The 371887-nt window shown below is 70.3% G+C and carries 363 protein-coding genes, 1 tRNA gene, 9 pseudogenes and 1 riboswitch; of the genes and pseudogenes, 162 read left to right on the top strand and 211 right to left on the bottom strand.

Features of this window, described 5'->3' with window-relative positions; genetic code table 11:
- The 5 genes from ABZW17_RS03680 to ABZW17_RS03660 form a co-directional block, all read right to left on the bottom strand.
- Nucleotides 1-221, bottom strand: a 221-nt coding sequence (locus tag ABZW17_RS03680) for a hypothetical protein (RefSeq protein WP_354809286.1), incomplete at its 3' end; no start/stop codon positions are given.
- Between the two features lie 155 nt (nt 222-376).
- Complete coding sequence (locus ABZW17_RS03675) at nt 377-1198, bottom strand: carbohydrate ABC transporter permease (RefSeq protein WP_354809284.1); 822 nt, start codon at nt 1196-1198, stop codon at nt 377-379.
- Complete coding sequence (locus ABZW17_RS03670) at nt 1195-2154, bottom strand: sugar ABC transporter permease (protein ID WP_354809282.1); 960 nt, start codon at nt 2152-2154, stop codon at nt 1195-1197. The genes ABZW17_RS03675 and ABZW17_RS03670 overlap by 4 nt, the downstream gene beginning before the upstream one ends.
- Nucleotides 2155-2186: 32 nt before the next feature.
- Complete coding sequence (locus ABZW17_RS03665) at nt 2187-3491, bottom strand: ABC transporter substrate-binding protein (protein ID WP_354809280.1); 1305 nt, start codon at nt 3489-3491, stop codon at nt 2187-2189.
- Nucleotides 3492-3518: 27 nt separating this feature from the next.
- On the bottom strand, nt 3519-4529 hold the full coding sequence (locus ABZW17_RS03660) for a LacI family DNA-binding transcriptional regulator (RefSeq protein ID WP_354809278.1): 1011 nt from the start codon (nt 4527-4529) through the stop codon (nt 3519-3521).
- Nucleotides 4530-4682: 153 nt separating this feature from the next.
- Between ABZW17_RS03660 and ABZW17_RS03655 the strand changes: the two genes are divergently transcribed.
- The 4 genes from ABZW17_RS03655 (at nt 4683) to ABZW17_RS03640 (ending at nt 8209) form a co-directional block, all read left to right on the top strand.
- Entirely contained in the window at nt 4683-6542 is a 1860-nt protein-coding gene (locus tag ABZW17_RS03655; protein ID WP_354809276.1) for a glycogen debranching N-terminal domain-containing protein, read from the top strand.
- A gap of 368 nt (nt 6543-6910) precedes the next feature.
- Complete coding sequence (locus ABZW17_RS03650; protein ID WP_354809314.1) at nt 6911-7321, top strand: DDE-type integrase/transposase/recombinase; 411 nt, start codon at nt 6911-6913, stop codon at nt 7319-7321.
- The gene (locus ABZW17_RS03645) at nt 7318-7923 is read left to right on the top strand and encodes a hypothetical protein (RefSeq protein WP_354809274.1); all 606 of its coding nucleotides are present in this window, start codon (nt 7318-7320) and stop codon (nt 7921-7923) included. The genes ABZW17_RS03650 and ABZW17_RS03645 overlap by 4 nt, the downstream gene beginning before the upstream one ends.
- A gap of 52 nt (nt 7924-7975) precedes the next feature.
- Nucleotides 7976-8209: a hypothetical protein gene (locus ABZW17_RS03640; RefSeq protein ID WP_354809272.1), complete on the top strand. Its 234-nt coding sequence runs from the start codon at nt 7976-7978 to the stop codon at nt 8207-8209.
- Nucleotides 8210-8424: 215 nt separating this feature from the next.
- Here ABZW17_RS03640 and ABZW17_RS03635 read toward each other — a convergent pair whose 3' ends face one another.
- Nucleotides 8425-9060 (bottom strand): hypothetical protein, encoded by a 636-nt coding sequence (locus tag ABZW17_RS03635; protein WP_354809270.1) that lies wholly within the window; start codon nt 9058-9060, stop codon nt 8425-8427.
- A 62-nt stretch (nt 9061-9122) separates the two neighbouring features.
- Here ABZW17_RS03635 and ABZW17_RS03630 point away from each other — a divergent pair, with 62 nt between their 5' ends.
- On the top strand, nt 9123-9722 hold the full coding sequence (locus tag ABZW17_RS03630; protein ID WP_354809268.1) for a TetR/AcrR family transcriptional regulator: 600 nt from the start codon (nt 9123-9125) through the stop codon (nt 9720-9722).
- A gap of 227 nt (nt 9723-9949) precedes the next feature.
- Entirely contained in the window at nt 9950-10603 is a 654-nt protein-coding gene (locus ABZW17_RS03625) for a sigma 54 modulation/S30EA ribosomal C-terminal domain-containing protein (protein ID WP_354809266.1), read from the top strand.
- A gap of 472 nt (nt 10604-11075) precedes the next feature.
- On the opposite strand, the gene ABZW17_RS03620 is transcribed toward ABZW17_RS03625, so the two are convergent.
- A complete protein-coding gene (locus ABZW17_RS03620; RefSeq protein WP_354809264.1) occupies nt 11076-11240 on the bottom strand; it encodes a hypothetical protein in 165 nt (54 codons plus the stop codon).
- Nucleotides 11241-12056: 816 nt separating this feature from the next.
- Between ABZW17_RS03620 and ABZW17_RS03615 the strand changes: the two genes are divergently transcribed.
- The 3 genes from ABZW17_RS03615 (at nt 12057) to ABZW17_RS03605 (ending at nt 15529) form a co-directional block, all read left to right on the top strand.
- Complete coding sequence (locus ABZW17_RS03615; RefSeq protein WP_354809262.1) at nt 12057-13220, top strand: GAF domain-containing protein; 1164 nt, start codon at nt 12057-12059, stop codon at nt 13218-13220.
- The gene (locus ABZW17_RS03610) at nt 13196-13945 is read left to right on the top strand and encodes a response regulator transcription factor (RefSeq protein WP_354809260.1); all 750 of its coding nucleotides are present in this window, start codon (nt 13196-13198) and stop codon (nt 13943-13945) included. The genes ABZW17_RS03615 and ABZW17_RS03610 overlap by 25 nt, the downstream gene beginning before the upstream one ends.
- An 849-nt stretch (nt 13946-14794) precedes the next feature.
- The gene (locus ABZW17_RS03605) at nt 14795-15529 is read left to right on the top strand and encodes a GAF and ANTAR domain-containing protein (protein WP_354809258.1); all 735 of its coding nucleotides are present in this window, start codon (nt 14795-14797) and stop codon (nt 15527-15529) included.
- A gap of 131 nt (nt 15530-15660) precedes the next feature.
- Here ABZW17_RS03605 and ABZW17_RS03600 read toward each other — a convergent pair whose 3' ends face one another.
- The 4 genes from ABZW17_RS03600 to ABZW17_RS03585 all read right to left on the bottom strand — a co-directional run bounded on the left by ABZW17_RS03600 (nt 15661) and on the right by ABZW17_RS03585 (nt 18795).
- Entirely contained in the window at nt 15661-15924 is a 264-nt protein-coding gene (locus ABZW17_RS03600; RefSeq protein ID WP_354809256.1) for a DUF1295 domain-containing protein, read from the bottom strand.
- Nucleotides 15925-15962: 38 nt separating this feature from the next.
- Complete coding sequence (locus ABZW17_RS03595) at nt 15963-16334, bottom strand: transposase (protein ID WP_354809312.1); 372 nt, start codon at nt 16332-16334, stop codon at nt 15963-15965.
- 660 nt (nt 16335-16994) lie between these two features.
- On the bottom strand, nt 16995-17423 hold the full coding sequence (locus tag ABZW17_RS03590) for an SRPBCC family protein (protein ID WP_354809254.1): 429 nt from the start codon (nt 17421-17423) through the stop codon (nt 16995-16997).
- Nucleotides 17424-17481: 58 nt separating this feature from the next.
- Nucleotides 17482-18795 (bottom strand): EAL domain-containing protein, encoded by a 1314-nt coding sequence (locus ABZW17_RS03585; protein ID WP_354809252.1) that lies wholly within the window; start codon nt 18793-18795, stop codon nt 17482-17484.
- Nucleotides 18796-18991: 196 nt separating this feature from the next.
- Here ABZW17_RS03585 and ABZW17_RS03580 point away from each other — a divergent pair, with 196 nt between their 5' ends.
- The 9 genes and pseudogenes from ABZW17_RS03580 (at nt 18992) to ABZW17_RS03540 (ending at nt 25820) form a co-directional block, all read left to right on the top strand.
- On the top strand, nt 18992-19483 hold the full coding sequence (locus ABZW17_RS03580; RefSeq protein ID WP_354809250.1) for a helix-turn-helix domain-containing protein: 492 nt from the start codon (nt 18992-18994) through the stop codon (nt 19481-19483).
- 160 nt (nt 19484-19643) lie between these two features.
- Complete coding sequence (locus ABZW17_RS03575) at nt 19644-20060, top strand: hypothetical protein (RefSeq protein ID WP_354809248.1); 417 nt, start codon at nt 19644-19646, stop codon at nt 20058-20060.
- Nucleotides 20057-20275 carry a hypothetical protein gene (locus ABZW17_RS03570; protein ID WP_354809246.1) on the top strand — a complete coding sequence of 73 codons (219 nt, stop codon included), beginning with the start codon at nt 20057-20059 and terminating at the stop codon, nt 20273-20275. Before ABZW17_RS03575 ends, ABZW17_RS03570 begins: the two co-directional genes overlap by 4 nt.
- 215 nt (nt 20276-20490) lie before the next feature.
- On the top strand, nt 20491-20769 hold the full coding sequence (locus tag ABZW17_RS03565) for a hypothetical protein (protein WP_354809245.1): 279 nt from the start codon (nt 20491-20493) through the stop codon (nt 20767-20769).
- Nucleotides 20744-20893, top strand: a pseudogene (locus ABZW17_RS03560) (hypothetical protein); the annotation flags it as partial. The gene ABZW17_RS03565 and the pseudogene ABZW17_RS03560, both read left to right, overlap by 26 nt.
- Before the next feature lie 415 nt (nt 20894-21308).
- Complete coding sequence (locus ABZW17_RS03555) at nt 21309-21794, top strand: hypothetical protein (protein WP_354809243.1); 486 nt, start codon at nt 21309-21311, stop codon at nt 21792-21794.
- Nucleotides 21795-22100: 306 nt separating this feature from the next.
- Nucleotides 22101-22460: a hypothetical protein gene (locus ABZW17_RS03550; RefSeq protein WP_354809241.1), complete on the top strand. Its 360-nt coding sequence runs from the start codon at nt 22101-22103 to the stop codon at nt 22458-22460.
- 330 nt (nt 22461-22790) lie between these two features.
- On the top strand, nt 22791-23012 hold the full coding sequence (locus tag ABZW17_RS03545; RefSeq protein ID WP_354809239.1) for a hypothetical protein: 222 nt from the start codon (nt 22791-22793) through the stop codon (nt 23010-23012).
- Nucleotides 23013-23132: 120 nt separating this feature from the next.
- On the top strand, nt 23133-25820 hold the full coding sequence (locus ABZW17_RS03540) for a SpoIIE family protein phosphatase (RefSeq protein WP_354809237.1): 2688 nt from the start codon (nt 23133-23135) through the stop codon (nt 25818-25820).
- A gap of 23 nt (nt 25821-25843) precedes the next feature.
- Here the strand turns inward: ABZW17_RS03540 and ABZW17_RS03535 are convergent, their stop codons facing one another.
- Nucleotides 25844-26176 (bottom strand): hypothetical protein, encoded by a 333-nt coding sequence (locus ABZW17_RS03535; protein WP_354809235.1) that lies wholly within the window; start codon nt 26174-26176, stop codon nt 25844-25846.
- 387 nt (nt 26177-26563) lie between these two features.
- Between ABZW17_RS03535 and ABZW17_RS03530 the strand changes: the two genes are divergently transcribed.
- Nucleotides 26564-27049 carry a MarR family transcriptional regulator gene (locus tag ABZW17_RS03530; protein ID WP_354809233.1) on the top strand — a complete coding sequence of 162 codons (486 nt, stop codon included), beginning with the start codon at nt 26564-26566 and terminating at the stop codon, nt 27047-27049.
- Nucleotides 27050-27214: 165 nt separating this feature from the next.
- On the opposite strand, the gene ABZW17_RS03525 is transcribed toward ABZW17_RS03530, so the two are convergent.
- Complete coding sequence (locus tag ABZW17_RS03525; protein WP_354809230.1) at nt 27215-29173, bottom strand: acetoacetate--CoA ligase; 1959 nt, start codon at nt 29171-29173, stop codon at nt 27215-27217.
- A 130-nt stretch (nt 29174-29303) separates the two neighbouring features.
- Here ABZW17_RS03525 and ABZW17_RS03520 point away from each other — a divergent pair, with 130 nt between their 5' ends.
- From ABZW17_RS03520 to ABZW17_RS03510, 3 genes are all read left to right on the top strand, one after another.
- Nucleotides 29304-30290: an LLM class flavin-dependent oxidoreductase gene (locus tag ABZW17_RS03520; RefSeq protein WP_354809228.1), complete on the top strand. Its 987-nt coding sequence runs from the start codon at nt 29304-29306 to the stop codon at nt 30288-30290.
- A 118-nt stretch (nt 30291-30408) separates the two neighbouring features.
- Nucleotides 30409-31095, top strand: a complete 687-nt coding sequence (locus tag ABZW17_RS03515; RefSeq protein ID WP_354809227.1) for a response regulator transcription factor — start codon at nt 30409-30411, stop codon at nt 31093-31095.
- A complete protein-coding gene (locus tag ABZW17_RS03510) occupies nt 31092-32672 on the top strand; it encodes an ATP-binding protein (protein WP_354809225.1) in 1581 nt (526 codons plus the stop codon). The genes ABZW17_RS03515 and ABZW17_RS03510 overlap by 4 nt, the downstream gene beginning before the upstream one ends.
- Before the next feature lie 50 nt (nt 32673-32722).
- On the opposite strand, the gene ABZW17_RS03505 is transcribed toward ABZW17_RS03510, so the two are convergent.
- Nucleotides 32723-33589: a hypothetical protein gene (locus tag ABZW17_RS03505; RefSeq protein WP_354809223.1), complete on the bottom strand. Its 867-nt coding sequence runs from the start codon at nt 33587-33589 to the stop codon at nt 32723-32725.
- A gap of 231 nt (nt 33590-33820) precedes the next feature.
- On the opposite strand from ABZW17_RS03505, the gene ABZW17_RS03500 reads away from it, so the two are divergent.
- Genes ABZW17_RS03500 through ABZW17_RS03485 form a run of 4 tightly spaced genes read left to right on the top strand, consistent with a single transcriptional unit; the run spans nt 33821 to nt 38825 of the window.
- The gene (locus ABZW17_RS03500) at nt 33821-36154 is read left to right on the top strand and encodes a HAMP domain-containing protein (RefSeq protein ID WP_354809221.1); all 2334 of its coding nucleotides are present in this window, start codon (nt 33821-33823) and stop codon (nt 36152-36154) included.
- 1 nt (nt 36155) lies between these two features.
- Nucleotides 36156-37334 (top strand): poly-gamma-glutamate synthase PgsB, encoded by a 1179-nt coding sequence (gene pgsB, locus ABZW17_RS03495; RefSeq protein WP_354809219.1) that lies wholly within the window; start codon nt 36156-36158, stop codon nt 37332-37334.
- Nucleotides 37334-37816: a poly-gamma-glutamate biosynthesis protein PgsC/CapC gene (locus ABZW17_RS03490; RefSeq protein WP_354809217.1), complete on the top strand. Its 483-nt coding sequence runs from the start codon at nt 37334-37336 to the stop codon at nt 37814-37816. Before pgsB ends, ABZW17_RS03490 begins: the two co-directional genes overlap by 1 nt.
- Nucleotides 37817-37823: 7 nt before the next feature.
- Nucleotides 37824-38825, top strand: a complete 1002-nt coding sequence (locus ABZW17_RS03485; RefSeq protein ID WP_354809310.1) for an NlpC/P60 family protein — start codon at nt 37824-37826, stop codon at nt 38823-38825.
- A 553-nt stretch (nt 38826-39378) separates the two neighbouring features.
- Here ABZW17_RS03485 and ABZW17_RS03480 read toward each other — a convergent pair.
- Entirely contained in the window at nt 39379-40638 is a 1260-nt protein-coding gene (locus ABZW17_RS03480) for an MFS transporter (RefSeq protein WP_354809308.1), read from the bottom strand.
- 798 nt (nt 40639-41436) lie between these two features.
- Here ABZW17_RS03480 and ABZW17_RS03475 point away from each other — a divergent pair.
- Nucleotides 41437-41691, top strand: a complete 255-nt coding sequence (locus ABZW17_RS03475; RefSeq protein WP_354809215.1) for a hypothetical protein — start codon at nt 41437-41439, stop codon at nt 41689-41691.
- Here ABZW17_RS03475 and ABZW17_RS03470 read toward each other — a convergent pair.
- The 4 genes from ABZW17_RS03470 to sigK form a co-directional block, all read right to left on the bottom strand.
- A complete protein-coding gene (locus ABZW17_RS03470; protein WP_354809213.1) occupies nt 41673-42095 on the bottom strand; it encodes an ATP-binding protein in 423 nt (140 codons plus the stop codon). The two genes, ABZW17_RS03475 and ABZW17_RS03470, sit on opposite strands and share 19 nt — an antisense overlap.
- Before the next feature lie 403 nt (nt 42096-42498).
- Complete coding sequence (locus ABZW17_RS03465) at nt 42499-42762, bottom strand: hypothetical protein (protein WP_354809211.1); 264 nt, start codon at nt 42760-42762, stop codon at nt 42499-42501.
- A gap of 169 nt (nt 42763-42931) precedes the next feature.
- Nucleotides 42932-43651, bottom strand: a complete 720-nt coding sequence (locus ABZW17_RS03460) for an anti-sigma factor (RefSeq protein WP_354809209.1) — start codon at nt 43649-43651, stop codon at nt 42932-42934.
- Entirely contained in the window at nt 43648-44241 is a 594-nt protein-coding gene (gene sigK / locus ABZW17_RS03455; RefSeq protein ID WP_354809207.1) for an ECF RNA polymerase sigma factor SigK, read from the bottom strand. The genes ABZW17_RS03460 and sigK overlap by 4 nt, the downstream gene beginning before the upstream one ends.
- 238 nt (nt 44242-44479) lie before the next feature.
- Here sigK and ABZW17_RS03450 point away from each other — a divergent pair, with 238 nt between their 5' ends.
- From ABZW17_RS03450 to ABZW17_RS03440, 3 genes are all read left to right on the top strand, one after another.
- Nucleotides 44480-46060, top strand: coding sequence for a molybdopterin-dependent oxidoreductase (locus tag ABZW17_RS03450; RefSeq protein ID WP_354809205.1), 1581 nt, complete (start codon nt 44480-44482; stop codon nt 46058-46060).
- Between the two features lie 114 nt (nt 46061-46174).
- Entirely contained in the window at nt 46175-46852 is a 678-nt protein-coding gene (locus ABZW17_RS03445; protein ID WP_354809203.1) for a fasciclin domain-containing protein, read from the top strand.
- Nucleotides 46853-47237: 385 nt separating this feature from the next.
- Nucleotides 47238-47873 carry a fasciclin domain-containing protein gene (locus ABZW17_RS03440; RefSeq protein WP_354809201.1) on the top strand — a complete coding sequence of 212 codons (636 nt, stop codon included), beginning with the start codon at nt 47238-47240 and terminating at the stop codon, nt 47871-47873.
- A gap of 195 nt (nt 47874-48068) precedes the next feature.
- Here ABZW17_RS03440 and ABZW17_RS03435 read toward each other — a convergent pair whose 3' ends face one another.
- The gene (locus tag ABZW17_RS03435; protein WP_354809199.1) at nt 48069-48941 is read right to left on the bottom strand and encodes an IniB N-terminal domain-containing protein; all 873 of its coding nucleotides are present in this window, start codon (nt 48939-48941) and stop codon (nt 48069-48071) included.
- Between the two features lie 275 nt (nt 48942-49216).
- Here ABZW17_RS03435 and ABZW17_RS03430 point away from each other — a divergent pair, with 275 nt between their 5' ends.
- Entirely contained in the window at nt 49217-51601 is a 2385-nt protein-coding gene (locus ABZW17_RS03430; RefSeq protein ID WP_354809197.1) for a LuxR C-terminal-related transcriptional regulator, read from the top strand.
- A 35-nt stretch (nt 51602-51636) separates the two neighbouring features.
- Here ABZW17_RS03430 and ABZW17_RS03425 read toward each other — a convergent pair whose 3' ends face one another.
- Nucleotides 51637-51963 carry a Sec-independent protein translocase TatB gene (locus tag ABZW17_RS03425; protein ID WP_354809195.1) on the bottom strand — a complete coding sequence of 109 codons (327 nt, stop codon included), beginning with the start codon at nt 51961-51963 and terminating at the stop codon, nt 51637-51639.
- A gap of 70 nt (nt 51964-52033) precedes the next feature.
- A complete protein-coding gene (locus ABZW17_RS03420; protein WP_354809193.1) occupies nt 52034-52996 on the bottom strand; it encodes a ferritin-like domain-containing protein in 963 nt (320 codons plus the stop codon).
- Nucleotides 52997-53367: 371 nt separating this feature from the next.
- On the opposite strand from ABZW17_RS03420, the gene ABZW17_RS03415 reads away from it, so the two are divergent.
- The 8 genes from ABZW17_RS03415 (at nt 53368) to ABZW17_RS03380 (ending at nt 58858) form a co-directional block, all read left to right on the top strand.
- Nucleotides 53368-54273, top strand: a complete 906-nt coding sequence (locus ABZW17_RS03415; RefSeq protein WP_354809191.1) for a hypothetical protein — start codon at nt 53368-53370, stop codon at nt 54271-54273.
- Nucleotides 54274-54330: 57 nt separating this feature from the next.
- On the top strand, nt 54331-56037 hold the full coding sequence (locus tag ABZW17_RS03410; RefSeq protein ID WP_354809189.1) for a hypothetical protein: 1707 nt from the start codon (nt 54331-54333) through the stop codon (nt 56035-56037).
- 351 nt (nt 56038-56388) lie between these two features.
- Nucleotides 56389-56871, top strand: coding sequence for an Asp23/Gls24 family envelope stress response protein (locus ABZW17_RS03405; protein WP_354809187.1), 483 nt, complete (start codon nt 56389-56391; stop codon nt 56869-56871).
- Nucleotides 56868-57155 (top strand): hypothetical protein, encoded by a 288-nt coding sequence (locus ABZW17_RS03400; protein ID WP_354809185.1) that lies wholly within the window; start codon nt 56868-56870, stop codon nt 57153-57155. The genes ABZW17_RS03405 and ABZW17_RS03400 overlap by 4 nt, the downstream gene beginning before the upstream one ends.
- A gap of 31 nt (nt 57156-57186) precedes the next feature.
- The gene (locus ABZW17_RS03395; RefSeq protein WP_354809183.1) at nt 57187-57363 is read left to right on the top strand and encodes a hypothetical protein; all 177 of its coding nucleotides are present in this window, start codon (nt 57187-57189) and stop codon (nt 57361-57363) included.
- A 6-nt stretch (nt 57364-57369) separates the two neighbouring features.
- Nucleotides 57370-57765: an Asp23/Gls24 family envelope stress response protein gene (locus ABZW17_RS03390; protein ID WP_354809181.1), complete on the top strand. Its 396-nt coding sequence runs from the start codon at nt 57370-57372 to the stop codon at nt 57763-57765.
- Nucleotides 57762-58289: a DUF6286 domain-containing protein gene (locus ABZW17_RS03385; RefSeq protein ID WP_354809179.1), complete on the top strand. Its 528-nt coding sequence runs from the start codon at nt 57762-57764 to the stop codon at nt 58287-58289. The genes ABZW17_RS03390 and ABZW17_RS03385 overlap by 4 nt, the downstream gene beginning before the upstream one ends.
- On the top strand, nt 58286-58858 hold the full coding sequence (locus ABZW17_RS03380) for an alkaline shock response membrane anchor protein AmaP (RefSeq protein WP_354809177.1): 573 nt from the start codon (nt 58286-58288) through the stop codon (nt 58856-58858). The genes ABZW17_RS03385 and ABZW17_RS03380 overlap by 4 nt, the downstream gene beginning before the upstream one ends.
- A gap of 57 nt (nt 58859-58915) precedes the next feature.
- Here ABZW17_RS03380 and ABZW17_RS03375 read toward each other — a convergent pair whose 3' ends face one another.
- A complete protein-coding gene (locus ABZW17_RS03375) occupies nt 58916-59164 on the bottom strand; it encodes a hypothetical protein (RefSeq protein WP_354809175.1) in 249 nt (82 codons plus the stop codon).
- Nucleotides 59165-59301: 137 nt separating this feature from the next.
- Here ABZW17_RS03375 and ABZW17_RS03370 point away from each other — a divergent pair, with 137 nt between their 5' ends.
- A complete protein-coding gene (locus ABZW17_RS03370) occupies nt 59302-60594 on the top strand; it encodes an FAD-dependent oxidoreductase (RefSeq protein ID WP_354809173.1) in 1293 nt (430 codons plus the stop codon).
- A gap of 168 nt (nt 60595-60762) precedes the next feature.
- Nucleotides 60763-62031 (top strand): cyclopropane-fatty-acyl-phospholipid synthase family protein, encoded by a 1269-nt coding sequence (locus ABZW17_RS03365; protein ID WP_354809171.1) that lies wholly within the window; start codon nt 60763-60765, stop codon nt 62029-62031.
- Nucleotides 62032-62203: 172 nt separating this feature from the next.
- On the opposite strand, the gene ABZW17_RS03360 is transcribed toward ABZW17_RS03365, so the two are convergent.
- The 3 genes from ABZW17_RS03360 to ABZW17_RS03350 form a co-directional block, all read right to left on the bottom strand.
- The gene (locus ABZW17_RS03360) at nt 62204-62473 is read right to left on the bottom strand and encodes an ANTAR domain-containing protein (protein ID WP_354809169.1); all 270 of its coding nucleotides are present in this window, start codon (nt 62471-62473) and stop codon (nt 62204-62206) included.
- 122 nt (nt 62474-62595) lie between these two features.
- On the bottom strand, nt 62596-62718 hold the full coding sequence (locus tag ABZW17_RS03355; RefSeq protein ID WP_354809167.1) for a hypothetical protein: 123 nt from the start codon (nt 62716-62718) through the stop codon (nt 62596-62598).
- Between the two features lie 408 nt (nt 62719-63126).
- Nucleotides 63127-63303: an ANTAR domain-containing protein gene (locus ABZW17_RS03350; protein WP_354809165.1), complete on the bottom strand. Its 177-nt coding sequence runs from the start codon at nt 63301-63303 to the stop codon at nt 63127-63129.
- A 343-nt stretch (nt 63304-63646) separates the two neighbouring features.
- On the opposite strand from ABZW17_RS03350, the gene ABZW17_RS03345 reads away from it, so the two are divergent.
- The 3 genes from ABZW17_RS03345 (at nt 63647) to ABZW17_RS03335 (ending at nt 66389) form a co-directional block, all read left to right on the top strand.
- The gene (locus tag ABZW17_RS03345) at nt 63647-64171 is read left to right on the top strand and encodes a hypothetical protein (protein WP_354809163.1); all 525 of its coding nucleotides are present in this window, start codon (nt 63647-63649) and stop codon (nt 64169-64171) included.
- Between the two features lie 458 nt (nt 64172-64629).
- Nucleotides 64630-65784, top strand: a complete 1155-nt coding sequence (locus tag ABZW17_RS03340) for a hypothetical protein (RefSeq protein ID WP_354809161.1) — start codon at nt 64630-64632, stop codon at nt 65782-65784.
- Entirely contained in the window at nt 65772-66389 is a 618-nt protein-coding gene (locus ABZW17_RS03335) for a hypothetical protein (protein ID WP_354809160.1), read from the top strand. The genes ABZW17_RS03340 and ABZW17_RS03335 overlap by 13 nt, the downstream gene beginning before the upstream one ends.
- Nucleotides 66390-66515: 126 nt before the next feature.
- Here the strand turns inward: ABZW17_RS03335 and ABZW17_RS03330 are convergent, their stop codons facing one another.
- The 3 genes from ABZW17_RS03330 to ABZW17_RS03320 all read right to left on the bottom strand — a co-directional run bounded on the left by ABZW17_RS03330 (nt 66516) and on the right by ABZW17_RS03320 (nt 68587).
- A complete protein-coding gene (locus tag ABZW17_RS03330; protein ID WP_354809158.1) occupies nt 66516-67730 on the bottom strand; it encodes a tyrosine-type recombinase/integrase in 1215 nt (404 codons plus the stop codon).
- A 69-nt stretch (nt 67731-67799) separates the two neighbouring features.
- Nucleotides 67800-67988, bottom strand: coding sequence for an excisionase family DNA-binding protein (locus ABZW17_RS03325; protein WP_354809156.1), 189 nt, complete (start codon nt 67986-67988; stop codon nt 67800-67802).
- Between the two features lie 422 nt (nt 67989-68410).
- Nucleotides 68411-68587 (bottom strand): hypothetical protein, encoded by a 177-nt coding sequence (locus ABZW17_RS03320; protein WP_354809154.1) that lies wholly within the window; start codon nt 68585-68587, stop codon nt 68411-68413.
- A gap of 9 nt (nt 68588-68596) precedes the next feature.
- Between ABZW17_RS03320 and ABZW17_RS03315 the strand changes: the two genes are divergently transcribed.
- Both ABZW17_RS03315 and ABZW17_RS03310 read left to right on the top strand, forming a co-directional pair.
- Complete coding sequence (locus ABZW17_RS03315) at nt 68597-68872, top strand: hypothetical protein (RefSeq protein ID WP_354809152.1); 276 nt, start codon at nt 68597-68599, stop codon at nt 68870-68872.
- Between the two features lie 246 nt (nt 68873-69118).
- Nucleotides 69119-69529, top strand: a complete 411-nt coding sequence (locus ABZW17_RS03310) for an Lsr2 family protein (protein WP_354809150.1) — start codon at nt 69119-69121, stop codon at nt 69527-69529.
- 107 nt (nt 69530-69636) lie between these two features.
- Here ABZW17_RS03310 and ABZW17_RS03305 read toward each other — a convergent pair whose 3' ends face one another.
- Together ABZW17_RS03305 and ABZW17_RS03300 are read right to left on the bottom strand one after the other, a co-directional pair.
- Nucleotides 69637-70686 (bottom strand): DNA methyltransferase, encoded by a 1050-nt coding sequence (locus ABZW17_RS03305; protein WP_354809148.1) that lies wholly within the window; start codon nt 70684-70686, stop codon nt 69637-69639.
- Complete coding sequence (locus ABZW17_RS03300; protein WP_354809146.1) at nt 70686-71558, bottom strand: hypothetical protein; 873 nt, start codon at nt 71556-71558, stop codon at nt 70686-70688. Before ABZW17_RS03300 ends, ABZW17_RS03305 begins: the two co-directional genes overlap by 1 nt.
- Before the next feature lie 279 nt (nt 71559-71837).
- On the opposite strand from ABZW17_RS03300, the gene ABZW17_RS03295 reads away from it, so the two are divergent.
- The 9 genes from ABZW17_RS03295 (at nt 71838) to ABZW17_RS03255 (ending at nt 83525) form a co-directional block, all read left to right on the top strand.
- Nucleotides 71838-72773 carry a sigma-70 family RNA polymerase sigma factor gene (locus ABZW17_RS03295; RefSeq protein ID WP_354809144.1) on the top strand — a complete coding sequence of 312 codons (936 nt, stop codon included), beginning with the start codon at nt 71838-71840 and terminating at the stop codon, nt 72771-72773.
- A 113-nt stretch (nt 72774-72886) separates the two neighbouring features.
- Nucleotides 72887-73213, top strand: coding sequence for a pilin (locus ABZW17_RS03290; protein ID WP_354809142.1), 327 nt, complete (start codon nt 72887-72889; stop codon nt 73211-73213).
- A 507-nt stretch (nt 73214-73720) separates the two neighbouring features.
- Nucleotides 73721-75403, top strand: coding sequence for a hypothetical protein (locus ABZW17_RS03285; RefSeq protein ID WP_354809140.1), 1683 nt, complete (start codon nt 73721-73723; stop codon nt 75401-75403).
- 12 nt (nt 75404-75415) lie between these two features.
- The gene (locus ABZW17_RS03280) at nt 75416-76459 is read left to right on the top strand and encodes a PrgI family protein (protein ID WP_354809138.1); all 1044 of its coding nucleotides are present in this window, start codon (nt 75416-75418) and stop codon (nt 76457-76459) included.
- Between the two features lie 6 nt (nt 76460-76465).
- Nucleotides 76466-78274 carry a DUF87 domain-containing protein gene (locus ABZW17_RS03275; RefSeq protein ID WP_354809136.1) on the top strand — a complete coding sequence of 603 codons (1809 nt, stop codon included), beginning with the start codon at nt 76466-76468 and terminating at the stop codon, nt 78272-78274.
- The gene (locus ABZW17_RS03270) at nt 78271-80754 is read left to right on the top strand and encodes a DUF87 domain-containing protein (RefSeq protein WP_354809134.1); all 2484 of its coding nucleotides are present in this window, start codon (nt 78271-78273) and stop codon (nt 80752-80754) included. Before ABZW17_RS03275 ends, ABZW17_RS03270 begins: the two co-directional genes overlap by 4 nt.
- A gap of 17 nt (nt 80755-80771) precedes the next feature.
- Nucleotides 80772-81830, top strand: a complete 1059-nt coding sequence (locus ABZW17_RS03265) for a replication-relaxation family protein (protein ID WP_354809132.1) — start codon at nt 80772-80774, stop codon at nt 81828-81830.
- A gap of 19 nt (nt 81831-81849) precedes the next feature.
- Complete coding sequence (locus ABZW17_RS03260; protein WP_354809130.1) at nt 81850-82794, top strand: C40 family peptidase; 945 nt, start codon at nt 81850-81852, stop codon at nt 82792-82794.
- 179 nt (nt 82795-82973) lie between these two features.
- Entirely contained in the window at nt 82974-83525 is a 552-nt protein-coding gene (locus ABZW17_RS03255; protein ID WP_354809128.1) for a hypothetical protein, read from the top strand.
- A 162-nt stretch (nt 83526-83687) separates the two neighbouring features.
- Here ABZW17_RS03255 and ABZW17_RS03250 read toward each other — a convergent pair whose 3' ends face one another.
- The 19 genes from ABZW17_RS03250 to ABZW17_RS03160 form a co-directional block, all read right to left on the bottom strand.
- The gene (locus tag ABZW17_RS03250) at nt 83688-84272 is read right to left on the bottom strand and encodes a hypothetical protein (RefSeq protein ID WP_354809126.1); all 585 of its coding nucleotides are present in this window, start codon (nt 84270-84272) and stop codon (nt 83688-83690) included.
- Between the two features lie 16 nt (nt 84273-84288).
- Entirely contained in the window at nt 84289-84585 is a 297-nt protein-coding gene (locus ABZW17_RS03245; RefSeq protein ID WP_354809124.1) for a hypothetical protein, read from the bottom strand.
- 33 nt (nt 84586-84618) lie between these two features.
- Nucleotides 84619-86397, bottom strand: a complete 1779-nt coding sequence (locus ABZW17_RS03240; protein WP_354809122.1) for a vWA domain-containing protein — start codon at nt 86395-86397, stop codon at nt 84619-84621.
- A gap of 38 nt (nt 86398-86435) precedes the next feature.
- Nucleotides 86436-87659, bottom strand: coding sequence for an AAA family ATPase (locus ABZW17_RS03235; RefSeq protein ID WP_354809120.1), 1224 nt, complete (start codon nt 87657-87659; stop codon nt 86436-86438).
- An 824-nt stretch (nt 87660-88483) separates the two neighbouring features.
- Entirely contained in the window at nt 88484-90919 is a 2436-nt protein-coding gene (locus ABZW17_RS03230; protein WP_354809118.1) for a transcriptional regulator, read from the bottom strand.
- A 15-nt stretch (nt 90920-90934) separates the two neighbouring features.
- On the bottom strand, nt 90935-91327 hold the full coding sequence (locus tag ABZW17_RS03225) for a hypothetical protein (protein WP_354809116.1): 393 nt from the start codon (nt 91325-91327) through the stop codon (nt 90935-90937).
- A 16-nt stretch (nt 91328-91343) separates the two neighbouring features.
- Nucleotides 91344-91778, bottom strand: a complete 435-nt coding sequence (locus ABZW17_RS03220) for a pilus assembly protein TadG-related protein (protein ID WP_354809306.1) — start codon at nt 91776-91778, stop codon at nt 91344-91346.
- Nucleotides 91778-92179 (bottom strand): TadE/TadG family type IV pilus assembly protein, encoded by a 402-nt coding sequence (locus ABZW17_RS03215; protein WP_354809114.1) that lies wholly within the window; start codon nt 92177-92179, stop codon nt 91778-91780. The genes ABZW17_RS03220 and ABZW17_RS03215 overlap by 1 nt, the downstream gene beginning before the upstream one ends.
- 56 nt (nt 92180-92235) lie before the next feature.
- A complete protein-coding gene (locus ABZW17_RS03210; protein ID WP_354809111.1) occupies nt 92236-93039 on the bottom strand; it encodes a hypothetical protein in 804 nt (267 codons plus the stop codon).
- A gap of 42 nt (nt 93040-93081) precedes the next feature.
- Nucleotides 93082-93504: a TadE family protein gene (locus ABZW17_RS03205; protein ID WP_354809109.1), complete on the bottom strand. Its 423-nt coding sequence runs from the start codon at nt 93502-93504 to the stop codon at nt 93082-93084.
- 1 nt (nt 93505) lies between these two features.
- Nucleotides 93506-93706, bottom strand: a complete 201-nt coding sequence (locus ABZW17_RS03200) for a hypothetical protein (protein ID WP_354809107.1) — start codon at nt 93704-93706, stop codon at nt 93506-93508.
- Nucleotides 93707-93725: 19 nt separating this feature from the next.
- Nucleotides 93726-94613: a type II secretion system F family protein gene (locus tag ABZW17_RS03195; RefSeq protein ID WP_354809105.1), complete on the bottom strand. Its 888-nt coding sequence runs from the start codon at nt 94611-94613 to the stop codon at nt 93726-93728.
- A complete protein-coding gene (locus ABZW17_RS03190; RefSeq protein WP_354809103.1) occupies nt 94610-95326 on the bottom strand; it encodes a type II secretion system F family protein in 717 nt (238 codons plus the stop codon). The genes ABZW17_RS03195 and ABZW17_RS03190 overlap by 4 nt, the downstream gene beginning before the upstream one ends.
- Before the next feature lie 185 nt (nt 95327-95511).
- Complete coding sequence (locus ABZW17_RS03185; RefSeq protein WP_354809101.1) at nt 95512-96873, bottom strand: ATPase, T2SS/T4P/T4SS family; 1362 nt, start codon at nt 96871-96873, stop codon at nt 95512-95514.
- On the bottom strand, nt 96870-97733 hold the full coding sequence (locus tag ABZW17_RS03180) for a carbon monoxide dehydrogenase maturation protein (protein WP_354809099.1): 864 nt from the start codon (nt 97731-97733) through the stop codon (nt 96870-96872). The genes ABZW17_RS03185 and ABZW17_RS03180 overlap by 4 nt, the downstream gene beginning before the upstream one ends.
- Nucleotides 97733-98434 carry an SAF domain-containing protein gene (locus ABZW17_RS03175; RefSeq protein WP_354809097.1) on the bottom strand — a complete coding sequence of 234 codons (702 nt, stop codon included), beginning with the start codon at nt 98432-98434 and terminating at the stop codon, nt 97733-97735. The genes ABZW17_RS03180 and ABZW17_RS03175 overlap by 1 nt, the downstream gene beginning before the upstream one ends.
- A gap of 112 nt (nt 98435-98546) precedes the next feature.
- A complete protein-coding gene (locus ABZW17_RS03170; protein ID WP_354809095.1) occupies nt 98547-99539 on the bottom strand; it encodes a hypothetical protein in 993 nt (330 codons plus the stop codon).
- Nucleotides 99533-99925, bottom strand: a complete 393-nt coding sequence (locus ABZW17_RS03165; protein WP_354809093.1) for a hypothetical protein — start codon at nt 99923-99925, stop codon at nt 99533-99535. The genes ABZW17_RS03170 and ABZW17_RS03165 overlap by 7 nt, the downstream gene beginning before the upstream one ends.
- A gap of 347 nt (nt 99926-100272) precedes the next feature.
- Nucleotides 100273-100608: a DUF6355 family natural product biosynthesis protein gene (locus tag ABZW17_RS03160; protein ID WP_354809092.1), complete on the bottom strand. Its 336-nt coding sequence runs from the start codon at nt 100606-100608 to the stop codon at nt 100273-100275.
- A 336-nt stretch (nt 100609-100944) separates the two neighbouring features.
- Here ABZW17_RS03160 and ABZW17_RS03155 point away from each other — a divergent pair, with 336 nt between their 5' ends.
- The 3 genes from ABZW17_RS03155 (at nt 100945) to ABZW17_RS03145 (ending at nt 105308) form a co-directional block, all read left to right on the top strand.
- A complete protein-coding gene (locus ABZW17_RS03155; protein ID WP_354809090.1) occupies nt 100945-103044 on the top strand; it encodes a tetratricopeptide repeat protein in 2100 nt (699 codons plus the stop codon).
- Between the two features lie 149 nt (nt 103045-103193).
- A complete protein-coding gene (locus ABZW17_RS03150) occupies nt 103194-104531 on the top strand; it encodes an FAD-binding protein (protein WP_354809088.1) in 1338 nt (445 codons plus the stop codon).
- A 129-nt stretch (nt 104532-104660) separates the two neighbouring features.
- Nucleotides 104661-105308 carry an HAD family hydrolase gene (locus ABZW17_RS03145; RefSeq protein WP_354809086.1) on the top strand — a complete coding sequence of 216 codons (648 nt, stop codon included), beginning with the start codon at nt 104661-104663 and terminating at the stop codon, nt 105306-105308.
- Here the strand turns inward: ABZW17_RS03145 and ABZW17_RS03140 are convergent, their stop codons facing one another.
- Nucleotides 105309-106568 (bottom strand): helix-turn-helix transcriptional regulator, encoded by a 1260-nt coding sequence (locus ABZW17_RS03140; RefSeq protein WP_354809084.1) that lies wholly within the window; start codon nt 106566-106568, stop codon nt 105309-105311. It abuts the gene before it with no gap.
- Between the two features lie 193 nt (nt 106569-106761).
- Between ABZW17_RS03140 and ABZW17_RS03135 the strand changes: the two genes are divergently transcribed.
- The 3 genes from ABZW17_RS03135 to ABZW17_RS03125 all read left to right on the top strand — a co-directional run bounded on the left by ABZW17_RS03135 (nt 106762) and on the right by ABZW17_RS03125 (nt 108625).
- The gene (locus tag ABZW17_RS03135) at nt 106762-107346 is read left to right on the top strand and encodes a hypothetical protein (RefSeq protein ID WP_354809082.1); all 585 of its coding nucleotides are present in this window, start codon (nt 106762-106764) and stop codon (nt 107344-107346) included.
- 98 nt (nt 107347-107444) lie between these two features.
- A complete protein-coding gene (locus ABZW17_RS03130) occupies nt 107445-107825 on the top strand; it encodes a hypothetical protein (protein ID WP_354809080.1) in 381 nt (126 codons plus the stop codon).
- Complete coding sequence (locus ABZW17_RS03125) at nt 107825-108625, top strand: Scr1 family TA system antitoxin-like transcriptional regulator (RefSeq protein WP_354809078.1); 801 nt, start codon at nt 107825-107827, stop codon at nt 108623-108625. The genes ABZW17_RS03130 and ABZW17_RS03125 overlap by 1 nt, the downstream gene beginning before the upstream one ends.
- Here ABZW17_RS03125 and ABZW17_RS03120 read toward each other — a convergent pair.
- A complete protein-coding gene (locus ABZW17_RS03120; protein ID WP_354809076.1) occupies nt 108601-109641 on the bottom strand; it encodes a LysR family transcriptional regulator in 1041 nt (346 codons plus the stop codon). The two genes, ABZW17_RS03125 and ABZW17_RS03120, sit on opposite strands and share 25 nt — an antisense overlap.
- Nucleotides 109642-109816: 175 nt before the next feature.
- Between ABZW17_RS03120 and ABZW17_RS03115 the strand changes: the two genes are divergently transcribed.
- From ABZW17_RS03115 to ABZW17_RS03100, 4 genes are read left to right on the top strand one after another with little or no spacing between them, the layout of a single operon-like run.
- Nucleotides 109817-110923 carry a radical SAM protein gene (locus ABZW17_RS03115; protein ID WP_354809074.1) on the top strand — a complete coding sequence of 369 codons (1107 nt, stop codon included), beginning with the start codon at nt 109817-109819 and terminating at the stop codon, nt 110921-110923.
- The gene (gene tmk / locus ABZW17_RS03110) at nt 110920-111552 is read left to right on the top strand and encodes a dTMP kinase (RefSeq protein WP_354809072.1); all 633 of its coding nucleotides are present in this window, start codon (nt 110920-110922) and stop codon (nt 111550-111552) included. Before ABZW17_RS03115 ends, tmk begins: the two co-directional genes overlap by 4 nt.
- Complete coding sequence (locus ABZW17_RS03105) at nt 111543-112358, top strand: endonuclease/exonuclease/phosphatase family protein (RefSeq protein ID WP_354809070.1); 816 nt, start codon at nt 111543-111545, stop codon at nt 112356-112358. Before tmk ends, ABZW17_RS03105 begins: the two co-directional genes overlap by 10 nt.
- Before the next feature lie 54 nt (nt 112359-112412).
- Nucleotides 112413-112907, top strand: coding sequence for an NUDIX domain-containing protein (locus tag ABZW17_RS03100; RefSeq protein ID WP_354809068.1), 495 nt, complete (start codon nt 112413-112415; stop codon nt 112905-112907).
- On the opposite strand, the gene ABZW17_RS03095 is transcribed toward ABZW17_RS03100, so the two are convergent.
- From ABZW17_RS03095 to ABZW17_RS03085, 3 genes are all read right to left on the bottom strand, one after another.
- Nucleotides 112897-113142, bottom strand: a complete 246-nt coding sequence (locus tag ABZW17_RS03095) for a hypothetical protein (RefSeq protein ID WP_354809066.1) — start codon at nt 113140-113142, stop codon at nt 112897-112899. The genes ABZW17_RS03100 and ABZW17_RS03095 overlap by 11 nt on opposite strands.
- A 470-nt stretch (nt 113143-113612) precedes the next feature.
- Complete coding sequence (locus ABZW17_RS03090; protein WP_354809064.1) at nt 113613-114275, bottom strand: hypothetical protein; 663 nt, start codon at nt 114273-114275, stop codon at nt 113613-113615.
- Between the two features lie 505 nt (nt 114276-114780).
- Nucleotides 114781-115143, bottom strand: a complete 363-nt coding sequence (locus tag ABZW17_RS03085; protein WP_354809062.1) for a metalloregulator ArsR/SmtB family transcription factor — start codon at nt 115141-115143, stop codon at nt 114781-114783.
- 165 nt (nt 115144-115308) lie between these two features.
- On the opposite strand from ABZW17_RS03085, the gene ABZW17_RS03080 reads away from it, so the two are divergent.
- The 4 genes from ABZW17_RS03080 (at nt 115309) to ABZW17_RS03065 (ending at nt 118176) form a co-directional block, all read left to right on the top strand.
- Nucleotides 115309-115683 (top strand): YciI family protein, encoded by a 375-nt coding sequence (locus ABZW17_RS03080; RefSeq protein ID WP_354809304.1) that lies wholly within the window; start codon nt 115309-115311, stop codon nt 115681-115683.
- A complete protein-coding gene (locus tag ABZW17_RS03075) occupies nt 115680-116891 on the top strand; it encodes a DUF6596 domain-containing protein (protein WP_354809060.1) in 1212 nt (403 codons plus the stop codon). Before ABZW17_RS03080 ends, ABZW17_RS03075 begins: the two co-directional genes overlap by 4 nt.
- Nucleotides 116888-117757: a hypothetical protein gene (locus ABZW17_RS03070; protein WP_354809058.1), complete on the top strand. Its 870-nt coding sequence runs from the start codon at nt 116888-116890 to the stop codon at nt 117755-117757. Before ABZW17_RS03075 ends, ABZW17_RS03070 begins: the two co-directional genes overlap by 4 nt.
- Nucleotides 117758-117834: 77 nt before the next feature.
- Nucleotides 117835-118176, top strand: a complete 342-nt coding sequence (locus ABZW17_RS03065; protein WP_354809057.1) for a VOC family protein — start codon at nt 117835-117837, stop codon at nt 118174-118176.
- A gap of 54 nt (nt 118177-118230) precedes the next feature.
- On the opposite strand, the gene ABZW17_RS03060 is transcribed toward ABZW17_RS03065, so the two are convergent.
- Nucleotides 118231-118953 (bottom strand): hypothetical protein, encoded by a 723-nt coding sequence (locus ABZW17_RS03060; protein WP_354809055.1) that lies wholly within the window; start codon nt 118951-118953, stop codon nt 118231-118233.
- A gap of 136 nt (nt 118954-119089) precedes the next feature.
- On the opposite strand from ABZW17_RS03060, the gene ABZW17_RS03055 reads away from it, so the two are divergent.
- Nucleotides 119090-119446, top strand: coding sequence for a hypothetical protein (locus ABZW17_RS03055; RefSeq protein ID WP_354809053.1), 357 nt, complete (start codon nt 119090-119092; stop codon nt 119444-119446).
- 21 nt (nt 119447-119467) lie between these two features.
- On the top strand, nt 119468-119959 hold the full coding sequence (locus ABZW17_RS03050; protein WP_354809051.1) for a MerR family transcriptional regulator: 492 nt from the start codon (nt 119468-119470) through the stop codon (nt 119957-119959).
- 39 nt (nt 119960-119998) lie between these two features.
- Here ABZW17_RS03050 and ABZW17_RS03045 read toward each other — a convergent pair whose 3' ends face one another.
- The 3 genes from ABZW17_RS03045 to ABZW17_RS03035 all read right to left on the bottom strand — a co-directional run bounded on the left by ABZW17_RS03045 (nt 119999) and on the right by ABZW17_RS03035 (nt 124187).
- Nucleotides 119999-120178, bottom strand: a complete 180-nt coding sequence (locus tag ABZW17_RS03045) for a methyltransferase domain-containing protein (RefSeq protein WP_354809049.1) — start codon at nt 120176-120178, stop codon at nt 119999-120001.
- A gap of 176 nt (nt 120179-120354) precedes the next feature.
- Nucleotides 120355-122160, bottom strand: a complete 1806-nt coding sequence (locus ABZW17_RS03040; protein WP_354809047.1) for an SGNH/GDSL hydrolase family protein — start codon at nt 122158-122160, stop codon at nt 120355-120357.
- Between the two features lie 173 nt (nt 122161-122333).
- Nucleotides 122334-124187 carry an exo-alpha-sialidase gene (locus tag ABZW17_RS03035; protein ID WP_354809045.1) on the bottom strand — a complete coding sequence of 618 codons (1854 nt, stop codon included), beginning with the start codon at nt 124185-124187 and terminating at the stop codon, nt 122334-122336.
- 442 nt (nt 124188-124629) lie between these two features.
- Between ABZW17_RS03035 and ABZW17_RS03030 the strand changes: the two genes are divergently transcribed.
- The gene (locus ABZW17_RS03030) at nt 124630-126066 is read left to right on the top strand and encodes a sialidase family protein (protein WP_354809043.1); all 1437 of its coding nucleotides are present in this window, start codon (nt 124630-124632) and stop codon (nt 126064-126066) included.
- Between the two features lie 171 nt (nt 126067-126237).
- Complete coding sequence (locus tag ABZW17_RS03025; protein ID WP_354809041.1) at nt 126238-126756, top strand: DinB family protein; 519 nt, start codon at nt 126238-126240, stop codon at nt 126754-126756.
- Between the two features lie 12 nt (nt 126757-126768).
- Here ABZW17_RS03025 and ABZW17_RS03020 read toward each other — a convergent pair whose 3' ends face one another.
- Entirely contained in the window at nt 126769-127365 is a 597-nt protein-coding gene (locus tag ABZW17_RS03020; protein ID WP_354809039.1) for a hypothetical protein, read from the bottom strand.
- A gap of 392 nt (nt 127366-127757) precedes the next feature.
- On the opposite strand from ABZW17_RS03020, the gene ABZW17_RS03015 reads away from it, so the two are divergent.
- Entirely contained in the window at nt 127758-130148 is a 2391-nt protein-coding gene (locus ABZW17_RS03015) for a molybdopterin-dependent oxidoreductase (RefSeq protein ID WP_354809037.1), read from the top strand.
- On the opposite strand, the gene ABZW17_RS03010 is transcribed toward ABZW17_RS03015, so the two are convergent.
- From ABZW17_RS03010 to ABZW17_RS02975, 8 genes are read right to left on the bottom strand one after another with little or no spacing between them, the layout of a single operon-like run.
- Nucleotides 130135-130986, bottom strand: a complete 852-nt coding sequence (locus ABZW17_RS03010) for a metalloregulator ArsR/SmtB family transcription factor (RefSeq protein WP_354809035.1) — start codon at nt 130984-130986, stop codon at nt 130135-130137. The genes ABZW17_RS03015 and ABZW17_RS03010 overlap by 14 nt on opposite strands.
- A 49-nt stretch (nt 130987-131035) precedes the next feature.
- Nucleotides 131036-132250, bottom strand: a complete 1215-nt coding sequence (locus ABZW17_RS03005; RefSeq protein ID WP_354809033.1) for an ATP-grasp domain-containing protein — start codon at nt 132248-132250, stop codon at nt 131036-131038.
- Nucleotides 132247-132597 (bottom strand): metalloregulator ArsR/SmtB family transcription factor, encoded by a 351-nt coding sequence (locus ABZW17_RS03000; protein WP_354809031.1) that lies wholly within the window; start codon nt 132595-132597, stop codon nt 132247-132249. The genes ABZW17_RS03005 and ABZW17_RS03000 overlap by 4 nt, the downstream gene beginning before the upstream one ends.
- A gap of 9 nt (nt 132598-132606) precedes the next feature.
- The gene (locus ABZW17_RS02995; protein ID WP_354809029.1) at nt 132607-133644 is read right to left on the bottom strand and encodes an inorganic phosphate transporter; all 1038 of its coding nucleotides are present in this window, start codon (nt 133642-133644) and stop codon (nt 132607-132609) included.
- Between the two features lie 36 nt (nt 133645-133680).
- Entirely contained in the window at nt 133681-134439 is a 759-nt protein-coding gene (locus ABZW17_RS02990) for a methyltransferase domain-containing protein (RefSeq protein WP_354809027.1), read from the bottom strand.
- 14 nt (nt 134440-134453) lie between these two features.
- Entirely contained in the window at nt 134454-135566 is a 1113-nt protein-coding gene (locus ABZW17_RS02985; RefSeq protein ID WP_354809025.1) for a GTP-binding protein, read from the bottom strand.
- A gap of 19 nt (nt 135567-135585) precedes the next feature.
- The gene (locus tag ABZW17_RS02980; RefSeq protein WP_354809024.1) at nt 135586-136845 is read right to left on the bottom strand and encodes a GNAT family N-acetyltransferase; all 1260 of its coding nucleotides are present in this window, start codon (nt 136843-136845) and stop codon (nt 135586-135588) included.
- 26 nt (nt 136846-136871) lie between these two features.
- The gene (locus ABZW17_RS02975) at nt 136872-138125 is read right to left on the bottom strand and encodes an RCCLKC-tail radical SAM protein (RefSeq protein ID WP_354809023.1); all 1254 of its coding nucleotides are present in this window, start codon (nt 138123-138125) and stop codon (nt 136872-136874) included.
- Between the two features lie 331 nt (nt 138126-138456).
- Here ABZW17_RS02975 and ABZW17_RS02970 point away from each other — a divergent pair, with 331 nt between their 5' ends.
- Entirely contained in the window at nt 138457-139500 is a 1044-nt protein-coding gene (locus ABZW17_RS02970; RefSeq protein WP_354809022.1) for a permease, read from the top strand.
- A gap of 72 nt (nt 139501-139572) precedes the next feature.
- Entirely contained in the window at nt 139573-140037 is a 465-nt protein-coding gene (locus tag ABZW17_RS02965) for an arsenate reductase ArsC (RefSeq protein WP_354809021.1), read from the top strand.
- On the opposite strand, the gene ABZW17_RS02960 is transcribed toward ABZW17_RS02965, so the two are convergent.
- The 5 genes and pseudogenes from ABZW17_RS02960 to ABZW17_RS02940 form a co-directional block, all read right to left on the bottom strand.
- Nucleotides 139941-141119, bottom strand: a complete 1179-nt coding sequence (locus tag ABZW17_RS02960; protein WP_354809020.1) for an MFS transporter — start codon at nt 141117-141119, stop codon at nt 139941-139943. The two genes, ABZW17_RS02965 and ABZW17_RS02960, sit on opposite strands and share 97 nt — an antisense overlap.
- The gene (locus tag ABZW17_RS02955) at nt 141116-141514 is read right to left on the bottom strand and encodes an arsenate reductase ArsC (RefSeq protein WP_354809019.1); all 399 of its coding nucleotides are present in this window, start codon (nt 141512-141514) and stop codon (nt 141116-141118) included. Before ABZW17_RS02955 ends, ABZW17_RS02960 begins: the two co-directional genes overlap by 4 nt.
- Complete coding sequence (locus ABZW17_RS02950) at nt 141498-141698, bottom strand: hypothetical protein (RefSeq protein ID WP_354809018.1); 201 nt, start codon at nt 141696-141698, stop codon at nt 141498-141500. Before ABZW17_RS02950 ends, ABZW17_RS02955 begins: the two co-directional genes overlap by 17 nt.
- Nucleotides 141695-142754, bottom strand: a pseudogene (arsB, locus tag ABZW17_RS02945) (ACR3 family arsenite efflux transporter). Before arsB ends, ABZW17_RS02950 begins: the two are co-directional and overlap by 4 nt.
- Nucleotides 142751-143113 carry a metalloregulator ArsR/SmtB family transcription factor gene (locus ABZW17_RS02940; protein WP_354809016.1) on the bottom strand — a complete coding sequence of 121 codons (363 nt, stop codon included), beginning with the start codon at nt 143111-143113 and terminating at the stop codon, nt 142751-142753. Before ABZW17_RS02940 ends, arsB begins: the two are co-directional and overlap by 4 nt.
- 83 nt (nt 143114-143196) lie before the next feature.
- Between ABZW17_RS02940 and ABZW17_RS02935 the strand changes: the two genes are divergently transcribed.
- On the top strand, nt 143197-143667 hold the full coding sequence (locus ABZW17_RS02935) for an ArsI/CadI family heavy metal resistance metalloenzyme (RefSeq protein WP_354809014.1): 471 nt from the start codon (nt 143197-143199) through the stop codon (nt 143665-143667).
- Between the two features lie 49 nt (nt 143668-143716).
- Here ABZW17_RS02935 and ABZW17_RS02930 read toward each other — a convergent pair whose 3' ends face one another.
- Nucleotides 143717-144169, bottom strand: coding sequence for an N-acetyltransferase family protein (locus ABZW17_RS02930; RefSeq protein ID WP_354809012.1), 453 nt, complete (start codon nt 144167-144169; stop codon nt 143717-143719).
- A gap of 85 nt (nt 144170-144254) precedes the next feature.
- A complete protein-coding gene (locus tag ABZW17_RS02925; protein WP_354809302.1) occupies nt 144255-144677 on the bottom strand; it encodes a methyltransferase domain-containing protein in 423 nt (140 codons plus the stop codon).
- 1539 nt (nt 144678-146216) lie between these two features.
- Here ABZW17_RS02925 and ABZW17_RS02920 point away from each other — a divergent pair.
- The 4 genes from ABZW17_RS02920 to ABZW17_RS02905 are packed head-to-tail and all read left to right on the top strand — an operon-like array spanning nt 146217 to nt 149618.
- Nucleotides 146217-146543: a hypothetical protein gene (locus tag ABZW17_RS02920; protein ID WP_354809010.1), complete on the top strand. Its 327-nt coding sequence runs from the start codon at nt 146217-146219 to the stop codon at nt 146541-146543.
- An 11-nt stretch (nt 146544-146554) separates the two neighbouring features.
- Complete coding sequence (locus ABZW17_RS02915) at nt 146555-147913, top strand: 7-cyano-7-deazaguanine synthase (protein ID WP_354809008.1); 1359 nt, start codon at nt 146555-146557, stop codon at nt 147911-147913.
- The gene (locus ABZW17_RS02910) at nt 147894-149093 is read left to right on the top strand and encodes an XRE family transcriptional regulator (protein ID WP_354809006.1); all 1200 of its coding nucleotides are present in this window, start codon (nt 147894-147896) and stop codon (nt 149091-149093) included. The genes ABZW17_RS02915 and ABZW17_RS02910 overlap by 20 nt, the downstream gene beginning before the upstream one ends.
- A gap of 6 nt (nt 149094-149099) precedes the next feature.
- Entirely contained in the window at nt 149100-149618 is a 519-nt protein-coding gene (locus ABZW17_RS02905) for a hypothetical protein (RefSeq protein ID WP_354809004.1), read from the top strand.
- Nucleotides 149619-149747: 129 nt separating this feature from the next.
- Here the strand turns inward: ABZW17_RS02905 and ABZW17_RS02900 are convergent, their stop codons facing one another.
- From ABZW17_RS02900 to ABZW17_RS02885, 4 genes are all read right to left on the bottom strand, one after another.
- The gene (locus tag ABZW17_RS02900; protein ID WP_354809002.1) at nt 149748-150614 is read right to left on the bottom strand and encodes a hypothetical protein; all 867 of its coding nucleotides are present in this window, start codon (nt 150612-150614) and stop codon (nt 149748-149750) included.
- Nucleotides 150572-150937: a hypothetical protein gene (locus ABZW17_RS02895; protein WP_354809000.1), complete on the bottom strand. Its 366-nt coding sequence runs from the start codon at nt 150935-150937 to the stop codon at nt 150572-150574. The genes ABZW17_RS02900 and ABZW17_RS02895 overlap by 43 nt, the downstream gene beginning before the upstream one ends.
- 370 nt (nt 150938-151307) lie before the next feature.
- The gene (locus ABZW17_RS02890; protein ID WP_354808998.1) at nt 151308-151823 is read right to left on the bottom strand and encodes a hypothetical protein; all 516 of its coding nucleotides are present in this window, start codon (nt 151821-151823) and stop codon (nt 151308-151310) included.
- Between the two features lie 454 nt (nt 151824-152277).
- Nucleotides 152278-152350, bottom strand: a tRNA-Asn gene (locus ABZW17_RS02885).
- 167 nt (nt 152351-152517) lie between these two features.
- Here ABZW17_RS02885 and ABZW17_RS02880 point away from each other — a divergent pair.
- A complete protein-coding gene (locus ABZW17_RS02880; RefSeq protein ID WP_003097798.1) occupies nt 152518-152688 on the top strand; it encodes a hypothetical protein in 171 nt (56 codons plus the stop codon).
- Here the strand turns inward: ABZW17_RS02880 and ABZW17_RS02875 are convergent.
- From ABZW17_RS02875 to dnaG, 3 genes are read right to left on the bottom strand one after another with little or no spacing between them, the layout of a single operon-like run.
- Nucleotides 152678-153445: a trans-aconitate 2-methyltransferase gene (locus tag ABZW17_RS02875; RefSeq protein ID WP_354808995.1), complete on the bottom strand. Its 768-nt coding sequence runs from the start codon at nt 153443-153445 to the stop codon at nt 152678-152680. The two genes, ABZW17_RS02880 and ABZW17_RS02875, sit on opposite strands and share 11 nt — an antisense overlap.
- A gap of 48 nt (nt 153446-153493) precedes the next feature.
- Nucleotides 153494-154015: a hypothetical protein gene (locus ABZW17_RS02870; protein WP_354808993.1), complete on the bottom strand. Its 522-nt coding sequence runs from the start codon at nt 154013-154015 to the stop codon at nt 153494-153496.
- A gap of 1 nt (nt 154016) precedes the next feature.
- Entirely contained in the window at nt 154017-155924 is a 1908-nt protein-coding gene (gene dnaG, locus ABZW17_RS02865; RefSeq protein WP_354808991.1) for a DNA primase, read from the bottom strand.
- 41 nt (nt 155925-155965) lie between these two features.
- Here dnaG and ABZW17_RS02860 point away from each other — a divergent pair, with 41 nt between their 5' ends.
- A complete protein-coding gene (locus tag ABZW17_RS02860) occupies nt 155966-156910 on the top strand; it encodes a sigma-70 family RNA polymerase sigma factor (protein WP_354808989.1) in 945 nt (314 codons plus the stop codon).
- Here the strand turns inward: ABZW17_RS02860 and ABZW17_RS02855 are convergent.
- The 3 genes from ABZW17_RS02855 to ABZW17_RS02845 form a co-directional block, all read right to left on the bottom strand.
- Nucleotides 156891-157661, bottom strand: coding sequence for a hypothetical protein (locus ABZW17_RS02855; protein WP_354808987.1), 771 nt, complete (start codon nt 157659-157661; stop codon nt 156891-156893). The genes ABZW17_RS02860 and ABZW17_RS02855 overlap by 20 nt on opposite strands.
- Before the next feature lie 128 nt (nt 157662-157789).
- Entirely contained in the window at nt 157790-158356 is a 567-nt protein-coding gene (locus ABZW17_RS02850; RefSeq protein WP_354808985.1) for a carboxymuconolactone decarboxylase family protein, read from the bottom strand.
- Between the two features lie 22 nt (nt 158357-158378).
- Complete coding sequence (locus ABZW17_RS02845; RefSeq protein WP_354808983.1) at nt 158379-159731, bottom strand: MFS transporter; 1353 nt, start codon at nt 159729-159731, stop codon at nt 158379-158381.
- Between the two features lie 24 nt (nt 159732-159755).
- Between ABZW17_RS02845 and ABZW17_RS02840 the strand changes: the two genes are divergently transcribed.
- Nucleotides 159756-160205 carry a MarR family winged helix-turn-helix transcriptional regulator gene (locus ABZW17_RS02840; RefSeq protein ID WP_354808981.1) on the top strand — a complete coding sequence of 150 codons (450 nt, stop codon included), beginning with the start codon at nt 159756-159758 and terminating at the stop codon, nt 160203-160205.
- Here ABZW17_RS02840 and ABZW17_RS02835 read toward each other — a convergent pair.
- Complete coding sequence (locus ABZW17_RS02835; RefSeq protein WP_354808979.1) at nt 160202-160906, bottom strand: carboxymuconolactone decarboxylase family protein; 705 nt, start codon at nt 160904-160906, stop codon at nt 160202-160204. The genes ABZW17_RS02840 and ABZW17_RS02835 overlap by 4 nt on opposite strands.
- A 96-nt stretch (nt 160907-161002) precedes the next feature.
- On the opposite strand from ABZW17_RS02835, the gene ABZW17_RS02830 reads away from it, so the two are divergent.
- Both ABZW17_RS02830 and ABZW17_RS02825 read left to right on the top strand, forming a co-directional pair.
- A complete protein-coding gene (locus ABZW17_RS02830; protein WP_354808977.1) occupies nt 161003-161602 on the top strand; it encodes a TetR/AcrR family transcriptional regulator in 600 nt (199 codons plus the stop codon).
- Between the two features lie 39 nt (nt 161603-161641).
- Nucleotides 161642-161992: a VOC family protein gene (locus tag ABZW17_RS02825; RefSeq protein WP_354808975.1), complete on the top strand. Its 351-nt coding sequence runs from the start codon at nt 161642-161644 to the stop codon at nt 161990-161992.
- 9 nt (nt 161993-162001) lie between these two features.
- Here ABZW17_RS02825 and ABZW17_RS02820 read toward each other — a convergent pair whose 3' ends face one another.
- The 14 genes from ABZW17_RS02820 to ABZW17_RS02755 form a co-directional block, all read right to left on the bottom strand.
- Nucleotides 162002-162652, bottom strand: coding sequence for a DUF6193 family natural product biosynthesis protein (locus ABZW17_RS02820; RefSeq protein ID WP_354808973.1), 651 nt, complete (start codon nt 162650-162652; stop codon nt 162002-162004).
- A 20-nt stretch (nt 162653-162672) separates the two neighbouring features.
- Nucleotides 162673-163212, bottom strand: coding sequence for a DinB family protein (locus ABZW17_RS02815; RefSeq protein ID WP_354808971.1), 540 nt, complete (start codon nt 163210-163212; stop codon nt 162673-162675).
- Complete coding sequence (locus ABZW17_RS02810) at nt 163209-165020, bottom strand: glycosyl transferase (protein WP_354808969.1); 1812 nt, start codon at nt 165018-165020, stop codon at nt 163209-163211. Before ABZW17_RS02810 ends, ABZW17_RS02815 begins: the two co-directional genes overlap by 4 nt.
- Complete coding sequence (locus ABZW17_RS02805) at nt 165017-166096, bottom strand: serpin family protein (protein WP_354808967.1); 1080 nt, start codon at nt 166094-166096, stop codon at nt 165017-165019. The genes ABZW17_RS02810 and ABZW17_RS02805 overlap by 4 nt, the downstream gene beginning before the upstream one ends.
- 224 nt (nt 166097-166320) lie before the next feature.
- The gene (locus tag ABZW17_RS02800) at nt 166321-167595 is read right to left on the bottom strand and encodes a deoxyguanosinetriphosphate triphosphohydrolase (protein WP_354808965.1); all 1275 of its coding nucleotides are present in this window, start codon (nt 167593-167595) and stop codon (nt 166321-166323) included.
- A gap of 77 nt (nt 167596-167672) precedes the next feature.
- Complete coding sequence (locus tag ABZW17_RS02795) at nt 167673-168326, bottom strand: YdcF family protein (RefSeq protein ID WP_354808963.1); 654 nt, start codon at nt 168324-168326, stop codon at nt 167673-167675.
- Nucleotides 168327-168350: 24 nt separating this feature from the next.
- The gene (locus ABZW17_RS02790; RefSeq protein WP_003094883.1) at nt 168351-168956 is read right to left on the bottom strand and encodes a response regulator transcription factor; all 606 of its coding nucleotides are present in this window, start codon (nt 168954-168956) and stop codon (nt 168351-168353) included.
- The gene (locus ABZW17_RS02785; RefSeq protein WP_354808961.1) at nt 168953-170155 is read right to left on the bottom strand and encodes a sensor histidine kinase; all 1203 of its coding nucleotides are present in this window, start codon (nt 170153-170155) and stop codon (nt 168953-168955) included. The genes ABZW17_RS02790 and ABZW17_RS02785 overlap by 4 nt, the downstream gene beginning before the upstream one ends.
- 25 nt (nt 170156-170180) lie before the next feature.
- Nucleotides 170181-170921 carry an ABC transporter permease gene (locus ABZW17_RS02780; RefSeq protein WP_354808959.1) on the bottom strand — a complete coding sequence of 247 codons (741 nt, stop codon included), beginning with the start codon at nt 170919-170921 and terminating at the stop codon, nt 170181-170183.
- Nucleotides 170918-171850: an ABC transporter ATP-binding protein gene (locus ABZW17_RS02775; protein ID WP_354808957.1), complete on the bottom strand. Its 933-nt coding sequence runs from the start codon at nt 171848-171850 to the stop codon at nt 170918-170920. The genes ABZW17_RS02780 and ABZW17_RS02775 overlap by 4 nt, the downstream gene beginning before the upstream one ends.
- A gap of 139 nt (nt 171851-171989) precedes the next feature.
- Nucleotides 171990-173378, bottom strand: a complete 1389-nt coding sequence (locus tag ABZW17_RS02770) for a glycine--tRNA ligase (RefSeq protein WP_354808955.1) — start codon at nt 173376-173378, stop codon at nt 171990-171992.
- An 88-nt stretch (nt 173379-173466) separates the two neighbouring features.
- Nucleotides 173467-174117 (bottom strand): class F sortase, encoded by a 651-nt coding sequence (locus ABZW17_RS02765; RefSeq protein WP_354808953.1) that lies wholly within the window; start codon nt 174115-174117, stop codon nt 173467-173469.
- A gap of 79 nt (nt 174118-174196) precedes the next feature.
- Complete coding sequence (locus ABZW17_RS02760) at nt 174197-174838, bottom strand: class F sortase (protein WP_354808952.1); 642 nt, start codon at nt 174836-174838, stop codon at nt 174197-174199.
- On the bottom strand, nt 174839-175927 hold the full coding sequence (locus ABZW17_RS02755) for a hypothetical protein (RefSeq protein ID WP_354808950.1): 1089 nt from the start codon (nt 175925-175927) through the stop codon (nt 174839-174841).
- Between the two features lie 264 nt (nt 175928-176191).
- Here ABZW17_RS02755 and ABZW17_RS02750 point away from each other — a divergent pair, with 264 nt between their 5' ends.
- Both ABZW17_RS02750 and ABZW17_RS02745 read left to right on the top strand, forming a co-directional pair.
- Nucleotides 176192-176539, top strand: a complete 348-nt coding sequence (locus ABZW17_RS02750) for a metalloregulator ArsR/SmtB family transcription factor (protein WP_354808948.1) — start codon at nt 176192-176194, stop codon at nt 176537-176539.
- Nucleotides 176539-176952 (top strand): Fur family transcriptional regulator, encoded by a 414-nt coding sequence (locus ABZW17_RS02745; RefSeq protein WP_354808946.1) that lies wholly within the window; start codon nt 176539-176541, stop codon nt 176950-176952. Before ABZW17_RS02750 ends, ABZW17_RS02745 begins: the two co-directional genes overlap by 1 nt.
- Before the next feature lie 201 nt (nt 176953-177153).
- Here ABZW17_RS02745 and ABZW17_RS02740 read toward each other — a convergent pair whose 3' ends face one another.
- The 21 genes and pseudogenes from ABZW17_RS02740 to hrcA all read right to left on the bottom strand — a co-directional run bounded on the left by ABZW17_RS02740 (nt 177154) and on the right by hrcA (nt 193238).
- On the bottom strand, nt 177154-177870 hold the full coding sequence (locus ABZW17_RS02740; protein ID WP_354808944.1) for a TIGR03943 family protein: 717 nt from the start codon (nt 177868-177870) through the stop codon (nt 177154-177156).
- Nucleotides 177867-178880 (bottom strand): permease, encoded by a 1014-nt coding sequence (locus tag ABZW17_RS02735; protein ID WP_354808942.1) that lies wholly within the window; start codon nt 178878-178880, stop codon nt 177867-177869. The genes ABZW17_RS02740 and ABZW17_RS02735 overlap by 4 nt, the downstream gene beginning before the upstream one ends.
- Before the next feature lie 120 nt (nt 178881-179000).
- Nucleotides 179001-179426: a YbjN domain-containing protein gene (locus tag ABZW17_RS02730; protein WP_354808940.1), complete on the bottom strand. Its 426-nt coding sequence runs from the start codon at nt 179424-179426 to the stop codon at nt 179001-179003.
- On the bottom strand, nt 179423-180238 hold the full coding sequence (locus ABZW17_RS02725) for an isoprenyl transferase (RefSeq protein WP_354808938.1): 816 nt from the start codon (nt 180236-180238) through the stop codon (nt 179423-179425). The genes ABZW17_RS02730 and ABZW17_RS02725 overlap by 4 nt, the downstream gene beginning before the upstream one ends.
- 38 nt (nt 180239-180276) lie before the next feature.
- Nucleotides 180277-181038: a DNA repair protein RecO gene (gene recO, locus ABZW17_RS02720; protein WP_354808936.1), complete on the bottom strand. Its 762-nt coding sequence runs from the start codon at nt 181036-181038 to the stop codon at nt 180277-180279.
- A gap of 57 nt (nt 181039-181095) precedes the next feature.
- Nucleotides 181096-181563, bottom strand: coding sequence for a CD225/dispanin family protein (locus tag ABZW17_RS02715; RefSeq protein WP_354808934.1), 468 nt, complete (start codon nt 181561-181563; stop codon nt 181096-181098).
- Between the two features lie 70 nt (nt 181564-181633).
- The gene (locus ABZW17_RS02710; RefSeq protein ID WP_354808932.1) at nt 181634-182704 is read right to left on the bottom strand and encodes an RDD family protein; all 1071 of its coding nucleotides are present in this window, start codon (nt 182702-182704) and stop codon (nt 181634-181636) included.
- 181 nt (nt 182705-182885) lie between these two features.
- Nucleotides 182886-183341 (bottom strand): DUF2752 domain-containing protein, encoded by a 456-nt coding sequence (locus ABZW17_RS02705; protein WP_354808930.1) that lies wholly within the window; start codon nt 183339-183341, stop codon nt 182886-182888.
- The gene (locus ABZW17_RS02700) at nt 183341-183691 is read right to left on the bottom strand and encodes a CD225/dispanin family protein (RefSeq protein ID WP_354808928.1); all 351 of its coding nucleotides are present in this window, start codon (nt 183689-183691) and stop codon (nt 183341-183343) included. The genes ABZW17_RS02705 and ABZW17_RS02700 overlap by 1 nt, the downstream gene beginning before the upstream one ends.
- A 26-nt stretch (nt 183692-183717) precedes the next feature.
- The gene (locus tag ABZW17_RS02695) at nt 183718-184089 is read right to left on the bottom strand and encodes a CD225/dispanin family protein (RefSeq protein WP_354808926.1); all 372 of its coding nucleotides are present in this window, start codon (nt 184087-184089) and stop codon (nt 183718-183720) included.
- Nucleotides 184090-184278: 189 nt separating this feature from the next.
- A complete protein-coding gene (era, locus tag ABZW17_RS02690; protein ID WP_354808924.1) occupies nt 184279-185175 on the bottom strand; it encodes a GTPase Era in 897 nt (298 codons plus the stop codon).
- Nucleotides 185172-185510 carry a cytidine deaminase gene (locus tag ABZW17_RS02685; protein WP_354808922.1) on the bottom strand — a complete coding sequence of 113 codons (339 nt, stop codon included), beginning with the start codon at nt 185508-185510 and terminating at the stop codon, nt 185172-185174. The genes era and ABZW17_RS02685 overlap by 4 nt, the downstream gene beginning before the upstream one ends.
- Nucleotides 185503-186846, bottom strand: coding sequence for a hemolysin family protein (locus ABZW17_RS02680; RefSeq protein ID WP_354808920.1), 1344 nt, complete (start codon nt 186844-186846; stop codon nt 185503-185505). The genes ABZW17_RS02685 and ABZW17_RS02680 overlap by 8 nt, the downstream gene beginning before the upstream one ends.
- Nucleotides 186847-186855: 9 nt before the next feature.
- Complete coding sequence (gene ybeY / locus ABZW17_RS02675; RefSeq protein WP_354808918.1) at nt 186856-187425, bottom strand: rRNA maturation RNase YbeY; 570 nt, start codon at nt 187423-187425, stop codon at nt 186856-186858.
- Nucleotides 187422-187859, bottom strand: a complete 438-nt coding sequence (locus tag ABZW17_RS02670) for a PhoH family protein (protein ID WP_354809300.1) — start codon at nt 187857-187859, stop codon at nt 187422-187424. Before ABZW17_RS02670 ends, ybeY begins: the two co-directional genes overlap by 4 nt.
- A 156-nt stretch (nt 187860-188015) precedes the next feature.
- A pseudogene (locus ABZW17_RS02665) lies at nt 188016-188477 on the bottom strand (LAGLIDADG family homing endonuclease); the annotation flags it as partial.
- A 351-nt stretch (nt 188478-188828) separates the two neighbouring features.
- Nucleotides 188829-189569: pseudogene (locus tag ABZW17_RS02660) on the bottom strand (PhoH family protein); the annotation flags it as partial.
- 86 nt (nt 189570-189655) lie between these two features.
- Nucleotides 189656-190024 carry a histidine triad nucleotide-binding protein gene (locus ABZW17_RS02655; RefSeq protein WP_354808916.1) on the bottom strand — a complete coding sequence of 123 codons (369 nt, stop codon included), beginning with the start codon at nt 190022-190024 and terminating at the stop codon, nt 189656-189658.
- Nucleotides 190025-190262: 238 nt separating this feature from the next.
- Nucleotides 190263-191015: a 16S rRNA (uracil(1498)-N(3))-methyltransferase gene (locus ABZW17_RS02650; protein ID WP_354808914.1), complete on the bottom strand. Its 753-nt coding sequence runs from the start codon at nt 191013-191015 to the stop codon at nt 190263-190265.
- Between the two features lie 2 nt (nt 191016-191017).
- Nucleotides 191018-192184, bottom strand: a complete 1167-nt coding sequence (gene dnaJ / locus ABZW17_RS02645; RefSeq protein ID WP_354808912.1) for a molecular chaperone DnaJ — start codon at nt 192182-192184, stop codon at nt 191018-191020.
- 31 nt (nt 192185-192215) lie between these two features.
- Complete coding sequence (hrcA, locus tag ABZW17_RS02640; protein WP_354808910.1) at nt 192216-193238, bottom strand: heat-inducible transcriptional repressor HrcA; 1023 nt, start codon at nt 193236-193238, stop codon at nt 192216-192218.
- A 240-nt stretch (nt 193239-193478) separates the two neighbouring features.
- Between hrcA and ABZW17_RS02635 the strand changes: the two genes are divergently transcribed.
- Genes ABZW17_RS02635 through ABZW17_RS02620 form a run of 4 tightly spaced genes read left to right on the top strand, consistent with a single transcriptional unit; the run spans nt 193479 to nt 195845 of the window.
- On the top strand, nt 193479-193859 hold the full coding sequence (locus ABZW17_RS02635) for a YbaB/EbfC family nucleoid-associated protein (protein WP_354808908.1): 381 nt from the start codon (nt 193479-193481) through the stop codon (nt 193857-193859).
- Nucleotides 193859-194176: a type VII secretion target gene (locus ABZW17_RS02630; RefSeq protein ID WP_354808906.1), complete on the top strand. Its 318-nt coding sequence runs from the start codon at nt 193859-193861 to the stop codon at nt 194174-194176. The genes ABZW17_RS02635 and ABZW17_RS02630 overlap by 1 nt, the downstream gene beginning before the upstream one ends.
- On the top strand, nt 194173-195354 hold the full coding sequence (locus ABZW17_RS02625; RefSeq protein ID WP_354808904.1) for a hypothetical protein: 1182 nt from the start codon (nt 194173-194175) through the stop codon (nt 195352-195354). Before ABZW17_RS02630 ends, ABZW17_RS02625 begins: the two co-directional genes overlap by 4 nt.
- Nucleotides 195351-195845, top strand: coding sequence for a hypothetical protein (locus ABZW17_RS02620; protein ID WP_354808902.1), 495 nt, complete (start codon nt 195351-195353; stop codon nt 195843-195845). The genes ABZW17_RS02625 and ABZW17_RS02620 overlap by 4 nt, the downstream gene beginning before the upstream one ends.
- On the opposite strand, the gene ABZW17_RS02615 is transcribed toward ABZW17_RS02620, so the two are convergent.
- Complete coding sequence (locus ABZW17_RS02615; RefSeq protein ID WP_354808900.1) at nt 195842-196693, bottom strand: aldo/keto reductase; 852 nt, start codon at nt 196691-196693, stop codon at nt 195842-195844. The two genes, ABZW17_RS02620 and ABZW17_RS02615, sit on opposite strands and share 4 nt — an antisense overlap.
- A gap of 74 nt (nt 196694-196767) precedes the next feature.
- The gene (locus ABZW17_RS02610; protein WP_354808898.1) at nt 196768-198258 is read right to left on the bottom strand and encodes a CoA-acylating methylmalonate-semialdehyde dehydrogenase; all 1491 of its coding nucleotides are present in this window, start codon (nt 198256-198258) and stop codon (nt 196768-196770) included.
- A 129-nt stretch (nt 198259-198387) separates the two neighbouring features.
- Here ABZW17_RS02610 and ABZW17_RS02605 point away from each other — a divergent pair, with 129 nt between their 5' ends.
- The 4 genes from ABZW17_RS02605 to ABZW17_RS02590 all read left to right on the top strand — a co-directional run bounded on the left by ABZW17_RS02605 (nt 198388) and on the right by ABZW17_RS02590 (nt 201542).
- Nucleotides 198388-200025 carry a PucR family transcriptional regulator ligand-binding domain-containing protein gene (locus tag ABZW17_RS02605; protein ID WP_354808896.1) on the top strand — a complete coding sequence of 546 codons (1638 nt, stop codon included), beginning with the start codon at nt 198388-198390 and terminating at the stop codon, nt 200023-200025.
- A gap of 58 nt (nt 200026-200083) precedes the next feature.
- Nucleotides 200084-200416 carry an SSI family serine proteinase inhibitor gene (locus ABZW17_RS02600; protein WP_354809298.1) on the top strand — a complete coding sequence of 111 codons (333 nt, stop codon included), beginning with the start codon at nt 200084-200086 and terminating at the stop codon, nt 200414-200416.
- 69 nt (nt 200417-200485) lie between these two features.
- Nucleotides 200486-201319 (top strand): helix-turn-helix transcriptional regulator, encoded by an 834-nt coding sequence (locus tag ABZW17_RS02595; protein ID WP_354808894.1) that lies wholly within the window; start codon nt 200486-200488, stop codon nt 201317-201319.
- A gap of 1 nt (nt 201320) precedes the next feature.
- Entirely contained in the window at nt 201321-201542 is a 222-nt protein-coding gene (locus tag ABZW17_RS02590; protein WP_354808892.1) for a DUF397 domain-containing protein, read from the top strand.
- Between the two features lie 31 nt (nt 201543-201573).
- On the opposite strand, the gene ABZW17_RS02585 is transcribed toward ABZW17_RS02590, so the two are convergent.
- From ABZW17_RS02585 to ABZW17_RS02575, 3 genes are all read right to left on the bottom strand, one after another.
- Nucleotides 201574-203010, bottom strand: coding sequence for a DUF4173 domain-containing protein (locus ABZW17_RS02585; RefSeq protein WP_354808890.1), 1437 nt, complete (start codon nt 203008-203010; stop codon nt 201574-201576).
- 230 nt (nt 203011-203240) lie between these two features.
- Entirely contained in the window at nt 203241-204230 is a 990-nt protein-coding gene (locus tag ABZW17_RS02580; protein WP_354808888.1) for an ATP-binding protein, read from the bottom strand.
- Complete coding sequence (locus ABZW17_RS02575; protein ID WP_354809296.1) at nt 204227-204898, bottom strand: response regulator transcription factor; 672 nt, start codon at nt 204896-204898, stop codon at nt 204227-204229. The genes ABZW17_RS02580 and ABZW17_RS02575 overlap by 4 nt, the downstream gene beginning before the upstream one ends.
- Nucleotides 204899-205139: 241 nt before the next feature.
- Between ABZW17_RS02575 and ABZW17_RS02570 the strand changes: the two genes are divergently transcribed.
- From ABZW17_RS02570 to ABZW17_RS02545, 6 genes are all read left to right on the top strand, one after another.
- Nucleotides 205140-206696: an NCS1 family nucleobase:cation symporter-1 gene (locus ABZW17_RS02570; protein ID WP_354808886.1), complete on the top strand. Its 1557-nt coding sequence runs from the start codon at nt 205140-205142 to the stop codon at nt 206694-206696.
- 10 nt (nt 206697-206706) lie between these two features.
- Nucleotides 206707-207489 (top strand): nitrilase-related carbon-nitrogen hydrolase, encoded by a 783-nt coding sequence (locus ABZW17_RS02565; protein WP_354809294.1) that lies wholly within the window; start codon nt 206707-206709, stop codon nt 207487-207489.
- Complete coding sequence (gene hydA, locus ABZW17_RS02560) at nt 207489-208871, top strand: dihydropyrimidinase (RefSeq protein WP_354808884.1); 1383 nt, start codon at nt 207489-207491, stop codon at nt 208869-208871. Before ABZW17_RS02565 ends, hydA begins: the two co-directional genes overlap by 1 nt.
- 7 nt (nt 208872-208878) lie before the next feature.
- On the top strand, nt 208879-209877 hold the full coding sequence (locus tag ABZW17_RS02555; protein WP_354808882.1) for a TIGR03842 family LLM class F420-dependent oxidoreductase: 999 nt from the start codon (nt 208879-208881) through the stop codon (nt 209875-209877).
- Nucleotides 209878-209948: 71 nt separating this feature from the next.
- A complete protein-coding gene (locus ABZW17_RS02550; protein ID WP_354808880.1) occupies nt 209949-211382 on the top strand; it encodes an alpha/beta hydrolase in 1434 nt (477 codons plus the stop codon).
- A 342-nt stretch (nt 211383-211724) separates the two neighbouring features.
- Nucleotides 211725-212894 carry a type I restriction endonuclease gene (locus ABZW17_RS02545; protein WP_354809292.1) on the top strand — a complete coding sequence of 390 codons (1170 nt, stop codon included), beginning with the start codon at nt 211725-211727 and terminating at the stop codon, nt 212892-212894.
- On the opposite strand, the gene ABZW17_RS02540 is transcribed toward ABZW17_RS02545, so the two are convergent.
- The 4 genes from ABZW17_RS02540 to ABZW17_RS02525 form a co-directional block, all read right to left on the bottom strand.
- Nucleotides 212873-214102 (bottom strand): serine hydrolase domain-containing protein, encoded by a 1230-nt coding sequence (locus tag ABZW17_RS02540; protein WP_354808878.1) that lies wholly within the window; start codon nt 214100-214102, stop codon nt 212873-212875. The genes ABZW17_RS02545 and ABZW17_RS02540 overlap by 22 nt on opposite strands.
- 9 nt (nt 214103-214111) lie before the next feature.
- A complete protein-coding gene (locus ABZW17_RS02535; protein ID WP_354808876.1) occupies nt 214112-214924 on the bottom strand; it encodes a siderophore-interacting protein in 813 nt (270 codons plus the stop codon).
- A gap of 63 nt (nt 214925-214987) precedes the next feature.
- Nucleotides 214988-215323: a hypothetical protein gene (locus tag ABZW17_RS02530; protein WP_354808874.1), complete on the bottom strand. Its 336-nt coding sequence runs from the start codon at nt 215321-215323 to the stop codon at nt 214988-214990.
- On the bottom strand, nt 215320-215733 hold the full coding sequence (locus tag ABZW17_RS02525) for an SgcJ/EcaC family oxidoreductase (protein ID WP_354808872.1): 414 nt from the start codon (nt 215731-215733) through the stop codon (nt 215320-215322). Before ABZW17_RS02525 ends, ABZW17_RS02530 begins: the two co-directional genes overlap by 4 nt.
- 80 nt (nt 215734-215813) lie before the next feature.
- On the opposite strand from ABZW17_RS02525, the gene ABZW17_RS02520 reads away from it, so the two are divergent.
- Nucleotides 215814-216515, top strand: a complete 702-nt coding sequence (locus tag ABZW17_RS02520; RefSeq protein ID WP_354808870.1) for a TetR/AcrR family transcriptional regulator — start codon at nt 215814-215816, stop codon at nt 216513-216515.
- Here the strand turns inward: ABZW17_RS02520 and ABZW17_RS02515 are convergent.
- The 4 genes and pseudogenes from ABZW17_RS02515 to ABZW17_RS02500 all read right to left on the bottom strand — a co-directional run bounded on the left by ABZW17_RS02515 (nt 216512) and on the right by ABZW17_RS02500 (nt 220163).
- Nucleotides 216512-217432, bottom strand: coding sequence for an NADP-dependent oxidoreductase (locus ABZW17_RS02515; RefSeq protein WP_354808868.1), 921 nt, complete (start codon nt 217430-217432; stop codon nt 216512-216514). The genes ABZW17_RS02520 and ABZW17_RS02515 overlap by 4 nt on opposite strands.
- A 60-nt stretch (nt 217433-217492) precedes the next feature.
- Nucleotides 217493-218382 (bottom strand): annotated as a pseudogene (locus tag ABZW17_RS02510) (IS481 family transposase).
- Nucleotides 218383-218467: 85 nt separating this feature from the next.
- Nucleotides 218468-219685 carry a radical SAM family heme chaperone HemW gene (gene hemW, locus ABZW17_RS02505; RefSeq protein WP_354808866.1) on the bottom strand — a complete coding sequence of 406 codons (1218 nt, stop codon included), beginning with the start codon at nt 219683-219685 and terminating at the stop codon, nt 218468-218470.
- Between the two features lie 61 nt (nt 219686-219746).
- Nucleotides 219747-220163 carry a VOC family protein gene (locus ABZW17_RS02500; protein ID WP_354808864.1) on the bottom strand — a complete coding sequence of 139 codons (417 nt, stop codon included), beginning with the start codon at nt 220161-220163 and terminating at the stop codon, nt 219747-219749.
- 147 nt (nt 220164-220310) lie between these two features.
- Between ABZW17_RS02500 and ABZW17_RS02495 the strand changes: the two genes are divergently transcribed.
- From ABZW17_RS02495 to ABZW17_RS02465, 7 genes are all read left to right on the top strand, one after another.
- Complete coding sequence (locus ABZW17_RS02495; RefSeq protein WP_352252756.1) at nt 220311-220421, top strand: putative leader peptide; 111 nt, start codon at nt 220311-220313, stop codon at nt 220419-220421.
- A 105-nt stretch (nt 220422-220526) separates the two neighbouring features.
- Nucleotides 220527-222215, top strand: coding sequence for a nitrite/sulfite reductase (locus ABZW17_RS02490; RefSeq protein WP_354808861.1), 1689 nt, complete (start codon nt 220527-220529; stop codon nt 222213-222215).
- On the top strand, nt 222212-222367 hold the full coding sequence (locus tag ABZW17_RS02485) for a hypothetical protein (protein WP_043791336.1): 156 nt from the start codon (nt 222212-222214) through the stop codon (nt 222365-222367). The genes ABZW17_RS02490 and ABZW17_RS02485 overlap by 4 nt, the downstream gene beginning before the upstream one ends.
- The gene (locus ABZW17_RS02480; protein ID WP_354808859.1) at nt 222364-223059 is read left to right on the top strand and encodes a phosphoadenylyl-sulfate reductase; all 696 of its coding nucleotides are present in this window, start codon (nt 222364-222366) and stop codon (nt 223057-223059) included. The genes ABZW17_RS02485 and ABZW17_RS02480 overlap by 4 nt, the downstream gene beginning before the upstream one ends.
- Before the next feature lie 11 nt (nt 223060-223070).
- Complete coding sequence (gene cysD, locus ABZW17_RS02475) at nt 223071-223991, top strand: sulfate adenylyltransferase subunit CysD (protein WP_354808857.1); 921 nt, start codon at nt 223071-223073, stop codon at nt 223989-223991.
- Nucleotides 223991-225253, top strand: a complete 1263-nt coding sequence (locus ABZW17_RS02470; RefSeq protein ID WP_354808855.1) for a GTP-binding protein — start codon at nt 223991-223993, stop codon at nt 225251-225253. The genes cysD and ABZW17_RS02470 overlap by 1 nt, the downstream gene beginning before the upstream one ends.
- Nucleotides 225250-225987, top strand: a complete 738-nt coding sequence (locus tag ABZW17_RS02465) for a sirohydrochlorin chelatase (RefSeq protein ID WP_354808853.1) — start codon at nt 225250-225252, stop codon at nt 225985-225987. The genes ABZW17_RS02470 and ABZW17_RS02465 overlap by 4 nt, the downstream gene beginning before the upstream one ends.
- Here the strand turns inward: ABZW17_RS02465 and ABZW17_RS02460 are convergent.
- Nucleotides 225984-227402 carry an RICIN domain-containing protein gene (locus tag ABZW17_RS02460; RefSeq protein ID WP_354808851.1) on the bottom strand — a complete coding sequence of 473 codons (1419 nt, stop codon included), beginning with the start codon at nt 227400-227402 and terminating at the stop codon, nt 225984-225986. The two genes, ABZW17_RS02465 and ABZW17_RS02460, sit on opposite strands and share 4 nt — an antisense overlap.
- A gap of 288 nt (nt 227403-227690) precedes the next feature.
- Between ABZW17_RS02460 and ABZW17_RS02455 the strand changes: the two genes are divergently transcribed.
- Both ABZW17_RS02455 and ABZW17_RS02450 read left to right on the top strand, forming a co-directional pair.
- A complete protein-coding gene (locus tag ABZW17_RS02455; protein WP_354808849.1) occupies nt 227691-228320 on the top strand; it encodes a cyclase in 630 nt (209 codons plus the stop codon).
- Between the two features lie 85 nt (nt 228321-228405).
- On the top strand, nt 228406-229173 hold the full coding sequence (locus ABZW17_RS02450) for an enoyl-CoA hydratase family protein (protein WP_354808847.1): 768 nt from the start codon (nt 228406-228408) through the stop codon (nt 229171-229173).
- A 57-nt stretch (nt 229174-229230) separates the two neighbouring features.
- Here ABZW17_RS02450 and ABZW17_RS02445 read toward each other — a convergent pair whose 3' ends face one another.
- The 3 genes from ABZW17_RS02445 to ABZW17_RS02435 are packed head-to-tail and all read right to left on the bottom strand — an operon-like array spanning nt 229231 to nt 230284.
- Nucleotides 229231-229596: a barstar family protein gene (locus tag ABZW17_RS02445; RefSeq protein WP_354808845.1), complete on the bottom strand. Its 366-nt coding sequence runs from the start codon at nt 229594-229596 to the stop codon at nt 229231-229233.
- Nucleotides 229593-230072 carry a ribonuclease domain-containing protein gene (locus ABZW17_RS02440; RefSeq protein ID WP_354808843.1) on the bottom strand — a complete coding sequence of 160 codons (480 nt, stop codon included), beginning with the start codon at nt 230070-230072 and terminating at the stop codon, nt 229593-229595. The genes ABZW17_RS02445 and ABZW17_RS02440 overlap by 4 nt, the downstream gene beginning before the upstream one ends.
- Before the next feature lie 11 nt (nt 230073-230083).
- Nucleotides 230084-230284, bottom strand: a complete 201-nt coding sequence (locus ABZW17_RS02435) for a hypothetical protein (RefSeq protein ID WP_354808841.1) — start codon at nt 230282-230284, stop codon at nt 230084-230086.
- A 59-nt stretch (nt 230285-230343) separates the two neighbouring features.
- On the opposite strand from ABZW17_RS02435, the gene ABZW17_RS02430 reads away from it, so the two are divergent.
- The 4 genes and pseudogenes from ABZW17_RS02430 to ABZW17_RS02415 all read left to right on the top strand — a co-directional run bounded on the left by ABZW17_RS02430 (nt 230344) and on the right by ABZW17_RS02415 (nt 234842).
- On the top strand, nt 230344-231309 hold the full coding sequence (locus ABZW17_RS02430; RefSeq protein WP_354808839.1) for a zinc-binding dehydrogenase: 966 nt from the start codon (nt 230344-230346) through the stop codon (nt 231307-231309).
- A gap of 137 nt (nt 231310-231446) precedes the next feature.
- Nucleotides 231447-232487 (top strand): alpha/beta hydrolase, encoded by a 1041-nt coding sequence (locus tag ABZW17_RS02425; protein WP_354808837.1) that lies wholly within the window; start codon nt 231447-231449, stop codon nt 232485-232487.
- A 90-nt stretch (nt 232488-232577) separates the two neighbouring features.
- Complete coding sequence (locus ABZW17_RS02420) at nt 232578-234017, top strand: amino acid permease (RefSeq protein WP_354808835.1); 1440 nt, start codon at nt 232578-232580, stop codon at nt 234015-234017.
- A 61-nt stretch (nt 234018-234078) separates the two neighbouring features.
- Nucleotides 234079-234842 (top strand): annotated as a pseudogene (locus tag ABZW17_RS02415) (IS982 family transposase).
- A gap of 20 nt (nt 234843-234862) precedes the next feature.
- On the opposite strand, the gene ABZW17_RS02410 reads toward ABZW17_RS02415, so the two are convergent.
- Genes ABZW17_RS02410 through ABZW17_RS02400 form a run of 3 tightly spaced genes read right to left on the bottom strand, consistent with a single transcriptional unit; the run spans nt 234863 to nt 236846 of the window.
- Entirely contained in the window at nt 234863-235912 is a 1050-nt protein-coding gene (locus ABZW17_RS02410) for a nitronate monooxygenase (protein WP_354808833.1), read from the bottom strand.
- Nucleotides 235913-235929: 17 nt separating this feature from the next.
- Complete coding sequence (locus tag ABZW17_RS02405) at nt 235930-236286, bottom strand: nuclear transport factor 2 family protein (RefSeq protein ID WP_354808831.1); 357 nt, start codon at nt 236284-236286, stop codon at nt 235930-235932.
- 50 nt (nt 236287-236336) lie between these two features.
- The gene (locus ABZW17_RS02400; protein ID WP_354808829.1) at nt 236337-236846 is read right to left on the bottom strand and encodes a MarR family winged helix-turn-helix transcriptional regulator; all 510 of its coding nucleotides are present in this window, start codon (nt 236844-236846) and stop codon (nt 236337-236339) included.
- 119 nt (nt 236847-236965) lie between these two features.
- Between ABZW17_RS02400 and ABZW17_RS02395 the strand changes: the two genes are divergently transcribed.
- The 4 genes from ABZW17_RS02395 to ABZW17_RS02380 are packed head-to-tail and all read left to right on the top strand — an operon-like array spanning nt 236966 to nt 240987.
- Nucleotides 236966-238726: a family 20 glycosylhydrolase gene (locus ABZW17_RS02395; protein ID WP_354809290.1), complete on the top strand. Its 1761-nt coding sequence runs from the start codon at nt 236966-236968 to the stop codon at nt 238724-238726.
- A 52-nt stretch (nt 238727-238778) separates the two neighbouring features.
- On the top strand, nt 238779-239921 hold the full coding sequence (locus tag ABZW17_RS02390; RefSeq protein WP_354808827.1) for a pentapeptide repeat-containing protein: 1143 nt from the start codon (nt 238779-238781) through the stop codon (nt 239919-239921).
- An 8-nt stretch (nt 239922-239929) separates the two neighbouring features.
- Nucleotides 239930-240376 carry a pyridoxamine 5'-phosphate oxidase family protein gene (locus ABZW17_RS02385; protein WP_354808825.1) on the top strand — a complete coding sequence of 149 codons (447 nt, stop codon included), beginning with the start codon at nt 239930-239932 and terminating at the stop codon, nt 240374-240376.
- 26 nt (nt 240377-240402) lie between these two features.
- On the top strand, nt 240403-240987 hold the full coding sequence (locus tag ABZW17_RS02380; RefSeq protein ID WP_354808823.1) for a PH domain-containing protein: 585 nt from the start codon (nt 240403-240405) through the stop codon (nt 240985-240987).
- Nucleotides 240988-240993: 6 nt separating this feature from the next.
- Here the strand turns inward: ABZW17_RS02380 and ABZW17_RS02375 are convergent, their stop codons facing one another.
- Nucleotides 240994-241563, bottom strand: a complete 570-nt coding sequence (locus ABZW17_RS02375) for a Uma2 family endonuclease (protein WP_354808821.1) — start codon at nt 241561-241563, stop codon at nt 240994-240996.
- 132 nt (nt 241564-241695) lie between these two features.
- Nucleotides 241696-243543, bottom strand: a complete 1848-nt coding sequence (gene lepA / locus ABZW17_RS02370) for a translation elongation factor 4 (RefSeq protein WP_354808819.1) — start codon at nt 243541-243543, stop codon at nt 241696-241698.
- 115 nt (nt 243544-243658) lie between these two features.
- Between lepA and ABZW17_RS02365 the strand changes: the two genes are divergently transcribed.
- Nucleotides 243659-244279: a methyltransferase domain-containing protein gene (locus ABZW17_RS02365; RefSeq protein WP_354808817.1), complete on the top strand. Its 621-nt coding sequence runs from the start codon at nt 243659-243661 to the stop codon at nt 244277-244279.
- Here ABZW17_RS02365 and ABZW17_RS02360 read toward each other — a convergent pair.
- Both ABZW17_RS02360 and ABZW17_RS02355 read right to left on the bottom strand, forming a co-directional pair.
- Entirely contained in the window at nt 244276-244650 is a 375-nt protein-coding gene (locus ABZW17_RS02360) for a VOC family protein (protein ID WP_354808815.1), read from the bottom strand. The genes ABZW17_RS02365 and ABZW17_RS02360 overlap by 4 nt on opposite strands.
- 23 nt (nt 244651-244673) lie before the next feature.
- A complete protein-coding gene (locus ABZW17_RS02355; protein WP_354808813.1) occupies nt 244674-245537 on the bottom strand; it encodes a DMT family transporter in 864 nt (287 codons plus the stop codon).
- Between the two features lie 314 nt (nt 245538-245851).
- Between ABZW17_RS02355 and rpsT the strand changes: the two genes are divergently transcribed.
- The gene (rpsT, locus tag ABZW17_RS02350; RefSeq protein WP_003091058.1) at nt 245852-246112 is read left to right on the top strand and encodes a 30S ribosomal protein S20; all 261 of its coding nucleotides are present in this window, start codon (nt 245852-245854) and stop codon (nt 246110-246112) included.
- A gap of 363 nt (nt 246113-246475) precedes the next feature.
- Here rpsT and holA read toward each other — a convergent pair whose 3' ends face one another.
- Nucleotides 246476-247456, bottom strand: coding sequence for a DNA polymerase III subunit delta (holA, locus tag ABZW17_RS02345; RefSeq protein ID WP_354808810.1), 981 nt, complete (start codon nt 247454-247456; stop codon nt 246476-246478).
- 147 nt (nt 247457-247603) lie between these two features.
- Nucleotides 247604-247737: riboswitch (SAM riboswitch) on the top strand.
- A 13-nt stretch (nt 247738-247750) separates the two neighbouring features.
- Between holA and thrC the strand changes: the two genes are divergently transcribed.
- Complete coding sequence (gene thrC, locus ABZW17_RS02340; protein WP_103348795.1) at nt 247751-249016, top strand: threonine synthase; 1266 nt, start codon at nt 247751-247753, stop codon at nt 249014-249016.
- Nucleotides 249017-249210: 194 nt separating this feature from the next.
- On the opposite strand, the gene ABZW17_RS02335 is transcribed toward thrC, so the two are convergent.
- The 7 genes from ABZW17_RS02335 to nadD form a co-directional block, all read right to left on the bottom strand.
- The gene (locus ABZW17_RS02335; RefSeq protein ID WP_354808808.1) at nt 249211-251592 is read right to left on the bottom strand and encodes a ComEC/Rec2 family competence protein; all 2382 of its coding nucleotides are present in this window, start codon (nt 251590-251592) and stop codon (nt 249211-249213) included.
- Between the two features lie 508 nt (nt 251593-252100).
- Nucleotides 252101-252826, bottom strand: coding sequence for a ComEA family DNA-binding protein (locus ABZW17_RS02330; RefSeq protein ID WP_354808806.1), 726 nt, complete (start codon nt 252824-252826; stop codon nt 252101-252103).
- A 102-nt stretch (nt 252827-252928) separates the two neighbouring features.
- Nucleotides 252929-253834 (bottom strand): DegV family protein, encoded by a 906-nt coding sequence (locus tag ABZW17_RS02325; protein WP_354808804.1) that lies wholly within the window; start codon nt 253832-253834, stop codon nt 252929-252931.
- A 4-nt stretch (nt 253835-253838) separates the two neighbouring features.
- Nucleotides 253839-254567 carry a diglucosylglycerate octanoyltransferase gene (gene octT, locus ABZW17_RS02320; RefSeq protein ID WP_354808802.1) on the bottom strand — a complete coding sequence of 243 codons (729 nt, stop codon included), beginning with the start codon at nt 254565-254567 and terminating at the stop codon, nt 253839-253841.
- A 3-nt stretch (nt 254568-254570) separates the two neighbouring features.
- The gene (locus ABZW17_RS02315) at nt 254571-255185 is read right to left on the bottom strand and encodes a histidine phosphatase family protein (RefSeq protein WP_354808800.1); all 615 of its coding nucleotides are present in this window, start codon (nt 255183-255185) and stop codon (nt 254571-254573) included.
- Nucleotides 255182-255577, bottom strand: coding sequence for a ribosome silencing factor (rsfS, locus tag ABZW17_RS02310; RefSeq protein ID WP_003067112.1), 396 nt, complete (start codon nt 255575-255577; stop codon nt 255182-255184). Before rsfS ends, ABZW17_RS02315 begins: the two co-directional genes overlap by 4 nt.
- Nucleotides 255578-255637: 60 nt before the next feature.
- Nucleotides 255638-256231, bottom strand: coding sequence for a nicotinate-nucleotide adenylyltransferase (nadD, locus tag ABZW17_RS02305; RefSeq protein ID WP_103343440.1), 594 nt, complete (start codon nt 256229-256231; stop codon nt 255638-255640).
- 173 nt (nt 256232-256404) lie between these two features.
- Between nadD and ABZW17_RS02300 the strand changes: the two genes are divergently transcribed.
- The 5 genes from ABZW17_RS02300 (at nt 256405) to ABZW17_RS02280 (ending at nt 262374) form a co-directional block, all read left to right on the top strand.
- Nucleotides 256405-258516 (top strand): RecQ family ATP-dependent DNA helicase, encoded by a 2112-nt coding sequence (locus ABZW17_RS02300; protein WP_354808797.1) that lies wholly within the window; start codon nt 256405-256407, stop codon nt 258514-258516.
- A 99-nt stretch (nt 258517-258615) separates the two neighbouring features.
- The gene (locus tag ABZW17_RS02295; RefSeq protein WP_354808795.1) at nt 258616-259902 is read left to right on the top strand and encodes an MFS transporter; all 1287 of its coding nucleotides are present in this window, start codon (nt 258616-258618) and stop codon (nt 259900-259902) included.
- A gap of 70 nt (nt 259903-259972) precedes the next feature.
- Nucleotides 259973-261694, top strand: coding sequence for an arginine--tRNA ligase (argS, locus tag ABZW17_RS02290; protein WP_354808793.1), 1722 nt, complete (start codon nt 259973-259975; stop codon nt 261692-261694).
- 12 nt (nt 261695-261706) lie between these two features.
- Nucleotides 261707-262093, top strand: a complete 387-nt coding sequence (locus tag ABZW17_RS02285; protein ID WP_354808791.1) for a PPOX class F420-dependent oxidoreductase — start codon at nt 261707-261709, stop codon at nt 262091-262093.
- Complete coding sequence (locus tag ABZW17_RS02280; RefSeq protein ID WP_354808789.1) at nt 262090-262374, top strand: antibiotic biosynthesis monooxygenase family protein; 285 nt, start codon at nt 262090-262092, stop codon at nt 262372-262374. The genes ABZW17_RS02285 and ABZW17_RS02280 overlap by 4 nt, the downstream gene beginning before the upstream one ends.
- A 4-nt stretch (nt 262375-262378) precedes the next feature.
- On the opposite strand, the gene proB is transcribed toward ABZW17_RS02280, so the two are convergent.
- The 5 genes from proB to ABZW17_RS02255 form a co-directional block, all read right to left on the bottom strand.
- The gene (proB, locus tag ABZW17_RS02275) at nt 262379-263488 is read right to left on the bottom strand and encodes a glutamate 5-kinase (RefSeq protein ID WP_354808787.1); all 1110 of its coding nucleotides are present in this window, start codon (nt 263486-263488) and stop codon (nt 262379-262381) included.
- Entirely contained in the window at nt 263485-264942 is a 1458-nt protein-coding gene (gene obgE / locus ABZW17_RS02270) for a GTPase ObgE (RefSeq protein ID WP_354808785.1), read from the bottom strand. Before obgE ends, proB begins: the two co-directional genes overlap by 4 nt.
- Before the next feature lie 107 nt (nt 264943-265049).
- Nucleotides 265050-265310 carry a 50S ribosomal protein L27 gene (rpmA, locus tag ABZW17_RS02265; protein WP_093951316.1) on the bottom strand — a complete coding sequence of 87 codons (261 nt, stop codon included), beginning with the start codon at nt 265308-265310 and terminating at the stop codon, nt 265050-265052.
- Nucleotides 265311-265350: 40 nt separating this feature from the next.
- The gene (gene rplU / locus ABZW17_RS02260) at nt 265351-265665 is read right to left on the bottom strand and encodes a 50S ribosomal protein L21 (protein ID WP_003067132.1); all 315 of its coding nucleotides are present in this window, start codon (nt 265663-265665) and stop codon (nt 265351-265353) included.
- Nucleotides 265666-265830: 165 nt separating this feature from the next.
- Complete coding sequence (locus ABZW17_RS02255) at nt 265831-268914, bottom strand: translation initiation factor IF-2 N-terminal domain-containing protein (protein ID WP_354808783.1); 3084 nt, start codon at nt 268912-268914, stop codon at nt 265831-265833.
- Between the two features lie 541 nt (nt 268915-269455).
- Here ABZW17_RS02255 and ABZW17_RS02250 point away from each other — a divergent pair.
- On the top strand, nt 269456-270874 hold the full coding sequence (locus ABZW17_RS02250; RefSeq protein ID WP_354808781.1) for a S8 family serine peptidase: 1419 nt from the start codon (nt 269456-269458) through the stop codon (nt 270872-270874).
- Between the two features lie 9 nt (nt 270875-270883).
- Here ABZW17_RS02250 and ABZW17_RS02245 read toward each other — a convergent pair whose 3' ends face one another.
- The 7 genes and pseudogenes from ABZW17_RS02245 to ABZW17_RS02215 form a co-directional block, all read right to left on the bottom strand.
- Nucleotides 270884-271705: an ABC transporter permease gene (locus ABZW17_RS02245; RefSeq protein WP_354808779.1), complete on the bottom strand. Its 822-nt coding sequence runs from the start codon at nt 271703-271705 to the stop codon at nt 270884-270886.
- Nucleotides 271705-272508 (bottom strand): ABC transporter permease, encoded by an 804-nt coding sequence (locus ABZW17_RS02240; RefSeq protein WP_354808777.1) that lies wholly within the window; start codon nt 272506-272508, stop codon nt 271705-271707. The genes ABZW17_RS02245 and ABZW17_RS02240 overlap by 1 nt, the downstream gene beginning before the upstream one ends.
- Nucleotides 272508-273452, bottom strand: a complete 945-nt coding sequence (locus ABZW17_RS02235) for an ABC transporter ATP-binding protein (protein WP_354808775.1) — start codon at nt 273450-273452, stop codon at nt 272508-272510. The genes ABZW17_RS02240 and ABZW17_RS02235 overlap by 1 nt, the downstream gene beginning before the upstream one ends.
- Before the next feature lie 42 nt (nt 273453-273494).
- Complete coding sequence (locus ABZW17_RS02230) at nt 273495-276809, bottom strand: phosphodiester glycosidase family protein (protein WP_354808773.1); 3315 nt, start codon at nt 276807-276809, stop codon at nt 273495-273497.
- A gap of 90 nt (nt 276810-276899) precedes the next feature.
- Complete coding sequence (locus tag ABZW17_RS02225; protein ID WP_354808771.1) at nt 276900-277613, bottom strand: maleylpyruvate isomerase family mycothiol-dependent enzyme; 714 nt, start codon at nt 277611-277613, stop codon at nt 276900-276902.
- A gap of 55 nt (nt 277614-277668) precedes the next feature.
- Nucleotides 277669-278079 (bottom strand): nucleoside-diphosphate kinase, encoded by a 411-nt coding sequence (gene ndk, locus ABZW17_RS02220; RefSeq protein ID WP_013228487.1) that lies wholly within the window; start codon nt 278077-278079, stop codon nt 277669-277671.
- Nucleotides 278080-278136: 57 nt separating this feature from the next.
- A pseudogene (locus ABZW17_RS02215) lies at nt 278137-278934 on the bottom strand (alkaline phosphatase D family protein); the annotation flags it as partial.
- Between the two features lie 58 nt (nt 278935-278992).
- Here ABZW17_RS02215 and ABZW17_RS02210 point away from each other — a divergent pair.
- Entirely contained in the window at nt 278993-280624 is a 1632-nt protein-coding gene (locus ABZW17_RS02210) for a recombinase family protein (RefSeq protein ID WP_354808769.1), read from the top strand.
- Nucleotides 280625-280697: 73 nt separating this feature from the next.
- Here the strand turns inward: ABZW17_RS02210 and ABZW17_RS02205 are convergent, their stop codons facing one another.
- Nucleotides 280698-280898: a hypothetical protein gene (locus ABZW17_RS02205; RefSeq protein WP_354808767.1), complete on the bottom strand. Its 201-nt coding sequence runs from the start codon at nt 280896-280898 to the stop codon at nt 280698-280700.
- Nucleotides 280899-281038: 140 nt separating this feature from the next.
- Between ABZW17_RS02205 and ABZW17_RS02200 the strand changes: the two genes are divergently transcribed.
- Complete coding sequence (locus ABZW17_RS02200; RefSeq protein ID WP_354808765.1) at nt 281039-281941, top strand: hypothetical protein; 903 nt, start codon at nt 281039-281041, stop codon at nt 281939-281941.
- 50 nt (nt 281942-281991) lie between these two features.
- On the opposite strand, the gene ABZW17_RS02195 is transcribed toward ABZW17_RS02200, so the two are convergent.
- From ABZW17_RS02195 to ABZW17_RS02170, 6 genes are all read right to left on the bottom strand, one after another.
- Nucleotides 281992-283176: a hypothetical protein gene (locus ABZW17_RS02195; RefSeq protein ID WP_354808763.1), complete on the bottom strand. Its 1185-nt coding sequence runs from the start codon at nt 283174-283176 to the stop codon at nt 281992-281994.
- Nucleotides 283177-283612: 436 nt separating this feature from the next.
- Nucleotides 283613-285982 (bottom strand): FtsK/SpoIIIE domain-containing protein, encoded by a 2370-nt coding sequence (locus ABZW17_RS02190; protein ID WP_354808761.1) that lies wholly within the window; start codon nt 285980-285982, stop codon nt 283613-283615.
- Nucleotides 285972-286862 carry a hypothetical protein gene (locus ABZW17_RS02185; protein ID WP_354808759.1) on the bottom strand — a complete coding sequence of 297 codons (891 nt, stop codon included), beginning with the start codon at nt 286860-286862 and terminating at the stop codon, nt 285972-285974. Before ABZW17_RS02185 ends, ABZW17_RS02190 begins: the two co-directional genes overlap by 11 nt.
- Nucleotides 286859-287194 (bottom strand): hypothetical protein, encoded by a 336-nt coding sequence (locus ABZW17_RS02180; RefSeq protein WP_354808757.1) that lies wholly within the window; start codon nt 287192-287194, stop codon nt 286859-286861. Before ABZW17_RS02180 ends, ABZW17_RS02185 begins: the two co-directional genes overlap by 4 nt.
- Nucleotides 287191-287523 (bottom strand): WhiB family transcriptional regulator, encoded by a 333-nt coding sequence (locus ABZW17_RS02175; protein ID WP_354808755.1) that lies wholly within the window; start codon nt 287521-287523, stop codon nt 287191-287193. Before ABZW17_RS02175 ends, ABZW17_RS02180 begins: the two co-directional genes overlap by 4 nt.
- Before the next feature lie 398 nt (nt 287524-287921).
- Complete coding sequence (locus tag ABZW17_RS02170; RefSeq protein WP_354808753.1) at nt 287922-289418, bottom strand: hypothetical protein; 1497 nt, start codon at nt 289416-289418, stop codon at nt 287922-287924.
- 250 nt (nt 289419-289668) lie between these two features.
- Between ABZW17_RS02170 and ABZW17_RS02165 the strand changes: the two genes are divergently transcribed.
- Together ABZW17_RS02165 and ABZW17_RS02160 are read left to right on the top strand one after the other, a co-directional pair.
- Entirely contained in the window at nt 289669-290109 is a 441-nt protein-coding gene (locus ABZW17_RS02165; RefSeq protein WP_354808751.1) for an Imm1 family immunity protein, read from the top strand.
- A gap of 855 nt (nt 290110-290964) precedes the next feature.
- Nucleotides 290965-291837, top strand: a complete 873-nt coding sequence (locus ABZW17_RS02160; RefSeq protein ID WP_354808749.1) for a Scr1 family TA system antitoxin-like transcriptional regulator — start codon at nt 290965-290967, stop codon at nt 291835-291837.
- A 253-nt stretch (nt 291838-292090) separates the two neighbouring features.
- On the opposite strand, the gene ABZW17_RS02155 is transcribed toward ABZW17_RS02160, so the two are convergent.
- Together ABZW17_RS02155 and ABZW17_RS02150 are read right to left on the bottom strand one after the other, a co-directional pair.
- Entirely contained in the window at nt 292091-295294 is a 3204-nt protein-coding gene (locus ABZW17_RS02155; protein ID WP_354808747.1) for an NACHT domain-containing protein, read from the bottom strand.
- A 272-nt stretch (nt 295295-295566) separates the two neighbouring features.
- Nucleotides 295567-296325: pseudogene (locus ABZW17_RS02150) on the bottom strand (alkaline phosphatase D family protein); the annotation flags it as partial.
- 124 nt (nt 296326-296449) lie between these two features.
- Between ABZW17_RS02150 and ABZW17_RS02145 the strand changes: the two are divergent.
- Nucleotides 296450-298807, top strand: coding sequence for a penicillin acylase family protein (locus ABZW17_RS02145; protein WP_354808745.1), 2358 nt, complete (start codon nt 296450-296452; stop codon nt 298805-298807).
- Between the two features lie 183 nt (nt 298808-298990).
- On the opposite strand, the gene ABZW17_RS02140 is transcribed toward ABZW17_RS02145, so the two are convergent.
- From ABZW17_RS02140 to ABZW17_RS02130, 3 genes are read right to left on the bottom strand one after another with little or no spacing between them, the layout of a single operon-like run.
- Nucleotides 298991-301294: a P-loop NTPase fold protein gene (locus ABZW17_RS02140; protein ID WP_354808743.1), complete on the bottom strand. Its 2304-nt coding sequence runs from the start codon at nt 301292-301294 to the stop codon at nt 298991-298993.
- 54 nt (nt 301295-301348) lie between these two features.
- On the bottom strand, nt 301349-301738 hold the full coding sequence (locus ABZW17_RS02135) for a DUF4233 domain-containing protein (protein ID WP_354808741.1): 390 nt from the start codon (nt 301736-301738) through the stop codon (nt 301349-301351).
- A complete protein-coding gene (locus tag ABZW17_RS02130; protein ID WP_354808739.1) occupies nt 301735-303390 on the bottom strand; it encodes a folylpolyglutamate synthase/dihydrofolate synthase family protein in 1656 nt (551 codons plus the stop codon). Before ABZW17_RS02130 ends, ABZW17_RS02135 begins: the two co-directional genes overlap by 4 nt.
- A gap of 73 nt (nt 303391-303463) precedes the next feature.
- Here ABZW17_RS02130 and ABZW17_RS02125 point away from each other — a divergent pair, with 73 nt between their 5' ends.
- Complete coding sequence (locus ABZW17_RS02125) at nt 303464-304099, top strand: class I SAM-dependent methyltransferase (RefSeq protein ID WP_354808737.1); 636 nt, start codon at nt 303464-303466, stop codon at nt 304097-304099.
- A 72-nt stretch (nt 304100-304171) separates the two neighbouring features.
- Nucleotides 304172-305047, top strand: a complete 876-nt coding sequence (locus tag ABZW17_RS02120; protein ID WP_354808735.1) for an SGNH/GDSL hydrolase family protein — start codon at nt 304172-304174, stop codon at nt 305045-305047.
- Here ABZW17_RS02120 and ABZW17_RS02115 read toward each other — a convergent pair.
- Nucleotides 305031-305807, bottom strand: coding sequence for an alpha/beta hydrolase (locus ABZW17_RS02115; protein ID WP_354808733.1), 777 nt, complete (start codon nt 305805-305807; stop codon nt 305031-305033). The genes ABZW17_RS02120 and ABZW17_RS02115 overlap by 17 nt on opposite strands.
- Before the next feature lie 3 nt (nt 305808-305810).
- Nucleotides 305811-306572, bottom strand: coding sequence for an alpha/beta hydrolase (locus ABZW17_RS02110; RefSeq protein WP_354808731.1), 762 nt, complete (start codon nt 306570-306572; stop codon nt 305811-305813).
- A gap of 87 nt (nt 306573-306659) precedes the next feature.
- Here ABZW17_RS02110 and ABZW17_RS02105 point away from each other — a divergent pair, with 87 nt between their 5' ends.
- Nucleotides 306660-307655, top strand: coding sequence for a LysR family transcriptional regulator (locus ABZW17_RS02105; RefSeq protein ID WP_354808729.1), 996 nt, complete (start codon nt 306660-306662; stop codon nt 307653-307655).
- Here the strand turns inward: ABZW17_RS02105 and ABZW17_RS02100 are convergent.
- Nucleotides 307621-310242, bottom strand: coding sequence for a valine--tRNA ligase (locus ABZW17_RS02100; RefSeq protein ID WP_354808727.1), 2622 nt, complete (start codon nt 310240-310242; stop codon nt 307621-307623). The genes ABZW17_RS02105 and ABZW17_RS02100 overlap by 35 nt on opposite strands.
- A 56-nt stretch (nt 310243-310298) precedes the next feature.
- On the opposite strand from ABZW17_RS02100, the gene ABZW17_RS02095 reads away from it, so the two are divergent.
- The 5 genes from ABZW17_RS02095 (at nt 310299) to ABZW17_RS02075 (ending at nt 315789) form a co-directional block, all read left to right on the top strand.
- Entirely contained in the window at nt 310299-310592 is a 294-nt protein-coding gene (locus tag ABZW17_RS02095) for a hypothetical protein (protein ID WP_354808725.1), read from the top strand.
- Between the two features lie 50 nt (nt 310593-310642).
- Entirely contained in the window at nt 310643-311602 is a 960-nt protein-coding gene (locus ABZW17_RS02090) for a hypothetical protein (RefSeq protein ID WP_354808723.1), read from the top strand.
- Between the two features lie 34 nt (nt 311603-311636).
- The gene (locus ABZW17_RS02085) at nt 311637-312074 is read left to right on the top strand and encodes a MarR family transcriptional regulator (RefSeq protein ID WP_354808721.1); all 438 of its coding nucleotides are present in this window, start codon (nt 311637-311639) and stop codon (nt 312072-312074) included.
- A gap of 64 nt (nt 312075-312138) precedes the next feature.
- Nucleotides 312139-313440, top strand: a complete 1302-nt coding sequence (locus ABZW17_RS02080) for an MFS transporter (protein ID WP_354809288.1) — start codon at nt 312139-312141, stop codon at nt 313438-313440.
- 42 nt (nt 313441-313482) lie between these two features.
- Nucleotides 313483-315789 (top strand): FdhF/YdeP family oxidoreductase, encoded by a 2307-nt coding sequence (locus ABZW17_RS02075; RefSeq protein WP_354808719.1) that lies wholly within the window; start codon nt 313483-313485, stop codon nt 315787-315789.
- Here the strand turns inward: ABZW17_RS02075 and ABZW17_RS02070 are convergent.
- From ABZW17_RS02070 to ABZW17_RS02050, 5 genes are all read right to left on the bottom strand, one after another.
- Complete coding sequence (locus ABZW17_RS02070; protein WP_354808717.1) at nt 315780-316289, bottom strand: hypothetical protein; 510 nt, start codon at nt 316287-316289, stop codon at nt 315780-315782. The genes ABZW17_RS02075 and ABZW17_RS02070 overlap by 10 nt on opposite strands.
- A gap of 336 nt (nt 316290-316625) precedes the next feature.
- Nucleotides 316626-318038 carry an LCP family protein gene (locus ABZW17_RS02065; RefSeq protein ID WP_354808715.1) on the bottom strand — a complete coding sequence of 471 codons (1413 nt, stop codon included), beginning with the start codon at nt 318036-318038 and terminating at the stop codon, nt 316626-316628.
- 48 nt (nt 318039-318086) lie between these two features.
- Entirely contained in the window at nt 318087-318839 is a 753-nt protein-coding gene (locus ABZW17_RS02060) for an SDR family oxidoreductase (protein WP_354808713.1), read from the bottom strand.
- On the bottom strand, nt 318836-318964 hold the full coding sequence (locus ABZW17_RS02055; RefSeq protein ID WP_354808711.1) for a hypothetical protein: 129 nt from the start codon (nt 318962-318964) through the stop codon (nt 318836-318838). Before ABZW17_RS02055 ends, ABZW17_RS02060 begins: the two co-directional genes overlap by 4 nt.
- Nucleotides 318964-320313 (bottom strand): OFA family MFS transporter, encoded by a 1350-nt coding sequence (locus ABZW17_RS02050; RefSeq protein WP_354808709.1) that lies wholly within the window; start codon nt 320311-320313, stop codon nt 318964-318966. Before ABZW17_RS02050 ends, ABZW17_RS02055 begins: the two co-directional genes overlap by 1 nt.
- Nucleotides 320314-320415: 102 nt before the next feature.
- Between ABZW17_RS02050 and fdhD the strand changes: the two genes are divergently transcribed.
- The gene (gene fdhD / locus ABZW17_RS02045) at nt 320416-321240 is read left to right on the top strand and encodes a formate dehydrogenase accessory sulfurtransferase FdhD (protein WP_354808708.1); all 825 of its coding nucleotides are present in this window, start codon (nt 320416-320418) and stop codon (nt 321238-321240) included.
- On the opposite strand, the gene ABZW17_RS02040 is transcribed toward fdhD, so the two are convergent.
- Complete coding sequence (locus tag ABZW17_RS02040; protein WP_354808706.1) at nt 321237-322676, bottom strand: carotenoid oxygenase family protein; 1440 nt, start codon at nt 322674-322676, stop codon at nt 321237-321239. The genes fdhD and ABZW17_RS02040 overlap by 4 nt on opposite strands.
- Nucleotides 322677-322746: 70 nt before the next feature.
- Between ABZW17_RS02040 and ABZW17_RS02035 the strand changes: the two genes are divergently transcribed.
- Complete coding sequence (locus ABZW17_RS02035) at nt 322747-323454, top strand: TetR/AcrR family transcriptional regulator (protein ID WP_354808704.1); 708 nt, start codon at nt 322747-322749, stop codon at nt 323452-323454.
- A gap of 79 nt (nt 323455-323533) precedes the next feature.
- Entirely contained in the window at nt 323534-324487 is a 954-nt protein-coding gene (locus ABZW17_RS02030) for an alpha/beta hydrolase-fold protein (protein WP_354808702.1), read from the top strand.
- Between the two features lie 57 nt (nt 324488-324544).
- Here the strand turns inward: ABZW17_RS02030 and ABZW17_RS02025 are convergent, their stop codons facing one another.
- From ABZW17_RS02025 to ABZW17_RS01995, 7 genes are all read right to left on the bottom strand, one after another.
- A complete protein-coding gene (locus ABZW17_RS02025) occupies nt 324545-325465 on the bottom strand; it encodes a sensor histidine kinase (protein WP_354808700.1) in 921 nt (306 codons plus the stop codon).
- A 54-nt stretch (nt 325466-325519) separates the two neighbouring features.
- Nucleotides 325520-325927: a hypothetical protein gene (locus ABZW17_RS02020; protein ID WP_354808698.1), complete on the bottom strand. Its 408-nt coding sequence runs from the start codon at nt 325925-325927 to the stop codon at nt 325520-325522.
- Between the two features lie 50 nt (nt 325928-325977).
- Nucleotides 325978-327273, bottom strand: coding sequence for an ATP-dependent Clp protease ATP-binding subunit ClpX (gene clpX, locus ABZW17_RS02015; RefSeq protein ID WP_004562779.1), 1296 nt, complete (start codon nt 327271-327273; stop codon nt 325978-325980).
- A gap of 232 nt (nt 327274-327505) precedes the next feature.
- Nucleotides 327506-328159 (bottom strand): ATP-dependent Clp protease proteolytic subunit, encoded by a 654-nt coding sequence (locus ABZW17_RS02010; protein ID WP_354808696.1) that lies wholly within the window; start codon nt 328157-328159, stop codon nt 327506-327508.
- Between the two features lie 25 nt (nt 328160-328184).
- Nucleotides 328185-328790, bottom strand: coding sequence for an ATP-dependent Clp protease proteolytic subunit (locus tag ABZW17_RS02005; protein ID WP_013228512.1), 606 nt, complete (start codon nt 328788-328790; stop codon nt 328185-328187).
- Between the two features lie 138 nt (nt 328791-328928).
- Complete coding sequence (gene tig / locus ABZW17_RS02000) at nt 328929-330308, bottom strand: trigger factor (RefSeq protein ID WP_354808694.1); 1380 nt, start codon at nt 330306-330308, stop codon at nt 328929-328931.
- Between the two features lie 128 nt (nt 330309-330436).
- Nucleotides 330437-331027, bottom strand: a complete 591-nt coding sequence (locus ABZW17_RS01995) for a TetR family transcriptional regulator (RefSeq protein ID WP_354808692.1) — start codon at nt 331025-331027, stop codon at nt 330437-330439.
- Between the two features lie 138 nt (nt 331028-331165).
- On the opposite strand from ABZW17_RS01995, the gene ABZW17_RS01990 reads away from it, so the two are divergent.
- Nucleotides 331166-333262, top strand: coding sequence for a fatty acid desaturase (locus ABZW17_RS01990; RefSeq protein ID WP_354808690.1), 2097 nt, complete (start codon nt 331166-331168; stop codon nt 333260-333262).
- A gap of 17 nt (nt 333263-333279) precedes the next feature.
- Here the strand turns inward: ABZW17_RS01990 and ABZW17_RS01985 are convergent, their stop codons facing one another.
- Nucleotides 333280-333831: a hypothetical protein gene (locus ABZW17_RS01985; protein ID WP_354808688.1), complete on the bottom strand. Its 552-nt coding sequence runs from the start codon at nt 333829-333831 to the stop codon at nt 333280-333282.
- 184 nt (nt 333832-334015) lie between these two features.
- Between ABZW17_RS01985 and ABZW17_RS01980 the strand changes: the two genes are divergently transcribed.
- From ABZW17_RS01980 to ABZW17_RS01970, 3 genes are all read left to right on the top strand, one after another.
- Nucleotides 334016-335551 (top strand): HAMP domain-containing sensor histidine kinase, encoded by a 1536-nt coding sequence (locus ABZW17_RS01980; RefSeq protein ID WP_354808686.1) that lies wholly within the window; start codon nt 334016-334018, stop codon nt 335549-335551.
- 4 nt (nt 335552-335555) lie between these two features.
- Entirely contained in the window at nt 335556-337427 is a 1872-nt protein-coding gene (locus ABZW17_RS01975; protein WP_354808684.1) for a glycosyltransferase family 39 protein, read from the top strand.
- A 108-nt stretch (nt 337428-337535) separates the two neighbouring features.
- Nucleotides 337536-338093: a GNAT family N-acetyltransferase gene (locus ABZW17_RS01970; RefSeq protein WP_354808682.1), complete on the top strand. Its 558-nt coding sequence runs from the start codon at nt 337536-337538 to the stop codon at nt 338091-338093.
- On the opposite strand, the gene ABZW17_RS01965 is transcribed toward ABZW17_RS01970, so the two are convergent.
- Both ABZW17_RS01965 and ABZW17_RS01960 read right to left on the bottom strand, forming a co-directional pair.
- Nucleotides 338038-339216 carry a hypothetical protein gene (locus tag ABZW17_RS01965; protein ID WP_354808680.1) on the bottom strand — a complete coding sequence of 393 codons (1179 nt, stop codon included), beginning with the start codon at nt 339214-339216 and terminating at the stop codon, nt 338038-338040. The two genes, ABZW17_RS01970 and ABZW17_RS01965, sit on opposite strands and share 56 nt — an antisense overlap.
- Nucleotides 339213-340280, bottom strand: a complete 1068-nt coding sequence (locus tag ABZW17_RS01960) for a helix-turn-helix transcriptional regulator (protein ID WP_354808678.1) — start codon at nt 340278-340280, stop codon at nt 339213-339215. Before ABZW17_RS01960 ends, ABZW17_RS01965 begins: the two co-directional genes overlap by 4 nt.
- Nucleotides 340281-340515: 235 nt before the next feature.
- Here ABZW17_RS01960 and ABZW17_RS01955 point away from each other — a divergent pair, with 235 nt between their 5' ends.
- The 7 genes from ABZW17_RS01955 (at nt 340516) to ABZW17_RS01925 (ending at nt 347162) form a co-directional block, all read left to right on the top strand.
- A complete protein-coding gene (locus ABZW17_RS01955) occupies nt 340516-341139 on the top strand; it encodes a hypothetical protein (protein WP_354808676.1) in 624 nt (207 codons plus the stop codon).
- A 20-nt stretch (nt 341140-341159) separates the two neighbouring features.
- Nucleotides 341160-341822 (top strand): Crp/Fnr family transcriptional regulator, encoded by a 663-nt coding sequence (locus tag ABZW17_RS01950; RefSeq protein WP_354808674.1) that lies wholly within the window; start codon nt 341160-341162, stop codon nt 341820-341822.
- A gap of 81 nt (nt 341823-341903) precedes the next feature.
- A complete protein-coding gene (locus tag ABZW17_RS01945; RefSeq protein ID WP_354808672.1) occupies nt 341904-342176 on the top strand; it encodes a hypothetical protein in 273 nt (90 codons plus the stop codon).
- Complete coding sequence (locus ABZW17_RS01940; RefSeq protein ID WP_354808670.1) at nt 342173-342796, top strand: hypothetical protein; 624 nt, start codon at nt 342173-342175, stop codon at nt 342794-342796. The genes ABZW17_RS01945 and ABZW17_RS01940 overlap by 4 nt, the downstream gene beginning before the upstream one ends.
- A gap of 94 nt (nt 342797-342890) precedes the next feature.
- Nucleotides 342891-344147: a bifunctional glycosyltransferase family 2/GtrA family protein gene (locus ABZW17_RS01935; protein WP_354808668.1), complete on the top strand. Its 1257-nt coding sequence runs from the start codon at nt 342891-342893 to the stop codon at nt 344145-344147.
- Entirely contained in the window at nt 344147-345976 is a 1830-nt protein-coding gene (locus ABZW17_RS01930; RefSeq protein ID WP_354808666.1) for a glycosyltransferase family 39 protein, read from the top strand. The genes ABZW17_RS01935 and ABZW17_RS01930 overlap by 1 nt, the downstream gene beginning before the upstream one ends.
- A 139-nt stretch (nt 345977-346115) precedes the next feature.
- Nucleotides 346116-347162, top strand: a complete 1047-nt coding sequence (locus tag ABZW17_RS01925) for a hypothetical protein (protein WP_354808664.1) — start codon at nt 346116-346118, stop codon at nt 347160-347162.
- Here the strand turns inward: ABZW17_RS01925 and ABZW17_RS01920 are convergent.
- On the bottom strand, nt 347159-347587 hold the full coding sequence (locus ABZW17_RS01920) for a nuclear transport factor 2 family protein (protein WP_354808662.1): 429 nt from the start codon (nt 347585-347587) through the stop codon (nt 347159-347161). The genes ABZW17_RS01925 and ABZW17_RS01920 overlap by 4 nt on opposite strands.
- A 172-nt stretch (nt 347588-347759) precedes the next feature.
- Here ABZW17_RS01920 and ABZW17_RS01915 point away from each other — a divergent pair, with 172 nt between their 5' ends.
- Complete coding sequence (locus ABZW17_RS01915; RefSeq protein ID WP_354808660.1) at nt 347760-348470, top strand: serine/threonine protein phosphatase; 711 nt, start codon at nt 347760-347762, stop codon at nt 348468-348470.
- Between the two features lie 3 nt (nt 348471-348473).
- Here ABZW17_RS01915 and ABZW17_RS01910 read toward each other — a convergent pair whose 3' ends face one another.
- The 6 genes from ABZW17_RS01910 to ABZW17_RS01885 all read right to left on the bottom strand — a co-directional run bounded on the left by ABZW17_RS01910 (nt 348474) and on the right by ABZW17_RS01885 (nt 356139).
- Nucleotides 348474-348953 carry a DUF2127 domain-containing protein gene (locus ABZW17_RS01910; protein WP_354808658.1) on the bottom strand — a complete coding sequence of 160 codons (480 nt, stop codon included), beginning with the start codon at nt 348951-348953 and terminating at the stop codon, nt 348474-348476.
- Between the two features lie 82 nt (nt 348954-349035).
- Nucleotides 349036-351366 (bottom strand): GH92 family glycosyl hydrolase, encoded by a 2331-nt coding sequence (locus tag ABZW17_RS01905; protein WP_354808656.1) that lies wholly within the window; start codon nt 351364-351366, stop codon nt 349036-349038.
- Between the two features lie 71 nt (nt 351367-351437).
- Nucleotides 351438-352886 (bottom strand): amidohydrolase family protein, encoded by a 1449-nt coding sequence (locus tag ABZW17_RS01900; protein ID WP_354808654.1) that lies wholly within the window; start codon nt 352884-352886, stop codon nt 351438-351440.
- A 174-nt stretch (nt 352887-353060) separates the two neighbouring features.
- Nucleotides 353061-354617, bottom strand: a complete 1557-nt coding sequence (locus tag ABZW17_RS01895) for an ABC transporter permease (protein WP_354808652.1) — start codon at nt 354615-354617, stop codon at nt 353061-353063.
- On the bottom strand, nt 354614-355522 hold the full coding sequence (locus ABZW17_RS01890) for an ABC transporter ATP-binding protein (RefSeq protein WP_354808650.1): 909 nt from the start codon (nt 355520-355522) through the stop codon (nt 354614-354616). Before ABZW17_RS01890 ends, ABZW17_RS01895 begins: the two co-directional genes overlap by 4 nt.
- A 2-nt stretch (nt 355523-355524) precedes the next feature.
- Nucleotides 355525-356139, bottom strand: a complete 615-nt coding sequence (locus ABZW17_RS01885; RefSeq protein ID WP_354808648.1) for a helix-turn-helix domain-containing protein — start codon at nt 356137-356139, stop codon at nt 355525-355527.
- Between the two features lie 237 nt (nt 356140-356376).
- On the opposite strand from ABZW17_RS01885, the gene ABZW17_RS01880 reads away from it, so the two are divergent.
- Both ABZW17_RS01880 and ABZW17_RS01875 read left to right on the top strand, forming a co-directional pair.
- Complete coding sequence (locus tag ABZW17_RS01880; protein ID WP_354808646.1) at nt 356377-359610, top strand: S8 family serine peptidase; 3234 nt, start codon at nt 356377-356379, stop codon at nt 359608-359610.
- An 83-nt stretch (nt 359611-359693) separates the two neighbouring features.
- On the top strand, nt 359694-360107 hold the full coding sequence (locus ABZW17_RS01875) for a RidA family protein (RefSeq protein ID WP_354808644.1): 414 nt from the start codon (nt 359694-359696) through the stop codon (nt 360105-360107).
- Here the strand turns inward: ABZW17_RS01875 and ABZW17_RS01870 are convergent.
- Nucleotides 360085-361248 carry an ROK family transcriptional regulator gene (locus ABZW17_RS01870; RefSeq protein WP_354808642.1) on the bottom strand — a complete coding sequence of 388 codons (1164 nt, stop codon included), beginning with the start codon at nt 361246-361248 and terminating at the stop codon, nt 360085-360087. The genes ABZW17_RS01875 and ABZW17_RS01870 overlap by 23 nt on opposite strands.
- A gap of 97 nt (nt 361249-361345) precedes the next feature.
- Between ABZW17_RS01870 and xylA the strand changes: the two genes are divergently transcribed.
- Nucleotides 361346-362494: a xylose isomerase gene (gene xylA / locus ABZW17_RS01865; protein WP_354808640.1), complete on the top strand. Its 1149-nt coding sequence runs from the start codon at nt 361346-361348 to the stop codon at nt 362492-362494.
- 46 nt (nt 362495-362540) lie between these two features.
- On the opposite strand, the gene ABZW17_RS01860 is transcribed toward xylA, so the two are convergent.
- From ABZW17_RS01860 to ABZW17_RS01835, 6 genes are all read right to left on the bottom strand, one after another.
- The gene (locus ABZW17_RS01860) at nt 362541-363542 is read right to left on the bottom strand and encodes a sugar phosphate isomerase/epimerase family protein (protein WP_354808638.1); all 1002 of its coding nucleotides are present in this window, start codon (nt 363540-363542) and stop codon (nt 362541-362543) included.
- Between the two features lie 256 nt (nt 363543-363798).
- On the bottom strand, nt 363799-364962 hold the full coding sequence (locus ABZW17_RS01855; protein ID WP_354808636.1) for a Gfo/Idh/MocA family oxidoreductase: 1164 nt from the start codon (nt 364960-364962) through the stop codon (nt 363799-363801).
- The gene (locus tag ABZW17_RS01850; protein ID WP_354808634.1) at nt 364959-365984 is read right to left on the bottom strand and encodes a substrate-binding domain-containing protein; all 1026 of its coding nucleotides are present in this window, start codon (nt 365982-365984) and stop codon (nt 364959-364961) included. The genes ABZW17_RS01855 and ABZW17_RS01850 overlap by 4 nt, the downstream gene beginning before the upstream one ends.
- The gene (locus ABZW17_RS01845) at nt 365981-366973 is read right to left on the bottom strand and encodes an ABC transporter permease (protein WP_354808632.1); all 993 of its coding nucleotides are present in this window, start codon (nt 366971-366973) and stop codon (nt 365981-365983) included. The genes ABZW17_RS01850 and ABZW17_RS01845 overlap by 4 nt, the downstream gene beginning before the upstream one ends.
- Complete coding sequence (locus ABZW17_RS01840) at nt 366966-368471, bottom strand: sugar ABC transporter ATP-binding protein (protein WP_354808630.1); 1506 nt, start codon at nt 368469-368471, stop codon at nt 366966-366968. Before ABZW17_RS01840 ends, ABZW17_RS01845 begins: the two co-directional genes overlap by 8 nt.
- A complete protein-coding gene (locus ABZW17_RS01835) occupies nt 368468-369730 on the bottom strand; it encodes an ROK family transcriptional regulator (protein WP_354808628.1) in 1263 nt (420 codons plus the stop codon). Before ABZW17_RS01835 ends, ABZW17_RS01840 begins: the two co-directional genes overlap by 4 nt.
- Before the next feature lie 256 nt (nt 369731-369986).
- On the opposite strand from ABZW17_RS01835, the gene ABZW17_RS01830 reads away from it, so the two are divergent.
- On the top strand, nt 369987-371042 hold the full coding sequence (locus ABZW17_RS01830) for a hypothetical protein (protein WP_354808626.1): 1056 nt from the start codon (nt 369987-369989) through the stop codon (nt 371040-371042).
- A 9-nt stretch (nt 371043-371051) separates the two neighbouring features.
- Here ABZW17_RS01830 and ABZW17_RS01825 read toward each other — a convergent pair.
- A pseudogene (locus tag ABZW17_RS01825) lies at nt 371052-371381 on the bottom strand (transposase); the annotation flags it as partial.
- A 255-nt stretch (nt 371382-371636) separates the two neighbouring features.
- Here ABZW17_RS01825 and ABZW17_RS01820 point away from each other — a divergent pair.
- On the top strand, nt 371637-371887 hold a 251-nt coding region (locus tag ABZW17_RS01820; protein ID WP_354808624.1), incomplete at its 3' end, for a transposase.

The raw sequence follows: 371887 nt of genomic DNA, 5'->3' as shown, positions 1-371887 counted from the left end.
CTGCCCAGCCACTGATCCCCCACCCGGAACCAGAGCCCGTCGAGCAGCTTGATCGGCGGCGCCCAGAACCCGCCCATCTCCCCGCGGATGTGGAAGCCGGCGGCCGGGTACAAGCCCGATTCGTCGCCCAGCACGTACGCCCCCGGCCCGGTGACCAACGAGCGCCGGTCGGCGAGGCGGGTGGTGGTGACCAGTTCGTTCGCTCCGGGACCCGCGGTCAAAGCAGGGTCGAGAGCGCGTGTCCACTCTGGTGTGGCCGCCGCTGCGGTGGTGGCGACACTGGTCAGGCAGAGCGGAATGAGTGCGGCGAGCAAACCGAATCGCGTGCGCAACACGGGTTACCTCCAAAGAGTTACGTCGGGCACCGTCCGGTCGGTCATTTGAGACCGCCTGCGGTGAGGCCGGCGATGATGCGGCGCTGGAAGACGAGCACGAGGACGACGAGCGGCACGGTGACGACGACGCCGGCTGCCATCTGGGTGCCGAAGGGCTGGTCGAAGCTGTACGCGCCGGTGAACCGGGAGATCGCCACGGTCGCGGTCTGCATCGACTTGTCGTTCACCATCGACAGCGCGATGATGAACTCGTTCCACGCGGTTACGAACGTGATGATCGCCGTGGTGAACACTCCGGGCGCGGCCAGCGGCAGGATGACCCGGCGGAACGCCCCCAGCCGGGTGCACCCGTCGATCATGGCCGCTTCCTCGAGCTCGCCCGGCATCTGCCGGAAGAAAGCGTTGAGGTTCCACACCGCCAGCGGCAGGGCGAGCGCCATGCTCGGCACGATCATCGACTGGTAGGTGTTGATCCAGTCGATGTCGGTGAACAGCTTGAGCAGGGGCACGACCAGCGAGATGCCCGGGAACATCGACGTGGCGATGATGATCGCGGCGGCCGCGGTCTTGAACCGGAACCGCAGCCGCGCCAGGCAGTACGCCGCCGACAACCCGACGACCAGCGTCAGGACGGTGGCGACACCGGCCACGACGAGGCTGTTCAGCAGGGCGCGGCCGAACCCGACGTCCACTCCGAACACGGCAGCGAAGTTCGCGACGGACATCGGAGCCGGGAAGGGGGTCAGCGAGAACTGGTCGGTCGGCCGCCGGAGTGCGGAGACGACCATCCAGTAAAACGGCGCCAGGCAGTAGGCCAGGATGACCGCCAAGCCGGCGTAGCGGAGCACGGCGCGGTACCTCATACCGGCACCACCTCGGGCTTGGGCTCCGGTGCCGGCGTGGCCGCGGGCCGGCGGCGTTGCCGGCGGGTGTGGTCGCGGGCCTCGCCGATGACGTCCGCGCCGAGCAGTTTCACGAACACCAGCGCCACGGCGGCCACGTACAGGAACAGCACGGTGGCGTAGGCCGCGGCCGGGCCGAACCTCAGGTTGGCGGCCTCGTCCCAGGCCAGCATGGTCAGCGTTTCCACGGACTCCTTGCGGTTGCCGATGAGTACGAAGGGCAGGTCGAACATCCGCAGCGAGTCCAGGACGCGGAACAGGACGGCGACCGCGAGAACCGGCCGGACCAGTGGAAGCGTGATCGCCCAGAACTGCCGCAGCGCGCCGGCACCGTCCACCCGCGCGGCTTCGTAGACCTCCCGCGGAATCACCTGCAGGCCGGCGAGCACCAGGAGCCCGATGAACGGTGCGGTCTTCCACGTGTCGGCGATGATCACGGCGAACTTCGCCTGCCAGCCTTCGGTGGTCCAGAGCACCTGGTTGCCGATGATCGCGTTCGCCACGCCGTCGGCCTGGAAGATCCACCGCCACAGGATCGCCGAGACCGCCGTGGGAATGGCCCACGGCACGAGGATGCTCGCTCGCACCACGCCACGCCAGCGCAGCGCCTGGTGCATGACCAGCGCCATGGCCACCCCGATCACCACTTCGAGGGTGACGGTGACGACCGTGAAGAGTGTCGTGTTGCCGAAAGCGTTCCAGAACCGGGCTGCTGCCGGACCACCGAAGATGCCGGTGTAGTTGTCCAGACCGGCGAACTGGTCGCCCTGAACGACGAAACCGTCGGCGTCGACGCCCTGGCCCGACTGGTAGAGCGACTCCCGCAGAGCCGAAACCAGCGGGTAGCCGACGGCCAGGGCGAGCACCACGAAGGTGGGCGACAGCAGCAGGGCAGCGAGCCGTCCGGCTTCGCTCACCGCCCTGCTCCGCCGCACGGGCGTTGCCGTGCTCACTTGAGCAGGCTCCCGAGCTGGGTCTGCAGGTCCTTCAGCGCGGTCGCGCTGTCCTTGGTGCCGGAGATGGCGCTGTAAGCGGCTTCCTGGATCGCCGTCGTCACGTCGCCGTAGCGGACGGCTTTCGGCCGCGGCTTTGCGCCGAGGATCGAGGCCTTCAGCGTCGGCAAGTACGGGAACTGCTTGAGCAGCTCCGGGTCGTCGTAGAGCCTCGTCCGGGTCGGAGCCTGGGAGGTCGCCAGCAGGTTGGACCGTTCCGCCTGCTCCGTGGTGAAGAACTTGATGAAGTCCAGCGCCGTCGCCTTGTGCTCGGCGAAGGCCGAGATGGCGAAGTTGTGCCCGCCCAGGCTGGACACACCCGGACCGGCCGACCCGGGCAGCGGCGCGACGTCGAACTTGCCCGCCACCGTCGAGGATCCGTCGGTCTTGTTCGCCAGCGCCCACTGATAGGGCCACTGCCGCTGGAAGATCAGCTCGCCGGCCTGGAAGGCACGCCGGCCCTCCTCTTCCTTGTAGGTGATCGCCTTCTGGGGGATGACGCCGGACTTGAAGCCCTGCACCAGCTGGTCGAGGCCGGCTTTGGCCTGCGGGGTGTCCACCGCGGGCTTGCCGGAGTCGTCGACGATCGTTCCGCCGGCCGAGTGCACGGCCTCGTCGAAATTGACCGTCAGGCCCTCGTACTTCTCGAACTGCCCGGCGTAGCAGCCCGTGTTCGCCGCCTCCGGCACTGCCTTGATTTTCTGACAGGCCGCGGTCAGCTCATCCCACGTCTTCGGCGGCGCGACCCCGGCCTTGGCCAGCAGATCCTTGCGGTAGTAGAGAAGCCCGCCGTCGGAGTACACCGGGACGGCGTACAGCTTGTCCCGGTACTCCGCGGTCTGCACCGCCGGCTTCAGGAAGTTGTCCAGGTCGAACTGATCCCGCGGGAGCTCGACAACCCACCGGTTGGCGGCGAATTCCGGCGTCCACACGACATCGAGGTTGAGTACGGTGTAGGCGTTGGACTTCACCTGGGCGTTCTGCACCAGCTGCTGCCGCTGGGCGTCCGCCGACTCCGGCAGCTCGACGATCCGGACCTGCTCGCCGGGGTGGCCGGAGTTCCACTCCGCCACCAGCTTCTGCATGTTGTTGGAGGTGTCCTTACCGGTGACGAAAGTGATGTCACCTCGTCCGTCCAGCGCCGGCGCGGCGCTGCTGGCGGCCCCTGCCCCGCTACCGCTCCCCCCGCTGCAGGCGGCGGCCAGTACCGCCACGGCCGCCAGCGACACCCCGCGCAGTGCGGTTGTTCCCGGTCCTGCCATCGTCGTTGTCTCCCATCACCATTGATGTCACAAACCCAGCGGGGCGCTGCCCCGGACTACGATCTGCCCCGGCAGCAGGACGCCGGCTCCGGCGTCCGCCGTGTCGGGCTCGGCCTCCAGCAGGCCGAGCAACCGCGCCGCGATCTCGGCGGTCGGCTGCCGGACGGTGGTCAAGCCGTTCTCCACCGACGTCGCCAGCAGCGAGTCGTCGAACCCGGTCACCCAGACGTCCGCGCCCGGCGACAGCCCGCGGCGGCGCACCTCGCCCAGCACGCCGACGGCCAGCAGGTCGGTCGCGGCGACGATCGCCGTCGGCGGCTCCGGGGCGTCCAGCAACGTCGCGGCCGCTCGCGCGGCGCCTTCCAGGCTGTCGGAATCGGCGCGCGCCTCCAGGTGGGGCAGGCCGAGTTCCCGGCACCGGAATCGCCAGCCGTCGCGCCGGTCACTGCCGGCTCCCCGCGTACCCGGACTGTCCCAGCCGACGAAGCCGATCCGGTCGTGGCCGGCGCCGTGCAACCGGGTCACCAGTTCGGCGCAGGCCGCATGGCCGTCCACGTCGACCCACATTCCGGGCTGCCGTCCGTGCCGCGGCCAGGTGCGGCCGAACGAAGTGAACCGGATACCGCGCTCGGCGAGCCACGGGTGCCGTGGATCTTCTCCCACTGTGTCGGACAGGACGAAGGCGTCGACGGCCTGCTGGGCGATGAGGTCGGCGTAGGTGGCCAGCCCGCGCTCACCATCGGGTGCGGTGAAGAGCAGCAGGTGGCGCCCCGACGCTTCGACGGCCGCGGTGAGCGCGTGCAGGAACGCGTCCATGTACAGGCTGTGTCCCGAATGGCGGGACAGGCAGTAGCCGATCAAGCCCGCCTGGCGGGTCGCCAGGCTCCGGGCCGTCCGGTTCGGCTGGTAGCCCAGCGTCTCGATCGCCTCCCGCACCCGGTCTTGTGTGGCCGGGTCGACGCGCTCCGGGGCGTTGAGGACGTTCGACACGGTCTGACGGGAGACGCCGGCGTGCGCCGCCACCTGTCGCAGCGTCACGTCCTGTCCTCGTACCACGGTCTGTCTCCAAAACCTGGTGACACTCGCAAGCGAATGCCGTACTCTCCGTGATTTGACCGGTCAAATCCGGCCGTAACAGTGACTCATGCCACCCGATTGTGTCAACACCACCCCCGATCCAGTGGAGGAACCGTGACCGGATCGAGCACGGCGCTGCACAGCCTCGTCACCGTGCTGAATGCTCCCTCCGTCGTCTGCTCCCTTCCCGACGGGCGTCTGTCCGGCCGCGGCGCCACCGGCTGGTTCAGCCACGACGTTCGGGCCCTCTCGCTCCTGGAGTTCGCGATCGCCGACGTGCCGACCGTGGCCGTCGGGCACGACCAACCCCACCCCTCGACCGCCTCATTCCACGCCGTCGCACGCGAGTCGGAATCGCACTCGCGTGACGCGACACTGCTGGTGGAACAGCGGCGCGAGGTGTCCGCGGCCAGGCTCGGAGAACGGTTCACCGTCATCAATTTCGGCGACCGGCGCCGTTTGACGATCACTCTGCGCGTGGCGACCGACTTCGCAGGCATGGACGCGGTCAAAGCCGGCCGGACGACAGCCCTCGTCCCGCCCATAGCCGACGACCTGGTCAGCTGGCGGAACGGCCACGGCACCACCGTCCTCCGCGCCAAGCCGGCCGGCATGGTCAGCGCCGGCACCGGCTCGGTGGCCACGGTGACCTGGCACGTCGAAGTGGGGACCGGCGAGTCCTGGCACGTCGACCTCACCGCCGACGCCGCGTTCCGGCCGGGCGGGTTCGAACAGCACCCCGCAGCGAAGGATCCGCAGTGGACCCTCCCGGACGGTCTCCCGGCCGTGGCCGCGAAAAGCCTCGAAGACCTGCGGGCGCTGCTGCTGGCCGACCCGGAAAGCCCGGACGACGGCTACCTCGCGGCCGGCGCCCCCTGGTACCTGACGTTGTTCGGCCGGGACTCCCTGTGGGCAGCCCGGCTCCTGCTGCCCCTGGGCGGCGATCTCGCGGCCGGCACCCTGCGCACCCTCGCCCGCCGCCAGGGCACCCGGTACGACGCGGACACCGAAGAACAGCCCGGCAAGATCCTCCACGAGATCCGGGCAGCACCGATCGACACCGGCCAAGTGCAGCTGAGTTCCCGCTACTACGGGACGATCGACGCGACGCCGCTGTGGATCTGCCTGTTCCGGGACGCCTGGCGGGCCGGCCTGCCCGCCGACGAGGTGCACCAGTTGCTCCCGCACATGTACGCGGCGATGGACTGGCTCACCGGGACCGACGCCGACCCCGACGATGACGGACTGATCGAGTACCAGCCCTCACGCACCGGCGGTCTCACCCACCAGGGCTGGAAGGATTCGCACGACGCCTTCCTGCACGACGACGGCACGCACCCGCTGGCCCCGCTCGCGCTGTGCGAAGCGCAGGGCTACGCCTACGCAGCCGCCCAGGCCGCCGTCGAACTCGGAACCGCCTTCAACCGGGCAGAAACAGCGGCGTGGGCCGACTGGGCCCGCCGGCTCGAGCAACGCTTCCGCGAGACGTTCTGGATCGACGACGAATCGGGACGCTACCCGGCCATCGCCCTGGACTCGAAGAAGAACCCGATCCACGGTGCCACGTCGAACATGGCACACCTCCTCGGCACCGGACTGCTGGACCGCGACGAAGCGGCACTCGTCGCGGAGCGTCTCGATCGCCCCGACCTGACCACCCGGTTCGGGCTGCGCACCCTGAGCTCTGCCAGCCCGTCGTACAACCCCTTCAGCTACCACCGCGGATCCATCTGGCCCCACGACACGGCCATCGCCATGACGGGGTTGGCCGCGGAGGGACACCACGGCCAAGCCCACCGGCTGGCGGAAACGATCCTGCGCACCGCCGAGCATTTCGACGGACACGTGCCGGAACTGTTCGCGCTGCTCGACGGCTCCGAGACACCCCTGGCCTACCCGGCCGCGTGCCGGCCGCAAGCGTGGTCGGCCGCGGCGGTCGTCCGGGCCGGGGTCGACCTCCACGAGGGCCGGTGAAAGGTTCATCCACGCGGACGGGACTTTCCCGGGCCAGCACTACGACCGCAACGCAGGCAACCGATCGGAGCGTTCCATGGCCGTGCGTAAAACGTTCGCGCGACTCGTCAGCGAACCTTGTTGGTGTCGCAATCTTCGTAGGACAGCGCGAGGTCGCCGGCCATCGAGCGCTCAACCGAGTTCCCTGACCGGCGACCCCGTGCTCGAACAAGACTGATTCAGCTGTCCGGCGGTGAACTGCTTGAGGATGACTCACCGTCCTGCGGGATGACCCACCACCGGGTGAGGAAGCCCAGATCGGCTACGGGTTCCTCGGAACCTGGGTCGACCCGGTCGGCGGGCAGAAACACCGGATCTGGGCGTTTGTGATGGTGCTGGCCTGCTCCCGGCACCTGTTCGTCCGGCCGGTGATCTCGATGAACCAGCAGGCCTGGACCGAGGCCCACGTCGCGGCGTTCGCGTTCTTCGACGGAGTGCCGCGCCGGCTGGTGCCGGACAACCTGCGCACCGGCGTCGAACGCACCGATCTCTACGACACGAAGATCAACCGCTCCTACGCCGAGCTTGCAGCGCACTACGCGACGCTGATCGACCCGGCCCGGCGCGGCAAGCCGAGGGACAGACCCCGGGTCGAGCGGCCGATGCCCCTACATCCGGGACAGCTTCTGGCGCGGCCGGGAGTTCACCTCGCTCGAGCAGATGCAGCAGGCCCCGTTGGCCTGACGCACTACGGTCGCCGCGCCGCTCGTCAGGGGCGCTGCAGGGCGCGTCGCCGTTGAGCGTGTTCGCCGAGCGGGAGGCCGAGGCGCTGGCACCACTGCCGCGGCGGCTGATCGAGCTGGCGACCTGGTCGCGCGGGACCATCGGCTTCGACATCCACCTCAAGGTCGGCAAGACGCTCTACTCGATGCCCTGGCGGCGTATGGGCCGCGAGGTCGACGCCCGCGCCACCGCGGCCACGGTCCAGATTCGACAACGGCGAGCTGATCGCTACACACCCGCTTCAGACGGTCTGCAAACGCACCGAGCCCGGGCACTACCCGCCGGAGAAGGTCGCGTTTCAGCTGCGGAACCGGACTGGTGTCGCACCCAAGCCGCCGAGCTCGGCGAGCACGTCGCCGCTGTCGTTGAGGACCTGTTGCAGGTCAACGCGATCTTCCGGCTGCGGGCCGCACAGAAGATCATCGCGCTCGCCGACACCTACGACCCCGTCCGGCTCGATCGGGCCTGCGGCATGGCGATCGCGACGGACGCCGCTCACCCTGGGCTGGGCCAGCCCGGCCGCGGCAGCAGCGATTCGGAAGTGTCGGCGCGATCATCGATGCCGCGCTCGAGCAGGCTCTGTGCAAGCTCAAGCTCTCCGGAATGCTGCAGACCCTAGGCGCGCGTGGCCCAGGCCCGCGCCGGCGAACGACCTGGAGGACATCGATGTTGTGGTCCCCGTTCGCCAAGCGAACACCGGCGCCTCCGAGTCCAACATCACCGCGCTGATCGACAGTCTCCATCACATCGAGCGGTGGGTCTACGACGTCGACGACATCGAAGCAGCGCTGCTGAAGTTCCGCGAGGAGATCACTACCAGGGGCTGGACCAAATCAGACGGTCCCGACGTCGAGGAACAAACGATGTGGCACTACCTCCCGTCCGCCCCAGGGTCACGACGTTGAACGACGCCCAGCCTGGCATCCTGCCCGCCACTATCCTCGCCTGCCGTGCTGGTTCGAGGTCCACAGTGCCCAAGCCATAGGCCAAGTCGGTCCCGACGGCATCATGCTCCCGCCCGGGACATCCGGCCTGAGCCAGCTCTGCGACAAGCTGCCCGATCAACACTTTGACAACTTGGTGGTCCGACATTTCTACCTGCGAAAATGAGATCTCGACACTATAGCGGCCTAACAGCATCGCGATCGTGTTCGTCACCTGGCCGACGAGCTGTTGATCGCGCGGATTTCGACCGCGTCCGCTCGTGGCGTTCAGCCAGACGACTTGACTTGTTCTGCAAGTATTGCCGGCGCACCGGACCGACGAACAGGCTCACGAGCACCACGACGACAATCCAGCCAACCGTCTCGACCAGAGGCGCCGTCCGGCCCGGATCCCCGACAATTAGGACCGCTGCACCGAGAAGAGCCGTCGCCAGACTGCCTGCGAGCAGCGTCCTGCCCCACTGTCGCCACGTGTGGTGTACGCCGAGGCCTCCATGACGTGGCGCGTGCGACGGCGCGGGGCCGCCCGCCCACCGATGTGCGGCCAACGCGTCCAATCGAGAGATGGTCTGATGGCCGAACGCAACCGAAAAGCCGATGTAGACTGCGGCCAAAGCGTGCAGCACGCTCCCACTGGCACCCCGCCGTAAGTCGATCACTGCGGCGACGAGCAACACCAGATCGACCAGCGGCACACAGATCAGCAGCACGGCGCCGACCCGCCTCCACCTCAAGATGTACCGCCCAGCGAGACCGACCACCAGGAGTACCCAGAAACCGACTTCGCACCCGACGATGATCCATCCGATCACTGCCACCCCTCCAATCGCAACCATACGATTGTATTGCTTTAACTTAAGCATACACTTGTATCGTGGACGAGAACGTGACGTCGCCTCTGGTGGTCAGTCCTGCAGCTCGCCGTGTCGCCGCAGCAGCCGTTACGGTCATCGCCGAGCGAGGGCTCGATGAGCTCAGCGTCCGATCCGTAGGCGCGCGGCTCGGCATGTCAGGCGGCGCGGTGCAGCATCACTTTCCAAGCCGTGCCAAACTGCTGAGTGCGGCTATGGCGTCCGTTATCGCGTCGATGACCGAGCGGCTCACACCGATCATCGAGGCCACGCGGCCACCCACGGGGCGCGCTACGCTGGACACATTGCTGCGCGAGGCGCTGCCGCTGGATGACGTCCGACGGGCGGAAGGCTCGGTGTGGATGGCACTGTCGACGGCGGCCGCGGTTCACCCTGAACTCCGCGAGCAGCACAGTCTGTACCTTGACACCTTCGTCGACGGTCTCGCCGCGTTACTCAGTGCAATCAACCCATCCCTGGGCGGAACCGGACATGCCCGAGCACGCGCGCTGGCAGCGACGGTCGACGGACTGACTTTGCAAGGCATCGCAGGCAGTCTCACACCGGAAGCGATGACAACCACCCTCTCGCGCGCGATCGCCGACGCTCTCACGCCACGCTGACGCTTGTCGACCAGTCCGCCGGTACAAGTCTCGCGTGCCTGATCGTGATGGTCCCGAGGTGCCCGCATGCACCAACGCTCCGGACGCCTTGACCGGTCTGCTCGCCGCCCGGCTGCCCCGCCCCGCTACGCGACGAAGATCCGATCAGTGAAGTAGCCGCCACGTCGGTGTTCCGTCAGGCGGCTCAGTACGCTCCGTGCCTTTCGGCCCGGAGTTCCTCGATGCTAATGAGCACGTGCAGGAAGCCGCTCACAGCGAGAACTGCGGCGATCACCGCGGCGATCTTTCGCCAGCGGCGAAGTCGCCACGACCGCCTCCGCGACGCGGCGCCGCTCCAGGCCCGAGGTTTCTTCGCCGAGACCGCCGCCCTGCTGCGCACCAGGCTGCAGCAGCAGCTCGGCCGGCTCGCCGCGCCCACGGCACCCCGGTCGTGGCCGGACGCACTCGACCGGTTCCGGCGCCCGGCCCTGGCCATGCTGCCGCCGCCGCAGCGCCGGATCGCGCGCCGCAAGGTCTGTCCGCTCATCCGGTGTGGTCCCGACGAAGCCGCACTGACGATGGACCTGATGGGCTACGCCTTCATGCTCTTCGCCGACGTCGAGTCCGGCCAGGACAGCCTGGTCCACCACACCGGCCCGACCGGCTACCGGCTCACCCGCCTCACCGGCCTGGTGCCACCCGGGCCGCCGGTGGCCATGCCCTGGACGATCGGCGTGGACGCAGTTCCCCGGCTCAGCGTCGAGGAGGCGGTCGACCGGCTCAACGCCACCGACCTGCCCTATCGCTTCTTCGAAGACGCGACGACCGGCCGCGGCAGCGTGCTCTACCTGCGCTACGACGGCCACTACGGCCTGCTCACCGCCGCCGGGAGCACTCCGTGACCGGTGCTGACCCTCGCCCGCGGCGCCGAGGGCTGGCGCGCCCGCACCCGGCCGCCACCGGCACAGCCGGCCAGGTCGCCGTCGCGGTGCTGGCGGCCGAAACCCCCGCAGCCGCCCTCACGCTGTCCTCGATCGAGTACTCGTCCCAGGCCATCGTCACGTTTGCCTTCGCGCGCCGCGAAGGTCCCACGCTGCCACCAGGAAGCGGTTCCTCCTCCCCCGCGCGGACGGCCGGGCGATCAAGGCGGCCACGCTCCTGAGCCGGAAATGGTTGGTTCACCGAAGCCACGCCAGGCCGCTCGCGAGCCGCGTGACTCGTCGGCGCGAAGGCTTGCCGCACTACACCGCCGGCCACGCCGGTCGGACCCCAGCGACTGCGCGGCGACGCGCGCGGTCTCGGGCAGCCGGTGTCGCAGGCTCGCCCCGCCGTCGGCGCCGTCGTCCGTGCGCAGCGCGAAGATGGTGGACAGGATCAGCTGATCGTCGTGCCGGGGTCGTCGATCGTGCGGGCCACCCGCGCCTCGACGTCCGGGGAGTCGATCGCCCGGGTCGTGCCCTGCAGCGCCATGACGCCGCCGAAGAGCCGCTGCACGACGAGGTCGCGCCGGTGCCGGGCGATCCGGTCGCGGTCGTTCAACAGGGCCGGCTCCTCGCACTCGGCCCGACGCCGGCCCGGTTCGAGCGCGATCGCCGCCCGAGACCAGCCGCACCTCGGTGTCGTCGAACGACAGGTGCGCGGGTGGCTGTCGCGAGACCGGCCGGGGAACCCGCACGGGCACCGGTTCCCCGGCGACGAGGTCCCCGGCGGCGACCTCCACGCACAGTTCCCCGGAGTGGTTCGCGGGCAGCAGCACGGCGACCAGGTCGGCGTCGGCCGGATCCCGTGCCCGCACGGACCGGGCCGAGCGCGGCGACGAGTTCGTCGGCCACGATCCCAGGGCGCCATAGCGGGCCCCGGTCAGCGCCACCACGACCTCCCGCAGCTCCCACCCCCACCCCACCCGCAGCACGGCGTCGAGCGGGCGCTGCACCGGACAGCCTCGCGCCGGCGGGCCGGGGACTTCCGGTCGGCCGCGAGAGGACCGATGTCCTTCCGCGAACCACCGGGCGTGGCGCGACCCGGCTCTCACTGAAAGTCATTTCAGGTCGCACGCTCTGCTTCGGTGGATTGTTCCCGCCAAAACCGGCGAAATCCGCGTTTCCGGAGAGAAACCGCTCTTTCGAAAGGTCTCGGGCAAGTCGGAAAATGACAATCGACCGCCCTCGCGATCCGGGAAAAAAGGGGTGCGGTGCTCCGTTCGAGTGGTCCTCGCCCGACTCGCGGAGTCCGCGCTCCGCCGCCGCGGGCACGTATTAGAGTTTGAAAAATCAACGAACCGTCGTCGCTTCGCAGAAGTGCACCCGCACCGGCGAATGCGCGGACCGGGAAAATCGGAAAGCTGGGTGATGCGCGATGACGAGAACCATCACGACCGTGGAACTTCCGGTGAGGTGGCAACGAGCCGTCACGCAGGTGCTGAGCGAACTCGCCGAAGCACCGCTGGACGCTGCGGGCCTGAACAGCGCCGGCCTGGCCGCGGTCTTCGACCGGCTGGTCGAGGGAGCCCGCACCTGCGCGAACGCGGGCTCGGCCGCGCTGACCCTGTGCGTCCCCCAGCCGGGGTGGCTGCGGATCGCCGCCGCGACAGGCGACGGCGCCGAATGGGCCGGGCGCCTCATTCCGCTCGAAGGCTCGGTGTCGGCCCTGTCACGCACCCAGGGTGGTGCCATCCGGGTCGCCGACACCGCGACCGACCCGAGAACCGTCCAATCCGCGCGCCGGGCGGGCATCGGGCCGAGCATGGTCGTCCCGCTCTACACCGAGACCGGCGAGTGGGACGGCACCCTGCTGGCCGGCCGTCCGGTGTCGGCCGACCAGTTCACCGAGGACGACCTCCGGTCCTTCGCCGAGTACGCCACCCAGGCGTGGCGGGCCATCACGTTCGCGGCGGCGAACGCCGTCCGGATCGCCGACCGCCACACCACCGTCAGCGACCGGCTCACGAACGTCCTCCAGGAAGTCACCTCCCACGACCTGGCGGCTCTGCAAGCCACCACGGAACAACTGCACGCCCAGCTGCCGCCCGAACACTGGCCGCGGCTGGCGCCCCTCAGCGCGGCGATCGCCACCACCCGCGACCACCTCGCCCGGGCCTTCGTCGCCGGTGACGGCCGCGACCAGGACGAAACCGGCCCGCTGCTCGCCCATCTGCTCCGCACCTGCACCGCGGTGGCCGGTCCTCTCGAACTAGCCCAGCAGTTCACCGTCCACGACCCGCTGCCCAGCGAGCTGCCCGCCCGGAAGGTCGACCTGATCAGCCGCTGGCTCGCCATCGCCCTGCTGGTCGCCGACCATCTCGGCGTTACGCGGGCGGTCGACATCGCCACCCGCACCACGACCGAACAGCAGCTCGCCCTGACCGTCAGCTACCAGGGCGGGCCGCCGGCCGCCGGTGCCGACGCCGCCACCCTGGCCGCGCTCCAAGCCGTCACCGACGGCCTCGGCGGCCTCCACCGCATCGACGTCCCCGCTCCCGAGACAGTCCGGCTGACGTGGATTTCCGACCCCCTGCGCTGACCAGGAGCCGGGCCGCGACCGGGAAGCCGCGCGGGCCCGCGCGGCCGGGCTTCCGCGTGGTGATCGTCGACAGCGACCCGTTTTCCCAGCTGGGACTCGAATCGGTCGTGTCCGCGATGCCGGACGCGGTCGGCGTGGCGACGGCCGGCACCACCGGGTTGCGGCAGGCACTCGCGCGGACTGGCGCCGACGCGATCCTGCTGCGGAGCGGTTCGGACTTCGACGGACGGCTTTCGCGGAACCTGCTGTCCCAGCTCCCCGGCACCGGCGTCGTGGTCGTCGTCGACGCGGTGCACCGTCAGCGGTGGTACCTGGAAGTGTTGCGCGCGGCCGGAGTTCGCGGACTGGTCTCCGGCGACAGCCCGCCGTCCTCGTTGCGCGAAGGCCTGGAGCGAATCCAGCAGGGAGGCGAGTACGTCGACCCTCGGTTGGTGCCGATCCTGCGGCGGCCCGGCCGGCGGGCCGGCGGCCGGCTCACCCCACGCCAGCGGGAGGTGCTCGTGCTCCTCGCGGAGGGCTGCACGAACCCCGAGATCGCCGAGGCCTTGGTCATCAGCACCGAAACCGTCCGGACCCACATCCGGCACATCCTGTACCGGCTCGACGCCCACGACCGGGTGCACGCCGTTACCCAGGCGTTCCGGTTCCGGATCCTCGACGTCGAATCCGCCGGCCTGCGCATGTCCGGCTCCACCGGCCGGCGCAACCCGATCGGCGGCGTTTGAAACCGCCCCCGCCGCGGTGCGCGAGCCGACGCAGAGTTCGGTGTTGCTGCGGGCCAAGTGCGACTTCACGGTGCCTCGCGGCGCAACGCCAGAAGCACGGGATCGGCGAGTCGAGGGCGGGCGATGCGCTCGGCGCAGCGTGGGGTTGATCGCCGCTGCCACCCGCAGTTCCTGTTCGCCCGCCAGGCATTCTCGCACCGCCCTGGCCGTAAGGGTGGCGTAGGACGCCACGTCGCGACCGGGTCACCGTTCTCACCGAACAGTTCGACCGTGTCGTTGTCGCCGTCCGGGCGGCTACCGGTCAGCCGCGCCTTCGCCGTCCAGAACAACGCATGGGCTTGCCGCCGGGGCTGTTCCAGTACTCCGCGGATCCCCCGTCCGCGCCGCGGCTGGTGATTATCGCCGTGCGAACCTCGAAGCATCGCTGTTCGTGAACCAGGACGCCACGAAGCCGTGACCGGACGCAGGTGTGCAACACGGGGCCAGCCACGTTCGGTGACGGGGAGAGGGTTCGCCCGGCCGACGGTGGCGCCGGCTCCTGGCTGAACCGGCGCCATCGCCTCCTGGCTGTCTTGCGTTAACACAAGACACCGGCGCATACCCCGTTCTCGCAGTCTCACACGCGGCCCGCGGGCACTTCTCGCTCATGGTGCTTCATGTCATACCAGAACTTGACGCTGCTTTCTGCAGGCCACGTCGAGCACGCCGGCTCGGGCGCCGACGGGCCGGCTGCTCGGAAAGTGTCGGTCCCGCCCGTTAGGCTTCCGACCGCTCCGTTGAGACCACAGCGGCGGCAGGGGGCCGGGACCGGCCTCCGCACGCACCCGCACCGGATCGACAGGAGCAATGATGCTCGACCCCGACCTCCCCCGTGCGTTCGACGAGCTCGCCGGCGCGGCCCGCTCGCTGACCGACTCCTTCGAAAGCGACGAAGGCGAACAGAACGTCCTCGACACCATCGTCGCCGAGGCCGTACGAGCGTTCCCCGATGCCGACATGGCGAGCATCACCGCCTTCCACCACGGCGAACCCGAGACCGTCGCGCACTCCGACCCCCGTGCGGTCGAGATCGACCGCGGCCAGTACCGGGCCGGAACCGGCCCCTGCCTGCACGCCGCCGAAACCGGTGACGTCGTGCGGATCGCCATGCCGGCCGCGGGCGGCCGGTTTCCGGAATTCTCCCGCCACGCCGCCACCCTCGGCGTCGGCAGCTACCTGGCGGCGCCCCTGCGCGTGGACGACACGCTCTCCGGCGCGCTGAACCTGTTCGGCTTCGGCGACCACGGGTTCGCCGCGGCGGAATCGCACCTGATCACCGTCTACACCACCCTCGTCGCGTTCGGGCTGCGCAGCGCGCGCCGGTACCGGCGCGCGGCCGAACAGAGCGAGCACCTCACCACCGCCATGCGCTCCCGCGCGGTGATCGAACAGGCCAAGGGCATGCTCATGGCCATCCACCGCATCGATGCCGACGCCGCCATGCAAAGACTCGTCGCCGAATCCCAGCAGACCAACACCAAGCTACGCGACGTCGCCGGCCGATTCGTCCTCGACGTTTCGGGCCGGGTCAGGACGCCCGAGTGACCGGGTTCAGAGCCGTGGCCGCCAGGGGAAGAAGAACGCAACCCGGCGCTGGTAATCCCGGTACCCCGGGCGGTCCTGCATCCGTCGCTCGGGGCGTCCGGCGCCGGTGGAGAACATCAGCAGGTAGCTCATCAGGGCCGGCGCGGGCAGCGTCCACACGGCGGACGGGGAGGCCACCGCAGGAGCCACGCACCGTCCCACACCAGCGAGTCGCCGCAGTAGTTCGGGTGCCGCGACCAGCCCCAAAGACCGGTTTCGAGCACGTCCGGCCGTTCGTCTTCGGCACGCTCGGAGTACTTCGCCTTCTGGTGGTCCGCCAGGGCTTCGACCACGGCTCCCCCGACCATGACCGCCACCCCCGCGGGGACCAGCCAGTTGCGCCGGTCACGCGGCACCGAACTCGCCGCCGCCAGACGAGTAATGCGTGACTCGGTCAGTGGTCGTAGGCGGTCAGGGATCGGGTGACGGGTTGGCCGGTGGCGCGGTCGTGCCAGATGGCGGCGGTCAACGCGAGGAGGCGTTGGGCGATGCGGACGCCGACGCCTTCGATGGTGCGTCCGCCGTGTTGTTCCAGGTTGAGCTGGCCTTTGAGGGTGTCGTTGACCGATTCGATGAGCTGGCGGATGGACTTGAGCAGCGGCTCACCGGGATGGGGCCGGCGGTTGCGGTAGGACAAGCGAATCAGCCGAACTCCGCGTTCGGTGAGGTAGTGGTCGAGTTCGCGGGAGACGTAGCCCTTGTCGGCGATGATCAGCAGGCCGGGGCGGTCGGTGAGCAGGTGGGGTTCGTGGTCGCAGATGGCCATGAGCACCTGCCGCTCGTCGACCTTCGGGTCGGCCAGCGCCCAGGCAACCGGTGGTCCAGCGGGGTGCAGACCAGGTGCAGTCGCAGGCCCCAGAACCAGCGGGAGTGGGAGCGGCAGAAGCCGTATTTGGCCCAGCCGGCCAGCTCCGAACGTTTGACCGTCGGCCGGGACCGGCCGCACTCGACCGGGGTGGAGCCGACGATCCAGGTGGCCCGTCTCTGGTCATCAACCGGACTTACGCATCCCTCGTCTAGCTGGATCGGCGCGGACACCAGGAGCTCGCTCAGTCCCTGGGTGACGAAGACCTTGCCGATCACCGCGGGCGTCGAGGCACCGTCCAGGAACTCGGTGTACCGGTGATCCTCTTCCCGGCTGTTCCCGAGCCGGCTCGGCATCCGGCGCTCGAGCCGGACCGGCCCACGCGGTCGTGACCGCCGCGAGCGCCCACCGGCGGCGGGCATCGCCCCGTCCGGCCAGCGCGCTCGTGACGGCGACCGCGGCCAACCCGGGGCCCCACACGGCGTCGGCGTAGTCACGCCGGCCCTTGCGCAGCGCGATCACCGCGGTGGCGGTCTGCATCGTCGCCACGACGCCCGCCGAAAGCGCGGCCACCCGGCGGAGACCGGCCGGGTCCACGGTCCGATGTCGCTTCACCGAGCGCTACCGGGCCAGGCCGTTGAGCACGTCGGTCAGCTGCCGCTCGGTGTCGTTGCCGAGCTTCTCGAACACCACCTTGCCCAGCGGCGCCGCGAGTTTCGCGGCGCCCTTGATTTCCAGGTCGTTGGTGTAGGCGATGCGCGACCCGGTCCCGTCGGGGGTGATGTCGATGGTCTCGGTGGAGGTCGCGGTGTCGTTGCGGCCCACGAGCACGACCTGGTCGGCGGACAGCTGCTCGAGCGTGTAGGTCAGCTCGGTGCTGATCCCCGCGATCTTCGAGGTGTTGTGCCACTTCGACCCGACCCGCACGGGCCCGTCGTCGGTGCGGGTGCACCGCTCGGTCCCGGGGTCCCACTGCTCGACGTTGCCGAAATCGGCGAGGTACGGCACGACGACGTCGGGAGCGGGTTCGACGGTGAAGGTGCGGGACACGGTGGTGGCCGCGCGGCGCCCATCGGGTACCCCGCGTGCCTCCCCGGCAACCGTCCGGTCAGGCTGTCGGGAAGATCCGGCCGGCCCACGTCTCGGCTTCCGCGGCGGTCGCGTACGTGGGCAGGTACGGTCCCGAAGCGACGACCACCCCGATTCCGGACAGCAACCGGGCGTGCGCCTCCGAGAGCACGCCGCGGGCGCCGACCTTGATGCCGAGCTCTTCGGCGCGCTCGACGACCTGCCGGATCGCGCGCACGGCCTGTTCCGGCGGGTCGTCGACCTCCAGCGCGTCGATCATCGCCCCGGTGAGCATCACCCCCGGAGCGGGCACCTCGAGGGTGGGCAGCAGCTCCAGCTCGGCCAGTCCGGTGATGTTGACGATGAACACGACCCCGGCCCGCGCCAGCTCGCCGAGCGCCGAGAGCAGGTCACCGCGGTCGTCCAGCAGCGACGGCCCGTCCGTGCAGAGCATGAGGTGCCGGTGCGCCAGGCCGTTGCGGTCGAGCTCCCGGCCGACCACGTTCACGAGGTCGCCGTCGATCGCCATCCGCCGCGGCAGGGTCAGGCACAAGGTGGGTGCGTCGGCACCGAACCGGGCCTGCCACTCCCCCGCCGTGCGCATCGTCTCCGCCAGCAGGTGCCGCCCGAGCGCCACGGTCATGCCGGTGGCCTCGGCGAGCGGGAAGAACACATCGGGCCGCAGCTCACCGAGTTCGGGGTGGCGCCAGCGCAGGGCAGCGTTGAGCGAGGTGACGATCGCGGCGTCCGGAAGGACGACGTGCGGCCGGTAGACGACCGCCATCTCCCCCGACTCCAGCGCGCCGGCGATGCCGCAGGCGAGCCGGTACCGCTCGGCGTCCGCGTACCCGGCCACCGGGTCGAACGGCACCCACCGGGTCCGCCCGAGCTCTTTCGCCCGGCGCAGCGCGACCTGGGCCGACCGGATCGCCTCCGCCGGGTGCGCCTGGCCCGTGTCGGCGAGGAAAACCCCCACACTCGCGCTGACGCCGACTCCAACACCGTCCACATAGGACGGCCGCCCCAGTTCGGCGATCACCGCGTCGGCCAGCTCGCCCGCCGACGCCGCGCTGTGAGCCCCCGGCCGGGCGAGGGCGAAGACGTCACCGGGCAGCAGGGCGAGGACCTGGTGCGGATCGCGGCGGACCGCCCCGAGCGTCCTGGCCACACCGGCGAGCAGCTCGTCGGCCGCGTCGAACCCCAGCCCGTCGCGCACCACGTCGAATCCGTCCAGGCCCACCAGCAGCACCGCGACCGGGCTCCCGGTGGACAGCAGCCGCGCCAGCTCGGCTTCGAAGAACCCGCGGCCGGGCAGACCGGTGACAGGGTCGGACGCGGCGGAGCGGTCGGGCACCCGTTCGGCCTCCTCGTCCAGTGCGTTCTCGCCGGTGTCGTCGCACCGGCTCCAAGCCCGGCACAATCTACGGGGTCGCCCCGCCGACGTGCCACTCGCGCGCACCGGCCGTCGCTCGGCGTGGAACCAGGATAGGGGCGCGGCTAGGGTATCGATGCGCATGGCCGCCGCGGTCGCGCGCCGGAGAGGAGCGACAGTGCAGCTGGATGCCGGCGCCTACCAGCGCATGCTCGGCGAAGAGCTGCGCAGGCTGCGCGAGGAACGCGGGCTGACGCGCCGCGACCTCAACCTCCGGCTGCACAGCGACCTTTCGCTGCAGGCGATCGCCACCTACGAACTGGGCACCCGCCAATGCTCGGTCGTCCGCCTCGTCGAACTGTGCACGGCGCTGAACGAAGCCCCCGAGGCCCTGCTGGCCCGCGTGGGACGACGTTACCTCGGCACGTTCGGCGTCGCGGAGTCCGAAGGCGTCAGGGTCGATCTGCGGCGCGTCGCCGTTGCCCCGCACCACGAACTGGCGCCGTTCCGCCGCTGGGCCGAAGGCAAGCTCGCCGAGTGCGGCGGCCGGGACGACCCGTACGAGGTGCACCTGGACCCGGAGGCCCTGTCTCGGCTCGCGGAGCTGTGCGGGACGACGACCGCGGGCCTGCTGGTCCGGATCCGCTCGCTCGCCGGCCCGGCGACCTGACGGATCGGCCTCCGCGGAGGGGGCGCGCCGGTCCGGGGGTGACTCCGGGAGAACCGCACGTCGTGCCCGGGTTTCCGATCCGATTCCCGTGGGCACCTCGCGTCCGTACCGGGCTTCAGCAGCGAGGCCCGCCAGGAGGTCACCCGTGTCGTCCCCCGTCTTGACCGCTACCCACCGCGACGCGGTCGGCACGTCGCTGATCGCGTTCGAGCGCTTCGTCCGGATCAACCACGTCACCGTGTTCCGGCTGGCGGCCTGCCTGCTGGGCGACGCGGAGAAGGCCGAAGACGTCGTCGAAGACCTCTTCGTCGAGCTGTGGTGCCGGAAGGACCGAGCCCTGAGCACCGCGGAACTGCTCCCGGCCGCGGTCGATCGCTGTCTCGACCGCGCCACGACGTCCCCTCTGCACGACGCGCTGCGCCGCGTCGGCAGCCCCGAACGAACCGGCTGGCTGCTGCACGACGTCCTGAACTTCCCCGCCGCGCGGACGGCGGAACTGCTTGCCCGGACCGAGCCCGGGTTCGGACTCGACCTGGACCGGACGCGAGTCGCGTTGAGCACCTTCCTGAAGCCGTGACCGGCGAAGAGCACGACGACGGCCGGTGCGGCCACGACCCGGCCGGTTCGTGGGACCTCCCCGAAGACCGACGCCCGGCCTGTTCCCGCTGTGACGCGCTCCGGACCGAGGTCGAGAAGCTGCGTCTCTGCCTGAACCGCATCGCCGCCGCCAACACCTGGCCGGCCGCCGACCTCGTCGACCGGATCATCGCCCGGGTCCGCCTCGCGCGGTGACCGCGTGCGCGCCGGACCGCGGCCCGGATTCGAGCCTGTCCTCCGCCGTGCGACACCCCTGACCGACGCATGGCATTCGATCAACGCGGCACCACGGCCTCCTCGTGCCCGGCGCGGATCGCGTACGGGTGCCGGACCCACCCGGCGCTCGCCGAAGGCCTCGAGACGGCGTTGCCCGACCTGAAGCTCCATTCCCCGAAGCGACGAGGTGCACCATGCCGGGGATCCCCCCGCACGTTCTGGTGATCTTCGGCGCCACCGGCGACCTCGCCAAGCGCCTGCTCGTCCCCGGCGTCGTCCAGATGTGGCGGGACGGCGGGCTGCCGGACAGCTTCCGGGTGATCGGCACCGGACGGACATCGCCGGGGAGCGACCGCGAATTCCGGGCCGCCCTCGGACGGGACGTCCGGGAGTTCGGCGACGTCGACACCGCCCACCTGGGACGAATTCGCCGGCCACCTCTCGTTCGTGGTGTCCGACAGCGACGACGGTGAAGACCTCGCCGCCGCGGTGCGGTCGGCGCGGGCGGAGCTGGGCGAGGACGCCCGGACGATGCTCTACCTGTCCGTGCCGCCGGCGGCGATGGGCCCGATGCTGCGCATGCTCGGCGACACCGGCCTGGCCGACGACGCGCGCCTGATCATCGAGAAGCCGTTCGGCCACGACCGTCACGGAAGTGCTGACCGAGCTCGCCGGAGCCACGCTCGACGCGTCCGGAGTCGACAGCCCAGGCTTGACCGGCGTCTTTGGCCGGCTCGTCGACAGGGCGCACGACTGCGCTGGTTCCGGTTCCGCCGCGCTGACCTTGTGCGTTCCCCAGCCGGGCTGGCTGCGGATCGTCGCGGCGGTTGGCGATGGCGCAGGATGGCCCGGACGGCTGATCCCCTCGAGGGATCGGCGTCGGCCTTGAGCCGGCCCCAGGCGAGGCCATCGTGGTCGCCGACACGGCCTCGGATTCGCGAACGATCCAGTCGGCCCGCAAGGCCGGCATCGGACCGAGCATGGTCGCGCCGCTCTACGCCGAGACCGGCGAGTGGGACGAACCCTGCTCGTCGGCCGCCTCGCGGGCGCGGACCAGTTCACCGACACCGACCTGGCGTCCTTCGCCGAATACGCCGCCCAGACCTGGCGCGCGATCACCGCCGCGACCACGAGCGCCGCCCGGATCGTGAACAAGTACACCGACAGTTACGACCGGCTCACGACGGTCCTGCAGGAAGTCACCGCACACGACCTCTCCGCGCTACAGGCCGCCACCGAAGAACTGCACGCCCAGCTGCCGCCCGAGCACTGGCCGCGGCTCGCTCCCCTCAGCACAGCGATCAGCGCCACCCGCGACCACGTGATCGACGCTCTCGGCTCCGGCGACGCAGCCGGCGGTGACGACGACGAAACCGGACCGCTCCTCACCCACCTCCTCCACACCTGCACGGCGGTCACCAAACCCCTCGAACGGGCCCAGCAGTTCACCGTCCACGACCCACTCCCGGGCGGGCTGCCGCCACGACAGTCGGCCTGATCGGCCGCTGGCTCGCCGTCGCCCTGCTCGTCGCCGACCGGCACGGCTACACGCGATCGGTCGACACCGCAACACGCACCACAACAGAACAGCAGCTCGCTCTCACCGTCAGCTACCCGGAGGGGAGCCGCCGGCCGCCGACGACACAGCAGCCTTCACCGCCTTACAGACGATCGTCGACGAGCTTGGTGGCATCCACCGAATCGACACTCCCGCGTCGCAGACGGTGCGCTTGACGTGGATCTCGGACCCCCTGCGTTGACCACCCTCGGCGGAACGCCGAGGACACCTCGACGTCTCGACTTGATGATCGTCGACCGGGACCCGCTCTCGCGCCTGGGCCTGAGATCCATCGTCGCGGAACTGCCGGACACGCGGGGCACGGCCGTGGCCGGCGGGACCGAAGCGGCTCGGGCGGTCATCGCGTCCCAGCCCGATGTCGTCCAGTTGCGCAGCAACCTCGACTTCGACGGACGACTGACCCGGGAACTGCTCTGCCACCACCCCGGCGTCGGTGTCCTGGTCGTCGTGGACCACATGCACCAGCAGCGGTGGTATCTGGAAATGCAGCGTGCCGCCGGGGTTCGCGGTCTGCCCGCGGCTGAGCGTTCGCCTGATCGACGACCAGGATCCCTGTCGCCGGCTTCAACGACCCCACCGCCCTGACCGCGAACAGGTCTCGCGACGCCTGTGTGTCAACCAGCCCCTTCTTGGCATAAGGCGGCTGGGCAGGCGGCGAGGGCGGCCCGTCAAGGCGCACGAATCCCGGTATCGACTACATCGACTTGATACTATCAATACGTTTTTCTCGGTTCTCGAAAAGCTCCGGCAAATTCTGCTCCGTTCGGTGGCTCCACGACCACGCCACCGGTGTCAGCCTTCTTGGGTCAGCCCGGACCGTCCGCCCCGGCCGGGACGACATCCAGGGAACTGCCGCCGGCGGTCTCGCCCCCTAGGCCGCCGGCGGCACGGCAACACGGGCTGGAGGGCGAGACCATGCACTCGGGTGAAGTCAAGCTCTGTGAGCGATGCTGGAATCCGATCGCCGCGGACGGACACCACGACGCGTGGCAGGTCCGGGACACCGTTCACCCGCTGCTCGCTCCTCTTTCCTGCTTCTCCCACCTTCCCGACGATCCGGCGTGCTCCGAGGGTCCGCTGGCCCTGCGCGGCGACCAGCACGGCGGCGACGAGCATCACCATCAGATACCGGACTGAGCCGGCCGGCCGCGGCCCCCGGGAGGCACAGATCTCGATTCGCTGCGCGCTGTTGCTCCGGACGTCGCAGGCCTGCAGGGTTGTCCGGGTGCGCCGCCGGTGCGCGGAGAGGTGTTGGCGGTGCGCAGACGGGACACGTGGCGACGGCGGGGCAGGCCGGTCCTGTGGTGCGTGGTGGCCGGCGGCGGGTACGCGGCAGGCTCTCTGGTCGCGTTCCGCGTTCTCGACGCTGCGGGATCGGGCCCGAGCTTCTTCCCTTCGGCCGGTTTGAGCGTGGCTCTGCTCTGCCTGCTTCCCCGGCGTGCCCGGGCGTTCGTGTGCGCGAGCATCGCGGCAGCCGAGATCATCGTCGACCTGGCACAGGGGCTCGGAATCGTCGCAGCCGCAGGATTCGCCGTGGCGAACACCGCCGAACCGATGCTGGCTGCGCTCCTGCTCGGCACGGGCCGGATCGACACCTGGTACGGGTTGACCAGGTTCCTGGCAGCAGCCGTGCTCGCGGCTCCGGCCGTGGGCGCGCTGACCGGAGCGGTCACCGTGGTGCTGGCCACCAAGCAGGGGGACGGATGGTGGAATGTTGCGGGCCGGTGGTGGCTCGGCGACGCCCTCGGCGTCCTCGTGATCGGCACGACGCTGCTGGCATGGGGACAAAGCTCCGGTGCGGGCCGGCATGGGGGCCGAATCGGGCCGCTGGTGTCCGCTGCGGCGATGGGCGGTATCGCCGCGCTCGTGTTCTGGGTGGACGCTGCGGCGGCGGGTTACGTCGGCGTTGTCGCTCTCGCCTGGGTGGCCCTGCGTTACGGCCTGAAGGCAGTAACGGCAAGTGGCGTCGTGATCGCCTTCGTGGCCACGACCGCGACCGTCGCGAAGCACGGCCCGTGGGCTTCAGGCCCGCAAACCGGGCTGGTTCACCTGCAGGTGCTGCTGGCGGTGGTGCTGCTGACGATGCTGGTCCTGGCGGTGACGGTCACCGAGCGCGATGCCGCGATGCGCAGTGCCGCAACGGCCGAAGAACGGCAACGTCAAGCGCAATCGGTGGCGGAGGCCGAGCACGAGGCCCACGAGCGGGCCAGGCTGCTGCAGGCGACGGCGGAAGGACTCGGGGCCGCCACGAACGTACCCGGGATTCTCCGAGCGATCCTCGACGTGCAGGGCGAACACGGTATTCCGGCCAGAGCGGCGATCGGGGTCCTGGTGAACGGGACCGCGCTCAGGACGACGCTGGGTGGAGACGAGCAGGCTGCGGCGATCATCCTGCCCCTCACGGCCGCGATTCCGGAGGCCGCCACGGTTCGCGATGGCGCACCACGTTTCCCCGCCGGTGCCCACGCGCTCCCCGGCACCGTCCTGTCCGCGACGAGCGCGGCGATCCTTCCATTGCGCACATCGGACGCGGTCTTCGGTTTCCTGGCCCTGTACTTCCGTGAGGACCACATCCAGTCCTCGGCGCAGCGCACCGTCCAACTGACGATGGCCGCGCAAGCCGCACAGGCCGTTCAGCGTGTCGAATTGTACGAAGCCGAGCAGCTCCTGCGCCGGCGCGCCGAAGACGGGGAACGGAGGCAGCGGCTGATCGGAGATGTGCTCGCGGCGGTCAGTACTTCCGGCACGGTCTCCGAACGCGCGCGAAAGCTCGTCGACGCGCTCGTTCCCACCTTCGCGGACTTCGCGGTCGCCCTCTTCGGTGAGGACGGCAGCGACTCCCCTGTCGCCGTGTGCGCCCGCGGCGACGAAGCCGCACGCACCGCCGCGGGCACTTGGCAGACCGCCGACGGGGGAATCTCGGCGCTCACGACCGTCATGGCAACCGGAAAACCGCTCCGGCCGGCCGCCGGTCCGTCCGGCTCGGGCCGATGCTCACTCATCGGTGTGCCGTTCACCGCGGCCGGCAGCGTCGAAGGCGCATTGCTTGTCGGGCACGCCGGTTCCGGCCGGAGCTTTGCCGAACAAGACTTCGCCTTGGTCGAAGAAGTCGCCGCGCGCGCCGCGCTGGTACTGCACTCCTCTCGCAGCGCCGACCGTGAACGATCGATTGCGTTGATCCTGCAGACCAGCCAGCTACCACAGCACGTGACCGCCCCGCCGGGCCTTGCCGCGGCGACCCGATACCAGCCCAGCGAGCAGCATCTGGCGATCGGCGGCGACTGGTACGACCTCGTCAGCCGCCCGGACGGGACGATCACGGTGACGATCGGAGACGTCGTGGGTCACGGCCTGGCCGCCGCCGCCGCGATGGGGCAGATGCGCAGCACGGCGACCGCACTCATCCTCGCCGACCTCGGGCCGGCCGCCGTGCTGGACCGGCTGGATCTCGTCGCCACCCGCACCGCGGGAGCCGAACACGCTTCGGCGCTGGTGGCCGAGCTCGACCCGGCCAGCGGCCGGCTGCGCTATGCGAACGCCGGCCATCCGCCGCCGCTGCTGATCACCCCTGACGGCACAGTGGCCCTGCTCGATCAGGCTCGAACGGCGCTGCTCTGCCTGCCGCCGGGCACCGGACGCACCGAAGCGCAGATCAGCATCCTGCCTGGAAGCGCCCTGCTCTGCTACACCGACGGGCTGATCGAGCAGAACCGCCTGCCACAGCAAGAAGCGTTCGCCGGACTGATCGCAGCAGCCACCCGGTACGCACACCTCAGCCCGGACGAGCTCTGCGACGGACTGCTCGACACGCTGGTGGGCCGCTCGGCGGCACGGGACGACATCGCCGTGGTCTGCCTCCGATTGCTCCAGGTCCCGGCATCCGGCCCCGAGGTCGGCACCGAACCGCTCCGACCGCCCTCATTCCGGCGCGCTGCGGCGGAGTAGGCCGGAATCGGCCTCAAGACCGGTCAACGCGAATCATGGCCGGGCCGCTGGGCGAGGTCAGCGTATGAACCGACGGCCGTCGGCCGACGTTCGAGAACGGCGAGAGCGAATGTGAGAACAAGGTGCGCGGTACGAGCCTCCCGCGCGATCGCCTCGTCCCCGCGTCGCGCCATTACCAGATTCGCTTCCCGGCGAAGCCAGCGGTTGCGCTCACGGCGCAGGACCACAACCTCCGGCTGCGGCGTATCGGGTTCCGGAAACGGCGCGTCATTCATCAGCAGATCTCCTCGAAACTTGCTTTGACCGAGGATAACCATCCAGCCCGCCAGCTGCCTGCCCAACATCAGCCGATTCACCAAAGGTATCTTAGAAAGCTAGAATTTTGACAGAAAAACCTGTCGACCATGTGCGCCCGCTGGAAATTTTCTCCCCGATCAGGGCGATCGACCTGGGATATTCACATGTCGACAACCCCGGGCACAAGTCCCGTCCATTTGCGCCACAAACAGAGTCTTTCGAAAGACAAAAAACTCCGGTCTCGGCAAATATTCTGCATCACCGATGCCACCGCCCGACGACCCTTGGCACGAGGTGCGGGCAGTACTCGGCCCACCGCCGGAAATCCCCCGAAGAGGGGATCGGGTTTCGGTCCGGACATCGGTTCGGGCCTGCCATCACTCCGCTAGGCAAGCTAGTATCTAGTCTGTCGAAATTCTTTCCGGTTGATCATATGGGTGGCTGCCATGGAACGACTCGCCGAGCAACTGCGCGCAGTGATCGTCGCCACCGACGTCTACCGGCGGGCGATGGCTTCCGCCCTCGGCGTGGGCGTGCCCGAGGCCGCTACCCTCGGTGAACTGCTGCACCAAGGCCCCCTGCCACCATCGGCGCTGGTCAAACGCCTGGGCATCGCCTCGGCGAGCGTGACGGCCCTCCTCGATCGCCTGGAACGTGCCGGACTGACCCGCCGCGAACGTCATCCGACCGACCGCCGCAGCGTCCTGGTGACCCTCACCCCGGCCGGACGTGCAGCGATCCAGGCGATGTTCACCGTTTTCCGCGACGACGTGTACAACGCCGTCCAGCAGTCCGAACCGGCACACATCCGCGAGTTCACCGTCGCTCTGACCAAGATCGCGCAGGCCCTGCAGGAACGAGCCGCCCGTCCCGCCGCGATCGCCGAGGCTCTCACCGAGTCGACCGACGCCGGACGGGCCACGGACCGGTGAGCAGACCAGTCGCGACGACCGGGCGGGTTCGCAGGCCGGGACTGCGCACACACGCTCGAATCCGGAACCGTCGCGCGCCGGCCGTTCCGGCCGCTCGTTTCGGGATCCGTGGTCCCCTGGCCGACGCGGGTGAGTGTGGCGCCGCCAGTCGCAGGTGTCCGCACCTCAGGTCGACCGCTTCAGCCGGTTCGCCGCGAACCGTGCGTACCAGCGCAGCGTGTCCGGGTCGTCGATGGAGGCGAGGTTCGCGGCCTTCTCCAGCTCCTTGCCGGACAGCAGCTTCTTCACCGGGACCTCGAGGCGCTTTCCGCTGAGGGTGTGGGGCACGGCGGGTGCTTCGATGATCTCGTCCGGGACGTGCCGGGGACTCAGGCGCGTTCGCAGGGTCGTGACGATCTTGCGCTCGAGAGCTTCGTCGAGTTCGTGGCCGGGTGCCGGAACGACGAACAGCCCCAGCCAGTAGTCGTCTTCGGGCAGGTCGAGCCCGACCACCAGGGTTTCGGTGATCTCGGGCATGGTCTCCAGCACGTCGTAGAAGTCGCCGCTGCCCAGGCGGACGCCCTGTCGGTTGAGGGTGGCGTCCGAGCGGCCGTGGATGGAGACGCTGCCGTCCGAGTGCATCGTCACCCAGTCGCCGTGGCGCCAGGTGCCCGGCCAGGTGCCGAAGTAGGTCTCGGTGTACCGGACGGCGCCGGGGTCGTTCCACAGCGACACCGGCATCGACGGCATCGGCTGGGTGATCACGAGGTCCCCGACTTCGTCGACTACCGGCTCGCCGGAATCGTTCCAGGCCGCGCAGTCGACGCCGGCGAGCCGGCCGCCGATGCGGCCCACCCGGACCGGGTCGTACTCGCTGGCGCCGACGAACGAGCCGGAGATGTCGGTGCCCCCGCTGGTCGAGTCGATCCGCACGTCCGGGCTGACGTGCTCCATCACCCAGTGGTAGCCGGCCGGAGGCAGCGCCGAGCCGCTGACCAGCACGTGCCGCAGCCGGCTCAGGTCGTGCTGCCGCCGGGGCGAGACGCCGGTGCCGGCCGTGGCGGTGACGACCGCGGCGCCGAGCAGCATGACGTCCGCCCGCGTGCGGGCGGCGGCTTCCCAGATCGTGCCCGCCGGGTGGTTGGGGGCGCCTTCGTAGAGCGTGATGCCCGCGCCCTGGGTGAGGGCGCCCAGCTGCATGTTCCACAGCGCCCACCCGGTCGAGGTGTAGGCGAACATCCGCTCGCCGGCGCGCAGCCCGCAGTACAGCCCGGACCACTTGAGCCCCTCCAGCGTGATCCCGCCGTGGCCGTGCACCAGGCCCTTGGGCAGCCCGGTGGTGCCCGAGGTGAACAGCACCCACAGCGGGTGCGAGAACTCGACCTGCTCGAATTCCGGGGCCGCGTCCCGGGCCAGCAGGTCGTCCCACGGGATCGCGCCGCCGGGGTGCGGCCGGTCGAAAACGTACGGGACGTGGACGAAGTGCCGCAGCGTCGGGAGGTTCTCGCGCAACCGGGCGACGACGTCGCCGCGGTCGATCTCCTTCCCGTTCCAGTGGTGGCCGTCCGCCGCGATGAGCACGGTGGGTTCCAGTTGCGCGAGACGCCCGATGGTGCCGTCGGCGCCGAAGTCCGTCGAGCAGCACGCCCACACCGCGCCGACGGCAGCGGCGGCGAGGCAGGCGATCACCGCGTGCTCGGTGTTGGGCAGGTACGCACCGACCCGGTCGCCGGGACGCACTCCGGCCCGGCGCAGCCAGCCCGCCACCGCGCCCACCGACCGGCGCAGTGCGCCGAAGGTGAGCTCCCGTCCGGGCAGGCCGCCCTCCCGCACGCACACCAGCGCGACGGCGTCGTCGGCGGCGGTGCGCAGGGCGTGCTGCGCCCAGTTCAGCCGCCCGCCGGGGAACCAGCGCGTGTGCGGCATGGGGTCGGCGGTGCGCACCCGCGTCCACGGGCTGGTGAAACCGACCCGGTAGTAGTCGACGATGGAGGTCCAGAAGCGGTCCAGATCCGAGACCGACCACGCCCAGAGCGCGTCGTGTCCGGGAAACGGCCGGCCCTCGAGCTCCTCCAGCCAGTTCAGGTAGGCGCGAAGCGCGGAGTTCTCGATGCGGTCCGCGGAGGGGCTCCAGAGCGCGTCCATGGGGCAAACATAAGGACCGTCCGCCCTCCTCCCCGGCGTTGTTGACGGGGAATTGAGATTCGCATGTGCCCGGGTTGAGCCGATCGGCGCATGCTCCGTTCGACGATGACGTCTCGAGGAGGCCGGACGCATGAAGCTCGCTCTCTACCTGCCCAACTTTCGCGACGAGGTGACCGTAAAGGAACTGGAGGACCTGACCGCCCTCGCCGAGCACCTCGACTTCGACTCCGTCTGGACGCTCGACCGGATCGTCGTCCCGGAAACCTCCGACCGCGCGGAGCTGCAGTACCCGTTCGGCATGATGACCGACCTCCCCAACGCCCTGCCGGTCATCTCGCGCGGCAAGTGGTTCCAGGGCATGACGCTCATCCCCTGGCTCGCCGCGAAAACGACCAAGGTCCGGATCGGCATGAGCATCATCGACACCCCCTACCGCTCTCCCGGCGTGCTTGCCGCGGAACTCGCCACCCAGGACCACCTCTCCGGCGGGCGGCTCAACGTCGGCATCGGATCGGGGTGGATGCCCGAAGAGTTCGCCGCCGCCGGCGTCCCCCACCTGTTTCCCCGCCGGCACGCCCACGTGCGCGAGACGATCGAGATCATGCAGGGCATCTGGGCCAACGACCTGTTCGAATACCACGGCGAGTTCGCGGACTTCCCGCTGTCGGGCTTCGGGCACAAGCCGATCCAGCAGCCGCCGCCGATCTACTTCTCGGGACTGAAGGACCCGAAGCGCTCGGCCAAGCGCATCGCGAAGTACGGCTTGCAGGGCTGGATCGGCATCCAGGACTCCCCCGAGGACATCAGGCGCTGGAAAGGCGAGATGGAGCGGGAGCTGGGCGAACTGGGCCGGGGCTTCCCCGAGGGGTTCGACATGTGCTCGATGATCTGGTTCGTCATCACGGACGAGCCGATGGACCAGTCCCCGAAGGGCAAGGGGACGAACCTCCTGGCGGGCAGTGCCCAGCAGATCGAGGACATCTTGAAGCGCTACAAGGAAGCCGGCATGACGATGCCGCTGCTGTGGCCGCCGTTCCGGGACGTGCCGACCGCCAAGACCCTCGACGACCTCAAACGTCTGACCGAGGAGATCATGCCGAAGGTCGACGCCGCCTAGCGCGGCGGCCGGCCGGTGCCGACCCCGGTGAAGCGCGCCGATCTGGTCAGAACACCGCAGGTGAGGCACCATGAAGGGCGGCTGCGGTGCGGCAGCCGACGCCGGTGAAGGGGCCGCGATGACAGCCAGTGCGATGTCGCCGGGGCGGCGGGTACTGGTCGTCGACGACGACCCGCGCGTCCGCACGGTCGTGACCTGGCAGCTGGAAGCCGAAGGATTCCGGGTCACCGAAGCCGCCGACGGCCGCCGGGCCCTCGAGACGATCGCCCGGGAACACCTCGACCTCGTCATCCTCGACCTCGCCCTGCCCGGCATCGGTGGCCTCGACGTACTCCGCCGGCTGCGCCACGGCGAACGCGCCGCGGCGTTGCCGGTGATCGTGCTGTCCGGCCGCAGCGGCGAGACCGACCGGATCGTCGGACTCGACCTCGGCGCCGACGACTACCTGGTGAAGCCGTTTTCCCCCGGCGAACTCGCCGCCCGGGTGCGATCGGTGCTGCGTCGCGCGGCGCCGGCCGAGCCGGTCGCCGCGGCCGGCCTGCGCATCGACCACGCCGCGCGCGAAGTCTTCGCCGACGGCCGCGAAGTCACCATGACGGCCAAGGAGTTCGACCTGCTGGCGTTCCTGGCCTCGCACCCGCGCCGGGTGTTCACCCGCGCCCAGCTGCTGGACCGGGTCTGGGCCAGCGCGGCGGAGTGGCAGAGCGAAGCGACCGTCACCGAACACGTCCACCGCCTGCGCCAGAAGCTCGGACCACGGCTCGTGCGCACTGTCCGCGGCGTCGGCTACCGGTTCGAGCCGTGACGAGCACGCACGGCACCGACAGCGAAGCCTTGCTGCGGGCCCAGTCCGACGTCCTCGAACGGATCGCCGGCGGAGCCCCGCTGGCCGACGTGCTCACCGAGGTCGCGATCACGCTCGAACGGCTCATGCCCGGCTGTCGCTGCTCGATCCTGCTGCTCGACCGGGAGCTGGCGACGTTGCGCCACGGCGCGGCGCCGTCCCTGCCGACGGCCTACTCCGCCGGCATCGACGGGCTGGTCATCGGCCGCGACGCCGGGTCCTGCGGCGCCGCCGCCTACCTGGGTGTGGCGATCGTCGCGGAGGACGTCAGCACGGACCCCCGCTGGGTTCGCTTCCGCGACCTCGCCGGCGCCCATCGGCTGCGGGCCTGCTGGTCGACGCCGATCCGCGGCCGGGCCGGCATCGTCGGCACCTTCGCCGTCTACCACGAACGCACCCACCAGCCGACGCCGCGCGAGCGCGAGCTGGTGGACCGGCTCACCCATCTCGCCTCGGTGGCCATCGACCACGACACGCTGTTCGGAGCGCTCGCCGACAGCGAAGAGCGGTTCCGCCGCGCGTTCGACGACAACGTGATCGGCATGGCGATCACCGAGCCCGACGGCGCGGTGACCCGGACCAACGACGCTCTGCGAGACCTGCTCGGGCGCGCGGAGCACGAGCTGACCGGCACTCGTCTCGACGAGCTGCTCACGCCGGCCGGACCGCCGGAAGCCCCCTACGAAGCGACCTTCGCCCGCCCCGACGGCCGCACCCTCGACCTGGTCGTCTCGGTGTCGCCAGTGGCCGGGCCGGACGGCGTCCCGGTGCGGCTGATCGCCAACGTTCTCGACGTCACGCAGCGCCGCGCGGCCGAGCGCGAACGCCGGCGCCGCCACGAAGCCGAAGTGGCCCGGCAGGCCGCGGAACGGGCCAGCCGCGCGAAAACCGACTTCGTCGCCGCGCTCGGCCACGAGCTGCGCACCCCGCTGCAGGCCATCACCGGGTTCACCGAGCTGCTCGGCTCGCTCGACCTGGCCCCGGACCGGCGCAAGGCCGCCCTGGAGCACATCACCACCGCCGCCGGCCACATCCTGGCGATGGTGGACGACGTCCTGGACGTCGCCCGGATCGAGGCCCGGTCGCTGCCCCTGCACCCGGCCGACGTCGACGTCACGGCGGTGGTCACCAACGTCCTGCACCTGCTGGAACCACTCGCCGACGCCGAGAACGTCCACCTGACCGGCACCGGCGAGGCGGCCGTGGTGCGCTGCGACGAGCGACGGCTCAAGCAGGTCCTGCTCAATCTGGCGGGCAACGCGGTCCGGTACAACCATCCTGGCGGCGCCGTCGAGGTCACCACCCGCCTGACCGGCCCCGCGGTCGTCGTGACCGTCGCCGACAACGGCCGAGGCATCGGGCCCGAGCACCTGACGCGGCTGTTCACCCCGTTCGACCGGCTCGGCGTCGACACCGACCAGGGCGTCGGGCTGGGCCTCCCGCTGGCCAAGGGACTCACCGAGGCGATGGGCGGACAGCTCAGAGTCACCAGCGTCACCGGCGAAGGCACCGCGGTCGAGGTGACGCTGCCGCGGTGAACCTCCGTCACCCGCTCCACCGGTCGCACCTGCCGTCAACCGGTTCCGGACTACGGCCTCTGCAGGTCGGCCTCGCCCAGCGCGCGTACGACAGCCGCGCGCCGTTCCGGTGATTCCCGCACCGTCCGGCTCATCTCCACGTGCAGGAACACCGTGTCGTCCGCCACCGCCAGTTTGCCTTGGACGTTCTTCGTTCCTTCGAGGGCGCCGCAGCGTTCCTCCCACGCACGGCACACCGCGAACCCGTCCGCCGTCAAGCGCGTCGCTGTGCGGCGGGCCGCGTCGCCGGCCACCGAAGCTCCGGACGACAGCACGATGTCCGTCGACGCCAGGTTTTCGTCGTGGAAGCCGTGCAGCTGGACCTGGGTCAATCCGCGTCCGGCCAGCGCGGACGCCACGACGTGGAACACCGAGTCCTCTTCGTGGGCGACGTCCGCCTTGCTGTCGTCGGCCTTGCGGTGTGCGCCCGCCACCAGCAGCACCGCGCCGGGCGTGCGGCGGAACAGATCGATACCGAACAGCTCCGTCCGCAGGTCGAACGCCGGGTGCGGCACCTCGACGGCCAGCGACGGCGGGGCCGACCGGTCGATCACGTACATCCCCCACGCCCGTTCGGTGCCGGGTTCGTTGACGGCAATCGTGTACGGCCGCCCGGTCGCCGGGTCGACGCCGTCGTGCACCGAGAACCCGAGCTGCTGCAGGTCGGCCGAGCTCCGGCGGTCCAGGACCGCCGCGAACCCGGCCGCCGCCGTCCGACGTTCGTCGGCTTTCGGTGAGCGGTACTCCTGGTCTGCGGACAGCGTCGCGGTGAACTGGGTCACCAGGGAATCCACCCCGGCCGCCGGGGCGGGTTTGGACGGCGCGTCGTCACCCAGGGTCAGCACCAGGGTGAGGGCCAAGGCCAGTGCGACGGCCACACCGGCCACGCTGAGCAACATCCGCGGTCGGCTCATCACCGCCCGAAGTGTACTGATGCCACTCGTTGGTTAGCCTTAGTCGCCATTTGTCGCCCAATGGGGCGGTTGTAACGTCACCGAAGGCAGCATTGATACCTTCACGTAACCCGAACGGGTAGGTATTTCGCTAGAGGCCGCGGTGGCCGGCGGTCCTCCGGGACCGCGTGACGGGAAGGGCCTGGGGAGACCCTCTTGAACCAGCACGAAATTCGCACGGCGCGATTGCGCGCGCAGATTCCGGAAGCGGGGTTCCCCCGCGGCGCCGGGGTCGCCTCCGCAACCACCTTCGCCCTGCTGCTTCTCATCGCCGCCTTCACCGCTCTGTACCTGTCCACCGCAGGCCCGCTGTCGCTGATCCGCGCGAACGACGGCGCCGGCCGCGTCCCCGACGAGGTGACCGCGGGCCAGCAGCGTGGCACCGCCGGTCTCGCGCAGAGCGTCGCCACCTCGGCGACGTCCGCCGCCGGCGACCTGCGGGTCGCGTCCGGCTCCGGGGTGCTCGACACCGAGGACGACACCGCCTTGCTCACCCGGTTGAGTGAGACGTACGAAGACTGGCGCGGGATCGCCGTGTACGAACCCGCTGCACAGAAGGTCCTGGCCACCCGCGGTGAGCCGGTGCCGGTGGAGACGCTGCGCGGGGTCGCCGTGGCGAACCTCACCGTCCGCCCGGTCGCCCGCCCCGGCGACACCCCGCTCGTGCTGACCGCGCTCCCGCTCACCGGTGCCCGCACCGGCAAGCTCCTCGTCGTCTCGGCCGCCCTGCGCACCACCACCGGTGACCTCGACAAGGACACCCAGCAGCAGGTCCGCCTGGTCACCGCGGACGGCGCGGTGCTGTACACGCACGGCTCCGACGTCGCCGCGACCGACACCCCGGCCCAGGAGCTGCTCACCCGCGCCGCCACGGCCGCCGCCGCCGGGCAGACCGGCGTGCTGACCGGCGCGGCCGTCGCCGAGAAGGGAAGCCGGCGGGCCTCGGTCGTCTCCTACGCCCCGGTCTCGCCCGCCGGCATCGGCGGCAGCCTCGGCCTGTCCGTGGTGGCGTTCAGCCGGTTCCCGGTCGAGGCCGTGCCGGTCCGCTGGCCGGGCCTGATCCCCGCCGCCGCGCTGCTCGCGCTGGCCGTCGGGGGGTTCGTCCTGCTGCGGCGCACGGTCGTCGCGCCGATCCGCCGGGCCCGCTCCGACGCCCTTGCCGTCGCCGCCGGGGTGCTCGGCAAGCCCGTCCGGCAGTCGCGCATCCGTGAGGTCAACCGCGTGACGGCGGCCCTGGAGCGGTCGCGCTCGAAGCTGCGCCGCCGCAAGGCCGCGCCGCAGGTCCGTCCGTTCCTCTCCGCGCAACTCGTCGTCGCGGCGGTCGCGGTGGCCCTGCTCGGCTGGTCGGGTGCGGTCGCCGCGACGCTCGGCCGGCAGCACGCCGCGGTGTCCCCGACCCTGCTCAGCGAGCACGGCGTGCACGTCACGCGCTCGGCCGACACCCTGCGCCGCAGCCTCGCCGAAGGCCTCACCGACCTGCAGTCCGTCGCCCGGCTCGGCAAGGGCAAGGAGCCGGAGCAGCTGCGCGGCATGCTCGACCGGCTCGCCGGCACCGAAAGCCGGTTCCGCAGCGTCTACGTCACCGACGCCGAGGGCGCCGTCCGGCTGCTGGCCGGGCGCGAGTCGCTGCGCGAGCCCGGGAAGCTGCCCGACGGCGCGGGCCTGCGCCAGCACAACACCAGCGGGCGTGTCCCGATCGTCTACGCGTTCACACCGCTGCCGGAGTCGAAGAACGTCCTGGTCGGCGAATACGACGTACCGCGCATGGCCGAGCTGCTCGGCTCCGCGGGCGGCCGCGTCCGGGTCGTCGACGAGGGCAAGCGCACCATCGCCGACACCGAGGGCTACCTCGCGTTCTCGCCGCTGTCCGACGCGACTCTGATCAAGAACGTCGACGCCGCACAGACCGGCAAGGACGCCCGCGAGACGACGCCGTCCTCGATGGTCGCGGCTCAGCGCCTGGCCGAGAAGGGCTCCGCCGCGACGCTGAAGTGGGTCGTCGTCGCCGAGCAGCCGATCGGTTCGCTCGGGGTCGCGGACAACACCGTGCGCTCGGGCGCACGGGTCGCCGCGCTGCTCACCGCCGTCGTCGCGCTGATGCTGTTCGCCTGGCACCTGCTGGTCGTCGTGCGGCCGCTGCGACGGGTCGGCGACGAGGCGCGGCGGATCGCGGGCGGCGACACCGGCGCGGTCGTCTACCCGCAGCGCCAGGACGAGATCGGCACCATCGCCTCCTGCGTCGAGATCTGCCGCCAGGCCCTCACCGACGGGCGCAACCGGCTCGGCGAGGTCCGCCGTCCGGCCGGCGCGGCGACCGACGAGACCGAGTTGCTCCAGAAGATCGTCGACGATCCGGAACCGGCCCCGGAGACCGAGCCGCAGCCGCCGAGCCCGGCCCGGCCGCCGGCGCCGTCGAGGCTGCCCGCCCGTACCCCGGAAGAGCAGGCCAAGAGCGACTACCTGAACTGGCTTGACGGGGCCGGGGTCTGACGTGACGTTCCTCTACGTCGTGCTGCTCACAGCGTCGGCGGCGATGCTGGCCGCCGGGATCGCCGAACAGCGGCAGCACTACAAGCACCTGCACAGCATCCCGACGCGCGTGCTGGTCAACGGCATCCGCGGCAAGTCGTCCATCACCCGGCTCTGCGCGGGTGCCCTGCGCGGCGGCGGGCTCGTCACGACGGCCAAGACCACCGGTACCGCGGCGCGGTTCATCCACCCCGACGGCAGCGAAGAGCCGGTCTACCGCAAGTTCGGCATCGCCAACGTCGTCGAGCAGATCGGCATCGTCCGCCGCGCCGCCGCCTACCGGCCGGACGCGCTGGTCATCGAATGCATGGCGGTCATGCCGGACCTGCAGGAGATCAACCAGAGCAAGCTGATCCGCTCCACCATCGGCGTGCTGTGCAACGTCCGTGAGGACCACCTCGCCGAGATGGGACCGACCCTCGACGACGTCGCCCGCTCGCTGTCCCGGTCGATGCCGGTCGGCGGGATCTGCCTGACCGCGGAGCAGGACCGGCTGCACATCCTGCAGGAAGAGGCCGACAAGCGGGACTGCGAGCTGATCGCCGTCGATCCCGAGTCGGTCACCGACGCGGAGATGCGCCGCTTTAGCTGGATCACGTTCAAGGAGAACGTCGCCATCGCGCTGGCCGTGGCCGACCTGCTCGACGTCAACCGGCAGCTGGCCCTCGAAGGCATGTGGGCCGCGCCGCCGGACCCGGGCGTGCTGCAGGTCCACCAGTACCGCGCCGGCCGCCGTCTCCTGCGCTTCGCCAACGTCTTCGCCGCGAACGACCCCGAATCGACGTTGATGAACATCGATCAGCTGCGCCGCCAGGGCGCGATCACCGACCCGCTGCACGTCATCATCAATTGCCGTCCCGACCGCGTCGAGCGCAACGGCCAGATGGGTGCGCTCATCCCGAAGATCGCGCCGGAACGCGTGGTGCTGATCGGCGAACCGACGCGCAGCGCCCGCGCCGCGATCCCGGGTGAGTGGCACGACCGGGTCGTCGACCTGGGTGGTTCGCGGTCGCCGCGGGACCTGCTGCGCGGGATCGTCGCCGGTGTCGGCCGGCAAGCGTCGCTGATCGCGATCGGCAACATCCACGGCCAGGGGGAACTGCTCATCGAGGAACTCGCCAAACTGGAACCGGTCGCCTGATGCTCACCACGTCCCTCGCCCCCGAGGTCGCCACCGTCGGCCTGGCCATCGGCCTGCTGCTGTCGCTGGTCTGCTACCTCACTACGAACCTGTCGCCCGGCGGCATGATCACGCCCGGCTGGATCGCGCTGACCATGGTCGAGGACTACCGCCGCGCGGCGATCATCGTGCTGATGACCGCGCTGACGTTCGGCGGCACGAAGCTGCTGCAGCGCATGGTGATCCTGTACGGCAAGCGGCTGTTCGCGGCCGTCGTGCTGCTCGGCGTCGTGCTGCAGACGACGTTGCTGATCGTCCTGCAGGCCGACTTCCCGCTGCTGTTCGTGCACCAGACGCTCGGGTTCGTCGTGCCGGGGCTGGTCGCCTACCAGCTGGTGCGGCAGAAGCCGGTGGCCACGATGCTGGCGACCGGCGGGGTGAGCCTGGCCAGCTACGCGGTCCTGATCAGCGGCGTGCTGATCGGGCTGGTCCCGACGGTGTGAGGTGACGATGCGCAAAGCGGTCCGGATCGGCGTGCTGGCCGCGGTCATCGGGGTGTCCGGCACGGCCGCGGTCTACGTCGCCACGCAGGACCGGCCGGACATCACGGCGATCTCGGCGGCGCCCTCGGGCGCGGCGGTCACCGGTGGGTACACCTACGAACGGCTGGAGAACCCGGCCCGCACGGTGGTCCGCGACGCGGCGGGCGCGCAGCTCGCGTCCTTCACCGACGGCTCTCGCACGGCGATGCTGACGGGCCGCTCGCGCACCTTCACCGAGCCCAAGTTCACCGAGGTCAGCATCACCTCGACGGCCTGGATCCGGCTTGCGCCGCAGGCGTGGAACGCAGGCTCGGAAAAGGAGAAGTGGTTCACCGACTGGCTGCCGAAGGCGGTCGGTGACACGGACCCGGACATCCTCGCGATTGCCCTGCAGTACACCGACGGCGCGGCCGACCAGACCGCCAAGAAACTGCGGATCGCCGGGGACGCCAACTTCGGCCCGGACAGCGCCGAGGGGCGGCTGGAGAAGTCGGACTTCTACGACTACCTGGGCATCGGCTGGGACTTCCCGGGCGGCGTCCACGAGGCGGCGGAGCCGGCCCGCGCGCGATCCCTCGACTGTTCCGGGTTCGTCCGGATGGTGTACGGCTACCGAGCGGGCTACCCGATGCTGGGAACGAACACCAAGGGTCCGGGCCTGCCGCGCCGGGCGTGGGCGATCTCGGAGCTCGGGCCAGGCACCGAGATCGTTCACGACCAGAAGACGCAGGTGACGGAATTCAGCAAGCTCCAACCAGGTGACCTGCTGTTCTTCAACCTGGAGCCACAGCTGGGGACGCAAGTGTCGCACACGGGCATCTACCTGGGCATCGACAGCGACGGGCACCACCGGGTGCTGTCCAGCCGGAAGGTCGCGAACGGGCCGACGTTCGGGGACGCCGGCGGGGTGTCGCTGATCGACGGGTCCGGGACATACGCGAAGGCCTTCCGCGCAGCCAAACGGCTGTGAGCGGGCCAGCCCGCAGACGAGAGAAGCCCTCTGTGATCACGCGAGGGCTCAGCAAAACAGGTCGTTGTCGGAGCCGTCGGACAGCCTACAACTCGGGTCTTCCAACGGGACGTCCGCCGGCGCGCCCGCCAAGCTCGGACCATCACCTCGTCACCATGCACGAACTTGTGCCGACGTCGTCTCGAAAACGCTACCACGATCAGGATAAGTCACCACGAAACTGCTCGCTGCCAGCGGCATCCGTGCCCGTACAACGAAACCAGCGTCAGCGCCGCAACGGCAGTTTTGCCAGTTCGGAGAAGGCCGGCGGGGTACCGTGCCGCAAGACCCGTACGAGTGAAGATTACATAATGTATACATGAAATCAACGAACGGATGATTGGCAGCGCCCGAACAAGCAGGAAGCTCCATTTCCGATAGGTGAGCGTTGCGTCACGGAAGAGCCCCCTTTTCAGTTGATGGCCGTGTATCACCGTGATGGAAACGGTCCGATGCTCTTCCTGATCTGGCCCCTTCACAGCATAACAGCACGCCCACCTGGTACGCGCTGCGGCTATCGCGGCAATTCGGCGCGCCGTACGGCGCGCGAAAGGAAGGCGATGACAGCACCGCCACCCATGAAGCCGCTGAAGGCGGCGATGGTCGGAGCCGGCCCCCAGACTTCGATGGCGGTGCCGACAATCGGGTAGCCGAGTGGAGCGAGACCGACCACGGCGAGCATGGCGAAGGAGGTGACTCGGCCAAGGTAAGCCCGATCTGTCACGACCTGCAGAAGGACGTTGTCCACGGTGCCGAAGACCCCTGCGGCGAGCCCCATAACCGCCGCCATCACCATGGCGAGCCGCAGGGTAGAAGCCAGCGTGATAGCTGCCGCCCCTGCGCAACCTGCCAGCATTGCGACAGAAAGCAGGATGCCCGGGCACGGAACCCGACCGGCGACGGCCAGCAATGAGGCACTGAGCGCCGCTGCGGCACTGAAGCTGCCGCCCATCCAACCGTAGCCGGATGGGCCCCAGCCGCGTTCGACATCAAGGAAAACCCAACCGACATTGAGAATGCTGGCAAGGCCGAATTCGCCGACAGCACTGGTGACGATGAGCCTGCCGATGAGACGGTGGCGGCGAATGTAGCGCAGGCCGTCGAGCATGTCCTCGACGGATGCGCGCAAGCTCAGTAGCGATTGACCGGAAGCGCCGTCGGTTTCGCCAGCCCGCAATTGCGTTGCGAAGAGGAAAGGCAGAGACAGCGCGAAAAGCAGACTGGCGAGGGTGAAGGCGACCCCAGGTCCACCCAACCCCATGGCCGCGCCACCGGACAGTGGACCACAGATCTGCGCCAGACGCATGGACACTGACCGCAGGCCGGCAACCCGGGCCAGCTGGTCGGGGCTGGTGATGCGCGGCGCCAAGGCTCCGAGAGCAGGTACGTACACCGCGTCCACGACACCGAAGCCGACCGCCACAGTGACCAGGATCCACCAGACCGGTGCTGACCACATGTAGTCGGCAGCGAGCACCAAGACGAGAACACAACGCAGCCCGTCACTGGCGAGAACCAGTCGACGAGGATCGACTAAGTCGGCCACTACTCCGCCCACAAGCATCAACAAGACGCGAGGCAGCAATCCTGCCGTCATCAACATTGCGACCTCGATCGGGCCGCCGGCCTTCTGGGCAGACCAGCCCAGGGCGAAGAAGTACACGCTGTTGCCTACGTGAGTACTACTCAACCCGGCCAGCCAACACATCACGTTGCGGTCCCGCCGTGCCGGCCTGGCGGCGTCTTCAGACGTGGCTGCCTCTGGCCCGATCATGACAGACTCCAGCAAATCAGGTGCAGGATGCACGAAGAACCACGAGTAAGCCGTCGTGGTTGCACGCACTTACTCGCCATTGGCCGACACTACCGACTACTGTGACGGCGTAAGGGCCCGAACTCAGTAGCACCTTACGTTCGGCTTTATCGTGACGTCGTTGCCCACCCGCGGTCAAGCTCGCGCGCCGCCACGGCCAGCTCACTCCATAGTTTAGATCGAGTTAGCTGCTGATCGGACATGATTCCAGGAATGCGATTTCTCGGTTTTCGAGAAGCTCGGCGAAATTCTGGTCCATTCGGCGGCTTCCCGTGTGCGGAACAGATGACAGTCTGAATGCGTCAACCCGGGCCGTCCGCTCCCACCCAGGGTGACGCATCCAGGGAACTACCGCCGGTGGGCACTCCCCACGCTGCGGCGGCGCGGTGATCAGGGCAGGAGACGAGCCATGGACTCGGGCATCGGCGATGTTCAGCGCGAAGCGATGAAGCGCGGCGGCCAGTGACTGGTTGGGGCCAAGAGACGTCCATCAGGCGGGTCTGGATGGCCGGCACCAGGGCGACTGAGCTAATCGATGGGCAGAGCAGGTCACCACAAACCGGCGACCGAGTCGGCGAGCTCCGATTGGCCGCTGACACGGGTGCGGCATGTCGTCGTGGGTGGCGATCGCGGTCTGTGGAGCATCACCGACGTTGGGCGGGGTGCTGGTTTCCTGCCTGACTCGTCCAGCTAAGTCGTAGCCGGTGACGGTGCGTGTTCCGTGCACGTCGGTGTAGGACAGACACGGTCCGTCCGAGGATGTCCTGCCGTGACGCAACGGCGATCAACGCGCTGATCGCCGCCGATAACCGTGTGCACGTCGCCGACCTGCGCGGCCCGGCGCTGAGTCCGATCCGCGGCGGCCTGGCCGACGATTGGGTCCACCCCGACGACGTCGGCTACACCCGCATCGCGAACCTCTTCCAAGCACCCGGGCGTGCCGCAGCCCTCCTGCCAGGCCGCGCCCGGGTGAACCAACACACCCCACGGGCCGCTCATGGTTCGGCAGGGTAGATGTCAAGGGGGACCAGCGCCCACACGACCTTGCCGAGCGAATCGGTGCGGACACCCCAGTCCAGCGACAACTGGCCGACCAGGCGCAGGCCGTACTTCAACGTCCTGATCTGAACCGCGCCGGCGATCGGGTCGCCGTCGCTGACCTCGATCAGCACGGTCGACGAGGCGCGACCGACCCGCAACGACTGCGGTGTCGTCGCGTGACGATAGGCGTTGCCGACCAACTCATCAGCCACCAGCAGTACGGCACCGAAACGGTCGTTGGGCTGAGCGTCCGGCAGCAACGCCTTGACCATCGTCGCCCGCACTTCCCGCAGATCGGGCCGACCGCCGAGCTCGACCGTCACATCCGCGACCCAGCCTGCTCGCTCCAGATCCCTCCGGCCATCGTTGATATTCACGCCGTCTGTTCCTTCCACTCCGCTTGATTCATGTTCGTCACCCGCCTCGGCGGTGGATGGGCGTCCGATCAGGGGACATGCCCGGTAATGGCGCCGTGAGCCAGTTCGCCCAGCCGACGGTTGCAGGGGTGGGCGGAGCAACGTCGATTTCCACCTACGCTGAAGAGACCTGAGCCGCGCCTTGAGCGCCCTGCGTTGATTCGCCCGGGGACCGTAAGTCAGGCGCACTCTGGCGAGGCCGAGTTCGATCGATCGGCGGTGCCGGCCACGGCCGGCGATGCGCTGATGCATGCCCCGTCGGCAGGCGCAGCAGGCACGGGTTCGTCCGTCTGGCGGTTCGCGAGACGCAGCGGAGCAGGGCACCGGAAGAATCCGGCGCCCCGCTTTCGTCGTATCGGTAAGGTCAGCTGCCGAGCACCAGGCCGCCACCCAGGAGACCGCCGCAGTCGCTGTCGTGCCAGCTGTCGTGGCCAGTGATCTGCAACCCCAGCGCGAGACTGAGGTGCAAGCCCGGGCCACGGTGATGGTGATTGTGTCCGTGGCCTTCGTCGGAGGGTTGCGCGACCGCCGGGGCGGGTGCGGGCGAGGCGGATGCCGCGCCGGGGGCGGCGAGCAGGAAGCCGAGTGCCGCGGCGGTCACGAGCCGGCGACGGCGGAATGTGCTCACGGTGTTCTCCTTTCCTCACCCGGTCATCGGAGACGATCCGGATGCCAACTGGATCATCAGGAGTTCGGAGGTGTCAGGCCCGGTGGACAGGTGGAGACGCCCGACCACGCCTGTGGATGACAACGCAGCGAAGGCCCGGTCACCGAGGCGCCCTGGTCTTCGCGCTGAATCAGCTGACGGTGAGGCTCGCGACCGATGGTGTGGTCGGCTGCAAGGATCCCGTGGCGGGCTCGACGGTCACCGCGACACCGTCGGTGGCGGCGGGGAGGGCCACCTCGACAATGCCATCGGAGCCGATCAACCCGGCCGACCGTGGCCCACCCGGGCCGGTCAGCCACACCTCGTAGGCGTGGCCCGCGTCCAGCCGCGGCAGTGTCTGCGCCGCGACCAGGACCCTGCCCCATTGCCGGGAAGCAGTGGCCGTGACCGAGCCGCCACCGGCCACGGCCGCGCGCACGGTGGTGGCGTCGGGCGCGGCTGCCACCGCGCCGCCCTCGGCCACCGGCACCGGACGACCGGGAACCGCCTGGTCCAGCCCGATGCTGATCCCGCCGACGAGCACCGCCGCCACGGCGGCGACCGATGCCACCCCGATCACTGCCCGCGTGCGCCACCGGGCGCGTCGCGCCGGAACGGCCGCCGCGCCGGGGACGCGGGGCGGCTGCTGACGCGTTTGGGAGATCTCGGCGAGCACCCGCCGGCGGAAGCCCTCGCCCAGGCCGACAGCGACCGCGGCGCCCAGCAGGGCCGCGGTCTCACGGAAACCGGCGACCTCCTCGGCGCACGACGGGCACTCGCCCAGGTGCCGGGTGAACGCGGCACGTTCGAGGTCGTCGACCGCATCGAGGGCGTACGCGCCGGCGAGGAGGTGGGCGTCGGCGGTGGTCATCGGTGCACTCCCAGCGCGTCGCGCAGGCGGATGAGTCCGTCCCGCATGCGGGTCTTGACGGTGCCGATCGCGACACCGAGCTTTTCGGAAACCTCCCGGGTGGTGTAGCCCTGGAAGTAGGCGAGCAGGATCGACTCGCGCTGCAGGTCGGTCAGCACGGCCAGCGCGGCGCGGACCTGTGCTCGGTCGAGCTGGTCCAGCGTCGTCTCGGTGACGTCGTCGTAGGGGCGACGCAGGTCCAGCCGGTCGGCTCGCTCGGCCCGGTCGAGCGCGGCCTGCTCGGACCGGACCCGGTCGATCGCGCGCCGGTGTGCGATGGTCAGCGCCCAGGTCTGCACGCGTCCGCGGGTGGCGTCGAAGGTCGCGGCCTTGCGCCAGATCTCGAGCAGGACCTCCTGGGTGACCTCTTCCGCGTACGCCCGGGAGCGCAGCACCTGGAACACGGTGCCGAAGATCGGCCCGGCCAGGTGGTCGTAGAGCGCGGCGAAGGCCTGTTCGTTCCCGAGCGCGGCGCGGGCGAGCAGCTGCTCCGGTGTGGTCTGCGGCTCCGGACCGGTGACGGTGCGGAGCGCGACGGCGTGAGCGGTCATGGCACCTGTCTTTCCCGGCGGGCGCCGAGTCACGTGCCGCGGTCGGCGGCGTGTCACGACCAGTTCGTCCCGGCCGCCCCGCGCGGATTGGTGGTGTGACGAGAAACCCAGCCGGTCACCCGCGCGGAGCAGCGGGCGTCCGCTGTCCACAATGGATCTGCGACCGTTCGTTCACCCGGTCCGGCGGGACGGGACCAGCACGACCAATACGTCGGCCGCACAGCCTCGAACTGCCGGTATGACCGCCACAGAAGTCGCCCCGGAAGCGCCGGATGCACCACCGCGTGCCCGGTTGCGATTCTTCGCTGCCGCGTTCAGCGGTGTCCTGGCGCTGGCCGCCGCGCTCGCGGCCGGGCACCTGGTCGCGGGATTCATCAGCTTCAACGCCTCCCCCTACGTCGCGGTGGGCAACGGCGCGATCGACCTGACCCCGGTCGAGCTGAAGGACTTCGCCGTCCGCACGTTCGGCACCTACGACAAGCTGGTGCTGCTGGGCAGCATGGCCGTGGTCATGGTCGGCGTCGCCGCGCTCGCGGGCGTCCTTTCCCGACGGTCACCGGTACCGGGGACCGTGATCATCGCCTTGTTCGGCCTCGTCGGCGCCTTCGCCGTGTTCGAACGGCCCGATCTGAGCCTGGTGGCGCTGCTGGCGCCGTTCGCCAGCCTGGTCGTGGGCGTCACCGTGTTCCTGCTGCTGCACCGGATCGCACCGCGTGCGTGGCGGGATCCGGGCGCGGAGAAGAAGTCCGGCACGTCGCGGCGGGCGTTCCTGCTCGGTGGCGCCGGGGTGGTCGCCGGAGCCGGTGCGATGGGCTTGGGCGGGCAGCTGGTCGGCTCGTCCCGTGATGCCACGGCGTCCCGGGACGCGGTCGGCAGGCTGATCCCGGCGCGGACCGCCCCGACGATCCCCGCCGACGCGGACTTCGCCAAGCTGGGCACCCCGCCGTTCCTCACGCCGAACACCAAGTTCTACCGCGTCGACACCGCCCTGACGGTCCCGCAGGTGCGCACCGAAGACTGGAGCCTGCGGCTGCACGGCATGGTCGACCGCGAAATCCGCTACAGCTACCGCGACATCCGCAACCGGCCGCTGGTCGAGCGCACCGTCACCATGACCTGCGTGTCCAATGAGGTCGGTGGGGACTACGTCTCGACGTCGAACTTCATCGGGGTGGACCTGGCCGACCTGCTCGCCGAAGCCGGCGTGAAACCCGGCGCGGAGCAGCTGTTCTGCACCAGCGTCGACGGCTGGACCTCGGGCACCCCGGTCGCCGCGGCGCAGGACCGTGACCGCGGCGCGATGCTGGCGATCGGGATGAACGGCGAGCCGCTGCCGCTGGAGCACGGGTTCCCGGCCCGGCTGGTCACACCCGGGCTCTTCGGATACGTGTCGGCCACGAAGTGGGTCGTGGACATCGAAGTCACGACGTGGGCCGCACGCCAGGCGTACTGGCTCAAGCGCGGCTGGAGCCGGGAAGCACCGATCAAAACGGAGTCCCGCATCGATTCGCACCGCGGTTTCGCCAACGTCCAGCCCGGAAAGGTGCGGGTGGCGGGAGTCGCGTGGGCGCAGCACACGGGGATCGAGAGGGTTGAAGTCCGCGTCGACCAGGGGCCGTGGCAGGAAACCACGCTGTCGCAGGAAGTCAACCTGAACACGTGGCGGATGTGGTGGACCGAGGTCGACATCCCGGCCGGGGTGCACCAGGTGTTCTGCCGCGCCACCGACAAATCCGGCTACACCCAGACCGACCAGCGGGCGGGCACCGTGCCCGACGGCGCCACAGGGTGGCACAACGTCACGTTCACCGCAGCCTGAAAAATTCTTTCCCGATCGACCAATCCGGTTCCCGCCGGCCACCGAATCACTGGCAACAAGAGGCTCTCGCCGACTCGGCAGCCTCAGCCGCGTAATCAATTGGAGTGAATTCTCGTGCGTAACCTTCGTATTGCCGGTATCGGTCTGACCGCGGCCGCCGCGCTCACTCTCACCGCGTGCGGCAGCAGCGACACCGCTTCGTCGGGCAGTTCCAGCAGCTCGATGGCCCCGACCTCCTCGATGGCCGCCCCGTCCTCCAGCATGGCGTCCGGGACCGGCAACGGCGTGACCACCAACGCCGACGTCTTCGGCCCGGCCTGTTCGCAGCTGCCGCAGGGGTCCGCGCCCGGTTCGCTGGACTCGATGGGCCCGCAGCCGGTCGCCTCGGCGGCGTCGACGAACCCGCTGCTGACCAAGCTGGTGGCCGCGGTCAAGGCCACCAACCTGGTCGACACGCTGAACAGCCAGGAGGCCATCACGGTCTTCGCCCCGGCCGACCCGGCGTTCGCCGCGCTGGGCGACGCCAAGTTCAACGAGCTCGCCGGCAAGCCCGCCGAGCTGGCCCCGATCCTGCAGTACCACGTCGTCGGCAAGCGGTACGACGCCAAGGGCCTCGCCGCCGCGGGCTCGGTCGACACGCTCAACACCGCCGGTGGCCCGGTGAAGATCGAGGGCTCGGGCGACAACATGACCATCAACGGCGCGAAGATCCTGTGCGGCAACATCCCCACCAAGAACGCCACCGTCTTCGTGATCGACAAGGTGCTGACCCCGGGCACCAACAAGAACTGACCCTCAGGATCGGGCCACCGACGGGTGGCCGGCATCGGACGGTCACCTCGGACTCCACCACCTCCTGGAGTCCGGGGTGACCGTCCTTCGTTGTCCGGGTTCGGACAGCGATCGCAGTCTGGCGGCGGGGTGCAGGAGATCCGCCGCTGGGGACGCCGAAGCGGCGGCGTCCGCCGGTCGTCGCCACCGCCGGATCACTCCCGGGTGGTGGCGGCGGCCGGCCTCCCGGCAACCGGCAGCCCACTCGAGGACACGGGAAAGTACCGCAACCCGACGGGTTTCACCGTTCGCCCGATCAGGGTGTTCGGCGCGATCGAGCCATCGTGGCCGGTGCGGGTCACGAATCCACCATGAACTTCGCAGCCCGTTCACCGAGGAGTGTTTCGTGACGAAGGTTCGGCTTGCCGGTTTCGGCCTGGCCGCGGCCGCCGCATTCACGCTGACCGCGTGCGGCAGCGGCGTTGCCGCTCCCTCGGTCGGGGCAGCCATCCCGATGGCACCCGCGCCGAGTGCCGGTATGAGCGGGACGCCCGATGGCGTGACCACCGACGCCGATGTGTTCGGCCCGGCCTGTGTGCGGTTGCCGCAGGGCTCGGCTCCGGGTTCGCTGGCCTCGATGCGCCCGCAGCCGGTCGTCTCGGCCGCGGCGACGAACCCGCTGCTCACCCGGATGGTGGCCGCGGTGAAGGCCGCCAACCTGATCGACACCCTCGACAGCCGGCAGGCGATCACGGTGTTCGCTCCCGCCGATGCCGCCTTCGCGGTGCTGGACGAGGCCAACCCGACCGAACTGGTGCCGCTCCTCGAATATCACGTAGCAGGCAAGCGCTACGACGCGAAGGGACTCGCTACCGCCGGTTCGGTTGCCTCGCTCGACTCCGCCGGTGGCCCGCTGAAGATCGAGGGCTCGGGCGAGAACATGACCATCGACGGCGCGAAGATCCTGTGCGGGAACATCCCCACGAAGAACGCCACGGTCTTCGTGATCGACAAGGTCCTGACCCCCGGCACCACCGGGTGACACCCACTTCCGGGCTGCGAACGTCGTTCCCTTGCGGCGGCCCGGAACGCAGGACGGCCGCCGCGGTCCCGATCACCGGGAACCGCGGCGGCCGTCGCTCAACTGCCGACAGCTCGAAGGGCTTCGGCACGAAGCCGGTGGTGCACCACCTGTGCTGAGCGGTGGGTGCGGGGCCTCCGCACCCACCGCGAGGCCCTAGTGGGGCAGGTGGAAGTCGTTGCCGGAGCCGATGCTCAGGTGGCTCAGGTCCGTGCCGATGTTGCCGCTGAGAGCACCTTCGCCGATGTTGCCGACGAGGTCGTGGACGTCGGAGACGTTGCCGCTGCCGGAAGCGATGTCGCCGACGTGGTTGGTGACGTCGCCCAGGTGGTTGGTGACGTCGCCGACGGTCGCGTTGTGCGAGACGTCGCCCAGGTGCGCGGTGGTCTGGGTCACGACGTCGCCGACGGTGTGCTCGAGACCGGTGTGCACGCCGAGGTTCCCGGTGAGGTCGCCGATCGTCGAGCCGACGCCCTGTGCGTTGTCGACCGCGGAAGTGAGGCCGGAGAGGTCCTGCAGCCCGGAGGTGAGGTTGCCGCCGTCGAGGGCGCCGGTGACGTCGCCGCCCGCGACGTGCCCGGTGACGTCGCCGACGGCGCCGGTCACGGCGGTGACGGGGTTGACCTGGCCGCCGCCGATGTGGTCGATGCTGCCGGTCAGGTCACCCGCGGCGGAGAACGGGTCGGTGATGTTCTGGGTGAGGGCGGTCATCCCGCTGACCGCGCCGAGGACGTTGTTTTCGGAGGTGGTGTCGCCGAGGGCGAGGTTCTGGGTGAGGGCCTTGAGCTGCTCGACAGCGCCGGCCTGGCCGGTGATGGAGTCGAGGTTCAGGCCGTTCTCGCCGCCGAGGTTGCCGACCGGCGCGAAGTCCAGCACCAGCGGGAGGATGTCGTGCAGGTCGGCGCCGGAGACGTCGCCGAGGCCCGCGCCGTCGAGCGTGCCCTGCGGGTCGTTGCCGAAGGCGCCGCGGGCGGACGGGTCGTTGAGCAGGTTGAGCGTGAATTCGTACAGCGACTGCGCGGGGTTCATCGACCAGGCTCTCTGTGGGGAACGGATGACGTCGCGACCACGGGGATCACCGACCGCACCGAAGCTAGATCGTCGGCCGGGTCGACGGCATCGGGTGCGGCGCCCAACGGTGATCTCCGGAATCCCCGAGGGGGTTCCGCAACCCGTTAGGGGATCACCCGTCCGAGTGGCGCAGGTCTCATTCGAGTAGGGGGTCGCCGTGCCCCATCTGCTGGCCTCCCCGGGCACGAATCCGTCTCAGGTGACCGCTTCGGGGCGCCGTGACGGGAGGTGTCGTGGAGGAGCTGCTCTCAGCCCGGCTGCGGGAAGTGCTGGCTGGAATCGACGCCTGTCCGGATGACCCGTTGCGGCTCGTCGTGACCGGGGCGCGCGGGCACGGCAAGTCGACGGTCCTGAACGCGATCGGGCGGCACTACCGGGCCGCGGGCGTCCCGGTGATCGGCCGGGGCGACCTCGCCGCGGCCACGCCTGTCGCGGACGCCGCTGTGTTGCTCGACGACGCCGAGACGCTGGCCGGCGAGGACCTGCTCAAGCTTGTCGACGGCACGCCCCGGCTGGTCCTCACCCACACCCCGGGAACAGCGGGCTCGATCGTCTCCCTGCCGGCCGGGTTGCCGACCCAGTACCTGCGCTTGGGGCCGTGGAGCCCGGGCGACGTCGTCCGCTTCTCCGGGGATGTGCTCGGGCAACCGCTCACCTGGGAGCGCGCGGTGTCGGTGCAGCGGGCCACGGGCGGGGTGCCGCGGCTCGTAGCCCGCCGCCTGCGGGTCCCCGCGGTCGAGGAGCTGATCGACCAGCTGCAGGCCGAGCTGGACGGGCTCGGCGAACCAGGGCTGACCTACTTGGTCGCCGCCGCGGCCGGCGGCCGAAACGACCTGGAGCTGCTCGCGGTCGCGCTGGGCCGGCCTCGCGACGACGTGTCCGCCGTCGTCGAACAGGTCCGGGCCGCCGGGCTGCTCGCCGCCGACGACGCCGTGCCGCCGATCGTGGCGCGGACGGTGCAGGACCACACCAGCGTCGATCACCGGCTCACGGTGCTGGTGCGGATGCTGGAAGCCCAGCTGGGCGCCGGGCGGCCCGTGCTCGCGATCGTGCGGCAGTTGCTGCACCTCGGCGCCGCCGGCGCTCTCGTGCGCGCCGGGTTCGAGGCTGCGGCCGCGGAAGCCGCCGCCGGGGAGCCCGCGCTCGCCTTCGACCTCTACGCCGCCGCGGCCCACGCGGGCAGTTCACGGATCCGCCTGGCACCGGACTGGGCGCGCGCCGCGGTGCTGAGCGGGCGGCTCGATGCGGCGCTGCAGCTCGGCGACGAACTGCTGAGCACCGCCGAGCCGGAGGCCCGGACCCGGGGCGCGCTCGTCGCCGGCACGGTGATCGCCCGCCGCGGCGACCTCGCCCGTGGCGCGGAGCTGCTGCGCTGGTCCGCCGATCCGGGAGCGGCCCGGCTGGCGGACCTGGCCGCGATCGCGCTCGGCGAGACCATCGACGACTTTCCCGACGCTGCAGCCGACCCGGTCGCCGCCTACGGACACGTCGCAACGCAGCTGCTGCAGGGCATCAGGGAATCAGTGAGCGGCCGGCCGGACGCCGCGCTGGCTACCTTGCTCTCCGCAGCCGACTTGGCGGCGGCCACCGGGACCGGGGACCTCCTGCCGGACACCCCCGCTGCGCTCACCGCGCTGGTAGCGCTGCACACTGCCGAGTTCGACCTCGCCCACGGCGTGCTCGAGCGGGCCGGCGGCGGGGAGCGGCACACCCTGTTGCTCGGCTGGATCGCGATGCTGCAGGGCGACCTCGCCACCGCAGAAGCCCGCCGGACCGAGGTGCGCCGATCGGACGTCCGTCTCACGCCGCGCGACGAGCTGTTCCTGCACGGGCTGGAGCTGGGGGTGGCCCGCCGCGGCGGGACCCCCGAGAACGTGCGGCAGCACTGGAGAACGGCATACGAGGCGATGATGCGGCAACCGGTCGACTTGTTCGCCCTGCTCCCGCTGGGCGAGGTGCTCGTGGCCGCGGCCCGGATCGACGAGGGTTACCGCGTGACCGTGCACCGCGACCGCGCCTTCGCCCTGCTCGATCGGCACGGCTCTCCGGTGGTGTGGTCGGCGTGGCTGCACTGGGCCGCGTTCCACGCGGCGGTCGTCTGCGGCGACAGCGACACCGCGCGCAAGGCGCTGCGCCCCTTGGCCGCGACCACCGAGCCCGGGCGGCTCGTTCCGGCGCTCGCCGCGGCGGGATCACAATGGCTGGCAGTCCTCGACGGTTCGGTCGAAGTCGAGGCGATCCTGGCCGCCGCGCAACTGCTCAACCGTGCCGGACTGCGGTGGGACGCGGCCAGGCTGGCCGGCCAGGCGGCCGTCCGTGCAACGGACCGCACGGCCATGGTCACGCTGCTGCGCGCGGCCAAGCAATTTCCGGTGGGCTCCACCGCGGCTGCGCCCGCGGCATCGGCGGCAGCCGAGCCGCCGGCCCTGACCCCGCGCGAGCGCGACATCGGGCGGCTGGTCGTCGCCGGGCACACCTACAAGGAGATCGGCGAACAGCTGCACATCTCCGGCAAGACCGTCGAGCACCACGTGGCTCGTGTCCGCGCCAAACTCGGCGTCTCCGACCGCCGTACCCTCGCAACGTTACTGACCGGCATGTTGGGCGAAACGAGCTGAGCGTTCAGGTGGCCTCCATGTCCACGCGGGGACCGTCACCCGGGTGCGGCGCCGTTGGCGTGGTCACCGGCCGGCGGCTCGGCGGCCGGCTCGCCGGACGCGGTGTCCAGCAGCAGTCGCGATACCGCCTGCCGGGGATCAAGGCCGCGGAGCCGGCCCAGTTCCCCGAGCGGCTTGCGCAGCTGCTCGAACTCGGGGCCGATTTCGCCGCTGATCTGCTCGTGGGCCTTCGCGAGGGCGTCCTTGGCCTTCTGCGCCGTCTTGCGGATGGTGGCGATGGCGCCGGGCAGTCGTTCCGGCCCGAGGATGAACAGGGCGGCGACCAGCAGGACGAGTAGGTGTTCCGGGCTGAGTCCGAGCATCGTGTCCTCCGGTCGAAGCCGGGTGGACGGGGGCCGGAGCGCCCCGACGGCGCTCCGGCCCCGCGCCCGGTCAGTTGGCGGCGCTGGTGTTCACCTCGCCGTTGACGCCCTTGGGGAAGAACCCGCCGGAGGTGGCGGCCTTGTTGGTCAGGTAGACGATGTTGAGGACCTGGCCGGGTGAACGGCTGTAGGCGATGCCGTTGGCGTCGGTGGGGACGATGTTGGCGTTGCCGTGGCTGTCGATGACGCCCTGGTCGTCGTCGGAGGGGCCGTCGAGGCTGTCGCGAGCGTCGGACAGCTTGACCGTGGCCTTGCCGTCGCCGCGCTGGTAGAGGGCGCTGCGGATGTTGCCGGCGTGGTAGGCCTCGACCGCGAGGATCCCGGCGGCGGCTTCGAGGTAGGTCTTGTTGGAGATCAGCGGGGCGGCGCCCTTGTAGGCGGTGACGCCGACGTCTTCGAAGAGGAACGCGGCGAGCAGGAAGTTCTCTTCGCAGGCGAAGGCGTCAAAGCTGCGGCCGGGCTTGACCAGGCCGGCGGCCTGGGCGGCCGCGGTGAAACTGGACTGCAGGTCGATCGCCGGACGGCTGACCGCGGCCGAGCCGAGGGCCGAGCGCAGGAACTGGACGTGGGCCTTCTCATCGGCGGCGATCTCCTGCGCGTACTGGCGGGCGGCGCGGGTCTCGAACCGAACGGCGCGGCCGCCGGTGACGCCACCGCGGGTGCCGGTGCCGGTGGTCATCGAGTCGGCCAGCCCCTTGCCGGTGACGGCGTGCAGGTAGAACTCGGCTTCGAGGTATTCGAGGTTGAGGGCGAAGTTGAGGACGGCGCCGTCGCTCACCTGCGCCGCGGCGGCTTCGGCGGCGGCCGGCCGGGCCGTCGCGGCGGCCGCAGGTCCGGCGGCGAGTCCGCCGAGGGCGCTCGCTCCGACGACCCCGAGGCCGGTCATCCCGGCGGCTTTGAGGAAGCGGCGGCGGTCCTGGTCGTTTTCGGCGCTGCGGTTGATCATCGACGCGGCATAGCGCTTGCCAAACACGGGTGATCTCCTAACCCGCCCGCGCGCGAACGAGCGGGCGTAGCCCACCGCCGGCTCCCGGCGCTGGGACGGATCCTTCGTGGACATCTCCCGTTCGGAGCTGTCCACGCCGCGGATAGGCCGATCCCCGGAGCCGGTTCACGGACTTCGTCCCAGGGCAGCGACCTGAGTGTCCAAAGGGGTCACTCGTGTCACCCGACACGGGTACTTCAGGTCTTTGCCGGCGAAAAAAGGTCGCGGATACCCGTTACTCAACGGTAGCAAACACGTTGGAGGAAAAGAAAAACATCGATCTCCACCCAATCCAGTGATGCTCCCCGCCTCGAACTCTGACTGACGGTGAAGTCCAGACCTGAAAGGGGGTGAGATGGATGGATACTTCCCAGACGGACTTCGTCCTGGTCCGGCACCCGGTTTTGCTTCGGGTGCTGGTGGTGGCCGGTGCCTTGTTCGGGTTCACCCTGCTGGCGTTGGCCGTGTCGGGGGCCGCGGGCGCTTCCGAAGGTTCGCCCCCGCCCGGCCGGCCCGGCCTGCTCGAGGGCACCGGGCACACCGTGCACGGCGTACTCGAGCCCGTCGAACCGGGCCTGAAACCGGTCACGGACACGGTGCACGAATTGACGTCGCAGGTGGCTCCGGCGGTGAAGCCGGTGACGAGCGGGCTCGAGCCCGCGCTCGCGCCACTGACCCGCCCGGTGCGGCAGGCGGCGGAACCGGTGCTGACGGCCGTGCAGCAGGTCACCGAGCCGGTGCTGCACGCGGTTTCTCCGGTGACGTCGACCGTGCTGCACGCGACTGCTCCGGTGACCGCGCCGGTGGTGCGGGCGATCGGAGCCGACCACGTGGTCCCGGCGGTGACCGGTCAGCCGGTGAGGCCCACACCACGCGGAGACGCCAGCGCTCCGCCGGTGTCGGCTGCACTGGGCGAGCGGGTCGCGTCGATCGACCGGACTGCGCCGGTCGTCGACGACCAGCGTGGCCTTCAGCGTCGTCGTGACGCTCAGCTCGGCGCCCGGCACCGTGCCGGGGACGCGAATGCGGATGCGGCCGGCGTTGCCGGTCCGCTGTCCGGTTCCGGTCGCGGCGGACTACCCGCCGGCGTGGCCGGCCTGAGCGGAGCCCTGTCGGCGGGGTCCGGTGGTCAGCACGGCGGCGAATACGCCGTGACCGCGGCCGGCTCGGTCATTCCGGGCGAGGATCGCACTTGGCGGGCACCGCCCGACGGGGTGTGGTCGTTGCACTGGCTGGAGTACTACGGCAACAACCATCCGAGCTGACAGTCCCTTTCCACCTCCAGAAATCCACAACGGACAGATGGCAAGGAAAGGGAAGTCATGCACAAGTACGTGCGACGCGGCCTGACCGCCGCGTTCATCTCCGGCGGGTTCGTCCTGCTGGGATCAGCGGTGGCCAGTGCGGACACCAGCGACTCGGGCCCGCTCGGCGGGCTCGGCACCACCCTGCACTCCGTGGTTTCCGGCGTCTCGGCCGGCGGCCACGGCGGGGACTCCGGTTCCGGCGGGAACGCCACCAGCGGCAACAACGCTGTCAGCGGGAACTCCGGCAACTCGGGCAACTCCGGGTACACCGGGCACAACAGCGCCTACGGCCTCTGTGTCCTGGCCCAGTGCAGCACCTCGGTGTCCTCGGGCAACTCCGGGAACACGGGCGCGACCGGCTCGACCGGAAACGCCTCGAACACCAGCACCACCACCGGTGGCCATTCCGGCAATGCCGGTAACGGCGGCTCCGGCACGTCGACCGCGTCCGGTACGAACACCGCCGACTCGCACTCGCGTGGCGGGCTCCTCGGGGTCCTCGGCTCCGTGACCGGTACCGCCAAGGGCGGCAACGGTGGCGACTCCGGCGACGCCGGGAACGCCACCAGCGACAACGCCGCGGTGTCGGGGAACTCGGGCAACTCCGGGGACTCCGGTTCCACCGGCGGCAACACCGCCTACGGCCTCTGCCTGCTGGCGCGCTGCGACACCACGGTGACCTCGGGCAACTCCGGGGACACCGGCGCCACCGGCTCGACCGGCGACGCGACCAACACCAGCACCACCACCGGCGGAAACTCCGGCAAGGCGGGCAACGGCGGCGACGCCACCACGGCCGCGTCCGGCGAGAACTCCGCCACGAACAACGGTGGCCACGGCTGGGGCTGGAACCGGCACAACCAGGGCGGCAACAACGGTGTCCTGGGCGTCGTGACCAGCACGGCCACCGGCGGCACCGGCGGCAACTCCGGCGACGCCGGGAACGCGAGCAGCCACAACAGCGCGGTGACCGGGAACTCCGGCAACTCGGGTGACTCGGGTTCCACCGGCGGCAACACCGCCATCGTGTGGACGCTCGGCGGCCAGGACAATGGCCGCGGCCATCACCACGGCTGGAAGCACGACTGCGGCTGGAACCACGAGGGCACGCAGTCGGCCACCACGGTGACTTCGGGCGGCTCCGGTGACAGCGGCGCCACCGGGTCGACCGGCGAGGCCTGGAACACCAGCACCACCACCGGCGGAAACTCCGGCTGGGCGGGCAACGGTGGCGACGCCACCGTCGTGAGCACCGGCCAGCACTCCGCCACGAACAACGGTGGCCACGGCTGGGGCTGGAACCGGCACAACCAGGTCGGCAACAACGGTGTCCTGGGCGTCGTGACCGGCACGGCCACGGGCGGTGACGGTGGCAACTCCGGCGACGCCGGAAACTCCACCAGCCACAACAACGCCGTCACCGGCACGTCCGGCGACTCGGGCAACTCGGGCTCGACCGGCGGCAACACCGCCGTCACCTCGACCCGCGGGCACGAGCAGCAGGGCCACCACCACGGTGGCCGGAACAACGAGGGTGGCCACTCCAGCACCACAGTCACCTCTGGCGACTCCGGCACCACCGGTGAAACCGGCTCGACTGGCGACGCCGGGAACGACAGCACCACCACCGGCGGAAACTCCGGCCGGGGCGGCGACGGCGGCAACGCCGATGTCCACGCCTCGGGCTGGAACACCGTCGCGCACACCCCGCACACCGTCTGACGGTTCACCGGGAAGTACGAGGAGTGGGGCACCGGATTCCGGTGCCCCACTCTTGTCGTGCGGGATGGGCTCAGTGGCAAGCCCCGGTGCGCCCTCACCGACGACGGCGAGCATCTTGGCCGGTTCCGTGGCGCCCGGTGGTGGCGCCGTTCGACGGGGAAGACAACCGAACGCGGCCGTTCGTCACTCACCCCAGCAGGTGAATCCGATCCAGCGAACGAGAGCCACGACACCCGATCAGTTCGTGACGTTTCCCGAGCGGCGGTGTCGATCAGGTGTGCAGGCAAGCGGAACGGAATCCGCGACACAGGCACGGACACCACCGATCCGAACCGTATTCAGGGAGACGCCATGACGAACACCGCCACCGCGACCAGCGACACCAGCAAGGCCGCCGCCCCGGCGACCGGCGCCCTCACCAAGGCCGCGGACAGCGCGCTGTCCTCCAGCCACGGCAGCACCACGATCTCCGATGTGGTGGTGCAGAAGGTCGCCGGCATCGCCACTCGCGAGGTGTCCGGAGTCCATGCCCTCGGCGGCGGTGCCGCCCGCGCCTTCAACGCCCTGCGCGAACGCATCCCCGGCGCCACCGCGTCGGCCGGACAGGGCGTCTCCGTCGAGGTCGGTGAACGGCAAGCCGCGATCGACCTGCAGGTTCTCGTCGAGTACGGCGTCTCCATCACGGACCTTTCCCGCTCGGTGCGCCGCAACGTCATCACCGCGGTCGAGCAGATCACCGGGCTCGAGGTCGTCGAAGTGAACATCAACGTCTCCGACGTCCATCTCCCCGGCGACGACACCGACGAGCAGGCCGACACCGGCCGCGTCCAGTGACACACGGCTTCGCGATCGACGCCGACGCCATCGCCGCCGCTGTGCTGGCCCTGCCCGCGGTGGCGGGCCTGCACAGCGGCCGGTTCGGCGAGATCGCCACCCTCCTGCCCCACCGGCGCGTCCCCGGAATCCGCATCCGGCCCGGCGAAATCACCATCGGGGTGACCGGCCGCCACCCGGCGACCGTGGCGGAGATCGGCGACGCGGTTCGCGCCACGATCGCCCCGGTCGACCGGCCGGTGAACGTCCGCATCGGGGACATCGCCCCGCCCGCGACCTCGTGAACCACTTCCATCGACACATTGGGGAACAACGATGACTTCGACCCATCTCGGTCTGCTGACCGGGCTCGTCCTCGGATTGGCCGCCGCGTTCGGCGGCTTCGCCGCCTTCTTCCTGGTCCTCGTCCTCGGCGCGCTGGGCCTGCTCACCGGCCGGTACCTCGACGGCAAGCTCGACTTGTCGGCGCTGTCCGGCCGTGATCGAGGCTGAACCGCCATGACCACCGTGACCGCCACCGCGCCGGCGCCCTCGGACGTCGGTGAGCGCGGCGCGCTGACGATCGGGGACACGGCGGTCGAGCGGATCGCCACGACCGCGGTCACCGAAGTCGACGGCATCGGCGGAACCGCCGCCCGCGTGCTGGGTGTGGCCGTCGGCAGCGAGGACCCCGACCGCAGCGCCAAGGTCACCGCGACCGTCGCCGGCGACACCGCCTCGCTGACGGTGCGCCTGTCGATCAGCTACCCGCAGTCGGTTCTCCAGACCACCGACGCCGTCCGCGAGCACCTCATCCGCCGGGTGCACGAACTCACCGGCCTGGCAGTAGAGCGTGTCGACATCACTGTCACCGCCCTGTACTCCGCGCACGCCGCCACCAGGAGGGTCCAGTGAAACGCCGTCCCCGCCGCAGCACCCCGGCCGTGCTCACCGCGCTCATCCTGCTCGCCGCGTGCATCCTCGCCGCCGTTGCCGCGATCCAGCAGCTCCTGGGACAACGACCGTGGATCAGCTACGACCGCGCCGCCGGATGGCTGCACGCACAGCACTGGAACGACCTGGTCCCCGCCATCGCCGGCGGCGTCGCGGTGCTGCTCGGGCTCATCCTGGTCCTCGCCGCGGTCCTCCCCGGTAAGCTCACCGTGCTTCCCCTGCAGGGCGAGCCTGCGTCGGGGGCGTCCCGCCGCAGCTACCGCTCCACCCTGCAGGCCGCCGCGTCCGGCGTCGACGGCGTGTCCGGCGCGAAGCTGACCCTCAACCGCCGCAAGGTCACCGCGCGCATCCGCACCGGGCGGACCAACACCGACGGCCTGTCCGAGGCCGTCCACGCCGCCATTTCCCGCCGCCTCGCCCAGATCACACCCGCGACCGACCCCACTGTGAAGGTGAAGGTCAAGGCCACCAGGAGCGCACCATGAGCAGCCTCAACCGCCCAGCCCGCCTCAACCGCGCCCTGCTGACTCTGATCGGGCTGATCCTGCTCGCCGCCGGCGGATTCGCCGTCGCCACCCACTTCGGCAAGCTCCGGCTGCTCGCCCCGGACACCCCGCTCGTGCCCGGCACCGCACGACCACCCGGCTGGGTCTGGTACGTCATCGCCGCGTCCGCCGTCATCTCCGGTCTCCTGCTGCTGCGCTGGCTCGGCGCCCAGCTGGCCCGCAACCCCAAGACCCACACCTGGCGCTTCGGCACCGAACCCGACCGCGGCACCACCGAACTGGCACCCGGCACGGCCGTCGAACCGTTCCTCGCGGAAATCCGCGCCTACCCCGGTGTCCACGCGGCGCACGCGACCCTCGCCGGCACCCGTGAGACCCCGGCACTCGCCCTGGTCCTCACCGCCGAGCAGGACGGTGAACTCAGCACCATCCGCGACCGCCTCGACACCCACGGACTGCCACGGCTTCGGCAGGCTCTCGACCTGGACATCCTCCCGGTGACGATCGAATTCCGGTTCACCACCAGGATCGGCACACGCACTCGGTGAATTCCGCAGAACCGGCCGCAGGCGCGTGCTGCGGCGCCGCAGCTGCGGTCATCCTGATCACCGCTGCGTCGGTGCCGTTGCGGCTGCGGGCCGCTGCGGGGCAGTGCTCGCCAGCACCAAGGCCGCTGCCCGCAGCGGGCAGCCGCCATAGGCGCGTGCGAGCGAGCCGAGGATCGACCCGGCCGCCTCCGGTGTCGCACTGCGGAGCACGAGCTCGTCGATCGCCGCACCGGCCAGGCCGACCCGTTCGGGCTTCCCACGCCGCCGGACAAGCAGGTCGATGATGAGCGTGCAGTGGAGATCCATGACCACCAGGACTTGCCGACAGCGTCTTCGTCACGTTCCTTCACCCGTGGGCACGCGCCCCGGGAGCCAGCCGTACCCGCGTACGTGACGTCGATCACAGTGGCTGTCTGCCCGATGAAGCGCCCCGAATGGTTGTCGTGTCCGACCAGACGAAACCGAGGGCGACCACATCACCCGAGCGCGTGGCCGTGATCGGCGCCGGAGTCGCCGGCCTGACTGCCGCCTACCTGCTGCAACGCCGTTACGAGGTGTTGCTGTTCGAGGCCGAGCCCCGCCTCGGCGGACACGCCCACACCCACGACGTCCTTTCCGACGACGGCGCTACCGTCGCTGTTGACAGCGGCTTCATCGTCCACAACGAACGCACCTATCCCCATCTGCTGCGGCTGTTCGCCGCACTGCAGGTGCGCACCCGCGGCACGGAGATGTCGATGAGCGTGCGCTGCGAAGGCTGCGGCCTGGAATACGCGGGTGCCAAAGGGCTCGCAGGATTGTTCGCCCAACCAGGCAACGCCGCGCGCGTACCGTACCTGCGGATGCTGGCCGAGGTCACCCGGTTCCACCGGCACGCCCGGCGGATGCTGCAGGCCACGCCCGACCACGAGGTCACGCTCGGCGCGTTCCTGGCTTCCGGCGGCTACACCCGGTTCTTCGTCGAGCACTTCGTCCTGCCGTTGGTGTCGGCAGTGTGGTCGGCCGACCAGGCCACCAGCCTGCGCTACCCGGCCCGCTACCTGTTCGAATTCCTCCACAACCACGGCTTGCTGTCGGTCACCGGTTCCCCACAGTGGAAGACGGTGGTCGGCGGCTCCCGCGCCTACGTGGACCGCGCGGCCAAGCACCTCACCGCCGTTCACCTGTCCACGCCGGTCCGCGCGGTCACCCGCACCGCGCACGCCGTGGAGGTCCGTGACGACGCGGACGACGTCCACCGGGTCGGCAAGGTCGTCATCGCCACCCACCCCGACCAGGCGCTCGCACTGCTGGCCGACCCCACCGACGACGAGCGTGCGGTGCTGGGCGCGTTCCGCTACTCGTGTAACGAGACCTGGCTGCACACCGATGCGTCCCTGCTGCCCCGCTCGCCTCGTGCCCGCGCGTCGTGGAACTACCTCAAGGCGCGCTGCCGCTCCGACGGAAGCCCGGTGCTGGTCAGCTACCACATGAACCGGCTCATGGGACTGGCCGAACCCCAGGACTACCTGGTCACCCTCAACGCCACCGACCGGATCGCGCCGACGTCGGTGCTCGCCCGGATGCGATACGAACATCCGGTCTACACCCCCGAGTCAGTAGCCGCCCAACGCCGCCTGCCGCGGTTGAACACCGGACAGACCGCCTTCGCCGGCGCGTACCACGGTTGGGGCTTCCACGAGGACGGCTGCGCCGCGGGAGTACGCGCCGCCGCCGCGCTCGGCGTGGGCTGGTAGGCAACCGGTGAGCATCCCCCCGCGCGCTGCCGTGCTGGCCCGACGACGGACCAGCCGGCGTCGTGGCAGAAAGCGGACTGCCGCACATGTGCACCTCGGCCGCCGGCCACCCACCAGCTGGCTATCCCTCATCCCTCGCGCTCCCCATCAGGCAGAGAAAGAGTTCCGATGACCACCTCGCCCATCCACCGGCCGAGCACCAGCACTGCGACCACGCCCGTCGGCTCTGCGGAGCAATGGCCGGCCCTGAACGCGCCGCGGTGCTCCGCCGTCCGCGCCACCGCGGCGAAGCTGATTTTTCACCGTGCCGTGAAGACGCTGCCGGTCCGGGTGGCGCTGCCCGGTGGCGAGCGAATCGGTGCCGGCGGCCCCGGTTCGCCCGTCATGCGCATTGAACGCCCGGCGGACTTCTTCCGGCGGCTCGGCGCCGATGCCAAGATCGGTTTCGGCGAGGCCTACATGGCCGGCGACTGGACCAGCAACGATCCCGCCGCGTTGTTGACCCCGTTCGCGGCCCGCATGGCGGAACTGGTGCCCCGGCCGCTGCAGGTGTTCCGCCGATGGGTCGACGCCCGGCAACCCGACCACGAACGCAACACCGTCGAAGGGGCGCGAGCCAACATCCACCGTCACTACGACCTGTCCAACGACCTGTTCGCCGCTTTTCTCGACGACTCGATGACCTACTCCTCGGCCTGGTTCGCCCCCGGCAGCGACGACCTACACGAAGCCCAGCTGCGCAAGATCGACGGTGTGCTCGACCTCGCCGGCGTCCGCTCCGGCAGCCACGTCCTCGAAATCGGGACGGGCTGGGGCGCGCTGGCGATCCGCGCCGCCCGGCGAGGCGCGCGCGTCACCACACTCACCATCTCCGCCGAACAGAAACACCTTGCCGAACAGCGCATCGAGCAAGCCGGACTCGCCGACCGCGTGCAGGTGCTGCTGCGGGACTACCGCGAAGCCCACGGCAGCTACGACGCCGTGGTGTCCGTGGAGATGATCGAAGCCGTCGGCGCCGACTACTGGCCCGACTACTTCACGACCCTCGATCGCGTCCTCAAGCCGGGCGGCCGGATCGGGCTGCAGGCCATCACCATGCCCCACGACCGGCTCCTGGCCACCCGCCGCTCCTACACCTGGATCCACAAGTACATCTTTCCCGGCGGCCAACTGCTCTCGGTCCCTGCGATCCACGAAGCGGTCCACCGACACACCGGGCTCACCGCCACCGAATCCCGCTCTCTCGGGCCTGACTACGCCCGAACACTCCACCACTGGCGCGCCCGCTTCCTGGACAACTGGCCCCAGCTGACCTCGAACGGCTTCGACGAAACCTTTCGCCGCATGTGGGAGTTCTACCTCGCCTACTGCGAAGCCGGCTTCACGTCGGGCTACCTCGACGTGGTCCAGCTCGGACTGGTCAAACACCACCGCTGACCGGGCAGGAGCAGCAGTTCGACGCCATTCGGGCCGCTTCGCCGGAGCCGGCGAAGCGAGGCCACGCAGCCCCAAGTCGGCGCGGAGGTACCGGCTCGAACTGGCGGACGCAGACCAGCGATGAGCCCGGCAACAGGTTCGCGGGGCTCCCTGTCCGGCAGATCGCAGTCCATCATGTTCTGTCTCGGCGGTGTTCGACGGTCCAGGCAGCGACCTCGTTGAGCTTGACGTTCGCGTTCGGCGAGGCCTCGACCAGCAGCCGAAACGCGCTCGCCGAATCGAGGTCATGGCGCTGCATGAGGATGGTCTTGGCCATGCCGATCAGATCCCGAGTCTCGATCGTGGCCTGCAGCTGTGCCTCGGTCTGCACGCCGACCAACGCGATCGCCGCGTGCGTGGCGAAACATCCGGCGGTCGTCGCGGGTCTGGTCTGTGAATGCATGACGTGTGCCGGAGTAAAGCTTCAAGGCGCCGAGGGTCGTGTCGGTGATGAACAAGCGGTAGGCCAACATCGACCGCACCCCGGTCGCCGCAGCCTCGGGCACGAACAGCGGCCAGCGGCCCTCAACGGCGAGGTTCACCGGTGCAGTAGACTTGGTGGTCGGCGATCGCGTTGAGGCACAGCCACTGTCCGGTGCGGTACTGGATCGCGTCGATCCCGGCGACGACCTCGGCCGTCGGCGCCACCGTCCGAATCGCCCGGCCCCGCCCGATCAGGGAATGCCTGCATACCCGGCTCCGTCGACGTGGTCGACCGCAGCCTTGACGATCGCCCTGAGCGTGGAATCTGGCTCGGCCTGCAGCGTCCGGGCCAAGGCTCCGAGCGTCGCGCTCAACCCTCGTCCCGAGGACTGATCCGATGGTCGTGCACGAGCGGCCCCCTCTTCGTCGCCACCGAACAGAAAGTCAGCGTACTGAGAGCACGACCAAGCAGCACCTGCACTCGACGGGTAACCCGGCTCCCGGCCTGACTCCGACTGCCGACGACGTCAGGCAATTACCCCATCGTGTGAATGGTCGAAACGTTGAGGGTCCAGCCGGGATGCCGGGCTCAGCTCCGGTCGATGATGTGGTGCTCGCTGCTCTCTAGCCGGTTCAGCCACGCTGCCCGCCGACGTTGGTGCGCAGCGCGGTGAAAGCTTCGTCCGCGGTCCAGCCGCGCAGCAGCATCAGCATCTCTTTGGCCTGCTCGATGGCGGGCTGGGTGTCCAGCACGTCCCGCAGCTGCGCTACATCGTCGGCCGGGTTGCCCGGGGATCTCCACGATGGCATGGGCTCATTTCACCACCTCACCCGCGGCCGGCTCCGCTGCCCCGTCTCACCGCAGCGTGCGCTCGGCCATGGAGCTGAACCGCAACTCCACGCAGATCGGCATGTCGAACCGCGCCACCTTTCGCCACGGGGTCGGCCGCGTCCTGGCCCGAGCGGGTGCGGCTCCCGGTTTCGGGTTCAGTTGGAGCGCCATCCCGCCGGACGAGGCCGATGCGGCTCGCGTTCTGAGCTCGGGTCGGAACGCGGCACCTGAGCGCCACGGTAACGAGTTCATTGCTCGACGTAACACAAGATCTGCCCGGCGAGACATACCGGCGTTGACCATCACCAACTTGGAGGGTTCGTGATCACCCGCCGCATCGTTCTCGCCGTCGGCGCCTCCGCTGCCGCGCTCTCGCTGGCCGCGTGCAGCAGCTCAGGCGGCGCACCCACGGCGACCAACTCGGCCGGTGTCATCGCCCCGGCCGAGGCCGCCAGCGGACCGAAGTCCGCCGACGACGTCACCAATACGCTCACCGACAAGATCCCCACGGTCAAGCTGTTCAAGACCTACACCGCGGAGGACGACCCGAACCACCTGCTCGGCCGACCGAACGGCTACACGTCGAAAACGGCGTTCTCTGACTCGCGCGTCAAGGCCGGCGACGTCGAGTACCTCGACGAGGACGCGGTAGAACGCGGAGGCTTCGTCGAGGTGTACACGGACGAGGCCGGCGCGAAGGCGCGGATGGACTTCATCCAGTCGATCGCGAAGGGAATGCCCGCGGTCGGCGAATACGACTACGTGAAGGGCGGCGTACTGGTGCGAGTGTCGCGGTTCCTGACGCCGGACCAGGCGAAGACGTACCAGGCGGCACTCGGCGGCTGAGCCCAGACGATAAGCCCCCGCACGCTTGGGACTTCTGGTGGACGATCGACCGGCGCCCGGAAACGCCAGGACCGCGGAACGTGCGTTGCGGACGACCGGGCGGCGAACTCCGCGGCGTAGACCTTGACCGGCTGGCCGGATCGAAAAGTCGCCCGCTGCGCGGCCCGCATTGACTGTGGCGCCGTAGACGCCTGGTGTCGGCCAGCCATCGACCACGATGGCCGGCGGTGCGAGGTGTGATCGCGTGCGAGACTGTCGGGGCTAGCTCGTAGGCTCACCCTCTCGACACGAGGATGTGACGATGCCACGACGCAAAACCGTCGCAAAGTTTAAGGGCAACCCCGATCCAGCACCCTTTCGGTGACCAGCCGACGGAGCTCGGCCTGTTCCGTGAGTGCAGGACCGATCCCGAGGCTCGCGGGGTACTGCACGCTGAAGTGGTCGCTGAGGTCGACAAGATGCTCAAGCCCGTCGAGGACGCCGACGCCTTCGACGTTATCGAGCTGATGCGGATGCGGGAGTTCCCGCCGGTCCCGTACCCGAACCTCGCATGGGAAGGGTCGGCGCTCAACATCGAGATCATCGCTGCGATGCTGCTTGGCCGCGAGTCCCGCAAGCCCAATGACACGCCCAGAATGAACACTCGCCCGCACGAAGCCGTCAGTGAGCTCCACAGCCGCGCCCAACGCCTCGGACGGCTGGCCACCTATCGACAGCTGATCGAGGCGCGAATCAGCGACGACCCGCTCGCGCCGCTGGCCGCGGAGTACCAGGGCGCGGTCCTCCACATCCGAAACCTGCAATACGACACCATCCGCGAGAACCACGAAACCCAGCTGTTCGACAACACCATCGTCGCCCCGCTCATGGCCGAGCACCTCGGCTACACCTATCCCGACGTCGTCACGGTTCGCCACGCCATGCACAAGCTCGGCGGCGACCGAATGACCAGGCTGCGCGACGAGACCGGCGCGATTGTGATGCGGCACCACGGAACGCCGCCGGACCAGGTCCCTGAGGACGATGTGCGCGAATTCATGACACGGATGGTCCCGTTCATGTTCCTGCCGGCCGACCGGGCCATCATCACTGCCGAGGACATAGCCACCGACTCGGGCGCCGACGTAGATGTAGTCCGAGCCGTCCTGGACTCCTACGCCCAGACGTTCGACGACAGCATCACTCCCGCCCGCAGAGTTTACGACCTCCTCACCAGCGGTAATCCGTTTCACCTCACTCCTCTGCTATCAGACGGTGCGGGCAACTACGTGGAAACCGCGAACGGAGTGGGCCTCGACTCGCTCCGGCGGATCGTGGAGTCGGCGCTTGTCGGCACGACGCCGTTTCACCGCTACGACAAGAAGGTCCGCCAGGTCGTCAGCGAACGGCTCGCAACCAGCTCGCTCGAAAAGCTGCTGCGGACCCCTCCGAAGCTGACTGCGTTCACGTACTACGCGCCCAACGACAACAAAACTCACACCCTCCTCAGCCTCGATTGCGCAAACCCGAAAGCCGTGGGAAAGCAGGTCGAGGGGGACGGCCTGTTCATCGTCGGCGACGTCGCCATCGCGACGTCAAGCGGCTCTGGAACGACCTCTTCATGCTCTTCATGAACGCGGACCTCTACGTCGATCCCGACCCCGACCGAGATCGGCACGAGCGCACCCGGGCCGCAGCCTCCATCAGAGTCGCCGACCAGTGCCTCCCTCTCAACGCCTGGATGGCCCGCGAACAAATGCACGACGACCCTCCGCCCTCGAAGCCGACCTACAATGCGTTGCCTCGCATCCTCGACCTCATCGATGTGATCGACACTCACGCAACCGGAATGATCCGCTTCGGCGCCGACATCCTCGCACTGGCCGGCGACGCGCAGCAAAACGTGCTCGACGCCATCGACCGATGCGTCCGTCTGACCCGTCAAGACGGCCAACCGCACTACGCCGTGTTTTCCTTTTCCGGCGTCTGGGGCCACCCGACTGTGTTCCTCGGCTCCCGCCCGCGTGAATCCGCCTTGGAGCCGGTCCGACGGCATCTCGAGGCGTACATGCGCCTCAAGCGCCACCAGGTGAAGTCGGACCGCTCCTACGGTCTGCTGTTCGACGAAGGCGGCAACCTCGAAGTCGCCATGTATTTCAACGAGCCGACTGGTGACGACTCCGAACTCGATGCACTCGTCGAAGAATTTGGGCTGAGGCCTGTAGCCGACTCCCCCTGACCAGCGCCAACGTTCGTGCCCCCACACCACGCGTGCTTGGCCCCACGAGTCCAGATCGCCAAGTCGACACGCCGTCCGCACCACTTCTTAAGATCCAGGACCTGGTTGAACAGTGAAGACGCGATCTCATCCGCTCGCGGGCATCATGTCCTCGAGGGCGGCGACGTTTGCCGTGTTCGCGACGCGGCGCTTGCGGTAGTGGCGCTCGGCGACCTGTCGGCTGTTGCCCAACTGATCAGCGATCGCCGTGGTCGGAAGGCCCGCCTCGTCGAGGACGGTGCCGACCGTCTTGCGGAACACGTGGCTGGTGACCCACTCGTACCCCACCGCGGTCACCGCCTCGCTGAGCCGGTTGATGACGTTCGACGGGTCGAGGAAGCCGCCGGCGAACGAGGCGAAGATCGGCCCGTCACCTGCTGCAAGCTTGCGTCGACGCAAGACTGGCAGGGCCCACCCCGGTGTGCCCAGGATGAGCTCGTCCTGGTTGCCCTTGCGTTGGGGGCGGCGGACCAGACCGGCTCCGCCGACGCGGATGATGTGGTGGGTCGCCGCCACGGTCTTGGCGTCAAGGTCGATGTCGGTGCCCAGGATCGCCAGCGCTTCGCCGATCCGGACGCCGGTGGCGAGCATGATCTCCATCAGGTCGGCCAGGTCCAGCCAGAGCTGGCCGCGGGGGCCGAGGGGCCGGCCGCGGGCGTCGGTCTGGCGGGTCAGTGCGTACGCGCGCAGTTCGGCGAGCAGGTCGACGCGTTGTTCGGCGGTGAGCGCTTCCACCTTTTTCTGCTCGCCGGTGCGCGTCATCCGGCCGATCTTGCGGACCGGGTTCTCGTCCATGGCGCCGTGCCTGACCGCGTAGTCGCACGCGCCCGACATCGCGGCCTTCAGGGTCTTCGCGGTGTCGTAACTCTTCTTCCTCCGGGCGTCCCTGATCACCTTGCTGCAGCGGGTGACGTTGACCTCGTAGCACTGCAGCTGCCCCAGCGGCGGAGTCGCCCAGTTCTTGAGCACACTGCGGTAGAGCCGGACCGAAGTCGGCGAGAAGTTTCCCAGGCTCGCCTCTTCCTCGAGCTCATCGAGGTACAGAGTGATTACTTCCTCGAATCGGGTCGACCGGCTTATTTCTCCGTCGGTCGACTTCGTCGTGAGGTCGCTGAGAGCTTCCTTCAGCCGCTTGATGGCCAAGTCTTTGCCGACCGCTTGCCGGCGCACCCGCTGCAGGGTGCCGTCACCTGTCCTGAAGTAGGTGCTCGCGCGATAGCGCACGCCCTGCCTCTTGGTTTTGGGTAGCGTCTCGACCGCGATGACGCCGTAGGCGCCTATCGGTGTCGACAGCCTGCCCACAGCAGAACTCCTTCAAAGAGTCATTTACGAGATGATTCGAGCGCTTCGAATTGCCGATCGACATTGACGCTAGCATCCCTGGCACAGGTGCAGGTAGCGGTCTAATTCGAAATCGGGAACCAGGTAATACCGCCCTGCTCTCAGAGACTTAATACTGCCTTTATGAATCAAGTCGAGTACTGTCTCGTAGGGAATTCCGAGTTGTGCCGCGACTTCCCGCGGCGTCCAGGCGCGACGCGGCAACTGCCCCTCGCTCACGGCATGCACCTCCTCAATACCGGCCACCGCGTGGGCGCGACGGCAGATCAGCCCAGGTCTTCGTTCCGGCGGCCCGGCCGCGAGGCGAACGCGTACAAACCGCCGACGGCAGCCGATTTACACGCTGGGCGGTGCCCAGGATGTCGACGAGACTGCGCCGCCACCCCCGGCGCGTACGGCAGGCAGATCGCCTCACGTTGGTGCCCGGGCACGTAGCAAGGTGTAGCCGGCCACGAGCGATCCACGTCATCGAGTCCGCGCTCGCGAGGGCACGGCAGAAACGCCGAGCTCGGCCGAACCCACGCGCATGCTGCGGATGAGCGCCTTGTCAGAGCAGTGGTAGCCCTTGTTGACCCTTCCATAGGCGGCCTCCCGATCCGTCTTGACCAAACTGTGCACCGCCGACCCGCAGGGCTGCGACGTCACCTTGCATGACCCTTTTCCGATAGCGGCGTCTCGAGCTGACGGGCGTCGCCGCGGATGACCTGACCGTTGCGGTTCTGGACGCGCTTGCGGGCGCGGCGCAGATCTGCGCCGGGCGATGTCGGCAATGTGCGGCTCGTACTCGCCGCCGCCAGCAGGGCGACGGCCGACAGCATCTTGACCAGGTGCGCAATCGGCTCCGACAGGTGCCGCCCTTGCGCTCGGCGGCCAGAGAAGTCTGGGCCGTCGCCCAGACCGACACCGGCAAGCCGCGCTCGGTCGTCAGCGCGACGTCGGGTGGGTCGGTGTCGAAGGTGTCGATGAAAGCTCTCGAAAGAAACATGATCGCTTCGTCGGCCGGCGACAGCAACATGGTGGTCATCGTGACGCTCCTGGGTTCCGATCGGTTGACCTCGGAGGACTTCGGGCGACAGGTCAACGGCGTGAACCTGCGCAGATGACTGGTACGTCCCCCGTGCATGCGCTGCCTGAATATCTCGAATTCCCCCCGGGGGGGCGTGACATCGTCGGCGCGACCACCAGGCAGGAGCGCCGGAAATGCAACTTGCAGATTCAAGCCGCCGCATATGCGGACTGCCAGGTGCCACGAGTCATGAGCAGGGGCGGTTTCACAAACTTCATTGCAGCCGATAAAATTCATCGAAGCGACGCCCGCAAACTGGTATATACCGCTTCAAGGAGCAGAAATGGCCCAGAAGGTCCTCGTCGAGATGCTCGACGACATCGACGGAACACCCGCCGCCCACACCGTCCCGTTCGCTCTCGACGGCATCACCTACGAGATCGATCTTTCCGACGAGAACGCCGCTGCCCTGCGCGACGAGTTGGCCCGGTACATCGCGTCCGGCCGCCGCACCGGCGGACGGAAGGTTCGCGTCGCCACCGGCCAGTCGACCGCGACCAGCACCACCACCGATCGGGTGCGCAACCAGCAAATCCGGTCGTGGGCCAACGCAAACGGCTACGAAGTCTCGGAGCGCGGACGTCTGTCTTCGGAGGTGGTCACCGCATTCGAGGAGGCTCAGGCGTCCGGGACGGAGGAGACTGCGAAGCCTGCTCGCAAGCGGACCGCCCGGAAAAAGGTCGCCGCAAAGTAGCGGGCAAGACGGCGGTCGTTCACCGGGCGACCGAGCTGTTCGTCGGTGACGAGGGCATCTCCTCGTCACTGACTCCGACAGCGGTCCAGGAACTGATTTGCGATGGGTCATGCCGCCCAATGCCCCGGTCCGATCGCGCCGTACTCGTGGCGAACGTCGATCGGCCGACGCGTGCCAGCGGTATCAGCTCGGAAAATGATGACGTCCTCGTGCGCGATCAGATGCAGCGGCATGTTGGCCTCGCGTTGCTTGCGGATGAAGTCGCGTTGGAAAAAGCTTCCCCGCGCGACCAGCTCGGCGTCCGCGACTCGGGCCAGTAGGGCGACGCACCGTTCGACCGGGACCAAGCCCGCCGCGGCGCCACAGGCGACGATCTGCGACGGCAGGTCGACCAGCTCGGCGTGCTCGCGCCACGGCCGGACGGTGATCACCACGTGCCCGCCCGGACGTAGGACGTGCGCGCATGCGGTGAGGATGCGGGTGAAGCCGGCCAGCAGGCGGTGGTGGCCGATGTTGGCGAGGTTTCCGCGGTCGAGTGCGCTGCCGTAGCGATAATGGCGTTTGCTGACCTTGTCGACGCCCGGCTCTCGGTCGGTCTTGACCAGGCCGTGCACCGACGGCCCGTACGGTGGCGATGTCACCACCAACCCGACCTGACCGATGTGGTCCGAGGGCAGCAGGGCCTCCAGCTGGCGGGCATCGCCGCGGACGACCTCGCCGTCATGGTCGTGGCCCCGTTCGCGCGCAAAGCGCAGGTTCGCCGCGGCGATGTCGGCCCAGTGCGTCTCGTACTCGACGCCGATCGCGCGGCGGCCGCGGTCGATCGCTTCGACCAGTGTGGTGCCGATTCCGCACATCGGATCCAGCACCAGCTCGCCCGGCTTCGTGTAGTGCTCAATGGCGTGCGCGGCTAGTGCGGGCAGCATCTTGGCCGGGTGCGCGGTCGACTCCGGCACGTACCGGCCTTTGCGCTGCGCGGCCGGCGAGGTCTGCGCTGTCGCCCACACCGACACCGGCAAGTCGTCCGCGTTGCCCGCGGTCGCGGTGGTGTCGAGGGCGTCGATGTACGCGCGTGGCAGCGGAATGGTCGGTTCGTCGACCGGCACGTGCGGGGCGGTAATCATGATCGTGCACCTGGCTTTCGGCTCGTCGGTCATCAGAGGTCTGCGGTATCGGCCTGGGCTTGGGCGAAGACGAGGACGTCACCGTGCACGCGGGTGTGCGGTGCCGGCGAGCCGGAATGCACGGCGTCACCGCGCACTGGCCCACGAGCTTGCGATGGCGGTTGCAGGCGGCAGTTCCGGATCGGGGTGTGCAGGGTGACGATGTGCTGGAGGTAGAGCAGGTCGGCGTTCTGCGCTGCCGCGATCACCGCGCCGGAGCGGTCGATCAGGCGCCCGGTCGACCAGTCGCAGTGGGTGTAGACGGCGAGGATGCCGCCGAAGGTGAGCCTGCGGGCAGCCGCCATCGCGAACGAGGCATCGAATCCGTGGTTCGGCGGCAGGGCCGTGATGATCAAGTCGGCCTGGGGCCGGTCGACGTTCTGCTCCGAGGACGCCCCGCCGCGTACGGCTCGCCGGCGCGATGTCCTCGGCCCGGACATCTCTCCGGCTGGCGCCGCCGGGCTGAAGTCGGCCACCGCAGCGTCCCGCTCCAGGACCCGCACGGCATCGCAGGCCGCGATCAACTCGCGATTCCTGGCGGTCGTCGGCCAGGCCGTGAGCAGGACGCGAGCACCGCGCGCGGAGAGGCTGGTCGTGATGGTTTCGACGATCGGTATGGGCCAATTCGTCGCGGGGTCGATCGGCTCCGGGCCGGTCGTCCACACGGTCGGCGGGGTGGGCGTCGACTCGCGTGCTCGGTTCGTCGCGCCGGCCGTTTTCGTGGCGCGGCGCAGTTGTGCGCTTGAGCCGCTGGGGTCGGGCGCTCCCGGATACGGGACGCCGTTGATGGCGCGTGTGCGGTGTGGACGGCTGGAGTCGTCGCGGTTGGACGGTCGGGTGTTCGAAGGCGGCGGGCGTCGGGTCACGAGCAGACCTCCGGTTGCGAGCGCCGAGCGATCACGTCGGCGGCTTCTGGACTGTCGCCGGCTAACTCCGCGAATCGCGCCGGCGAGAGACACCGTCGCGGCGAAATAAGCCCACGTGGCCGATCGTCCACAGTGCTGCGTGATTTATTCGCTCCGACGTAGGCGTGAAACGCCTTTGATGCGGCTTTGACACGCCTCTGACCTGGGCGTGAAGCGGTTTTGAGGCGCCCGGACTGAGTTCCTGACGACGTCACCTTCCGCTCGTTCAGGAGTGCCGCCATGGACCTGCCCACCACACCGAAGAATCCAGAATTCTGGCTGTCACCGCGCAGCCGTCGCGCCGAGCCCGGCGTGTTCGACGCCGCCCGTACCGCGTTCGCCTGGCTCGTCACCGGCCCGCACCCCGTCGCACTCGACGGCAGCCGGATTCCCGGGCTCCCGCCGCGGCTGATGCCGCTGGACGAAGTCGGCACCACACTGATCGCCAAGAGCTGTCCACAGCAGACCCGCGACGCGGTGTGGACCGCGCTCGTGACACGGTCCCGCGCCGAAGGTGGCACGTGGACGGTCGCGTGCGTCGGGCTCGCGCTGCCGGTCCTGATTCCGGTCGCGGCCAAGCTGACCAACCGGTTCCGCGGCGAGGTCCACGACATCCACGCCGCGGTGCTGACCGGCTTCCTCGAAGCGCTCCCCGACGTCGACCTCACCCGGCCGGCCATTCTGGTGCGGCTGCGCTGGGCCGCCTACCGCTCCGGCCACCGCGCTCTGCGCGACGCCCTCGACACCGCCACCCCGGTAGCCGACCTCGGGGCACGCGCGCCCGGACCGGCGGACGCCGGCGGGCACCCGGACTTCGTCCTGCTGGCCGCGGTCGACGCCGGCGTCCTCTCCGCGGCGGAGGCGTCGCTGATCGGCGACACCCGGTTCGGCGAGCTGTCGCTGGCCGACGCCGCCCACGCCCGTGGCCAGACCTACAAGGCGGCCCAGCAAGCTCGCCACCGCGCCGAACGCAAACTCGCCGCCTACCTCCGCGCCCAAAGCGAGGGCCACGCAGAACCGGCCGGGCGCGCGCGGCGGGTGAACCGGCGCGACGCCGAGAAGTCACGACGGCCGGTGTCTCCCCGCCCGAGCAATTCCGGAGTTGGTGACCGCGGGACGCGAACGCCCGCGTGCCCTTGCCCATCCCGGTCCGAACTGGAGCCGGGCGCCGTTTAGGAGGCGTCCTCATGCGACTGATCTCGCCACGTCTGCCGTCGACGGGACGCGACCACCGACCCAGCACGGCGCCGAAAGCTCCGACCTCTCCACCTCGATCGCGGCGCCGGTCCGTGGTTCTGCTCGGCTGCGTGCTGGCCGCCGCGGGACTGCTGCTCAGCCGGTCCGCGGCGCACGCCGAGACCGTGCAGTACGTCGCGCTCGCGCAGACCGTCGACCAGGTTCTGTCGAACATCCGCTCGTGGATCATGGGCATCCTCGCCGGCGTCGCGCTCGTGTTCCTCACCATCGGCGGACTGCGCTACCTGATGGCGTCCAACGACCCGGGCGAAATCGAGAAGGCCAAAGGCGCGTTCAAGGCCGCCGGCATCGGATTCGGCCTGGCCGCGCTCGCGCCGCTCGTGGTCGAAATCCTCAAGACCATCGTCGGCGGGGTGTAGACGATGTCCGTCTCACGTCGGCTGGTCGCACCTCCGGAATCTGCGCGGGCTGCCGGACGACCGCGGTGGTGTCGCCGGGCCAGCGTGGTTGTCGCCTCGCTGATGGCCGCGCTGGGTCTCGTCACGTCCGTCTCGGCTGCCTCCGGTCCGCATCCGCCGGCACCCGCAGGGCAGCCGGCAGTCGCGCAACCGCCTCTGCCGTTGCCGCCCAACCCCACCTGCCCGCCCGGCTCACCCGAACCGGCCTGCCGCCTCCCGAGCACACAACCGAGCCAGCCGGTCCAGGCCACTCCCCTGCCGCCGATCACCACGTTGCCCGCCCCGCCGGCCTGCTTCCCGGGCTCGCTGGACCCCGGCTGCACGCCACCGGCCAGCTCGCCGTCGTGTCAGGGCCCGAACTGCATCCCGCAGCCCTCCACCCTGGTTCCGAGTACCCCGCTGCCCTCGCCGGTACCCGACGGCGGCGGTGACACCGCGGAATGCGGGCTGACCGACCTCACCGGCTGCATGGTCGTCGCCGCGGGAGCGTTGTTCGCCGCGGTCGTCGCCGCCGGGCTGAATCCGCTTCTGGATCTGCTCGGCAAGACGCTGCTGACCACGCCAGAACCGGATCAGCTGCCGGGCCTGGGTGCGATCTGGGTCGGGTCGTGGCACATCCTGCTCGCCGCCTACGTGGTCCTCGTCCTGCTGGCCGGGCTGATCATCATGGGTTACCAGACGCTGCAGGCCCGCTACACCGTCAAAGAAATCGCACCCCGGCTCGTGGTCGGGTTCCTGGCCGGCACGCTGTCGCTGTTCCTCGCGACCAAGGGCATCCAGATCGCCAACGCGGTCTCCACCGCCATCCTCGGGATCGGCGCCGACCCGGCCGAGATGACCCGCAGCTTGATCACCATGGTGCAGGGCTCCCTGCACGGCGGTGGCCTGTTCCTCGGCATCCTCGGGCTCGGCCTGGTGGCGATGTTGCTGGTGCTGCTCGTCGTCTTCGTCGTGCGGGTGATCGCCACGGTCCTGCTGATCGCCGGCGCGCCTTTCGTCCTGATGTTCCACGCGCTGCCCCACACCGAAGGTGTCGCCTACTGGTGGTGGAAAGGCACCGGTTGCGTCCTGGCCATCCAAGTCGGCCAGTCGCTGACCCTCGTGGTGACGGTGCGGATCTTCTTCGCGCCCGGCGGGTTCACCCTCTTCGGTCCGTCGCTGTCGGCGTTGATGAACCTGCTCTTGTGCCTTGCGCTGTTCTACGTGCTGATCAAAATTCCGTTCTGGTTTCTCGCCCCGCTGCGCTCCGGACGGCCCAGCTTGCTCGGACGCATCGCGCGCGGGGTCATCGCCTACAAGACGATGGGGCTCCTCGCCGGTGCCGCAGCCGGCCGGGCCGGCGCACGACCTCGCATCGGCGGACCGAGCGCACCGGCTGATCCGCCGGCGACGCGCGCAGGGCAGTTCATGCTGCCGATGCGGGTGCGGCGCGTTGCTCGCCCGTTCCCGAGCCCGCGCCGAGGCTGGGACGAACCCGCACGGGAAGGTGCCCTGAGCGAACGCGGGCCGGGTCAGCTGTCGCTGTTCAGCTCGGCCGTGCGTGACGGCGAAAAGACGGTGCGCACGAACCCACGGGCATTACCGCCGAAGGACCTGCCCAACGCGCTGCCGGCCGACCAGCTCGGGCTGCCGATGACCGTGCGCCGCGAACCCGACCGCACGCCTCGCCGTACCCTCGCCGACGATCTCTCCTCGGCGGCCGTGCCCACGCCACCGCGACAGGCCGGTTTGCTCATGCCGGACGTGCGGATCAACCGCAACGCTCGTCCGCCCGCGACGCTGCCGAACGCGCTCCTCGCGCCCAGCGCGGGCATGCTGCCGATCCACCTGCCGTCCCAAACACCACGACCAGCGCGCCGCAGTCTCGCCGACGAGCCGCCTCGCGATAACCGGGTGCCGCAAACCGGGCCGGGCCTGCTCACCCCTTCCGGGCGGATCAACCGTGCCGCCCGCGCCCGCCGCCGTCCGGCTCCCGATGCTTACAGCGGCAACCGGTCCCTTTCCTCCGGGCAGTACCCGCTGCCCCTCGGTGTACAGCGCCGGTCGAAACCGATGCCACCCGCCGAACCTGCGCCACGACGGAAATCAGCTGCCCGGCAACTGCCGTTGCCGCTGAACCTGCCGGTCCGACGCCGCCCGAAGTCGAAGTGAGGTAGCGAGGTCATGTCCCGTCCTGTGCGCATTCCCGCTGACGTCGACCGCCCGGACCGCGTGCTCGGTCCGCTCACCGCGCGTCAGCTGGCGATCCTCGGCGTCACCGGCCTGCTGCTCTACGCCCTCTCCAACGCCACCCGAGGTTTCCTGCCGCTTCCGCTGTTTCTCCTGTTCGCGGTGCCAGTCGCCCTGGCGGTGACGGTGCTCGCGCTCGGCCGCCGCGACGGCGTCGCGCTCGACCGCCTCCTGCTCGCCGCGCTCCGGCAGCGTCTCGCCCCACGCCACCAGGTATCCGCACCCGAAGGCGTCCAACCGGCTCCGGCGTGGCTCACCGGAACCGGCTCCGCGCAGGCGGACGTCGCACCGACGCCGCTCGAGCTGCCTGCGCGCGGAGTCACCAGCGGCACCAGCGCCGGCGTCGTGGACCTCGGCCAGGACGGGCTCGCGGTCATCGCCGCCTGCTCCACGGTCAACTTTTCCCTGCGCACGCCCGCCGAGCAGGAAGCGCTCGTCGCTGCCTTCGCCCGCTACCTGCACTCGCTCACCGCGCCGGTGCAGTTCCTCGTCCGCGCCGAACGCCTCGACCTCGTCCCGCAGATCGACGAACTCCGCGCCCGCGCCGGCGGACTCCCCCATCCCGCACTCGAAGCCGCCGCCCTCGACCACGCCGACTACCTCACCCACCTCAGCCGGCACACCGACCTGCTTCGCCGCCAAGTCCTGCTCGTTCTGCGCGAGCCTGCTCGGCCGGCTATCGCCGTGAACTCGGCGCTGAGCCAGCTCCGCCGCAAACCGGCGGCGGGACCGGTCGATCCGGTGGCACGCCAGGCGGCCGAACAGCGGCTCGCGCGACGGCTGAACGAGGCCACCGAGCTGCTCGCGCCGGCCGGGATCGTCGTCACCGCGCTCGACGCCACCACCGCGACCAGTGTGCTGGCCGCCGCGTGCAACCCGGACACCTTCCTGCCGCCGTCGGCCGCGCTCGCCGGCGCCGACGACGTCGTCACCGCCGCGCCGATCACCGACCTCTACGACGACCTGGAAGGCAGGTGAACCGCGATGTCCCGCACCCATGACCTCGGGTCCACGGCCGAGACGTTCACCCCGGACGCCTTGTCGATCGGCGCGCGACATCTCGAGGTCGGCAACGAGTGGATCGCCTCCTTCGGCGTCACCGGCTACCCGCAGGAGGTCTACCCCGGCTGGCTCGCCCCGTTGCTGACCTACCCCGGCCGCCTCGACGTCTCGGTCCACGTGCAGCCGGTCGACCCGATGACCGCAGCCAGCGGGCTGAAGAAGCAGCGCGCCCGTCTGGAATCGTCCCGCCGCCACCACGCCCGGCACGACCACCTCGACGACCCCGATCTCGACGCCGCCGCCGAAGACGCCGCCGACCTGTCCCGCCGGGTCGCCCGCGGCGAAGGCCGGCTGTTCAAGTTCGGCCTCTACCTCACCATCCACGCACCCGACGAGGACACGCTGGCCGAGGAGGTGTCGGCGCTGCGGTCGCTGTGCGCGTCGCTGCTGCTGGACGCCAAACCGACCACCTACCGGTCATTACAGGGCTGGGTCACCACCCTGCCGCTCGGGCTGGACTCCTTGGGTATGAAAAGGACGTTCGACACCGCTGCGGCATCGGCCGCGTTTCCCTTCACCTCACCGGACCTGCCCGCGGTCGATCCGACGTCGACCGCGCCGAACGGTGTGCTCTACGGCTACAACGTCGGCTCCCAAGGGCTGGTGCACTGGGACCGGTTCGCTTGCGACAACCACAACTCCGTCGTGCTCGGCCGCTCCGGCTCCGGAAAGTCCTACCTGGTCAAGCTCGAAACCCTGCGCAGCCTCTACCGCAGCATCCAGGCGTTCGTCATCGACCCCGAAGACGAATACGCCCGCCTCGCCGCGCAGGTCGGCGGCGCCTACGTCCACCTCGGCGCCGGCGGCGTCCGGCTCAACCCCTTCGATCTGCCCATCCACACCACCACAGCCGGGCGGCGAACCGCGCCGCACGACGCCCTCACCCGGCGCGCGCTGTTCCTGCAGACCGTGCTGGCCGTGTGCCTCGGCACGGAACCGAGCGCCGGCGAACGCGCCGTCCTCGACACCGCCATCGCCGCGACCTACGCCGCGGCCGGGATCACCCCCGATCCGCGCACCTGGACCCGGCCGGCGCCGCTGATGCGCGACCTCCGCGACACCCTCGCCGCCGAAGGAGGCACGGACCTCGCCGCGCGGCTGCACCCGTTCGTCGACGGCGCCTTCGCCGACCTCTTCGCCGGGCCCACGACCACCCCGCCCGACGGGCACCTCGTCGTGTTCTCGCTGCGTGACCTGCCCGACGAGCTGAAGGCGATCGGGACGCTGCTGACCCTCGACGCCGTCTGGCGACGCGTGTCGAACCCGGCCGACCGGCGCCGTCGGCTGGTGGTCGTCGACGAGGCGTGGCTGCTGATGCAGTCGGCCGAGGGCGCGAAGTACCTGTTCCGGATGTCGAAGACCTTCCGCAAGCACTGGGCCGGGCTCACCGTCGCCACCCAGGATATCGAGGACGTCCTCGGCAGCGACCTCGGCCGCGCGATCGTCGCCAACGCGGCCACCAGCGTGCTGCTGCGCCAGTCCCCGCAGGCGATCGACCAGATCGCGGCGACCTTCAACCTGTCCGAAGGCCAGCGCCAGTTCCTGCTCACCGCCGACCGCGGCCAAGGCCTGCTCGGGTCCGGCACCGAGTGGGTCGCCTTCCACGCGCTCGCGTCGCCGGCGGAAAACGTCCTCGTCACCACCGATCCCGCCGAGCTGGCCGAGCTCGCGCAGGACGTCGGTGACCCCGCGCAGGCCGAGGTCGTCGACCTCGGCCCGGCCGGCTCATGATCGGGCACGGCGGGTGGATCGGTGGCTACCTGACCGATCCGTGGGGCGCCGTCCACCATCTCCTCGCCGCGACGATCGGCGCCGCGTCGCGCTGGGGGCCAGTCGTTCTTCCGGTGCTCGCCCTGGCGATCTCGGGACAGGCGGCCGGCCGGCGCTGGTGGCGGCGCCGTTGCCACGCCGCGCTGCTCGCCGACGCGCGGTGCGTCAGCGTGCTCGCCCCGCCCACAGTCGACCCGGCCGGCGGCGCTCTGCTGTGGTCCAACCTCGTCGGGTTGCTGCGGCCGAGCTGGCGGCGCCGGTTCGCCGGCCAGCCGCACCTGGCGTGGGAGTACCGCTTCTCCGAGCACGGCGTCGCCCTGCGGCTGTGGGTTCCGGGCGTGCTCCCGCCTGGCCTGGTCGAGCGCGCGATCGAAGCCGCCTGGCCCGGCGCGCACACCCGCGCAGTCCCCGCCGACCCGCCGCTACCTGCACCGGGCGACGGCCGGCAGGCGGTGACGGTCGGCGGCCAGCTGCGGCTCGCCCGATCCGAGGCGCTGCCGATCCGGACGGGGTTCGACGCCGACCCGATCCGCGGGCTGCTCGGCGCACCGGTCGGGCTCGGCCGCGACGAGTACGCCAGCGTCCAGATCCTCGCCCGGCCGGTCACCGGCCGACGGCTGAGCCGCGCTCGCCGCGCGGCCCGGCGAGTGCACTCAGGTGCCTCCGGACGGCTCGGCGGCCGTGTCCTCGACCTGCTCACGCCGGGCGCCGCAGCGACTCGGCCCGGACGTACCCGTGACGCGCACCGGATCAGCCAGGACCCGCAGCTGTCGCTGGAGTACTCCGCGCAGAACCGGGCGATCGTGGGCAAGCAGCGAGGCTCGCAATACGAGGTCGTCGTCCGCTACGCCGTCACGACCCACCTCTCGGTCGGCGCCGAGGTCCGGCAGGTGCGCGACACCGCCCGCGGCCGCGCGCACGCCCTCGCCGCCGGCTTTGCCGCGTACACCGAGCACAACTACTTCACCCGCACCCGCCTCCGACACGCTGAGCGCGCCCTGGCCGGACGCCTCCTCGACCGTGGTGACTTGCTCTCGGTGTCCGAGCTGGCAGCGATCGCGCACCTGCCGGTCGACGCGAAGATTCCCGGCATCGAACGTGCCGGCGCGAAGGCCGTCGCGCCGCCACCGGGCGTCGCCGTGCCGGGCCCCGAGGTCAAGCCGCTCGGGGTGGCCGACAGCGGCCACGCCCGCGGCGTCGGCCTGCGTGTGCCGGACGCCCGCCACCACGTGCACGTCCTCGGCGCGACCGGCTCGGGCAAGTCGACGCTGCTGGGAAACTTGATCCTCGACGACGCGGACGCCGGCCGCGGCATCGTGCTCATCGACCCCAAGGGCGACCTCGTCACCGACGTCCTCTCCCGCCTCCCGCGCGAGGCCGCGGACCGGGTCGTGCTGTTCGACGCCGACTCCCGCCAACGGCCGCCGTGCCTCAACCCGCTCGAAGGCGGCGAGACCGACCGCGAGGTCGACAACCTCGTCTCGGTGTTCCGCCGCGTCTACTCCGCCTTCTGGGGCCCGCGCACCGACGACCTCATGCGCGCCTCCTGCCTCACCCTGCGCGCCCAGGACAGCGTCCCGACCCTGGCCGACCTGCCCAAGCTGCTCAGCAGCGACGCTTTCCGCGCCCGCATCACCAGCGGCCTGACCGACCCCGTGCTCACCGGGTTCTGGGAGTGGTACGACGAGCTCACCGACTCCAGCCGCAGCCAGGTCATCTCCCCGCTGATGAACAAGCTCCGCGCGTTCCTGCTGCGCCCGTTCGTCCGGGACGCCATCGCCGGCGGGCGGTCCACCGTCAACATGACCCAGGTCCTCGACGAGGGCGGGATCTGCCTGGTCCGCATCCCCAAGGGCTCGCTCGGCGACGAGACCACAAGGCTCGTCGGGTCGCTGGTCGTCGCCCGCACTTGGCAAGCCACCACCGGCCGCGCCCGCGTCCCGCAACGCGAACGCCCGGACGCGTCCTTGGTGGTCGACGAGTGCCACAACTTCCTCAATCTGCCCTACCCACTCGAGGACATGCTCGCCGAAGCCCGCGGCTTCCGCGTCGCCATGACGCTCGCGCACCAGCACCTCGGCCAGCTGCCCCGCGAGCTCAAGGAAGGCATCTCGACCAACGCCCGCTCGAAGATCTTCTTCAACGCCTCCCCCGAAGACGCCCGCGAGCTCGCCCGCCACACCGCACCACGGCTGTCCGAACACGACCTCGCGCACCTCGGCGTCTACCACGTCGCCGCCCGCCTGGTCGTCAACGGCGCCGAGACCGAGCCCTTCACCATGACCACTGCTCCGTTGCGTCCCGCCGTCCCGGGACGAGCCAAGGAGATCCGCGCGGTCCTCCGCCGCCGCCAGGCCGAGCCCGCCGGCCCGGCGCCCCGCGACACCACGGCTCCGGCGGTCCACGTCCGCAAGACCGATCCCCGCCGCGCACGGCCCTGAGACCGCGGAGGTTCCTGTTGATCACCACCACGACCCGGCAACACCAGCTGCGCCAGCACCTTCCCGGCCGAACCGCCGCCCGCGCTGCCAATTCGATCGAGCACCAGGCCGCTCTCGCGGGCCGCCTCACCCCGCGGGACAAGTGGCTGCTGGCCCTGCTTCACGAACACCGCGTCCTCACCTCGACCCAGGTCCAGGACGCGGCGTTCCCGTCGAGCCGTTCGACGAGGCAGCGGCTGCGCGAGCTGTACCTGTGGCGCGCGGTCAGCCGGTTCCAGCCGTTCCGGCAGCTCGGCTCGGCGCCGATGCACTACGTCCTCGGCCCGGCCGGCGCCGCCGTCCTGGCCGCCGAGCACGGCCTCGACGTCAAGGACCTCGGCTACCGGCACGACCGCGCCATGGCCATCGCCCACAACCAGCGCCTCGCGCACACCGTCGGCGTCGGCGACTTCTTCACCTCGCTGATCGCCCGCACCCGACAGCTCGGCACGCGACGCGGTGACGGGCTCACCGCCTGGTGGGCGGAAGCTCGCTGCGCCCGGCACTTCGGCGACCTCGTCATCCCGGACGCCTACGGCCGGTGGCGCGGGTGCGCCGGCGAACTCGAATTCTTCCTCGAGTACGACACCGGCAGCGAGTCGCTGACGAAGGTGGCCCGCAAGCTGCTCGCCTACGCCCGGCTCGCCGACTCCACCGGCATCGCCACCCCCGTGCTGCTGTGGTTCCCCACGAGCCGACGCGAAGTCAACGCCCGCGCCGCGCTCGCCCGCGTTCACGCCGACCTCGAACGTCCCGCGGACGTGCCGGTCGCCACCGCGGCGGCCGACCTGCTCGACCGGACCGCCGTGCGTCCGAGCCCCGCAGATGCCGTGTGGCTGCCGCTGGCGACGAGGTCGCCGAATCAGACATCACCGCGGTGCGGACTCGACGAGCTGGCGGACGCGTGGCCGCACCTCCCCGCGCCGGCCGCCGTCGACGCTACGGACCTCGTCGGGGCTGAAGGGGCGGCGTACCGCCTGCCGGCACCGTCGCCTCTCCCGCCCCGGCCCACGCCGACTCGGCACCCGGGTCCCTGATCGCACCGGAAGGAGCGCCATGGGATCCAAGGTCGCCATCTCGGTCGCCGCCCTGCTCGCATTGATTCCGCTCCTGTTCGGTGCGGTGCCGCAAGCGGTTGTGTCATCTCTCGACGCCGAGCCGGGGATGAGTTGCTCGGCCGCCGGCTTGCTGCCCGGCTATCAGCCGGACCAGCTCGCCAACGCCGCGATCATCGCCGCGGTCGGCAAGCAGCTGCAGGTCCCCGCGTCCGGCTGGCTCATCGCGATCGCCGTCGCCATGCAGGAGTCTGGCCTGCGGAATCTCGACCACGGCGACCGCGACAGCCTCGGCCTCTTCCAACAACGCCCCTCCCAAGGCTGGGGCACGCCCGAGCAGATCTTGAACCCGACCTACGCCGCCACACAGTTCTACCGGCACCTGCAGGCCGTCCCCGGCTGGCAGCAGATGACGCTCAACGCCGCCGCACAAGCCGTCCAGCACTCCGGCACACCTGACGCCTACGGCCGTCACGAAGGGGACGCCACGGCTATCCTGGCCGCGGTGGCCGGGGTGTCCTGCGAGAACGGCGGCGGCTGTTCGAACATCACCGCCCCGACGGCCGCCGCGCTCACCGCGATCAACTACGCCTGCGGCCAACGCGGGCTCCCGTACGTGTGGAGCGGAAACGGGCCCGCCGCCGGTGACTCCGGGTTCGACTGCAGCGGCCTGACCCGCGCCGCTTACGGCGCCGCAGATGTCGCCCTGCCACGCACGTCGCGTGAACAGTACGCTGCCGGGACACACGTACCCGCCGGCCAGCCGCTGCTGCCCGGTGATCTCGTCTTCTACGCCACGGCGGGCCGCGTCCACCACGTCGGCCTGTACATCGGGGGCGGCAACATGATCGACGCCCCCGATTTTGGGAAACCGGTACAGGTGGAGCCGTACCGCTACCGTGGCGACGACTTCATCGGCGCTACAAGGCCAACCAACGCCGGTTGACATGCCCGTCACCAAGACACGTCTGGGCGATACAGGTGTCTTGTTTGGACAGTTCCTTGACATCGACGGGTTGACGGAGCGTCCATGGACGTGTAGCCCGAACCACCGGATGCGCACCGGCGGGCGTCGCCCCGGCCGGGGCAGGACCATCCACCGCTTCCACCGATACGGAGATCGTCGTGTCCCAGAACAACAACGACCAGCCGCAGGCCAGCAAGCCCGAGACTGCGGAGTCGAAAGTGCGCCGCGCCCTGAGGGCCTACCCTGGCACAACAGCCGCGAACCTGGCCAGCATGGCCGGAGTGGGGCGCTCGACCGCCACGAAGATTCTTTCCCGCTGGGCCATCGAAGGTCTGGTCGCCCGGACCGACGGTAAAGACCAGTCCGTCCCCGTCACGTGGGCGATGTGCGACGGCCAAGCCGAGGAAATCCAGGCGGCAGTGAAGACTGAGAACGTTCCGGCTGTCCCTGCGGAGAACGCCGTTGAGTCTGAACCCAGTCCGTCGCCGAGTCCGGACGCCCCGAAGAAGGACCGGCTCCCGAAGGGCGGGCTTTACGAGTTGGTGAAGGCCTACCTTCACGACCACCCCGGTGAGTCGTTCGGTCCAGCCAAGATCGGCACCGAGCTGGGCCGGTCGAGCGGGGCCGTGAACAACGCCCTGGAGCGGCTCGTGGTCAGCGGCTTGGCAACGAAGACGTGCGAGGCGCCCAAGCGGTTCGCCTCCAGCTGATTTACCACTCGTGCAACCGAACGCGGGTCCGGTCGCCTGCACGGCGGCCGGACCCGCGTTCGCGTAGCCTGCTTCACGAAGTGCTGTTACCGCTGAAACCGACGCACGAAAATTGATCCTTCGCCCGTGCCCGACACCAACGCCGACGGCCAGGCATTGACGTCAAAAAGTCGTCTGCTGACTCACGTCGGCCGGATGGGGAACGACGCACCCGCCATCGCAACCGCGCTTGCCACCAGCGGCAATGAACGGACAGTCTTCTCGGTGTGCTTTGGTGAAGGTGACGCTACCGTCAGGGTGTTCGAGGATATGCAGCGCGCCGCCGTTGCGGTGTGCCCAAGCAATGTCGTCCGGGTCGATGCGCTTCTCGCCATCGAAGCCGTAGGTCATCGCCAGCAACGCACTGATCGCTCCCTGGACATGAGGCGAAATGATCGGCGTCGTCGGTGAGGTGTTCAGAACTTCGGCGGCCCTGTTGAGAAGACGCTCGGTCAGCGCGCCGAGAGCGGTGGCGGCGCGGACGTCAGCGCTCGGTGGCGGCGTTTCGTGCCACCAGTTGCCGGGAGCATCGGCGGCGAGGCTCGTCCACGTCATCTGCTCGGTGAGTACCTCCGCGACTGCGAAGCTCTGGGTGATGTAGTAGCCGCGCTCGACGCGTGCGCGGAGCGTGTGTCCGGCAAACTCGACGACGCGGGTGTGGTGGTAGCAGTTCGGGGAAGCGCTGGTGACTTCATCGCGTCCAGTCATCGAGGCTACTGCCGGGCTAATCCATGCCGTGCTGAACGAAGAAGTCGTCTTCGCTGTCGAAGTCACCTTGGCCAACCCGAGGAAGTCCCACTGCTTCGGCCATCGCGTTCATGGTGGTCAGGGCGGGACCGTCGAAATAGCCGCCAGAGCCAACCTCCTCGGCCGCTTCGTCGTCCAAAGCCAGAAGGGCCGCCGTGACCGCTGCCTTCAGCTGCTCGAACGTGAGGTCGTCCACTCGTTCAACGAGCCGGTGGGCAGCGACGGTGATCGTGATGGCTGTGACACTGGAGTCCAGTGCCGGTGTTTCACTCATTGTCAACTCCTCGAGGTTGATCTCCGGAACGGGTCAGCGCCGGGCAGCGGCGCGGAGTGCGGTGGTAGCGGCCTGCCCGATGGCACGGGCGGCCGTAGCGGGGTCGGTCAGGACGTGGACGGTGGCTCCGGCGAGTGGGGTGTCGGTGTCGCTGGTGGTCAGCCACAGCACCGCGCACCCGGATGCGCGCAGGCGGTCGAGCTTCTTCTGGCCGTTGCGGCGGGGTGTCGCGCGGTATTCGCCGTCGGACACGATGACCACGAGCCGTGCCGCGCCGGGGCGGGACAGGCCGAGGGCACCGTCGAGGGCGTCCAGCGCCTTCGGGATGTCTTCGTAGTTGTCGCGGGAGCAGAACTCGGTGACCTCGGCGGGCGGCTTGCCCGGATGGGTCAGCGGGCGCACGTGGTGTCCGAAGATCACGCTCGCGGTGTCGGCGGGTACCCGGGTGTGGCGGGCGGCGTTGGCCAGGATCCAGGCGGCCGAGGCGACGTGGGCGCGTGCCCAGCCCATCGAGCCGGACACGTCGCACGCGATCCCCACTCGTAGCGGCGGCACGGGAACAGGTTTGCGGATGGTGCGGGTGAACGGCTCGGCGGTCACCGTGGCACCGGCGGCAAGCTGGGCTTCGGCCGCGCGCACGCCACGCATCCGCAGCCGTCCCGGCGGGACTTCCGAGGTGCGCCGCACGACCACCCGCTCCCGGGTCCCAGCGGTGTCCAGCGCCCGCGCAAGCACCCGCGCGGCCGCGCACTCCTCCGATGTGGGCGGCCGGGTGACCGCGGTCAAGGTGTCGCCGTCGGCGGGATCGCCGGTGCTGAACACCCGCCGCGCCACCCGTTCCGCTTTCCTTTCGGCAGCTGCTTCGCGTTCCCTCGCGGCGGCCACGACGGCAGCCGGGTCCTCGGGTGCTTTCTCGCTCGCAACGTTCACCGCTACGCTGCCCAGCACGGCGGCGATGGCGTCCGTAAGCGGTGACGGGGTGACGGGCGCCCCGAGGCCGGGCGAGTCGCTCGACGGGTCCGAGGTCCCGGGCGAGGCCGGCGGCGAGGCCGAGTCCGAGCTGCCGGGATCGGTGCCGAGGATCTCGCACCACTGCCGCCCGAGGTCGAGCATCTCCTCGCCCGCGTCGTCGGCGGTCAGCAGCGCCAGCCGCCACACCGCCCGCAGCTTGCCGAGGACCTCCTCACCGAGCACGCCCTCGACGACTCGGGCCACGGGGTAGACCTCGGCGTGGCTCAGCACGCCGCCGTCGGCCCGGCCCAGCAGAAGGGCGGCGGTGTGCGCGGCGTCGGCCGGAGTCATCTTCGGGGCCGTCGCGGGGTCGGCGTAGAGGTGCAGGTCGGTGGCGACGATGCCCTGCACGCACGCCCGGAGCCAGTGCCGGTCGTCCGGGCGGCGGCGGATGTGCGCCGCTTCCATCCGAGGCTCTTCCAGCAGCATCGCAGCGGCGACCACGGCGGGCGGGGCGTCGGCCGGGGGTTCCCACGCGGTGTGTTTGGCGTGTCCGCACTCGTGGGTGAGACCACCCCATGTCGGGGCGTAGCGCGTGCGGTCGGACAGGTTGGCTGGGTTCACGGTGGCGGGGTCCACGCCGAGGTTGTCGCCGTCGACTTCGATCAGGGCGTGGTGGGGGTAAAAGCACGCGGGGGCACCGCCACCTGCTCCGGGGGCGACGCGGACCACGAGGTCGTCGCGGTCGGCGATCACGGGGACCTCGTCGGCGAACGCGGCGGACAGGGTCAGCCATTCCGGGCGTGCGGGGAACACGGCGGCACCGGTGGCGGTTGGGTCGGCGGTGAAGTGGGCACTCATCGTGCGGGTCCTTTCGCGGCGGGTTCGCGGGGGCGGGTTCAGGGTTTGGTGGTGATGCGGGCACCGAGGGCGAGCGCGGTGACGGTCTTGCCGAAGACGTCGCGCACCACGGCGGCGACGGTGACGCGGTCCTCTTCCGGTGCGATCCCGACCAGGTTTCCGGCGGCGGCGTCGAGGTCCCACGCGTCGGCGAGCTTCTTGAACGCCAGCAGCTCGCGCAGCTGCGGTGCCCATCCGATCTCGCCCTTTTCCTGGCGGGTCGCGAGGTTGCGCGCGACCCGCACGGCCTTCTTGTCGACCCCGAGCTGTTCGGCGAGGTCGTAGTCGCTGGAGACCTGGATGTGCACGGAAAACCGCGAGGACAGCGCGTCGCTGAGGATGGCGCCGTGGACGCCGGGGTTGTGTCCGGCGACGACGTAGAACCCCGGCTCGGCCTTGACGACTTCGCCGCCGTTGGCCTTGACGATGATTTCGCGGCGGCCGTCCATCGCGGGGTACACCACGGCGAGCACGGTCGGCGGGATCAGGGTCGCGTCGTCGATGAACAGCGGCACTCCGGCGCGCATCGCGCGGACCAGCGGCCCGTGGACGAACACGAACTCGCCGTCGGTGGTTTTGGTGTAGTCGCCCACCAGATCGGCGACCACGGTGTCACCGTCGCCCTGGACGGTGAGGCAGTCGTTGAACGCCGCCTCCACCACCGAGGTCTTCCCAGTACCGGGTGGCCCGTACAGCAGGGCGGCGACCCCGGCGTTGCGGAGCCGCTGCAGCGCGGTGACGTCGGGCATCCCGGACAGCAGCCGGGGGTGGTAGTCGGTCCCGTTCGGACGTTTCACCGGCCCGGTGACCGCGCGTACCGACCGGGTGGCCGTGCGGCCCTTTCCGGCCGCCGTGGGCTTGGCCGTCGGGGCGGGTGCCGCGCCGGGGGCCTTGGGTCGTGGCGGACGGGATGAGCGCGGCGGCGCGGGGGCGGCGGTGGCCGCGGACAGCGTGGCCGCGGTCGCCCGGTAGGTCAGGGGCGCGGCCGAGACGAGTTCGGCCTCGCCCCGGTCGGTCAACGTTTTGCAGGCGTTGCCGACGGCGCCGGATGAGCGGTTCAAGGCGTGGGCGATAGCGCGCGGAGTGTGGGTTGCACGGGAGTAGTCGGCCAGGAATTTGGCGACCATCGCGCGAAGTTCGCCGTTGCCGAGCCGGGTCGCCCTCCCCCTGACCAGGGTCGTCGGCCCGGCGGCGGGTGCTGTGGTGTGCGGGGTGGACGTCATCGCGGATGTCCTTTCCTGTTGAGGGGTGCGGCGGTCAGCGCGGGACCGCGTAGCAGAAACAGTGGCTGGTGCCGCCGGGGCACATGACATTAACCTTTTATCGGCAATCCGTGATATTGGATTTGACTTCCAGGTTTTCCCGGCGACACAACAAACGTAACTCGATCAACACTGCACGCGCAATGATTTCCCACCACTCATTCGGGTAACTTATTCGCATCCGCAGGACCATTTTCACTGATTCACAGAGCGGTTTTGCCAGGTCAGACTGCATTGGCAGCGCCAACACAACGCCGGCCACGCAATAAAATTCTCCAGCTTCACTTGATAAGTGAATATCAAGGTAGGCATTGATGGCTACGAGGCGAGAGAAGCACTCAAGCCAGGTACAGGACGACCAACCCCCACCACTTTGCCGACGAGACGCGCCTGATGTGCTTACCTGCTTGTCTCCAAGCGAGTCTGGGATACCGACGGATCCCCACGTGCGGTAGCTGACCTGCGCGCATGCCTGCTCGCCGAGGATCCGCCTTAGGCGACCCACGGAACGCCAGGGCGGCCGGCACACGCGTCGGCACCTCCGGCGACCGACGGGTGCATCTCCAGGACGATCGGCCCCGTCAAGGATCCGGGTCGGACGGGTGCGGCAGCAGGACACACGGCGCACACGTCTCGACGGCGGCACACGATCAGTGGCAGCGAATTCGGAGTCGTACACCGGGAGACTTTTCTGTGCGATCATCAGCAGTTCAACGACACTAACATCCATGGCGGCTGCTCAGCTATTTCAACATCGAGACATTCGGGAGCGGCCGTCACGATGATTAAACCACCGACTCGATAATGCCGGAGAGTCGTCGGGCCAGCTCGACGGTTAGGACGGTCGGCGATTCGTCGATCTCGGCGAGGCGGGTTTCGAGGAGACGCAGAGTCCTGGCGACGGAGTCGGTCCGGCCGAGTTTGTGTTCGAGTCGCATGATGTCGCGGTAGAGGAGCTCGTTGTGCGGGTCGAAGTCGCGTGCCGATTCCAAGAGCTGCAACGTGGCTTCGGGATCGGTGTGGATTCGTGTGCGCGCGAGTGCGGCGACGGCGTCGAGAGCGTCCCGGCGAGCGCCTTCCCGCAGCGCAGTGAGCCATTCGGTGTCGAACCCGGCAGCCAGGTCGCCACCGTAGCTCGCGACGATCATGGCGGCGGCCGCGTCGCGTTCCCGGTGGTCGGTCGTGGTGCGGCGTCGGGCGAGCGCGTCGGCGAACGCCCAGTAGTCGACCTCGATGAGGGCGGGTTCGAGACGGTAGCGGCCGTGTTCGGCGGCGACGACGTCACTGAGGCCAGCGCAGGTGGCTGATTCGATCGTGCTGCGGAGGCGGGACAGCACGGTGCGCAGTACCGCGGCAGGATGCCGCGTCGGCCGACCACCCCAGAGGTTGTCGATGGCCGCGTTCCGCGGCGCGCCGTCCGGATGCAGAGCCAGGTAGATCAGCAACTCCCACAGCCGTCGCGACAACCGGCCGGTGATCTCGACGGTGTGGTCAGGTCGGGCGAGGTCCGGGCACCAGAACAGAGTCGGCTGACCGAATACCGACAGCGCCAGCGGCTTCACGGCGGTGTGCTGAGCCGGAATGGACGGCACCATGCTCTGCCCGGTTATCGGTGCTTCCGTACGGTCCGGCGCAGGGCAGGCTGCGACCTCCAAGCTGCCGGCCGGGTCGACCGGTCCCTCGGACCGGTGGTCATAGGCGGCGTGCAGCAGGGCGAACAGATCGCGGGTGGCGGACTCGGGAAGGGAGTAGGCGCGCCGGCCGCGCAGCGGCTCCCCTGGGCCGGGCGAGGTCGCGGTGACGCTTCCGGTCGCGTTCACGTAGGCGGTGACCCCAGGTTGCCACTGGCCGAGCAGCAGCACGGTCCACACCCCCACAGCGCGCTGTAATGGGGCGCGCTCGTCGTCGCCGGTCGGTGCGTTCGCGACGAGAATCGGCCGCGAACCCGTCGGCAGGTCAGCGCTGTCGAGGTGTGCGAGCGCCGCGTCGAGGTCGTCGACGAGGTGGACGCAGTCGGGCAGTTCAGCGGCGGAATCGGTGATGCCGACCAAGGCGCGCAACTCCGGGGCCGGCACCACGACGTCCGCGGCGCTGACCGCGGTCACGGCCGTCAGCAGCAGCGCGCGGGCAGCCGCGTAGCTGCCGGGCCCGACGAGGCCGAGCCCGTGGGTCCGCGCGAGGTCCAGGGCCAGCTCAGCCGCTACCTCATCGGCCGGTTCGCCGACCTCAAGGGTCGCGCCAGGCTCGCCGGCAACTTCGAGTTCGGCTTGCGTGTGCTGGTGCGCCAGGTGCAGCTGGTACACCGCCGGAGCCACGGGTGGGTCGTCGTCGCGCAACCCGCTGCCGGGCCGGTAGCGGGCCCGGTGACGTCGCCGGGCGATCAGCAGCGCCGCGCTGACCGCACCGGCCAGGCCGAGGCCGACGTACACCTCCGGTTCCCACGGCACATCCGACTGCAGCGCAGCCGAGCTCGGCGGGGCGGTAACCACCGGCTTCACGGCGGCCGGAGACGCTGGCGGTTTCGGCCTCGCAGGTCCGGGAGTCGGTGGCAGCTGAATTCGGTCGCCCGGGTGGACGAGGCTGGGCGAGGTCAGCTTTCGACCGCCGGGCTGGGCGCTGCCGACATTCAGGCGCCAGAGTTCCGGCCATCGGCCGCCATCGCCGAGGCGGCGTTGCGCGATCCGGTACAGCGAATCGTGAACCCCGCCGTCGGGCGGACGCACCAGCTCGGACTCAGCGGATGGGGCAGCCGCCGGCGAGCTCAGCTCGGTCTGCGTCGCACCGCTCCCGCCGGGAGCGGCGAGCGCGCTACGGCTGAGGAACGAGACGACGATGGCGGTGACGAGCACCGCGGCAGCTCGGCGAAGCGGACTGCCGCGCCGGCCGAGGTCCGGCCGGCCCGCGGCAAGCACGAGCTCGCGCACACACCCGGCCAGCTCGACGATGAACCCGGCCCACAGCAACCATGCCCCGCACGCGAGCACCTTCAGCAGGAGGCTGGTCGAGGGCGCAGCGCCGAGAACCTGCCCGAGCTCGGTGAGCGCGGGCAGGTGGTCAGGGAGGGGCCAGCCAACGAACTGCACCAGCGCCCACGGCAACCCGGCACACAACCCGGACAACACCGCGGCCGCCACGCCGGCCTGCAGCAGACGCTGCAGGCAGCGCCCGAACGACCGGCGAGCGCGTCGCGGGATGGTCCGGATCGGACGCTGGTCACGCACGGAGACCCTCCCAGCTCAGCTTCGCGTTCCCTGCACGACCGGCGCCGGCGGGCCTGGTCGCACTTCCGGCGGAACTGCAGCCGGCGAGGGCGCGGGATGAGCGTCCGGTTTCGGCCGGCGGGTACCCGGCGGCCGGCCTCGCCGGGCTCGCGGCTTGCCGACGGTCAGCCACGAGGTGAGGTCGGCGGCCGGAACGTCGGTGAACTCGGCCAGCTCGTCGAGGCTGATGACGTCGGCGGCCGCGGTGAGCACGGCGCCGAGCTTGCGTTCGACGTTCGCCAGCTGCTCGACCAGCGCCGCTCGTCGACCGGCAAGCTCGCCCACCTCCCGGGCAGCAGCCGTCCTCCGGGCGCTCTTCTCGGCATCGACTTTCTCGACGCGCCGCTCGATCTCCTCGGTCGTGATCATGGCTTTCCTCCTCGAATCAGGGTTCCGGCTCGGTGACGCCGCGCTCTGGATGGGCAGCTCCGCTGCCGTGGGCGCCGATCGCAGGGATGCCGATCAGCGACAGCAGCTGGGTGCGCTGGCTGGCCGTCACGGTGACGGACACGGTGTCGACGGTGGCCGTCACGGTGCCGGTGGCGCCGACGCCGGCGAGGTACTGCCGAGCGAGCTCGTCGGCGTGGGCAGGCACCAGCCGGAGTGCGCCGGTGGCCCGGTAGGCGGCGAGGTCGATCGCCTGCGCGCCGGCGCGGGCGGCGGACTCGGCCTGCCCGCTGGCTCGAACCTTCGCGGCGAGCGCGAGGCCGCCGTCCAGGCCGAGGCCGGCCAGCACCAGCAGCCCGACCATCAGCACGACGACGAACGCCGAAACCTGACCGTCGTCCGCCCGCCAGCAGGCTGCGCGGCGGGCGTCCATCATGCGCCTCCGGTGTCCGGCTGGGAGCGATAAGCGTCGACGACCTCGGTGGCCTCGGCGCTGAGCGTCCGGCTACCGGGAACACCGAGGACGAAGGCTTGGCCGAAGTCGACGGTGCAACGAACGCTGACGACTACGCTGCTGCCCGGGCTCGACGAGGTCGTCGTGCTGACCGCGGCGTCCCGGCAGACAAGTCCGGCATCGGCCAGCGCCGAGATGGCGGTCGCCTGCGCCGCAGTCACGGCCGCCGTCGGCGTGCGCTGCAGGCTCGCGGCACGCGCGGCCTGATGCGCGGCGTCGTCGAGCCGCAGCCGGGCGTCGACACCGCGGTGCACGACCACGGCGACGAACACCAGCAGCATCACCAGGACCGGCGCCAGCAACACCGTCTCAACGGTCACCGCCCCACACTCGTTCCTCCACCAGCCGACCATCCGGCGGAGCTGCGACGCGGCGATCACGGGACCGGCTCCGGCAACGGGCGCTCCCACGGGAACCGGCCGGCATCGGACAGGTCTCGAGCTGCGGTGACGTAGGCGAAGACGGACCGCGCCAGCTCCTCGGCAACCTCGACCATCGGCCGGATCGACGCGGCTTGCAGCTCGGCATGGTGGAGCTTGGCCTCCCACTCCCGGGTCAGCGCGACGCAGCCCTGCAGGTGGAGGACCAGCTCGGCGAGCTGGTCGTCGAACTCGGCGATCGCCGTAGCGATCGTGGCCGCCAACTCGGCCTCGCCCGCCATCGCGGACAGCCGCGCGGCGTGCCGGCGCGCAGGCGCCGTCCGGACCAAACGGGTCAGGGCGTCCCAAACCACCTGGTGCACCCGGTTGGGAAGCTCCGGGTCCATCCAGCTGCGGGCCGGGGTGACGTAGAGCTCGCCGGTCAGGTCGACGAGCAGTCCGGCCGTGCGGTGCGCCGCCGCACCAAGGTTGACGAAGTCATCGCTCCGGAGGAAGAACTCGCCGGGAACGCGCTCCAGACGACAGCGGCACCCCCGCGGGTGATCGGTCGCGAGGTGAGAAGCTGTGATCGCCGCGTCGCAGAGGCCGCTGAGCATGAGCGCTACCGCACCACCGGTGGCCAGCGCGCCGCCGAGGGTGTCCGTGGCGCACGTACTGAGCAGAATGAACCCTGCTGCGCAGGGAATCGAGAGCAACCGCGCGAGGAGAACACGCACGACTTGCCGGCGCCATCGTTTCGTTGTGACACCGGGATTCCACAGCATGATGTCCGGTCCGTCGGCGAAGTCGCCGACGGTCACCGCGTCCGGTTTTCCGAGCTGTGACATGTCTTCCCCCTTCGATCACGAGTCCGGAACGAATCGCTCGACCTCGCCGGCGGCTTCTGCGTGCACACGCAGGTGCACACCGGGCAGCACGGCAGCGACCTCGCCGCGCACGCTGGCCGACGCCGAGGTCGCGGTCCGCTCGACAGCGATCTGCGACGACCGCAGCGGCCCGCGTGCGAGGTCGTCGAGCAGTTGCTGGGCGGCCGCGTGGCCGGCCGCGGCAGTGCCGTCCTGGACGCGGGCCGCGGCGAGGGCTTCGGCAGCCGCGGCTTGAGCCACGTGGGTCGCGTGCGACCAGAGGGCGAACTGGACGATCGCCATCAGCGCGAGCAGCAGTAACGGTGTCGCGATCACCAGCTCGGCGGCGATGGCGCCGCGCTCGCCGGACGACTCGCGGCGAACGCGCCAAGCCGTCGCCTTGACCTGATTCGTGGCCACGTCAACCGCCGAGACCGAGGTCGATGCTGTTGGCTTTGGCGGTGAGTTTCGCGGCGATGATCGCGATCAGGGCGATGGCCAGGACCGCCATGAGCGCCGTGACGATGACGGTGGTGGTGATCTCGCCACAGTCCCTGTTCCTACGCAGCAACAGAATTCGTGCTGTGACGATCGTCCAGAGTGCTCGGCAGTAGATCAACATGATTGTCTCCTGTGGACTTTCAGAGGCCGTTGAGGACCTGGGTGACAGCCGGATAGGCGATGAACCCGAGGAAGCCGAGGAACAGCAGAGTGACCGGCAGCGCCATACGCTCGGTCGCGGCTTGGGCCTCGGCTTCGGCGTCGGCAACCAGGTGGGTGCGCAGCGCCGCCGCCTTTGCGGCCAGTGAGGCTCTGACCTTGGCGCCTTCGGTACCGGCGAGGGAGATCGATGCGGCCAGCTCGGCGAGCTCTGCGATATCGAGGTCTTCCCCGAGCCTTTGCAACGTCGTCCACGGTGCCGTGCGGGTCAACGACGCGTTGTCGAGGGCTCGGCGCAGCTGGGCGAAAGCGCCATCCCTACCGACGTCCGCAGCTGCCAGAAGTGCTGCTTCGACACCTGAGCCGCCGGCGAGGGTGATCCAGACGAGGTCCAGGAACGCCGACAGCGCGGCGCGGAACTGTGCACGTGCGCGCGTGGCCTTACCGCGTACCTCGAGGTCGGGCGCGATGAAGCCGGCGGCCGCGCTCACGAGCGCGAGCACCAGCGGCACTTCGAAGCCGAGGGGCCCGCCGAGGACCGCGAGCACACCTTGCACCAGAAACGGCGTCAGCAGACCGGCGCACGCCAGCATGATCTTCGTGGCCAGGTGGGTGTCGGCGCCGCGACCCATGGTTCGGAGATCGCGAGCCAGCCGACGGCCGGGCAAGCCGAGAGCTCGCAGGCCAGGTAGGAGAGGCCTGGCCAGGGCGATGGCCCACGAGTTCTCGATGACAGCCACGGCCACCCCGATAGTGCCCGTCGAGTCGGCGAACCTGCTCTGGAGCATGGCCTGCGGTGGGATCGCCCAGGTCAAGACCAGCCAGAGACCGAGGCCGGCTCCGAGGCCGAAGAGGACCGCGGCGGTCATGCGCGCTCACCGCCCCACGACGCCGCCGCAGCAGCGGTCGGTCCGGGCTGAGGCGGGTCGGTCAGCGAGAGCACCCGGGCGGACGGCCGGCCGGCCGCAATTCGGGTCAGCCAGGCGAACCCGATGCTGAACAGCGCGCCGATGACGAGGAGGACGGCCTGGCCGAGCGGGCTGTCGTAGGCGGTGAGGTAGGCGCGGTTGAGCACCACGACGCCGACGGCGAACGCGATCGTGGTGGCGACGACGACCCGCACCGAGGTGCGCGTCCGGGCGCGACCGGTTTCCACGCGCATCCGCATCGCGGCCTGGGTCCGCGCGGTTTCCGCCAGCGAGCCGAGCAGGTCGCCGAGCTGGCGGGCGTGGTGTTCGGTCGCAAGGACCAGTGAGGCGATGACCAGGTCCGCGGTCGGTTCAGCGAGCTCCTCGGCCAGCCGTCGCAACGCCGGCCCGAGCCGATGCCCGCTCCGCAGCCGCGCGGCGAGGTGACCGATGTCTTCGCGGATCGCCGCCGGCGCGAGCGGGGCGGTGGCGAGGATCGCCTGCTCGAGCCCAGCGGCGGCCGAAAGGGTGTCGCGCAGCATCTCCGTCCACGACGCCACGGCTTCGATCCGCGCGACCCGGCGGGCGTGGACGCGGTCGGGCCCGACCAGCGCGGGCAGGAACCACGCTGCTGCCGTAGCGAGAACGCCTCCGGCGACCCAGCCGGTCGTCACGCCGGCCAGCAGGCCGACGCCAAGGGCTGCACCGGACCGGAGCAGTAAAGCTCGATCGCCTCGCCACCTCGCGATCCGAGAGGTCAGCGCGCCGGGCGGAAGCTGTGGCCGACGGACGCCGACGATAACGAGGACCAGGCCCACGGCACTGCCGAGTCCGGTGAGACTGCCGATGAGGGTGCCGGTCATGCGGCCCACCACCCCTCCGCCGCGCCCAGGAGGTCCGGGTCGAATCCGGCGGCGACGAGGTCGTCGAGCGTGTCCGCACGCAGTGCGCCGGCGATCGGACGCGCCCGGAGGTCCGAGCCGGGGCGGTAGACCTCGTTGGAGACGATGGATCCGCCGTCGGCGTCGACGACCTCACGAATCGAGGACACAACCCGGGTCGTGCGGTCGGCAGCCTTGGCCAGGTGCACGACGAAGTGCACGCTGGAGGCCACCAGCAGCGCCGTCGCTTCCAGCGACAACCGCTCGGCGCCTTGCGCGGCATACGAGGCCAACCGGGCGAAAGCGATCTTCGAGCTGCTGGCGTGCAGGGTCGCCATCGAGCCGTCGTTGCCCTGGGACATCGCGTTGCACATCGGGATGACCTCGGGCCCGCGGATCTCGCCGACGATCACCCGGTCCGGTGACATCCGCAGGCCCCAGCGCACGAGCTCGGCCTGACTGATCGCCCCCGCGCCTTCGACGTTGGGTTGCCGGGCCTGCAGAGCCGTGACGTCGGCGTGCAGGCGCGGATCGAGCCCGAGGCCGAGCTCGAAGGCGTCCTCGATGGTGACGATTCGCTCGAGCGGATCCATTTCGGCCGCCATCGCCCGAAGCAACGTCGTCTTGCCGAACCCGGCGCCGCCGGTGATCAGGACGTTCTTGCGGGCCCGCACGAGCGCGCGCAGGATCCGCTCGAGGCCGACGTCGAGGGTGCCGCGGCGCCGCAGCTGGGCGAGGCTGGTGGTGAGGTAGCCGTGCCGGCGGATCGAGCACGCGGTGACCCCGCCGGCAGTGAGCCCGAGCACGGCGAACAGGCGCTCGCCGCCGGGCAGCTGCAAGTTGAGCGCGGGCGAGCCGCGGTCGAAGCGGCGTTCTTCCGAAGATGCCCGGGCGGCGAGGGTGCGGACGAGGTGGGTCAGCTCGTCGTTCGACGCGGCGATCGGAGCCACTTGGGCGCGGGTGCCGTCCGCGTATTGGACGAAGACGCGGTCGAAGCTGTTGACGTTGATCGTCTCGACCGCTGGGTCCTCCAGCAGCGGCTGCAGCCCGCCCAGCCCGAAGACCTCGTCCAGGACGGTTTCGACGAGCAGCGCCTCGGCGTCCGGAGACAGCAGTATCCGGCCTGCTCGCAGCTCGGCCTCGCTGTGCGCGGCCACCCCGGCGCGGAGAACGTCACGAGCCCACTCGCGGCGCCGTGCCGGAGTCATCGGCTCGGCCACGGCGCCGGCGCGGCCGGGTAGCTCGTCGGCGAGCGTGCGCTGCAGGAACTCCCGCAAGCGTGCCTCGGGGGCGGATTTGGATCCCGGATCGGGCCGGCGATGTTCATCGAGCACGGTCATGACAGGAACTCCTTCCCGGATGCGCCGGCGTGGGGGTGGCCGTTGCGCACGGTTGGCGGTGGGAGAACACGAACGCCGGATGCCGCTGTCAACTGGGTGGGTATGCCCGGCACCTGCTGCACGAAGTCCGGGACCGGCGGGGACGGCTCGCGAGTGGTCCCACCGGATAGAGCTAGAGCGACGGCGCCGACGACTCGGTCGAGCCCGCCCGCCCGCCGTCGGCCGGCCGCCGCTCGCCCGGTGTAGCGCGCGGCTGCATTCGGGTCGTGGGGTATTCGCGCCATGACCGGGATGCCCAGCTCGCGCTCGACGGCGTGAGTCGGATGTCCACGGCCGGCGAGTACCAGGCATGCCCGGGAGGCTGCGTGGCCGATGTCGTGGACGCGGGTGGCGAGGTGAGCGAGCTCGTCGCTGTAGGTGCCGGAGATCAGCAGCAGGAAGTCCGCGTTTCGGATGAGCGGCTCGGCCGGCGAACCCGGGTCCAGGCGTCCGCAGTCGGTGAACATCGCCACCGCCGGTCGGCGCGCGATGCCGTAGAGCGGCGAGGTCGGCGAGGTCAGGGTGCTCAGTGCGGCACGCGCCTGCTGTCCTCCCGAAGGGCCCGGAATGACCTGGAGGTCGCCGGGAAGCGGTTGGACGTGGTTCCAGACGATGTCGGGATCCACCGGCTGTCGAGCGACCGCGGCGAGGCTGAGCAGCCCCGGCGTCGCGGCCAGGCCGAATCGCTGCGCGAGGTCACCGCCGGCGGGATCGCACTCGACGATCAAGCGACGAACGTCGGCAGGCCAGCCTGCGGCCAAGGCGACCGCGAGCGTGGTGACGCCCGGCGAGCCCTTCACACTGGCGAGAGCGATCAACATCAGCGCTCACCACCCGCGAGCATGACCAGCGAGACCTGCCCGACCGGCACCCGAGCGAGCGCGAGTGCGGCATCGCCCGAGAGCTGCAGCGAGATCACCGTGGTCTGGTCGGACTCGGCTTTGACCAGACCGGTCACGGTGGCAGGCCACGTCTGCCCGCTCGCCGGTGCCGACGCCGGGGAAACCGGGGCCGACGGGGCGGTGACCACGACGAGGGTGGGCACCCCGGCTGCGACCTCGAGCGGGAACTGGCCCGGCTTGAGCGCGACCGCCACGATGGCGTGGCCTGCGGCAGGTACCGCTGCCGGGCCGACGCTGGCCGGCGTGAGCAACGCTCCGGGGCCGAGACTCGTCGCCATCGGCCGCCCGAGTACGGCGGTGATCTGCTCCGCAGGCAGTGTCGCGATCGCGTCCGCGGCCGATATCTCGACCTCGCGCAGGTCTGCCCGCTCCAGAACGTGTCCGACGCTCAGCGGCCGGGTGATCGCCAGCACCGGGATCCGGCCCTGAGCGCTGGTGGTCCACCACAACGAGCCACCGACGCACGCGAACACGAGCAGAAGACCGACGAACAGGTGCGGCAGGCGCCGTCGCGTCCGCCGGCCGGCCGGCACCGCGGACAGTCGACCTTTCTTCCCCAACCACGACACCGAACCGGCTTCGGTCCTCGTGTCGTGGTCACCGGTACTGATGCTGGTCACGAGATGCCTCCCGGGCATGGTTGAGCCGCGCCGTGCACGTCATCGGAATCGGTGCACAGCTCGGAAGCGGATCCAGATGTGCGAGCCGGCTGTCGATGACCGGCTCGGTCGGTCAGCGGCGCGAGGTACCGAGCGCCTGGATCTCGGCAACCCGGAATGCCGCCGTCGCTGACGTGGTCAAGTCGGGGAACGTGCCGCTCGCCCCGGCTCCGGCCCAGGTCACCGTCCAATGCATCGTCGCCGTGACCGGGAACCGCTCGGCCGGTGCTGTCGCCGAGGACCGGCGATAGGTGTGGCCGCAATCAGGGGACGCCGCCGAAGCGTCTCCCCCGGGTTCGAACGGAGTGCCCGGGCCGGAACAGGTCACGGTGTCCCCGTCGCCGGTCGACCAGGAGACGGATTTCGGCGTCGCCACCGCCGTCACCGATACGCCGGGAACGGCCGCGGTCGCCTGCCGCGTCGCCCAGCTGCCGCGGTCCAGCCACAACCAGGTCGGCAAGCTCACCAGCTTGTCGCCGGCCGGGTTGGCTTCGATATGCGGAGACGGCAGCCGCAGCTGGGTTCGAGCCTGCTCAGCCAGCTTCTGCGGAGAAGGCAAGGCCGCTTCAGCAGGAGCCGTCCCGTCGGGGAGCCAGATCGGCGCTCGGTACAGGCCGTCGTGAAATCCTGGACCGGTGCACCGGTAGACGTACCAGGCCCCACCCTGCTGGGCGACCAAGGTGCTTTCGCCGGGAAATTGTACGGACGCGAGAACGACTGGCGGAACCCGCGCAGCACCGTGGGACGCCGCGGTCTGGACGCCGTTCGACGGCGGCTGGAAATTGCTTCGGACGTACGAGCAGTTCGCCATGGGCGGGTTGTCTCCGACGATCCGGTCACCGGGCGGCGGCGTGGTCTTTCCGCCACCGCCTTTTCGGCTCGGCTCGTCCGGCACCCGTGCGGTGCCTCCCGGTGCCTCTCCGGTCTTCCCGGCTCCGAGTTCGCAGTAGGGCGTCGGCTCTTGCGCGCAGTCGACGGAACCCCAGCCACCCGCAGACGCACCCGTCGCCGAGCTCAACAGCAGGGTGACGATCACTCCGCCGACCGCCGGCGCTCGCGTCAGCATGTCCCCACGTCCTGGATCGCGAAGTCGACGACTTTCCAGGAGCCGTCCACGGCCTTCTTGACCTTCGCGTCGATGTGGCGACGTCCGCTCGGCCCGTCGTCGGCCCGCTGACCGGTATCGGCGCGGTACTTGAGCCACTGGCTGTCGTCTCCGCAGTCGACGATGTCGACCGTGGTTGGAGCAACTGGAGGCTCGACGGATTCGACCGTCGGGTGGTTGACCGGTCTCCCCTTGGTGACGAGTCCGTTGTAGTGATCGGCGTAGAGGCCGCGGGAAATCCTCGACAGGGCGTCGGCCGTGGCGTTCAACGCGAGCTCCGGGGATCGCCAGTCCGAGGTCACGGCGGCGCCGGCCATGTCGTTCCACATGCCGAGGTACGCCTCCACCGCACGTTCTCCCGCTTCATCCGCTGCCTGCGGCCGGACGCTCGAGGTCGCCGCCGTACTCGGAGGTGCCGGTGGCCCACTCGGCCTGGTGGAGCTGCATGCTCCGAGCAGCAATATCAAAGAGGCACCTACGGCACCGTGACGCAGATTCATGAGCTCTCCCTCCCTTGCGAATGATCAATCGCCCGTCATGCCGCCGACGCCACCTCCTCCGAAGTTCACCCGTCGGTGGGACGAGCAGGGCGGTCGGCCGACGAACTGGACAGCGTCGCTTCACGAGCAGGCATGACGGCGGTGTTCGCAGCCACTGCCCGATTCCGCAGATGGAAAATTCGGTCTTTGCGAAATCACGCGGGACCGTAGTAGCCCGGGTCACACCCCACTCCACCGTTCCACCAAGCGCCGACCACGCGCCACCGAATCACCGGCTGGATGTCCGTGGTTCCCGGCCCGACGCAGTAGTGGTACAGATTGAAGAAGATATCTTCCACGTCGAGCATCACGGTCGACCTGGAACCGTTGTCACAATGGACGTACTCACCTCCGCCGATGTAACCGCAGCCAGGTGTCGCAATCCTGTCCAACGCTGGCGCAGCGGACACTTCCATTGCCAGCGAGCAGCCGAAGGACACAACGATCGCTCCGATAACGGAAGCGCGCTGAAGACAAGTCGAAATGGACATTTGTTCTCCCAGAATTGTGGGCCCACCAGAACGTCGCGCAGGTGTCAGCACGACCGAACAGGTGGAGCTCCCCAAGAGTGAGGCGGAGCAGTCACAGACAGCTGCCTATGCACCCTCAGCCAGTTCACCCTTTCGGTGGACCCGGCCGAGAAACGATCACCTTGAGTACTCGACCATCCGCCTCGTGGACGATCTTGCCCGCGGCGTCCCGCGATTTGCCAGTCTCGAAGCTTCCGCGGCGCTACGCTTACCTGCGAGGGGTACGTATCCGTCGTTTGGCGCTTCCATCCCAGGATCTGCTGAAACGACCGCGATTACCAGGGGGTTTCTGTTTTCATGTACCAGAAACATGAAACACGGGGACCGGAAGGTCAGAGCCGAAAGACTTTCGGATCCGAACTTCGGGTCACGCGAATCGCTCGCGGGCTTACCCTGACGGAACTTGCCACGCGCACTCACTACAGCCGGGCTCACCTCGCCAACGTCGAGCACGGACGCCGCGCCGCGACTACGGAACTGGCTGAGGCTTGCGACAACGCGCTCGAAGCCGATGGCGAACTGCTGGCCCTGATTCCCCGTCCACGCGAGAGTGATCCGCCAGCCGCGGTGATGTGCCCTGCACAGCTGCCGGCAGCGCCGGGCCGGTTTGTCGGGAGATGCGCTCAGCTGACGGCCCTCGACGTGGTCTCGGAGAATGCGGACCGGCTGTCGATCGCGACAGTCCACGGCCCACCTGGAGTAGGCAAGACGACCCTGGCCCTCTACTGGGCCCACCGGGAGATTGGTCGCTTTCCGGACGGCCAGCTGTTCGCGGACCTTCGTGGTCACTCCGGACACCAGGCGCCGGCCAGCGCCGCCGAAATTCTGGAGGACTTCCTGATTTCCCTCGGGCTGACTCCCGCGGACGTACCCTCCACCGAGGACAAGCGGGCCGCGCTGTTTCGCACGATGACGCACGACCGCCGCCTTCTCGTGGTGCTCGACAACGCGGTCTCGTCGGAGCAAGTACGTCCTCTGCTCCCCGGCGCGGCCGGCAGCACAGTCCTGGTGACGAGCCGGGTCATGCTCACCGGGCTGGTGGTGCGCGCGGGAGCGACGCAGCTGGCCCTGACCCCCTTCACCCCTGGCGATTCGCTCCGGTTGCTGCAAGAGGTCGTGGGTCCGCGGGTCGATGACGAGCCGGCAGCCGCGCAGGCTGTTCTCGACCGGTGCGGTCACCTCCCGCTCGCCGTGGCGGTCGCCGCGGAACGGATAGCCGCGCACCCCATCCGGCTGTCCGAGCTCGCCGAAGACCTTGCCGAAGAGCGACAGCGGCTCGCCGCCCTGGCGTCGGATGAGGACGCCGATGTCCGGGCCGTCTTCTCCTGGTCTTACCGGGCGCTACCGAGTCCGGCGGCGCGGATGTTCCGCATGCTCGGTCTGCATCCTGGCAAGGAGATCAGCGTTCCGGCGGCCGCTGCACTCGCTGACGTACCGTCCGGCGAGGCCGCACGCCTTCTGCGTGCGCTCGCCATGTGCCACCTGATCGAGGAAGCCGGCCGGGACCATTTCTGGCTGCACGATCTGCTGCGGGTGTACGCATCCGAGCAGGCTCTCGCCGTTGACGCCGCGCAGGAGATCGAGCGAGCTCGAGTACGTGAGCTGTCGTGGTACCTCGACACCGCTGCCGCGGCGGGATGTGCCCTTGAGCCATTCCGGCCGCAGGCCGTCGATACCGCGCTGCCGGGCTACGCCGAGGCGTTCGCCTGGTGCGAACGTGAACTGGCCAGCTTTCCTTCCGTGGTCAAGCTCGCCCTCATGATCGGGCACCCTGATCTTGCCTACGGCCTTTCGCAGGCGCTTTTCTCCTACTTCCACCTCCGCAAGCCGTGGACGATCTGGGAACGCACCTACCGCCTGGGCCTGGAGGCCGCGGCCAAGCTCGGCGGCCCCTGTCTGCAGGCGGACATGCTGATGGGTCTCGGCCTCGTCTCGCTTGGGCTGGGCGACCCGGAGAACGGACGCGATGCGTTCCGCCGAGGGCTGGACCTACTGGAATACGAAGGAGAACCGACCAGGTCGGCTTGGTGCCACATCGGTATCGGGCTCGCGCACGCGGACATGGAGGACGTCAGCCTGGCCAGGAGCGCGCTGGAACGCGGCATGGTGATCCACCGCGAACAGAACGACCAGCACGCCGAGTCGGTGGCTCTGGTGCATCTCGCCGACCTTTGCCGCGGCGAGAAACACACCGAAGACGCCCTCCAGTACGCCGGCCGCGCACTCTCGCTCTGCCGGTCCATCGACGACAAGTACGGAGAAGGACTCTCGCTCTACCAGCTCGGGACGACCTACCTCGCCGCCGGCATGCTCGACGATGCCCTGCGTCGACTCGAAGAAGCTCTCTCCATGCAGAAGGCCGCCCATGACGACAAGGGGCAAGCAGACACCCTCTGAGCGCTCGCGCGAACGTGGACCGCCCTCGGCGACAGCACCATGGCGCGCAGCCGGCTCGAAGAGGCCGCGACCATCTTCGAACAGCGCGGCGACCCCGCCGAAGCCGTCGTGCGCGCCAGCATCGCCACCCTGGAAGACGGGACAACGCCGTGATTTCGAACCTCTTTTCCCACCTGAGTCTCGACGGCACGGTGGTCACCGATCCCGCCGCGACGGCCTTCGCGGCGGCCGACTTCGGCGGCATCGTCAACCATCCGCCGCTCGCGGTTCTCCGTGCCGGGTCCGCAGCCGACATCGAGCTCGTCCTGCCCATCGCTGCGGCCAACAACATCCCGGTCGTGCCGCGTGGGTGCGGCCACACCAGCCTCGGACAGGCGCAGGTGCGCGACGGTCTGGTCATCGACCTGACCGCCCTGAACGAGGTGCGCGACCTCACCGAAAACCAGGTGACCGTCGACGCCGGCGCGACCTGGAACTCACTTCTCGCACGCACGCTCCAGCACGGGCTGACCCCGCGCGTTCTCACCGACTACCTGGGAACCTCTGTCGGCGGCACGCTGTCAGCAGGTGGAATCGGCGGTACCAGCCATCGGTACGGAGTCCAAACCGACAACGTGCTCGCGCTCGACGTCGTCACGGCTGACGGAACACTCCGCCACTGCTCACCGACCGAACTACCCGACCTCTTCCACGCCGTGCTGGGAGGCTTCGGTCAATGCGGTGTCATAGTGCGAGCCACCCTGCCGCTGATACCCGCACCCGCCCGCGTGCGGCGCTACAAGGTCTACTACTCCACCATTGGCGAGCTGCTCACCAACCAGCGCCGCCTGCTCGCCGACGGCCGGTTCGACTTCCTGCAGGGAGAGATCCTGCCGACACCGGACGGCTGGGTGTACATGCTGGACGCCGCCTCGTACTACACCCCACCTCACGAACCCGACGACGACCCGCTCGTCAGGGGGGTCGGCTTCGTGGCCTCCCGCGACAAAATCGAGGACTTGAGCTACTGGGAATTCGCCACCCGCCTCGACGAGACCGTAACCTACCTCGAGGGAACCGGCGAATGGCAGGCGCCGCACCCGTGGCCCAACCTGCTGCTGCCCGATGCAGAACTCGACACGTTCACGACCGAAATCATGATCGACCTCGAACAGGCCGACCTGGGCGCGTCCGGGCTGATCCTCATCTACCCGATGACCACCGCAGCGTTCGGCACTCCCCTATTCCGGCTGCCCGAGGGCGGCACGGTCTACTTGGTTGCCGGACTTCGCTTCGCGACGGACGCAGCGAAAGCCCAGGACATGGTGGCTGGGAACCGACGCTGGTATGACACCGCCGTCTGCGCGGGCGGCACCAGCTACCCCACCGGGGCCATCCCGTTCACCCCCGATGACTGGACACGTCACCTCGGCACGGCCCGAGCAGCCCTCGCCGGCGCCAAAGCCCGGTACGACCCTTCGAACTTGTTCCCACGCCGCTTCGCGTGATCCGATCGGCTACAGGCGACCGGTTTCCAATGGAGCTGCCAGCTCGTCCTGGTCAGGGGTGCAGCCCGCCGTAGCAGCAGCGGGGTGACAGACTCGAGCACGGAACGTCTCCGACGGGAAGGAAGTGCCATGCCGGTGAGGGCAGTCGTCCTCGACATCGGCGAGACCGTGCTCGACGACACGCGCGAGTGGAACGCCTGGGCGGACTGGATCGGCGTCGGCCGGCATACGTTCTCGACCGTGCTCGGCGCGGTCACCGCGTCCGGCCGGGACAACGCCGAGACGTTCCGGTACTTCAGGCCGGACTTCGACGTCGCCGCCGAGCGGCAGCGTCGCGAGGAGACCGGTAACGGCGAGCAGATCGAAGAGAGCGACCTCTACCCCGACGTCCGGCCCGCCCTGGCCGAGCTCCGGCAGAAGGGGGTCTGGGTCGGTCTCGCCGGCAACCAGACCGCCAAAGCCGGCAGCCTGCTCCGGAAACTCGACCTCCCGGTCGACGCGATCGCGACCTCGGCCGAGTGGGGCGTCGCCAAGCCGGATTCCGCCTTCTTCGAGCGCGTCATCGAGCTGGCCGGCGTCGCTCCCGACGAGCTGCTCTACGTCGGGGACCACCGTGACAACGACGTCGTCGCCGGTCACGCCGCCGGGCTCTGGACAGCGCTGATCCGCCGCGGTCCCTGGGGCCACCTGTGGGCTGACGACCCCGCCGTGCTGGCCAACGCCGACTGGGTCATCGACTCGCTGAACGAGCTGGCCGGCCTGATCGCCCGAACTTGATCACGACACGCCGGCCCAAGAGGCGAACGTCACCAGCTCGTCGCTCACCGTCCGCTGTCCGCGCAGGAGCGACCGCAGCGCCGCCTTGACCCGCGGGTGCTCCCGGGTGTGCAAGGGTGCGACGCGCCTGGCGAGCTGGAGGGACGCAAAAGCGTCGTCGAGCCGCCCGACGTCGAGCTGCGCCGGGGCCAAGTCGATGTAGAAGTGCGATCGGCGCTCGGCCGGAAGCTCGCGCGGCGGGTGCCAGCCGCTCCCCCGCTGAACCGCGGTCGGGCTGTCGCCCAGCTCCTGCGCAACAGCCACCTCGTGGATCCGGACCGAAGCGGGGCCGAAGGCTGTTCCCAGGTAGACACCTTCGGGCGCGCACTCGGCGGCCCGGTATGCATCGGCGAGGTGTTCCCCGGCCTCTTCCGCTTTACCTGCACGTGCGGAGACGACGGCAGCTCGCATCGCCAATGATCCGCGTGCGACAGCGCTGTCCACAGTGGACCGTGATGCCGGAACCCGATCGATGGCGCGGACGAGCGAGCGATGCGCCGTTTCCAGATCTTTCGCAGCGAAGAACATCTCCGTACGTACATACGCGACTGCAGCATCCAGGAATGGCCGATCGATCTGGGAACCAGCCAGTCGCATCGCGGTGATGATCTGCGCCGACAGGTCGGTGTAGCCGTACTTGAAGGCTAAGCCGTCGGCCGCTCGATAAGCCAAGATGAGCAGCTCGGTATTACTGCTGCGTTCCAGTTCATCGGTTGCCGTGTGGCGCGCTCGCCCGAGCTCCATCAGCAGATCAGGCAGGTCGGTGACCAGCTGCGCGTAGCGCGCTTGAACACGCTGCTCCGTCACCCTGGCGACAGCTGTACGCAGAACGTCTGCTGGGCGAACGGGGCCGTCCTCCGGCTCATCACACGCCAGCAGCGCCCGCCGCAGCGCGGGGATACCTGCGCGCACCGCGTCGTCCCGGAGCTGAGTCGTGCGCGGCGACCGGTTTTCGCGTCGCAGTTCCGCCTGCTCGTGCTTCGCGGCCTCCCACAGCCGGCGCAATTCGCCGCCGGTGCCCAGGCCACGGTCAAGTGCGTCGACCAGTTCGCGCGACGGCAGGTTGCGCCCCACTCGCTCGGCCATCGACACGTAGTTGCGCGTGTAACCGATCCGCCGGGCCAGGTCGGACTGACTCAGCTCCGCAGCCGAGCGGAGACGACGAATCTCCCGCACGAGATGGTCGGCAGCCAGCCGCGTCTCGGCCTGATCGTCAGTCACGTCGTTCTCCGGTCCGTTCGCAGGGGGTAAATCGACGGGTTCGGCGTTTACCCCCTTCCCGCATCGTAGCTGGTCAGGGTCCCATGGTGATCGTTCCGACGTCACAATGCAGGAGGGAACCGGTGACCACAACCGCCAAGCCGGTATCCGGCGCAGCACTACCTGATCTGAGGAACGCGGAAAGGCGGATCCGATGATGCCCGGGGCCTCCGACCGGCCGCTGACCATCGGAATCGTCGGCCCGCACCTGACGGGCAAGAGCACGTTCATTTCCCGCCTGGCTCTGGAGCTTCGGCGAAACGGATACCAGGTCGCCACGATCGCCGCGCTCGTGGAGCGGGCTCAACGGCTCGGGATACCGATCTTGTACAACCACTCCTGGGCGTCGACGATGTGGTTCATCACTCGGGGCATCAGCGATGAGCTGGAGGCCTGGGTCCACGCTGACGTCATCTTGGTGAATGGTGCTGTCCCCGACGCGCTGGCGTACTACCGCGCCGCGCTGGAACACCGAGGCGAGGAGCCCAGCCCGACGGAGATCGATCAGCTCGAGAAGCTGGTCCACAGTCACAGTTCCAACTACAACCTGCTCTTTCGCACGATGGTCGAAGCCACCGCGACCGACGAGGTGGCTGACGACGAGGGGTTCCGGCGCCTCGCTGATCGCTGGGTTCGCCGGGTGGCCGAAAGCCTCGAAGTCACCAATGTCCCCGTAGCCGGATCGGATCACAGCGCGGCGCTCGAACTGGCGGTCAGCTATGTGATCGAGCACGGATAACCCCCAGACCGGCGGCGGAGTTGCTGCCCCGACCGCAACTCCGCCGCCCCTACCGCAGGCGAGGCGACGCCAGGTCTGGCCAGAAGAGCCAGTCCGGGATGGACATCATGGCACCGAAAGAACTCCGATGGCCATCCGAGGCCGATTTGTTGGCTGCCGAGGTTCCCGAGTTCGCTCTTCTAGGACGCGTACTCATCGGGCTACGTCGCCTGTCCTTTTCAGAAGCACCACCACGATCGACCGGAGCTCCGATGTCCCGCGAAACCACTCGACTCGTCGACACGCTACTGGCAACGCAAGTTCGAATCAGCTTGCTTGTACACCGAATCCAGGACAGGACGGTGACGACAGATGAGCAACGTGACTTCGCGGACAACCTCGACGAGCTACGGGACATCCTGCAATCCCACGCCGCGGACGTCGACGCCGGCATCGTGCTGACTCCGCACGACCTTCTTCTCGCAGAACGGCAATTGTGATGCCCGAATCATCTCTGCACTACCCCGGATTCTACGTGATCGGCCGCGCATTACGAGAACATCGAAGTGCTCGGAAAATGAGCCTTCGCCAACTGGCTCGCCTGTTGGATATCAGCCCCAGCCACCTGTCGGGCTGGGAAAACGGAGACCGGCGCATCCCGGCGATCCCCCTGGGCTGGATGCTCGGCCTGCTCAAGGTGCCGCCCACCGAATCCCACCTCCTGATCCGGCTTCATGCGATGGCCGAGCGCGCGAGCTACGTCGAAAGGATCGACTCCGACGTCCTCACGATCCAGCGCGCGTACGACCGGTTCACCCTCCACACCTATGAGTGGGCACCGAGGATCGTGCCGGATCTTCTGCAGACGTTCGACTACGCTCACGCGCTGCCGGGCGCACCCACCCCACAGCCCGACAAGGTCGATCAGGAGATCTTCGCCCGGCGCGTGCGGCAGGTCGACCGAGATCCTCGACACCGGCACACCCTCCTGCTCGGCTCCGCCGCACTGACGCTGGAATGCGTCCCGCCGGAGGTGTTGCAGACGCAGCTTCAGGCCATCACCAATCCGGGTAGCGAACGGCGGGTCGACACTCGAATCGTCACCGCCGAGACGTCCATCGCTGCAACAATCGAGCCCTTCATCATCTACGAGACCACGGAGAAGGCGTCCACCGTCGTTTTGAAGCACGCCCACTCGACGGTCTACCTGTCCGATCCGACGACGGTACAACAGTACAAGGCAACCTTCGATGCGATTCAGCGGAAAGCTGTTTCCTACGAGCCGACGTCGTCATGTTGAGCGGCGCGGCCTGCCGGAGCGGCCGCCGCGAACGCCTCCCAAAGCAAGTTGAGCGGGTGATCAGCGGCATACCGCTGCCGCTCACCTGCACGAGCAAAGATCCCGGTGACGATTTCGAGCGCCGGTTCGTACCCGCCGCCGAGCTGGACCTTGCGGAGGTTCGCGCCGGGCAACCGGCCTTCGACAGCCGCGTCGGCGACCCGCTCGGTCGTGAGCAGGCAACCGAACATCAGCTTGCTGCTGAGCAGGTTCAGGCCGTAGTTGAGGGCGTCGATGTCGGCGACCACATGGAGCTTGCCGCGGTACTCGGGGCCGTACCAGCGGGTGAGGAAATCGGCCAGGAGACCCGCGGTCGGCGCGAGCAGCGGCAGGCCGGCGAGCGCGTCACGCGCCACCGGCCGGTCAGGTATCTCGCGGGCGGTGAGGTTGGTCAGCAGGGCGACGCGTTCGCGGTGCCACTCGAGGAAGTCGTGCGGCACGTCCGGACCGCGGCCGCGTTCGGCGGCGAACGAGCCGCACACGAGATCGACCTGCTCGGCGTCCAACTTGGTCTTCAGGTCGCGGGTCCGGACGTGCTCGATCTTGAGCTGGATACCGCGGCGTTCGAAGGTGTCACGCAGCTCCGGCCACACCTGGCCGAGGAACTCGACGGTGAACTCGGTGGTGCCCACCGTGATGGTGGACCCGACCCGCCGGCGGGCGCCATGGACGCGTTCGGTCCAAGCGCGCAGCGTGCTCGTGGCCAGCGCGACCACCTCGTCGCCCGAGCTGGTGAACAGGAAGTCCTTCCCACGTCCCTGCTTCGCCACGAGCGCCTCGCCCATGAGGCGGATCGCTGCGTCGTTCAGCGTGTCGAGCTGCTTCTGCACGCTGGACTGCGACCGCCGCAGAACCCGGGCCGCGCGCTGCGCGCTGCCGGTGGCGTGCACGACGGCCAACGTCCGCAGCTGATCGAGACTCGTGTCCAGCAGCTCCGCGGGGAAGCCGAGCAGCTCGGCGACTTCCGAGTCCCTCACCAGCGTCTCCTCGCCTGTTTTCCAGCCGGATAGTTCCAGTTTTAGTTCGAGCAAGTGTAGCCATAATGCTCCAAAGTTTTCTTTCGAGCATTACTAGTCAATTTATTGCTCCAGCGAGCACCGGGTGGTCTACTCGAGCCACCGCCACCGCTCGCCCGACTTGGAGGTCCGAACGATGACCGTCCGTCCGATCGCCGTCGACGAGCAGGCGTCGAGCTGCTACTTCCGCACCACCGTCGACACCCCCTACCGCAAGGCACTCGTCCAGATCACCGAGCGGTGCAACCTGCGTTGCGCGCACTGCTTCGTCTCCGCCACCAAGCGCGGCAAGGACATGCCGCTGACCGAGGTCGTGAAGAAGGTCGTCCCTCGGCTGGCCGACGCCCGGGTACGCCGGGTGACGCTGACCGGCGGTGAGCCGACCGTTCACCCGGACTTCCTCGGCATCGTGCACGCCTTCCGCAACGCCGGAATCGACGTCGGCATCTGCACCAACGCCACCGAGCTCGACGACAAACTCATCCAGCAGCTCGCCACGGCCGGAGTCCACGTCAACGTCTCGCTCGACGGGTTCGCCGCCGACTCCCACGGCCTGTTCCGCGGCGACCGCGCCTCCTTCGACGTGACCGTGGCCAACGTCCGCAAACTCGCCGCGGCCGGACTCCTGCAAGGACTGCTGTGCACGCCGAACTCCCTTGCCGCCAACGAGGAGTACGTGCAGCTGTGCGCGTTCGCCCGCGAGAACGGCGCCCGCTACGTGCTGCTTAACCCGCTGGGCAGCATGGGCCGCGGCGTAAGGTCCCAGCGGAAACTCGCCAAGTCCACTATGCACATGCAGGAGATCTTCGAGCTGACCGCGCCGTTCGACGGCCCCGACCTCGACATCGCCCACATCCGCTTTCCCAACACCGACGGCAAGCCCCTCGCCGGCTGCGAGGCCGGAACGATCATCTACGTCTTCACTCCGGGCGAGGTCACCGTCTGCCCCTACCTCGTCTTCGCCGCCCGCACCCCGATCTCCCGCCACCCCGACACCGACTTCATCGTCGGCAACATCTTCACCGATCGCGACATCGCCGCCCGCCTCGACGCGTACCGGTTCCACGAGCGGTTCCAGGTCGGCGCAAACCCGACCTGTACGTCCTGCAGCTTCGAACCCCGATGTGGCAAAGGCTGCCCCGCCGCGGTCGTCGCCGCGGGCGGACGCATCGGCGACGTCGACGCCGAGCAGTGCCCCGTCACCGCCGAGACCCGCCGGCTGCTGCCGCTGGACGTCGCGTGAGCGCGCCGCGGCTGCCGGGCAAGCTAGTGACCTTCGAAGGCCCCGGCGGCGTCGGCAAGACGACGATCACTGCGCTGGTCGCCGAGCTCCTCGGAGCGGACGGCGTTCCCGTGCACGCCACCGTCCAGCCGTCGCGCTCCCCGCTGGGTGATCTGGCTCGGCATGGCACCGACACCTACCGCGACATGGCTCTGGCCTGCCTCTGCGCAGCCGACCGTCACCACCAGCTGGCCAGCGAGATCCTCCCGGCCCTAGCCGAAGGCAAGATCGTGCTCTGCGACCGATACGCGGCATCGTCGCTGGTCCTGCAGGGGCTCGACGACATCCCGCTCGATGTCGTCTGGGCACTCAACCACGACGTGTACCGCCCCGACCTCGTGTGCGCGCTCAAAGCTCCACCCGCCGACGTCGAACAGCGGCTCCGCGCCCGCGGCGGACACAGCCGCTTCGAACGCACCCCCGGAAGCAGCTTTCGCGAAACCCTCGGCTACCTGGCGGCCATGACGTTCCTGCGCGACCAGGGCTGGCCCGTCGAGATGATCGAGTGCGCCGACGATCCCCGCGCCACGGCTGGCACCATCGTCGACCTGATCCACCGCACCCTCACGGAGAGCCCGGCATGCCCCTGACCGTTCTCACTCTCAACGTCGGCAACCCCGCCGTCGAACGAGCCCGCCGCCAACGCGACTGGCTCGCCCGCCGCGACGAGGACGTCTTCGTGCTCACCGAGACCGGCTCCGGGCCCGGCACCCAGCTGATCGCCGAGTCCTACCGCGACGCCGGCTGGTCGGTCACCTTCCCCGAACACGCCGACAAGGAACGCGGCGTCATGCTGCTGTCCAGATTCGAGTGCACGGTGGACCCCATCGGCGCGTCGATGTCCTACCTGCCAGCGCGGCTGGCCGGCATCGCGCTGGACACCGACGACGGTCCGATACGCATCCTCGGCGCCTACGTCCCCTCCCGCGACGCCACCGAAGCAAAAACCACCCGCAAACGCGAATGGATCGAGGCCTTCCACCGAGCGTACGAAGCCACCGGGGACGACGCCGCCGTCCTACTGCTGGGTGATCTCAACGTCCTCGAACCCGGGCACGTGCCGCCCCATCCGGGGCAATTCGCACCGTTCGAGACCGCCTTCTACACCGCACTCACCCAACGGCACGGCCTCACCGACCTCTTCAGCGCCCTGCACCCGACCGCCGTCGAGCACAGCTGGGCCCGCCGCGCCGAACTCGGCTACCGCTACGACCACGCCCACGCCTCCACCCCACTTCTCCCCCGGCTCGCCAGCTGCGCCTACGTCCACAACACTCGAGCCGGGAACCCCGCCCTCACGGACCATTCGGGACTCGCCGTCCAGCTGACGCTGACCGCGCTCGCGCCGCTGATAACGTCCGACCCGGCCGCGGACCGCGAGGCAACACTGTTCTAGCCAGGGTGCTCGTGCCGGCCGCCACATCAGCCGCCGAGTACGAGGACCCACCGGATGACCGTCGCCAGCGAACCGACGTTGCGGGTCGGCGCCCGCGTCCTGCTCCTCAACCACGACGACGAAGTGCTGCTCATCCACGCCCGCGACCCCGACAACCCCGATCACCACTGGTGGGAACTCCCCGGCGGCGGCCGGGACCCGGGCGAGGAGCTCGAGGACACCGCCCGCCGGGAGATCGCCGAGGAAACCGGCCTCGTCGTCGACGAGATCGGCCGCAAGCTCTGGACCCGCGAAAGCCGCTTCACCTACCGCGGCCGCGCACACCACCGACTCGACCACGTCTACCTCGCCCGCACCGACCGGGACGCACCGCAGGTCGCGCTCCGCCACACCGCCAACGAACGCGTCGGTCTGATCGAGCGTCGCTGGTGGTCGGCCGCCGCGGTCTCGACCTGCCGCGACAAGCTCCTGCCTGCGGAGCTGCCTGACCTTCTGCGGACGCTCCTCGACGACCGCTTCCCGCTTGTTCCCCTGGCCCTCACCGCATGAGGTCAGCCGGGCCGACGTGGACGCAGCGCTGACCAGGTCGGCGCATAGCGATCCGGGCACGGAACAACTGCGCCACCGGACCGGCCGGCAGCGGCGCCGTCCACCGGTAGGACGGAGCGCGAGCCACGGCGCGCGCCACTAGTGTCCGGCCGAAGCCGAGGCGCCGGAACTCGGCGGCAACGTGGACGTAGTCGAGGGTGGCCGTCCGGCAGCTCGCGCACAGGCTCGCGGTCACCGCGCCGACCTCGGCGCCGTCGAGATGGAGTTCGATCCGACCGGCCAGGGTCCCCGCGGTCGGCGGACAGGCAACCAGGACGAGCCCATCGCCTGGAGCAGGGTCGGGAGCGTGCTGGAGCGTGACGTAGAGGTGGGCCCGCTCGGTGAGGCGCCGGGCCGCGGGATCGCAGCTCTTGCGCGCGGCAGACCTCGCAGAGCGTGCCGTGCAGCCGGTAGCGGTGGCTGCAGGGCTTGAGCTTGTCGTAGGTCAAGATCGAGCCGGTGGCCACGGAGGCACACGACGAACTTGCTCGTAGCCGGGCGGACCGGGATCAGCCCGCCGAACTCGCCGCGCGCACCGGACCGAACAGCGCCGTCGGCCTGGTTGATCACCGAGCACCTCGCGGGAGTCCAGACCGGTTCGAGTGCGGCCGCTTCGACGTGCGGATCATCCGGCGACCTCGGTCAGCGCCCGGCCAGCGGATGCCTCTACCGCAGCGGCTGCACCCTGGGGCCAGGGAGCCGCAGCTCGACGCTACGCGGGCGAACCGCGGCGCCGCGGCCGCGGCTGGTGGCCACGACGTCACGGAACTCCAGGTGACCGAAGCCGTCGTCCGTCAGACCGCGCCACCAGCGTTTCGATACACGCAGTTCGAGGTCAGCGCCAGGCCAGGGACCGGCAGCCACCAGCACCGCGCCCCGGTTGCGGAGCCGGGCGGCGAGCCGGCGCGCCAACTGCGGCTGTACCCCGCGGATGGCCGCCGGGCCGAGGACGACCAGGTCGAACCCGTCGATCAACGCCGACACGACGGCGACCAGCTCTGCTCCGAGGTTGGGAACGAGGGCGAGCCGGTAAAGTTCGACGCCCAGCTCGGCTGCCGCCACCGGGCCGACCTCGGGCATGCCGGTGATCGCCGCCCACGATCCTTCCTGCGTCGCTTCGGCCAGCAAGGCCAAGACCAGGGCGATCGAGCCGCCGACCGACACCGCGCTGCCGCGCCGCAAGCCACCCGGCAGCAGCCTGGCAAGGGCCGCCACCACCGGCAACGAACCAGCGGACGTCGAGGCGTCCACGGTCGGCTCGCCGAGCTCTGCGGCCGTGCGGACGCCGGGGATCGCCGCGAGCCCGGCCACCGCTTCCGGCACCGCCACCACGCACCTCCAGCACACGAAACACGCACGGAGACACCCGCGTGGGAAAGCCGCAAGCGAACCCGAACAGTCATCGAACGCTTGTTCGGATACTGATTGCCGCCCACCTACCGATGTTCTGCAGCATGATCACCCGCGCCCGGCGGGCGTGCCTGACGCCCTGGGGCAGGTGACGCCGGGTGGGAGCCCGGCGCGATAGGCCTGCACGTCGCCGCGGTCATCAGCGTGCCGACGCCCGATCCGTCCCTTCACCAGCACCTTCAGCGTGCCGGGGACGAACGTCCACCCCCCGACGGCGGCTCATCCTCACCCTCGTCCCGCTCGCCGCGTTTGGCGTGTTGAGCCTCGCCACGGTCGTGTTCGTGCGATATCTGCTGCGGGCCTGACGTAGAACACGCCGGCCAGGTCGAGGATGTGCCCCAGCGGCTGTGGCAGGTCTGCGAGATCCAGCTGGCCGCCGTCGCCGGGGTCTTCGTGCTGGCCGGGTTCATCAGCTCGTGGTCTCCTATACCGGGTCTGCCTCCTTCATCGGCGCGCCGGCCAACGCCAGGACGTGGCGGCCGGTGTCGGTGAGCCGGTACATCACCAGCTTCCCGTCGCGGCGCGAGGTCGCCAGTCCGGCCGAGCGCAGCTGCCGCAGGTGATGCGAGACAAGCCCCTGCGACGACCCGACGATCCAGGCGAGGTCGCACACGCACAGCTCGTCGCCGGCCAGCAACGCGTGCGCGATCCGCAGCCGGGTCGGGTCGCCCAGCGCACGCAGCAGCTCCGCGCGCCCACGCAGGGCCTCATCACCGGGCAAGGAGGTCCGCAGCGCCTCGGCGTAGTCCAGGTCGAGGCACAAGAGGTCACACTGGTCGTCACTCACACGAACAATCTAACGCCCGTTGTTATGTTGAACCAATGTGCGGCTCGCCCGGCTCCCGCGGCCGGCCGCGAAGGTTCCACAGGACTCGCCGGAGCCTGTCGAGTTACGGTCGTGCTGTTCGTCATCCTCTTCGACGCAAGCACCACCGCCCGAGCTGGAGGACACGTGCAGTACATGCTGCTGATCTACAACTGCGACCGCCCGGAACCCAGCGATCCGCGCTTCCCCGACGCGCTGGCCAGGGTGAACGCCTTCGCCGACGAATGCCGCCGCCGTGGGGCGTTCGTTGCCGCGCACCCGCTGCAGGGCGAGCACACCGCGACCACCGTCGCCGTGCGCGAGGGCAAGACGCTGATCACCGACGGGCCGTTCCTCGAGACGCACGAGCACCTCGGCGGCGCCTACATCCTCGACTGCCGCGACCTCGACGAGGCCCTGGAGCTGGCCGCGCTGTGCCCGATGGCCGTCGACGGCACGATCGAGGTCCGGCCGTTGGCCGGCGTGCCGGGGCTTAACCACCGGACTACGACCGGCGCATGACCGCGGCGCCCGTCCTGCAGGCGACCTACCGCGAGCACCGGACCCGGATGCTCGCCGCGCTGGTCCGCGTCCTGGGCGACTTCGAACTCGCCGAGGACGCGCTGCAGGACGCCTGTGCGCTGGCCCTGCGCAAGTGGGCTGCCGAGGTGCCGGGCGACCCGGTCGCGTGGCTGCTGACCGCGGCCCGCAACAGCGCGATCGACCGGCTCCGCCGAGCCCGCCGCGGCCAGGAGAAGCTCGCCCTGCTCGACGCCTCGGAGGTGACGACCATGGATCTCGGCGTGGAGAGCCTGGTCGGGCTGGGCGACGAGCGGCTCAGCCTGATCTTCACCTGCTGCCACCCGGCGCTGGCCGAAGAAGCCCGCGTCGCGTTGACGCTGCAGGCGGTGGCCGGGCTGACGGCCGGGCAGATCGCCCGCACTTTCCTGGTCGGCGAAGCGACGCTGGCCCAGCGGCTGGTCCGAGCCAAACGCAAGATCCGCGACGCTGGAATCGGCTTCACGGTCCCGGCCGACCACCTCCTACCCGAGCGACTGACCGGCGTCCTCACCGTGATCTACCTGATCTTCACCCAGGGCTACACCGCGGGCCCGGATCAGCCGGAGTTCCGCGAGCTCCAGCAAGAGGCGATCCGATTGGCCAAGCTCGTCGCCACGCTGATGCCCGACGAACCGGAGGCGCTCGGCCTGGCCGCTCTGCTGCTCTTGCAGGACTCCCGCGCGGCGGCCCGCTACACCCCCGACGGCGACGTCGTCCTGCTCGAAGACCAGGACCGCACGCGTTGGGACCACGCCGAAATCGCCGAAGCGGTCGGACTGTTGGACCGCGCGCTGTGCCTGGGCGAGCCCGGGCCGTACCAGCTACAGGCGGCCATCGCCGTCCTGCACACCCAGGCCCCGACGGACTGGGCCGGGATCGCCGGCCTCTATGACCAGTTGCTCGTCACCAGTCCTTCGCCTGTGGTCGCGCTGAACCACGCCGTCGCCGTCGCCATGGCCACGACACCGGCCGACGGGCTGGTCCTCATTGACCGGATCGAGGGCCTCGACCGCTACCACCTGCTGCATGCCGCCCGCGCGGACCTTCTGCGCCGCCTCGGTCGCACCGTCGAAGCAGCGGCGGCGTACCGGCGTGCCCACGACCTCGCCACCAAACCCGCCGACCGACGCTACCTCGTCGGCCGGCTGCACGCTTTGGAGTCCACATGAGACTGTCCGTTCTCGACCACGGCCACCGCCGCCGCGCCAAGGTCTTCTTCGCACTCACGTCGAAGACCTCGGGCGTGGCCACGCCCGACATCGTCAAGATGCTGCTCTATCGGCCCGGGCTCTTCGCCCGGCCACTGCTGCAGCTGACCGCCGAGGCGATGCGCGGCCCGTCCTATTGGACCGCCGCCGAGCGCGAATACCTCGCCATGTCCACCGCGGAGGTGCACGAGTGCCCGTTCTGCGCGGTCACCCACGCCGAGCTCGTCCGGCTCGCCGGCACCGGCGAGATCGATCCGGACGACCCCGGCACGACACGTCCCGAGCTGAAGGCCGTCGCCGCGTTCCTGGAGAACGTCAGCCAGGACCCCGGCCACGTCGACGCCGCCGTGGTGGCCGACTTGCCCCGGCAGGCCGTCCACGAGGCCCTGCGGGTGGACCTCGTGTGGAACATCGTCAACCGGCTCGCCAACGCGTTCGGCTTCGTCCTGCGCGACGGCCAGCTGGAAACCGGCACCCGGTCCCTGCACCGGTTCGGCTACCGCTTCCCCGGCTTCCTGATCGCCGACGGCCGCTACACCGACCTCGGCGACGTCGCGCAGAACCTGCGCCACGCCGTCCTGGAGGCATCGGGCGAGACGGACAGACCGACCCGCACGGCCGCCCTGGACGGCGACGAGCTGCCGGAACCATTGCAGTCCTACGCGGCGAAGGTGCGCGACGCCTCCTACAAGATCACCGACGCAGACGTCGACGAGCTCAAGGCGGCCGGCTACAGCGAAGACGCGATCTTCGAGATGACCGCCGCCGCGGCGATCGGAGCGGCGCTGCGCAGCTACGACGCCGGACGGCAAGCTATCAAGAACTGATCTGCCAGACCGTGTCGAGCCGGGTCCCGGCCGTTCGTCCTCGGGTGAGGAACTGCTCAGGATCGAAAGGAACGACCATGCCCGGACAGGTCAACTGGATCGAGATCCCCGCCGCCGACACCGCTAAGGCCCGCACCTTCTTTGGCGGCCTGTTCGACTGGGGCACCAGCGAGTTCGGCGGCGACTACCACGTCATCGACAACGGCCCGGCCGGCGCGATCACGGCCACCGAGGACGGCTTTACCCACCCCCGGGTGTACTTCGCCACCGAGGACATCGACGCCTCGGTCAAGCGGCTGCACAAACTCGGAGGCCGCAGCGAGGACGTCCAGACCGTCCCCGGGGTAGGCCGGATCGCCCACTGCCACGACGACCAGGGCACGCCGTTCAGCCTGTACGAGGCCGCCCCGCAGAACTGAGTCCGGCGGCCGCCCAGTGGTGCCCCGCGGTGGGGCGCCACTGCGGTTCGCGGCTTACTCCTCGCCAGCTGCGCGCCGACGCAGGTGATCGACGTAGTCCGCGCGCAGCACGCGGCTGCAGCGTGGGCGTTTGCCCGCGTTGATGTCCTGGACATACTGGCCCAAGCGCTGCGGGTTCTTGCCGGACCAGCCGTTCGCCAGCGCCCAGCCCTCCATCGCTTCGCCGTCCATGGCGATGCCGGCATCCCGGAGGGCGAGCAGAGTGCTCACGGCCTGGTCCTTCTCGAAGCCCGCCGAGATGGTGTTGTTGTGGTTGACCGTCAGGGTGAGGCTCTTCAGGGCCTCGACGACGACCGGATCGAGCTCCGGCGTCAGGTTCTCCCACGCCGTTCCGTCACCGAGGACCACCGGATGGACAGCCGACACCCACGGCCTGATGGCGTCTTCGTTCCACGCGATGACGCACAACGCCCGGATGCGATGGCCACCGGCTTGCGTCAGCTGACCGATGTCCGGCATGTCCGCCCACGCCATCAGCACCGGCCCGGCATTGTGGACGTAGCCGCCGCCTCTGCCGGTCACGTGCTCCACATTGCTGTGCCGCGCGACGAGCCGCTCGAGCTGCGAGCAGTTGCGGAGGTTCGACTTCAGGTGGGTCCACACCGTGAGGGTGTCGCCGTCCTCCATGTGTTCACAGCACCAGTCGATGGCCGCGTCCAGGCCCGCATCGTCGTAACTGGCGACAGCCATCGGATAGTCGACGTCACGATCGAACATCTCTGCCCCTTTGAAGCCTTTAGGGAGAAAGTCGCCCAAGACCCCGTCTCGTCACTGTGACATGCATCACGTTGAAGTCCGTACTTAGGTACAGGCTTAGCGTGGTGGCGTCATCCGGAGACGAAAGGTGCAGGACATGACAGCTGAACCGGCAAGGCCCTTCCTCCGAGGCAGCTGGACCCCGGTCGACGCCTGCACGCTGCCGACAGCGGACCAGCCCAGGCGCCTGGCTGAGTTCGACGGGCTGTTCGGCACGTCGTTGAGCTCCCTCCGCCGCGAGCACCCGCAGTGGCTGCGCCTGCGGCTGGCGGGCGGCGTGGACGTCGAAACTGCTGCCCGGGACCTGACCGCGCGTGAGGCGGAGTGCTGCTCGTTTTTCGACTTCCGGGTCAGCCGTGAAGATGCCGAGGTCATCGTGGACGTCCGGGTTCCGCCGGACAAGGCCGTCGTGCTCGATGGGTTGGTGGCTCAGGCCGAGGCGGCGCTCGCGTGATCCGTGAGGAGGCGATGGGTAATGAGGTCGAGTGAGCTGGCCGCGGCGGCCGGCGTGAACGTGCAGACCTTGCGCTACTACGAGCGTCGCGGCCTCCTGCCTGAACCGGGCCGCTCGCCCGGCGGGTACCGCGACTACGGCGAGGACGCCTTGGCGCTGCTGCGGATCGTCAAAGCGGCCCAGCGGCTGGGATTCACTCTGGACGAGGTCGCCGAGCTCATCGACACCGGCCGTCGCCGGCATCCGACCCCGGATCTCCAGGACCGCGCGCGGAACAAGCTGGCCGAGTTCGAAGGCCGGATCGCGGACCTGAACCGCATCCGCGACGGCCTCCGGCAGGTCATCGACGCACAGTGCACCAGCTTGACGCGCTGTACGTGCCCCGAGGACTCGCTGCCGTACCTCGCGCTGGCGGGGCGCTCCCTCGACACCGACCGGCGCCCGGCCGGCCGTCTGGACACAGCGCCCCGGCCGCCGCAGCGAACACCGCATACTTATCGGGCGAGAGATTGATGACGCCGTTCGAGACGACGCACTCCACCGGCTCATCCATTACGGTGAATTCTCAGTGTGGCCGGCACAGAACTCGGCGTTGACCAGGCCGCCCTCGACGGCCAGCCGACTCGCCTCGGCCAGCTGGACCGGCGTCATGTCGACGCCGATCACGTGGATGGCCGGCCCGGCAGCGAGCGCGGCAAGGACGCTGCCGATGATGGAGCCGAGGTCGAGCACGGTCTCGCCCAGCCGGGCGCCGGGTGCCGACGCGTTCCGCGTCCTCGAGCCTCGTGGACGGGCTGATGACGGCTGGCCAGAACCTCGCTTCCGATCCACGCAGCTCACCAGCAGCACGAACGCCGGTCGACGTGGCGGTGCTGCGCCCAGACGCGCGGCGCAGCACCACGGTCGGATCAGCCTCGGCAACCGCGTGGAAGCTGACCGCAGACGGCGATGACCGCATCGGCGATGGCCTGCTGGCCCGGTTTCGTCGGGTGCGCCGCGTTCCAGGTCCCGTCGAACACCCAGGTGGATTTGGTGCACATTTCGTGGCCGCTGAACGCCGAGGAAATGTCCACGGTCTTCACGTAGGCGCGGCCGGTTGCCGCGGCACCGATGGTGCTGTTCAAGGTTTTTTGGAGGAAGTCCGCCTTCGCCCGGATCGACGTACGCCACTTGCCTCCCTGCTTGCTGAAGCGCAGGTCGCGGCAGATGAAACTGCTTCCGGCCAGGTCGGCGTCAGCGCCCGGGATAATCTGGTAGTAGTCGAGAAGAAGGATCTGAGCTGCGGGAGCGGCGTCGTGGACGGCGTCGAGGGTCTTGGTGAGGCCGTCCTTCAGCGACTTCAGCTCGGTGGCGAACTTCTGCGTGACGACGTAGTTGCCCTTGCGGTCCTGATCGACGCAGTTCTCGACGTGCATGAACGGGTTCGCCGGGGCGCTGAGGAGTGACGCGAGGCAGGCGGCGAAGTCGACGTCGTCCGCGCCGGCCTGCAGCGTCACCAGCGAGGGCGGGTGGTTCTTCAAGTCGGCGGCGAGAACTTCATTGGGACTCACTGCCTTCTGCAACGGGACCGGCACGCCCTTCGGGTAGCGGCAGTCGGCGTCTTTGCCGGTCCACTTGTTGTCGATGGACGGTGCTCCGCTGACGGCGAGCTGGTCACCGGTCAGGGTGCAGCCGTCCTTGCGAATCGTGAAGTTGTAGCCGAGCGACTTCGCCAGCAGGCTGGGGTAGGCGTCGGGCGAGGGCGGCTGGTCCGGAGCGAGCGCGCCCTGACGGTCCTTGCCGGGGTTGGCCAGTCCGTGTCCGTACGGAACCGAGTCACCGAGTGCCACGTAGCGTTGCGGCGTGGAGGGCTGTCCGCCGAAGCCGCACGTTCCCGGAACGAGGTCGAAGGCGTTGAGCGTGTTGTCGTAGGCGTCTTTGGACCAGATCGCTGCCTGCCCGCTGGCCGCGAAGGTGACGTCGTCGCATTCCATGTCCTCCAGGCGTGCCGGGTAGGTGCCGAAGAGGGTGGTCGATGCCAGGTCTTTCGTGGCGACGTAGATCTGGGAGCACCCGTTGTTGCTCAGCAGCAGCTTGGCGCCGCCGACCGCGATCCCGGAGTTCCCGCAGCCGCCGAGCTTCCCGGTGATGTCCGTGCTCGAGATGAGCGTCCCGCTGCTCGTGTAGTGCTGCACCGTGGAAGCAGCGTCGTCGCTGGACCAGATCGTGTCGTCGGTCCCGTCGTAGGCGAGCCCGTCGACGCATCCCTGGCTGGTGAAAGCAAACGTCTCGGTTTGGGCAGCCAGGTCGGCGAGGTACACGTCGGCGTCGCTGTTGCACACCCACAGCTTTCTGCGACCACGGTCCCAGGCCATCGCTCGCAGGTCGCTCGCCCCGGCGATCGTGTAGGTGTTCAGAAGCGCGCCGTCGGCCGGGCTCACACCCCAGATCTGGTTCTGATTCCAGCAGTCGAGCAGCAGTTGCTTGCCGTCGAACGCCAGCCCGGTTCCCACGCTGCAGCTCGGGCTCTGCGCAGTGACAGTCCGGATGATCGAACCATTGTCAGCGCGTGCCGCGCCTGGCCCCACGGCCAGGAACATAAGCGTGGCCATCGCGGCTGACGTAGCAGCGGCACCAAAACGCCGCCATGCCCCTTTGTGGCGTCCGTTCGCGGTTGACCGCTCAACGGAGCCACCCGTTCGTTTCTTTCTCAGCATCGAATACTCCTCGGCCATCGAACTTCCGCCGGATGAGACAATCACCAGAAACGTTCACAGTGGCCGTCTTGTTACGAATGGCTAGGAGTTAACAAAGCTGGACGATTTTGCGTTTGGGGCTGTTCTTCGATCTGGGCTTATTCATGGTGGAGGGGCACTCGCGCGATCGCGGGTGCCCCTCCTGTGGCTCGTCAGCGGAGACTGACGCTGGTGGTGTAGGTGTCTTGGTCGTTGGCGATCGACGCGTTCGGCGCGCCGGCCTGGCAGGTGCGCGGCGGGGTGCCGGGCGTGCTCGTGCCGGGGCATAGGAACAGGTCCGGCGGGCGGGTGTCCGACCAGACCGGGTAGGCGGTGCGGGCAGTGACGGCGATTCCGGCGTAGTCACCGTAGAAGGTGCCGGTGAACTGCGTTGGCGGCGGCATGCTGCTCGACGTCGCCCGGGTGTGGGTGACTCCGGCCGTCACCGTGATGTCGGAGAAGCCGGTGGTCTCGTCGGAGCCGTACTGGCGGTCGTAGTAGCTGACCGCGAAGGTGCCGTCCGGGCTGAACGCGGCGCCCTGCCAGAACTGGTCGGTCCGAGCTTGCCCGGGCGCGGTGGTGACCACCGGCAACTGCCGGACATCGGTCGTGCCGCCGGCGAATGACGCGCCGGCGTTCGTCGAGGCCGACAGGACGATGTCGTTGTTGCAGGTGCCGTTCTTCACGCCGGTGTAGGTGTTGATGCCGGTGGCCGGGTTGAACCCGGTCGGCGTGCAGCCGGTGGTCTCGTTGGAGTTCCGGTTGAGGTACGAGCCGTAGGTGACGAGGATCCGGCGCGGGTTGCGCGGGTCGACGCCGCCGATCGGGTAGTTGCTCGCCCGGAAGATCGAGTTCGCCGACGGTCCCTTTTCCGGCACGCAAGCCCGGCCGGGGTCCTGACCGTTCTGGTAGGTCGCGCAGTCGGGCAGCTCGTGGTAGTTGCCGACCAGCACCGGGGTGGAGAAGCTCTGCCCGCCGTCGGCGGAGCGGGCCAGCAGCACCTGGTTGTGGTTGTCCGCCGCGTTCGCGGCGGCGTTGTTGAAGTTGTTGAACACCACGTATAGCGCGCCGTCCGGGCCGACGAACGGCTGCGAGTCCTGGTTCTGGTTGCACCGGCCGCGCGAGGTCGGGAAGCCGAGCGGGTTGGCGCACAACGCGGTATCCGCGCTGACCAGCACCGGCGCGGAGAACGTCTCGCCGTAGTCGGCGGAGTAAGCCTCGTAGATGTAGCCGGTGCCGTCGTCGGCGAAGGTCGTCCAGGACACGTAGACGCGGTCGCGGAACGGGCTGCGCGGGTTGCTGTCGACGGTCAGCAGTTGCTTGTCCAGCAAGAAGTTCCCGACGCCGGCGGTGTCGTCGTGGGTGGCGACGGGACGGCCGGGGAAGTTCCAGGACGCGCCGTTGGTGCCGGTCGAGCGGAACACCAGGAACGCGCTGGACTGGTCCGGGTTCGGGGACACGGCGTTGCCGCGGTTGAACACCTGGCACGACAGGTAGGCGTTTCCGCGGGAGTCCCAGGCCACCGACGTGTCGCCGCCGGACTGCCAGTACTCCCGGGGCGCGCCGCCGAAGTCGGTGCCGCGGCTGAAGCCGTTCGGCGTGGTCGCGTCGGCCCAGGTCCGGGCGCCGTCGAGGGAGTAGTTGACGCCGCAGGTGCCGTCGCCGCGGCGGTAGTCGTTGTAGGTGGCGATGACGTGGTCGGGGTGGTTCGGGTCGGCGGCGGCCCAGGTCTCGTTCTGCGCCTGGGCCCGGCCCTGCAGGTCCGGGTCGGTGAGGTTGAGGCAGTTCTGGTTGACCTTGACGTTGGCGCCGAAGCGGTTCGCGCACGGTGCGGCGGCCGAGGGCGTGGCCCGGTTCGGGGCCAGCGCTCTGGCGGCGTTCGCCGGGTCTTCGCCGTTGAGGACCGTGGACAACAGGCCGGAGACGTGGCGCTGCTGCACGGGGTTGAGCTGGTGGTAACCGAACGGCTGGGCAGTGGCCGGGGCCACGGCGAACACGCCGAGCGCGGCCGTACTCAGAATCGTCACACTGATTGCGGAAATGGTGCGGGGACGCGACACGAGCGTGCTCCCTATAGTTGACCGGGTGTCCGGTGCGCGGCCAGCCACACGGAGACACCCGCGCCTTGGCCGCCGCCCGGATCGTCGCCAGGCGAGGTCGATCCGTTACCGATGTGTCGACTGTCCATACCGGACTAGGTAAGCGCACGGCCAACTCGTCGCCCATTCAGCCGCCGTCGAATGGCCTGGATCGTTCGAGAGCTCACGTCGTTGAAATATTTGTGACGCGTCAGCAATTGCGCGAATTCGCCCATAATTGTCCATTCGGGACAGTTGATCAGCCGGGTCCTCCACATGGCGGATTTACCGCAGCGCATTCGAGTGGCTGGATCAACAACCGCCATGGCCCGCAGCGGCGAACCCGCTGCCCGCCTCACTGCCTCACCTCAACGGAGAAGGTGAACGCGCCATGCCGCTTTCCCGAAGAATGCTCACCGCCGCCCTGCTGCCGGCCGTCGTGGTCGGCGGCCTGCTGGTCGGCGCGACGTCCGCGTCCGCGAACGTCGCCGTGACCCAGGTCAGCACCGATCCGTTCACCGACGCGCAAGCCCAGCACCGAACCGAGGTCGAGCCGGACACGTTCGCGTTCGGCTCGACGATCGTCTCGGCCTTCCAGGTCGGGCGTGTGTCCGGCGGCGGGTCGTCCGACGTCGGGTTCGCCACCTCCACCGACGGCGGCGCCACCTGGACCCAGGGCTTCCTGCCCGGCACCACCGCCAACACCGGCGGTCCCTGCGGCCAGATCAGCGACGCCGCCGTCGCCTTCGACGCCAAGCACAACGTCTGGCTGATCTCTTCACTCGGCGTCAACTGCCCCACCGGCGAGCCGGTCCTCACCAGCCGCTCCACCGACGGCGGCAAGACCTTCGGCAACCCCGTCACGACGGCGACGGGGTCGCTGGACAAGAACTGGATCGTCTGCGACAACACCGCGACCAGCCCGTTCTTCGGCAGCTGCTACACCGAATACGACATCACCAGCTCCGGTGACTCGCTCCGCATGAAGACGTCCACCGACGGCGGCCTCACGTGGGGGCCGGCCCGCGCCCCGTCGGGCACGCACACCGGGCTCGGCGGTCAGCCGGTGGTACAGCCCAACGGCACCGTCGTGGTCCCCTACCTGTCGCTCAACGACCAGATCCGCAGCTTCCGCTCCACCAACGGCGGCGCGAGCTGGACGTCGACCACCCAGGTCGCCTCGATCAGCCACCACGACGCGGCCGGGGGCCTGCGCGAAGAAGCCCTGCCCAGCGCAGAAATCGACAGCACCGGCACCGTCTACGTCGCCTGGTCGGACTGCCGCTTCCGTTCCGGCTGCCCCGGCAACGACATCGTGCTGAGCAAGTCTGCCAACGGCACCACCTGGTCCTCACCGACGCGCATCCCGATCGACGCCACCACCAGCACCGTCGACCACTTCGTCCCCGGTATCGGCGTCGACCCCTCCACCGCTGGCTCGAGCGCCCGGATCGGCCTGACGTACTACTTCTACCCGAACGCGTCCTGCACGGCGGCGACCTGCCAGCTCGACGTCGGGTTCATCTCCTCGACCAATGGCGGCACCAGCTGGGGAACCGCGACCCAGGTGGCCGGGCCGATGAGCCTGTCGTGGATCCCGAACACCTCCCAGGGCCGCATGTTCGGCGATTACATCTCCACCTCGGTCCGACCTGGCGGCAACGCCTTCCCGGTCGTGCCGATCGCCGCGCCACCGAGCGGATCCTCCTTCACCATGGGCATGTTCACGCCCACCGGCGGCCTGCCGATCACCGGCGGCGCCCGTCGAGCGGTGGAGACCCCGACACGGCAAACTGCGGCGACGAACTCCGTCCTGACCGCTTTCTGATCGCAGTGTGCCTGGCCCTGCGCCCCGCCGCAGGAAAGCGGCAAGGGCGCAGGGTCTCAGGCCGGCACAGCCCGGGAAGCGCGGAGCCCTGGAGCGCAACCGCGAACGCCGGCATCGCGGCCGAGCTCGTCCGTGCTGGCGTTCTCCGCACCTGAGGCAGATACTTCGGTGGTGGACAGGAGGGCCGTTCACCAGGAGATGGAGCGGACGCGCAGGAGCTTCCACAAGCTGCTCGACGCGGCGAGTGAGAGCGACCTTGGGCGCGCCAGCGCCGGCACGCGGTGGAACAACCGTCAGCTGCTGTTCCACATGCTGCTCGGCTACCTGATCATCCGCGCGTTGCTGCGGCTCGTTCGGACGTTCGACCGATTGCCCGACGCAGCGAGCCGCGGGTACGCCCGGTTGCTCAACGCAAGCACCGTGCCGTTCGATGCGGTGAACTTCGCCGGCTCGTGGCTCGGCGGGACACTCATGCCGCGTTCCTGGATGCTGACGCTGTTCGACCGGACGATCGCGGCGTTGCACCGTCGGCTGGACGGCGAGAACGATCTCGAACTCGCCCGCGGCATGCACTACCCGACCCGGTGGGACCCGTTCTTCCACGACTACATGACCTTGGCCGACGTGTACCGGTTCCCTGCCCAGCACTTCGACTTCCACCGCGCCCAGCTGACCTTGCCCCTCGACTAGGGAGATGTTGAGTCAGCCTGAAGTTGCCGAGCTCAGCAACCTGATCACAGAGATCACGACGATCCAGGCACCGATGATGGTCACCGCGACGACCGCGGCGAACTCGAGCCCTCCGAGAACCCGAGCGTCCGAGGTGAGCAAGCTGGGAAACCTCGCCCACCAATAGAAGGCGAGAATGAGCAGGACCGCCACAACACGGCCGAGCAAGGCCGGTCTCGATGCTCCGTTGGCGTCGCTCGACGCGATGTCCGAGCGGGCGGCTTGCTGGAACTTCTTCGCGCTCGCTTCGAAGGCTGTGTTCGTGCCGCCCTGGATTTTCCACGCCTCATAGGACTCGACGACCGTGCCGTACAGGTCGCTCGTCGTCTTGACTCCGACGATTTCGATGTGGGCCAGTGCTTCCAGCATCTTGTCGCGCAGCTTGCGATGATCTTCAGGCGTGTCGCAGCGGGGAATGCGTGCCAAGCAGGCGAAGCCGCGCGCGTAGGCGTCGCGCATGAGTTCTTGGCTTTTTGCTCGTCTAGCTTGGTAAGAGGTAACAATGGGCGTCACCAAGGTGCCCGTGAAGCCGACGCCCGCACCGACGAGCGCCGCGATCGCTGCGTCCACCGTCACTCCCCTCCGTCACAGGATTGGTGACGGTTAGTCGCAGATCAAGTTGCCGGTGTTTCACGGAGCTACGGAGATCCACTCGAAAGTGCCGCATCCGCACAGCGGCGGGCGCCCTGTAGCCGCATTCGCGGAGACCTGCGAGCGCAGCATCGATTGACACCGATTGATTGCGACATTCGTTGCTATGCAATGGTTCCGACAGTCTCTAGTGTGGATCGACGCGTGTCGATGAAGTCGCGCGCTGTGTCCGTTTCGTCTTCTGGGGGTAGGTCCTTATGGACGATTTCACCGGTCTGTCACGCAGAGGTTTTATCCAAGGTGCCGTCATCAGCGGCGCCTCCCTGTTCGTCAACCCGGCCCTCGCCGCCGCGGGTCCTGCGGTCGCCGCAGTGCCGGACGCCCGGAACGGCGGCCCGGCCGGCGGGGAGCTGAGCTTCACCACCGACTCGGCCGCCCTCCACCCGGACACCGTCGTCTCGACGGCCTGCCAGTTCTGCAACTCGAACTGCCGGCTCAAGGTCGGCATCCGGGCCGGGCGGGTCATCAGCGTCTCCGGGGATCCGGACGACCCGGTCCAGGCCGGGAACTTCTGCGTGAAGGCGTCGATGATGCCGGAGCTGGCCTACAGCCCGCTGCGGCTGACCACGCCCCTGCGCCGCGTCTCCGGAACCAAGGGCTCGAAGAACTCGAAGTTCGAGCCGATCTCCTGGGACGACGCCCTCGACCTCATCGCCGACCGGCTCCTGCAGTTGCGCGACAGCGGGCAGGTGAAGTCGATCGCCAACCGCACCACCGGACGGCTCCCCCGGGGCACCGGCTCGCTGGTCGCGCGCCTGTTCGCGCTGCTGGGGAGCCCGAACAACACCGACGTCGGCCCGGTCTGCAACGACGCCGGCGGCAACGCCCTCGCCGCGACCTTCGGGCTCGGGAACTTCACCAACGGCTACGGCGTCGATGGCGCCACCGGTCGGGAGGACCTCGGCGCCGCGAAGTACTTCCTGTTCCTCGGGACGAACCAGGCCGAGACCCACCCGGTCACCTTCGACTACCTGCTCCGGTCCAGGAAGAAGACCCACGCGAAACTCGTCGTCGTCGACCCGCGCCGGACGCCGACCGGAGCGGCCGCCGACACCTGGGTCGCGCCGAAGCCGCACACCGACTTCGCGCTCGTGCTCGGCATGCTGCAGCACATCATCGCCCGGAACCTCCACGACAAGGCGTTCGTGCAGCGCTGGGTGCTCGGGTTCGCCGAGCTGCGCGACCACCTCAACCGCTCCGGCTACACCCCGGATTGGGCCGCCGGCGTCACCGGGGTGCCGGCCGCGACGATCCGGCAGCTCGCCGAGGACTACGCCACGGCCAAGCCCGCCGCGATCTTCTGCAACGCCGGCATCTCCCACCAGCTCGGCGCCTTCGACACCTACCGCGTCCTGACCTTCCTGGCCGCGGTCACCGGCAACATCGGCGTCCCGGGCGGCGGCTGCAACTTCATGCACAACACCTGGCCCGGCGACCTGCGCCTGCCCGAGCTGACGGTCAGCACACCGCCGCTGGAGCAGGCGCTGCCCGTCGGGCCGGACTACTTCGCCGAGTCCGTCCTCACCGGCCGCCCGTACCCGCTGAAGGCCGTCATCACCGAGGGCAACCCGCTCATCTCGTCCGCGAACACCAACAAGGTCCGCGAGGCGTTCAAGAAGCTGGACTTCTACGTCTACACCGGCCTGTTCATGGAGGAAGCCGCCTACTACGCCGACGTCATCCTGCCGGTCACCAGCGGCCTGGAGCTCGACGGTGTCTACATGCGACGCGACGACCGCGCGATCCGCTGGCAGCACGCCGCCGTGCCGCGGGTTGGGCAGTCCAAACCGGACTGGGAGATCTGGATCGACCTCGCCCACGCCTTCGGCCGCCGCGACCGGAAGAAGCCCGCGAGCTACTGGACCGACGCCTTCCCGGAGCAGTGGAAGGACTACTCCACGCTGTGGGCGGAGTTCGTGAAGCACACCCCGGCGATGGGCGGGATGACGCAGCAGCGGATGGACGCCCGCGCCGAGCCGCTGCGCTGGCCGTGCCCGAGCACGTCGCACCCCGGCGTGAGCACGCTCTACCTCGATCACCCGTCCTGGTACGAGGCGGCAGCCGCACTCGGCGCGCCCGGCAAGCGGTTCCTCACCCCCAGCGGGAACGTCGAGATCTTCACCCCGGAACTGGACCGCAAGCTCGCCGCGGCCGGCCACCGGGCGCTGCCGGTCTTCTACACCCACCCCGAGGTCACCGGCGCGAACCCGACGATCGCCTACGAGCCCGGGTTCGTCACCAACCCGGTCAACCCGCAGGCGGTGACGCACAAGGTGCGCCTCGGCGTCCCGGGCTCCGACGCGGTACACCGGGACTTCCCGCTGATGGGCATGACCGGGCGGCCGAGCGTCGTGCACTTCGCGAGCGTGACGCACTGGACACCGACCGGCGAGCAGCTCAACGGGATCCGCCTGGTCCAGGTGCACCCCGACACCGCGCGGCGGTTCGGGATCGGCGACCGCGACACCGTCGTGGTGGAGAGCCCGCGAGGGAAGGTGACCGGGACGGCGTTGTTCTGGCCGGCGATCCGGCCGGACACGATCTTCGTGCCCAACACCTTCGGCCCGGCCCAGCAGGTCGGGGACCAGTTCGGCGACCCGCGCTACGAGGCCGCCAACGGGCTGGTCGACGACGCGTTCTACGACAACCTGTCCGGCCAGCAGGCGTACAAGTGCTTCGCCTGCCGGATCAAGAAGGGCTGAGCTGGGAGGCGCGGCGCCGTTCGAGCAGGACGGTGTCGCGCCACCGGCCGTCGAGCTCGCCGATGCGCTCGCGGATGCCCACCGTGCGGAATCCGGCGCCGTGGTGCAGGGCGACGCTGTTGCGGTTCTCCGGGAAGATCGACGTCTGCAGCGTCCACAGCTCGCCCTCATCGGCCGCGGCGACCAGGTGGTGCATGAGCGCCTTACCGACGCCGCGGCCGCGGAACTTCTCCCCCACGTACACCGAGGTCTCCGCGACCCCGGCGTAGCAGTCGCGTGTGGACACCGCCGCCGCGGCGGCCCAGCCCGCGACCTGGCCGTCGACCTCGGCGATCCAGCGGTGGCCGCGCAGCCACTTGGCCTCCAGCTCGGGGCGCGGCGGGACCTCGGTTTCGAAGGTCGCGTCGCCGGTGGCGATGCCCTCGCCGTAGATGCGCCGCACGGCCGGCCAGTCCTTGACGCGCAGCGGCCGGATGGTCACGTCCGTGGCGAGGTCGCCGGGCTCGGCGGGCTTGGGCGCGAGCAGACCCATGACGACGTCGGCGGCGTGCGGGAGGCTCACCGCGCAGGAGGCGTTGACCGACACGAGGGTGGCGGTGCCGACCTTTCGCAGCCGCACGAAACCGACGTCGGCAAGCTTGCGGACGTGGTGGGAGCAGTTGGACTGGCTGATCGCCATCTGCTCGGTGATCTCCCCGATGGTGACGGCCTTGCCCGCGGCCGCGACGGCGTGCAGGATCCGCACCCGCGTGGTGTCGGCGAGGCACGCGAACCATTCGGCGTAGATCGCGGCGTCCTCGACGGGCAGCAGCGCAGCGTCCGGCGCGGTCGTCGTCATGCCCCTGATTGTGCCTCACCCGGATGAGGGATCGACAGCCGTCGATGGTTCAGGTGCCGTGCAGCTCGACGAGCTCCTCAGCGGCGGCCAGGTCGGCGACCACCTGGGCGTGATCGTCGCCGACGGCGATGACGTGCCCGTAGCGGGCGAGGTAGGCCCGCGGCGGGAGGGCGAGCTTGGTGCCGGGGCCGGCGGTGCCGAGGGCCTCGTGGACAGTGGGCCCGAACCGCTCGGGGTGCACGGTGGTGGCGGTGACCTCGCAGTCGTGAGCCGGGTAGAGAAAGCGGATCGCCGCGGTCCGGCGCAGCACGCGACGAGAGCTCGGCGGGCGGCCGACGGCCACCTGACCAGCGGCGACGACCGGGTCGGTGCCACCGGCAAGGATGCCGAGCCGCGGGATGAAGTCACCGCCGAGGCGGGCGTTGATCTCGACCAGGCGCGGGCCGCGCGGAGTCAGCTTGAACTCGGTGTGGGTGGCGCCGTGAGTGAAGCCGATGCCCTTGTGGACCTGGTCGAGCTGGTCGAGCAGCGCGGCGTCGTCGAACAGCGGGTCGTCCGCGTCGACGACGTGGCCGGTCTCCTCGAAGAACGGCTCGAAGCCGGTCTCCTTGCGGGCGATCACCAGAGGGTGGCAGACGCCGTGGTCGACGACGGCGTCGACGCTGATCTCCGGCCCGGTGAGCAGCTCCTCGACCAGCACGTCCGACTCGTAGCGCGGGACGCCGGGCCAGGACGCTCCGGCGGCCGCGGTGAACGCCTCGGCGACCTGCTCGGCGGTGTCGGCGCGCAGGACGCCGAGGCTGCCGGCCAGGCCGCGGGCCTTGACCACGACCGGGTAGCCGATGTCCTCGGCCGCGGCGACGGCGTCCTCGGCGGAGGCGACCGGCCGGGACGCGGGCTGCGGCACCCCGGCCTCGACGAGCGCAGCGCGGGTCGCGGCCTTGTCCCGGCACGCCTGGACGGCTTCGGGTGGGCTACCCGGCAGCCCGGCCTCTTGCGCGAAAGCGGCGACCGCGGTGACCAGCGATTCGTCGTAGGTCAGCACCCCGTCGGGCCGGAAATCGAGCTTGCCCGCGGCCTCAGCAAGAGCAGCGGGGTCGCGGGTGTCGACGACGGTGACGCCGTCGACGTGGGCGGTCTGCCAGGTCGGTTCGACCGAGTCGAGCAGCCACAGCCGGAAGTGCGGCCGCAGCGCGGCGAGGATGTATTCGCGGTAGCGGCGGTCCCCGCTGCCGACCAGCAACAGCGCCGGGTGGTCGGTCACGACGTCCTTTCCAGCGGAATCGGGTCGTTGCCGTCGCGGGTGGCCAGCAGGCCGAGGACGACGTTGGCGGCGGTGGGCAGGCCGACTTCGCAGCTGTGGTTGATCGCGTAGAGGATGCTGGTCCCGGCTCGGCGGCGGGTGACGAACCGGACCTGGGACAAGATCTTCAGGTGGTGCGAGACCGTGGGCTGGGCGATGCCGAGGTGGTCCACGATCGCGCCGACGGGAACCGGGTCGGTCTGCTGGGCCAGGAAGTGCACGATCATGACCCGGTTCGCGTCCGACAGCGCGTGGAACCAGCGGGCGTAGGACTCGGCGGTCTCCCGCTCCAGCTTGTGCTCGCTCACTTGTCCAGGCTAGCGAGCCAAGATGAACACCAGCGCCGCGACGACACCGGCGACGGGCGGGGTGACCAGCCAGGCGATCAGGAAGTTGCGGACCGTCCCGCCGGAGATCCGGCTGAGGTTCGGTCCGGCGGATCCGGCGATCGCCCCGGTGGACACGTGCGTGGTCGACATCGGCAGCCCCGCACCGGCACCGACCCCGACGAGGGCGGCGGTGGCGAGGTTGGCGAGGAAGCCTTCGCGGTGGTTCATCTTGACCACGCCTTCGCCGAGTTTCTCCGCGACCCGCATCCCGCCCAGCAGCGATCCGGCGGCCATGGCCGCGGTCACCAGGATCATGATGTGCCACGGCTTCATCCCGGCTGGCACCAGGGCGAACGCGCCGATGGCGACGATCTTCGGGGTGTCGTTGAGGCCGCGGGCGAAGCCGGTGGCGCCGCTGGTGAACCAGTGTGCCGCGGTCATGATCCGAGACGAGGTCTTCTCCGGCGTCACCGCGGGAGCCGTCTGCACGGCGACGTCCCCGCTGCCGGAGGACGTGACCGGCGGGGTGGCCGTGGACCGGCGCTTGTTCGCGGCACCAGTGGCGACCGCGAGGATCATCGTGATGGCGTAGGCGACGACGATGCTGACCAGCAGCGGCGTGACCAGCTTGCTGCCGACCGCGCTCCACGAGACACCGCCGGTGCTCATCAGCAGGCCGGCACCGACCATGCCGCCGATGAGGGCGTGGGTCGTGGAGACCGGCAGCCGCAGGATGGTGGCCAGGCCGACCCAGAAGGCGGCCCCGGCGAGCACGGCGACGGCGAACGCGTCGGTGGTGGCGCCGGTGATGATGCCCTTGGAGAACAGGGCGGTCATCTTCGACGCGAGGCCGAGGGAGAAGGCGCAGCCGATCAGGGTCGTGATCGTGCCCCAGAGGATCGCGGTCTTGTACTTGGTGACGCCGGCGCCGGCCAGGGTGGCTACGCCCTTGGGGACGTCGTTGCTGCCGTTGACCGCGGCCAGCGCGGCGACGAGGACGAACACGATTATCGCGGTGATTGACATGCAGGTACTCCCCTCAGTGGTCGAAAACCTCGGTGTTCAGCAGCAGCCGCTGTCGGGCCCGCAGGCGTCGGCGCCCGGCTTGCGGGCGCGGATGATCGCGGAGTGCATCCCGTCGGCGGCGTCCTGGGTGAACACGACCTCGGCTCCGGCCAGCCCGACCTCTGCGAGCAACGAGAGGCACTCGGCCTGGGACAGGGCACCGGCGATGCACTGGCTGACGCCGCCGCGCTCGGCCCGGTCGGCGGGCGTGAGGTGGTCCTCGGCGACGACATCGGTGATCCCGAGCCGGCCGCCGGGCGCGAGCACGCGCGCCATTTCGGCGAACACCGCGGGCTTGTCCACCGACAGGTTGATCACGCAGTTGGAGATGATGACGTCGACGGTGGCGGCGGGGAGCGGGATCTGCTCGATGGTGCCCTTGAGCAGGATGACGTTGTCGACCTCGGCGTCCTCGATGTTCTGCCGGGCGACGGCGAGCATCTCCTCGAGGAAGTCCAGGCCGAAGACCTGCCCGTCCGGGCCGACGCGGCGCGCGGAGAGGATGAGGTCGAGTCCGGCGCCGGAGCCGAGGTCCAGGACGGTCTCGCCGTCGCGCAGCTCGGCCACGGCGGTCGGGTTGCCGCAGCCGAGGCTGGCCAGCAGCGCGGCGTCGGAGGCTTCGTCGGCGCCGATGTCGCCGTAGGCGCCGGGCCCGAACCGCGTCGGGTCCGGCGCGCAGCAGCTCTTCGCCTCCGCAGCCTCTGCGGCTTTCTCGCGGTAGTAGTCCTGGATCTCGGCGGTGGTGGTGTCGGTCATGGTCGTCTTTCGGGTCAGGCGCCGGTGGCGGCGAGCCGGTGGACCGGGGTGGGGTAGCCGGGTTTGAACGACACCGGCGCGGTGGCCGCGGACCGGGCGCCGGTGGCGGCGTTCGCCGTGGCCACGGCGTCGCGGACGGCGGCGTCGAGTTCGGCGGGCTCGCAGGCGACGCGGGCATTGACGATCACCCGGGCCGTCGTGGCCGGCTTCTCGGCGGCCCGGTCGACCGTCGGCTCCGCGCCGGCGGCGGTGAGGCTCAGCTTGGCGAAGTCGCCGCCGGCGGCCTCGACGGTGAGCTTGGCGTGCCCGACGACGGCGCCCGCGCAATGGGCCCAGCTGCCGAGGGTCGCGAGCATCTGCCGGCCCCAGGCGGTGAGGTCGAGCGGTGCTTCCGAGGTGAGCTGCACGTCCTGGTTCATCCAGGCCAGCTGCGCTTCGGCCGCGGCGTAGCGGTCGTAGTCGACCTGCAGGTCGACCGCCTGGTTGCCGGACGGGCCGTCCCACGCTTTTACTAGGTCGTCGACGCGGTCGCCTGATTTGGCGCTGTAGCCGACGACCGCCGCGTTCGGGTAGTCGGCGGCCAGCCGCGTCATCAGCTCGGTGGCGCGGTCCGGCGCGATGGTGTCGAGCTTGTTCACGGCGATGACGTCGGCCTCGGTCAGCTGCTGACGGAACAGGTACGACAGGTCCGATTCCGGTTCGCCGCGTTGAGCGGCGCGGTCGAAAGCCATGTACCGCAATAGGTCGATGACTGTCGTGAGTGGACTGACGACCATGCTGTCGCCGTAGTAGGCGCGCAGCGGCCGGACGACGGTGGCCTGCAGGTCGGTGCACGAGCCGACGGCCTCGGCGATGACCGTGTCCACCGGCGTGTCGCCGGCGCCGTCGACGAGAGCGCGGATGGTGTCGACGAGGTCCTCGAAGCGGCAGCAGAAGCAGCCGCCGGTGACTTCGGCGACGGAGTCGAGCTTGCTGCGCACCAAGGCGGTGTCGACGAGCTCGACGCCTTGGTCGTTGGTGATCACCGCGACGCGGCGGCCCTGCTCCTGCAGCGCCTGCGCGGTGGCGATCATCGTGGTGGTCTTGCCGGCCCCGAGGAACCCGGTCAGCGGCACGAAGGTGATCACGAACGTTCCTCCAGTGATTTCAGCCGTCGGAGCAGCAGGCGCCGGAGCCGCCGGAGACGACCGGCAGCGGAGTGCGGGTGGCGGCGGGGGCATCGCCGAACGCGACGCGGCGGCTGGCGCCGAAGGCGTCCATCCACTTCGCGACCTGCGGGCGCAGCTCCGGGTCGGACACGACCATCGCGGTCGTGACCGGCCGCGGGGTGCAGCCGCGCAGCACCTTGGCCTGGTGCGCGCCCGCGCCGAACTCGACGGTGCGCAGGCCTTCGGCGTAGGCGTCGCGGACCGGGGCGTCGAGGACGAGGGCGAAGTAGATGCCGCTGCGCTCGCCGATGGCGGCGTAGTCGAAGCCCGCCCACTTCGGGAACAGCCGGTGGTGTTTGCGGATCACGACACAGGTGGCGACCAAAGCGCCGTCCTTCGTGCCGAGGTAGGCGCGGACGTCCGCGCGGGCGTCCAGCAGGGCGGTCAGCACGTCGACGATGTGGGCGGGTTCCTCGCCGGCACCGTTCTTCTCCCGATTGAGGCAGGTCAGCTCGGCGATGCGGGTGACGTAGGGGCGGATGGCTTCGCCGTCGACGCGCTCGACGTGCACCCCGGCCGCCTCGGCGCGGCGGACGTCGCTCTTGATCCGCTGGCGCTTCTTCAACGGCAGCGCCGCGAGGTGGCCGTCCCAGGAGTCGGCGTCGAGACGCAGGTAGTCCTCGTAGCCCCAGAAAGTGCTGTGCCCGCCGACCTGCCGCAGCGCGGTGACGATCGCGTCGTTGCCGCTGCGGCCGGAGATCCACGGCGCGACGATGCACTTGATCCCCTGCTCGAACGCCGCCGGCACCAGCTCGGACACCATCTGCGCCATCAGGCTGGGCGTCCAGAAGTTGTAGGCGACCTCGGTGCGGTAGCCCAACGGGGAGCCGAGCAGCAGCGCCGGGAAGAACGGCTCGGTGCCCAGGGCGTCGACCTCGCCGCTGATGCACGCGTCGGTCTGCGCGCCGCAGCAGACTTCCTCGCCCGTCGGCGCCTGCCACCCGAGGTAGGTGCGCGGCTCGTGGTCGACGACCGGCGGCGTCGTCATCACGTACCCGGGCAGCAGGGCCAGCTCGCCCCGGGCCCGGGTCGCGATCGTGTGCCACGGCTGCAGGTCGGTCAGCGCCTTCTCGCTCGCCCCGAGCCACGTCGGGCCGAGGTAGGGGAAGACGTCGGTGAGGTCGGCCAGCTCACCTTCCCAGTCCAGGTCCGGCAGTCCCTGACCCGTGCTCACGACGACGCGCGGCGCTCCACCCATGGCTTCCTGTCCCTCCCGATCGGTCTTCAGCACTTCACGCAGCAGCGGACCTTGCCTACGTCTTCGGCGTCCGCGCGGCGCTCGATCCACAGGTCCTCGACACGGCGGTCCGGGTGGGTCCACTCCACCCACAGGCCGCGGTCGACGGTGGCGATGTCCTCCATCCACGGCGAGGACAGCAGCGGGGAGCCCTTGAACAGCAGCAGGCGGGTCTGCAGCGCGGTCGGGTCGGTGACCTTCGCCAGCCCGGTGTCGACGAGGAAGTCCTCGAAGGTAAGCAGCTCCTCGTACTCGATCCACGGCGTGAAGGGGATGAACGTCGGGTACAGCACGAACCCGATCCGCTCGGCCTCGGCGATCGCGGCGCGCATGTGGTCGACGTCGATGTGCTTGTCGAAGATCCGCAGGATCCGGTTCGAGGGGAACTCCAGCGCCGAGGTGACCTTCACCAGCCCGAGCGACACCAGCTCGGCGAGTTCCTTCTGATAGCTGAGGATGTGGTCGACGCGGGTGGTGAACTCGAACGTGATCGGGCCGATCTCGTCGACCAGGCGGCGGACGACGCCGGCGCCGATGGTGCGGGAGTTGAAGAACTCGGCGTCGATGAAGCAGAAGTGCCGCACGCCTTCCTCGGCCAGTTGGAGACAGTCGGCCAGAACGGTGTCGGCGTTGTAGGCGGCGACGCCGCCGTCGTACGCGCCGTACACCGAGCAATAGGTGCACTTGTGGTGGCAGCCGCGGGTGGTCTCGACGTTGCCCATCAATCCGTACGGTGAATGGTGCGCCGGATAATGCACCAAAGACGGGAACAAATCACGAGCCGGGGCTGGGACGGTGATGCGCCGGTGCGGTGGCTTCGGCCTCATCCCCTGCGCGGTCATCGACGCCGGCACGGTGGCGACCTCGCGCTCGCCCCGGGCGACCTCAGCGAGTTCGGTCGCGACGAGCTCGGGTTCTTCCATCACGATGGCGTCGACCGTTTCGAGGAACCGGCGATGGTTCATCTGGGCGTACTGCCCGAACGCGACCAGCTTGGCTCCACCGAAGGATTCCCGCAGCCGGGCAGCGAGGTTCAGACCGCGCTCGACGCCCTCGAACTGCTGCACCGACAGCAGGACCAGATCGAACTCGCCCTCCGGTACGGCGTCGGGGTTCTTGTGGGCGTCCCAGCCGACGACGTCGGCGTCCTGCGCACGCATCGCGGCGCCGGCGCACGCAGAGGTCAGCGGCTGAAGCTCGGCTTCGAAGGCAGACGCGACGAGTACACGCGCAGCGGGCATGCTTCCCCCACAACTGAATCGGACAAAAAGGATTTGGTTCCCCCAGCGGAACCGGCCCGACGGCGGGCCTCTCCTCGTACGAGGGATCACGATTGCATGCTTCAGCGATACATGTCAATGGATCGATAAACGCAGGTAGATCACGGTTTTCAGGGTCGCAATTCATCCTTTCGGACGTTGTGATCACGCCCGCGCCGGACTCCACGGAGGACCTTCCCGGCTATCGGCGGGTATGGACCGAGCTCCTTTCATCGACTAGCATCGATGAAGGCTGGGGGAGCTAGACCGTCCTCGGCACGCGAATCCGGTCCCCGATGTCAAGGATGGTGGCATGGACAAGATCCTCGAGGTCCTGCGCTTGGCCTGGGATAATTTGGTCGACCTGAGCATCTTCTTCTTCATCGCCCTGGCCATCGCGGCGATGGTCGACCTGCTCTACCTCGACGTCGTCGCGCGCCGCTCGTTCCGCAAGCACGGGTTGCTGGGCGTCCTGTTCACCACGTGCCTCGGTGCGTTCAGCCCGTTCTGCTCCTTCACGGTCATCCCGTTGATCCGCAAGCTGCTGCGGGGCGGCGTGCCGCTGTCGGCGGTGATGTCGTTCTGGATCGCCTCCCCCGCCATGGATCCGCCGATCTTCGCGTTGACCGCGAAGGAGATCGGCCTTCCGCTGGCGACCGCCCGCCTCCTCGGCGCGCTCGTACTGGCGATCGGGGCCGGGGTCATCATCCTCTTGGTCGAGAAGCGCGGCGGGTTCAAGGACGTCCTGCGTGCGGAGAAGAAGCCGGCCGTCGACGAACGCGAGCGCGCCGCCGCGCCGGCCGAGGTCGCGGTGGCCACCGGCGGCGGCAGCGGCACGACCGTCCTCACCGAGGCGCCCGCGACGACCGGCGGCCCGGCACCCGAGGACGACGATGACGACGGCGCCCCGTGGTGGCCGCAGGCGAAGGCGAGCCTGAAGTCGAAGCGGAACTGGCGCATCACCGGCCGGAACTTCCTGCGCGACACCGTGTCCCTGGGCAAGTGGCTCGTGTTCGCGTGCGTCTTCGAAGGCGTCATCCGCGTCTACGTCCCGAACGGCATCATCACCGCCATCCTCGGCGGCGACAAGGGCTGGCTGGCCATCCCCCTCGCCGCGGTCATCAGCATCCCGCTCTACCTCAACGGCGTCGGCGCGATCCCCATCGTCGGCGGACTGCTGGCGAAGGGCATGGCGCAGGGCGCGGCGGTGACGTTCCTGCTCGCCGGGTCCGTGACGACCATCCCCGCGATGGTCGCGGTCCGCAGCGTGGTCAACAACAAGGTCTTCGCGCTCTACATCGCCTTCGGCATGCTCGGCAGTATCCTGCTCGGCTTCCTCGCCCAGCTGCTCTTGTGAACTTGTGCCGGGCGGCCGTCCCCCTCCCCCAGCCGGCCGCCCGGCACATCCTTTGTCCTGAAGGGACTTCTCGTGTCCGTGCCCGAGGTTCTGTTCGTCTGCGTGCACAACGCGGGTCGTTCGCAGATGGCCGCAGCCTTCCTGCGTCATCACGGCGGAGACCGGGTCATCGTGCGGTCGGCGGGCTCCGCACCGGCTGACACGGTCAACCCGGCCGTCGTCCAGGTCATGGCCGAACGCGGCATCGACATCTCGGGCGAGCAGCCGAAGAAGCTGACCACCGAGAGCGTGGAACGGTCGGACTTCGTCATCACGATGGGCTGCGGGGACGCCTGCCCGGTCGTTCCCGGGACGCGCTACCTGGACTGGAAGCTCGACGACCCCGCCGGGCGCCCGGCCGAGGAGATCCGGCCCGTCCGGGACGAGATCGAGCGGCGCGTTCAGGCCTTGCTGGCCGAGCTGGTCGGCACCGCCACGAGCGACACCGGGACCGCGGCAATGGTGAGCGCGCCGAGCACGAGGAACGCCGTCGAGTAGCTGCCGGTGAGCGCAGCGAGCGCCGCACCGGTGTAGGGCGCGACGGCCGACATGGTCACCAGCGGCGCGGACAGCAGACCGCTGAGCCGCCCGTACCCGGCGGTGCCCCACCGGTCGGCGACGGCGGTCGCCTGCAGCAGCGTGAACACCCCACGAGCCATCCCGGCCAGGATCGAGGCGCAGACCAGCGCCGCCGCCGACGTCAGCACGCCCAGCACCGTGGTCGTCGCCGCGAGCACGACGATGACGACGGCGGTGCGGGTCCGGACGCCGGTGCGGTTGACCAGCGGCGCGAACCCCAGCCGCCCGGCGACCTGACCGGCCCCGCCAAGGCCGAGCGCGATCGCCGCCATCCCCGTCGAGAGCCCTCGCTCGGCGAGCAGAGCGACGAGGTTGACGACGACGGCGTAGGTGCCGAGCGCGGTCAGGCTGAACGCGGCGACCAGCGCGACGAACGCCGGGCTCCGCGTCTCGTTTCCCGGCTTCGACAGCTCGGCGACTTCGACGACTGGCGGCCACGAGCGACGAAGCCCGAACCAGTGCGCCGGCACGGTGACGACGGCGAGCACGACCGCGAGGACCACGTAGGTGCTCCGCCAGCTCAAGTGCTCGGCCAGCAGCGCGGTCAGCGGGGCGAACACCGTGCTCGCGAACCCGGCCACCAGCGTCAGCGTCGTCAGCGCCCGGACACGACGAGGGCCGTACCAGCGGGTGAGCGCGGCGAACGCCGGCGGGTAGAACGTCGCGGCCATCGCGAGCCCGGCGCAGAACCAGCCGGCGAAGAACAACGGCAGCGTTCGCGCGGCAGCGATCACCACCACCGCGGCCACGCCGACGACGGACCCGGCGGTCATCAGCAGCCGCGGACCTCGCCGATCGAGCACCCGCCCGACAGCGATGCCCGTCAGCGCAGAGACGAGCAGCGCGACCGACAGCGCCGCGGTGAGCGCGGCCGGCGACCAGCCGGTGTCGCGGGCGATGGCCGGGACCAGCACGGGGAAGGCGTAGAAGAGCACGCCCCAGCTGGTGATCTCGGTGAGGCACAAGACGGCCAGCACCGTTCCCAGCTTGCGCTCGGTCAACGGAGCTCGGCGAGCAGCTCCCGTACCCGCCGATCGATCTCGTCCCGGATCGGTCGGACGTCCTCGACGCCCTTGCCCGCGGGGTCCTCGAGCTGCCAGTCCAGGTACCGCTTGCCGGGGAAGATCGGGCAGGCATCCCCGCAACCCATCGTGATGACGACGTCGGCCGCCTCCACCGCGTCGGTCGTCAGCCTCTTCGGCACCTCGCGGGAGAGGTCGAGCCCGATCTCGGCCATCGCCTCCCGCACGGCGGGGTTGATGCTGTCGGCGGGCGCGGAGCCGGCCGAGCGGACGTCGACCGCACCATCTGCGTGGTGGGCCAGCAGCGCGGCGGCCATCTGGGACCGGCCGGCGTTGTGGACGCAGACGAACAGGACTTCAGGCTTGCCGGTCACGGGTGTTCTCCCTTTCGACGTGCGGGACGGGCAGGGCGGTCGCGATGATCGCGGCGAAAACGAGCCCGCACACCGCCGCGACGGCCAGCCCGGTGAACGGCCACAGCACCAGCACCCAAACCACGCCCGCAAGCGCGCCGGCCGCTTGGCGGTGCCGGGTGGTCCACATCCAGGTGCGTGTCATCGAGGGCTCCTTCCGAAGCGGCGCCGCAGCGCGAGAGAGACGTACACGAGGGCGACGAGTACCGGGACTTCGATCAGCGGGCCGACGACCCCGGCGAGCGCCTGGCCGCTCGCGGCCCCGAAGGTCGCGATGGCCACGGCGATGGCGAGTTCGAAGTTGTTGCCCGCGGCGGTGAACGCCAGCGTGGTGGTCCGCTCGTAGTTCAGCCCCACCGCTTTGCCGAGCGCGTAGGAGCCGGCCCACATCAGTCCGAAGTAGACCAGCAGCGGAACCGCGATCCGCGCGACGTCCAGCGGACGGCTGGTGATCTGGTCACCCTGCAAGGCGAAGAGGACGACGATGGTGAACAGCAGCCCGTACAGGGCGACAGGCCCGACCTTCGGCAGGAAGTCCTTCTCGTACCAGTCACGGCCCTTGGCGCGTTCGCCGACACGACGGCTCAGGTAGCCGGCGACCAAGGGGATGCCGAGGAAGATCAGCACGCTCTTGGCGATCTGCCACCCGGACACGGCGAGGTCGGCCTGCGGGAGGCCGAGCCAGCCCGGCAGGACCGAGAGGTAGAACCAGCCGAGCAGCCCGAAGGCGATCACCTGGAACACCGAGTTCAGCGCGACGAGCACGGCGGCGGCTTCGCGGTCGCCGCAGGCGAGGTCGTTCCAGATGATCACCATCGCGATGCAGCGAGCCAGGCCGACGATGATCAGCCCGGTCCGGTACTCCGGCAGGTCGGGCAGCAGCAGCCAGGCCAGGGCGAACATCAGCGCGGGGCCGACGAGCCAGTTCAGCACCAGCGAAGGCCATAGCAGCCGCCGGTCGCGGGTGACCGTGCCGAGCCGGTCGTAGCGGACCTTCGCCAGGACCGGGTACATCATCACCAGCAGCCCGAGGGCGATCGGCAAGGAGATCCCGTCGACCTGCACCGCGGACAGCGCGGTGTCCAGGCCGGGCACCCAGCGCCCGGCCAGCAGCCCGGCGACCATCGCGGCCGCGATCCAGACCGGCAGGAACTTTGTCCAGGGTGGACAGGCGCGGCGGCGCCTCGGCAACCGTCGTCACGCCGTGACTGCTTCGCTCGTGGTCGTCAGCACCGCTGACAGCCGCGCCAGCACCTCCGGGTGCACGCGGTAGTAGATCCAGGTGCCGCGCCGGTCGCCGGTGATCAGCCCGGACTCGCGCAGCACCTTCAAGTGATGAGAAATGGTCGGGCCGGTCAGGTCGAAGGCGTCGGTCAGGTCGCACACGCACGCCTCGCCACCGGCGTGGGACGCGATCAGCGAGAGCAACCGCAGCCGGACCGGGTCGGCCATCGCCTTGAACAGGTGCGACAGCTCGACCGCCTGGTCCTGCGTCAGCGGCTCCCGAGCCAGCGGCGCGCAGCAGGCGTCCATCGCGACGAGCGGCAGTTGCTTCGACATGACTCTATATTGACAGATTCACATATAGGCGGCAATCTAAGTTCAGCTGCTTAGACATTCGTCTATTTAAGGAGGTAGTGGAGATGTCACGGGTACAACTGGCCCTGCGGGTCGGGAACCTGGCGGGATCGATCGACTTCTACTCGAAGCTGTTCGGGACCGAGCCGGCGAAGCTCCGGCCGGGCTACGCGAACTTCGCGATCGAAGAGCCCGCGCTGAAACTGGTGCTCCTGGAGGGCGAGCCGGGCCAGGAGACGGTCATGGACCACCTCGGCGTCGAGGTCGAGTCGACCGACCAGGTCAACGCGGCGACCCAGCGACTGACCGGCGAAGGGCTCGAGACGCTGACCGAGGACGACACCACGTGCTGCTACGCGGTGCAGGACAAGGTGTGGGTGCACGGGCCGGGCAAGGAGCCGTGGGAGGTCTACACGGTGAAGGGCGACTCGACGACGTTCGGCACCGACAGCGCCGCGCTGGTCACCCCGGCGACGTGCTGCACACCGGACGCCGAGACCGGCGCGACAGCCAAGCCGGAGGACTGCTGCAACTGAAGCCCCTGGAGCCGGTGCGCAATCGAGGGGCGCACCGGCTCCCGCTCTTCTAGGTGCCGACGCGCGAGCTGCGGCGCTCGATCATGACGACGTCTCGCCACACACCGTGGTGCCGGCCGACGCGTTCGCGGACGCCGATCTCCCGGAACCCGGCGCGGCGGTGCAGTTCCCGGCTGGCGGTGTTCTGGGGGAACACGCCGCTCTGGATCGTCCAGATCCCCGCATTCTCGGTTGAGGCGATCAGGGCGGCCAGCAGCGCCTGCCCGACACCGCTGCCCTGTGCCTCCGGGGCGACGTAGACGCTGTGCTCGACGACCCCGGCGTACACGCACCGGGAGGACACGGCGGAGACCGCGGCCCAGCCGACAACCCGCCCGGCCGGGCCGAGGGCGACCAGCCGGTGCTCCGGAAGATGGGCGGCGTCCCATGCCTCCCGGGCAGGCGCGGTGATCTCGAAGCTCGCCTGGCCGGCGTCGAGCCCGGCCTGGTAGATCGCCAGCACCTAGTCGGCGTGATCGTCCGTCATCGCGACGACCCTGACCGGCTTGGTGGCGCGGATGATCGCGGAGTGGAGCTTGTCGCCGGCCTCATGGGTGAGCTGGACGTCGACGCCGCTGAGTCCGGCGTCGTGCAGGAGGGCCCGGTAGCGGCCAGCGGTGAGCGCACCGCCGAGGCACTCGACCGCACCGGCGCGGGCCGCGCGCTCGTCGTCGGTGAGGGTGTCGTCGGCGAGGATGTCGGTGATGCCGAGGCGGCCGCCGGGGCCGCAGGACGCAGGCGATCTCCCCGAACACGGCGGGCTTGTCGGACGACAGGGCGATGAGGCAGTTGGAGATGACGACGTCGACGGAGGCGTCCGGCAGCGGGATCTGCTCGATGGCCCCCTTGAGGAACTCGACATTGGTCACGACGGCCTGCTCGGCATGCCGGCGGGCGAGGGTGAGCATGTCGTCGGTCATGTCTAGGCCGATGGCCCGCCCGCTGGGCCCGACGCGGCGGGCGGAGAGCAGAACGTCCAGCCCGCCGCCGGAGCCGAGGTCGAGGACGGTCTCGCCGGCCTTGAGCTCGGCGACGGCGAGCGGGTTGCCGCAGCCGAGGCTGGGTCGCCGTCACCTCGACCGGAAGCTCCGCTCCGGCGTAGTGGACGGCGCCGAGCCGATCGGAGTCTCCGTCGCCAGCCAGCAGGCCTGTCCCCTCCCCAGCCAGAGCTCGCAGGGCAGCGGTGGCGTAGCGGTCATAGACGGCGTCGCGGTCGAAGTTCATGGGCGACCTCCTCGTCGATGGTCTCGGCGAACGACCGGACCCCACGACCCATGACGACGTCCGCAGCACTCGGGAAGCAGGACACGCACGCTTCATTCACGCGGTAGAGCCGAGCAGGAAGCCACGCCGCCGGCTGCACGCTGAGGGCTACTCGCGCCGAAGGGTTCATCCGCTGACGAGAACGCAGAGCAGGGCGGAGCGGCGCATGGCAGCCCGGCCGGAACGTCTGGACCACGAGGACGGCGCCGCTTATCGACTCAACGGAACACCGCGATCGCAGCCACACAAGCCTCCAACTGCAGCTAGGGCGAGGTAAACCTCAAGCACGACCGCCTCACCCTCGTGGCCACGGAATCGTCCCGAAACTAGCCAACTCCATTAACCCACCCGGCTGAGCGTCCAACTCAGTCGGACACCCAGCCGAAGCACGGGCCCGTCATCCTGCCTGGTCAAGGTCAAGCCACTTGACACCACGAACACCCAGAACGCTTTGATGAGCTTCTTGACCATGCGCTTCACGCCCTTTCTGATCTTCTTCGCCAACTTCCGGCCAGCCTTCAGACCGCCACAAAGGATGAACAGCGAGCAGAGCAGAAATGCTGCGTAGCGTGCGGGACCGGTGACGCAGCCGCCGTTGGAATCGAACCAGGCGCTAGACCCTGACCACACAGGATGACCACTATGGAGTTGATAGGACTCCATTCTACCGTCAAGCAGCCGGATCCCGCTTCGATCAGTTAAGCGCGACGAGACTGTCGACGCCCCGGCACGAACAGCTCGTCAGCGACAGAGTGTCACCGCGGGTATCGATCATCCAGCGACGACCATCCGTCCTCGATCACCTGATCCGCATCGGCATCACCACCAGAGCTCGATCGGCACATCTGCGCCGCAGTGATCACCAGGCGAACGGCTGCACCGCGGCCACCCCCTAGACAGCTCCCAGATCGACGACGCTTTTACTTCTTGACACAACTAGACCACTCTGGCGTACTCTCATGTCAAGTAGTTAGGAGGGTGGGATGCCAGACGGTGACTACTTGGCGTGGCGCGCCGGCGGTAAGTGGCGTCTTCTCGCCAACCTCGTGCGAACCGGAGCTTCGTCGACGGAGCTCGAAGACGCTCTGACTTCTGCGGTCGCCAACTCCATTCGCGCTACCGGTGGCATACCGGAGTTCGCTCGGCTCGCAGATGGTGTTCATCGAGCCGCGAACGACGGCGCCGAGGCATTCGCTGTGCCCCCTTCTGCGCCTCGCGATGGGGTCCTGCGACGGTTGCTTCACGAGGTGGCACCCACCCTGACGATCGCGATGCATCGAGACATGCAGCTCTCCTCGCCGATCACGGCCACGGAACTGCTCGCTGAGCGTTTCCTCTCGCGGGTCGCCGGCGCAGGGCTCGACCACATGCTGCCCACACTCGTTGCAGACGGCTCCTACACGATGGTCCAACTGCGTGATCTCTTCGCTCGGCTGTCCTACTCAGCGCCGATGGCCGAACTGCGTGATCGGTTCATCCGGCACCCGTCGGGAAACGGGCTTCGAACACCTAACCGCCGGACCGCGGTCAAGCCGCTCCGGGAGCTGGTCGACACGGGATTGGAAGCCTTGTGAAGACTGTGGACGTGGCACCCTCCGACACGGTGGTCCGATACTGGTCGGACACCACCCACGACGAGCACTGCATCCGCTTCGGCGACGACGCCCAGCTGGATGGTGGCGGAGTCGTGGACCTGCTGTCCCAGCACCTACCGGCCGTAGCAGCAGACCTGCTTGACTTCGCCGCCTCGGTGTACGCGATCGATCGAATGGTTCGGCGACCGAGCTACTTCGGCTACGACAACGGCGGCGATTGGGCCCGCAAGCTCAAGGCCGTGTTCCCAGTGCGGGACCCTGATCGATGGACCCAAGCCCAGAATGAAGTACATGCGTTGCTGGAGTGGCTGACAGACGATCTATGGGAGTGCACGTTTGTCCCCACCGCTGGAAGCGGGCTTCGCTCAGGCCAAAACTACCTTTTGAGCGTCTTGCCAAACGGAATCGAACCCATCCTCTTCTCAGGTGGAATGGATTCCTCCGCGGGTCTGGCAGTCCACGGTCAGACCCAACCACTGCTGCCGGTCAGCGTCGTGACCAACAATCACATGACCAAGGTGCAACGTGACGTCTTGGATCGCCTTCCCGGCATCGCGACCGAGAGTCGTCACGTCCGGTTCAGGGTCAACCTCAGTCGCCGCCTGACCGGCCCTTCCGGCCAAATCGAGCAAACGCAGCGCTCCCGCGGGCTGGTCTTCTTAGCCGCCGGCGCAGCAACCGCATTGACTTTGGGCGTAGACCGTCTCTGGTTCTGCGAGAACGGCGTCGGTGCGGTGAACCTCCCATACATCCGGTCACAGCTGGGCGCCCAAGCCACGAGGTCGGCACATCCCAGAACGACTGCCGGCATGGAAGCCCTCCTCCGCAAGCTGACCGGAACGAGATTCACGATCCACAACCCGCTCCTTCGCATGACCAAGGCCGAAGTGATATCCGCCGTGCCTTCGGAGTTCACCGCGGCGATGGCCGCTAGCGTCTCCTGCGACACCAGCTTCGCGTCCAGGGTCAAAGGACACCCCAGATGCGGTGTATGCACCTCCTGTCTACTGCGGCGCCAAGCTGTAGCTTCGTCGAGGTACCCACAGCTGGACGAGCGCCTCGTCTACCGGGAAAAGGTGAGCGCGGGCACCGAACAGCTTGTCGCCATGCTCTGGCAGGCCTCCCGCATGTCCGATGCGCTGCGATCCGATGCGCCTTGGCCCGCTCTGGCAGGCGAGTTCCCGACCATCCTGGAAGCCGCTCGATACATCCCCAACGACGCTCTGACCAGCATGTTCACCACTTACACCCGCGAATGGCCGCTGTTCATGGACTCGCTAGGTTTGCGAGTCGATGAATGGTTCGGCCAAGACGGAGACCGCACGAACGATGGGCACCACAGTGGATGAGCACCACGCTGACGAGACCTTGGCGACCCGGCTGCGCAATGCGCGGGATTCAGCCAAGCTGACGCAGGCCCAGGTGGCTGCGGAGATGGGCATGAGTCGCCCGACCCTGATCTCGATCGAAAAAGGCACCCGCCCTGTCAGCCCAACCGAGCTTGTCAAGTTTGCCGAGCTGTACGAGAAGGACGTCTCGTCGTTGCTGCGACCGGTGTCCCCACCAGCGTCGATCCGTGCCCGGTTCAGAACCGGTCTCGTGACCAGCACGAATGAGGGCGATCTTGACCAGGCCGTCGACGAACTTGAACGCTTCGCCGACAACTACCTGGACCTGCTGCGCCGCTCACAGGTCAGGTTGCCGGGCAGGCCACCCGCGACACACCCGGTCGACTACCTCGGCCCCGACCGCGCCGGCGAAGCCCTCGCGACCGAGGAACGCAACCGGTTGGGGCTCGGCGACGGTCCGCTCCAGCAGATGCGTGAAGTCTTGGAGGTGGAGGTCGGCCTCCGAGTCTTCTTCCTCGATCTGCCGTCCAAAGTCGCTGGTCTGTTCATCTACGTTGACCCCCTGGGCGGATGTGTGGGTGTCAATCGAAACCACCCCCCGCAGCGTCGCCGCTGGACCATGGCCCACGAGTACGCCCACTATCTAGCTTCGCGGGACAGGCCAGAAATCACTCGCCTCGGCCGCGGCCGCATCAACGATACGGAGCGCCTCGCCGAGTCTTTCGCAGCCAACTTCCTCATGCCCCGCAACGGCATCATCCGTCGATTCCATGAGCTGAAACAGGATAATGCGGGTAAAGCTACGCCAGCAACACTAGTTCAGTTGGCACACACCTACCGAGTTTCGGTGCAGGCGCTGTGCCTGCGACTGGAAGACCTCGACCTTATCCCCGCAGGAACATGGGACCGACTGAAGGCAAACAAGTTCCAACCTCGCGCGGCGGCGGACCTGCTAAATCTGTCACACCAGCCCGAAGGCGGGGATCCGTTACCCTACCACTACCGCACACTCGCGACCCAACTCTATCTCGATGGCGACATCACCGAGACCCAATACGCGCATTATCTGGATATGAGCATCATCGATGCTCGGAAGGAATTCCAGAACCTCACTTCCACTCGCGACGTCAGCGACGACGGCCAAGCGCAGATCGTCGACCTCCTGGACAGCGTGGAGTGACACCCCGTGCCCACTCCGCTACTACTGGATGCTTGCATCGCAATCAACCTGATCGCAACCAACCGCGCAGATAAAATCGCAAAAGTCGTTGGCGTCAGATTCACCATGGTCAGACAGGCCGCCGAGGAATGCGTACAACTCCGCGTTGATGAACGACAGATTCCAGTAGCCATGGCCGGCGGTGACCCATTCGCTGAAGTACTGACACTCGCAGAGACAGAGATCCCCCCGTATGTCCGCTTGGCGGGCGATATCGACGACGGCGAAGCCGCCACAATTGCTCTCGCCAATTCAAGATCTCTCACGATGGCGACAGATGACAGAAAGGCTCGCCGGGTCGCTGTCGAAGAAGGCCTTGATCTACCTATCGGCACAACGGACATCTTGCGAAAGTACGCCACGGTGGCGACTCTGACACCACAGGAAGTCACCTCAATGCTAAAGCGGGTTCAAAATGAAGCCAGCTACATTCCCAGGCGTTCCGACGTGAACTTCGCTTGGTGGGAGCAAAGCATCAGCTCGTGATCCGAGATGGCAACGGAAACGGAGCATTTCTGATCGAGTTGCAAGACTTACCGCAAACTACCCGGCAGGCTACCCCGGCCGCCTCGAGACCCTTTTCTGTTACTAAGACTTACCCAGCCGAGCAGCCGCTCAATCGTCTCGGCGGGCAATAAAGGCCGACCCCATTTCGCTCGGTTGCCACACTCCCTGCTCGCCAACTACCCGGTTCGTCAGCTCCACAGTGGCCAAGTACACCCAGAAGACCCAGTCGAGGTAGAACTCGTCGTAGTCTCGCTTCTGTTTCGCATCTTGGTGACGAATGTGGAAGCCATTGGCGATTTCGAAGAGCGCACCACTGTCCTTTTTTGCAAGGGCCGACGTCAACACGTTGTGCCGACGCTCTTCGAGGACAAGGGCAAGGGCGACCACCGCGGAGCGCTTCTGGTTGCGGTCCGCCCCACGCGCACGAAACAGCTCGATCGCGTGTCGTACCTGGTTTGCCGGTTCACCGTCGTCTCGCTCGATCAACTCGCGAACCAGTGTCGAGCGGGCGTCGTCGGTCGCCACGACAAGGCGCCCCACGTCGGCCCCTTCCTCGGCCAACCGGTACCCGAACTCGCTTCGGTCGAGGATCTTGTTAACCCGCCAGCGGTAGGCGACACGTCCCGGCTCGATCTCGAAGAGCTCGTTGTGCCAACCGCACTCGCCGTGGCTGTGAAGCCAACGTCGCAGGGGCCGCGCAGCCGAATCGTGCAGCAGCTCGACAATGTCGAAGAAGAGATCGTGATCTTGCATCAAGCGATGCACAGGTAGTGGCCACAGGTCGGCAATCCCCAGCTCACGCTCGATCCACCGCGCCGGCCCGTCTCCGTAAGGATCGTCGATGCAATCCTTCCCGAAGCGCTTCTCGAAGTAACCCAGTGTCTCGAGCTCTGCGACTAGGCTGACGAATTCGCGGATAGCCTTTTCCTGGGTCAGTGTTCGTGTGGTGCGTGGACCGGCTTTCGCTCGCTCCAATACGGTCGACGAGGGGGCGGGTCCTCGTTCAAGAGATCCGCGTTGACCATGAGGTCACGTAGGAACTGTTGCGCCACGGTCATATTCGGGCGTGGTGCATCCCGGACATCCCGAGGACCGGAACTTGGGCGTTCGCTGATCTCAGCGAACTCCTCGACCGGTCCACCCCTGATGCCGCGAACGAAGGCGTCGTCGAGAAGCAGCGCACAGCGATCGTTCCAGTCTTTTAGATCGCGTTGGTTGAGCAGTTTGGCGGCCTCAGATTTAAAAAGGGCTCGCGGCCACACGAGCTGGTAGTCGGCCTCGGCCAGTCGAGCACTCACCCGTCCATTATCCCTCACCAAGCCGTGACCATGCGCGGCCCAGCGAGCCGAGTGCACCGGGCTCCGTGACCCGTGACGTCGCCCAGCGCACCGCCGTGGTCGCTACCGGACTCGTCCGTCCTGACGCGCCGAGGCATTCAGCTGCGAACGCCACAGGCGACTGGCTTGGGCGAGCCACGACTACCGCACGAACGTCATCTCCCGTCATCCTGGATCACCAACAGCCATCGCCGTCTGCATTTCGGCCCGCACGGTCGCGCACAATTTCCTCGAAGCAGCAGCTCCGACACCAAGCTCACGTCGGAGGCTCTCTGCTGAGATGGGGCGCCGGTGAACGTTCCATTGGTCACGATTGAGGGCTCTCGCTCGGTCAAGCTTCGCCGGGTTGTCTGTAGCCGAAAGCTCGGTCGACGGCTCTCGGCCATTCACAGCGAAAGGGTTCCGGCTCAGGTAAGCACCCGGATGGCAAGCTGGTGCAATCGCCCTGCGGTTCCCGCGCACTGTCGACGGCGTGCAGGCTTCGAAGCAAGGCGGGACCGACCTCGGCCCACCCTATAAGCAGCAGAGGCCCAACCGCGTCGAAGCTCGCCTTACCCCACTGGCCTGCGCAGATCGGGTCGGCGAAGTTCAGAGCCAGCGTCGCGCTGCTGGCCGCCAGCAGAAGGCGGCGGGCCGGCCGAAGCACCACTTCCGGAGCACCGTTCATCGCCAGGTGCCGGGTGCCCACGAGCAGGCCGAGCACGGTCAGGTTCAGCGCCGGAGCCACCAGCGGCGCAACGTAGGCCGGAACCCCGATCCGCAGCGCCAAGGCCAAGACGTTCCCGAAGCCGAAGAGGAAGGTCAGCCCGATGACGATACTCATCATCGTGGTGACGAACCTGCTCACGCTGGCCGAGGAGCCCATCACCGCCTCCCGCGCTTCGACGAGAGGTCGAACGTGGCCTCGATGACCAGCGAGCCGGTCAGGTCAGGCTGTTCGGGCGATGATGGTCTGCGTGGTGCCCCCGACGGGCCTCGACCCCGCAGCTTCGCCTTCGCTGGGCGCCGATAGACGGGGCGCAGAATCTGCATGCAGGCCGCCAGCCGGACAAGTGCAGCCGACGCGCCGTCAGCGCGCCACAGGCATCAGCGGACTGTATCGGCGCGTGAGGTGGGCGCCCGGCCGGGCTTGCCGCGGCGTGCAGCCCACGCCCGCCACCGTCGGAGACAGCCGCCAGCTGGCCCAACAGCTACGCCACGCGGCCGACCAGGCCGCCATGTTTGGGCGACCGTCAAGATAGACACTAAATCGCCCCTACCCATGGGTAGCAAAAAAGCCCAGGTCGTTGACCTGGGCTTTGCTCCCCCGCTTGGACTCGAACCAAGAACCCTCCGGTTAACAGCCGAATGCTCTGCCAGTTGAGCTACAGGGGAATGTTGCTCACTTCCGGTGCCGGTCTCTCCGACCGACAAGAGAAACCTTAGCCCATGCCCCCGGCCCCCTTCACACCACCCCCCACTTGGCGCAACCGCCACCAGCGGGGCGGTTTTCCTGGACAATGGACAGTCGGACGACCTAACGACGGAAGGCGTGGACGCGGATGAAGAAGTTCCTGCTGGGGGCGGGCCTGGGGTACGTACTGGGCGCCAAGGCAGGCCGGGGGCGGTACGAGCAGCTCGTGCGCACCTACCGCCGGGTCGTCGATCACCCCATGGTGCAGGGGGCCGCCGGGGTGGCGCGGGCGAAGATCGGGGAGAAGCTCAAGCGCTGACGCGGGCCACGAAGAACACGCGGCGGAACTCGAACCACGTGGTGCCGTCGGGGCGGGGTGGGTACGCCTTGCGCAGTAGCGGTGCCAGCTCGGCTCGGAACTGCTCCCACTCCGCGTCCGGTAGCGCTGCGCGGATCGGGCGCAACGCCGTTCCCGTGATCCACTCCAGCACCGGTGACGACCCGTGCAGGGGCTGCACGTACGTCGTCTCCCAGGCGTCGGCCGTGCAGCCCGCGTCGGCCAGGAGGTTGGCGTACTCGAGCGGGGCCGACACCGCGTCGTCCTCGCGCAACACCACCTCGGCCAAGCGGGACGCCCACTCCGGGGACGCCGCCAGTTCGCGCGTCAGCACGTGCGAGGGCGCGTTGAAGTTGCCCGGCACCTGCACCGCCAACCAGGCCCCCGAAGGCAGCGCGGCCGCCCAGCTGCGCAGCAGGACGTCGTGGTCCGGGACCCATTGCAGGACGGCGTTCGACACCACCACGTCGGTGTCCGGGGCCGGTGTCCAGTCGCGGACGTCGAGCACCGCCGCGTCGAGGCCGCACTCCCGGGCTGCCGTCACCATTTCGGGTGAACTGTCACTGCACTCCAGGACCGCGGACGGCCACCGAGAGCGCAGCGAGACGGTCAGGTTGCCCGGGCCGCAGCCGAGGTCGACGACGCGCCGCGGGGACGAAGCTCCGATGCGCGAGACCAGGTCGTGGAACGGCCGCGCCCGCAGGTCGGCGTAGTCGAGGTACTTGTCCGGATCCCACACGGCCGCCTCCCAGGTAACAGTACGCCTGTACTGAGTACGAGCGTACTGCTACTCCGCCGGGTTGACCAGCTTCTCCGCGACCTGCTCGGCGATGGCTTCGACCAGCGTGCCATCGGTGCCCGGATCCGGCCGGACCTGCAGGACCGTGCCGTCGCGGCCCGGCACCTTGCGCTGGACGAACCACGCTCCGCCGGCGCCGATCTCCTGCCGGTGCCGCGAGCGGATCGAGCCCTCGACGCGCTGGTACGCCTCGCGCGGCACCTTGCCCGGCGACGGCAGCCGGAACCGCACCGGCGGCAGGTCGGCGAGCACGACCGCCGACCCCGCGTCACCCACTTCCGCCGACTCCGTCAGCGTGAAGACGCCGTCCGCCCAGGCCGCCTTGCCGATCAGGTGCCAGCCAACGCGGCGGGCGCCGTCCTCGGAGGGGATCCACAGGCCCAGGGCCGTCACGACCAGGTGCCCGCCGCCCTCGACCGGGGCGCTGTCGACGACCTCTTCGCCCGGGGAAAGGGTGCCGGTGAACCCGTCGGGCGTGCGGTCGCCCAGCAACCGGCGCAGGAAACCCATCTCAGCTCCACGCGCCGGCGGCGGCCTGCTCGCCCAGCGACTTCCTGTACTGCTCCAGCGCGACCAGGTCACCGAACAACGCGCGGTAGTCGTCCGGCGCCTCCACCGGCGACAGCCGCTGCAGCTTGCCCTTGATCTCCGCGATCTGCCGCCCGACCAGGCCCTCCTGCAGCCGCGCGAGGATCGAGGAGATGTACCGGGAGTCGACCTCGTCCTTGGCCTGCAACGGTTCCACGGCCAGCTCCGAGAGCACCCGGCGGACCGTCCCTTCCGGACAGTGCGGGGCCGCCGCGTCCAGCAGTGCCGGGCCGGTCAGGCCCGAACCCGCGCCGCCGGCCTTCAGCACGGCGTCGTGGACGGCCACGTACACCGGGTGGGTGAACGCCTCCAGCGGCAGCGCGTCGTACTCCGGCCCGGCGATCGCGGGCTGCTGCAGCGCCGCCTTCAGCGCCTCGCGCTGCACGGCGAACCGCGGGTCCTTCGGGGCCGGGCGGGCCACGTCCTGCGCGGGCGCGGCCGGCGCGGCCTGCTGGGCGCGCGCGGGCTGCCGCAGCGGTGCTCCGCCGCGCTTGTCGGTCGCCCCCGCGGAGCCGCGGACGCGGTTGACGACCTGCGCCACGTCCTGCCAGCCCACCCACCAGGCGAGCTTCGACGCGTAGCCGTCGCGGGCCGCGCGATCCTTGATCGACGCCACCATCGGCACGGTCTTCTGCAGCGCCGCGACCTGGCCGTCGACCGAGTCGAGGTCGTAGTTCTTGAGGGTGCTGCGGATGACGAACTCGAACAGCGGGGTCCTCCGCGCGACCAGGTCCTTCACCGCGCTGTCGCCCTTGGCCAGGCGCAGCTCGCAGGGGTCCATGCCGTCGGGCGCCACCGCGATGTACGTCTGGCCGGCGAACGTCTGGTCGCCTTCGAAGGCCTTCAACGCGGCCTTCTGGCCCGCTTCGTCGCCGTCGAAGGTGAAGATGACTTCGCCGCGGAAGGCGTCGTCGTCCATCATCAGCCGGCGAAGCACCTTCATGTGGTCCTCGCCGAACGCCGTGCCCGACGACGCGACCGCCGTCGGCACGCCCGAGGCGTGCATCGCCATCACGTCGGTGTAGCCCTCGACCACGACCACCTGGTGCCGCTTCGCGATCTCGCGCTTGGCCAGGTCGAGACCGAACATGACCTGCGACTTCTTGTAGATCGGCGACTCGGCGGTGTTGAGGTACTTCGCCGAGATGCGGTCGTCTTCGAACAGCCGCCGCGCGCCGAAGCCGACGACGTCGTTGCCGACGTCGCGGATCGGCCAGACCAGCCGCCGGTGGAACCGGTCCATCGGGCCGCGCTGGCCCTCCTTGGACAGCCCGGCGGTGAGCAGCTCCTTGACCTCGAACCCGCGGTTGAGCAGGAACTTCGTCAGCTTGTCCCAGCCGCCGGGTGCGTACCCGCAGCCGAAGGTCTTGGCCATGGCGGCGTCGAACCCGCGCTCGGACAGGAAGTCCCGCGCCGGGCGCGCCTCGTCGGTGACCAGCTGCTCGGCGTAGAACTCCTGGGCCAGCCGGTGGGCCTCGACCAGCCGCGTGCGGCTGCCGCGGTCGCGCTGGATCGTCGCGCCGCCGCCCTCGTAGGTGAGCCGGATGCCGACCCGGTCGGCCAGCCGCTCGACGGCCTCCACGAACGAGATCAGGTCGATCTTCTGGATGAACTTGATGACGTCGCCGCCCTCGCCGCAGCCGAAGCAGTGGAAGGTGCCGTGCGTCGGGCGGACGTTGAACGACGGGGTCTTCTCGTTGTGGAACGGGCAGAGGCCCTTCAGGCTGCCCCCACCGGCGCGGCGCAGCGCCACGTACTCCCCGACGACCTCGTCGATCCGGTTCCGCTCGCGCACCTCCGCGATGTCGCTCTCCCGAATCCGTCCTGCCACGTCACCCACTCTAGCTTTGCCGGTTGCGGCACACTCGGGGCATGGCCACCACGCCCACCGCCCAGGACGCGCTCGCCGCGGAGTTCGCCGCGCACCGGAGTCACCTCGTCGGGGTGGCCTACCGGCTGACCGGCACCCGCGCCGACGCCGAGGACGCCGTCCAGGAGTCCTGGCTTCGGCTGGCCGGCCTGGACGACGCCGGCCGCGCGGCCATCCGCGACCTGCGGGGCTGGCTGACCACGGTGGTCGGCCGGATCTGCCTCGACCGGCTCAAGTCCGCCGCCGCGCGACGCGAGAAGTACGTCGGCAACTGGCTGCCGGAGCCGGTCGTGACGCCGTTCGGGCGGCCGGTGAGCGAGGACCCCCTGGACGTGGCGGTGCGCGACGACGGGCTGCGGATGGCCGCGCTGGTCGTGCTCGACAAGCTGACCCCGGAGCAGCGGGTCGCGTTCGTGCTGCACGACGCCTTCTCGGTGCCGTTCGCCGAGATCGCGGACGCGCTCGGCGTCTCGGTCGAGGCCACGCGCCAGCACGCGTCCCGTGGCCGCAAGGCCCTCTCCGACGCGGACCCGGCGCCGCGCGTGCCGCTGGACGACCAGGCGAAGCTCCTCGAGAAGTTCGTCGTCGCCCTGCAGCAGGGCGACATCCGGGCGATGACCGAGTTGCTCGCGCCCGACGTCGTGCTCATCGGCGACTCGAACGGCAAGGGCCGGACCACGCGCCAGCTCATCGTCGGCGCGGACAAGATCGCCCGGTTCTTCGTCGGCCTCACGCGGAAGTACGCACCCGGGATCCTCACCGCCGGCACACCGGTGCTGGTCAACGGCGACCTGGGCGTGCACCTCGCGCCGCAGCCGGGCCAGGACGGCTTCTTCGACCTCGACGAGCACGTCCAAGCGGTCAGCATCCGCGACGGGAAGATCGTGGCGATCTACGACATGGTCAACCCGGACAAGCTGACCCGGATCACGCGTCCCGGCGCTTGACCTTCGCGATCCCGGCGGCCAGCAGCACGAGCGCGAAGGCCCCGAAGTAGGCCAGGGCCCAGCCCGGGCTCAGCGGCGAGTCGGACAGGACGGTGGCGTTGCCGCCGTCACGCCCCGCGTTCGCCTCGCCGTGGCCGCTGAGGAACTTCGTGACTGCGTTCAGCGGGAGCCACCGGTGGATCTCCTGCCCGGCGCGCGGGATCAGCTGGACGACGTTCTCCGCCATCAGCGGGTAGCCGACGAGCAGCGCGACCGCGCCGGCGGTGTGCCGCAGGAGCAGGCCCACGGCGACCCCGCAGACGGCCCCCAGCGCGAACACCGGGCCGGTCCCGGCGACGATCCGCCAGTCGGCGGCGCTGTCGAGGGCCAGGTCGGCGTCCGGCGCGAGGACCCGGGCCACCAGCCAGGCCGCGAAGGCCCCGGCTTCGCCGAGCAGGAACGCGTAGCAGGCGACGAGCGCGGCCTTGGCCAGCAGCACCGGCGTCCGGCTCGGCACGGCCTGGAAGGTGCCGTGGATGGTGCCGGAGTGGTACTCGCCGGTCACCGCGAGCGCCGCCAGCACGAGCACGGCCACCAGCGCGAGCTGGTGGCCGAACTGCGTGCTCGCGACGGTGGGCGGCAGCTGCGATTCGGACGCGCCGAGCGCGGTGATCGCGGCCGGGAAGGCCAGCGCGGCCAGGGCGAAGACGCCGCACACCCAGGGCGTGGTGAGGCTGAAGAGCTTGATCCGTTCACTGGCGACGAGGTGCATGCGCAGAACGGTCCCGCGGCGGACCCCGGCGGCGCGTCCCACCGGGGACCGAACTCCCGCCTCCCCCCGTGGTCGGGTGGTCGTGAGTGGTAAGGAGTGTTCTAACTCGCCTTACCACTCACGAGCGACTACGGGAGCGGGACCCGGCAGGCGTCGCCGGAGGTGAAACCCTGGTCGACGATGCCGAGCGCGCTGTTCATCCGGGCCCGGGAGTTCTCCAGCGCGATCTGGTAGGTCAGCTCGAGGACGCCGTCGCGGCCGAACTCGCGCTCCAGTTCGGCGACCTGCTCGTCGGTCACGGTGACCCCCGCGCCGGACATCGCGTCGGCGTAGGCGATCGCGAGCCGCTCCTGGTGGCTGAACGCCGGCGAAGTCGCGTAGTCGTCGATCCGCTTGAGCCGTTCGATGTCCAGGCCGTCGTGCTTCTGCAGCATGGTGCCGAAGTCGACGCACCACGAGCAGCCGATCCGCGTCGCGACCCGGTAGACGGCGAGCTCCCGGACGCCGGCCGGGAGCTTCTTCGACGCGCGTTCCACGAGCAGTTCGTGCGCGATGTTCGCCCGGAGCAGGCCCGGGTGGTGCGCGACGACGGTCATCGGCTCCGGCACGGCGCCGTACCGGCGGCCGGCGATCCGGTAGAACAGCTTGACGACCGGCCCGGCTTCCGTGGTCGTCTTCGCGGTGATGCGCGGCATGGCGGTCTCCTTCGTCTCGGTGCTACGGCCTGGACGAGGCGGGGTCCGCGGACGTGACAACCGGCGCCGTGAGCCACGCCACCAGCATCGTCGCGGCCGCCGCCGCGAACACGACGGCGAGGCCCGGCGCGGCGAGCGCGCCGGTGGTGGCCAGCGCGAGCCAGCCGAACACCGCGGCCCCGGCGAGGCCGCCGGCCTGCCGGGCGAAGGTCAGGGACCCCAGCGTGACGCCCATCAGCTCACGCTTCGCGCGAGTCTGACCCAGGACGGTGTACGCGGACGTACAGACCGCGAAAGCCGCACCGATCGCGAAGAGCCCCGGCACGAGAAGCCAGGGCGTGCCGCCCCGCGCGGCCGCGACGGTGATCGCGGCGAGCCCGCCCGTGCCGAGCAGGCAGCCGAACCGGCCCCACGCCGTCATCTCCGGGTGTTTCCGGGCGAGTGCGGCGAAGGACGCGGACAGCCCGAGCTGCCCGGCGGCCATGGCGACGAGCAGCGCGCCGGTGCCGGCGGCGTTCGTGCGCAGGGCCGCGACCAGCGCGACGTAGGTGAAGGTGCCGTAGAGCGCGGCGCCCGCCAGGCCGTTGACGATCACCGCACGCGCCAAGACGGCGTCGGCGACGACCTCCGGCGAGATCAGCGGGCTCGGCACGCGGCGCTGCCGGCGCACGAACAGGAAGCCGGTGAGCGCGGCCGCGGCGACCAGCACCGGTGTCCACAGTGGACTGCGGGCGGCGAACGTCCCGAGGGCGACGACCGCCGACCCCGCGACCACCAGCAGGACGCCGCTCCCGGCGTCGAACTTCTCCGCCGTGCGCCGGGGTTTCGCGGGCAGCCCGCGCAGCCCGAGCACCAGCGCGGGCACGCACAGGGGCAGGTTGACCAGGAAGATCCACCGCCAGCCGGGGCCCGCCGCGAGCAGTCCGCCCAGCGGCGGCCCGCCGAGGGTCGCGGCCGCGAAGACGGCCGTCTGCCAGCCCTGGCGGCGCAGCAGCTCGTCACGGTCGAACAGCTCCCCGAGCGCGCTCATCGCCGTGACGATCAGGCCGCTGCCGCCGAGCCCCTGCAGGGCGCGCGCGGCGATCAACACCCCGACGTCGGGCGCGGCGGCGCACCACGCGGAGGCGGCGGCGAACACGAGGACCGACGCGGCGAAGGACGCCCGGCGGCCGTAGAGGTCGCCGAGCCTGCCGTGCAGGGGCGTGGCGACGGTGAGCGTCAGCAGGCCGGCGGCGGTGACCGCGACCAGCCCGGTGCGGGCGTGCAGGTCGGCGCCGATCGACGGCAGCGCCGCAGTGAGGACCAGGCCGTCGAGCTGGGCCATGGCCATCCCGAGCAGCAGACCGGCGTAGGCGAGGTTCCGAGATGCGTGCATAAAGCACACATTATAGTGTGTCTTATGCACGCATCAAGGGACGGCGGGCCGGCGCTCTTCCGCCTGGTCCGGCACTGGGCGCGCCAGTGGGGGCCGGACGTCGTCGAGCGCTTCGCCGCCGGCGCCCCGCCGGCGTGGACCGTGCCGAACCTCTTCGTCATCCAGGCGATCGACGGCGCCACCGGCGACGAGGTGACGGTCGCGGACGTCGCCCGCCAGCTGGGCATCGACCGGTCGGTGGCCAGCCGGATGGCCGCCGAAGCCACCCGAGACGGCTTCGTCGTGCGCTCGACGTCGACCCGCGACGCGCGCCGGGCGGTACTGACCCTCACCGAGGCGGCGAAGGAGTTCCTCGACGCTTCGCGGGCCCACCAGCGCCAGGCGTTCGAAGGGCTGGTGGGCCACTGGCCGGCGGAGGACCGCGAACGGTTCGCCGGCTACCTGAGCCGGCTCGCGGACGAGGTCCTCGGTTAGGCCAGGATTTCGTTCAGCGCTTCCCAGGCGTGCCACGCCCGCGTGACGCCGAACTGGGCGTTGAACCGCAGCGCCGCACGCACGTCCTCCGGTGACGCGCCGCCCCGCAGCGCGCGCCCGACGTGGATGCGGAACGTGTCGGCCAGCGTCTGGTAGTGGACGTCGACGCTGAGGCTGACCAGGCCGCGCTCGCGTTCGGTGAGCGTGCCCGGCCCGTGTCCGGCGCGCATCCGCGACTGCAGGTCGAAGTAGCCGGCGAAGTGCGGGTCCAGGTCGGCCAGCCGGGCCCGGACCGCATCGGGCAGCGGGCTGGGCGCGGCGTCGGGGCCGGTCGAGAGCAGCTCGGCGGCCAGCGGTTCGGCGATCGGACGGGGCAGCCCGAGCTGCACCTCCAGTTCGGCGAGCCGCTCGACGCCGGCGGCCGCCGCGGGGTAACCGCAGTCGTAGGAGACGAACCGCAGCAGCTCCCGGACGTCCGCGGTGGACACCCCGACGGCCAGGCCGGCCCGCACGTGCGCGGCGAACGCCAGGCCCAGGCTCGCCTGGCAGACGTCGGCCGTGACGCACAGGAACGTCTTCTCGCGGTCGGTCAGTTCCGGGATCGCCCGGACGTGCTTCGCGGTGGCTCCGACCATCTGGGCGAACACCGGGTCGAGGGCGGCGAGGGCGTCGAGGCTTGCGGGGGTTTCGGTGGTGGTCACGTGCGTGCTCCCTTGTGAACATCCGTAGCGCTACACCTGTAGTGCAAATGACGCTACACCTGTAGCGCAATGGCTGTCCAGCTACACTGGGCACCGATGGAAGAGACCAGACGCCGGCGCAACGCCCGCGGCCAAGGCGAGCTGCTGCGTGAAGAGATCGTCACGGCCGCCGTGCGGATGCTCGACGAGCTCGCCGACGACGAGGCGTTGTCCCTGCGGGCCGTCGCCCGTGAAGTGTCGATCGCGGCGACTTCGGTCTACCTGCACTTCCCGGACCGGGACGCGCTCGTCCTGGCCGCGATGCAGCGCTGCCACGAAGAACTCGTCGGCACCGGCGACGCGGCGGCCGAGGCGGCCCCGGACCCGGCGGCCGCGCTGCGCGCCCGGATCCTGGCGCAGGCCGCGTGGGCGCGCGAACACCCGGGGCTCTACAAGGTGCTGCACGAGAGCACGGTCCACCGGCGGCACGGGATGCCGTTCAAGGAGGTCATGGTCGCCCGCACGACCGAGGCGGTCCGGCGGTGCATGGACGCGGGGCTGGCCCCGGCGGACGACGCCGTGACCGTCGCCATCGACCTGCGGACGGCCGTCAACGGCATGCTGGCCCAGCGCATCAACGAGCCCGACCTGCCGTGGCCGCCGGCGGTCGATCAGCTCGACCGGTTCCTGGTCAAGCTGGTCGGCCTGCGGCTCTAGACTTGTGCCCCGGGCCGGAGTCGGCTTGGGTGGGCCGGTATGAACCCGGGTTTCCCGACGGTCGTCCCGCGGATCGTGGTCACCGACCTCGTCGCCGCCGTCGCGTTCCTGCGCACGGTCTTCGGCGCGACCGGCGAGGTCGAAAGCGGACGGCCGGCCGAGCTGCGCATCGGCGACTCACTGGTCATGGTGTCGGCCGAAGGCGAGCGCGCGCTGTTCCCGGCGTTCCTGCACGTCTACGTGGCCGACGCGGACGCCACGTACCGCCGCGCGCTCGACTGCGGCGCGACCAGCCTGGAGGAGCCGGCGAAGATGCCCTACGGCGACCGGCGCGCGATGGTCCGCGACCCGTTCGGCAACGTCTTCCAGATCGCCCAGCGCGGCCGCTGACCCCGCGGATCAGCCGTCGAGGAGGGCGAGCACGCGCGCGACGGCCGCTTCGGCGTCCGGCACCGGAACGGCTGCGCGGTCCGGCCCCCGCACTTCGAACCCCCCACGGGCCGGAGCAACCCAGACGCCGAGGGCCGGGCCACGGCCGGGCGTCCGGCGGAAGCCGAGCATGGCGTGGCTGGTGAACGGGAACAGCGCCCGCAGCCGCGGTTCGTCCACCGCCAGCTCGATGAACCGGCTCAGCGGCCTCAGCTGGGGCACCTCGTCGCGGCGGGCGTGGAACTGCCGCCACGTGAAGTCGATGCCTTCGCCCCGTTCGCATGCCTGCGCCCACGCCCCGAACTCGGCGAACGGCCAGCCTGCGCTCATCGCGGCCGTCGTCGCGCCCGCGGCCCAGTCACGAGCGGCCTGCGCGGCGGCGGCGAGGTCGGCGGTGCGGCCGGACGCCACGTGCGCGCCCCGCAGCCAGAACTGCAGGAGGAACACGCGCTCGGCGCTGCCGAGGCTGACGTCGACGGACCGCTCGGGGCTGCGCAGGACCACGTTGCGGCCCGGCCACGACTCCAGCTCCTCGAGCGGGACGTCCGGGCCGAGCAGGCTCCGGAACACCGCGAGAAGCGTGCCCTCGGCGTCGATTTCGGGGTACCAGCCGGTTTCCACCCCGCCCAGCCTAACCGGCGCTACTCCCCCGTGCTGCCGTCGATCGACTCGCGGATCAGGTCCGCGTGGCCGTTGTGGCGGCCGTACTCCTCGACCAGGTGGACCAGGATCCAGCGCAGGCTCGGCCGGCTGCCGTCCCGTCGCGGGCGCTGGGCGCGCTGGGAGAGGTCACCGTTCGCCAAGGCCTGGGCGAGGCGTTCGCGGGACCGGGCGACCGCGTCCTCCCAGAGCCGCGCGAGCTGCTCCGGGGTGTCGTCCGCCGCGGATTCCCAGTCCCAGTCGGGCGTCGCCGTCCAGTCGACCGCGTCGAACGGGGCCGACCGGTCGTGGCCCGACAGCACGTGGGAGAACCAGTGGTCCTCCACGTACGCCAGGTGCTTGAGCAGCCCGCCGAGCGTCAGGGACGACGGCGGGACCGTCGCACGCAGGGCCGCCGCGTCCAATCCGGCGCACTTCCAGGCCAGCGTCGCGCGGTGGAAGTCGAGGAAGCCCAGCAGCGTGGCGGTTTCGTCGCCGTCGAGGGGCGGTTCGGGCCGGTTCGGTTCGTCCACAGTGGTCACGCCGTCATCGGGCGGACGTCCCAGATCCACACCCCGCCGACGAACTCCGCCGGCTTGCGCAGCAACAGCTCCACAGTGGACTTGAGGGCTTCCTGGTTCTGCCGCGGCCCGACCACGAGCACGTCGGCGTTCCAGTACCGCAGGTCCGCGAGCGCCTGGGTGCGGTCCCCTTCGGTGACCTCCGCCGCCTGGCCGGTGCGCTCGACCTGCGCGAACAGGTCCGACGTCGGCCGCGGGACGGCGCCGTACCGGCCGCTGCGGTCCGTCGCCGACGTGGGACCGACGAAGTAGCCCTCCGGCATCGGGTAGCCGAGGCCCGCGTCGACCTGCCAGTGCAGCGGCTCGGCTTCGCCGGTGCTCGGCAGCGGCACGGGCACCAGCGAACCGCCGGGAGCGACGTACTGGCGCCAGATCCCGTCGGCGAAGAACGGCGGCGACAGCGGACGCTGGTGCGTCACCAGTTCCGTCGGCGCGATCGGCAGCAGCACCGCGACGACCGCGCCGATCCAGACCATCCGCAGCGGGAACGCGGGTTTGCCGTCGAGCGGCGCCGGCTGCTCGGCCGCCGCCGTCCAGACGCGGTGCGTCGCGATCGCCAGGAGCGCGCCGACCACCGGGATGCAGCCCATCGCGAGCCGGGACTCCAGCAGCGAATCCAGCAGCGGCAGCTGGCCCAGCCACTTCCACGGGCCGGCGATACCGGTGTCGTCGTGGGCCACGGTGATCTCGACGCCGAGGGAAAGCACGGCCATCACGTACATCGTGATCGCGAGCGCCCGCGACACGACGTCGCGCCACAGCCAGATCGTCAGCACGATCATCAGGACGATCAACGGCCAGCCGAAGAAGGCGTTCTCCTCGGTGCGGTTCATCGACACGTCCGCGGCCGCCTCCGGCGCGCCGGCGATCGACTGCGTCGCGAAGCGCGTGAACGCCGCCGTGTCGTTGCCGGCCGGGCCGTGCAGCAGGGAGTGGAAGCTCTGCGGGCCGAAGAACTGCCAGTACAACGGGAATCCGGCGATCAGCAGCGCGACGACGGCACCGGCACCGATGCCCTTGGCCAGCGGCGCGAGCATTCCGCGGATCTCCCCGCGGTGCGGGATCAGGTAGGCGATCGCGAAGACGACGAACGTCAGCGCGAAGATCATCAGCGGCTCTTCGCCGAGCAGGATCTGCCACGCGACGAGCAGCCCGAGGTAGATGCCGTTGCGCACCGGGCGTTCGCCGTGGGCGACCTGGATCGTCTTGAGCGCGATGAACGGCAGCACGAAGAGCACGACGAAGTTCGGGTGCGCGTTGCCGTGCGAGATCATCGGCGGCGCGAAACCGCAGAACGCGCCGCCGATCGCCGCCGCCGTGCGGTTCGGCACCAGGTGGCGCGAGAACACCCAGTACCAGCCGGTCGCGGTGCCCGCGAGGCCGGCGGTGAGCACGATCGCCCAGGTCAGCGTTGCGCCGAAGGTGAGCGTGATCGGCGCGAGGGGGATGTTCAGGCCGAACATCGCCGCGTTCGCCGCCATGTTGACGCCGAGCGGGTAGTTCTGGAGGTCCGTGGTGAACGGGTTCTGGAAGTGCAGGACGGCCTTCGCGACGACCGTCGAGTACCACTCCCACTGGCTCTGGTCGGCCGCGCCGTTCCAGAGGTAGCCGCGCTTGAGGTCGAACCACAGGCCGTTGTAGAGCAGGATCGTGAAGAGCAGGAACCCGCCGGTGATCGCGGAGTCCTGCCACGCCCAGCGCTTCGGGCCTTCGGTGCGTTCGGGAGCGGGCGGGACCAGCTCGGGAACGGCTTCGGACTTCAGGCTCACGGTTCGACCACCCTGGCGAGGAAGTAGAGCGCCCCGGTGCCGGCGTGCCGGACCAGCAGCAGGAACGGCCGGTCGACCGTGACGGCGACCGGTTCGTCGATCATCATCGAGGTGAGGCGCATGGTCAGCGCGGTGGCCGCGGCCCCCTCGAAACCCTGTTCGTCGACGCGCAGCACGGCCTGGTGCAGCACCTCGGACACGGTGAGCCGCGGATCCGGCGAGAGGCCGCCCAGATCGGCGTCGTCGGTGAACACCGTGCGGACGCCGAGCCCGCGCAGCACGCCGGTCAGCGAGCTGGGGACGTCGAGCGAAACCTTGGGCAGCGCGAGCTCGACCGGCTTGAAGGCGAGGCTTTCGAGCAGGCTCGTCAGCGACGGCTGGTCGAGCCCGGCCTCCGCCTCGGCGAGGTCGCCGTCGGGCAGCAGGACGACGGCCTGCAGGCCCCCGGCCGCCGCGAGCTGCACCGCCTGCCAGCCGCCGGCGTGCGCGTAGCCGACGCGCTCGCTCAGCCACATGGTCGGGACGTCCCGGTCGCCGGAGGGCGCGTGGAACGGCGCGTCGCTGGTGTTGGCCTCGCGGAAGGGCAGCTTCCAGGCGGCTTTCAGGTACAGGGCGTTGACCAGCACGGCGGCGACGTCGGAGTCGATCGAGCCGGGCGGCAGCAGCTGCGGGATCAGCCCGTGCGTGGTGCGGCCGACGTCGTCGTTGATGAGCGCGCGAGCGGCTTCGGGCTCCTTCTCGAAGGGCGCGCTCGCGACGGCGGCCCCGGGCCACGCGGCGAGTTCGGTCTTGAACGAGTCCTCGAGCGGGAGGCGGTCGTCGGCCCACAGCGTGTTCGCGACGGCCAGCTCGGCGTCGTCTTCGCTCGGCTGGGCGGCGTCCCGCAGCAGGACGGTCTGCTCGTCGGGGTCGCCGACCAGGGCGACCAGCTCGTCGCGCGTGCGCCCCCTCGCCGCGCGCGCGGCGAGGGTCAGGGCGCTGGCCACGGAGTACGGCGAAAAGCAGGTGTTCCCGCCCCCGGCACCGAGGGCCGAGTGGACGTCGAGAGCGAACCGGAGGTGGCTGTCCGTGGCCATGCGGGCGAGAGTACCGGAACGGGACACCCCACCGGCCGCCCGCGCGCAACTCCGCCCGAGGATGACAAATCGCCCGCGAAAGTTTCGCCCATCGGCCGTGCGCCAACAGGCATCACGCGTGCTCCATTAGGCATCACGCGTGACTGAGCAGGCATCACCCCCGATGCCCCTCCAATCACGCGTGATGCCCGTGTGATCACGGGTGATGCCCGGGCGGTCACGGGTCAGCGGTGGTGGCGGGTGACGTGCCAGCTGTGCCAGGCGTGGGCCTGGGCGTCGGTGAGGGAGGCGACCTGGTCGACCACCACGCGCAGCAGGGCCGCGTCGTCGGCCGCCGCGTTCCAGGCCGGGACGAACAGCGGGTCGAGGGACTCCGGTGCGCGCTGGGCCAGGGCGTGGACCAGCTCGATCAACAGCTCGCGCTGGCCCTCCTGCATCGCCAGCCGGCGGCGGTCGCTCATCACGTACCGCAGGGCCAGCGCCTTCAGCAGGGCCACCTCGGCCGCCACCTGCTCCGGGACGCACAGCCGGGCCCGGTAGCGGCCGAGCGGGCCCTCGCCGAACTCCGCGCGCGTTCCGGTGACCGCCGCCGTCGTGAAACGGCCGACCAGCTCGCTCGTCAGCCGTTTCAACGCGACCTGGGCGCCCGGCGAACCGTCCGGCTCCGCCGGGACGAGCGCCGCCACCACCGGCAGCGCCAGCAGTTCCGCGGCCGCATCCTCCAAAGTGGACACCGACTGGGCGGAGAAGTGCTTGGCGGCGGCCTCGGCGACGGCCGCGCGCTCGTCCGGGTGGGCGAGCACGCGCAGCTTGATCCGGCCCGCCAGCACCCCGTCCTCGACGTCGTGCACCGAGTACGCCACGTCGTCGGCCCAGTCCATGATCTGGGCCTCCAGGCACGTCCGCTCCGGCGGCGCCCCCGAACGGACCCACTCGAACACCGGGACGTCGTCGGCGTAGACGCCGTACTTCACCTGACCCGGTTTGCGCGGCCACGGGTACTTCGTGGTCGCGTCCAGGCAGGCGCGGGTCAGGTTGAGCCCCACCGGATCACCTTCGGCGGAGAGCAGCTTGGGCTCCAGCCGGGTGAGGATGCGCAACGTCTGCGCGTTGCCCTCGAACCCGCCGCACGCGGTGGCCACCTCGTCGAGCGCGCGCTCGCCGTTGTGCCCGAACGGCGGGTGCCCGATGTCGTGCGCCAGCCCCGCGGTGTCCACCAGGTCCGGGTCCGCGCCCAGCTCGTCGGCGATGCCGCGGCCGATCTGCGCGACCTCCAGCGAGTGCGTCAGCCGGGTGCGCGGGACGCCGGTGACCTCGGCGCCCTCCCCCGGGCCGACCACCTGGGTCTTGCCGGCGAGCCGCCGCAGCGCCGCGGAGTGCAGCACCCGCGCCCGGTCGCGGGAGAAGGCGCTGCGCCCGTCCGCCCGCGCGCCGGGCAGCGCGGCGCCCTTGGCCGGCTCCGGCAGCAGGCGGGCGGTGTCGTGCTCGGTGTAGTCCACGTGACCAGCCTAAACGGCCCCACCGACATTCTTCGGGAGTCCGGGTGGCGGAGCCCCGGACGTCACCGGCAAGAAGGTCAGCCGAGGAACGTGGCGAACAGGTCGTCCGCCGGGGTCTTCGTCAGCCGGTAGTACAGCAGCGCGCCGGTCTCGCGGACGATGTACCGCACCTGGGTGACGCGCTCCTGGACGATCGGCCCGCTGTGCGTCGGCGCAGTCCACGCCTCCAGCCCCAGGTCGCCGGCCATGGTCCGGGCGCGGAAGGAGTGCCACGGGTCGCTGACCAGCACCGCCGTCCGCCAGCCGCGGGCTTCCACCTGCTGGGCGACCGCGCGCAGGCTCCGCAGCGTGTCGCTGCCTTCGCCGACCGCGAGCGTCGCCGACGCCGGCACGCCGCGCCGGGTCAGCCAGAGCTGGCCGGCCCGGGCCTCGGTGAAGTTGTCCTCGGCCTTCTTGCCGCCCGCGGTGACGATCGTCTTCGCGACCCCGGCGTCGTAGAGCTGCTTCGCCTTCACCAGCCGGGCGGCGTAGATGTCCGACGGCTTGCCGTTGTACTGGGCCGCGCCCAGCACCACGATGACGTCCGCCGGACGCCGGTCGTTCTCGCGGGCGACCTCCCACACGCGGAACGCCGTGCCGCCGACGAGCGCGAGCAGCATGAGGAAGGTGCCGAAGGCGATCCGGCGCGCCCAGCTCGCGAGCGACGGTTTGGTGCGTTCAGCGGTACCCACCCGGCCCATTCTTTCAGAAGCGGCTCAGAGCCAGCCACGCTCCTCCGCGACGCGCACGGCTTCGGCCCGCGTCCGCGCGCCGGTCTTGCCGATCGCGGCGGACAGGTGGTTGCGGACGGTGCCTTCCGAGAGGTGCAGGGCGCGGGCGACGTCGGCCACCGTGCTGCCGTCCCTGGCCTCCCGCAGCACGTCGCGCTCCCGCCCGGTGAGCGGGCTGGCGCCGGTGGCGAGGGACTCCGCCGCCAGCGCCGGGTCCACCACCCGGAGTCCACTGTGGACCCGGCGGACGGCCTCGACGAGCTGCTCCGGCGGTGCGTCCTTGACGACGAACCCGGCCGCGCCCGCCGCCATCGCGCGGGCGAGGTAGCCGGGCCTGCCGAACGTGGTGCAGATGATCACCCGGCAGGACGGGAGCGCGGCCCGCAGGTCGGCCGCCGCCGCCAGGCCGTCCTTGCCCGGCATCTGGACGTCCAGCAGGGCGACGTCCGGCTTGGTCTCGCGCGCGGCGGCCACCACCTCGTCGCCGGAGCCGACCTGCCCGACCACTTCGATGTCGTTCTCGAGGCCCAGCACGGTGGCCAGTGCCCCGCGCACCATGGCCTGGTCGTCGGCCAGCAACACCCGGATCAAGCGAGTCCTCCCGCGGGTTCGGCGCGCACGGCCGAGGTGGCCGCGCGCGGTTCCGGCTGCGGGATCTCCGCCCGCACCAGCAATCCTCCCCCGGAGCGGACGGACGTCCGCAGCGTGCCCCCCACGGCTTCGAGCCGCTCGCCGAGCCCGCGCAGGCCGTTGCCCTGGACGACCTCGGTGGCCCTGCCGTCGTCCTCGACCTCCAGCCAGTTGCCGCCCAGCCGCACCCGCACCCGCTTGGCCCCGGAGTGCCGCAGCACGTTCGTGACCGCTTCGCGCAGCACGTACCCGAAGGGGTTCTGGAACTCCGGCCGGACGTTGTCGACGGCGTGCGGCAGGTCGGCGTCGATTTCCGCGGCCCGCAGCGCCGCCCGGGCGCCGACGAGCTCCACCGACAGCGACACCTCGCGGTTCGCCGACACGGTCGCGCGGACATCGGACAGCGCGCTGCGGGTGAGGCTTTCGACCTCGCGGATCTCCTCGACCGCGCGCGGGATGTCGCCGGCGCTCTCCAGCACTCGCCGGGCCAGCCCCGCCTTGACGGTGATCGTGGTGAGGCTGTGCCCGAGCAGGTCGTGCAGGTCGCGCGCCAGCCGCTCCCGCTCGTTCGCCACGGCCAGCGTGGCGATCTCCTTGTTGGCCTGCTCCAGGTGCCGGACGGCGCGGATCAGGCTGGACATGAAGAACATCGCCAGGGTGACCGACGCGACCGTGATCAGGTCGCCGTAGTCGTTCGCGAAGCGGCCGGTCAGCAGCAGGATCCCGCTCGCCACGACCAGCGCCGCGCCGTCGAGGACCACCACCCACACGGGCGCCACCAGGAAGACCATCACCGCGGTGCCGTAGAGCATGACGAACGGGTTGGCGTGCACGGCGGTGACCACGGTGAGCCCGAGGACGAGCATCCCGATCCCGTAGGTGAACCGAGCCGGGCGGCCGTGGTCGAACACCATCGGGAAGAACGCGTACGAAGCCGCGTAGCCGTAGACGAGCACCCACAGCACCACCACGGTGGGCGTCACCGGGTGCGTGGCCAGCAGCGACTTCGTGATCGGGATCAGGAAGGGCAGGGTGAACACGATCGAGAAGACCGGCCACCGCACTTTGTCGGGCCCACCGCCGTCGCGGCCGCGTGGCGGGTCCGCCCACCACGTCTCCCGGTTGCCCAGGCCGAACTTGTGGCTCTCGGACTCCGCCATCGCCGTTCCTCGTCCCCTCCGGCCCTCAGACGCGGGCACTGTCCTTACGGTAACGCCTGATCACCAGCGCCCCCAGCACGACGGTCCACGCGCCGAGCACGCCCACCGCGGTCGGCAGCGACACCACCATGTCGGTGGTCACCGCGGGCCGCACCACCTGCAGCACCCAGTACGTCGGCATGATCTGCGCGACGTCGTGCATCCAGTTCGGCATCGTCTCCAGCGGGATCCACAGGCCGCCGAGGAAGCCCATGCCGAGGGTGACGATCATGCTGATCGGCTGCATCGAGTCCGGCGTGCCGAACTGCCCGATCAGCAGGCCGAGCAGGACCAGCGGGAGCGTGCCGAGGAAGATGCCGGCGAAGATGCGGACCCAGCCCGCCGCGTCCAGGTGCACGCCCTCCACGGTGACGGCCAGCAGCGGCACCAGGACCAGGGCCGGCAGCCCGACGAGCATCCCGGACACCGCCTTGCCGCCGAGGTAGCCGAACCCGGTCAGCGGGGTCAGCCGCAGCTGCCGCTGCCAGCCGAGCGCGCGTTCCAGGGCGAGCCGGCCGCCGCTGGTGTTGGCCGCGGCGAACGTCCCGAAGGTCATCATGTTGATCATGATGACGGCGGCGATCTTCGTGTGTTCGGGGTCGCTCGACTTGGTGAAGACGTTGGCCTGCAACAGGAACATCAGCACCGGGAAGGCGACGACGAAGACCAGGAACCGCGGCGCCCGGAAGTTCCGGCGGATCTCGGTGAGCAGGTAGGTGGCGTTCATCGCACGGGCTCCGCGGTCTCGTCGGCGGTCAGGGACAGGAAGGCGCCTTCGAGGCCGACGGCGCTGATTTCGACGTCGTGCACGGCCGGCACGGCGGCCTTGAGCGCCCAGAGCGTGGCGTCGGAGTCGGCGCTGGAGATCGCGACGCGGTCGCCGCGCAGCTCGAACTCCTTGACGCCGGGCAGCGCGGCGATCACGGCGTCGGTGGCGCCGGGGACGGCCGCGCGCAGGGTGCGGCCGCCGGCCAGCGCGCGGACCTCGGCGACGCTGCCGTCGGCGACGATCCGGCCCCGGCGCATCAGCACCACCCGGTCGGCGAACTCCTCGGCCTCTTCGAGGTAGTGCGTGGCGAACAGGACCGTGCGGCCGGACTCGGTGAAGGCGTACATCGACTGCCAGAACTCGCGCCGGGTGCCGACGTCCATCGCCGCGGTCGGCTCGTCGAGCAGCAGCAGGTCGGGGTTGCTGACCAGGGCGACGGCGAACCGCACGCGCTGCTTCTGGCCACCGGAGAGCTTGTTCGCGCGGCGGCCGGCCAGCTCCTCGACACCGGCGGCGCGCAGGGCCTCGGCGACCGGCATCGGCTTGCGGTGCAGGGCCGCGACCATGCCGACGGTCTCCCCGACGGTCAGGTCGTCCATCAGGGCGCCGCCCTGCAGCATGGCACCGATCAGGCCGGCGCGGACGGCGTCGATCGGCTTGCGGCCGAACACGCGCACGTCACCGGCGCCGGGGCTGGTCAGGCCGAGGATCATGTCGACGGTGGTGGACTTGCCGGCGCCGTTCGGGCCGAGCAGGGCGACCACCTCGCCCGGGGCGATGGTCAGGTCGACGCCGTCGACCGCGTGGACCTCGCCGTAGTGCTTCCGCAGGCCGGTGAGGTGGACCGCGGCCCCCGCCGCCACCGCCTGGGTGTCTGTTTCTCGCATGCCCCCAGGCTGCCGCCCGGACGGCCCGGGTTCCCGGATCGTGCGTCACGACCTGACCGTGACAGGTGTCAGGGGTGCCCGGGTGCCGGACGCGAAAAGGCCGCCCCGGGGTGTTCCCGGGGCGGCCTCCGCGAGCGGGTCAGCAGCCGACGAGGCGACCGGCCAGGTAGGACTCCAGCTGGTCGATCGCGATGCGCTCCTGCGACATCGAGTCGCGCTCGCGCACCGTCACGGCCTGGTCCTCGAGCGAGTCGAAGTCCACCGTGACGCAGTACGGCGTGCCGATCTCGTCCTGGCGGCGGTAGCGGCGGCCGATCGCCTGGGCGTCGTCGAAGTCGACGTTCCAGTGCTTGCGCAGGGTGGCCGCGACCTCCTTCGCCTTCGGGGTCAGGTCGGCGTTGCGCGAGAGCGGCAGCACCGCGACCTTGAACGGCGACAGCCGCGGGTCGAGCTTCAGCACCACGCGGATGTCGGTGCCGCCCTTGGCGTTCGGCACCTCTTCCTCGACGTAGGAGTCCACCAGGAACGCCATCATCGACCGGCCGACACCCGCCGCCGGCTCGATGACGAACGGCCGGTACCGCTGGCCCGAAGCCTGGTCGAAGAACGACAGGTCCTGGCCCGAGTGGTTCGAGTGCGTCGTCAGGTCGAAGTCGGTGCGGTTGGCGATACCCTCGAGCTCGCCCCACTCCTGGCCCGCGTTGAACGCGAACCGGTACTCGATGTCGACGGTGCGCTTCGCGTAGTGCGAGAGCTTTTCCTTCGGGTGCTCGAAGTGGCGCAGGTTCTCGGCCTTGATGCCGAGGTCGGTGTACCACTTCGTGCGCTCGTCGATCCAGTACTGGTGCCAGCGCTCGTCCTCGCCCGGCTCGACGAAGAACTCCATCTCCATCTGCTCGAACTCGCGCGTCCGGAAGATGAAGTTGCCCGGCGTGATCTCGTTGCGGAAGGACTTGCCGATCTGGCCGATGCCGAACGGCGGCTTCTTCCGCGTCGTCTGCTGGACGTTGGAGAAGTTCACGAAGATGCCCTGCGCGGTCTCCGGGCGGAGGTAGTGCAGGCCCTCTTCGGACTCCACTGGGCCGAGGTAGGTCTTCAGCATCATGTTGAAGTCCCGCGGCGCGGTGTACTTGCCGCGCGTGCCGCAGTTCGGGCACGGCACCTCGGACAGGTCGTCCTCGCCGGTCTCCTTGCCGGTGCGCGCCGCGAACTCCTCGGCGAGCTGGTCGGCGCGGAACCGCTTGTGGCACGAGAGGCACTCGATCAACGGGTCGGTGAACACGTTGACGTGCCCCGACGCGACCCAGACCTCACGCGGCAGGATCACCGACGAGTCGAGCCCCACGACGTCGTCGCGGCCCTGGACGACGGTCTTCCACCACTGGCGCTTGATGTTGTCCTTGAGCTCGACCCCGAGCGGCCCGTAGTCCCACGCGGAGCGGGTACCGCCGTAGATCTCTCCGCTGGCGAAGACGAAACCACGGCGTTTGCACAGGCTGGTGATTTTCTCAATGGTGTTCGTGGGCACTCCACGCTCCGAAAAGCTTGCGGGGACGGTTCAGGACTGGAACGTCCAGGGTATCCGCCGGGGCCCACTCCTTTTCGCGCAGGTGAGCCTACGGCCGCGACACCAGCGACGCCGTCACGACGCGGTTGTCCTCGTAGCCCTCGCTGCCGCCGACGTACTCGCCGCCGCAGGTGACGAGCAGCAGCCGGTGCGGGCCGTCGGGGTCGAACAGCTGCTCGGACCGGCCGGCCAAGTCCGACTTGTGCACGGTTTCGGTCGTGTCGATCTGGTACACCCACGCGCCGCCCGCGGCGTCGGTCAGCTTGACCTGCTGCCCCGCCTTGACCTGCCAAAGCTCGGTGAACGGGCCCTTCTTGCCCTTCCAGTTCACGTGCCCGGACAGCAGTGCGACACCGTGGTCGGCGCCCAGCTTCGCGCCCCACCACGCGGCCTCGTCGAGCCCCTCCGGGATCTTGAGCGCGCCCGCCGCGTCGAGGTCCTCCTGGACCAGTTTCGCGGTGCCGCCGCCGGGCAGGGACAGCTGCGCGGGGTCGCGACCGGTGTCCTGCGCGGTGCTCTGCGGGGCCGCCTGGTTCGCGGCCGGAACGGGCGCGGTCGCGCCGTTCGCTCCGGCGGGTTCATCCTTTCCGGTGAACACGAGCAGGGTCACGACCAACGCCGCGACCACGAACGCCCCGGCGGCGCCGACGATCCACCAGCGGCCGGAGCCCTTCTCCGGCTCCGGGTTCTGCTCCTGCATGGCGTGCGCTCCTTCGCTGTCATGGCCAGTGCACGGACAGGCATGCCGCGAGGAGCGGGGAAGGTTGCAGCGAACCCGATCAGCGGGCGGGGCGCGTCACGAGCCGGGCGGTGACCAGGCGGTTCTCGTCGTAGCCCTCGGTGCCGCCGACGTAGTCGCCGCCGCAGGTCACCAGCACGAGCCGGTGCGGGCCGTCCTGCCCGAACCACCGGGCGGCCTGGGCGGGCAGGGCTTCCTTGGGCACCGTGACGACGTCGTCCACGCGGTAGACCCACCGGCCGCCGCGCGCGTCGACGACGCTGACCTCGTCACCCCGGCGCATCCGCCACAGCTCGTCGAACGGCCCGCGCCGCCCCTCCCAGTTCACGTGCCCGGACAGCAGGGCCGCGCCCTGCGCCGCGCCCAGCTTGGCGCCCCACCAGGCGGCGTCGCCGAGACCGCGCGGGATCGGCAGCACCCCGGTGTCGGTGAGTTCGGTGCGGACCAGGCGGGCGGTGGCGCCGCCGGGCAGCCGGACCGTGCCCGGGCGCTGCTGCGCGGCGGACTCGCTGTCCGCGGGCAGCACCGCCGGGGCCGCGTCCTCGCCCGGCAGCGCCCCGGGCGGCGGGGCGGCGGCGAACGACGTGGCGGCCGGCGGCAGCCAGGTCAGCACGACGATCCCGGCCGCGAAGGCGGCCACGGCCAGCGCCGCCGAGACGGCGGCCAGCGCGGTGCGGAACACCTAGTCCGTCCCGGTCTTGCGCCGCCGGCCGAGCAGCAGCGCGACCGCGGCGAAGAACACCCCGCCGAAGAGCAGGCCGAGGCCGAGCGGGATGCGGGAACCGTCGCTGTCCGTGGCGGGTGCGGCCGCGCCGAGGTAGCCGGCCGGGACCTGGGTCGGCACCGGGGCCTGGGAGGCGGTCGTTCCGCCGGCCGGACCGGCGGCCTTGGCGACGAACCCCTTCGGCACCGAGCAGCTCACCCCGCCCAGGACGACGGTGGTCCGCACGTCCTGCAGCGCGGTGCCCTGGGCGTCCTTGACGTGGGTGGTGATCTCGACCCGCCAGCCGGCGACGGCGGTGAAGTCGCCACCGCGCCAGCCGTCCTGGCGGATCAGCTGGTCGAAGGCGGCGACGCGGGTCAGCTTGAGGTCGGAGACCGTCGTCGCCCGGTCGGCGTTCGCGATGTCGCCCGGCGGGCCGAGCCGCAGGTTCGACAGCTGGAGCCCGGCGGTGCCGCCGGGCACCGGGACGATGCCGAGCCCGCCGCCGGCCTGGCGCACCCACAGCCGTGTCACGGTGCTCGCCGAGGAAAGTTTCGCCGGGCCGGTGCAGTCGACCGAGGTCTTGGCGCCCTCCAGGACGAGCACGGTGTTGTCGACCGGCCGGGCGCCGCCCTGCCAGTTGTCGCGCAGCGCGTAGTTCGTCTCCGCGACGGCGTTGGGCACGGTGGTGGCCTGCAGCGCGGCGAAGACGTTGTGGTCGCGGCTCGGGACGCCCGGCGGGTACGGGTTCTGTGACGCGCTGTAACGACCGAGGTCGATCTGGTAGTGCCCGCCGAAGGTGGCGCGCTCGCCGTCGTCCTTGGGCACCGAGACGCGGTCCGCACCGAGCTTCGACTGGCCGGGCAGCAGCGGCGACCGTTGCGTTTCGGTGATCAGGGCGCCACCGCGCTGGCCTTCGGTCCCGATCCGCACCGAGGCGATGTTCGCGAACGAGACCGGGCCGGTCTTCTCGTCGACAGCCTGGCTCTGCGCCCCGGCGACACCCACCCCGGCCAGCGGAAACACGACGGCCGTCATGGCGACCGCTCTCGTCACGAAACGCCTCATGTCTCCCCACTGCTCTGCTCAGGCGGGTCGTCAGCGTACGAGAAGCGACGAAACTCTCCGCGCCAACCTTGCACCGTCGGCCACCGCATGCGAAGCCGAAGGGCCAATATCCCACGAACTCACCCGGATGGGCTAATACGACCGGCCGTAACCCGCAGCTCGGCGCCGAAGCGGAGGTCCCGACCGGGGGAACACTAGGATGGGCGGCGCCGTTATCGGCAATGACTACGGAATTCATGGTCGTGGGCGAGCGTGGAGGCGGGAATGGCGACGGTGACCGGGAGCGACGGCCTCGCGGAGTGCACGCCGGTGTCCCGGGCACACCCGTCACCGGCCGTGCTGGGCGATGCGGGCGACCTGCTGCGCGCGCTGGCGGCGCCGGTCCGGATCGCGATCGTGCTGCAGCTGCGCGAGGGCGACCGGTGCGTGCACGAGCTGGTGGACACCCTCGACGTCGCGCAGCCGCTGATCAGCCAGCACCTGCGGGTGCTGAAGACGGCCGGGGTGGTCCAGGGCGAGCGCCGCGGCCGCGAGGTCGTCTACCGGCTCGCCGACGACCACCTGGCGCACATCGTGGTCGACGCCGTCGCCCACGTGCAGGAAGGAAAGTGATGAACCCCGCCGCGTCGCGCAGCCAGGCCCCGGTGCCCGGGCGCCGATCGACCCGGCAGCGGGCCGCGGTCGTCGAGCTGCTGAGCACGATCGACGACTTCCGCTCGGCCCAGGAACTGCACGACGAGCTGCGCAAACGCGGCGACGGCATCGGCCTGACGACGGTGTACCGCACGCTGCAGTCCCTGTCCGAGGCCGGCGAGATCGACGTCCTGCGCACGGATTCGGGCGAGGCGATCTACCGCCGCTGCTCGGCGCACCACCACCATCACCTGGTGTGCCGCCTGTGCGGCCGCACGGTCGAGGTCGAGGGCCCGGCGGTCGAGCGCTGGGCGGAGAAGATTGCGGCCGAGCACGGCTTCTCGGAGATCTCCCACACGGTGGAGATCACCGGCACCTGCGCCGAACACTGACCCCGAACGGTCGCCTCGCGTACCCGGACAGTCGGCTCGCGCACCTGCACAGTCGGCTTGCGTACCTGCACAGTCGGCTTGCGTACCCGCACGGTCGGCTCGGCTTCCACCCCCGGCCGACCCCCTGGGTACGCGAGCCGACTCCCTGGGTACGCGAGCCGACCCCCTGGGTACGCGAGCCGACCCTCTGGGTGCGTGGGTTCAGTATTCGTAGGGGTCCTTGGGGGTCGGGATCGTGGTCACCGAGGCCGGGGTGAGGTCCGGGGTGTAGCTCGTCGCCTTCGTTGCGGTGCCCGGGACCACCTGGCCCGTCACCTGGATCCAGGTGTCACTGGCGAAGCGGTCGGCTTCACCGCCGCGGAGGCGGACCGTCACCGGGAACGCGTCCGCCGCGCAGCAGCTGATCACCAGGCGGGCCAGCAGCGTCCGGCCTTCGGTGTGCACGACGAAGCCGGTCAGCGACACCGTGCGGCCGTTGAGCGTGCCGGCCGCGTCCCAGCCCGCGCGGCTGACGAACTCGTTCACCGACAGCGGCACCACGTTCCCCGCCGGCAGCGGGGGGAACGCCGCCGCGTTGGCGGCCGCCGCGCTCGCCGGGACGCGGGCCTCCGTGCGGATCACCGAGTCCGCGCCCAGCGCCGGCGGCGCGACGAGGAACACCGCCAGCACCGGCACCAGCAGCAGCCACGCCGGGCGCGCCGAGTGCGAGTGGCCGTCGTGCTCCTCGGGAACAGCCCGCCGCACCACGAGGTCGCGCACGATGGCGACCGCGCCGAGCAGCACCATCACCGCACCCCCGGCGATGATCCACGGCTGCTGCGCCGGCTTGACGTACCGCAGGTAGTCGCCGTTGAGCGCGATCTTGACCAGCGCCCCGCCGAGCAGGATCAGCAGGATGTTCTGGGTCTCCCGCTTCACGCGACCCCCACCAGGAATCCGGCGCCGAGCGCGCAGACCACCGCGACCACGAACGTCACCGGGGCGAACCGCGCCGCGAACGACCTTCCGAACGTCCCCGCCTGCAGCGCGAACAGCTTGACGTCGATCGCCGGGCCGACCACCAGGAACACCAGCTTCGGCAGCAGCGGCAACGCCGTCAGCGACGCCGCGACGAACGCGTCGGCCTCGCTGCACAGCGCCAGCACCACCGCCAGGACCGCCATCACCACCACGCCGAGCACCAGCTGGCCGCCCAGCACGCCGAACCAGCGGGCCGGCACGAGGACGTTCAGCGCCGACGAGATCAGCGCCCCCAGCACCAGGAAACCGCCCGCCTCCACCAAATCCGTGCGCGCGGTCTCGGCGAACACGCGCCACCGCTGACCGCCCGCCACCTCCGGGAGCCGCTGCAGCGCCCGCGCCGTGATCCACTCCAGCTTGCCCCAGCGGGCCCACAGCCAGCCCATCACCATCGCCGTGGCGAGCGAACCGGCGAACCGGGCCAGCACCATCTCCGGCCTGCCCGGGAACGCGACCGCGGTGGCCACCAGCACCACCGGGTTCACCGCCGGTGCCGCCAGCAGGAACGTCAGCGCCGCAGCCGGCGCCACGCCCTGCCCCATCAGCCTTCGCGCCACCGGCACCGAAGCGCACTCGCACCCCGGCAGCGCCACCCCGGCCAGCCCGGCGACGCCCACCGCCGCCCCGGCCCGGCGCGGCAACACCTTCTCCAGCACGCGGGCGGGCACGAAGGCGGCAATGGCCCCGCTGATCAGCACGCCCAGCACCAGAAACGGCAACGCCTGCACGCAGACGGCGACGAACACCGTGGAGCCGGTGCGCAACGCGGGCACGTCGAACGCCTGCTGCAGCCAGCCCTGCGCGAGGACCGCGATCAGCAGGATCGCGCACAGCACTTCGACCGAGCTGATCCGGAACCGGCGTGTGCGCCGGCCGGGCTCGGCCGCGGTGTCGGAAACGATGTTCACGACGGCGATGATGCCAGGACCGTCCGACACGAAGGGACCCGCACGGGCCGCGAACGGAGGATCACGGTCCGTTTCGGTACGGAATCCTCCGTTCGCGGCGGAAAATCCACCCCGGACGGGTCAGTCGCCGGGCATGATTCCGGGCAGATCGGTCCGCAGCTGCGAGGCCGTCGACACGACCAGCATCAGCAACGTCCCGAGCGCCGCCTCGTCCAGGCCGGCCGCCGGGAACGCGTACCGCAGCGTCACGTCGACGCCGTTGTCCGAATGCCCGACCCCGAGCGTCCCGAACAGCCCCTGCCCCGCCCGCTCGGCGACGGCGATCGACAGCGACGGCGCGTCCGCCAGGTCCCAGCCGACCACACAGGTCAGCGTCAGCACCGTGAGCCCCTCGCCGAGCCGGGTCGCCTGGATCACGCACGGGACGCCGCCGTGGGCGAACGTCAGCGCGCCGTCGTCGTCGACGTGCACTTCGAGGTAGCGCTCCAGGGCCTCCCGGGCCCGCGTCAGCAGCTCCGCGGTTTCGACCGCTTCGGTGGCACTCACGAGGAAGCCGCCTGGTCGACCGCGCCGCCGAAGCGGCGATCCCGCTTCGCGAACTCCAGGCAGGCCCGCCACAGGTGGGTCCGGTCGAAGTCGGGGAACAGCGTGTCCTGGTAGACCATCTCGGCGTAGGCCGACTGCCACAGCAGGAAGTTCGACGTCCGCTGCTCGCCCGAGGGCCGCAGGAACAGGTCCACGTCCGGCATGTCCGGCTGGTACAGGTACTTCCCGATGGTCTTCTCGGAAACCTTGGCGGGGTCGAGGCGACCGCCGGCGACGTCCTGCGCGATCCGCTGCATCGCGTCACCCAGCTCGGCGCGGCCGCCGTAGTTGACGCACATGGTCATGTTCAGCGCCGTGTTGTGCTTGGTCTTTTCTTCGGCCGCCTGCAGTTCCTTGATCACCGACGCCCACAGCTTCGGCCGCCGCCCGGCCCAGCGGATGCGCACGCCGATCGAGCCGAGGTAGTCGACCTGGCGGCGGATGGTGTCGCGGTTGAAGCCCATCAGGAACCGCACCTCTTCGGGGCTGCGCTTCCAGTTCTCGGTCGAGAAGGCGTACACCGAGAGCCATTTGACGCCGATCTCGACGGCCCCGGCGGCGACGTCGATCATCACCGCTTCGCCGCGCTTGTGACCTTCGATCCGCGGCAGGCCGCGCTGGTTGGCCCAGCGGCCGTTGCCGTCCATGACCAGCGCGACGTGCTTGGGCACCAGCTCGCGCGGGATCTCCGGCGGTTTCGCGCCCGACGGGTGCGGATCCGGGGCCCGCAGCTCGTATCGCGACGCCTTGTTCTCGCGTCCCCTGCGCAGCACTGCGAGCCTCCCTGGATGGGTGAACGGTCAACCCGACCCTACTGCCCTGGTGTGGCCGACTCCCGGGCACGTCGCTCGACCAGGGGCAGGGACCGCAGCTGGCGTTCCAGGTGCCACTGCAGGTGGGCCGCGACCAGGCCGCTCGCGTCGCGGCGGGTGCCGGGCAGGGTCGACTCGGCCAGGGGCCATTCGCCGTGCAGGAGCGCCGTGAGCAGGTTCAGGACCTCGGGCGCCGGGTGCACGGAGCCGGGTATCCGGCAGTCGGCGCACATCGAGCCGCCCGCGGCGACGCTGAACGCGTTGTGCGGGCCCGGCAGGCCGCAGCGGGCGCATTCGGTGAGCGCGGGCGCCCAGCCGGCGTAGGACATCGCGCGGAGGAAGAACGCGTCGAGCACCAGCGAGGAGTCGCGCTGCCCCTCGGCCAGCGCCCGCAGCGCGCCGACGACGAGGAGGTACAGCTTGAGCACCGGCTCGCCCTCTTCGGCGGAGAGGCGGTCCGCGGTTTCGGCGATCGCGCTGGCCGCGGTGTAGCTCTGGTAGTCGGCGACCAGCGGCAGCTGGAACGCGTCGACCGTCTCGACCTGGGTGATCACGTCGAGCGTCCGTCCGGTGTAGAACTGCACGTCGACGTGGCCGAACGGCTCCAGCCGCGCCCCGAAGCGCGACGACGTGCGCCGCACGCCCTTCGCCACGGCGCGGACCTTGCCGTGCCGCCGGGTCAGCAGGGTGACGATCCGGTCGGCTTCACCCAGCTTGTGCGTGCGCAACACCACCCCGGTGTCGCGGTAGAGGTTCACCACCCCGACATCGTCCCACTTCCGGGCGATGCCGGGGTGGAGCGCCCCGCGGAAACCGGGTCAGGAGACGCCGTAGGCGATCAGCGGGATGAGGAACGCGAACAGGACCAGGACGCAGCTGAGGCCGCCGAGGATCGAGGAGACCAGGCAGAGCGTCTTGGTCGTCCGCGACGCCTGCTCCGCCATCATGTAGTTGCCCTGCATCTTGTACGTGCCGACCTCGTTGGACTTCATGATCGCGAAGATCCCGAGGATGATGCCGCCGAGGAAGAGCGAAGCGATCGCCCAGCCCTTGTAGTCCTTGATCTGGTTGATGTCGCCACCACCGGGCATGCCGTACCCCGGGGTGCCGTAGCCGGGCGCGCCGAAGCCACCGGTGGGCGGCTGGCCGTACGGCGCGGGCTGCCCGTACGGCGCAGGCTGGCCGTAGGGCGCGGGCATGCCGCCGGACGGCGGGCCGTAGCCGGGCTGCTGCGGCTGCTGCGGCTGCTGGCCGTAGGGCTGCTGCTGGCCGTAGGGATTGGTCATGACGTTGTACCCCAACTATTCGTGAACTCCCGCCAGGAGACCCCGGCGGTGGTGGTGCGGAAAAAGCGTGTCAGCGCTGCTCGTTCGGCGGCTGGCCGAACTGGCCGGGCTGGATCTTCTGGGTCGCTTCGGGTTCGCCCGGGGCGTCCGGGCGCAGCATCTGCGTCCGCTCGGCCTGCTCGTCGAAGGCGGAGCCGCTGCCGGCACCCGGGCGCAGCATCTGGGTGCGCTCGGCCTGCTCGTCGAACGCGCCACCGCCCGGCGGCGGCGCGAGCGGCTGCTGCCCGAAGCCGCCCGGCTGCGGGGGCTGGGCCCCGAACCCACCGGGGGACGGCGGCTGGCCGAACCCGCCCGGCTGCGGCTGGCCGAAGGCACCCGGCGCGGGCTGCTGCTCGAACCCGCCGGACGGCGGCTGCTGCGGGAAACCACCGGACGCGGGCTGCTGCGGGAACCCGCCGGAGGACGGCGGCTGACCGTACTGGCCCGGCTGGCCCGGCGGCGGGAAGCTACCGAACGACTGCGCGCTCTGCGGCGCGAACGGCGCGGCCGCGTCGTCGGCGTTGACCACGACGGTGCCGATGATCTTGTCGGCGAGGGTCTGCCCCTTGTCGTCCCAGAGCGGCCACAGCCAGCCGACGTAGCAGATGACGCTGTCGACGAAGTGGGCGAGATCGCGCACGAACGCCATGGCCGGGCCGATCGGCTGCCCCGTGTCCTCGCGGACCAGCTTGATCTTCGCGACCCGCTTGCCGAACGACTGCCCGGTGTTGCCCTGCATGATCCACCGGTTGTAGACCGACCAGGCGATCCACGCCAGCGCGGCGACCAGGGTCGGCAGCGTCCCGAGGTGGCCGCCGTAGAGGCTCAGCGGGATGACGATCGCGTACAGCAGGACAACCGGCCCGTAGTCCACCAGCGCGCCGAGGGCGCGCTGGCCCCAGTTCGCGTAGTTCCGCGGCGGGCCGAAGGGGTTGCTCTGCTGGCCGAAGGGCGCCTGCTGCCCGTAGGGCGCCTGCCCGTACGGCGTGGGCTGGCCGTACGGCGGCTGCCCCGGCTGCGGCTGCCCGAACGGCTGCTGGCCACCGGGCTGCTGCCCGAAGGGCTGCTGCCCGTAGGACTGCTGACCGTAGGGATCGGTCATTGGGTCTCCCCCTCGCTGGTCACTCCGCCGCACGTCCCGTGCAGGACCCCGGACGAACGGCGCGGTCCGCGGGAGCGTACTCGGTTGGCGTTCGGCCGCGCTGCTCAGGCTTCAGCTGTCCGGGTGAACGGCGTGCCGGTCCGACGCGGTGCGTGGCGGCCCGGTTCCCGTCCGTCCGCGATCAGACGCGCAGGCCCGTGAACGGCGCGAACGGGAGGTTGCGGATGACGAACCAGACGACGAACACGACGGAAAAGGCCAGTGGCGTCCACCGCCACTGCAGCCAGCTGTTCATCGCGCGGCCGCGCAGGCGCCCGAGGGTCCACGCGGCCATGCTCCACACGAAGAGGAACACGAAGACGAACGACACGGCGTTGTAGTGCAGCGCCGCCGGGATGTTCCCGTGCATCAGGCTGTACGCCATCCGCATGCCGCCGCAGCCCGGGCAGTCGATGCCGAGCAGCGCCTTGGTCGGGCAGAGCGGCAGGAACCCGCCGGGGGTGGTCGGGTCGCCGGCCCAGACCACCGCGGCGCACACGCCGAGCCCGGCCACGACGGCCAGCGGCGGGGCGAGCGCCCGCAGCTTCTGCCGGGTGCCGTGGGCCGGGACTCCCGTGTAGACGGTCGTCACCGTCACTACCGCCACCCCGCCGAAGAGACGCCGATGCCCAGGATGACGACGAAAACGACGATGTAGAGCAGCAGGAGGACCCCGGTCGAAATGGCCGACCACATCGCCCACTTGCGGGCGTCGTCGGCCGCCTTCTGCGCCTCGGCGTGGAAGCCCTGGAACCACAACGAGTTCACCTGGCTGGACTTCACGATCGAGACGACGCCCAGGGGCAGGCAGCACAGCACGGTGCTCAGGATCGCCCACACCATGCCGTTCTCCGGCGGCGGCCCGTAGTTGGGCGGCGGGTAGCCGTAGCCGTAACCGGGTGGCGGCCCGCCCGGGGGCGGGTACGGCGGCGGGTACTGGTCGGTCACCGGGATCCTCCTGCTGTTCGGTTACGTCAGTATCGCGAAGGAACCGTCGCGTTGAACGTGAACGCGCCCGCGATCAGCAGGATGATCCACAGCACGTTGAGCACGACACCGACGATCGCGGCGATGATCGCCCACTTCTTGGCCGAGTCGGCAGCCTCCTGGGCGGCCGCGGTCTGGCCCTGCGCCCACAGCCCGTTCACCTTGGTGGCCTGCACGATCGACACGATGCCGAACGGGAGGCAGCAGAGGATCGTGGTGAGGATCGCCCACACGAGGTAGTTGCTCGGGGGCGGGCCCGGCTGGTAGCCACCAGGCTGGCCGCCGGGGTAGTTCGGCTGCCCGCCGGGCTGGTTCGGCTGGTCGCCGGGGTAGTTGGGCATGCCCTGGCTGTCGGTCATGATCGGTTGTTCCCCTTCGTCGTGCTCCAGAGACGACCACCGGATCCGCGGCCGCCCCGACCGGCCGTGGTGTGGTCGAAGCCGCGACTGTAGGGGGCGGCGCGGCCGCGCGTCCGGTGATTGCTCCCGCCGCGACCGAATCGAGACCAGGAATTCCGCTGATCCTCCCCCGCGCGGTGAAAGCGCCGGTCAGAAGCCCAGCCGGCGCAGCTGACGGGGGTCGCGCTGCCACTCCTTGGCGACCTTGATGTGCAGGTCGAGGTAGACCTTCGAGCCGAGCAGCCGTTCGATGTTCCGGCGGGCGGCGGCGCCCACCTCGCGCAGCCGTTCGCCCTTGTGCCCCAGGATGATCCCCTTCTGGCTGGGCCGTTCCACGTACAGGAACGCGTGCACGTCGATGAGGTCGTCGCGGCCTTCGCGGGGCAGCATCTCCTCGACGGTGACGGCGATCGAGTGCGGCAGCTCGTCGCGGACGCCTTCCAGCGCCGCCTCGCGGATCAGCTCGGCGACCAGCGTCTGCTCGGGTTCGTCGGTGAGCTCGCCGCCCGGGTAGAGCTGCGGGCCCTCGGGCAGCCGCCGGACCAGCAGGTCGGCCAGGGTGGAGACCTGGAACCCGTCCACTGCGGACACCGGGACGAGCTCGGCGAACTCCATCACTTGCTGCAGGGCAAGCAACTGTTCGGCGACCTGCTGCGGCTGGACGAGGTCGGTCTTGGTGACGATCCCGATGACCGGGGTCCGCTGCGCGATCTTCTGCAGCTCGTTGGCGATGAACTTGTCGCCCGGCCCGATCTTCTCGTTCGCCGGGACGCAGAAGCCGACGACGTCCACTTCGGACCACGTCGTGTGCACGATGTCGTTGAGCCGCTCGCCGAGCAGGGTGCGCGGGCGGTGCAGGCCGGGCGTGTCGATCAGGACGAGCTGGGCGTCCTCGCGGTGCACGATCCCGCGGATGGCGTGCCGGGTGGTCTGCGGCTTGCTGGAGGTGATCGCGACCTTGGTGCCGACGAGGGCGTTGGTGAGCGTCGACTTCCCCGCGTTGGGACGGCCGACGAAGCAGGCGAAGCCGGAACGGTGCTCGGTCATCGCTCGAGCACCTCGAGGACTTCGCCGTCCGGGGTGGCCAGGATGATCGGCGCGTACTTCGCGATGTCGCGGACGGCGTGCACGGACGCGCCCTTGAGCAGCCCCTCGCTGCTGACGACGGCGGCGGCTTCGATGCCCTCGGCGCCGCTGGACAGGGCGGCGGCGACCGCGGCCTGGAGCGCGGTGAGCTTGAACGACGGCTGGTCGACCGTGCCCGCGGCATAGGTGCGGCCGTCGGTGTCGCGGACCGCGGCGCCCTCGGGGGCCTGGATGCGGGCGCGCGAGGACCGGGCCAGCGTGACGAGTTTCTGGTCCTCGGCCTCGAGGTCAGGCATGTTCGACGCTCCTGTCGCGTTCGTCGGGGTGGGGCAGGCGCGTGCGGCGGCGCGTCCGGTCGACGGGGTCCGTCATCGCCTCGGCGTCGGCCGGGTGCACGACCACGGAGGTGATCCGCATCCGGCCGCGCCGGTCCTTGCCCCCTTCGGCGAACAGCCGAAGGCCGGCGACCTCGGCTTCGGCCCCCGGTAGCGGGACCCTACCCAGTCGTTCCGCGAGCAGCCCGCCCACGGTCTCCACGTCGTGGTCTTCGAGGTCGATGCCGAACAGTTCACCCAGGTCGTCGACGGTCATCCGGGACGACACGCGGACGGCGCCGCCGTCGAGCTCCTCGACCTCGGGGCGCTCGTCGGCGTCGGATTCGTCGGTGATCTCGCCGACGATCTCCTCGAGCACGTCTTCGATGGTGAGCAGGCCCGCCGTGCCGCCGTACTCGTCGACGGCGATCGCCATGTGGTTGTGCGAGCGCTGCATCTCCTTGAGCAGCTCGTCCAGGCGTTTCGAGTCGGGGACGAACGACGCCGGGTTCATCACCGAGTCGACGACCGTGCTCGGCCCGTCGGGGTCGAGGTAGCCGGTCATCAGGTCCTTGATGTTGACGACGCCGACGATGTCGTCGACGGACTCGTCGATCACCGGCAGCCGGGTGAACCCGGTGCGCAGCGCGAGGGCGAGGGCCTGCCGGACGGTCTTGGTGCGCTCGATCCAGACGATCTCGGTGCGCGGCACCATCACCTCGCGGGCGACGGTGTCGCCGAGCTCGAACACCGAGTGGATCATCTCGCGCTCGGAGTCCTCGACGACGCCGCGTTCCTGCGCCAGGTCGACGAGCTCGCGCAGCTCGACCTCGGAGGTGAACGGGCCTTCGCGGAAGCCCTGGCCGGGGGTGATGGCGTTACCGATGAGGATGAGCAGCCGCGACAGCGGGCCGAGGACCGAGCCGAGGACGCGGACGGGCCCGGCGACGTACCGGCCGATGCGGTAGGGGTGCTGGCGGCCGAGGGTGCGCGGGCCGACGCCGATCAGGACGTAGCTGACGACGACCATCACGACCGCCGCGACCAGCACGGCGAGGCCCAGCGGCGCCAGCCGGGTGCCCACGAACACCGTGACCAGCACGGTGGCCGTGAGCTCGCAGCCGAGGCGGAGCAGGAGCAGCAGGTTGATGTGCCGGCGCCGCTCGGCGACGACGGCGGCGAGGTGGCGGGCGCCGGGCAGCCCGAGCCGGGCGAGGCCGTCGGCCCGGGCCTGCGAGACGGTGCTGATCGCCGCGTCGGCCGCCGCGAACACGCCGGCCAGGAGGACGAGCGCGATCGCGAAGATGAGCTGGGACATGGCTGACGCCTAGGGCGTTTCCCCGGCGGGTGGCTCGGCGGGGACGGCCGGGGCCTCGAACCCGGCGATGCCGAGGACGCGGTCGTCGGTGCTGCGCTGGGCGTCCCGCTTGTCCAGGGCGGCGACGGCCTCCTGGTACTCGCCGAGGATGCGCTTCTGGAGGGCGAACATCTCGCGCTCCTCGGCGGGTTCGGCGTGGTCGTAGCCGAGGAGGTGGAGCACGCCGTGCACGGTGAGCAGGTGCAGCTCGTCGATCAGGGCGTGGCCCGCGGTCTTGGCCTGGTCCTTGGCGAAGGCCGGGCAGAGCACGATGTCCCCGAGCAGCGCCGGCGACGCGTCGGGCGCGTCGGGGCGGCGGGAGGAGTCGAGCTCGTCCATCGGGAAGGCCATCACGTCGGTGGGGCCCGGCAGGTCCATCCAGCGTTCGTGCAGGTCTTCCATGACGTCGAGGGTGACGAGCAGGATGGACAGCTCGGCGAGCGGGCTGACCTCCATCTTGTCGAGGGCGTAGCGCGCGGCGGAGACGATGGAGGTCTCGTCGACGTCGACGCCGGACTCGTTGGCGATTTCGATGCTCAACGCCGGTTGCCCTTCCAGCCGTCGTTCTGCTGGGCGTCCTGCACGGCCTGCCACTTCTCGTAGGCGTCGACGATGCTCGCGACGAGCCGGTGCCGGACGACGTCCTGGCTGGTCAGTTCGGCGAAGTGGAGGTCCTCGACGCCGGTGAGGATGTCGCGCACGACCCGCAGGCCGCTGCGCTGCCCGCTGGGCAGGTCGACCTGGGTGATGTCGCCGGTGACGACGATCTTGGACCCGAAGCCGAGCCGGGTGAGGAACATCTTCATCTGCTCGGGCGTGGTGTTCTGGGCCTCGTCGAGGATGATGAAGGCGTCGTTCAGCGTGTTGTGCGTCAGCAGGTGATCGTCCGTGACGTACAGCGAGTCGGCCGCCGCGACCTGGATGCACACCGCTTCCGCGCGGCCGGCCGGTTCGATGCTCTCGACGAACCGCATCGGGCGTCCGCCACCACCGGCTTCGCGGTACTTGAGCCGCTTACGGGTCAGGCGGAACGGCTCGAAGCCGGCGGGGAGCCGGATCTCGACGACATGGGCATCGTGGCGATAGCCGACGTCACGTCCGTTCGCGCGGCCAGGCTTGCGGCCCAGCGCGGCGCGACGCCGGGTGTAGGCGACCCCGCCGAGCGACTGCACCAGCCGGATGACGTCGGCCTTCAGCTGCGGCGACGTCGTCGTGTACTGGATGCGGCCGGTACGGGCAAACTGGGTGACCGGCCCGCCGTCCGAGTCCAGGAGCCCCTGCAGGACCGCGAGCCGGACCTCCGCGGAGTTCTGGAGGTAGACCTCCGGCACGAACTTGGTGTGTGAGCGGGTCCCGAGCAGATCCAGCGCGCGCAGGGCGCCGGTGACCGGATTCTCCAAGGTGATGACGTCGCCGGGTTCGCGAACGCGGTTCAGGGTGTAGTCGACTCCACCCTTGTGCCGCACGGACACACCGGGCAGCGCCACCTCGAGAGCGAGGGCCAACTCCGGGTCGTCGGTCGCAAAACCGGGCGTGGTGGAGCCGGTCAGGCAGCCGTCACCCAGCAGGAGCCCCAGTGCGTACGGGTCCATCGGCACTTCGCGCTCGGGGTGGCACACGGGCGCCGTGAGCATCGGCAGCTCGTAGCGGCGGGCGTGGGCGGCCCGGAGCTTGCCGATCATTTCCTGCGTCTCGAGGACGCGCCACGGCTTGTTGCGGCGCTTGTCGGCCGCTGTCCGGACCGTCCAGAGGTGCTCACCGCAGCAAAGCGTCGATGATCCGTCGCTCGCGGTGATGCGGTAGATGTCCTTCTCGCCTTGCGGGTACACCCCGAGAACCGGCGTCGGTTCACCGTCGGACCCGATGACCAGGTCGCCGACCTGCAGTTCGCCGATGGGCCGGAAACCCTCCGGCGTCAGCACGGGCGTACTCGTCGGCTGTGCGCGGCCACGCATGTAGGCCAGCGGCGCGATTTCGATCGTGCCGGCCTGCATCAGCCGCGGAATCGACTCCGGCTCGACCATGTCGTGCAGCGCGTCGTAGAGCGGCCGCAGGTAGGGGTCGATCTTCTCGTTCAGCGTGCCCGGCAGGTACCCGAGGCGCTCGCCGGCCTCGACGGCCGGGCGGGTCAGCACGATGCGGGTGACCTGCTTGGCCTGCAGCGCCTGGACGGCCTTCGCCATCGCCAGGTACGTCTTGCCGGTACCGGCGGGGCCGATGCCGAAGACGACGGTGTGCTTGTCGATGGCGTCGACGTACCGCTTCTGGTTCAGCGTCTTGGGCCGGATGGTCTTCCCGCGCCGCGAGACGATGTTGAGGCTGAGCACCTCGGCGGGCGAGGCGTCCCCGGTGGAGAGCATGCCGACGGTGCGGCGCACGGTGTCGGGGCCGACCTGCTGCCCGCCGGTGGCGAGCTGCACGAGCTCGGCGAAGACGCGTTCGGCGAACGCGACGTCGGCCGGCGTGCCGGTCAGGGTGACTTCGTTGCCGCGGACGTGCACGTCGGCCGCGAGGAGCTCCTCGGCGACACGCAGGTTCTCATCGCGGGAGCCCAGCAGGCTGAGAGCGGCAGCGTCGGGGATGGGGAACCGGGACTGCGCGGCCTGAACGGCGGCATCCTCGGCCTTGGCGACGTCCCCGGGGACGTCGGGTCGGGCGGCTCCACCCGGTACGGTTCCGGCCACGTGGCCTCAGGCCTGCTTTCTCGGTGAGGGACTACGGACCCCACCGATGCTACTGGCACCCACCGACAGGACGCAGGCCGGTTTCCCTAGTCCTCGTCGGGCGCCCCGAACAACCCGAGCGGCTCCCCGCCGAGCACGTGGGCGTGCACGTGGAAGACGGTCTGCCCGGCGTCGGCGTCGGTGTTGAAGACGACCCGGTAGCCGCTCTCGAGGATCCCCTCGGCCTCGGCGACCTTGCGGGCGGTGGCGACGACGTCGGCCAGCAGCTGCGGGTCGGCGGCGGCGAGCTCGGCCACGGTCCGGTACCGCTTGCGCGGCACGACGAGCACGTGCACGCGGGCCTGCGGCCGGATGTCGCGGAAAGCGAAGGTGGTCTCGTCCTGGTGGACGACATCGGCCGGGATCTCGCCGGCGATGATCCGTTCGAAGAGGGTGTCGGCCTCGGTTTCGCTCATGCGAGCACCTTAGCGAGGGAGGGAAACCGGGATGCCGCGGCGCGGTAGACCCTGGGGGTCGATCTACCGCCACCGCGGCGGCCGCCGGACCGAGGGGGGAGGTGCCCGGCGGAGTCCGTGTTCTTCCCAGTGGCGCGCCCGAAACACTGTGTGGCGCGTTAGTAAACGAGAGTAACGGGTCGGAGTGTGATCGCGCCATAACTGGGCGCAAAATGACGCCGGTTTTTTAGGTGATCTCTCAGCGCCACCGCGTCGTCAGGGCGCCCAGCGCGCCCAGGGCCACCGCGGCGGCCGTCGACGTCCGCAGGACGGTCGTCCCGAGGCGCACCGCGCGCGCCCCCGCATCTCGCAGCGTGCGGAGTTCCTCGTCCGTGACGCCGCCTTCCGGCCCGACGACCAGCAGGATGTCCCCGGCGCCGGGCAGCGGCAGGTCGGTGAGCCGCTCCGGCACGTCGGACTCCAGCACGATCGCCAGGGACATGGTGGCGACAAGCCCGGCGAGCTCGCCGGTGGTCACCGGCTCGGTGACGTCCGGGACGTGCGCGCGCCGGGCCTGCTTGGCGGCCGACCGGGCCGTGGCGCGCCAGCGGGCCAGGGCCTTGTCCCCGCGCCCGCCGTCTTCCCACTTCGCGACGCTCCGCGCCGCCCGCCACGGCACGATCGCGTCGACGCCGGCCTCGGTGGCGAGTTCGACGGCGAGTTCCCCGCGGTCGCCCTTCGCCAGCGCCTGCGCGACCAGGACCCGCAACGCGGGCGGCTCCTCGGTCCAGAACGACTCGACGGTCAGCGTGAGCGAAGCGTCCCGCCCGGCCTGGACGCCTTCGACGACGCACCGCGCCATCGCGCCGGCGCCGTCGGACAGCACCAGCCGCTCGCCGGCGCGCAGGCGCCGGACCGTCGCCGCGTGCCGGGCCTCCTCGCCGTCGAGGACCGCCCGGCCCGAGGCCGGCACCGATGCGGCGTGGAAGACCGGCAGGGTGGTGTCGGGCACGGTCAGCGGTGGTTCTTCGCGCGGAGCTTCGAGAAGAGCCCGCCGTGCTTCGTGCCGTTGGACGCCAGCGTCGGGACCTCTTCGCCGCGCTGCTGGGCCAGCTCGACGAGCAGTTCGCGCTGGGCGTCGTCGAGCTTCGTCGGGACCACGACGTCGATGTGGACGTGCAGGTCGCCACGGCCGTCGACGCGGCCGGAGGACCGCAGCCGCGGCATGCCCTTGCCGGTCAGGACGAGCTCGGCGTTGGGCTGGGTGCCCGGTTCGACGTCGAGCTCGTAGTCGCCGTCGACCAGGGTCGAGATCGGCACCGTGGCGCCGAGGGCGGCCGTGGTCATCGGGATGCGGAAGTTGCAGTGCAGGTCGTGGCCCTGCCGGACGAAGACCTCGTGCGGGGTCTCGTCGATCTCGACGTACAGGTCGCCGGCCGGGCCGCCGCCGGGGCCGACCTCGCCCTGGCCGGACAGGCGGATGCGCATGCCGTCGCCGACGCCCGGCGGGATCTTCGCGGTGACGTTGCGGCGCGCGCGGATGCGGCCGTCGCCGCCGCACTGGCGGCAGGGGTCGGGGATGACCTCGCCGAAGCCGCGGCAGACCGGGCACGGGCGGGCCGTCACGACCTGGCCGAGGAACGACCGCTGGACCGACTGGACCTCGCCGGCGCCACCGCAGGTGTCGCACGTCTTGACCGAGGTGCCCTCGCTGGTACCGGCCCCGCGGCAGAGGTCGCAGACGATCGCGGTGTCGACCGCGATCTCCTTGTCGACGCCGGTCGCGCACTCCTCGAGCGTGAGGCCGAGCCGGATCAGCGCGTCGGAGCCCGGCTGGACCCGGCTGCGCGGGCCGCGCCCCCGCCCGCCGCCCCCGCCGGCCGCGCCGAAGAAGGCGTCCATGATGTCGCCGAGGCCGCCGAAGCCGGCGAACGGGTCGCCGCCACCGCCACCGCGCGCGCCGCCGTCCATCGGGTCGCCGCCGAGGTCGACGATCTTGCGCTTCTGCGGGTCGGACAGCACCTCGTAGGCCGTCGTGACCTCGCCGAACTTGTGCTGCGCGTCTTCCGACGGGTTGACGTCGGGGTGCAGCTCCCTGGCCAGCTTCCGGTACGCGCGCTTGATCTCCTGATCGCTCGCGTTCTTGGCCACCCCGAGGATGCCGTAGTAGTCCCTCGCCACCGTCTCTGCTTCTCCTTCTGCTCTGCCCGGCTCAGCGGCCGTGCAGGATCTGCCCCACGTAGTTGGCGACCGCGCGCACCGCGGCGATCGTGCCCGGGTAGTCCATCCGGGTCGGGCCGACGACCCCCATGCCGCCCAGCACCATGTCCTGGCCGTAGCCGATCGACACGACCGAGGTGCTGCGCATCTGCTCGTCCTCATTTTCCTCACCGATGCGCACCGTGATCGCACCGGGGTTGCGCGCGGCGGCCAGCAGCTTGAGCACGACGACCTGTTCTTCGAGTGCTTCGAGGACCTGGCGCAGCGAGCCGGGGAAGTCGGCGACGTTGCGCGTGAGGTTGGCCGTGCCGCCGAGCACCAGGCGTTCTTCGGGGTGCTCGGCCAGCGACTCGACGAGCACGGTGGTGACGCGGATGAGCGCGTCCCGCAGCTCGCCGGGCGACTTGTCGGGCAGCTCGGCGACGCGGGCCGCGGCGTCGTTGAGCCGCCGTCCGGACATGGCCGCGTTCAGCACGGTCCGGAGCCGGGCGACGTCCTCTTCGGTGACGACGTCGCCGAGGTCGACCGTGCGCTGGTCGACGCGCCCGTTGTCGGTGATCAGCACCAGCATCAGCCGCGCCGGCGTGAGCGGCACCACCTCGAGGTGGCGCACCTTCGCGTTGGTCAGCATCGGGTACTGGACGACGGCGACCTGCCGGGTCAGCTGCGCGAGCAGCCGCACCGAGCGCTTGAGGACGTCGTCGAGGTCGGTGCCGCTGTCGAGGAACGTGGTGATGGCCCGGCGCTCGGCGCTGCTGAGCGGCTTGATCTCGGAGAGCCGGTCGACGAAGAGGCGGTACCCCTTGTCGGTCGGCACGCGGCCGGCACTGGTGTGCGGCTGGGTGATGTACCCCTCTTCTTCGAGCGTCGCCATGTCGTTGCGCACGGTGGCGCTCGACACACCCAGGTTGTGCCGCTCGACGATCGCCTTGGACCCGACGGGTTCCTGGTTGGACACGTAGTCGGCCACGATCGCGCGCAGCACGTCGAAGCGGCGCTCCTCCGCGTTGGCCACCGGTTCCTCACCTACCTCGTTCGCTGCTGGATCCGAGTTTACGGAAGCCTGAGCCGGTCGCGCTCAACACCGGCCGTCCGCGTGGGGTAAAGAGCACGCAAACGGAACCCCATGCATTGTTCTGCGAATGGGTTTTCGACTTGAAGGGGGAACCGAAAACCGGTTTGCTCCCTCTCACCCGCGTCCCTTTCCCCGACTTCCGAGGTCGCCGTGAACAGTTTTGATCCGGCTTCGGCCGGTATGCCCGAAATCGCCCGGCGCGCGGCCGAGGCGAAGGCGCGGCTCGAGCGTGTCTCGGCGACCGCCACGAGTGCCGACGGAGCCGTCACGGTCACCGTCAACACCGCCGGTGCGCTGCAGGAACTCACCTTCGGCCCGCGGGCGGACGAGCTGCCGCGGACCCGGCTGGCGCAGGCGGTCCTGGCCACGGCCAAGCGGGCGCAGCTCGATGCCGCCCAGCAGCTGACCGGCATCATGGCGCCGGTGATCGGGGAGCGCAGCGAGGCGATGGAATTCCTCAGGGAACAGATTCCGGCGCCGGAAGAACCCGCGGCGGAACCGCGCCGGAAACCGCCGTCCGACGAGGACTTCGGCAGCCCGATCCTGCGCCGGGGGCTCTGATGGCGATGAAGGTCGACTTCGACGCCCTCGGCGGTCACGAGGACGAGATCCGCGAGATCGCCGCCAAGGTCCAGCAGGCGCTCGACGCCGCGGGCACCGCGCAGGCGCTCGACTTCGACGCCTTCGGGCTGGTCGGGCAGGTCTTCGCGGTCCCCATCCAGGCGTGGCTGACCACCGCCGACGGCTTCCTCACCGCGGCGGTCGAGGCCGGCCACGAGGTCGCCGACCGGGTGAAGACCGCGCACACGGCGTTCCGCGACCACGAACACAAGACGAAGTGCCTGCTCGAAGGCATCGGCAAGGAGCTGCCCGAATGACGGAGAACTCGCTGGTCGCCACGGCCGAGCCGGCGGGCGGCTTCTGGAGCGGCATGGGCGACGGCTCGAAGGGCGAGCTGGACAACGTCAACGCGCAGACCGGCGGCGCGGGCATCTTCAGCGACGCCGCCTCCACGCTGACCGACGCCCGCAACGGCGACTGGGGCAACCTCGCGATGGACGTCGGCACCGACGCCCTCGACCTGCTCGGCGCGGCGATGGACCCGCTCGGGACCCTGGCGAGCGCGGGCGTCGGCTGGCTGATCGAGCACATCAGCTTCCTCAAGGACGGCCTCGACAAGCTCGCCGGCAAGCCCGAAGCGATCACCGCCAAGGCCGTGACCTGGACGAACATCGCGAAGTCGCTCACCGAGACGGCCGAGAGCTACGAGCGGAAGGCGAATCAGGTCGGCCAGTCGTTCAGCGACTGCGCGTCCGCGGACGCCTACCAGCGGACGGCCGAGAGCTACGTCGGTGTCCTGCGCGGCGCGGCTTCGCACGCCGAAGGCGCGTCGACCGCGATGAACGTCGGCGCGGCGCTGGTCGGCACCGAGCGCGGGCTGATCCGGGACCTGATCTCGTCGTTCGTGGGCGAGCTGATCGTCAAGGCGCTGGCCGCGCTGGCGGCGTCGTGGTGCACCTTCGGCGGCACGATCGCGGCGTTCATCGCGGACACGGTGATCGAGGGCGGGGTGCTGGCGGAGAAGATCAGCACGCGCATCGCGAAGATCGTCGAGAAGCTGGAGGGCCTGGCGAAGGGCGCCGGCAAGTCGAAGGCGGCGCTGGAAGGGGCGGCGAACGCGCTGAAGAAGGCGGGCAAGGCGGCCGACCGGATCGTGGACAAGAGCGTCGACACGGCGGCGGGCATCGAGCGCAAGGCCAACGAGCTCAAGCAGGCGGGCAAGGACGCGAAGTCCGCCGAAGAGACGGCGAAGGGCTGGAGCGACGCCGCCAAGGAGCGCGTGCCCGGCCGGGAGAAGCTGGAAGGCCCGGGCGAGTATTCCGAGGAGGGCCGCAGCTTCCTCAACCAGAAGAAGTGGCGTGAAGGCGACGGGGTGCCGGGATTCAACGTGGCCGACGGGATCGGCGTGGCGGCCGAAGGCCGCCGCCAGGAGAACGAACAGTACGACCGCTACCACGAGGCCCAGGAGGCCTACGAGAAGGAGCACCCCGAGTGAACGACCGGCCCGAGGTGGAGCTGGCCAACCGCAACGGCCGGCTCCACCCCGCGCAGCGCGGCGCGCTGCTCGACCTGACCTTCCGGCTGACGGCGGCCGTCGCCGTCGCCGGACTCGGGGTGACGGTGAGCCTCGCCCTCGTGGCGGAGACGGCGGGCGAGGTGCTGGGCACCGTGGTCCCGCTCCTGGCGATCACCGGCTGGTTCGCGTTCGTCTGCTGGCGCCGGCTCGCCGACGCCTTCGGCGGCCGGCTGACCGCGGTCACCGGCTGGACGCACGACTTCGACACCGCCCGCCTCACCGACGAGTACCCGATCGGCCTGCACCGCAGCCCGGAGGGGTTCAAGAGCCTCGAATCGTTCAGCCTCCGCGCCGGCGGCCGGACCTACCCGCTGGAGCGCAGGCTCCGCGAGCGGATCCGGCCGGACCGGGCCAACACCGTCCTGATCGCCCCGCGGTCGAAGGTGCTGGTCAACGTCCTCCCGGCTTAGACCGCCTTGCTGAGGGCGTCGAACTCGGCGTCGGACAGCTCGATGTCCGCGGCGGCGACGTTGTCCTCGAGGTGCGCGACCGACGACGTCCCCGGGATCGGCAGCACGACCGGCGACCGCTTGAGCAGCCACGCGAGCGCGAGCTGCGACGGCGAGGCGTCGTGCTCCTTCGCGAGCGCGGTCAGCGGGCTGTCCGGCCCCGCGAGGGCGCCGGTCGCCAGCGGGAACCACGGGATGAAGGCGATGCCGTGCTCGGTGGCGTGCTCCAGCAGCGGCTCGGCGTCGCGCTTGGCCAGGTTGAACAGGTTCTGCACCGAGACGATCTCGGCGGTCTTCTGCGCCTCGACGAGATCGCCGACCTCGACCTCGGACAGGCCGATGTGCCGGATCTTGCCCTCGTCCTGCAGCTTCTTCAGTTCCCCGACCTGCTCGGCCACGGGCACCTTCGGGTCGATCCGGTGCAGCTGCAGCAGGTCGATCCGGTCGACGCCGAGGTGGCGCAGGCTCAGCTCGACCTGCTGGCGCAGGTACTCGGGCCGGCCGACCGGGATCCACTCGTTCGGGCCCTGGCGGGTGAAGCCGGCCTTGGTCGCGATGACCACGTCGTCGGCGTACGGGTGCAGCGCCTTCTTGATCAGCAGGTCGGCGACGAAGGGGCCGTAGGCGTCGGCCGTGTCGATCAGGTTCACGCCCAGCTCGACGGCCCGCCGCAGCACACGGACGGCCTCGCCGGGATCCTTCGGGTCGCCCCACACACCGGGTCCGGTCAGCTGCATGGCTCCGTACCCGAGTCGGGTGACCGGGAGGTCGCCGCCGATGGTGAAGGTGCCGGAGTTCTTCGCACTCATGGTTCGTCCCATCATCGTCCGGGGTGTTCGGAGGGGTGAAACCCCCGGGTACCCCGGACGATTCCCGGAAACGCTCAGGAGTTGCGCGGGAAGCCCAGGTTGACCCCGGCGTGCGACACGTCCGGCCACCGCGACGTGACGACCTTCGTCCGGGTGAAGAAGTGGAACCCCTCCGGCCCGTACGCGTGGCTGTCGCCGAACAGCGAGTCCTTCCAGCCGCCGAAGGAGTAGTAGCCCACCGGGACCGGGATCGGGACGTTCACCCCGACCATGCCCACCTCGACCTCGCTCTGGAACCGCCGGGCCGCCGCGCCGTCGCCGGTGAAGATGGCCGTGCCGTTGCCGTACGGGTTGGCGTTGATCAGGTCCAGGGCGTCGTCGTACGAGCCCGCGCGGGCCACCGCCAGCACCGGGCCGAAGATTTCGTCGGTGTAGATCGACATCTCGGGGCGGACGTGGTCGAACAGCGTCGGGCCGAGCCAGAACCCGTCCCCGGACACCTCGATCCCCCGGCCGTCCACCACCAGCGACGCGCCCTCGGCCACCCCGGCGTCCACATAGGACTCGACCCGGGCGTGGTGCGCCGCGGTGACCAGCGGGCCCATCTCCGACGCCGGGTCGCGGCCGTCGCCGACGCGCAGCCGGGACATCCGCTCGGTGATCTTCGCCACCAGCGCGTCCCCGACCGGGTCGACGGCCACCACCACCGACACCGCCATGCACCGCTCCCCCGCCGAGCCGAAGCCGGCCGACACCGCGGCGTCGGCGGCCAGGTCGAGGTCGGCGTCCGGCAGCACCACCATGTGGTTCTTCGCGCCCCCCAGTGCCTGGACGCGCTTGCCGTGCCGGGTACCGGTTTCGTAGACGTACCGCGCGATCGGCGTCGACCCGACGAACGAGATCGCCTTGACGTCGGCGTGCGTCAGCAGTCCGTCCACCGCGGCCTTGTCACCGTGCAGCACGTTGAGCGCGCCCGCGGGCAACCCGGCCTCGGCGAACAGCTCCGCGATGAACACCGACGCCGACGGGTCCTTCTCGCTCGGCTTGAGCACGACGGTGTTCCCGCAGGCCAGCGCGTTGGGGACGAACCACAGCGGCACCATGGCCGGGAAGTTGAACGGCGAGATCACGCCGACCACGCCCAGCGGCTGGGCGATCGAGTAGACGTCGACGCCGGTGGAGGCGTTCTCGCTGAACCCGCCCTTGAGCAGCTGGGCGGCGCCGCAGGCGAACTCGACGTTCTCGATCGCGCGGGCGATCTCGCCGGCCGCGTCGGACTCGACCTTGCCGTGCTCGCTCGTGATGATCTTCGCCAGCTCGTGCTTGCGCGCGGACAGCAGCTCGCGGAAGGCGAACAGCACGCGCGTCCGGCCGGCCAGGGACGTCCCGCGCCAGCCCGGCAGCGCCGCCTTGGCCGCGGCGACGGCCGCTTCGACCTCGGCGTCGCCGGCGAAGTCGACGTGCGCCCGGACCTGCCCGGTGGCCGGGTCGAAGACCTCGCCGGAGCGCGCGGCGGTCCCGCCGTACGGCTTGCCGTCGATCCAGTGGCTGATGCGGTCGGTCACGGCAGGCTCCTTCGATCCGGCGACGTCCCCCAGAGTCTCAAGGCGGGCGCCACGCCACCGCCATCGACAACGTGTACGGACTCGCTGTCGCGGCCGTACAGTCTGTCCCTGCCGATCATTCGAGGAGCCATGTACCCGACCGTCGCCGAGGTCCTCGCGCTGCCGGTGCTGCGCCACGGCCGCCCGCACGTCGTCGCCGGTGCCGCCGGCCTGGACGCGCCGGTGCGCTGGGCGCACGTCGCCGAGGTCGCCGACATCGCGCACCTGCTGCGCGGCGGCGAGCTCGTGCTGACCACCGGCGTCGCCCTGCCCGACGACGGCCCGGCACTCGCCCGCTACGTCGCCGACCTGGCCGGCGTCGGCGCGGCCGGGGTCGTGGTCGAACTGGTCCGGCACTGGAGCGACCGGCTGCCCGCCGCGCTGGTCGAAGCGGCCGAGGAGCACGGCCTGCCGCTGGTCACGCTCTCGCGCGAGACGCGGTTCGTGAGCGTCACCGAAGCCGTCAACGGCCAGATCGTCGACGCCCAGGTCGCCGAGCTGCGCGCGGCCGAGCGCGTGCACGAGACGTTCACCGCCCTGACGGTCGCGGGCGCCGAACCCGGCGTCGTCCTGGGCGAGGTCGCCCGGCTGACCGAGCAGCCCGTCGTGCTGGAGACGCTCTCGCACGAGGTCCTCGCCTACGACGCGGCCGGCACCGACCCGGCCGAGCTGCTGACCGGCTGGCCGGCCCGGTCGCGGGTGGTCCAGGTCGGCGAGCGGACCGGCTACCACCCGGGTTCGGGCTGGCTGGTGACCGTGGTCGGCGCGCGCGGGCACGACTGGGGCCGGCTGATCGTCGTCTGCGCCGACCAGCCGCCGCACCGCCACCGGGTGGTCGCCGAGCGGGCCGCGTCCGCGCTGGCCGTGCACCGGCTGGTCGCCAAGGACGTGGACGGTCTCGAACGCCAAGCCCACCGCGCCCTCCTCACCGAGCTGCTCGCGTCGCCGGCGCCGACGGCGGAGCTGCTGGCCCGGGCGTCGGCGCTGGCCGTGCCGCTGACCGGGCGGCAGCTGGTCGGGCTGGCGGTCCGGCCGCGGCTGACCGGCACGTCCCGCCCCGCGCTGTCGACGCCGCCGGTGCTGCGCGAGCTGGCCGAGGCGACGGTGCTGGCGGCGCGCCGCGCGAAGGTGTCGGCGCTGGTCGGGACGGACGACCTCGGCGTGCGGGCGCTGCTCGCGCTGTCGCGAGAGGCGAACGTCGAGGCGGTGCTGCACCGCCTCGCCACCGACGTCCACGAGGCCCGCGGCAGCGCGCCGGGCGTGCTCGCGGTCGGCACGACGGTGACGTCCCCGGCCGAAGCGCGCCGGACGCTCCTGGAGGCGGGCCAGGTCGCGGCGGCGGCGCTGGGGACGGGTGCCGAGCGGGTGCTGCACCGGCTCTCGGACGTCCGCCTGCGCGGCCTCCTGCACCTGCTCGAAGGCGACGAGCGCGTGACGGCGTTCGCCTTTCGCGAGCTCGGGCCGTTGCTGCAGCGGGACGCGGCGTCGGGCAGCCGCCTGGTGCAGGCGTTGCGGCACTACTGCGAGCAGGGCGGCAACAAGTCGGCGGCGGCCGCGGCGGCCCACACGTCGAGGACGGCGTACTACCAGCAGCTCGCCCGGATCGAGCAGGTCCTCGGCGTCCGGCTGGAGGAGCCGGAGACGATGCTGTCGCTGTACGTCGCGCTGCTGGCGGCGGACCTCACCCGGACGAGCGAAGAAGACTCACCCGGACGTGCAGCACAGTGATCGACTCCGGTGTGCCGATGACACCGATATGGCCATAATCCCCCTCGCGGCATGCTTGATGAGCCTCGGCTGCCTCGCGCCGGCGCACCCCCCGGCGTCGACGCTGCAGCTGACCACCCACGACACCGCCAACCGCGTGAGCTCGGTCCTCCTGACGTGCGAGCCCACCGGCGGCACGCACCCGAAGCGCGACAAGGCGTGCGCGGTTCTTTCCGATGCGGGCGGCGACTTTGCGCGGATCACCGCGCGGCACCAGATGTGCACGCTGATCTACGCCCCGGTCGACGTGACGGCGATCGGCACCTGGCACGGCAAACCGGTGTCGTACACCACGACGTTTCCCAATCGCTGCGAAGCGGATCGCGATTCGGACGGCGTGTTCGCGTTCTGACGCTGGTTTGCGACAGGAGAACGGCATCACCTGAAAGGGCACGGCCTGCTCACGGGCAGGCTGTGCCCCATGCCACCACCGATCGCCACGCCCCGGGCTCGCGCACTGGGGTTCGGGATGAGAAGAGCCCGGCAGGCCCGGAACCTGAAGGTCCGGGAACTCGGCCGGATGATCGACGTGCCACCGCAGAACATTTCCAACTGGGAGAGCGGCAAGCGGATCCCGAAAGTCGACGAACTCGCCACGATTCTGGGGGCACTGCGGGTGGAGCCCGCCGAACGCGCCCGGCTGGTCGAGTTGGCCCGCACCGCCACCGAGCCCAACTGGCTCGAACAGCACGCGCCCCCGACGGCCACGTTCGTCGATTACGAGCGGACCGCCACCGACATGTTCGAGTGGGCTTCGGGCCTGGTTCCCGGACTGCTGCAGACGCCCGCTTACATGCGGGCGATCTTCGCCGCGACGGCCCGCCCGAAGCAGGACATCGAGAAGCACGTGATGATCCGCCTCGCCCGCCGCGATGTCCTGCGCAGCCACCCGCCCCTGGAGTACCAGGCTGTGCTCGGCGAAGCGGTGCTGCACCAGGACATCGGTGACCGGTCGGAGATGGCGGAGCAGCTTCGCCACCTGCTCGCGGCATCCCGCGCGCGCAATGTCTCGGTGCGCATCCTGCCGGAGCGCCGCGGCTACCACCCGGGCCTCTACGGGCCGTTCGTGATCTTCGATTTCGAAGACCTGCCGCCCATCGTCTATTTGGAGCACTACCGCAGCAACGGGTACGTCTACCATGACGATCACCTGGCCGACTACCGCGCGGCGAAGGCGACCTTGTCCGCCCTGGCCTTGAGCGAGCACGATTCGGAGCAGCTCATCCAGGGGGTGATCACCGAACTGGAGGACTGAAATGTCAGATGCCAGCTGGCGGAAATCCTCCTACAGCGGCGAAGACCCCCAAGGCAACTGTGTCGAAGTTCGGCTTGCCGGGTTGTCCCAGATCCGCGACACGAAGGACCGCGCGGGCGGCACACTCTCCGTTACCACCCGATCGTGGGAAGCCCTGGTCGGTTCTTTGCGCGCGCGGAAGCCGCCGGGTCGCCCCCACGACGGCCCGGTGGCTCCCGCGTAACTCTTAACCACGCGTCACCCGCCGGTCCGGTTCAGCCGCAGGGGGCCGGCGGGGCGAGCGGTGCGTCCCGGGCCGTCGAACGGCTCAGGTTCCAGGCCGGCCAGCCGTCCGGGGTGTCGTTCGCGAGGACCTGGCGGAGCACGCACGTGCGCAACGGTTCCGGCAGCCGCGCCGAGACGACCGGGGCCACGTCGGCGGAAAAGCCGGCCAGATAACGGTGGTCGAGGGGCTTGCCGGCCGCCGCGCGGTCGAGGTTGGCGTCGGCGATGAGGCGTTCCGGGTCGAGCACGGCGAGCACCAGCAGCGCTCCCGCGGCCGTGGCGATCGCCGCGCGGGGCAGCCAGCTCGGGCGCAACCGGACCAGCGCCGCCAGGACCAGGACGAACAGCCCGCCGAACCACAGTTCGCACACCTCGACCAGCAGGCGCAGGACCGTGAACCCGTACGCCTCCTGGTACGTCCACATGCGACTCAACGCCGACCCGACCAGCACCAGGCTCAGTGCGCTGAGCGTGCCGAGCAGGACGCGCTGGCGGAGCCGGTCGGCTTTGGTCACATCCGGCGCCCACCGCAGCGCCGCGGCGACGATGGCGAGCGTCAGCACGGTGACCGCGCACAGCTGCCAGAAGCCGCCGCGGGCGTACTCGGCCGACGTCAGGTTGCTGGTGTGCAGGACGTACTCCGTCCCGCCGAACAGCACCACCAGCCGGACCCCGACGAAGACCCCGAACACCAGGATCAGCACCACGAGCGGGACCGTCCACTCCAGACCGTAGCCCGTCCGGTGTGGACGGTCGCCCGACGCCCTTCGCGGTGGCGCGGCGAGGAAGTAGCACGCCCCGGCGACGACCGACATGGCGACGGCGAAGACGGCACACCACCGCACGAGCGTCGCGACGCTGAGGTCGGGCACGAGGGCGGTGACGACGGCGGCGAAGGCGGCATCGGCACTGGCGAGCAACGGCACGAAGACCCCGACGAGCGCGGCGGCGGCGAGCACGGCGAGCGCGATCCGCCGGGCGACCCCGTCGCGCCGGGCGGCGAAGCGCCCGACCCCGCGTCCGACCCACGGGAGGGCGAGGAACGCCTCGACGGGCAGGGCGAGCATGTCGTAGAGAACGGAGTTGACGGTCCGTTCCCCGACGACGGCCAGCGACCCGGCCACCACGGCGGCCAGCACGCAGAGGGTGAACAGCCACCCGGACGCCCGCACGGCCCCCATCGCGAGCAGCGCGAGGGCGAGCCCGGCCCAGGCGCCGTTGCGCCAGGTGAAGCTGCTCCCGGCACGCGAGCGCCGGTCGGCAACGACGACACCGGCGGCAACGGCGAGCCCGCTGAGCACCCAGCCGACCCCGGGCCGGTCGACGGGCAGCACCAGGGCAGCGGCCACCCCGGCCACCCCGGCAGCAGGCAGCACCGCGGGCGGCAGCGGAACGACGGCGGACTTCGGCGGCGGGAGCGGCCGCATGAGGACGGGCGGAGCGGCAACGGCCACCCCACCGCCCGAGGCTCCCGGTGGGTCGACGGGAGGCCCACCACCCGCGACGCCCCGATCGGCGACCATCGGCCGCTTTCCCCGCGGCACCGGCCGTCCATCCCCCGGCTCATCCACCCTGTTCTTCGGCATCCACCACTCCCACGTTCGCTTCCGCAAATACCTCAGCCCGCGACCCCGCGAACCACCCCGAAAAAAGCGACCTAAGCCGGCAGCGTCACCCGGATCCGGCTCCCCACCCCCGCCGACGGATCGACCACTCCGATCGTCCCCCCGTGCAGCTCCACCGCCCACCGCGCGATCGCCAGCCCCAGCCCCGTCCCCCCGCCGGACGGCCGCTCCCCCCGCGTGAACCGCTCGAACACCCGCTCGCGGTCCGCCGGCGCGATACCCGGCCCCTCGTCGCACACGTCGATGCGCACCTCGCCCGGCCGCACCTCGGCCAGCACGCGCACCGAGCCGCCCGCCGGGCCGTGGCGGGCCGCGTTCTCCAGCAGGTTCGCCACCACCTGGAACAACCGTCCGCGGTCCGCCGTCACCGTCGCCTCGGCAGGCGTCACCGCGACCGAGAAACTGACCCCGCGCACCAGCGCCGCCTCCGAAACCGCCTCCGACAGCAGCTCCGACAACGGGAACGAGGTCTTGTGCAGCGGCATCGCCCCCGCGTCCAACCGGGACAGGTCCAGCAGCTCGTCCACCAGCTTCGCCAGCCGCTCGGTCTGCTGCAGGGCCGTCTTCAACGTCGCCGGGTCGGGATCCTCGACGCCGTCGACCAGGTTCTCGAGCACCCCGTTCAACGCCGTGATCGGCGTGCGCAGCTCGTGGGACACGTTCGCGATCAGCTCGCGGCGTTGCCGGTCCGCGTCGCCGAGGTCGCCCGCCATCTGGTTGAACGCGAGGGCGAGCACCCCCACCTCGTCCCGCGTGGTCGCGCGGATCCGGCGCGTGTAGTCGCCCTTCGCCATCGCGCGTGCCGCCGCCGTCATCTCGCGCAGCGGCCGCGTCATGCCGTGGGCCAGCAGCTGGGACAACACCAGCGCCAGCACCACCGCGGTGATCGTCGTCCTCGGCGGCAGCCAGCCGATCTGCCAGTTGAAGAACGCGAACGCCACCCCTCCGGACGCCACCATCAGGATCGCCAGCTTCAGCTTGATCGACCGGATCCGGTCGAGGGGCCGCGGCACGAAGTTCACGATCCCGCCTCCAGCGCGTAGCCGACGCCGTGCACGGTCCGGATGAGGTCCGCGCCGAGCTTGCGCCGCAGCGCCTTGATGTGGCTGTCCACCGCCCGCGTGCCCGCGGACGTGCCGTGGACGTCCCAGTCCCACACCTCCGACAGCAGCCGTTCCCGCGGCTGCACCGCCCGCGGCCGCCGGGCGAAGTGCACCAGCAGGTCGAACTCGATCGGCGTCAGCTGCGCCGCGACCCCGGCCCGGGCGACGCGCCGCTGGTCGACGTCGATCTCGAGGTCGCCGAGCACGATCCGGGTGCCCGAGACCGACGACGAGCGCTCGACCCGCCGCAGCAGCGCGTGCACCCGGGCGGTCAGCACCCGCATCGAAAACGGTTTCGTGAGGTAGTCGTCGGCGCCGACGCCGAGCCCGACCAGCAGGTCCGTCTCGTCGGCGCGCGCGGTCAGCATCAGCACCGGCACCGGCCGCCGCCCCTGGATCCGGCGGCAGACCTCCAGGCCGTCGAACCCCGGCAGCATCACGTCCAGCACGACGAGGTCCGGCTCGCCGGACGCCTCGGCCGTGACCGCGGCCGGCCCGTCGTGGGCGATGTCCACGGTGAACCCTTCGGCCCGCAGCCGGGCCGCGATCGACGCGGCGATCGTGGCGTCGTCCTCGACGACGAGCACGCGCCGCCCACCCAGTTCCATGGCCACGACCCTAAGCACCTCCGGTGGAGACGGTTCGCGCGAAGTGTGAAGATCCTGTGGAGACGTTTCACCCGCTTTACCGGTTCGTTGCGCCCGGATGTGTGACGCAGGTCATGCACTCCGGGGCCGGTTCGCGCAATCGACAGACTGCACTCCTGATCAGCGAAGAGTGAACAGACTGCCGTTGCCCCGGCGCTGACCAGGCGCGCAGGATTCCGCAATGGCGCCGACACCCGCAGACCAGCGCGTGCACGACGACGGCCGGGTCGAGCTCGATCCCGCCGGCGTCCGGTCTCTCGAAGGCAGCCGGTTCTTCAACGAGGAACTGGCCCCCGTCGCAGTCGAAAAACGGACCTGGACCACCTACAACTACTTCGCGCTCTGGATGGGGATGGCGCACAACATCCCCAGTTACGCCTTGGCCGCGTCGCTGATCGCGCTCGGCATGAACTGGGTGCAGGCGCTGCTCACGATCACGATCGGCAACCTGGTCGTGCTGGCCCCGATGCTGCTCAACAGCCACGCCGGCACCAAGTACGGCATCCCGTTCCCGGTGTTCGCCCGCGCCTTCTACGGCCTGCGCGGCGCCAACCTGGCCGCGTTGCTGCGCGCGTTCATCGCGTGCGGCTGGTTCGGCATCCAGACGTGGGTCGGCGGCGAGGCCATCTACGTCATCCTCGGCCGGCTGCTCGGCTCCTGGTGGCGTGACTCGTCCGTGGTCGCCGGGCAGCACTGGACGCTCTGGCTGTCCTTCGTGGTCTTCTGGATCGGCCAGATGCTGATCATCTGGCGCGGTATGGAGGCGGTCCGCCGGTTCGAAAACTGGACGGCGCCGCTGGTGTCGGTCGGCTTCCTGATCATGCTCGGGTACGTGCTGGTCAAGGCGGGCGGGCTCGGCCCGATCCTGGCCGACGGCGGCAAGCTCGGCTGGGGCCCGGACTTCTGGAAGGTGTTCGCGCCGGCCCTGATGGCGATGATCGCGTTCTGGTCGACGCTGTCGCTCAACATGCCGGACTTCACCCGCTTCGGCGGCAGCCAGCGCAAGCAGGTCCGCGGCCAGATCCTCGGCCTGCCGACGACCATGACGTTCATCGCGATCGTGGCCATCCTGACGACGTCGGGCGGGCACGTGCTCTACGGCCAGGACATCTGGGACCCGGCGCAGCTGGCCGACAAGTTCACCAGCCCGGTCGTGGTCGTCGTCGCGCTGGTCGCGCTGGTGCTCGCCACGATTTCGGCGAACCTCGCGGCCAACGTCGTCAGCCCGTCCTACGACTTCTCGAACGCGTTCCCGAAGAAGATCACCTTCGCGGTCGGCGGCGGGATCACCGGCGTCATCGGCGTCCTGATCCAGCCGTGGCGGCTGTACTCCGACCCGAACATCTACATCTTCGCCTGGCTCGGCTTCTACGGCGGCCTGCTCGGCGCGGTCGCCGGGGTGCTCGTCGCCGGCTACTGGGTCGTCAACCGCACCAAGCTGCGGCTGAAGGACCTCTACACACCCGATGGGGTGTACTGGTTCAGCGGCGGCTGGAACTGGCGCGCGCTGGTCGCCACCCTGGTGGGAGCACTGCTGGCGGTCGGTGGCGCCTACGGCGGGCCGTTCCCGGACGCCGGTCTCATCCCGTTCCTCAAGCCCCTTTACGACTACAACTGGGTGATCGGCCTGGTCGGCGCGTTCGCCGTCTTCACCGCCCTCGCCCTGCCCGCAACGAAGAAGGAGGAGATCAGTGAGCGTGGTTCGAGCCGGATTGATCCAGCAGCGGTGGACGGGTGACAAGGAGTCCATGATCAAGGCGGCGGTCGACCACATCGCCACCGCCGCTTCCCAGGGCGCCCAGGTCGTCTGCCTCCAGGAACTGTTCTACGGGCCGTACTTCTGCCAAGTGCAGGACGCCGACTACTACTCCTACACCGAGGCCATCCCGGACGGCCCGACGACCAAGCTCATGCAGGAGGTGGCCGAGCGCCACGGGATCGTGCTGGTCGTGCCGATGTACGAGGTCGAGCAGCCCGGCGTCTACTACAACACCGCCGCGGTGATCGACGCCGACGGCACCTACCTCGGCAAGTACCGCAAGAACCACATCCCGCAGGTCAAGGGGTTCTGGGAGAAGTTCTACTTCCGCCCCGGCAACCTCGGCTACCCGGTGTTCGACACCGCCGTCGGCCGCATCGGCGTCTACATCTGCTACGAGCGGCACTTCCCGGAGGGCTGGCGCGCGCTCGGCCTGGCCGGGGCGAAGATCGTGTTCAACCCGTCGGCGACCAGCCGCTCGCTGTCGCAGTACCTGTGGAAGCTGGAGCAGCCGGCGGCCGCGGTGGCGAACGAGTACTTCGTCGGCGCGATCAACCGGGTGGGCGTGGAACCGCTGGGCGACAACGACTTCTACGGTCAGACGTACTTCGTCGACCCGCGCGGCCAGCTGATCGACGAAGCCGCCTCCGACACCGACGACGAGGTCGTGGTGCGCGACCTCGACCTTTCGCTGCTCGAGGAAGTCCGGAACACGTGGGCGTTCTACCGCGACCGCCGCCCGGACACCTACAGCCCGCTCGCGGAGGCCTGATGACCACGCTCATCCAGGGCGGTCAGGTCGTTTCGCCGTCGGGCGCGCTGCTCGCGGACGTCCTCGTCGACGGCGAGACCATCGCCGCCGTCGGGGCGCCCGGCACGCTGTCCGGCGACGAGACGATCGACGCCACCGGGAAGTACGTGCTGCCCGGCGGCATCGACGCCCACACCCACATGGAAATGCCGTTCGGCGGCACCCATTCGGTGGACACGTTCCCGACCGGGACGACGGCGGCCGCGTGGGGTGGCACGACGACCATCATCGACTTCGCCGTGCAGGCCAAGGGCACTTCGCTGTTGTCCACTTTGGACAAGTGGCACGCCAAGGCCGACGGCAACTGCGCGATCGACTACGGCTTCCACATGATCGTCTCCGACGTCAACGACCAGTCGCTGAAGGAGATGGAAGCCTGCATCGACGGCGGCGTCGGCAGCTTCAAGATGTTCATGGCCTATCCGGGGGTGTTCTACTCCACGGACGGGGAAATCCTGCTCGCGATGCAGAAAGCCCGCGAGATCGGCGCTACGATCATGATGCACGCGGAAAACGGCATCGCGATCGATCAGCTGGCGGCGCAGGCCGTGGCGGCCGGGAACACCGACCCGGTGCAGCACGGGCTGACGCGGCCACCGGAACTGGAAGGAGAAGCCACCTCACGGGCGATTCAGCTGGCGAAGGTCACCGGTTCGCCGTTGTACATCGTGCACCTGTCGGCGTCGCAAGCGCTTGCGGCGGTGGCGGAGGCACGCAACGACGGTCAGAACGTCTTCGCGGAGACGTGTCCTCAGTACCTGTATTTGTCCATTGAGGACTTGGCGAAGCCGGACTTCGAGGGCGCGAAGTACGTCGCTTCGCCGCCGCTGCGGGAGAAGTCGCACCAGGCCGACCTGTGGCGCGGGCTGCGGACGAACGACCTGTCCGTGGTGTCCACCGACCACTGCCCGTTCTGCTTCAAGGACCAGAAGGAACTGGGCCGCGGCGACTTCCGGGCCATCCCGAACGGGATCCCCGGCGTCGAGCACCGGATGGACCTGCTGCACCAGGGTGTCGTCGCCGGTGAGCTGACGCTCGGCCGGTGGGTCGAGACGTGCTCGGCGACACCGGCGCGGATGTTCGGGCTGTACCCGCGCAAGGGTGTGATCGCGGCGGGTTCGGACGCGGACATCGTGATCTACGACCCTTCCGCTCGCCAGACCTTGTCGGCTGAGACGCACCACATGAACGTGGACTACTCGGCGTACGAAGGGTTCGAGATCACCGGTGGCGTGCACACGGTGCTTTCGCGCGGGCGCGTGATCGTGTCGCCGGACGGGTTCACCGGGTCGACGTCGCACGGCAAGTTCCTGTCCCGGTCGCTCAACCAGTACCTGAACTGAGGACGCCATGGACTTCGGGATCGTGCTGCAGACGGACCCGCCCGCGCGGGACGTCGTGCGGCTGATGAAGGACGCCGAGGACTGCGGGTTCCGGTACGGCTGGACGTTCGACTCCTGCGTGCTCTGGCAGGAACCGTTCGTCATCTACTCGGCCGTGCTGGCCGCGACTTCGTCGCTCGTCGTGGGGCCGATGGTGACCAGCCCGGGAACGCGGGACTGGTCGGTGATGGCGTCGACGTTCGCCACGCTCAACGACATGTACGGCAACCGGACGGTCTGCGGGATCGGCCGCGGCGACTCGGCCCACCGCGTGGTCGGGAAGCCCCCGTCCACCCTGGCCACCGTCCGCGACTGCATGCGCGTGGTCAAGGACCTGGCCGAGGGCCGTGCGGTGACGATGAACGACAAGACCGTGCAGATCCCGTGGATCCGCAACGGCCGCCTCGAGATGTGGATGGCCGGCTACGGGCCGAAGGCACTGCAGACGGTCGGCGAGCACGCCGACGGCTTCATCCTGCAGTGCGCGGACCCGGCGATCGCCCGCTGGACGATCGGCGCGGTCCGCGACGCGGCCCGCGCGGCCGGGCGCGACCCGGGCGGCATCACGATCTGCGTCGCGGCCCCGGCGTACGTCGGCGAAGACCTGCCGCACCAGCGCGAACAGCTGCGCTGGTTCGGCGGGATGGTCGGCAACCACGTCGCCGACCTGGTGGCGCGGTACGGCTCGTCGGGAGTGGTACCCCAGGAACTGACGGACTACATCCGCGAACGGGAGGGCTACGACTACAGCCACCACGGCAAGGCGGGCAACCCGTCGACGGAGTTCGTCCCCGACGAGATCGTCGACCGGTTCTGCCTGCTGGGGCCGGCTTCGTCCCACGTCGAACGGCTGCAGGAGCTGGCCGAGCTGGGCGTCGACCAGTTCTCGCTGTACCTGATGCACGACGACCGCGAGGCGACCCTGGCGTCGTACGGGTCGCAGATCATCCCGAAACTCACCACGTAGGGCCCGCCCTACCCCGGTTCCGGGGGTGCGCACCAGCGCGCCCCCGGTCCCGGTGCCGGGACGATCGGGCCATGAACCTTCGTGTTGCGCTGGCCCTGGGGACGGCCACTCTCACGGCCGGCGCCCTCGCCCTCGCCCTCGCTTTCGCGCCCGCGGCCGCGGCGAGCCCGGCCGGCATCGTCTGGGAGGACACCTGCGCCGCCGGGTACGAATGCGGCCACCTCGACGTGCCACTGTCCTATCAGGACTCGTCGCTGGGGACCGTGCGGCTGGCGGTCGCCCGGCTGCCCGCCACCGACCAAGCCCACAAGCTCGGTACTGTCTTCTCCAACCCGGGCGGCCCGGGCTCGTCCGGGCGGTTCGCCCCGGCGTTGACCCCGGGGTTGCACGCCCGCTTCGACATCGTCGGGTTCGACCCGCGCGGCGTCGGCGCGAGCTCGAAGATCCACTGCTTCACCGACCCGGCGCAGCTGGCGGTCCTGCAGCGAGCGCTCGGCACGTTCCCGCTGACCCGGGAGGCCGAGCAGCAGCAGATCGCCGACACGAAAACGGTCACCGACCTGTGCGAGCAGAACGCGGGCCCGTTGGCGAACCACCTGTCGACCGGGACGATCGCCCGCGACCTGGACCGGCTGCGCGCGGCGTTCGGCGAGCCGAAACTGCGGTACTACGGGAAGTCGTACGGCACGTACCTCGGCGAGACGTACGCGAACCTGTTCCCGGGCCGCGTCGGCTCCCTGGCCCTGGACGCGGTCGACGACCCGGCACGCTGGTCCACCGGCCCCGGCCCGATGAGCTACCGCCTGCAGGGCTTCTCGGACGCCCCGCGGGCGTTGCAGTCCTTTTTGGACGCTTGCGCGTCTCGCTGCCCGTTCGACTACGACGACATCCTGAACCGGCTCGAACGCGGCCCGATCACGGTGACCGACCCGGCCGGCCGCCAGGTCGTCGTCACCTACCAGAGCGCGATCAGCCGGATCCACACCTTCCTGACCGACGCCGGGTCCGCGCCGGCCCTGACGGCTTTCCTGCAGGCCCTGGCCGACCCGGCTTCGCCCGCACCTGCCGCGGAGGGCAGCCCCCCGGACGTCGACTCCCTACTGGGCGGCGGCGCCACCCTGTGCACGGACGCGGCGAACCCGCGCGACCCAGCGGTCTGGTGGGACTACGCCCACCGCGCAGACCGCATCGCGCGCGGCTTCGGAGCGTTCGACGTCTACAAGACGCTGCCCTGCGCCACCTGGCACGTCACGGACACCGGCCGCTACGCGGGACCGTGGAACCACCCGACGGCACCGATCCTCCTGCTCGCCAACCGCCAGGGAGACCTGGAGACGCCGTACGCGGGCGCGCAGCGCACGGAGCACCTGCTCGGCAACGCCCGCCTGCTGAGCCTCAACACGTACGGCCACGGTTCCCGCGGCAAGAGCACCTGCATCGACGCATGGCTGGACCGCTACTTCATCACCGGCGCGGTACCCGCGGCGGGCACACTCTGCGACTGAACCTCACCGGAAGACGTCGGCACCGGCTTCTTGCCGGACGGGCTTCCGGGCGCAGTTCGGCGAGCCCGAGGGCCAGCCGCAGTGCCCGGGGCCCGGCGGCCGTGGTCGCAAACGACTCGGCGGCGGCGACCAAGACCCGCCGCCGAGCCAGGGCCGCCGCGATCCGGTCCGGGCGCGCGTCCGGGGCAGGCGGCAGCCACAGGAAGTACGACGAGGGGTGCGCGACCACCCGGCCAGCACCTCGGCGGCGACTCCCTGATCGCCTTGGGCGTCCTGAACCGCGCGGGCTTGCGGGTATCGATCGCCGGCCCGAGTAGGCGCGTGACATCGATGAACGATGGCATGGACATCGCGGAGCGCGCGCAGGCACTGGCATTGAAGATCCGCAAGCACAAGGAAGGCATCGAAACCGAAGAGGCGACCAAGAACGCCTTCGTGATGCCGTTCATCAGCACCGTCCTCGGTTACGACGTGTTCAATCCGGCCGAAGTCATCCCCGAGTTCACCGCCGACGTCGGCACCAAACGGGGTGAGAAGATCGACTACGCGATCGTGCACAACGGTCAGGTGCAGGTTCTCGTCGAGGCCAAGAAGATCAACGACCCGCTCCGGATCGAGCACGCTTCCCAGCTGTTCCGCTACTTCGCCGTGACGAACGCCCGGATCGCCATCCTGACGAACGGGCAGGTGTACGAGTTCTACACCGACCTCGACGCCCCGAACCGGATGGACGCCAAACCGTTCCTCGTGCTGGACTTCGCCGACATCGACGACACCCTCCTGCCCGAACTGGCCAAGCTCACGAAGGAATCCTTCGACCTCGACTCGGTCATCAGCGCCGCGGGCGAGCTGAAGTACATCGGGCAGCTGAAGCGGGTCCTCGCGGCCCAGTTCAAGGAGCCCGAGGACGAATGGGTCAAGTTCCTGACCTCCCGGGTGTACGAGGGGGCTATCACCCAGCGGGTCCGTGACCAGTTCGGCCCGTTGGTGGCCAAGGCGGCCGGCCAGTTCCTGAACGAGCAGGTCAACGACCGCCTGAAGAACGCACTCGGCGGCCCGGACGCCTACGTGAGCGTTTCGAGCGGCAGTGTCGTACAACCCGGCCAGCAGGAACCGGCACAGGTTGTCGACGCCGGTCCGGCCGAGGAAGCCGAGCGAGTCGTCACGACCGAAGAGGAACTCGAGGGCTACCGGATCGTCCGCGCCATCGTCTGTGCCGAGGTGCCCGCCGCAAGGATCGCCGCCCGCGACACCCAGACCTACTTCGGCGTCCTCCTGGATGACAACAACCGGAAGCCGATCGCCCGGCTGTGGTTCAACCGATCGAAGAAGTACCTCGGCGTGTTCGACGAAAACAAGGTCGAGACCCGCCTGCCGATCACCACGGTCGAGGACATCTACCAGCACGCGGACCACTTGAGGAACACGGTGGCGAGGTACCTCACCGCAGCGCGCCCCCAGGCCGCGACTCCCGAGCCGGTTCCCCCGGTTCAGGCCACCAAAGCTTGGTAGACCAGCTGCCTCAGCTGGGGACGCAGCCGGTACGTGCTGGACGGCAAGAGCTGGGTGTAGAAGCCCACCGTCAGGTCTGCTGCCGGATCCACCCAGAAGGCCGTTGATGCTGCTCCTCCCCAGGCGTACTCGCCTGCCGATGACAGGGTCCTGGCCTTCACCGGGTCCTCCAGGACTGAGAAGCCCAAGCCGAAGCCGTGGCCGTCGAAGGGCATTTCGGCGAACAATGGGCGGCCGAACTGCTCCAGGTCCACGTGGCCCGGTAGGTGGTTGCTTGTCATCAACGACACCGTTCGCGGGGACAGCAGACGTGCGTCGTCCAGGGTTCCGCCGCGGCGGAGCATCTCGGTGAAACGCCAGTAGTCGCGTGCCGAGGAGACCAGGCCGCCGCCTCCGGACAGGGCTTCCGGGGTTGTTGTTCCCAGGCGGCCGAATGCGTCGTTTCGGCGCGCCTTCCCCGAGGCCGGGTCTCGGACGTACATTGCCGCCAGGCGGTCGGCAGATGCTGCGACGAAGCCGGTGTCCGTCATGTCCAACGGCGAGAAGATGCGGGACGCGAAGAACTCGTCCAGGGGCAGACCCGAGACCACCTCGACGAGCCGGCCGAGGACGTCCGTTGCCACCGAGTAGTTCCACTCCGTTCCCGGCTGGAACAGCAGCGGCAACGTGGCCCACTTCTCGGAGCACGCCGCCAGGTCGAGGCCCGGCGGGGTGCCCCATTCGAAACCCGCCGCCCGGTAGATCGCGTCCACCGGGTGGCCGTGGTGGAAGCCGTACGTCAGGCCGGCCGTGTGGGTCAGCAGGTGCCACACCCGGATCGGCGCCGTCGCCGGCTCGGTCGCGGGGGCGAGGGCCGAGCCCTTGACGTACACCCGCGGGGACGCGAACTCCGGGAGCCAGCGCGAAATCGGGTCTTCCAGCTCCAGCAGGCCCTCTTCCGCGAGCATCATCGCCGCGACCGACGTGACCGGTTTGGTCATCGAGAAGATCCGCCACAGCGTGTCCGGCTCCACCGGCAGCGACGCCTCGACATCTCGGTGGCCGCCGCGGGCCAGGTGGACGATGCGGCCGTGCCTGCTCACCACCGCGAGCCAGCCCGGCAACCGTCCATTGTCGACATACCGGTCGAAGTGCGCGTCGATCCGGGACAGCCGTGCCGCGTCGAAGCCGGCTTCGGCCGGGTCGACGTCCACCTCGAAATCCGCCATACGGCGAGATTACTTCTCCCGCGCCCGTTCGGCCGCCTTCTCCTCGCGCCAGGCTTCGTCGTTCTTGCCGTAGCGCCAGTACCCCGAGATCGACAGCAGCTCGCGCCGCACGCCGCGCTCGTCGAGCAGGTAGCGCCGCAGCTCGCGGACGAACCCGGCCTCGCCGTGCACGAACGCCTGGACGACACCTTCCCGCCACGGCAGCTCGCGCACCGCGGCGGCGACGTCACCGCCGGAAGACCGGTGCAGCCAGGTGATCTGCGCGTCCGCCTTCGTGACCAGCGGCTGCTGCTCGTCCGCGTTCTCGACCAGGATCACCGCGTGCGCCGGGACGCCGGCCGGCAGCGCTTCGAGCGACGCGGCAATGGCCGGCAATGCGCTTTCGTCGCCTGCCAGCAGGTGCCAGTCCGCCTCCGCGCCCGGCGCGTAGGCGCCACCCGGGCCCAGCAGGAACAGCTCGTCGCCGGGCTGGGCCGTGGCCGCCCACGGGCCCGCGATGCCCTCGTCGCCGTGGTGGACGAAGTCGAGGACGAGCTCGCCGGCCTGCGGGTCGAACGCCCGGACGGTGTAGGACCGCTGCCGCGGCCAGTGCTCGCGCGGCATCGTCGCCCGGCACTCCTGCACGTCGAACGGCTCCGGGTACTCGACGCCGGGCACCTTGAACAGCACCTTCACGTAGGCGTCGGTGAACGCGTTGGGCTCGAACCCGGCGATGCCTTCGCCGCCCGCGACGATCCGGATCATGTGCGGGGTGAGGCGTTCGGTGCGCAGCACCCGCAGGCGCACCGCGGGACGCCCGGACCGCCGGGGTGCTTCAGCCATCGGCCACTCCAACCATCGCTAAGGCTTACCTAAGTCAGCCTACGCGCCGGAAACGGCCCGCGGCTACTCAGGTGTACCCAGTTCGTCGAGCAACCTCCCGAATCCGGCCACCACCTTCCCGCGGAACCCGATGAAGAACCGGTTGGCCAGCGGCACGCCCCACCGCCCCCACGAGGCCGCGTTGACGACCCGGTGCTCGACGCGGGAGCCACCCGGATCCGCCGTGACGCGGTACTCGCCGCGGTACCACCAGCCGCCCTGGACCGCGACGAACCCCTGCGAGCGGTCGACGTCCATCCGCATCGGATGGCCGCCTCCGGCCAGCCACCGCCGCAGCCGCTCGAACACCTCCCCCGGTGGCCGCGCCACCACGCCCGACGCCTCCGCAAGCGTTTTCACCCGCGCGGATCCGAAACCCGCGTGTTCTGGAACGCCGTGATCAGCCATTCGCCTCCCTCCCGGACGAGCACGAAGGAGACGGTCGACTCGCGCCCTTCGTCGGCCACCTCCCCGCCGGCCAGCGACGACCCGCCCCCGACGACGGCCACGGCGACGTCCGGCCGCACGAACCGCACCTTCGCCGCCTCGCCCGGCGACCCGGTCAGCTTCGACCCCTTCAGCGGCCCCTCGAACAGAGCACGATGCGAGGTCTCGATCGCCTCCCGCCCCGGGAAGTTCAGGCCGAAGAACGTGACGTAGTCCGCGTCCTCGGTGAACAGGCGCCCGTACGCAGCGGCATCACCGCGGTTCCACGCGTCGGTGAGCCGCCCGAGCACACCGCGGACAGCGGCTTCGGCAGTAGCGGTCATCGGATCCCCCTTCGAACAGTGTTCGTCTCACGAACACCGTTCTACTCTCGAACGCTGTTCGCGTCAAGTACAGTGTTCGGGTGACCGTGCCCCCGCCGCCGTGGCGCAGCGCTCCCCGCCGCCGCGCCGCGAAACCCACCCTCTCCCAGGCCTCGATCGTGCGAGCGGCCCTGATCGTCCTGGACGACGAGGGGATCGACGCGGTCACCATGCGGCGGATCGCGCAGGAACTGGAGACCGGGCCCGCGTCGCTCTACGCGCACGTCTCGAACAAGGACGAACTGGCGGAGCTCATGCTCGACGCCGTGCTCGCCGACATCCTGGTCCCCGAGCCCGACCCGGCGCAGTGGGACGAGCAGGTCAAGGAACTCGTCCGGGACCAGATCCAGGCGATGGCCGCGCACCGCGGCATCGCGCGCATCGCGTGGGACATCGCCGTGCCGGTCACGCCCAACTCGCTGAAGCAGGGCGAGGGAATGCTGGCCCTGCTCCGCGCGGGCGGCCTGTCCCTCAGGCAGGCGACCTTCGCGGGCGACGCGCTTTCCCTCTACGCCAAGGCGTACGCCTACGAAGCCAGCGGCTGGACGTGGGGCGAGATCGACCAGGCCGAAGCCGGCGAACGCGGCAGGCAGATGGTGGCGTACATGCGGTCACTGCCCCCCGCAGCGTTCCCCAACCTGCTGCAGGCCGGCGAGTTCTTCTCCGCCGAAACGGCGAAGGAACGCCTCGAGTTCGCGCTGGAGGCGTTCCTCGCCGGGCTGAAGGCGATCGCGAAGAGCTAGGGCCGCAGCACGATCTTGCCGCGCGTGTGCCGCCGTTCCAGCTCGCGGTAGGCGTCCTGCACCTCGTCCAGCGGGTAGACGCCGGAGACCGGCAGGTCCAGCAACCCCTTGTCCAGCAGCAGGGCCAGCTCGCGCAGCACGTCGGCCGACGCGCCCGCCGCGTTGCCGTCGGCCTTCACGTTGTACTTCTCGGCCGCGGCCCAGTCGATGATCGTGTCGATCCGGCCCGGGTGGATGCCCAGGTGCAGCGCCAGTTCCACGTACCCGGAGCCGAAGGTGTCGACGAACGCCTGCACGCCGGAAGGCGCGGCTTCGCGGATCCGCTCGAGAACGCCCTCGCCGTACGCGACCGGGACGACGCCCAGCGAACGCAGCCACTCGTGGTTCGCCTCGCCGGCCAGGCCGATCACCGTGGCGCCGGCCAGCTTCGCCAGCTGCACGGCGAGCGAGCCCACGCCACCCGCGGCGCCCGAAACGACGACGGTGTCGCCCTCCCGGGGGCAGACCGCGGCCACCGCGGCGTACGCGGTGGTACCGGCGACGAACAGCGAACCGGCCACTTCCCACGGCACGGCGTCCGGCTTCGGCGTCAGATTCGCCGCCTCCGCGACGACGAACTCCGCGTGGCTCGACCGCGTGTCGACGAACCCGATCACCTCGTCGCCGACAGCGACGTCCGAGACGCCTTCGCCGAGCGAAGCGACAACCCCGGCGAAGTCACTCCCCTGTCCGGACGGGAACGTCGCCGGGAACCGCGAGTGCAGCAGTCCCTCCCGGATGGACGCCTCGCCCGGGTTGATCCCCGCCGCGCGGACCTCGACGAGCACCTGGCCCGCTCCCGGGACCGGCCGCGGAACGTCCTCGACCCGCAGGACCTCCACGTCGCCGTACTCGTCGAACCTGATCGCGCGCGCCATGGGGCCTCCTCGAAAGTCGTTGCTGAATACAAGCAACGACCCGGTCCCCGGATTTAATCCCTAGCTGTGATGTTCAGGGAGGTTGGTCAGCCGGGTGACCGGCGGCTTGCCGCCGGTTGAGCTGTGGGGCCGGTGATGATTGTAGAAGTGCAGCCAGCCCGGTAGCTCAGCCCGGCGCAGGGCCTCGGATGGATAGAAACGAGCGTAGGCCCACCCGTCGGCGAGGGTGCGGTGGAACCGCTCGATCTTGCCAGTGGTCTGCGGCTGGTAAGGCCGGGTCCGTTTCGGAGTGATCCCCAGCTCGGTGCAGGTGTCGCGCCAAGCATGGGAGCGGTAGGCCGAGCCGTTGTCCGACAGCACCCGCTCGACATTGATGCCCAGGTCGGCGAACCAGGCGACCGCCCGGCGCAGGACCGCGGTCGCGGTGGCGGCCGTTTCGTCGGTGCGGGCTTCGGCGTAGGCGAGGCGGGAGTGGTCGTCGATGACGGTGTGCACGAATGCGGTGCCGGTGCGGGCGTGCCGGTCGGTGCTCCAGGTCCCGGTGCGCCGGGTGGTTATCGAGCTGTTCTTCTCGCCTTGCTGTTTGCCGACGTAGTGCCAGCCGCCGCCGTCGGGGATGGTGCCGAACTTGGTGACATCGACGTGGATCAGTGAGCCGGGGTAGTCGTGTTCGTAGCGGCGCAGGGGTTCGCCGGTGACCCGGTCGATGCGGGACAGGCGGTTGATCCGGCAGCGCACCAGTACCGCGCGCACGGTCGAGGCGGGCAGGCCGAGGCGGCCACCGATGCAGTCCTGGCGGCGACCATGAACATCTTCGCCGCATCGGTACAGGTCCAGCCCTGTTCAACGATCAGACGCGCCAGCCGGAGCCGGGTGCGTGGGGTCAGGGTGGCGTTAGGGTGGGATACGAAGGCCTCCGGAGGCGTGAAGCGGTTCCTAGACGGCTCCACTTCACAACCGGAGGCCTTCACCTGTCAGCACAACAGGCCGTCACCGGGTCACCTCAACGCGGAACAACTTCCCCGGACATCACACCTAGCCGGCGAGGCGGCGGACCACCCCGTCGGCCAGCAGCCGCCCCCGGTCGGTGAGCACCGCGCGGCCGCGGCTGTCCAAAGCGGACGGATCGAGCAGGCCCTCGGCCGCGGCCGCGCGGGCCTCGGCGAGCCCCGGCTCGTCCAGGACGTCGAGCGGCAGCCCTTCGGCGACGCGCAGCTCGAGCATGATCCGTTCGAGGTGCTGGTCGTCGTCGGTGAGCACCTCGCGCCCGCCCGCCGGCGAACGGCCGTCGGCGAGCAACCCCGTGTAGCGCGCCGGGTGCTTGACGTTCCACCAGCGCACCCCGCCGACGTGGCTGTGCGCGCCCGGGCCCGCGCCCCACCAGTCGTCGCCGCGCCAGTAGCCGAGGTTGTGGCGGCAGCGGGCCGCCTCCGACGCCGCCCAGTTCGACACCTCGTACCAGCGCAGCCCCGCCGCCGACAGCGCCGCGTCGATCATCTCGTAGTCGGCCGCCAGCACGTCGTCGTCCGGCGCGGGCAGCTCGCCGCGGCGCACGCGGCGAGCCAGCGCCGTGCCCTCCTCGACGATCAGCGCGTAGGCCGACACGTGGTCGACGCCGGCGCCCAGCACCGCGTCGAGCGTCGCGAGGAGGTCGTCGGGGCGCTCGCCCGGCGTGCCGTAGATCACGTCGAGGTTCACGTGCTCGAAACCGGCTGCCCGTGCCTCGGCGACGGCCTGGCCGGGACGGCCCGGGGTGTGCACCCGGTCGAGGATCCGCAGCACGTGCGGCGCGGCCGACTGCATGCCCAGCGAAACCCGGGTGTAGCCGGCTTCGCGGATGCCGTCGAAGAACGCCGGCGACGTCGACTCGGGGTTCGACTCCGTCGTCACCTCGGCGCCGGGAGCCAGCCCGAAGACGTCGCGGACCGCGTCGAGCACCGAACGCAACCCGTCCGCGCCGAGCAGCGAGGGCGTGCCGCCGCCGACGAACACCGTTTCGGCCGCGGGCGGCACGACGAGCACCCGCGCGGCGAGCTCCAGCTCGCGCCGCAGCCCTTCGAGCCAGGACTGCGGCGACGAGCCGGTGTCGAGCTCCCCCGCGGTGTAGGTGTTGAAGTCGCAGTACCCGCAGCGGGTGGCGCAGAACGGGACGTGCACGTACACCCCGAACGCTCTGCTGCCGAGCCCCTTCAGCGCGCTTTCCGGCAACGCCGGATCGATCGGTGTGGCGGGGTCGGGACGCAGTGCGGGCACGCTCGAATTGTCCACCCCGTCACGCCCGGTCGCCTCAAGGGGCCGATCGGGTTAACACCTGTTACGACGCCGGGAGGTTGGCCGCCACCCAGTCCGGGTCGGGCGCGATCATCTCGATGACGTCGAGCAGCACGCCGTTCGGGTCCGCGACGTAGAAGTGCCGCTGCCCGTACACCTCGTCGACGACCGGCGCCACCAGCTCGACACCCGCTTCTTCCAGCCGTTTCGCTTCGGCGCGAGCGTCTTCGACGACGAGCCCGAACGACACCCCGGACACCTCCTGCGCGCGGTAGCCGGGCGGGATCGACTCGTGCCCGCGCTGCACGAAGCTGATCTCGAACCCCGGCGCGCCGGCGTTGACGCTCGCGAACCAGCCGAGCTCGACCGTGACCGGCAGGCCGACGACGTCCGCGTAGAAGCGGGTGGTCGCGGCGACGTCGTCGACCAGGTACCCCGCCCCGAAACCCGTGACCTGCATCCCCAGTTCCTCTCTTCAAACCACTGTGCCTGAAGTACTCTACATGTAGTACTCAGGTGGGGCAAGAGTGCGTGCGCAAGGCGGTTGACACGGTTTTCGCAGGTAAGTGACCCTTCTCCCACCATCCGGGCACCCCTGGACCACATTGTGGACGCGTGGCACGCTGACGCCGTGACTCATGCCGGTGTTCTCCTCGTGGCCCGCCGCCACGTCGACCTCCTGCGGGTCGCCAGCGCCCTCTGCGTACCCGTTCGCTGACTCCCGATCGCCACCACCTGCCACGAACCTGGACAGCCGGCGCCGGAGGACACCGCGAGCCGGTGGTCCTCCGCCGCCACGAAAAGCCTCTCGGAGGACGCCGCCATGGCCACGCCCCAAACCCCAGCCCGCCCCGCGCGGGCCAAGCAGAAGCGCGGCGAAGGGCAGTGGGCGCTCGGTTACCGGGAGCCGCTGAACCCGAACGAGCGGTCGAAGAAGGACGACCACCCGCTCAACGTGCGGGCGCGGATCGAGAACATCTACGCCCACCGCGGGTTCGACGCGATCGACCCGGGCGACCTGCGCGGCCGGTTCCGCTGGTTCGGCCTCTACACCCAGCGCAAGCCGGGGATCGACGGCGGCCGCACCGCGACGCTCGAGCCCGAAGAGCTCGACGACCGCTACTTCATGCTGCGCGTCCGGATCGACGGCGGCGCCCTGACCACCGCCCAGCTCACCGTGCTCGGCGAGATCTCGCAGGCGTACGCGCGCGACACCGCCGACATCACCGACCGGCAGAACATCCAGTACCACTGGATCCGGATCGAGGACGTCCCGGCGATCTGGGCCAAGCTCGAGGACGCCGGCATGACGACGATGGAGGCGTGCGGCGACAGCCCGCGCGTCATGCTCGGCTCGCCGGTCGCCGGCATCTCGGCGGACGAGGTGATCGACGGCACCCCGGCGCTGGACGAGATCAAGCGCCGGTACATCGGCAAGCCGGAGTTCGCCAACCTGCCGCGCAAGTTCAAGACCGCCATCTCCGGCCAGCCCGACGTCGCCCACGAAATCCACGACGTCGCTTTCGTCGGCGTCGACCACCCCGACCACGGGCCCGGCTTCGACGTCTGGGTCGGCGGTGGCCTGTCGACCAACCCGATGCTCGGCCAGCGCCTCGGCGCCTGGGTGCCGCTGGACGAGGTCCCGGACGTCTGGGAAGGCGTCATCTCGATCTTCCGCGACTACGGCTACCGGCGGCTGCGCTCGCGCGCCCGGCTGAAGTTCCTGGTCAAGGACTGGGGCGCGGAGAAGTTCCGGCAGGTGCTGCAGGACGAGTACCTCAAGCGCGAGCTGATCGACGGCCCGCCGCCGGTCGACCCGGCCGTCCCGATCGACCACGTCGGCGTGCACCCGCAGGTCGACGGCACCTTCTACGTCGGCGCCGCGCCGATCGCCGGCCGCTCCAGCGGTGGGACGCTCGTCGCCGTCGCCAAGGCCGCCGAGCGGGCCGGTTCGGGCCGGGTGCGGCTCACCCCGCAGCAGAAGGTCGTCGTGCTCGACGTCCCCGAGGCCCAGGTCCCCACGCTCGAAGCCGAACTGGCCGAGATCGGGCTGGAGACCAAGCCGTCGCCGTGGCGGCGGGGGGTGATGGCCTGCACCGGGCTGGAGTTCTGCAAGCTCGCCATCGTCGAGACGAAGGCCCGCGCGCAGCAGCTCGTCGCGGACCTCGAAAAGTCCCTCGCCGACATCCAGGCCGGGCTGGACACGCCGGTGACCGTGCACCTCAACGGCTGCCCCAACTCCTGCGCCCGGATCCAGACCGCGGACATCGGCCTCAAGGGCCAGATCGTCACCGACGCCGACGGCAACCAGGTCGAGGGTTTCCAGGTGCACCTCGGCGGCGGGCTCGGCCTCGACGCCGGGTTCGGCCGGAAACTGCGTGGCCACAAGGTGACTTCGGGCGAGCTGACCGGGTACGTCGAGCGGGTCGTGCGCAACTTCGCGGCCGGGCGCGAACCCGGCGAGCGGTTCGCGCAGTGGGCCGCGCGCGCCGAGGAAAGCGCGCTGCAGTGACGTCCGACGAGCGCGCGGCGCCGTTCTACTGCCCGTATTGCGGTGACGAGGACCTGCGGCCGGAAGAGAACGGCGGCTGGCTGTGTTCCAGCTGTCGCCGGGTTTTCTCGGTCAAGTTCCTCGGCCTGTCCCTTCCGGAGGTTTCCCGATGACCGCCACCGCCGACTACAAGACCCTCGCCGAACGCGCTTCGCAGGAACTCGCCGACGCGACCGCGGAAGAAGCGTTGCGCTGGACCGCCGAAACGTTCGGCGACGACTTCATCGTCGCGTCCAACATGCAGGACGCGGTGCTGATCGACCTCGCCACGAAGGTGAAGTCCGATGTGGACGTCCTCTTCCTGGAGACGGGCTACCACTTCCCGGAGACCATCGGCACGCGCGACGCCGTGCAGACGGTCTACCCGGACGTGAAGATCGTCAACGCGCAGGCCGCGCAGAGCGTTGCCGAGCAGGACGCCGAGCACGGCCCGAAGCTGCACGACCGCGACGCCACGCTGTGCTGCAACCTGCGCAAGGTCGTGCCGCTGCGCAAGGCACTGGCGAACTACTCGGCGTGGGTCACCGGCGTCCGCCGCGTGGACGCGCCGACCCGCGCGAACACCCCGATCGTCACCTGGGACGACCGCAACGGCCTGGTCAAGATCAACCCGATCGCGGCGTGGACCGACGACGAGTTCACCGGCTACATCCGCGAGCACGGGATCCTGGAGAACCCGCTGGTCTCGATCGGCTACCTGTCGATCGGCTGCGCGCCCTGCACGGCCCGTGTGGAGCCGGGCCAGGACCCGCGCAGCGGCCGGTGGGCGGGGCAGAGCAAGACCGAGTGCGGACTGCACGGCTGAGGAAGGGACGCATGACGACCTTGGAGCCCGCGACCGATGCGGCACAGGACAACCTCGCGGCCTTGGAGTCCGAGGCCATCCACATCTTCCGGGAGGTGGCCGGCGAGTTCGACCGGCCGGTGATCCTCTTCTCCGGCGGCAAGGACTCGACGCTGCTGCTGCACCTGGCGATCAAGGCGTTCTGGCCGGCGCCGGTGCCGTTCCCGCTGCTGCACGTGGACACCGGGCACAACTTCGACGAGGTCCTCGAATTCCGCGACCGCGTCGTCGAACAGCACGGGCTGCGGCTGGTGGTCGCGAAGGTGCAGGACTGGATCGACGACGGGCGCCTGGAAGAGCGCGCGGACGGGATGCGCAACCCGCTGCAGACCACGCCGCTGCTCGACACCATCGCCGAAAACAAGTTCGACGCCGTGTTCGGCGGCGGCCGCCGGGACGAGGAGCGCGCCCGGGCGAAGGAGCGGATCTTCAGCCTCCGCAACGCCTTCGGCCAGTGGGAGCCGCGGCGCCAGCGGCCCGAGCTGTGGAACCTCTACAACGGACGGCACCGCCCCGGCGAGCAGGTCCGCGTCTTCCCGCTGTCCAACTGGACCGAGGCCGACGTCTGGAACTACATCGCCCGCGAGAAGGTCGAGCTGCCGTCGATCTACTACGCGCACAAACGGAAGGTCTTCCGCCGCGACGGCATGTGGCTGACCGAGGGCCCGTGGTTCGGTCCCCGGCCGGACGAGGAGATCCACGACCTGAGCGTGCGCTACCGGACCGTCGGCGACGGCTCGTGCACCGGCGCGGTGGAATCCACCGCGGACACCGTCGAGGAGGTCATCGCCGAGGTGTCGGCGTCCCGGCTCACCGAGCGCGGCGCCACCCGCGCCGACGACCGGATGTCCGAGGCGGCCATGGAAGACCGCAAGCGTGAGGGGTACTTCTGATGAGTTCGCTGCTGCGCCTGGCCACGGCCGGGAGCGTCGACGACGGCAAGTCCACCTTGGTTGGCCGGCTGCTTTACGACACGAAGTCGGTGCTCGCCGACCAGCTGGACGCCGTCACCCGCGCGTCCGTCGACAAGGGACTGTCCACACCGGATCTTTCGCTGCTGGTCGACGGCCTGCGCTCGGAGCGCGAGCAGGGCATCACCATCGACGTCGCGTACCGGTACTTCGCCACGCCGAAGCGGTCGTTCGTGCTGGCCGACACGCCGGGGCACGTGCAGTACACGCGCAACACGGTGACCGGCGCGTCCACCGCGCAGCTGGCCGTGCTGCTGGTCGACGCGCGCAAGGGCGTGATCGAGCAGACCCGGCGGCACGCGGCCGTGCTGGCCCTGCTCGGCGTGCCGCAGCTGGTGCTGGCGGTGAACAAGATCGACCTGGTCGGCTACGACGAGGCGACCTTCACGGTGATCGCCGAGGAGTTCGCTTCGCACGCGGAGTCGCTGGGCTACGCGCGGGGTTCCGTGCTCGCCGTTCCGGTGTCCGCGCTGGAAGGCGACAACGTCGCGACGCGCTCGGAGCGGACGCCGTGGTACACCGGCCCGAGCCTGCTGGAGCACCTGGAGGACGTGCCGGTCGCGCCCGACCCGCACGACTCCGCGCTGCGGTTCCCGGTGCAGTACGTGATCCGCCCGCGCACGCCCGAATACCCGGACTACCGCGGGTACGCGGGCCAGATCGCCGCGGGCACGGTCCGCCCCGGCGACGAGGTCGTCGTGCTGCCGCAGGGCATCCGCAGCCGCGTCGAGCGGATCGACACCGCGGACGGGCCGCTGGACGAGGCCGGCGCCGGGACGTCGGTGACGCTGCTGCTCGCCGACGACATCGACATCTCCCGCGGCGACCTGATCGCCGCCGCGGACGCGCCGCCGCGGGTCACCGACGAGATCACCGGCACGCTGTGCTGGCTGTCGTCCAAGCCGCTCAAGCCGGGCGCGCGGGTGCTCGTCAAGCACGGCACCCGCACGGTGCAGGCGCTGGTGGCCGACCTGCACGCGCGGTTCGACGAGCAGACACTGTCCAGTGTGGACTCGCCGGGCTCGCTGGAGCTCAACGACATCGGCCGCGTCACGCTGCGGCTGGCCGAGGAGCTGGGCGTCGACGACTACGGCGTCAGCCCGCGCACCGGCGCGTTCCTGGTGATCGACCCGAAGGACGGCGACACCCTCGCCGCGGGCCTGGTGGGTGAGCGCTTCTCGTGACGCCTCCCCTGGTCGCCGTCGCGCACGGCAGCCGCGACCCCCGCTCGGCGGCGACCGTGCGGGCGCTCGTGGACGTCGTGCGCGCCCAGGCCCCGGGCGTCCCGGTGCACGAGTCCTTTTTGGACCTGTCCGAGCCGCTCGTCACGGACGTGCTGCGGTCGCTGTACGCGGACGGCCACCGCACGGCGGTCGTGGTGCCGCTGCTGCTGGGCAGCGCGTTCCACGCCCGCGTCGACCTGCCGGCGCTGATCGGTTCGGTGACGGCGTCCTGCCCGGGTTTCGCCGTGCGGACGGCCGACGTGCTGGGCGCCGACCCGGCCCTGGAGGCCGTCGCCCTCGACCGCCTGGCGGCGGCCCCGCGGCACCGGGGTGCGGGCGTGCTGCTCAGCGCGGTCGGCTCGTCGAACGCGGCCGCCAACGCGGTCGTCGCCGCGCTGGCCGCGCGGTGGGAGGACCGGCTGGGGCTGCCGGTGAGCGAGGCGTTCGCCAGCGCGACCCAGCCGGACATCCCGGCCGCGGCCGAGCGGCTGCGCGCCCGGGGCGTCCGGCACCTGGTGGTGGGGTCGTGGTTCCTGGCCCCGGGCCTGCTGCCGGACCGCATCGCCCGCCTGGCCCGCGCAGCCGACCCGGAGGCGTTCATCGCGGCCCCGCTGGCGGACGACCCGCGCGTGGCGGACGTCGTCGTCGCGCGGTACGCGACCGCGGTCAGCGGGCTGCTGCGGCAGTACGCCTAACCCGCGGCCACGATCCGCCAGCGCTGGTTCGCGCTGCTGCTGTCGGCGTACTGGCTCAGGTCGGCGCCGCTGCCCGTGCGGCCCGCGCTGTCCAGGTACTCGCCGGTGGCGGCGTTCCTGATGCGGACGTTGTTCGCGTCCGTCACCACCGTCCACTGCTGGTTCGCGCTGCCGCTGTCGGCGTACTGGCTCACCGCCGCGCCGTTGGCCGTGCGGCCCGCGCCGTCCAGGTACAGGCCCGTCGCCCGGTTCTTGACGCGTACGCGGTTGCCGTAGTTCTCGACGGTCCACTGCTGATCGAGCCGGCTCGCGTCGCCGCTCGCCTGGCCGGCGGTGGACCCGGTGGCCGTCCGGCCGAGCCCGTCGACGTACAGGCCGGTGGCCGCGTTGACGATCCGGACGTACGTGCCGCCGCCGGTGCCGATGCCCCACGCGTACTGCAGGCGGGTCAGGCCGCTCGGGTTCACCAGTGACAGCTGCGTGCCGGACCTGGTCGTCAGGCTGTACCAGTCGCCGTCGCGCAGGCCCGGCCAGTACACGCTGCCCACGCCGAGGCTCCGCAGTTTCGCGCTGACGCCCCGGATGTAGTCGGCGAAGAACGATCCGCTCGGGATGCTGTAGTCGATCGGGTCGTAGTGGACGCCGTTCTTGCTGCCGGGCCCCATCGGGCCGCCCCACTCGGTGACGATCGTCCGGTCCGCGTACCCGCCGATGTAGCCGCCGAGGTGGTTCGCCCACTCGGTTTCGCTTTCGTAGCCGGCGAAGAACGAGTAGTCGTGGGCCGCCAGCAGCGTCCCGTCGAGGCGGTGGTCGCCGCCGACCGCGGGGACGTTCTGGGCGTACCCCGTCCCGTCGAGGACGACGCGGCCGCGCGGCACGCTCGGGTACCGGGTCAGCCAGGAGTTGTAGAAGTTGGTCAGGTCGCCGGCGCTGTAGGAGTACGGCTCGTTGATGACCTCGAAGTAGGCGTTCGGGTTGGCGCCGTAGCGGGCGACGACCTTGTCCCACATCTGCTGGAACCCGGCGGTGCTCGCCGGTTTGCCGCCGCTGTAGGCCCAGTAGGCGAGGATCACCCGGCCCTTGCCCAGTGCGGCGTCGATCGCGCCGGTGTAGGTGTCCCAGTAGCCGGCGACGGTCGGCTCGTTGATCGGCATCCGGACGGTGTCGGCCCCGGAGATCGCGTACATCCCGCCGACGAGCCGGTCGGCCGTGGCGGCCGCCGTCGCGTGCGTGTCGGACGAGCTCAGCCCGGACACGTACAGCACGCCGTTGACGAAGTTGTCCCGCTGGTCGGCCCAGTTCACGCCCTTGAACCCGGCGGTCGACGCCTGGGCCTGCGGCGGGCCGGCGGCCAGCAGCCCCCCGGCGAGCACGACCGTGGCCAGCGTCCTGGCCACCGTGGCGAACAGTCTCATCGGCCCGTCCCTTCGAGGTCATCGTCGACGTGACCCAGGTAACACCGGCGGCGTCGAGCCGGGCCAGGGTTCCGAAACAAAGCGGTCAGGATCGATCGGAGAAGAACACGCCCGCGGTCACGCAGCGGCACCACCACCGCCAAAAGGTGACAAACATTCACATTCGGTTGTCACACCGCGCGTATGGGAACAGTGAATCCTTGACGGCTTACTTAACTTGCCGGTAACTATCTGGGTGCTGCGCAGCTTTCTCCCTCCCCTCGTGAAATCGCAGGCAGGTGGACACAGATGAAAGCTCTTCGCCTTTCTCGGCTCGCCGCGCTGACCGCGGCCGCGGCCCTTCCCATCGCCCTCGCCGCGCCCGCCTCGGCGGCCACTTCGGTGAGCTTCGACTGCCAGGCCAACGCGCCCATCGTCGGGCCGCAGCACGTGGCGCTCAACCAGGACGCCGACGTGACCGCGCCGCCGACCGTGGCGCCCGGCGCCGCGTTCGACGTCGTCATCGACCCGGCGCCGAACACCGTGCCCGGCACGGTGAGCGGCAACAAGGTCAAGAACATCAACACGTTCGCGCTGAAGATCCCGATCCCGGCGAACTCGTCCTACGTCGGCGCCACGCTGTCCGGCGGCTCCGGCCTCGGCTCGACGCCGCCGGTCATTTCCGTCGCGAACGGCGTGGCGACCCTGAGCTTCCCGGGCCCGATCGCCGGCGGGGCGACGTTCGAACTGCCCACCGTCACCGCGCACCTCAAGGCCGGCCAGTCCGGCACCATCCAGACCAGGCTGGCCGGCACCAGCTACAGCGATCCGGGCCTGACGTTCAAGGCGGTGGCGAGCACCATCATCGGTGACCTCACCGCGCCGACGGCCTGCTTCCCCAACCCGAGCCCGGTCTTCACCACCACGACCATCGGCTGAGTGCCGGGCCACCCCGCGGGCACGCGCCCGCGGGGTGGCCCGCGTAACACCGGCCGGGTGCGGCGCATGTGCAAGGGTGTCGGACATGGCTGACGAACTGGTGCACTACGACGTGGTGGGCGGCACCGCCACGATCACCCTGGACTCCCCGCACAACCGCAACGCGCTGTCGGCGCAGCTGCGCCGCGAACTCTCGGACGCGCTGACGGCCGCGGCCGCCGACGACGCCGTGCGCGTGATCGTGCTGACCCACACCGGGCCGGTGTTCTGCGCGGGGATGGACCTCAAGGAGGCCCGCGGCGCCGGCGCGGGCGACCAGGGCGTGAACGAGTTCCCGCGCATCCTCGAGCAGCTGTGGACCAGCCCGAAACCGGTGGTGGCGCGCCTGGCGGGCCCGGCCCGGGCGGGCGGCATCGGCATGGTGGCGGCGTGCGACATCGCGGTGGCGGTCCCGGAGGCGACGTTCGCCTTCTCCGAGGTCCGCATCGGCGTGGTCCCGGCGATCATCTCCCTGACGGTCCTGCCGCGGCTGAACCCGCGCGCGGCCCACGAGCTGTTCCTGACGGGCGACACGTTCGACGCCCGCCGCGCGGTCGAGATCGGCCTGCTGAACTCGGCCACCACCGATCTCGACGCCGAAGTGGCCCGCTTCGTGAAGGCTCTGGCGGCGGGCGGCCCGAAGGCCCTGGCCGAGACGAAGGCCCTGCTGAGCCGGCCCCGCCCGGCGACGCCGTCGGACGGCTTCGACGAGATGCTCGGCCTGTCGGCGAAGTTCTTCGCGAGCGAGGAAGGCCAGGAGGGCATCCTGGCCTTCGCCCAGAAGCGCAAGCCGAGCTGGATCCCGCAGGACTGACCCACCCGGTCGTGAGTGGGAAACAGGGTTAGAACACTGTTTCCCACTCACGACGGCTCAGGCATCGGGCAGCACGACCGTGAGCCGCCACGAACCGGCGCTGCGGCCGCTCGGGCCGAGCGCGCGCTGGGCGTCGGAAAGCACGCTGCGGATGGCCAGGTACGTCTTGGGCTCCGCCTTGCGCAGGGCGTCCGAACCCGGCCAGATCAGCACGTGCTCCCCCGGCGGCAGCCACGACAGGTCGGTCAGGCAGTCGTAGAGCGCGTCCAGGTTGTGCCCGAAGTAGTCCGGAAAGGACAGTGCGTCGGCGAACGCGGTCAGCGTGCTCGCCTTGTCCACGGTCGGCCGCGGGCCGACCAGGTGCGGGTACGCACCGCGGGCGAACGCCGCTTCCGCGGCGGCCTTCGCGTCGTCGGCGCTCATCGGGCCGGGTCCACGACGACGAACGACGCGTAGTGGTCGCCGGTGTAGTACAGCTCGTGCGCCTGCCCGGTGATCAGCCGCCGCGCGCCGCGGTCCGGGCTGCCCGGCGTCTTCACCGTGTACTCGTGGTAGTAGCCGGACTTCTTGCCGGGCAAGCGCTTTTCGCGGTTTTCGAACACGACGTCGTCGTTGCGGGGGTAGGGGTACGGGCCGCCGGCCTCGATCAGCTTCCACGTGTCCGACGCCTGCGGCGGCAGCGCGGAAAGCGCCTTCACCGGCAGCCCGGAGTCCGCGCCCGGCACCGCGGCGCCGCCCTTCGCGGGCGTGCCGCTCTTGGCCGGCGCACTCGCCGAGGTGCTCGCCGGCGAACCCGGCGACGTCGAGCCGCCGCTGACGACGTCCTTGACCAGCCAGCCCCCCAGCACCAGCACGAGGAGCCCGATCAGCGCGGCGGTGATCCGCCTTCGGTTGAACATGGTGCGCGAGCCTATGCCGACCCGTCGGAGTCGTCGTCACGCCCCGGAGCCAGCCGGCTGGCGAACAACCCGACCACCTTGTCGAGCACCCAGGCGGCGGCCAGGCACAGCGGCACGACGACCACCATGACCAGCACGAACTGCACCGGGAACCAGGCCTGGGCGAGCCACAGCTCGACCCCGTCCCACCAGTCGGCCAGCCCGTTGAACACGGTGTGAGCCTACGCGCGCCCTGCTGCCCCCGCGCTCGTGGGGCGGTACGTTGCAGGACATGTTCGCCGTGTACGCGCAGGAACCCAACGCCGAAAGCCCGCTGGACTCGCTCGTCGTCGGCGAGCGCCCCGAACCCGAAGTGCCGGACGGCTGGGTCCGCGTGCACGTCAAGGCGGCGAGCCTCAACATGCACGACCTCTGGACGCTGCGCGGGGTCGGCATCAAGCCGGAGCAGTTCCCGATGATCCTGGGCTGCGACGGCGCCGGCACCCTCGACGACGGCACCGAGGTCGTCCTCCACTCCGTCATCAACGCGCCGGGCTGGCAGGGCGACGACACCCTCGACCCGAAGCGCACGCTGCTGACCGAGAAGCACCAGGGCACCTTCGCCGACCAGGTCGTCGTCCCGGCCCGCAACGTCGTCCCGAAGCCCGCCGGGCTCAGCTTCGCCGAAGCCGCCACGATGGGTACGGCGTGGCTGACCGCGTACCGGATGCTGTTCGTGAAGTCGGGCCTGCGCCCGGGGCAGACGATGCTCGTGCAGGGCGCCTCCGGCGGCGTCTCGACGGCGCTGATCCAGCTCGGCCGCGCGGCCGGGTTCCGGGTCTGGGTCACCGGCCGCAGCGAGGAGAAGCGCGCGCTTGCCACCGGCCTCGGCGCGCACCAGGCGTTCGAGTCGGGTGCCCGGCTGCCCGAGCGCGTCGACGCCGTGTTCGAGACCGTCGGCAAGGCGACCTGGTCACACTCGGTCAAATCGCTCAAGCCGGGCGGGATCATCGTGGTCTCGGGCTCGACGAGCGGCCCGGACGCGCACGCGGAGCTGCAGCGCGTCTTCTTCCTCCAGCTGCGCGTCGCCGGCTCGACCATGGGCACCCGCGACGAGCTCGCGGACCTGCTCGCCTACCTCGACCTGACCGGCGTCCGGCCGCAAATCGGGGCGGAACTTTCTTTTTCCGAGGCACCCAAGGGTTTCCGGGCCATGCTCGAAGGGGACACCGCGGGCAAGATCGTCTTCACCCGCTAGACCGCCCGTGAGCTGGGCGGATCCGGAGATCCGCCCAGCCTCGACAACTGGTGAATAACTGACGTATTCAGTTCGAGACCTGGTCGTTAGCACCGAAATTCGACCAAAACCCCACCTCGGCCAGGTAATCTGTAGTCATGACCGCGACGAAGCGGCCCGCGCCGGCTGAGCCGGGCGGCCGGCCCAGTGAAGAGACGCCGATCCGGGTCTCCTTCCGGCGCTACGCCGGCGTCCGCACCCGCGTGCTCGAGGTCGGCGGCCCCGAACCGGAGCAACCCGCCGCGCGCCGCTCCCTGCGCCGCCGGGCCGCGGCGCCGCACGTGAAGCCGTCGGCACCGCGTCTGGTGCTGCTGCACGGCTACTGCGACAGCGCCGATACCTGGCGCCCCGCCCTGGAGCAGCTCGCGGCCGCCGGGATCCCGGCGGTCGCGGTCGATCTGCCGGGCTTCGGTGACGCCCAGCCGCTGCGGCCGGGCCCGATGCTGCCGCAGCTGGACGCGTTCACCACCGCCGTCGTCCGCGAGCAGGCGGTCCTCGGCTCGGTCGTGCTGGCGGGCAACTCGCTCGGCGGGACCATGAGCCTGCGCGCGGCGCAGAACAGCCGGCTGCCGATCTCCGGCGTCGTCTCCATCGCCGCGCCCGGGTTCGTCGACTCGTGGCTGATCCGTGCCGTCGCGCGCTACCCGCTGCCGCTGCGGCTGTACTCGTCCCTGCCGGTCCCGGTGCCGGGGTTCCTGGTGCGCAAGGTCGCCGAGCAGCTCGTCCCGCGGCTGCTGTACGCCGACTCGAGCGTCGCCGACGCCGTTCAGGTGCAGCGCTTCACCGCCCTGTTCCCCGACTACCGCGCGACCAAGAGCCGGCTGGAGCAGGCCCGCCAGCTCGTCGCGGAGCTCGCCGACGCCTACCGGCTCGAGTCGGTGAAGGTGCCGCTGCTGGTCGTCGCGTGCGGCAAGGACAAGCTGGTCACCGCGGCGTCCGGGCGGCAGCTGCACACGCTGGTGCCGCACAGCAGGCTGCTGGTCCGCGAGGACTGGGGGCACTGCCCGCAGCTGGACGACCCGGTCGAGATCGCCGAGCTGCTCGGCTACTTCGCCGCGAGCGCGGTCCGGACCGCGCAGGCCAAGCGGGCCGCGGCGACGGCGTCGGAGGCCGTGAGCGAAGACACCGCGGCGGGCTGAGCGGCTCACGCTGTCTTCACGCGCGGATGGCGGTAGGTTCCCGCGAGGGTCCGTGATCCGGACTCCCCACCGACCGTTCGGGAGACGATGATGTCCGCTCCAGCAGGTGCCGGCTCCGGCATCTTCCGGCGCAAGCCGATCGACCAGATCCAGGACGCCGCGGAAGGCGACGGCCTGAAACGGACCCTGGGCCTGTGGCAGCTGACCGCCATCGGCATCGGCGGCATCATCGGCGCCGGGATCTTCGCCCTGGCCGGCAGCGTCGCACACGGCGACGACTCCGCCGGCATCCCGGGGGTCGGCCCGGCGGTGCTGATCTCGTTCCTCATCGCCGGCGTCGCGAGCGCCGCGGCAGCGTTCTCCTACGCCGAGTTCGCGGGCCTGATCCCGAAGGCCGGCTCGGCCTACACCTACGGCTACGCGGTGCTCGGCGAGGTCGTCGGCTGGTTCATCGGCTGGGACCTGCTGCTGGAGTACACCGCGATCGTGGCGGTGGTGGCGATCGGCATCTCCGGCTACTTCAGCTTCCTGCTCGGCCAGCTCGGCCTCGACCTGCCCGCGTGGATGCTCGGCGCGCCCGGCACCGGCCCGGGCCACAAGGTCGACCTGTTCGCCGCGCTGCTCTGCCTGCTGATCGCGTACCTGCTCAACCGCGGCATCCGCAGCGCCGCCCGGTTCGAGACGGCGATGGTCGGGATCAAGGTCCTGATCGTGCTGGTGGTCATCCTGGTCGGCTTCTTCTACGTCAAGACCGGCAACTACACGCCGTTCGCGCCCGCGGGCTTCGGCGGCGCGGTGACCGGCGCGGCCACGGTGTTCTTCGCGGTCTTCGGGTACGACGCCATGAGCACCGCCGCCGAGGAGTCGAAGGACGCGCAGCGGCACATGCCGAAGGCGATCCTGTACTCGCTGGCCATTTCGATGGTGCTGTACGTGCTGGCCTGCCTGGTGCTGACCGGCATGCAGAAGTACACCGAGATCGACCCGAAGAGCGGGTTCTCGACGGCGTTCAAGTCGGTCGGCCTCTCCGGCCTGGCCACGGTGATCGCGATCGGTGCCATCGTCGGCATCCTCACCGTGCTGTTCACGTTCCTGATGGGCGCCACCCGCGTCGGCTACTCGATGAGCCGCGACGGCCTGCTGCCGCCGTGGTTCGGCAAGACCAACCCGAAGCGCCGGGTGCCGAGCCGGATGACGTGGATCCTCGGCGGCGCGTCCGCGGTCATCGCCGGGGTGCTCCCGATCGGCGAGGCGGCCGAGCTGACGAACATCGGCATCCTGCTCGCGTTCGTCGTCGTCTGCGTCGCGGTGATCGTGCTGCGCTACAAGCAGCCGGACCTGCCGCGGACGTTCAAGACGCCGGGCATGCCGGTGGTGCCCGCGATCGGCATCGTGTTCTCGATCTGGCTGATCACGTTCCTGCAGCCGGCGACCTGGCTGCGATTCGCCGTCTGGTTCGTCATCGGCCTGGCCATCTACTTCCTCTACAGCAAGCGGCACTCGGTGCTGAACCGCGGCCCGGAGGTCTAGACGAGTAATGCGTAAGTCTGGGTGGTGACGGAGACGGGCGAAGGGTGTTCAAGATCCGTTTGTGACGACAGACCTGAACACCCTTCTCACCGCACCCCTACGTCAAGATCGACGACCACCTCGCGGGCCGGCGCCGGGTGGGCCGGCCACCGAAGCTGACCGACGCCGAATTGGTCACCCTGGCCGTGGCCAGGCGCTGCTGGGGTTCACCTCCGAGGCCCGCTGGCTGCGGTTCCTGCCTGCCCGGATGCCCGGAGCGTTCCGGTACCTGCCGGGCCAGTCTGGCTACAACCGCCGCCTGCGTGCCGCATTGCCGCTGGTCAAGCACGTGATGCGCTAGTTCGCTGCCGATACCGACCTGTGGACCGACACCACCTGGATCGTCGACTCGACCCCGGTCGAGTGCGGCCGGTCCCGGCCGACGGTCAAGCGTTCGGAGCTGGCGGGGTGGGCTAAGTACGGTTCTTGCCGCTCGCACTCGCGCTGGTTCTGGGGACTGCGGCTGCACCTGGTCTGCACCCCGGCTACATCTCCCGCGAACTCGACCACTACCTCACCGAACGCGGAGTCCGGCTGATCCGCCCGTCCTCCCGCAACCGCCAGGCCCATCCCGGCGAAGCGCTGCTCAAGTCGATCCGCCAGCTCATCGAGTCGGTCAACGACACCCTCAAAGGCCAGCTCAACCTGGAACAGCACGGCGGGCGCACCATCGAGGGCGTCGGCGTCCGCGTCGCCCAACGCCTTCTGGCTCTTACCGCCGCCATCTGGCACAACCGCGCCACCGGCCAACCCATCACCCGGTCCCTGACCGCCTACGACCACTGACCGAGTTACGCATTACTCGTCTAGCGGATCCGGTCGAGGCGTGCGGCGGCGTCGCGCGCCTCGACCTTCAGCCGCTCGATGATCACGGCGGCCGAAGCGTCGTACGCGAGCGGGTAGGTCTGGCCCGCCCACAACGAGATCCCTTCCGGGTCCCCGGCCTTCGCCGACGCCTTGCGCACCGGCCCGGCCAGGTGGTTGAGCTGCGGGTAGGCCGCGGGCGCGCCCTCGGACAGCGCGTCGGTGAACCGGTTGACCAGGCCCCGCGCCGGACGGCCGCTGAACGCGCGGGTGAACGCCGTCTCGCGTTCGGCGAGCGCGAGGGCCTTGCGGTGTGCCTCCGACGTCCCGGCTTCGTCCGCGCGCAGGAAGACGGTGCCCAGCTGGGCGGCCACGGCCCCGGCGGCCAGCACGGCGGCGACGTCGGCCCCGTGCACCAGCCCGCCGGCGGCGATCAACGGCAGGTCGACGCGGGCGGCGACGAGCCGCAGCAAGGCCAGGACGCCGTACTCCGCGCCGCCGCCGGGCCGCCCCGGGTCGTCGGTGAACAAGCTCCGGTGCCCGCCCGCCTCGAACCCCTGCAGGACGAGCGCGTCGGCGCCCAGGTCGGCGGCCCGGTGCGCAGCTTCGGGGGTGGTCACGGTGACGACCACCTGGCTGCCGGCCTCCTTGAGCCGCAGCACGTCCGACGGCGAAGGCGGGCCGAAGGTGAACGACACCACGGGAATCCGCTTCTCGAGCACGACGTCCAGCTTCGCCGGGTACGCGTCGTCGTCCCACTTCGGCTCGCCGAGCTCGACGTCGTACTCGCGGGCGAACTCCTGCAGGCGGGTCCGGTGGTCGGCGATGTCGGCGCCGGTGTCCGGCTGCGGGACGAAGAGGTTGACCCCGAACGGCCGCCCGGTGAGCCCGGCGGTGCGGTCGATCTGCGCGGCGAGCGCGGCGGGGGTGAGCATGCCGGCGGAGAGGAAGCCGAAGCCACCGGCCTCGCTCACCGCGGCGACCAGCTCGGGGGTGGTGGGACCGCCCGCCATCGGCGCGGCCACGACCGGGAACGTCAGCTCGTCGAACATGCCACCGAGCGTAGTACTCAGGCGGGCAGCACCATCGTGTACAGCTTCTTGATCAGCCCGTCCTCGACGAGGGCGACGTCGATCCCCCGCACGACCGGCGGTGCGCCTTCCGGGCCGAGCTGCCACGCGAGGTGCCCCAGGTCTTGGTTGACCAGTACCGGGCCCGCGGGCGCGAACACGAAGCCCGGCGACTGCGCCAGCAGGCCCTTCGCCTTGGCGTTCAGCTCGTCGTGGCCGGTCGCGAGCCCTTCCGGGTCGGCGAACTCGACGTCGGGCGCGTAGGTCCCGGCGATCGCCTTCGCGCGCCGCTCGTCGTCACGCTCGTTGAACACCTTGAGCAGGTTGGCTTCCATGAGTTCGGCCACCGTCGTCATCCGCGTCCTCCTCGGGTCCCGGCCATATTACGTGACATGTCACGTAAGTGTCAGGGATGGTCGTCCGGCCGGGGCAGGCTGCCGCGCTCGACGAGCGTGTCGTAGACGCGCTCCAGCAGCGTCGTCAACTGCGCCTTCTCGTCAGGCCCGAGAGCGTCCAGGAAGGCTTCGCGCACGAAACCGACGTGGTCCGGCGCGGCTCGCCGCAGGGTCTCCCAGCCGGTTTCCGACAGCTCGACCTCGGTCACGCGGCGGTCGTCGGCGGCGGTCCCGGTCTCGACCAGCCCGCGCGCCCGCATCCGCTTCAGGTGGTGCGACAGCCGGCTGCGCTCCCAGCCGATGCGGATGGCGAGGTCGGTGACCCGCATCCGGCCCTCGGGCGCGCTCGTCAGGGCGACCAGCACGTGGTAGTCGGCGAGCGAAATCCCGCTGTCGGCGCGCAACTGCCGGTTCAGCTCGTACTCCAGCCGGAGGTGCACCTTCATGTAGGCGTACCAGGCGGCCGTCTCGGCGCCCGAGAGCAGCGCGAACGGCGAGCCCGGCGCGAAGTCCCGCGTCACGGTGCGAGCCTAACCACCCGATTTGGTCTAGACCATCACGGCAGGAAATGCGACGATCCGGGCAGGTGCGACGGCGAGGTCGCGCCCTTCTGCCTGGAGGTCCCCCGGTGAAGCATCCGTTGGCGCGGCGCCTCGGCCGCGCGTTCGCCGTGCTGGCCCTGATCGGCGCCAGTACGGCAGCAGCCCAGCTCACCCCGGCCGCGGCGGCCACGCCGGCGCTGCAGTCGATCGTGCCGGTGCCGGTCTCGGTGACCCCGGCGGCCGGCGTCACGTTCCCGCTGGTGGCGACGACGAAGATCGTCACCGAAGCCGGTTCGGCGCCGGCCCGGCAGGTCGGCGACTACCTGGCCGGGGTGCTGCGCCCGTCGACCGGGTTCGCGCTGCCGGTGTCCGACGCGCCGGCGTCCGTGCCTTCGGACAGCATCGCGCTGCTGCTGAGCGGCGCACCGGCGTCCGTCGGCACGCAGGGCTACCAGCTGGTGTCGACGGCGTCTTCGGTCACCGTGCGGGCGGCGACCGCGGACGGGCTCTTCGCGGGTGTCCAGACGCTGCGGCAGCTGCTGCCGGGCCGCATCGAAAGCCCTACGGCCCAGCAAGGCCCGTGGAGCGTCCCCGGGGCGACGGTCCTCGACTACCCGCGATTCGCCTACCGCGGCGCGATGCTCGACGTCGCCCGGCACTTCCACCCGGTGGCGACGGTCAAGCGGTACCTCGACCAGCTGGCCCAGTACAAGATCAACAATCTGCACCTGCACCTGGCGGACGACCAGGGCTGGCGCATCCAGATCGACAGCTGGCCCCGCCTGACGACGTACGGCGGCAGCACCCAGGTCGGCGGCGGCGCGGGTGGTTACTACACGAAGGCGCAGTACACGGACATCGTGAACTACGCGGCGTCCCGCCACATCACCGTGATCCCGGAGATCGACATGCCGGGCCACGTGAACGCGGCGCTGGCGTCGTACGCGGAGCTGAACTGCAACGGCGTGGCGCCGGCGCTGCGCACCGACACCGCGGTCGGCTACAGCTCGCTGTGCATCTCGAAGGACATCACGTACACGTTCGTCGCGGACGTCCTGCGCGAGCTGGCGGCCCTGACCCCGGGCCCGTACCTGCACATCGGCGGCGACGAGGCGTCGTCCACCTCGGCGGCCGACTACCTCACGTTCGTCAACAAGGTGCTCCCCCTGGTGGCGGCGACGGGCAAGTCGGTGGTCGGCTGGCACGACATCGCCAAGGCCACCCTGCCGGCCTCGGCCACCCCGCAGTTCTGGGGGACGACGACGGCGGATTCCGGCGTCTCGGCGGCCGTTTCCCGCGGCAGCAAGGTGATCCTGTCACCGGCGAACAAGGCGTACCTGGACATGAAGTACAACAGCTCGACCCCGATCGGCCTGTCGTGGGCGGGCTACATCGAGGTCCAGGACGCGTACGGCTGGAACCCGGGCTCGTACCTGTCGGGCGTGGGCGAAGCGGCGGTCCGCGGCGTGGAATCGCCCCTGTGGTCGGAAACCGTGGTGACCCCGTCCGACATCGACTACCTCGCGTTCCCCCGCCTGGCGGCCCACGCGGAGCTCGGCTGGTCGCCGTGGTCGACGCACGACTGGACGGCGTTCCGGACGCGCCTGGGAGCCCAGGCGCCACGCTGGGTGGCGCAGTCGATCGCCTTCTACCGCTCGGCGCAGGTGGCGTGGGACAACGGCGGGACGACGAACCCGGGCACGTGCACGGACCCGGAGTGGAGCGCTTCGCAGGTGTACACCGGCGGAAACGTGGTCTCGCACAACGGTCACAAGTGGACGGCGAAGTGGTGGACGCAGGGCGAGGAGCCGGGAACGACGGGCCAGTGGGGAGTGTGGACCGACAACGGCACCTGTTGAGCCGTCGCGCCGGGCCTGCCGCGTGGCGGGCCCGGCGTGGCACAGTCAACGGGTGAGCGAACCACCCGGCCCCGCCCCGGAACAGCCCGAGCGCCTCGGCCGGGTGCTCACCACCCGGGCCATCGTGCTCGCCGGGCTGATCGTCGTCGTGGTCGCGCTCGGCACGCTCGGGCTGCTGCTGGCGCTGTTCGGGGCCGGTACCCCGGCGGACCAGGCGCAGCTGGACGTCTTCCGCGCGACCGGGAACGTCGTGCTCGGCGCGGGCGGCGCCGTGGCGCTGGTGCTGGCCGCACGGCGGCAGCGCCTGGGCGAGCTCGAACTGCGCCGGAAGGAGCAGGAGCTCGCCCAGCGCGACCACGCCCAGAAGCACGTCGAGCAGGTGGCCTCGGACAACGCCGCGCACCAGCGGCGGCTGGCCGAGGACGCCCGCGTCGACGCGGTGGAACGGCGCATCACCGAGCTCTACACCAAGGCCGCGGACCAGCTGGGGTCGGAGAAGACGCCGATCCGGCTGGCCGGTCTCTACGCCCTGGAGCGGCTGGCCCAGAGCACGCCGGGGCAGCGGCAGACGATCGTCAACCTGCTTTGCGGCTACCTGCGGCTGCCGTTCACGCTGCCGTCCGGACCGCCGGCGGGCCGCACGAGCGAGGAGGAGCTCGAGGTCCGCGGAACGGCCCAGCGCATCCTCGCCGACCACCTCTTCCCCGGCGATGCGCCCGACGCGACGCGGCCGGAGTTCTGGCCCGGGATCACCCTCAACCTGACGGGTGCCGTCCTGTGCCACTTCGACTTCCGCGGCTGCCGGGTCCACAACGTCCGGTTCGGCGGAGCGCGGTTCGCCGGCTGGACCCGTTTCGAGGACGTCGAATTCACCGGCTACGCCATCTTCGGCGGAAGCACGTTCGACCGGTCGGCCAACTTCGTCCGGGCCCGCTTCCACGGCCGGGCCGTGTTCCGCGGAACGACGTTCCGCAGCAACGCGATGTTCGACGAAGCCGCGTTCTCCGGCGAGGCGTTGTTCGGCGGCGCGCGCATGGTCGACGGCGTGCCCCACCCGGACGGCGCCGACTTCGGTGGCACCGCCTCCTTCGCCGGCGCGACCTTCGAGCGTGACGTCGTCCTCGAGCACGCCCGGGTGGCGGATGAGGCGGCCGGTCATGTCTGGCCGTCGCGCGGGGCCTGTCCGGCGGGTTAGGTTGAGGCATGAGCGTTGATCTGGACCAGGTGCGCACGCTGTCGCTGCAGGAGAACGGCCTCGCCACCGTCGCCACGACCCGGGCGGACGGCACCGTGCACGCCTCCGTCGTCAACGCCGGTGTCCTCGACGATCCGGTGACCGGCGCCCCTGGTGTCGCCTACGTCGCCGTCGGGCGGGCGCACAAGCTCGCGCTGCTGCGCCGGGCCGGGCACGCCACCGTGACCTTCCGCCGGGGCTGGAACTGGGTGTCCGTCACCGGGGCCACCCACCTCGTCGGGCCCGACGACCCCGATCCCGCCTTCGACCCCGCCGGCCTGCCGCAGCTGCTGCGGGACGTCTTCGTCGCCGCCACCGGCACCCACGACGACTGGGCCGAGTACGACCGCGTGATGGCCGAAGAGCGGCGGGTCGCGGTGTTCGTGCGGGCGGACCGGATAATCGGCAACCCCTGACCCACCCGGCCCCAGGAGTCGTCCCGTTGTCCGAGTCCTCCGCTTCCCTGCGCGTCACCACGCCGGTCAAGATCCTGCTCGGCGTGCTCTTCCTCGCCGACGCCGGTTTCGGCGCGGCCCTCGTTCTCGGGCTGCTGCGCGGGCTCTCGCCGTGGCTGATCGGCGGCGCCTACGCGGCGACCGTGGTCATCGCCGTGCTGGCCTTCCGGGCTTCCCGTGCTCGCGAGCTCAAGCGCGGCTTCGACGGGCTGCGCGACCTCAGGATCGGCGACGAAGGCATCCGCCTCCCCGCCGGCACGCTCAGCACCCGGCTGGTCCCGTGGGCCCAGATCGCCGACGTCACCACCCGGCGTTCGGCCCGTTTCGGCGACGGCTACCTCCGCGACGCCCTCTGGCTCGACCTGGTCACCGGCGGCGGCATCGAGAGCTCGGTCCAGCGGTACGCACCCCGCGGCAAGCTCGAACCGGCACCGCCGCAGCGACGGCAGTTCGACCAGACGGCGATCCTCGACCCGGCCCTGTTCGACGCGGTGGTCGAGCGGCTCCGGAAGGAGCTCCGGCACCGGCAGCTGCACGCCCAGCTCCGCAGCACCCGCCTCCGGGAGTACTGACGCAGGTCAGCCGAGCCGGCCCAGCAGCTCCCGGGGCACGATCCGCACCGGGAACGGCCGCTCCAATTCGGCCGCTTCGTCGCCCGCCGCCTTGGCCACCTGCTGGTAGCAGCCGTCCGCATCCAGCTCGAACACCGTCAGCGCCGGCTCCTCCGGGTCGATCACCCAGTAGCTGCCGGTCCCGAGCCGCTCGTATACCGCCTTCTTCGTGTTGAGGTCGTGGATCGCCGTGCTGGGCGACAACACTTCAACGGCCAGCACCGGCGGCACTGGGAGATCCTTGTCGGTGAAGTCTTCGTCCCGGCCGACCAGGACGTCCGGCTGTAGCTCGATCTTGTCACCGTGATGCACCGCGAACGGCGCGACAACTACGTCGAACTCGGGCGGGCAAGAATCGACGAGCACTCTCCAGAGCCATACCGCGATCGTCTGGTGTCGCCTTCCCGGCGCAGGGGTCACCAGGAGCACCCCGTCGATGAGCTCGTAGCGTCGGCTGTCATACGGCATCCCCCCGAGGTCGTGCACCGTCAGGGGGCCCGAATCGGCGGGAGGCTCGATGTCTGCCATGACCGTCATGGTGCTCTCCTTTCGCTCTTCACACCAGAGGAGACCAGAGACCACCGACAGAAACCGCATCGAACGCGAGTTCGGCGCCCATATTCACACCACCGCGTGAATATGGGCGCCGCTGTCACATCAGCAGAACAGTTACTTCTTCTTCCCGGAGTCCTCAGTGGACAGTGCGGCGACGAAGGCTTCCTGCGGGACCTCGACCCGGCCGACGGTCTTCATCCGCTTCTTGCCTTCCTTCTGCTTTTCCAGCAGCTTCCGCTTCCGCGAGATGTCACCGCCGTAGCACTTGGCGAGCACGTCCTTGCGGATCGCGCGGATCGTTTCGCGCGCGATGATCCGCGAACCGACCGCCGCCTGGATCGGGACCTCGAACTGCTGGCGCGGGATCAGCTCGCGCAGCCGCGTCGCCATCCGGTTGCCGTAGCCGTAGGCCGCGTCCTTGTGCACGATCGCCGAGAACGCGTCGACGGTTTCGCCCTGCAGCAGGATGTCCACCTTGACGAGGTCCGAAATCTGCTCGCCGGCCTCTTCGTAATCGAGAGACGCGTAGCCGCGCGTACGCGACTTCAGCGTGTCGAAGAAGTCAAAAATGATTTCCGCGAGCGGGATGTTGTAGCGCAGTTCGACGCGGTCCTCGGACAGGTAGTCCATGCCGAGCAGGGTGCCGCGCTTCGTCTGGCACAGCTCCATGATCGTGCCGACGAACTCCGACGGCGCGAGGATGCTCACCTTCGACACCGGCTCGTGCACCTCGGCGATCTTCAGCCCGGTCGGCCAGTCCGACGGGTTGGTCACGACCACCTCGCTGCGGTCCTCCAGCACCACGCGGTAGATGACGTTCGGCGCCGTCGAGATCAGGTCGAGGCCGAACTCGCGCTCGAGCCGGTCGCGGGTGATCTCCAGGTGCAGCAGGCCGAGGAAGCCACAGCGGAAGCCGAAGCCGAGCGCCACCGACGTCTCCGGCTCGTAGGCCAGCGCCGCGTCGTTCAGCTGAAGCTTGTCCAGGGCCTCGCGCAGCTCCGGGTAGTCCGAACCGTCCACCGGGTACAGTCCGGAGTAGACCATCGGCTTCGGCTCGCGGTAGCCGGCCAGCGGCTCCTTCGCGCCGCGGCGCTCCGAAGTCACGGTGTCGCCGACCTTCGACTGGCGGACGTCCTTCACACCGGTGATCAGGTAGCCGACCTCGCCGACGCCGAGGCCCTTGCTCGGCTTGGGCTCGGGCGAGATGATCCCGACCTCGAGGAGCTCGTGCGTGGCGCCGGTCGACATCATCCGGATCCGCTCGCGCGGGGTGATCTTGCCGTCGACGACCCGGATGTAGGTGACGACGCCGCGGTAGGTGTCGTAGACCGAGTCGAAGATCATCGCGCGGGCGGGCGCGTCGGCGTCGCCCTGCGGCGCCGGGACCTGCTTGACGACCTCGTCGAGCAGCTCGCCGACGCCCATGCCGGTCTTGGCCGAGACCCGCAGCACGTCCTCGGGCTCGCAGCCGATGATGTGGGCGAGCTCACCCGCGTACTTGTCGGGGTCGGCCGAGGGCAGGTCGATCTTGTTCAGCACCGGGATGATCTGGAGGTTGTTCTCCAGCGCGAGGTAGAGGTTGGCCAGCGTCTGGGCCTCGATCCCCTGCGCCGCGTCGACCAGCAGGACGGCGCCTTCGCACGCCTCCAGGGCCCGGGAGACCTCGTAGGTGAAGTCCACGTGGCCGGGCGTGTCGATCATGTGCAGGACGTGGTCCTGCCCGTCGACCTTCCAGGGCAGCCGGACGTTCTGCGCCTTGATCGTGATGCCGCGCTCGCGCTCGATGTCCATCCGGTCGAGGTACTGAGCGCGCATGGCCCGCTCTTCCACGACGCCGGTGAGCTGCAGCATGCGGTCGGCCAGGGTGGACTTGCCGTGGTCGATGTGCGCGATGATGCAGAAGTTCCGGATGAGCTCCGGCGGCGTGAAGGTGGTGTCGGCGAACTTGTTGAGCGCTGTCACTCGAATGAGTCCTCGGAAAGTCGGGGATGGCCACCTCTATGTTCCCATGACCCTCCGGGTGCGGGTGGGGGTCATCCCCGATGCGGGCCGATCCGAGAAGTGGTGCCCTCGAAGTATGAGCACTCCGCACCAGCCGGCACCCCCTCCTCAGCCGGGCCCAGACGGCTTCGCCCGCGTCCTCGACCGGGCCTTCGGCCACCCGTCCGGCGTACTCGGCCGCCTCGGCGGCTGGGTGATGGCGAGGGGCAACGCCGCCACCGAACACCGCATCGTCGACCTGGCGAAGATCGAACCGCACGAGACCGTCCTGGTCGTCGGGCCCGGCCCGGGCGTCGGCCTGGCCGCCGCCGCCCGGCTGGCCGGGCGCGCCGTCGGCGTCGACCCCTCCCCCGAGATGCTCGGGCTCTGCCACGAGCGCTGCGGCGACCGCGCCGAGCTGCGCGAAGGGTCCGCCGCGCACACTGGCGAGCCGGACGCGTCCGTGGACGTCGTGCTGAGCGTGAACAACGTCATGCTGTGGGACGACCGCGCGGCCGGGTTCGCCGAGCTGTTCCGGGTGGTGCGCCCCGGCGGCCGGCTGCTGCTGTCCGCGCACGAGAAGTGGCTGCCGGTGAGCAGGCACGTCTTGGCCGACGAAGCGGCCGCCGCCGGTTTCGCCGACCTGCAGACCTGGACCTGGGAGCCGCCGGGCTTCGCCGCGCTCGCCGCGCAGCTGCGCGCCGTCAAGCCCGCCTAGCGGGTGTCCGTGCGGATCGGGTGGCCCTCGGGCACCTCGACCAGCACGATGCGCGTGCCGTCCGGATCGGCGATCCAGGCCTCGTCGAGGCCCCAGGGCTCGCGCCGGGCGTCCCGCACCGGCTCCAGGCCGTTGGCCTTCAGGCCGGCCAGGGTGCCGGCGAGGTCCCGGACCTGCAGCCAGAGCACCAGATCGGGCGACGCGCCCGCCTCGCCCCGGCCGGAGACCTCGAGCGAGCCGTGGCCGAGGAAGAACACGGTGCCGCCCGGGAACTCCCGCTCCACGGCCAGGCCGAGGGTGTCGCGGTAGAACGCCGTGGACGCGGCGACGTCACGCGGGCGGATCAGGACCCGGCTCTTGAGGATCTCCATCCGACCATGCCTACCGGACGGGCTCAGGCGGCCGCAATCGCGGCGATGCCGGACAACACGATCACCGCCCCGGCCAGCCGCCGCCCGGCGTCACGCTCGCCCAGCACCAGCCACGCGGCGAGGCTGCCGAGCACGATGCTCAGCTCCCGCGCGGGCGCGACCAGGCTGACCGGCGCCGTGGTGAGGGCGATCAGCACGAGGACGTAGGCGACCGGCGACAGCACGGCGACGACGAGGACCTCGCGCCGCTGCTCGCGCCAGATCCGGGCCACCTCGCCGCGGTCGGCGAGCGCACCGGGCACGAGCAGGACGCTCTGCAGCACCGAGCCGAGCCCGAAGTAGACGACCGGCGGCACCCCGAGGCCGGTCACGGCGTGCGCGTCCCAGAGCGTGTACCCGGCGATGACGGCGCCGGTCAGGAGGCCGTAGAGGATGCCGGCTTTCACCGCGCGCGGGTCGTCGGCCCGGCGTCCGGTGCTGATCACCAGCACCCCGGCGACGACCAGGAACGCGCCGGCCAGGCCGAGCGGACCGGGGCGTTCGCCGAGCACCAGGACGGCGGCCAGCACCGAAAGCAAGGGTCCGGTGCCGCGCGCGACGGGGTAGACGACGGAGAGGTCGCCGACCCGGTACCCGCGCTGCAGCACGATGCCGTAGCCGATGTGCAGGACCGAGGTCACGACGGCGGCGACCAGCCAGCTCCACTGTGGACGGTCGGTTTCCACGACGAGCAGCACGACGGTGACGGGCAACAGCAGGACGGCGGAGGCGGTGTAGTAGAGCCAGACGAACTGGGTGCCCCCGGAGGTGACCCGCTTGGCGGCGAGGTTCCAGACGGCGTGCACGACGGCGGCGACGAGCACGAGGGACAAGGCGGTGGCGTTCACGGGACCCCTTCGGGTTTTCGCGCGTGCGAAAACCGGGTCCTCCAGGCTTTTGCCCCGTCAGATGAACGACGGGCCGTCCGGGCCCGCCGACGGTGCCGCTCGGACCAGCCCCGCCGGCCCTGGTTGTGGACTGCAGGCGCAGGCCGGCGACGGAACCCTAGGCACTACCGCCGCCCACCGTACTCCCGCCGCCGGCCCGGCTGTTAGAGTGGACGCTCGCTGCCCGTGCGGCATTCCGTAATGGAGGAAACCCGGTTTTACCGGGGCCACTTCAGCGCGGCGGCGATCTCACCGAGTGAAACAGGAGTTGCCCTATGGCCAACATCAAGTCGCAGATCAAGCGCATCACGACGAACGAGAAGGCGCGTCAGCGCAACCAGGCGATCCGGTCCTCGGTGAAGACCGCGATCCGCAAGGTCCGCGAAGCGGCGGAGGCCGGCGACAAGGCCAAGGCCACCGAGCTGCAGCGCGACGCCGCCCAGAAGCTGGACAAGGCGGTCTCGAAGGGCGTCATCCACGCCAACCAGGCCGCGAACAAGAAGTCGGCGCTGGCGAAGCGCGTCAACGCGCTCTGAGCTGGTTTGATTTCTGGGAAGGCCCCGGCTTCGGCCGGGGCCTTCTTCATGCGCGGGGTAGGGGGTCGGGGGCGCGTGGGGTGGCCGGGCCTTTCGCCGCGAGCCAGCCGCCCGGTAAGGGCCGGGCGGGTTTCCGGCGTTGCTCTGCGGCAGTCGCCTTGAGGACCGCGTTTCCCGCAGCTCGGGTCCGTCCCGCAGCGGTCAGCGGGTCGCCTCCGGCGCGTAGCTCGAGTCCGCCCGCACGCTCGGCGGCCGCATCGAGAACCGCGCCCTCCAGCGCGCGGCCCAGCGGTCGCCCGCAGGCCCTCCAGCGCCTGGCCCGCCTACAGCACGTGCCCTTCAATGCGTAGCTCGGCGCTGCGGTCAGCGATCGCCCTTGGCTGCGGCGACCTCGAGGACCGCTCGCTCCAGCGCGTAGCCCGGGTCCGCCGCCACACCTTTGACCTCGGCGTTCAGCCTCGCCACCACGCGCATAGCCACCGCCAGGCCGTCGGGGTTCCAGCCGCGGGACTGGCCCTGGGCCTTGCGGATCTTCCACGGCGGCATGCCCAGCTCGCCCGCCAGCTGGTTCGGGTTGCCCCGGCCGGCGCCGGAGACCCGGGCGATCGTGCGGACCGCGTCGGCCAGCGCGTCGGCGACCAGGACGTGCGGGACCCCCAGCTGCATCGCCCAGCGCAGTGACTCCAGCGCCGCCGCTCGGTCACCACTCACCGCCTTCTCCGCGACCGCGAACCCGGTCACGTCGGCGCGGCCGCGGTGGTAGCGGCGGACCGCCTCGGCGTCGACGGCGCCGTCCGTGTCCGCGACCAGCTGCGTCGCCGCGGAGGAGAGTTCCCGCAGGTCGGAGCCGACGGCGTCGATCAGCGCGGCGACCCCGGCCGGGTCGATTTTGCCGCCCACCCGGCGCACCTCGTGGCGCACGAACTGCTCCCGCTCGGCCGGCTTGGTCAGCTTCGGGCACTCCGTGACCTCGGCTCCGGCCTTCTTCAGCGCCGCCGGGAGCGTCTTGCCCGCCTTGCTGCGGCCACCGCCGGTGTGCACGACGACGAGCACGACCCCGTCCGCCGGGTCCTTCAGGTAGCTCGCCACGGCGTCGGCCAGCTCCTGCGAGATGTCCTGGGCCGACTCGAGGACGATCACCCGGCCCTCGCTGAACAGCGACGGACTGACCAGTTCGGCCAGCTCGGGGGCTGTGAGATCGGACACCCGGGCCCGGGTCAGCTCCGCCGTCGCGTCCATCGCGCGGGCGGCCGCGAGCGTTTCGCGGACGGCCCGCTCGATCAGCAGTTCTTCCTCGCCCAGCACCAGGTGCAGCGGGGCCGGGGCGGTGGCTTGCGCGGTCACCCCGGAATCTTCTCACTTGCGCTGTCGTGCCCCCGCTCCGGTGATGTCGACCGGCCACCGTGGCACGGCCCGCGCGCGATGTCGTACGGTGTAGCCGAGGCAGCCGCCCCGGGGAGATCCGGCGTGCGTGCACCGACAACCGAATACCGCTCATCCAGAGGGGCAGAGGGAACGGCCCGACGAAGCCCCGGCAACCGGCGTACAGCCTGTCATCCCGCGATCGCGGGGTAGCTGACGACCACGGTGCCAATTCCGGCCCGCTTCGGCGGGGCAGATGAGGAAAGGAACCTCGCGATGACCGCCACCCTCGGCACGACCTCCACCACCAAGACCCCGGATCTCGGTCCCGCCGTCGAACTGGTGTCGAAGGAAGAGGGCCACCGGCAGCCGCTCGCCCCGGAGTTCGTTTCCGCCGAAGACTTCTCGCCGCTCGAGGTCGCCTACGACTTCGGCCGTGTGCGCCGCGAGGACATCGAGGCGGGCCCGAAGAACATCTGGCGCTACAAGAAGCTCCTCCCGGTTCCGTCCAACGTCGAAGAGATCCCGAACACCGAGCCGGGCGCGACGCGGCTGGTCCGCGCCGACCGCCTCGCCAAGGAACTCGGCCTCAAGCGCGTGTGGGTCAAGGACGACACCGGAAACCCGACGCACTCGTTCAAGGACCGCGTGGTCGCGGTCGCGCTGGCCGCGGCCCGCGAGTTCGGGTTCGAGGTGCTCGCGTGTCCGTCGACCGGCAACCTGGCCAACGCGACGGCCGCCGCCGCGGCCCGCGCCGGCTGGCGGTCGGTCGTGCTGATCCCCAAGACCCTCGAGCGCGCCAAGATCCTCACCACCGCGGTCTACGACGGCGACCTCCTCGCCATCGACGGCAACTACGACGACGTCAACCGCCTCGCCACCGAGCTCGCCGGTGAGCACCCGAAGTGGGCGTTCGTGAACGTGAACGTCCGGCCGTACTACTCGGAGGGCTCGAAGACGCTGGCCTTCGAGGTCGCCGAGCAGCTCGGCTGGCGCATCCCGCCGCAGATCGTCGTCCCGATCGCCTCCGGTTCGCAGCTGACCAAGGTGGACAAGGGTTTCCGCGAGCTGGGCCAGCTCGGCCTGGTGGAAGCCAGCCCGTACAAGGTGTTCGGCGCCCAGGCGACCGGCTGCTCCCCGGTGTCGGCGGCCTTCCGCGAAGGCCACGACGTGGTCCAGCCGGTCAAGCCGGACACGATCGCCCGCTCGCTGGCGATCGGCAACCCGGCCGACGGCCCGTACGTGCTCGACATCGTCAACCGCACCGGCGGCGCGATCGAGGACGTCTCGGACGAAGAGGTGGTCGAAGGCATCCGCCTGCTGGCCCGCACCGAGGGCATCTTCACCGAGACGGCCGGCGGGGTGACGGTCGCGACGGCGAAGAAGCTGGTCGAGACGGGCAAGCTGGACCCGGACGCGGAGACGGTCCTCCTCATCACCGGCGACGGCCTCAAGACCCTGGACGCGATCGAGAACCACGTCGGCCCGAAGGCGACGCTGCCGCCGTCGGCCGCCGCGGTGAACAAGGCCCTCGGCTACTGAGCCACCGCCCGGGGTGGGTGGGCAGAGCTTGCCCACCCACCCCCGGCAAGCGGTTCGGCGACGAGGCAGCGGTCTGAGCACGGCTACCACGCTCGGCCCTGTGGGCAGCTTCATCAGCCCACGGGCGGCGGTCCCTCGGCCAGTTTCGCCGCGCCACCAGGCCCGGCCGAGCAGCACGGCCTGCCCGCCGCGGGTCAGCGGCGCGGCGGTCCGCGGGGCTCGCCGCGCCGCGCTAGTGCCGGGCCTGCCGGGTCGGGTACCACAGCCGTGTCGCCGTCGAGGTCCGTTCTCGTCACCCGGGCTCCCAACGCCGTCAATGTGTCCAATGTGGACTTGTTCGGGTGGCCGTACGTATTTCCCGCGCCGACGCTCACCAACGCCACCCGGGGCCCCACCGCCGCGAGGAACGCCGGCAGCGAGTATCGCGAGCCGTGGTGGGGAACTTTCAGGACCTCCGCTCTCAAGTCTCCGATGTCCGCCAGCAGGTCCGCCTGTGCCGCCAGCTCGACGTCGCCGGTCAGCAGGACCCGGCCGGCCGGGGTTTCCGCGCGCAGCACCACGGAACTGTTGTTGATCGTGGTGCCGTCCTGCTGCCCGGGTGAGCGGGACGGCACGTACCGCGGGCCGAGCACGTTCAGGGACAGCCCGGGCCACTCCAGCCGCTCCCCCGGGCTCAGCTCCACCAGCGGCACCGCCTGCCGGGCCGCTTCCGCGGCGACCTGCCGCCACGCCCACTCCGGCGCGCGCCCGGGCCCGACGGCGATGGCGCCCACCGCCCGGCCGTCGAAGACCGAGGGGAGCCCGCCGATGTGGTCGGCGTGCAGGTGGCTCAGCACCAGCAGCGGGATCCGGTCGACGCCCAGCCGGTGCAGGCACTCGTCGACCGGGCCCGGCTCGGGTCCGGTGTCGATGACAACCGCGCGGCCGGGCGACGCGGTCGCCAGCACGACGGCGTCACCCTGACCGACGTCGCACTCGACCACCGCCCAGTTCCGCGGTGGCCAGCCCGGCGCCAGCACCTTCACCGGCACGAACACCAGCAGCGCCCCGACGACGAGCACGGCCAGGAGCACCCGCACGCGCCGGTGCCGCGCCGCGAGCACCAGCGCGCCAAGGGCGGCGGCCGCGAGGAGCCCGCCCACCCAGCCGCCGGGCCAGGTGATGACCGCGCCCGGGGCCCGTGCGCCGTGCCGGGCCACCGTGATCAGCCAGCGGGCTTCGGGATCGGCCAGGTGCACCAGGACCTTCCCGGCGCCCGGCCACCACGGACCGGTCAGCGTCGCGAGCACGCCCAGCACCGTCGCCGGCGCCACCACGGGGGCGGCGAGGATGTTGGTCAGCACCGAAACCAGGCTCACCGAGCCCGCCATGCCGGCGAGGACCGGCGCTGTCACGAGGAAGGCCGCCAGCGGGATCGCGAGCCCTTCGGCGAAGCCCGGCGGGATCCCGCGGCGGACCAGCGCACCGGCCCAGCGGGGCGCGAGCAGGACGAGCCCGGCGGTGGCGCAGACCGACAGGGCGAACCCGAAGTCCGTGGCCATCGCCGGATCCGCCACCACCAGCACGCACACCGCGAACGCGAGCGCGGGCAGCGCCGACCCTCGCCGTCCCAAGGCCAGCGCCAGCAACGCCACCGCCGCCATGACGCCCGCCCGCAGCACGCTCGGCTCCGGGCCGACCAGGACGAGGAACCCGGCCAGGCACGTCCCGGCCGCCGTCGCCGACAACCGCGGCCCGAGCCGGAGCAGGCGCAGCAGGAGCAGCACCGCACCGCAGACGACCGCCAGGTTCCCGCCGCTGACCGCGGTGAGGTGCGCGAGGCCCGCGGTGACGAACTCCTGCTCGACGCGCGGCGACAGCGCGCTCGTGTCGCCGAGTACGAGGCCCGGCAGGAGGCCCCCGGGTTCGTCGGGCAGGTCTTGGCACAGGTCGTGCAAGCCGGTGCGCAGCCAGGCTGCGGTCCGTTGCCACCACGGCGCCGGGCCGGGCTCGCCCGGTGGTCCGCGCACGGAGAGCACCGCGACGGTCAGGTCCGAGCCGCGCGGCGGCATCAGCAGCCCGGTCACGGCGAGTTCTTGGCCTGGCAGCAGGGAAGTCCACTGCGCGACCGGCGCCAGGAGCAGGACGCGCCCGGACGACGGGACGGGCCGGCCGTCGACGGACACGGTGAGTACGTCGGCCGCGAGCACGACCGACCGGGCACCGGCCTGCCGATCGGCGTACCCCGCGCTGCGCACGGGTTTCGGGCGTTCGGCAACGACGACCCGCAACGCGGCGGGCAGCCCTTGGGCGGCGACGGCGCGGAGTTCGTCGTGCTGCGCGTCGCGGATCCGCCAGGCGACCGGACCGGCGGTGAGCAGGCCCAGCGCCAGCAGGGCCGCCGCCGCACCGCGCGCCCGGGGCCGGGCGCGGGCCAGCCAGAGCACCAGCCCGGCGAGCACGGCCGAGCCGAGTCCGGCGGCGAGGGCCGCCCACCAGCCGAGCAGCAGGCCGATCAGAGCGGCGAGCCAGCACGTCAGTGCGGCCGGGACCAGCCGCATGTCCTGCCGGGTGTCCGTTGCGGGGAGGGTGGTCATCCGGCCGTCACCTGCTGCCGGAGGTGGGCGAGCCCGGGTGGACCGGGCCGGCTGGTGCTCGCCCGGCCGAACGAAGAGCGATCGGGCACTCGCGCAGGACCGGGATCCACTTGCCGGTGGGAGACCTCACCGAACCGCACCCGGCGGCCAAGCCGGCCCGACAAGCAACACCGAAAGGCGAGCCCGGTTGGACCGGGCCGACTGCAGGAAAAGGTGCTCGCCCAACCGAACGACGGGCGACCAGGCACCCGCGCAGGACCGGGATCCCACCGCCGGTGGGAAACCTCACCGAACCGCACACGGCGGCCAAGCCGGCCCGACAGGCAACGCCGAAAGGCGAGCCCGGGTGGACCAAGCCGACCGCAGGAGAAGGTCCGGCCGAACGAGAGACGGCGACGCAACCGCGCCATCCCACGCCGCGCCGGTGGGCCGAGTACCCGCGCGGATCCGGCCGCGGCACCGGGACGCAGCCGGCGGTGTACTGCCACAGCGGGTCGCACGCGGGGGCTCATCCGACCGTCACCTGCTCTCGCAGTCGCGCGAACTTGCTTTCGCCTATGCCGTCGACGTCGCGCAGTTGCTCGACCTTGGCGAAGGCGCCGTGGTCGGTGCGCCATTGGACGATTCGCTTGGCCGTCACCTCGCCGACGCCCGGGAGGGTGTCCAGCTGGTCCGGGGTTGCCGTGTTCAGGTCGACCTTTCCCGCGGCCGCCGGGTCGCCGGGAACCGCGATGGGCGCCGGGATGCCGACCGCCAGCTGCTCGCCGTCGGTTACCTTGCGGGCCAGGTTCAGCTGGCGGAGGTCCGCTCCCGGCTCGGCGCCGCCGGCCGCGCGCAGCACGTCGGCCACCCGGGCGCCCTGGGGCACCGAGACCAGGCCCGGTGAACGGACGCGCCCGATCACGCTCACCACGAGACCGGCCGGTGGTGCCGCTCGGGCCTCCGCCGCCGGTTTTGTGCCGGGCAGCGCGCTCGGCAGCGCGGGCGGTGGCTCGGGCGCCGGGCGGCCGCCGGTGAGTGCGACCGCGCCGAGGACGATCACCACGACCGCCGCCAGGACGCCGGCCAGCGCCCAGCGGCGGCGGCCGGCTCCGGCTGATCCGCCCGGGAGCCAGCGCCGGATCAGCCGGCCGCCGGGCCCGACCGTGCTTTCGTCGGGCGAGAACTGGTCGGCCAGCCAGGAGAGCCGGTCGTTGACGGGAGGGCCCGGATCCCGGGCGGTCTGCTCGAACACACGATCGACGTTAGGGCCCGCGGGGAGTGTCCGACAGGGGCGCCGCCGCGTCCTGTGGACAACCGGGGTGTTGTGGACGGATGGCCGGTGCCGAGCCCGGGATCAGCCGTTTTCGTCGTACCCGGGTGGCATGCTGGCGGGTTCGGCGCGCCCGTTCCCCGGCGGGACCGTGCGCTGGACGACCACGCCCAGCACCCCCGGTCCGGTGTGCGCCCCGATCACCGCGCCCAGCTCGGAAACCACGCAGCCCGCCGAGCGCGGCACGGCCTCCTCCAGCCGGTTCGCCAGTTCGACCGCCCGCTCCGGCGACGCGAGGTGGTGGACGGCGAGCTCGACGTCGTCGTCCTTCGCGGCCGCGGCGGCCAGCTCGACCAGCCGGGCGATCGCCCGGTTCATCGTGCGGACCTTCTCCAGCGGCAGGATCCGGCCGTCGGACATGTGCAGCACCGGTTTCACCGCCAGCGCCGTGCCCAGCAGCGCCGCCGCCGGGCCGATCCGGCCGCCGCGGCGCAGGTGGTCCAGGGTTTCCACGACGAACAACGTCGACGAGCACCCGGCCGCCGTCATGGCGGCGGCCTCGACGGCTTCCGCCGAAGCTCCGGCGGAAGCGGCCGAAGCGGCGTGCAGCGCGGCGAACCCGAGGCCCATCGCGGTGGTCCGCGAGTCGACGACGCGGACCCGGTCCGGCCCCACCTCCTGCGCCGCCAGCACCGCCGCTTCCCAGGTGCCCGACAGCTCGCGTGACAGGTGCACCGACACGATCGCGTCCGCGCCGTCCGCGAACGCCGCCCGGTACTCCGCCGCGAACTCGGTGGGGGTCGGCCGTGAGGTCGTGACGATCTTCCGCTGCTTCATCGCCTCCGCGACCGCCGCCGGCCCGGTCTCGACGCCGTCGAGCGAAACCACGCCGTCGACCAGGACGTGCAGCGGCACCACCCGGACCGCGTGCCGTTCGGCGAAGCCCTCCGGCAGGTGGGCGGTGGAATCCGTGACTACGGCGACCGACACGCCGTCAGCCTACGTGCCGGGAGGCCGGCACCGGTGCCAGCAACACGGACATCGCCTCGCCCACCGCGGCGTGGCCCGGCCAGCCCCAGTGCATGCCGTCCGGGTTGCCCGCGCCGCTGAGCACGTGCTCGCCCACTACGGCTTCGAGGTCCAGCAACGGAACTCCCGCCCGCGCGCCCCAGGCCGCCATCGCCGCCGCCGCGGCCGGGCGCGCGGTGTGCACGCCGCCGTAGGCCGCGGCGCGGTGCACCGAGGGCAGCCAGCCGAAGATCGGCAGCTCGGGCCGCAGGACGCGCAGGGCGCCCACCGCCGTGTCGAGGTAGTGGACGGTCAGTTTGGCCGGCAGCACCGCGGGCCGGCCGCGGAAGGCGACCGAAAGCCGCGGTTGCGCCGCGAGATAAGCCTTGCGGACGACGCGCCGCACCGGGTCGGGCCGCAGGTACCGCAGCCCGGTGCGCAGGTAGGTCGGCAACGGCGAGGGCAGCGTGTCCATGCTGCCGATCGCGAACACGACCGCGTCGACGTGGTGCAGGTCGGCCCACACGCGCGGATCGCCGGTCAGCGACCACCAGGCGTCGCGCGCGGTCCAGCCGATGCCCGCGACCAGGTCGGCGGTGCCACCGAGAGCGGCCGCCGCGACATTGGGCCACAGCCGCGGCTCGTCGGCGGCGCAGGGTCCTTCGGGACCGTGAAAGCTCAGCGAATCGCCGAACACCAGCAGGCGCGGCCCCATCGGCTAGCCGTGCATCCCCGCGTTGTAGGCGTTCAGCCGCCACTTGCCGTCGCGACGGCCCAGCTCGACCCAGTGGCAGTTCGAGATGCCGCCGAGCGACGGCCAGATCTCGACCGGCAGGTTCAGCAGCCGCGCGGTGAGCGCGATGATCAGCCCGCCGTGCGCGGCCAGCAGCACGGTGTCGCCCGCGTCGGAGTTGGCCTGCTGCAGGTCGGTGACGACTTCGCTCGCGCGGTCGGCGACGTCGACGCGGTTCTCGCCGCCCGGGGGCGCCCAGGTCGCGTCGGTGCGCCAGCGGTCGCGTTCACCGGGGTAGGCCTGGTCGACCTCTTCGCCGGTGAGCCCCTGCCACTCGCCGAGGTGCGTCTCGCGCAGCCGCTTGTCGATCCGCAGGGGGACGCCGATGGCGTCGGTGAGCACGGTGGCGGTGTCGGTGGCTCGGCGCAGGTCGGACGCGATGACCAGGTCCGGCGAGAAGCGGGCCAGTGCGGGCACCGCGAACCGGGCCTGGTTCCAGCCGCGCGGGGTCAGCGCGGAGTCCAGGTGACCCTGCATCCGCCCGGCGGCGTTGTAGTCCGTCTCGCCGTGACGCCAGAGCACCAGCCGCCGCGGGCTCACGGGACGTCCGGGTCCTCGTCGGCGGGTGGCTCCTCGAGTCCGGCCACCTCGATCCGCGGGCAGTCCTTCCACAGCCGCTCGAGGCCGTAGAAGGTGCGCTCTTCGACGTGCTGGACGTGCACGACGACGTCGACGTAGTCGAGCAGTACCCAGCGCCCTTCCCGGGCGCCTTCGCGGCGGACCGGCTTGTGCCCGCTTTCCCGCAGTTTTTCTTCGACGTTGTCCACGATCGCGCCGACCAGGCGCTCGTTGGACGCGGAGGCGATGACGAAGGCGTCGGTGATGACGAGCTGTTCGGACACGTCCAGCACGACGACGTCGCTGGCCTTCTTGTCCGCCGCCGCGTGGGCGGCCGCTACGGCCAGCTCTCGAGCCTCGGACGTGGCTGCCACGGTGCTCCTTTTCCAGATCGGGTTCGCCCGAGAAGGGTACCCGCAGGCACCAGCGGCGGTTCAGTCGCTCTTCCGGTACAGGTCCTTTTTGGCGATGTAGCGGACGACGCCGTCGGGCACGAGGTACCAGACCGGCTCCCCGCGTTCGACCCGATCGCGGCAGCCGGTGGACGAAATCGCCATCGCGGTGACCTCGACCAGGCTCACCTTGCCGCTGGGCAGGTGGTGCGAGTTGAGCCGGTAGCCGGGCCGGGTGACGCCGATGAAGTGCGCGAAGTCGAACAGCTCGTCGGCCTTGTGCCAGGTCAGGATCTGCTCGAGGGCGTCGGCGCCGGTGATGAAGAAGAGCTCGTCTCCGGGGTACTCGGCGTGCAGGTCGCGCAGGGTGTCCACGGTGTAGGTCTGGCCGCCGCGGTCGATGTCGACGCGGCTGACCGAGAAGACCGGGTTGGACGCGGTCGCGATCACCGTCATCAGGTAGCGGTCCTCGGCCCGGGTCACCTCGCGGTCGGTCTTCTGCCACGGCTGCCCGGTGGGGACGAAGATCACCTCGTCCAGCCCGAACCGGGACTGGACCTCGCTGGCCGCGACGAGGTGGCCGTGGTGCACGGGGTCGAAGGTGCCGCCCATGACCCCGATCCGCCGTGGTGACATGACCGGAGAGCCTATACAGCCGGAGGCCGCCGGGCCCGGTGCTCTTCGCCACCCCGCCCGACCGGGTCAAAAGTGTGATTCAGGTCACATTACGGCCGGTATCGGTCGCAAACTCTCCGTTCGCGGCGCCGCCGATTCCCGATCTGTCGGTCCCATGGGGTAGACGTGGGGACGTGGACACGACCAGCACCGCCTCAGCCCTCCGCGACCGCGCCGAGACCCTCCTCCGGGCCCTGGCCGGCGACTCGGCGAAGCTGCGCGAAGACCAGTGGACGGCCATCGAGGCCCTGGTCGCGCAGCGGCGCCGCGCGCTGGTCGTGCAACGCACCGGGTGGGGCAAGTCGGCGGTGTACTTCCTGGCCACGGCGTTGCTGCGCGAACAGGGCAGCGGGCCGACGGTCATCGTGTCGCCGCTGCTCGCCCTGATGCGCAACCAGATCTCGGCGGCGGCGCGGGCCGGCATCCACGCGGCGACGATGAACTCCGCCAACCCGCAGGAGTGGGACCAGGTCCAGGCGTCGGTGGCGGCCGGCGAGGTGGACGTCCTGCTGGTCAGCCCGGAGCGGCTGAACAACCCGGACTTCCGCGACAACGTGCTGCCGAAGCTGACCGCGAGCACCGGGCTGCTGGTGGTCGACGAGGCGCACTGCATCTCGGACTGGGGGCACGACTTCCGGCCGGACTACCGGCGGCTGCGCACGCTGCTGGGCGACCTCCCGGACGGCGTGCCGGTGCTGGCGACGACGGCGACCGCGAACGACCGCGTGGTCACCGACGTCGCCGAGCAGCTCGGCCTCGGCACCGGCACGGACACGCTCGTGCTGCGCGGCAGCCTCGACCGGGAGAGCCTGCGGCTGTCGGTGTGCCGGCTGCCGACGTCGCAGGCGCGCCTGGCGTGGCTCGCCGAACACCTGGCCGAACTGCCCGGGTCGGGGATCATCTACACGCTGACCGTCGCGGCGGCGCACGACGTCGCGTCGCTGCTGAAGGACCGCGGCTACCCGGTGGCGGCCTACACGGGCAAGACCGACCCGGCCGACCGGCAGGCCGCCGAGGACGACCTGCTCGGCAACCGCGTCAAGGCCCTGGTCGCGACGTCCGCGCTGGGCATGGGGTTCGACAAGCCGGACCTCGGGTTCGTGGTCCACCTCGGTGCGCCGTCGTCGCCGATCGCGTACTACCAGCAGGTCGGCCGCGCCGGGCGTGGCGTCGAGCGCGCCGAGGTCGTGCTGCTGCCCGGCGAGGAGGACAAGGCGATCTGGGCGTACTTCGGGTCGCTGGCCTTCCCGGACGAGCTGCGGGTGACGCAGGTGCTGAACACGCTCGCCTACGCCGACCGTCCGCTGTCGACGGCCGCGCTCGAGCCGTCGGTCGAGCTTTCCCGGTCACGGCTGGAAATGGTGCTCAAGGTGCTGGACGTCGACGGCGCGGTGCGGCGCGTCAAGGGCGGCTGGACGAGCACGGGCGAGGAGTGGCAGTACGACCGCGGGCGGTACCAGCGGGTCGCGGAGGCGCGCGACCGCGAGCAGGAGGCGATGCTCGGCTACCTCGCGACCGGGGGCTGCCGGATGGAGTACCTGCGGCGTCAGCTCGACGATCCCGAGGCGGCGCCGTGCGGCCGGTGCGACAACTGCACCGGGACGCACTGGGACGCGTCGGTGTCCGAGGACGTCGTCGACGCGACCCGGGAACGCCTGCAACGGCCCGGGGTCGAGGTGGCCCCGCGCAAGCAGTGGCCCACCGGGATGTCCTCTTTGGACGTTCCGGTGTCCGGCCGGATCTCGGCCGACGACCAGGCCGAGCCGGGCCAGGTGCTCGGGCGGCTCACCGACGTCGGCTGGGGCAACCGGCTGCGGGAGCTCGTCGGCCCGCAGGCGGTGGACGCCGAGGTCCCCGAGTCGGTGTTCAAGGCGTGCGTACAGGTGCTCGCCGGGTGGCAGTGGACGGAACGGCCGGTGGCGGTGGTGGCGGTGCCGTCGTCGACGCGGCCGCAGCTCGTCTACAGCCTGGCGACGAGGCTGGCGGAGATCGGCAGGCTGGACTTCCTCGGCGCGCTCGACGCGGACGGCCCGCCACCCCGCCAGGCGAACAGCGCGCAACGGCTGGCAGACCTCTGGCGGCGGCTGAGCATGCCGGCCGACCTCGCGGCGACGCTGCCGTCCGGGCCGGTGCTGCTGGTGGACGACGTCATCGACACGGGCTGGACGATGACGCTGGCCGCGCGGTTGTTGCGGCGGGCCGGGGCGCCCGCGGTGCTGCCGTTCGCGCTGGCGAGCACGGCCTGAGGAAGGAGGAGAACGAGGAAGCCGAACAGTCGGGATCTTTCGCACTGCGAACGGATGTGGCAAAGTCCCGTTCCACCTTCGGGTGACGTGGAGGCCGCCATGACCGAATCCGCCGTCGAGGTGTCGCAGCGCCACCGGCTGCCCGTGCGCAAGCTGTTCGCGGCGAGCGCCGGGAACGCGCTGGAGTGGTTCGACTGGACGATCTACGCGACGTTCAGCATCTACTTCGCCAGTGCGTTCTTCCCCTCCGGGAACGACACCCTCGCGCTGATCAACACCTTCGCGACCTACGCGCTGGCGTTCTTCTTCCGGCCGCTCGGCGGCGTCCTGCTCGGGCGCTTCGCCGACACGCGCGGCCGGAAGCCCGCGATGATCCTCACCATCCTGCTCATGGCGGGCGGGTCGGTGGCGATCGGGCTGCTGCCGACGTTCGCCCAGGTCGGCTGGTTGGCGCCGGGCCTGCTGCTGCTCGCGCGCGTCGCGCAGGGGCTGTCGCTCGGCGGGGAGGTGTCGAACGCGTCGGCCTACCTGGGCGAGATCGCGCCGCCGGCGCGGCGTGGCCGGTACTCGGCGTTCTTCTACATCTCGACCGGGTCGGCGGTGCTCGTCGCGACCGTGCTCGGCTTCGTGCTGGCCCGGACGCTGGACAAGGCCCAGCTCGCGTCGTGGGGCTGGCGGCTGCCGTTCCTGCTCGGTGGCGTCTTCGGCCTGGTCGGGCTGTGGTTGCGCCGCAGCATCGCCGAGACCGAGCTGTTCGAGCAGACCAAGACCAAGGCGCGCAAGATCGAACGGCCGTTGCTGACCACGCTGACCCACCACCCGAAGGCCGTCGGCCGGCTCGTCGGTTTCACGATGCTGTCGACCCTCTGCTACTACACCTTCTTCAGTGCGCTCACGTCGTTCGCGGTGAAGAACCGGCACGCCGACGCCGACGCCGTCTTCCTCGCCCTGTCGATCGGGACGGCGTTGTTCATCGCCCTGCAGTACCCGCTCGGGGCGCTGTCCGACCGGTTCGGCCGCAAACCGCAGCTGCTCGTCTGGTCCGGGGCGACCGCGGTCGCCGTCGTGCCGCTGTCCACGTTGATCGGCCCCGGCGTCGGCGGGCTGCTCGTGGTGTTCTGCGTCGGGCTCGGCCTGTACACGGCGATGACGTCGATCGCGCCGGCCATCATGAGCGAGCTGTTCCCCACCGAACTGCGCGGGCTGGGCATCGGGGCCTGGTACAACCTGACCGTCGCGATCTTCGGTGGCACCGCTCCCCTGCTCATCACCCTGTTCGGCGCCGTGTCGCCGACGCTCTACTTCTGGTACGTCGCCGCGGGCGCCGCGATCGCGTTCGCGGTGATCCTCACGCTGCCGGAGACCAAGGGCAGCGAGCTGCGGTAAACCCTTCGTCGTCGGCCGGTCACGCTCGCTACGCTGCGGGCTTCCGTGACCGAGCCGAAGGAGGGACACCGTGCAGACCGCCGACGTTACCGAGGAGCTGGCGCGCCGAGTGGTGGCCGCCGCCGGCCGGGCCCTCGATGTCACCTTGACGCCGGAGCAGGCGCTGGTCCAGGCGTCGCCGCGGGACGGCGTCGACTACCAGGCCAACCTCGCGATGAGCCTGGGCAAGCAGCTCGGCCGTCCGCCGCGGGAGGTGGCCGGGCTGATCGCGGGCGCACTGGAGCTCGACGGAATCGCCGAGCCGCCGGAAATCGCCGGGCCGGGCTTCCTGAACTTCGTGCTGCGCACGGAATGGCTGGCCGCCCGCGCGGGCGCGCTGCTCGCCGATCCGCGTCTCGGCGTGCCGGAAACCTCGGCGCCCCGGCGGATCGCGCTCGACTACAGCAGCCCGAACGTGGCGAAGGAAATGCACGTCGGGCACCTGCGCTCGTCCGTGATCGGCGACGCGCTCGCCCGCCTGCTGCGGTTCGCCGGGCACGAAGTGCTGCCGCACAACCACCTCGGCGACTGGGGCACGCCGTTCGGCATGCTCATCGAGCACCTCCTCGACGTCTCCGCCGGGCAACGCGCGATCGCCGACCTCGACGCCTTCTACCGCGAAGCGCGGCAGAAATTCGACAGTGACGAAGCGTTCGCGACGCGGGCGCGCACCCGCGTCGTCAAGCTGCAGAGCGGGGACGAAGACACTCTGGCCGTCTGGCAGGAGCTCGTCGACGAGTCGACCCGGCACTTCAACGCGGTCTACGCGCTGCTCGGGATTTCCCTGACGGACCAGGACATCTACGGCGAGAGCTTCTACAACCCGTCCCTCGCCGCGGTCGTCGACGACCTCGATGAGGCCGGGCTGACCGAACTCAGCGACGGCGCGGTCTGCGTGTTCCCCGAGGGGTTCCGGAACCGCGAAGGCGACCGGCTGCCGCTGATCGTCCGCAAGCGCGACGGCGGTTACGGGTACGCCGCCACGGATCTGGCGACCGTCCGGTACTGGACGTCGGAGCGCGGCGCGACCGACCTGCTCTACGTCGTCGGGACGCCCCAGGCGCAGCACTTCGCGATGGTGTTCGCCGCCTGCCGCGCGGCCGGCTGGCTGACCGGGCACGCCGAGCACATCGGCTTCGGCACGGTGCTGGGCGCGGACGGCAAGGCCATGCGGACCCGGGCCGGCGAGACCGTCAAGCTGGCCGACCTGCTGACCGAAGCCGTGACGCAGGCCGCCGCGGTCGTCGCCGAGCGCAGTGAGCTCGACGCCGCGGGCCAGGCCGAGGTCGCCCGGGCCGTGGGCATCGGCGCGGTCAAGTACGCGGACCTGTCCGGCGACCGCGAACGCGACTACGTCTTCGCGTGGGACCGGATGCTGGCCAAGGAGGGCAACACGTCGGTGTACCTCCAGTACGCGCACGCGCGGACGCGGTCAATCCTGCGGAAGGCAGGCGGTCTGCCCGAGGGCGACGACGTCGTGCTCGAAGCGCCGGCGGAACGAGCGTTGGCCGTGAAGCTGCTTCGGTTCGGCGAAGCGCTGAAGGCGGCGACAGGCGGCTACGCGCCGCACAAGCTGTGTACGTACCTGTACGAGACCGCGGTCGCGTTCTCGCGGTTCTTCGAGGAATGCCCCGTGCTGAAGGCGTCTTCGCCTTCACTGCGCGCGTCGCGCCTGAGGTTGACTACGCTGACGTCGAACACGCTTGCGCTCGGGCTTTCCCTCCTCGGCATCGAAGCGCCCGACCGGCTCTAGCGGGAGATCACCGTGGAACTGCCCGACGACCTGCTCGCGCTGCTGCGCGGGCCCAGCCTCTGCTTCCTCTCGACGGTGATGCCGGACGGCTCGCCGCAGCTCACCCAGACCTGGGTGGACACCGACGGCACGCACATCCTCGTCAACACCGTGCTGGGCCACCAGAAGCAGCGCAACATCGCGCGCGACCCGCGGGTGGCGCTCAACGTCGCCGACCGCGACCGGCCGTCGCGCTACTACGCGGTCCGCGGGCGGGTCGTCGACACGACCGAGGACGGCGCGGTCGAGCACATCGAGGAGCTTTCGCGGCGCTACCTCGGCGGCCCGTACCCGTGGTGGGGCGGACGCGACCAGACGCGCCTGCTGCTCACGATCAAAGCCGACCGGATCACGTCGTGATCATCGTCGCCGGCTGGCTCGCCGTCGCTCCCGAGGAGCGCGCCGCCTACCTGGACGGGTGCGCGGAAGCCGTCCGCCTCGCGCGGGAGGCGCCCGGCTGCCTGGAGTACGCCTTGGGCGCCGACCTGCTCGACTCCGGCCGGATCACCGTGTACGAGCGCTGGGAGTCCGATGCGGACCTCGAGCGTTTCCGCGGGTCCGGGCCGTCGGACGAGCAGGCTGCGCAAATCCTCGACGCGTCGGTGGCGCGCTACCGGATTTCGGCGGTCGAGGCACCCTGAGCGGCTAGCGGCGGAGGGGGACGAGGTCGTCGGCGTGGACTACCTCGCGGCGTTGCTCGGCCGGGAGCTCGGGGGTCGAGCGGCCGATCAGGTCCGGGAGCTCTGTTGCGTCGAAGGCCACCACGCCGCGGGCCACCGGGCGGTCGCGGGCGTCGACCAGGTCGACCACGTCGCCGGCCTGGAAGTCGCCCTCCACGCCGGTGATGCCCGCGGCCAGAAGCGACCGGCGGCGGCGGACCACCGCTGTCACCGCGCCGTCGTCGAGGCGGAGTTTGCCCGTCGTGTCCGCCGCGTAGCCCAGCCAGAACCGGCGGGCCGACAACCTCGTGTCCGCCGGGGCGAAGGCCGTGCCCGGGGAGGCCGACGTCAGCGCCGCCGAGGCCTCCGATGCCGCGGCCAGGAGGACCGGGATGCCCGCGCCCGCCGCGGTGCGGGCCGCCGCCAGTTTGGACACCATGCCGCCCGTGCCCAAGCCGGAGCTGGACATGCCGACCGAGATTCCGTCCACATCGGACTCCGAAAGCACTTCGGTCAGCTTGCGGGTGGCGCCGTTGCGCGGATCGCCGTCGTACAGGCCGTCCACATCGGACAGCAGGATCAGCGCGTCGGCGCCGATCAGGTGGGCCACCAGGGCCGCCAGGCGGTCGTTGTCGCCGAAGCGGATTTCCTCGGTCGCCACCGTGTCGTTCTCGTTGACCACCGGGACCGCACCCAGCGCCAGCAGGCGCGAAAACGTCCGCTGCGCGTTGCGGTAGTGCGACCGGCGGACGACGTCGTCGGAGGTCAGCAGCACCTGGCCGACCGTCAGCGAGTACCGGCCGAACGACTCGGCGTACGCGTGCGCCAGCTGCAGCTGCCCCACACTCGCCGCCGCCTGCTGGGTCGCCAGGTCACGCGGGCGCTTGCCCAGCGAGAGCGGGGCCAGCCCGGCCCCGATCGCGCCCGAGGACACCAGCACGATCTGGGTTTCCCGGGCGACGCGCTCGGCGATCGCGTCGACCAGCGCGTTCAGCCGGGCCGCGTCGAGCCCGCTGCCCGCGGTCGTCAGCGCCGACGAGCCGACCTTGACCACCAGCCGGCGCGCGGCCGCGATCGCCTCGCGGGTGCCGCTCACGCGTCGAGGTCCAGTTCGTCGTCGTCCTCGCCGCTGCCGTCGCGGCGGATCCGGCGGGCTTCCTTGCGCTCGGTGGCGCCGACCCGGTCCGTGCGCTCGAGCCGGACGTCGGTGCCGCGCCCGGACAGGTGAACCGCAACCGAAGGCGTCGACGGCTCCCACTCGAACTGGACGTCGCCGACCGTGACCGGGCTGCCCGGCCTCGCGCCGAGCTTCGCCAGCTGGTCCTCGACGCCGAGGCGGTTGAGGCGGTCGGCGAGGTAGCCGACGGCCTCGTCGTTGCTGAAGTCGGTCTGGCGGATCCACCGCTCCGGGCGGGCGCCGCGCACGATGAACGCGCCCTCTTCCTCCGGGTCGACCTCGACGGTGAACCCGGAGTCGTCGACGGCCAGCGGCCGCAGGACGATCTTCTCCGGCTCCAGCACCGGCTGCGCCTCGCGGTACTTCTCGACGACCGCGGCCAGGGCGAAGGTCAGCTCCCGCAGGCCCTTGCGGGACGCCGTCGAGATTTCGAAGACCTGGAGACCGCGGGCCTCGAAGTCCGGGCGGACGAACTCGGCAAGCTCGGCCGCCTCCGGCACGTCGATCTTGTTGAGCACGACCACGCGCGGCCGTTCTTCGAGCTTCCCGCCGAGGCTCGGCGTGTACTTGGCGAGCTCCGCCTCCAGAGCGTCCACATCGGACAGCGGATCGCGGCCCGGCTCCAGCGTCGCGCAGTCGACGACGTGCACCAGCACCGCGCAGCGCTCGATGTGGCGCAGGAAGTCGAGGCCGAGGCCCTTGCCCTCGGACGCGCCGGGGATGAGACCGGGCACGTCGGCCATGGTGAACACCGTGTCGCCGCCGGTGATGACGCCGAGGTTCGGCACCAGCGTGGTGAACGGGTAGTCGGCGATCTTCGGCTTGGCCGCGGACAGCACCGAGATCAGCGACGACTTGCCGGCGGACGGGAACCCGAGCAGGCCGACGTCGGCGACCGACCGCAGCTCCAGCGTCAGGTCACGGCTTTCGCCCGGCTCGCCCAGCAGCGCGAACCCGGGCGCCTTGCGGGCCTTCGACGCGAGCGAGGCGTTACCGAGCCCGCCGCGGCCGCCCTGGGCGGCGACGAACGTGGTGCCCGGACCGATCAGGTCGGCGACCATCTCGCCGTCGTCGGTGAACACGACGGTGCCGGACGGCACCTTCATCACCAGCGTCTCCCCCGCCGCACCGGCGCGGTTGCCGCCCTGGCCCATCTTGCCGTTGCCGGCCTTGGCGTGCGGGCGGAAGTGGAAGTCGAGCAGGGTGTGCACGTTCGGGTCGACGACCAGCAGGACGTCGCCGCCGTTGCCGCCGTTGCCGCCGTCCGGGCCGCCGAGGGGCTTGAACTTCTCGCGGTGCACCGAGGCACAGCCGTTGCCCCCGTCACCGGCGGTCAGGTGGATGACCGCGCGGTCCACGAACCGGGACGCCATGACTCTGCCTCACTTCACTCACGGAAAAGGGTTCGAACAAAACAAACGAGGGGTGGCACCGGATATTCCGGCCCCACCCCTCGTCAGAGGTCTAGACAGAAGCCGAATCAGGCTTCCGACGGCACGACGATGTTGACCGTCTTGCGGCCGCGCTTCTCGCCGAACTGGACCGCACCGGCGGCCAGGGCGAACAGCGTGTCGTCGCCGCCACGGCCGACGTTGACGCCGGGGTGGAACTTGGTGCCGCGCTGGCGGATCAGGATCTCGCCGGCGTTGACTTCCTGGCCGCCGTAGCGCTTGACGCCGAGGCGCTGCGCGTTCGAGTCACGACCGTTGCGGGAGCTGGATGCACCCTTCTTGTGAGCCATAGCTCAGTCCTCTTTCTAAAACGAAGATCCGGAGAAGTTCTTACAGCGAGATGGCGGTGACCTCGACGCGGGTCAGCTTCTGCCGGTGACCCTGACGCTTGTGGTAGCCCGTCTTGTTCTTGAACTTGTGGATCCGGATCTTCGGACCCTTGGTCTGCTCGACGACCTTGCCGGTGACCGAGACCTTCGCCAGCGCGTCGGCGTCCGTGGTGACATCGCCACCGTCGACGTACAAAACGGCGGGGAGGATGTGCTCGGTGCCCGGCTCGCCCTCGAGCTTCTCGACCTCGACGACGTCGCCGACGGCCACCTTGTACTGCTTGCCGCCGGTCTTGACGATCGCGTACGCCGACACGGAAGTCTCCTGCATTACTCGACAATGGGTGGGGGCTCTGCGCGACCGGCCCACCTGGTGGAACGGGCGGTCCTGGACTCGCGCAGGCGACCTGCTCTGGTGGCAGGCCGTACTACAGGTTACGTGGGGTGCCCCGGTGCGTTACCACCGGGGTCCCCTAGTCGTTCACTGGCTCTGGTCGGAGGCGTGCACCGGCGGGCCCGCGGGCCGCGACGCCGCCCGGCGCGGACGGCGCCGGGTGGAGCGCACGGCCGGTTCGGGCACGCTGATCTCGGGCTCGGCGACCGGCTCGACGGCCTCCGAAGCGGCCACGGACGCCGTGACCGGCTCCTCGGCCGGTTCCGGCGCCGGGGACCGCTCGACCTCGGGCTCCGCCTCCGGCGGCACCGGCGCCTCGTCCGCCTCGGTGGTCACCGGGGTGCCGGCGACCTCCTGGGCGGGCTCGGCGGGCGGCTCGGCCGCCACCGGCGTCTCGTCCGCCTCCGTGGTCGCCGGGACGTCCGCGACCTCCCGGGCGGGCCCGTTGCCGTTCAGCGCGCCGTGGTCGTGGTCCTTGGCGGCCTTCGACGCGTTCGCCATCGCCGCCACCGCCGACGCGATCGACTCGCGCTGCTCCGGCGTCGGGACGGCGTGCACCTCGGCCTTGGCGGCTTCGGCCGGCTCCTTCGCGGCCTCCTCGCCCTTGCCGCGGCCTCGCGACCGGCGGGAGCTCTTCTCCCCGCCGCCGCCGTTGCCGCCGTTGGCGTTGCCGCCGTGGTTGTGCCCGCCGCCGCCGCCCGCGCGCTGCGGCTCGGTCGAGACGACCACGCCCCGGCCCTTGCAGTGCTCGCATGGCGTCGAGAACGCCTCCAGCAGGCCGGTGCCGATCTTCTTGCGGGTCATCTGCACCAGGCCGAGCGAGGTGACCTCGGCGACCTGGTGGCGCGTGCGGTCGCGGCCGAGGCACTCGGTCAGGCGGCGCAGCACCAGCTCGCGGTTGGACTCGAGCACCATGTCGATGAAGTCGATCACGATGATGCCGCCGATGTCCCGCAGCCGGAGCTGGCGGACGATCTCCTCCGCCGACTCCAGGTTGTTGCGGGTCACCGTCTCCTCGAGGTTGCCACCCGATCCGGTGAACTTGCCGGTGTTGACGTCGATCACCGTCATCGCCTCGGTGCGGTCGATGACCAGGTAACCACCCGAAGGCAGCCAGACCTTGCGGTCGAGGGCCTTGGTGATCTGCTCGTCGATCCGGTGGTCGGCGAACGCGTCGCCGGTGCCGGTGTAGCGCTTGAGCCGGTCGGTCAGCTCCGGCGCGACGTGGCTGACGTAGCCGTTGATGGTCTCCCAGGACCGGTTGCCCTGGATCTCCAGCTTGGTGAAGTCCTCGGTGAAGAGGTCACGCACGACCTTGACCAGCAGGTCCGGCTCTTCGTAGAGCATGGTCGGCGCGCCGCCCTTCTTGCCGGAACCGGCGGCGGCCTTCTCCTTGATGACGTCCCACTGCGCCTTCAGGCGGTCGACGTCGCGGCCCAGCTCCTCCTCGCCGATGCCCTCGGAGGCGGTGCGGATGATGACACCCGCGTCCTCCGGGACGATCCGCTTGAGGATGTCCTTGAGCCGGCGGCGCTCGTTCTCCGGCAGCTTGCGGGAGATGCCGGTGGCGCCGCCCGCGGGGACGTACACCAGGAAGCGGCCGGGCAGCGAGATCTGCGTGGTCAGCCGGGCGCCCTTGTGCCCGACCGGGTCCTTCGTGACCTGGACCAGCACGGAGTCGCCGGTGGACAGCGCCTGCTCGATCTTGCGGGCCTTGCCCTCCAGGCCGGCGGCGTCCCAGTCGACCTCGCCGGCGTAGAGCACGGCGTTGCGGCCGCGGCCGATGTCGATGAACGCGGCCTCCATGCTCGGCAGCACGTTCTGGACGCGGCCGAGGTAGACGTTGCCGACGATCGAGCCGGAGCCCGACTGGGTCACGAAGTGCTCGACCAGGACGCCGTCCTCGAGCACCGCGATCTGGGTCGAGTCGCCGTGCTCGACGACGACCATCGTGCGCTCGACCGACTCGCGCCGGGCCAGGAACTCGGCCTCGGACAGGATCGGGGCGCGGCGACGGCCCGCCTCGCGGCCGTCGCGGCGGCGCTGGCGCTTGGCCTCGAGCCGGGTGGAGCCGCGGACGCTGCGCACCTCGTCGCGCGCCGGGCGCTCGGGCTGCTCGGCCTTCGCCTGGCGGACGTGGGTGACGGTGTTGGGCGGGTCGTCGGTGCTCTCGGCGTCGTCGCCGTCCGAGCCCTTGCGGCGGCGACGGCGGCGACGACGGCGGCTGCCGCCTTCGCCCTCGTCGGCGTCACTTTCGGACTCCGAAGCCGACTCGACCGCGTCCTCGGACTCTTCGGTGTCCGCTTCGGGCTTTTCGTCCCCGCCGCTGCGGCTCTTGCGGCGCGGCTGCGGCTGCGGCTCCTCGGCCTGGTCGTCCTCGTTCTCGGCGGCGTCGTCGCCGCCTTCGGCGCCCTTGCCCCGGCCACGGCCGCGACGGCCCCGGCGGCGGCGACGGCGGCTGCCGCCGTCCTCGTCGTCGTCGGCCCCGGCGTCGACGGCCGACGTGGTGTCTTCTTCGGTCTCTTCCTCGGCCACCTCGGGCTCGGGGCGCGCCGGCGGCTCCGCGAACGGGTCGGCCGGCTTGCGGGCCGGCTTGGCCGCGCGTTCCGCCGGCTCCGGCGGCAGGAAGACCGGCGACGGCGCGGCGAACACCGGCAGGTGCGCGCGGGTCTTCTGGCGCGGCCGCGGCTTCTCGGCCTCGGGCGCCTGCTCGGTGGCTTCGCCGGCGGCGGCCTGCTGGGCGAAGGGCTGGCCGGCAGTGCCCCGGCCGGCGCGCTGCCGGGCGGGCGCGCGTCCGGCGCTGTCCTGGCCGGCACTGTCCTGGCCGGCACTGACCTGGCCGGTGGTGTCCTGGCCGGTGGTGTCCTGAGTGGCCGGCCGGTCCTGACCGGCCTGGTCCGGAGCGGTCGCGACCGGCTCGGCGGGCTGCTCGCTCTCGGCGGGCGCGAACGCCTCGGCGACCTTGAGCGCCACTTCCCTGGTCACGCTCGACTGCGCGCTGCGGACGCTTTCGCCCAGCTCCGTCAGCTTCGCGAGGACGTCCCGGCTGTGCGACTCGAGCAGCTTGGCCAGCGCGTGCACCCGGATCCGGGCGGGCAGGTCGGCCAGGCCGCTCGCGGGTGTGGCGGGATTCCCGCCGGCGTGCTCGGCGGGTGTTTCCGCGTTCGACATGTGTCTCCTCCGCCCCCGGGCGCGTCTGCCGGTTCGCACCGGCAGGGACGCGGCCGCGCAGGGGCCCCTTTCTGATCGTTGCCGCCGTGGTGGTCACCAGCGGCGGGAATCCTTTCCCGACGACCGGGCGCCGCCCACCACCGCTTCCGGTGGCGCGCGACCCGGTCAAAGGTCTGCTCGGCGGCGTGCATAAGGCACTCGCGGCCCCCGGGCCGCCCGCCACGTCGTCCAGCCGCCCGGTTCGCGGGCGGCGACGCGCGTCGCGGGAGTCCACGCACTTCACCGGGCCACAACGCCGCAGGCAGCACCTCTCACGTGCGCCCCGCGGCCCAGCGGCCACCCCGAGTATCCCACACCGGGTGACCGCTCCGGTGTACTCGGTACCCCCGCCCACGCCGCCGGGCGCGCCGCGAGCCCCACCGGCCGGGGGAACTTGGCCGCAGCGCTTGTCCACCGGGCACGGGGTGGCTACCGTGCGGCTCGGGGTGACCGGGATCTCGCGCGCCGGCACCCGCGGTTCCTGCATCCGGTGGGAGGTCCGGTGTCCCTGCTGGCGCGGCCGCTGCGGGCGGCCGTGTGCACTGTCCTGGTGCTTTCGGGGTGCGTCACCGCCGGTCCCGCGGCGGCCGCCGAGCCCGCCTGCGCCCACGGCCGGGTCCTGCGGTACGTCGTCACCTTCGACCGCGGCACCGCCGAGCCCGCGGCCCGTTCGGAGGTCGCCGCCGCCTGCGGCGCGACCACCGTCTACTACCCGCAGATCGCCGTGGCGGTCGCCACATCCGGCGACCCGGGCTTCGGCGGGCGGATCGGCCTCGACCGGGCGTTCAGCGCCCAGGGCGAGCGGCTCGCCGCGCAGCGCGCCACCGAAGTCAAGCCGCAGCCGGTGCGCGCGACACTGCCGGCGACGGATCCGGCGAAGGTGCCCACCGCGGACCTGAGCGGGCAGCAGTGGGACATGGCGATGATCAACGCCCACCGCGGGGCGGGCGGCCGCCGGGACGTCGTGGTCGGCGTCCTCGACTCCGGCATCGACCCGGACCACCCCGACCTGGCCGACGCCCTCGACCGCGACGACTCGGCCGGCTGCCTGACCGGCGCCCCGGACCGGTCACCGGCGGCCTGGGCGCCGACGACGTCGGTGCACGGCACGCACGTGGCCGGGATCATCGCCGCGGCCGACGACGGCCGCGGCGTGACGGGTGTGGCGCCCGGGGTCAGCGTGGCGTCGGTGAAGGTGATCGACGACCGCGGCTACGCCGATCCCGAAGCCGCGGTGTGCGGTCTGATGTGGGCTGCGTCACGGCACATGCGGCTGACGAACAGCAGCTTCTTCGTCAACCCGTGGACGCTCTCGTGCATCCGCGGCAACGACCGCGGCGTCGTCCACGAGGTGCTGGCACGAGCGGTCGAGTACAGCACGTCGGCGGGCACGCTGAACGTCGCGGCGGCGACCAACGAAGCGGTCGACCTGACCCCGTCGGCGCGATCCGGCTCACCCGGGGCGGCCAGCGGCTGCGAGGCCCTGCCGGCCGGGCTCCGGGACGTCGTCGCGGTGTCCGCCGTCGGCGCCGACCGGGTGAAGACGGGCTACAGCTCGTACGGACTGGGCGTGATCGACATCACGGCGCCGGGCGGCGAGGCGGGTGAGTGCGTGCTCTCGACGGTGCCGGGCGGGTACGCGCCGCTGTGCGGGACGTCGATGGCCGCGCCGCACGTGACCGGGGTGCTGGCGCTGCTGGCGTCCGCCGCGGAACGGGCCGGCCCCCGCCAGCTGCGGCGCACGCTCGACGCGCAGGCGATGCCGATGCCGTGTCCGGCCGACTACGACCTGACCGGCGACGGGCTGCAGGATGCGTACTGCGCCGGGTACGAGGGTTACAACGGGTTCTACGGGCACGGGATGGTCAACGCGCCGGCGGCCGCCGTGGCACCGGGCGCACGGCCGGACCCGGCGCGCTGACCCGCCGCGTCAGGTCAAGAGCAGCTTCGCGATCCGCCGCGTCGATGCCCAGAGGCCCACCGCGCCCAGAACCAGCAGGTACGCCAGGTTGACCAGCATGCCGCCGGAAAGGATGCCGGTTGCCAGGCCGCGCATCAGCTCGATCGCGTGGTAGAGCGGGAGGCAGCGGACCACCCACTGCAGGGGCTCGGGGTAGACCGACAGCGGGAAGAACGTCGTCGCGAAGAGGAACATCGGGGTCAGGCCCAGCTGGATGTAGTCGAACTGGGCCGTCGACTTCAGGAACGTCACCAGGGCCATGCCGATCGCCGAGAACGCCAGGCCGACCAGGAGCGCCGCCGGGACCATCAGCAGGGCCCACCACGACGCCAGCAGGCCCATCGCCGCCGCGATCGCCAGGAACGCCACCGCGTAGATGCCGCCGCGCGTGATCGCCCAGCCGATTTCGCCCAGCGCCACGTCGAGCGGGCCGATCGGGGTGGCCAGCATGGCGTCGTACAGCTTGGCGTAGCGCAGCTTGAAGAAGAGGTTGTACGTCGACTCGAACACGGCGCCGTTCATCGCCGACGTCGCCAGCAGCGCGGGCGCCACGAAGGCGACGTAGCTCATCGGCTGCCCGCCGGGGCCGGTCACCTCGGTGACCAGCCTGCCGAAGCCCAGCTGGAACGCCAGCAGGTAGAGGAACGGCTCGACCGCGCCGGACAGGAAGATCAGCCAGCTGCCGCGGTACACCATGACCGAGCGTTCGACGAGCATGCGCGCGCGGCCCGCGTACAGCCCGGGCGGGAGCACGCGGAACAGCAGCCCGGCACGCGTTTCGACGGTCGCCATCAGACCACCAGCCTCCGGTAGAAGGCCCGGTGCGCGAGCACCCACCCGGCCGCGAACAACGCCGCCAGCACGGCGAAGTGGCCGAGCAGCGCCCAGCCGCCGACCCCGCCGACGCTGAGGCCGCGGGCCAGCTGCGTGCCGTGCCACAGCGGGGAAAGCCAGGCCAGCCAGCGGATCGCGGCCGGCAGCTGGGAGATCGGGAAGAACGTGCCGGAGAACAGGGTCATCGGCATCACGACGAAGCGGAAGATCAGCCCGAAGCGCTGGCCCTCGTCGAAGGTGCTCGCCGCGAGGGCGGCCATCGGCGTGGTGCAGGCGAGGCCGGTGATCGTGCCGGCCAGGATCACCAGCAGCACGCCCGGCCCGGTCCAGGCGCCGAAGAAGAGCGCGACGAACGCGTAGGTCGCGCCGGCGAGGGTCAGGCGCAGGGCCGACCAGATCAGGTGGCCGCCGAAGACCTGGCCGGGCGACACCGGGGTGGCGGTGACGGCCAGGTAGTCCTTCTGCCACTTGAACCCGGAGAGCACGGGGTAGCTCGACTCGCCGACGGCCTGCTGCGCGGCCCCGGCGGCCAGCAGCGCCGGGGCGATGTACTGGAGGTAGGACAGGCCGCCGGTGATCGTGCCGGGCCGTACCTGCGAGCCGAACCCGAGGCCCATGGCGGCGAGGAAGAGCACCGGCTGGAGGCCGGTGGAGTACAGGGTGGACACCCAGTGGCGGCGGTACCAGGTCCAGTAGCCCTCGACGCGCAGCCAGGCGCCGTGCCACTTGCCGACCACCCGGCCGGTGGGGATCATCGCCATCAGTCCACCAGCGTCCGGCCGGTCAACCTCAGGAACACGTCCTCCAGCGAACTCCGCCGCACCAAGCTCGACAACGGCCGCACGCCGCGGGAATGCGCGTGCTCCAACGCCGCCTCGCCGTCGTCGCTGTAGACCAGCACCCGGTCCGGGAGGATCTCCACGCGCTCCGCCAGTCCCTCGACCTGCTGGGCCGCCGCCCCCTGCGCCCCCGGGGCGAACCGCAGCTCGAGCACCTCGCGCGTCGAGTACCGCCGGATCAGGTCGGCCGGTGAGCCCTCCGCCGCGATGCGGCCGTGGTCCATCACCACCAGCCTGTCGCACAGCTGCTCCGCTTCGTCCATGTAGTGCGTCGTGACGATCAGCGTCGTGCCCTGGGCCTTCAGCCGGAACAGGCGGTCCCACAGCAGGTGGCGGGCCTGCGGGTCGAGGCCCGTCGTCGGCTCGTCGAGCAGGAGCAGTTCCGGGTCGTTGACCAGGGAGCGCGCGATCGTCAGCCGCCGCTTCATGCCGCCCGAGAGGGGGTCGACCTTGTCGTCCGCGCGGTCGCCCAGCTGCGCGAACTCCAGCAGCTCGCTCGCCTTGCGGCGGGCCGCCGCGCGGGACAGGCCGAAGTAGCGGCCGTAGATCAGCAGGTTCTCCCGGACCGTCAGCTCGACGTCCAGGTTGTCCTGCTGCGGCACGACGCCCAGGCGCGCGCGGATCCGCGGCCCGGCGGCCTCCGGATCCAGCCCGAGCACGCGCAGGTCGCCGTCGGTGCGGGGTGACACGCAGGCGATCATCCGCATCGTCGACGACTTGCCGGCGCCGTTCGGGCCGAGGAAGCCGAACGCCTCCCCGCGCCGCACCTCGACGTCGATCCCGCGCACGGCCTCGAACTCGCCGAAGCGCTTCACCAGTGCCTTGGCCTGCACCAGCGCCGGTTCCCGGTCCTCCGATTCGTCCACGCTCCGCACCCTAGGACCCACCACCGACAAAAACCGAACGCTTTAGCCGCGCACGGTCACGACCAGCGACTGCGTCACCCCGTTGACCGTCACCGAAAGCCGCGCGACCCCCGGCCGCAGCGCAGTCAGGACGCCGGAGGCGGGGTCGAACGCGACGACGCCCCGGCCGACCTGCCAGTCCGCGCTCACCGGGTACGCCACCGGCACGTCCCGCGTCCCCTGCCGCACCGAAGCGCGGACGACCGCGCGTTCGCCGCGGGCCAGGGACGTCGGCCCCGACAGGGAAAGCGCGTCGACGTTCGGGCGCGTCTCGAAGCGCACCGGCTGGGCCCGGTCGGCCGGGTCCACGCGCAGCAGCGTCCAGCCGACGAACCCGCCGTCGCCGGGCGCGGCCGCCGGTGCCTTGCCCGAATTGCCGTTGACCAGGTACGGCACCCCGTCGACCCGGGACAGCGAGAACACCCCGGCGTGCGAAGCCACGGCCGCGGCCGGCTTGCCCGACGCCTGCTCGAACCCGGTCAGCCACTGGGTCAGCAGGGTCGCCTCCTTCCGGTCGCCGAGCTGGGAGTTGCCGGTCGGGCTCGGGTCCCGCACCGGGTGGTGCATGGCGACGACCACCCCACGGACGGACCGGTCGGCCGCCGCCGAGTCGAGGGCCGACCGCAGCACCCGGATCTGGTCGAACCCGCCCGCACGCAGCGAGCCGCGCGAGGAATCGAGCAGGACCAGCCGGATCCCGTGGACGTCCACGACCTGGTGGGTGACCCCGAACGCGGCCTGGAAGTTCGCCAGCCCGTTGCCGCCTTCGGCCTCGTGGTTGCCCGGCACGTAGTACCAGGGCACCCTGCCGTCGAGCTCGTCGGTGATCACCTGCCGGGCCAGCACGAAGTCGGGTGCGGTGCCGCGGTCGACGAAGTCGCCGTTGATCAGCACCAGGTCCGGTTTCGCCGCGACGGCTTCGCGCAGCGCCCGGCGGGCCTGCGCGACCAGCGGGCCCGCCGGGTCGTCCGCGGTGAACTGCGCGTCGCTGACCACCGCGACCCGCAGGCCGCCGGCCAGGACGCCGTCGGTGACCAGGGCCGGGTCGTGCGGGACGGGGTCGGCGGGCACGGCCGTCGTCGGCGCCACCTCGAACGTGAGGTCGTCGAACACGAGGCGGCCTTCGTACTGCTGGTCGGGCACGTTTTCGACGGCGTAGAACCGCGCCAGGCGCTGGCCCGCGGGCAGCCCCGCCGGGACCGCCGCGGTGACGTACCGCCAGCCCGTCCAGTCGACGCTCAGCGACAGGTCCACAATGGACGCCACGTTCGCCGCGTCGCGCAGTTCCGCGCGCAGCCACGCGCCCTTGCCGTCGCCGTTCACCCACAGGCCGATCTTCTGCGTGCCGTCCGGGACCGCGAGCGGGGCCGACGGCGTCACGTAGGCCGCGCGGGTCGCCGTCGTGCCGGTGAGCCGGTAGTCGAGCGCGAGCCCGGCGCCGCCGTCGCGCCCGGGCGCCGCGGACAGCGCCGCGCCGACGACCGCCGGGTACACCGTCGCCGTCCAGCCCGCCGGGCCGTCCAGCGGCGACGCGATCCGCGGCACGGTCCCGACGGACGCGGCCAGGTGCGTGGTGAAACCGGCGGCCGACGCGGTGATCGCCGTCGCGCCCGACGCGGTCAGCGCGGTGACCGCGTAGCCGTCGCCGGACGGCTCGATCCGGACCACCGAGTGGTCGTAGTCCAGCTTGACGTCGTCGGGCTCGAGCCAGGTGCCGTAGCCGTCGGCGTCGTAGCCGTAGACCTTGAAGGTGCTCTTCGCGCCGGCCCCCGAAAGGGCGACCTGCTCGGTGCTCGTGCCCAGCCGGACCGGCCGGCCCAGCACGGAAAGCGCCGTCTTCCCGGACGCGCGGCCGGCTCGGGCGACGACGTCGACCGCGCCCGCGCTGTGGCCGGTGACGACCCCGTGCGTCACGGTCGCGCGCCGGAGGTCCGACGTGCTCCAGCGCGGGTCGGCGGCCACCGCGGCGCCGGTCTCGTCGTGCCCGTCGGCGACCAGGTGCCGGCTCAGCCCCGACAGCACGCGGTCCGCGCCCTCCGCCGCCACGGCGGGGGCCGGCGCGAAGCCGGTGAGCCTGCCGCTGCCGGGCACGGTCGCGAAGCCGATCCCGTTGGGCACCAGGCGTTCCCCGCCGTCGGACGGCGAGTTCCGGACGCTCGGCGCCGCTTCGCCCTCGTTGCGGGCCAGGAGCGTCGACGACCCGCCGCCGTCGAGGTTGACGGCGTCGTCCGCGCCGAGGCTCTTCATGTGCCGCGCGAGTTCCAGCTCGGTCATCCCGCGGCTGTCGGCCTGCCGTCCGTCCACGGTGGCCAGCCACAGCTTCCGGCCGTCGGCGGAAAAACCGACCGCGGTCCGCGGGTGCATGGCGACGTTGTCGACCGGCTGCACGACGCCGTCCCGGAGGAGGACTTCGTTGCCGCCCACGGCGACCGCGATCTTCCCGGCGTCCGAGCGCGGCGCGTACGTGACGCCGACGGCGTCACCGGGCTTGAGCGCGGCGAGCGCGTCCGCCCCGGCTTCGCGGGCGAGCAGGACGGTCGTGCCCGCCGCGATCGGGCCGGGCGCCGGCTGCTCGCGCACGGCGGTGACCACGCCGTCGCGCAGCTCCACCTCCCGCACCCGGGCCGCCCCGGCCACCGAGGTCGCGCGCCCCGAAGCGCCCCACAACGGCGTGTAGACGCCGATCGCGTCGGCGCCGAGGACCGGGCTGTTGAAGTTCGTCGCCCGCACCGTGCCGCCGGGCAGCGTCACGGTGGCTTCGAGGAACACCGAAGCCAGCGCCGCCTTGCCTTCGCCGGTGATCGACGCGGTGAGGTTGTGCCCGGCCGCGGGGGCGGTCTGCAGCTGCCCGTGGTCGATGCCGACGCCGATCGGCGCGCCGGTGGCGTTGATGTCGAAGAAGTCGCCGTTGACGCCGGCCACCGCGCCCGCCCGCGCGATCTGCTGCGACAGAGGCGTGCGCGCGGAGACCGTGCCGGGGCTCAGGTACGTCGGCTTCAGCACCTTGCTGCCCAGGTCGACGGCCAGGGTGTCGCCGCGGATCCAGCCGGCCGGGTCGAACCGGTCGAACTGGGTCAGGTTCAGCCCGGGCGCGACTTCGGTGGTCGCGCTGCCGGTGACCAGGCCGTCGTCGGGGTCGGCGGCGGCGAAGGCGCTCGGGCCTTCGTGGGCCGACGACCCGGCGGGCGCGGCCTCGACCGGCGGCGTGCCGAGCGGCGCTTGCAGCGGGTCGGCGTGGGCGGGAACGACGAACAGCGTCGCGAACAGGGCGGCGAGCGGCACCACTACACGTGAATTCTTCACCGAGTACCCCAGCATCGAGTGAGAGTGAGCCGGACCAGCACAGCGCAGCGGCACGGCCGGGGGAAGACTTCCCGGTGAACGCCGCCTGAATGGTCTAGAACACCCTCACGGAGTCAGCGGGGCGGCGAGAAGGGCCTCGGCGGCTTCGCCGGTGACGCGCGGGTCCGGCCCGCTGCGCTTCCACAGCCGCAGCAGGAGGTCACGGGCGGGAGCTTCGACGGTCGCGGCGCCGGGAACGGCCGGGCCGAGCGCGGGCGGCTCGCCGGGGTGCACGGTCCAGACGTCACCGGTGTCGGTGGCGCGCAGGGTGACCGGCCCGGGCAGCCGGGGCACGGCGTGCCACCGCGTCACGCGGGGCAGCATCGCGCCGAGGACCTCGTCGACGCCGTCCGCGGCGACAGCCGGGTCCGGCGCGTGGCCGCTGCCCGAATCGGCGAGGTGGACGGCGGTTTCGTGGACCTGACGGCGGTACCAGAACGCCTTGGTCTTCCCGGTGCCGCCGAAGTGCCAGCACGCGTCTTCCGGGTCCGCGGCTTCGAGCTCGCCGAGCAGGAGGCGCGCGCCTTCGGCGTACCACGGGACGAGATCGGCTTCCGCGGCGACGGAAAAGTTCTGCGGGTGCACTTCGCCGGTGCGGACGACCGTCGCGGCCCAGCGGTGCACGTTGCCCAGGTGCGTGGCGAGGTCGGCCAGCGTCCAGCCGCCGCAGTCGGGCACCGCCGCGGCCGGGTCGGCGGTGCGCAGCCGCTCGGCGAACGCGCCGGTCAGCTCGCGCAGCACCGGCAGGTAGCCGCGGGCCGGAAACGGCATCGTCGTCATGAAGTCTCCCCCGGGATCCGGGGCCGCGCGTGGTGCGTGGCCCCGGATCAGTGCATCACAGGTCGGGGAACCAGAGCTTCAGCTCGCGCTCGGCCGACTCCGGCGAGTCCGAGCCGTGGACCAGGTTGTACTGGGTCTCCAGCGCGAAGTCGCCGCGGATGGTGCCCGGGGTGGCCTTCTCGACCGGGTCGGTGCCGCCGGCCAGCTGGCGGAACGCGGCGATGGCGCGCGGGCCCTCGACGGCGAGCGCGACCAGCGGGCCCGAGGTGATGAACTCCAGCAGGTCGCCGAAGAACGAACGCTCCTTGTGCTCGGCGTAGTGCTCCTCGGCCAGCGCCTGTGGAACGGTCCGCAGCTCGACCGCGGCGAGCTTGAGGCCCTTGCGCTCGATCCGCGAGATGACTTCGCCGACGAGGCCGCGCGCGACGCCATCGGGCTTGACCAGGACCAGCGTGCGTTCAGTCACGGCGGTGTTTCTCCTTGGTACGGGGGTTTCGGTGCGCGTGAGCGTAGCCGACCTCGGTCAGCGGCCTTGCGGGTGCAGTGTCTTCGACCACAGCGACGCCCCGGTGGCGTCGCGCAGGTCCACCGTGAGGTCGCCGCTCGCGCCGTCGACGTTCAGCTCGCCGAAGTGCTGGAAGCCGTCGATCGGCGCGGTGTTCGCCGCGGGCGGGGCGTGCACGAACACCGCTTCCGGGCCGAACGTCGGGTCCAGCGTGTTCGGCCCGAACGCGCCGGCGTTCAGGGGCCCGGACACGAACTCCCAGAAGGGGTCGAAGTCCTGGAAGGCCGCCCGGTCGGGTGAGTAGTGGTGCGCGGCCGTGTAGTGGACGTCGGCGGTCAGCCAGACGACGTTGCGGACGCGGCGGCGCTGGATCTCCCGCAGCACCCACGCCAGTTCGGTCTCGCGCCCGCCCGGCGCGCCCGGCAGGTTGTTCGCGACGGCTTCGATGTCGGGGCCGTCCGGGACGACCAGGCCCAGCGGCATGTCGGCCTGGACGATCTTCCAGGTCGCGGTGCTGCGGCCGAGCGCGTCGGCCAGCCAGCGCGCCTGGGCGTCGCCGAGGATGTAGCCCGGCTTGGTCTGGTCCGCGGTGTTGGCGTTGCGGTAGGTCCGCATGTCCAGCACGAAGATCTCGACGCGCGAGCCGTAGGTGAAGCTGCGGTAGACGCGGCCGTCGACGGCCCGGCGCGAGTCGATCGGGTGCCACTCGTGGAACGCCTGGTACGCCCGCGGGGCGAGGACGTCGACGCGCTTTTCGGTGTAGGCCGGGTTGTCGAGGATCTTGCCCGGGTACCAGTTGTTCAGGACCTCGTGATCCCACCAAACGCGTCAACCAACTACACTGGCAAGGCGTCTACCAGCGAGGATACCGACTATGAGCGCACCGGCACCCCGGAAGAAGCGGCGGTTTAAGAAGCAACTCAGCGAGCGGCCGGCGGTCGTACCGTTTGACCCCGAGGGCGACGCAGCGTTGTGCTACGTCCGTCAGTCGCACTTCTCGGACGAGAGCACGTCCAGCGAGTCGCAGGTAGGCGACACGCACCGGTGGACGAATGCCTACGGCATCCCGATTACTGAAACCGTCCAGGACCTTCACGTCTCCGGCGACTTGGAACCCGAGAAGCGAGACGGGTTGAGGCTCTGGCTTTCCGATGCGCCCCCGAAACCGTGGAAGACACTAGTCGTGTCCAAGCTGGATCGCTTGGTGCGGAACGTGATGGACGCGCTGACCTTGCTGGAATGGCTCCGAGCGCGCGGAAAGCGGTTGATCTGCATTGCCGAGGGCATCGATTCCAGCAACTCCATGTCCGAGTTCATGATTACTCTGATCGCGGCGTTCGCCCGCATGGAACGGGAGCGCATGAGGGAGCGCTTCCGTTCAGCCAAGGCCCGGCTCAAGGAAGCCGGTCGCTGGGGCGGTGAAGGACATATTTACGGAACGATGCCCGTCGAGCTACCCGGTGGTGGCTGGATCCTCGGACTCGACCCCCTCGCGGTCAAGATTCTTCACAAGCTGTCGAAGATGGCGCGATCAGGAACGCGCCTTATCGACATGGCCCGCTGGTTGAACGAGAATGAAGTCGTTACGCCGCGAGACAGGCAATTGCAACTGGGAGCGGAACGACGCGGCGAAGATCCCGCCAAACTTGAGCTACGAAGGTACGAATGGCAGGGCAATACATTGGGTCGCCTGCTCACCGACCCAGCTTTGGTAGAGTTCGGCATCTTCGAACCCGCCGAGCAAGCCGAGATAGTCGCCCGACTGGAAGAAAAGTCGAAGCGGAAGACGCGAGGCAGCAACCGGCCATACGAGTTCTCCGGGATCCTCGTATGCCCAGAGTGCTCGGAAAACCTGTGGCATCGACTGACCGTTGTGAAGCGAGGCGACAAGAACGGAAAACCAGCGGTCGAGTACCAGTACAGGTTCTGGCAATGCCCATCACGCAAGCACGGCCCAGCCATGAACGCGGAAGAAGTAGAGCCGTTGGCCACCCAAGCGTTCTATAAGATCTTCGCAATGGTTCCCGTCCGCGAGCGCATTATTTTGCCACCGACCAACCACGCCAACCAGATAGCGAAGCTGGAGCGGGAGTACGGCAAGCTGATGTCCGGAGTGGCGCGAGCTAGCTCAGCGGAGGACCGCCGTCGCATTATGGAAGACGGAGAAAAGATTCTCTCCGATATCGACACACTGAGGGCACTTCCAGCCGACCCCGGGGGCGTGCAATGGGTTCCCACTGACCGGACCTGGCAGCAGGAGCTAGCAGGCATGTCGCCGGAAGATCGCCGTCTCAGGTGGCTCGAACTGGGCTTCTCGTTCGCGGTGCAGAAACGGTCTGACGGCACGTGGCGGGCCGGATGGCGTCTGCCGGACGGCTGGCGAGACGCCATGCCGGAAGTAGCCGAGTGGTACGACCGCGCTGCCAACACCAACGAGACGATTGAGATCACCGAACTACTCGACGTGCCAGCCACACGACCCACTGAGCCCCGAGACAGCGACTGACGGCCGCGTGACAGCGGCGGGGTTCCGAAGACGCCAGAGCCGGTTCCCCGCCGCACAGGCCATCTCAGGCGCGTTAGTGCTGTGCGAGCTTGACCGCCGACACCAGCGCGGCGAAGCCGAACAGGCTGATCAACAGCGGAAGGCGGAATTCCGCACCGCCAAGCCCGATCATGCCGCCAAGCAGGCCGACCGCCGCACCGGCGCCGAAAGCCAGCGGTATGGACCGGGCCCGGCGCGCGGCCCGATCAGCCACGTCGACTACTTCGTCGACCACACCGCACCTCCGCCACCCGCATACGCCCGTCATGGCGACCGTACCTTCCGAGAGCGCTCGCTTGCCTGTTCGATCCGGTGGCGTTGTCGCAGGTGGCGGCGCATCCTGAGGGTATGGGTGGAGGATCATTTCTAGACCGCTTGGCCGCAGCCGGCGAACGAGCAGCGGCCAGAGACCAGGCCCGAAATCGACGCCGGGCCGCGATCGAGCGCGTGTTGCGGCTACCGGTGCTGGTCGGTGCGGCCGTGCTGGCACTGGTCGCGTGGTGGTTGTCAGGCTGGGAGATGTGGCCGTGGCTGTTCGGCGGGGTTGGCGGCTTGGCGGTGATGCTGCTGGTGGGCCGGGGCGTACCGGTAGCGTGGCGGCTGACGGTGCCGCTTCTGGTGGTCGCGGGGTGGCTGCTGACCTATGTGGACCCGTGGTGGTGGGTTCTGCTGGCTGGAATCGCGCTAACCGGCGGCGCAGTGGTCGCGCTGGTGCGCTTGCAATTGAGAGTCCGGCGCTGGCAGACGTTGGGGGCGCTGAGCCTAGGCATGGCCGTGGTGACGGCCGGATCGGTAATGCTGGCGGTGGACGCAGCTATGCAGGCTCGCCAGACGCAACAGGAACTCAACCAAGCCCACGATGAGGCCATCGCTCGCACCCTGCCCCGAACCCCCGCAAGCATGGTGAACTTTCTGGCGGAACACATAGCCCGGTTCAAGCCGGATGACGGACTGGCCTGCTCAGTGTTCACGATCCCTGCGCAACGGCAGCTCGCCGACGCGTGGCACGCGCCCGACTGCCCGGCCGCGATACGTGCGATGGCTAGCGAGGTCACCGCGCCGGGCGACTACGTGAACAACCTTTACCTACCTGGGCAAGCGGCACGGTCCAATCCGGACGGCACGTTGTCGGTGGACGCGTGCCATTTGGACTTCAGCGGGCTGACCGACGACACTCCGCACCCGAATCCCGGTCCGCAAATCGGGATACTCACGCTTGCGCAGCAACGGGGGCAAGGGAACTTGATTGTCAGCTATGCGGGCTGCGCTACTCCGTAACTTCCCCAGGGACAAGGGCCCTCCGCCTCTCCGACGAAGGGGCCCCGACATCAGCGGTACGGAGCGTCAGCGCGTGGCCACGGCGACACAAAGGATAGTCCCGTTGTCATCTCCGTGAAGCCGCTATGCATTTTCACCAATCGCCTTAGCGGGTCCCGATAGTAGCGAACTCCATCATCTGGAATTTGAGATGGATCTTCAACCGTTCGAGTCGACCCAACGTTCCTCCACTGCCTGAACGCTCGCTTATTGACCTCCTCAACACGATCCATTTCGTGCGGAGCATCGCCCGGGAACCAAAGATATGAGATGTCGACGGCCGCCTTCCGCCACCTTTCCTCGGATACGTCCCCATCAATAAACTCGACCATTGGCGCCTCGCCTGTCATCTCGACAAAGTGCCTAAGTTCGCGCAAGGCGAGCGCAGTGACATACAGCAGCACCAGCTCGGAACTGTAGTGATCATACCGCGGGACATTGATTTGGTTTCGTCCATAAATCAGGGAGTCAACTTCGGAAACCGGGTGAACAAAAGCACTAAGGAAGCGGTAGTGAACATCGAGGCGACTTATCGTGACCTCGTCAGCGAAGCCGTTCAACTGCAAATTTCGCTTGATGCTGCTCCAACTGAGGTAGGTTCGATAAATACGGTCATTGCGCTCGGCCCACTCACGCATTCGGGCCGGGTCACTAATCCCGTCGTCGAACATTGGCTGCGAACTCGGCGTTCCCATATACGGCTGAAACTGTTTGACTAGAAAGTAGTACGGACTTAACTCGTAACTTTCGAGCCCAGACGATGGCGTTGAGCGCAATCCCCGCTCAACAATCTCCACTCTTCCCTTTTTCGTCCGAGACCACTCAGTTACAAGAAGAAATTCCTCATCTCCGTTGTCGCGTCGCCGATTCCACTCCTCCCAGACATCGGCTTCGACATTCTCGACGTACCGTATTATGCGGCGGCCAAGGAACAGGAGTCGATCGACAAGCATGTGCTCGAACGCCATCCGCAAACAACCAAAAGCAGGAGCGTACAAGTCCGCCCTTGCCAGCATCACGGCGCCGCGCAATTGCTCTCCCATGCCGCGAGCGCGATCCGCGAATTCTCCATGCTGCGAGTATTCAACGTCATTTCCGTGCCGGAGACGCCGCCTCAGGCTGACAAGTTCGGAGATCAGGCCCTCCGCTGTGTCCATAAGGGCGCGATGTTCGAGGTCTCCGGGCCATGCTGTCATGCGTTTCAGCTTAGACGAGGCCGCGAGACTCAGCGCGGGATTTCCTGCGCGGAGATCAACGCGTCGCACGCGGCGCTGATCCTTGCGGCTACCTGTTGCACATCCCCACCGTCAACGGCGATCCACAACGCGCCGTCCGGCCCGGCTGTAAGCGTCGCCGGAACTGGCCCTGACGGTGCCGTCACGTTTGCACGCGGTTCGGTCCGCCGTACGGCGGTGCTCTGCCGAGCGCGCCGGGGCCGGTCAGTGTCGGACTGGTCTCCGCTGTTCGGGCCGTCGACACGGTCACCGTCTGCTGCGCTCGCTCCGTTCGGTCCGATGTGGTGGGTCGGACGGCCGTCCCCTGCGTTCCGGTGGTGGTCATGGTCGCTGCCTTTCGCCTGCTGCTGTGCGGTCGTCTGCGGTGCTTGGGTGACGTGGTCGGGCAAAGGGCCGGTCACCTCCTCTCGCCCGGCGGAGGGGGAGCCGGGGAGGGACCTGCGGCAGTCCCGGGAACACCCCGGTTCCGGCCCGTTCCGGGGTTTGGCCGGCGGCGGCTCCCCGGGCTCCCCGAGCCTTGTTCCCGCTGGTCAGCGGGGGGATGCTGCCCCGGGGAGTCGGCGGGGAGAACTCCCCGAGTCCCCGGCTCCTCCCCGCCCGGTTCCCCGCTCTCACGGCGGCTGAGCGCGGCGGCGACGTCGGCCGCGTGCACAGTCATCACGCCATGGGACTTGCGGGCAGTGATGCCGTGCCCGGCCAACAGCGCGGAGAGCGCGGCGAAGCTCCAACCGCCGTAGTGCTCCGCGTTGAGCTCCACCAGCCGCGCCAGCACCTGTTGCGTCCGCACCCGGTCATCCCTGCCGATCACTTCGGCGAGATCGGCCAACTCGTCCGCCTCAGCCGGTCCGGCCGCTTCAAGCTGCGGCCGTGCGCCGGACTCGACCGCGCGGCCGATCTCCTCGATCAGCACCAGGGCGCGAGCGATGACCGGGCTGACGTCGTCGGCCCCGTCTTCGAACGGCACGTAGAAGGTGCGGACCAACTCGAACGTCTCATCGGTGATGCCGACCGCGACACAAGTTCCTCGGTCGGTTTTGATCCGCAGTTCGGTCGCACGGATACCGGCCGCGTACTTGCCGGACCCGAGCAGCCCGTCATTGGCCACCTGATCGGCCACCGAGAACGCCACTCCACAAGAGACGTTGCGGGTGACCTCCCGGGGGATGCTGTCCTTCGTCGGCGACTGCGTGGCCAGCAGCAACACAATCCCGTACTTGCGTCCCCGCTTGATCAGCCGCACCGCCAGTTCAGCAGCCTTCTTGCCGTACTTCGGGTGCTGGAACAACTCGTGGCACTCGTCGATCCCGCACACCAACGGGTGCAGGCCAAGCCCCGGCTTGTCAGCGAGCTTGCGCGAGACCTTCGGCGGGCGGCCCGGCTGCTCTCCGAGGATCTTGCCGCGTCGCTCCATTTCGGTCAACAAGTCCGCCAGCGCCTGAGTTGCCGCCTCAGCCACGCTGTCATCCATCCCCATCCCGTAGCGGGACAGGCGAGGCCGGAACGGCTCGAAGTCGGGAGACTCGCCCATGACGAACATCCACAGTTCCGCTGTAGGGTCGAGGGCCGCACCGAGCATCAGCGTCCGCAACGCCGCCGACTTACCTTGCCCTGGACGACCGCCGATCAGCCAGTTGACCTCGATCAACGGCGCGTTGATGACCACCCCGCGCTGGGAGAGTCCGAACGGGACACCGTCGAACACGTCGACTTGTCCATCATCGGCCATCGGCCATTGGCCGGCCCCACCCCGCAAGACGCCCTTGTCGGCGATCCACAGGTCAAGTACGCCATCCTCATCTCCCTTGGTAGGCCAGGTTTCCAGTGAGGCACGACCAAGGTTCGCGGCCAGCTTCGATCGGCGTGCGGCGACCATGTCGGCGGTCACCCCGAGTGGCAACCGGAGCTGAGCGAACGTGCCGTCACCGTCCTTGCGCGCGGCCACGGTGTAGACCAGTTCCCCGCCGTCACGGTAGAACCGGTCAAGCGGCGCGATGCCCAGATGCGCCAGCGCCTTGGAAATCATCCGTTCATCAATCCAGGAGTCGGCATCCTCACGGTCCGGACGGACCAGCCACCCGGCACCGGGCGCGCGGTCGCGTCCTTCGAACGCCGCTGCCACCGCCCACACCACTGGAGCCACGATCAGCAGCAGCGGCGCCGCGACCGTGAGCGCCGACCACACGCCGTCCACTCCCGCGTAGACGTCCGCCAGCCACGGCCACATATCCGCCCGGTCCATCACCGAATTCACCAGCCACAGCACCCCGGCGACGGGTCCCGCGAACCGCAACGTGATCACCACCCGGCGCAGCACGATGCCGAGCCGTGCCCACCGCGCGGTGGCATCGGACCGGATCAGCTCCTGCGCAGCGCGGCGCGCTTCGGCGTCCCCGGACAGCCGCGCCCGGCGCGCGTCGGCGCGAAGATCGGCGTAGGTGGACCAGTTCCAGAACTTGACCAGCCACCGCCAGTTCCCGCGCAGAACGAACCACACCAGCCTCAGCAGATCCAGCGGAGCTTTCCGCGCTCGGTAGGCGACCACCGACCGCGCCCGCACCACCGGCCCGGACCGCCACATCCGCCCCGCCCACGCAGTGCATCGCTGCCAGGGGCTCCCCGGTCGCTGGGGCTTCCGGGGACGGGGCTGGGGCAACGTGTCGTCGATCAATTCGCCGTCGAGTACCGGGCCGACGTGTTCGACGTCCCGGCCGCCGCTGCGAGCCAGCGCGGCGTGTTCGTGGTCCTCCCGGTTCGGTTCAGTCGCCACCGCGCACCCCCTTGCCGATCTCCACGCGGAGCGCGGCGGCGAGCCGGGAAGACAGCCCACGGGAACACCCCGTGGCCTCCCGGACCCATGCCGGAGTGATCTCCACACCAGACGTCCAGGCTTCCCGGGCATCGGCGAGGTAGTCGGCGAACAGCTTCCGCCGGGCGGCGCCCTCCCGAGGCGGTTCCGGTGTCACGGGTTTCGGTGTCACCGGTTCGGGAGCTGACACGGTCAGCTCACCGGCCGGGTCGGTTGGTTCGTGAACAGGCGTGTTCGGTTCGTGGACCGGCGCAGCCGGTTCCTCGACTCGGACCGGTTCGCGAACGTCCCCGTGAACGGTCGCGTTCACGAACGCCACGGCCACCGCGTCGGTGAGCTTGTCCCGCAGATCCGTCACCGCCTCAGCCGCCACGAACACGACCAGCGGCGGAACCGAATGCAGGACCACCCCGGCCGGCGACCCGGCCGCCCACGACGACCAGGTGTTCATGACGTAGGTGGCGGCCAGCGTGAGCCACTTCGCCGTCCGCACCCACGCTCCCGTGTGGACCTGGTACCGCGCGGTCACCTGCTCCGCCCGCAAGATCGCCAGCAAGACCAGGCACACGGTCGGATCGAGCAGCCACGCCGTCAGCCACGGCAGCGACCCCACGGCGGAACCTGCGGCCGCGAACCACTGCACATTGGCAGCAGTGAAGGCCAACCCAAGCACAATCCCGGACCAGCACAGCCGGTCAACCTGAGCCCGCACCCGCTCCACCCGCAGCGCCACCACATCGGGGTGGGTCTGCCAGCGCCGGACGTCGGCCGCTTCGGCGGCATCCTCGGCCAGCCGCCGCGCCCGTCCCTGAACCGCCGTCTCGCTCTGATTGGTGGTCATCGGCGACCACCACCCCGGCGGTGCATCGTGGTGTCCATGGACGTGACCGTTAGGGCGCGCGTCAGGACATGGGCCGCGATCAGGTCCGGCACCCCGAGGACCACTAGCACCAGGGTCGGGTTGTGCACGTGAGTGATCACCAGCCACTGAATGCCCGTGAACGCCGCGCCCGTGAACAGCACGCGTCCGGCCAGTGAAGCCACTCGGGAACTTACCCGCGCCGCGTCGGCAGCCCGGCGAGCCTTGCGGGCGCTCCACCGCCAGACCATGAACAGCGCCAGCAGCACCCCGACTCCGGCGAGGATCTGTGTTGGCGTGAGATTGACCGTCATCGCGCCTCACCACCCCGGCGACGCAGCCACACCGGATACAGGGCCCGCCGGTCGGTGTCCGGCAGCGCACCCCACACCCCAATCGTGTCCGGTACGGCCGTCCGCAAGTCCAGCTCCCGGCATTCGTCGATCACCGGACACCCGGCGCACATCACGGCAGCTAAGTCCCGGTCCGGCGAGCCGTTGCCGGACAGCTTGGGCATGTCGGCCCGGTCGAACGCCCAAAAGCACAGACCGTCCCTGCTTACCACTTCGTTCAGCACGTCGCCTGGCACGTCGGCATACCGGTCGAGCTGGGCGGCCATCTCCTCGTAGTCGTTATCGGTCATCGCGCACCGTCACTCAGCACGCGCCGCAGCTCCGTCGCCGGAACTACCAGATGGGAGCGCCGACGTACCGCACGAAGCACGCCACTGCGGATTGCGGAGCTCACGCAGGACTCGGTGACACCGAGACTCCATGCGGCCTGACGGATGGAAAGAAACGCCGAAGAAGCGGCGTCATGTGTTGTGGTTTTCATTAGTGTTTGACCCTTACTATTGGCTTCAGCCCCGCGATTGCGGGGCCGTGCCGTCAAGTAAGCCGTCAACGCGAGATAGCGACTATGCCAGCACCTGAATAAAGGATCCTACGATGGAATATGGGCAGGTCGGCGCCATGTTCAGATCTCGCAATATTCCAGAAAGGAATATTGAGCGTCGAGAATATTCCCTAGGAGAATATTGTGTTACTGGGCGCGCTTGATGTCGGCGAACATCTCTCGGAAGTCCGCGCCTGCGTCGGCGCCGTAGGTGTCCAACTCGTGCTCTAGCTCGGTGGACACCATGAGCAGGGTCGGACGGCTCTGGCGGCCGTTCTGAAGCGCCTGAATGCCCAACGCGGCGGCCTCGTCGACGTCACCGCGCCTGGCGGCGATCACGGCGAGCGTGAGCTGAGCTTCCGCTATGCGCATGGGTGCCATCGGAACGCCTTCGGGGTTGACGCTCCGGCGCATGACTTCCTCAGCGTTACGCTGGGCAAGTTGGTCTTCGCCGACCAGTCGGTAGGTGTCCATTGCGTAGAAGTCCCACTTATCCGGGTCGACCACAAAGTGGTTGTCCGGCCTGTCCGGGAACGGCAGTCGTCCCAGCAGCTCGCTGCCAGCGTCGAGAGCCTTGTGAACTTCCTCGACCTTTCCCATGCGGGCGTAGGCTTTGGCTTGCTGACCGTAAAGCTGGACCGCAACGGAATGCGAGGGCGCAGCCAGAGCGCCGGACTCAGCCGCCGGAATCACGGCGCGATAGTTGCCGGCCGTCAGATGGAACCACGCCAGCATTTCATGTGCCCAGCCGACGATGCCGGGATCTCCAGCTTCCTTGCCGAGTTCCAACGCCATACGTCGGGTGGCCTCGGCTGCACGCGCGTCGCCCACGTCGTACTCAAGGCACCCCACCAGAAGCGCCAACATCCCAGCTTTGGTGAGCACCTCACGGTGCTGGCCCAGCGATAGGCGGTTTTCGAGCAGCTCGGTCATCTTGCCGAGCCACTCCTTGCCCGTCGTCATGAGCTGACGGGCATCCGCGTGCGGGTATTCGCAGCACAGCTGCTCAACGGTGATGTCCAAGGCGTCGATGGTGGACGAATCGATTGCTGACGCACGGACTCGCCGAAGCAGTTCGAGCGTGTCCATGCCGGTGTTCACGACTAGGAGTTCGTCCCGCGCCTCGGGAGTGACCAACCCACTGGGCCGCGAGTCACCGGAGTTCAGACGTTGACCCACTGAGAGGTGCTGAAACCTCAAGCGGCTTTGGCCCGGGAAGTCGAACCAGAGCAGATGCTGAGGCAGGTGAAGAATCTTCGCGTAATTCCGGAGCGTCTCAAGGTTCTGCTCAGGCTTGCCGTTCTCCAGCTTGCTCACCTGAGCCTGAGTGAGCCCGAGCCACCGCCCCAACAGCTCTTGATTCAACGCCTTGCCGAAGAGCTGAAGGTGACGCGGGTGGTTCCGATACGCCTTGAACACCTTGCCGATGTGCTGACTTTCGAAGGCGGCACGAAACTCGTCTGTCTCGAAGAACTCGTTCCTCAGTTGGGCAGGAGGCGTCCGAAGCTGGTCGCGTTGCTCCCGGTGGCACTTGCTGCACAGGCGGGCCGTGTTGTCTGCGGCAAGCCCCGACCCGCACCCCTGGCAGCGACGGCCGCCGGAAGTGCCGGCCGCGCGATGCTGCGGACCACCGGGTGAACTCATCGGATCCCCTCGCCTTGCTGGTGCCTGCCTCCCTCTGACCAGCGTACCTAGGGCGACAGGGTCTCACCAGCGAGTGAGCCGCGTCAGAGCGGAATCGCCGCTCCACCTGGCGTTATGCCGCTCTCGGCATGTCACATGCCGAGAGCGATATAGACGGACCTGTCGCACAGCGTGACGGTTGGGCCAAGCCCGAGCGCGCACCCGCGCGCCCGGCCCTGAACCACTCCCGACCGAACGGCGACGTGAACACATGCTCCTAACAGCTTCGCTTACCACTGGCGTGGCCCGCGTTACGAGCGGAATCCTGGAATCGACTCGACTTGTCGACGAGATTCTGAGAACGGATCATGTCGATTGGGAGACCACGCTCATAGTTGGAGACGTCGAATTTCATCGCAGCAAAGAGGGCCCCTTTCCCGATCATCAGCTTCGGATCAGTGTCCGGCCGTCGTCCGGTTTTGCGGCGATGAATTATATGGACAACCACGATCGCGAAATGCCGATTGCGAACTCTTTCAATCTGAAATGTCCCCTTCCCGAAGTCAATCTGATATTCAACGGCACAACGGGCGCGGTGTTCCCGCGCACGGCGGCGATTCCGATCCCGGATGCGCGCGCCGCATTGATTGAGTGGCTGAACACCCGAAAGCGACCAACCTGTATCGAGTGGCGTCCCTATGACTCATACTAACGATCTCGGCCAGCGCCTGTACGTGACGTGGAGTCGATGCCTTGTCGACAGGCACGATCACGCGATCACCGATGAGGAGTTCGCGCGCGGAGTACAGCGCCAAGAGGGATGGTTTGTCGCCCTATGCGGACATGAATTGTTGATCGCTTCAAGCCTCATACCACCAGCTCCAGCCTGCCCGCGTTGCCGCGCCTATCTCACTGCACGCGCGATCCTCCGAAATGTGCCTGAGGAGCCCAGAATACCGATCCACCACAGGACAGGGCTTGGCAAAAGGCTTTTCCGGCAACACCGATGGTCATCCGCCGCCGCGTGCCCTCCACATGGCGGCGGATCTGAAAGTCCGGCGGGGACGGTCTGCCCCTCGACCGCAGCCGTCCCCGCCGGACGCGATGATCACGGAGCCGAGCAATGACACGACTTTTCCTAGCGCGCCCACTGCCGGGTGTCGTGGGCGAGACTCAGCGCCTAGTCCACGTATTCGAACTGCCGGAGCAGGACTTTCCTCCTAATCAACTGGTCGCACTGTGCACGGCGTCTTTCAGTCCCGGACAATTGGAATTGATCGACCACCCGAAGGGCTTGCCCTGCGAGTCGTGCTTACGGCGGACGCCCAACCCTACGCCCGAGCTGCCAGGCGAAACACGCCTTGCGCTCCCAGCCAGCTCGGGCGGCGAGTGAGGTGGGAGAGACCGAACGAAAGTCGCCACTCGATGACGCATTCCTGAAGATTTCACAAGAACGCAAGCCCGGCGAGCCGATGACGGAAGACGACTTTGCGGCCGCCCAGCTCATAGTGAACGCCTTTTGGCCACGATTTCGACCTTCACGACCACTACCTGAGCGGTGGCAGTAATGGGAGCAGCCTTGACTGGATTGAATTCAGGACAGAACTTCACAAAGCCTGGTTGGCCAGGCGTATTCGCGCTTGGCATCGCGCTTCGCCGTACACGGATGGCGAGGAGAATTTCATTGCGAGTCCTCGCCTACAGAGCAGGGATTCACCCTGGCGTACTGTCCGCATGGGAACTCGGCGTGCGCGCCCCTAAGCTTGAAGACGTCGCACGCCTGCTCGGATGCCTTCAGGTCAAGAAGGCGGAATACGACAAGATAATTGCGATTTTCCGCCAGGCTGACGGACCAACACTCATCGAACCCGTCTCGGACATTACCAGTCCGTTGCTTTGGCACTATGAGATGACCGCGACGAGAATTTTCGAATGGTCACCCGCCCTTATCGCGAATCGTCTCCAAACTGCCGGTTACACTCAGGCAAACTTGGGAAACGGCATTCTTAGCGAAGATGAGGTGAGTCGTCGCTCGCTCGCCTGTGCGGCGCGGCCGAACATTGTCGACGGTAACGTCCCGGGGGTTTTTACTTTTTTCTTGAGCGAATCCGCCTTGCGAAGTGCTGCGAGTTCGCCGCATGTAATGCTCGACCAATTGCATTACCTACAGAAAGTCGGCAAGCTCCATCATATCAAGGTATGCGTAGTTCGCGGTGACGCCTCTGCCAACGTCGTACCGCCGTTCTCGATTTACGAGTCGACCAAGACAGGCGTGACGACGATTGTTCACCAGAACCTTCATGGGGTCGTTTACGACGCGGAGCCACAGAATGCCCTGCGCTACCTGGCGACCGTAGAAGCGATACGGGCAACAGCGGTCAGCCATTCTGACTCCATGCTGATGATTGCCACCGCCATTGACCAATTACCTCTCCGCTAGCCAACGGTCGAGTACACCCGCGTGATACCGCTGCACCTGCGGCGGTCAAGCGGAACCCCCTTGGACAGTCGAGCCACCCGGCCACTGCATTGACGGGTGCCGGACGGCTTCCGTGTATGCGCCTGCCCGCCCGGCGACGCCTAGGCAGATGTCCCAACATTCTCGCAGATAGAGCGTGGTATCTTGTTGTTTGTTGACGCGCTCATGGTCGCCCACCAAGCGTCTCAATAGACTACATTACACCAAGCCGCTTTCAACTTTGAGTCTTCGTTTCGATGACCACTCTGGCGATTTCGTCCATAGTAGCCTCACTTAATGACCTTGTGAATCTCAATCTTTCCTGATCCACGCCAGACGCAGACTTGGACGCCTTCGGGTACATCCAGCCAACCAGAGTACTGGGAGTATTTGAGCGATTCAAGAAGACACCATTTGTACGATTTAACGATTCCGCAAGCGCTCCAAGGTCGGCCAACGTTTGGACAGCTTCGGGAGAAATAGACAGAACACCCTTCTTGCGAAGACTGATAACAGTCTCACGCAGAACCTGGTCGCTTCGTACCACAGTTAGGATCCCAACAATCTGCTCGTGACCGATGACACCTCGGATGCCGGCAACTACCGCCTTTGCCTTTTTCTCCGCACTAAAGTCTGCGACGACCCTCTTTGCCCACTGTAGAGCTGCCACGGCGGCGATCACTAATGCCAATAAGGCGAGTACTGCAAACATGATCAAAACGATCACGCTAATAACTCTGTCTGATTCCTTCGGCTCGCTACTCATTCCGAGCCAGCTTGAGATCAACGCTACTAGTAGTCCGAACAAAACAGCGGCACCCGCAAAGGGGAGCAACTGGATAGTGACTATTACGAATCCGACAATCTTATCAGCGAAGCTAAACTGATAAGCCGACCGAACCGACGGACTCCGATAAATGCTTTTGCGAGGGTCGCCGCCTGCCCTACGAGCGACGCTGGCCCGCTTGCCTTGTCCAAATTGGCGAGCACCTGCGCGATAAGTAATAACCACAGGAAGAACTGGCCACAATATTGGATTGACCGGCTCTTGCGCAATGACGCCTTCGAGGGCAAATATGGTCCAAGTCGACGCAATAACTACCCCTAGAATAAGAAGCAACTTCAGGTAGACGTCAGCTCCGTGCGCAATGATAATGATTGAAATTGCACCGAATGCCATTATCAGTCGTACTGAGACTCCGCTCCACAGACTATCTCGACTACGCTTCCCCGAAGTCAGACGTTGCGCCATCGACCGAATCTTCTGGATTATTTGTATTGTTTTCGACGTCGCCGCCCAGGAAACAGCGGGTGAAGCTACCATCATCATCAGCGAGAGACGGCTGAGCACCACATAGCTCAGACCGATAATGATAGGCACCATGCTACTTCCGTCAAAAATGGTGACACTTTCGGCCATCAGGAAGATGATCAGCCCGACACCGACTGAAAGAATAGCATCAATCGATGGCAATGCAATCAAGAGATTCAGTGACTTACTTAAACTATCGGATCCGTCGACTCTTGTCAGCCAAGCGCGTGTGACTGAGAGTTGTTGGCGCAGTTGTCCATCCGCCCACTGGGTTACCAGCCCTCGCAGAAGGTTGCTACGCAACTCCACCGGAACGCGGCTCATACGACCAGTTTGTCTATAAGCTTCTTCGCGAAGCATCGAGCTTGAGACACTGAAAGCTTTATTGAGAAGTTGTGTTCGGTGCTTGTCACGTAGAAGGCCCGCTGACTCTAAGGCCCATTTCTTGTCGTACCTTCTGCCATTGGACCATGCGGCATTGAGTACGCGAGCGATCTCTTTTACACTCAAAGTATAGTCAAGCCATTCAGCGCGCGCACCGCCAAGACCAGCGACCAGCAGACTGAAGACGTGAAGAAGCCCCGGCGGCCACGAAAAGTTGGCCTTTTCTGGCTCATTTTTGACCGATTTGACAATAAAATCACATGCGGCGTCGAGTAGCGGCTGAACAACAGCGCGTTCTTGCGTCTGAAGTATAGTAACTGCCGCCTCTCGCCAGTTCTGGTCTGTCAACAATTGGTCATTTGAGACCAGGTCAGGTTGCCGCAGAACCACGCATGTGGAGAAGTACTCCTGCACTCGTCGATGTGCGAAAGTAATCTTTTGTACACCTGGCTGGTCATCGACGGTTGCGGCGAGCTTCGAATAGACAAGGGCGTCAATAGCCTTCTCTACCTTGTCCGCAGGGAGACTCATGTACTCCACCAACAACGTCCTGTCGACCTCCAGGCCAGTCTTCAACGATGCCGACATATGAAACGATATCTGTTCGGCGACCCTCCTGACTTCAACTGACGTGACACCAAAACGTTGAGCGAAGCGGCTACTATCGCGCGATAGTCGACTACTTACATACCTGTCGAAAACCAAGTGCGGATTATCCGGAAATTTCTCCCGAACCTTCACATATTCGCATATTAGATTCAGAAATAGCGGAGTGCCAGCCAGTTCGACCATCAAAGTGTCTGCATTGGCAAGTCCGTGCAGCAGTTGTTGCTCGACGCTTTCCGGGAGATCCATTCGGCGAATCAAATTCTTTTGTCGTCGCGCATCTAATCGCACTACGCTAAAGCGCGGCCAGCCCAGACGATGAGGCCCGCGAAAGTCTCGGGATGCCAGCACGCCCCGACAGTTGCTCATTGTCGATAGGAAACCTTGAATTGCCTGCGCGTACAACTCAACCGTTGAGTCGGCCTCTGTCGAACTCAGGATCGCAGGAATCTCGTCGAAAGCATCGAACAGGAAGAGCCAATTTCCCTCCTCGATGCCACGATCGAACTCTCGACCAAGAAATTCGTCAACCGCACTGTTACCTTGATTGACAGCACTCATGACAAACTCGCGAACCGCGCGGGCATCAACTGCGCCCGCAGGACGGAACGACTTCAGGTTGACATAAAGAGGAACCACCGGAATCGACCGTCGGTTACGACGAGCACGCAAAGCCATTCGATAGGCTACATGGCGCATAGCAAAACTTTTTCCTGCGCCGGGTTCGCCTACCAATAGAATTTGCCGTTCGCCGCTTCGTTCTAGTGCGATCGACAGTGATTTGACCCGCCTAATAGATTTTTGTCGCCTGCCACGTATCCAGCGACTTCGACGGCGTCCCTCCATTTCCACCTGAGCTTCAAGTTCGGTATAGATTTCATCCCGCCAATCTTCCTTGTTCGCCAGACTGTCCAGGATTGAAATCAGATGCCGGGCAAAGTTATTGTATCTACTTTTTCTGCGCGCCTCGTCGCTTTTTTCGCGCAGTCGGTAGAAAAGTCCACTCATCGAGAGAAGAATGCCAAAGACTGCGGCGACAACGCTCGCCACCTTGTCAGCATTATCGAGGCTGAACAGACCGAAGTACACGGCTCCGCTGATCAGGGCGAACCCGGCGAGGACGATGACTACTCGCATTACTTTCCGCAAGCCAGACCCTCGATTCCACTAACGCGCGAGCCAGCGGCGACGCTGCACCCCACCGCTCCATCTTGTCTAAAGTCGCTTGCGGCGGTTCGGGTGTTTCACCAATCTGGAGCTCGATCTCGCGTTCCTAGTGCAAGAGGGGACGCCGCTGACCGTCGATCAGCGAACTACTCGCCCGCGCTACCTTCGCCGGGCGATTGAGTCGGGCAGTGAACACAGGTTCTTGCTGGTAGGGGCTGCTAGACTGTTGTGAGTTGACGCGCTTGGTGGTCATCCCACTGGACGTAGGACGGCACCTGCGCGGCAAAGCGCCTGAAGTTGTCGTCGAGCCGGTTGTAGGCGTGCTGGCCGCGGAACTCGTCCAGGGTCTCGGCGACCTTCGACTTCTCCGGGGTGACGACATTGCGCCAGGTCCGGCCGCCGGGCAGGGTGACCGTCTCGGTGAGCGGGCCGTCGGAGTACACCGTGTCGCCGCTGTGCAGGAACAGGTCCGGGCAGCGGGCGGCCATCGCGGAGAAGATCGTCATCCCGCCGAGGGCCGGGTTGATGCCCCAGTTCTGGCCGACGACGTCGCCCGACCACAGGATGCGCGCGCCGCGGCGGCCCACCGGCGCGGTGGCGAAGCGGCCGGTCAGCGGCTCGCTCGTGGCGCGTCCGTCGAGGGCTTCGGCGGTGACGCGGTAGTGGTACCCGGTGCCGGGCGCCAGCGCGGGGACGCGCACCCGGCCGGTGCCGCCGCTGTCCGGGCCCACCAGGGGGCCGGCGACGCGGCGGGCGTGCCGGAACGACGGGTCCCGCGCGATCTCGACGACCAGCCGCGACGGGCGGTCCGCGCGCGACCAGACGATCGCCGAGCCCGGCGTGACGTCGCCGGACTGGACGCCGTGGGTGAGCACCGGCCGGTCGCGGCGGACGAGCGGGACCGCGGCGAAGGCCGTCGACGGCACGACCAGGCCGGCGGCCACGGCGGAGGCGCCGGTGAGGCCGGCCTTGATGAGGGTGCGGCGGGAGTGTTCGGTCATGCGCGGTTTCTATCCCGCCGCGGCCAACGCCGGTTTGCGCGCGGATGAACGGATATCGGGGGTTTTCCCCCATCCCCGCGGTCATCGCCGTCGGTAGCGTGGTGATCACGACAAGGGGGTACGAATGACGCACATCCGCAAGGCGCTGGCCGTTCTGGCGGCCGCGCTGTCGGTCACCGCGCTGGGTACCGGCGTCGCGACGGCCGGCGAAGACAACGCGAGAGCCGTCCTGCGTTACACCGAGCACGGCATCCCGCACATCGTCGCCAAGGACTTCGCCGGCCTCGGCTACGGGTACGGCTACGCGGCGGCGACCGACAACGTCTGCGAGCTCGCGAAGATCTACGTCACGGTGAGCGCGCAGCGCTCGCGGTACTTCGGCCCGGACGGCGCGGGCTACCCGTCGCTGTCCGAGGCGAAGAACAACCTGCACAGCGACCTGTTCTTCCAGCAGCTCAACGACTCCGGCGTGGTCGACCGGCTCGTCGCGCAACCCGCGCCGCAGGGGCCGCGGCCCGAGGTCCGGCAGGTCGTGTCCGGCTATGTCAAGGGGTACAACGCCTTCCTGGCCCGCACCGGCCGGTCCGGGATCACCGACCCGGCCTGCCGCGGCGCGGACTGGGTCCGGCCGATCAGCGAACAGGACTTCTACCGGCACTTCTACGCCATCGCCGTCACCGGCGGCCTCGGCTTCGTCACCGAAGGGCTGTTCGCGACGCCGCCGTCCGGCACGGCGGCCGCGGGCCCGGGCACGGCCGCGCAGCTGTCCGCAAGCCTGCGCGACGGGCTCGGCAAGGGCGGCCTGGGCAGCAACGGCATCGCTGTCGGCAGCGACGGGACGGCGGCGGGCAAGGGCAGCGTGCTGCTCGGCAACCCGCACTACCCGTGGCAGGACGGACGGCGGTTCTGGCAGAGCCAGCTGACCATCCCGGGCCGGGTCGACGTGGCCGGGGCGAGCCTGCTCGGCATGCCGTTCGTGATGATCGGGCACACCGCCGACGCGGCCTGGACGCACACGGTGTCGACGCCGGTCACGTTCGGCCTGTTCGAGGTGCCGCTGACGCCCGGCGACCCGACGACCTACCTCGTCGACGGCAAGGCCGAGAAGATGACCTCCCGCGACGTCACGGTCCAGGTGCGCCAGGCTGACGGTTCGCTGAAGCCGGTCCGCCGGACCTTCTGGGCCACGCGGTACGGGCCGGTGCTCGACGACGTCGGCGGGTTCCCGGTGCCGTGGACGGCGAAGTCGGCGTACGCGCTGCGCGACGCCAACGCGACCAACATGCGCGGGCTCAACACGTGGTTCGAGCTCGACCAGGCCCGCAGCACGGCCGACATCGTCCGCACGCTGAGCCGCACCCAGGGCGTGCCGTGGGTCAACACGATCGCCACCGACCGGGCGGGCAACGCACTCTACGCCGACATCCAGGTCGTCCCGCACGTCACCGACGAACTGGCCGCGGCGTGCAGCACACCGGTGGGGCGGGAGACCTTCGCCGCCGACGGACTGCCCATTTTGGACGGTGGGAAGTCGTCGTGCCAGTGGGGTTCCGACCCGGGCGCAGTGGAACCGGGGCTCTTCGCGCCGTCGAGGCTGCCGCAGCAGCAGCGCCGGGACTACGAGCTGAACACCAACGACAGCGCGTGGCTCGCGAACGCCCGCGCGCCGATCACCGGCTACCCGCGGATCGTCGGCGACCAGGCCACCGAGCGCAACCCGCGGACCCGGGAGGCGCTGCTCACGGCCGAAAAGGGCGGGTTCAGCACGGACTCGATGAAGAAGATGCTCTTCACCGACCACAGCCTGCTCGCCGACCTCGCGGCGGCGGACCTGGCGAAGCTGTGCGCGTCCTTCCCGGGCGGGCAGGCGCCGTCGTCGTCGGGCCCGGTGCCGGTCGGGCCGGCGTGCACCGCACTGGCCAACTGGGACCACACGTATGCGCTCGACAGCCGGGGTTCCCTGCTGTTCCAGCGGTTCGCCGTCCGGCTCGGCGGCCTGCCCCGGTTCACCGTGCCCTTCGACCCGAAGGCGCCGCTGAACACGCCGAACACGCTCAACGTCGGCAACGCCGACATCCGGAAGGCGTTCGGGGACGCGATCGCGGAACTGCGGGCGGCGGGCCTCGCCCCGGACGCGCGGCTGCGCGACGGCCAGTCCGTCACCCGGAACGGCGAACGCATCCCGATCCACGGCGCGCAGGGCTTCCTCGGCGTGCTCAACGTGATGACGCCGGCGTGGGACCCGGCCCACGGCAACACCGAGGTCGTGCACGGCTCCAGCTACATCCAGGTGGTCGGGTTCGGCGAGCGCGGGTGCCCGGACGCCTCGACGGTGCTGACGTACTCGCAGTCGGCCAATCCGAATTCGCCGTACTTCAGCGACCAGACGAAGCTCTACAGCCGCGGTGAGTGGGTGAAGGAACGGTTCTGCGAGGCCGACGTCCTGCGCTCCCCCGCACTGCGGGTGGTCGTGCTCCGCTGACGTCACGCCCCGGAGGGTCGGTTCGCGTACTGGGGCGGTCGGCTCGCGTACTGGGGCGGTCGGTTCGCGTACCGGGGTGGTCGGCTCGCGTACTGGGGCGGTCGGCTCGCGAACCGACCCTCCACGTACGCGAACCGACTGCCTGGGTACGCGAGCCGACCGGCGGGGTACGGGCGCCGACGGTCAGGCCGGCCGGGCCACCCCCGTCACGGGCTCTCCCGCGCACTGCCGGATCCTGGCGGCCGTCAACGGGCCGCCCAGCGCCGAGGTGAACACCTCGCGCACCGGCGCCGACGTCGCCACATCGTGCAGGTCCGCGGGGAAGTGGTCGGCCACCAGGATGGGCTGCAGGACCCCGGCGACGGCGTCGGGGCAGCCCTCCAGGTGGTCGAACAGGCTCGGCCAGCGCATCCGCACGATGCTCCACAACGCCAGCGTGTCCCGGCTCGGCGTGTTCCCTTCGAGCGTGCGGACGCACCGGAAGATGCTGTAGGTGTTGAAGAAGTGCTTCATGCCCCGGGGATTCTCGCCGAGCAGCGGGCGGAACTTCCGGAGTTCGTGTTCGGTTCGCTCGACGACCTCCGGTTGCAGGAGCGCCATCGCCGCGTCACCGGCGACCGCGGCCTTCGCCGCCGGAGACGCCTCCGCCACCAAGTCGAGGATTTCGCTTTCCCGACCCTGGCCCTCGCGCAGCTGCCGGCGCAGGTTCGCCGTCTCGGCGATCGTCGCGTTCTCGTCCGAGCTGCCGATGCGCAGAAGCCGGTCGACATAGCGCTGCTGCTTCGCTTCGGTGAGCAGGGGCATGCGGACCGTCAGCTGGAAGATCTTGTCCAGGAACAGGTAACCCAGCGGCTTGCCCGGCAACGCAACGCAGTCGTCGAAGGTTTCGTAGGTCCGCTCGTAGCTCTTCCGCAGCCAGGCGCCATCGGCCGCGACGACGAAGAACGGCGCCGGCACGTCACGCACCCCGGCCCGGCGTGGTGCGTCGCGGAACAGGGTCTGGACGGTGTCCAGCAGGTCCACGACCTGGGCGTGCGCGCAGCGGTCGAGGTCGTCGACGAAGAAGACGACCGGCTTGCGGGCCTGGCCGAGCAGCCAGGAGAAGTGTGCCGAGACCTCGTGCAGCGGGTTGGTACCGGACTGTTCGAACAGCTTCGCGCCGCGGGCGGAGTTCCACAGCAGGAACCGGCTCGCCACGAGCGCCCCCGCCCACAGCGGGATCAGCGCCCCGGCGACCGCGGTGACGACCTTCGCCGCGGCGCCCCACTGGTCCGACGTACCCTCCCGCGGCCAGAGCCACATCGCGATCACGCCGGCCAGCACCAGCAGGACGGCGACGGCGGCGACGTACGGGCCGCCCGTCCGTCGGACCCGTTCGAAGATCTCCTTGATCCGCAGGGCTTTCCGGCGCCACCACCCGAGGTCGCCGGCGATCGCTTCCCGCGCGGCGGTCAGCAGGAACCACCACGGGTGCGCGAGCCGGGCCTGGCGCCAGGCGTCGAACTCGACGACGAGGAAGTCCGGTTCGAGGCGTTCGCGCAGGAACTTGAGCAGGGTGCTCTTCCCGGTTCCCCACCGGCCGTCGAGGTGGACCAGGAAAGACGACTCGGGCCGCTCGGCGGCGATCCGGGCCAGGCGGTTGCGGACGACGGTCGCGAGGACCCTGCGGTCGAGGAGGTCGTAGTCGGCCGGTGCGTCGCTGAGCCAGTCGACGTCCGAGTCCGGCGGATCGTCCACTGTCACCTCGGCGACGATCGACGCCTCGGCCTGCACCGCCACCGGCAAACTCGCCGTTTCTCCCAACCTCCCGGCGATCTCGAGGTCGTGCACCCGGCCTCGCCGGTAGGTGGTCGGCTGCTGACGGGCGGTCCGGGCGTGCTCGACCAGGTAGTCGGCGAATTCGTTCCCGGTCACGACGCCGTTCCCGTCGAGATCGGCTGCGCCGGTCCGGAGTCCCTTGACCACCGAATCGGTCAGTACCCCCACGGACCCGCCGGGCCCGTCCCGGGTCTCCTGGTAGGCGTCGGTGGCCGCGATCACCAAGATCGTCGCCAAGAACTGCCCCGACGTCTCCAGGGCCGCCATGAACGAGCCCGAATAGCAGAAGTCGAGAACGATCACCAGCCTGCGACAGCGGCTGTTCTCCACGCAGTCGTGGACGAAGTCGGCGCTCAGCGCGGTGTTCACCAGCATGTGCAGATCGGTGTCAGCGACGGCCAGGTAGGTTTTCGCGGCCACGAACCCGTCTCCGGAGAAGTAGAGCAACAGGTCGTCGTCGGGTTCGGCATCGGAGAAGAACCACGAAATGCGGCCTTTGACCTCACTCAGGGGCGCGTTGACGAGGCGATCGATCTCGTCGAACCCTCCGATGCCGGGATCACGGAGGACGTCGTGCAGGCCCGGGGTGTCGACCTCGATCGGCCCCGACTTCTCGAGCGACGGGTGCTCGTACGACGTGGTGCTGATGAGCAGGGCTTTCCTGGCCAAGAGTCACTCCCATCGACGATCCCCCTCAGGGAGTCGCACGACGGGAGCGAAGTGTCACGGCTGGGGCTGCTGGCTCGCCAGCGTCCCCGCCGCCAGCCGGCGGGCGACGTCGCGGCGCAGCCACAGCAGCCACAGCCACACCGCCAGGAAGATCACGCCCAGCACCGCGATCGCCGGCAGCCAGAACACCAGGGCGATCAGCACCCCCTGCAGCACCAGGATCACCGGGACCGCCCACGGGCGCTTGACGAACCCGCACGTCACGATCAGCAGCGCCGCCACCGCGATGACCGTCCACCCCGTGCCCGTCGAGATGCCGCCGCCGAGCTTGTTCACCACCGGCAACGCCAGGGCGACCGTGATCGCCTCCATGATCAGCGTTCCGGACATCACGCCGCGGAACCCCTTCATCGGGTCCTTGGGCTTCTGCGCGGGCGACGTCACGCCGGCTCCTTCCCGAACAGCGTGCGAGCCTCGCCCGCGGTGACCACCGAACCCGTCACCAGCACGCCGCCGCCCGACAGGGGTTCCTCCGGGTCGTCGTTGGTCTCGACCAGCGCGATCGCCGTCTCGATCGCCGTCTCCAGGTCCGTTTCGGCGACCACGCGGTCCTCGCCGAACACCGAGATCGCGAGCTCGTTCAGCTCCTCCAGCGGCATCGACCGCGGCGAGGAGTTGCGCGTCACGACGATGTCCGACACCACCGGTTCCAGCGCGTCGAGGATGCCGAGCGCGTCCTTGTCGGCCATCACCCCGACCACCGCGACCAGGCGGCGGAAGGCGAACTCCTCGGACACCGTCGTCGCGAGCGCGCGGGCGCCGTGCGGGTTGTGCGCCGCGTCGAGCAGGACCGTCGGCGCCGAGCGGACGCGCTCGAGCCGGCCCGGGGTCTCGACCTCGGCGAACGCCTCGCGCACCGCCTCGACGACCAGCTGCTTGTCCTTGCCCGCGCCGAAGAACGCCTCGACCGCGGCCAGCGCCAGCGCGGCGTTCGCGGCCTGGTGGGCGCCGTGCAGCGGGAGGAAGATCTCGTCGTACACGCCGCCGAGGCCCTGCAGCTTCAGCAGCTGCCCGCCGACGGCGATCTCCTTTTCGAGCACGCCGAACTCGCTGCCCGCGCGGGCCACCGCGGCGTCGACCTCGACCGCGCGCGCCAGCAGCACCTTCAGCACCTCGGGGTCCTGCTCGGCGATCACCGCGACCGAGCCGGGCTTGATGATGCCCGCCTTCTCGCGCGCCGCGCTCACCGCGTCGGGCCCCAGGTACTCGACGTGGTCGAGGCCGATCGGGGTGATCACGGCGACGTCGGCGTCCGCGACGTTCGTGGCGTCCCAGGCGCCGCCCAGGCCCGCTTCGAGCACCGCGGCCTCGACCGGGGCGTCGGCGAACGCGGCGAACGCCATCCCGGTGAGGATCTCGAACTTGCTCAGCTCGACGCCGTCCGCCGACGCACCGTCCACCATGGACACGTACGGCGCGATGTCGTGCCACAGCTCGGCGTAGCGCGCGGCGGAGATCGGCCGGCCGTCGAGCGCGATCCGCTCGGTGACCAGCTGCAGGTGCGGGCTCGTGTAGCGGCCGACGCGCAGGCCCATCCGGGTCAGCAGCGCGTCGATCATCCGGGCCGTCGAGCCCTTGCCGTTCGTGCCGGCGACGTGCAGCACCGGGTAGCCGCGGTTGGGCTCGCCCAGCAGCTGCGTCAGCGCCGAAATGCGGGTCAGCGACGGCTCGATCTTCGTCTCCGGCCAGCGCTGGTTGAGCTCGGCCTCGACGGCCATCAGCTCGCGCCGCGCCTCGGGGCCGTCCGGGTCGCCGTACACGGTCTGCTCGCCCTGGTCGTCGAGCTCGTGCAGCTCGGTGTCCTCGGGCACGGTCAGGTCGGGTACCGGACCGGTGGCGAGGTTGTCGCCGAGCTGGCCGACCCCGCCGATCCCGCCGCGCGAGCCGCCGCCGGCTTCGAACGCGGTGTCGCGGACGTCCAGCTCCGGGTCGTGGTCGTCGGACTCCTCGTACCCCGACGTCCCCAGTTCGTCGACGCCCGCGAAGCTGTCCAGATCCGACAGGTCCGGCCTGCGACCTGTCTCATCCTGCGGCACTGAATCTCCTCCGGCCTGGGGTTTCGCACTTGCCTTCCGAGTCTACGTGCGTGGCCGGTGGCACTCTCGACGCATGCCGTTCAACCACAACGACCACTACCACCCGCTGCTGCTGGACCTGCTGCCGCCGGGGCCGGGGATCGCGCTGGACGTCGGCTGCGGCACCGGCCGGTTCGCCCGGCGGCTGGCCGCGACCGGGATGGCGGTGGAGGCGGTCGACGTCTCGGCGGCGATGGTCGAGGCGGCGGCCGGGCTGGGGTCGCCGGGGCCCGGCGAGATCGTCTACCGGCAGGCCGACGTCACCACCGACGCCCTGCCCGAGGCCCACTACGACTACATCTCGTGCCTCGCCTCGCTGCACCACATGCCGTTCGGAACGGTCGCCAAGCTGCGCCGCGCGCTGGTGCCGGGCGGGGTCCTCGCGGTGCTCGGCCTGGCCCGGCCGAGCACCCCCGCGGACTGGGCGCTGGCCCTCGCGGCGGTCCCGGTCAACGCGCTCGCGCGGCTGGTCGTCTACGCCGGCGAGCGGCTGAACGGTGGCGCCGAGGACGGCCCGAAGGCCCCCGTCTTCGACGACTACCCGACGCTGGCCGAGCTGCGCCGCGAGTCGGCCCGGCTGCTGCCGGGGAGCACGGTCCGGCCGTTGCTGTTCTGGCGCACCTTGATCACTTACCGTGAGCAGGGCGACGGTGACCCGACTGGCGGGTGAAGTCCGGCCCCTCGACCCCCGGGGCTCGCTAGATGTGGTGGCAGCAGTTCCACCAGCGAGAACGGGGTCTCCATGCGCATCACCCGGCTGCTCACCGCGGTCGTCGTCCCGGCAGCCCTCCTGCTGCCGGCGTCGGCCGGCACCGCCGCCGCGGCACCCGTCGGCAGCTACGTCGCCCTCGGCGACTCCTACACCTCCGGGCCGTTCATCCCGGTCCAGCGGCTCGACCCGATCGGCTGCGCGCGGTCGACGGCGAACTACCCCTCGGTGGTGGCCGCGGCCCTGCACCCCGGCCGGTTCACCGACGTCAGCTGCGCGGGCGCGGACACCACGGACCTGACCCGGCCGCAGAGCGTGCCCGCCGGCGGCACCAACGCCCCGCAGCTGGACGCCCTCCGGTTCGACACCGGCCTCGTCACGCTCGGCATGGGCGGCAACGACTACGGCGTGTTCGGCACGCTGACTTCGACGTGCCCGGCGCTGCGCGCGAGCAACCCGGCCGGCAACCCGTGCGAAGAGCACTTCAGTTCCAGCGGCACGGACACGCTGTCGGCGGCGCTCGACAACATCGGCCCACGGGTGGAGGCGGCGCTCGCGGCGATCCACGAGCGCTCGCCCCGCGCGCGGGTGCTGGTGGTCGGCTACCCGCGGATCCTGCCCGAGCAGGGCTACTGCCCGGACGTGCTGCCGTTCGCCGACGGCGACTACGCGTGGCTGAACGGCATCGAGGAGAAGCTGAACCTGATGCTGTCCGACGCCGCGGACGCGGACGGGAAGGCCGAGTTCGTCGACACCTTCGGCCCGTCACGCGGCCACGACGCCTGCGCGCGCGGCGGCGCGGCGTGGATCAACGGCCAGCACCAGAACGTCTTCGCCGCGGCCGCCTACCACCCGGTCCAGGCCGGGATGGCCGGCGTGGCCGCGGTGGTGCTCAAGGCGCTGAGCTGACGAAGTCCAGCACGATCCGGGCGAACTCGTCCGGCCGTTCGGCCGGGGCACCGTGCCCCGCGTCGAGCTCGGCGGCGCGCGCGTCCGGGATCGCGGCGAGCAGCTCGCGCTGCTGATCCGCGGTGACGATCCGGTCGTGCGCGCTGCCGAGCACCAGCACCGGAGCGGTGATCCGGTGCAGGACCGGCCGCAGGTCGACGGCGCGGTCGGTCTCGATCTGGCGGTCCGCGCCGGGCTGGATCACCGTTTCGAGGGTCTTGACCAGCTGTTCGTTGCTCTCCGCGGTGGCCTGGTCCCAGTAGCCCGGGCCGAAGGCCATCAGCGGGAGCATGCGCGCGAAGGTCCCGGTGGCGAGCAGGTCCAGCCAGTAGCGGAACTCGGCGTCCTGCCGGGTGTCGGTGACCGGCCAGGCGGCGTGCAGGACGGCTTTCCGGACGCGGTCCGGGCGGGTGCCGGCCAGGTGGGCCGCGACGACCCCGCCGAGCGAGTGCCCGACGACGTCGGCGGTGGCGAACCCGGCGTGGTCCAGGACGGCGGCCGCCTGGGCGGCGAGGGCGTCGACGGTGATCGGGCCGCCGTCGTCGGTGGTCAGGCCGGAGCCGGGGAAGTCGGGGGCCAGGACGGTGAAGCCGGTCGCGAGGGCCGTCAGCGGGCCCCACTGTTCGCGGGACGCGGCGGTGCCGTGCAGCAGGAGCAGCGCGGGGCCGGCACCGGTCCGGTCGTAGTGGACAACGGTGTTTCCGAGGGTCGTTTTCGGCATCGTTCAGGCGATCTCTCGAAGGGCGGCGGTGAAGGCGCGCGGGTTTTCCTGGTGCGGCACGTGCCCGCAGCCGGCGAGGACGTGCACGCGCGCGCCGGGCGTCTCGGCGGCGCAACTGCGCGGCACCTCAAGGGGGATTTCGGCGTCGAGCTCGCCGTGCAGGTAGGTGATCGGGGGTTTGAGGTCCCCGAGCCGCGGCCGCGGGTCGTAGGTGGTGCATTCGGTGAACAGTTCGTCGATGTAGACGCCGGAGTCGAGCAGCTGCCGGACCGTCCAGTCGACGAGCCCGCGCGCGGTGCCGGGGGCGAACCAGTTCGGCACCCAGCCTTCGAGCGTGCCCACCCGGTCGTCGACGAGCCGGTTCCGCAGGTCGTGGACCTTGTCGAGCATGCCGGTGCTGGGCCAGTACCCGGGACTGTCGACGGCGACGACGCGTTCGACGAGGTCCGGCCGGGCCAACGCCAGCTCGGTGGCGAAGACCCCGCCGATGCTGGAGCCGACGACGGTGGGGGTGATGTCCAGCGTTTCGATGGTGTGCACGAGGTCGGCGGTGATCCGGGCGAGGGTGTTGCCCTCGGCGGGGTGGTCCGAGCGGCCGCACCCGCGCCAGTCGAGGGTGACGACGCGGTGGTCGCGGACGAGATCGGGCAGGCAGGACTGCCAGACGCGGCCGCTGGTCCCCCAGCCGTGCAGGAGCAGCAGCGCGGGGCCGGTGCCGGCGTCTTCGTAGTGGAGGCGGGTTCCGCCGACGTCCATGAAGGGCATGAGCTGAGCCTGGCCTGCGGGCGCGCGTGTTTCGATGGCCGAAGCGCTCGTACACTGATCACGAATCCTGATGAATGGGGCGGGCCGGTGGAGCTGCGGCAGCTGAGGTACTTCGTGACGGTGGCCGAGGAGCTGCACTTCGGCCGCGCGGCCGAGCGGCTGCACATCGTCCAGCCGGCGGTGAGCCAGCAGATCCGGCGGCTGGAGCGGGAGCTGGGGGTGGCGTTGCTGTCGCGCACGACGCGGAGTGTTTCGTTGACGGAGGCGGGACAGCGGTTCCTGCCGGAGGCGCGTGCGGTGCTGGCGGCGACTCGGCGGGCGGCGGACTCGGTGGTGCCGTTCCGGCCTGGCGGCGGTTCGGTCCGGCTGGGGACGAGCGAGGGGTTGGGTGACCGGCTGGACGCGTTGCTCCGGGGTTTCGCGCGCCTTTGCCCGTCGGCCGCGCTGGAGTTGCTTCACGCGCCCACGCTCGAACGGCTGCAGCGGGTGCGGGACGGGTCCCTCGACGCGACCATCGTCCGGGGTTCCTGGCCTTCGTCCGGGCTCGATTTCACTCCCTTGTGGATGGACGAGGTCTGGGTCGCGCTGCCGGCCTCGCATCCCTTGGCCGAGGAGGAGGTTGTCTCGTTCGCTTCGCTGGCGTCGCTTCCCGCGCGGCTGAGTGCGCCTTCGCGGAATCAGCCGTTGTACGACTTGGTGGTGTCTTCGTGCCGGGAGGCGGGGTTCGAGCCGTTGCTCGGGAAGGAGTTCACGACCGCGCAGGACACGTTGGGGACACTGGGGTTCGGACGTCCACAGTGGACGGTGTTCTACCGGGCGCACGCGAACCTGCTGCCGGTGCCGGGGGTGGTGTTCCGGCCGCTGGCGAACCCGGTGCCGCGGATGCAGACCTACTTGGCAACACCCTCGGACCGGCGGTTGACGCCGGAGCTGGTGGCGTTGATCGAAGCCGCGCAGGCGACTGAGCAGCCCCCGTTTTCCACGCTACCGGAGGGGTACGACAAAGCCCGGCGCTCCGAAGCGGAACGCCGGGCTGCTGTCCACAACCTCAGGAAGCCGGCAGCGCCGCCAGCCGGGCCGTGATGCGGTCGATGTCCGCCACCGCCGTCTCGCGGCGGGTCTTGATCTTGGCCACCACCGGCTCCGGGGCCTTCGCGATGAATGCCTCGTTCCCCAGCTTCGCCTCGGTCTGCGACAGCTCCTTCTCCGCCGCCGCGAGGTCCTTCTGGAGCCGCTTGCGCTCGGCCGCCACGTCGACCGTGCCCGACAGGTCCAGCTCCACCGTCACCACGCCGGCCGCCAAGGCCACTTCCAGGGACGCGCTCGCCGCGAACTCGGGAGCCGGCTCGGTCAGGCGGACCAGCGAACGGATCGCCGATTCGTGGCCGCCCTCGTAGCCCTGCAGGCGGGCCGCCACCTTCTGGCCCGGCTTCAGGCCCTGGTCCGCGCGGAACCTGCGGATCTCCGTCACCAGCTTCTGGACGTCCGCGATCCGGGCGTCCGCCGCGGCATCCGCGTAGCCCTCGAACGGAACCGGCCATGCGGCGACGACCAGAGAAGCGCCACCCGTCAGCGCCGTCCAGAGCTTCTCCGTGATGAACGGGACGAACGGGTGCAGCAACCGCAGCACCGTGTCCAGCACGTGCCCGAGCACGGCGCGAGTCGCGGAAACCCGCGAGTCATCCCCTTGGTACAGCTGGACCTTCGCCAGCTCCAGGTACCAGTCGCACAGCTCGTTCCACGTGAACTGGTAGAGCGCGCCCGCCACCTTCGCGAACTGGAAGTCCTCGAACAGGCCGTCCACTTCGGACACCAAGGCGCCGAGCCGTCCGAGGATCCAGCGGTCCGCCTCGGTCAGGTCGGTGGCAGGCGGCAGGTCGGAAGCGACCGAGGCGCCGTTCATCATCGCGAACTTCGTCGCGTTCCACAGCTTCGTGCAGAAGTTGCGGGAGCCCGCCGCCCACTCGTCGGCCAAGGCCATGTCGGCGCCCGGATTCGCGCCGCGGGCCAGGGTGAACCGGGTCGCGTCCGCGCCGTAGGCGTCCATCCACTCCAGCGGGTCGATCACGTTCCCGCGGGACTTCGACATCTTCTTGCCCTGCGCGTCGCGGATCAGGCCGTGCAGGTACACGTGGTCGAACGGCTGGACCCCGTCCATCTGGTGCACGCCGAACATCATCATCCGGACGACCCAGAAGAACAGGATGTCGTAGCCCGTGGACAACACGCTGGTCGGGTAGAACTTCGCCAGGTCGTCCGAAGACGACGGCCACCCCAGCGTCGACATCGGCCACAGGCCCGAGGAGAACCACGTGTCCAGGACGTCCGGGTCCTGCGTCCAGCCCTCGCCCGACGGCGGCTGCTCGTCCGGGCCGACGCACACGACTTCGCCGTCCGGGCCGTAGTACACCGGGATGCGGTGGCCCCACCACAGCTGGCGCGAGATCGTCCAGTCGTGCATGTTGTCGACCCAGTCGAAGTACCGCTTGCCCAGCTCCGGCGGGTGGATCTTCGTGCGGCCGTCGCGGACCGCGTCGCCGGCCAGCTTGGCCAGCTCCTCGACCTTGACCCACCACTGCAGCGACAGCCGCGGCTCGACCACCGTGTCACACCGTGAGCAGTGCCCCACCGCGTGCACGTACGGCCGCTTCTCGGCGACGATCCGGCCGGCCTCCCGCAGCGCGGCGACGACCGCCGGGCGCGCCTCGAAGCGGTCGAGGCCCTCGAACGGCCCCGGCGCGGTGATCTCGGCGCGCTCGTTCATGATCGTCAGCATCGGCAGGTCGTGGCGGCGGCCGATCTCGAAGTCGTTCGGGTCGTGCGCCGGGGTGACCTTCACCGCACCCGTGCCGAACTCCGGGTCGACGTGCTTGTCGGCCACGATCGGGATGCGGCGGCCGGTCAGCGGCAGCTCGACCTCGGTGCCGACCAGGTGCGCGTACCGCTCGTCGTCCGGGTGGACGGCGACCGCGGTGTCGCCCAGCATCGTCTCCGCGCGGGTGGTGGCCACCACGATCGCGTTGTCGCCGTCGCCGTAGCGGATCGACACGAGCTCGCCGTCGTCGTCGCTGTGGTCGACCTCGATGTCCGACAATGCCGTCTGGCAGCGCGGACACCAGTTGATGATCCGCTCGGCGCGGTAGATCAGGCCCTCGTCGAAGAAGTTCTTGAACACCGTCTGGACGGCCTTCGACAGGTTCTCGTCCATCGTGAAGCGCTCACGCGACCAGTCGACGCCGTCGCCGAGGCGCTTCATCTGGCCGAGGATCTTGCCGCCGTACTCGGCCTTCCACTCCCAGACGCGCTCGACGAACTTCTCGCGGCCCAGGTCGTGGCGCGAAAGCCCCTCGCCGGCCAGCTGCCGCTCGACGACGTTCTGCGTCGCGATGCCGGCGTGGTCCATGCCCGGCAGCCACAGCACCTCGTAGCCCTGCATGCGACGGCGGCGGCTCATCGCGTCCATCAGCGTGTGGTTGAGGGCGTGGCCCATGTGCAGCGAACCGGTCACGTTCGGCGGCGGCAGTACGATCGAGAACGGCGGCTTCCCCGACGAGGCGTCGGCCGTGAAGTACCCGGCCGCTACCCAGCGGTCGTACATCGGGGCTTCCTCGGCGGCCGGGTCCCAGGCACCCGGAAGGTCGGTGGTCTGCTGCGGAGCGTTCTCGGTCACAATGGACAAGTCTACGAACCCGTCACCGCGGGTCACCCAGGGGGAAGGCACTCGGGATGGCAGAGCCTCAGCAGCCGCAGGATCCGGACGACCGGCGCCTCGAGACGCACCCGGACCTGATGAACCCGGACTGGCAGAAGTACGCCGAGCGGGACGCCTGGCTGGGCGCGAAGAAAGACCTGAAGAAACGCCGCAAGCGCGAGGGCCGCGCGAGCGGCCACCGGCAGCCGGGGCACAGCCGCTGGCCGGGCGTGCTGGCCCTGCTCATCGTGGTCGCGCTGGTCGCGGCGGCGATCATCGTGCACCAGATCCAGGGCGTCGGCGTGAACGAGTTCGCGTACTTCGGGTAACACCCGTCCCCCGCGGTCGATGACCAAGCGTCGACCCAGGGGGAACGGACGTGGACGAAAACCCGGAACCGATGGATCCGGAGTGGCGCCGGCACGCGCGGACCGACGCCTGGCTGGACCCGAAGCAGGCCCGCAAGCGGCGGACCGGCTCACGGCGGCGCTGGTGGGGGTTCGCGGCGTTCCTGGTGATCCTGGCCGTGACGACCACGCTGGTCGTGCTGGCCGGGCGCCGGTCGGCCCACGACGCCCTGCCGCCGGACCCGACGTGGGTGCCGGCCATCGCCCCGGTCGACCTGGCCCACCCGTTCGCGCACACCCCCGCCGACACGTGGCGCACCGGCCTCGACGGCATCACCTCGCCCGCCGCCGCCGACATCGGCTCCTTCAAGGCCGACGCGGTCGCGGCCGCCTACGCGAAGGTCCGGCAGGTCATCGCGGCCGCGCGGCTGGACCCGGCGGTGCTCTACCGGCACGATCCGCAGGCCTTCCTCGCCCTGTTCGCCCTGGACGCCCGCCCGGCCATCAGCGAGGCCCTGGCGCGGAAGCCGTCGAAGGACGGCCGGGCCGACGTGTCGAGCTACCTCACCCGGATCGCCGACGGTCACCGCCTGCTCGGCCAGGGCCCGCGGTCGTCCGGCACCCTGACCGCGCGGCCGGGCGAGGGGCCGAACCAGCTGGTCGTCGACGCGCAGTTCGCCATCGCCTACGCCTTCGGCACCGCGCACCCCGAGCAGCTGAGCGGCCCGCGCGACATCGTCACCTTCCTGCGGGTCGACGAAAGCTACCTGGTCCGCCGCGACACCGGGATGTTCTACAGCAACGGCCTGTGGCCGTTCCACGGCGAGAGCGCGCTGTCGTCGGCCGGCTGCGCCGCGGCCGAAGACGGCTTCCTGGCCCCCGGCTACACGAACCCGGAAACCGACGGCCCGGGCCTCGGCGACCGGGACGCCCCGGGCTACTACGACCCGAAGTACCCGGTCCCGGCCCTCGACGGCTGCCCGGCCCGGTAATGCACAGCCAGGACTGCACAGTTAGACTGTGTACATGGGCGAAGTACCTCCGCACGTGGCCGAGAGCGCGGGCTGGATCCGCGGGGTCGTCGGGCAGCTGCACCGCCGGCTGCGGCACGTCGACAACGCCGGGATCCTGACGCCGTCGCAGTCCGCCGTGCTGCACCGGCTCCACCGGGAAGGCCCGGCCACGCAGGGCGAGCTCGCCGCGGCCGAGCACGTGCGGCAGCAGTCGATGGCCGCCACCCTCGGCGTCCTCGACGAGCTCGGCCACCTCGCCCGCACGCCCGATCCGGCCGACCGGCGGCGCGTGGTGATCAGCCTCTCCGACGCCGGCCGCGACACCGTGCGCGGGATCCAGCAGCACCGCGACGAATGGCTGGCCCAGGCCCTGCTGGACGAGCTGTCCCCCGCCGAGCTCGACACCGTCACGCGCGCGCTGCCGCTGCTGCAGCGCGTCGCCGAACACTGAAGGAGTGCCCACGAGCACCGTCACCGCCCCCGCCAAGTTCGGCGCCCGCCTGGTCACCCCGCTGGTGGCCGGCGCGGTGCTCAACCCGATCAACTCCACTCTCATCGCCGTCGCTCTCGTGCCGATCGGGCAGAGCTTCGGCGCCGGCCCCGGCCAGACCGCCTGGCTCATCTCCGCGCTCTACCTGGCCACCGCGGTCGGGCAGCCGGTGGTGGGGCTGCTGGTGGACCGCCACGGCGCCCGCCGCGTCCTGCTCGGCGGCGCGAGCCTGGTGATCGTCGCCGGGATCGCGGGCATGATCCCGGTCTCCGTCGGCTGGCTGACCGGCGTGCGGGTCGTGCTCGGCCTGGGCACGTGCGCCGGGTTCCCGGCCGCGATGGCCGTGCTGCGCCACCACGCCGAGGCCCACGGCCAGGGCGTGCCCGCCCGCGTGCTGTCGGTGCTGTCGATGTCCGCGCAGACGGTGATGGTGATCGGCCCGACGCTGGGCGGGGTGCTGATCGGCCTCTTCGGCTGGCCGGCGATCTTCGCGGTGAACATCCCGCTCGCCGGGCTGTCGCTGGTGCTGGCGCTGCTGTGGGTGCCGAAGGACGAACGCGGCGAGCGCACCGCCACCCGGATCGACGTGCTCGGCATCGCGCTGTTCTCCGCGACGCTGCTCGCGCTCCTGTTCTTCCTGATGGACCCCGGCTCCGGCGGCTGGCTGCTCGCCGTCGCCGCCGCCTTCGGAACCGCGTTCACCCTCGTCGAGCTGCGGCGCGACACGCCCTTCCTGGACCTGCGGATGCTCGCGGCCAACCGCGCGATCCTGCGGACCTACCTCCGGCAGGCGCTCAGCTTCATGGCCATCTACGCGATCATGTTCGGCTACGTCCAGTGGCTGGAGACCACGCGGCAGCTGTCCGAGGAGGCCGCCGGGCTGATGCTGCTGCCGATGTCGGGCACCGCCGTCTGCGCCGCGGCCTTCTCCGGCCGCGCGTCCGGGATCAAGGCCCGGCTGGTCACCGTCGCGGTGGCCCTGGCCGGCGGCTCGGCCCTGTTGCTGCTCGTCCACGACGGCACGGGGGTCGGCGCGCTGCTCGCCCTGGCCGCGTTGTTCGGCCTCGCCCAGGGCCTGACCAGCGTCGCGAACCAGACGACGCTCTACCGCGAGGCGCCCGCGGAGCAGATGGGCACCGCGAGCGGGCTGTTCCGCACGGCCCAGTACCTCGGCGCGATCGTGGCCTCGACGCTCATCGCCCTGTGTTACGGCCCGCACGCGGACTCCGCGGGCCTGCACCGGCTGGCGGTCGCGCTCGTGGTCATCAGCGGGCTGCTGCTCGTCGTCACCGTCGCCGACCGGGGGCTGCGCGCGGAAAAGGCGTGACCCTCGTGGCGGTGCTCGATCATCGAGGCGCACGATGAAGGCATGACCCGTGAAGCGCCGGCGCAGGACGTGGACGAAACCCGCCTCGAGGTGGGCAAGCCGAAGGGGTGGGCGGCCGGGATACCCGGTGTTGCCGTGTCGCTCGCGCGCAGCGTCGAACAGATGGGCACCGGCCGGACGATCAAGGCGCTGCGGCTGCTGAACCAGCGTGAGGGCTTCGACTGCCCGGGCTGCGCCTGGCCGGAGCCCCGCGAGGTCGACGGCGAGAAGCGCAAGCTGGCCGAGTTCTGCGAGAACGGCGCCAAGGCCGTGGCCGAGGAGGCCACGAAACGGCGGGTGGACCGCGAGTTCTTCGCGAAGCACCCCATCGACGAGCTGAAGACCAAGACCGACTACTGGCTGGGCCAGCAGGGCCGGGTCACCGAGCCGTTCGTGCTGCGCGCGGGCGCCACGCACTACGAGCCGATCTCCTGGGACGACGCGTTCGAGCTGGTCGCGGGCGAACTGAAGGCGCTGACCGACCCGAACGAGGCCGTCTTCTACACCTCCGGCCGCACCAGCAACGAGGCCGCGTTCCTCTACCAGCTGCTCGTGCGTTCCTTCGGGACCAACAACCTTCCCGACTGCAGCAACATGTGTCACGAGTCGTCGGGCGCGGCGCTGTCGGCCACCACCGGCGTCGGCAAGGGCTCGGTGAGCCTGGCCGACATCCACAAGGCCGATCTCATCGTCGTCGTCGGGCAGAACCCGGGCACCAACCACCCGCGGATGCTCTCGGCGCTCGAGGAGGCCAAGGGCAACGGCGCGAAGATCATCGCCGTCAACCCGCTGCCCGAGGCCGGGCTGATGCGGTTCAAGAACCCGCAGAACGTCCGCGGGGTCGTCGGGCAGGGGACGCCGCTGGCCGACGAGTTCGCCCAGATCCGCCTCGGCGGTGACCTGGCGCTGTTCCAGGCCGTCGGGCACCTGCTGCTGACCTGGGACGCCGAAGCGCCGGGCACGATCGTCGACCGCGAGTTCGTCGACCGGGTCACCGACGGCTTCGACGACTACGCCAAGCACCTGTCCGAAGTCGACTGGGCCGCGGTCGAGCGCGCGACCGGCCTGCCGCGCGAGCAGATCGAGCGGGTCGCGCGGATGATCGCGACGTCCGAGCGCACGATCTACTGCTGGGCGATGGGGCTCACCCAGCACAAGCACGCGGTGCCGACGATCTCCGAAATCGCGAACCTGGCCCTGGTGCGCGGCATGATCGGCAAGCCGGGCGCCGGCCTGTGCCCGGTGCGCGGGCACTCGAACGTCCAGGGCGACCGGACCATGGGCATCTGGGAGAAGATGCCGCAGTCCTTCCTGGACGCACTGGCCGCCGAGTTCGGCATCGACGTCCCGCGCGAGCACGGCTTCGACACCGTGGACGCGATCCGGGCCATGCGCGACGGCCGCGGCAAGGTGTTCTTCGCCGTCGGCGGCAACTTCGCGTCGGCCACGCCGGACTCGGAACTGACCGAGAAGGCGCTGAGCTCGTGCTCGCTGACCGTGCACGTGTCGACGAAGCTGAACCGGTCGCACGTCGTGCACGGCACCACGGCCCTGATCCTGCCGACGCTCGGGCGGACCGAGCGGGACGTCCAGGCGGGCGGCGAGCAGTTCGTCACCGTCGAGGACTCGATGTCGCAGGTGCACACCTCGCGCGGCCGCCTGAAGCCTGCCAGCGAGCACCTGCTGTCCGAGGTCGCGATCCTCTGCCGGCTGGCCGAGAAGCTGTTCGGGGCCGGTCACGCCGTGCCGTGGCGGACCTTCGAGACCGACTACGACCTGGTCCGCGACCGGATCTCGCGGGTCGTGCCAGGCTGCCAGGACTACAACCGCCGCGTCCGCGAGCCGGACGGCTTCGTGCTGCCGCACGCCCCGCGCGACTCCCGCGAGTTCACCGGCACCGCCAACGGCAAGGGCAACTTCACCGTCTCGGACCTGGAGTACCCGCAGGCGCCCGAAGGCCGGCTGCTGCTGCAGACCCTGCGCAGCCACGACCAGTACAACACCACGATCTACGGCCTGTCGGACCGCTACCGCGGCATCGAGAACGCCCGCCGGGTCGTGCTGGTGCACCCGGACGACCTGGCCGAGCTCGGTCTCGCCGACGGCACCGTGGTCGACCTGGTCTCCGAGTGGCGCGACGGCGACCGGCGCGCACCGGCGTTCCGGATCGTGGCGTACCCGACCGCCCGCGGCTGCGCGGCGGCGTACTTCCCCGAGGCGAACGCGCTGGTGCCGCTGGACTCGGTGGCGGACAAGTCGAACACCCCGGTGTCGAAGGCGATCGTGGTGCGGCTCGAAGCTCAGCCCTGAAAGTTCCGCTGCAGGGTGCCGGTCATGTCCGTCATCGCGGCCTGGACGTTGTCCAGCGTCGCGGGCGTGATCAGCGCGGCCTCGGTGCCGCCGTCGGCGATGGCCACGCCCAGCACGACGTTCCCGGTGCGCACGGCGGCCCACTGCTCGGCGACCCCGGCCTCGTCCCCGACCCCGGTGACGAGCCGGACGCCGGAGTGGTCGCCGAGCGCGTCGGTCATCAGCTGGCTCGCCTTCGTGGCGCTCTGGTCGGGGCCGGCGTCGGTGAACCGCACCACCGCGATCGTCACGACCCGGTAGTCCTGCGGGTTGGCCTTCCCGCCGCCGAGGTCGCGGGCGAACACGCGCTTGCAGCCGGTGACGTCGGTGCCGTCGCCGGGCTGGTCCTCCGGGATGACCTTGGTTTCGGCGGTCTTCAGCGCGGTGGCCGGGATCTCGACGGTCCCGGGCGCGAGCTGCGCCTGAAAGTTCGCGCCGGGCAGCCGGCAGGCGTCGATCACGCCGGGGTAGTGGACCGAAGCGGACGCCGACTGGCATCCGGCACAAAGCACGGCGAGGACCGGCAAGATCCATCGGCCGCGGGCGACGCTGCTGCGCATAAATCCCGGACTTTCCGTATTCCCTGAAATTGACTTTCCGACCAGCTCACCGATCGGGTGAACTTTTCGGGCCGTCACGTGGTCCTGCCCGCCGACGGTCACCGCACCCTGCCTCACCAGTGCGGCAGCGTCAAGACCAGTCGCCGGAGTGGTCCGCCGTGGTCCGGCGGCCGGCGGGGCGGGGGAATTCCGGGAACATTTCAGAGAATCCGTCGAAATCCGGTTGCCCGGTGTCGATCAGAAAACGCAGACGACCCCGTCCGAAGTGATCGTTTCGTCCCCGCCGGGCGCGCCGCCGCCCCCGGTCGCGCCGGGGCCGGAGTAGACCGTCCCGAGGACGACCTCGACGTGCCCGGCCGGGACCGCCGCCGACTCCTGCGTCGCCAGCCCGCCGAGCAGTTTCGCCACTTCGGCGCCGCGCTCGGCGAGGTCGGGGCCGAACCGCACCACCGACGTCCGCCGGCTCGCGGTGTTGCCGGTCGGGCCCGGGGTGAACCCCTTGTCCTTCAGGACACCCGCCACGCGGGCCGCGAGTCCCTCCTTCGGGCTCGCGTTGGTGACGTCGACGGTGACCGGCGCGCCCGGCGGGCGGGACGGCGCCGGCGGCGGGGTCCCGATCAGGCTCGCCGCGAAGGCCTTCACCGCGGCCGGGTCGACCTGCACCGCCGTCAAGCGGGGGTCGGTCTTGCTGTAGCGGTAGTCGACGTTCCCGACCGGGATCGTCCCGAACTGGATCCCGCCGCCGCTGACCCCGCGCATCTGGGCGACGAAGTCGAGGAGGTTCCACGAGGCGTCCAGCACCACCGAGCGCTTCACCGCGTCGATGAGGTCCGAGAGCTTCCCCGGGTCGGCCAGCGTGCCCGCCGACAGCACCTGCCGCGCCAGCCCGGCGAGGAACACCTGCTGCCGCCGGACGCGCGCGAGGTCGGTGCCCGGGAGGCCGTCCCGCTGCCGGACGAAGGCGAGCGCGTCGGCACCGGCGATGCGTTGCCGCCCGGCCGGGAAGTCCGCGCCCGAGTTCTTGTCCTTGGTGGCTTCCTTGAGGCAGACGTCGACCCCGCCGACGGCCTTGCTGATCTCGTAGAAGCTGAGCAGGTTGACCTCGGCGAAGTGGTCGATCCTGATTCCGGTGAGGTCTTCGACGGCCTGCCGCGTGGCTCGCCGCCCGGCCGTCAGGGCGCCCTGCTCGATCTTGGCCTTGTCGGTCTCGCCCGCGTTGCGCAGCCGCCGCGCCTCCGCGGCCTTCCCGCGCCCGAAGGCGGCGTTGATCTTGTCCTTGCCGCCGCCCGGCATCGACACGTAGCTGTCCCGCGGGATGGAGAAGGCCTTGACCTCCTTGGTGCCGTTCGGGATGCGCAGCACGATCAGGGTGTCGGTGAGGTCATCGCCGTTGGCCCCGACCCGCAGCTCCCGCAGCACGTCGGGCGGAAGCGGCTTGCCCTGCTGGTCGGCACGGGAGTCCCGGCCGACGAGCAGGATGTCGAGCGAGCCGTCGGCCGGCTGCTCACCCGGCGGCGTCCCCCCGTCGGCGTCGATGACGCTGTCCCGCGTCACCTCGTCGAGGGCGTGAAAGTTGGCGTAGCCGTAAGCCGTACCGCCGAAGACGACCAGGGCCAGCCCGGCGACGGCGATCTTCCCCAAGACATGCACGCCCCCTCGACGCCCGAGGGCGGCGATCCGCTGCACGCGTGACGGGTGTCACATGCGCAGGTGCGAGGCCCCGTTGAGGTCGAGGATCGCGCCGGAGGCCCAGGTCGCCTCGGCGGACGCCAGGTACACCACCGCCGCGGCGACCTCCTCGGGCGTGCCGACCCGGCCGAACGGGCTCTGCCCGCGCAGGGCGTCGTCGATCCGGTCCGCCACGCGCTCGGTGGCGGTGAAGCCGGGCGCCACCGACGTGACGGAGATCCCGTGGGGCGCCAGCGAGACGGCGAGCGACTGGCCGAACGCGTGCAACGCGGCCTTGCTCGCTCCGTACGCGGGGTGGTCCGGCTCGCCCTTGAAGGCCCCGCGCGACCCGATGTTGACGATCCGGCCGGGCGTGCCCCGCCCGATCAGGTGCCGGGCGACGCAGTAGCTGAGGTTGGCCGCCCCCACGAGGTTGACGTCGACGGTGCGCCGCCAGATCCGCTGCCAGTCCGCATAGGACACCGCGGGGACCGGGTGCGCGGTTTCCGGCGACGTGGCGACCGCGGCGTTGTTGACCAGCACGTCGACCCCGCCGAGCCCGGCCTCGGCCGCGTCGGCGATACGCCGCGCGGCTTCGGGATCGGCGAGGTCGCCGGGGATCAGCAGGTGCCCCTCGCCGGGCAGCGCCCGCAGCGTCGCCTCGGCGTCGGCGACGCGCTGTCCATAGTGGACGGCCACCCGGTCGCCGCGCGCCGCGAACGCCGTGGCCACGGCACGCCCGATGCCGCGGGACGCGCCGGTGACCAGGACTCCGCGGCTCACCCGAACAGCTGCACCAGCTTCAGGAACAGCTGGTAGACCCCGTACCCGAACGGGATCACCACCCACGCCCAGGCCAGCACGATCAGCGGCACCCGGCCCGGTTTCGTCGTCGTCGGCTCGCTCATCACGCCTCACTCCTGACACCCTCGCGGACCGGCTCGTGGAACTTCTCCTTGACCGGCCGCACCAGTTCGTTCGCCACGAACCCGACCACCAGCAGCCCGATCATGATGTAGAACGACGTCGTGTACAGCTCCGGCCCCGACTTCCCCGCCGCCTTCTCGCTGTCGGCGATGCGGTTGACGATCAGCGGCCCGAGCACGCCGGCCACCGACCACGCCGTGAGCAGCCGGCCGTGGATCGCGCCCACCTGGTAGGTGCCGAAGAGGTCCTTGAGGTAGGCCGGGACCGTCGCGAACCCGCCGCCGTAGAACGACAGGATCACCATCGCGCACAGGATGAACACGAGCTTCGACGAGTTCTGCGTCAGCGCGATCACCAGGTACAGCAGCGCGCCGACGCCGAGGTAGGTGCGGTAGATGTTCTTGCGCCCCACCAGGTCCGAAGTGGACGACCAGACGAACCGGCCGAGCATGTTGCACAGCGACAGCAGCGCGACGAACCCGGCCGCCGCGGCCGTGCCGACCGGCGTCGAGGTGGTCTTGAAGAAGTCGACGATCATCGGGGAAGCCTTTTCCAGGATCCCGATGCCCGCGGTCACGTTGAAGCACAGGACCACCCACAGGCACCAGAACTGGGGCGTCCTGATCGCGTTGGCGGCCGAGACGTTCGCCGTGCTGATCATCGCCTTGCCGTGGTCGGTCTTCGGCTCCCAGCCGGCCGGCTTCCAGTCGTCGGCCGGAACCCGCACCAGCAGCCAGCCCATCGACATGAACACCGCGTAGACGAGGCCGTGGATCAGGAACGCCGTCGCGATGGTGCCCGTCGTCGGGGAGGTGCCGAGCATCGACGACGACCACGGCGAGGCGATCAGCGCGCCGCCGCCGAAGCCCATGATCGCGATGCCGGTGGCCATGCCCGGCCGGTCCGGGAACCACTTGATCAGCGTCGAGACCGGCGAGATGTAGCCGATCCCGAGCCCGACCCCGCCGATGCCGCCGTAGCCGACCACGACCAGCCAGAACTGCCCGGTCGCCACGCCGAGCGCGGAAACGAGGAATCCGCTGGCGAAGCAGCACATCGACACGAACATCGCCCAGCGCGGGCCGTTGCGCTCGACGAGGGTGCCGCCGAACGCGGCGGACAGCCCGAGCATGACGATGCCGAGCTGGAACGGCAGCGAACTCTGCGTGCCGTTGAGGTGCAGCGTCTTCTCGAGCGGGGTCTTGAAGACGCTCCACGCGTAGGCCTGCCCGATCGACAGGTGCACCGACAGGGCCGCCGGCGGCACCAGCCAGCGCGTCCAGCCGGCGGGTGCCACGATCCGGGATCGGTCCAGGAAGCCGAGAGCCATCGGTTCCCTCCGTACTCTGGGGGTGATGGAGGGAATGTATTACCAAATACCCGGTGTTGCACCATACGAGTGTCAAACTTCCGGGCAGGGAAAGGTGTGCCGATGGGCAGGGTGACCGTGCGCAGGCCGGTGCGGCGGATCTCCGCGGCCGGGGACCGGCGCCGTCCCGACGCGCTCGCGGCCGAAGAACCCCTGGAGCTGCGGGTCGGCGGCCGGGCCCTGGCGGTCACCATGCGCACCCCCGGCCACGACGTCGAGCTGGCCCACGGCTTCCTGCTGTCCGAAGGCGTGATCGGCGGCCGCGAGGACATCGCCGTCGCCCGGTACTGCGACGGCGTCGACGACCAGGGCCGCAACACCTACAACGTGCTGGACATCGCGCTGGCCGACGGCGTGCCGCCGCCGGACACCGGTGTCGAGCGGAACTTCTACACCACCTCTTCGTGTGGTGTCTGCGGCAAGGCCGCCCTCGACGCGGTCAAGCTCCGCACCCGCTTCTCCCCCGCCGGAGCCGCCTTCGCGGTGAAGAGCGAAACCCTGTCGGGCCTGCCGGACGCGCTGCGCGCCCGGCAGAAGGTCTTCGCCAGCACCGGCGGCCTCCACGCGGCGGCGCTGTTCACCCCGGACGGCGGGATCGACGTCGTCCGCGAGGACGTCGGCCGGCACAACGCGGTCGACAAGGTCCTCGGCTGGGCGGTCCTCGAAGGCCGGGTGCCGGCGCCCGGGCACGGTCTGCTGGTGTCCGGGCGCGCTTCGTTCGAACTGGTGCAGAAGGCCGCGATGGCCGGAATCGGGCTGCTCGCGGCGGTCTCCGCGCCGTCGTCGCTGGCGGTGGAGCTGGCCGAGGAGAACGGCATGACGCTCATCGGCTTCCTGCGCGGCGACTCGATGAACCTCTACACCGGCGACCACCGCGTCCTGACCTAGGCCGAGGCGACCCAGTTGCCGTGGAAGCCGTGGGGCACGCGGTCGGGCAGGTGGACCGCCGCCACCGTCTCCAGCGTGCCCGCGTCCAGGATGGTCAGGTCGCTGCTCTGCGTCGCGGGGTCGAACACGAAGCCCATCAGGACGCCGTCGTCCTCGGCCGCGTCGTCGTGGCAGGGCACGAACACGAACTCGCCGGGCTGACGGCCCGCGCCGAACGCGCGCTCGGCCCGGGTGCCGGTCCGGAAGTCGTGCTTGTACAGCGAGCCGCCGGGCTGCGCGCCGCCGTCGGCGGACATCGCGTAGCCGTAGCGGTGGCGGCGGCCGACCAGGCGCTCGTCGACGCGCGGGAACTCCTGGCCGCGGTCGTCGAGCCGTTCCTCCAGGACCTTGCCCGCGGTCAGGTCGACGGTCCAGCGGTCCAGCGTCGGGCCGCCTTCGTCCGGGCCGTGCAGCTCGGTGTCGAACATCTTCGGGTGGCGGACGACGTCGAGCACGATGCTGTCGCCGTCGTCGTAGGCGTTGAGCGGGTGGAACACGTAGCACGGCTCGACCTCGAACCAGCGGACGTCGGCGGCGCCGCCTTCGCGGGGCATCACCCCGATCCGGGCCGGGTACTTCGGGTTCCAGCGGTAGGGCAGGCCGCCGTTCGCGCCGATCTTGCGGGCCATCATCGCGGTCACCGGGTCCGGCACGCGCACCTTGCCGACCATGGCCGACACGACCAGCTTGGCCGGCGTGCGCAGCACCCCGGGCACGCTCGCGGCGACCGCCCGCTCGGCGTCGAACGTCACCGGCAGGTCGTAGAAGACGACGTGCCGCTCGGTCAGCGAGAAGTCGTGCATCATCGGCGACCCGGTGACCCCGACGTCGACCATGCGGCGGACGCGGCCGTCCGCGCCGATCACCGAGTACTGGACCTGGTGGCCCATGCCGAAGAAGTACGAGACGGCGTGCAGCTCGCCGGTGCGCGGGTCGCGCTTGGGGTGGGCGGTGTAGCCGCCGGGCAGCGTGCCGTCGAAGTCGCAGCGGCCGACGGTGTCGAGCTCGTCGGTCAGCTCGTAGATCGGCGCACCCGCCTCGACCAGGGCGAGCGTCTTGCCCGCGTGGCCGATGACGCTGGTGTTGGCGCCGAGCGCGTCCAGCCCGCAGAACCGGCTCGCGTCTTCGCCGTTCAGCGCCGCGGCGACGGCGGGGTTGCGGATCCACCGGTTGCGGTACCACTCGGCCTTCCCGTCGCGCAGGCGCACGCCGTGGACCATGCCGTCGCCCATGAACCAGTGGTAGGCCGCCGGGTCCACCTCGGACAGCGGGTTGGGGCCGTTGCGCAGGTAGCGGCCGTCGAGGAAGTCCGGGATCGCACCCGTGACGGCGAGCTCGGTGATCGTGTGCTCCCGGCTGACCGGGGCGAAGTTTCCTTCGAGGAACTTGTTGCCCATGTGACCCCTCCACGGTTTCATAACTCGGTTATGTAACCAGGTATAACAGGGTTATGGGATACTGGCAAGCATGAGCCCGAAACCGCGCGCGACCGACGTCAAGGCCCGGCTCGTCGAGGCCGCCATCCGGCTGCTGGACGAAAGCGGTCCCGAAGCCCTGCAGGCCCGCAAGCTGGCGGCGGAGGTCGGCGTCTCGACGATGGCGGTGTACACGCACTTCGGCGGCATGGCCGCGCTGGTCGACGAGGTGGCGCGGGCCGGGTTCGTGCGGCTGTCGGAGTGGCTGGCCCAGGTCGGCGAGACCGACGACCCGGTCGCGGACATCTTCAGTCTGGCCCGCACCTACCGGCAGGCGGTCGCCGAGCAGCCGCAGCTGTTCGCGGTGACGTTCGGCCAGTCCGCGCCCGGCGGCAAGCGGGCGACGCTGTCCGACCTGACCACCGAGGAAGGCCGAGAGGCCGCGCAGGAGGGGCTGGAGGCGTTCGCCCCCATCGTCCGGGCGACCGAGCGGGCGATCCGGGCCGGCCGGTTCCGGCCCGCGGACGAGTACCAGGCCGCCGCCCAGCTGTGGAGCGCGCTGCACGGCTTCGTCACGCTGGAGGCGTCCGGCCACTTCGGCCCCGCCGAACAGGGCATAGACCACATTTTGCTCCCCCTCGGGATCACCATGGCGGTGGGTCTCGGGGACACTGTGGACCGGGCCCGGGGCTCGGCCGAAGCGGCGAAGGCGGCTTGGCGAGCGAGAACCGGAAACGCCGGGCAGGGTGGTAACGATTGACCCGGTGAACAGGGGCGCGAGGGAACGTGGAGCGGCTGCGCGGCGTCTCTGAATACGGGGGCAGGGGGATGGAGACAGGGTGAACGAGCAAAACGAGGCCGCGGAGCCGGCCGGGACGGTCGCCGAGGCGGTCCAGGGCGCCCGGCGGTGGCTGAGCCGCCGTTCGGTGCTGATCGCGGGCGCGTCCGGGCTGGCCGTGACCGGGCTGGCCGTCGGCACGGCGACCGGCAAGCTGCCGTTCAGCCCGGCCCTGCAGCGGACGCTCGGCGTGACGTCGTCGAACCCGACGACCCAGCTGGGCAGCACCCGCGTCGAGCGCGTCTATTCCGCCGCGCGCGGCCGGATGGTCGACCTCGTGTTCGTCCTGCCGTCGAAGACCCCGCCGAAGGGGCTGCCGATGTCGCTGATGCTGCACGGCCTGCACGGCAACGCCCGCAGCGCGGTCCCGACCGGCACGCTCAAGCAACTGGCCAGCGACGTCGCCCGCAAGGCAGTCCCGGCGTTCGGCTTCGTGGCCGTCGACGGCGGCGACAACTACTGGCACGAGGTCCACCCCGGCGACGACCCGATGGCGATGCTGCTGGAGGAGGTCCCGCAGTGGCTGCGGGCCCGCGGCTTCGCCGGGCCGTCCGGGCAGCCGTTCGCCTGCACGGGCGTGTCGATGGGCGGGTTCGGCGCGCTGGTGTACACGCGCCGCCGGGTCGAGCGGCGCCAGCCGCCGGCCGCCGTCGCGACGCTGGCCCCGGCGCTGATCACGTCGTGGCCGGAGATGGCCAAGCGGCACATCTTCACCGGCATCCAGGACTGGACGGCGCTGGACCCGCTGCGTCACATCGACGAGACCAAGGACGTGGCCAACGGCATCTGGTGCGGCACGGAGGACTCGTTCATCACGGGCGTCCGCCGCTACATCGACGCGGCCCACCCGGCGGTCGCCCACACCGCCCACGGCAAGCACGGCGACCCGTTCAACCGCACGGTGGTGCCCAGCCTGATCAGCTTCCTCGGCAAGCACGTCCCCCGCGCCGACTGACCCAGCCCTCGTGAGTGTTTAGTCGGGTTCTAACCCTACTTACCACTCACGAGCGGGTCAGCGGGTGAAGTGGATGCGGGTGGTCGTGCGGCCCGGGATCCAGTACGTGCGGACCAGGTCGGCCAGGCGGTTGACCAGCAGCAGGCCGCGGCCGCCCAGGGTGGTCGCCGGTGGCGGGATGCGGCCGGCCAGTGGCTCGGCGATCGTGCCGGCGTCGCTCACCTCGCCGATCACCTGGCCCGGGTCCGCCCACAGCCGCAGGATGCCGGTGCCGCCGCCGTAGAGCACGCTGTTGGTGGTCAGCTCGGCGATCGCCAGGGCGAAGTCGTCGCGGCGAGGCCGGCGCAGGCCGTGCCGCGCGGCCCAGATCTCCGCGAACCCGCGCAGCGACGCCAGCTGCCCCAGGTCGAACCCGCGCTCGACCGCGCGCGGTGGCGGCTCGAGCGGGTGGGTGAAGTCCGCGCGCACGCCGTCGGGGTCGAACCGCGGGCTGACGAACGGCCCGGCCAGGCCCCACAGCTCCGGGTGCGTCCGCTCGGCGTCGGCCAGCACCGGCGGCGGCAGCTGCCCGACGTCGTACGGGCAGAGCACCGCCAGGTCACGTCCCGCGAAGGCGGTGTTGATCAGGGCTTCGTGCACGACGCACGCCGGGTACTCCGAGTCCGAGCGGCCCGCCCAGATCGGCTCGCCCACGATCCGCACCGGGCCCGGGTGCGCGGCGGCGAACGCGTGCAGCACCGAAGGCAGGATCGCGCCGGGATTGCGGCCCGCCCGCTGCATGTCGATGAACCGGACTTCGTTCGCCCGGTCTTGCAGGGCCTTCTCGATCAGCAGCAGGCTGCGCCCAGGGACGGCGACGGCCGCGGGCTCACCGCGGTCAAGACCTTCGAGCAGAAACGGAATGACACCGTCCAGGTACTCCGTGTCACCGCGGTAGAAGAGTGCGGGATGCCGGAACGGCCTGAGGGCACCTACCACGAAACTGGCTTACCCCACGGCCACCGGACTCAAACCCTGCGTACGTCGGGGTTTTCACTCCACCCAGCGGCCGACCACGGAGATCAGCCAGAACCCGGCCAGGGTCGCGAGGGCGAACAACAGGATCCAGTTGACCAGCTGACGCCGGGCGGTGACGCCGCGGGCCTGCCGCAGCGCGAACCCCCCGACGACGAACAACGGCACCGGGATCAGCGGCAACGGCGACAGCCGGGCCACCACGGCCACGACGCAGGTCCCGGTGAACACCGCCAGCATGCCCATGAGCACGCGGTTCAGCCACGGGTACCGGTCGAAGACGGACGCGATCACGCGTTCGCTCAGCTCGCGGAACCCGAGGACGGGCCCGGCGGCGGGCTCGACGGGCACCGGGGCCGGCGGCGGCGGCGCCTGCACGCCACCACCGGGAGCGGCCCCGGAACCCGGGAGGGAATCAGCAGTCATTCAGCTTTCCTGTCGGGTCTCCGAGCCGGGCGGCCCGGAGACGCCCGGCGTCAGGCCGACTTCTCGCCGCGCTCGCTGCGCGCGCGCCGCGTCGGCTGCCGGGCGACGATCGTCGGGTTCACGTTCTCCCGGACGGTCTGCTCGGTGATGACCACCTTCGCCACGTCGTCGCGGCTCGGGATGTCGTACATCACCGGCTGGAGCACTTCTTCCATGATGGCCCGCAGGCCACGGGCCCCGGTGCCCCGCAGGACCGCCTGGTCGGCGATGGCCTCGAGCGCGGTCTTGGTGAACTCGAGCTCGACGTTGTCCATCTCGAAGAGCTTCTTGTACTGCTTCACCAGGGCGTTGCGCGGCTGGGTCAGGATGTTGACCAGCGAGTCCTTGTCCAGGTGGTTCACCGTCGCCACGACCGGGAGACGGCCGATGAACTCCGGGATCAGCCCGAACTTGATCAGGTCCTCGGGCATGGTGTCGGAGAAGACGTCGCTCTCCTCGATCTCGGACTTCGTGCGGATCTCCGCACCGAAGCCGAGGCCGCGCTTGCCGACCCGCTCGTTGATGATCTTCTCCAGCCCGGCGAACGCGCCGGCCACGATGAACAGCACGTTCGTCGTGTCGATCTGGATGAACTCCTGGTGCGGGTGCTTGCGGCCGCCCTGCGGCGGGACCGAGGCGGTGGTGCCTTCGAGGATCTTCAGCAGCGCCTGCTGCACGCCCTCGCCCGAGACGTCCCGGGTGATCGACGGGTTCTCGCTCTTGCGGGCGATCTTGTCGACCTCGTCGATGTAGATGATCCCGGTCTCGGCCCGCTTGACGTCGTAGTCCGCCGCCTGGATGAGCTTGAGCAGGATGTTCTCGACGTCCTCGCCGACGTAACCCGCTTCGGTCAGCGCCGTGGCGTCCGCGATGGCGAACGGCACGTTCAGCAGCTTCGCGAGCGTCTGGGCGAGGTAGGTCTTGCCGCACCCGGTGGGACCGAGCATCAGGATGTTGGACTTGGCGAGCTCGACCGACTCCTCCTTGGAGTCCTTCGGCCCGGCCTTGTCGTCCGCCTGGATCCGCTTGTAGTGGTTGTAGACCGCTACCGCGAGGGTCCGCTTGGCGTCTTCCTGCCCGATGATGTACTGCTCGAGGAACTCGTGGATGTCGGCGGGCTTGGGCAGCTCGTCGAGCTTGACGTCGCCGGCCTCGGCCAGCTCCTCCTCGATGATCTCATTGCAGAGGTCGATGCACTCATCGCAGATGTAGACCCCGGGGCCGGCAATGAGCTTCTTCACCTGCTTCTGGCTCTTCCCGCAGAAAGAACACTTCAGCAGGTCTCCGCCGTCACCGATCCGTGCCATGGCCGTTGACCTCGTCCCCTCCGGCGCGGGTTTCCGCGCCTGACGTGTGTTGCGACGGTGCGACCCGGCCGGTCACGCCGGACCGGGTGCGAGCCTCACGCATTGCCACTGACGGTACCCGTCCGATGCCGCGGGCGGGAACACCCACGAGCTCCGGCAGCACGTCAGAGGACGACCCTAAACCAGGATGCCGGTGTGTGTCGTCTTCTCGACACACACCGGCCTGGCGGATCTACAGAGCCGACGCCTTACGGTACGGCAGCACCTCGTCGATGATGCCGTACGCCTTGGCCTCCTCGGCGGTCAGGATCTTGTCCCGCTCGATGTCGGTCTTGATCTGTTCCGGGTCCTTGTTCGTGTGCTTGGCCAGGATGACCTCCATCTGGCGCCGCACCCGCTGGATCTCGTTCGCCTGGATCTCCAGGTCGGAGACCTGCCCGTAGGTGCCCTCGGTGGCCGGCTGGTGGATCAGCACGCGCGAGTTCGGCAGCGCGTAGCGCTTGCCCGGCGTGCCGGCCGACAGCAGCACCGCGGCGGCCGAGGCGGCCTGGCCGAGGCAGTACGTCTGGATGTCCGGGCGGACGAACTGCATCGTGTCGTAGATCGCCATCAGCGAGGTGAACGAGCCACCCGGCGAGTTGATGTAGATCAGGATGTCGCGGTCCGGGTCCTCGTGCTCGAGGTGCAGCAGCTGGGCCATCACGTCGTTGGCCGACGCGTCGTCCACCTGCACGCCGAGGAAGATGACCCGCTCTTCGTACAGCTTGTTGTACGGGTTCGACTCCTTGACGCCGTAGCTGGTGCGCTCGACGTAGGACGGCAGGATGTACCGCGACTGGGGGATGTTCGGGGCCCGGAAGTCACCCGGGAGCCTGAAGTTGCTCATCGAAAGTCTCCTTGGTGCTTCGGGCTCAGCGAGAGCCCGGCCGGGCGATGTCCGCGGTGAGGACGTGGTCCACGAACCCGTAGTCCTTCGCCTCCTGCGCGGTGAACCAGCGGTCGCGGTCGCCGTCCTTGATGATCTGCTCGACCGTCTGGCCGGTCTGGTCCGCGGTGATCTGCGCCAGCTCGCGCTTCCACTTGTTGAACAGGTCCGCCTGGATCGCGATGTCCGACGCCGTGCCGCCGACACCGGCCGACGGCTGGTGCATCAGGATGCGCGCGTGCGGCAGCGCGTAGCGCTTGCCGGGCGTACCCGAGGAGAGCAGGAACTGCCCCATCGAGGCCGCCATGCCCATCGCGTAGGTCGCGACGTCCGGGCGGATCAGCTGCATGGTGTCGTAGATGGCGAACCCGGCGGTGACCGATCCACCCGGCGAGTTGATGTAGAAGCGGATGTCGGATTCGGCGTCGTCGGCGTCGAGCAGCAACAGCTGCGCGGTGATCCGGTTGGCGATCTCGTCGTTGACCTCGGAACCGAGGACGACGATGCGCTCCTGGAGCAACCGCTCGAACACCGAGTCGGTGAGGGTGAGCCCTGCGGTGCCGGTCCGCGCCTCGGGCGTGTGCTGCGTCACGTCTGCCTGCCTTTTCGCCGGCGGCGGCCCGGTGCTGACGGCCGCCGCTGTCGTTTCAGATGCTTGAGATCTTGTATCCGACCCTAACGAACTCGGGCGGTGCAGAATGCCTGACACCGCCCAAGTTCGCTCACAGCTTCACTCCGCCGGAGTCTTCGCCGCCTCGTCGGTGACCTGCGTCTCCTCGGTTGCCGGCTCGTCGCTGCCGAACAGCTCCGAAAGGTCGACCTCGGCACCCGAACCGTCGGTCACGGTGGTCTTGCGGACCACCGAGGCGAGGGCCTTGCCGCGGCGCACGTCGGCGTAGATCGCGGTCAGCTGGCCGGACTGCTGGGCGCGCTGGACGTACTCGTCCGGGCTGATCCCGAAGCGCTGGGCCTGGTAGATGATCCGCTCGGTGAGCTCGCCGTCGTTGACCGACACCTCGTCGCGGTCGGCGATGGTGTCCAGCAGCAGCTGCGTGCGGACCGCCTTCTCCGACTCGGTGCGGGTCTCCGCGTCGAACTCCTCGAGCGTGCGGCCCTCGGCCTCGAGGGCCTTCGCGAACTGGGCCTCGTCGTGGTCGAACGGGTGGATCGCGTCGTGCTTGCGGTTCTCGATCTCGGCGTCGAGGACCTTCTCCGGGATCGGCACCTCGGTGCGCTCCAGGAGCTCGTCGAGCACCTTGTCGCGGGCCTGGACGCCCTGCTGCATCTTCTTGACGCGGCCGAGCCGCTCGCGCAGGTCGTTCTTGAGCTCTTCGATCGTGTCGAACTCGCTGGCCATCTGGGCGAACTCGTCGTCGGCCTCGGGCAGCTCGCGCGACTTGACCGACTGGACGGTCACGGTCACCTCGGCGTCCTTGCCGGCGTGCTCCCCGGCGACGAGCTGGGTGGTGAACGTCTTGGTCTCGCCGGCGTTCGCGCCGACGATCGCCTCGTCGATGCCGTCGACGAGCTGGCCGGAGCCGATCTCGTAGGACAGCCCGGTGGTGCTCGCCTCTTCGACGGTCTCGCCGTCGACGGTGGCGGACAGGTCGATCGAGACGAAGTCGCCGGTCTCGGCCGGGCGCTCGACGCCGGTCAGCGTGCCGAAGCGGGCGCGCAGCTCGTCGAGCTGCTCGTCGACCTCCGCGTCGGTCAGCTCGACGTCGTCGACGGTGATCGTGAAGCCGTCCAGGTCGGGCAGCTCGATCTCCGGGCGCACGTCGACCTCGGCGGTGAACTCGAGGACGTCGCGGTCTTCGAGCTTGGTCACGTCGAACTCGGGGTTGCCGAGCGTGCGGACCTCGTTGGCCCGGACGGCCTCGATGTACTTGGCCGGGATGGCCTCGTTGACGACCTCGTCGAGCACCGGGCCGCGCCCGATCCGGCTTTCCAGGACGCGAGCGGGCGCCTTGCCGGGCCGGAAGCCCGGGATGCGCACCTGCTGGGCGATCTTGCGGTAGGCGCGGTCGAAGTTCGGCTTGAGCTCGTCGAACGGCACCTCGACATTGATCTTGACTCGCGTCGGGCTCAGCTGCTCGACGGTGCTCTTCAAGGTCTTCTCCTCGAGCGGTAACGATTGTGTAGGACAATCCTGCGGAAATGGCCCCGGCCAACCTGCGGCCGGGACGTCCGAGTCTAGGCCAGTGGCCTTCGCGACCGGGCCGGGGGCCACCTGCGAGGTCAGGCGCCCAGCATCCGGCCGATCACCCAGCGCATCTGGCCGCTCGCGTGCGCCACCGAGCCGCTGGGCTGCACCAGGTGGGAGAGCAGCAGCCGGACGACCGCCTCGACCGCGACCGTCCACTCCGACGGGGTCAGCCCGGCCTCCGGGTAGACCCGCGCGAACACGGCCGCCACGGTGTCGACCGAGCGCGCCAGCACGCCCTCGGGCCGGGTGGTCAGCAGCGGGAGGAAGTCGTCGCGGCCGCCCTGCGGGCAGCCGAGCGCGATCAGCAGCAGCGGGTTGACGCGGGCGGCTTCGAGGGTCTCCCGGAACGCGGCGGTGACGCCGTCGACCGCGCGGCCGGGGTGGGCGGCGGCGACCTCGGTCACGCGCTCGGCGAACCGTTCGGTTTCCCGCAGCAGCAACGCCTCGGCCAGCTCGGCCTTCGACCCGAGTTCGTTGTAGACGGTCTGCCTGCTGACGCCGACGTGCGCGGCCAGCTTGCCCATCGTCACCGCGGCCCAGCCCTCGCCGGCGATGAGGACGGTGGCCGCGTCCAGCAGCCGGTCCCGGGTGCGCGCGGGGGCGGGAGGGGTGACGGCCTTCACAAGGGCAGCTTACCCACCGCTTGCGTTCGGCTGGCCCAGACCTTTTTTCGAAGCCTGGCACGACGTTTACAAACGACGACGGGTTGTCTACGGTGACTCCCGCCTCGCCAGGAGCTTCTCGACCGAGGAGACCGCTCGATGCCCGTCGTCGATACCCCGCCGCGCGGCTCCCTGACGTCCGGCTCGCCGCCGTCGCCGCCCGGCCGCCGCCCGGTGCCTTCGCCGCGGATCCCGTTGCCGCGCCTGTCGGTCCCGACGCTCCTGCTGTTCGCCGGCGGCGTCGCGCTGTGGGTCACCGCGACCTGGCTGCTGCTGGCCGGGATCGCGCCGCCGGTGTTCACCGTGCCGCTGCACGCGATCGTCACCTTCACGATGTTCACCGTGGTGCACGAATCGGCCCACCACGCCGCAGGGAAGCTGACATGGGTCAACGAGCTGCTCGGCCGGCTGGCGATGCCGTTCGTCGCCGCGTACGCCGCGTTTCCGCTGCTGCGGTTCGTCCACAGTGAACACCACCGCAACACGAACGCGGACTCGCACACCGACCCGGATGCGTGGACGTCACAGGGATCCTGGTGGTCGCTGCCGTTCCGCTGGCTCACCATCGACCTCTGGTACGCGCACTTCTACACCTCCCGCGCGCGCAGCCGGCCCGCCCCGGAGCGGGCGGAGACGATCGTGCTGCTGTCGCTGGCGTCCGTCGCCGCCGCGGTCCTGATCGCCTGCGGCCACGGCCCCGAACTGCTGCTGGGGTACGTGCTGCCGCAGCGGATCGGGCTGGCCGTGCTCGCGTGGTGGTTCGACTGGCTGCCCCACCACGGCCTGCCCGCGGCGAAACCGCGGGACAAGTTCGGCACCACCCGGGTGCGAGTGGGGCTGGAGTGGCTGATGACGCCGATGATGCTGTTCCAGAACTACCACCTGGTGCACCACCTGCACCCCGCCGTGCCGTTCTACCGCTACCTGCGGGCGTGGCGGGACAACCGGGACGCCTACCTGGCCCGCGACGTCCCGATCATCACGGCGTGGGGCCGCGAGCTGACCCCGGCGGAGTACCGCGCGTGGCGGCGGCTGGCCGACGGGCTCGGCGACGACGAACCCGGCCCCGAACCGCCGCCCCTCGGGCCGAGCCGGTTCCACCGGCTGCGGGTGCGCGAGGTCCGGCCGCTGACCGCGGACGCCGTCGCGATCACCTTCGACGTCCCGCCGGCCCTGGCGCCGGAGTTCCGCTTCACCGCCGGCCAGCACGTGGCCGTTCAGGCGGTCATCGACGGCCACCCGGTGCGGCGGACGTACTCGATCTGCGCGCCGGCGGGCTCGGGCGAGCTGCGGATCGCGGTGAAGCGGCGCGCGGGCGGTGCGTTCTCCGGCTACGCGACCACGACACTGGCCGCGGGCGACCACCTCGACGTGCTGCCGCCGTCGGGCGCGTTCACGCTCGTCCCGGACCCGGCGCGGGCCGCGCACCACGTCGCGCTGGCGGCGGGCAGCGGGATCACGCCGGTGCTGTCCATCCTGGTCAGCACGCTCACCGCGGAGCCGCACAGCCGGGCGACGCTGCTGTACGTCAACACCTCGGGCGCGACGACGCTGTTCGCGCCGGAACTGAGCGCGCTCGCCGAGGGTTTCGGCGGGCGGCTGCACGTCGTCCACTACCGCACCGACGAGCGCGACCCGGACCTGCACGCGCACCGGCCCCGGCACTTCGACGCGGTCGGCGAGGCGCTCGCCATCTCGCACGAGCGCTACCAGCGCGGGCGCCTCGACGGCACGCGGCTGCGCGCGCTGCTGCAGAACCGGCTGCACCCGGCGAAGGTCGACGAGTGGTTCCTGTGCGGCCCGCGCGGCCTGCTGGACATGGCCCGCCGCACGCTGGCCGACGCGGACGTCCCCGAGGAGAACGTCCACTTCGAACTGTTCCGCGGCGCGGCACCCCCGGCCGACCCGGCGGGCGCGGCGGCGACGGTGGCGGTGACCCTCGGCGGCGCGACGACGAGCGTGCCGGCGGAGGCCGGCGAAACGGTGCTGGACGCGGCCCTGCGGGCGGGTTTCGAGGTCCCGTACTCGTGCACCGGCGGTGCGTGCGGCACGTGCCGGGCGACGCTGCTGCACGGCCAGGTCGACATGGACGTCCGCTACGCGCTGACGGAAGACGACGTCGCGGCGAACCGGATCCTGACCTGCCGCTCGCGGGCGACGGCCCCGGAGGTCGCGGTCGACTACGACCGCCGCTGACCTCCGGGGCCGCCGAGTCAGCCGGTCCGGGCCGGAGCGCCGGTGGGCGGGGTGCCCTGGCCCTGCTGTCCCTGGGGCCCGGACTCGCCGTCGGTCACCGACGTCGCCGTGGCCGTGCTGCCGGACTCCGTGGCCACCACCGTGACCGTGTCGCCCGTGGCCAGTCCGGTCGCCTGGGCCGACGTGATCGTGTACGTCTTCGAGAAGCCGTCGTCGCTCTTGGCGGTCAGGGAGGTCGCGCTCAGCGCCGTCACCTCGCCCGTCTGCGTGACCTTCGTGACGTAGCCGCCGTTGCCGTCCGACGTCACGTACTCGCCGTGCAGGGCCCCGGCCAGGCCGCCGCCCGGCATGCCGCCGGGACCGCCCGTCGTCCCGCCCGGGCCGGCCTGCGCGTCGGTGGACGCCGACGACGAAGCGGCCCAGATCGCCGCTCCCCCGCCGGCCACGATCACCGCCGCGACGGCGCCCGCCGCGACCTTCCTGCCCGGCGACCAAGCCGGCTTCGGGGCCTGGGCGGGTGCCGCACCCCACGTCTGGTCCGGAGTGGACGGTGCCTGCGGTGTGGTCATGGTTTCGCTCCTCGTTCTTCGGGTGCCCTCCACGGTGGAGCCGCCGGCTGTGCACCGACTGTGCCCGCCGTCAGCCGTTCCTGTGACCGGAGGAACCGGACATCCCGTCACGGGCCGGTCACCGCACAGCCGCCTCACAGGCAGCACACAACCCGCACACACGGCGCCGACGGACGCTGGATCCATGGCCGCGCGAACCGTTCCGCCACGCCCCCGCCGGGGGCGGCTTTCGCTGCGCGCGAAGCTGACCGGCTCGATGGTCGCGCTGCTCACCGTGGTGTGCCTGCTCGTCGGGGTGGTCAGCGAGTTCGCGCTCGACCTCTTCCTCACCCGCCAGATCGACCAGCAGCTGTCCGCCGCGGCGAACCGCTCGCTGGTCTTCGCGAGCAACGCCCGCCCCCCGGACGGCGGCCCGCCGCCGGAGCAGCAGGGCGCGCACCCGCTCGGGCAGAACGTCGGCACGGTCAGCGCCACCTTCTCGGGGCAGACGCTCGTGCACGACGACAGCATCGCCGAGCACGGCGGACGGCTGTACCTGTCCGCGGACCAGCAGGCCCTGATGCGGTCGGTGCCCGCCGACGGCAAGCCGCACACGATGTCCTTCGCCGACCTCGGCGAGTACCGGCTGACGGCGCTGCCGGTCACCGGCACGTCCGAGGTGGTCGTGACCGGCCTGCCGATGAAGCCGGTCACCGACACGCTGCTCACCGTCGGGCTGATCCTGTTCGGCGTCGCCGCGGCGGGCGTGCTCGGCGTGGCCTTCCTCGGCGCGTTCGCGGTCCGCCGCACGCTGCGCCCGCTCGAGCGCGTCGCGGCCACCGCCGGGCGCGTCACCGAGCTGCCGCTCGACCGCGGCCAGGTGGCGCTGTCCATCCGCGTCCCGGAGGGCGACACCGACCCGCGGACCGAGGTCGGGCAGGTCGGCTCGGCGCTGAACCTGATGCTCGGCCACGTCGCCCAGGCCCTCGAAGCACGTCACGAAAGCGAAATCCGGGTCCGGCAGTTCGTCGCGGATGCCAGCCACGAGCTGCGCACGCCGCTGGCCGCCATCCGCGGGTACGCCGAGCTGGCCGCCCGCGGCAGCGCGCTGGTGCCGCCGGACGTGGCGCACTCGATGGGCCGGATCCAGTCCGAAGCCGTCCGGATGTCGTCGCTGGTCGAGGACCTGCTGCTGCTGGCGCGGCTCGACGCGGGCCGGCCGCTCGACGTGCGCGAGGTCGACCTCACCCGCCTGGTCGCCGACGCGGTCGGCGACGCCCGGGTCGCCGGGCGCGAGCACCAGTGGCGGCTGGAACTCCCGCCGGAGCCGGTGCTCGTGCTCGGCGACGTCCAGCGGCTGCACCAGGTGCTGGCGAACCTGCTGGCCAACGCCCGCACGCACACCCCACCCGGCACGGCGGTGGTGACGGCGCTGGCCCGCTCGGCCGACGGCAGCGCCGTGCTCACGGTGACCGACGACGGTCCCGGCATCGCCCCGGACCTGCTGCCGGACGTGTTCGAGCGGTTCGCCCGCGGCGACTCCTCGCGGTCCCGCACCGCGGGCAGCACCGGGCTCGGCATGGCGATCGCGTCGGCCGTCGTCGTGGCCCACCACGGCACGATCGAGGTACACAGCCGGCCCGGCCGGACGGAGTTCGCGGTGCGCCTGCCCGTGGCCGTCCCCGCACAGCGGGTGCACAGCATCGGCACAACCCGGCCCCAGCTGGGCACCGGAAGCTGATCTCATGACCGCCCTCGCGTCACGCGCAACTGTTGTACCCCCTTCACTCCCGGCACGTCGTTCCTGGCATCGGCCGCTCCTGGCCGTTCTGCTGCTGGCCACCGCGGTGCTCTACCTGTGGGGCCTGGGCGCCTCCGGCTGGGCCAACGCGTTCTACTCCGCGGCCGCCCAGGCGGGCTCGCAGAGCTGGAAGGCGCTGTTCTTCGGCTCCAGCGACGCGGCCAACGCGATCACCGTCGACAAGACCCCGGCCGCGCTGTGGGTGATGGGCCTGTCGGCGCGGCTGTTCGGCGTGAACGCGTGGAGCGTCCTGGTGCCGCAGGCACTGATGGGCGTGGGCTCGGTCTGGCTGCTGTACGCGACGGTCCGCCGCTCGTCCGGCCCGGCGGCCGGGCTCGTCGCGGGCCTGGTGCTGGCCCTGACACCCGCCGCCGCGCTGATGTTCCGGTTCAACAACCCGGACGCGCTGCTGGTGCTCCTGCTGGTGGCGGGGGCGTACTGCGTGGTGCGTGCGCTGGAGAAGGCGAGCCCGCGCTGGCTCGCGCTGGCCGGCGTCGCGGTCGGGTTCGGCTTCCTGGCGAAGATGCTGCAGGCGTTCCTGGTGCTGCCCGCGTTCGCACTCGCCTACCTCGTCGCCGCGCCGGTGCCGCTCGGCAAACGGCTGCTGCACCTGGTGGGGGCGCTCGGCTCGACGCTGCTGGCGGCGGGCTGGTACCTGGTGGTCGTGGCACTGTGGCCGGCGGCTTCGCGGCCCTACATCGGCGGGTCCCAGACGAACTCGCTGTGGGAGCTGGTCTTCGGCTACAACGGCTTCGGCCGCATCACCGGCGACGAGGTCGGCAGCGTCGGCGGCGGCGGGGGCCGCGGCTGGGGGTCGACCGGCCTGACCAGGCTGTTCGGCAGCGAGATGGCGGGCGGCATCGCCTGGCTGCTGCCGGCGGCGCTGCTGGCCCTGGGCGCGGGCCTGTGGTTCACCCGCCGCGCCCCGCGCGCGGACCCGTCCCGGGCGGCGCTGCTCCTGTGGGGCGGCTGGCTGCTGGTGACGGCCCTGGTGTTCAGCTACATGGGCGGCATCATCCACCCGTACTACACGGTGGCGCTGGCCCCGGCGATCGCGGCCCTGGCCGGCACGGCGGCGGTCCAGCTGTGGCGGCTGCGGGCCAACCCGGCGGCGTCCGGCCTGCTCAGCGGCGGCGTGGCGCTGACGGCCCTGACGGCGTACCTGCTGCTGGGCTCGTCGTGGCAGCCGTGGCTGGCCCCGACGGTCCTGGTGGGCGGCCTGCTGGCGGCGGTGGCCCTGTTCTTCGCGGCCCACCTGACCCGCTGGGCGGCCGGCCTGGTGGCGGCCCTGTCGTTGGTGGTGCTGGTGTCCGGCACGGGCGCGTACACGCTGGCAACGGCGTCGACGACGCACAGCGGAGCCATCCCGTCGGCCGGCCCGTCATCGGGTTTCGGCGGCGGCCGGTTCGGTGGGCCTGGCGGCTTCGGCGGCGGTCGTGGCGGCGGCCCGGGTTCGCTGCTGTCGACGACCCTGCCCGGCGCATCGCTGACGGCGTTGCTCCAGAAGGACGCGTCCCACTACACCTGGACGGCGGCAACGGTCCTCTCGAACGCGGCGGCGGGCTACCAGCTGGCGAGCGGAGCGCCGGTGCTGGCGGTGGGCGGGTTCAACGGGACGGACCCGTACCCGACGCCGGCCCAGTTCCGGCAGTACGTGGCGAACGGGCAGATCCACTACTTCCTGGGCGAGGGCATGACGATGCAGGGTTCGACCGGCTCGGACGCGGCCCAGCAGATCGCCGAGTGGGTGGCGTCGACGTACCAGGCGTCCACTGTGGACGGTGTAACGGTCTACGACCTCACCGCGACCGCGTGAGACAAGACGAAAGCAGGGTGTGACGCCGGTCCGGACCCGGGCAACCTGGTCAAGAACCGGCTCACTCCGGCACACTGGTGGTGCCCAGGCGAACAGGAGTTCCTGCCGATGACCGAGCCCTCCGTACGGCCGGCCCGCTCGGCAGACCTGGATTCGTTCGCCGCGGCCCTCGGTGACCTCGAATTCTTCGCCGATCGCTACGAACGGCAGGAAAAAGGCCTCGGCGAGCTGTACCTCGCCCGGCTGGGCCTGCGGCCCGCCGGCGCCGTGTACCTGTGGCGCGAGGTGGCCGAGGAGCTGCCCATCCGCCATCACCTGCCCGGCATTCCCCTGATCACGCACCTGGTGGTCCGCCGGGACCTGCGGCGGCAGGGCATCGGCACGGCTTTGGTCCACGCGGCCGAGCGCCACCTCCTCGAGACGGGCCGCTACCAGGTCGCGCTCGCGGTGCGGACCGACAACCACGACGCCGCCCGCCTGTACGACCAGCTCGGCTACCGCGACTGGGGGCACGGCGAGGTCGTCTGCTACGCGCGGACGACGCTGCGGAACGGGGCCGTCCTGGAGGAACCGGAGCGCTGTCACGTCCTGGTCAGGGACCTGGTCCCGATCACGCCGACGCCGCGAACCGAGGCGCACCCGATCGGCGCTTCGCACCCGTGCTGACCTTGACGTCGAAAGCGGACTGGGCCAGCAGCGGGATGCCCAGCGCCTCGACGGCGTGCTCGACGCCCGAACCGCCGTGGTGGTCGCGCCGCAGGTCCGTCACCCGCTGCCGCCAGCTCACGCAGTCACGTTGCCAGGCCCGCAGGTAACGCACGCAGAGCTCCGGGGAGATCAGCAGGCTGCGGCCGATCGCCGCGCGCAGGGAGTCGACCATCCGCGCCCGCTCGCCCGACTCGATCGGCGCCGCCTCCACCTGGTCGATGGTGTCGCGGATGATCCGGCGGCGGTCGGCGAGGAACTCCCGCCAGTACGCCTTGTCGGCCTGCGGCAGGCCGAGTTCGCTGTCGAACAGCCCGAAAACGCCTTCGGCCAGGGTGTCGCCCAGTTCCTCGTTGCGGGCCCGGCGGGTGTCGCGGTAAGGGTTGTAGGGCTTCTGGATCGCCGTTCCGGTGATCGCGGACGGTCTCAGTTTCATGCCGTCCAGCAGGAAGAACCAGTCTTCGTTGTAGATGTTGGGGAAGAACGAACTGAAGGCCGCCTCCCCCACCGCGAGGGCGCCGCCGCCGATGAAGGTGTCCTGCGTCCCCCCGGCGTCCCGGATCGCGTGGCACACGACGGAGTTGTCCGGCATGCCCGCGTTCGCGAGGCCGACGACGGGGTATTCGCCGAGCAGGGCGGCCGCGACGCCGAGGTCCGCGGGGTTCGGCAGCTCGATGTCGTCGTCGAGGAAGAGGATCCGCTTCCAGCCGGCGAGCACCGCGATGAGCAGCGCCAGGTTCCGCTTGAAGCTGGTGTCGGTCAGCCGCCGGAACCGCGTGAAGCGCAGGAGCCGGTCCGTGGCGAAGTCCGGCACCAGCCCGGGGTCCAGCAGGTCGACGTCGAGGGCGAGCGCGCGGACTCCGGCGTTTTTCGCCTCCAGGATGGCGTCGGAACCTGTGGATCGTTTACTGCACAGGACAAGCAGGAGCACGTCGCGTTCGCCGGCCACGGCGATGGCCTGCCGCAGGTAGGCGGGCGGGCGGGCGGTGGGGACGATGATCGCGTCCATCGCCGCGCCGGACACGGCCGCCCGATCGCGGTGCGCCAGGAGGCTTTGGTGCGACTCGTGCTGCCGCGGGCTCACCCGGCGACCTCGGGCCACTCGTGCAACCGGTTCTCCTCGAGGGTCCAATCGGGAGTCAGCCCCTGTCCCCCGACGACAGGCACGCGGCTGATGATGCTGAAGGATTCCACATCGCCGAACCGCTCCCGCACGTACGCGGTGTTGCGATCGCGGAAGCGCGCGTCCGTCAGAGCCCGAACCGCACCCAGCGTTCCTCGGCCGTACATACCATTGCACACGGTCACAGTGCGCTTTCGGTTGAACGGACTTTCCCCGCGGTAGAAGTGGGCGACGTCCTCCAGCAGGTGTTCGCGGCTGTCGAGCTTGGGTTCGAACAGCCTCGGGTGGCCTTCCTGCTGCACCCGGAACCCGCCGTGCTCGGCGTCGTCGGCACGGGCGACCTGCTCGACCGGCAGGTCCACCCGCTCGATCACGTCCCGGGTCACCGAGTTGAAGTCGACGCCGCCGAGCAGGACGAGGTGGCTCGTGTAGTCGTCGGCCGTCAGCTCGTCGCTGGTGCAGAACTTGACGTTGTTGTCCGGGTTGCACGCGCGGATGTGCCCGAACAGCTCGATCAGCGCGTCCGGATCGGCGTAGGTGTAGAGCGAAACGAAGTCGGCGCTCTCCGGGTCCGCGTAGGACAGGTGCCGCCGGTACTTTTCCGGCAGCCGGGCGCAGACGATGGTGATGTTCTGCACTTCTTCGAACGTCCAGATGTCCGCCCCCGACGCCGGAGAGACGGAGCCCCGGCCTTCACGCAACCCCAGCAGCTCCTCCAGCAGTCCCTTGCGCCGCGCCCGCTCGCCGTCCGTCAGTTGGTGGACAGGGAGGACACGAAGGGTTCCGCCGTCCAGCGACCGCCGGGTCGCGAACAGCGTCGCGTAGGCCTCGAGCCGCTTGTGCGGCGGCGCGACCGGCTTGTCGGCGTTCTCCCACGAAGAGATCAGCGAGATGCTGAGCGGCTTGTCGCCGCCGAGCGCCTGGGCGAGCTGGGTCTGGGTGATCCCGGCGTCCGGCCACAACGACTCGCGCAGGGCGCGCAGGCGGCGGGCGAGCGCCGGCCGCGGCTGCTGGACTGGGGACACGTCTCGGGCCGCCCTTCAGGAAATTTCAGTAGTCCCGATAAGACGACCGATACTACTCCCCGTCACTAGTATCTCGGTCGGCGGCCCACCGAAGCTGGGACTGAAACGTTACGCCCAGCGGAACTTCCCCGCACCGAACAGATAACACCGATTCATCTCAGTTGATCCAGGGTACTTCACGGCATACAGTCTCCTTGACTGAACTTCAGTTTTGATCTGAAGGCAGGAGCAGGCCATGAGTACTCCAGCGCAGCACGTCCCGCTCCACCGGGCCATGGTGGCGGTCGACATCGAAGGCTCGACGACGCGGACCAACCCGGCGAGGGCCCGGCTCCGCACCGTCCTGTACGAGCTGCTGGACGAGGCCTTCCTGGCCGGTGGAATCACCAAGAAGTACCGCGACGGCTTCGTCGACCGGGGCGACGGCGCGCTCTGCCTGGTCCGGCCGGTCGACCAGGCACCGAAGCCGGTGCTGCTCACCACCGTCGTCCCCTCCCTGGCCGAACTGCTGGTGCGGCACGGCGAAACCCACCCGGAACTCGCCTTCCGGCTGCGGGTCGCGGTGCACGCCGGCGAAGTGCACTACGACAGCCGCGGCCCGTACGGCGAGGACGTCGACATCGTCTGCCGGTTCGTCGACGCGCGGGAGCTCCGGCGGCAGCTGCGTATCACGGCCGCCCCGCTCGTCCTCGTCATTTCACCGGAGATGCACCGCTCGGTCGTCCGGCACGGCTACCCGGGGATCGATCACGACGCCTACCTCCGGACGGTGACCGTCAAGGTCGGCACCCAGCGGCTGCGCGGGTGGGTCCACACCCCGGCAGTCGCCGCCCGGCGCCAGGAGGACATGACCGCGTAGCACGGAAAGAGGTGGGGACGGTGGAACCGACGGGATTCTGGGCCGATCTGCCCCCGGCGGATCGCGAGGCCGTGGCGCACGCCGCCACCCGGCGCTCGTACCGGCGCGGCGAAACCGTGTGCCGGGAAGGCGACCACACCCACGTCGTGCTGGTGCTGCTGGCCGGGCACGTGCGGATCGTCCACGGCGCGCCGGACGGGCGCGAGGTCGTCATCGGGGTGCGCGGCGCGGGGGAAGTCGTCGGCGAACTCGCCGCGATCGACGCGCAGCCGCGGTCGGCGACCGTCGAGGCGCTGGAGGACCTCGACGTGCTGGAGATTCCCGGCGACCGGTTCGCTTCGCTGTGCCGGGCGCGGTCGCGCCTCTCCTGGGCCCTGCTCGTCGTGCTGTCCACGCGGCTGCGGTCCGTCGGCCGGCAGTGGCTGGACCTCAGCGGCGGCGCCGCGGCGCGACGGGTCGCCGCGCAGCTGATGCAGCTGGCCGTCCAGCACGGTGTGCCGCGCGGGGAAGACATCCGGATCACGGTCCCGGCCACCCAGGCCGAGCTGGCGATGACGGCGGCGATCTCCCGCGAGTCCTGGGCCCGCGCGACGCGAGAACTGCGGCGGCTGGGGGTGATCAGCACCGGCAGGAGACAGGTGACGATCCACCGCCTGGCCGAACTTCGACGACTGGCGAGCTGAATTCCGCGTTGTGTGTCACCTGACACAGAGCGCACGGCGAGCCGGAGGTTTCCTGGATTTACGCAGAGGAGGAGGGCTCCCATGGATCCGCACACCACCGTACCGCCCCCGAGCCGCTGGCGCCGTGGCGTCTACGCGGCCGGTCTCGTCATCCCCTTCACCGCTTCGCAGCTGTGGGCGCTGCTGGTGCTGCTGCGGCTCGCCCCGCTCGACGGGCTGGTGGGTCAGGCTTTCGTGCTCGTCCTGCTGGGGTCCGCCGTCGCGATCTGGGCGGGCTGGCGCTGGACCTGGCAGCTCGGCCGCGACCGCGACGTGAAACCCGAGCCCACCCCGAAGACCCGGATCCCGACATGACGTCCGGGCCGGTCATCGTCGCCGCCCTCGTGCTGGCCGCCGGTGCCGGACGTCTCCTGCGCCACCTCGGCGGTGCCCTGCGCCGCCGTCCGACCGAAAGGAGCACGGAAATGACGAGCACGCAGCCGGCCTTCCCGCTACGGGTGTACCACTGGCGGTGGGAAATCCTGGCCGTGACGCTGCTCCCCTACGGCGCGGTGACGTTCGCGCTGTGGGCCGGCCCGCTGTGGACGTCGGCGGTCTTCGCCGCCGTGCTCGGCACGGCGGTGCTGCGCCGCCACCGGGTACGGGCCCGGATCCGCGCGGTGGTCCTGCAGCACCGCCTGCGCGCGGCGTTCCCGGGCCTGCGCCTGCCCGGCGGCCGCCGCCCGGCGATCCTGTGGAGCCGCCCCCGCGGCGGCGACATCGTGGTTTCGCTGTACGGCCGTGACTCCTTCGAGCACCTGCACCGCACTCGCAGCGTGCTCGCCGCGGCCTGCGGGGTGCCCGAGGTGTACGTCGACCGCCACCCGAAGTACGCGAGCCTGGTGACGCTGACGATCAGCCCGACCCCGCCGAAGCACGAACCGGGTCGCGCGTCCCTGCCGAGCAACGTCGTGCCGCTGCGGGTGCACAGCTGAGCCCGGCCGGTGCCCGGCGTCTCGCCGGGCACCGCACAGGAACCGCACAGAGAGAACACACGATCACCAAAGCGGCGGCCGCGACCGTGGGGGCATGACAGCCACCGCCTCCTCGTCGCGGCCCGGGACCGTCCCGGTCGATCTGGCCGGCCCGCAGCCTGTTCTCGACGTCGTCATCCCGGTCCACAACGAAGAGACCGACCTCGAACCGTGCATCCGACGGCTGCACGCCCACCTGGCCGAGCACGTCTCCTACCCCTACCGGATCACCGTCGCCGACAACGCGAGCACCGACGCGACGCTGCAGGTGGCCGAACGGCTCGCCCGGGAGTTCCCCGAGGTCGCCGTCCACCACCTCGACGAGAAGGGCCGCGGCCGCGCGCTCAACGCCGTCTGGCGGGGCTCCGACGCCGCCGTGCTCGCCTACATGGACGTCGATCTCTCCACCGATCTCGCCGCGCTCGGGCCGCTCGTCGCGCCGCTGCTGTCCGGGCACTCCGATCTCGCCATCGGCAGCAGGCTCGCCCGGGGGGCGCGAGTCGTGCGCGGTCCGAAGCGCGAGTTCATCTCCCGTTGCTACAACCTGATCCTCCGCTCGACGCTCGCCGCGAAGTTCAGCGACGCGCAGTGCGGCTTCAAGGCCATCCGCGCCGACGTCGCCCGTGAACTGCTGCCGCACGTCGTCGACACCGGGTGGTTCTTCGACACCGAGCTGCTCGTCCTGGCCCAGCGGGCCGGGCTGCGGATCCACGAGGTGCCGGTCGACTGGGTCGACGACCCGGACTCGTCGGTCAACATCGTCCGGACGGCCACCGAGGACCTCAAGGGCATCGTCCGCGTCACCAAGGCCACCTTCACCGGCGAGATCCCGGTCAGCCGGCTGCGCGAGCAGCTCGGCAGGCAGCCGATCGGCGTCGACGCGCCGGGCGTGCCGCCGCGGCTGGTGACGCAGCTGGTGCGGTTCGCCGCGATCGGCGTCAGCAGCACGCTCGCCTACCTCGTGCTGTTCCTGCTGCTGCGCACGGCCGTCGGCGCGCAGCCGGCGAACTTCGCCGCGCTGCTGGTGACCGCGGTCGGGAACACCGCGCTGAACCGGCGGCTCACGTTCGGCATCCGCGGCCGCGCCGGCGCCGGGCGGCACCAGTTCGAAGGGCTGCTCGTGTTCGGCCTCGGGCTCGCGCTCACGAGCGGGTCGCTGGCCCTGCTCAACGGATCCACCACCCCCGGCCTCGTCCTGGAGATCACCGTGCTCGTGCTGGCGAACCTCGCCGCGACGGTGCTCCGCTTCCTGCTCCTGCGCGGCTGGGTGTTCAACCCGCGCCGTCAGGCCACCACCCCGAAGGAGTACTGATGACCGCCGTCCTGCCCGCCCCGGTGTCCGAACCCCGGCACCGCAGGGAGTCCGCCGCGGACGCCCCGCCGCGCTGGGTCCGCCCGGCGGTGTTCGGGCTGCTGGCCGCGACCGCCGTGCTGTACTTCTGGAACCTCACCGCGTCCGGCTACGGCAACTCGTTCTACGCCGCCGCCGTCCAGTCCGGGACGCAGAGCTGGAAGGCGTGGCTGTTCGGCTCGCTGGACTCCGGCAACGTGCTGACCGTCGACAAGCCGCCCGCGGCGCTCTGGGTCGGCACGGCGTTCGCCCGGATCTTCGGCTTCTCGAGCTTCACCGTGCTGGCGCCGCAGGCGTTGATGGGCGTCGCGTCCGTCGGGATCCTGTACCTGACGGTGAAACGGACTTCGGGCCCGGTCGCCGGGCTGCTGGCCGGGGCGATGCTGGCGGTGACGCCGGTCGCGGCGCTGATGTTCCGCTTCAACAACCCGGACGCGCTGCTGGTGCTGCTGATGGTCGCGGGGGCCTACTTCGTCGTGCGCGCAACGGAAAAGGCGAGCCCGGAGTGGCTGGCGCTGGCCGGTGTCGCTCTCGGGTTCGGCTTCCTGACGAAGATGATGCAGGCGTTCCTGGTGCTGCCGGCGTTCGGCCTGGCGTACCTGATCGCGGCGCCGACGTCCCTGGGCAAGCGGCTGCTGCACCTCGGTGGTGCGGTCGTGGCGCTGGTCGTCTCGGCGGGCTGGTTCATCGCGCTGGTGGACCTGTGGCCGACCGCCTCGCGGCCGTACATCGGCGGGTCCGAAGGGGACAGTCTGCTCGAACTCGCGTTGGGGTACAACGGCTTGGGCCGCATCTTCGGTGGCGAAGGCAACGGCGGCATGGGCGGCGGCGGCATGGGCGGCAACACCGGGTTCGGCGGCTCGACCGGCCTGTTCCGGATGTTCGGCGCCAGCTTCGGGACGGAGATTTCGTGGCTGCTGCCGGCCGCGCTGATCGGGCTGGTCGCCGGGCTGTGGTTCACCCGCCGCGCCCCGCGGACGGACCGGTCCCGGGCGGCCCTGGTGCTGTGGGGCGGCTGGCTGGTCGTCACGGCGGCGGTGTTCAGCTTCATGAGCGGGACGGTGCACCCGTACTATGCGGTCGCGCTGGCCCCGGCGATCGCCGCGCTGGTCGCGATTTCCGGTCGCGCGCTGTGGCAGGGCCGGGCGCACCTGGCGCCGCGGGCCGCGCTGGCCGGGATGGTGGTGGCGACCGCGGTGTGGTCGTTCATCCTGCTCGACCGGACGCCGGAGTGGTTCCCGGCGCTGCGGTGGATCGTCGCGGTGCTCGGGGTGCTCGTCGGGACGGTGCTGGTGATGGGTGTACCGGCGTCACGCCGTGTGGTGGCCGTCGTGGCGGCGGCGGTGGTCCTGACGATCGGCGTGTCGTCGGCGGCGTACGGCGTCGAGACGGCTTCGGTGGCGCACAGCGGCTCGATCCCGACCTCGGGCCCGACGTCGAGCGCGATGGGCGGCTTCGGTGACGACTCGTCGTCGAGCGCGATCGGGACGCTGCTGGCCCAGACGACGACGAAGTGGGCGGCGGCGACCACCGGTTCGCAGAGCGCGGCCTCGCTGGAGCTGGCGAGCGGCAAGGCGGTGATCGGCATCGGCGGCTGGAGCGGCTCGGACCCGGCCCCGACGCTGGCCGAGTTCAAGGCGTACGTGGCGGCGGGTGAAGTGAAGTACTACATCGAGGGCGGCCGGGGCGGCGGCCCGGGCGGCGGCTCGTCGGAGATCACGGAGTGGGTGACGGCGAACTTCACCGCGACGACGGTCGACGGCCAGGCGGTGTACGACCTGCAGAGCTGACGATTTCACGATCGGCCCTGGGCGACGGCGGCAGCCGACGTCCGGGGCCGATCCGTTTCGTCGGCACCCCCCACATGGCGGACTGACAATGCCCGGGTCGCGACTTAGGATCGAACGCTCGCCGCGGGGAGGGAGCAGCGTGGCCGGTCTCGACCGTTCCGAAATCCACCTTGCCCAGCAACTGCACCAAGAAGGACTTTCCCGCCCGGCGTCGATTCTGGCCATCGTGATGGCGACTCGCGGCTATTCCCGCTCGGAGAACGATCTCGTGGAGATAGTCCGCCAGTACCCCGGCCTGGAAACGGTGGTCGACGCGCGGAAAGCCATTCAGGAGCTGCGCGACCTGAATTGGCTCGCCCCGCGGGAAGTGTTCGGCAAGACGTTGACCGTCCAAGCCCCCGCATTGCGCGCCTCGATCGCGAACCGGCTCGGGCAACCGGACGTCGAAGACCACCTTTCGAGGCTGCGGGTGGATCTCGCCGCCTACGTCAAGGTCGTCGGTTCGATGCCGGAGAACGCCGTCTTCCAGTCCTACCTGCGGCTGCTGGAATCGGCGCAGAACGAGATCTGCCTGCCCATGCTCGTCACGGCACCGTACGACGACACCGTCGAAGTCCTGCGCAACCGGGCGCGGGCCGGGGTCCAGGTCAAGATCCTGCTCGCGGAGCCCGCGCTCGCGGCGCGGATCCGCTCGGCCAACGTGCGCTCGATATCGGCGGAACGAATTCGCGAGTGGCAGCGAAGCTTCCGCGACTGCCCGCACGCCGCCGTTCGGCTCTGCCGAACCGCCGAGGACATGGAGCTGGCGACCTGCTTTTCCGTCGACGGAAGAACCGTCCGGTTCGACGTCTACGATCCCTACGGGCAGCAAAGCCTCGAAGGCGTGATGCTCGAAGTGGCCTCACCGCAGGGCCTGACCCCGAATTTCGTCCGCCTCTTCGTCAGGCTGTTCGACGACGCCTGGTCACGGTCGGTCAGCGTCAGTCCGCTCGCCCGCGCGGCGCAGTTCCTGCTGCGCTCGTGGAAGCTGTGGTTCACGATCGTCGCCCTTGCCCTTGCGTTCCTTCCGGTGGGAATTCCGCACTGGTCGGAAATTCTCATCGGGGTGAGCTGCGGAATCGGCGCACCGCTGATCGTCGAGGAAGGGCCGAAAGTCGGCAGAATGCTGCGCCGGCGAACCGGCTAATCCGTGCGGGGCCGCAGGTGGTGGCTGAGTTCGCCGACGAGGTCCACCGTCGCCCGGCGTTCCGTGAAACGCCAGCTGCTCTCTTCCCGTGTGAAGCGGTCCTCGTACCTTCCCGCCGCGATCACCTGCAGCGGCAACCCGGGCACCGCCTGCAGGACCGTGAAATACGCGCGCCCCGATGCCACCTCGCCGGACACCTCGAGCGTGATGTTCGTCGTCACGTGTTTCGTTCTCGGTGTTCCGTCCTCGTACACGATCACCGACTCGCGCAGCATTCGCTCGACCGCCGCCGCGCCTTGGAGTGTGCCTCCGCTGCCTTTGAATGCCCCTGTCGCGAACAACGCGCCCACTCCCGCGAAGTCTCCCGCGTCGACCAGGGCCGCGTAGGAGGCGATCAGGTTCTCCAGTGCGCGGTAGTCGTCCACGGCACCGATCGTACAGAGACATGGATCGCGCGCCGGCGGCCCGGGAATCCGGAACTCCATGCCCCACCCCGTTCCCACGGTGCGCGGACCGACACCGCCGGCACAGGAAAGTCTCAGCGGATGCTTAGGTTCGGCGCGGATCATCGGAGGCAGAGGGGATGAGGAGGCCGCGATGATCACCACACGTCCGGGTTACCCGCGCTGGCACACCGCGAGCGCGCAGGGGCCGCGCTCGCTCAACGCCGATGCCGTCGGCGCGTACGCCGCCGCGGGTGGGGCCGGGATCGCCTTCGCGCTCGCCGACGGGGTCGGGGACGATCCGGCTGCCGCAAGCGCCGCGCGGATCGCCGCCGCGGCCGCCGCGCGGACTCCGGTCCACAAAGGACCGGTCGAGGCGGTGCTCGCCGCGCAGCGGGCGGTGCGGGCGCAGACGCTCGGGGACGCCGTGCTCGTCGTCGCCGTGCCGGCCGGCCACGGCGGGTACCGCATCGCCTGGGTGGGTGACGCCCGCGCCTACGCCTGGGACGGCACCACGCTGAGCCGCCTGACCACCGACCACACGCTCGCCGAGTACTTCCGCGCCCGCCACCAGCCGGTGACGCCGCGGATGGAGCACGTCGTGACGACCAGCGTCCGGACGGCCGAGGCGCCCGAGATCGGCACGGCGGAGACGACGAGCGCGGGCCTGCTGCTGACCAGCGACGGCGTGCACAAGCCGCTCACCGGCAGCGGCATCCGCGCGGTGCTGGCCCGGCCGGGCGCGGGCGCGGCGGACCTGGTGGAAGCCGCGCTGGCCCGCGGCGGCTCGGACAACGCGACCGCCCTCTACGTCGAACCCCTGGAGGTCGACAGCACGACGGTCCGGTTTCCCGTCGCCGCGTGAACCCTAGGCCTCGCGCTTGAGCTGCCGGTACTCCCGCAGCACCAGCACGATGATCACCACGTCCAGCGCGGCGAAGAACGGCAGCGCGATCGAATGCGTGTGCACCGCGCGGAAGATCTCGTACACCACGAACGCCGCCAGGATCACCGCCGCGACCGGGTAGGCGCGGACGATCTTGCGGGCCAGTGCCCACACCAGGCCCAGCTTGATCAGGCCGTGGGCCAGCAGGTACGCCACCGCGAACGTCTTGGTGTCGCCGTGGAGGAAGTTCTCCGTCGCCGACTCCAGGTGGCGGGCCAGGGTGCCCGACGGGTCGCCGAGGAGGTCGCGGGTGATCACCGCGTGGGTGAAGCCGCTGACGGCCGCCGCCGGGACGAACGCGAGGATCAGGGCCCCGACGACCTGCAGCGCGCCGTCGAGGCCCTTGATCGCGATCGCGATCCGGAAGAACCGCTCGGTGGCGGTCGTTTTCTGGTCGGGCATGCCCCCAGCTCAGCAGAAACGGCGGGGCGCCGCACGGGGGAAGCACCTTTCGTGCCGCGTTGTCCGGAGCCCCGCCGCCGGCCTACATCGCGGGCGGGGCCGCCGTCGTGCCCCACGTCGTGGGGGTGTCACTCAGCGTGAACCGGATCTTGCCCGCACGCAGCAGGTCCGCGTGCGAAATCCAGCTCCGGTCGTAGCCGCGGTGACCGACCTGGACCTCCTTCGTGTACTGCAGCTTCGCCGCGCTCGCGCCGGGCGCCTCGATCTCGATCCTGCGGCCGCCGTCCGGGCGGATCTCCACCTTCTCGAACATCGGCGTGCTCAGCAGGTACGTCCCGGAGCCCGGCTGGGCCTCGAAGACGCCCGTCATGCCGAAGACGAGCCACGACGAGATGGTGCCGAGGTCGTCGTTGCCCGGCATGCCGTACGGCGTGTCGGTGAACAACGTCCGCGCCGCGCGCAGGACCGCCGAGGTCTTCCACGGCGCGCCCGTCCAGCTGTACATCCAGGGTGCGTGCAGGTCGGGCTCGTTGTTCGGGTTGAACGCGAAGTTGTTGTGGTAGTCGTACGCGCCGTGGACCCAGGAGTCCTTGGCCGCCTTCGCCGGGTCGGTCAGCAGCAACGGCATGTCGAAGAACGTGTCGAGCCGCTTCTCCGCCTGCGCCGGACCACCCATCAGGGCGAACAGCTTCGCCGTGTCCTGCTGGGCGAGCCACTGGTACTGCCACGGCGTGCCCTCGTGGAAGCCCACGGACTGGGCCGGGTCGGGGTCGCCGACGCCGGTGCCGTCCGCCGCCTTCGTCCGCGGGAAGCCGGTGTAGCCGTGGGATTCCACGCTCGTGTCCCACAGGTGCGCGAAGTTGCCGCAGCGCGCCCGCAGGGTCGCCGCCTTGTCGCGGTAGCCGAGCCCTGAGGCCATTGTGGACAGTGCGCAGTCGGCCAGCGCGTATTCGAGGGTCGCCGACCCGGCCTGGCGCGTGTCGCCGTAGGTGTAGCCGGGCAGGTCCTGGTAGCCGATCCAGCCGTTCTTCACGTACGTCGGGTTGCCGTCGCGGCCGCGGAAGATCGACTGGTCCGCGGGCACCTCGTTGACGTTGCGCCACAACGCGTCGAACAGCTGGCGCGCGGTCCGGTCGTCGAGCAGGCCGCGGCGGTAGTTGTCGACCACCCACGGCGTCACGGGGTCGCCGCTCATCACGTTCGTCTCGCCGCCGGCCAGCGCCCAGCGCGGGACCCAGCCGCCGTCCTGGTAGATCTTCAGGACGGACTTCGTCATGTCGGCGGCCTTGTCCGGGTGCAGCAGCGCGACGAGCTGGTTCTGCGAGCGGTAGGTGTCCCACAGCGAGAACATCTGGTAGTACGTGTCGCGGCTGCGGTGGACGGCGTCGTCGAAGCCGCGGTAGGAACCGTCCACATCGGACCCGACGGACGGGTGCAGCAGCGACCGGTACAGCGCGCTGTAGTACGTCCGCTGGTCGGCGGTCGTCCCGCCGGCGACGCGCAGGCGGTTCAGCTCGTCGCGCCAGGTGTCGTGCGCGGCCTGGCGGGCCTTGTCGAACGACTTCGGCTGCTCGGCCGTGCGGTTGAGCCGGGCGCCGTCGATCGAGGTGTAGGACAGCCCGACCGACGCGCCGACCTGGTTCTTCGCGGTGTCGAAGGTGAGCCACGCGCCGGTGCGCTGGCTGCCGAGCTTCGCGTCGCGCTGGTTCGGCGCCAGCTTGCTGTCGGTCCAGGTGCCGAAACTCGTGAACTTGCGGTCGAACTTGGCGCTGAAGAAGACCTTGTAGCGCTCCTTCTGCGTCTCCCAGCAGAAGTTGCCGCCCTGCAGCCAGCCCTCGACGGTGTCGTTCCCGACGACGTGGACGTCGCCGGCGTAGGTGTAGCCGTTGCTCTCGCCGACCTCGATGAGGACGTTTTCGCTGGTCGCGCCGCTGGGGAAGGTGTAGCGGTGCTGGCCGGTGCGCTGGGTGGCGGTCAGCTCGGCGCCGATGCCGTCGGCGAGCTTGACGCCGTAGTAGCCGGGCCGGCGGGTTTCGTCGGCGTGGCTGAACTTCGCGCCGTACTTCGCGGGATCGCTGCTGGTGACGGCGCCGGTGGTCGGCATGAACCGGAAGTTGCCCATGGTCTGGCAGCCGACGCCGGAGAGGTGGGTGTGGCTGAAGCCGAGCGTGGTGTCCTGCGCGTAGTCGTAGGACGCGTACTTCTTGAGCTGGGTGTCCGGGCTGAGCTGGACCATCCCGAACGGCGTGGTGGCGCCGGGAAAGGTGGTGCCGTCGCCGTTGTTGCCGATCGAGGTGTCGACGAGCGTGGTCGGGTCGTCGGCGAACCTGGGTCCGGCCTCGGCGGGGGTCGCGAGGGCCAGGGTCGTGGCCGAGGCGAGCAGGGTGGCCAGGACGCGCGTACGCGTTCTCATCCGTGTCCTCCTGACAACGTTGTCACATGCACGGTGGGATCTTTTCCGTTGTCCGGTGGACAAATCAAGGGTCAGACCTGGTGCGTCACGTGCCCGCCGAGGATCGTCGCCGTCACCGGGAGGGTGCGCAGGTCGGCCGGGGACAGCGTCGACGGGTCCGCCGCCGTCACCATCAGGTCCGCGACGTCGCCCACCGCCACCCCGCGGCGGCCACCCGAGGACGCGGCCAGGGCCTCGGCGAACGGGATGGCCTGCTCCGGGTGCCACGGCGGGCGGTCGTCGTCCGTGCGGGCGATCGCCGAGGCGATGCCGTCCCACGGGTCCAGGGGCGCCACCGGGGCGTCGGAGCCGAACTCGAGCCGGGTGCCCGACTCCAGCAACGCGCGGTACGGGAAGGCCCGCTCCGTGCGCCCGTGCCAGTGGCGGTCCGCGACGTCGCGGTCGTCGGGCTGGTGGGACGGCTGGACCGCCGCGACGATGCCCAGCGCGGCGAACCGGGGGACGTCGGCCGGGGCCAGCAGCTGGGCGTGCTCGATCCGGCCCGGGCAGCCGACCTGCTCGAACGCGTCGAGGGCGATCGTGTTCGCGCGGTCGCCGATCGCGTGCACCGCCGGGAGCAGGCCGTGGTCGAACGCCCGCTGCAGCAACGGGATCAGCTCGGCCGGCGGCAGTTCCAGCTGCCCCGGCGAGTCGCTGCCGGGGTACGGGTCGTGGCAGTAGGCCGTGCGGGTGTTGAGGGAACCGTCCACGAAGAGCTTGAACGGCCCCACGGTCAGCCGCCCGCCGGAGTCCGGGAGGACGTCGCCGGTGCGGTGGCCGCGTTCGATGGTCTGGTCCAGCAGGTGCCTGGCGATCACGCACGAGACCCGCGCCGCCGGGGCGCCCCGCCGCGTCCAGTCCGCCACCGTGTCCGCGTATTCGTAGTCGACGATCTGGGTCACGCCCCGCGTGGCCGCCGCGGCCACGGCTTCGGCCACCCAGCGGTCCTGGACGTCGATCGCCGCCGTCGGCAGCTGGGCCGTCGCGCTCATGCAGTCGCCCTCCAGCAGGACGCCCGTCGGGTGCTCGCGGCCGATCAGCTTCAGCGCCGCGGGGCTGAGCCACAGCGTGTGCAGGTCCGCGCTGAACAACGCGACCGCACGCCCGGGCAGCGCGCGCTGCAGCAGGTCCTTGTGCGGCTTGTCCGGCCACAGCGCGTCGCGGAACCCGGCGCCCACCACCAGTTCCGTCTGCGGCGCCGGGGTCGCCAGCAGGTGCGCCAGCAGCAGCTCGATCGCCTCCGCCGCCGAACGCGCCGCGTCGAGCGGGATGCGCCGCCGGAACGTCGCCCACTGCACGAGGTGGACGTGTGCGTCGACCAGGCCCGGCAGCAGCGTCCCGCCGTGCCCGTCGACGACGCGCGCGGCGAACCCGGTGGACCCCGGTTCGGTGATCGCCGTGACCCGGCCGTCGGTCACCCGGACGTCCGCGAGGTCGCCACCGAGACCCGGCCGGACGCGGCGCAGCAGGAGATCATCCATGCGGACAACCATGCCAGCCGGACCCGTCCGGGTGAAGCACGGCTTGAGATGGGAAATAGGCGGGTACCAGCTACTGTTGTAAGAAATGGCAGCCGTCGCCCGCCGAAGGGTCAGGGCCGGTTCAGGAGCGCCGCCTTCACAAGCCGCGCAGGGTTCGACTCCCTCGGTTGCCGCTCAGCTCGGGATGTCCCGGCGCCGCAAGGCGAGCAGGCCCGCCGTCACCGCCGCCGTCGTGATCAGCAGCAGCCAAAGCGTCGGCGCGACCGAGAACGTGCCGCCCGGCAGGCGCGGGAGGTGCTGGAACGGCGAAATCGCCAGCACCACGGAACTCCACCGCAACACCGAACCCACCAGCGACAGCAGCAGGAACCCCGCCAGCAGCCCCCACGCCGCCGCGGTGAACCGGGGGAGGAAGCCGGTCAGCAGCGTCGTGACACCCGCGAGCACCCACACCGCCGGCAGCTGGGCCAGCGCCGCCGGAACCAGACCCGGCCCGCTGCCGTACGCGATGCCCGTTGCCGCGCCCGTCACCGCCAGCACGCACGCCGGCCCGGCGAAGGCGAACGTCAGGTGGGCCAGCGCCCAGCCCACGCGCCCGGCCGCCGTCGCCAGGACCGGTTCCGCGCGGCCCGCCGCTTCCTCCGCCCGCAGCTTCAGCGTCGCCTGCACCGCGTAGCCCGCCGCCGCCAAGCCGAACAACGTCATCGTGCCCGCCAGGTACGCGTCCAGCACCGGACCGCCGCCGCCCAGGCGGGAAAACACCTCGGCGACCGCCCGGTTGTCCCGCACCGTCTCCGCGACGTTCCGCGCGACCCCGCCCATCAGCAGCCCGACCAGCGCCAGGCCGACGGTCCAGACCAGCAGCGTCCCCCGCTGCAGCCGCCAGGCCAGCGCCAGCGGCGAACGCAGCGACGCCTTCGCGCCGGAACGCCCGAGCCGGGCCGGCAGCAGCGCTGCCCCGAGATCGCGACGGGCGGACAACGCCACCGCCGCCGCCGCGAGCAGGCCCGTCGCGGCCAGCGCCACGGCCAGCACCCACCACTGCTCCCCCGCGAACGGCCGCAGCCGGTGCGCCCAGCCGATCGGCGACAGCCACGCGAGCCAGCCCGCCGACCCGCCGTCGCCCGCCGCGCGCAGGAGGAACGCCAGGACCAGCACGCCGATCCCGATGCCGCGGGCGCCGCTCGCGCTCCACGTCAGCTGGGCGGCGACCGCGCCGACGCCGGCGAACACCCAGCCCGCCAAGGAAAACCCGAGACCGAGCGCGAAGGCCCCGGCGAGCGGGACGCCCTGCGCGGCGACGCCGAGCCCGGCCAGCAGGCCGAACACCAGGCAGGCACCACACGCGAGGAGCACCGCGGCCGCCAGGCCCGCGTGCCGGCCGACGACCGTCGCGCCGGTGAGCTCCCGGCGGCCCGCCTCCTCCTCGGTCCGGGTGTGGCGGACCACGGTGAGCAGCGCGATCAGCCCCACCACCACCGGAACGAACCCGCACTGCCACGCCAGGAGGTTGCCCGCCGAAGACCCGTACAGCGGGCCGTTGCGCACGACGAACGTCGCGCTCGTCGCGTTGAGGTCGTAGAAGTGCTGCCGGGACGCCGCATCCGGGTACGCCGCCTTGATCGAGGACAGGTACCCGGCCGGTGCGAGCGTGAGACCAAGGATCCAGAGCGGCACCAGGAACCGGTCGCGGCGCAGCACCAGCCGCAGCAGCGTCCAGGTCCCGGTCATCGCGCCGCTCCGGCCGGTTCGTCCTGGCGGTAGTGCCGCAGGAACAGCTCTTCCAGCGTCGGCGGGCGGCTCACCAGGCTCCGCAGCCCGGCCCCGGCCAGGTGCCGCATCACGTCGTCCAGGGCCGGCTGGTCCACGGACAGGTGGACGTGCGAACCGTAGAAGCTCAGGTCGTGCACCCCCGGCAGCGAACCCAGGTCCGCGGGCACGTGCGCGAGCGACGCGTCGATGGTGATCCGGCCCAGGTGCCGCAGCTCGTCCAGGGTGCCCGACTCGACCGTGCGGCCGGCCCGGATGATCGTGACGCGGTCGCACAGCGCCTCGACCTCCGACAGGATGTGCGAGGACAGCAGGACCGTGCGGTCACCGCGGTCCCGCTCTTCCGCGACGACCTCGCGGAACACCTCCTCCATCAGCGGGTCGAGCCCGGACGTCGGCTCGTCGAGCACCAGCAGCTCCACATCGGACGCCAGCGCGGCGACGAGCGCGACCTTCTGCCGGTTGCCCTTCGAATACGTGCGGCCCTTCTTGCGCGGATCCAGGTCGAAGCGGTCGACGAGGTCCGTGCGCCGCTTGACGTCGAGGCCGCCGCGCAGCCGGCCGAGCAGGTCGATCACCTCGCCGCCGGTGAGGTTCGGCCAGAGCGTGACGTCGCCCGGCACGTACGCGAGCCGCCGGTGCAGCTCGGTGGCGTCGGTCCAGGGGTCGCCGCCGAGCAACGTGGCGCGGCCGCCGTCGGCCCGCACCAGCCCCAGCAGGACGCGGATCGTGGTGGTCTTGCCGGCGCCGTTGGGCCCGAGGAACCCGTGCACCTCGCCGGTGTGGACGGTCAGGTCGAGCCCGTCGAGGGCCCGCGTCCGGCCGAACGCCTTGGTGAGGCCGTCGGCGGTGATCGCTTCGGCCATCGTCATTCCTTCCGTCGGTAGGCGGCCAGCGCTTCGCGGGCCCTTTCGAGGACTTCGGTGGTGGCGAGCGGGTTCAGGAAGAGGTGCCCGGCGGCCGCCGACATCCGCAGCATCGCCTCGTTCGTGCCCGGTTCCTCGCCGAGCGCGCGGGCGACGTGGTCCTGCAGGATCATCAGCCCGCCGGTCATCGCGGCGAGGGCGGCGGCGGCGCCCCGCGGGTCGGGCATCTCCATGCCGTGTTCGCGGAAGTAGCGCTCGGTTTCGTCGACGATCCCGGTGAACTGCGCCTCGGCGGCGGCGGAGCCGTCGACCATGGCCCGGCCCATGTACCGGCGGTAGCGCAGCTGGCGGGCGTCGAACACGGGGAGGAACCCCGGGTTCGCGGCGCCGTTGGCCAGCACCTCCTCCTTGAACTTCACCAGTTCGTCGAAGACGTGGGTGTCGCACGCCTCGCGCAGGCCGTCCTTGGAGCCGAAGTGGTGGCGGATCAGGCCGCCGGACACCCCGGCTTCCGCGGCGATGTCGAGGATCGACGTCTTTTCCATGCCGCGCTCGGTGAAGAGCTTGATGGCGGCGTCGCGGATGCGGGCGCGTGCGGTGAAGTCTTCGGTGCTCATGCGGAGTCCTATACGTGCGTGTAGTCGACTGCACCAGAATGTAGCCCCCTATACGCGCGTATAGCAAGGGTGGACGTTTTGCGCCGCGGAGTCACATCCGGTGGCCGCCTAACCGGCGAGTGGACTACTCCATTTGGCTCGCAACCAATTGCGGTCTTTGGGCTAACTGTCTGATTGCTGCCGAAGATCTCACCCTGTGTACTTCTCGGACGCACATCTCCACGAAGGGTCGTTTCAGTGACACAGCACAGATCGCGCTGGAGACGGCGGGCCGGGATCACCGTCCTCGCCACCGCCCTCGGCGCCTCCGTCCTCGGCGTCGCCGTCCCGGTGGCCTCCGCCCAGCAGGCCCCGCCGACCAACGGCGCGGCCGACGGCAAGACCCTCGACGAGCACGACCGCGCGCTCGTCGCCGAAGCCGAGAAGGCCGGGAAGCCCGACGTCACCCTGCTGATCGCCGCGGAAAAGGGCCAGACCGGCACCGCCGTGAACGAGCTCAAGGCCCTCGGCGGGGTCGTCCAGTCCACCGACGCGAAGCTCGACTACGTCAAGGTCACCATCCCGCCGGACAAGGCCGAAAAGGCCGCCAAGCTCAAGTCGGTGAACGCCGTCGACGTCGACGGGCTCATCGTGCGCGACGACCCGAAGCCCGACGGCGCGACCACCCCGCTGCCGCAGCCGGCCCCGGGCAAGAACACCCCGCGTGTCAACCCGTACCTGCCGACCGGGGACACCTACGCGGCGCAGTTCGGCCAGGTCCTGCCCAACTGGGACGGCAAGGACACCACGGTCGCGGTGCTCGACTCCGGCGTCGACCTCGACTCCCCCGCGCTGGCCACGACCAGCCACGGCGAACGCAAGATCGTCGACTGGTACAACGCCAACGCCACCAACTCCGGTGACGGCACCTGGGTCAAGCAGTCCACCCAGACCTACACCGGCACCTTCACCGCCAACGGCAAGACTTGGACGGCCCCGGCGACCGGCGGCCCGTACACGTTCGGCGTGTTCGGCGAGACCGCGGGCGACCTGGGCGCCGCGGACAGCGAGACCGGCGGTGACATCAACCGCGACGGCGACCGCGCCGACTCCTGGGGCGTGCTGCTCGACCCGGCGACCAAGGAGGTCCGGGTCGACCTCAACGGCAACGGTGACTTCACCGACGAAAAGCCGATGACCGACTACAACAAGAAGTACGACGTCGGCTTCTTCGGCACCGACAACCCGGCGACCGACGTCGCCGAGCGGATGGCCTTCGTGGTCCAGACCGACAAGCCGGGGTACGTCGGCATCGGCATCGCGGGCGCGGAGCACGGTTCGCACGTCGCCGGCATCGCCGCCGGCAACGACCTGTTCGGCGGCAAGATGGACGGCGCCGCGCCGGGCGCGAAGGTGCTGGCCGTCAAGGTCTGCCTCACCAGCGCCGGGTGCACCTCGTCCGGCCTGATCGACGGTGTCGTCTACGCAGCCAGCCACGGCGCCGACGTCATCAACATCTCGATCGGCGGCCTGCCGGCCCTCAACGACGGCAACAACGCCCGCGCGGAGCTCTACAACCGCACGATCGCCGAGTACAACGTCCAGATCTTCATCTCGGCCGGCAACAGCGGCGCCGGGGCGAACACCGTCGGCGACCCGTCGGTGGCCACGGACGCGATCTCGGTCGGCTCGTACATCACCAAGGAGACCTGGCTGTCGAACTACGGCTCGGTCACCAAGAACCCCGAGTCGATGCACCCGTTCTCCTCGCGCGGCCCGCGTGAGGACGGCGGCTTCAAGCCGGACATCATCGCGCCCGGCGCGGCCATCGCCACCGTCCCGCGGTGGGAACAGCCGAGCCCGGTGCCCGGCACGTACCCCCTGCCCGCCGGCTACGCGATGCTGCAGGGCACGTCGATGGCGGCGCCGCAGGCGACCGGCGCGGCGGCGCTGCTGGTGAGCGCGTACAAGGCGACGCACAACGGCCAGCGGCCGCCGGTGGCGCAGCTGCGCGCGGCGATCAAGTCGACCGCGCGGTTCGTGCCGGGCATCGGCGCGTACGCCCAGGGCGCGGGCCTGTTCAACGTCCCGGCCGCGTTCGTCGCGCTTTCGCTCAACCCGAAGCCGGACGTCGTCTCGACGTCGGTCGAGGTGCACACGGTCCAGTCGGGCCTGCTGGCCACGCCGAACACGGGCGTGGGCATCCACGACCGCGAAGGCGTCACCACGGGCAAGGCCTACACGCGCACCTACACGATCACCCGCACCACGGGCTCGGCGCACCCGGTGCCGTACTTCGTGCGGTGGGTCGGCAACGACGGCACGTTCTCCTCGGGTTCGACGGTGGCGCTGCCGCTCAACACCCCGGTGAAGTTCGACGTCAAGGTGAACCCGAAGAACGCCGGGGTCCACTCGGCGCTGCTCTACCTGGACAACCCGCTGACCATCGGCATCGACGTGCAGACCCTCAACACGGTCTTCGCGCCGCAGGAATTCGTCGCGGGCAAGGGTTTCCAGGTCGACGTCGCGGGCAAGATCGCCCGCAACCAGGCGACCAGCTACTTCGTGCGGGTGCCGCAGGGCGCCAGCGCGCTGAAGGTGGACATCGACGCCGGCGGCGGCGCCCCCGGCAAGGGCCAGGTGCGGTTCCTGCGGTACGACCCGACCGGTGTCCCGGCCGAGGCCAGCACCGCGACGACCGCGTGCTACCTGCCCGACGCGGGTGCGGGCTGCGCCGGCGGCACGCCGACCAGCCGGACCATCGCCAACCCGCTGCCGGGCGTGTGGGAGATCGTGGTCGAAGCGCGCCGGACGTCCGATGTGGACGATGCGGCGTACAAGCTGTCGGCGTCGGTGCTGGGCACGGCGATCTCGCCGAACCCGGACACGATCGCCTCGGCCACGCTGGGCACGCCGATCGCGCGGTCCTACACCGTGCAGAACACGCTCGGCGCGTTCACCGGCAAGCTGACCGGCGCCACGCTGGGCAGCGCGAAGACGCAGCGGCCGACGATCGCCGAGGGCACGCAGCAGCAGTACCAGATCGCGGTGACGCCGGGTTCGACGTCGCTGACCGCCACGATCGGCAACCCCGCCGTGGTGGGCACGGACCTCGACCTGGTGCTGTACAACTGCACGACCGGTTCCTGCGTGCAGGCGGGCGTCAGCGCGGACGGCGACTCCGAGGAGTCGGTGACCGTGCCCAACCCGGCACCGGGTGTGTGGGTCGCGCTCGTCGACGGGTACGCGGTGCCGGGCGGCACCACGGCCTACGACTACCTCGACGTGTTCACCAACCCGGCGTTCGGTTCGGTCGCGGTGACCGACGCGAACGCGGCGCACGCGTCGGGCAGCTCGTGGACGGTCCCGGCCACGGTGACGGCCACGGCGGTCCCGGCGGCGGGCCGGTTCCTGCGCGGCCAGCTGTCCGTGCAGACCGACACCGGCGTCACGGTCGGCACCTCGCTGGTGCAGATCAGCTCGGTGAGCTAGTTCCGTAGTCCGTGGAGGCCGTCCCGGGGATTCCCCGGGGCGGCCTCCACGCTTTTGTGTGCTCCCATGGCATCGTCGGTCCCATGTCCGTGGAACTCATCAGGGCCGGTGGCCTGACCGGCGCCGTCCCGTACGCGTACGCCTCGGTGGTGCCCGCCGGCGCCCGGCTCGTGCACACCGCCGGCGCGTGCCCGATCGACGAGCACGACCGGCTGGCACCCGGCGACCTCGCCGGCCAGGCCCGGCAGGTGATGGACAACCTCGAGGTGGCGCTCCGGGCGGCCGGGGCGGGGCTGACCGACGTCGTGCGCACGACCGTCTACGTCGCGAGCACCGACCAGGCGGACCTCGTGACGGCCTGGAACGTGGTGCGCGCGAGGTTCGGCGACCACGACGCGCCGAGCACCCTGCTCGGCGTCACCGTGCTCGGCTACCGGGGCCAGCTCGTCGAGGTCGACGCCGTCGCGGTGACAGCTACGCCTCCTGAGCCCGCGTGACGAACGGCGCCGGGTCGGCCAGCACCCGGTGCACGACCCGCCCCGCCGCGCCCAGAGTCGCCGCGTCGCCGCCCAGGCGGGACGCCGTCAGGACCGGGGGCGTGCCCCGCAGCCCGCCGAGGCGCGCGGTCAGTACTTCCGACACCGGACCGGACAGCCACGGGTACAGCTGCGTGAACACCCCGCCCAGCACGATCCGGTCCAAGTCCAGGAGGTTCACCGCCGACGTCAACGCGATGCCGAGCGCGCGTCCCGCCGCCGCGCACGCCGCCAGGGCCGGGCCGTCGCCTCGCTCGAGGGCCGCCAGCAGCTCCGGGACCGATGCGGCTTTTCCCGCCGTCAGCAACGCTTCCTGGCCCGCGTACGTCTCCAGGCACCCGGTGCCGCCGCAGCTGCACGGCGCCCCCTCCGGGGCCACGACGACGTGGCCCAGCTCGCCCGCCAGGCCCGTGGCGCCCGAGAACAGGGTGCCGCCCACCACCAGGCCCGCGCCGATGCCGATTTCGCCCGACACGTAAAGGAAGTCGCGCTCGCCGGCGCCGTACCAGAGCTCGCCCAGGGCGGCCAGGTTCGCTTCGTTGTCCAGCTCGACCGGGACCGGCAGGCGCAGCAGGTCGGCCGGGCGGACGTCCTGCCAGCCGAGGTTGGGGGCGCTGAACAGCACGCCGTCGCCGACCGGGCCGGACACCGCCAGCACCGCGCCCGCCACTTCCAGCCCCAGCCGGTGGGCCTCGGCGAGCGCCTCGGTGGCCAGCGTCTGCAGCTCGCCCAGGACCTTCTTCGGCCGCGAGCCGCGGTTGTCGCGCTCGCGGCGGGCGGCGAAGCGGACGCCGCCGGTGAGGTCGAGCACGCGGACCGCGAGGTAGTCGACGTTGATCTCCAGCCCCAGTGCCGCCACGCGCGCGCCGCTGAGCACGACCGCCACCCCCGGCCGGCCGCGTTCGCCCGCCCGCGCGGGCCCGGTCTCGGCGAGCAGCCCCGCGTCCACCAGGTCGCCGACGAGTTTCGAGACCGTCGACTTGGTCAGCCCGGTCACCTCGGCGAGCGCGGCGCGGGTCAGCGGGCCGCCGCGGCCGACCGCCCCCAGCACGACCTCGAGGTTGCGGGCGCGCATTTCCTCGTGCCGCACGGCCTGGGTCATCGCGTCCTCCTGCGAAGCACTCTAACCGTCCCCCTTGACGCCCGGGACCCCGCGGCGCATATTTAGTCTACAACGTGAACTAAATGAAGGGACAGTCATGAGCGACTACGCTCCCCAGCCGGCCGACAAGTTCACCTTCGGCCTCTGGACCGTGGGCTGGCCCGCGGCCGACCCGTTCGGGGTGGCGACGCGGCCGCCGCTGGACCCGGTGGAGAGCGTGCACCGGCTGGCCGAGCTGGGTGCCTACGGCGTGACGTTCCACGACGACGACCTGCTGGCCACCGAACCGGACCGCGACAAGGCGATCGAGCGGTTCCGCAAGGCGCTCGCCGAGACCGGCCTCAAGGTCCCCATGGCGACGACCAACCTGTTCACCCACCCGGTGTTCAAGGACGGCGGCCTGACCAGCAACGACCGTGACGTCCGCCGGTACGCCCTGCGCAAGGTGCGCCGCAACCTCGACCTCGCGGCCGAGCTCGGCGCGCAGACGTACGTCGTGTGGGGTGGCCGCGAAGGCGCCGAGTCCGACGCCGCGAAGGACGTCCGCGCGGCCCTGGACCGCTACAAGGAGGGCCTGGACCTGCTCGCCGACTACGTCGTCGAGAAGGGCTACAACCTGCGGTTCGCCCTCGAACCGAAGCCGAACGAGCCGCGCGGCGACATCCTGCTGCCGACGATCGGGCACGCGCTGGGCTTCATCTCGCAGCTGTCGCGGTCCGAGATGTTCGGGCTGAACCCCGAGGTCGGGCACGAGCAGATGGCCGGGCTGAACTTCGTCCACGGCATCTCGCAGGCGCTGTGGCAGGGCAAGCTGTTCCACATCGACCTCAACGGCCAGCACGGCCCGAAGTACGACCAGGACCTGATCTTCGGCCACGGCGACCTGAAGAGCGCGTTCTTCCTCGTCGACCTGCTGGAGAACGGCGGCTACAACGGCCCGCGACACTTCGACTACAAGCCGCTGCGCACCGAGGACACCGAGGACGTGTGGGTGTCGGCGGCGGCGAACATGCGGACGTACCTGATCCTCAAGGAGAAGGCGGCCGCGTTCCGGGCCGACCCGGAGGTCACCGAAGCCCTCGCGGCGTCGCGGGTGCCGGACCTCTCGACGCCGACGCTGGCGCCGGGCGAGACGTTCGACGACGTGCTGAACGACGACTTCGACCTCGACGCGGCGGCCCAGCGCGGCTACCACTTCACGCGGCTCAACCAGCTGGCCCTGGAGCACCTGCTCGGCGTCCGCTGATCCCGGCGAAGGGCACCCTCGTGGTTTCGAGGGTGCCCTTCACCGGCTACTTCGACGAGAAAGCCGCGTCGAACGCCGCCGCGGGCGGGGTGAAGTTGAGCTTCCGGACGAACTCCAGGGCCTCGGGCGCGCCGATCAGGCGGTCCATGCCCGCGTCCTCCCACTCGATCGAGATCGGGCCGTCGTAGCCGATCGCGTTGAGCATGCGGAAGACGTCCTCCCAGGGCACGTCGCCGTGGCCGGCGGAGACGAAGTCCCAGCCGCGGCGGGGGTCGGCCCAGGGCAGGTGGGAGCCGAGCCGCCCGTTGCGGCCGTCGAGCCGCTTGCGGGCCTCCTTGCAGTCGACGTGGTAGATGCGGTCCTTGAAGTCCCAGAGGAAACCGGCCGGGTCGAGGTCCTGCCAGACGAAGTGCGACGGGTCGAAGTTCAGCCCGAACGCCTCGCGGTGCCCGATCGCCTCCAGGGTGGCCACCGTGCTCCAGTAGTCGTAGGCGATTTCGCTCGGGTGCACCTCGTGCGCGAAGCGGACGCCGACCTCGTCGAACACGTCCAGGATCGGGTTCCACCGGGTGGCGAAGTCGGCGTACCCGCGCTCGATCATCGACGGCGGTACCGGCGGGAACATCGCCACCGCGTGCCAGATCGACGAGCCGGTGAAACCGACCACAGTGGACACCCCGAGCTTCGCCGCGGCCCGGGCGGTGGCCTGCATCTCCGCCGCCGCCCGCTGCCGGACGCCTTCGGGCTCGCCGTCGCCCCAGATCCGCGCGGGCAGGATGGCTTCGTGCCGCTCGTCGATCGGGTGGTCGCAGACCGCCTGGCCGACCAGGTGGTTCGAGATCGCCCACACCTTCAGGTCGTACTCGGCCAGCGTTTCGAGCTTCGCCGGGACGTAGCCGTCGTCGGCGAGGGCCTTGTCGACCTCGAAGTGGTCGCCCCAGCAGGCGATCTCCAGGCCCTCGTAGCCCCAGCCGCTCGCCAGCCGGCACACCTCTTCGAACGGCAGATCGGCCCACTGCCCGGTGAACAGGGTCAACGGTCGTGCCATGTCCTGACCTCCTCGGTGCGTTTCACTCGGTGCAGTTCCTTGACTTCGTTCGCGTGGAGCTTCTCCCGGGCCGGCGCCGGGTCCGAATCGAATACCCCGGCTGCGCGCGGCGGGCGGCGTCCCAGAACCTGTCCCCCCGCACCAGTTTGTAGTGCTGGCGCCAGCTGTTCCGCGCGCAGGGCCGCCCCGGCGATGGCCGTGGTGGCCACGATCCCCGGGCACCGACCAGCCAGACACCGATTTCCCCTCCGCTGGTTCAGCCTCCGTCGGACGCTCCGACGCCGACGCGGGTCCAGACACTGCTCGCCGCCGCGCTTTCCTCGACCGCGGCGAGCACCCGCTGCACCTGCAGCCCGTCCGCGAAGGACGGTTCCGGGTCCTCGCCCGCGGCCAGCGCGGCGAGCAGATCACGCACCTCGTGGGTGAACGTGTGCTCGTAGCCGAGCCCGTGCCCCGGTGGCCACCACGCGCCGACGTACGGGTGCCCGGGCTCGGTGACCTGGATCCGGCGGAAGCCGCCGAGCTCCGGGTCCTCGGTGTGGTCGTGGAAGGCCAGCTCGTTCATCGCCTCGAAGTCGAACGCGAGGCTGCCCGCGGCGCCGTTGACCTCCAGGCGCAGCGCGTTCTTGCGGCCGCTCGCGAACCGCGTCGCCTCGAAGGTGCCGACGGCACTCCCCGCGAAGCGGGCCAGGAACAACGCGGTGTCGTCGACCGTCACCGGCCCGCGCCCGCCCGAGCCGGGCCGCGGCCGCTCGGCGACGAAGGTTTCGGTCAGGCCGGAGACGCCGGTGATCGCCGAGCCGGTGACGAACTGGGCGAGGTCGATCGCGTGCGCGCCGAGGTCCCCCAGCGCCCCCGATCCCGCCTTGTCCTTGCGCAGCCGCCAGACCAGCGGGAACTCCGGGTCGACGAGCCAGTCCTGGAGGTACTGGGCGCGCACGTGCCGGATCTCGCCGAGCCGGCCCTCCGCGACGAGTTTCCGCGCGAGGGCGACCGCCGGCACCCGCCGGTAGTTGAAGCCGAGCATGGACCGCACGCCACGGGTTGCCGCCTCGGCCGCCGCGGCGGCCATGGCCTCCGCTTCGGCGACCGTGTTGGCCAGCGGTTTCTCGCACAGCACGTGCTTGCCCGCGGCCAGCGCGGCGAGCGCTATCTCCGCGTGCGAGTCCCCGGGCGTGCAGATGTCCACCAGGTCCACGTCGCGGGACTCGATCAAGCGTTTCCATTCCGTCTCCACCGACGCCCAGCCGAGTTTCGCCGCGGCGGCCTCCGCCCTCGCGCGATCGCGGCCGCACAGCACCGCCATCCGGGGGGCGAGCGGAAGATCGAAAGCCCGGTGCACGGTCCGCCACGCCTGGGAGTGGGCCGCCCCCATGAAGGCGTACCCGACCAGGCCCACGCCGATCGTCGCGCCGGTCACTCGAACGACACCGGCAGGTAGCGGTCCACGTTCTCCTTGGTGACGACGGCGGAGAACAGCGTCACCGTGGCCGGCACCTCCTGCTCGGCCAGGTCGCCGAGGCCCTTCGCCTGCCCCAGCAGCCGGGCCAGCTTGATCGCCGACGCGGCCATCGTCGGCGGGTAGAGGACGGTCGCCTTGAGCACCGAGGAGTCCGCCTTGATCTGGTCCATCGCCGCCTTCGACCCGGCGCCGCCGACCATCAGGAAGTCCGCCCGGCCCGCCTGCTTCACCGCCTGCAGCGCCCCGGTCCCCTGGTCGTCGTCGTGGTTCCAGATGGCGTCGAACTTCGGGTGGGCCTGCAGCAGCTCGGCCATCCGGGCCTGCCCGGTCGGCACGGTGAACTCCGCGGCCGCGCGGCCGATCTTGCTGATGCCGGGGTAGTTCGCCAGCGCGTCGTCGAACCCCTGCGTGCGCTGGCGCGTGAGTTCCAGGGTGTCGATCCCGGCCAGCTCCAGGACCGTGCCCTTGCCGCCGAGTTTCTGCCCGATGAAGTTCCCGGCGTTGACGCCCATCCGGTAGTTGTCGCCGCCGATCCAGGTGCGGTAGCTCTGCGGCGAGTCGAAGATCCGGTCCAGGTTGATCACCGGGATCCCGGCGTCCATCGCCTTGCGGCCGGCCGGGGTGAGCTGCTTGCCGTCGGCGGGCAGCACGACCAGGACGTCGACCTTGCGGTTGATCAGCGCGTCCACCTGCGCCGACTGGGTGGCCGCGTCGTTGGAACCCTCGGCGACGACGAGTTCGACGTCCGGGTGGCGGCCGGCTTCGGCCTTGGCGTTGACGGTGATGGCGTTGAGCCAGCCGTGGTCGGCCTGCGGCCCGGCGAACCCGACCGTCACCTTCTTGCCCGGCGTGTCGGCCACGCCCTGGGTGACGGTCGCGGCGGCGGGTTCGTCGGAGTTGCTCGTGCACGCGGCGAGGGCGCCGGCGCCGAGGGCCGAGGCGCCGGCCAGGAACGCGCGTCTGCGGAGGGTGCTGTTCATCGGGAGTTCCTCTCGGTCGAATACCGGCGCTGGACGAGGACGGCGAGCACGATGAGCACGCCCTTGGCGAGCTGCTGCACCGCGGTGGGCAGGTTGTTGAGGGTGAACAGGACGCTGATGGTGGTGAAGACGAGGACACCGAGGACCGAGCCGGCGAGCGTGCCGCGGCCGCCGGAGAGCAGCGTGCCGCCGATGATCACCGCGGCGATCGCGTCGAGCTCGTAGAGGTTGCCGTTGCCGCTGGTCCCGGAGCTGGTCAGGATGATCAGCATGACGCTGGCGATGCCGCAGCACAGGCCGGACAGGACGTAGAGCAGGCAGGTGTGCAGCCGGACGTTGATCCCGGCCAGCCGCGCGGCTTCGAGGTTGCCGCCGATCGCGTGGGTGCGGCGGCCGAAGGTGGTGCGGTTGAGCACGACCCAGCCGGCGACGGCGACCGCGGCGAAGATGAGCACCAGCGGCGGGATGCCGAGCAGGTAGCTGTCCTGGTAGCCGAGGTCGACCAGGGCCTGGTTCTTCGGCGACACCGTCTGCGTGCGGCCCTGCGAGAGCTGGATCGCCAGGCCGCGCGCGGAGGCGAGCATGGCGAGGGTGCCGATGAACGCGACCAGCCGCCCGTACGCGATGAGCAGTCCGGTCACCAGCCCGCAGCCGAGGCCGACGGCGAGCGCGCAGAACACGATCCCGCCGACGCCGAACGACTGCGTGGCCTTCGTCGTCGCCCAGACCGTGGCGAGCGCGACCACCGCGCCCACCGACAGGTCGATGCCGCCGCCGATGATCACGAACGTCATGCCGACGGTGATCACGCCGATCACCGACGCCTGGGTCAGCAGCAGCACCAGGGTGCCGGTGGTGAGGAACTGGCCGGGCTGGGTGAGCGCCCCGACCACGACCAGGATCGCCAGGACCCCGACCAGGCCGAGGTTGCGGACCTCGGTGAGTCTCCGCCGCTCGGGTTCGGCCCGGGGCGCTGCTTGTTCAGTCATGGACGGGCTCCTCCAGGATGAGGTCCAGCACGCGGCGCTCGTCGAGCTCGCGGGCGCCGGCTTCGGCGACGACCTGGCCTTCGCGCAACACCAGCACCCGGTCGGCCAGCCCGAGCACCTCCGGCAGTTCGCTGGAGACCAGCAGGATCGCGACGCCGGAGCCGGCGAGCTCGCGGATCACGCGGTACAGCTCGGCCCGCGCGCCGACGTCGACCCCGCGGGTGGGCTCGTCGAGCAGCAGCACCCGGCAGCCCTTGAGCAGCCAGCGCGCGACGACGGCCTTCTGCTGGTTGCCGCCGGACAGCTTGCCGACGACCCGGCGGACGTCGGCCGGGCGCAGGTCGAGCGCCTCGGTGTGCCGCCGGACGGCGGCTGTCTCGGCCTTGGCGCTGAACCAGCCGAGGCGCGCGTACCGCCGCAGCGACGGCAGGGAAACGTTGCGGGCCACGGACTCGTGCAGCAGCAGCGCCTGGCTCTTGCGTTCCTCCGGGGCCAGGCCGAGCCCGCCGCGGACGGCCGCGCCGACCCCGTTCCCCAGTGGCTTCCCGGCGAGGCGGATCTCCCCGGCGGTCGCTTTCCGGGCGCCGTAAACGGTCTCCAGGACCTCCGAGCGGCCCGAGCCGACCAGCCCGGCGAGCCCGAGGATTTCGCCTCGCCGGAGCGAGAAGGTGACGTCCTCGAACGCGCCGGCCAGGCTCAGCCCGGTGACGCCGAGGATCTCCGGCGCGTCGTCGTGGGCGCCGGGAGCCGGCCGCGGCGGGAACGGGAACTCGACGCGGCGGCCGGTCATCCGGGCCACCAGGTCGCCGGTCGGGGTGGTCCGCGCGGGCAGCCCGGCGGCGACGGTCCGGCCGTCCTTGAGGACGCTCACCCGGTCGCCGATCTCCCGGATTTCGGCCAGCCGGTGGGAGATGTAGAGCACCGCGACCCCGCGCGCGGTGAGGCCGCGGATGACCCGGAACAGGTTGGCCACCTCGTCGGCGGCCAGGACCGCGGACGGTTCGTCGAGCACGATCAGCCGGGCGTCCAGCGAGAGGGCGCGGGCGAGGCTGACGATCTGCCGGCCCGCCGCGGACAGCGCGGCGACTTCCCGCTCGACGCGGATTTCCCGGTGTCCCAGGCGGTCGAGGAGCTGGCGTGCCTCGGCCCGCATGGTCGCGCGGCGGACGAAACCGCCCCGGGCCTGTTCGTGGCCGAGGAAGACGTTCTCCGCCACCGAAAGGCCGTCGACGAGGTCGAGTTCCTGGTACAGCGTGGCGATGCCGTGGCGGATCGCCGCGGTCGGGTTCGGCAGCCGCACCGGCGTGCCGTCGATGCGGATCTCGCCGTCGTCCGGGCGGTGCGCCCCGGCCAGCACCTTGATCAGGGTCGACTTCCCGGCACCGTTCTGCCCGAGCAGGCAGTGCACTTCGCCGGCTTCGACGCTCAGCTCGACGTCGTCGAGCGCGCGCACCCCCGGGAACCGCTTGCCGATCCCGGTCATCTCCACGAGCGTCATCCGCTGTCCCCTTCCGCCCGCACCGGCACCAGCGCCGGGTCGTCGAACACCGCCTGCAGGGCGACGTGCGCGCCGCCGCGCGAAGCCGCGGAGAACCCGAGCCAGGACAGCTCGACGCGGCAGCCGCCGATGCCCGGCGCGACCACCCGGGCCTCGAGCTCGGCCAGCATCGGGCCGAGCAGGTACGGGCCCAGCTGGGCGAAGTAGCCGCCCAGCAGCACCACCCGCGGGTTGAAGACGTTGACCAGCACGGCCGCGCCGACGCCGAGGGCGGCGCCGACCTCCGCGAGCGCGTCGAGGGTCCGCTTGTCCTTGAGCTGGGCGCGGCGGCGGACGATGTCGAGCCGCTGTTCGAGGTCGAGCGACGGGTCGTGCACCGGATCGCTCGGCGACGCGGCCAGCCGCAGCATCCCGGCCAGCCCGACGAGCGTCTCCCAGCAGCCGCGGCGGCCGCAGCCGCAGACCCGGCCGGCCGGGTCGAGCTGGATGTGCCCGATCTCGCCGGAGAACCCTTCGGCGCCGCCGAGCAGCCTGCCGCCGGAGATCACCCCGCCGCCGACGCCGATTTCGCCGGTCAGGTAGACGAGGTCGGCGGTGCCGGCGACGCTGCCCATCGCGTATTCGCCGAGCGCGCCGAGGTTGGCGTCGTTGGCCGTGCGCACCGGGAACGACGGCGGCCCGAGCCGCCGGGTGAGCCGGTCGGTGAGGCCGCGGACCACCGGGACGTCGGTCCAGTGCAGGTTCGGCGCGAGCGCCACGGTCCCGCTGCCGGCTTCGACGAGGGCCGGGACGCCGACGGTCACCCCGGCGGGCCGGACCCCGAGCCGCCGGCATTCGCGCAGGGCGCGAGCGGTGAGTTCGGCGCCGGCGTCGAGCACCTTGGCCACCGGCAGCGCCTGGACGTCGAGCGCGACGCGTTGTTCGAACAGCACGGTGCCGGTGAGGTCGAGGGCGAGCGCGCTCAGGTAGTCGACGTTGATCTCGACGCCGACCCCGCCGACGCCCCGCCCGTCCAGCTCGACGATCGTGCCCGGCCGCCCGACGGCACCGGCGCGTTCCCGGTCGCCTTCGCGCGCCAGCCCGCGTCCGACGAGTTCGGCGACGAGGCTGGAGACGGTCCCCTTGTTCAGCCCGGTGTCGGCGGCGATCCCGGCCCGCGACCGCGGTCCCGCGTCCCGCAGGTGCCGGAGCACCAGCGAAAGGTTGCTGCGCCGGACGGCCGTCTGGTCCGCCGGCTTGCGCGAGAAGGAGGAGTCCACACCGACACCGCCCCAGTTCGTCTGGTGGGACAACAAATTAGGTCCGGCGGAACGAACGGGTCAACGAAGCCGCGCGCGGGGCGAACCGGGACGAAAGCCACCAAACCCGAGCTGACCAGCGAAACTGTCGAAGCCCGGCGGGCGGGCCGGTCCCACGGATGGAGCACGGGTTAGGGCGCGCGGCCGCCGTAATCCCGCCGCCGAACGGGCGCCTGGCGTGGCGTAACAGGGGATCTGCCCCGCACGACCATCAGCGGTGATCGAAGACATGGTCGTGGCCATCGCCCGCTGGCTGCGTAACGCCCTCGCCGAGTCGGAAATCGACCTCGTGCGCGACGCCGACGACGAGCGACTCCTGCACCGCAGCCTTGAACACACCGTCGTGAAGGCCGTCGGGATCGCGTTCCCCCACCGGCGGGGCAAGCTGGCGCAGGATCTCCGCCGGTGCTTCGCCGACCCGCCGCTGGTCGCGCTCGCACCAGGAGTGACAGGGCCGAACCTGCGCCAGGCGGTGGCGGCCCAGGTGGAACGGGTGGTGCGCGAAGACGGGTTCCTCCGGAGCTACTTCAGGGACGAGCAGCTCGCCGACCTGCTGCACGGCGCGTTCCTGGAGGCGATCAGCCACCTCGTCGCCATCCGCGGCGACGAGCGTCTGGCGACTCGCCTCACCGCGCTCGGGTTCGGCGTGGACAGCCCCCGGCAGACCACCAACGTCGCGGTGGAGACCAGGGGCACCGTGTTCCAGGCGGGAACGGTCAACGGTGACGTCCACCTGACCACCGGTCTCGGCGAGCCCCCCGCCGACGAGCCACCGATCGTGGTCACGACGAGCGTGTTCACCAACCGGTGGCTGGTCGTGGCGGGGCCACCGCCGGTGGAGTTCACCTACTGCGGGAGCACGGAGGTCTCGGTTCTGGTCGAGGCACGCGGAGCACGTGCCGTCGTGCTGCGCGCCCTGCGCGTGAAGGTGCTGTCCCGCGAACCGGCGCGGCCGGTCGTCGCCTCCAGGGGCATCTGCTCGATCATGGACCGCAGGTTCTTCGACGTCCTGCTGGACGAGAACCCGCCTCGCCTGGTGCCCGCCGCCGCGGGCTCGAACGCCGGCTGGATCCACCGGCTGACCCGCCGTCCGCCCGAGCCGCCCGGCTTCCCGTTCACGGTGGCGCCGCTGGACCCCGAGATGTTCGTCCTCAAGCCGTCCAGCACCCACGAGGTGCAGTGGGTACTGGAGCTGGACTGGACCTATCAAGGGCAGGCGGGCACGGTGACCGTGGACCGGGCCGGCGAGCCCTTCCGGGTGCATCCGGGCTAGGACCTGTCCTCAAAGCCAGACGAGCAGGGTGGCGAGGTCGATCATGCTTCGATAGGAAGTGGCGGTCTTGTCGAAGCGGGTCGCGATGGCACGGAACTGCTTGAGGCGGTTGCAGCAGCGTTCGACAACGTTTCGGCGCCGGTAGGCAGTGCGGTCGAAAGGCGGTGGGCGGCCGCCGGCCCGGCCTCGGCGCAGCCGGTTGGCTCGCTGGTCACGGCGTTCGGGAACGATCGCCGGGATATGCCATCAGCGCAGGTAGGTGCGGATGGCGCGGCTGGAGTAACCCTTGTCGGCCAGCACCCGGCGCGGCCGGTTCGCCGGACGACCCGGGCCCGGCCGACGGAATTCGACACCGGCCCCTTCGCACCAGAGACCGGAAGCAACGGCTCGATCACCTGCCACTGCTCATCGGTCAGTTCATGCCTACGTACCACAGCCGAAGATCAAAGCAGATCACCCACACCAGCTTTGAGGACAGGCCCTAGCTTGAGTTTTAACGTCTGCGTGGTCGATGGAGACCCTGCCGATCATGAGTGAAGCCCTTGGTCGATCATTCCTTCTTGCGACAGACGGAAGATCGAACCAAGGGCTTCAATGATCAGTGTGCATCACGCCGGTGACGCCGGCGCGGCCGGGGAGCTCTCCGCGCTCCGGCAACAGTTCCACCGATGCCTGACCCGGCGGGCGGACGCGTTGTTCGAGCTGACCGAGGCGGTGTTGTGCGCGGACGGGCCGGTCCGGTCGATCGCGGAGCTGTCCCTGGCCGGTGAGCACCGTCGCGGCCACGGCAGTGGCTATGCCGCGCTGGCCCGCGGACGCGTCGACATCGATCGACTACGTACCGC

This window comes from Amycolatopsis sp. NPDC004625 (assembly GCF_040609695.1).
Lineage (GTDB): Bacteria > Actinomycetota > Actinomycetes > Mycobacteriales > Pseudonocardiaceae > Amycolatopsis.
Note: the sequence above shows the minus strand (reverse complement) of the source record. Positions and strands in the feature narration are given on the sequence as shown.

Bases quoted from the DNA above. Each gene is read 5' to 3' on its own strand.
- ABZW17_RS02855 (WP_354808987.1), bottom strand. From the start codon at position 157,661: ATGCACCTCGTCGCCAGTGAACGGATCAAGCTCTTCAGCCTCACCACG.
- ABZW17_RS03130 (WP_354809080.1), top strand. From the start codon at position 107,445: ATGGACATCATGGCACCGAAAGAACTCCGATGGCCATCCGAGGCCGAT.
- ABZW17_RS03490 (WP_354809217.1), top strand. From the start codon at position 37,334: ATGCTCACCACGTCCCTCGCCCCCGAGGTCGCCACCGTCGGCCTGGCC.
- ABZW17_RS02470 (WP_354808855.1), top strand. From the start codon at position 223,991: ATGAGTTCGCTGCTGCGCCTGGCCACGGCCGGGAGCGTCGACGACGGC.
- ABZW17_RS02860 (WP_354808989.1), top strand. From the start codon at position 155,966: ATGGCCACCACGCCCACCGCCCAGGACGCGCTCGCCGCGGAGTTCGCC.
- ABZW17_RS02910 (WP_354809006.1), top strand. From the start codon at position 147,894: ATGGGCACCACAGTGGATGAGCACCACGCTGACGAGACCTTGGCGACC.
- ABZW17_RS02145 (WP_354808745.1), top strand. From the start codon at position 296,450: ATGACGCACATCCGCAAGGCGCTGGCCGTTCTGGCGGCCGCGCTGTCG.
- ABZW17_RS03220 (WP_354809306.1), bottom strand. From the start codon at position 91,778: ATGGACGCCCGCCGCGCAGCCTGCTGGCGGGCGGACGACGGTCAGGTT.
- ABZW17_RS02445 (WP_354808845.1), bottom strand. From the start codon at position 229,596: ATGAGCGCCGACGACGCGAAGGCCGCCGCGGAAGCGGCGTTCGCCCGC.
- ABZW17_RS02480 (WP_354808859.1), top strand. From the start codon at position 222,364: ATGACCGCCACCGCCGACTACAAGACCCTCGCCGAACGCGCTTCGCAG.
- ABZW17_RS02805 (WP_354808967.1), bottom strand. From the start codon at position 166,096: ATGGCCACGGACAGCCACCTCCGGTTCGCTCTCGACGTCCACTCGGCC.
- ABZW17_RS02780 (WP_354808959.1), bottom strand. From the start codon at position 170,921: ATGAACGCCACCTACCTGCTCACCGAGATCCGCCGGAACTTCCGGGCG.
- ABZW17_RS01860 (WP_354808638.1), bottom strand. From the start codon at position 363,542: ATGGCACGACCGTTGACCCTGTTCACCGGGCAGTGGGCCGATCTGCCG.
- ABZW17_RS02055 (WP_354808711.1), bottom strand. From the start codon at position 318,964: ATGAGCGAGCCGACGACGACGAAACCGGGCCGGGTGCCGCTGATCGTG.
- ABZW17_RS02755 (WP_354808950.1), bottom strand. From the start codon at position 175,927: ATGAGGCGTTTCGTGACGAGAGCGGTCGCCATGACGGCCGTCGTGTTT.
- ABZW17_RS03310 (WP_354809150.1), top strand. From the start codon at position 69,119: ATGGCCCAGAAGGTCCTCGTCGAGATGCTCGACGACATCGACGGAACA.
- ABZW17_RS01900 (WP_354808654.1), bottom strand. From the start codon at position 352,886: ATGGATGATCTCCTGCTGCGCCGCGTCCGGCCGGGTCTCGGTGGCGAC.
- ABZW17_RS03055 (WP_354809053.1), top strand. From the start codon at position 119,090: ATGACAGCTGAACCGGCAAGGCCCTTCCTCCGAGGCAGCTGGACCCCG.
- ABZW17_RS01875 (WP_354808644.1), top strand. From the start codon at position 359,694: ATGTCCGTGGAACTCATCAGGGCCGGTGGCCTGACCGGCGCCGTCCCG.
- ABZW17_RS02525 (WP_354808872.1), bottom strand. From the start codon at position 215,733: ATGACCGCTACTGCCGAAGCCGCTGTCCGCGGTGTGCTCGGGCGGCTC.
- ABZW17_RS02590 (WP_354808892.1), top strand. From the start codon at position 201,321: ATGTCAGATGCCAGCTGGCGGAAATCCTCCTACAGCGGCGAAGACCCC.
- ABZW17_RS01845 (WP_354808632.1), bottom strand. From the start codon at position 366,973: ATGACTGAACAAGCAGCGCCCCGGGCCGAACCCGAGCGGCGGAGACTC.
- thrC (WP_103348795.1), top strand. From the start codon at position 247,751: ATGACCGCCACCCTCGGCACGACCTCCACCACCAAGACCCCGGATCTC.
- ABZW17_RS02540 (WP_354808878.1), bottom strand. From the start codon at position 214,102: ATGGCGGATTTCGAGGTGGACGTCGACCCGGCCGAAGCCGGCTTCGAC.
- ABZW17_RS02870 (WP_354808993.1), bottom strand. From the start codon at position 154,015: ATGGGTTTCCTGCGCCGGTTGCTGGGCGACCGCACGCCCGACGGGTTC.
- ABZW17_RS02185 (WP_354808759.1), bottom strand. From the start codon at position 286,862: ATGACCACCAATCAGAGCGAGACGGCGGTTCAGGGACGGGCGCGGCGG.
- ABZW17_RS01895 (WP_354808652.1), bottom strand. From the start codon at position 354,617: ATGACCGGGACCTGGACGCTGCTGCGGCTGGTGCTGCGCCGCGACCGG.
- ABZW17_RS02165 (WP_354808751.1), top strand. From the start codon at position 289,669: ATGCTCCTAACAGCTTCGCTTACCACTGGCGTGGCCCGCGTTACGAGC.
- ABZW17_RS03530 (WP_354809233.1), top strand. From the start codon at position 26,564: ATGGAACGACTCGCCGAGCAACTGCGCGCAGTGATCGTCGCCACCGAC.
- ABZW17_RS03515 (WP_354809227.1), top strand. From the start codon at position 30,409: ATGACAGCCAGTGCGATGTCGCCGGGGCGGCGGGTACTGGTCGTCGAC.
- ABZW17_RS03030 (WP_354809043.1), top strand. From the start codon at position 124,630: ATGCCGCTTTCCCGAAGAATGCTCACCGCCGCCCTGCTGCCGGCCGTC.
- ABZW17_RS03615 (WP_354809262.1), top strand. From the start codon at position 12,057: ATGACGAGAACCATCACGACCGTGGAACTTCCGGTGAGGTGGCAACGA.
- ABZW17_RS02545 (WP_354809292.1), top strand. From the start codon at position 211,725: ATGGACATCGCGGAGCGCGCGCAGGCACTGGCATTGAAGATCCGCAAG.
- ABZW17_RS02020 (WP_354808698.1), bottom strand. From the start codon at position 325,927: ATGACTGCTGATTCCCTCCCGGGTTCCGGGGCCGCTCCCGGTGGTGGC.
- ABZW17_RS02715 (WP_354808934.1), bottom strand. From the start codon at position 181,563: ATGACCAATCCCTACGGCCAGCAGCAGCCCTACGGCCAGCAGCCGCAG.
- ABZW17_RS02425 (WP_354808837.1), top strand. From the start codon at position 231,447: ATGACCGCGACGAAGCGGCCCGCGCCGGCTGAGCCGGGCGGCCGGCCC.
- hydA (WP_354808884.1), top strand. From the start codon at position 207,489: ATGACCACGCTCATCCAGGGCGGTCAGGTCGTTTCGCCGTCGGGCGCG.
- ABZW17_RS03335 (WP_354809160.1), top strand. From the start codon at position 65,772: ATGCTCTTCATGAACGCGGACCTCTACGTCGATCCCGACCCCGACCGA.
- ABZW17_RS03125 (WP_354809078.1), top strand. From the start codon at position 107,825: ATGCCCGAATCATCTCTGCACTACCCCGGATTCTACGTGATCGGCCGC.
- ABZW17_RS03135 (WP_354809082.1), top strand. From the start codon at position 106,762: ATGATGCCCGGGGCCTCCGACCGGCCGCTGACCATCGGAATCGTCGGC.
- ABZW17_RS01840 (WP_354808630.1), bottom strand. From the start codon at position 368,471: ATGACGCTCGTGGAGATGACCGGGATCGGCAAGCGGTTCCCGGGGGTG.
- ABZW17_RS03305 (WP_354809148.1), bottom strand. From the start codon at position 70,686: ATGACCGACGAGCCGAAAGCCAGGTGCACGATCATGATTACCGCCCCG.
- ABZW17_RS03040 (WP_354809047.1), bottom strand. From the start codon at position 122,160: ATGGCCGAGGAGTATTCGATGCTGAGAAAGAAACGAACGGGTGGCTCC.
- ABZW17_RS03475 (WP_354809215.1), top strand. From the start codon at position 41,437: ATGTCCTGCCGTGACGCAACGGCGATCAACGCGCTGATCGCCGCCGAT.
- ABZW17_RS02075 (WP_354808719.1), top strand. From the start codon at position 313,483: ATGACCCGTGAAGCGCCGGCGCAGGACGTGGACGAAACCCGCCTCGAG.
- nadD (WP_103343440.1), bottom strand. From the start codon at position 256,231: ATGTCACCACGGCGGATCGGGGTCATGGGCGGCACCTTCGACCCCGTG.
- ABZW17_RS02630 (WP_354808906.1), top strand. From the start codon at position 193,859: ATGGCGATGAAGGTCGACTTCGACGCCCTCGGCGGTCACGAGGACGAG.
- ABZW17_RS02550 (WP_354808880.1), top strand. From the start codon at position 209,949: ATGAACCTTCGTGTTGCGCTGGCCCTGGGGACGGCCACTCTCACGGCC.
- ABZW17_RS03365 (WP_354809171.1), top strand. From the start codon at position 60,763: ATGACCACCTCGCCCATCCACCGGCCGAGCACCAGCACTGCGACCACG.
- ABZW17_RS02625 (WP_354808904.1), top strand. From the start codon at position 194,173: ATGACGGAGAACTCGCTGGTCGCCACGGCCGAGCCGGCGGGCGGCTTC.
- ABZW17_RS02680 (WP_354808920.1), bottom strand. From the start codon at position 186,846: ATGTCCCAGCTCATCTTCGCGATCGCGCTCGTCCTCCTGGCCGGCGTG.
- ABZW17_RS03595 (WP_354809312.1), bottom strand. From the start codon at position 16,334: ATGGCCATCTGCGACCACGAACCCCACCTGCTCACCGACCGCCCCGGC.
- ABZW17_RS02120 (WP_354808735.1), top strand. From the start codon at position 304,172: ATGCGCATCACCCGGCTGCTCACCGCGGTCGTCGTCCCGGCAGCCCTC.
- ABZW17_RS01930 (WP_354808666.1), top strand. From the start codon at position 344,147: ATGACCGCCGTCCTGCCCGCCCCGGTGTCCGAACCCCGGCACCGCAGG.
- ABZW17_RS03180 (WP_354809099.1), bottom strand. From the start codon at position 97,733: ATGTTGATCGCTCTCGCCAGTGTGAAGGGCTCGCCGGGCGTCACCACG.
- ABZW17_RS02615 (WP_354808900.1), bottom strand. From the start codon at position 196,693: ATGAGTGCGAAGAACTCCGGCACCTTCACCATCGGCGGCGACCTCCCG.
- ABZW17_RS03675 (WP_354809284.1), bottom strand. From the start codon at position 1,198: ATGAGGTACCGCGCCGTGCTCCGCTACGCCGGCTTGGCGGTCATCCTG.
- ABZW17_RS01990 (WP_354808690.1), top strand. From the start codon at position 331,166: ATGCCCGTCGTCGATACCCCGCCGCGCGGCTCCCTGACGTCCGGCTCG.
- fdhD (WP_354808708.1), top strand. From the start codon at position 320,416: ATGGGCAGGGTGACCGTGCGCAGGCCGGTGCGGCGGATCTCCGCGGCC.
- ABZW17_RS01945 (WP_354808672.1), top strand. From the start codon at position 341,904: ATGGATCCGCACACCACCGTACCGCCCCCGAGCCGCTGGCGCCGTGGC.
- ABZW17_RS01905 (WP_354808656.1), bottom strand. From the start codon at position 351,366: ATGAGAACGCGTACGCGCGTCCTGGCCACCCTGCTCGCCTCGGCCACG.
- ABZW17_RS03260 (WP_354809130.1), top strand. From the start codon at position 81,850: ATGGGATCCAAGGTCGCCATCTCGGTCGCCGCCCTGCTCGCATTGATT.
- ABZW17_RS02670 (WP_354809300.1), bottom strand. From the start codon at position 187,859: ATGCGGTTCGTCGAGAGCATCGAACCGGCCGGCCGCGCGGAAGCGGTG.
- ABZW17_RS03235 (WP_354809120.1), bottom strand. From the start codon at position 87,659: ATGACGTCCACCCCGCACACCACAGCACCCGCCGCCGGGCCGACGACC.
- ABZW17_RS01955 (WP_354808676.1), top strand. From the start codon at position 340,516: ATGAGTACTCCAGCGCAGCACGTCCCGCTCCACCGGGCCATGGTGGCG.
- clpX (WP_004562779.1), bottom strand. From the start codon at position 327,273: ATGGCACGGATCGGTGACGGCGGAGACCTGCTGAAGTGTTCTTTCTGC.
- ABZW17_RS01980 (WP_354808686.1), top strand. From the start codon at position 334,016: ATGGCCGCGCGAACCGTTCCGCCACGCCCCCGCCGGGGGCGGCTTTCG.
- octT (WP_354808802.1), bottom strand. From the start codon at position 254,567: ATGGGGCCGCGCCTGCTGGTGTTCGGCGATTCGCTGAGCTTTCACGGT.
- ABZW17_RS02830 (WP_354808977.1), top strand. From the start codon at position 161,003: ATGGAAGAGACCAGACGCCGGCGCAACGCCCGCGGCCAAGGCGAGCTG.
- ABZW17_RS03245 (WP_354809124.1), bottom strand. From the start codon at position 84,585: ATGAGTGAAACACCGGCACTGGACTCCAGTGTCACAGCCATCACGATC.
- ABZW17_RS02180 (WP_354808757.1), bottom strand. From the start codon at position 287,194: ATGACGGTCAATCTCACGCCAACACAGATCCTCGCCGGAGTCGGGGTG.
- ABZW17_RS03320 (WP_354809154.1), bottom strand. From the start codon at position 68,587: ATGCTGTCGGCCGTCGCCCTGCTGGCGGCGGCGAGTACGAGCCGCACA.
- ABZW17_RS02460 (WP_354808851.1), bottom strand. From the start codon at position 227,402: ATGAGACTGTTCGCCACGGTGGCCAGGACGCTGGCCACGGTCGTGCTC.
- ABZW17_RS03280 (WP_354809138.1), top strand. From the start codon at position 75,416: ATGTCCCGTCCTGTGCGCATTCCCGCTGACGTCGACCGCCCGGACCGC.
- ABZW17_RS02255 (WP_354808783.1), bottom strand. From the start codon at position 268,914: ATGTCGAACGCGGAAACACCCGCCGAGCACGCCGGCGGGAATCCCGCC.
- ABZW17_RS03295 (WP_354809144.1), top strand. From the start codon at position 71,838: ATGGACCTGCCCACCACACCGAAGAATCCAGAATTCTGGCTGTCACCG.
- ABZW17_RS02845 (WP_354808983.1), bottom strand. From the start codon at position 159,731: ATGCACGCATCTCGGAACCTCGCCTACGCCGGTCTGCTGCTCGGGATG.
- ABZW17_RS02585 (WP_354808890.1), bottom strand. From the start codon at position 203,010: ATGCGGCCGCTCCCGCCGCCGAAGTCCGCCGTCGTTCCGCTGCCGCCC.
- ABZW17_RS03665 (WP_354809280.1), bottom strand. From the start codon at position 3,491: ATGGCAGGACCGGGAACAACCGCACTGCGCGGGGTGTCGCTGGCGGCC.
- ABZW17_RS03550 (WP_354809241.1), top strand. From the start codon at position 22,101: ATGATCGTCGACCGGGACCCGCTCTCGCGCCTGGGCCTGAGATCCATC.
- ABZW17_RS03160 (WP_354809092.1), bottom strand. From the start codon at position 100,608: ATGTCCATTTCGACTTGTCTTCAGCGCGCTTCCGTTATCGGAGCGATC.
- ABZW17_RS02570 (WP_354808886.1), top strand. From the start codon at position 205,140: ATGGCGCCGACACCCGCAGACCAGCGCGTGCACGACGACGGCCGGGTC.
- ABZW17_RS02750 (WP_354808948.1), top strand. From the start codon at position 176,192: ATGGCGACGGTGACCGGGAGCGACGGCCTCGCGGAGTGCACGCCGGTG.
- ABZW17_RS03155 (WP_354809090.1), top strand. From the start codon at position 100,945: ATGTACCAGAAACATGAAACACGGGGACCGGAAGGTCAGAGCCGAAAG.
- ABZW17_RS02880 (WP_003097798.1), top strand. From the start codon at position 152,518: ATGAAGAAGTTCCTGCTGGGGGCGGGCCTGGGGTACGTACTGGGCGCC.
- ABZW17_RS01870 (WP_354808642.1), bottom strand. From the start codon at position 361,248: ATGACCCAGGCCGTGCGGCACGAGGAAATGCGCGCCCGCAACCTCGAG.
- ABZW17_RS02940 (WP_354809016.1), bottom strand. From the start codon at position 143,113: ATGTCGAAGCAACTGCCGCTCGTCGCGATGGACGCCTGCTGCGCGCCG.
- ABZW17_RS03410 (WP_354809189.1), top strand. From the start codon at position 54,331: ATGCACAAGTACGTGCGACGCGGCCTGACCGCCGCGTTCATCTCCGGC.
- ABZW17_RS02210 (WP_354808769.1), top strand. From the start codon at position 278,993: ATGAGCGCACCGGCACCCCGGAAGAAGCGGCGGTTTAAGAAGCAACTC.
- ABZW17_RS03275 (WP_354809136.1), top strand. From the start codon at position 76,466: ATGTCCCGCACCCATGACCTCGGGTCCACGGCCGAGACGTTCACCCCG.
- ABZW17_RS03485 (WP_354809310.1), top strand. From the start codon at position 37,824: ATGCGCAAAGCGGTCCGGATCGGCGTGCTGGCCGCGGTCATCGGGGTG.
- ABZW17_RS02360 (WP_354808815.1), bottom strand. From the start codon at position 244,650: ATGGAGATCCTCAAGAGCCGGGTCCTGATCCGCCCGCGTGACGTCGCC.
- ABZW17_RS03405 (WP_354809187.1), top strand. From the start codon at position 56,389: ATGACGAACACCGCCACCGCGACCAGCGACACCAGCAAGGCCGCCGCC.
- ABZW17_RS02365 (WP_354808817.1), top strand. From the start codon at position 243,659: ATGAGCACTCCGCACCAGCCGGCACCCCCTCCTCAGCCGGGCCCAGAC.
- obgE (WP_354808785.1), bottom strand. From the start codon at position 264,942: ATGGCGTCCCGGTTCGTGGACCGCGCGGTCATCCACCTGACCGCCGGT.
- ABZW17_RS02990 (WP_354809027.1), bottom strand. From the start codon at position 134,439: ATGACCGACACCACCACCGCCGAGATCCAGGACTACTACCGCGAGAAA.
- ABZW17_RS02160 (WP_354808749.1), top strand. From the start codon at position 290,965: ATGGGAGCAGCCTTGACTGGATTGAATTCAGGACAGAACTTCACAAAG.
- ABZW17_RS01940 (WP_354808670.1), top strand. From the start codon at position 342,173: ATGACGTCCGGGCCGGTCATCGTCGCCGCCCTCGTGCTGGCCGCCGGT.
- ABZW17_RS02225 (WP_354808771.1), bottom strand. From the start codon at position 277,613: ATGACGACGATGCCGTTTCCGGCCCGCGGCTACCTGCCGGTGCTGCGC.
- ABZW17_RS02515 (WP_354808868.1), bottom strand. From the start codon at position 217,432: ATGGCGCGCGCGATCAGGTTCGACGAGTACGGCGACGTGGAGGTCCTG.
- ABZW17_RS03115 (WP_354809074.1), top strand. From the start codon at position 109,817: ATGACCGTCCGTCCGATCGCCGTCGACGAGCAGGCGTCGAGCTGCTAC.
- ABZW17_RS02635 (WP_354808908.1), top strand. From the start codon at position 193,479: ATGCCCGAAATCGCCCGGCGCGCGGCCGAGGCGAAGGCGCGGCTCGAG.
- ABZW17_RS03010 (WP_354809035.1), bottom strand. From the start codon at position 130,986: ATGACGACGACCGCGCCGGACGCTGCGCTGCTGCCCGTCGAGGACGCC.
- ABZW17_RS02040 (WP_354808706.1), bottom strand. From the start codon at position 322,676: ATGGGCAACAAGTTCCTCGAAGGAAACTTCGCCCCGGTCAGCCGGGAG.
- ABZW17_RS02410 (WP_354808833.1), bottom strand. From the start codon at position 235,912: ATGTTCGACGAGCTGACGTTCCCGGTCGTGGCCGCGCCGATGGCGGGC.
- ABZW17_RS02935 (WP_354809014.1), top strand. From the start codon at position 143,197: ATGTCACGGGTACAACTGGCCCTGCGGGTCGGGAACCTGGCGGGATCG.
- ABZW17_RS02420 (WP_354808835.1), top strand. From the start codon at position 232,578: ATGTCCGCTCCAGCAGGTGCCGGCTCCGGCATCTTCCGGCGCAAGCCG.
- ABZW17_RS02825 (WP_354808975.1), top strand. From the start codon at position 161,642: ATGAACCCGGGTTTCCCGACGGTCGTCCCGCGGATCGTGGTCACCGAC.
- ABZW17_RS03105 (WP_354809070.1), top strand. From the start codon at position 111,543: ATGCCCCTGACCGTTCTCACTCTCAACGTCGGCAACCCCGCCGTCGAA.
- ABZW17_RS03100 (WP_354809068.1), top strand. From the start codon at position 112,413: ATGACCGTCGCCAGCGAACCGACGTTGCGGGTCGGCGCCCGCGTCCTG.
- ABZW17_RS02785 (WP_354808961.1), bottom strand. From the start codon at position 170,155: ATGGCGGAGTCCGAGAGCCACAAGTTCGGCCTGGGCAACCGGGAGACG.
- ABZW17_RS02155 (WP_354808747.1), bottom strand. From the start codon at position 295,294: ATGCGAGTAGTCATCGTCCTCGCCGGGTTCGCCCTGATCAGCGGAGCC.
- ABZW17_RS03270 (WP_354809134.1), top strand. From the start codon at position 78,271: ATGATCGGGCACGGCGGGTGGATCGGTGGCTACCTGACCGATCCGTGG.
- ABZW17_RS02595 (WP_354808894.1), top strand. From the start codon at position 200,486: ATGCCACCACCGATCGCCACGCCCCGGGCTCGCGCACTGGGGTTCGGG.
- ABZW17_RS02775 (WP_354808957.1), bottom strand. From the start codon at position 171,850: ATGCGAGAAACAGACACCCAGGCGGTGGCGGCGGGGGCCGCGGTCCAC.
- ABZW17_RS02110 (WP_354808731.1), bottom strand. From the start codon at position 306,572: ATGCCCTTCATGGACGTCGGCGGAACCCGCCTCCACTACGAAGACGCC.
- ABZW17_RS02995 (WP_354809029.1), bottom strand. From the start codon at position 133,644: ATGTCAATCACCGCGATAATCGTGTTCGTCCTCGTCGCCGCGCTGGCC.
- ABZW17_RS01915 (WP_354808660.1), top strand. From the start codon at position 347,760: ATGATCACCACACGTCCGGGTTACCCGCGCTGGCACACCGCGAGCGCG.
- ABZW17_RS02240 (WP_354808777.1), bottom strand. From the start codon at position 272,508: ATGGCGATGATCCCCACCGGCCGGGTGGTCGGCAAGTGGCACGGCGCC.
- ABZW17_RS03075 (WP_354809060.1), top strand. From the start codon at position 115,680: ATGACCGCGGCGCCCGTCCTGCAGGCGACCTACCGCGAGCACCGGACC.
- ABZW17_RS02375 (WP_354808821.1), bottom strand. From the start codon at position 241,563: ATGACGGTCATGGCAGACATCGAGCCTCCCGCCGATTCGGGCCCCCTG.
- ABZW17_RS02685 (WP_354808922.1), bottom strand. From the start codon at position 185,510: ATGCCTGACCTCGAGGCCGAGGACCAGAAACTCGTCACGCTGGCCCGG.
- ABZW17_RS03520 (WP_354809228.1), top strand. From the start codon at position 29,304: ATGAAGCTCGCTCTCTACCTGCCCAACTTTCGCGACGAGGTGACCGTA.
- ABZW17_RS03375 (WP_354809175.1), bottom strand. From the start codon at position 59,164: ATGGATCTCCACTGCACGCTCATCATCGACCTGCTTGTCCGGCGGCGT.
- ABZW17_RS02765 (WP_354808953.1), bottom strand. From the start codon at position 174,117: ATGCAGGAGCAGAACCCGGAGCCGGAGAAGGGCTCCGGCCGCTGGTGG.
- ABZW17_RS02230 (WP_354808773.1), bottom strand. From the start codon at position 276,809: ATGCTGGGGTACTCGGTGAAGAATTCACGTGTAGTGGTGCCGCTCGCC.
- ABZW17_RS02170 (WP_354808753.1), bottom strand. From the start codon at position 289,418: ATGAGTTCACCCGGTGGTCCGCAGCATCGCGCGGCCGGCACTTCCGGC.
- ABZW17_RS03650 (WP_354809314.1), top strand. From the start codon at position 6,911: ATGGTGCTGGCCTGCTCCCGGCACCTGTTCGTCCGGCCGGTGATCTCG.
- ABZW17_RS03350 (WP_354809165.1), bottom strand. From the start codon at position 63,303: ATGCCATCGTGGAGATCCCCGGGCAACCCGGCCGACGATGTAGCGCAG.
- ABZW17_RS02970 (WP_354809022.1), top strand. From the start codon at position 138,457: ATGGACAAGATCCTCGAGGTCCTGCGCTTGGCCTGGGATAATTTGGTC.
- ABZW17_RS03625 (WP_354809266.1), top strand. From the start codon at position 9,950: ATGAGCACGTGCAGGAAGCCGCTCACAGCGAGAACTGCGGCGATCACC.
- ABZW17_RS01985 (WP_354808688.1), bottom strand. From the start codon at position 333,831: ATGACCACACCGCAGGCACCGTCCACTCCGGACCAGACGTGGGGTGCG.
- ABZW17_RS03545 (WP_354809239.1), top strand. From the start codon at position 22,791: ATGCACTCGGGTGAAGTCAAGCTCTGTGAGCGATGCTGGAATCCGATC.
- ABZW17_RS03340 (WP_354809161.1), top strand. From the start codon at position 64,630: ATGCTCAAGCCCGTCGAGGACGCCGACGCCTTCGACGTTATCGAGCTG.
- ABZW17_RS03360 (WP_354809169.1), bottom strand. From the start codon at position 62,473: ATGCATTCACAGACCAGACCCGCGACGACCGCCGGATGTTTCGCCACG.
- ABZW17_RS02125 (WP_354808737.1), top strand. From the start codon at position 303,464: ATGCCGTTCAACCACAACGACCACTACCACCCGCTGCTGCTGGACCTG.
- ABZW17_RS02745 (WP_354808946.1), top strand. From the start codon at position 176,539: ATGAACCCCGCCGCGTCGCGCAGCCAGGCCCCGGTGCCCGGGCGCCGA.
- ABZW17_RS02600 (WP_354809298.1), top strand. From the start codon at position 200,084: ATGAGCCTCGGCTGCCTCGCGCCGGCGCACCCCCCGGCGTCGACGCTG.
- ABZW17_RS02975 (WP_354809023.1), bottom strand. From the start codon at position 138,125: ATGCCCGCTGCGCGTGTACTCGTCGCGTCTGCCTTCGAAGCCGAGCTT.
- ABZW17_RS03380 (WP_354809177.1), top strand. From the start codon at position 58,286: ATGAGCAGCCTCAACCGCCCAGCCCGCCTCAACCGCGCCCTGCTGACT.
- era (WP_354808924.1), bottom strand. From the start codon at position 185,175: ATGACCGAGCACCGTTCCGGCTTCGCCTGCTTCGTCGGCCGTCCCAAC.
- ABZW17_RS02450 (WP_354808847.1), top strand. From the start codon at position 228,406: ATGGCTGACGAACTGGTGCACTACGACGTGGTGGGCGGCACCGCCACG.
- ABZW17_RS02095 (WP_354808725.1), top strand. From the start codon at position 310,299: ATGGCAGAGCCTCAGCAGCCGCAGGATCCGGACGACCGGCGCCTCGAG.
- ABZW17_RS02695 (WP_354808926.1), bottom strand. From the start codon at position 184,089: ATGACCGACAGCCAGGGCATGCCCAACTACCCCGGCGACCAGCCGAAC.
- ABZW17_RS03170 (WP_354809095.1), bottom strand. From the start codon at position 99,539: ATGCTGACGCGAGCGCCGGCGGTCGGCGGAGTGATCGTCACCCTGCTG.
- ABZW17_RS03390 (WP_354809181.1), top strand. From the start codon at position 57,370: ATGACCACCGTGACCGCCACCGCGCCGGCGCCCTCGGACGTCGGTGAG.
- ABZW17_RS01885 (WP_354808648.1), bottom strand. From the start codon at position 356,139: ATGAGCACCGAAGACTTCACCGCACGCGCCCGCATCCGCGACGCCGCC.
- ABZW17_RS01910 (WP_354808658.1), bottom strand. From the start codon at position 348,953: ATGCCCGACCAGAAAACGACCGCCACCGAGCGGTTCTTCCGGATCGCG.
- ABZW17_RS03425 (WP_354809195.1), bottom strand. From the start codon at position 51,963: ATGCTCGGACTCAGCCCGGAACACCTACTCGTCCTGCTGGTCGCCGCC.
- ABZW17_RS02500 (WP_354808864.1), bottom strand. From the start codon at position 220,163: ATGCAGGTCACGGGTTTCGGGGCGGGGTACCTGGTCGACGACGTCGCC.
- ABZW17_RS03450 (WP_354809205.1), top strand. From the start codon at position 44,480: ATGACCGCCACAGAAGTCGCCCCGGAAGCGCCGGATGCACCACCGCGT.
- ABZW17_RS02840 (WP_354808981.1), top strand. From the start codon at position 159,756: ATGCACGCATCAAGGGACGGCGGGCCGGCGCTCTTCCGCCTGGTCCGG.
- ABZW17_RS03285 (WP_354809140.1), top strand. From the start codon at position 73,721: ATGGTCGTCGCCGCGGGAGCGTTGTTCGCCGCGGTCGTCGCCGCCGGG.
- rpmA (WP_093951316.1), bottom strand. From the start codon at position 265,310: ATGGCTCACAAGAAGGGTGCATCCAGCTCCCGCAACGGTCGTGACTCG.
- ABZW17_RS01975 (WP_354808684.1), top strand. From the start codon at position 335,556: ATGACCGCCCTCGCGTCACGCGCAACTGTTGTACCCCCTTCACTCCCG.
- ABZW17_RS01935 (WP_354808668.1), top strand. From the start codon at position 342,891: ATGACAGCCACCGCCTCCTCGTCGCGGCCCGGGACCGTCCCGGTCGAT.
- ABZW17_RS02085 (WP_354808721.1), top strand. From the start codon at position 311,637: ATGGGCGAAGTACCTCCGCACGTGGCCGAGAGCGCGGGCTGGATCCGC.
- ABZW17_RS01890 (WP_354808650.1), bottom strand. From the start codon at position 355,522: ATGGCCGAAGCGATCACCGCCGACGGCCTCACCAAGGCGTTCGGCCGG.
- ABZW17_RS02175 (WP_354808755.1), bottom strand. From the start codon at position 287,523: ATGACCGATAACGACTACGAGGAGATGGCCGCCCAGCTCGACCGGTAT.
- ABZW17_RS02115 (WP_354808733.1), bottom strand. From the start codon at position 305,807: ATGCCGAAAACGACCCTCGGAAACACCGTTGTCCACTACGACCGGACC.
- ABZW17_RS03240 (WP_354809122.1), bottom strand. From the start codon at position 86,397: ATGAGTGCCCACTTCACCGCCGACCCAACCGCCACCGGTGCCGCCGTG.
- ABZW17_RS02295 (WP_354808795.1), top strand. From the start codon at position 258,616: ATGACCGAATCCGCCGTCGAGGTGTCGCAGCGCCACCGGCTGCCCGTG.
- rpsT (WP_003091058.1), top strand. From the start codon at position 245,852: ATGGCCAACATCAAGTCGCAGATCAAGCGCATCACGACGAACGAGAAG.
- ABZW17_RS03435 (WP_354809199.1), bottom strand. From the start codon at position 48,941: ATGAACCCCGCGCAGTCGCTGTACGAATTCACGCTCAACCTGCTCAAC.
- ABZW17_RS03395 (WP_354809183.1), top strand. From the start codon at position 57,187: ATGACTTCGACCCATCTCGGTCTGCTGACCGGGCTCGTCCTCGGATTG.
- ABZW17_RS01970 (WP_354808682.1), top strand. From the start codon at position 337,536: ATGACCGAGCCCTCCGTACGGCCGGCCCGCTCGGCAGACCTGGATTCG.
- ABZW17_RS03415 (WP_354809191.1), top strand. From the start codon at position 53,368: ATGGATACTTCCCAGACGGACTTCGTCCTGGTCCGGCACCCGGTTTTG.
- ABZW17_RS03250 (WP_354809126.1), bottom strand. From the start codon at position 84,272: ATGACTGGACGCGATGAAGTCACCAGCGCTTCCCCGAACTGCTACCAC.
- ABZW17_RS02035 (WP_354808704.1), top strand. From the start codon at position 322,747: ATGAGCCCGAAACCGCGCGCGACCGACGTCAAGGCCCGGCTCGTCGAG.
- ABZW17_RS03565 (WP_354809245.1), top strand. From the start codon at position 20,491: ATGCCGGGGATCCCCCCGCACGTTCTGGTGATCTTCGGCGCCACCGGC.
- cysD (WP_354808857.1), top strand. From the start codon at position 223,071: ATGACGACCTTGGAGCCCGCGACCGATGCGGCACAGGACAACCTCGCG.
- ABZW17_RS03065 (WP_354809057.1), top strand. From the start codon at position 117,835: ATGCCCGGACAGGTCAACTGGATCGAGATCCCCGCCGCCGACACCGCT.
- ABZW17_RS02245 (WP_354808779.1), bottom strand. From the start codon at position 271,705: ATGGCGACCGTCGAAACGCGTGCCGGGCTGCTGTTCCGCGTGCTCCCG.
- ABZW17_RS02455 (WP_354808849.1), top strand. From the start codon at position 227,691: ATGAAAGCTCTTCGCCTTTCTCGGCTCGCCGCGCTGACCGCGGCCGCG.
- xylA (WP_354808640.1), top strand. From the start codon at position 361,346: ATGAGCGACTACGCTCCCCAGCCGGCCGACAAGTTCACCTTCGGCCTC.
- ABZW17_RS02430 (WP_354808839.1), top strand. From the start codon at position 230,344: ATGTTCGCCGTGTACGCGCAGGAACCCAACGCCGAAAGCCCGCTGGAC.
- ABZW17_RS02405 (WP_354808831.1), bottom strand. From the start codon at position 236,286: ATGACGACGGTGGCCGAACTCATGGAAGCCAACCTGCTCAAGGTGTTC.
- ABZW17_RS03460 (WP_354809209.1), bottom strand. From the start codon at position 43,651: ATGACCACCGCCGACGCCCACCTCCTCGCCGGCGCGTACGCCCTCGAT.
- ABZW17_RS02950 (WP_354809018.1), bottom strand. From the start codon at position 141,698: ATGACACGCACCTGGATGTGGACCACCCGGCACCGCCAAGCGGCCGGC.
- ABZW17_RS03145 (WP_354809086.1), top strand. From the start codon at position 104,661: ATGCCGGTGAGGGCAGTCGTCCTCGACATCGGCGAGACCGTGCTCGAC.
- ABZW17_RS02440 (WP_354808843.1), bottom strand. From the start codon at position 230,072: ATGTTCAACCGAAGGCGGATCACCGCCGCGCTGATCGGGCTCCTCGTG.
- ABZW17_RS02490 (WP_354808861.1), top strand. From the start codon at position 220,527: ATGGCCACGCCCCAAACCCCAGCCCGCCCCGCGCGGGCCAAGCAGAAG.
- ABZW17_RS03050 (WP_354809051.1), top strand. From the start codon at position 119,468: ATGAGGTCGAGTGAGCTGGCCGCGGCGGCCGGCGTGAACGTGCAGACC.
- ABZW17_RS03480 (WP_354809308.1), bottom strand. From the start codon at position 40,638: ATGATCGGGCCAGAGGCAGCCACGTCTGAAGACGCCGCCAGGCCGGCA.
- ABZW17_RS02655 (WP_354808916.1), bottom strand. From the start codon at position 190,024: ATGAGCGAAACCGAGGCCGACACCCTCTTCGAACGGATCATCGCCGGC.
- ABZW17_RS02385 (WP_354808825.1), top strand. From the start codon at position 239,930: ATGAGCGTTGATCTGGACCAGGTGCGCACGCTGTCGCTGCAGGAGAAC.
- ABZW17_RS02605 (WP_354808896.1), top strand. From the start codon at position 198,388: ATGTACCCGACCGTCGCCGAGGTCCTCGCGCTGCCGGTGCTGCGCCAC.
- ABZW17_RS03525 (WP_354809230.1), bottom strand. From the start codon at position 29,173: ATGGACGCGCTCTGGAGCCCCTCCGCGGACCGCATCGAGAACTCCGCG.
- ABZW17_RS02980 (WP_354809024.1), bottom strand. From the start codon at position 136,845: ATGGGTGGAGCGCCGCGCGTCGTCGTGAGCACGGGTCAGGGACTGCCG.
- ABZW17_RS01850 (WP_354808634.1), bottom strand. From the start codon at position 365,984: ATGAACAGCACCCTCCGCAGACGCGCGTTCCTGGCCGGCGCCTCGGCC.
- ABZW17_RS03070 (WP_354809058.1), top strand. From the start codon at position 116,888: ATGAGACTGTCCGTTCTCGACCACGGCCACCGCCGCCGCGCCAAGGTC.
- ABZW17_RS03200 (WP_354809107.1), bottom strand. From the start codon at position 93,706: ATGTTGATCTACTGCCGAGCACTCTGGACGATCGTCACAGCACGAATT.
- ABZW17_RS02555 (WP_354808882.1), top strand. From the start codon at position 208,879: ATGGACTTCGGGATCGTGCTGCAGACGGACCCGCCCGCGCGGGACGTC.
- ABZW17_RS02535 (WP_354808876.1), bottom strand. From the start codon at position 214,924: ATGGCTGAAGCACCCCGGCGGTCCGGGCGTCCCGCGGTGCGCCTGCGG.
- ABZW17_RS02195 (WP_354808763.1), bottom strand. From the start codon at position 283,176: ATGACAGCATGGCCCGGAGACCTCGAACATCGCGCCCTTATGGACACA.
- ABZW17_RS03060 (WP_354809055.1), bottom strand. From the start codon at position 118,953: ATGTTCGATCGTGACGTCGACTATCCGATGGCTGTCGCCAGTTACGAC.
- ABZW17_RS02850 (WP_354808985.1), bottom strand. From the start codon at position 158,356: ATGCCGCGCATCACCGCGAAGACGACCACGGAAGCCGGGCCGGTCGTC.
- ABZW17_RS02565 (WP_354809294.1), top strand. From the start codon at position 206,707: ATGATCAAGGCGGCGGTCGACCACATCGCCACCGCCGCTTCCCAGGGC.
- ABZW17_RS02050 (WP_354808709.1), bottom strand. From the start codon at position 320,313: ATGGCTCTCGGCTTCCTGGACCGATCCCGGATCGTGGCACCCGCCGGC.
- ABZW17_RS02335 (WP_354808808.1), bottom strand. From the start codon at position 251,592: ATGACCACCCTCCCCGCAACGGACACCCGGCAGGACATGCGGCTGGTC.
- ABZW17_RS02010 (WP_354808696.1), bottom strand. From the start codon at position 328,159: ATGAGCAACTTCAGGCTCCCGGGTGACTTCCGGGCCCCGAACATCCCC.
- ABZW17_RS03185 (WP_354809101.1), bottom strand. From the start codon at position 96,873: ATGACCGTGCTCGATGAACATCGCCGGCCCGATCCGGGATCCAAATCC.
- sigK (WP_354809207.1), bottom strand. From the start codon at position 44,241: ATGACCGCTCACGCCGTCGCGCTCCGCACCGTCACCGGTCCGGAGCCG.
- ABZW17_RS03605 (WP_354809258.1), top strand. From the start codon at position 14,795: ATGCTCGACCCCGACCTCCCCCGTGCGTTCGACGAGCTCGCCGGCGCG.
- ABZW17_RS02710 (WP_354808932.1), bottom strand. From the start codon at position 182,704: ATGACCGATCCCTACGGTCAGCAGTCCTACGGGCAGCAGCCCTTCGGG.
- ABZW17_RS03225 (WP_354809116.1), bottom strand. From the start codon at position 91,327: ATGATCACGACCGAGGAGATCGAGCGGCGCGTCGAGAAAGTCGATGCC.
- ABZW17_RS03195 (WP_354809105.1), bottom strand. From the start codon at position 94,613: ATGACCGCCGCGGTCCTCTTCGGCCTCGGAGCCGGCCTCGGTCTCTGG.